This is a genomic window from Bosea vestrisii (assembly GCF_030144325.1).
Taxonomy (GTDB): Bacteria; Pseudomonadota; Alphaproteobacteria; order Rhizobiales; family Beijerinckiaceae; genus Allobosea; species Allobosea vestrisii_A.
This window is the reverse complement of sequence record NZ_CP126307.1, coordinates 4,716,638-5,161,553: the sequence shown is the minus strand read 5'-3', so window position 1 is coordinate 5,161,553 and position 444,916 is coordinate 4,716,638. Positions and strand designations below refer to the sequence as shown.

Here is a 444,916-nt window from a genome sequence, read left to right as displayed (position 1 = left end):
CCGGACCTCGGCGGTGAAATTCATGTCGCTGCGCTTCACCTCGCCGACGAAGCCCGTCTCCAGCAAGGTGCGCTGGCTGGAATCGGCCCAGTTGACCAGCCAGAGCGCGACCCGGGCATCGTCGTAGAGCCCGCGCGACAAATCCTGTTCGTTGAGCCCGCTCGCCGCCAAGGCTCCGAGCACCTCGCCGCCGCTGGTCGCGAAGCCGAGTTCGGAGCCGGCTTCGGCCGCCTCCAGGCCCGCATTCGCGCGGAACAGGGTGCTGTCGAACGAAAGATCGCGGTCATGGTCGGTGAAGCCGAGCACCGCGCCGTCGCGTCGGGTCAGGCTCCAGCACCGGCAAAGCGTGGTCGCCTCGCCGGCGACATGCGCGGCGAGCGCCGGGGAAAGTGTCCGCATGGCAAGCCTCAGTCGGCGATCTCGACGATCGGGATCTTGGGAATGTCGCCGGCTTCGAAGGCCGAGAGGTCGACCTCGATCGCATCGGTGTCGAAGCGCACAGGAACGTCGAAGGCGAACCCTGCGCTGACGATGACGCCAGCCGGCGGAGCATGGCCGACAGCGAAAGTGACCACGCCGCTGGCGTGATCACAGGATACGACTATCGGCTGAGCCCGCACGACACCGTCGACTGCGATCAGCACCGTTCCTGCCACCGGCTTGACGATGCGGCGGACATAAGGCGCGTGCAGGCCGCCATAGAGCTTGCAGAGCTGGAAAACCCGCGTCGCCCCGTCGCCGACGCCGATCTGCTGATCACTCGCCGCAGGCGTCGCCGACGGGGCACAGCTCTTCCAGTCGAGTTGGTCGCGCCAGCGGAAGCCGTAGAGTCGGCCGCGGCGCTCTTCGAAGAAGGCGACGACCTCGGCGAGCGCATCGAGAGTGCGGATGCCGAAACCGGCATCGTAACGCCGCCGTGAATGCGCCCAGCGGCTGTTGCGGACCTCACGGCCCGAGGCCAGCGTCACCACCTGCGTCAGCCGTTCCGGCCCGCCGCGGGCACCGCGTGTGATCCCGGCCGGGAAGCGTACCTCATGAAATCCGCTCATGCCGGCACTCCCTTCGATCTCATGGGGCTGCGGCCTCTCATCAAAGCGCCCGGCTACCGCGCGCCACGGCGCGGGCAATCGCGGCCGAGACCTGGGCCTCGGAGCGGCGGAAACTGTCGGCGTCGGGCGTCGAGACCTGGACGGTGACGCTGAACGGACGCCGCTCGCCACCGCCGGCCCGCACGCCGAGCTTGCCGTCCGGACCACGCGACAGCGGCATGATCGCCTCCGCACCGCGTTCGCCCATCAGCCCGAGGCCGCGGCCCATGGCAAAATAGGAGGGCGCAGCAACGACGCCGCCATCGGCGAAGGGCGATACCGGAAGGCCACCGCCCCCGCCCTTGCCACCGGAGAGGAGGCCGGCCAGGCCGCTGATGCCGGAGCCGAGCCAGCTCGAGATGGCGCTCTGCAGCGGCTTCAATGCCGATTTCAGCAGGCTCTGGCTCAGCGAGGTGCCGATGCCGCGCAGCACGTCCTCGAAGCGCTTGCCCTCGACGATACCGCTGGCGAAGGCCGTAGTGATCGACTTGCCGAAAGCCTGCGACGCCTTGGTCAGGCTCTGGGTCAGCGTGTTCAGCGTGCGAAGACCGCCGAAATCGAAGGAAGGGGAAGACTCGTCGTCAGCCATCGATGCGGCCTTTCCAATCGTCATAATCACAGGAAACGAGATCCGGATGAGCCTGCATCAGCGCACCCAAAGTCGAACGCGAGGGTGCTTCGACTGTTTGAGACGGCCGATGGGCCTCGATCGCGGCGAAGATTTCGCGCGGGCTCGCAGCCCAGAAGGCGTCCGGCGGCCAGCACAGGCGCCCGAGCCCGAAGGCCATCACCTCGCGCCAGGGAAAAGGGACCGCCGCCGGCGCACCTAGGCCGCCGGCGGCATCGGAGGGCGAGCTTCCGAGGCCTCACCGGCCGGGGCGAAGGTCGCATCGAGCAAGGCGATCGCAGCAGCGATGGCACCGTTGAGCCCGCCGTCGAAAGGCAGCGCCGCAACCTCATCCGTGGCCAGCGCGCTGCCGGCGCCGCGTAGCCCGGCCGCCAGGATGCGTGCGATATCGCGGGCCGAAAGCCGGCCGGCGGCGAAGCGCTCGCCCAAGGCCGGTAGATTCTCGACCGAGAAGGCGTCCTCAAGCTCGGCGAGCGCACCGAGGGTGAGCCGCATCGGCAATGCCCGCCCCTCGACCATCAGGGCGATCTCGCCCCTGTAGCGATTGACCATGTGGCCTCCCTCAAGCGAGCGTGAAGGTGAGCTGGCCCGCCGATTCCAGCGAGAGCTCGAAAGTGACCTCGGCGGCATGGTCGCCGCGATATTCGAGCGTCGAGAGCTGGAACGGCCCGGTGATCGTGCCGAAATCGGGCACGATCACCTGCCAGTCGCGGATCGCGCCGTCGAAGAAGATCTGGCGGACCAGCGCGTCGGACGCCTCGTCCTTGAAGATGCCGGCGCCACTGATGCTGGCGCGGCGCATGCCGGCCCCAGCCAACAGCTCGCGCCAACGCCCGGCCGACTCGGCATGGGTGATGTCGACCGCCTCGGCATTGAAGGCGATCTGGCGGGCGCGCAGGCCGGCCACGGTGACGAAGCCGCCGCCGGCATCGGCGGCCTTGAGCAACAGGTCCTTGCCTTTCTGGGCAGGCATGGGCGGTCCTTTCGTTCGGGTCAGAGCGCTTCGGTGACGGCCCGGAAGGTCAGCGTCACGGTTGGCAGATGGGTCTTTGGATCGCGGGCGAGTTTCGAGGACAGCCAGTTCAGATTGACCAGTCGGTGGCCTTCCGGTGCGAGCGCGGCGCCCTCCAGGCTGGCAACGATGCGGGCAGCCGCCTCGAGCGCCTTGCGTGACGAAGTGGTCTCACCCGCCCAGACGCCGAGCGTCAGCTTCTGCTCGCAGCCGCGGTCGCTGCCGGTCGACCAGTCCTCGGCCGTGACCTCGCCATGGACGACGTAGAGCCCGCTCAAGGCGCGCGGCGGCTCGTCATGGATGCGGCCCGTTCCGATCAGCGCTGTCAGGCCGGCATCAGCTGACAGGTGCGCGTGGATGGCGCGCCGGAGCGGCAGGATGGCGTCGCTCATCGGCTCACCTCCTCGACCAGGCAGACGAGGCGCCGGCGGCCACCATCGGGATCGCCGACCGTGCGGATATCGAAAATCTGATCGCCATCGCGCAAGCGCTGGCCTGCATCGACGCCGGCACGCCAACGTAAGGTGATCCGGTGACTAGCCGCCTGTTCAGGCCGCTCGCCGCGCCAGCGCTCATCGCCCGAGAGCCATTCGACCTGGGCCCATACCGCGGCGACCGTCTCGAAGCTGCGCAACTGGCCGCCGGCGCTGTCCGGCGTTTCAACGGGCGCCTCCAGCAGCAAGCGTCGCCGCAGCGCGCCGACGGGACGGCGGCCTTTCGCTGTCTCGCGAAGCATCAGAGCCTCACACGGCGAAACGGAGCGACGAGTGCGGCGATCTCGGCCGGCAACCGCAGCGCATCGCGGCTGACCACGTCGCCGCGATGCTCGAACCAGCGGCAGGCGAGCCTCAGCACGGCCTGCCGCAACGGCGCCGGCACCGTGTCACGCGTCGCGCCGAAGCCGGCGACGAGGTCGATCTCGATCGCGGAGCGGGCACGACCGGGCGCCGGGACCGGAGCTGAAACGCTGATCAGCGGCGGATCGGAGCCCTCGACCAGCGTCAGCGACGACGGCGCAACCGGTTCAGCCGCGCCCGCGGTGGATGGACGCGTGCAGCCGTGAGGCTGCGCACCGGCGAGAGTGGCAGGCGAATCTCGCTGCCTTGCGGCCAGGCGTCGAGCACGATTCGCCAACCCTGCTCGATCAGAAGGCGCCCGGACGCGGCCTCGATCATCAGGCGGGCCGCGGTGAGCAAGGTCCCGAGCAACTCGTCCTCGTCATCGGCGAGAATCCTCAGGAAATCCTTGGCTTCCGATAGCGAGACCGGCTCGATGGTGGGCGGCGTCAGGGCGAGCGGCGTCATGGTCTCTCATCTCCCGGGTTTGAACGTTGGCGCCGATGCGCTATCGAGCCCCGCTCGACAGCGGAGGCGGCTCGATGCACGGCAGAACAGCGATTGGACTGGCGGCCCTGGCAGCAGCTCTCGCTGCGCCCTGGTCCGCGTCAGCCATAGTTGGCGGGCGCGAGGGCGGCCCTATCGCCAGCTCGACCCTGATGGTTCTCAACGCGCGCGGCGGCGTCTGCACCGGCATCGTGCTGTCGCGCCGCGCCATCCTCACCGCCGCCCATTGCGCCGATGCTCGGGTCGACCTGCGCATTCACTGGCAGGACGGCGGCCAGCCGATGCTGGTCGAACCGGCAGCCATCGCTCTGCATCCGGAGTTCAACGCCAAGTCCGTCGCGAACCGGCAGCGCTCGATCGACCTCGCGCTGGTCAGGCTCGCAGCACCGCTGCCGGCGCGCTTCTCCCCTGCGACGCTGGTCGACGGCGCACTGCCACGCGCCGGATCGCCGGTTACGCTGGCGGGCTACGGCGTCTCGCGCGAAGGCGAGGCGAAGACCACCGGCACCTACCGCTCAGCCGCACTCGCCACCGTCGAGCCCTACGGGCCAGGCCGCGTCCTGATCTGGGCGTCCGATCCGGCGACCGGCGGCAAGCGGCCAGGCGGCGGCGCCTGCCAGGGCGATTCCGGCGGCCCTATCGTCGCAGGCTCGAATGGCGTCGTCGCCGTCGCCAGCTGGTCCACCGGTGGGGCCGGCAAGCAATGCGGCCTGCTCAGCCAGGGTGTGCTCATCGCACCTCAGCGCGGCTGGATCGACCGCACCTTGTCAGGGTGGGGCGAGAGCGCCGACTGGACCACCGCCCCCTGATGACCCCTCGGCGCGAACAGCACTGGACTGCGCCGCAGCAAACCATACATTGAAGCCATGACAGCGATGATCTCGACCGTGACCTATTCGAAGCGCGCCGCGATCGTCGCGATAGCTTTTGCAGTGGTCTGCAGATGACCGCGCCGGCACAGGCCGTGATCGGCGGCGTGACCTCGCGCACGGTCGATGGCGCACGCGCCTCGACCTTGCGGGTCGAGACCAGCCGCGGCGAACTCTGCTCCGGCGCCGCAATCTCCTCCGAACTGGTACTGACGGCGGCCCATTGCCTGATGACCGGCGGTTCGGTGCGCGTGATCAGCCTCGACAAGCGCTTCCGTAATCGGACGCATATCGTCGCAGCGGTCCTGCCGCACCCGACTTTCGTGCCCGGCACGACGCCACGTACGCAGCCTGGCGCCGATCTGGCCCTGCTGCGCCTCGCCACGCCACTGCCCGCCGATATCCAGCCTCTGACGCTCGGTAGCGGGTTGTGGCAGGGCGAGACCGTGACCATGGCGGGCTTTGGCCTCGCTTCCGAGACCAACAAGAAGACCGCGCGCACGCTGCGCGAGGTGACTTTGGTCAATGCCGGCAACTATACCACCGCCAACACGGTCAAGGTCGCGGTCGATACCGAGAATCGCGGCGAGATCCTCGGCGCCGGCGCCTGCCGCGGCGATTCCGGCGGGCCCGTGTTGCGTGGCCCGCCCGGTTCGCGTGATCTTGTCGGCATCGTCTCCTGGTCGAGCGGACCCTTGAGCTCGCGCGTCAAGCTGATCTGCGGCGGCTTCACCGCGATCACACCGGTCAGCGACCACCGCGCCTGGATCGCCGAAGCAAGCGAGCGCCTGCTCAACTATGGCGACGAGCCGCGCCAGGCGCGCGAGGATGCGCGCCCGAACGCAAGCTACAGCTGGTGGTTCGGCCGCTAACCAGGCATCAGGCCGAGAACTTCAGCCCCTTGATCGCGGCGAAGTCCTGCACGCCGCCGCCAACGCGCTTGGTCGTGTAGAACAGCACGTGCGGCTTGGCGGAGTAGGGATCGCGCAGGATGCGCACGCCCGCCCGGTCGACGACGAGATAACCGCGCCGGAAGTCGCCGAAGGCGATCGAGACCGAGTCCGTCGCGACATTCGGCATGTCCTCGGCCTCGACGACCGAGAAGCCGAGCAGCGTCGCCTGCGCGCCCGCTGCAGCCGGCGGCTGCCAGAGATACTGGCCGGTCGAGTCCTTGAACTTGCGCACCGCGGCCTGCGTCTTGCGGTTCATCACGAAGCTGGCGTTCTGGCGATAGCCGGCCTTCAGCGCATAGACGAGGTCGACCAGGATGTCCGACGGGCTGGAGGCGGCGAAAGCGCCGGCGACGCCGGTCTTCAGCGTGCCGATATTGCCCCAGCTCCAGCTCGCATCGGCCGCGGTCGGATAGGCGAGGAAGCCCTTGGGCTTGTCGACGCCATCACCACTGACGAAGGCGGCTCCCTCCTGCTCGGCGAAGGCGCTCTCGACCTCCTCGGCGATCCACTGGTCAATGTCGACGATGGCGTCGTCGAGCAGGGTCTGCGTCGCCGCGGGCATGGCGTAGAGTTCCATCGCCGGGAAGGAGAGCTCGGCCAGGGTCGGCGTGCCGCTCTGCGGACGGGCCGCCGTCTCGGCGACCCAGCCGGAAGCCGGACCGGTGGTCGAGAACGCCTTCTTGTAGGTGCCGGACGAGATGGTGCGCACCGTCGCGATCGAACGGATCGGCGAGACGCTGGCAAGGCGGCGCAGGATCTCGCCCTCGACCGTCGAAGGCGCGAGATAGCCGCCATCCGGGCCGGAGCCGGCCGAAAGCGCCTTCGCCTCGAGCCGCTTCAGGCCCGTCGCCTCGCCATGGCGGACATAGGACGCGAAGGCCGCCTTGTGCTCGGCCACGGCCGGGTCGCGCTCCTCGCTCGCACCCAGCGCCGGGCGGCTCCTGTCGAGGCTCAGCCGGTCGAGCCGGCGGCGGGTTTCGTCGAGCGCGTCGTCGAGACGGGTGAGCTTTTCGCCGGTCAGGACGTCACCGCCCATGCGGGTTTCAAGTTCGGCCAGGCGCTCGTCATTGGTGGCGCGATAGGCCTCGAGCGTGTAGCGCAGATCGTCATAGATGGCGGCGGCCTCGCCGGTCGCCTTGGTCTCGGGAGCCTGGTTCAAAGCAGTCATGGAATCTCCTGTGGTTTTGCGGTTTTGAGTGCAGTTTTCAGGCAAAGGCAGCGTGGCTGGGCGGGCGCAGCGCCTTGACGGCGCTGACCCTTGCCTGCGGCAGCATCGGGAAGGTGACGAGCGAAATCTCCCAGAGGTCGACCTTCTCCAGGCGGCGCAGGCCGGTGCGCGGCTCGCTGCGGGCGCGCTGCGAGCGGAAGCCGATCGACAGTCCGTCGACGGCGCCGTCACGCATCAGTGCATGCAGCTCGCGGGCTCGCGCCACGGCGAGCGAAAGGCGGCCGCGGACATACAGGCCACGCGAATCCTCGCGCAGTTCGAGCCAGCGGCCGATCGGCTCGGTCGGATCATGCTGCCAGAGCATCCTGATCCCGGTGGCGCCGCGGCGGGCGAGGCAGTCGCGGAAGGCCCCGGGCTCGACCACGTCCTTGCCGAGATCGGCGATGCGGAACAGGCTGGCATAGCCCTCGAAGGCGCCATCCGGCTCGACCCTGGCCAGCGGCTGCGCCAGGAACTTGGCCTCGCGCGCCATTGACGGATAACGGGGCATGGCGGCTCTCATCGTGCCCCTCCCCGCCCGCCGCGACCATTCGGGTCGAGCTGTCCGAGCGTCTCGAAGAAGCGGCCGAAGACGTCGCGCGGCGGGCGGCCGGGACGCGGCGCGGCCACACCCGATCGCACGGCGGCCGGGGCCGGCCTGGGCGGCGATTTGCCCCCGGTCTTGCTCATGAATCCCCTCCCTCGTAGCGGGCGTTGAAGCGGGCGAGTTCGCGCACGAACTCGTCGAAGCGCCGGTTGGCGGCGATCAGCTCGCGCAAGGAAAAGAGGGCGAGCCCCGAGGCGCAGAAGGCCCAGAGCAGCAGCGCGAGATGGCCGAGATCGCCGCGTGCAACGATGCCTGCGGCAGCTCCATCGAAGGGACTCATGACGACACCTCCCGGCGGCCATAGCCGACCGCCTCGCGCTTCTCGTCCTCGTTGAGGAAGGCGGCGGCAGAGACCCGCCGCCAGAGCGATTCTCGCTCGTCCGCCAACGCCTCGATCGCATCAAGGTCCGGCTCGAGGGAGAGCACATCGCCGAAGGCCGGGCCGAGCCATTGCGCCAGCGACTGGGCCGTGCGCCGGACCAGCGGGATCAGCGTCTGGCGCCAGAAGGCGCGATTGGCCTCGGCGAAATTGGCATGGGTATTATCTCCGGGCATGCCGAGCAGTAGCGGCGGCACCCCGAAGGCGAGTGCGATCTCGCGCGCGGCGACGCCCTTGGCAGCGACGAAATCGAGCTCGGCCGGCGACAATGACAGCGGCTTCCAATCGAGCCCGCCTTCGAGCAGCAGCGGCCGGCCGGCATTGCGCGCGCCCTGGAAACCCTCCTCCAGCTCCTGCTTCAGCCGCTCGAACTGCGCCTCGGTCAGCGTGCCGCCTTCCGGGCCGTTATAGACAAGCGCACCGGAAGGCCGGGCCGCATTGTCGAGCAGCGCCTTGTGCCAGGCGCCGGCGGCGTTGTGGACGTCGAGCGAGCAGGCAGCCGCCTCGATCGGCGAGAGGCCGTAATGGTCGTCAACGGGATGGAACAGCGACAGGTGCAGGATCGGCGGCAGCGCGCCTTCGTCCTGACGGAAGCGGATGGTCTGCGCACCGACCGTATAGTCATAGGCCTCGGGCCAGCCGTCGCGGCCGGGCACCACACGCATCCGATCGGGCCGGAGCGCATAAAGTTCGCGCGGCTCGCGGCCAATGCTCGCCGCCTCGACATAGGCGTTCCCAGCGACGAGCAGGTGCCCATAGAGCATCTCGCGAAAGGCGATGCCGCCCTGGCGCGGGTTGGGCCGCTCAATCAGTGCCAGGGCCGGGTGCTCCGGCATCTCGCGCTCGCCGACCTTGGCGATCAGCTGAGTCTGCGCCGCCGCCTCGGTAATCAGCCTGACGCAGCGATGCACCACCGGATTGCGCTGATAGCCCTCGCGCGCCAGGGCGCCATAGTCGCGCGGCGTCCAGACCGGGCGCCCCGCCTCGTGCAGGGCGATCAGCGGCCCGACGCGCGAGCGCTTCTGTTCCGGCGCGGCGGGGCCGCGCAGGCTGCGAAGGAAATTGAGCATGGATTTCTCGCTGTTGTTGCGATCGTCGGGCGCTAAAGCCCCCTCACCCGCGGCCTTCCCTTCGGCCCGAGCATCAGATGCGTCAGTGCCCAGACCAGCGCGTCGAGCCGGTCGGGCGAGCGACCGGAGCTCAGGCCGGTCGAGCCGAAGTCGCACATCTCGTCCTCCAGCGCCGGAAAGGCGCCTGCATGGCGCACCCGGCCCTGCGCATAGAGTGCTGCAACCGGCTCGGCCCGCAGGAATTTGCCGCGCGAGGCCCTGACCGGCGTGACCGGCACGCCAGGATCGACCTCGCGGATGACGCTCGTCGCCATCTCGCCGCCCTGGTTGACCTCGACGACCAGCGCATCAGCCTCCAGCCGGCGATAGAGTGCGACGGCTGCTTGAGCCCATTCATGCGGCTTGGCGCCGGCGAGTGTCGCATCCGCTAGTACATGGCCGACGCCGTCGCGATCGATGCCGGCCGCCACGAGCCCGCAGGAATCGGCCCGCTTCGACGAGGAAGCCGGCGGATCGATCGCCACGACGATCCGCGCCAGCGACGGCGCCTCGCGCTCGCGACATTCTTCGATCAACGCCCGGCTCCAGAGCGCATCGGCGCTCTCCTCAACGATCTCGCCTTCGAGCTCCTGCCGGCCGAGCCGCGTGCCGCCATAGGCCTGCCGCACGCTCTCAAGGAAGCTCGGCGCGAGATTGAAGCGATTGGCGCTGGTCGCCGCCCGGCTAACGGCGACTCTGGGATCGTCGAGCAGCCGCTTGATCAAAGGCAGCGGGCGCGGCGTCGTCGTCACCACCTGGCGCGGCCGTTCGCCGAGCCTCAAGCCGAGCTGCAGCATGTCCCAGGTCTCCTGAACGTTCGGCCATTTCGCCAGTTCGTCGGACCAGGCGGCGCCGAATTGTGGCCCGCGCAGGCCTTCCGGATCTTCGGCGGTGAACACCTGCGCGATCGCGCCATTGCCCCATTCGAGCCGGCGCCGCGACGGCGACCAGACCGGCTTCTCCCAGCGATGATGGATCGCGAGCAAACCGGAGACGCCCTCGATCATGACGTCACGGACTTGCGCTTGCGTCTCGCCGACCAGGGCGATGCGACCGATGGGAGAAGTGGCAATCGGCGCGAGCCCCAGCGCCATGCCCCTTACCCACTCGGCGCCGGTACGTGTTTTCCCCGCTCCGCGTCCGCCCAGGACCAGCCATGCTCCCCAAGGCGGCAGGCGGCGGGATTTCTGGTCGAGCCGCCCCCAGAACGTCCACTCCTGTTCGACGAGCCTAACCAGCTCCGGAGGCAGATCCGGAAGCAGCTTCCGGAACAGCCTCACCTGCGTTCTCAGCGATAAGACGTTCCATGCGTCGTGCCAGCTCGCTGCGAAGCTCATCGACTCGGCGTAGTCCTTCGGCGGGGCTGGGCTCATCCTCGGACCGTCCTCCCTCCCCCCACAGCAGCAGAATCCAGCGCGACCAGCTCGCGCACGGTGCGAGCCAAGGTCGCCAGTGTCTTGGCGTCTGTCTCGCTCGCGGCCGTGCCGGCCGGCAATTCGGCCAGATGCGCCTCATGCGCCTCGAGCTGAGTCTGCGCCGCCTTCCAGAGCTTGCCGATCACCGCCTTGCGACCGCGCGGCGCGGGTTTGCGCTTTGCCGCCGGCCGAGCCGGGGCGGTATCATCTGCTTTGGACATGCCGTTTACTTTCCCTACCAAGGAACCGACCGCACGCGGCGGCCGGCAATTGTCGACAGCACCCGTTATGGTGCCGCGGTCAGAGGTTCAGCGCAGGACGGTATAGGAAAGGAAGCCCTGCCCCGGCTTGAACAGCGCGTTCTGCCCACCGGTCGCAGCAGAAGACCGGGTGCGCAGACGGAACTGCATCACCGCATCGGTCAGCGCGACCGGCAACTGATAGGAAGCTGCTCGGGTCTCCGAGTAGTAATGCTCCGCCTGATCGACATTGTATCCATTGATCGGCAGCAGGATATGACTGGCTGCGATCGAGTTGACATTGTTGGGCACCCAGGAGCTCGTGAGCAGGACCTGGGTTGCAAATTCGACATTGTAGGTAGCGGTGTTTTCGGCCTCGATGTCGGCGAACACCTGGATGATATCGCCGGCCTGCAAGTTGCTCAGGTAGAGATAATAGGGATTCCCCCATACGGTTGTACTGCCGTTGGTGATCCCGACGAGAGTATCGGCCAGCACATCCGTGCGACCATGCGCGACAACGGTCATGGCTATCTCCATGCAAATCTCGGGGCGCTCATCTGTGGGCCGCACCGGCGCTGCGCGGACATGGATCCAGATCGCAATCCAATGGATCTGCGAATGGTCGTCTCGCACCGGGACACGAAAAAGCCGCCAGCTGGGCAGCGCGGCGGCTCCGTTAGTCTCAGGCGCAATTCGTGAGCGTTCCTGATCTCTACCCGATCAGTGTCACGATGTCAAGGATAAAATTCCTATCAGATAGAGGTCAAACCTCCGACTTCTCCACCCATTTGATCTGGGTCTGCGGCTTGTAGGCCTCCATCTTGTCGAGCAAGGCCGCCGGATCGGTCTCCATCATCGCCATGTCGCGATGGGCCTGCCACATGAAGCCGGCCTTGGTGGTGTTATCGAGGAAAGCGAAGAGCGGGTCGTAGAAGCCGGCGATGTTGAGGAAGCCGAGCGGCTTGCCGTGGATGCCGAGCTGACCCCAGGTCCAGATCTCGAAGATCTCCTCGAAGGTGCCGATGCCGCCGGACATGGCGATGAAGCCGTCGGAGAGCTCGGCCATGCGCGCCTTGCGGATATGCATGGTCTCGACCACTTCGAGCCGGGTCAGCTTGTTGTGGCCGACCTCCTTCTCGCGCAGCGCCCGTGGGATGACGCCGTGGACCTCGCCGCCGGCTTCGAGCGCGGCATTGGCGACGATGCCCATCAGGCCGACGGCGCCGCCGCCATAGACCAGCGACAGGCCACGCTGGGCGATAGCGGTGCCCATGGCGCGGGCACCCTCGGCGTGGATGGGGTCACGGCCCGGACTCGAGCCGCAGAAGACACAGACGGATTTCATGAGGCGAGTGCTTGCAAGATGCGGGCCCAGGAGCGCTGGCCCTTGTGGAAGGAGGACAGATCGTACTTCTCGTTCGGCGAATGGATGCGGTCATCGTCGAGGCCGAAGCCGACGAACAGCGTGTCAAGCCCGAGCGTGCGCTTGAAGTCGCCGCCCACCGGGATCGAGCCGCCGCTGCCGATGCTGACGACGCGGCCGCCCCATTCCTCGCCCAAGGCCTTGCGCGCCTTGTGCAGGACCGGGGAATCGACCGGCACGGCCAAGGCTGGCGAGCCGGAATGGCCGATGAACTCGGCCGTGACATCCTCTGGCAGTCGCTCGCGCACGAACTGGTGGAAGGCAGCGGCGATCTTCGCCGGATCCTGGTCCCCAACCAGACGGAAGGAGACCTTGGCCGAGGCCTTGGCGGGAATGACGGTCTTCGAGCCTTCGCCGGTATAGCCGCCCCAGATGCCGTTGACGTCGCAGGTCGGGCGCGACTGGATCTGCTCGATCAGCATGCGGCCGCGCTCGCCGATCGAGTGCTTCAGCCCGACCTGGCCGAGGAATTCCTTCTCGGTCAGGTTGAGGTCGGCCCATTCGGCCTTTTGCGCATTGGTCGGCTCGTGCACGCCGTCATAGAAGCCGGGAATGGTGATCCGGCCGGTCTCGTCATGGATCTCAGCGACGATCTTGGTCAGCACATGGATCGGGTTCGCAGCCGCGCCGCCGAACATGCCCGAATGCAGGTCACGGTCGGCGGCGGTCAGCCGGACCTCCTGATAGACCATGCCGCGCAGGGTCGAGGTGATCAGCGGCGTGACGCGGTCCCACATGCCGGTGTCGCAGACCAGCGCGAAATCGGCCTTCAGCTCGGCGGCGTTGGCCTTGATGAAGCCCGGCAGGTTGACTGAACCCGATTCCTCCTCGCCTTCGACCAGGATGGTGAGGCCGATGGGCAGGTCGCCGGTCTCGGCGAGCGTGGCGCGGATCGCCTCGATGAAGGTCATGACCTGACCCTTGTCGTCGCAGGCACCGCGCGCGAAGATCGCCTTTCGCCCCGGCTCGATCTCCTTGACGACCGGCTTGAACGGGTCATTCGCCCATAGATCCAGCGGATCGACCGGCTGGACGTCGTAATGGCCGTAGAACAGCGCGTGCGGCGCGCCGGCTTTAGGCCGATGCGCCAGCACGACCGGATGGCCGCCGGTCTCGCGCAACTCAGCCTTGAAGCCGAGCCCTTCGAGATCGGCACGGAGCCATTCGGCCGCCTGCCGCGTCTGCGTATCGAAGGCCGGATCGGTCCCGATCGACGGAATCTCGAGCCAGGACGAGAGACGGGCCAGCGACGTGTCGAGATCGGCGTCGAGGCGGGAGAGGATGGCGGGAAGCTGGGACATGGGCGCTCACTGGAGGCTGATTCCGGTGGCGCCATCATGCCTAGTCGCGCGGACGATACCAGCCGTCCGCGCGCATGGCGGGAAACGGATTACCGCCGCCCGCCCGTCAGCGAGCCAAGCACGCCGCGCAAGATCGCGGTGCCGACCTGCCGGCCGATCGAGGTCGCGGCCGAGCGCGCCGCCGAGGTGATGATCTTCTCCGTCATGCTCTGCGGTAGGGGACCACCGCGCGAGCCCGGGCCGGTCTTCGGGCGCTCCTTCGGGCCGCCGAGCCAGCCGCCGATGGTGTCGAGGATGCCGCCGCCACCTTCGGTCGACGCCTCGACCGGCGAGCCGTCGGGCTTCATTCCCTTGCGCTGCATCAGCGCCTCATAAGCCGACTCGCGGTCGACCATCGTGTCGTATTTGCCGGTGAAGCCGGAGGCGCGCATGCATTGCGTCCGCTCCTGCGGCGTGATCGGCCCGACCTGCGCCATGGGCGGGGCGACCAGGCAGCGCTCGACCATGGTCGGTGAGCCCTTGCCTTCAAGCGTCGAGATCAGGGCCTCGCCGACGGCGAGCTGGGTGATCGCCTGCTCGGTGTTGATCTTCGGGTTCTGCCGGAAGGTCTCGGCCGCAGCCCTGACTGCCTTCTGGTCGCGCGGCGTGAAGGCGCGCAGAGCGTGCTGGACGCGGTTGCCGAGCTGGGCCAGCACCGTATCGGGGATGTCGAGCGGGTTCTGCGTAACGAAATAGACGCCGACACCCTTGGAACGGATCAGCCGCACGACCTGCTCGACCGCCGTCAGCAGCGCTTTGGGCGCGCCGTTGAAGAGCAGATGCGCCTCGTCGAAGAAGAAGACCAGCTTGGGCTTGTCGAGATCTCCTACCTCCGGAAGCTGCTCGAACAGCTCGGAGAGCAGCCAGAGCAGGAAGGTGGCGTAGAGCCGCGGATTGGCCATCAGCTTGTCGGCGGCCATGATGTTGATGATGCCGCGGCCGTCGCGATCGGTCTTCATCAGGTCGTTGATGTCGAGCGCCGGCTCACCGAAGAACAGGTCGCCCTTCTGATTCTCCAGCACGAGCAGAGCGCGTTGGATCGTGCCGACAGAGGCGGAGGTGACGTTGCCGTATTTGGTCGTCAGCTCCTGCGCATTCTCGGCGATGAAGGCGAGGATCGCGCGCAGGTCCTTGAGGTCGAGCAGCAGCAGCTTCTGCTCGTCGGCGATGCGGAAGGCGATGTTGAGCACACCCTCCTGGGTGTCGTTGAGATCGAGCAGGCGCGCCAGCAGCAGCGGTCCCATCTCCGAGATCGTGGCGCGGACCGGGTGGCCCTGCTCGCCGAACACGTCCCAGAACACGGTGGTGAACTGGTCGGGTTCGTATTTCAGCCCAAGTTCCTCGGCGCGCTTGACGAAGGGCGGCTTGGAGTTGCCCGGCGCTGCGATACCGGATAGGTCGCCCTTGATGTCGGCGGCGAAGACCGGCACGCCATGCTTGGCGAAGCCCTCCGCCAGCACCTGCAGCGTCACCGTCTTGCCGGTGCCGGTCGCGCCGGTGACCAGGCCGTGGCGATTGGCGAGCTTGAGCAGCAGCACCTCCGGCTTCTCGCTCTTGCCGATCAGGATCGTGCCGTCATCCGCCATGGTCGCGCCTGTTCCGTTGCCATAAGGTCGTGGAACGGGTGTAGCGAAACGGGAACTGGGGCGGAAGCATGAAGATCGCTTCCATCCGAGATAGTTTATGTGTAAACTATCTGGTAGAGCGTTTGCAGGCTCGACATCAGAGGACCGGACGATGGATGAACTGATCTCCCGCATCATGGCTGCTTCCGGCCTCGACGAGTCGCTGGCGCGCAAGGCGATCGGCATCATCCTCGCCTTCCTGCAGAAGGAAGGTCCGGCGGCCGAGATCGGCCAGCTGATGGCGGCGCTGCCGGGCGCGCAGGAGCTCGCCGAAGCCGAAGGCGGCGCCAAGGGCGGGCTGCTCGGCACGATCGGCGGCATGATGGGCGGTGGCGGCGGCGTGATGGCGCTCGGCGGCCAGCTGATGGGCGCCGGCCTTTCCATGGGCCAGATCCAGAGTGTCTCGAAGGAGATGTTCGCGGTCGGCCGCGAGAAGGCGGGCGAGGACACGATGGGCGCGATTGTGGGCGCGATCCCAGGCCTCGGCCAGTTCGTCTGAGCCGAAGCACAATTCCGAAATACGGCAACGCCGCCCCCATCGGGCGGCGTTTTCGTTTGCAGGCATAGGAGTTTCCTTGGCCGGGATAGGCATTTCGGCACGGCTTTCCGACCAACGAGGCATTTGCGTTCGCGCCGAGCCATGGCAATCAGGACTTCGCGGTTGCACAATGGACCGCCAATTGGCGTGTGTTCCATCGCCTGACGGGAATGGCGGAGGAAAGCGTGCAAGGAGTTCGTTGCTGATGACCTCGACAGTCCTCGCCGACCTGTCCTTCATGGACGCCTTCCCCACGCCGGGCGAAGCGCAGTGGCGTGCCGCTGTCGACAAGGTGCTGAAGGGCGCCGATTTCGAGAAGAGGCTGGTCGGGCGGACGGCGGACGGTGTTCGCATCGAGCCGCTCTACGAAGCCGCGGCCGAGCCGAGCTCCCGCCCCTTGCGCGCCCAGGCCGGGCGTTGGCGCGTTGCGGCACGCGTCGATCACCCTGATGCCGCCGAAGCGGCAAGGCTGGCCCTCGCCGAGCTGGAAGGCGGCGCCGATTCCCTCAGCCTGAGTTTCGCCGGCGCGCCCGCAGCGCGCGGCTTCGGCCTCAACGCGACCTCTGTAGATGCTCTCGACGCGGCGCTCGACGGCGTCATGCTCGATCTCGTTCGCCTGCGCCTCGACCCTGCTCCGCGAGGCCGCAAGCATGCGCTGCTGCTGGCCGATCTCGTCGCGCAACGCGGTTATGCGCCCTCTTCCCTCCAGATCGATTTCGGCATGGAGCCGATCGGTGTGCTCGCGAGTTCGGGGGCGCTGGCAGTGCAATTGCCCGAGCTCGGCAAGCGCATTGCCAAGACGATCGCCACACTGAAGTCCCGCGGCTTTATCGGCCCATTCCTCGCCGCCGATGGCCGGGTCTGGCATGAGGCCGGCGCGACCGAAGCGCAGGAACTCGGCGCCGTGCTGGCGACGGCCGTAACCTATCTGCGCCTGCTGGAAGCTGAGGGGGTCCCGCTCGCCGAGGCGCGCGACGCGATCTCCTTCACCCTCGTCGCCGATGCCGACGAGTTCGTCACCGTCGCCAAGCTGCGGGCGGCGCGCCTGCTCTGGGACCGGGTGCAGCGCGCCTGCGGGCTCGATCCCAAGCCCGTCTTCATTCATGCGGAGACGGCCTGGCGCTCGCTGACCCGGCGCGATCCCTGGGTGAACCTGCTGCGCGGCACGATCGCCGCCTTCTCGGCCGGCGTTGGCGGGGCGGATTCGATCGGTGTGCAGCCCTTCACCGCTGCGCTCGGCCTGCCCGACGGTTTCGCCCGCCGCATCGCCCGCAATACCCAGCTGATCCTTCTGGAAGAAGCCAACCTCTGGCGCGTCGCCGATCCGGCCGCCGGGGCTGGCGGCTTCGAGGCGCTGACGCAAGCGCTATGCGAGCAGGGCTGGCGCAAGTTCCAGGACCTCGAGGCCGAGAGCGCCGATGGCCTCGCCGGCATCGTCGCCGCCCTCGCCAACGGCCATATTCAGAAGGGTCTTTCGCGCGAGCGCGACGCCCGGGCCAAGGCGATCGCGACCCGGCGCGAGCCGATCACCGGCACGAGCGAATTCCCGAACCTGTCGGAGTCCTCTGTGTCGGTGCTGGCGACACCGCCAATCGCGCCCCCCGAGCGCACTGTCGGCCACGCGATCACAATCGAAGCCCTGCCGAGCATCCGTTTGGCCGAGCCATTCGAGGCGCTGCGCGCCAGTGCTGACATTGCCGAAGCCGCCGGCGAGCGGCCCAAGGCCTTCCTCGCCACGCTAGGGCCGATTGCCGGCTTCACTGCCCGCTCCGGTTTCGCCCGCAACCTGTTCGAGGCCGGCGGCATTGCCGCTCCCTCAGGCGACGGCTTCGCCCAGGCGGGCGCGACCGATCTCGACGCACTCGTCGCAGCCTTCCGAACCTCAGGCGCGAAGCTCGCATGCCTCTGCGGCTCCGATGAAGCCTATTCGAGCGAGGCGATCCGGGCTGCAACAGCACTGACCGCAGCCGGCGCCACGATCTGGCTTGCTGGCCGCCCAGGCGAGCAGGAGGCGGCGCTGCGCGAGGCCGGCGTGACGAATTTTGTCTTCGCCGGCTGTGACGCCATCGCCGTGCTGCAGGAAGCGCTGGCGATCGCCATATCCCCGGTCAGCACCAGCAAGGGATGATCATGCCGACCGCGCTCACCATCGCCGGCTCCGACTCCAGCGGCGGCGCCGGCATCCAGGCCGACCTCAAGACCTTCGCCGCACATCAGGTCTATGGCGCCAGCGTCATCGTGGCGCTGACCGCGCAGAACACCACCGCCGTCACCGCGATCCATCCGGTGCCGGCCGATTTCGTCGCCGCGCAGCTCGATGCCGTCTTCGATGATCTCCAGGTCGATGCGGTCAAGATCGGCATGCTCGCCACCGCCGAGCTGATCGAGACCGTTGCCGATGGCCTCGAACGTCATGGCGCGAAGAATATCGTGCTCGATCCGGTGATGATCGCGGCCTCCGGCGGGCGCCTCCTGCAGGAGGACGCTATCGAAGCGCTGAAGCGCCGCCTGCTGCCGCTCTGCACGATCGTCACGCCGAACCTGCCCGAGGCAGCCGCCCTGCTTAGAACCGCGATGGCGGAGACCGAAGATGCGGCCGCCGAACAGGCGGAGGCGCTGCTCGCGCTTGGGCCCGCCAATGTGCTGGTCAAGGGCGGCCACGGCACCGGCGAAGACAGCGTCGATATCCTGATCGGCAAGGACGGTCGGCGGGAACGCCTGGTCGCGCCCCGCATCGCCACGCAGAACACCCACGGCACCGGCTGCACTTTGTCCTCGGCGATCGCCTCGGGCCTCGCCCACGGCATCGCGCTGAACGAGGCGGTGGTGCTGGCCAAGCGCTACATCTCGGCCGCGATCGTCGCCTCGGACGCGGTCAAGGTTGGCCACGGCCACGGACCGGTGCATCATTTCCACCATTGGTGGGACAGACCAGACGGGAGCAAGCCATGACCGCGATCCCGGATTTCACGAAGCTCGCCTTCGCCGACACGGCAGCCCGCGCGAGCGCCCCTCAGGCCACAGGCGACCTCTGGCAGACCCCGGAGGACATTCCGGTCAAGCCGCTCTACACGGCCGCGGATCGTGACGGCCTGCCCTTCGTCGGCACGCTTCCAGGCATCGCGCCCTATCTGCGCGGCCCCTACCCGACCATGTACGTCAACCAGCCCTGGACGATCCGGCAATATGCCGGCTTCTCCACGGCGGAGGACTCCAACGCCTTCTACCGGCGCAATCTCGCCGCCGGCCAGAAGGGGCTTTCGGTCGCCTTCGATCTTGCCACTCATCGCGGCTATGACAGCGACCATCCGCGCGTCGGCGGCGATGTCGGCATGGCCGGCGTCGCGATCGATTCGATCTACGACATGCGCACCCTGTTCTCCGGCATCCCGCTCGACCAGATGAGCGTGTCGATGACGATGAACGGCGCCGTCCTGCCGGTGCTGGCGCTCTACATTGTCGCGGCGGAAGAACAGGGCGTGCCGGCGGCCAAGCTCTCGGGGACCATCCAGAACGACATCCTCAAGGAGTTCATGGTCCGCAACACCTATATCTACCCGCCCTCGCCCTCGATGCGGATCATCGGCGACATCTTCGCCTACACCTCGGCCAACATGCCGAAGTTCAATTCGATCTCGATCTCCGGCTACCACATGCAGGAGGCCGGAGCGACGCAGGACCTCGAGCTCGGCTACACGCTCGCCGATGGCGTCGAGTACATCCGCGCCGGCCAGCAGGCGGGCCTCGGCGTCGACGTCTTCGCGCCGCGGCTTTCCTTCTTCTGGGCCATCGGCATGAACTTCTTCATGGAGGTGGCGAAGCTCAGGGCAGCGCGGCTGATCTGGGCCAAGCTGGTCAAGGATTTCGGGGCGCAGAACGAGAAGTCGCTCCCTTTACGCACCCATTGCCAGACCTCGGGCTGGTCGCTGACGGCGCAAGACGTATTCAACAACGTGCCACGCACCATGATCGAGGCGATGGCGGCGACGCAGGGGCATACCCAGTCGCTGCACACCAATGCGCTCGACGAGGCGCTGGCGCTGCCGACCGATTTCTCCGCCCGCATCGCCCGCAACACCCAGATCGTCCTGCAGCAGGAGAGCGGCACGACCCGGATCATCGACCCCTGGGGCGGCTCCTATTATGTCGAGCGCCTCACCGCCGAGCTCGCCGCCAAGGCCTGGGGCCATATCCAGGAGGTCGAGAAACTCGGCGGCATGGCCAAGGCGATCGAGGCCGGCATCCCCAAGCTCCGGATCGAGGAGGCCGCGGCCAAGACGCAAGCGCGTATCGATGGACGCCAGCAAGCGATCATCGGCGTCAATATCTTCAAGCCCGAGAACGAAGCGGCGATCGACGTGCTCAAGGTCGACAACGCCTCGGTCCGCACCCAGCAGCTCGACAAGCTCCGGCGGCTCAAGGCCGAGCGCAACGAGGCCGAGACGCAAGCGGCCCTCACCGCGCTGACCAACGGTGCACAAGGCGACGGCAATCTGCTCGATCTTGCGGTCAAGGCGGCGCGGGCGAAGGCAACCGTCGGCGAGATCTCGCTGGCGATGGAGCAGGTCTTCGGGCGCCACCGGGCCGAGATCAAGTCGATCTCGGGCGTCTACAAGCGGGAGGTCGGCGAGATGAACCCTGCGGTGACGCGCGTGCAATTGATGTGCGAGGCCTTCGAGGAGGCGGACGGGCGCCGCCCGCGCATCCTCGTCGCCAAGATGGGCCAGGACGGCCATGACCGCGGCCAGAAGGTGATCGCCTCTGCCTTCGCCGATCTCGGCTTCGACGTCGATATCGGCCCGCTCTTCGCCACGCCCGACGAAGCGGCGCGCCAGGGCGTCGAGAACGACGTCCACATCATCGGCGTTTCCTCGCTGGCGGCCGGCCATCTGACGCTGGTGCCGGAGCTCAAGGCGGCACTCGCCAAGGCCGGCCGGCCCGACATCATGATCGTCGTCGGCGGCGTGATCCCGCCACAGGATTTCGACGCCCTGATCGAGGCTGGCGCCAGCGCGATCTTCCCGCCCGGCACCGTCATCGCCGACGCCGCCGAGAAGCTGCTGGAAGAGCTCAACCAGCGCCTGGGCTACGCGCAGAAAAGCGCGGCGGAGTGATCCGCCGCGCTCCGTTGGCTTTCATCACTCACCAACCGCCACGCCAGCGCTGGTAGTACCGCGGCGGCGGAGGCGGCCCGTAGAAGCGCGGGCGATCATAGTGGCGGCGCCAGCGCGGAACGCCCCAGTAGCCATAGGCGGGCGGCGCGCGCCAGCCATAGCCGGGACCGTCATAATAGGCCTGCTGGATCAGGACGCCTGCCTCGGCCTTGCTGGGCGATGCCGCGCTGATCCCGAGCGCGGCGGCAGCGATAAGGCCGGCGGAGGCGAGGGTGCGGAACATCTTGATGTCTCCTCTTGCCGGAGCAGGAAGGCCTCCCGCTCTGGCACGCACCATCGCGCAATCAGGCTGAACCGGGTTTGAGCAGGATGTTCAGCAGGCGTTTAGGTCAGCGCCCCGCCAGCGCGTCCCGCTTCATCAGCAAGGAAGCGCCGATCACCGCCACCGCCACCGCTGCGATCATGATCGTGCAGGCGGCGTTGATCTCGGGCGTGACGCCGAGGCGGATCGCCGAGTAGAGCCGCATCGGCAACGTCGTCGCGCCCGGCCCGGTGGTGAAGCTCGCGATGACGAGATCGTCGAGCGAGAGCGTGAAGGCCAGCATCCAGGCGGCGGCGACGGCCGGCCAGATCAGCGGCAATGTCACAGTTCGGAACGTTTCCATCGGCGTCGCACCGAGATCGCGGGCGGCTTCCTCCAGTGAGCGGTCGAAGCCAGTGAGCCGCGCCTGCACGACGATGCAGGCGAAGCCGAGGCTGAAGGTCGCGTGGGCGATGACGACGGTCCAGTAGCCGCGCTCGACATCGCCGGCGACGAACAGCAGCAGCAGCGACAGGCCGGTGATCACCTCCGGCATCACCAAGGGCGCCATCACCATGCCGGAGAACAACATCCGACCGGTGAAGACGCGATAGCGCGCCAATGCCAATGCCGCGAGCGTTCCGAGCATCGTCGCAAGCGTGGCAGAGACCAGCGCGACGCGGATCGTCAGCCAGGCGGCGTCGAGCAGCGGCTGGTTGCTGAAGAGCGTTCCATACCAATGCGTCGAGAAGCCGCCCCAAACTGTGACCAGTCGCGAGGCGTTGAAGGAATAGGCGACCAGCGCGACGATCGGCAGGTAAAGGAAGGCGAAGCCGGCAACGAGCGCGGCGAGGTGGAAGGCTCCAAAGCGCTTCATCGAGTCGCTCCCCTCGCCCGCTGCAGCAGCATCAACGGCAGGACGAGGACGACGAGCAGCACGATCGCCACCGCCGAGGCCAGCGGCCAGTCGCGATTGGAGAAGAACTCGTTCCAGAGCACCTTGCCGACCATCAGTGTGTCGGAACCGCCCAGCAAATCGGGGATGACGAACTCGCCGATCGCCGGGATGAAGACCAGGGCCGAGCCGGCGAGGATGCCGGGAATCGACAGCGGCAAGGTCACTGTCAGGAAGGTGGTGAGCGGCGTCGCGCCGAGATCGGAAGCCGCTTCCAGCAAGGTGCCGTCCAGCTTCTGCAAGGTCGAGAACAGCGGCAGCACCATGAAGGGCAGGTACGAATAGACCATGCCGATCAGCACAGCGGCATCAGTGTTGAGCAGGCGCAAGGGCTCAGCTGTCAGCCCGATCCCCATCAGCGCCATATCGAGCAGGCCGTCCGGCCGCAGGATGCCGATCCAGGCGTAGACGCGGATCAGGAACGAAGTCCAGAACGGCAGGATGACGAGGACGAGCAGGATGCCCTGCCAGCGCTTCGGAGCCAGCGCCATCGCATAGGCGAGCGGGTAGCCGATCGCGAGCGCGATCAGCATGGTCAGCGCGGCGATGCGCAGCGAGGAGAGATAACTCTGCCAGTAGAGCGAATCGTCCCCGAGCAGGCGGAAGTTCTCGAGATCGAGCTGGCCCAGGAATTCGCCGAGCTGGCTGATGCCGGAGAAATGCGGCGCGTAGGGCGGCTGGTCGGTCGCGGCATCCGACAGCGCGATCCTGAGCACGATGACGAAGGGCACGAGGAAGAAGGCGAGCAGCCAGAGGTAGGGAATGGCGGCGACCAGCAGGCCGCGACCGGTCCCGCTGCTTCGGGGAACCGGCGTGCTCACGACGCCAGCACCATGCCGGCTTCGACGTCCCAGGAGAGCCAGACCTTGTCTTCCCAGGCGAAGGGCTGCTCGATCCGCCTGGTGCGGTTGGTCAGCGAGATCTTGAAGAGCTTGCCCTCGTCGCCGCCGACCATGACCTGGACCATGGTCATGTCGCCGAGATAGCCGATGTCCCAGATCTCGCCGGCGACCTTGTTGACGCCCTGCCCCGGCTCGTCATGGCTGAGCGTGATCTTCTCGGGACGCAGACCGATGGTGAGTGCGTCGCCTGGACGGCAGCTCGGCGCATCCTCGTCGAGCTCGATCACGCCGAGGGTTTGGCTCTCCAGCGTGACGAGATCGCCAGCGACGGCCGTGACCCTGCCCTCGATCAGGTTGATGTCGCCAACGAACTCGGCGACGAAGCGGCTGGATGGCGCCTCGTAGATCAGATCCGGCGGCGCGATCTGCAACAGCCTGCCATGGTCCATCACCGCCATGCGGTCGGCCATGGTCATGGCCTCGTCCTGGTCGTGCGTGACGACCATGAAGGTCAGGCCGAGATCGGCCTGGAGGTCCATCAGCTCGTATTGCGTCTCCTCACGCAGCTTCTTGTCGAGCGCCCCCAACGGCTCGTCGAGCAGCAGGAGCTTGGGCTGCTTGACCAGAGCACGCGCGAGCGCGACGCGCTGGCGCTGGCCGCCGGAGAGCTGGTCCGGCCGGCGCTTCTCCATGCCCTTGAGGCGGACGCGCCCGAGCATGGCGTCGACACGTTCGGCGATCTCAGCTTTGGGCAGGCCCTCACGCTTCAGTCCATAGGCGATGTTGTCGCTGACGCTCAGATGCGGGAACAGCGCATAGGACTGGAACATCATGTTGACCGGCCGCCGATGCGGCGGCACGGCCGTGATGTCGACGCCGTCGAGCAGGATCTCGCCCTCGTCGGGCTGCTCGAAGCCGGCGAGCATGCGCATCAGGGTGGTCTTGCCGCAGCCGGACGGTCCGAGCAGCGCGAAGAACTCGCGCTGATGGATCGCAAGCGAGAGCCGATCGACAGCGACCACCGCACCAAAGCGCTTGGTGACATTGCGAAACTCGACCAGCGGCTTGGCCGCAGGGTCGTTCCAGGGCTGGAAGTCGCGCCGGACGCTGCCCGGCGAGGCGCGCCTTCCACCCGCCTCCGGCCGGTTCACCTGCCGCTCTTGACGCGGGTCCACAGCCGGTTGACCACCCGCTGCGTCTTCTGGTCGTAGGGCGTGATCGTGTAGAGCCGGCCCATCACCGCATCCGGCGGATAGATGCCGGGATTGTCGCGGACCTCGGCCGAGAGCAGCGGCTTCGAGGCGATGTTGCCGTTGGCATACTGGATGAAGTCCGAATTCTTCGCAGCCATGTCGGGACGGTTGACGAAGTCGATGAACTTCAGCGCCGCCTCCTGATTGCCGGCATCCTTCGGGATGACGAAGGAATCGAACCACATCAGCGCGCCTTCCTTCGGGATGGAGTAGGCGATCTCGACCTTGTTCTTGGCTTCGCTCGCGCGTTTCCTGGCCTGCAGCACGTCGCCGGAATAGCCGACCGCCAGACAGATATCGCCGTTGGCGAGCGCGTTGATGTACTCGGACGAGTGGAATTTCTGGATGTGCGGGCGGATCTTGCGCAGCAGCTCACCGGCCTTGTTGAGATCGGCCTCGTTCTTTGAATCGGGATCGAGCCCGAGATAGCGCAGCGCCGCCGGGAACATCTCCTCGACCGCATCGAGCACGTGCACGCCGCAATTGGAGAGCTTCTTCAGCTTCTCCGGATCGAAGACGACGTTCCAGCTGTCGATCACGGCGTCGTTGCCGAGCCGCTCCTTCACCTTGGCGACGTTGTAGCCGATCCCGGTGGTGCCCCACATGTAGTTCACGGCGAACTTGTTGCCGGGATCGTATTTCGACAGGCGTTTCTGGATCTCGGGCCAGGCATTCTTGAGGTTCGGCACCTTGGCGGTGTCGACCGGCGTATAGAGGCCGAGCGGGATGTGCCTGGGCAGGAAGGACGCTGTGACGACAACGAGGTCGTAGCCGGTCTTGCCGGCGAGCAGCTTGGTCTCGACCGTCTCCATCTGGTCGAAGGTGTCGTAGACGACGGTGATGCCGGTCTCTTTCTTGAAGGCGTCGAGCACCTCAGGATTGACGTAATCCGACCAGTTGAAGATGCGCAGTTCCTTGTTGTCCTGCGCTCCTGCCGGGCCGGCCGCGAGAGCGAGCCCGAGAGCCGCCGCAGCGGCCAACCTATGCATAACCGACGCCAAAGTGCGCAATCTGCCCCTCCTTTAGATTTCGCGGGCGCACGCTAGCAGCTTGTGGCCAAGCCTCAACCTCGATTTCGTGATCGGCGACGCTCCGTCGCGCCTTGTGGCGCCGGGGTCGCGCCACCTATTTCCTGAGGAGACATGATCCGACGCTTTCTCCTTCTCTTCACGGTGGTCTTCCTCCTGCCGCTCGGCACGCATGCCGCCTGGTGGCAGTTGCAACCGCTCGCTTCCGACTGGGCGCGCGCCGACTGGTCGAGCGCTGCGCTCCTGCCTGCGCCGGCCATCGAGCCCGAAGCGACCATCCACATCTTCGCCGCCCGCGTCGGCCGCTGGCGCGGCGTCTTCGCCCATCACTCCTGGGTGGTGGTGAAGGAGAAGAACGCCTCCGCCTACACCCGCTTCGACGTCGTCGGCTGGGGTAATCCGGTGCGCGTGAATGTTCGTGTCGCCGACGGGCGCTGGTATGGCAACGTGCCGGAAGCGGTGGCGGAGCTGAAAGGCCCCGCAGCCGAGGCCCTGATCCCGCGCATCCGCGACGCCGTGAAGAGCTATGGCTACAGCGATTATGGCTCCTATGCCGCCTGGCCGGGGCCGAACTCGAACAGCTTCGTCCAGCACATCCTCGCCGAAGTGCCGGAGCTCGGCCGGGCACTGCCGCCAACCGCGATCGGCAAGGACTGGCGTGCCGACGGCCTCTACGCCGGCTTCACGCCGAGCCGCACCGGCCTGCAGGCCTCGCTCTACGGGCTAGCGGGCGTCACCTTCGGCTGGGTCGAGGGCGTCGAGATCAACCTGCTCGGCCTGGTCGCCGGCTTCGACCTACAGAGGCCGGCCCTGAAGCTGCCGGGCTGGGGACGGGTGGGATTGTAGCGTCATGCTCGGGCTTGCCCCGAGCATCTCAGGCCGAAAGAGGCTCCGACCAGCGCTTTCTTGTCATGAGATTCTCGGGTCTGTGCTTCGCTTCGCCCGAGAATGACGCACCCGTCAATTCCGCAGTACCAGGCACGCACCTCCCGCCTGCCGCAGGCGATTGCAGGCCAATGTCGCCTCGCGCAGGCTCTGTGCCGGCAGCCTGACGCGGTAGAATCGGCCCCTACCCCGCCCCGGCACGGCTGATCCCAGGATCATGGTCGGCTTGCCTGATAGCAGCGAAGCGAAACGCGCGGCGATACGCTGATAGGAGGCGATGGCGCGCGCCTTCGAGGCATTGCCGGCGAGCTGTACCCCGAACGGCCCATAGGCGCCCTCGACCAGCACGGCCGGCGCGGTGATGCGGATCGACGCGACCGTGGCCAGGCAATCGGTTTCCTCCCGCGTCGCCGGCGGCGGAAGCTCGCCTGCTCCCAAGCGCCATTCCTCAACACCGCGGCCGGTGATGAAGCGGACATAGGCCTGCGTCTCGTAAGGCAGCATGCCGCCGCGCTCGACCCAGCGGGCGACGCGGTTCGGCCCGCCATTATAGGCGGCCGCAGCGAGGCCGAGATTGCCGAACTGGTTCTTCAAGGCTGCAAGGAAGGCGGCCGAATGCGGGATCGCCGCCTCGGGATCGAACGGGTCGGCGAGGCCGCGCTCATTCGCCGTGCCCGGCATGAACTGGGCGATGCCCTGCGCGCCAGCGGGGCTGACGACGTGCGGGCGGAAGCTGCTCTCGCGCCAGATCAGCCGGGTGAGGAAGGCGACCGGCAGATCGTGGGTCTTCGCTGCGCCCTCGATCAATCGGCAGATGGTCTGCGCCACACTCTCGGTCTGCGGCTCGGCCAAGGCCGGGCCACCCAGGAGCGTGGCGGCGAGCGCCGCAGCGAGGATGCGGCGACGCCCTGCCCTCACGCGGCTTCGAGCGCCTGGGCGAGATCCGAGATCAGGTCCTCGATGTTCTCGATGCCGACCGAGATGCGGATCAGCGCATCGGTGAGGCCGATCTCCTCGCGCAACTCGCGGGCAACGCCGGAATGGGTCATCGCGGCGGGGTGCGAGACCAGCGTCTCGGTGCCGCCGAGGCTGACCGCGAGCTTCATGATCTGGAGATTGTCCAGTACGGCGAAGGCTTCCTTCTCGCCACCCTTGACGTCGAAGGCGAAGGTCGAGCCCGGCGCGCTGCATTGGCGGTCGAACACGGCTTTGCGCGGATCGCCATCCTGGAGATTGCCGAGATAGTGCACCTTGGCGACCTTTGGATGCGCTGCAAGATAGTCCGCGACCTTGCGGCCGTTCTCGTTCGAGCGGCTCATGCGAATGTCCAGCGTCTCAAGCGAGCGCATCAGCATCCAGCAGGAATTGGGATCGAGCTGCGTGCCGAGCGAGCCACGCCAGGCCTTGACCTGTCGCACCAGCTTTTCGGAGCCGCTGATCGAGCCGCCGACGAGATCGCTGTGGCCGCCGACATATTTGGTCAGCGACAGCAGGCTGAGATCGGCGCCGTGCTTCAGCGGCTTCTGGAACATCGGCCCGAGCATGGTGTTGTCGACGACCACCGGCGGGCGATGGCCCTGCGACTTTTCCAGTTCGTCGGCGATCGCGGCGCAGGCCGCAAGATCGACCAGCCCGTTGGTCGGGTTGGCCGGCGTCTCGACCAGGATCATCGCGACCCGGCCCTTGGCGGCGGCGGCCTCAGCGACCGCCCGCATCTGCGCGACGTCGATGCCGTCGGTGAAGCCGAAGGGCGTGACGCCGAAGGCGCCCATCTGGTTCTTCAGCAGGGTCTCGGTGCCGCCATAGAGCGGGCGGCTGTGGATGATGGTGTCACCGGGGCGCAGGAATGCGAAGCAGGTCGTCGCGATCGCCGCCATGCCGCTGGCGAAGACGGCGCATTTCTCGGCCTCGTCCCAGATCGCCAGGCGATCCTCGAGGATCTCCATGTTCGGATGGTTGAAGCGCGAATAGACCAGCCCCGACTTCTCGCCGGGCTTGAGCTGGCGGCGGCCGGCCGTCAGATCGAAGAAATCCTTGCCCTGCTGAGCGTTCTCGAAAACGAAGGTCGAGGTCAGGAAGACCGGCGGCTTGAGCGACCCTTCCGACATGGCCGGGGAATAGCCGAAGCCCATCATCAGGGTCTCGGGGTGGAGCCGGCGATTGGCAATCCGGTCCTTATGGTAGTTGTCGTCGCTCATGACTGCCTCCTAGAGCCGGATGATTTCAGATGGAATCGCAAGGCGCTTCCATCTGAAATCTGAATCCGTCTCTCATCAAAGAGTTAGAGCAGGATTCATGCGAAAAACCGGTTCCCACTTTTTCGCATCCTGCTCTTGCCGGCCAGCGCGGCCCCGCGACGCGAGCCTAGGACGATCCTAAGGCCATTGCATGAATGATCACTGGTGCTCTAGAGCAAGTTTTTGCAGCTTCCTGCTCGATAACAAGCCCAGAGGAGCAGATCATGCTCGATACGATCGACCGCCGCATGCTGACCTTGCTGCAGGAGGATGGCCGGATCACCAATCAGGACCTGTCCGAGAAGGTCGGCCTGTCGCCAACGCCATGCCTGCGCCGGTTGAAGCGGCTGGAGGAGACCGGCGTCATCAGGGGCTATTCGGCGATCGTCGACCCCAAGGCCTATGGCCTGCCCTTCAGCGTCTTCGTCTCGGTCCGGCTCAGCCAGCAGAACACGGAGCACATCGCCGAATTCGAGAAGGCGATCGAAAACTGGCCGGAAGTGGCGGAATGCTACCTGATGACCGGCAGCCAGGACTATCTGCTGCGCGTCCTGACCGACGGCATCGACGGCTATGAGCGCTTCCTGAAGCAGAAGATGACGCGGCTGAAATGCGTCCAGTCGGTCGAATCCAATTTCGCGCTGGCGACAATCAAGAAGCGGGTCGGCCTGCCGCCGCTGTAGTTCGGGCACGCGCAAGGAACGCTCCACAGCACATGCCGGCGCGGCAAGGCTGCCATGTGGCTGCTAGCAGTGCCCGGCGACCAGCCTGCTCCTAAGCTCCCCCGGCAAGGCACGTCGCCAAAGACGGGCCGCACGGAGGAACACCATGAGCAGAGCACTTCGCGCCGGCGGCGCAGCGTCGCTGTTTGCCATCGCCACCGTCATGATCGCCGCATCCCTGCCCGCACGGGCCGAGCTTTCGAGCGCGGTCAAGCGTTCGGAGCAGGCCGTCGCCGGATTGCAGGGGCCGGCGGAGCTCATCCTCGATCAATGGGGCGTGGCGCACATCTACGCAGCCTCCACCCGCGACGCCCTGTTCCTGCAGGGCTACAACGCGGCGCGCGACCGGCTCTGGCAGATCGATCTCTGGCGCAAGCGCGGGCTCGGGCTGCTGGCCAAGGATTTCGGCCCGTCCTATGTCGCGCAGGACCGGGCCGCCCGGCTCTTCCTCTATCGCGGCGAGATGGACAAGGAATGGGCCGCCTATGGCCCCGACGCCAAGGCCTATACCGACGCTTTCGTCGCCGGCATCAATGCGCGCGTCGATGAGGTGCGGGCCGGCAAGCAGCCGCTGCCGCTCGATTTCCGCGTCTCGGGCACCCTGCCTGATCGCTGGAACGCCGAGGACGTGGTGCGTATCCGCAGCCATGGCCTGACCCGCAATGTGATGTCCGAGGTGGTGCGCGCCCGCGTCGCCTGCGCCGCCGGCATCGAGGCTGACCGCTTCCGGCGCGTACTTGAGCCGAGCGTAACGACCAAGGTGCCCGATGGGCTCGATCCCTGCGCGATCAAGCCGGATATCCTCGACGACTACAATCTCGCGACGCGCGACGTCACCTTCGCCGCCCCCGGCGAGAAACGCGCCGCGCTCGACCGCGACGCCATCTTCGCCGCGGCCGGCGACAGCATCTCCACCATCGGCTCGAACAACTGGACGATCGCGGCGAGCCGCACGGCGACCGGCCGGCCGATCCTCGCCAACGACCCGCACCGCGCTCATGGCGTGCCGTCGCTGCGCTATGTCGTGCACCTCAACGCGCCGGGCCTCTCGGTGATCGGCGCCGGCGAGCCCGCTCTGCCCGGCATCTCGATCGGCCATAATGGCGAGATCGCCTTCGGCCTGACGATCTTCGCGATCGATCAGGAAGACCTCTACGTCTACGAGACCAACCCGGCCAATCCGAACCAATATCGCTATGGCAGTGGCTGGGAGGAGATGCGGAGCGTCAACGACACCATCGAGGTCAAAGGCGAGGCACCGCGCCAGATCGAGCTCAAATTCACCCGCCATGGCCCGATCATGAAGGCCGAGCCTGACGAGAAACGCGCCTTCGCCATTCGCACGGTCTGGTTCGAGCCGGGCACGTCGGCCTATTTCAACTCGGCCGAATACATGACGGCGAAGGACTGGGCCGGCTTCAAGAAGGCGATGGCGGAATGGGGCGCGCCGTCCGAAAACCAAGTCTATGCCGACAACAAGGGCAATATCGGCTGGATCGTCGGCGGGCGCGCGCCGCAGCGGCCGAACCATGACGGCCTGATGCCGGTGCCCGGCGATGGCCGCTATGAATGGACCGGCTTCCTCAAGGCCGGCGAATTGCCCGAGGTCTACAACCCGACCGACGGCTTTTTCGCCACCGCCAACGAGATGAACATCCCGAAGGACCATCCGCTGCTGGCCAAGCGCATCGGCTTCGAATGGTCCGATCCCTCGCGCATCAACCGGATCAAGGCCGTGCTCGGCACGAAGAGCAAGGTGACGCTGTCCGACGCGATGGCGCTGCAGAACGACGACAGCTCCGACAATGCCCGCAAGCTCGCCGTCCTGCTCGCGCCGCTGTCATCCGACGACCCGGTCACCGCCGAAGGTTTGAAGCTGATCAAGAGCTGGAACCACGAGACCTCCGTCGACAGCGCCGCCGCCGCACTGTCGGAGGTCTGGATGAGCAAGCATCTCGGCCGCGCGCTGACGGCGAAGGCCGTGCCTGAAAAAGGCGCGCAGCGTGATCGGACCGCTCGATGTGGCTGCGGTCGTTGCCTATCTCGAAACGCCCGACAGCGCGCTCGGCGCCAATCCGAAGGCCGCGCGCGATGCCCTGCTGCTGGAGACGCTGAAAGCGGCGATGGAGGAGCTGCGCCAGTCGCTCGGTCCGGATACGGCGAGCTGGAACTGGGGCAAGATCCACCACGCCCAGTTCGACCATGCACTCTCGCCCCTCGCCGGCGGCCCAGACCGGGCGCAGCTCAATGTCGGCCGGCTCGCCATGGGCGGCTCGGCCTTCAGCCCGCGCGCGGCGTCCTACCGGATCTCCGACTTCAAGGTGATCGCGGGGGCTTCCTTCCGCATGGTGCTGGACGTCGGCAAGTGGGACGAGAGCCGCTTCATCAACACGCCCGGGCAGTCCGGCGATGCCTACAGCCCGCATTATCGCGATCTCGCACCGCTCTGGGCGGCCGGCGACTATGCGCCGCTGCTCTATTCGCGGGAGGCGATCGAGAAGGCGGCGCGTTCGGTCATCGCGCTCAAGCCGGCGGGCTGAACCCAGATAAGCTGCCCCGGAGGCTCCGGCCTCCGGGTCAGAACTGCGACCGGTCGATCGCGCGGCGCACGACCTGCGTCACTTCGCTGTTCGACAGGAAAAGGTCGTGGCGCAGCAGGCTCCAGCCGCGGCCGGCGGTATCGGCGACGCGCACGCCGAGCTGCTCCAATCGCTCGCGGTCGGCGGTACCGGCGCGGGCGACGCCGCCGGCGATACGTGAGGAGACGGCGAGCGCCTTGTCGCCGGGATCGATGATCACGGTCATGCGCCGGGCGATCGAGCCGAGCCTCGGCACGGTCTGCTCGAAGGCGTCGATGTCGACATCGGGCGAGGCCAGGACGACCGCACCGATCCTGTCGGAAAGGCCCTCGAAATCGCGCAGCTCGCGCAGACCTTCCAGCGTCAGGAAGCTGCCCATGGAATGCGCGACGATGTTGATCCGCCCGATCGTCGGGTTGGCGACAAGCGCCTTCAAGGTCTGGACGAAGCCATCACGCGACCAGAGCGCGCTCTCCCGATCATAGGCATAGGCGAGCAGCCCACTGCCCGACGGCCAGGTGAAGAGCGCCGTGCGCCCCTCGAAGGCGAGCGCATGCGAGAGCTGTCCAGCGCTGCGCGCGGCCGTTTCGAAGGTCTCATTGAAGCCGTGGACATAGAGCAACACGTCGCGGCCGGTCGCGGCATCGGCCAAGCTCCGGGCGGCGTCGGCCGCGCTCCGCCGGGTCACGCCGAGCACGGCCCAGTCGCCACTGACGACGGAGCTCACCTGCGCAGCGACGCCGCGTCCCGGCGCCGACAGCCTGACCTCGGCAAAGGTCAGCCCGCTGCCGCGCTCGGAGCTGAAATAGGGTGCCCGATCGCCCATCGGTTTTCGCGTCGTCGCGACCAGCAGCTGCGGCTCCTTGCCGAAGCTGGATGAATCCGCCGGCCCGACGAAGGGCGAGATCGACGCCTCGCTCTGGCCGCAGCCAGCCAGCCCCAGCCCGAGCAAGGCGACGAAGGAGCGGCGTGAGACGGCATGTCGCGAAGGCGAGGTCACTGGCTAGGTCCAAGAATGGGGGTGCGGACCTTCTGCCCGCGCGCCCCTTAAGGCCAGACCAACGCGGCCAGAATGCGGCGGCTAAAGCAATTCCAGCAAAAGTGCGCAGCGATTTTGCGCCCGGAACTGCGTCAAAATAAACAAGTAAAGAATGTTCGCGACTCGCAGAGAAGCGAACATTCTCTACCGATCACGCGCGACAAAAGAGGGCGAAGCCTTCGGGTCGAGGCCGAGCATGCCGCCGCCGGTCCGGCCATCCAGGCCATCGGCGCCGAGCCGCTTTCCGATCATCTCGACGATGCGCGGCGTGGTCGCGAACTTGCCGTGGTTATAGTCGTCGCCGCTGCGATCCCCGGATAGATCGATGATCGTCGCCCCGGCCTTGCGCAGATCGGCGACGACCTCGGTATCCTTGTCGGAGATTGCACCAAGCCTGGTTTTGTCGCCGGCGAACTGGCGCGAAAAATCGAGCGCGCGATCATCCGATGAGACGAAGACGGTCACCGGCCGCTTGATCGCAGCAAGCTGGGTCTTGAACACGTCGAGGTCGATGTCGGGCGCCGCCAGCATGACGTTGCGCAGCTTGCCACCGAAGCTGCCGTCGCCCCGGATCGCGGCCTGGCGCAGCGTCTCGACGGTGAGCAGGGTCCCCATCGAGTGCGCCAGGATATCGAAGCGGTTGGCGCCGAGATCGCGGGCGATCACACGCAAGCCGGTTTCGAGCGCATCGCGCGAAAAGTCGGCGCTATCGCGGTCGTAAGGGTATGCGAGGATCTGGGCGCGAGACGGCCATGTGAACAGCACCGGCACGCCCTTGAAGCCGGAATCGGTGACGATCTGGGCGAAGCGGAAGGCTGCGTCGGCAAAATTGGTGTTGAAGCCGTGGACAAAGACGAGCACCTCGCGCTCGGCTGGCGGACGCTGCGCGACCGCAGCCTTCACCTCCTTCAGCATCTCCGGCTCGGAGAGGAGTTTAACGTCGCCGACGGTGAAATGGCTGGCGGGATCGCCCGCGCTCGTGACGCTGCCCGGGAGTTCGAGCTGGCCGACCTGGTGATTGCGCGGCACGTTGATGTCGAGCCGCGCAAAGGCGACTGCCGGACTGCGCTCGCCGCTGAAATATTCCGGCTGCTTGGTCGAGGCGCGTGAGGTCGCGACGAAGATGCTGACCGTGCCGGAGGTGTCATTTGGTTTGGCCGCCGAGACGACCAGCACACGCGGCGGGCCACCGCAGGCGGCGAGCACAAGCGACAAGAGCGAGACGAGGACGAAAGACCGCAAGCCGGACACGAGACACGCTCTCCCAACCGGCGAGACTCGTCTCACCGTCCCCGTCGCTTGGCAAGAGCCGGGATGACACTGCTGTCCCCAAAAAGCCCCGCTTCCGCTGCAAGCACTCTCTTGCTACCAGCGGAGCATGGTCGATCTTGCAGCGCTCGGCGATGCGATTCTGGCGGGCGAGCGCGCGGCGCTGGCGCGGGCGATCACGCTCGCGGAAAGCCGGCGCGCCGACCACCGCGAACAGGCGCAGGCACTTCTATCCCGCCTCCTGCCGCATACCGGCAAGGCGATCAGGGTCGGCATCACCGGCGTGCCCGGCGTCGGCAAGTCGACCACGATCGACGCGCTCGGCAGCTATCTCACCGGCCAGGGCCACAAGGTGGCCGTGCTCGCGGTCGACCCCTCCTCGACCCGCAGCGGCGGCTCGATCCTCGGCGACAAGACGCGCATGGCACAGCTCGCCGTCGACCCGAATGCCTATATCCGGCCCTCGCCCTCCTCCGGCACGCTCGGCGGCGTCGCGGCCAAGACTCGCGAGACCATGCTGCTCTGCGAGGCGGCCGGTTTCGACGTCATCCTGGTCGAGACCGTCGGCGTCGGCCAATCGGAGACGGCGGTCGCCGATCTCACCGATTTCTTCCTGGTGCTGATGCTGCCCAATGCCGGCGACGAATTGCAGGGCATCAAGAAGGGCATCATCGAGCTCGCCGACATGCTCGCCGTCAACAAGGCCGACGGTGACGGCGCGACGGCTGCGCGCACCGCGGCAGCCCAGTACAAGGCCGCGCTGCACATCCTCGCGCCCGCATCGACGCTGTGGTCGACGCCGGTGGTGACGATCTCCGGCCTGACCGGCGCCGGCCTCGACGCGCTCTGGGCCAAGATCGAAGAGCACCGCGCCCGCTTCGAGGCGAAGGGCCTGATCGCCGAGAAGCGCCGGCGGCAGGACGTCAAATGGATGTGGGCGATGGTACAGGACCGGCTTCAGGCGAAGCTCCGGCACGATCCGGCCCTGAAGGCACGTACGCCCAAGCTGGAAGCGGCCGTCGCTGCAGGCGAAATGGCGCCGACAGCGGCCGCAGACGAGATCGCGAGGGCGCTCGGCCTGTAACCGAGCCGCGGGCCCGGTCGACGGCACGCCTCTTGAAGCCGCGCCGTCATGATGGAGGCTCTAATGACGCTTTCGCGCCGCGATTGGCTGCGGACGGCCCTTTTCGGCACGGTTGCGGCCTCAGTCGGTCCCGCGCTGGCACAGGCGCCGCGCCCGAGCACGCCGGTTCCGCTCGGCATATTTGGACTCGAAGCGACGCAGTTCGGGTTGCGCCCCGGCTCCGCCGATGACCAGTCGCGCATTCTTCAGAATGCCCTGGTCGAAGCCGTAAAACGCGATACGCCGCTCATCGTCGCGCCCGGCCGCTACCGCGTCGCCAATGTCGTCCTGCCCGAGAATGCACGGCTGATCGGCGTACCCGGCGCGACGCAATTCGTCGCCGCGCAGGCCGGCCCAATGCTGGTGGCACGGCGGATCAAACGCACTGCGATCTCCGGAATTGTGCTCGATGGGCTCGACATCAAGCTCGGCCAGCGCGGCGGCCTGCTCAATATCGAGGAGGTGCTCGACCTCGCCCTATCCGATTGCGAGTTCGCCAATGCCGGCTCGGTCGGGCTGACGCTCAGCCGGACTGCCGGTCGCATCGAGCGCAACCGCTTCCGCTCGATGCGGGATTCGGCGCTGTTCTCGCTTGATTCGCGCGGGCTTTCGATCGAGGCCAACACGATTGAGGATTGCGGCAACAACGGCATCCAGCTCTGGCGCAGCCAGGCGGGCGACGAGCAGAGCCTCATCCGCGGCAACCGCCTCAATCGCATCCGCAGCGATGCTGGCGGCGACGGCCAGAACGGCAATGGCATCAGCCTGTTCCGCGCCGGCGGTGTGGTCATCGAAGGCAATACGCTGCGCGATTGCGCGCTGACCTTCATCCGCAACAACTCCGGCTCGGGCGTGCAGATCCTCGGCAATCAGGGCCGGCGCTGCGGCGAGACCGGGCTCTATTCGGAGTTCGCCTTCGAAGGCGCGGTCATCGCCAACAATCTCGTCGAGGATTGCGCGCAGGGCGCCAACATCACCAATCTCGACCATGGCGGGCGGCTCTCGGTCGTTGCCAACAACATCATCCGCAATGCGCAAAAGGGGCTGGCGCCGAAGGGCAAGGAGCTCGTCGGCGGGCTCGGCGTGCATGTCGAGGCGGAAGCGGCGGTGACCGGCAACGTCATCGAGAACGCCAGCGAGGTCGGCATCTCGCTCGGCTGGTCCTGGGCGATGCGCAATATCGTCGCGACCGGCAACATGGTGCGGCGCAGCGGGATCGGCATCTCCGTTTCACTCGTCGCAAAGGAGCGCAACGCCCTGATCGCCAATAATGTGATCAGCGAGGCGAAGCTCGGCGCGGTGGTCGGCACCGAATTCGGCAAGGCGGTGACCGGCGACCTGACCAAGGGCGAAGACAAGCGCGCCGCCGGCATTCGCGTCGAAGGTAACGCCGTCGGCTGAAGGTCGCGGCGGTCACCGGCCTAGCGCCCTCACCGCCTCCTCGACGCTATGGAAGACACGCTCAGCCCCGATCTCGGCGATCACGCCGAAATCCGCCAGCGCCCGGAGTGCCCGCGTGGATTCGGCCCGGGCGATGGCGAAGGCTCCACCCCGCTCTCGGCAAGCAGCCGCAACGGCGAGCAGGGCCTGCGCCGCCGTATAGTCGATGGCAGGGACGCCGCCGGCATCGAGCACGAGCAGGCTCGGCTTCCGCTCCGCAAGCAGCCCGAGCACGCCGAGGCGGAAAATCTCGGCATTGGCGAACAGAAGCGGCGCCGGAAAGGCGATCACAAGCACGCCCTCGACCTGCTCGCCATGGCGGCCGGGCTCGGGCGGCCACCAGATCGTCGTGCCGGGAATGCGCAACTGCTCCAGCGGCTCGCTGCGCGTCGTCATCCAGACACCATGCAGCAGCGACAGGCCGATTCCGACGCCGACGCCCGTCTCGACCGGGAGCCAGACGATGGCGATGGCCGTAAGCAGCACGAGCGCGAATTCGGTTCGCGACTGGCCGGCGATCCGTCGGATGACCTCGACCCGGACGATGCGCTGCGCCACGAAGAGCAGCACGCCGGCCAGCGCCGCCACGGGCACCTGCGCCAGCAGCGAGCCGCCGGCGACCGCAAGCGCGAGCACGATCAGCGCCGCCGTTGTCGCCGCGAGCTGAGATCGTCCGCCACTCTCGGCGACGACAGCCGTCCTTGGCGGGCTGGCGTTGACGGGAAAGGTGCTGGCGAGCCCGGCCAGGAGGTTCGCCGCGCCGAGCCCTATGAAGTCGCGATCGACCTTCGGCTCGCCGCCATCCGGGTCGCGAAAGGAGCGGCTGACCATGGCGGTCTGCATCATCACCACCAGCGCGATGACCAGCGCGAGCGGCACGAGGCTGCGGATATCGGCCCAGTCGAGCACGGGCGGCGCCAAGCTCGGCCAGCCCGAGGGCAAGGCGCCGAGCACCGCGACTCCGCGCGCCTCCAGCTGAAAGAGCACCACCGCGGCCGTCGCTGCCACGAGCGCCAGCAGCGCCCCCGGCACGCGCGGGGCGAAGCGCTCGCAGAGGGTCACTGTCGCGAGCGTCGTAAGGCCGATCGCGACCGAGATGAGATTGACGCCGTGAAGCCCGTGCCAGAGCGCCGCGAGCTGGCCGGCGATATGATGGCCGCCGCCGGGAATGCCGAGCAGGCCGGGCAGCTGCGACACGGCGATATGCACGGCGATGCCGGCGAGGAAGCCGGTCAGCACCGGCACCGACAGGAGATCAGCGATCCAGCCAAGTCGGAGCAGGCCGGCGAGGATGAGTGCAAGCCCGACCAGGAGCGCGAGCAAAGTCGCCGAGCCCGCCGGGATCGCACCACCTACAGCCAGTGCAGCAAGGCCGCTGACGAAGATCGGCGTGATCGTCGAATCGGCACCAGCCGTCAGCACGCGGCTCGCGCCGAACAGGACGAAACCGAGCGTCGCCGCGATGAAGGCGTAGAAACCGATCTGCGGTTCGAAGCCGCCGAGCCGAGCCGTCGCCATCTGCTCAGGGATCGTGATCGCCGCGAGCGTCAGCCCGGCGAGCAGGTCACGCCCGAGCGCGCCGGCGCGGCCAATCACGATGGGTTTTTCGGGCGATGCAGAAGCATGCGACATGAGGCGGGACTCGAAAGCGAGCGATGAACCTCGCGCTGCCCCTCCTTCGCCGTCAAGCGCGCTGCCGCAACGCCTCCGCCGCGCGGACGCGGCCGACCTCGATGCCGTTCCAGTTCTTCATGACAGTCTCGCGGAAGGGCGCAAAGGCCTCCTCGTCACCGCCCTGACGCGGCAGGAAGCGCTCGACCAGCGTGGCCATGGTAATCTCGGTGGCGCGGCCGGCACCGTCATCGCATTTCAGCGCGATGCCGTAGCCCAGTTCCGGCAGCGTGCCGCAATAAACGCCCTCAGCGCCGGTCTTGATGAAGGCGCGCGCGCCGAAGACCTCCATGAAGCGCGTGTCGAAGCGGCCGGTGCCGGCGACCATGAAGGGGTTGGCCGCGACCGCCTCGCGGATACGCCGCGCCGCCTCGGCGCGCTTGGGGCCAAGGCCATTGCCGGTGCCGAAGCGGGCGAAACCGAGCGCCAGCGCTTTCAACGGCACGGCATAGGTCGGGATCGAGCAGCCGTCGGTGCCAGAGAGCTCGGCCTTGTGCGATGCACCCGTCACCTCCTCCAGCGCGGCACGGACCGCCTGCTGTACCGGGTGGGTGCCCTTCACATAGCCGGCCGGGTCCTCGTCGATGCCGCAGGACAGGCAGACGAAGCCGGCATGCTTGCCCGAGCAGTTGTTGTTGAGCGCGCTCGGCTCGCGGCCGGCCCTGGCGAGCGCACGCGTCGCTGCCTCGCCCATCGGCCAATGCGCGCCGCATTCGAGGCAGGAGGCGTCGCGGCCGGCCTTCTTCAGCATGGCGAGCGAGGTTTCGGCGTGGCGCTCCTCGCCGGAATGCGAGGCGACGGCGAGCGCGATCTCCGTGGGCGTCAGACGAAAGCGGTCGGCGGCGCCGCTTTCGAGCAGCGGCAGGGCCTGCAGCGCCTTCACCGCCGAGCGCGGGAAGACCGGGCGTTCGACATCGCCGAGCGAGAGCACCACGGCTCCGTCGGCATCGACAACGATCACCGAGCCGCGATGGCGCGATTCGACCGTATTGCCACGGGTGACTTCGGCGAGAACGGGGTTGTCCATGGGCGGCTCCGGCGCGATCGAGGCTGCCGTCTTGTCGCGTTTGCGGTGGCCACTGTCAAAAGACCTCGACCGGCCGGGTGCGCATGGCGCAAACTGCTCCCGAACCGAGCCGGCGGCGACAGCCGAGGCGCAGCAAGATCAGGATCCGATGTCCGTCGACTACGAGACCGAATACAACAACCGCGCCCGCGTGCCAGAGCATCCGGGCATCATCGCCGGCTGGGCCCGCGATGCGGCCGCCTATCGCGAGGTCGCCGTCAGCGAGCTCGGCGTCCGTTATGGCGAGGGCCCGCGCCAGACCTATGATTTGTTCAAGCCGGAGGACGTGAAGAGCAAGGCGATCGTGCTCTTCATCCATGGCGGCTACTGGCAGGCGCTCGATCCGAGCTACTTCTCGCACATGGCGCGCGGGCTCAACCAGCTCGGCGTCCCCGTCGCAGTCGTTGGCTACGACCTCTGCCCACAGGTCGAGGTTGGCCACATCGTCTGGGAGCTGCAGCAGGCTGCCGCGACGATCTGGCTGCGTTACAATCTGCCGGTGGTCGCAGCCGGGCATTCGGCCGGTGGCCAGCTCTCCGCCTGCCTGCTGGCGACGGGCTGGAAGAATGTCGATCCGGAACTGCCCGACCAGATCGTGCCGGCAGCCTACGGCATCTCCGGCCTCTACAATCTGAAGCCCCTGACCGAGACCAGCCTCAACAAAGCGCTTGGCCTGACGCTGGAAGGGGCGGAGCGCGAGAGTCCGCTGTTCTGGCCGGCTCCCTCAGGTCTCGTCATGGACGCGGTCGTCGGCGGGGCCGAGAGCGCCGAATATCTCAGGCAGAGCCGCCAGCTCACCGACGTCTGGGGCCTGGAAGGCGTTCGCACGCGCTATCAGGAGATCGACGGCGCCAACCACTTCACCGTGCTCGACACGCTTCCCGATCCCGAAAGCAGCATCACACGCCGCATCGCCGAACTCGCCGGCGCTTGATCTTCCCGCGCCAGCGGCTATCGAAGGGCGTGAGGATTCCGGAGCGCGCGATGCAGACCTTCTTCGTCGAGATCAAATGCAGGCTCGGCAAGACCTATGAGGTCGCCAGCGAACTCGCCGACCGCGAGATCGCTTCGGAAATCTATTCGACCGCCGGCAATTACGACATCCTGGCCAAGTTCCACGTCGCGGCCGATGTCGACATCGGCCATTTCGTCGCCCAGAAGGTTCAGTCGATCCCCGAGATCGCCGACACCCACACGATCATCACCTTCAAGGCGTTCTGAGCCTTCGCGGTCGCGTCCCTTCTGGACAACCGTAAACTGTAGAAGAAAATTCTCCGCCGCCCGCTGGCGGAGGGCCCCCCGCTTGCCCTAAATAGCGCCAGAACTCGGGAGGTTCCTCAGATGACGACGATCACCAAATCCATCGCCGCCGCCAAAGCGGCCGCGCTGGCCGCGCCGCTTGTCCTGCTCGCCGGCGCCACCGGTGCCCAGGAGCTCAAGATCGGCCTGTCGGCGGAGCTCAGCTCGCTCGACCCGCACTATCACAACCTCACCCCCAACAACATGCTGGCGCGGCACATCTACGAGCCGCTGGTCGGGCAGGACGAGAAGCAGGCGCTGAAGCCGCTGCTCGCCGAGAGCTGGAAGGCGATCGACGACACGACCTGGGAATTCAAGCTGCGCAAGAACGTCAAGTTCCATGACGGCACGCCGTTCACGGCGGACGACGTGATCGCCACCATGCAGCGCGCGCCGAACGTGCCGAAAAGCCCGTCGAGCTTCTCGGCCTATGTCCGCGGCAAGGAATTCACCAAGGTCGATGACTTCACCGTCCGCGTGAAGACCGCGACTCCAGCGCCGCTGGTGCCGACCGATCTCTCGACCTTCGGCATCATCCCGGCCAAGTGCAAGGATACCACCACCGAGGACTTCAACCTCGGCAAGTGCACCACCGGTGGTACCGGTGCCTACAAGCAGGCCGAATACGTCGCCGGCGACCGCGTCGTGCTGACCCCGAACGAGAGCTATTGGGGCGGCAAGGAGCCCTGGTCGAAGGTCACCTTCCGGATGATCACCTCGGCCCCGACTCGCGTCGCGGCGCTGCTCGCCGGCGATCTCGACGTGATCGAGAACGTGCCGACCTCGGACGTCGCCCGCCTCAAGGGCGATGCCAAGCTCAGCGTCGCGAGCACGGTCTCGAACCGGGTGATCTATTTCCACATGGATCACTTCCGCGAGGTCTCGCCCTTCATCAAGGGCAAGGACGGCTCGGAGATCAAGAACCCGCTGCGCAACCTCAAGGTCCGCCAGGCGCTGTCGATGGCGATCAATCGTCCGGGTATCGTCGATCGCATCATGGAGAAGGAGGCGATCCCCGCCGGCCAGCTCCTGCCCGACGGCTTCTTCGGCACCTCCAAGAAACTGAAGCCGGTCGCCTTCGACCTCAACGGCGCCAAGAAGCTGCTCGCCGAGGCCGGCTACCCGAACGGCTTCAAGATGAAGCTGCACGGGCCGATCAACCGCTACCTCAACGACACCAAGATCATCGAGGCCGTCGCGCAGATGTTCTCGCGACTCGGCATCGAGACCGAGGTCGAGACGCTGCCGGCGGCGAACTTCTTCACCCGCGCCTCGCAGGGCGGCCAGGGCAATGTGCCCGAGTTCTCCTTCATCCTGGTCGGTTGGGGCGCCGGCACCGGCGAATCCTCGGATTCGCTGAAGGCGCTGCTCGCCACCTTCGATCCCGCCAAGGGCATGGGCGCGACCAATCGCGGCCGCTACTCCAACCCGACCTTCGACGCCAAGGTCGATGAGGCGCTGCGCACCGTCGACGACGCCAAGCGCGATGCCGCTCTGGCCGAGGCGATGGACATCAGCATGAACGATGTCGGCCTGATCCCGACGCACTACCAGCTGAACACCTGGGCCTCGCGCAAGGGCGTCAAGGTACAGGCCCGCACCGACGAGTACACGCTGGCGACCGGCATCCGGAAGGACTGAACCGGACCGGCTGAACACACCGCCGATGGCGGGCTGGGCCCGAGCCCGGCCCGCCTTAGCGGACATATCCTCTGAGCCGTTCCATGTGCGCCCGCCTCCCGGCATCACGCCGGTATCGGCCGCGCGGAACGGCTCTATCTTTAACTTGCTCCAGCTTTAAGCTGGAGCCGGATTGAACGATCCGGAAGGCCCCGGACCATGCTGGCATTCATCCTGCGCCGCCTGGCGCAAGCCCTCTTCGTCATCGCCGCCATGCTCGTGATCGTCTTCTTCGGCGTGAACGTCGTCGGCGACCCGATCTACATGCTGATCTCGCCCGAGATGGACCAGCAGCAGATCGCCGAGACGGCGCGCCAGCTCGGGCTCGACCGGCCGATCTGGGAGCAATTCCTGGTCTTCCTGAAGAACGCCGTGCAGGGCGATCTCGGCCGCTCCTTTGTCCATGGCGAATCCGCCATCAAGCTGATCCTCAGCCGCATGCCGGCGACGCTGGAGCTCGCCTTCGTCGCGCTCTTCATGGCGATCGTGATCGGCCTGCCGCTCGGCCTCTATGCCGGCTTGAAGCCGGAAAGCCGGCTGTCGCGCTTCATCATGGCGGTCTCGATCCTCGGCTTCTCGCTGCCGACCTTCTGGGTTGGCCTGATGCTGATCCTGACCTTCGCGGTCGGCCTCGGCTGGCTGCCGGCGACCGGACGTGGACCGACAGTCTCGATCTTCGGCTTGGAAACGTCGCTGCTGACGCTGAAGGGCTGGCAGCATGTCGCCCTGCCGGCGCTCAACCTGGCGCTGCTCAAGATCTCGCTGGTGATCCGCCTGGCGCGGGCCGGCGCCCGCGAGGCGGCGCTGATGGATTACGTCAAGTTCGCCCGGGCCAAGGGCCTGTCGCAGAGCCGGATCATCGGCGTCCACATCCTGAAGAACATCATGATCCCGATCGTCACCGTGCTCGGACTGGAATTCGGCTCGCTCGTCGCCTTCTCGGTCGTGACCGAGACGATCTTCGCCTGGCCGGGCATGGGGCGCCTGCTTCTGGAGGCGATCACCCGGCTCGATCGGCCGGTGATCGTCGCCTACGTCATGGTCGTCGTCGTGCTGTTCGTCGCCATCAACCTATTGGTCGACATGGTCTATTCGGCGCTCGACCCACGCGTACGCCTGACGGAGGCGACATCATGAGCGAAGCCGCCCTGCCCGCCGCCGCACCGCCTGTCGAGGCCAAGGAGGAGACGCCGTTCCGGCGCTTCGTCCGCTCCTTCATCGAGGACCGGCTGGCGCTGTTCGGCCTCGTCCTCTTCATCCTGATCGTATTGCTCGCCCTGGCGGCGCCGCTGATCGCGCCGCAGAACCCCTATGATCTCGCCAGCGTCGACGTGATGGATTCGCGCCAGCCGCCGGGTTCGGCCTCCGGCGAGGGCTTCACCATGTGGCTCGGCTCGGACGGCGTCGGCCGCGACCTGCTCTCGGGCATCCTCTACGGCCTGCGCATCTCGCTGATGGTCGGCGCCTTCTCGGGCATCCTCGCCGCGACGATCGGCTCGGCGGTCGGCCTGATCGCCGCCTATGCCGGCGGGCGTACCGAGAACGCGATCATGCGTCTCGTCGACCTGCAGCTCTCGCTGCCGTCCGTGCTGGTCGCGCTGATCCTGGTCGCGGGCCTCGGCAAGGGCGTCGACAAGATCATCATCGCGCTGGTGATGGTGCAATGGGCCTATTACGCTCGCACCGTGCGCGGCTCGGCGCTGGTCGAGCGGCGCAAGGAATATGTCGAGGCGGCGCAGTCGCTGGGGCTCTCCCATGCCCGCACCGTCTTCCGCCACATCCTGCCGAATTGCCTCGCGCCGGTGATCGTCATCGTCACCGTGCAGACGGCCCATGCGATCTCGCTGGAGGCGACGCTTTCCTTCCTCGGCGTCGGCCTGCCGCAGACCGAGCCTTCGCTCGGCGTGCTGATCGCCAACGGCTTCCAGTACATGCTCTCCGGCAGCTACTGGATCTCGGTCTTCCCCGGCTTTGCGCTGCTGATGACGATCGTCTCGATCAACCTGGTCGGCGACCGCCTGCGCGACGTGCTCAACCCGCGGCTGGAGAAGTGAGCATGGCGCCCGTTCTCGAAGTCAGCGGCCTCAAGACCCACTTCTTCACCCGCGCCGGCACGGTGAAGTCGGTCGACGGCGTCTCCTTCCATGTCGAGCGCGGCGAGGTACTCGGGCTCGTCGGCGAGTCGGGATCCGGCAAGTCTGTCACCGGCTTCTCGGTGATGGGTCTGATCGACCCGCCGGGCAGAATCGTCGAGGGCTCGATCAAGCTCAATGGCAAGGAGCTCGTCGGGCTCGACGAGGAGGGCTTCCGCAAGGTCCGTGGCCGCGAGGTCGCGATGATCTTCCAGGACCCGATGATGACGCTGAATCCGGTCCTGCGTGTCGACACGCAGATGATCGAGGCCGTCACCGCCCATGACAGGGTCTCGCACAAGGCGGCCCGCGAGCGCTCCCGCGATGCGCTCGCCAAGGTCGGCATCCCCTCGCCCGAGGAACGCCTCAACGCCTATCCGCATCAGTTCTCCGGCGGCATGCGCCAGCGCGTCGCCATCGCGATCGCCCTGCTGCACCGCCCGCCCTTGATCATCTGCGACGAGCCGACGACGGCGCTCGACGTTACCATCCAGAGCCAGATCCTGGCGGAGATGCAGGGGCTCTGCGCCGATACCGGCACGGCGCTGGTCTGGATCACGCATGATCTCGGCGTCGTCGCCGGCCTCGCCGACCGTATCGCGGTGATGTATGCCGGCCGCATCGTCGAGACCGGCGCGGTCGATCCGGTGCTCGACACCCCGCTCCATCCCTATACCAGCGGACTGCTCGGTTCGCTGCCGGCCGAAGGCGAGCCCGGTGCGCCCTTGCGCCAGATCAGAGGCTCGACGCCCTCGCTGGCGCGACTGCCGCAGGGCTGCGCCTTCGCGGCGCGCTGCGATTACGCGCAGGCCGATTGCCTCGCGCTCGCCCCCGACGTCACCCCCTTCCCGGGAGCACGCGGCGTGCGCTGCCACCACCCGCTGAACCTCGCCGGAGTCGCGGCATGACGACGCCGATCCTCACCTTAGAGGCCGTCTCGAAGCGCTTCACCAAACCGCTCGACGCCGCCTCCAAATTCGCCAACCTGCTCGGCGCGAAATACAGCGAGCAGGTCGTTCACGCCGTCGACAGCGTCGACCTTTCGATCCGCCAGGGCGAAGTCGTCGGGCTCGTGGGCGAGTCCGGCTGCGGCAAGTCGACCCTCGGACGCGTCGTCGCCGGCATCCACCATGCCAGCTCCGGCCGCGTCTCCTGGCGCGGGCGCTACACGAACGAGATGTCGTCGGAGGAGCGGAAAGCGGCGACGCTCGCCATCCAGATGATCTTCCAGGACCCGATGTCCTCGCTCAATCCGCGCCTGCGCGTCACCGACATCGTCGGCGAGGCGCCGGTCGTGCATGGGCTCGTGCCGAAGGTGCAGCAGGACGCCTATGTCGCCGAGATGCTCGACCGCGTCGGTCTCGATTCGACTTATCGCCGCCGCTATCCGCACCAGTTCTCCGGCGGTCAGCGCGCCCGCATTGGCATCGCTCGGGCGCTCGCGGTCAAGCCGCAATTTCTGGTGTGCGACGAGAGTGTGGCCGCACTTGATGTATCGATTCAGGCCCAAGTCCTGAATCTTTTCATGAAGCTGCGTGACGAACTTAACCTGACTTATCTCTTCATCAGCCATGATCTCTCGGTGGTCCGCCACCTCTCCGACCGGGTCGTGATCATGTATCTCGGCCGCGTCGTCGAGGCGGCGCCGGCAGCCGAATTGTTCAAGGGCCCGCAGCATCCTTACGCTCAGGCGCTGCTCGCCAACGTGCCGTCGATCGCTGCGCGCAAGAAGCGCTTCGCGCCGCTGAAGGGCGAGATCCCCTCGCCGCTGCATCCGCCGTCCGGCTGCCATTTCCACCCCCGCTGTCCGCAAGCCGGGCCGCGCTGCAGGGTCGAGCGCCCGGCGCTGAAGGAGATCGCCACGGGCCACGTCGCCGCCTGCCATCTGCACGATGGCGGCGTCGGTGCGCTGGCGGCCTGAGCTGCGGCCCAGGCCAGGGTCTCAGATCGCCGACAGCTTCCAGGCGTACTGATAACGGCCGTACTGGGTGCTGGTGACACCGTTGCGCTCGGTGCCGGGAAACTCCTCCGGCGGCGTCACCACCGTCACCCTGAAGACGGCGGTCTTGCCCGGCTTGAGCAGCCCCATATGCACGGCCGCGGCGCCGATCGACGAGTCGCCGCTGTAGATGTCCGTGCCCCAGAGCTGGCCCTCCACGGTACCCGTGACGCGAAAATAGTAGACGGCTCCGACCTTCTCGCAGAGCCCATGCATGTTCGTCGGTGCTTCCGACGCGATCGAGTTCTGCTCGAGCAGCGTCTTGAGTTGCCGGCGCGAGAGTTTTCCGCGGTTGTCGAAATAGGCGACGAGATCCTGCACGACTTTCATGATGCGCCTCCCGCTTGCATGACGACGACCCGGCCATAGGACGGCTGGAACGAAGCTGAAGCTTTCGGCAGCGCCCACAGCACCGCATAGGGGACGGCTTCGCTCGGATAGGAGATGTCGCCATCGGTGATGACGATGGCAGAGGTCACGCGCGGATCGTCCGCCAGGGCAGCGAGCGCTGGCGTCAGGTCGCTGCCGCCATAGCCGCTGATCTGGTAGTCGGCGAGCGCTGACGGAGAGAGCACCTCGTCCGAGGTGACGACGGTGTCGCACTGGACGACGCGGATCTCGTCGACCCCGGCCGCATCGCAGAAATCGGCGATGGCGCCGAGCGCTTTCGGGATGTCGTCACCCATCGAGGCGCTGGTGTCGAGGATGACGTTGAGCATCCAGGAATAGCGCTTGCGGCCGGGCATCACGACATCGCTGTGGTCATTGCCGCGGCGCGAGGCGCGGGTGTAGGTGCGCTCGCCCGGCGCGACGCCGTCGAGCCAGGGCTGGAGCGCGACATGCCAGGGCGTGTGAAAGAAACCGCGCTGGGCCCGCACGCTCTGCTGCTGCCCGCCTGGACTATCGCCCTTGCCGCGCATCACGCCCATGGCCTTCGCCAATACCATGCCGCGCCCTGCGAGATCGCGGACCGCCCGCGCTCGCTCGGCCTGGTCGGCGCTGTTCTCCGGAAAGAGCTCGCGCTCGCGCCGCGCGTCGAGCGCATCGCCCATCGAGCCCGCCGGCGCCTGCCGCGCCGCGCCGAGCACCTGCTCGACGGTCACGACCTGCCCCTCCCAGACTTGAGTCCGCGAGGGCATGTAATTGCCGGTGCGGCGCATCTCCAGCACGATGTCCTCGGCCGAGCGCTCGCGGGCACCCGGCATATCGAGCCCGCCGGCCGGGATCGTCGTGGTGCCGAGCGCATGCCGCAGCATGTCGTTGATGATGTAGTCGTGGGCGTAGTTGAACTCGAGCGTAGCGCTGCCGCGAGCCCGGTCATGGGTCCGCAGTGCCAGATGCAGCAGCTCATGGGCGAGCACGAAGACGAGATCGTCGCCGGAGAGCCTCGCCGTGAAGGCAGGATTCGCCAGCAGCCGGCCGGAGGCAAAGACGCCCATCGTCGGCACGCGCGCATCGATTTCGACACGCACCGCGGCGGCAAGCCCGGCCAGATGCGGGAACGGCGCGGTGACCAGCCGCAGGCCCTTCATGATCCGCGCATGGGTGGCGCGGTCGGCGGCTGAGAGATCGGACGCGGTGCTCATGCCGCGACCTTGCGCAGGAGGTCGTACATGGCGCGGTCCGCCCCAAGCTCCCCCATGTCTCGACCATGTCGTTGAGGGTGAGAAGCTGGTGCTCATGCGACAGGCTGCGCAGGAAACGGTTGATCACCGCCGGCTTGATGCCAGCGGCGCGGCCATCCCTGACGAATTGGCGGATGCAGTCGAGGATGAACCAGCGGGCGGAATCGCCCTTCGGCAGCAGCTCCGGCTTGCGCAGATAGTCCTCGAGCGGGCGAACCGCTCCAATCGAATCCTCAGCCAGCGCGCAGAACACCACCGCGTCCTCCGGCGAGAGCCGGCCAAAGGCGAGCGCACGCCGGAGTTCGCTGCTGAGAAAGCCCGCCTTCTCGGCCATGTCGAGCGCCCGCGACAGCATTGCCCAAGCCCGCGGCGTCGAGAACGGCACGGGCTCCGCCGGCACCGGGCGCATCAGCGCGTCCGGAATCGTCGCGATGAAATTGCGGATCTCGCTCCGTACGCCGGCGCGCTGGGCCCAGGCCAGCCAATCGTCGGTATCGACGCGCAATTGCAGTATGGTGACGCGGTTGACCAGCGCCGAGCTCATCGCCCGCACCAGAGCGCGATCCTGCAGGCGATTGCCGGCGGCGACCACCCAGGTGCCCTTCGGCAAGGCATGTTCGCCCAGCCGGCGTTCCAGCAGCAGGGAATAGAACGCCTTCTGGACATCGGGCGAGCACGCCGGCAATTCGTCGAGAAAGAGGCAGAACGGCTCGGGCTTCTCCGGCAAGAGGACGCGCGGCGGGCAGAAGACCGAGCGCTCGCCAACGATGCGCGGGATGCCGCTGACATCCTCCGGCGCGATCTGGGTGCCGAGCAGCGAGCGGCAGGGCAGCCCCGCCTCGCGCGCCGCCTCGTAGACCAGCTCGGACTTGCCGAGCCCTGGAGGCGAGAGCAGCAGAAAGCTCTGCTCATGCGCCATGCACTGAATCAGCTGCTTGGCCTGACGTAACGAGACGACTTCTTCGAAGGCGGATCGCGTCGCTTCCATCAACCCCTCCCAAGAACGGCCGCCGGAGCCAAATCGGCGGATGTGCGTGAGAGGCAGTCTGCAACGCCAGAGGCCTTTGAAATCATTATTTCTTTGTAATGTTTAGTTTTGTTTCACGGCTGTTTCACGAGCCTCCACTTGTTTGGGTTTTGACCCATCCCGGAATGCCTGCCCGCGAAATTCGGTCCCGTTCGTCCTGCGGCACAGGTCTTTCGCCGCCCGGCCCCGCTTGACGCCCACCCCCTTTCTGCGCGACCTCGTCTGCAAGCAACGGCGGCGCAGAGGAAGCGTGGGGATGGCTAAAAGCACCTTGTCGGCGGACCTTCGTTCGGGGGCGCTCGTCTATCACCGCCTTCCCAAGCCCGGTAAGCTCGAGATCCAGGCGACCAAGCCGCTCGGCAACCAGCGCGACCTGGCGCTCGCCTACTCGCCTGGCGTCGCCGCTGCCTGCGAGGCGATCGTCGACGACCCCAGCGAGGCGGCGGAACTGACCTCGCGCCAGAACCTCGTCGCCGTCATCACCAATGGCACCGCCGTGCTCGGCCTCGGCGATATCGGCCCGCTCGCCTCCAAGCCGGTGATGGAGGGCAAGGCCGTCCTGTTCAAGAAGTTCGCCGGGATCGACTGCTTCGACATCGAGGTCGAGCAGAAGAATGTCGAGAAATTCGTCGAGGTCGTGGCGGCCCTGGAGCCGACCTTCGGCGGCATCAATCTCGAGGACATCAAGGGACCCGAGTGCTTCGAGATCGAGGAGCAGCTCAAGGCCCGGATGAACATCCCAGTCTTCCATGACGACCAGCACGGCACGGCGATCATCGTCAGCGCTGCCGTCCTGAACGGGCTCGACCTCGCGGGCAAGAAGATCGGCGAGGTCAAGATCGTTGTCTCCGGCGCCGGTGCAGCGGCGCTCGCCTGCCTCAACCTCCTCGTGTCGCTCGGCGCCCGCACGCAGAACATCTGGGTCACCGATCTCGACGGCGTGGTCTACAAGGGCCGCAACACGCTGATGGACCGCTGGAAGGAGATCTACGCCCAGGAAACCGAGGCCCGCACGCTCGCCGAGGTGATCGGCGGCGCCGACATCTTCCTCGGCCTCTCGGCCGCGGGCGTGCTGAAGCCCGAAATGGCCAAGCAGATGGCGCCGAAGCCCCTGATCCTGGCGCTCGCCAACCCCAACCCCGAGATCACACCTGAGGATGCCCTCGCCGTCCGCCCGGACGCGATGATTTGCACCGGCCGCTCGGACTATCCGAATCAGGTCAACAACGTCCTGTGCTTCCCCTACATCTTCCGCGGCGCGCTCGACGTGCAGGCGACGACGATCAACGAGGCGATGAAGCTCGCCGCCGTCCGCGCCATCGCCGCCCTCGCCCGCGAGGCGACCTCCGACATCGCTGCCCGCGCCTATGGCGGCGAGTCCCAGACCTTCGGCGCGACGTCGCTGATTCCCAATCCGTTCGATCCGCGCCTGATCCTGCGCATCGCACCGGCGGTGGCGGAGGCGGCGATGACAACCGGCGTCGCCAAGAAGCCGCTGATCGACCTCGAGGCCTATCGCGAGGACCTGTCGCGCTTCGTCTTCCGTTCCGGCTTCCTGATGAAGCCGCTCTTCGCCAAGGCGAAGGCCGATCCGAAGCGGGTGATCTACGCCGAAGGCGAGGACGAGCGCGTGCTACGTGCCGCCCAGATCGCGATCGAGGAAGGCATGGCGATCCCGATCCTGATCGGCCGCCCCTCGGTGATCGAGACCCGCGTCAAGCGCTTCGGCCTGACGATCCGGCCCGGCATCGATTGCGAACTGATCAACCCGGAGGACGATCCGCGCTATCGCGATTACGTCCAGACCTATCTCGACATTGCCGGCCGGCGCGGCATCACACCCGAGGCGGCACGCTCGCTGGTGCGCACCAACAACACCGTGATCGCGGCGCTCGCCGTCGTGCGCGGCGAGGCGGATGCGATGATCACCGGACTGGAAGGCCGGTTCCTCTCGCGGCTACGCCATATCCGCGATATCATCGGGCTGGAGCCTGGCGTCTGCGACCTCGCCGCAATGACGCTGATCATCACCAGCAAGGGCGGCTTCTTCCTCGCCGACACCCATGTGAAGCATGACCCGACGGCGGAAGAGATCGCCGACATGGCGGTGCTGGCCGCAAGCCATGTCACGCGTTTCGGCATCGAGCCGAAGATCGCCCTGCTCTCGCATTCGGATTTTGGCGCCGCCGACACGCCGAGCTCGATCAAGATGCGCAAGGCGGTCAAGCTGATCCAGGAGCGCGCGCCGGAGTTGGAATGCGATGGCGAGATGGAGGCGGATACCGCGCTCGTCGCCGCCATCCGCGAGCGGGTTTTGCCGTCCTCGCGCCTGAAGGGCATCGCCAACGTCCTGATCTTCCCCAATCTCGACGCCGCGAATATCGCCTATCAGTTCGCCAAGGTGCTGGCCGACGCGCTCCCGGTCGGGCCGATCCTGATCGGCGCCGCCAAACCGGTGCACATCCTCACCGGCTCGGTGACGGCGCGCGGCGTGGTCAACATGACCGCGGTCGCGGTCGCGGAGGCGCAAGGGCGGGCAGCCGCCGGCTGACCTTGGGAAAGGCCTTGTTGAAGTCGTTTCTGAGCCAGCTTTCAGAAGCAGGACAGTGGCTTAGCATGAGTGGTTGATACCGGCTTTTCGCTCTTGGCGGGCGCGCCGCGATAGGCCCATACTTCCCGCCACGAGCGGGAAGGGGCCCGTCCGAAGAGTTCGGAGAGCGCTCATGCGTGAGATCCACCGTCAGTCCGGAATCCGGCGTGCCATCCGGCCGCTCGCGCTGGCGAGCGGCCTTTTTCTTGCGATCGCCAGCGCCGCCATGGCCCAGGTCGTGTTCCATCGTGGCAATGACGGCGATCCCGAGACGCTCGATTCGCACAAGACCTCGACGGTGAGCGAGGCGCATCTGCTCCGCGACCTGTCCGAAGGCCTGGTGATCCACCACATCAACGGCGAAGTCGTGCCCGGCGTCGCCGAGAGCTGGACGATGGCCCAGGACGGCAAGAGCTACGCCTTCAAGCTGCGCGCCAACGCCAAATGGTCGAATGGCGACCCGGTCACGGCGGGCGATTTCGTCTTTTCGTTCCGGCGCATGGTCAATCCGGAAACCGGGGCGAAATACGCCAACATCCTCTACCCGATCCGCAATGCCGAGAAGATCAACAAGGCCGGCGAAGGCGCCAAGCTGGAAGACCTCGGCGTCAAGGCGATCGACGACCGCACACTCGAGATCGCGCTTGAGCGGCCGACCCCCTATTTCCTGGAATTGCTGACCCACCAGACCGGGCTGCCGGTCCATCCGGCCTCGATCCAGAAGTTCGGCAAGGACTTCGTCAAGCCGGAGAACTGGGTATCGAACGGCGCCTACACGCTGAAGGAGTTCGTGCCGAACTCGCATATCCGGCTGGAGAAGAACAAGGCCTTCCACGACGCCGCGAACGTCAAGATCGATACGGTCATCTACTATCCGACGCCCGACTTCTCCGCCGCCGCCCGCCGTTTCCAGGCCGGCGAGCTGCAGATGACATCGGACATCCCGGCCGATCAGATCCAGCAATTGCGCGAGAAGCTCGGCAAGGAGCAGGTCAGGGTCTCGCCCTATCTCGGCACCTATTTCCTGATCATCAACACCGCGAAGAAGCCTTTCGACGACATCAGGGTGCGCCGCGCGCTATCGCTGGTGATCGACCGGGAGTTCATCGCCGAGGAGATCTGGGGCGGCACCATGCTGCCGGCCTATGGCGTGATCCCGCCGAATATCGGCAATTACGGCGAGCGCGCCGAGGCCGACTTCAAGGGCACCTCCCCGCTCGACCGCGAGGACGAAGCCAAGAAGCTGCTCGCCGCCGCGGGCTTCGGGCCCGGCGTGCCGCTCAAGGTCCAGCTGCGCTACAACACCACCGACAATAATCGCCGCACCGTGATCGCGATCGCCGAGCAATGGAAGGCGATCGGCGTTGAGACCAGCTTCATCAACACTGACGGCAAGACGCACTTCGCCCTGCTTCGCGACGGCGGCGATTTCGACATCGCCCGCTATGGCTGGATCGGCGACTATTCCGACCCGCAGAACTTCCTGTTCCTGTTCCAGAGCGACAACACCGGCTTCAACTCGGGCAAGTACAACAACCCGCAGTTCGACACGCTGATGAAGCAGGGTGCCGAAGAGATCGACATCGCCAAGCGCGCCGCGATCCTGCGCGAGGCGGACGCGATCCTCGCCGCCGACGTGCCCTGGATCCCCGTGCTCTACTATTCCTCAAAGAATCTGGTCTCGCCGAAAGTGCAGGGCTTCCAGCAGAATCTGCGCGGCGCGCTGCCGACGCGATTCATGAGCCTGAAGCCGTGAGGTGAGAGCGCGCGTCATGGTCGGGCTTGACCGGCTGGAAAAGCGCGACCTACCCCCTCTCCCCTTGCGGGAGAGGGTTGGGGTGAGGGGTCTCGCGACACTGATTATGAGCCTAAGGGTGCACCTCCCGCAGCTCCCAAGACCTGCGCGACCCCTCATCCGGCCCTTCGGGCCACCTTCTCCCGCAGGGGGAGAAGGGAAGAATGGCGCGCATCCCGGCAAAACCTGATGCTCACCTACATCCTGCGCCGCCTCGCCACCGCGATCCCGACCCTGTTCGTGATCGTGACGATCTCGTTCTTCCTGATGCGCGTCGCACCGGGCGGGCCGTTCGATCTCGAGCAGGCGCTCGAAGCCAAGGTGATGGAGAACCTGCGGCGCATCTACAAGCTCGACCAGCCGCTGTTCCAGCAATACCTGACCTATCTCGCAGCCCTGCTGCGCGGCGATTTTGGCCCGTCCTTCTATTTCCGCGACTTCTCGATCGGCGAACTGTTCGCGCAGGGCCTGCCGGTCTCGATCCGGCTGGGCGCCTCGGCGCTGCTGCTGGCGCTCGCGATCGGCGGCCCGCTCGGCATGCTCGCCGCCTTCCGCCAGAACCGCGCTGCCGACCATGCCGTGATCGGCTTCGCCACCGCCGGCATCACCATTCCGAACTTCGTCGTCGCGCCGGTGCTGCAGATCGTCTTCGGGCTGACATTGGCCTGGCTGCCGGTCGGTGGCTGGAACGGCGGCGCCTTCCGCAATACCGTGCTGCCGATCGTGACGCTCGCTTTGCCCCAGATCGCCGTGATCGCGCGAATGACGCGCGCGGCAATGATCGAGACCTTGCGCGCCAACCATATCCGCACCTTGCGGGCCCAGGGCCTCTCGACCTCGACCATCGCGCTGCATGCCGCGCGAGGCGCGGCCCTGCCGGTCGTCTCCTATCTCGGGCCGGCGGCGGCGAGCCTGCTCACCGGCTCGGTCGTGGTCGAGACGATCTTCGGCATTCCCGGGATAGGCCGCTATTTCGTCGAGGGCGCGCTCAACCGCGACTACACACTGGTGATGGGAACGGTCGTCGTCGTCGCGATCTTCGTGCTGCTCTTCAACCTCGTGGTCGACGTGCTCTATGCGCTACTCGACCCGCGCGTCAGGTTGGAGTGAGCGATGAGCGACACGACCGCCTGTCCCATCCCGCCCATCGGCCGCTCGCTCTGGCAGGACGCCCGCATCCGCCTGCTGCGCAATCGCGCCGCGGTGGCGAGCCTTGTCGTGCTGGCGCTGATGATGCTGGCCTGCGTCGTCGGCCCGCTGATGACCGGTCATGCTTACGACCGGGTCTATCAGGACTATGTCCGCGTCCCCGCCAGCTTGTCCGCCTACCCCAAGGCAGAGGGACTGCCGGCTGCCTTACAACGCATCGCATCACGGATCAGGGCGACGCCGAGCGAGATTGTGGCGCAGAACGACCGCGTCCGGCTGGTGCTGACCTCGCCGCGGCCGATCGACCAGCGCCTGCTCGTCTATTTCGACCGTTCCGACCAGTTCGGCACGCCGGTCATTACCGCCAATGAGCAGGAGGGACGCCGGCTCAGCCTCGACGTCCCGATCAAGCACCAATACTTCCTGTTCGGCACCGACTCGAACGGGCGCGACCTGCTCACCCGCACGCTGATCGCCGGCCGGGTCTCGCTCGCCATCGGCCTGCTCGCCACCGGCGTCGCGCTGGTGATCGGCGTCGTTTATGGCGCGACTGCCGGCTATCTCGGCGGGCGCATCGACATGGTGATGATGCGCATCGTCGACGTGCTCTATTCCCTGCCCTTCATCTTCTTCGTCATCCTGCTCGTCGTCTTCTTCGGCCGGAACTTCATCCTGATGTTCCTCGCCGTCGGCGCGATCGAGTGGCTCGACATGGCGCGCATCGTCCGTGGCCAGGCGCTTTCGATCAGGCGGCAGGACTATGTGCTGGCGGCCGAGGCCCTCGGCGTCTCGACCGGCGGCATCCTGAAGCGCCATGTCATCCCGAACACGCTCGGGCCGGTCGTCGTCTATGTCACCCTGCTGGTGCCGAAGGTGATCCTGCTCGAAAGCTTCCTCTCCTTCCTTGGACTCGGCATTCAGGAGCCGATGACGAGCTGGGGCGTCCTGATCTCGGACGGCGCCCGCGCCATCCAGGCGACGCCATGGATGCTCACCTTTCCTGCCACCTTCCTGGTGACGACGCTGTTCGCACTCAATTTCCTCGGCGACGGCCTGCGCGATGCGCTCGACCCCAGGGATCGCTGAGATGGCAAAGGGCACGGGAGCCGCGACAGGTCCTCTCCCCCTTGTGGGGGAGAGTTAGAGAGGGGGGTAGTCAGCCGTGAGGCTGCGGGAGTCGGGTGCTCTCGATACCGGGCGGGCGCAAGCTTCAAAGCCCCCACCCTCGATACCCCCCTCCCCAACCCTCCCCCACAAGGGGGAGGGAGTTCGCACCATGACCGCCGAACCGATCCTCGCCATCCGCGATCTCAAGGTCCGCTTCCGCACCAATGACGGCCCGTGCGAGGCAGTGCGCGGTATCGATCTCGATGTCGGCCCCGGCGAATTCGTCGCGGTCGTCGGTGAATCCGGCTCCGGCAAGAGCCAGAGCGTGATGGCGGCGATGGGGCTCCTCGCCAGCAATGGCGAGGCCACCGGCGCGATCCGCTATCGCGAGGTCGACCTGCTCAAGCTGCCGCCGGCGGTCCTCAACAGCTATCGTGGCAGGAAGCTCGCGATGATCTTCCAGGAGCCGATGACCTCGCTCGATCCGCTGTTCCGGATCGGCACGCAGATGGCGGCCCCCTTGCGCAAGCATCAGGGCCTGTCGCGCAAAGCAGCACGGGCACGGGCGCTGGAGCTGCTGAAGCTGGTGCGCATCCCGCATCCGGAGCGCCGGCTCGATTCCTATCCGCACGAGCTCTCCGGCGGGCAGCGCCAGCGCGTGATGATCGCGATGGCACTCGCCAACGATCCCGACATCCTGATCGCCGACGAGCCGACCACGGCGCTCGACGTCACCATCGAGGCCGAGATCCTCGCGCTGATCGCCGAACTCCGGCAGCGGCTCGGCATGGCGGTGATCCTGATCAGCCACGATCTTGGCCTCGTCAGGAAATATGCTGAGCGCGTCTATGTGATGAAGGCCGGCGAAGTGGTCGAGAGCGGCCCGGTGCAGGCGATCTTCGAGGCGCCGCAGCACCCCTACACCAAGGTGCTGCTCGCGGCCGAGCCGCATGGCCACAAGGAACCTCCGCCGCCGGATGCTCCCATCCTGCTTGAAGCCCGCGACCTGCGCGTCTCCTTCGACCTGTCGCGCGGCTTCCTCAAGCGCGAGAAGGTGACACTGCACGCCGTCGACGGCGTCGACCTGACGCTGAAACGTGGCCAGACCATCGGCATCGTCGGCGAATCCGGTTCGGGCAAATCGACCCTCGGGCGGGCGCTGCTCAAGCTCCTGCCCTCCTCCGGGCTCGTGCGCTTCGAGGACCGGGCGCTCACCCCACTCGACCGCGCCGCGATGCGCCCCTTGCGCAAGAGCCTGCAGGTCGTCTTCCAGGACCCATTCGGCTCGCTCTCGCCGCGCCTCACCGTCGGCGAGATCATCACCGAAGGGCTGCTGATGCACGAGCCCGTCTTGTCACGTGTGGAACGCGAGCGACGGGCAGCTGCAGCGCTTATCGAGGTCTGTCTCGATCCAGCGCTCCGCAATCGCTATCCGCACGAGTTCTCCGGCGGCCAGCGCCAGCGCATCGCCATCGCCCGCGCCATGATCCTGCATCCGGCGCTGGTCGTGCTGGACGAGCCGACCTCGGCGCTCGACCGCACCGTGCAGCAGAGCATCGTCGCCCTGCTGAAGGACCTGCAGGCGAGGCACGACCTCTCCTATCTCTTCATCAGCCACGATCTGGCCGTCGTCCGCGCCATGGCCGACGAGATCATGGTGATGAAGGACGGCAGGGTCGTCGAGCGCGGGCCGACCGAGGCGATCTTCGAGGCCCCGCAGCAGGACTATACCCAGCGCCTGATAGCGGCGGCGCTGAAGTGCTGACACGAAAACGCCGCCTCGCCTTGAGCGAAGCGGCGCCCTATCGGTGTCCGGCCAGGGGAGGCCACCGACACCGGCTAGCTGAAGCTATCAGTTCTCAACATAGCTGATCTTGCCGTCCGCACCCTTCTTCCAGGTGTAGACGGTGTAGTCGAGGTTGGTGCGGTCGCCCTTCTTGTCATAGGACATGTCGCCGAGCACGGTCGTGAAGGTCATGCCCGAATGCATCGCGGCGGCGATCTTCTTCGAATCGAGCGATTTCGCCTGCTCAGCCGCCTGCTTCATGATCTGGACCGCGGCATAGGAATAGAGCGTGTAGGCCTCGGGATTGATGCCCTTGGCCTCGAAGCGCTTCACGACCTCGGCCGCAGCGGGGCGCTTGCGCGGATCGGGCGGGAAGGTCATCAGCGTGCCTTCTGTGCCCGGGCCGCCGATCACGGCGTACTCGTCGGAGGTGATGCCGTCGGCGCCCATCGCCACCGTCGTCAGGCCCTGGTCGCGCATCTGGCGGACGATCAGGCCGAGCTCGGTGTGCAGCCCGCCCCAATAGAGCAGGTCGGCCTTGGCCGATTTGATCTTCGAGACCAGCGCCGAGAAATCCTTCTCGCCGGTGTTGACGCCTTCGTAGAGCGCTTCCTTGATGCCGGCGGCATGCAGACCCTTGCGGGTTTCCTCGGCGAGCCCTTGACCATAGGTCGTCTTGTCGTGAACGACGACGATCACCTTGCCCTTGAAGGTCTTGGCGATATGGCCGGAGGCGACGACGCCCTGCTGATCGTCGCGGCCGCAGGTGCGGAACACGTTCCACAGGCCGCGCTCGGTGATCTTCGGATTGGTCGCCGACGGGCTGATCATCAGCATGCCGTTCTCGGCATAGACCTCGGACGCCGGCATAGTTACGCCGGAGTTGAAGTGGCCGACGACGAGCTTGACGCCGTCGCCGACGAACTTGTTGGCGACCGAGACGCCCTGCTTGGGATCGCCTACATCGTCTCCGCTCGAGAGCGCGATCGTCTGGCCGAGAATGCCGCCGGCGGCATTGATGTCGGCGACCGCCTGCTCGGCACCGTTCTTCAATTGCGCCCCGAAGGCAGCGCTCGCGCCCGTCATCGGGCCGGCGACACCGAGCTTGATCTGCGCCAGCGCCGCGCCTTGCGACATTGCGAGCACGCCGGCGGCGAGCATCGCGGCCCAATTCGTTCTCATGTCCGTTCTCCTCCACGGTTCAAGCCGTGGCCGGACGCTAAGCTGCTTGATTTAACCTGTAAATCAGAGATAGCTGGTTACATGATAGCCGATCATACAGGCGGCTCGAGCCGCGCCGGTTCATTGCCGCTCGTCGCCAGCGAGCTCGCCTTCGACTTCACCAACACCGCTTCGGGGCGCGGCGGGCCGAACGAGCTCGAGCATCTGCGCGAGGGGCGCGACGTCGTGATCTGGGCGCGGCACGCCAAGGCGATCAGCGACAGCGACCGGGACGCCGCCTTGGCCGCGCTCGCAGCCGATGCAGGGCTGGCGACGCGCCTGCTCGCCGAGGCACTCGATCTGCGCGACACGATCTACCGGATCGGCCTCAGCCTTTCCCGCCGCCAGCAACCGGACGAACAGGATCGGTCGCAGCTCGCCGCCATCCACGCGCACTGCCTGGCCTGCGCCAAGCTGTCCCCCTTCGGCGATGGCTTCGTCTGGCGCTGGGACGCCGGCCAGACGCTCAGCGAAGCGATCCGCGGGCCGATCGCGCTTTCGGCCCTCACCGTGCTGACCCAGCAGAACCTCGCCCGCATCAAGCAATGCGAAGGCGATCATTGCGGCTGGCTGTTCTTCGACACCACCAAGAACCGGCTACGGCGCTGGTGCGAGATGTCGGTCTGCGGCAATCGCGCCAAGGTCCGTGCCTTCCGCCAGCGCCATTTCGAGGCGAAGGCGACAGGTTAGCGCCGTCCTGCATCTGACGCCGGCCAGCAAGCCGGCATGATATCTCGCCTCATGCGCCCGCCTCGGCTAGGAAGGTCCGTCCTTTCCGCATGAGACCATCCCCATGAGCCGCACCGTCTATGTCAATGGCGCCTACCTCCCCGAGGAAGAGGCGACGATCTCGATCTTCGATCGCGGCTTCATCTTCGGCGACGGCATCTACGAAGTCTCGGCCGTGCTCGGCGGCAAGCTGGTCGACTGCGAGGCGCATTTGGCGCGGCTTGAGCGCTCGGCCGGCGAGATCGGCCTCGAGCTCCCCTGTTCGCGCGCTGAGCTCGTCGCGATCCATCAGGAGCTGATCGCCCGCAACAACCTGGATGAAGGCAGCATCTATCTGCAGGTCTCGCGCGGCGCCGCCGATCGCGACTTTCCATTCCCCAAGGGGGTGAAGTCGTCTTTGGTGCTGTTCACACAGGCGCGCCAGTTCGCCAATACGCCACTGGCCAAGACCGGCATCAAGGTCGTCAGCACGCCGGATCTGCGCTGGGCCCGCCGCGACATCAAGAGCGTCAATTTGCTCGCCCCGGTGCTGGCCAAGCAGTTTGCCGCCGAGAACGGCGCGCAGGAGGCCTGGATGATCGAGGACGGCGTCGTCACCGAGGGCGCCTCTTCAACCGCCTGGATCGTCAAGGGCAAGACGCTGATCTCGCGCCCGCTCTCGCACAAGGTGCTGCCCGGCATCACCCGCACGGCCGTGCTCGCCTTCCTGGCCGAGAGTGGCTTCTCGTTCGAGGAGCGCGAGTTCACGCTGGAAGAGGCCCTCGACGCTGAGGAGGCCTTCATCACCTCCGCGACCAGCCTGGTGATGCCGGTGACGACGATCGACGGCCACAGCATCCACAACGGCGCACCGGGCCCGGCGACGATCCGGCTGCGCGAAATCTATCTCGACCACGCCCGCAAGGGCGGCGTGCTGGGCTGATTGCGCGTCATGCTCGGGCTTGATCCGAGCATCTCAGGACGAGAAGGCGCCCTACTCCGCGAGAGATTCTCGGGTCCCCGCTACGCGGCCCCCGAGAATGACGGCAGACCCGCTCGCTCCCCCGCGACATAGGTCGCGACGACATTGCGCTCATCGCCGAGCGTGACCAGCACGAAGAGTTCTTCCGCCAAGTCTCGCACCGTCTCCAGCCGGTGCGCCATCATCCGCGTCGCGGCCGGATCGAGCACGACGATGTCAGCCTCGCGCCCCGGCTCGAACGAGCCGATCAAGTGATCGAGTCCGAGCGCCGCCGCGTTGCCGAGCGTGATCGCGTGCAGCGCCTCGAAGGCTGACAGCGACTGCCCCTGGAGCTGCAGGATCTTGTAGGCCTCGGCCATGGTCCGCAGCATCGAATAGGAGGTGCCGCCGCCGATATCCGTGGCGACCGCGACCTTGACGCCCTCGCGGCGGGCGCGATCCCAGTCGAACAGGCCTGAGCCGAGGAAGAGGTTCGAGGTCGGGCAGAATACGGCGATGGCGCCATGCTCAGCGAAGGCGCGCCATTCGCGCTTGGTCATGTGGATGCAATGGCCGAGCAGGCTCTTCTTCCCGAGCAGCCCATAATCCTCGTAGATGCCGGCATAGTCGGCTGCGTCGGGATAGAGCTCTCGAGCGAAGGCGATCTCGGCCCGGTTCTCGTTGATATGGGTCTGGACGAAGCAGTCGGGATGCTCCTCGACCAGCCGCTGTGACGCCGCCATCTGCTCCGGCGTCGAAGTCACGGCGAAGCGCGGCGTGATCGCATAAAGCTGGCGGCCCTTGCCATGCCAGCGGCCGATCAGCTCCTTGCTGTCGGCATAGCCGCTTTCGGCGGTGTCGGTTAGCGCCGGCGGCGCGTTGCGATCCATCATGACCTTGCCGGCGATCATGCGGGTGTTGCGTCGGTGCGATTCGGCGAAGAAGGCCTCGGCCGACTGCTTGTGCACCGAGCAGTAGACCGCGGCCGTCGTCGTGCCGCTCGCCAGCAACTCGTCGAGCAGGAAGGCTGAGAGCTTTTCGGCATGGCCCTGCTGCGCCAGCTTCTGCTCCTCGACGAAGGTGTATTTGTTCAGCCACTCCATCAGTTGCGCGCCATAGGAGGCGACAACTTGAGTCTGCGGCATGTGGATATGGGCGTCGATGAAGCCCGGCATGATCAGATGCGGGCGGTGGTCGGTGATCGCGGCACCGGCCGGCAGCGTCGGCAGCAGTTCCCTCGCCTCGCCGGCGGCTCGGACCAGGCCGTCCTCGATGACGAGCAGCCCGTCCTCGACATAGCGATGCGCGGGTTCGCCCGTCTCGTGCGGATCACCGACGAACCAGAGAAGCCGGCCGCGCAGGGCCGAGATCGCACCGTCTTTGCTCAAGGCTCGCCGCTCCGGCTCAAATCGCGATCATATCTGCACCAAATCAAAGCTTCCGGCCAAGCCGCGAACGTGCCTAATCTTGGGGCATGAATCCGATCTGCGAGCGGCAAGACCGCCATGCACCAACCCGCCATGCGTGAGAGCGTGCGTTTCCTGTTCGGCGATGAGCTGATCGAGATCGCGTCCTGCGATCCGAGCCGTACCGTGCTCGACTGGCTCAGGCTCGACCGCCGCCGCACCGGCACCAAGGAAGGCTGCGCCGAGGGCGATTGCGGCGCCTGTACCATCGTGGTCGGCCGGCTCGATGGCGGGCAACTGCGCTATGAGGCGATCAACGCCTGCATCCGCTTCCTGCCGACGCTGGACGGCTGCCATGTCCTGACCGTCGAGCACCTCAGGGGCGCGGACGGCGCGCTCCACCCGGTGCAGCAGGCGATGGTCGACTGCCATGGCTCGCAATGCGGCTTCTGTACGCCCGGTTTCGTGATGTCGCTGTTCGCGCTCTGGCTGAACGAGCGGGCACCATCCGTACAGCGCATTGAGGACGCGCTTGCCGGCAACCTCTGCCGCTGCACGGGCTACGAGCCGATCATTGCGGCGGCGCAGCGCATGGACGCCGCCGAGCGCGAGGAAGACCGGTTCATCGCAGGGATACCTGCGGTCATCGCCCGGCTGAAGGCGCTCGCGGACGGCAAGACACTCTCGATCGGCAATGGAGAGCGCCATTTTTACGCCCCCGCCACCGTCGAGGCGCTGGCCGGGCTCATCGGCGTCCACCCGCAGGCGACTCTGGTCGCCGGCGCCACCGATGTCGGCCTGTGGGTCACCAAGGGCATGCGCCGGCTCGATCCGGTGATCTATCTCGGCCGGATCGACGATTTGCGAGCGATCTCGGACAAAGGCGACCATCTGCGCTTCGGTGCGATGGCAAACCAGATTGCGGTGCGCGAGGCGCTGGCCGGCATCTCCCCGCAGCTCGACGAGATGCTACGCCGCTTCGGTGGCGAGCAGGTGCGCAATGCCGGCACGATCGGCGGTAACATCGCCAATGGCTCGCCGATCGGCGATCTGCCGCCGGCCTTGATCGCGCTCGGGGCGACGCTGGTGCTGCGCAAGGGCGGGAGCCGCCGTACCATCCCGCTCGAAGCCTTCTTCCTCGACTACCGCAAGCAGGACCGGCAGCCGGGTGAGTTCGTCGAAGCCGTGCTGGTGCCGAAGCTGCCGACGGACGCGCTCTTCCACGTCTCGAAGATCTCGAAGCGCTTCGACGAGGATATTTCGGCCGTCTGCGGCGCCTTCTATCTGGAACTCGATGGCGCCGGCCGGGTCAGCGAAGCACGGCTCGCCTATGGCGGCATGGCCGGCATCCCGAAGCGGGCCAAAGCGGCAGAAGGCGCATTGCTCGGCCGCTCCTGGGACGACGCCGCGGTCGCCGCCGCAATCGCGGCGCTGGCGCAGGATTTCACACCGCTTTCTGATATGCGGGCCTCGGCCGCCTATCGCCTCAAGGTTGCCGGCAACCTGCTGCGGCGCTTCCTGATCGAGACGACCCATCCTGAAACCGCGACCCGCGTTGCCGGCCTGCTGGCGGAGGCCGCCCATGGCTGACGCGCGCAAACGACTCGACCTTGGCGAGACGCGGCCGATCGTCGGTTCGCCACTGAAGCACGATTCAGCCGAGAAGCACGTCGCCGGCGAAGCCCTCTATATCGACGATATCGCCGAGCCAGCCGGCCTCGCCCATGCTTATCTCGGGCTCGCGACCATCGCGCATGGCCGGCTGCTGTCGCTCGACCTGTCGGCTGTCGAAGCTGCACCGGGCGTGCTCGCGATCCTCACCACAGCCGACATTCCCGGCGCGAACGACATCTCCTCGACGCACAAGCATGACGAACCGGTCTTTGCGACGAAGGACATCCTGCATCACGGCCAGCCGCTCTTCGCCGTGGTTGCCGAGACGCGCGAACAGGCTCGCCACGCCGCGATACTGGCCAAGGCTGCTTACGACGAGGCACCTCCCCAGCTCGACGTCGCCGCAGCGCGCGCCGCCGGCTCCGATCTCGTGACCGAACCGCTGAAGCTTGAGCGTGGTGACGTCACCGAGGCGCTCGCCGCCAGCTCGCGCCGGCTGAAAGGCTCGATGGCGATCGGCGGGCAGGATCACTTCTACCTGGAAAGCCAGATCGCGCTCGCCATTCCGGGCGAGGACGGCGACATGCTGGTGCACTCCTCGACCCAGCATCCGAGCGAGGTCCAGCACATGGTCTCAGCCGTACTCGGCGTCGGCGCGCATGCGGTCACCATCGAGGTCCGGCGCATGGGCGGCGGCTTCGGCGGCAAGGAGACGCAGGCCAACCTCTTCGCCTGCGTCGCGGCGTTGGCCGCGCGCAAGCTGAAGCGGCCGGTGAAGCTCCGGCCCGACCGCGACGACGACATGGTCATCACCGGCAAGCGCCACGACTTCGTCGTCGATTACGAGATCGGCTTCGACGATGACGGCCGCATCCACGCGGTCGACGCGGTCTATGCCGCACGCTGCGGCTGGAATGCCGATCTCTCCGGCCCGGTCACCGACCGCGCGCTGTTCCACATGGACAATTGCTATTTCTACCCGGCGGTGCGGGCCCGCTCGGAGCCCTTGCGCACCCATACGGTCTCGAACACCGCCTTCCGCGGCTTTGGCGGGCCGCAAGGCATGGTCGGGGCCGAGCGCTTCATCGAGGAGGTCGCCTACGCCACAGGGCTCGACCCGCTGGAAGTGAGGAAGCGTAACCTCTACGGCGGAGAGGGCCGTGAGATCACGCCCTATCACCAGCCGGTCGAGGACATGATCGCCGCCGAGGTCATCGACGACCTCGAGCATTCCTGCGACTACCGCGTCCGCCAGCAGGCGATCCGCGCCTTCAACCGGGAGAGCCCGGTGATCAAGCGTGGTATCGCGCTGACGCCGGTCAAGTTCGGGATATCCTTCACCGCGACCTGGTACAATCAGGCCGGCGCGCTGGTGCATGTCTATACCGACGGCACGGTGTCGCTGAACCATGGCGGCACCGAGATGGGCCAGGGGCTCTACCAGAAGGTGGCGCAGGTGGTGGCCCAGGCCTTCGGCATCGGGCTTGGGGAGATCAAGATCACCGCGACGACGACCGGCAAGGTGCCGAACACCTCGGCGACGGCTGCCTCTTCCGGCTCCGACCTCAACGGCATGGCGGCGCTCGACGCCTGTGAGACGATCAAGCAGCGGCTCATCACCTTCGCCTGTAAGCACTGGCAGGAAAAGCCGGAGGCGATCGCCTTCCTGCCTGGCAGGGTGCAGGTCGGCGCACGCGAGATCGGCTTCGTCGAGCTGGTCAAGGCGGCCTATATGGCCCGCGTCCAGCTCTCGGCGACAGGCTTCTACGCAACGCCAAAAATCCATTGGGACCGCAAGGCCGGGCGCGGCCACCCGTTCTACTACTTCGCCTATGGCGCCGCCGCGGCGGAGGTCGCGATCGACACCCTGACCGGCGAGTACAAGACCCTGCGCGTCGACATCCTGCACGACTGCGGCAACTCGCTGAACCCGGCGATCGACAAGGGCCAGATCGAGGGCGGCTTCGTCCAGGGCATGGGCTGGCTGACCACCGAGGAGCTGGTCTGGGACGAAAAGGGGCGCCTCAAGACGCACGCGCCCTCGACCTACAAGATCCCGGTCGCCTCCGACCGGCCGCGCATCTTCAACGTCGCGTTGCTGGAGAAGGCTCCCAATCGCGAGCACACCATCCACCGCTCCAAGGCGGTCGGCGAGCCGCCCTTGATGCTGGCAATCAGCGTGCTGCATGCGCTCTCCGATGCGGTCGCCAGCGTCGGCGACCACCGCTTCTGCCCGCAGCTCGACGCACCGGCGACGCCGGAGCGGATGCTCGACGCGGTCGACCGAGTGCGGGCCTTGGCGGAGGGCAAGCTATGAGACTGCGGAACCGCGGCAGGCTCTCTCTCCCGGAACGGGGGAGAGGTGGAGAGGGGGCCGGCACCCCATTCAACCAGTGTCGGCACTGCCCCCTCCCAACCCTCCCCCGTTCCGGGAGAGGGCTCCCGCGCCTTTATCGGAAGCCGTCGCCATGACCGCCGCCGACTTTCTCGCTGCCAACCTCGCCGACGGCGCCGTCATCGTCCGCATCGCGGAAGCGCAGGGCTCCACCCCCCGCGAGGCCGGCGCGACGATGATCGTCAGCGCCCGTGGCAGCGCCGGCACGATCGGCGGCGGCCAGCTCGAACTCCATTGCATCGATCTCGCCCGCGCCCTGCTCGACAGCAACGGCCCACGGCTGATCGATATCCCGCTCGGCCCGCAAATGGGTCAGTGCTGCGGCGGGCGCGTCCGGGTGGCGATGGAGCCGGCGACCCCAGCGCATCTCGAAGCGCTGAGGCAGGACGAGGCGAAAGCCGCGGCCGAGCGCCCGCAAGTGCTGATCTTCGGCGCCGGCCATACCGGCAAGGCGCTGGCGCGCAGCCTCGCCTTGCTTCCCCTCGCTGTGACGCTCATCGACGACCGGCCCAGCCAGTTCGACGATGTGCCAGCGGCTGTCGTCTGCCTTCGTCTCGACGATCCCGAAACTGCGCTTGCCGCAGCCCGGCTCGGCTCGGCCTTTGTCGTGCTGACCCATAGCCATGCGCTCGATTATCGCCTGGCAGAGGCGGCGCTGCTGCGCGGCGATGCGGCCTATGTCGGCATGATCGGCTCGAGCACGAAGCGCGCCCGCTTCGAGGCAAGCTTCCGCCGCCGCCACCCCGGTAGCAGGGCATTGACGCAGCTCACCTGCCCGATCGGCGGATCGGATGTGCATGACAAGCGTCCGGAGGTGATCGCCGCCTTGACGAGTGCCGAGCTGGTGCGTTGCTTGCTTGGCGAGAAAGCCACGAGACGCGCGAGGGCACGGAACCGCCATGACGCAGCCGCCTGACCAGACGGCACCTTCGCGCCTGGCGCTCGCCCATGTTTCGAAAAAGCTTTCCGGGCGTGAAAGCCAACCAGGACATCAGCCTCTCCGTCCGCCCCGGCGAGATCCATGCCCTGCTCGGCGAAAACGGCGCCGGCAAGTCGACCCTGGTCAAGATCATCTACGGCGTGCAGCGCGCCGACGAAGGGCAGATCAGCTTCGACGGCCGCCCGGTCGAGATCGCCTCGCCCAAGGCGGCCCGCAGGCTCGGCATCGGCATGGTCTTCCAGCATTTCTCGCTGTTCGACGGCATGACCGTGCTCGAGAATATCGCGCTCGGCCTCGACGAGACCGTCGCAGCCGAGGAGTTGAAGGCGCGGATCAAGGCGATCCTCGACAGCTATTCGCTGCCGCTCGACCCGGACCGCGAGGTGCATACACTCTCGGTCGGCGAGCGCCAGCGCATCGAGATCGTGCGCTGCCTGCTGCAGAAGCCGAACCTGCTGATCATGGACGAGCCAACCTCGGTGCTGACGCCGCAGGAGGTCGAGCGCCTGTTCGAGACGCTGCGCCAGATCGCTCGGGCAGGCTGCTCGATCCTCTACATCAGCCACAAGCTGCACGAGATCAAAGCGCTGTGCGAGGCGGCGACCATCCTGCGCGGCGGCAAGGTCGTCGCGACCTGCGATCCGCGCATCGAGACGACCCGGCGCATGGCCGAGCTGATGATTGGCGCCGAGCTGAAGAACATTCAGCGACCAGCCGGCGACGGCAAGGCGGGCGCAGCGCGGCTCAGCGTCGACAAGCTCGACATGCCGGGCGAGCCGCCCTTCGGCACCAGCCTGAAAGGCATCTCCTTCGCGGCCCATGCTGGCGAGATCCTCGGCATCGCCGGGGTCGCCGGCAACGGCCAGGCCGAATTGCTGATGGCGCTCTCGGGCGAGCATCTTGCCGGCAGGGCCGACGCGATCAAGCTCGATGGCCGGCCGATCGGTCTTTCAGGCGCCGGCGCGCGCCGCGCCGCCGGCCTCGCCTGCGTGCCCGAAGAGCGCAATGGCCATGCCGCCGTGCCCGACTTCACCCTCGCCGAAAATGTCGTGCTCACCGCCCGCCATCGGTTGCCGCTGGCGCCGGCGGGCGTGATCCGGCAAGGCCCGGTCGAGGCCTATGCGAAGGATGTCATCGCCCGTTTCGACGTCCGCACCACCGGCGCCGCGGCTCTGGCCGGTTCGCTGTCCGGCGGCAACCTGCAGAAATTCATCATGGGCCGCGAGATCGGGCAGAAGCCCGACGTGCTGGTGGTGGCGCAGCCGACCTGGGGGTCGATGCGGGCGCTGCCGCCGCAATCCGGCAGGCGCTCGTCGACCTCGCCGCTCAGGGCTCGGCCATCGTGGTGATCTCGCAGGATCTCGACGAACTGCTCGAGCTCTCCGACCGGCTCTGCGTGATCAATCAGGGCCGGCTATCGCAGGCACGGCCGGTCCCAGGACTGCAGCTGGAAGAGATCGGCCTGCTGATGGGCGGCGTCCACGGCGAAAGCCCTGCCGCGGAGCCCGCGCATGCTTGAGTGGCGGCGCCGGCGCGAGCCCAGCAAGGCGATGCTCTATCTGAGCCCGCTGATCGCGATCGGGCTCACCATGCTGACCGGCATGCTCGTCTTCGGCGCGATCGGCTATGACGGCCTGCGCGCGGTGACCGCGATCTTCATTACGCCACTGATCGAACCGCAGCGCTGGGCCGATCTCGGCGTCAAGGCAGCGCCGCTGATCATGGTCGCGCTCGGTCTCGCCATCGGTTTCCGTGCCAATGTCTGGAATATCGGCGCCGAGGGGCAATACGTCATGGGCGCGATTGCCGGCACCGGCGTCGCGCTGCTGACCCATGACATGACCGGCTGGTGGATCCTGCCGGCGATGGCGCTCGGCGGCATTCTCGGCGGCGCGGCCTTCGCAGCGCTGCCGGCTCTGCTGAAGGTTCGCCTGCAGGTCAGCGAGATCCTGACCAGCCTGATGCTGACCTATGTCGCGGTGCAGTTCCTGTACTATCTCGTGCGCGGTCCCTGGAAGGATCCGGACGGCTTCAACTTCCCGCAGACCAAGATGTTCAGCGCCAGCCAGACGCTGCCGGCGGTCGCGGAAGGCTCGCTCGTCCACGTCGGCGTGCCGCTCGCCATCCTGCTCGCGCTGATCGCCTGGTTCGTCATGAGCAAGACCGTCGCCGGCTACGCCGTCCGCGTCGTCGGCCGCGCACCCGCCGCCGCCCGCCATGGTGGCTTCGACGCGAACCGCGTCACCTGGGCGGTGCTGCTTGCCGGTGGCGGCCTTGCCGGACTCGCCGGTCTGCTCGAGGCGGCTGGCCCTTTCGGCCAGCTCACCCCGCAATTTCCGGTCGGCTACGGCTTTACCGCGATCATCGTCGCCTTCCTCGGCCGGCTCTCGCCTGTCGGCATCGTCTTCGGCGCGCTGGTGCTGGCAGTGACCTATGTCGGCGGCGAGATCGCCCAGAGCACGGTCCGCCTGCCCTCGGCCGCAACCGGCATGTTCCAGGCGCTGCTGCTGTTCTTCCTGCTCGCGACCGATGTGCTGGTGCGTTGGCGGCTGGCATGGAAAACGCGCCCGGCGAAGGTCGCGCCATGACCGCCGCCATTCTCGTCTCGATCTTCATGACGCTTGCCGCGGCAGCGACGCCGATCCTGCTCGCCAGCCTCGGCGAGCTCGTCACCGAGAAGGCCGGCGTCCTCAATCTCGGCGTCGAGGGCATGATGCTGTGCGGGGCCGTCGCGGGCTTCGCGGTCGCCTATTCGACCGGCAGCATCGCGCTCGGGCTCATCGCCGCCACGCTGGCCGGCGTCGCGGCAGCGATGATCTTTGCGCTGCTGACACTCGGCCTCGGCTCCAACCAGGTCGCTACGGGCCTGGCCCTGACGATCTTCGGTATCGGCGCCTCCTCGCTGATCGGCGCCGGCTTCGTCGGCCGCACGATCACGCGGCTCGGCCCGCTCTTTCCGGCCGATTACGCTGCGCATCCCTGGCTGCGCCTCGTCTTCGGCCATGACGCGATCGTCTATCTCTCGCTCGCGCTCGTCCTCGCCGTCGGCCTGTTCCTGCGCCGGACGAAGGCCGGGCTGATCCTGCGCGCCGTCGGCGAGAATGCCGATTCCGCCCATGCCATCGGCTATCGCGTGCTGGCGATCCGCACGGCTGCGACCGCCTTCGGCGGCGCGCTGGCTGGGCTCGGCGGCGCCTATTTTTCGCTGGCGCTGACGCCGATGTGGGCCGACCGGCTGACCGCCGGCCGTGGCTGGATCGCGCTCGCGCTCGTCGTCTTCGCAGCGTGGAAGCCGGGGCGGCTCCTGATCGGCGCCTATCTCTTCGGCGCGGTCGCGACCTTCGAGCTGCAGGCCAAGGCGGCCGGCTGGAGCTTCATCGCGCCCGAGGTGCTGGCGATGACCCCCTACCTTGCGACGATTGTGGTTCTGACCATGATGTCGCTAGGACGGAGGATCGGCGGACGCGACGCGCCCGCCTGCCTCGGCAAGCCTTTCCCGGCGTCGTGACGACGCCGCAACCGACAACGGGGAGCACCATCATGTCGACCATCATCACCCGCCGCACTCTTCTTGCCGGCGCTGCCGCCAGCTCGGCCCTGCCGCTGGTCGGCGCGCGCGCCCAGGCGCCGTTCGGCGTCGGCTTCGTCTATGTCGGCCCGATCGGCGACCATGGCTACACCTGGACCCATGATCAGGGCCGGCTGGCGCTGGAGAAGGAGTACGGCGCCAAGATCAAGACCAGCTTCATCGAGAACGTCGCCGAAGGTCCCGATGCCGCGCGCGCCATCCGCCAGCTCGCCCAGGCCGGCAACCAGCTGATCTTCACCACGTCGTTCGGCTTCATGAACCCGACGATCCAGGTTGCCAAGCAGTTCCCGAAGATCTTCTTCGAGCACGCGACCGGCTATCAGCGCGCCGAGAATGTCGCCACCTACAATGCCCGCTTCTACGAGGGCCGGGCTGCGATCGGCACCATCGCCGGCCACATGTCGAAGACCGGCCAGGCGGGCTATGTCGCCTCCTTCCCTATTCCCGAGGTGGTGATGGGCATCAACGCCTTCCATCTCGCGGCGAAGAAGGTGAACCCCAACTTCAAGACCAAGGTGATCTGGTGCTCGACCTGGTACGACCCGGCCAAGGAGGCCGATGCGGCCAAGGCGCTGATCGATCAGGGCGCCGACATGATCACCCAGCACACCGATTCCGCCGCCCCGCTGCAGGCGGCCGAGCAGCGCGGCGTCTTCGCCTTCGGTCAGGCCTCGGACATGAAGGCCTTCGCGCCGAAGGCGCATCTCTCGGCGATCGTCGACGACTGGTCGGGCTACTACATCAAGCGCGTCAAGGAAGCGATGGGCGGCACCTGGAAGACTGGCGACGTCTGGCACGGCCTCAAGGAAGGCATGGTCAAGCTCGCGCCCTATAACGACGCGATCACGCCGGCGGCACGCGCCGCCGCGGACGACGTGCAGAAGGGCATCATCGCCGGCACGCTCCACCCCTTCACCGGCGAGCTCAAGGACCAGAAGGGCACGCTGCGCCTCAAGGCCGGCGAAACCGCGAGCGACGAGATGCTCTCGAAGATGGACTGGTACGTCGACGGCGTGCAGGCGTAAGGCCGGCTAAGCGAAGGACGCGTCATGCTCGGGCTCGTCCCGAGCATCTCTGGCAGGAAGAGGCTCCAATCTGCGCCTCCTCATCCTGAGATTCTCGGGTCTGCGCTTCGCTTTGCCCGAGAATGACGCTCTCCGCCCACGCACAAAAATTACCGATCAGAACCCCTTGCAGATATTTTAAGCTTGAAACAATATGGCCGTGGCGCTGCGTGAAACGGGGATGGGGATCCCTTCGGCGGCGGCTTTCGCAGGTCCCGGGAGGACATCCGACATGACACTGAAATTCGCTTTGTCGCTCAGTGCCGGCGCGCTCGCGCTCGGGCTTGCCAGCGCGCAGGCGCAGGAGCCCTTGAAGATTGGCGTGGTCAGCGTGCTGACCGGGCCGGCGGCGGCGCTCGGCCAGCAGGTCCGCGACGGCTTCCAGCTCGCCGTCGATCAGAACGGCGGCAAGCTCGGCGGCGTGCCGGTGCAGATCACCGTGATCGACGATGAGCTCAAGCCCGACGTCGCGGTCGGCAAGGTCCGCAGCTACGTTGAGGGCGGCAAGGTCGACTTCGTCGTCGGCCCGGTGTTCTCGAACATCCTCGGCGCGATCGCCAAGCCGGTGCTCGATTCCGGCGCCATCCTGATCAGCCCGAACGCCGGTCCGTCGACCATGGCCGGCAAGGCCTGCCACCAGAACTTCTTCGTGACCTCGTACCAGAACGACCAGGTCCACGAGGTGCTGGGCAAGTACGCGCAGGACCAGAACTACAAGAAGGCCTACATCATCGCGCCGAACTACCAGGCGGGTAAGGACTCGCTCGCCGGCTTCAAGCGCTACTTCAAGGGCGAGATCCTCGACGAGGTCTATGTCCCGCTGACCTCGCTCGACTTCGCGGCCGAGCTCGCCAAGATCGCCTCGGCCAAGCCCGACGTGGTCTTTGCCTTCCTGCCCGGCGGCCTCGGCGTCAACTTCGTCAAGCAGTGGTCGCAGGCAGGCCTCACCGGCAAGGTGCCTTTCCTCTCCGCCTTCACGGTCGACGAATCGACGCTGCCGGCGCAGCAGGACGCAGCGGTCGGGATGTTCGGCGGCATGACCTGGGCACCCAACATGGACAATCCGCAGACGAAGAAGTTCGTCTCGGCCTATGAAGCCGCCTACAAGATCGTGCCCGGCTCCTATGCCCAGCAGGCTTATGACGCGGCGCAGCTGATCGACTCGGCGGTCAAGGCCGCCGGCGGCACCGCCGACAAGGACAAGCTCCGCGCCGCGATCAAGAAGGCCGACTTCACCTCGCTGCGCGGTAAGTTCAAGTTCAACACCAATGGCTACCCGATCCAGGACTTCTACCTGGTCAAGGTCGCCAAGCGGGCCGACGGCAAGTTCCAGACCGAGATCGCCCAGAAGGTGTTCGAGGACTACGCCGATCCGCATGCGAAGGATTGCGCGCTCAAATAGGGCGGCTGAACCTCAATAACCCCTCTCCTGGAAGGAGAGGGGCAGGGGTGAGGTGTTCGTAGCGAAATCATTGGCCTGAACCTGACCACACGGTCAGCGCTCGCGGCGCTGGTCCGATGGCCTACACCTCACCCTGCCCTCTCCTTACAGGAGAGGGTTCCCCGCGCTTTTTCCGGACAGCCGATAGCGAACCAGCAATGACCACCGGCCTCCTCATCGTCCAGATCCTGAACGGGCTGCAGTTCGGCATCCTGCTGTTCCTGGTGGCGGCAGGGCTGACGCTGGTCTTCGGCGTGATGGACTTCATCAACCTGGCGCACGGCGTGCAGTACATGCTCGGCGCCTATCTGGCGGTGACCTTCGTCGCGCTGACCGGCTCCTTCGTGCTCGGGCTCGTGCTGGCATTGGCGGCGGCACTGGTCTTCGGCCTCGCGCTCGAATTCCTGGTCTTCCGCCATCTCTACGAGCGCGACCACCTCGACCAGGTGCTGGCGACCTTCGGGCTGATCCTGCTGCTCAACCAGGGCGTCAAGATGGTCTGGGGGCCGCTCCCCTCTCCGTGCCGCTGCCGGCGTTCCTGACCGGCAATGTCGCGCTGATGGACGGCATCCTGTACCCCACCTATCGCTTCGCCCTGATCGGCGCGGGGCTTGGCGTCGGCGCCCTGCTCTGGTTCATCGTCGAGAAGACGCGGACCGGCATGCTGCTGCGCGCCGGCGCCTCCAATGCGCCGATGGTCTCGGCGCTCGGCGTCGACATCCGCAAGCTGTTCATGATCGTCTTCGCCTTCGGCACGATGCTGGCGGGCTTCGCCGGGGCGATGGCGGCGCCGATCCTCTCGGTCGAGCCCGGCATGGGCGACACCGTCCTGATCCTCGCCTTCGTCGTCATCGTCATCGGCGGCATCGGCTCGATCCGCGGCGCCTTCGTCGCGGCGCTGATCGTCGGCCTGGTCGACACGCTCGGCCGTTCCTTCATGAACGACCTGCTCAGGCTGTTGATGAGCGCCCCCTCGGCGCGGGCGACCGGTGCGGCACTGTCCTCGATGCTGATCTATCTCCTGATGGCTGTGGTGCTGTTCGTGCGGCCGGAAGGGTTGCTGCCGGCGCGAGGCCGGACATGAGCGCTGCGCCCGCCATGGCCGAGGTCAGCAACGTCGCACCGCCACGCGAGCGCGCCAAAGTGCTGCTGCCAGCCATCCTGTTCCTGCTGCTGGCACTGATACCGCTCGCCGTCTCGCTCGGCATGCCGGCCGGCTGGCTTGCTTTGCTGACGCGGGCGCTGATCTTCGCCATCGCTGCGCTCTCGCTCGACCTGATCCTCGGCGTCGGCGGCCTGGTCTCCTTCGGCCACGCCGCCTTCCTCGGCATCGGTGCCTATGTCACCGGCATCATGATCACAGAGGGCAAGAGCGAGGCGCTCGTGATCCTGCCGGTGATCCTCGTCGTCTGCGCATTCTTCGGCGCGATCACCGGCGCGATCTGCCTGCGCACGCGCGGCGTCGCCTTCATCATGATCACCCTCGCCTTCGGCCAGATGGTCTATTTCCTGGCGCAGGCGCTCTCGGCCTATGGCGGCGATGACGGGCTGACGCTCTACGAGAAGAGCACGCTGCTCGGCTTCAACCCGTTCGCGAACCGGACCTCGTTCTATTACACGGTGCTCATCGCGCTCGGCGGTGCCTATCTCCTGGTGCGCGGGCTCGTCGCCTCGCGCTTCGGCCGAGTGCTCAGGGCAGCGCGCGAGAACCCGGTCCGCGTCAGCGTCACCGGCTTCGACGTCACCCGCGTGCGCCTCATCGCCTATGTGATCAGCGGCATGCTGGCCGGGCTCTCCGGCTTCTTCCTCGCCAATCACACCGAATTCGTCAGCCCGGCTTTCATGTCCTGGCAGCGCTCGGGCGAACTGATCTTCATGGCGGTGCTCGGCGGTGTCGGCTCGCTGCACGGCGCGATCATCGGCGCTGTCGCCTATCTGATCGCCGAGGATGCACTTTCGCACCTGACCGAGCACTGGCGCGTCATCTTCGGGCCCATGATCATCCTGTTCGTGCTGTTCACCCGCGGCGGCATCGTCGGGATGCTGCGCAAGCTGGGCTCGCGTCATGGCTGAGCCGGTCCTCGTCCTCGATGGTGTGCGCAAATCCTTCGGCGCGCTGAAGGTGACCGATGGCGTCAGTCTCGCCGTAGCGCCGGGCGAATTGCACGCGCTGATCGGCCCGAACGGCGCCGGCAAGACCACGCTGGTCCATCAGATCTCCGGCATGCTGACGCCCGATGCCGGCACCATCCGTTTCCGCGGCGAGGACGTGACGGCGTTCAATGCCGAGAAGCGCGCCCGCCACGGCCTGGCGCGGACCTTCCAGATCACCTCGACCATCGCCTCGCTCTCGGCGCTGGAGAATGTCGCGCTCGGCGTGCAGGCGAAGGCGACGCATCCGCTCTCCTTCTTTCGCAATGCCGCCAGCGACGAGCGCCTCAACCGCCCTGCCCGCGCCGCGCTAGATGCTGTCGGCCTTGGCGAACGCGCCCATGTTCCCGCCGGCAGCCTGTCGCATGGCGAGAAGCGGGCGCTGGAGATCGCCATGGCACTGGCGCTGGAGCCGGCGGCGATCCTGCTCGACGAGCCGCTCGCCGGCGTCGGCAAGGAGGAAGGCGAGCGGCTGATCGGCCTGCTCAGGAGCCTGAAGGGGCGCTACGCCATGCTGCTGGTCGAGCACGACATGGAAGCCGTGTTCGCGCTGGCCGACACGGTCACCGTCCTCGTCTATGGCCGCGTCATTGCGTCCGGCGATCCGACCGCCGTCCGCGCCGACGCTGCCGTGCGCGAAGCCTATCTCGGCGAGGAGGGGTAATGACCGACGAACGTCACCCCTTGTCATTCCGGGGCTTCGCGCTGCGAAGAACCCGGAACCCACGACCGGGTGAGACCATGACAACCATGAACGATCGCGCTCGCCCGATCATGGGTTCCGGGTTCGCTGCGCGCCCCGGAATGACAGAGAACGAGCACGCACCATGCTGACTGTCGAGGCTCTCCAAGCCGGTTATGGCGAGGCGCAGATCCTGTTTGGCGTCGATCTTGCGGTCGGCGCCGGCGAGGTCGTGACCCTGCTCGGCCGCAACGGCATGGGCAAAACCACGACGGTGCGCGCCATCATGGGGTTGATCCGGCCCCGCTCCGGCCGTGTCAGCTTCGGGGGCGTCGACCTCACCGGCAGCGCACCGTTCCGGCTGGCACAGGCCGGGATCGGCCTCGTCCCAGAGGGACGGCAGGTCTTCCCGACGCTCTCGGTCGAGGAGAACCTGATCGCCACCGCCGCCAGCCGCTTCGGGACACCGCGCTGGACGCTGGAGCGCGTCTACGCCTTTCTGCCGCGGCTGAAAGAACGCAAGGCCAATCGCGGCAACCAGCTTTCCGGCGGCGAGCAGCAGATGCTGGCGATCGGCCGGGCGCTGATGACCAATCCCAAGCTCGTCATCCTCGACGAGGCGACCGAGGGCCTTGCGCCGATCATCCGGCAGGAGATCTGGTCCTGCCTGTCGGCGCTGAAGGCCGAGGGCGAGTCGATCCTGGTGATCGACAAGAACGTCGACGCATTGGCAAAGATCGCCGACCGGCATGTCGTGCTGGAGAAGGGCCGCGTCGCCTGGCGCGGGACCAGCGACGATCTGCGCAGCGACAGCGCGGTCAAGGACCGCTTCCTGCATCTTTGAGAAGGAGACGACGATGAAACCGCTCACTGCTGGCGTGACCAAGGCCAATGAGGGGATCGACGCGATCTCCTGGAACATCCTCGGCCAGACCTATGTGCCGAAGATGCTGAGCGAGGACAGCTTCTCCTGGCACGCCACCTTCCCGCCCGGCACCTTCGTGCCGCCGCACATCCATCCGGCCCAGGACGAGTTCATCTACATGCTCGAGGGCCGGCTCGACCTCGTGCTCGACGGCCAGGAGTCGCATGCCCTGCCCGGCGACCTGATCAAGCTGCCGCGCAACATCCCGCACGGGCTGTTCAATAAGAGCGATTCAGCCGTGAAGTGCCTGTTCTGGGTCGCGCCGACCGGCCGGCTCTACGACCTGTTCTGGGCGATCCATTCGATGAAGGAGCAGAACCCGGCCGAGGTCGTCGCCCTCGCGGCACGCTACGAGATCGATTTCCTGCCGCCGCCGCCCGAAGGGGCCTGAGCGTGTCGCGGCGCAGTTAAGGTTAAGCAAAGCTTACTGCTGCAACCAAGAGCATTTCCGGGCATTGTTTCAACCTGAGCTAGAACAAGGCCAGGGCCATGCCCACTGCGACCATTCTCTCCGAACGCCGCCGCTCCGCACGCAACCGGACGCTAATCGGCGGCAAGGTCATCTTCAACCAGCGGCAATCGACGCTGGACTGCACGGTCAGAAACCTGTCGGAAGACGGAGCGCTGCTGGTTTTCCCGGCAAGCGTCGCCGTGCCCGATCTGTTCGAGCTCTATCTCCCGCTCAAGCGCGAGAGCCGGATGGTGCACACCCGCTGGCGTGACAGCGAGCGCATCGGCGTTGCCTTCGCCGCTGCCGCAAAACAGGACGAAGCGCCTGTTCCGCTCGACCTGGTGCGGCGCCTGCGCCGGCTCGAACAGGAAAACGCGGCGCTCAAAGCGCGCATCGTCGAGCTGACCGAAGGCGCCTGATTTCCGGCTGAATTTCGCCGGCTTGCGCCGCCGAGATCGCGCCCCGTTTCGAGGGGATAGCGATGAAACGATTCTGGCTCGCAGCCGGCGCTGTGGCCGCGGCTTTAGGCCTCACTGCCTTCGTGCAAAACACCTCGCTCCTGGCCTCGGCCTCAACGGAGCGCCCGGTCCTGCTGGCGCATCGCGGGCTGGCACAGACCTACCCCTCGAGCGGCGTCATTGACACGACCTGCACGGCGAGCCGCATCAATCCGCCCGAACACCCCTATCTCGAGAACACCCTCGCCTCGATGGAGGCGGCCTTCGCCGCGAGCGCCGACATCGTCGAGTTCGATATCCATCCGACCATCGATGGCCAGTTCGCCGTGATCCACGACTGGACGCTGGACTGCCGGACGAACGGGACGGGCGTCACCCGCGAGAAGACGCTCACTGAGCTCAAAACGCTCGACATCGGCCATGGCTATACGGCGGATGGTGGCAAGACCTATCCCTTCCGCGGCAAGGGGATCGGCCTTATGCCCTCGCTGGACGAGGTGCTGGCGCGATTTCCCGACCAGCGTCTGCTTATCAACATCAAGAGCAACGATCCGCGCGAGGGCGAACTGCTCGCCGAACGCCTCCTGAAGCTCCCTCCGGCGCAGCTCACCTTGCTGATGGCCTATGGCGGGGACCGGCCGATCGCGGCGCTGCGTCAACGCATTCCGACCCTGCGCACCATGTCCAAAGCGGCAGAAAAAAGCTGCCTGATCCACCACCTCGCGCTGGGCTGGGCGGGGCTGACCCCGCAATCCTGCGAGCGGCAGTTGCTGCTGATCCCGTCCAACTACACACGCTGGATCTGGGGCTGGCCGGCGCGGTTCACGGCCCGCTTGCGCGACGCCGGCAGCGAGGTCATCGTCGCCGGCCCGCTGCTCGGCGGTGACGGTTCAGCCGGGGTCGACCGGGCCGAGGATTTGGCTGCCCTCGACCGGCCGATTCCCGGGATCTGGACCAACCGGATCGACCGGATCGCACCGCTGATGCGGGCCGAACAGCGCTGAGTTCCGCCTCAGCGCTTCGCCAACTGCGCCGCCGAGAAACCCGCCTTGCCGGCATAGGCGTTCACGATCTGCTCGCGCTTGCCATAGGGCAGGACCCGCTCGACATCGTCGAAGCCGTTGGGCGCCAGCGCCTCGACGGCATCGATGACGCGCTCGGGTCCGCCGGCCCGGTTCATCGCGACGATCTCGGCCGTCGCCGGCAGACGCTGCGCCTCATAGGCCGCGAGTGCATGACGCGGATGCTCGGCCTTGACCATGAGATCGGCCAGGCAGCGCGCATCCAAGATCGCCTGCGAGGCGCCGTTGGAGCCGACCGGATACATCGGGTGGGCAGCGTCGCCGAGCAGCGTCACCCGGCCGTGCGTCCAGCGCGGCAGCGGATCGCGGTCGCACATCGGATATTCCCAGAAGGTGCCGCTCGCCTGGATCAAAGCGAGGATATCGACGCCTGGCACGGTGAAGCGCCGGGCGAAGGGCAGCACATCTTCCAACCGGCCGGCCTTCGACCAGGCTTCCTTCGGCGGCGGCTTCAAGGGATCGCCGGTGCGGACGTTGACGACCCAGTTGGTCAGGCGCGTCCCGGGCTTTTTGCCCTCGGCGATCGGGTAGAGCACCAGCTTGCCGGCCATGCCGCCGGCGATGATCATGCTCTCGCCGTCGAGGAAGGCCGGCCAGTCGCAAGCGCCCCGCCACATCTGGACACCGTTCCAGCGTGGCGCGCCCTGGTCCGAGAAATAATGGGCTCGCACCGTCGAATGGATGCCGTCGGCGCCGATCAGGATATCGGCGCGCGCCGTCTCGCCAACCTCGCCCAATTTGGCGTCGACGAAATGCGCGGTCACGCCGCCCTCGTCCTGCAGGAAGCCTTGCAAACGCCGGCCGGTACGGATCGCATCCGGGCCGAGGCGCTCGATCACGGCGTCGCGAATCACACCCTGCAGCCGGCCGCGATGGATCGAGAATTGCGGAACTGGTGCGCCGGCGTGCAGGCCGCGCAACTCGCGCCAGACGGTCTGGCCGAAGCGGTTCATGTAGATCAGTTCGCGTGTGCGGATCGCCACCGCATCGAGCGCGGGCAGCAGGCCCAGCTCGGCCAATTCGCGAATGGCATGCGGCAACGTATTGATACCGACGCCGACCTCGCGGATCTCGCTCGCCTGCTCGTAGACGGTCGCGGCGATGCCGCGCGCATGCAGCATCAGGGCCAGTGACAGCCCCCCATGCCGCCGCCGATGATGATGGCCTTCATGCCGTGTTCTGCCCCCCTGAATTATTTCAAGCTTCAAATAATTCGAGGGAACTTGTCAATCGCTCCACAAAGCTGGTGAAAACCGCCCCAATTTCGCGGCTTTTGACAGGAACGAAGCCAATTACTGTGCGTATGTACGGTCGCTGCCGTCGTGTTCCGGCGGCAAGCGTGTCAAATGGCGGGCTCGTGCGCGATTGCGTCGATTCGCCGCGACGTGTCGGAACCCTCCGGGGCTCGGCACGGCGTCAATTTAAACATGATTGGTCTCAGGAGGTTTTTATGACCAAGAACGAACTGATCGCCGCGATTGCGGATGAGACGGGCAAGACCAAGACCGATGTCTCGGCCATTCTCGGCTCGCTCGCCGGCGTTGTCGCCAAGACCCTGAAGTCCGGCGGCGACGTCACGCTCGGCGGCATCGGCAAGCTCGCCGCCTCTAAGCGCGAAGCCCGCGAGGCCCGCAACCCGTCGACCGGCGCGACGATCAAGGTCCCGGCCAAGACGGTTGTGAAGTTCAAGGTCACCAAGGATCTGGCCGACGCCGTCGCCTGAGCCTTGATGGACCGGAGCCGGATCCGATCAGATCGAATTTAATCTGATCGGATCCGGCTCTTACTTTTGATGGACGACTTGGCCGCTCGGCTTGCATCGCATGCCGACCGGAACGGGCTTCAGGCCGCCGCAGCTTGACCCCGAGGCGCCACTGGCCACAGTAGCGCGATGTTCCTTCGCCTCTTCACCGATCTGCGCGCTGCCAAGGTCCCGGTCACCTTGCGCGAGTATCTTGCGCTGCTCGAAGGCGTCGAAGCTGATCTCGCTGAATATCGGGTCGACGAATTCTACTATCTCGCCCGCACCTGCCTGGTGAAGGATGAGCGTCATCTCGACCGTTTCGACCGGGTCTTCGCCGAAGTCTTCAAGGGCATGGAGACACTGGGCGAGGCGTTCGAGCAGGCCGGCATTCCCGAAGAGTGGCTGCGCAAGCTCGCCGAGAAATTCCTCACCGACGAGGAGAAGTCCCAGATCGAGGCGCTCGGCTGGGACAAGCTGCTCGAGACACTCAAGCAGCGCCTCGCCGAGCAGAAGGGCCGCCATCAGGGCGGCTCGAAATGGATCGGCACCGCCGGCACCTCGCCCTATGGCGCCTATGGCTACAATCCCGAAGGCGTACGCATCGGTCAGGACAAGAACCGCAATTTTCGGGCGGTGAAGGTCTGGGACAAGCGCGAGTTCAAGGATTTCGACGACACGCGCGAGCTCGGCGTGCGCAATCTGCGCATCGCGCTGCGCCGCCTGCGCAAATTCGCCCGCACCGGCGCTGCCGAAGAACTCGACCTCGACCAGACCATCACCGAGACCGCCAAGCACGGCTATCTCGACGTCAAGCTACGGCCGGAGCGGCACAACGCGGTGAAGGTGCTGCTCTTCCTCGACGTCGGCGGCTCGATGGATTGGCATATCGAGCTGGCCGAGGAGCTGTTCTCGGCGGCACGGGCCGAGTTCAAGCATTTCGAGCATTTCTACTTCCACAACTGCCCCTATGAACGGGTCTGGAAGGAGAACCGGCGCCGCCACGACCAGGTCATTTCGACCTTCGACGTGCTGCGCACCTATCCGGCCGATTACCGGCTCGTCTTCGTTGGCGACGCCTCGATGAGCTCCTATGAGATCGCGATGCCGGGCGGCTCGGTCGAGCACTGGAACGAGGAACCTGGCGAGGTCTGGATGCGGCGCCTGACCGGGCGCTTCCCGAAATCGGTCTGGCTCAATCCCGTGCAACAGCATCTCTGGGGCTATACCCAGTCGATCCGCCAGATCGGTGGGCTGATGGAGGGGCGGATGTTCCCGCTGACGCTCGACGGCCTCGACGGTGCGATGAAGGCGCTGACGCGGTAGGCACGCGCTTCTCATAGGTGGCGCCTCCTACCACCCTCACCTCTTGGGCAGCCCGGCACGCCCCGCGATGGCAGCAACGAGTGTCTGACTGCCTTCGACCAGATGCTGCCGCAGGATATGAACCGCCCTGCCCTCGTCGCGCTGTCGGCAGGCCGCGAGCAGGTCCCGGTGCTCAGCCTGCGACCGGCTGCGATAGTCCAGGTTCGACAGCAAGATGCGGACATAGCGGTCAGCGGCATTGTGATGCGCCTCGATCAGGCCAAGTAGCCGGCCGTTTCCGCAGGCGCTGTACAGGATGAGGTGGAAGGTCCGGTTCAAGGCTCCCCATCGGCCGACATTCGGCTCGGCATCGATTTGCCTCAGCACATGGTCGGCCTCGTCGAGCTTCTCATCCGCGATGGCGAGAACCGAAAGTCGCAGTGCCTCGCATTCGAGGATTTCGCGTAACGCATATATTTCCGCAATCTCAAGGCCATCCATCGCGGCGACATGAGCGCCTTTGGTCGGATGGACAGAGACGATCCCCTCGGCCTCCAGCTGGCGAAGTGCGTCGCGCACAGGCATCCGGCTGAAGCCGAACTGCTCCGCCAGATCATCCTGACGCAGCACAGTGCCCGCCACCAGGCTTCCGTCCGCGATGGCTTCACGCAGAACGCTCGCGACCTGCTCGGCCACGGTTTGCGGCTTTTGCTTCAGGCCGGCCAATTCCAGCAAGCGACCCCCCGATTCACTCGACAGCTCTAGCAGAGGTAGGCTTTCTGGGATATAGGTATCCTCGTATACGAGGATACTTGTATACGAAAACAAACGGAGTCAGCGCCATGCCACATGTCACGCGACCGATGGACGCCGTGGTCATCGGCGGCGGGATTGCGGGTTGCACCCTCGCCTACGAACTCGCGAGGCGGAGTGTGAAGACGGTCGTGATCGAACAGAGCATGATCGCAGCCGAGTCCTCCGGGCGGAATACAGGAACCCTTCTCAGCGGACCGGAGAGACAAGTGGTCGAACTGCTCGACGCCTGCGCCGGGATCTATGCGGAACTCGCCGACGGGCCGGTGCCGTTCGAGTTCGGCCGTGTGGGGCATCTGCTCATCTCCGAGGACGAGGCCAGCTTCGAGCAGGCTGCGTCGATCGCCGAGCGCTATCGCGAGGCCGGCGTGGAGATGGAGAAGCTGTCGGGAGCGGAGCTGGCGCGAGACTATCCGCGGATCGGGTTCAAGGTGGCTGGGGCCTACTCGGTCGACCGCGCCTGGACGCTGGAGCCGATGGGCGCGACGCACGCCTTCGCGCACGCTGCTCGCGAGGCGGGGGCCACCATCCGGACCGGCCTGCGCATCGCCCAAATCCATTCCCGGGGCGGGAAAGTGCAGGGCGTCCTTAGTGACCAAGGGATCATCCCCGCCGATCTCGTTTTCATCGCCAACGGCCTATGGATGTCGGATCTGCTCCGGCGGACCGTGGGTGATGGGCCACTTCCCGGCCTACCTTTCATCGCCGGTCGCGGCTGGCTGATCCAACTCGGCAAGCTCGACTTCGAACTGCCATGGATCGTCGAGGAACTGACCTGGCCGGGCCAGGAGGAACTCGGCAGAAGGATGGATCTCTCCGGTCTCGCCGATGTCGCAGATCAACGTGACGACCGGCCGATGGTGGAAGCCATCTGCCTGAATCCGATGCGAGGCGGCGATGCACGCCTCGGAGCCTCGCTCCAACCCGCCTTCCGCGATCTTCTACGCAATACCGACATGCCGAGCAGGATCGCCAAGCGGACACTACGCATGTTGCCCGGCCTTGGAACCCCGCCGGTCAAGAACGTCTATCCCGGCAACCGGCCGATGCTCCCCGATGGCCTGCCGGTCGCGGGCCGGACGGCGGTCGAGGGGCTTTTCGTCCATGGTGGGCTCGGTTCCATCGGCATGCACGCGGCACCGGCGACCGCGCGCTGGCTGGTCGAGGCAGTGCTGTCCGGCCACGGCGATCCCGAACAGGATTGGTTGCGCCCCGACCGCTTTCCCGGCTGGAAAATATAGCACGCCGCTCGGACGCGCCGAATCGGTGCGGCAGCTAGCCGAACCGGGGCGGACCCGCTAAGCCTCGCGGCCATGCATGCCGATGACGCACCCCTCCCCTCATGGCGCCAGCGCCCGAAACCGATCGGCTTCGAAATCGCCTATCGGCTGAAAGGCGACGTGTTGGAGATCGATTCGACCCGCAAGGTCGATCAGGTCAGGCTGTCCGCGGTCGAGCAGGTGCGCTTCATCTATGCGCCCAGCAACGTCTCGTCGAAGGGCTTTCGAACCCGGCTGCGGCTGAGTGACGGCAAGACGATCACCTTCGGCAATCTGTCCTGGCGTTCACTGACCGACATCGACCGCGACGATGCGCGCTACCACGCTTTCGTCACGGCCCTGTCTGCCGCAATCGTGCGTGCCAATCCAAAAGCGCGCTTCCTCGCCGGCAAGCCCTATCTGCTCTGGCTGGCGCTGGCGCTCGCCGGCGGCGGCGCGATGATCATGCTGACCTTTTTCAGCCTGCGCGCTTTCGAGCAGGGCGCTACCGCTGCTGCGGGTCTCGGAGTTGTGCTCGCGGCCGCCTCGTTCTGGCAGGTCTGGCCGATGATCAGGCTCAACCGGCCGCGGGACCTTGCGAGCGGCGAGGTTCCTGACGACCTCGTCCCCGGCCGCCCGCCGCAAAGTTGATCGTGCGGGCGGCCAGGATGCTGGTTCAGGCGCCAGCCGCGCCGAGCCGGCCTTCCGGCGTATAACGGTCGACAGCCTCGGGAACCCGTTGCGACAGACGCGACAGCAGTTCCTCCTTCGAGAGCCCTGTCTGCCGAACCAAGGCATCGATGACGTCGGGACCGATGGCAGTTTCGAATTCCTGCGGCGCGACCTCCTGATTTGGTCCCTGCCGCACCCAGGAATCAGCCTTGTCAGCTTGGCCGGCCTGTTTGAAACGATCGAGGAGCTCACCCAGCCCACCATTCAGCAGGCCGCCGATCCCGCCGGCTCCGAGCGCGCCGCCCAGGATGCCGCCCGCTTCCGGAGGCATGTCGGACGATGGCGCAGTCGGGCGCCCCGGCTCTTTGGCGCTCCCCAACCATTCTGCGATCTTGTCCCTGTTCTGATAGCCGGCGACAGCCAGCAAACCGAGAAGGGCCGTCATGGACGGCAGGCGGCTCTCGCTCATATGTGTCTCCTGCGGTTGAAAATGGGCTGACTAGCAGGCCTGGAGCCGGATCGGCTCAAACTGAAACAACCTGATCGGAACGGCCTCTAGACGGCGTTTCCGCGCTTCGAGAGAAACGCCCACACCACCAGGACAATGACCGCCCCGACGATGGCCCCGATGATTCCTGCCCCCTCTCCGGGCGCGTACCAACCTAGCGCCTGCCCGAGATAGGACGCCACGAAGGCTCCGACGATTCCCAGGATCGTCGTCAGCACAAACCCCGCGGGCTCATTCGATCCGGGCATCAGGAACTTGGCAACGACACCCGCTACGAAGCCGACGATAATGGTCCAAAGAATGCTCACGATGTCCTCCCGAGTTGCAGCGCAAGACTTCAACGGCTGCAACGCCGGCAGGTTCCAACGTTCAGAAGCGCTTTCGGCCCAACAGGCGCGGTTTGCTGTTTCGAGCGGGCTCGATACATGAGCGCAGGGAGTTCCGGTTGCCCCGGTCGAGCGGAAAGCCCGCTACCTGACCACCAGCACCGAGCATTTCGCCCGCCGCACGATGGTCGAGGCGTTCGAACCGATCACATAGGCCAGTATGCCGGGCTCGTGCGAGCCGATGACGATCAGGTCGGCGCCGCTGGCATCGGCCTCGGCCAGCACCTCACCATGGACAGAGCCGACCAGGACCTTGGCCGAGACGCGCTCTGCCGGCAGGTTCACCTTGGCGGCGATTTCGGCGAGCTTCGCCTCGGATTCAGACTGTTGACCCGCGTCGAAGTCGGCCGGCACGAATTCCATATAGGTGATCGGCACAAGTGAACGCACGAAGACCAGCCTGATCGTGCCATCGGATGCGGTGGCAAATGACTCCGCCGCAGCAATGGCAGGGGCTGCCAATTCGGCTTCGGCAAGATCGACGGGCACCAGAATCGATTTGTACATCGCATCCTCCTCCGGCGTGGCCCGCCCGGCCAGGCATGGTCGAACGATCGGCACCGACGCCTTCACACTATGTCGGAGCACAATCCCCGAAGGGAAGAGCGTCGCGTCGTCGCGAGAGGCTCCAACAACGCGATTCTCGCGCGATGGCGGGCCGCCGTCCTTGCGATCGATCAATCAGGCCAGCGCATGCTCGCCAGAAGCCGGCGGCATTTGACGGCGGCGCCCGGGAACCCGACAGTCCGCCGCCGTGCCTGCGCCGTGCACTCTTTTTCGGGTGGACCGATGACCGAAGCCGCCTCTCCGCCGTCACGCACGGGCCTGCTCGCCTCTCCGGCCGCCTTCCTGATGGTGCTCGCCTTCCTCAACTGGCTCGGCTACGCCAGCTGGAGCGCGCTGCTCAACAACTTCGCCAAGGAAGCGGCGGGCTTCACCGGGCAGGACATCGGCATCCTGCAATCGGTTCGCGAGATTCCCGGCTTCCTGGCCTTCACCGCCATCATCCTGTTCTGGATCATGCGCGAGCAGGTGCTGGCCTATCTCAGCCTGCTGACGCTCGGCCTCGGCGTGGCACTGACCGGCTACTTCCCCAGCCTCGGCGGGCTCCTGCTGACGACAATGATCATGTCGCTCGGCTTCCATTATTACGAGACGGCGCAGCAGTCGCTGCAATTACAGCTGCTGCCGAAGTCGGAGGCACCGCGGCTGCTCGGCAAGATTGCCGGCGCCTCGGCAGTGGCACAGCTCATCGCCTTCGGCTCGATCGCGTTGATCTGGCGCCTGTGGCAGCCGAGCTATGCCCATGTCTTCCTCGGCGCCGGCCTCGTCACCATGGCGCTGACGGCCGCCGCCATGCTGCTCTTCCCGCGTTTCCAGGGCGTGGTCCCGCAGAACAAGGGCTTCGTGCTGCGCAAGCGCTACTGGCTCTATTACGCGCTGACCTTCATGTCGGGCGCGCGCCGGCAGATCTTCATGGCCTTTGGCGGCTTCCTGCTGGTCGAACGCTTCGGCTACGACGTCGCCGCGACCGCGACGCTGCTGCTGGTGACCTATGGCATCAACATGTTCGCCGGCCCGCTGCTCGGCAACCTCGTCGGCAAGGTCGGCGAGCGCGCGACGATCCAGCTCGAGAACATCTCGCTGATCGCCGTCTTCATCGGCTATGCGCTGGCCAGCCACGGCCAATTCGGCACAGCGGGCGCGCTCGTCGCCGGCGGGCTCTTCGTCATCGACGGCGTCTTCTTCACGCTCGTCCTGGCGCAGCGTACCTATTTCCAGAAGATCGCCGACCCCGCCGACATCGCGCCGACCTCGGCGGTGGCCTTCACCATCAACCACATCGCCGCAGTGTTCCTGCCGATCACCTTCGGCCTGATCTGGCTGCGAGATCCGGCGATCGTCTTCTATATCGGGGCAGCGGTGGCGACGGTCTCGCTCAGCCTGTCGCTGCTGGTGCCGCGCCATCCGGCCGCCGGCCATGAGACGACGCTGGTCGCTCGGGCTACGGCGCCAGCCGAGTAGAAGACAAGCTGTCGGGAGTTCAGCCCTGACGAGCCGGCGTGCGAACGATCAAGCCATCGAGTTCGTCACGCACCCTGATCTGGCAGGACAGGCGCGAGTTCGGGCGGACATCGAAGGCGAAGTCCAGCATGTCCTCTTCCATCGGCTCGGCATGGCCGGCCTTTTCGGCCCAGGCCTCGTCGACATAGACATGGCAGGTCGCGCAGGCGCAGGCTCCGCCGCATTCCGCCTCGATGCCCGGCACGCCGTTGCGCACCGCGACCTCCATCACGGTCGAACCCGTCTCGCCCTCGACCGTGCGGCTGGTGCCCTGGGCGTCGATGTAAGTGATCTTCGGCATCGTGGACTCCGGCGCGCCTTGCGGCGGCTGCGCGGCTGGCGCGGTCGGGAGGAACCGGCCGGGCTTCCTTGGCGGCGCACGGGCAGGTTCGGAGGAACGTCGCCCGCAAGCGAAAGCCTGCAGGCAGTTCGTCTCTAGAGGATTTCGAAGGCGGACGAAACGCCGATATCGACTGCCCGCAGCCTTCCGTGCTGCGGCGTCAGGCCGCGCAGTCGAGCCGCGAAATCACCGCGCGCGCCTCGGCCGCTGCAAGCGTCAGCGCGTCCAGCGCGTCCTCGCGCGGCGCCGTGCCGGCCTGGCCGAGCTGCTGCTCGATCCGGTCGGCGGCTTCCGCGACCTGCCAGGCGCCGATGGCGCGGGCAGCCCCTTTCAGGGTGTGGGCGGCGTCGCGGCGGACATTGGCGTCGCCGCCATGGATGGCGCGTAAGTGGCGGGCGCATTGCTGCGCGAACAGCGTCAGCAGTTCGCGCTCCAGCTCGGCATCGCCACCGGTCTGGCGGGCGAGGTGCACGAGGTCGATGGCAGTCTGGGGCATGGGGAACTCGGTTTTGGCTCTAAGCTGCGGAACTCGCGCAGCCTTCTGACCTCTGATGAAGCGCCTTTATGGTGAATGAGGCGTTAACGACGTTTGTGAATCAGACGGTCAAACGGGTTTCAATCCCTGCTTGCCTCAACTACCCTTCGAGACAGTAAACGATGGGCGTCGTGTCGCTTGACGGATTCGGCTGGAGGCTGCCGGTTCCCGATCTGCGGCGGACATCACCGCCCGTCGCAAGTAGCGTAGCGAGGCGGCATTCATGACCCGGCAGAACAAGCTCCAGGATCCGACCGAAGCAGCGATGTCGGCGATCGAGGAGGCGCTGAGGCTCGACCCGTCGAAGACCGAGGGGCCGGCTTCTACCGAACCGAGGCTGCCAGCGACGGGCGAGAACGAACTCAAGATCGATCTGCCGCGCGTCGAAAGCGCGCCCGTGACGCCAGTTGCTGCCGAAGTCGCGGCGGAAGCGCCTGCCACCCCGCCCCGCCCCACGATCGCCCCGGACACCAGCCGCGTCGCCAATGACGACCGCAGGGATTCCTCTTCGCTCGTCCACGCCTTCGCCGTCCGCCCCTCCGGTAGGCCCTATTGGCTCGCAGTCCTGGCTGCTTTCATCTGGCTCGGCGGCGTCGGTTTCACGCTCGTCAGCCGCTATGGCTCGTTCACCGAGGGCCTGCCGGCCGGCATGGCCGCCTGGGGGCCCGGACAATGGGCCCTTCTCGCCTTCGGCGCCGGCACGCCCGTGGTCTTCTTCTTTGTACTGGCGGCGCTCTATCGTCGGACCCAGGAGATGCGGCTGGTTTCGCGCGCGATGACCGAAGTCGCACTGCGCCTGGCCGAGCCCGAGGTCGTTGCGACGGATTCCGTCCTGTCGCTCAGCCAGACCATCCGCCGCGAGGTCGCCGCCATGGGCGACGGCATCGAGCGTGCGGTGGCGCGTGCCGGCGAGCTCGAGACCATCGTGCGCGGCGAGATCGCCACGCTCGAGCGCGCCTATGCCGACAACGAGATCCGTTTGCGCTCGCTCATCGACGAATTGGTGAACCAGCGTGAATCCGTTGTCGGCAATGCCGAGCGCGTGAAATTCGCGATCAGTGGCGCCCATGAGAGCATCTCCAAGGATCTCGAAACTGCCAGCCGTTCGATCGCCGACGCCGTCGCCGAGGCGGGCGAGCGCGTCACCTCGCGCCTAACCGACAAGGGCGACCAGATCACGCTCGCTCTCGGCCATGCCGGCGAGCGCATGGTCGACGAGATCAGCGGCCGCGGCAGCGATCTGGTCGAGCGCCTGCAATCGACCTCGCATGATGTCAGCGAGCGCATGACGAATGCGAGCCAGTCGGTGACCGCCTTGCTCGACAACCGCGCCCAGGAAATCGCGGGCTCGCTCGAGCGCACCGGTGCGGTGCTCACCGAGGGCCTGACCGCCGGCGCCCGCGACGTCACCCGCGCCATCAGCGAGACCGGCGCGCAGGTCGTCGAGTCGCTGGCGAGCCGCGCCGAAACCGTCAACGACACGCTGCGCGTCACCGGCGACACGCTCGCCCAGGAGATTTCGCAGCGCGGCGCCACCGTCGCCGAGCGCTTCGAGCAGAGCGGGCGCACCCTCGTCGAGCTGTTCGACGAGCAGAGCGGCAGCCTGAGCCGCCGCCTCACCGAGACTGGCGACACACTACGCAACACGATCAGCAGCGAGGGCGAGAGCGTCACCACCCGTCTCGCCGAAGTCGGCCGCGGCGTGCACATGCTGCTCGGCAAGCAGAACGAGCTCGTCGTCAGCCGCATCCAGGAAGCAGGCGACACCGTTCATGGCCTCATTGCCAGCCAGGGCGAGACACTGGTCGAGAAGCTCTCCGGCACGGTCCAGACCGTCGACGCCCTGCTGAGTGAAAAGACCGATTCGATCGTCCTGCGCTTCGACGAGGCCAGCAAGGGCCTGCACAGCCTGATCGGCGAGCGCGGCGAGGAGCTGACCGCGCGGATTTCCGCCGTCGGCGCGACCGTGCACAGCCTGTTCTCCGAGGAGGCGAGCAGCCTCGTCACCCGCCTCTCCGACGTCGGCCACGAGGTGCGCAGCACGATCGGCGAGCAGGGCGACCACCTGGTTGGCCGTCTCTCCGAGACCGGGCAGCGCCTGCAGGAGGCGATCAGCGAGCGCGGCGACGGGCTCGTGCTGCGCATGGCCGAGATCGGCCAGGGTGTCGAGCACGCGATCGGCGAGCGCGCCGACAGCATCGTTGCGCGCGTGTCGGATGCCGGTCGCAGCGTCGAGACTGTGATCAGCGAGCGCGGCGACAGCCTCGTCGCCAGGTTGTCCGACAGCACCGAGGAGATCCACCGGACGCTCGGCGATCGCGCCGAGGGCATCGTCTCCCGCGTGGCCCATGCCGGCCGCGATGTCGAGGCTGCGATCGGCGAGCGCGGCGACGGGCTCATCGCCCGGCTGTCCGAGGTGGCACGCGAGGTCCACGCCACGATCGGCGAGCGCGGCGACAGCCTCGTGGCGCGCCTGTCCGATGTCGGCACCGAGGTCCACACCGCGATCGGCGAGCGCGGCGACAGCCTGGTCGCTCGCCTGTCGGATGTCGGCACCGAGGTCCACACCGCGATCGGCAGCCAGCGCGAGACGCTGGTGACGCAGCTCACCGATGCCGGCGCCAGCGTGCGCAACCTTCTCATCACCGAGGGCGAAGCCCTCAGCGGTCGCGTCATCGCGACCGGCCAGGACATGCAGGAACTGCTTTCCGGCCAGAGCCAGGCGCTGGTCACCCGCGTCGCCGATGTCGGCCGCTCGGTCCATGGCCTGCTGGCCGAGCGCGGCAATGCGCTGATCGACCGCCTGGCTGAGGCGAGCGGGACCGCGCATCAGCGGCTCGACGAAACCGGCGAGGCGCTCGCCGCCAAGATCCTGGCCGCGAGCGAGACGGCGAAATCCGTCATCGACAACCAGCATACCGGCTTCATCGCCCGCCTCGGGCAGGCGGGAGACGAGGTCGGCGCCCTGCTCGGCACCCAGCGCGACGCGATCGTCGCCGGCCTCACCGCGACCGGTCGCGAGGTCCACGGGCTCATCGGCGAGCAGAGCCAGACGCTGGCCAGCCGCCTCGACGAGGCCACCAAGGCCCTGTCTGACGCGATCAATGTCGACGGCCGCGAGATCGCCGACCGCGTTACCGAGGCCGCGACCGCGCTGCGCGGCACCTTCACGACCGAGGCCGAGCGCGCCAGCAGCCTGCTCGCCGCCACCGGCAAGGACGTGGTGATAGCGCTGACCCAGCAGGGCGGCCGCGTCAACCAGGCGCTCGCCGCCAACGCCGAGTCGCTGCTGCGCTCGGTCGATGCGCGTTCGCAGGCGCTCAACGAGTCGCTCGCCAGCAAGCACGACTCGCTGAACCGGCTCTTCGACGTCCAGGGCCGCGAGATCGAAGCCACGATCGGCGCCCGCCTCGGCGCCTTCGAGGAGATCATCGTCACCCGCGGCGGCACGCTGGCCGCCAAGCTCGGCAACGACGCCCGCTCCTTCACCGATTCGGTGACGCTGCGCCTCGGCCAGGTCGAGAAGCTGCTCGGCGAGGAAGGCCAGGCGCTGGCCGAGCGGATCGGCGAACGCTCGCAGCACGCCGCCGAGACCATGATGGCGCGCACGCAGGAAGCGGCCGCCACCATGGAGACCCAGATCAAGATCTTCGAGGACCGCTCCAGCGCCAAGAGCTCCGAGATCGCGACCTCGCTCGACGGGCTCATCGCCCGCATCGACGGCAATCTCGGCGCACGCGCCAGCGCCCTCAACGAGGCGCTGGTCGAGCGCACGGTCGATATCGCCCGCGTCATGGCCGAGGGCGGGCGCGAAGTCACCCGCGCGCTGACCGCCAAGGCCGACGAGATCGGCGAGATCGTCACCACGAAGAGCGAGGCGTTGACGCGCACGCTCGCCGACAAAGCCGACAACATCAATGCGACGCTCGGCGGGCGCGCCCTGCAGATCGCCGACACGCTCGACCAGAGCGTGGCGCGGTTCGAGGAACGCGTCGTCAACCGGCTCGACACGGTCTCCGGCACGCTCGACTCACGTGGTACCCAGATCGCACAGACGCTGCAGGGTACCGCAGATTCGATCGCCGGCTCGCTCGGCGACCGTACCGAGGAACTGCGTGCTCTGTTCGAGGGCAAGGGCGCCAGCCTGGTCACCCTGCTCGACGAGCGCGGCAACCAGATCGTCCAGACGCTACAGGGAACTTCGGAATCGATCGCCGGTTCGCTCAGCGCCCGGACGGAAGAGCTGCGGGCCCTGTTCGAGGACAAGGGTTCCGGCCTGGTCACCCTGCTCGACCAGCAGGGCAACCAGATCGTCCGGACGCTACAGGAGAAGTCGGACGGCATCGCCGCTGCGCTTTCCGAGCGGTCCGATGAGCTGCGCGCAGTGTTCGACGAGCGCGGCGGCGGCATCCTCAACGCGCTCGGCCACCGCGGCAGCCAGATCGCCCAGATCCTGCAGGAGCGGTCGGACGGCATCGCCACCGCCCTCTCCGGGCGGACGGAGGAGTTGCGTGCCCTGTTCGACGAGCGTGGCGGCGACATCCTGAATGTCCTGGACCAGCAGAGCCGGCATCTGGCCCGGACGCTGACGGAACAGTCGGAAGGGATGAACTCCTCGCTGACCGCACGGACCGAGGAAATCCGTGCGCTGTTCGACGAACGCGGCAACGGCGTGATCGACGCGCTCGGCCAGAAGGGCGCCGCCCTCGCCGGCCAGTTCGCCAGCATCGGTGAGGCCCTGGTCAACAATATCGAAAACCGCGGCGGCTCCGTGGTCGCCAGCCTGCGCGAGCGCAGCACCGAGATGAGCCAGGCGCTCGACCTCGCCTCGGGCGCGTTGCGCGAGACGATCGAGAGCGGCACCAACCAGTCGGTCGAGGCACTGCTCAAGACCAACGAGCAGTTGCGCAGCGAGCTCGGCAGCATGCTTGGCCGCCTCGGCGAGGCCAACAAGCTGATGCAGCAGATCGTTACCGGCGCGAACAAGAACCTCGCGGCAGTCGAAGGCAGCCTGTCGGGCCGCGTCGAGGAGCTGCAGAACGTGCTCTCGACGGTGGTGCAGGAAACCAACCGCACCTCGGAGCAGGTCGCGAGCCAGATCGCGACGCTGAAGGGCTACTCGGAAGGCACGCTGCGCGACACCGTCGCGCTGATCTCCCGCATCGACGAGCAGGGCTCGACGATGACCGAGACCTCGCAGGCCAATGCCGCGGCGCTCAACGCCGTCGCGCAACGGCTGGAGCAGGTCGAGGCCCGCGTCGGCAATGTCCTGGCCGACCGCAAGGAGGCGCTGGAACACCTGCACGGGCTGATCTCGACGCGCACCGACGACATCGAGCAGATCACCCGCTCCTTCTCGTCGGCGCTCGACGACTCGCTCAGCAACGCCGAGACGCGCACCCGCCAGCTCAGCACCGTGCTCGGCGATGCGGCCGAGTCGACCAACAGCGCCATCGCCCAGCAATTCGACTCGATCCGCGCCGCCAGCGGTCGCGAGCGCGAGGCGACGGCACTGGCGCTGCGGGCGGCCTACGAAGAGGTGGTGAACGAGGTCTCCGGCGAGTTCGCCAAGGTCACGGAGCGCTTCCAGAGCGCCGCCGAGGACATGCGGTCGATGTCGGCGGAGATCCATCGCGAGCTCGAGACGACCCGCACCGAGCTCAAGAAGGGCGTGCTCGAGCTGCCGCGCGAGACGCAGGAATCGACCGCCGCCATGCGCCGCGTCGTCGCCGACCAGATCAAGGCGCTCAACGAGCTGACCGAGATCGTCTCGCGCTCCGGCCGCAGCAGCGACGTCGCACGCCCGCAAGGCGAGCGGCGGGCAGTCGCCTATCAGCAGCCTATGCCCGCAGCCAGCGCTTCGGTCGCCGTGCAGAGTGCCCCGGTGCTGATGGAGCCGCTGCGCGCCTCGATCGACCCGACGCCGGAACCGGCAAGGGCCGAGCCACAGCCGCAGGTCCAGGTGCGCCCTGCCCCCGAGCCCGCGCGGCCCGAGGTCCAGCGCGCCGATCCGGCTCGCCGGCCTGCAGCCGAGCCTGCTCCGGCAAAGGCTGGCTGGCTCTCGGACCTGCTGAGCCGCGCCTCGCGCGACGACAAGGCGTCCGGAAGCCTCCAAGCCGACGGCGCACAGCATCGAGAAGCTCGATTCGCTCTCGGTCGACATCGCCCGGATGATCGACCACGATGCCGCGGTCGAGCTCTGGGAGCGCTACAAGCGCGGCGAGCGCAACGTCTTCACCCGCCGGCTCTACACGCTGCAGGGCCAGCAGACCTTCGACGAGATCCGTCGCAAGTACCGCCGCGACGCCGAGTTCAAGGAGACGGTCGACCGCTATATCGAGGAGTTCGAGCGTCTGCTCGGCGAAGCGGCCAAGGACGACCGCGACTCGATGGTGGCGAAGACCTACCTGACCTCGGAGACCGGCAAGGTCTACACCATGCTGGCCCATGCCAGCGGGCGGTTCGAGTAGAACCGGCCAGGCCGGATACGAAAAGGCCGCCCCCGGGCGGCCTTTTCTTTGGCGACCGCTGAAGGGCATGAGCGGCAAGAGATTCGCTTATCGCGGGGCGATATAGAGCGTCCCGTCGAGGCATGAGAGAAAAAGGGATTCCCTACAAGGGGTTAGCTGGAGAACAGGCTAAGCTGCGGGATTCACTTGTGTTTTTCTTGTAGATACCCCATCTTACGGGAGGTGGGACGCCGGATCGCGAGTCGCGGACTTCTTATCCCCGCGGCGCTTGGTTGGACGCTCGACACGACTGACGTTGGGCTAATCGGCAATCAGGAAAACGCCTCCGGGTCCCACCACTGCCTCGGATAGCCGTAGAACTTGAATATGTCGCTCTGCTCCGGGCCCAATTGAGCTCCCTTGAGGCTTGGCATCAATTTCACGCCGTATCCGGAAGTCAGCCATCCCGTCTCGCTTGGCTGGCGAGCCATTCGTGGAGCCAAAAGCTTGGCAAAGGTGGAATCGCAAGCACCCGTATCGTGTTTATCGCAGGCTTTGAAAAACGCGCTTGCGGCGATATCAGCTAATTGCAGACCGGCGCGTTCATGGTGCGGATATACCTTGAATAGTTGATGATCGAGAACGTCCCACTCAATCCTCCCCCATGGTAGGAAGGGGTTGTGACGCTTGAGCTTCATCCATTCATAATAGGCCTTCATCTGAGAATACTTTAATCCACCCCTAGCGCTATATTCCAATTTTATCTTTCTACTCTCCCCGTATTCAGCATCTGATTTATATTTTACGAAATGCGTAACTCTTTCGAGCAGAAGTCGTGACATCCAGCAATAGAACCAGTTACTCGACGGTATCTTTCCAGCGAAAGGATTCCGGTAGCCCTGCATGTTTTTCTTGTTGGAAGCGATGACAAACAGCCTCACGTCCAGCCCTGCAATGACCGAGCAAGCGGCTGACTTCTGGAACGGCGCTAATTTGGCAAAGTGAATTTCGTTTGTTTGGCGCCTGCCTAGGCTTGCCCTGATCTCACCAATCCAGCTCTCTAGTTTCGATTCATTCTCTGCGCGGATTACAACGGCCGACAAGATGAGCCATTCGCTGGACCCAGGGACAGTCAATGGCTTCACTGCGCGAAGCCCATCATCCCCGGCTTCATCAATGAAAGCGACGTAGTGGTATGCTGGGGGCTGATCAGAAGACACGATGAAGACTAAACCAAATGCAGATGCCACCCGTCAACAGGATCGCTTTAAAAGCGAATGCGCGTTTAACACTCCGATATTTAAGCGCCTTAGACCGAACAGAGGAGCCCGTTTTGGTATTTGGTATCGAAGCGGTCAAACCGGACGTCGGGGATGAACTTCGTGGTGGTGAGGCTCATGTCTGTAATCTTGCCAACTTCGAACGTCCGAGGGACATCCCGCGCAAGAGGCTCATTGGCGTTCGACAATTGGTACCCGCTCAGATTCACTTTTTCGGCGGATGACCGGTAGACAGCATGGGGCGCGATACGACGCGCCCCGAATTCGCCATCGTATTTCAGTTCGACGACTACGCGCTTTGCGATTGCGTCGCAAAGCGACTGCTCAAAATGAAGTTTACGGGGCGCTGGCTGTTCCTGCAGGCCCTTTTGCTTGGGCGACCAACCACTAGACGAAGCCGGCTTTCGAACCATTCGAGCCTCCTTCGTGTCTCTGCCGCTACGTCACCGTACTTGATTCGCGCACGATGCGCGAAGTATATGGTCTCGCTGCTTATGATGTAGGCTTCGAACGATTGCTCCCGACGCCTCACCGCCCGGGCTTGTCAGCGCGCCCAGCGGGCGATCTGGATCAGCACCTGGGACAGTGCCTGATCGAGCGCTCGCGCCGCCCCTGCCCCGTCAGCGCCAGCGGGCACGCGCGCCGAGAACAGTTTGGCGCGCTGGACCTTGCCGCTGCGATCGCCGACCAGCTTTGCGGTGATCTCGACCACGGCGGCACCGCTCGCAGCGTCGATGTTGAAGCTGCGTATATCGGTGTTGAGCTGGAGATCGGGGACGATGCGTTCGCCCGGCCGGCCGACGGCGGCGATGCGGCTGCCGTTCTCGAACGTCTGGATCAGGCGCGTCTGCACCAGTTTCGGCACCCGGTCGGCCCATTGCGCGCCGCCGAGGAAAGAGAGGGCGCCGGCCGAGTCCTTGACGATCAGGCGGTCGGAATCCAGCGCCTGAACGGTGGAAGGTTCGGCGACGATCAGCACGCCTCCTGATCCGCCGATGCGGCCGAAGTCGCGCGGTGCCGAGAGATCGTAGGTGGTCGGCGCCGCGCCGCCGCCGCAACCGGCCAACGACAATGCGCCTGCGGCTGCCAAGGACAGGGCGCGCAGACGACCGTAAAGCAGCGAAGGCGAGGTCAGCATGGTCATATCGAGCTAGCGCGATCCGCCATATTGGGGAAGCGGCGGGCGACCGCCGAAGATGAACTGTTGGGGATTACGCTCGAGATTGCGTAAAGTTCGATTGAGGTCGGTCAACGTGCGCTTGCCGTCGGAGGCGAGCGATTCGATATCGCGCAATCCAGGACCGGTGAAGCGATTGATGCCGGTTGTGATCTCGGCGGTGCGCTTGTCGAGATTGTCGGCCAGAACGCGGATCGACTTCGCTGCGCTGGCGACCTCGGCGAAAGCGCCCTGCCCGTCCTGCGTGTTCAGGAAGGCCTGCGCCGCCTTGAGCACGCCCTCGACCTGATCGGCGGCGCGGTTGAGCTTGTCGGTGATCGAGGCGACGTCGCTGACCGCCTTCGACACGTCGCTGCTGGAGCCGCCCAGCGCCGCGGTGAACTTGTCGATATTGTCGACGATGCCGGTGATTTTCTTCTGGTCGATCGAACGGACCACGGAGGTCAGCTCTTCGCTCAGCGTGCCCAGCTTCTGCGACAGCGGCGCGATCGTGTCGGCGATCTGGCCGAAGCTGGACATCAGCTTGTCGATGCTGTCGGAATTGTCACCGAGAGCCTTGGAGAACTTCTCGACATTGCGCACGGTGTTGCTGATCGAGCCGGAATTCTCCTTGATCAGCCCGTCGACACTGCCGAGCACCTCATCGGCCTTCTTGGCGACATTGCGAACCGTCTCGATGATGTCCTGCAGTTCGGAACGCTCGGCGGTGATGGTCGGCAGCTGCTCGCCGGGCTTTGCCAGCAGCACTGCGGCATCGGGCTCGCCGCCGATCAGCTGCAGGGCGACGACGCCGGCGAGCCCCTGCGCCTCGATGCGGGCACGGGTATCGACACGCAGCGGCGTCGTGTTCTCGACCTCGATCACACCGAAGATGCGGCGCGGATCGTCGGGCTGCAGTCCGATCTGCTTGACCTCGCCGACGCGCAAACCGTTGAAGAGCACGCTCGATCCGCGCCCAAGACCGGTGACGGTCCCCGTGAAGATGACGCGGACATCCTGCTTGCGCCCGCCGCCGCCGCTGCCGAACCAGTAGACGAAGCCGAACATCGCCGCGATCACCGCGAGGGTGAAGAGGCCGACCAGAGCATAGTTCGCACGGGATTCCATCGCTGGCGGTCAGGTCCTCGTTTGATCCTCGGGCAGCCGGGCGCGTGCCCGCTCCCCGCCGAAATACGCTTTGAGCCAAGGATGATCGGACGCCAGCATGGTGGCGAGCGGACCGACCGCGATGACACGCTTGTCCGCCAAGGCAGCAATCCTGTCGCAGGCTACATATAGGCTATCGAGGTCATGGGTTACCATGAACACCGTCAGGCCCAAAGTTTGCTTGAGCGTCATGATCAGTTCGTCGAATTCGGCGGCACCGATCGGGTCGAGGCCCGAGGTCGGCTCGTCGAGGAAGACGATCTCGGGATCGAGCGCCAGCGCGCGGGCAAGCGCGGCGCGCTTGATCATGCCGCCCGACAATTCCGAGGGCGTCTTGTCGGCCGCATCTGGCTTCAGCCCGACCATCTCGATCTTGAGCATGGCGAGCTCTTCGAGCAAACGGGGCGAAAGCTCGAGGTATTCCCGCATCGGCACCTGGATGTTCTGCTTGACGGTGAGCGCCGAAAACAACGCGCCTTGCTGGAACATCACGCCGAAACGGCGTTCGAGCCGGCGCCGGCCACGCAAATCGAGCTTGTCGACGTTTTCGCCGAAGACTTCGATCGTACCGCGCTGCTTGCGCACGAGGCCAAGGATCGTGCGGGTCAACACGGATTTGCCCTGGCCGGAACCGCCGACGAAGCCGAGAATCTCGCCGCGCATCACGTCGAGATCGAGCCCGTCCATAATCACCTTGTCGCCGAAGGCGACCTTGAGATCACGAACGCGAATCACCGCCTCGGGTTCCTGCTCGGCCGGATCCTGCGGCCCGCGCGAGCCGGTTTGAGAGGGCGTGTCGAGCACCAGCACTCCCCTCACATCTGAATCGAGGCGAAGAACATGGCGAACAGCCCGTCCACCACAATGACCATGAAGATCGCCTTGACCACCGAAGCCGTCACCTGATGGCCGAGTGATTCGGCCGAGCCCTTGACCGCCAATCCCTCGATCGAGGCGATCAGGCCGATCACGAAGGCCATGAAAGGGGCCTTGATGAGGCCGACCGCGAAATGCTGCCAGGTGATCACGGATTTCAGGCGTTCCAGATACGTATCGAGGCCGATGCCGCCATAGAGCCAGCTCACAAGGCCGGCGCCGACAAGGCCGGCCATGGCCGCGATGAAGGTCAGGATCGGCAGCGCGATGATCAGCGCCAGGATGCGCGGCACGATCAGAACCTCGATCGGATCGAGCCCCATCACCCTGAGCGCATCGATCTCCTCGCGCATCTTCATCGAGCCGATCTCGGCGGTGAAGGCGGACCCCGAGCGGCCTGCAACCATGATCGAGGTCAGGAGCACCGAGAGCTCACGCAAGACGAGGATACCGGTCAGGTTGACGACGAAGGCGGTCGCGCCGAAGCGCTGGAGCTGGAAGATGCCCTGCTGCGCGACGATACAGCCGACCAGGAACGAGATCAGGGTGATGATCGGCGCGCCATTGAAGGCGATCAGCTCGATCTGATTGACCAGCGATGGCCCGCGGAAGCGCCGCGGCCCAAACAGGGCGCCGGCGCAGCCTGCCATCACCTCGCCGAGAAAGATCGCGCCGCCAGCGATATCGCGGCCAAAGCGGGTGACGCCCTGGCCGATGTCGATGAGCACGGTGACGAGCCCGATCGGGTGAACCGGCGGCTGGTAATCGGTGGCGTTGCGCTCGACTTCTGCAAGCAGCACCGCATGCTCCGGGCGGCGGCTGGTCAGCTCGACGGAAGTACCCTTCGCCTCGCCCGCCTGCTTGACCTGGTCGAGCAGATAAGCGCCGAGCGTGTCGAGACGCTCGACCGCCGACAGATCGACCCGTGCGCTGTTCACGCTGGCGATGCGCTCGGTCAATTCGCTGGTCAGGGCCTCGAGACGCGGCGCCCGTCCTGCGCTCCAGCGCCCGGCCAACGACACGACGAGGACGCCGCCATCGTCGCGATAGACCGCCTGCGGCTCAGCGTCGTCGACGACAGCCATGACGGTTCGCGCACTCCCGCATTCAGATTCGGCCCCCATAGCCTGTATCGCCGCGGGCCCGGAGGATGGCAAGCGCCGCCAGAGCCAGGCCGGACAGCGCGACCGGCACCATGGCGAGGAACACGCCTGGCCCGAACAGGCGGTAGAGATAGCCTGAGAGAATGGTCATCAGCCCCATCGCCAGCGCACCGGCCGCAACCAGACGCCCCTGTGCCGCCGCGCGGCGCGCCTCCGGGGCGAGCGCCGACAACGCCGCCAGCGAGCCGAGATGGGCGCAGCCGAAAGTGGCGCCGTGCAGGATCTGCAGCAGGAAAGTGATCGCCAGGCCAGGATCGGCGCTCATCACCCCGAAGCGGAGCGCCGCGGCCGCCGCCCCGATTGCGATCCAGCGCAAGCCGACGAGGCCTCGCGCCGCAATGCTGCCTGCGACGAGGAAAACCGCGATCTCGGCCAGCACCGAGACAGCCCAGAGCCAGCCGATCACCTGGTCGCTGAAGCCGACGCTGCGCCAGTGCAGCGAGCCGAAGGCATAGAGCGCCGCATGGGTGGCGTTGACGCAGGCGGCGGCTGCGACTGCGAGCCAGAACGGAAGCCTGAAGCCGGCCGGAGATGCGCCCTGCCGCGCGACGGACGAAATTCGGCCCGGCGGCGACGGCGCCTGCAAGGCGGCGAGAGCCGCGAGCGAACTGCTGCCGGCGAGGACGAACGGAATCAGCCAGGCGCCGTACAATGCGATCAGATAGCCGCCGGCGAGGTTCGAGAGCACGAAAGTCACCGAGCCCCACAGCCTGACGCGGCCATAATCCTTCAGCGCCCCGGCTTTCACCTGCTCGGTGGTCAGGACATCGGCGAGCGGCACCACGCCCGACAGCGCGATGGCGCTTAGCGCGGTGAGGACCGCGATCGGGACCAGTTGGGCCTGCTGCGCCAGGGCAAAGTAGATGACCGCGGCCAGCGCGTTGAGCAGTGCCAGCAGGATATTCGGGTGCAGCCGATCCCCGAGGCCGGTCACCGACGACGCGACGAAGACACGCACCAGGATCGGGATCGCCAGCACATAGCCGATATCGACATCGCTCAAGCCCTTCGAGCCGAGCCAGACCGGGAAGAATGGCAGATAGAAGCCGACGCCGAGGAAGTTCAGCGCGTGCATGAGCGACAGGCGCGCGGCCAGCAGACGCGAAGGTTCGGACCGGAGCGGCGGTGACATGCCAGTGGCAGCGATTTCTTAAAGAATCATCAGCAAGTTTGCCGATGGGCATCTTCGGTCGGCGACAAGCGATTCGGCCAGCCCATGGAGAGCAGTCTGGCCATGAGCGACGCGCGTTCGCCATCTCCGCTGAGCGCAGCCGACTACGACACGATCGCCGCTGCCGTGGTGGAAACGTCGCGCGGCCGCTGGTTCCTGAACGAGTACGCTCGTCGAAACCGGCAGGCCGATACCGAGATGGTGCTGTCGGCCATCGCCCGGCTCGAGCGGCTCTGCTCCGTTCCCGCGGCGGAGCTTGGCCCGGACCTTTCGGAAACGGCACGCACGATCGCAGAGCTTCGCGGCGATCTCGATCGTGCCGGCGTCAGCGGCACCTCCGCGCGCCTGTCGACCCGCATCCAGGAGACGGCGTCGGGCATCCTCGAGGCGGCGGAAGCGATCCAGGAGATCGCCTGGGTCTTGCGCGAGTCAGGATCGGCATCCGAGCTTTGCAACCGGCTCGACCAACGTGCGACCCAAATCTTTGGCGCGACCACGGTGATCGAGGCCGGGGCCAACCAGATCGAAAAGGTCGCCGACACCATCGCCATGCTGGATGCGAATCTGCGCGCAACCGCAGGCGACAACGATTTCGCTATGCTTGGCCCCCCACAGCCTTCGATCGCATCGGCCGATATGCCCCGGCCGCCCTCTCCGAAGAGAACGACGGACCCCGGCGACATCGACGTCGTCGAGGCCGGCACGCAGGAACGCGCGCCATTGCGCGAGACCGGATTGCGTTCGCAGGCGCAGCCCTACCGCCGGCGCGGCAGCATCCAGGCCGCCGAAGACGATATCGCCTTTGCCGAGGTCGGCGCAGCCGGCCAGGCCATCGCCGATCCGCCAATGACAAGTTCCGCGCAAGTCGAGCTCAGCTACTCAGAGGCCGATCTGCGAGCGATCGGCACATTGCCCGTCGAGGATCGGCTGCGCTTCTTCGGCTAAAGCCCGTACCGATCTGCCGCGATCAGTTCTCGCGCTTCAGAGCGCTCTCATGCCAGCGCCGCAGCAGCACATGCGAGATCCAGCTCGTCGCGAGGAAGATCGCGATGCCCGAGAGCGAGATCATCAGCAGCGCCGCGAAGACGCGCGGGATCTTGAGCTGGTAGCCGGCCTCGAGGATACGATAGGCCAGCCCCGATTCCGAGCCGCCGGTACCGGCGACGAATTCGGCAACGACGGCGCCGATCAGCGCCAGGCCGCCCGATATCTTGAGGCCCGCCAGGAAATAGGGCAGCGCGGCCGGCAGCTTGAGATGGCGCAGCGTCTGCCAGCGCGTCGCGCCGTGGAGTTGGAAGAAATTGATGAGGTTGTGGTCGGCTGAGTTCAGCCCGAGGATCGTGTTCGACAGGATCGGGAAGAAGGCGACGATCCAGGCGCAGATCAGCAGCGACAGGTTGATGTCGCCGGCCCAGATGATGATCAGCGGCGCGATCGCGACGATCGGCGTCACCTGCAGGATCACTGCATAGGGCAGAAGCGCCATCTCCAGCCATTTCGACTGGGTGAACAGCACGGCGAGCGCAACGCCGACGACCACCGCCGCCGCCAGCGCCATGAAGGTGATGCGCAAGGTGACCCAGAGCGAGGTCGACAGCGTGCCCCAGTCGGCGATCAGCGTCTGGCCGACCAGGATCGGCCCCGGCAGCACATAGGATGGAACCTCGTTCCAGCGCACGGCGAACTCCCAGAGCCCGAGCACCAGGATGCCGACGGCGATCGGCGCGAGGATGCGCGGCCAGAAGCTGACCGGCAGGCCGAGAAACGAAGGCTCGGCGACAGCGAGCGGGCGGGCTTCGGCATCGGTGCCGTCATGCGGCACGGAGGTCGCGGAGGAAGAGGAACTCATGCGCCGATCGCCTCCTTGAGCTTGCCGGAGGCGAGCCGGCAGAGATGGGCGTATTCAGGCGACGTCCGGAACAATTCGTCGCGCGGATAGGGCGCGGATACGTCGAGATCGGCCATGACGCGGCCGGGCCGCGCCGCCATCACCACGATGCGCTGCGAGAGATAGACCGACTCGAACACCGAATGGGTGACGAAGACGGCGGTGAAGCGCTCGCGCCACCACAGGTTCAGGAGGTCGTCGTTGAGGCGGTGGCGGGTGATCTCATCGAGCGCAGCGAAAGGCTCGTCCATCAGCAGAATCTTCGGCCGCATCACCAGAGCGCGCGCGATCGAGACCCGCATCTTCATGCCGCCTGACAGCTCACGCGGATAGGATGTCTCGAAGCCCTTCAAGCCGACCAGCGCCAGCATCTCTGCAGCGCGCTGCTGTGCCTCCCGCTTGGGCACATGCTTCAACACCAGCGGCAGCATGACATTGGACAGTGCGTTGGCCCAAGGCATCAGCGTCGGGTCCTGGAAGACGAAGCCGAGATCGCGCTCCGTCCTACCCTCTGCATTCTCGCCACTGGCAGGCCAGTCGATCGTGCCGGTGGACGGGCTGCCCAGCCCGGCGATCATGCGCAACAGGGTCGACTTGCCGCAGCCCGAAGGGCCGAGCAGACTGACGAACTCGCCGCTATCGAGGCTGAGATTGACGTCGCGAACAGCCAGCGTGCCGTTGGCGAATTGTTTGGAGACATTGCGGACGCAGACGAGCGGCTCGGCGCCAGTCTGACGTACTGCATGGGGTGTGCTCAGATAGGCTGTGTCCAAAGCCTGATGATCCGCTGTGTGAAAGGCCGTTACTCCCGGACGAAACGCCGATCCGAGAATCTCCGGCAAGAAATGCCCGGGACGAGCCCGGGCATGACGCGCATTACGGCTTGCCGACGCCCTTGTTGATGAATTCAAGGCTGTAGGCCTTCTTCACGTCGACGCCGGCTGGGATGACGCCGGCTTCGGTCATCGTCTTGGCGAAGCTCGCCCAGCGCGCATCGGTCATGGCGCCGATGCCGAGCGAGAGCGCGTCGCCCGAGGCGACGATGCCGTTCTCGTTCATCACCTTGAGGGCGTAGTCGATCTTCTCCTGATCCATGTCGGGATTGTCCTTCAGGATCCGGGCATTGGCAGCGGCGATGTTCGGGCCGCCCTTCATGTACTGCGCCCAGCCCTCGGCTGTCGCGTCGACGAAGCGCTGCACGACCTCCTTCTTCTCCTGCGCCATCTTCCGGGAGATCGTGATCGTGGTGTTGTAGTTCTCAAAGCCCGCATCGGCGAGCAGATGGACGACCGGCTCGACACCGGCCTTGCGGATCACGAAGGGCTCGGAGGACAAAAAGCCCTGCTGCGTCAGCTTCTTGTCAGCCAGGAACGGCGCCATGTTGAAGGTGTAGGGCCGGATCTGCTCGTCGCGGTACCCGAATTTCAGCTTGAGGAACGGCCAGAAGCCGACGCGGGCCTGCGCCGCGATCAGGATCGGCTTGTCCTTGAGGGCGGCGAGCGTGTCATTGCCTTGGCCCGGATGCGAGATCAGGACCTGCGGGTCCTTCTGGAAGATCGAGGCGATGCAGAGGAAGGGCAGGTTCTCCTGCGCGAAGCTCAGCGCCTCCAGGGAATTGCCCATGATCATGTCGACGCGGCCGCCGAGCAGAAGCTGGGTCGGGTTCTGCTGCGGACCGCCGGGACGGATCTCGACGTCGAGGCCGTACTTCTTGTAGATGCCGTTGGCGGCGGCGAGGTAGAAGCCGCCATGCTCGGTCTGGGCGCGCCAATTGGTCTGGTAGCTGACCTTGTCGAGCGTCTGCGCATTGACGCGCGCGCCCGGCACCGGGATCAGCACCGAAGCGGCCGAGCCACCGAGCAGGCCGAGCGCAGCGCGCCGGTCGAGGCGATATTTCATCGTCATGGCCGAACCCCCTCCATCATGTCGCGAACCTGTCGCAGGACCGCGCAACCCTTGTATCCAGCAGGCAGCTTGTATGCCACGGCCTGTGCGCCGCTGGAAATGCGTCGTGGCCGGCTTTCGCACAGACAGGCTTTGCCAGCGAGGCTCCGGCCCGCATGGCACGCGCGTGCCATCAGCCCTTCCCTCGTCATCTCCCGCCACTATGCTGGGCAGTCCTGTCGCCGTGAGGCAGCAGGCGCGAATCGCGGGACGGGCCCGCAACTTGACCGACGAGACCTCAAGACCATGACCGCACGCTTCTGGGGCGACCTGAAGACCACCGACTTCGCCGGCCTCTCGCCCGAGGCGACCATCGCCGTGCTCCCGCTGGCCGCGATCGAGCAGCACGGACCGCATCTGCCGGTCTCGGTCGACACCACCGTGATGAACGCGATGCTGGCGCTGGCGATGCCACAGGTTCCGGCCGGCCTCGACGTGCTGGTGCTGCCGACGCAGGCGATCTGCAAGTCGAACGAGCACCTGCATTCGCCGGGCACGCTGACCATGTCCTGGGAAAGCGCGATCCGCAGCTGGATCGAGATCGGCGAGAGCGTGAAGCGCGCCGGGCTGCGCAAGCTCGTGCTCGTCACCTCCCATGGCGGCAATGTCGACCCGATGAAGGTGGTGGCGCGCGAGCTGCGCGTCAGCCAGGGCATGCTCGCGGTCTCGACCTCATGGAGCAATTTCGGCTTGCCACCAGAGCTCTATGCCGCGATGGACGCCAAACACGGCATCCATGCCGGCGACATCGAGACCTCGCTGATGCTGCATTTCCGGCCCGAACTCGTCGACATGAGCAAGGCCGGCCGCTTCGTGCCGCGCACGGTCGAGATGGCGGACGAGGGCTACAAGTGGCTCCGGCCGACGGGAGCCCACCCCTTCGCCTGGATGGCGCAGGATGTTCACCCCTCCGGCGCTGCGGGCGATGCCAGCCTCGCCACCGCCGAGAAGGGCAAGGCGACGGCCGAGCTTCAGGCCGAGGGCTTCGTCGAGCTGCTTGCCGATGTCGCGCGCTTCCCGCTGGCAAGACTGCACAAGGCGAACTGACACGCGTCATGCTCGGGCTTGACCCGAGCATCTCAGGCCGGACGAGGCACCGTTTGGCGCTTTCTCGTCACGAGATTCTCGGGTCTGCGCTGCGCTCCGCCCGAGAATGACGCCCCGGGCGTCAATCCGGATCCAACAACCTCGGCCCCGCCCCCTGCTTGCCGAGCTCGTCCCAGGGATTGTGCAGCGGGCAGCTCTTCACCGAGAGGCAGCCGCAGCCGATGCAGTCATTGAGATGGTCGCGCAAGCGAGTCAGTCGGTCGATGCGGTGCTCCAGCTCCTCTTTCCAGGCGGCGGAGAGCCGGGTCCAGTCTTCCGCCGTCGGCGTGCGCTCCTGCGGCAGCGCCTTGAAGGCCTCACGGATGGTCTTCAGCGGAATACCGGTGCGCTGCGCCACCTTGATGATGGCGACGCGGCGCAGCACCTCGCGCGGGTAGCGGCGCTGGTTGCCGGCGTTGCGGCGGCTGCGGATCAACCCCTCCGCCTCGTAGAAGTGCAATGCGGAGACCGCGATCCCGCTGCGGCTCGCCACCTGGCCGACGCTGAGATCGTCGGCGAAGGGGTTGCGGGTTGGATGCTTCATGGCGCTTGACCTTAACCTTACTTGAGGTCTTATAGAGATCGCTCCGCTGCACCGCCAGCCCTCCGGAGCCCTTCCCATGCATCGCCCGCTCATCCCCCAGATCAAGGTCGCCGTGATCTATGGCAGCACGCGCCAGGGGCGTCTCTGCACGAAGGTCGCCGGCTGGACGATCGCGCAGATCGAGGGCGACGGCCCCTTCTCGGTCGAGAGTGTCGACCCCGGCGCCCATGACCTCGCCGAGCAGACAGAGCGGCTCGGCCGGGCCGACGCCTTCATCGTGGTCACGCCCGAATACAATCGCAGCTTCCCCGCCCCACTGAAGGCGCTGATCGACGGAACCGGCGCACAATGGCGCGGCAAGCCGATCGCCTTCGTCTCCTATGGCGGGGTCTCCGGCGGGTTACGCGCGGTCGAGCAATTGCGACTCGTCTTCGCCGAACTGCACGCTGCGACGATCCGTGACGGGGTCTGCTTCGCCAATGCCTGGGACCAGTTCGATGACAGCGGCCGCTTGCGAGATGCCGACCGCGCCGAACGGGCGATGGCGACCATGCTCGGCCAGTTGCACTGGTGGGCGAGCGCCCTCAGGGCAGCCCGCAACAGCGTGCCCTACGGCCAGTTCGCGGCCTGAGCGGTGGGCCTCACGCTCCTTCAGCCCTCATCCTGAGGAGGCCCAAAGGGCCGTCTCGAAGGATGCTCCAAGTATCTCCCGAACCTCCTGAAGCATCCTTCGAGACGCGGGCTTCGCCCGCTCCTCAGGATGAGGGCTGAGGGTGAAATTAGACGAAGCCTAACGCCGCGATGCAGTTTGCTTCACAAATTCGAACTGGTCGCGGCGGCCGCATGCAGGAAGGATCGGGCGAACCGATCCCTCCTTCTGCGGAGCCGCCATGCAGCTCAAACTCCTGCGCAACGCCCTGCTCAAGCTGAGCTATGCCGGCAAGACCTTGCTGATCGATCCCGATTTCGGCGAGAAGCTCAGCCGCCGCTCGATCGCCGGCAAGTCGCAGAACCCGATGGTCGACCTGCCCGAGCCGATCGAAGAGATCCTCGCCAGCGTCGATCATGTCATCGTCTCGCATCTGCATGCCGATCATTTCGACGAGGTCGCCAAGGCGCGGATCCCCAAGGACATCCCGCTGATCTGCCAGCCCGGCAATGAGGAGGCGATCCGGGCGGCGGGCTTCACCAATGTCGAACCTCTCGACCATTTCGTCCGCATCGGCCCGATCGTGGTCAAGCCGCAGCCGGCGCAGCATGGCACCGGGCCGGTCGTCGAGATCATGGGGAAGGTGATGGGCCTGACGCTGGAAGCGCCGGGCGAGCCATGCGTCTACTGGTGCGGCGACAGCGTGCTCTACCCGCCATTGCAGGAGGCCGTGGCCAAGGCCGAGCCCGACGTGATCGTCACCCATTCCTGCGGCGCGCTCTGGGACGGCACGCTGATCGTGATGGATGCGCAGCAGACGCTCGACCTCGCCGAGCAGGCGCCGCAGGCGGTGATCGTCGCCGTCCATATGGAAGCGCTCGACCATGCCAGCATCAGCCGACAGGCGCTGCGCGAGGCGGCCGAGGCCCGCGGCATCGGCTCCGACCGGCTCCTGATCCCGGCCGATGGCGAGACTGTCGCGCTGAAGGCGCCGGTGCACGCCTAAAGCGGAACGATTCTGTCATTGCGAGCGAAGCGAAGCAATCCAGGGAGACGTAAAGCTCTGCCGTCTCTGGATTGCTTCGTCGCTGCGCTCCTCGCAATGACGGAATTCGCTTCTACTCCCCCGCCTTGAGCTGCTTGGCGTAGATGTCCTTGTACTGCTCGCGCAGCAGGTTCTTCTGGACCTTACCCATGGTGTTGCGGGGCAGGTCGGCAACGATGAAGACCTGCTTGGGCAATTTGAACTTGGCAAGGCGCTGCTCCAGCGCCTTGGCGATACCGGCAGCGGAGATATCGGCGCCAGCCTTCGCTACCACCACGGCGGTGACGCCCTCGCCGAAATCGGGATGCGGGCAACCGATCACGGCGCTCTCGATCACGCCGGGCATCTCGTCGATCTCGGCCTCAACTTCCTTGGGATAGACGTTGTAGCCGCCGGTGATGATCAGGTCCTTGCCGCGCCCGACGATGTGGACGTAGCCGGCCGGGTCGATCTTGCCGAGATCGCCGGTGATAAAGAAGCCGTCGCCCCGGAACTCGGCCGCCGTCTTCTCCGGGTTGCGCCAGTAGCCCTTGAAGACGTTCGGGCCCTTGACCTCGATCATGCCGATCTCGTCGCGAGCGAGCTCCTTGCCGCTCTCAGGATCGGTGACGCGCGCCGAGACGCCCGGCAGCGGGAAACCGACCGTGCCCGCCACCCGGTCCCCGTCATAGGGGTTGGAGGTGTTCATGTTGGTCTCGGTCATGCCGTAGCGCTCGAGGATGGCGTGGCCAGTGCGCTCGCGCCATTCGCGATGCGTCTCGGCCAGCAGCGGCGCCGAGCCGGAGACGAAGAGGCGCATATGCTTCATCGCCTCCTTCGACAGGCGCTGGTCCTGAAGCAGACGGACATAGAAGGTCGGCACGCCCATCATGCTCGTCGCCTTGGGCAGGTGTCTGAAGACCTGTTCCGGATCGAACTTGGGCAGCAGGATCATCGCGGCGCCGGCAAACAGGATCACATTGGTCGCGACGAAGAGGCCGTGGGTATGGAAGATCGGCAGCGCGTGCAGCAGCACGTCGCTCTTGCCGAAGCGCCAGTAATCGACCAGCGCCAGCGCGTTCGAGGCGAGGTTGTCATGGCTGAGCATGGCGCCCTTGGAGCGCCCGGTCGTGCCGGAGGTGTAGAGGATGGCGGCGAGATCATCCGCGCCGCGCGTGACATCGGCGAACTTGGCCGAGGCGGTATTGGCCTTGTCGAGCAGGCTGCCGGCGCCGACGCCGAGGGTCTCGAGCTTAGCGCCAGCCTTCCCTGCGAAGGGCTTCAGCGCCTCGGCCTTGGCGGGATCGCAGACGAAGACGGCCGGCTCGGCATCGCCGAGGAAATATTCGATCTCGGCCGGAGTGTAGGCGGTGTTGAGCGGCAGGAAGATCGCCCCGGCGCGGACCGTGCCGAGATAGAGCATCAGCGCCTCGATGCTTTTCTCGACCTGGACGGCGACGCGGTCGCCCGGCTTGACGCCGAGCGCCACCAGTGCGTTGGCGAAGCGGGCGGAGACCGCGACCATGTCGGCATAGGAATAGGTCCGGCCGTCATCGAGGAACGCGAAGGGCGCGTCAGGCGCCGGCATGCGGGCCTTGATCAGGTCGAACAGATGATTGCCCATGATTTCGGGTCCTTTCAGGCGTTTCCGTTGTGTGTTGTTCAGTGCTTGGCCGGCCGCAGCTGCTTCTTCACCGAGGACGAAGCGACGACCGTATTGCGGCTGGCGAAGGCCTCATGATTGGCCTCGATGTCATCAAGATCGTAGCGGTAGTTGACCATCACGCCATGCGACTCGCGCAAGCCCCGCTCGGCGAGATTGCCGCCGACATTGATGCGCTCCAGCCGCGCGCCATTGCCGAGATGGAAGCGGGCGACAGGGTCGATCACGCGTCCCGACGAGCTCCGCGCCCGCAGCATGTACTGCGCCAGCATCTGGCCGAGCAGCTTGTCGCGGCGGGCGCAGGTCACTTCATCCAGCGCTGCGACTTCGGCCGGCGCCTGCATCAGCAGCGTAGCTTCCTCGTTGGTCAGGCCGAGCTCCGCCGGCTCCGCCAGTGCTGGCGCGAGCCAGCGGGCGAAGCCCGGTACCGGCGAGAGCGTGACGAAGAGGTCGAGCCCCCGCAGCTCCCGCTTCAGGTCCTCGGCGACCTGCTTGATCAGGAAATTGCCGAAGGAGATGCCACGCAGGCCCTCCTGGCAGTTGGAGATCGAATAGAACACCGCCGTTGTGGCGGAGGAGGCCGGCAGCACCTCGCGTTCCTCGCTCAGCACGTCGACGATCCGGCTCGGGCTCTCGCGGGTCAGCGCCACCTCGACGAAGATCAGCGGCTCGTCGACAAGCTGCGGATGAAAGAAGGCGAAGCAACGCCGGTCGGCCGGCTCGAGCCTGCGGCGCAGGTCGTCCCAGTCCTTGATGGCGTGAACCGCCTCGTAGCGGATGATCTTCTCCAGCACATTGGCCGGCGTGGTCCAGTCGATGCGACGCAGCACCAGAAAGCCGCGGTTGAACCAGGAGGCGAAAAGGTGCCGGAAATCGGCATCGACTACCGATAGCTCCGGCTCCTGCTTCATTGCCTCGAACATGCTCTCGCGCATGCGCACCAGCACATGCGTGCCGCCAGGCGCGAGATTGAGCCGCCGGAAGAGTTCCTGCCGGCGCGGCTCGGACGCGAGATGAAGCTGGCCGATCGCCTCGACATCGGGCGTCTCGCGATAGCGCTCCAGCGCGGCGTCGAGCCGCTCGCGATCCGGTCCGAAACGCTCCTGCAGCAGACGGAAGAAGGCGAGTCGGCCGGCCTCGTCGAGCCGCTCCCATTCGTCGAGTACGGCCTGCGCCAGCGCCATGCCGGACGCCTCGCCGCGCCCCGAGAGCAGATCCTCGCAGAGCTTGTCGAGCGGCCGGCGGCGGTTTGGTGCGAAGCGCTCGAAACCGATCAGCGCCCGGCCGCGATCGGCAACGCTGGTCAGGAGATCGCCAAGAAACGCCATCTGCTCCCCCAAAGGCCTGCTGTCAGCGCGCTTTCCGCTCAGCCGGTTTCGGCTGAGCGACGAGAATTCGCGCCCACAAGAGCCATCCTATACGAGTTTACCGCAGTGCAAACGCGCGGCGCCGCGACACGATCGCGCTACTTCAGCAGGTCCCAGGCCTTGAGGAAGAAATCGGGCGCGCCGAAATTCCCCGACTTCAACGCCACCACCATGTCCGGCCCGTCGACGACGCGGGTCCAGGGCACGCCGGGATCGATCTCCGGGCCGATCTCCAGCGTGCGGATGGCAAGGCCCTGCACGACGGCGCCGGAGGTCTCGCCGCCGGCCACCAGCAGCCGGGTGACGCCGCCGGCGTTCAGAAGGCGTGCGACTTCCGCGAAAGCATGCTCGACCGTCTCGCCGGCTTTGTCGCGGCCGAGCTCGTCCTGCACCGCTGCGACCTCGGCCGGGTCATCGCTGGAGTAGACGATGAAGGGCTTGTCGGCCGGCTGCGCCAAGGCCCAATCCGCCAGGTCCTTTGCGGTCTGGCTGCCGTCGGCCAGCGCCAGCGGATCGACCTTCAGCGCCGGGATGCCGGCCGCCAAGGCCGCCTTGATCTGCCCGCGCGTCGCGGTCGAGCAACTGCCCGAGATGATGCCGGCACGGCCGGCCGGAGCCGAGAGATGCGTCGCCGTCTCGCGCCAGGGCAGAAGCCCCGCCTTGCGGAAGTTCTCGGGCAGGCCCATCGCGATGCCGGAGCCGCCGGTCAGCAAGACATGGTCCGAGATGGCCTCGCCGAGCACCATCAGATGGCCGTTGTCGAGCGCGTCGGTGACGACGTAGCGCACGCCGTCCGCCGCCAGCTCGGCCAGGCGCTTGCGCGCCGCGGCAGCGCCCTGGTTGACGGCGGCATAGGAGGCGAGCCCGACCTTGTGACCGGTCTGCGCAGCCATCAGCCGCATCAGGTTGGAATCCCGCATCGGCGTCAGCGGGTGGTCCTTCATCGAGCTTTCGTGCAGTGGCACCTCGCCGACGAAGAGATAGCCCTGGAAGATTGAGCGGCCATTGGCCGGGAAGGCCGGACAGACGATGGCCTGATGAGCGCCGAGGCGCTGCATCAACGCATCCGCTACCGGGCCGATATTGCCCTGCGCCGTCGAGTCGAAGGTCGAGCAGTATTTGAACAGGATCTGCCGCGCGCCAGCCGCCAATAGCGCCTCGCAGGCGGCGAGCGAATCCGCCACGGCCTCGGCGACAGGATTGGTGCGCGACTTCAGTGCGGCGACAACGGCATCGGCCTCGGGCAATTTTGCGCCGGCAGCAGGCGCGCCGATGACCTGGACCGTGCGCATCCCGGCGCGGTTCAGCATCAGGGCGACATCGGTCGCGCCCGTCATGTCGTCGGCAATCACACCCAGCAGCATCATCAGACCTTTCCTGTGCCGCGCCGCCATTCATTTGCGGCAGCCAGCCAAAATCTTGCATACCAGAATTAATGCGGGCGGCGACAGCCTTTGACCACCTTGCCGCCATGCAGGCGTTGGCGACTGGCATTCGTCATACTGTATCCATTGCACCAACCGCGTTGGCGTGGAATGTTCACGGTAACGCTCGGCAGGAGCAAGCCGAGCCTATCGACGATCACCGAAAAATGCGCCAGCTTGGTACCGAATGGGACCAACTTAGAATGACCCGCGGGGCTGCCAGAATCGCCGAAGAGCGATGGCGCACCGGTCACCGGGCCGACATCAAAGCAAAGCAACAACAAGGGGAACAGCCATGAAACGCATCGTTCTGCTGGCGTCGGCAGCCTTGCTCAGCCTCGCCGCCGCTCTTCCAGCCCAAGCCCAATCGCCATCGACATTGCGCATCGGGCTCCAGGAAGATCCCGACATGCTCGACCCGCATAAGGCGCGCACCTTCGTCGGCCGCATCGTCTTCATGGGCCTGTGCGACCGGCTCGTCGACATCGACCCGGAGCTGAAGATCACCCCGCGGCTCGCGACGCAATGGTCGTTCTCAGGCGACGGGCTGACGCTGACGATGAAGCTGCGGACCGACGCCAAGTTCCATGACGGCGAGACATTCAATGCCGAAGCGGCCAAGGCCAACATCGAGCGGGCGATGACACTGCCGGATTCGCTGCGCAAATCGGAGCTCGCCTCGGTCGAGAGCGTCAGCGCCCCCGATCCGGCGACGCTGGTCTTCAAGCTGAAACGCCCCGATGCGACATTACTCGCGCAGCTCACCGACCGCGCCGGCATGATGCTGTCACCGAAGAGCCTCGGCCCCGACATCACCGCCAAGCCGATCTGCTCCGGCCCCTACCAATTCGTCGAGCGCGTCCAGAACGACCGGATCGTGCTGGATAAGTTCAAGGGGCACTGGGAGGCGGACAAGTACCAGTTCGACCGCATCGTCTACCGCGCCATTCCCGACACCACCGTCCGCCTCGCCAACCTGCGCGCCGGCGAGCTCGACATGCTGGAGCGGCTGGCGCCGACCGATGTGAAGTCGGCCAAGGCCGACAAGAGCCTCAAGATCGAGAGCACCGCCAATCTCGGCTACCAGGGCATCACCATCAACACCGGCCATGGCGAGGCCGCCAACCAGCCGATGGGCAAGGACAAGCGGGTGCGCCAGGCGCTGTCGCTCGCCATCGACCGCAAGGTGCTGAGCCAGGTCGTGTTCGAAGGGCTCTATGAGCCGATGATCCAGCCCTTCAATCCCGGCAACCAGTATCTCTCTGCCGCCTTCCCGGTGCCGGCGCGCGACGTCGCCAAGGCCAAGGCGCTGCTGAAGGAGGCCGGGGTCGCCAAGGTCAGCGTCGATCTCTTCGTCACCAACAACCCCGTCGACGCCCAGCTCGGCCAGGTCATCCAGGCGATGGCGCAGGAGGTCGGCATCGACGTCCAGATCCGCTCGACCGAGTTCGCCAGCCAATTGCGCGACCAGCAGCAGGGCAAGTTCCAGATGAGCAGGATCGGCTGGTCCGGTCGCATCGACCCGGACGGCAACATCCATCAGTTCGTCACCAGCAAGGGCAACCAGAACGACGGCAAGTATTCCAACACCGAGGTCGACAAGCTGCTCGACGAAGCCCGCACGATCTACGACGTCGCCGAGCGCAAGAAGCGCTACGACGCGGCCCAGAAGATCCTCCAGGACGAGCTGCCGATCGTCTATCTCTACAACCAGACCGTCTTCTTCGCGCTGCGCTCCAACCTCCAGGGCTTCGTGATCAATCCCGACGGGATGATCAGGTTGTCGGGGCTGAAGCGGTCGTGACATCGCTACGGCTAATGATCGAGGCGCTTCCCTTCCCCCTTGTGGGGAAGGGAGAGGGATGGGGGCGTCCCGCCTGGTGAGCGAGACCAGGACAAGCTGCCCAGCATCGGCCATGTCACGTCACACCATTGTCGCTTGCTCTGACTTTCCGCCCCCCACCCCTAACCCCCTCCCCACGAGGGAGAGGGGAACCCCGGCGAGCCGTCTCATGCTCGCGCTGATCGGCCGGCGGCTCCTGATCGCGATCCCGACGCTGTTCCTGGTGTCGCTGTTCGTCTTCGCCCTGCAGCGGGCGCTGCCGGGCGATCCGTTCCTCGTCATTGCCGGCGAGGAGCGCGACCCTGAGGTGATCGCGCGCTTGCGCCAGATCTACCGGATGGATGATCCGATCGTGGTGCAGTTCTTCGCCTGGCTCGGCCAGGTGATCCAGGGCGATTTCGGCCGCTCGCTGCGCACCGGCGAGCCGGTGCTCGGGCTGATCGTGCAGAAGCTCGGCGTCACCTTCCAGCTCGCGGTCGCCTCGATGCTCATCGCCGTCGGCATCGGCATCCCCGCTGGCATCATCGCTGCCAGGCGCAAGGATACCGTCGCCGACTATTCGGCGAGCGCGGTCGCATTGTTCGGCCTCTCGGTCCCGCATTTCTGGCTCGGGATCATGCTGATCCTCCTGGTTTCGGTCGAGTTGCGCTGGTTGCCGGCCTCGGGCTTTGAATCGATCTTCAGCGACCCTCGCGCCGCGATCGAGCGCCTGATCATGCCGGCTTTCGTGCTCGGTGGCGGGCTCGCAGCCTCGCTGATGCGCCATACCCGCTCGGCCATGCTCGAAGTGCTGCAGTCCGACTATGTCCGGACGGCGCGCGCCAAGGGGCTGGCCGAGGATGCGGTGATCAACCGGCACGCGCTGCGCAACGCACTGGTGCCGATCATCACTTTGTCGACGATCCTGTTCGGCGAATTACTCGCTGGCGCGGTCTTGACCGAGCAGGTCTTCACCATCCCCGGCTTCGGCAAGCTGATCGTCGATGCGGTCTTCAACCGCGACTACGGCGTCGTCCAGGGCGTAGTCCTCTGCACGGCGATCGGCTTCATCATCATGAACCTCCTCGCGGATGTCCTTTACATCCTCGTCAATCCGCGCCTGAGGGACAGCTGATGGGCGCCATGACCGTCCGCGCCACCGGGGCGACCTTTCAGGGCCGCGGCTCCCTCCGCAAGCTGATGCGCAGCCGCTCGGCCCGGATCGGCGGCTTGATCGTACTCGTCTTCGTCGCGATGGCGCTGCTCGCGCCGCTGCTGCCGCTCGCCGACCCGCTGAAGTCGAACTTCCTCGCCATCCGCAAGCCGCCCTCCGAGCTCTACTGGTTCGGCACCGACGAGCTCGGTCGCGACCAGGTCTCGCGGCTGATCTTCGGCGCCCAGGCCTCGCTACTTGCCGGCATCATCTCGGTCGCGATCGCGCTGGGGGTCGGCGTGCCGATCGGCCTGATCGCCGGCTGGTATGGCGGCTGGATCGACGCGGTGATCTCGCGCGTCACGGAAGCGCTGCTCGCCTGCCCCTTCCTGATCCTGGCGATCGCGCTCGCTGCCGTGCTCGGCCCGTCGCTGACCAATGCGATGATCGCGATCGGGCTCTCCTTCGCGCCGATCCTGATCCGGCTGGTACGCGGGCAGGTGCTCGCGATCAAGAACGAGGAGTTCGTCGACGGCGCCCGCTCCATTGGCGGACGCAGCCTCTATATCCTGTTTCGCCATGTGGCGCCGAACACGCTCTCGCCGATCATCGTCCAGTCGACGCTGTTCATGGCGCAGGCGATCGTGCTCGAAGCCGCCCTCTCCTTCCTCGGCCTCGGCCAGCAGCCGCCCTCCCCGTCCTGGGGCCAGATGCTGAACGTGGCCAAGAACTTCATGGAGCAGGCGCCGTGGATGTCGGTCGCTCCCGGCGTCGCCATCTTCCTGGCGGTCCTCGGCTTCAACCTGCTCGGCGACGGCCTGCGCGACGCGCTCGACCCCAAAGAATCCTGACCTGCCTATCTAGGGAACCAACCATGTTCACCACCCGTCCCGAGATCCTCGGTACCTTCGGCGTCGTCACCTCGACGCATTGGCTCGCGACCGCGTCGGGCATGGCGATGCTGGAGAAGGGCGGCAACGCCTTCGATGCCTGTGCCGCCGCGGCCTTTGTGCTGCAGGTGGTCGAGCCGCATCTGGTCGGCCCGGCTGGCGACATGCCGGCGGTGTTCTATTCGGCGCAGACGACGAAGGTCGAAGTGCTCTGCGCCCAGGGGCCGGCACCGGCGGCCGCGACGATCAAGGCCTACAAGGACCTCGGCATCGACATCATTCCCGGCGACGGCCTGCTCTCGACGGTGATCCCCGGCGCCTTCGGCGGCTGGATGACGATGCTGCGCGACCATGGCCGCCTCCCCTTGCGCGAGGTGCTGGAGCCCGCGATCGGCTATTTCGAGAACGGCCACCCGATGCTGCCGCGCGTCTCCGACACGATCGCGGGGCTGAGCGACCTCTTCACCAATGACTGGCCGACCTCCGGCGCGGTCTATCTGCCCGGCGGCAATGTCCCCAAGGGCCGCGAGCTCTTCCGCAACCCGGCCGCCGCCAACACCTACAAGCGCATCCTCGCCGAGGCAGAGGCGGCCGGCGGCGATCGCCAGAAGCAGATCCAGGCTGCCTATGACTGTTGGTACAAGGGCTTCGTCGCCGAGGCGATGGACGCGTTCTGCCGCACGGAAGCGCCGATGGATTCGACCGGGCGCCGGCACAAGGGCCTGCTCACCGCGCAGGACATGGCCGGCTGGGCGCCGCATTACGAAGCGCCGGCGAGCGTGACCTATCACGACTGGGAGGTGTTCAAGATCGGCCCCTGGGGCCAGGGCCCGGTCTTCCTGCAGACGCTGAAGATCCTTGAAGGCTTCGATCTCGCGAGCATGGGACCGGCGAGCCCCGAGTTCATCCACCATGTCGCCGAGGCCATGAAACTCGCCTTCGCCGATCGCGAGGCCTATTACGGCGACCCGGATTTCGTGAAGGTGCCGATGGCGACGCTGCTGTCGGAGGATTATGCCCGCGGCCGGCGCGCGCTGATCGGTGCCGAGGCCTCACAGGACATCCGCCCGGGCGTGGTTTCAGGCTTCGAAGCCCAAGTCGCGCAGGCGCTCGCCAATATCCGGATCGCCGGCCAGCATGGCGCTGCGACCAGCGCAACCGTCGGCGAGCCGACTTTGGCCTCGATGGTCGCCTCCTCGCAGCGCGGCGACACCGTCCACATCGACGTGATCGACCGCTGGGGCAACATGGTCGCGGCGACGCCATCGGGCGGCTGGCTGCAGTCCTCGCCGGTGATCCCGGAGCTCGGCTTCCCGCTGAACTCGCGGGCCCAGGCCTTCTTCCTCGAAGAGGGCCTGCCCTCCTCGCTCGCGCCCGGCAAGCGCCCGCGCACGACGCTGACGCCGACCATCGCCTTCGAGAACGGCGAGCCGCGCCTCGCCTTCGGCACGCCGGGCGGCGACCAGCAGGAGCAATGGCAGCTCGGCATGTTCCTGCGCCGCGTCCATCACGGGCTCAATCTGCAGGAGGCGATCGACCTGCCGCTGTTCCACACCCAGCATTTCCCCTCGACCTTCTATCCGCGCGAGGCCCGGCCGGGGCATCTCGCGGTCGAGGAGAGCGTCGGCGAGGCGGTTCTGGCCGATCTCGTGCGCCGCGGGCATGACCTGGAGCGAGCTCCCGCCTGGACGGTCGGGCGTCTGACCGCAGCAGAGAAGAGCGCCAATGGGCTCTTGCGCGCCGCAGCGACGCCACGTCTGATGCAGGCCTACGCCGCCGGCCGCTGACCTCCCCTCCCCCTTGTGGGGAGGGGCTGGGGGTGGGGGGCGCAAAGGCAGGCACTCCATGCCGTGGGCTTCTGTGTGCTCCATCCATGCAGACACTTACCCGGTCGCTCCCCCCACCCCTGCCCCTCCCCACAAGGGGGAGGGGTTTCAGCTTGCGGTTACGTCCGCCTATTCTGCGCTCGACAGAGATGAGGAATCGAACCCATGACCTGGTCCATCGTCGCGCGCGATGCAGCGACCGGCGCCTTCGGCGTCGCCGTCTCGACCTGTGCCTTCGCCGTCGGCGCGCGCGTGCCTTATGGCAGCGGCCGCGTCGGCGCGATCGCGACGCAAGCCTTCGTCAATCCACTCTACGGCGTCGATGGCCTGAAGCTGCTGCAGGAAGGGCGTTCCTCGGTCGAGATCATTGCCAGCCTGACAGCCGCCGATGAGGGCCGGGCGCACCGGCAACTGCACCTGATCGACCGCGACGGCCGCACGGCCTCCTATACCGGCAATGCCTGCATCGACTGGTGCGGCGCGGTGAACGGGCCGCAGATCTCGGTCGCCGGAAACATGCTGGCCGGGCCGGAGGTCATCCAGGAGACGCTGAAGGCCTATGTCGAGAATTCGGGGCTCGACTTTGACGAAAGGCTACTGGTGGCGCTCGAAGCCGGCGAGAAGGCCGGCGGCGACAAGCGCGGCCGGCAATCCTGCGCGATCCGGATCTGGGCGGGCGAACCGGTGCCGAGTTTCGACATCAGGGTCGATGACCATGCCGATCCGCTCGCCGAGCTGCGCCGGATCTGGCGGGTGGCGCATCAGCGCTCCGTGCCATTCCAGCAGGCCTCACCCTCACGGGCGCGGCCGGCCGGTGTCACCGACCGAGCCGAGCTCGACCGGCTCTGCAGTGAGTATGCCGCGGCGTGGAATGCGCGGCATCCGGAATAGGCGCGACCTGTCCCCTCTCCCCTTGCGGGAGAGGGTTAGGGTGAGGGGTCGCGCGACGCTGATCGTCGGCTCACCGTCGCGCTTTTCGAAATCTCGAAGACCTGAGCAACCCCTCATCCGGCCCTTTGGGCCACCTTCTCCCACAAGGGGAGAAGGGAAGCGAGACGCTCACGCCGCCTTGGCAGCCCGGCCTTCCGCTGCCCACTTGGCGTACCAGCTCTTGAAGCGGCGCCATTCGCTCTCGACGTAGTTGCGCTGGGCGTCGGAGAGCTTGTCGGCCTCGTTGAAGTGGCGGTCGTAGGCCTTGTGGCCCTCCAGCACCATCAGGTGCTTGTAGTAGAGCACGAGGTCGACGCCCTCGTCGAAGGACGAGAGCACATAGAGCGCCCGCTCCAGCTCGAGCGCGTCGCGCTCGGCCTGTGGGTCGCCGGCGGCGGCCTTCTGCGAGAGCGCGACGAGGTGCAGCACCTCCTTCGGCAAGGCGTTGCCGATGCCGGTGATCGCGCCCCTGGCGCCGCAGCGGATGAAGCCGTGCGTGACTTGCGTGTCGACGCCGACCATCAGGGTCAGCTTGGGATCGCGGTTGGTGATGTGCTCGGCCGCATAGGTCAGCGCCGCGCCGCCACCGAACTCCTTGAAGCCGACGAGGTGCGGATAGCGTTCGTTGAGCGCGAAGAAGAGATCAGCCTTGGTCTCGTAGCCGTAATAGGGGCTGTTGTAGATCACCGATGGCAGGTCGACCGCCGCCGCCAGGATGCCCTCGAAATGGGCGCGCTGGGCCTGCAGCGAGGAACCGCGCGAGAGCACGCGCGGGATGACCATCAACCCTTGCGCCCCGGCCTTCTTGGCGTGGGCGGCAAGCGCGGCAGCGCGCTTGGGGTTCTGTGCGCCGGTGCCGACGATGAGCGGGATGCCGCCCTTCACCAGCGCCTCGACGCCTGCCATGCGCTGCTCGTCGGTGAGCAGCGGCCAGTCGCCCATCGAGCCGCAATAGACGACGGCCGACATGCCGGCATCGATCAAATGGCGGCCGGTGCGCACGAGCTCGTCATAATCGACGTCGCCCGAGGCGGTGCAGGGGCTCATCAGGGCGGGAATCGTGCCGCTGAAGATGTTCTTGGTCATGGCAGGGTTCCGCTCGCGGGAGGAAGGCGGCTGCGGGACGTATCGCCCGCAGCCATGATGGTAACCTGAGATCAGGCCGAGATCGACTTGCCAGCCTTGCGCAGATCGGCGAGCACCGGCGCCTTGGGCAGCCAGATCTTGTCGAACTCGGCGACGACCGCTTCGGCGTCCTTGGGGTTGGCGAGCTTGAAGTTGGCGCCGGCCGCCTTGAACTGCTCGACCAGCTTGGGCTCGTTGACGGCAAGCGCGTCGATCTGCTCGTCGAGCGCGGCGCGGACTGTCTTCTGGATCAGTTCGCGATCAGCGGCGGGCATGCCCTGCCAGACACGGCCCGAGGCGAGCGCGATCACCGGCATGAAGATCGCGTTCATCTGCAGGATGGTCTTCGAGACCTTGTCGAAGCGCTGGTTCCAGGAGAACTCCAGATCGGCCTCGAGACCGTCGACCTGGCCATTGGTCATGGCGTCGAAGACCTGCGGCGTCGGGATCGGCGTCGGGGCGGCGCCGAGCAGCTGGTAGAAGTCGCGATAGACCGGGGTCGGGTTGATGCGCAGCTTCATGCCCTTGATGCCGCCGATGCCGTCGATCTCCTTGGCGGCGAAGACGGCGCGCATACCGGTGATGCCCCAGGCCATGCCGACGCAGCCGGTCTCACGCGGGAGGACATCGAACAGCTTCATCGCGACGGGATCACGCACCAGCTTGGCGATCTTGGCGGTCGAGTCGACGATGTAGGGCGCGGTGATCGCGCCGATCGCCGGCACGCGCGAGCCAAGCTCGGCGGCCATGATCCAGCCCATATCGAGCGCGCCGGACTGCATCTGCTGCAGCATCGCCGCCTCGTTGCCGAGCTGGCCGGAGTGGAAGACCGTCAGGTTGAGCCGGCCATTGGTTTCGGCCTTGAGGCGCTCGCCGACCTTGACGGCCGCGACGTTCCAGGGATGGCCGTTCGGGGTGAGGATGCCGAGGCGCAGATCCTTGCTCTGGGCGAGCAGCAGCGCCGGCTTGGCGATCGGCAGGGTCGCAGCAGCAGCGATCAGATGGCGGCGTGAAATGGTCATGACGGAACTCCCCTTATTGGTTGACGGACGAACTCACTTCACCAGGACCAGCGACAGCCATGGGTAGATCGAGAGCAGGACCAGGAGGACGCAGGAGATGATGAAGAAGGGCAGCGTCACCAGGAACATCTTGCCGGGCTTTGCTCCCGTCACTGCAGCGGCGACGAAGAAGCACAGCCCCACCGGCGGCGAGAGCAGGCCGAGCACGAGGTTGATCACCACGACGACGCCGAAATGGCGGGGATCGATATTGTAGACCTCGGTCGCGATCGGCAGCAGGATCGGCACCGTCATGATCAGGCCGGGGATGCCGTCGATCACCGTGCCGATGATCAGCAGGATGACGTTGACCAGCAGCATGAAGGTCACCGGATCCTTGGCGATCGCCTGGATCGAGGCGGCGACGGCCTGCGGGACCTTGCCGTAGACCAGCACCCAGGAGAACACGGCGGCGGCCGCGACGAGGAAGAGCACGATCGCCGAATAGACGCCGGCGCGCAGCATCATCTGCGGCATCTGCCCGAACTTGAGTTCCTTGGTCCAGTAGCGGCCGATCAGCGCCGCTGCGACCGAGCCGACGGCCGCAGCTTCGGTCGCGTTGGCGAAACCACCGAGGATCGAGCCGACGATGACGATCGGGATCAGCAGCGTCGGCGCCGACTTCAGCACGATCCTGGCCCGCTCGCGCAGGGTGAGCTTGTCGCCGGCCGGGTAGTTGTAGACGAAGCCCATGGCGGCGATGATGAGGAAGAACAGGATGGTCAGGAGCACGCCCGGCACGATGCCGGACAGCAGCATGTCGCTGACCGAGACCTGCGCCAGCACGGCATAGACGACAAACATCACCGAGGGCGGAATGATCGGCCCGAGCATGCCGCCATAGGCGGTGAGGCCGGCGGCGAAGTCCTTGTCGTAGCCCTTGCGCTCCATCTCCGGAACCATGACCTGCGCCATGATCGCGACCTGGGCCGTCGCCGAGCCGAGGATCGACGCGACGAACATGTTGGCGAGGATGTTGACATAGGCCAGGCCGCCCTTGAGCGAGCCGACGAAGGCCATCGCCAGGTCGACGATGCGGCGGGTGATGCCGCCACCATTCATGATCTCGCCGATCAGGATGAAGAGCGGGATGGCGATCAGCCCATAGCTGTCGACGCCGCCGAACATCTGCAGCGGGTAGTTCGGCAGCAGCTGCATGTTGCCGGCCGCCGCCATGTAGACCAGCGCGCCAAGGCACAGGCACAGCGCGATCGGCACGCCGGCCAGCATGATGCCGAAGAAGGCTCCAATCGTGATCGCCATCAGTTCACCACCCCGTCGGCATTGGCGGCAAATCCCGGCAGCTCCTGCCTGGCAACGAGACCGAGATCCTCGAACAGGTTCGCCAGCGCGTGCAGCGTCATCGACACCGCAAAGAGCGGCATGATCAGGTAGATCACCCAGGTCGGCCAATTCAGGGTCTGGGTGCGCTCGGTGTAGATGAAGTTGAAGGACTGGCCGGCATATTCCCTGGCGTCGAAACCCGCCTCCGCGATGCCGACCGGATCGAGCCAGAGCCAGCACATCACGCCGAGCGCGATGCCGAACAGGATGACGCCGAGCGTTGCGATGATACGAAAGATCGCGACACCGCGCTCCGAGAAGCGTTCGGTCAGCATGGTCACCGCGAAGTCGAGCCGCATGCGCGTCATCGCGGACGCGCCGATGAAGGTGAGCCAGACCACGCTGTAGACCGCGGATTCATCGATCCAGTAGATCGGGTGGCCGGCGTAGCGCGTGATCACGTTGAGCAAGATCAGCGCGGCGAGCAGGAACATCAGCGCCTGGATCGCACGGTGTTCGGCCCGGAGCAGGCGCCCGGAGAGCGCGACGATCGCCAGCGGCACGGCCATGGAGCGGCTTCTCGCCGCGACAGCTTCATTACTCATTCTTGCCTTCCCCTTGCCGCGTTGTAGATTGTATAAAATCTACGTGTCAATGGTTTTCCTCAACGCGATCAGCTAGGGTGCAGCCGATGTCCCCTCCCCTGAAGCACCGCACCCTGTCCTCGGCGATCGTCGATCGCCTGCGCCAGGAGATTCTCGACGGCAGCTATCCGGCCGGCTCGCAATTGCGGCAGGACGCGCTCGCGCAGGCCTTCGAGGTCAGTCGCATCCCGGTGCGCGAGGCACTGTTCCAGCTCGAGGCAGAGGGTTTCGTCAGGATCGTGCCACATAAGGGGGCGATCGTCTCGGGGCTGTCGCTGGACGAGATCAACGATGTGTTCGAGCTGCGCAAGCTGCTGGAGCCGCGGCTGTTGGCGAGTTCGGTGCCGGCGCTGACGGAGCAGGATTTCGCGGCAGTCGCCGGGATGGAAGCCGCCTTCGAGCAGGCGATGACAGCGGGCGACATCAGCCGCTGGGGCGTGCTCAACGCCGATTTCCACCTAGCGCTTTACGCGCGGGCGACGCAGCCGCGCACGCTCGCTATCGTCTCAGGGCTGCTGCAGACCAGCGACCGCTATACGCGCCTGCAATTGCAGCGCAGCTCGTCGATCGAGCGAGCGCAGGCCGAGCACAACGAACTGATCCGGCTCTGCCGCGCCGGGACGTTGAAGGAAGCGAGCCGCCTGCTCATCGACCATATCGAGCTGGTGCGACGGGACCTGGTCGAATTCCTGGAGGATCGCGGGAAGGGGTGAGCCGACGAGACATCCGCGGGGAACCCCTCTCCCGGATGGGAGAGGGGCAGGGGTGAGGGACCGCCGCTGATTATTTGAGTGCAGCGGCGCCGTTGCGCCTTCTGCGGAAAGGGCGGGCCCTCATCCCTGCCCTTCTCCCACACGGGAGAAGGGTTCCCCGCGCTCTTCAGAACCGTTCCGCTTAACAGTTCAGGTCAGCTTCCCCCTTGCCGCCACCGGCAGTTCGCCGATGAGCTTGTCGCCGCGCACCGTCACCAGCCGGTCGACCATGTTGACGACGACGCAGACATGGTTGGGCACCACCCGAACGACCTCGCCGACATTAGGGCGCTCATTGCTGCCGGAGAGATCGAGGAAGCCGTGCTCCTCGGCGAACTGCGCGATCCGGGCCAGCGGGTACTCGAGAATATAGCCGTGCCCGTCGAGATTGCCCTTGTCGCTGGTCAGCGTCTTCGAGCCTGAATCGAGAATGCCGCGCTCCGCTCCCGCCCGACTGACCACGGTGGCGTAGACAGTCAGCGCGCAGTCCTCCAGCTCCGCCACCCCCCGCCGCGATCTGCATGCGGTCGTTGAAGATCGAGGTGCCGGAGCGATGCTCGGTCGAGCCCTTGAGCTTGCCGATATTGGGGATGTTGGGCGAGCCGCCGGTCGAGATGATGCCGGCTTCGAGACCGGCTTCGCGCAGGCCGGCATTGGCGGTGTCGAGGAAATCCTGCGTCGCCGGCCAGCCGGTCTCCGGCGGGTACATCAGGAAGCCGGCGAAGGTCAGGCCCTTGGAAGCGGCGATCTGCTTCGCCAACTCAACCGCCTCGCCCGGGGTCTCGACGCCGGCGCGCTTGCGGCCGGTGTCGCACTCGACCACGACTTCGAGATTGCGCCCGCCGATCTCGGCGGCCTTGGGCAAGCCGGCGATCGTGACAGGATTGTCGGCGGCGACGATCATCCGGACGCGGCGCTGAAGCGCGCCGAGGCGCCCGAGCTTCTCCTCGCCCAGAATATTGTAGCTGATCAGGATGTCGTCGATGCCGCCATCGGCCATGACCTCGGCCTCGCCGAGCTTCTGGCAGGTGATGCCGCGCGCCCCGGCCGCGACCTGCAGCCGCGCCAGCTCGGGCGATTTGTGCGTCTTGATGTGCGGGCGGTTGGCGACGCCGGCGGCGTCGCAGGCGGCCTGGAGCCTGGCGATATTGGCCTCGACCTTGTCGAGGTCGATGACGACGGCCGGCGTGCCGTAGACGCGGGCGATCTCTTCAGCGAGCGCAGTCGTCACGGCAGCACCCGGACGATGACTTCGATCTCGACGGTCATGTTGTTGGGCAGCGAGCCCATGCCGACGGCCGAGCGGGCATGGCGGCCATTGTCGCCGAGCACGGCGACGAACAGATCCGAGCAACCATTGATGACCTTGGGGTGCTGCGAGAAGTCGGGCGCGGCATTGACCATGCCGAGGAGCTTGACGACCTCGATCTTATCGAGCGAACCGGCCGCCTTCTTCATCGCCGCGAGCAGGCCGAGGCCGGTCTGCTTGGCGTGCTCATAGGCTTCCTCGATCGAGACGCCCGCGCCGACCTTGCCGGTCGGATAGGTGCCGTCGGCGCGCTTCGGGCCCTGGCCGGAGAGATAGATGAACTCGCCGACGCGCTTGAAGCTGACATAGGTCGCGACCGGGGTCGGGACGTCGGGCAGGGTCAGCCCCAGCTCCTTGAGCTTGTCTTCGGCACTCATGCTGTTCTCCAATCGTGGTCGAGATCGCGGACCATGTAGCGGGCCGCATCGTCATAGCTCGCAAGCTTGCGAGCAAGGGCTTCGTCATGCGCCTCGTGAAACCCGTGGCGACGCCAGAAGCCGGCCGAGTTGCCGACGGCGACAAGGGCCATTCGGGCAAAGCCCGAGGCGCGGGCATGTGACGCCAGTTGGTCGACGCAAGTCGAGGCCGCGCCACCGCCGCGTGCGCCCGGCAGTAGAGCGAGATCGTGAATGTAGTAGGCGTCCGCCTGCTCGGGCAATGCGCTTAGCAGGCTGTTGAGCGCCGGCACCTGCCCAAGCCGCCAGGGATGGCTCAGCACATAGCCGCCGAGCCCCTCCCCGCCCGCCAGCACGAGACAGCCGGCTGGATGGAGGGCGAGTCGCTCGGCATAGACCGCCTCGCCTTCCGGGTAATTCGGATGCACCTCAGCCGCGACCGCCATGACGACCGGCAGGTCGGCAGCGGCCATGGCGCGCCAGGAAGGTGGGTGTGTGATCATGAGAGCGACTATGCGTCATGCTCGGGCTTGCCTCGAGCATCTCAGGCCGGAAGGGCTCCGATTGACGCCCTCTGGTCCTGAGATTCTCGGGTCTGCGCTTCGCTTCGCCCGAGAATGACGCTCGTGCCTTACGCCGCTTCGACCTTCCTGAACTTGTTGCTGCGCTTGGGGTGCCACCAGGCGCCCTTCAGCACGACGCCCTCGGAGACGATCTTCTTGTCGCCGGTCAGGTGCTCGCCGACGACGTCGACATAGTCGAACTTACCTTCCTTGACGGTCAGGATTGTCGCGTCGCCGAGCGAGCCGACCTTGAGCGAGCCGTACTCCATCCGCTTCAGCGCCGTGGCAGCGTTCACGGTCGAGGCCGCGATCACGTTGTTCAGGCTCATGCCCATGCAGAGGAACTTCGACATGGTGGTGACCTGGTCATAGGCCGGGCCGTCGATGCAGAGCTTGTGCACGTCGGAGGAGATCACGTCCGGCTCGAAGCCATTGGCGAGCATGGCGCGCGTCGTCTTGAACGAGAACGAGCCCTTGCCGTGGCCGATGTCGAAGATGACGCCGCGCTTGCGGGCGGCGAGCACCTCGGGCTTCACCGTGCCCTGCGCGGTCGCCGGCGCGTTCGGGAACGGGCGGAAGGCGTGGGTCAGCACGTCGCCCGGCCTGAGCATGCCGATGACTTCCTCATAGGACGGCGGCGGATGGTCGATATGGCACATCAGCGGCATGCCGACCTCGTTGGCGACCTGCAGCGCGATGTTCAGCGGCACCGTGCCGGAATTGCCCGAGGCATGCAGGCCGACGCGGACCTTGATGCCGACGATCAGGTCGCGGTTCTTGTCGGCGACCTCGACGCAGTCGATCGGGTTCATCAACCTGAGATCGCCGCTCTCGCCGACCATGACGCGGTGGTCGAAGCCGTAGATGCCGGCATGCGAGACATGGAGATAGGCGAGGATGCGCGCCTGGCTCTTCTCGATCACGTGTTTGCGGAAGCCCGGCCAGTTGCCGGGGCCAGCCGAGCCGGTATCGACCGAGGTGGTGACGCCCGAGGCGCGGCAGAACTCATCCGCGTCGATGCCGAGCGAGGTGCCGCCCCAATAGACATGGGTGTGCAAGTCGATCAGCCCCGGCGTGACGATGTAGCCGGAGACATCACGGATCTCCTTGGCCCCCTTCAGATCCTTGCCAAAGCCCGAAACCTTCCCGTCGGTGAAGGCGACGTCGATGATGCCGTCATGCTTCTGCGAGGGGTCGATGACCCTGCCGCCCTTCAGGATGAGATCGTGAGTCATGACAGCTCCTTGGGGAAACCGGGCGACGGACGCTTCGCGTTCAGGCGAAGCTGGCCGTAGCGCCCTTCTGGATAATAGAGAAGGCTTTGGCGAAGTGGTTATGCAGCTCAGGAATATAGAGCTGCGCGATGGTCGGGTCCTGCATAGGAATGTATTTCGCGCCGCCGTCGCGCGGGTCGGCGCCGCTCAGATAGGCGGGCAGGCCTCGTCCCTTGAAGGCGTCGAGGCGATCATCCAGCCGGGCGATGACCAGCGAGCCGCAATCGCCCCATTCATAGGGAATCGCAAAGTAGAGCTTGGCGGCATAGGCGAGCCGCGACGAGCTCGCCATGTTGGCATAGCGCTGAATCGTGCCCTGGCGCCGCGCCGCCTGCTTCACCTTGAGAAAGACCTCGTACTCTGCCCACCAGGGGCCCGCCGCAGCGCGCGTCGGATCGGCAGCGAAGCGGGCGGAGTCGCAGAAGCGGAAATAGTACTGCCCGACGCTGAGATGGATGCGCTGGACATGCGACATGCCGCCATTCTGCGGACCGCCCGCGATCCCGCGCGCGGTTGCATCGTGGTGGGCCAGCTTGGGCGGGAAGAAGCAGTCCTTGTTCAGGGGATCGGGTGACATGTCATCGCTCCTGTCGAGTCGCCGCATCCGTCGGCTTGGCGAGCGGACGCGACATCGGGGAGCCCTTGGCAGGGTCAGAGCCGGTTCTCGACCGCGCCTGGGGAATGTGGCGCATGCGCCAGCGACGCTCACACGATCACCGCGCCCTTGCGCTCGACGATCATGCCGTAGGCTTGAGGCTCACGGTGCTTGGCGAAGTTGAAGGTCGAATTCCGATAGCTCTTGCCGAGGTCTAGATCGCAGCGCGCGACGACGAGTTCGTCACCTTCCGTCACCGCCTGCGCCACCACCTCGCCGGTCGGGGCGATGATGCAGGAGCCGCCGATCTGGTCGACGCCGGCCTCCAGGCCCGCCTTGGCGACACCGACCACCCAGGTCGCGTTCTGGTAGGCGCCCGCCTGCATCACGAGCTGATTGTGGAAATTGCCGAGCCGGTCGTGGTCGGGCGCCGGCGGATTGTGCTTGGGCGTGTTGTAGCCGAGCAGGACCATCTCGACGCCCTGCAGGCCCATGACGCGATAGCTCTCCGGCCAGCGCCGGTCATTGCAGATCATCATGCCAAGCCGGCCGCCAAACGTCTCCCAGACCGGCCAGCCGAGATTGCCGGTCTCGAAATAGCGCTTCTCGAGATTCTGGAAGGGAGCGTCCGGGCGATGCTCGGGATGGCCCGGCAGATGGATCTTGCGATATTTGCCGACGATCTGGCCGGCCTTGTCGACGAGGATCGCGGTGTTGAAGCGGCGCTTGCGGCCGTTTTCATGGGCGAGCTCGGTATAGCCGAGATGGAAGCCGATCCCGAGCCGCTCGGCTTCGGCGAAGAGCGGCGCGGTCTCGTTCGAAGGCATGGCGCTCTCGAAATAGCTGTCGATCTCGGCCTCGTCCTCCATCCACCAATGCGGGAAGAAGGCGGTCAGCGCCGCCTCGGGATAGACGACGAGATCGCAGCCATTCGACTTTGCCTGGCGCATCAGCTCGATCAGGCGCGCAACCGCCTGCCCACGACTCTCCTCGCGCTGGATCGGCCCGAGCTGGGCAGCGCCGACGGTCAGGATACGAGGCATCGGAAGGCTCCTGCTGTGCTTGGTCGTTGCTCAAGGATGCTGCCGGAGGTGGATGGCGCTATCCTTGTGCGCCATTGCGCGAATACAGGCGCGACAATACCGTCGAGTGTTACCTCTGGGCTCGGTCCGGACCCGCCGGCCGCGGCTGCCGAGGCAGCATTGAGCTGCAGATCAAAGCCATGGCCACGTTCAATGTCGTCCGCTTCCGCATCAAGCCCGGGCGCGAGGCGGAGTTCCTCGATGCCCATCGCCAGGGCAAGGCCAATTGGCCCGGCCTCGCAAGGGGCCACATCATCAAGACCGGCGACAATTCCTATTGCCTGATCGGCGAATGGGCCGACCTCGCCGCGCTGAAGGGCGCCCGCGACGAGATGATCGCGACGCTGGGCAGCTTCCGCGACACGCTCGAGGATCTCGGCGGCAATCTCGGCGTCACCGACGCGGTGTCCGGAGACGTCGTCCTCGACCTGCGCGCCTAGCGCCCGGCCGTCGGCGGCATCACCGGAGGCAGCTTCGGCGCCGCGCGAGCGAATTTGCCGACCCGCAGGCCAATTCGACGAACGGATCGGGCTTCGTTCTCGCCCGATAGCCACGCATGACATGACGCAGAATCGCCTTCAGATGCTCTTGGCCAGGCGCGGATCGAGCGAGTCGCGCAGGCCGTCACCGAGCAGGTTCACGGCGAGCACGGTGATCGACAGGAACAGGGCCGGGAAGAAGACGATGTGCGGCCTGACCTGCCAGAGCGCCCTGCCCTCGGCCATGATGTTGCCCCAGGACGGGGTCGCCGGCGGCACGCCCGCGCCGATGAAGGACAGGATCGCCTCGATGATCATGGCGCTGGCGCAGATATAGGTCGCCTGCACCGTCATCGGCGCGATCGTGTTGGGCAGGATGTGCTTGATGATGATGCGCGGCACGCGGGCGCCATTCGAGATCGCTGCCTCGACATAGGGCTGCTCGCGCAACGACAGGACGACGCTGCGCACCAGCCGAGCGACACGCGGAATCTCGGCGATGGTGATGGCGAGGATGACGTTGCCGACCGAGCCACGCGTCAGCGCCATCAAAGCAATGGCGAGCAGGATCGGCGGGATCGACATCATGCCGTCGATGACGCGCATGACGATACCGTCAGCCCAGCGCACGAAGCCGGAGAAGAGCCCGATCGCCAGACCCACGACCGACGCCAGAATCGCGACCGAGAAGCCGACGATCAGCGAGACGCGCGCGCCGTAGACGACACGCGAATAGATGTCGCGGCCGAGCATGTCGGTGCCGAACCAGTACAGCTCGGACGGCACCCGGGTCCTCCGCGACGTCGCGATCGCAGTCGGATCGACCGTAAAGAGCAACGGCGCGAACACGGCGATGAAGATCATCAGCAGGAGGAGGAAGCCGCCGATCGCGACCGAAGGGTGCTTGCGCAGATAGGAGCGCTTGCGCGGCTTCTGGTCGACGGCAACTTCGTCGGCCAGAGGCAATGGGGCAGCTGGAGCGGTCAATAGCGTATCCTCGGATCGACGAGGGTGTAGATCAGGTCGACGGCCAGGTTCACCAGCACGTAGACGAATGAGAAGATCAGCACGACGCCCTGGATGACCGGGTAGTCGCGGCGCAGGATCGCATCGAGCGTCAGCCGGCCGAGCCCCGGAATGGCGAAGACGCTCTCGGTGACGACGGCGCCGCCGATCAGCAGCGCGACGCCGATGCCGATGATGGTGACGACCGGCACCGCTGCGTTCTTCAGCGAATGCAGGAAGAGCACGTCACGGTTGCTGACGCCCTTGGCCTGGGCGGTGCGGACATAGTCCTGCTGCAGCACTTCGAGCATGGTCGCGCGGGTGATGCGCGCGATCAGCGCGATATAGACCGTCCCCAGCGTGATCGACGGCAGGATCAGGTTCTTGAACCAGGGCCAGATGCCCTGCGCGATCGGCGTGTAGCCCTGCACCGGCACCCAATCGAGCTTGAGCGCGAAGACGTAGGCGAGCAGGTAACCGATCACGAAGACCGGGACCGAGAAGCCGAAGACCGCGAAGCCGACCACGGCGCGATCGACCCAGGTGCCAGCCTTCCAGGCCGCGACCACGCCGAGCGGAACGGCGATCGAAACCGCCAGGATCAGCGTCAGCACCATCAGCGACAATGTCGGTTCGATGCGCTGGGCGATCAGCTGCGTCACCGGCAGCGAGGTGAAGATCGAGGTGCCGAGATCGCCCTGCAACACCCGGAAGAACCATTCACCGAAGCGGACGAGATAGGGCCGGTCGAGCCCCAGGCTCTGGCGGATGCGCTCGACATCGGCGGGCGACGCCTGGTCGCCGGCGATCACGGCCGCCGGATCGCCCGGCGCGATATAGAGAAGCGAGAAGACGAACAGCGCCACGAAAGCCATGACGGGGATCGTCGTGATAATGCGTCTGATGATGAATGCGAGCATCGAAATCCTGAGTTGCCGCTGCTGGCGCCGGGCCTTTCGGGATCGCGATCCCGAAAGGCCCGGCGGGCGTGATCTGGGCCGCGTCCCGGCAAAAGCCGGGACGCAAGGCTTGCTCTGGTCTCAGCCCTTCGCGACGTTCCAGAAGAAGGGCAGCGGGCCGCTGGTTACCCCGGTGACGTTCTTCCGCCAGGCCTGGTAGCCGAGATAGAAGCCGGTCGGCGCATAGACGACATTCTCGACGGCGGCCTTGTTGAGGCGGTCCATCGCCGCCTTCTCCTCGGCCTGATCCTTGGCGTTGAACCAGTTGGTGACCTCGGTCTCGACCGCCGGCACGTCCGGCCAGCCGAACCAGGCCTTGTCGCCATTGGCGCGGATCGCTGTGTAGGAGGAGGGGTTGATGCAGTCCGCGCCGGCGTGCCAGGTGTGGAACATGCTCCAGCCGCCCTGGCTCGGCGGGGTCTTCTGGGCACGCCTCGCACCGACCGTACCCCAGTCGGTGGCGACGAAATCGACCTTCAGGCCAATGCTCTTGAGCAGTTCGGCGGTGACGTCGCCCATCGACTTGGTGGCCGACATGTCCTGCGCCACGACGCAGACCACCGGCTCGCCATTATAGCCGGACTCGGCGATGAGCTTCTTGGCGGCTGCGACATTCTTCATCTTCAGCATGTCGCCGCCGGCTTCGGTGTAGAGCGGCGTGCCGGGAGTGAAGAAGCCGGGCAGCGGCTTCCAGAGCTTGTCGTCGTCGCCGACGATCGAGCGCATGAAATCTTCCTGGTTCATCGCCGTCAGCACCGCCTGGCGCACCTTCAGATTGTTGAAGGGCGGGTGCAGGTGGTTCATGCGGAAAGCGCCGATATTGCCGAGCGGATCACCGATATCGACGTTGATGTCCTTGTGAGCCTTGAGAACCGGCACGAGATCGGAAAGCGGGGTTTCCCACCAGTCGACCTCGCCGCTCTGCAGCGCGGCCGCAGCAGTTGCGGCATCCGGGATGATCACCCACTCGATCCGGTCGATCAGCATCTTCTTGCCGCCAGCGAGCCAGTCGGCCGGCTCGGAGCGCGGCACGTAATCAGCGAACTTCTCGAAGGCGGCCTTGGCGCCCGGCACCCATTCACTGCGGGCGAACTTCATCGGCCCGGAGCCGACATATTCGGTGATCTGCGTGAACGGGTCGGTCTTGGCGATGCGCTCCGGCATGATGAAGGAGCACGGCGCATTGTTCTTGGCGAGCGCCAGCAGCATCTTCGGGAAGGGCTGCTTCAGCTGCCATTTCCAGCTGCGGTCGTCGACCGCGGAGAGATCGTTCTCGATCGCCTTGATCATCAGGCCCATCGGATCCCGGGCCTGCCAGCGCTTCAGGCTCTGCACCACGTCCTTGGCGAGCACCGGCGTGCCGTCATGGAATTTGAGGCCGGGGCGCAGCTTGAAGGTCCAGGTCAGGCCGTCGGAGGAGACCTCCTCGCCCTCGACCATCTGGCGCTGCGGCTGGAACTTCGAATCGATGCCGTAGAGCGTGTCCCAGACCAATGCTGCGGCATTGCGGACGACGTATTGCGTTCCCCAAATCGGGTCGAAATTGGCGAGATTGGCCTGTGGCACGAAGCGCAGCGTCTTGGCCGCGGCGCCTTGCGAGAGCGCCGGCATGGCGAGACCGCCGGTCGCTGCCAGAACGCCGGTTCCGGCGGCGGTCTTCAGAAAATTCCTGCGGTCCATCTTGTGCTCTCCCCTGAAGCGGCGGCGGCCTCTGATCGGGCGACCTTGCCTAGAGTGTGGGCAGAAAAATCCGCACCTGACAACACGCTTGACGGGTCGCTACGACAAGAAGTGACCCTGCAGGGTTCGTGCCAGACGGAACCTGTTTGCGGCTCACCTTATCGTTTGCAAGCAAATGACGCCCGAAGCCATCCGACCGCCGCAGAAAATTGCGCTCAGGGAACTAAATCGATTTGATCGGCGCGTCCACGCGAACAAAGGGCCTCGCAGCCTCGAAAGCTGCAGCCGCCTGCATGACGAGCAGATCGTTGCCGAAAGCCCCGATGATCTGCAGCGCGGCCGGCAAGCCGGCAGAGGTCAGTCCGCACGGCACCGAGGCGGCCGGCTGCTGGGTGATGTTGAATGGATAAGTGAGGGGCGTCCAGCGCGTCCAATCCTCGCCATAGGCGCCGAGCTCGGGCGTATTGCGGCCGACCGCGAAGGCCGGCAACGGCAGCGTCGGCGTGAGCAGGAGATCGAAGCGCTCATGGAATTGCGCCATCTGGTAGGCGAGCCCATTGCGCTGGTTCAGCAGGGCATCGACATAGCTCGCGCCGTCGATTCGTTCGCCCGTTTCAGCGACCGCAACGAGACCGGGATCCATTTGCGCACGCGCCGCAGCGTCGGCGCTGCGCAGCGCCAGCGCCGCACCGGCCGCCCAGAGCGTCATCAGCGTCGCGATCGGATCGTCGAAGCCGGGGTCGACCTCCTCGACGGTGGCGCCGAGCTCGCGGAAGGTCAGCGCCGCCGCATGCGTCAGGGCCGCGATCTCCGGATCGACCGGAACGTCGCCGCCGAGGCGAGGCGACCAGGCGACGCGCAAGCCGCGCACACCGCGGTCCAGCTCTGCCGTGAAATCGGGCGGGGCATCCTTGAAGGCCGTCATGTCGCGTGCATCGGGACGGCCGATCGCATTCATGGCGAGGGCGGCATCGCGCACGGTGCGGGTCAGCGGACCGAGATGGGCCAGAAAACCCATCACCGAGGCGGGCCAGGCCGGCACGCGGCCATAGGTCGGCTTCAGGCCGAAGACGCCGCAGAAGGCAGCGGGAATGCGGACCGAGCCGGCGCCATCGGTGCCGAGATGGATGCAACCGAGATTGAGCGCCGCGGCGACGGCCGCCCCCGAAGAGGAACCGCCCGGCCCGGTCGAGATATCCCAGGGATTGCGGGTGATGCCGGAGAACGGCGAATCGCCGACGCCCTTCCAGCCATATTCCGGCATGGTCGTCTTGCCGAGGAAGACACAGCCCGCCTCACGCAGCCGAGCGGTCGCCGGCGCGTCCTGCTGATACGGCGCGTCGGAAGCCACGGCCGAACCCCCGCCGCATCGGCCAGCCGGCAACACCGAGATTGTCCTTGATCGTCACCGGCACGCCGTCGAGCGGGCCAAGCGCCTCGCCTTTCAGCCAACGCGCTTCGGAGGCCTGCGCCATGGCGATCGTCACGCTCTCGTCACGCACGACGAAGGCATTCACCTCCGGCTCGTAACGGTCGATGCGAGCGAGCGCATCCCTCGCGGCCTCGACCGGGGAGATTTCACGAGCGGCGTAGAGCGCGCCGAGCTCGGCGGCGGACAGCGAAGCGATAGCGGTCATCGACAAGATCTCCGTCAGGCGTTGGCTGCGCGCCAGGCGGCGCTGAGCAGGATATTGGCGCCGGCGACCATGTAGTCATCGCTGCTGAGTTCGGCCGGATTGTGCGAGAGCCCGCCGATCGAGGGGATGAAGACCATCGCCGTCGGGCAAAGGCGCGACATCATCTGAGCATCGTGGCCGGCGCCCGAGATCATCCGGCGGATCGGCAGGCCGAATTCGGCGGCGCTCGCCTCGACGCTGGCGATCAATTCCTCGGCGAAAGGCGTCGCCGGGAAGCGGGCAAGGTCGCGGAAACTGATGGCGATGTCGTCGCGCGCCGACAGTTCGGCGCAGAATTTGCGCACCGCAGCCTCGGCCTCGGCCAAAGGCGCGTCCAGCGGATTGCGCAGGTCGAGCGTCATCACCACGGTTTCCGGCACCACGTTGACGTTGCCGGGCCGGGTGCGGATCACGCCGGAATTGGCGAGCTGGCCCGGAATCGTCTTGGTCAGCTCATTGGCGAAGATGTTGATCCGCGCCGCGGCGAGGCCGGGATCCTTGCGGTAGCGCATCGGCGTGGTGCCGGCATGGCTCGGCCGCCCTGTCAGGGTCAGCTCGAGCCAGCAGATCGCCTGGATGCCGGTGACGGCGCCGAGCCCACCGCCTTCGCTCTCGAGCACCGGCCCCTGCTCGATATGCAGTTCGAGATAGGCATGCGCCGGCAGGAAGCCCGGCTGCTCCGGCCCATGATAGCCGATGCGCGTCAACTCGGTCCCGAGCACGGCGCCGTCGGCGTCCTTCTCGGCATGGGCGGCAGCGACGCTCATCCCGCCGGCCCAGACATAGGAGCCGAGCATGTCGGGATGGAAGCGGGCGCCTTCCTCATTGGTGAAGGCGATCACCGCCATGTCGCGCTTGGGAGTCAGCCCGGCATCGCGCAAAGCCGCCAGCACCTCGACGCCGCCGATGACGCCGAGTGCGCCGTCGAAGCGGCCGCCGGTGCCGACGGTGTCGATATGCGAGCCCATGATCACCGCCGGCCCGTCTTCCAGGCCTTTCAGGATGCCGACGATGTTGCCGATCGCATCGACGCGAACGTCGAGGCCGAGCGCGTTGAGCTGGCCGACCAGCCAGTCGCGGCCCTCTTTGTCCTCGTCGGTCAGCGCCAGCCGCCGACAGCCCCCTTCCGGCGTCGCGCCGATCTTCGACAGGGCCGCCAGTCGCGATACGAGACGCTCCCCATCAATCCGCAGGTTGGTGCTCATCTCGTCGGCTCTCCGCAGGCAGGCATGGATTGGTCCCGATGCGCAGCAGGCAGGAACCGGGCCGCACGCGCAAGAGGCAGAATCAGCGTGGCCGCGCGGACCGGCAGCGCGCCCCGCGCAGGGCGCGGCTCGCCCCGGCGCGACAAGGACTGTGAAGGAGCAATCTGCCCAGATAAAAGGCAGCGATGTCGCAGATCGCGCTCCCCTATCGGTCGGCGAGCCCCTGGCTCACCGAGGTCAAGGCCATGCTGGCGCTGAGCTGGCCGATGGTGCTGACCAATGTCGCGCAGACGGCGATGACGGCGACCGACGTCGTGATGATGGGCCACCTCGGCCCGGATTCGCTGGCGGCCGGCGCGCTCGCTTCCAATCTCTACATGGCCTTCCTGATCTTCGGCATCGGCGTGATGGCAGCCGTCGCACCGATGGTTGCGATCGAGCTCGGACGGAACCGGCACTCAGTTCGCGACGTGCGCCGCACCGTGCGCCAAGGATTCTGGGTGGCGGCGACCATGGCCGGGCCGATGTGGCTCTGCCTCTGGCAGGCCGAGACGATCCTCAAGGCGATGGGCCAGAATCCGGCGCTGGCGGCAGCCGCAGCCTCCTATCTGCACACGCTGCAATGGGGGCTCCTGCCCTTCTATTGCTATCTCGTCCTGCGCGGTTTCCTTGCAGCACTGCAGCGGCCGTTCTGGGTCTTCGTCACCGTGCTCTTCGCGGTCGCCTTCAACGCCTTCGCCAACTGGGTGCTGATGTTCGGACGGCTCGGCTTTCCGGCGCTCGGCCTGCCCGGATCGGGACTGGCGACGGCGCTGGCCTCAACTCTGATGTTCGCCGGTCTCGCAATGGTAGTCTCGCTCGACCGGCGCTTCCGGCGCTATCATCTGTTCGGCCGGTTCTGGCGGCCGGATTGGAGCCGCTATCGCGCCTTCTGGCGGATGGGCCTGCCGATCGGCACCACAGTCGGCTTCGAGGTCTGGATCTTCAACGGCGCCGCCTTCCTGATGGGCCTGATCGGCCCGACCTCGCTCGCAGCGCATGCGATCGCAATCCAGATCGCCTCGCTATGCTTCATGGTGCCGATGGGCATCGGGCAGGCCGGAACCGTCAGGGTCGGGCGCGCCTTCGGCGCCGGCGACAGCGAGGGCATCGCCCGGGCCGGTGCGACGGCGCTCGCGCTCGCCACCGCCTTCATGTGCTTCACCGCCCTGTTGATGCTGCTGATCCCGCATTGGCTGGTTGTGCCGTTCCTCGACACCGGCAAGCCGCGCGCCGCCGAGGTGGCGCAGCTCGCCATATTGTTCCTGTTCTATGCGGCGATCTTTCAGATCGTCGATGGCGTGCAGGTGGTCGGCGTCTCGATCCTGCGCGGCCTGCGCGATACGCGCGTGCCAATGCTCTTTGCCGGCTTGGGCTATTGGGGAATCGGCCTGCCGCTCTCGGCTGCGCTCGGCTTCCTCACGCCGCTCGCCGGCGTCGGCGTCTGGATCGGGCTTGCGACCGGCCTTGCGATCGTCGCGGTACTGATGCTGGCGCGCTGGTTCGCCCGCGAGCGGCTCGGTCTGACCAAGGGAGCCCGCGGGCAAGCCTCGTAGAGTTGACAGCTGCCCGCTCGCAAGACTCCGCTAACTCTAGGTTGCGTTTTTACATAAGTTGGCGGAGAATCTTCGGCACGATCCCTCATGCTGCAACGCTGAAGGGAGAAAGGTCGTGACGCCGCAGGATATCGCGCTGGTCCGGTCGAGTTTCGCGCAGCTACATCGGCGCAAGATCGAGACCGCATGCCTGTTCTATGAGCGGCTGTTCACCACCACGCCGAGCACGCGGGTGCTCTTCAAGACCGATATCCAGGGCCAAGCGGCCAAGCTGATGGAAACTCTGACGGTTGCGCTCGCCATGCTCAACGACCCCGGCGGCCTCAATGTCCTGCTCGCGCGACTGGGCGAGCGCCATCGCAATTATGGCGTCCGGCCGGAGCATTACGAGGCCGTCCGCAGCGCCCTGCTCTGGACCCTGGAGACGTCGCTGGGGCGCGATTTCACAGTGCAGACAAGAGCAGCCTGGACCGAGCTTTACGATCAGATGGCGAAAACCATGCTTGCCGCCGCCCCCCCGAGCCGCCAGTCGGCATAGCGAGCCTCAGAACTCCTCCCAGCCATCATCGCCGGCGCGGCCGTTGGCGGCCTTGCGGGGTTGAATCGGGGCAGAGGGCCGCGGCTCGCGCCGTGGCGCGGTCTGCTGCTGGGCGAAAGCGGCCTCGGCGAGCTGGCGCAGCCGTTCGGGCTCGGAGCCATGGCTGCCGGTCTCGCTGGCAGTCGCGGGCGGGCGCTGCGAGGCTGCGACGCGTGCCGGCAGGCGCCGCGCCGGAGCAACGGCGGCCGAGCGCGTGGTCGGCAGGGCTGCCGCGATTGGCGCGGCCAAGCCTGTGCCGGTGTCTGTCCGGAAGCTCGCGACCAGTGTGTTGAGTTCGCCGATCCGGCCGGAGAGTGCGCCAGCGGAGGCGGCGCTCTGTTCGGCGAGTGCTGCGTTGGCCTGTGTCATCTCGTCGAGATGGGCGACCGCCTGGCTCATCTCGTCGATGCCATGCGCCTGCTCGGCCGAGGCCGCAGAGATCTCCTGGATCGTGCCGGTGACCTTCTGCGAGGCCGACAGGATCTTCTCCAGCGAGTCGCCGGCCCGGCGGACCAGCTTGACGCCGGTCTCGACCTCGCTGTTCGAAGAGGAGATCAAACCGGAAATGTCCTTGGCGGCCTCGCTGGAGCGCTGGGCGAGCGTGCGGACCTCGCTGGCGACGACGGCGAAGCCCTTGCCGGCGTCGCCGGCGCGGGCGGCCTCGACCGCCGCGTTGAGCGCCAGCAGATTGGTCTGGAAGGCGATGTCGTCGATCACCCGGATGATGTCGGAGATCTTCTTCGAGGCCTGCTCGATCCGGGCCATGGCCGCAACCGCTTCGCCGGCGATGGCGCCGCCGTCCTGCGCCGCCTTCATCGCCTCCTCGGCGATCGCCGCCGCCTGGCGGGCGCCTTGCGCCGAAGCCTTCACCGAGGCTGCCAGTTCTTCCGTCGTCGCCGCGGTTTCCTCCAGAGACGATGCCTGTTCCTCGGTCCGCTTCGACAGATCGTCGGCGCCCGTGTTGATCTCCCGCGCTGCCATGCCGACCTCCGAAGCGGTCGACTGGATCGTCCGAACCGTCGTGGCCAGACGCTCTATCGTCTCGTTGACCGCATCCTTCAGCTCGGCGAAGCGGCCATGGTAGGCCGTCGGCACCTGCCGGGTGAGGTCTCCGGTCGCCAGCGCCCGCAATACGTCGACAAACTCGGTCGTAGCCGAATCGACCACCGCATTGATCTCGTTGATGCCGGCGACCAACTTCTGCATCTGCTCGTCGGCATCTTCGATCTGAAGCCTCGCCGAGAAATCGCCTGCCGCCGCAGCCGCGACAACCTCCCCGACATCCGAGACGACAGACGCCATCGCATCGGCCGAGCGGATCCGCGCCGCCGAAGCGGCACGCTCCTGCTCCTGCAGCAGCGCAACCTGCTCGGTGCTCTGGCGCAGCACGGCGACGGCACGCGCCATGTCGCCGATTTCATCCTGCCGCTTGGTGTGCGGGACCGCGATGTCAGTCTCGCCGGCGGTGAGGCGGCTCATGCTGGCGCCGAGATCGAGCAGCGGGCGGGTGATCGAGCGCTGCGCGAACAGCACTGCGGCCGCGATCGAGGCAATCAACGCCCCGAGCAGCACCGAAGGCAAAATCCACTGGATCTGACGCGTGAAATCGGCCGCCTCGGCGGCGAGCCTGCTCCCGACGTCCTCGTTGCGCTTGCCGAAAGCGACCAGCTGATCGTTCAAAGCCTTGCGATTGACGCGGTTTTGGTCGTTGTTGCCCTGCTGGTTGGCGGCTGCGGTCGAAACCTCGCGGCCGAGCCGAATCAGCTCGGCGCGGAAGGCGATGAACTCCTCGACCGATTTTTGCAGCTTGAGAGCGGTCTCGCGTTCTGCCGCGGGCACCAGCGCGACGAGATCGGCGGCGAGCTTGCGCATCGCCGGGAAGCGCGCCTCCTTCGGCTTGGCGAAGGCCTCGGCCTCCTTGGCATCCTTCGACATGTAGATGCCGCGGGAATCCATCACCACGGCGAAGACCTGCGTATTGATCCGCTCAGTTAGCAGCGCGATCTCGCCCTGGATATCGGAGCGCGCGTTGAGGTCGCTGGAGCGCGACAACGCGTAAAGGCTCAAGGCCACGGAGAGGACCGCGCCGGTGGCGATGATCCCCAGCATCGCCAGCACTTTGAAGCGGATCGATTTCATGTTTCTACTCGCGCTTCGGTACGGTCGATGACGTGACCGTCGCTCAAACTTTCGGCATGACCAGGCACCGAAGCCAATAAGGCTTAAAAAGCTTTGCCGGCGGCGGTTAAGGGCGCTTTAAAATGCTTTCCGTACCCTTCGAAAATCGCCTCAGAACGCGCCAAATCTCTCTTTTTCGCTGCGTAATTGAGCAGACACACCTGTAGGTGGCAGCTCGCCGTGGCATGCAGCGGAGGCATGTCAGACTGTGGCATTCCGGCCACGCTACGCGTCGGCCATAATTTCGCCACATGGTCTTCACCCCGACGCCACGCAGGGCCGTGAAGTGGAAGGGGTCAGCCGACGGGAATTCATTGGAACTTGTCGGCAATTCACCTGTTGTCGCTGCCAGCCGCCGCCCAATTCAAGAGCCGAGTTTAAATGTCCTCCCCCCTGCCCGACGCCTCCACCACTTGCTCCCGCCGCCGCTTCCTGACGATGGCCTCGGCCTTCGTCCCCGTCGGCCTGGCCGGTTGTGTCACTGGCCCGCAGCAGCCCTTCGAGGCACGCACGCCGGTTCACCAGAACGCCGCCTTCCTGTCGATGTATGACGAGCGGCCGGATGAGAAGCATCCGATACCGGCGACCGATATCGACGAGGTCGACACGCGCTTCCTGCGCCAGGAGGTCAACTACCGGACTCCGGAAAGGCCCGGAACGATCGTGGTCGATACCTCGGCCCGCTTCCTCTATCTGGTCCGCGAGAACGGCCGCGCAATCCGCTACGGAATCGGCGTCGGCAAGCAGGGCATGTCCTGGCGCGGCCGCGCCACGGTCGCCCGCAAGGCGGAGTGGCCGCGCTGGACGCCGACCGCTGCCATGATCGCGCGTGAGCCGGAGCGGAACAGGCCTTGGGCCGGCGGCATGGCCGGCGGGATCGAGAACCCGCTCGGTGCGCGTGCGCTCTACCTCTACCAGGGCAATCAGGACACGCTCTACCGCATCCACGGCACGACCGAACCATGGTCGATCGGCAAAGCCGTGTCATCCGGCTGCATCCGCCTGTTCAACCAGGACATCATCGACCTTCACAGCCGCGTCCCGACCGGCACGCCCGTTGTCGTGCTGAACCGCAATCCGATCGGAGAAACGGAGCTCGACGAGACCGACGCCCCGCTGCCGCCGGACAACATCTGAGATCTAGCATCCCATCCACCCGGCCTACCCCGAAGGCGGCTGTTGCAGCCGCCTTCGGCCATGTCGTCACGTCAGCGTTACCCACCATCGCCATATCGCCAGAAGGTCGATGACTGTCCGCAGCGATTTGCCTCGGCACAGTTTTGCGATACGCCCTGCTGGCCGGCAGGCCGCCGGACGGATGGTGAGAACGCCAGATGCGCGTGACGATGATCGGCTCAGGCTATGTCGGCCTGGTCTCGGGAGCCTGCTTCGCCGATTTCGGCCATGAGGTGACCTGCGTCGATACCGATGCCGGCAAGATCGCAGCGCTGAAGCGTGGCGAGATCCCGATCTTCGAACCCGGCCTCGACGACCTCGTCGCCAGCAATGTCCGCGCCGGGCGGCTCTCCTTCACCACCGAGCTCGCCGGACCGGTCGCAGCCGCCGATGCCGTCTTCATCGCTGTGGGCACGCCGTCGCGCCGCGGCGACGGCCACGCCGACCTCTCCTATGTGCACCAGGCGGCGCGCGACGTCGTCGCGGCGATCGAGGGTTTCACCGTCGTCGTCACCAAGTCGACCGTGCCGGTCGGCACTGGCGACGAAGTCGAGCGAATCATGCGCGAGGCCCGGCCGGACGCCGACTTCGCTGTCGTCTCCAACCCGGAATTCCTGCGCGAGGGCGCGGCGATCGCGGACTTCAAACGGCCCGACCGCATCGTGATCGGGACCGAGGACGACCGCGCCCGCAAGGTGATGGAAGATATCTACCGGCCGCTTTACCTCAACGCCGCGCCGCTGCTGTTCACCGCGCGGCGGACCTCTGAGCTGATCAAATACGCTGGCAATGCCTTCCTAGCGACCAAGATCACCTTCATCAACGAGATCGCCGATCTATGCGAGCGGGTCGGCGCCAATGTCCAGGAGGTGGCGCGCGGCATCGGCCTCGACAACCGCATCGGCGGCAAGTTCCTGCATGCCGGGCCGGGCTATGGCGGCTCCTGCTTCCCGAAGGACACGCTCGCCTTGATCAAAACGGCGCAGGACATGGAAAGCCCCTTGCGCCTGGTCGAGACGGTGGTCGCGGTCAACGACCAGCGCAAGCGGGCGATGGCGCGCAAGGTGATCGCGGCCTGCGGCGGCTCGGTCAGAGGCAAGCGCATCGCCGTGCTCGGCCTCGCCTTCAAGCCCAACACCGACGACATGCGCGAGGCGCCGTCGCTGTCGATCGTGACGGCGCTGCTCGACGCCGGTGCCGAGATCACCGCCTATGATCCGGAGGCGATGGCGAGCGCCAAGGCGCTGATGCCCGAGATCACCTACGCGCCCGACGCCTATTCCTGTCTCGACGGGGCCGACGCGCTGGTGATCGTGACCGAGTGGAACGCCTTCCGCGCGCTCGATCTGGACCGCGTCAAGGCGGCGCTGCGTCACCCCGTCGTGGTCGACCTGCGCAACATCTATCGCGCCGGCGAGATGCAGGAGCGCGGCTTCACTTACGTCAATGTCGGCAACGCCTGAGGGCGGGCCTTTTTTGTCGCGACAGAAAGGCGCCGAGGCGCCGCCTTGATAGCGTCATAAGCCGTCACCACCTTTCGATGCGACGGGGCGACCGCCTTGTCCACCATGAGAGGAGATGACGATGACGCCGCAAGAACGCGACGTGATCGCCGGGATTTTCGACCGCCTGCGTCAGGCGGCCAACCAGCCCCGCGACCCCGAGGCTGAGCGTTTCATCGCGGACCGCCTCCGCGAGCAACCCTATGCCGTCTATGCGATGGCGCAGTCGGTCTATGTGCAGGAGCAGGCGCTCACCAGCATGCAGGGCCAGATCGAGCAGTTGCAGGCAGAGGTCGAGCAGCTGCGCAACCAGCCGCCCGCCCCGGCCCCCCGCCCAGCAATCCGGCGGCTTCCTGTCGGGCATATTCGGCGGCGGCGCGAGCCAGCCGGCCCGTTCCGGTTCGGTGCCGTCCTTCCCGCAGCGAGGCCAGCCACAGCCGGCCTCCCCGCCCTGGGGCGGTCAGCCGGGTAGCCAGGGCATGGCGCCTCAGCAGGGCGCGGGCGCGGCACCCGGTCCCTGGCAAAACCAGGCGGCGCAGCAACCCCCGGCCCGTGGCGGCGGCGGCTTCATGGCGAGCGCGCTGACGACGGCGGCCGGCGTTGCCGGCGGCATGGTCGCCGGCAACATGCTGATGAACGCACTCGGCGGCGGCAAGAGTGCAGCGAGCGAGGCCAAGCCGGCCGAGGCGAGCACCGCCGAAAACAAGGACGCTTCGCAGAGCAGCGACGCGGCCAAGGACACCCAGACGGCCGCCGATCAGCAGCCTGCGGCAGAGCCGCAGGCCCAGCCGGAGCCGACTTATCAGGACGCCAGCTATGACGACGGCAGCTATGATGACGGCTCGGGCGGTGGTGACGACGACTGGGCCTAAACGCCTGATGCCTCACTGAAACGACGAGACCCGCCTGGCGACAGGCGGGCCTTTTTTTGCGAGCAGACGAACGCCGGTCTCAGATCACCAGGACCTTGGCGCCCACGCGCACACGCTCATAGAGGTCGACCACATCGTCGTTGTTCATGCGGATGCAGCCGGAGGAGACGGCCTGGCCGATCGTGTTCGGCTCATTGGTGCCGTGGATGCGATAGAGGGTCGAGCCGAGATACATGGCGCGCGCGCCCATTGGATTCTCGGGGCCGCCGGCCATGAAGCGCGGCAAATCGGGCCGGCGCTTCAGCATCTCGGCCGGCGGCGTCCAGCTCGGCCATTCGGCCTTGCGCGTCACAGCCTTCATGCCGGCCCATTCGAAGCCGGGACGGCCGACGCCGATGCCGTAGCGCAAGGCACGGCCACCGGGCTGGATCAGGAAGAGGAAGCGGCGCGGCGTGTCGATGATGATGGTGCCCGGCTTGTGCGGGCCGTCATAGGCGACTTCCTGCTTCTGGAAGCGCGGATCGAGCGTGCGGGCGATCGGCCGCTCGGCCGGCATCGGCTCGCCGAGCGCGGCGGAGCGACGCTCGCGGCGCGATTCCATCGGATCGCCCTGGATCGGAACCGGTGCTTCGTAGTCGGAGAGGCGGCGCATTGCCGGCTGCTGGCCATAGGCTCCGCGCTGCGGCCGGTTGTAGACGGCGCCGCCACGGCCATAGCTGGGATCTTGGCCGGTCATCAGCATCTCGATGAAGCCGCCGCCATACTGGCCCCGGCTGGCCGAATGAGTGACCATCGGATCGGCCGGACGCCAATAGGTCTGGGCATTGGCCTGCCCCGCCAGCTGCAAGGCGCCGCCGAGGACGACGAGGGGAACGACATAGAGCGGACGCATGACGCAACTCTCTCAACACGACAGGAGGGAAGCGTGAGGCGATGCGTTGAAATGAATGGTGAATCGTTGACTCTGGCCGCCTGGAAACCGGCTTAATCGCTCGAAAACCGGCAGTTAAGCTTAGCGATCCGCCAGCAAACGCGGTAAATGCTTCGTTCACGGTGACCTTTTGCGTAACGCGAGCCACAGCCGCAGCAGCGTCCGGCAGCGCGCCACGTCGAAGACCAGCATCAGCCCGCCATAGATGACAACGCCGAGTGCGCCCTGCAGCAGTAGTTCCGGCAAGGGCGGGAGGCGCCCGGAGAGCGGCCAGACCACCGCCACCATGATTGCGACCGCCGCGATGATGACGCCGACATCGCGCAGCTTCGGCAGCACGGGCAAGGACCGCAAGGCGATCCAACCGGTGATGACGAGAACGATCAGGAAGCTGATCGTCTGGCCGAGCGCGAACCGCTCCGGCCCGGCCGCGCTGGCGCCGAAGACGAGCGCGAGATTGGCGGCCAGGCCCGTGCAGGCGGCCAGGGTCACCATGCCGGTGCGCTTGCCGAGCAGGAAGACCGGATAAAGTCCGCCGACGAAGATCGTGAGCGCGAAGAAACCGGGCAGCAGCAGCAGCATGTAGGCGGCGAAGTGCCCGTGGAACGCCGCCGGCACGAGCAGCTTCTCGAACGCTGGCAGCACGAGGAAGAGGCCGGCCGCCACCGGCAGCGCCACCATCATTACGATCACGAGATTGTCGGCGATGCGCTTCTGCGCTGCCCGGCGGCCCTTCGTCTCGTCAAGCCGGAGCACCTCGCGCAGCATGACGATCTCAAGCGTCGCGGCGAGGGTGCCGAACAGGCGCAAACCCATATCGGCGGCGAGCGAGAAATAGCCGGCCTCGGCAAAGCCATAGGCATCGGCGAGCAGCGAGCGGTTGAGCAGCGGGATCAGCGAATAGATCGCGTTGGCGCCGACGAGCGGGAGCGCGTAACGCGCAAAATCGAGCGCGAGATCGCGCCGAGCGGCCGACCAGACGAGCGGCGCATCGGCAAGCGACCGGCGCACTGCCAGCAGGGCCGCCATCACGCTGACCACGCCGCCGAACATCACGATCGTCGGGTCACGCGTCCACCAGGCGCCGCCGACCATCAGGAGCAGCGCCAGCACATTCTTGACGATGACCAGGCGGGCATAGGCGGCATCGAGGAAACGGGCCCGGGCGATGGCGCCGTGATAGTCGAACAGGCCGGCGCAGATACCGCCCAGCACCGACGCCGCGACCAGCATGGCCGGCAGGCCGAAATCGACCCCCGCGATGATTGCCGCGACGAGCAGCCCGGTGAGCGCGATGGTCATGCCTGCGCTCAGAACATCGAGGGTCGCCCTGATCTGCGGCTGTTCCTCCCGGCTCTTCTGCGAGTAGAATCGGACGGTCGACAGCCTGATCCAGTCGAGCAGCGCGGTGTTGAGCACGACGATGATCGCCGCGCCGATGGCATAGCGGCCGAACTCGGCGGGGCCGAGGAAATAGGCGATGAGCAGCCCGAGGGCGAAGTTCAGCCCGGCATTGATCACGAAGGGCAGGAGAACGGTCATGATGCCATCGCGAAGGGGCAGGCCAGCTCAGCGCCAGCGACGCATGACTGCGCTGATTCCGCCTAATCACCAAACGACACGTATCCAAGGGGAAACCGGCCCCGCTCACGACCTGACGGTCGGCTGAAGCGATGCCGGGCGATCCGTTGTTCTATCTCGTTGGCTGGGCCACGACCCTGCTGATGGGTATCGGCAAGGGCGCCTTCGGCGGCGGGCTCGCCATCCTCGGCATACCGCTGCTGGCGCTGGTGGTCGATCCCTTGCAGGCCGCGATCATGGTAGCGCTGCTGGTCGCGGCGATGGATCTTTTCGCCATCGGCAGCTTCGGCGCCTCGACCTGGTCGAAGAAGGACCTCATCTGGCTGATCCCGGGCCTGATCACCGGCATCGCGATCGGCTACGCGGTTTTCCTCATCGTCGATGCGCGCATCGTCACGCTGATCATCGGGCTCGTCACCCTCGCCTTCACGGGCCATTGGTTCCTGCGCGGGCGTGTCGCGCCTCCGGGCCAGTTGCCCGTCTCGCCGCCATTGGCACTGCTGGCCGGCACCGCTTCGGGCTTCACCACCTTCGTCGCGCATGCCGGTGGGCCGCCCGTCGCCATGTACCTGCTGGCGCGCGGGCTCTCCAAGACCGCCTTCGTCGGCACGACCATCGCCTTCTTCATGCTCGGCAACCTGCTGAAGTTGCCGCCCTACCTGGCGCTGGGACTGAAGCAGCCGCAGGCGCTCTGGGCCGCGCTCGTTCTACTGCCGGCCGCGCCGATCGGCGTCTGGATCGGCCGCTGGCTCCATGAGCGGCTCGACCAGAAGCGGCTGTTCTTCGTCTGCTACCTGCTGCTCGCCTTGGCCGCGCTGAAACTGACGGCTGACGCCGCGCTGGCATTGCTGCGATAGCAGCATGGCAGGAGCGCGGGTGAGCCATCTTTCCAGAGGACCGCATTGGCCCTAAGCGCTCTATTATGACCGCCCTGCCCGCCCTTCGCGACGCCACCGATGCCGATTCGGAGCCACTCGCCGCTTTGATCGCCGCGACCTTCGCCGAATATCCGAACTGCTTCTTCGACTGGTCGGAATTCCCCGAGCTGCGCCGCCCGGCCAGTTATTATGCCGAGAAGGGCGGCAGGCACTGGGTCGCCGACGGGCCGGATGGCCGTATCGTTGGTTCGATCGCCGTCGTGCCGGTCCCCGACCAGAACGCGGTCGAGCTGTTCAAGGTCTATGCCGATCCGAGCCAGCGCGGCAGCGGTCTGGCGCAGGCGCTGTTCGCCCAGACCCTCGCCTTCGCCGAGGCCGGCGGCTATGGCGAGATGATGCTGTGGTCGGACAGCAAGTTCACCCGCGGCCACCGCTTCTATGAGAAGCTCGGCTTCGTGCGCTGGCCGGGCGAGCGCTATCTCGCCGACATCTCCTCGACCTGGGAATACCATTTCCGCAAGCCGCTCGCTGCGACGCGACCATGAACCTCAACACGGCGCTGCGAGCGGTTTTCGGCATCGCGCTGCTCACCGCGATGGACGCGGTGATCAAGGCGCAGATGCAGCAGCATCCGTTCCTGCTGGCGCTGTTTATGCGCTTTGCCGCGGGCGGCCTGTGCGCGCTCGTGGTGCTCGCCTTCCTGCGCCCTGCCTTTCCGACGCACGCCAGCCTGATCGGCAACTCGTTGCGCGTGCCGGTGGTGATCCTGACCGCGGGCAGCTTCTTCTATTCGGTCTCCGTCCTGCCCCTGGCCGAGGCGTTGACGCTCTCCTTCCTCGCGCCGGTCTTCGTCGCCCTGCTCGGGGCCCTGATCCTGAAGGAGCGGCTCGACGGGCGCATCCTGCAGGCGCTCGGCTTCGGCCTCGCCGGCATGCTGGTGATGGTCTGGCCGCGCTTGCAGGGTGGCGTCACCGGCGCCGAGCTCGGCGTCGCCGCCGCGCTGTTCTCGGCGATCTCCTACGCCTTCAACCTGATCCTGCTGCGCCGGATCGCGGTGAAGGAGCATCCGGCGATCATCGTGCTGTTCCAGAATGCCGGGCCGGCGCTGTGCCTGGCCTGGCCGGCCTACTTCGTCTTCCAGCCGATGAACGGGAGCGACCTCCTCGCCTATCTCGGCGCCGGCGCGCTCGGCGTCGCCGGGCATCTTTCGCTGACCTCGGCCTTCGCCCGTGCTCCGGCCTCGCGGCTGGCGCCGATCGAGTATACGGCGCTGGTCTGGGCGAGCCTGCTCGGCTGGTCCGTCTTCGGCGAGGTGCCACTCTGGACCACCTTTGCAGGCGCGGTGCTGATCGTCTGCGGTGCCTTCGCCGTCAGCCGGCGCTGACCCCGCCGCAAAATCGCCTGCTTGGTCGGACTTCTGCACGGAACGCCTCAAGGGAAGCGCCTGCCGCCCATGCCCTCCTTCCACATCAACGGCGATTGATCAGGGCATGCAGCGCCCCGGCCCCGCTGTTCGCGCCCTTCGCGAACCCGGCCTCGCCGTCGCGCTCTGCCTGCATCTTGCCTTGCTTGGCGCTCTGCTTGCTGCCCGCACCTTCAACGGCTTCCTTCCGGAGAGCGAGGCAAGCGTCGAGGTCGAACTGGTCGGACCGGAGGCTTTGACGCCCCCTGCGCCGCCGGTCCCTGCCCCAACGCCCACCCCTCCGCCAGCGGCCGAGGGCGTGCCGCTCCCGCAATCGCCCCCTATCGCCCCACTTCCCGACAAGCCGGCCGTCCCGCCCGTGCCACCGCCAGTCGAGCCGCCGGCTATGATCACAGCCCGGACGCTGCATTCGGAAGGCGTGCTGGCCAATCCGCGCAGTCGCGGGGCGCGCGAGGCGTTGAAGACGCTCGATGCCGCCGAGCGTGTCGAGCAGCTCTGCAATCTCGAGGCGATGAGCCAGATCCATGCCTGGAAGGTGGAGTTCGAGCCGGACCGCGTCGTCGCCTTCGCCATGGCCGGCACGAAGCAGTCGAAGACCATGCTGGAAGCCGAGGGCGCCGCCTTCCGCAGCCGCAAGCAATGGTACGGCCTGCGCTTCCGCTGCGAGATGGCGGCGAACGGCAAGGTCGCCGGCTTCCAGTTCCGCGTCGGCGAGGCGATCCCGCGCAGCGAATGGGCGGCGCATGATCTGCCGCCCGAGCATTAGCTCAGCCGCCGCTGGCTCAGGCCGGTTTGCTGCAATAGGCCTCTAGTCGGTAGCCGTCGGGATCGACGACGAAAGCGGCGTAGTAGTCGGGCCCGTAGGACTCGCGCAGGCCGGGCTTGCCGTTGTCGGTGCCACCGGCAGCCACTGCAGCCGCATGGAAAGCATCCACGCTCTCCCGCGTCGGCGCGACGAAGCAGAAATGCAGGTTGGAGTCGCGATCCGGCGGCACCGGCGCGGAGACGGCGCCTATCCAGAGGCCGACACTCCCCTTGCCATAGCCGAGCGAGCTTTCGTCGGCGCTGAGGCAGTCATAGCCGAGCGCACCAAGCGTTCCGTCGTAGAAGCGCTTTGTGCGGGCGATCTCGCGAACGCCGATGGAAACGTGATCGAACATAGCTTTCTTCTCCCTCTCAGATCTTGATGCGTTTCGCCCGGAAATCGGCCTGAATCTGCCAGCTTGCGCCACCATCGCGCGAGCGGTCGCCGATCCAGTGGAACGAGTCCGGCATGATCTCGGTGAAGCGCCAGCGGATCGCGGTGCCGTCATCGAGCTTGCCGTGCTGGACGATGTCCTTGCCATCGGCGCGGCCGATCTGGTGCGTGTAGTATTGCTTGACCGGGTCGCTCCAGCGAATGTGCCAGGCGTCCTGGCCGGGATCGTAGATGCGCAGCGTCGTGCCGTGGAAGAAGCCGGGCAGGCTCCAGACATCCTGGACGGCACGTCCGCCGAGCACCCAGCCGAAACAGATCTCGCCCTTGGCCTCGTGACGCTGGCCATCGTCGGTGTGGATCACCGCCTCCATGGTCCAGGCGCCGACAAACTGACCGTAGAGGGCGAGCTTCTCCGCGTATTCAGGCATCGGCCCAGCGGCGATGAGGACATCGGCCAGCGTCGATGGCGCTGCTGTCATGATCGGGCTCCATCTTGATCAAGTTGGCACCCTGCTAGACCCGAAGCCCCGGGCCTTGCTTGGGAAAAACTGCTAAACTCGCCTGCATGAGCGCGACCGCACATCTTCTGGCTTCGGGCCCCGGCTGGCGCGTCAGCGATATCGTCTGCACGGCCGGCCCGAACGACCGTGCCTTCGAGGAAGAGCACCCGCATCACTGCATCGCCATCGTCCGCAGCGGCTCGTTCCGATACCGCTCATCGCAAGGCAGCGCCGTGCTGGCGCCAGGCTCGCTGCTGCTCGGCAATCGCGGCGCCTGCTTCGAATGCGGCCATGAGCATGCGGCCGGCGACCGCTGCCTCGCCTTCCAGTTCGAGCCAGCCTATCTTGAAGGCATCGTCGCGGCCGTGCCGGGCGCCAGGCGCGCCGATTTCGGGCAGGCGCACCTGCCGCCGCTCCCTGCACTCGCCGGCCTCGTCGCCGAGGCGGAAGCGGCCGCGGACGATCCGGAAAGGCTTGAGGAGATCGCGATGCGTCTTGTCGGCGCTGTCGCGAGCGTGCTTGCGGGAGCAAGGCCGGCGGCCAGCCCGCCGAGCGCGCGCGATCAGCGCCGGATCACGCGGGCACTGCGCCATGTCGAGGCGCATTGCGAAGAGGCGCTCTCGCTCGATGCGCTGGCCCGGCTGGCGGCGATGAGCCCCTACCATTTCCTGCGCACCTTCCGGGTGTTGGTCGGGATGACGCCGCATCAATATGTGCTGCGCACCCGCCTGCACCGGGCGGCATTGCTGCTGCGCCGGAGCGAGCTACCGGTCGCCGGCATCGCCTTCGATTGCGGCTTTGGCGATCTTTCGACCTTCAACCGGCGCTTCAAACGGGTCATGGGCGCGAGCCCGAGCGAGTATCGCAGCGGGTAAGCGGCGCTCAGCGCTTTGCCCAGCGGTGATAGGTCAGGGCGAGCGCGATGCAGTGGGCCAGTGGCTCGGCCGGCGGCTCGCTCCCGGCAGCGAAGATCAGCGCCCGGTTACCCTCGTAGCTGAACTGCCCGGGGTAATGGCGACTGAACGTCTCGATCAGGCTCGTCTGGCAATGGACGTAGAGCGCGTAATGCGTGACTGAGCCTTTGAGCCCGTCCGCCCGCAAGGTCGTTCCAATTCTTGGTCGCTCAGGCAGCCAGGCCGGCTCGCCCCATTTCAGCGTCTCGGTAAGTCGCCCGATATCGGGACTCGCGGCCGCAACAGCGAGGATCGTCTGACGCAGGCGCAGCATGGGCTGCCGAAGCGGCTCCGGCAGCGACCGGAACTTAGCTTCGACGGCCTCGTCGGCGAATGGCGAGAATGTCACAAGCTGCTCCTGTTCAGAGGCAGGTGCGGCCAGCCGTTCAGCGCCCCGCTCCCGCCTTCGCGCCGAAGATCATGCAGGTCTCGGTCCCATGCGCCAGCAATTTGCCCTGCGCATCGACCAGCTTGCCCTCGCTCGTCGCGACCGAGCCGCCGCGATGGATCAGCCTGCCCTCGCAGCGCACCGGGCCGTTGCCGGGCATGACCGGGCGGACATAGTTCAGCTTCATCTCCAGCGTGGTGTAGCCCTCGCCGACCCGCAGCGTCGAATGCACGGCGCAGGCCATGGCGGAATCGAGGATCGTCGCCGTCCAGCCGCCATGTATGGTGCCGAGCGGGTTGAAGAAGCGCGGCGACGGCTTGCCGACGAAGACCGCCCTGCCCTCCTCGACTTCGGCAATGTCGAAATCCATCGCATCGGCGAATGGCGGGCCGGGATGGCGTCCCTCGATCATCCCGCGCAGGAAGGACACGCCGTCCTCCGCGAGCAGGACATCGCGGCTCACGACACCGATCTCACGGGACATGTCTGACTCCATCTCTATGGTGTAGATGCACGATAGAGATGGAGTCAGATCAAGGTCAAGCGCGCCAGCTTGGCTCAGCCCACCTGCCGGGCCGCCCGCCTGATCGCTTTTAGGCTGTCGCGCGTCTCGCTCCAGCGCTCCTGGCCGAGCCCGCCCTCGATCCTGTCCTGCGCCGCGCGCCAATAGGGGATCGCCGCCTCGATCGCGGCGCGGCCCTTCTCCGTCACGGCATAGGTGAGCGCCCTGCCCTTGCAGTCGACCGGCTCGATCAGCTTCTCGGCGGCGAGCAGCTGCAGGTTGCGGGTCAGCGAGGTCCGCTCCAGCGCGAAGCGGTCGGCGAGCTCGGTGACCGAGCGCCAGGCACCGGTCGAGAGCGCCGAGAGCAGCACGAACTGGGTGATCTTCAGGCCGCTCGGCCGCATCGCCTCGTCATAGGCGCGGGTCACGGCCCGCGCGGTCATCCGCACATGCAACACGACACAGGAGCGGGCGATGTCGTCGAGGTGGAGATCGGGCGCTGGCGTCGTCATCTCGCCATGATAGCCGGTTTAAGCTGCCGCCGCAGCAAGGCAGATCGGCGGCCGGTGGTCGCGTTCACCTTTCGCGCAGCGGATTCCTTGACTCCTGCAGGCCTCAGGCCTATCTCCGCGACGTCCGTTAGCACTCACTTGGTGAGACTGCTAACAGACCCCATTCACGGGCCAATCTCGAGCCCGTCCAGAATACGACCGAGAGGAAGACAGAACCATGAAGTTCCGTCCGCTGCATGACCGCGTTGTGGTCCGTCGCCTTGATGGCGAAGAGAAGACCAAGGGTGGCATCATCATCCCCGATACCGCCAAGGAAAAGCCCCAGGAGGGCGAAGTCGTCTCCGTGGGCCCCGGCGCCCGCGACGAGGCCGGCAAGCTGGTTGCGCTCGACGTCAAGAAGGGCGATCGCGTCCTTTTCGGCAAGTGGAGCGGCACCGAGGTCAAGATCGACGGCCAGGATCTCCTGATCATGAAGGAATCCGACATCATGGGCGTCATCGGCTGAACAGCCTGACGTTCCTTCAAGCCCTAAATCAGGAGTAGTCTCATGGCTGCCAAAGAAGTCCGCTTTTCTACCGATGCCCGCGACAAGATGCTGCGCGGCGTCGAGATCCTGAACAATGCCGTCAAGGTCACGCTCGGTCCCAAGGGCCGCAACGTCGTGATCGAGAAGTCGTTCGGCGCCCCGCGCATCACCAAGGACGGCGTCACCGTCGCCAAGGAGATCGAGCTTTCCGACAAGTTCGAGAACATGGGCGCCCAGATGGTGCGCGAAGTCGCCTCGAAGCAGAACGACGCCGCCGGTGACGGCACCACGACCGCGACGGTTCTCGCTGCCGCGATCATGCGCGAAGGCCTGAAGTCGGTCGCCGCCGGCATGAACCCGATGGACCTGAAGCGCGGCATCGACCTCGCCGTCGACGCCATCGTCGCTGACCTCAAGAAGAACTCCAAGAAGGTCACCTCGAACGCGGAAGTCGCGCAGGTCGGCACCATCTCGGCGAACGGCGACGAGTCGGTCGGCAAGATGATCGCGACCGCGATGCAGAAGGTCGGCAACGAGGGTGTCATCACCGTCGAGGAAGCCAAGACCGCCGAGACCGAGCTCGACGTCGTCGAGGGCATGCAGTTCGACCGCGGCTATCTCTCGCCCTACTTCATCACCAACGCCGAGAAGATGGTCGCCGAGCTCGAGGATCCCTACATCCTCATCTTCGAGAAGAAGCTGTCGTCGCTGCAGGCGATGCTGCCGATCCTCGAGGCCGTCGTCCAGACCGGCAAGCCGCTGCTGATCATCGCCGAGGACGTCGAGGGCGAGGCTCTGGCCACGCTCGTCGTCAACAAGCTCCGTGGCGGCCTCAAGGTCGCGGCCGTCAAGGCTCCGGGCTTCGGTGATCGCCGCAAGGCCATGCTCGAGGACATCTCGATCCTGACCGCCGGCCAGATGATCTCGGAAGACCTCGGCATCAAGCTCGAGACCGTGACGCTCGCCATGCTCGGTCGTGCCAAGAAGGTGCGCATCGAGAAGGAGAACACCACGATCATCGACGGCGCCGGCAAGAAGAAGGACATCGAGGGCCGCGTTTCGCAGATCAAGGCGCAGATCGAGGAGACTTCCTCGGACTACGACCGTGAGAAGCTCCAGGAGCGTCTGGCCAAGCTCGCCGGTGGCGTCGCGGTCATCCGCGTCGGTGGCGCGACCGAGGTCGAGGTCAAGGAGAAGAAGGACCGCGTCGACGACGCCCTGAACGCCACCCGCGCGGCCGTCGAAGAGGGTATCCTCCCGGGCGGCGGCGTCGCCCTGCTGCGCGCCCTGTCGACCGTCAAGGCGATCAAGACCCAGAACGACGACCAGAAGACCGGCGTCGAGATCGTCCGCAAGGCGATCACCGCTCCGGCCAAGCAGATCGTCGACAACGCTGGCGATGACGGCGCGGTCGTGGTTGGCAAGCTGCTCGAGTCGAAGGACTACGCCTACGGCTACAACGCTCAGACCGGCGAGTACGGCGATCTGGTCAAGGCCGGCATCATCGACCCGACCAAGGTCGTGCGTACGGCGATCCAGGACGCGGCTTCGATCGCCGGCCTGCTGATCACCACCGAGGCGATGATCGCCGAGGCGCCGAAGAAGGACGCCCCGATGCCCCCGATGGGCGGCGGCGGCATGGGCGGCATGGACTTCTGAGGAAGTCCGAGCTCTCAAGCTCGACAAGAATGGAAGGGGCCCGGCGCAAGCCGGGCCTTTTTCGTTTCTGAGAGGCTTTGCACAGGCATGATCGGCCGCATGCTTGCATCGACTTTCGTTGTAGGCCCTAGATCGCCACGGGTGCGGCATCCTGCCGCGCCCGCGCTTTCGGGGGTCACTTCATGAACAACCCTGCTTTGGCCGACGCCGCCAAGCTCATCGGTCGCATCCTGCTCGCCCTGATGTTCGTCCTCGCCGGCTGGTCCAAGATCAGCGGCTATGCCGGCACGCAAGCCTATATGGGCTCCGCCGGCGTCCCCGCGATTCTCCTGCCGCTGGTGATCGTCGTCGAACTGATCGGTGGCCTGATGATCGTCGTCGGCTACAAGACACGCCTCGCGGCCCTCGTGCTGTTCGCTTTCACCATCGCCGCTTCCGTGCTGTTCCACATGAACTGGGCGGCTCCGATGCAGCAGCAGATTTTCCTGAAGAACCTCGCCGTTGCCGGCGGCTTCCTCGTGCTCTTCGCCGCCGGCGCCGGGCGCTATTCGGTCGACAAGGACTGAGCCAGATCACAAAACGCTGAAAAAGCGCGGCCCGGTCTTGAGCCGGGCCTTTTTTGTGCGCAGGGCTGATCTACAACGCTCTCTCCTAAGCAGCGCGGCTCCCGCGCTGATTCCCCGACAAGGACGACGCCATGCGCCTGTTGAGTTTCGCCGTCGCCGCGCTTGCTGTGATCGCGCTCGTGGTCGGCCAGCAAAGCGGGAGCACAGGCATTCTCGGCCTCGGCGTCGTCGGCTTGCTGCTGGCGTTCGCCACGTTCCGGTCGACCAGCATCCCGTTCTTCCTGAAAATCTTCTCCGGCATCTTCGGCACGGAGTATGTGATTTTCGGTGCCGGCGCGCTGCTTGCCCAGCTCGGACTCTGGCCCACCGCCTGGCAAGCGGCCGCCCCGCCGGCCAGCCTCGGTACGACGGTCGCCGTCTTCGGCATCCTGATCTACCTGGTCTCCTTCGTGCCGGTTGTGCAGCGTATCGCCCGCATCGCCTCGCCCTACTTCGAATCTTCCGAGCCGCAGATCGCCAATCTCGGGCCATTCGGCCGCTACCGCATGCGGCTCGGTACCTTCGCGGTCGCGCTCGTCGTCTTCCTGATCGTGCTCAACCAGGCGCAGGTCGGCATCTCGCTGCGCATCAACTTCTTCTATCGCGACTTCTACAACGCCCTGCAGGAGAAGAACGCGCCGGCTTTCTGGGAACAGCTCATCAACGTCTTCTGCGTCTGGGCAGCGGTCTCCGTGATCAGCGTGTTGATCGAGACCGTCGCCAATTCGGTCCTGCTGATCCGCTGGCGCGAATGGATGGCGGCCGAATACAACAAGCGCTGGCTGGGCAACGGCAACCACTACCGTATCTCGCTCGCCGGCACGGCGGACAACCCCGACCAACGCATCTCGGAAGACACGCGCGCCTTCCTGAATCAGACCTACAGCTTCTCGCTGACGCTGATCACCCAGGTCTCAACGCTGGTCTCGTTCTCGATCATCCTCTGGTCGATCCCCGTGGCGATCACCGTGCCCGGCACCGACATCGTCATCCCCGGCTTCATCTTCTGGGCGACACTGATTTACGCCGCGATTGCAACCTGGATCACTCATGTGATCGGCAAACCGCTGATCGCGCTGGAATTCGAGCAGGAGCGGCGCGAGGCGAACTTCCGCTTTGCTCTCGCTCGCCTGCGCGAGTACTCCGAGCAGATCGCGCTGATGCGCGGCGAAGGTGCCGAGCGGCGCCACCTCGGCGAAACGTTTGGCGGCATCGTCGACAATTTCTACAACCTGCTCTGGCGCAGGCTGAAGCTGACGACCTTCACGCTGTCCTATAATCAGGCCAACGTCGTCATCCCCTTCGTCTTGCTGGCGCCCTACTACTTCGCCGGTGCGATCGCCTTCGGCGTGCTGACGCAGGTGTCCTCGGCTTTCGGCCGAGTCGAGACGGCGATGTCCTTCTTCATCAACAGCTATCAATCGATCGCCTCCTATCTCGCCTCGATCAACCGCCTGACCACCTTCGAGGCGGCGATCGCCAAGGCGGAGGCGCAGGGCGCTGGTGGAGAAGGCGCAGCGATCGATATCGTCGAGAAGCCGGTCAAGGACGCCACGATCGAGACGCTCGCTCTCAACCTGCCGAACGGCCAGCCGATCGTACAGGCTTCCGGCCTCACTCTGCCAGGTGGGCATTCGACGCTGGTGGTCGGGCCATCCGGCTCAGGCAAGTCGACCCTGTTCCGCGCGCTCGCCGGCATCTGGCCGTTCGGCGAGGGCAAAGTCGTGACGCCGGAGGGGCAACGCATGCTCGTCCTGCCGCAGCGGCCTTATCTGCCGCAGGGCTCCCTGCGGGCTGCGCTCGCCTATCCGGCCGAGCCCGATGCGTTCGGTGACGCGGAAATCCATGCGGCGATGGAGAAGGTCAAGCTCGGCCATCTCGCCGAGCGGCTCGACGAGGTCGATCTCTGGGGCCAGCGCCTCTCGGGCGGCGAGCAGCAGCGCCTCGCTGTGGCGCGCGCTCTACTGGCGAAACCGGACTGGCTCTTCCTCGACGAGGCGACCGCCTCGCTCGACGAGAAGCTCGAAGGCGAGATCTACGAGGTGATCAGGCGCGAACTGCCGCAGACCAGCATCGTCTCGATCGGCCACCGCTCGACGCTGCGTACGATGCACGACGAGCTGATCACCATGGAGAAGAACGCCGACGGCACCTTCAGCCCGAAGGCAAAGGCCATGGAAGCGGCGAGCTAGTCCGGCAGCGCTACGAAACCCAGCACGTCATGCTCGCCCTTGCGGCGAGCATCCACGTCTTGAACACCGCGTTTGACCGAAAGGAAGACATGGTTGGTCGGGACAAGCCCGACCATGACGAGAAGCGGCGGGACCGCTTCGCGCCAGCTCAGATTCCGCGATCGAACCGGAGCTCGCCCGTGCCCGTCTTGATGACAAGGCGGCCTTCGACCAGGTCCCATTTCTGGGCAGTGCGCAGCGCCGTCAGATAGCCGCGCTCGAAATCGGAGGCGCCCTTGTCGCAGGCCATCTTGGTCACCGCGATCGGGCCGACGGCGAAAGCCTGCTGGCGCAGTGGGTAAGCCGAGGCCGAGAAGGTATTGCAGCCGGCAAAGCCCGTGCCGCGCAGATTGGAATCGACCTTCAGCGTCGCGCGGTAGCCAGTATTCGGCTTGCCGTTCATCTGGTTCAGGGTCCAGGAGGCGTCGAGCGGGAAATTCTTCTCCTGCTGCCGCGGCGGCGGAGCGTCCTGCCCAGGCTGCGGAATCTGCGACGGCCGCTGGCGCCCCTGGGCGAGCACATCACTCACCAGGACAGGCGACAGGGAAAGGACGAGGGCGGCCATGAGGCCTAGGCGCGACTGCGTATTCAACTGGTCCAGACCCCGAATTTGAAAGAGCGACAGCCCGTAGGAGAACCCGATGCTTTCCACTGCACCGATCGCGGTGGCGAGCGCAAGTCTCGATCGCACCGCTTTTGGTAAGACTTGCACCGAAATCGCCTCGCCCGGGTGAATTACCCGGACATTGCGTCGGGAATCCGGCGCGTCAGATGCGGGCCAGCAATCGTTCGATCAGCAGATTGGAACGGCGGAAGACATAGTCGAGCGTCCGCACGGTGATATCGTCGGCGCCGGCCTTGCTCAATTCCTCGACCAACGGGAACACCGCCTTGCGCGGGCAATGCAGCGTGACGACGCCGTCGCTGCCGGCCGCCCCGAACGGCAGGCGCGCCCCGAATCGATGCGCGATCTCGCTGAGGCGCTGCGGCGAGACAGCGTTGAGCACGGCGCGGACCTCACGCAGCGAGCGCGCCTCCTCCTCGGCCGCGATGCGCGACAGGATGGCCGCGGCAGCTTCGCGCGCCTGCTCGCCCCAGGGCGCCCGCACGGAGGCGACGAGATTGGCCTCCGACGCCAGGATCACGCCGTCGTCGAGCACTTTCAGCGCATTCGCGGAAAGCGTCGCGCCGGTGGTGGTGATGTCGACGACGATCTCGGCGGTGCCGGCGGCCGGCGCGCCCTCGGTCGCACCCAGGCTCTCGACGATGCGGTAATCGGCGAGGCCGTGATTGGCGAAGAAGCGGCGGGTCAAGTTCACATATTTGGTGGCGACGCGGAGCTTGCGGCCAGTGCGGGCGCGCATGCTCGCGGCGACGTCGTCGAGATCGGCCATGGTGCGGACATCGATCCAGGCCTGCGGCACGGCGACGACGACATTGGCCTGGCCGAAACCGAGCGGCGCCAGCATCACCATGCTGGCATCGGCGTCGGCGACCTGCTCGCGCACCAGATCCTCGCCGGTGATGCCGAGATGAGCGGCGCCGGACGACAATTGTGCGACGATCTCGGACGCCGAGAGATAGGCGACCTCGGCCCCGCCAAGACCGGCAATCTGCCCGCGATACTCGCGCTGCCCGCGCGCCTGCACGAAGCTGAGCCCTGCCCTGCCGAAGAAGGCGGTGGCGTTCTCCTGGAGCCGGCCCTTGGAGGGGACGGCAAGGACCAGCGGCGCGTCGTTCGTCATCTTGTCCGCCCCGCTCATGCCTTGCCTCCGGCGAGACGATCGAGCCAGAGCGAGGCGCCGACGGCCGGCACTGTTGCCGGTGCGCCGAGGCGCTGGAGCACGCCGTCATAGCGGCCGCCGCCGGCGATCGGCTTCAAGTCCGGCCGAGCCGGGTCGTGCAGCTCGAAGATGAAGCCGGTGTAGTAGTCGAGATTGCGGGCGAAGCCGGCCGAGAAGGAGATGTTGGCGACATCGACGCCGCGCGCGGCGAGGAAGCCGGTGCGCTCATCGAAGGCGTCGAGCGCGGCAGCAAGGTCAAGCCCGGCTTCGCCGGCGAGCCTGCGCCAGGCGGCGGAGGCGCTGTCAGGATCGCCGCCGATCGCCAGCGCATGCGCGATCAGGCCGCTCGCCTCGGCATTGACCGGATTGTCGCGTTCGGCCGCCCGCGCCAGGAAGCGCTCGGCGATATCGCCGGCCGAGCGGCCGCCGACAGTCGAGATGCCGGCGATCGAGAGCACGTCCTCGACAAAGGCGCGCGCCGCCTTGGGATCCTGGCCTTCGAGCGCCTTGAGCAGGCCGGCATGGGCGTGCTCGACCTCATTGACCGGCGGTTCGAGCGCGGCGACCGCATCGGCGCCCTTGCCCTGCGCGACCGCGCGCATCAGCCGGCGACGGGCCGCCTGCGGTACGCCAAGCCGGTCGAGCAGCGCGGTGAGCAGCGCGACATCGCCCATCAGCAGGCGCGGCCGGGTCAGGCCGAGTGAAGCGGCGGATTCGACGGTCAGCGCCATGATCTCGGCATCGGCGGCGGCAAAATCGGTGCGGCCGAAAGATTCGAGGCCCGCCTGCGCGAACTCGCTGGGCTCGTTCGCGCGCATGCGGAAGACCGGGCCGGCATAGGCGTAAGACGCCGGCTCGGTGGCATGAGCGGCGATGTGCGCCAGCGCGACCGGAATGGTGTATTCGGGCCGCAGGCACCATTCGCGGCCGTCATCGTCCTGCGTCAGGAAGATGCGGCGGCGGATATCCTCGCCGGAGAGATCGAGGAAGGGCTCGACCGGCTGCAGGATCGCCGGCTCGGCACGCCGGTAACCCTCGCGCTCGAACGGCGCAATCACGGTCTCGAGCTTTGAGCGCATAGCCGGCACTTGGACATCCTGTTGCGGCGCCGTCCTAGCAGGGCCCGCTACGATTTTCGATGGTTTTTAGGGAATTGGGTTAGCGGGAATCCGGAGCACCCCTCCCTTCTCCCCTTGCGGGAGAAGGTGGCTCGGCGAAGCCGAGACGGATGAGGGGTCTCGCGACGTCGTGGGAAGAGTGGGTGAGGCGCTACGAACCAAGCGCAGCGCGACCCCTCATCCGCCTGCCGGCACCTTCTCCCGCAGGGGGAGAAGGGCGCTAGCGATGTCGCGCCAGTACCCTCTTCACGCCCTCGACCAGCTCGCCCACCGGCACGGAAAACTGCGCCTGCGCCTGCCGTTCCTTGTGCTCGGCGGAATCCTTCACGTCGCGGCCCGCGGCGGCGAGCTCGGCGCCGAGGATTAGGTCCTTGATCACGACAGTGCCGGCCTCGCGCTCTGACGAGCCCTGAATCACGGCACAAACCGCACCGCGCCGGTCGGCATATTTCATCTGGGCGTTGAAGCCGGACGAGCCGAGATAGAGATCGGCGCGGCAGAGCGCCTTGCCCTCCTCGTCCTTCGCCTGCCGGAGCTGGGCGACGAAAGCCTGATAGCCCGGCATGAACTCCGGCGACTTGTTGTCCATCGCGGTGACGACGACGAGCGGCAATTCGTTCTTGGCATCGACGATCGGCGACTTCACCGCCTTCAGCGCCGAATAGAGCCTGGAGACGCCGATCGAGAAGCCGGTCGCCGGCACCGGCTCGGGCCGGAAGCGGCCGACGAGACCATCGTAGCGCCCGCCGCCCGCCACCGAGCCGAAGCGCACGACCTGGCCGTCCTCATTGGTGACCGGGAAGGTCAACTCCACCTCGTAGACCGGGCCGGTATAGTATTCGAGGCCGCGGACGACGGAAGGGTCGATGCGGATGCGATTGTGATCGTAGCCCGCACGCGCAACCATTCTCGCGACATCAAGAAGCTCTCTGACGCCCTCCTGGAATGTCGAGTTTACCATGAAAGGCGTACCCAAGAGGTTCTGAAGACCGGGAGAGTGCTCTACTATCCGCTCGACCTGCTCCTGGGTGAGCTGCTCGTACTCGTGGCCCAGTTTGGCGAGCAGACCGCTTAACAACCTGTCCGTGACGGTTGTCTGAAAGAGCTGAAGGAGTGCGTCGATCGCCTCCTCTTCCAGACCTGCGCCCCTAGCGAAATCGCCACTCTCGTCGAGCCGGCCTTTGCCAAGGAGCAAGCGAACTCCCTCATCACCAAACTTGTCGTGCTTATCGAGCGCGCGCAGCACGGTCAGTCGCTGCGCAGCCTTTTCTTCGCCGCCGAGGCCGATCGCCTCCATCACGCCGTCGAGCACCTTGCGGTTGTTGACCTTGACGACGTAGTCGCCGCGCTTGATGCCGAGCTTCTCCATCGTGTCGGCGGCGAGCATGCAGATCTCGGCATCGGCGGCGACGGAGCCAGAGCCGACGATATCGGCGTCGAACTGCATGAACTGGCGGAAGCGCCCCGGCCCCGGCTTCTCGTTGCGGAAGACATAGCCGGCGCGGTAGCTGCGATAGGGCTTTGGCAGCGCATCGAAATTCTCGGCGACATAGCGGGCGAGCGGCGCGGTCAGGTCATAGCGCAGCGACAGCCACTGCTCGTCATCGTCCTGGAAGGAGAAGACGCCCTCGTTAGGCCGGTCCTGGTCTGGCAGGAATTTGCCGAGCGCATCGGTGTACTCGACGAAGGGCGTCTCGACCGGATCGAAGCCATAGAGCGAGAAGCTCTCGCGGATCACGCCGAGCATGCGTTCGGTGGCGGCGACGTCGGCCGGGCCGCGGTCGACGAAACCGCGCGGCTGGCGGGCCTTCAGCTTGGCAGGGGCGGACTTATCGGCGGACATGGCAGAGGAACTCGGTCAGTAAACGCTTGTTGATGATCGAGCGGGTTAGCCCGCGAAGCCGCCAGGGGCAAGCTTCCCTTCTCCCGCAAAGATTTCTCTGCGCAAGGCTGCTCGGTCGGGCTCCTCCCTTCCCCCTTGTGGGGAAGGGTATGGGGATGGGGGGCGAACGACGGGATGGCCGGCGGATTGCAGCAGCGGAACGGTGCGTTTCCTGTCCGATGCGCTCTGGCTTTGCGCCCCCCACCCCTGCCCCTCCCCACAAGGGGGAGGGGTTCCCACGCCTCGCCGGCTTTCCCGGAGAAAACCGCAAGGGGAGAAGGGAGCTCGCCGGCTAGCCGCGGCCATAATCGCGCACTAAGGTCCCACCGCGGCGCAAGGAATGGATGATGCAGGTCAGACTACGTAGCCTGCTGGCCTGCCTGTTTGCGGTGCTGCTGCTCGCCGCCTGCGGGCCGAGCGAGCCAGATCAGCGCAAGGCCTTCATCGGCTTCCTGCAGACGGACATCCTGGCGCGCCCGGGCGTGCGCGTGCCGCGCCCCGATGCCGAGAAGCAGAAATCCTTCGGCGACTATGCCGGGCACTATGCCGTGATCCAGCGCTTCCACGAGCGCATGAACACGACGGTCGGCAAGCCGATGCAGGAGGCGACCGCCAAAGCGGCGCCGCGCTCGATCGAGGACATCGTCGCGCGCAAGAGCGAGATCGCCGCTGTGCGTGCCGGCTTTGGCCAGATGCGCCAGGCGCTCGACGCCACGCTCGCCGCCGCCGAGAGCGAGCGCGCCGCGTTGAAGCAGCCGGAGGATCTCGCCAAGGTCTATGCCAGCGCCTACCAGAAGCTGGTGACGGAGCCTGCAGCGACCGTCCGCGAGGTCTTCCCGGTGACCGACGAGACCTTCGCCGCGATCCTGGCGTTGGCCGAACTGATCGAGGCCAACAAGGCAGCGATCCGGGTGAGCGGCTCGCAGGTCGACGTGCGGAACCCAACGCTGCGCAACAAGGTGCAGGCCGCGCTCACTGCGATGAACACCAAGCAATCGGCGATGACCGCGGCACAGCAGCGAGTCAGGCAGATGGTCTACGGGAATTGAGCTGGCGCTATTCCGCCGCGACGACACCGGCCGGAACCGCCTCCCCGATCCCCGCCTTCGCCAACCTCGTTGGCAACGGCCCCCGGTCGCCCAGTCGAGCAATTCGGCGGTGTGCAGGATCGGCGTTGTCGCGCCGCGGTCGGCGAAACCCTTCGCGATCTGGGTAATGCAGCCGATGTTGCCGGTGGCGACGAGGTCCGGCTTCGTGCGCTGGATGTTGCCGACCTTGCGCTCGCGCAACTGCCCGGCGATCTCGGGCTGGAGGATGTTGTAGACGCCGGCCGAGCCGCAGCAGATGTGCCCCTCCGGCACCTCCTTCACGCGGAAGCCGGCGCGCGTCAGCAGGCGCTTCGGCCCGTCCTTGAGTTGCTGGCCGTGCTGCATCGAGCAGGCCGAGTGATAGGCGACGATGAGGTCGAAGCTGCGGGTTGGGGCCAGTTCCAGCGTCTCGACGAACTCGGTCACGTCCTTTGCCAGGGCTGAGACCTTCGCCGCCTTCGCGGCATGGGTCTCGTCGTCGCGGAACATGAAGCCGTAATCCTTGATCGTGGTGCCGCAACCTGACGCCGTGATCAGGATGGCATCGAGCCCCCTCGCCTTCGACCTCGGCCATCCAGGCGTCGATATTGGCGCGGGCGAAGGCGAGCGCATCATGCTCGCGGCCCATATGGTGGACGAGCGCGCCGCAGCAGCCCTCGCCCTTGGGCAGCACCACCTCGACGCCGTGGCGGGTGAGCAGGCGGATCGTCGCCTCGTTGATGCCGGGGTCGAGCACCGGCTGGGCACAGCCCGAGAGCATGGCGACGCGTTTGTGCCGTTCGCCCTCAGCCGGGAAGGACGCAGGGCCCTCCATCGCCGAACGGTCGGGCAGGCTCCAGGGCGCCAGCGCCAGCATCGCCTTCAGCCGCGCGCCGATGACGGGCAGCGCACCGAGCGCCCCGGCCAGCGGCTTGCCAACGCGCGCCGCCAGCATGGCGAGGCGGAAGCGGCCGGGATAAGGCAGGATCGCCGAGAGGACGCGGCGCAGCGTCCGGTCGGCGACGGGGCGCTCATAGGTTTCCTCGATATGGGCGCGGGCATGGTCGACCAGGTGCATGTAGTTCACCCCGGAGGGGCAGGTCGTCATGCAGGAGAGGCAGGATAGGCAACGGTCGACATGCTTGACCACGTCAGGGCTCGCCGGACGGCCGCTCTCCAGCATGTCCTTGATCTGGTAGATGCGCCCGCGCGGGGGAATCGAGCTCGTCGCCGAGCAGCAGATAGGTCGGACAGGTCGCAGTGCAGAAGCCGCAATGCACACAGGTACGCAGGATCTTCTCGGAGACCGGCAGGCGCGGATCGGAGGCGAGGAGTTCGGGCGTGAAATTGGTCTGCATCGCTCAGGCTCCGCCCTGCCAGGCTTTGATCCAGTCCATCGGCCAGAGCAGCATGATGACGTTGAGGGTGAGGTTGTCGCGGATCAGCCAGCCGACGATCAGTTCCATCGCCAGCGCGCCAGACACCGTGATCCAGACCGGCGCGAACCGCGCGAACAGGAAGCCCAGGGCCATGGCGAGGATGTCGCTGACCGAGTTCAGGACGCTGTCGCCATAATAGTCGAGCGAGATCGTGGCCGTGCGGTAGTGATTGATCACCGCATCGGTGTTCTCGGTGATCTCCCAGGCGCTCTCCAGCACGATGGCGAGCAGCAGCGCGAGGCCGACGGAGATCGGCAGGCCGGTGAGGCGCCGGATCAGCCAGAACAGACCATAGAACAGGAAGCCGTGGATGATGTGGGAGAAGGTGTACCAGTCGGCAATGTGCTGGGAGTTCTCGGAGGACATCACCGTGCCCTGCCAGAGCTTGATCGTCCCGCATTTGCAGATCGGCTCGCGGCCCATCCAGAGCAGGATCGCCGCCGCGCCGGTAGTCAGCAGCACCGCCAGCACAGCAATGGCGACGGGGCCGAGGCGACCGGGCGCCCAGTTCGCGCGCGCCGTGGGCGCGCCGGAGGAAAGCGGTTCAGCGAGCGCCATCAGATCCCCGCATACATCCGGCCGGGCTCGAACACGCCCTCCGGGTCGAAGCTTTTCTTGATGCCCGCAGTCACCCGCATCAGCGGCTCGGAGAGCGGCTCGAAAACGGGAACCACCGCCCGCACCGCATCGGGCGCCCGCACCAAAGTGGCATGGCCGCCGAGCGGCTTCAGAGCTGTGCGGATCGCGGCGGCGCCAGCGTCTCCGTCGGCCGGCACGGCGAGCCAGATCAGACCGCCGCCCCAATCGTAGAACCAGCGGGCACCCGGCACAGTGCGCGTAATCGCGGCGGTCGCTCTCGGCCCACTGGTCGGCGCGAGCGAGAGCCGCCAGACGGCCTCCTGCGTGCTGGCGAAGAAGGCGGCATCCCTGACCTCGCGCCAGAGCGTGTCGGATGCGCGCCCCTCGACCAGCGCGGGTCGCCCGTGAGGCTTCAAGAGGCGGGCGAGCTCGGCGGCACGATAGCTGATCGAGGCCGAGAAGTTCTCTAGCCTCAGCAAGGTGCGAGGCTCTTCCGCACCGATCCCGGCCGGCAGGTGCGCTGCGGCCATGGGTTCGAAGGGCGAGCCGAGCGCGCCCGAGAGCAGCGCCACCGCCGCCTCGTCGGCGAGGTCCTCCCAGATCAGGGTGACGACGCGCTCAGGACGCGGCAGGACGCGGAAGGTCACTTCGGTGAGGAAACCGAGGGTGCCGAAGCTGCCGGCGACGAGCTTCACCAGGTCGAGGCCGGTGACGTTCTTCATCACCCGCCCGCCCGACTTCACCAGCTCGCCACGGCCGTTGATCAGCTTGATGCCGATCAGGGAGTCGCGGGCGGCGCCGGCATTGATCCGGCGCGGGCCGGAAATGTTCCCGGCAGCGATGGCGCCGATCGTCGGCTCGCCCTCGGTGCCGAGCAGAGCGCGATGGTCCATCGGCTCGAAGGGCAGCATCTGGCCACGCGCGGCCAGCGTCTCCTCGATCAGCCTCAGCGGCGTGCCGGCTTTGGCGCCGATCACCATCTCAGAGGGCTCGTAGAGGGTGATGCCGGTGAGCCCGGCGCTGGAGATGGTGCTGACGGCATTGTCCGGCCGGCCGAGCCCGGTGCGCGTGCCGCCGCCGCGAATGGCAAGCGGAACGCGCGCCTCGACGATCGAAGCGACGACGGCGCAGGCCTGTGCCTCGGTGGTGGGAGTGTGGAGCATCAGAAGCCTACCCTGTCTTTCCGGGGCGGGCCGAAGGCCCGAGCCCGGAACCCAGAACCGATACCGCTGGAAAAAGAGCTCCGGGAATGTTGAGCCTTATCGATGCCTTCCGTCGGTTCTGGGTTCCGGGCTCTTCGCTACGCGAAGCCCCGGAATGACGGGAGAGGTTCACCGCGCCAGCAGCGGATAGAGATCGGCCCAAAGCGGGTTCCGCTCCTCGATCAACCTGACCTTCCAGTCGCGACGCCACCTCTTCATGTCCTTCTCGCGCTCGATAGCCTCGGTTGCCGTCGGATACTCCTCGTACCAGACCAACCGATCGACGCTGTATCTCCGCGAGAAGCCGGGCAGGACCTTGCTCTTGTGCTCGTGGACGCGGCGAGCAAGGTCGCGCGTCACGCCGAGATAGAGCGTTCCATGCTGCCCGCTCGCAAGCAAATAGACGTGGAACGGCAAGGCCATCCTCCGCCGTCTTTCCGGGGCTTCGCGCAGCGAAGAGCCCGGAACCCAGAACCGATGCCATTGAACGAAATGAGCGCTGCAGCGTCGAGCCCCTCTTATGTCCGCCATCGGTTCTGGGTTCCGGGCCCGCTGCTGCGCAGCGTCCCGGAAAGACGGAGAGCCTCATCACGCCGCGACCCGACCTTCGAGCGGAAACACCTTGGCCGGATTCATCAGCCAGCGCGGATCGAACACCGCCCTGACCCGTTGCTGCTGGTGCAGGTCGGCCTCGTTGAACTGGACGGTCATCAGGTCGCGCTTCTCGATGCCGACGCCGTGCTCGCCGGTGAGGCAGCCGCCGACCTCGACGCAGAGCTTGAGGATGTCGTTGCCGGCATCCTCGGCCTTCTGCGCCTCGACCGGATCGTTGCAGTTGTAGAGGATCAGCGGGTGGAGATTGCCGTCGCCAGCATGGAAGACATTGGCGACACGCAGGCCATAACCCTTGATGATCTCGTCCATGCGTTCGAGCACGAAGGGCAGTTGCCCGGTCGGGATCGTGCCGTCCATGCAGATGTAATCGGCGATGCGGCCGGTCGCGCCGAAGGCGGATTTGCGACCTTTCCAGATCGCCGCCGTCTCCATCGCCGACTTGCTCTCCTTGACCGTGCCGACGCCGTGCTCCCTTGCGATTGCGACGATGCGGGCGAGCTGGGCGTCCATCTCGGCTTCCGAACCCTCGACCTCGATGATCAAGAGGGCTCCGCAATCCATGGGATAACCGGCATGGGCGAAGGCCTCGCAGATCTCGATCGCCGGCTTGTCCATGAACTCCATCGCCACCGGGATGATGCCGGCGCCGATGATCGCGGCGACAGCGGCGCCGGCCTCGACACTAGTCGGGAAACCGAACAGGACGGGCCGCGCGCCTTCCGCCGAACGCAGGATGCGCACCGTCGCCTCGGTGACGATGCCGAGCTGCCCTTCAGAGCCGACGATCAAGCCGAGCAGGTCGTAGCCGGGCGCATCGAGATGGCCGCCGCCGATCTCGACGATGCTGCCGTCGAGCATCACCAGGGTGACGCCGAGCACATTGTTGGTGGTGACGCCGTATTTCAGGCAATGCGCGCCGCCGGAGTTCATCCCGATATTGCCGCCGATCGAGCAGGCGAGCTGCGAGGACGGGTCGGGCGCGTAGAAGAAGCCGTCGGCCGAGACCGCGCCGGTGACGGCGAGATTGGTGACGCCGGCCTGCACCCTGGCGGTGCGGTTGGCGTAATCGATCTCCAGGATGCGGTTCATCTTGGAGACGCCGATCACCACGGCGTCCTCCTGCGGGATCGCGCCACCGGCGAGCGAGGTGCCGGCGCCGCGCGGCACGACCGGCACGCCCTGCTCACCGCAATAGCGCAGCACGGCGGCGACCTCCTGCGTGGTCGAGGGCAGCACGACGGCGAGCGGCATGCGGCGATAGGCGGTCAGCGCATCGGTCTCATAGGGCCGGCGCTCGTCCTCCGAGGTGATCAGCGCATCGGGTGCGACCAGCCCCGCGAGGCCGGCGATGATGGCGTCACGGCGGGCGAGGATGCCGGCATCGGGCACCGGAAAGGCGATCGCACTCATAGCAAATCCTCCACTCACCTTCCCTCGCCTTCGGAGCCGCCAGGCACCATCGCTGCGCACATGCACCGAACGAGTCCGATGCGACTCTAGAATACTTCCACATGTGGCGCAGCGCGAGTAACGTGCATGATTATTTCCAAAACGGAAAAGATGGTGGGCGCATGGATCGGTTTGGCGACCTCGACGTCTTCGCCCATGTCGTCACGGCCAAGAGCATGTCTGCCGCCGCCCGCGAGCTCAACCTCTCACCGGCCGTCATCTCCAAGCGTATCCGCCGCCTCGAAGATCGGCTCGGCGTGCGCCTGCTCCAGCGCACCACGCGCCAGCTTTCGCTGACCGAGGCCGGCCAGGGCTTCTATGAGCGGGTGGTGTCGATCCTTGGCTCGATTGAGGAAGCCGAGGCCTGGGTCGCCAGCGGCGCCGGCCAGGCGCGCGGAACCTTGCGCGTCTCGGCGCCGACCTCGTTCGGGCGAATGCATGTCGCGCCGCATCTGAAACCCTTCCTCGACGCCAACCCTGCGGTGAATGTCGAGCTGATCCTGAGCGATGCTTTTGTCGACATCATCGCGGAGGGATTCGATCTGGCGATACGGATCGCCGATCTGCGCGATTCGAGCCTGGTTGCGAAGCGGCTGGCGCCGAACCATCGCGTGCTCTGCGCGACGCCCGGCTACCTCGCCGCCAACGGCACCCCTGAGACCATCGAGGACCTGTCGCGCCATACGCTCGTCGCCCACAATGCCGACCAATGGCGTCTCGATGGGCCGGAGGGTCAGGTTTCGGTCCGGATCAACGGGCCGCTGCGGACCAATTCGAGTGAGGTCGTGCGCGAGGCGCTGCTGGCCGGCGTCGGCATCGCGTTGCGCTCGACCTGGGATGTCGGGCCGGAGGTGAAATCGGGAGCGCTGGTCAGGGTGCTCCCGGACTATTCGGTCGGCAAGCGTGTCGCCGTCTACGCGGTCTATCCGAGCCGCCGGCACATGGAGCAGAAGGTGCGCGCCTTCGTCGACTATCTGGCGGAGCTGTATGGTGCGACGCCGTATTGGGACGAGGGGCTGGTGCTGTAAGTCCGCAAGGCGCGTCATGCTCGGGCGAAGACCCGAGCATCTCAGGCCAGATGGAGCTCCGTTTGGCACCTTCTCGTCCTGAGATTCTCGGGTCTTCGCTTCGCTGCGCCCGAGAATGACGCCCGGGCATGCAGCCCCTGTGTCTCATGCGATTGCCACTGGCATCTGGATCGCCGATCCTCCCTCCCCTCCAGGGAGGACAGGCATGACATTCGGCTTCATCGAGGGTTTTCGCGTCGAGGTGCTCGACCCGCGCTTTCACCGGATCGTGCCGGGCTCGGCCCGGATGGAGCGGCTGTGGACCGGGGCGCGCTGGTCGGAAGGCCCGGCCTGGTTCCCGGCGCACCAGACATTGGTCTGGTCCGACATCCCGAACGACCGGATGATGCGCTATGACGCGCTCACTGGCCAGGTCGGCGTCTTTCGCCAGCCGGCGCGCAACTCCAACGGCAACACCGTCGACCGGCAGGGCCGGCTCGTCACCTGCGAACATGGCGGCCGGCAGGTAACGCGGACCGAGCATGACGGCTCGGTCACCGTGCTGGCCAGCCATTACCAGGGCAAGCGGCTGAACTCGCCGAATGACGTCGTGGTCAAATCGGACGGTTCGATCTGGTTCACCGATCCCGATTACGGCATCCTCACCGATTACGAGGGCGACAAGGCCGAAAGCGAGATCGGCCGCTGCAATGTCTATCGGATCGATCCGCAGAGCGGTGAGGTGACCATCGCGGCCGACGATTTCGTCAAGCCGAACGGACTGGCCTTCTCGCCCGACGAGAGCGCGCTCTACATCGCCGATACCGGCGCGAGCCATGATCCGCAGAACGGGCCGCGTCATATCCGCAAGGTCGCGGTGACCGGTGACGGCAGGACGCTCGGCGCCTCCTCGGTCTTCGCCACCTGCACGAACGGGCTGTTCGACGGCTTCCGCTTCGACGTCTCCGGACGGCTCTGGAGCAGCGCCGCCGACGGCGTCCATGTCTACGACCCGGACGGCACGCTGATTGGCAAGGTGCTGGTGCCGGAGGTGGTCGCCAATCTCTGCTTCGGCGGGCCGAAGCGGAACCGGCTCTTCATCTGCGGCACGACCTCGCTCTACTCGCTGATGACGCACACCAACGGCGTGGCCTGAGCGTCAGCTCTCGCCGCTCGGCTTCTCAGGCTTCACCCAGCTGACCAGGAACGGCATCAAGAGCCCGAGCGCCATGAAGCGCACCAGATGGTGGGCGCCGACATAGAGCGGATCGAGCCCCATGGCGAAGGCGAGCAGCGCCATGGCCTCGAGCCCGCCGGGCGCGAAGGCGGCCATGGCGCTGGCATAGGGCACGCCGGCGAGCCAGGCCGCCGGCCAGGCGAAGGCGAAGGCGACGGCCATCGAGACGACGAAGCCGCCGATCGCGAGGGGGAACAGCGCCGCGATCTCGTTGCGTTTCAGGTTTGAGACACGCCCGCCCATGGCGGCGCCGAGCATGACCATCACCGCGATCGTGATCTCCGGCGGCATCGTGCCGTGGACAAGGCCGGTGCCGTGCAGCACGGCGCTCGCCAGGGTCGCGCCGAGGATGAAGGGCGCGGTGATCCCGATTTTCTCGAAGATCAGCCCCGTGACCAGCCCGCCGCCGAGCAGCAGCGCCATATGGCCAACGCTCGCGATCACAACAGGCGGCGGCAAAGCGAGCGGAACGCCGCCGCTGCTCAGCTTCATGATGCTGGGCAGGACCGCGACCAGGACGAGGATGCGGAAGAGCTGGATCGCGGCGATACGGCCGATATTGGCGCCCTTGTCCTGCGCCACCGAGATCACGGCCGATAGCGCGCCGGGCGCCGCCGCCAGTAGCGAGTCGATCCAGCTCCAGCGCGCGACGAAGCGCAGATAGGCGCCGGTGGCCAACATGATCGCGACGAGGCCGACGACCAGCACGAGCAGCGAGCCGGGATAGCGCGCCGTCGCGGCGAGCGCCTCGGGCGTCGCAGCCGAGCCGATCAGCGCGCCAGACATCACCATGGTCGAATCGAACCAGGGACGGCGCAGATCGGGCAGCGGCCGAGTGATACCGAGAACGGAAACCAGCAGCATCGAACCCGAGAGCCAGGCCGCCGGAACGTCGAGCAGGGCGAAGAATGTGCCGCCGAGCGCCGCGCAAGCGATTACCGCCGCTTCACGCGACAGGGTGCGCAGATGATAGGGAACGTAGCTCGGAACAGGCATGATGCTCGCGATGCGCCGTCGGGGCGCAACGCCGCATCAATGACGGCCACCAGCCTTCAGGTCAAACGCTCGGGGCGCAAGCGGGGCATGACACTGGCGTGTCAACCGGCCAGCGCCTTCTGCAGACGCGCCACCGTTTCAACGAGATCCGACGCCTTGCGGGCAAAGCAGAGCCTGAGGCCGGTCTCGCCGCCCGGTCCGAAGGCGGTGCCGGGCGCCAGACCGACATTGGCCTTGTCGACCAGCTCGATTGCCAGCGCGCGCGAATCGGTGCGGCCGTCGACGGCGAAGAACTGGTAGAAGGCACCGTCCGGTGCCTGCAGCGTCACGCGGTTCGTCGCCTTCAGCCCTTCGGCGATGATGCGCCGGCCTTCGGTGGCACGGGCGATCTGCTCGGCGACGAAAGGCTCGCCCTCCTCCAGGGCCGCGATGGCGGCGCGCTGGACGAAGACCGGCGAGCCGGAGGTCGAGTACTGGATCAGGTTCTCGACGATCTGGCCGAAGGCGGGCGGCACCTCGATCCAGCCGACGCGCCAGCCGGTCATCGCCCAGTTCTTCGAGAAGGTCTGGACGAAGAGGACGCGGTCCTCCTGCTCCATCACGTCGTGAAAGGAAGCGGCTCGCGGCGAACCGTCATAGACGAAGCGGGCATAGATCTCGTCGGCGATGATCCAGATGCCGTATTTGCGGGCGATGGCGAGGATGGCAGCGAGTTCGTCGCGGGTCGCGGTCCAGCCGGTCGGGTTGGCCGGCGAGTTGATGACGAAGGCGCGCGTGCGCGGCGAGATCGCTGCTTCCAACTTCTCAAGGTCGAGCGTGAAGCGCCCATCCTTGAACTGCATCGGCACGCAGACCGGATTGGCGCCGGCGATACCCATGGCGGCGGCGAAGTTGGGCCACGCCGGGGTCGGGATGATCAGCTCGTCGCCGACACCCGCGATCAATCGGACCGCGATCTGGACCGACTGCATGCCGGAGCCGGTGACGTAGAAGCGGTCCATGGCGAAGGGGCGGCCATAGAGCGCAGTGTGGTAGCGAGCCAGCGCCTCGCGCAGCTCCGGAATGCCGCGCTGCCAGGTGTAGAAGGTCTCGCCATCGGCCAGCGACTTGTTGGCAGCGCGGACGATGAACTCGGGCGTCGCCAGATCGCCTTCGCCGACCCAGAGCGGGATCAGCCCGGGCTTGAGCCGGCCGTGGTTGACGACCTCGACGATGCCGCTCTCGGGCGCATTGCGCGCCTCGGGGCGCAAATCGGCGATCAGGCTGGTCCCGGCCGGTGCGTGCATGTTCATAGGCGATCCTTCGGGCGATCCGTCGCAAGAAACATGCAAGCCAATCTAACGCAGATCGCGCTGCAGCGGCATGAATTGACGAGATCGACCCGATCGGTCGCGGTGATGGATCGCGGGGCGCTCTCGAAAGGTCAGAGCGCTCCGCGAAATGGGTCAGGCCTTCTGCTTGAGCAGATCGCGGATCTCGCCGAGCAGCACGACGTCCTGCGCGGGAGGCGCGGGCTCGGCCGGCTTGGCCGCTTCCTTGCGCTTCAACCGGTTGATCCCCTTGACGACCATGAACAGCACGAAGGCGATGATCATGAAGTTGACGGCAATGGTGAGGAAGCTGCCATAGGCGAGCACGGCGCCCTGCTTCTTGGCATCGACGAGGACCGGCGCGGTGACGGCGCTGTTGAGGCCGATGAAGTAGTTGGAGAAGTCGACGCTGCCGATCGCGCCGATCAGCGGCATGATGATGTCGCCGACCAGCGATTCGACGATCTTGCCGAAAGCCGCGCCGATGATCACGCCGATGGCGAGATCGACGACATTGCCCTTCAGGGCAAATTCCTTGAATTCCTTGATCATAGCGCGCCTTTCCGAATGCCTGGCCAGGCATCACGCTGCGCAATGCCGCCCCTGCCCGCACGCTAGACCACCGGCACTGGCGGTGGAAACAGCTTTCCGGCCGTTTTCCTCGGCCTTTCTCTCGGAAAAGACGGATTCCAGGCTGCGATCATCCACTATGCGAAGGTCGAGCGACGACGAACGCTGCGGCAGCGATCCCAGCCCTGCCGCAGCGCCCCGCCCTGCTCAGTGCCCGATCCGGCCGGGTGCCAGAGGCTTGAAGCGGAAGATGTAATAGGGCGCCTTGTTCGAACCCTTGCCGTCGTTGAACACGGCGGCCTGGGCGAGCTGCGCAGCCGAGACATACATGAAGCCGTCCGGCGAATAGCTGACGCCGTCGGGCCAATGCAGCGCCTCGTGCGCGGCGAAGCGCCGGTACTGGCGGCCCTCGGCCGGGATGACGCCGACCGCCCTCGCCTCCACTTCGGTCAAATAGAGATTGCCCTTGGCGTCGAGCGAAAAGCCGCCATTGTTCGGCTTGGCGGCATAGCGCTCGACCTTGCCGCCAAGCTCGGCATCGCTCAGCCGCTCGTCGATGAGATCGGCGATCCGCAGGCGATAGACGCTCGTGCCGCTGAGCGGGGCGTAATAGAGCCAGCGGAACTCCTTATCCACGGCGATGCCGTCGGCACCGACCTTGATCACGGCCGGCTTGCCGTCCTTGCCCGGCACGGTCAGGTCCTTGCCCTCGACCGTGATCGGCCGATCCTCCGGCTTCGTGGTGGCATGGCCCTGGAGCACACGGCGCGCTGCCCCGGTATCCATGTCGACCACGACCAGCGCCGCCTTGCTGCCGTCGCCGCCCGGTCCGATGCCCTCGTCGGCGATGTAGAATTTGCGGTTCTTGAGGTCGACGACGAAGTCGTTGTGCTGCGATTCCGGCAGCGAGGCCGGCGCCGGTATGTAATAGATCCGGTGCAGCCGGTTGCGCTTGGCGTCCCAGCCGACGAGCTTCGGCGTCAGTGGCGTGCGCTGCCCCATGTCCATCAGCCAGATGATGCCGTTCTCATCGCCACGCAGACCGAGCACGCTGTCGAGATAGCGGTCGGTGCCGGGCCGCGGCGTGTTCCAGCTCGCATCCGGGAACGGCTTGAAAGATTTGCGGTCCGGATTGAGCTCGGCCACCCGGATGTCTGGCGCGAAGAATGGATGGTGGCTGAAGATCACCCGCTTGTCCGGCGTGAAGGTGATGTTGCCGACCGCCTGAGGCAGTTCGGCGAAGATCTCGACCTTCACCGGCTGCATGGATTGCTGGGCTCGCGCGGCTTGAGGCGCCGCGAGAAGGCCGGCTGCGATCGCGACTTTCAGAACTGTACGCATGGTTTCCCTCCCCTCTTAGAAGCCTTCGAGAACGATCTTGCCCTTGGCCTTGCCGCATTCGAGCAGGGCATGGGCACGCTTGAGGTTGGCGGCATCGATCCTGCCGAAATGCTCCCCGAGCGTGGTCCTGAGCTTGCCGGCATCGACCAGGGCGCTGACCTCGTTCAGCAGCAGATGCTGGGCCTCGATATCGGCGGTGCCGAAGAGCGAACGCGTGAACATCAGCTCCCAATGCAGCGAGACGCTCTTGCGCTTCAGCTTCATCACGTCGATCGGCGCGGGATCGTCGATCAGGCCGAAGCGGCCCTGCGGCGCGATCAGCTCGACGATCTCGTCGAAATGCCGGTCGGTCTGGGTGGTCGAGAAGACGAAGGCCGGCGCGCCGATGCCGAGCGCGGCGACCTGAGCGGCCAGCGGCCTGGTGTGGTCGACGACATGGTCGGCGCCGAGTTCCTTGACCCAGGCCTGCGTTTCCGGCCGCGAGGCGGTCGCGATCACCGTGACGTCGCTGAGCTGCCTGGCGAGCTGGATCGCGATCGAGCCGACGCCGCCGGCGCCGCCGATGATCAGCAGCGCATTCGCCGCGCCCGGCACCGCCCGGCGGATGTCGAGCCGGTCGAACAGCGCCTCCCAGGCAGTAATCGCCGTCAACGGCATTGCCGCCGCTTCCGCGACCGAGAGCGAAGTCGGCCGGCGCCCGACGATGCGCTCGTCGACCAGATGATATTCGGCATTCGTGCCCGAACGGCCGATCGCGCCGGCGTAGAAGACCTTGTCGCCCGGCTTGAACAGCGTGGCATCCGGGCCGACCGCCTCGACCACGCCGGCGGCATCCCAGCCGAGCACCTTCACACCACCAGCCTCGGGCTGCGAGCGCAGGCGCATCTTGGTGTCGACCGGATTGACCGAAACGGCCTCGACCCTGACCAGCAGGTCGCGGCCGGCGGCGGTTGGCTTGTCGAGCGTGAGGTCGAGCAGCGCCTGCGGATGCTCGATCGGATGGGATGCGCGGTAGCCAACGGCCTTCATCGGAATATCTCCTGTTGCAGGCCAAGAAATACTGTTAGGCTCCATCGCTGCAATACGCACAAATCGGACCAGTAGTATCACAATGGATACTGTCGGATGCTGAAGACGAAGAAGCGCTACGACTGTGCCGCCGGTTGCCCGGTCGAGGCGACGCTCGACCTGATCGACGGCAAGTGGAAGGGCGTGATCATCTACCACCTGCTCTCCGGCACGCTGCGCTTCAACGAGATCCGCCGGAAGCTGCCGAGCGCGACGCAGCGCATGCTCACCCGGCAATTGCGCGAGCTGGAAGAGTGCGGGCTCGTCCTGCGCACGGTCTATGCCCAGGTACCGCCGCGGGTCGACTATGCTCTGACCGAGGAAGGCCGCTCGCTCGAGGAGATCGTCCGCGCCATGCACCAATGGGGGCAGCGGCGGCTGGAGCGGCTGGCGCAGGTACCGGCCGCGGCCTGAGGACAGGCTGATGGGGTGATCGCTCTTTCAGCCCTCATCCTGAGGAAGCCGCGTGAGCGGCCGTCTCGAAGGATGCTCCAGGAGGTTCCGGAATCTTCTGGATCATCCTTCGAGACGCGATCTGCGACCGCTCCTCAGGATGAGGGCTCAGGGTGCGATTGCCCGAAGACCATCGAAAGACCGATGGCGGGGACGGCACGGCGGCGATAGGTTTGCCCGCGATCGCCGTTGCAAGGAGGCGCGATGCTACCGGCCTGGTCCGTCGTCCTGAGCGCGCTCGGCTATCTCTGCGTTCTGTTCGCGATCGCCCATCTCGCGGACACCACCGGACGTCGCCTGATGACCGGGCGGGCACGCACGACGATCTATGCGCTGGCGCTCGGGGTCTATTGCACCTCCTGGACCTTCTACGGCTCGGTCGGCTTCGCCAACCGGGCGGGCTTCGACTTCCTCGGCATCTATGTCGGCCCGGCCCTGGTGATCGGGCTGGGACACCGCTTCGTCGCGCGCATCGTCAGCATCGCAAAATCACAGAACATCACCTCGATCGCCGACTTCGTTGGCGCGCGCTACGGCAAGAGCGAGCGCGTCGCGGCACTGGTCTGCATCGTCGCGGTGGTCGGCGCCCTGCCCTATATCGCCCTGCAGCTGAAGGCGGTGGCGAACTCCCTCTCGGTGTTCTTCGCCGCCGCTGGCGGGCCGCCGCCGATGACCGACATCCCGATCCTGAGCGACCTCGCCTTCCTGGTCGCCCTGGTCCTGGCCGGCTTCGCCTGCGCCTTCGGCACCCGCCATATCGACGCGACCGAGCACCAGGATGGGCTGGTGCTGGCGATCGCGGCGGAGTCGCTGGTCAAGCTCGTCGCCTTCCTGGCTCTCGGTGTCTTCGTCGTCTACGGCCTGTTCGATGGGGCCAGCGACCTCTTCGCCCAGGCGGCGCGGGCAGCCGCGGACAAACCGCCGATCTGGGACAGGACGTCGAGCTGGCCGATGTTCCTGACGCTGACGGCGCTGTCCTCGTGCGCTGCGCTGCTGCTGGCGCGGCAGTTCCACATGGCGATCGTCGAGAACCGCGATGTTCGGGACGTGCGCCGTGCTGCCTGGATGTTCCCGCTCTACCTCGTGCTGATCAACCTGTTCGTGCTGCCGCTGGCGGCGGCCGGCGAGGTTCTCCTGCCGGGGTCGGGCATCGATCGAGACATGACCGTGCTGCTGTTGCCGCTGGAGAAGCAGGCGGGCTTCATCGCCCTGTTCGTCTTCATCGGCGGGCTTTCGGCGGGCACTGCGATGGTCATCGTCGCCTCGGTCGCGCTGGCGATCATGATCTCGAACCATCTCGTCACGCCTCTGCTGCTGCGCGGGCGCGGTGTCAGCGTCGATCCCGAGCGCGCGGCTGCGATGATCGAGCGCAAAGGCCGCAGCGGTCCGACCGGCGGTGATCTCGGCTCGCAGGTCGTGCACATAAGGCGCGGCGCCATCGTCGTCGTCATCCTGCTCGGCTACGCCTATTACCGGGCTGCGGGCGAGGCAGCGCTGGTCTCGATCGGCCTGCTCTCCTTCGCCGCGACCGCGCAGATCGCACCGGCCTTCTTCGGCGGGCTGATCTGGCGGCGCGGCACCGCGCTCGGCGCTGCCGCCGGCCTGTCCGCCGGCCTGCTGACCTGGCTCTACACGCTTCTGATACCGAGCTTGGCGCTGCCCGGCGGCTACTGGGCGGAGATCGTCGCGCACGGACCGCTCGGCATCACCGCGCTGCGGCCGGAGGCGCTGTTTGGCCTGTCGTCGCTCTCGCCGCTGCCCCATGGCGTGCTCTGGAGCCTCGGCATCAACCTTATCTGCTATGTCGGCTTCTCGTTCATTCGCCCGGCGAGTGCGATGGAGCGGCTGCAGGCCAACGCCTTCGTCGAGTCGGACCGGGCGACCATGGCCCAGTCCTTCTCGCTCTGGCGCTCCAGCGTCACCGAGGCGGAGCTGCAGTCGACCATCGGCCGCTATCTCGGCCAGGAGCGGACGCAACGCGCCTTCGAGGGCTTCGCCCATTCGCGCGGCGAGGTGCTGAACGGCACCCGCGAGTCCGATATCCACACGCTGCGCTTCGGCGAGCACCTGCTCTCCTCCGCGATCGGCGCCGCTTCCTCCCGCCTCGTGCTGTCGCTGCTGCTGAAGCGGCGCAACCTCTCGACCGAAGCGGCCTTCAAGCTGCTCGACGACGCTTCGGCGGCCCTTCAATACAATCGCGACATTCTTCAGAACGGCCTCGACCATGCCGGCCAGGGCATCACCGTGCTCGACCGCGACCTACGGCTGCTCGCCTGGAACAAGGCCTTCATCCAGCTCTACGACCTGCCGCCCTCGCTGGTGCGCTTCGGCACCGGGCTCGACGAGATCGTGCGCTATAATGCCGACCGCGGCGCCTATGGCGCTGGACCTCTCGACGAACTCATGGCGGCGCGGCTGGAGAGCTTCATCAACGACCGCGAGCCGGTCCGGCTCAAGCTCTATCCTTCCAAGAACGTGATCGAGATCCGCTCGAACCCGCTCCCCGATGGCGGCATCGTCACCACCTATACCGACATCACCGACTCGGTCGTGGCCGAAGAGGAATTGGCGCGGACCAACGAGACGCTGGAAAAGCGCGTCGCCGAGCGCACCGAGGAGATCAGGCACGTCAATACCGAGTTGCAGCGCGCCAAGGCCGAGGCTGACGACGCCAACGCCTCGAAGACACGCTTCCTCGCAGCGGCGAGCCACGACATCCTCCAGCCTTTGAATGCCGCTCGGCTCTACGCCTCCGCTCTGGTTGAACGCGATCGGGCCAGCACCCAGCCCGATCTTGCCGAGAACATCGACGCCTCGCTCGACGCGGTCGAGGAGATCCTGACCGCGCTGCTCGAGATCTCCCGGCTCGACGGCGGCGCGCTCAAGCCCGAGATCAGCGCCTTCCGACTCGACGAGCTGATGCGCCAGCTCCAGCGCGAATTCGAGCCGAGCGCCCAGGAGAAGGGGCTGAAGCTCGTCTTTGCGGCGACTTCGACGGCCGTCCGTTCGGACCGGCGGCTGCTGCGCCGTCTGCTGCAGAACCTGGTCTCGAACGCGATCAAGTACACCCCGAACGGCAAGGTGCTGGTCGGCTGCCGCCAGCGTGGCGGGCAGGTCGCGATCGAGGTGCTCGATACCGGACTCGGGATCCCCGCGAGCAAGCAGAAGACCGTGTTCCGCGAATTCCAGCGCCTCGACCAGGGCGCCAAGGTCGCGCGAGGACTGGGTCTTGGACTCTCGATCGTCGAGCGGATCGCGCGCACCCTCGACCACAAGCTCGCGCTCGCCTCGACGCCGGGACGCGGCACGCGCTTCTCCATCCTGGTACCGCGCGCCGCGCCCCTGCCGGCAATGGCGACGAATGCAGCCGCACGCAGCGCCCCGCCCAGCAGCCAGCTCGCCGGGCTCAAGCTGCTCGCCATCGACAACGAGCCCGCCATCCTCGACGGCATGCGGCTCCTGCTCGGCGGCTGGGGCTGCAAGGTCGAGACCGCGCGCGGGCTGGAGGAGGCCTCCACGCTCATCGCCGCCGGCGGCGCTCCGGATGTGCTGATCGCCGACTACCATCTCGACCATGGCGAGAACGGCATCGCCGTGATCTCGGCCCTGCGGCAGCAGGTCGGCGGGCTGCCGGCGATCCTCCTGACGGCGGACCGCTCACCGGAGGTGCGCGAGGAAGCGGGAGCGCTCGATATCCACGTGCTGAACAAGCCGCTGAAGCCGGGCGCGCTGCGAGCGCTGCTGGCGCAATGGCGCGCGACGAGACTGGCGGCGGAGTAATGAAACGCGTCATGCTCGGGCTTGACCCGAGCATCTCAGGCCGAATGAGGCTCTGATCAACGCTCCTTTTGTCCTGAGATTCTCGGGTCTGCGCTTCGCTTCGCCCGAGAATGACGCGCCCCGAACGCCACCCGCACTACGCCTCTCCGACCGCACCTGCCTGCCGCAACGCCTCCTCAGCCGCGAGGAAGGCCGCAACCTCGGGGCTGGGCTCCGGACTTTCGACCATAACGCCCATTTCGGCGAACAGGCGCGCCGCCGGGACATAGGCCCGGCCCTTGCGGTCATAGAGTGCAGCGCGCACCAGCGCGACCGCAGCGACGATCTCCTGGCCGTCCCGCCCCGCCGCCAGGATGCGATGCTGCATCACGACCCAGCTCTCGCCCCAACAGAGCAGCCTCGTCTCCAGCTTCAGCGCTCGGAACAGGCGCAGCTCGCGGCGGAAGCGGATCGTGCCGCAATTGACCACCGGAACCCAGCCATGGCGCAGGATCGCCCGCCACAGGCCGCTACGCAGCATCAGATCGGCGCGGCCGAGGTCCATCAGCCCCCAATAGCGCGCATTGTTCATGTGCAGGCTGGTGTCGAGATCATGGGGCCAGACCCGAAAGGGCAGGATCGAGGCCTCGAAGGGCGGCTTCAGCTTCGGCTGGAAGGGCCGCGTCAGCAGCAGCCAAATGAGGCGGAACCAGAGATTCATGACGGCGTCCCGGAGAGAATAGTTTAGTTGTAAACGTTTTTGCGCACGCGGCCAGACCTGCTTAGCGGATGCCGTTGAGAGCAAGCCGCCCCGCCTCCATCTCGACTGGAATAATCAGAATGCTGCGCTGCACGATCCTGCTGCGCAGAGCGCCACAACAGCGTCACCATGCGGATAATGCAGGGACGCGCGCAAGATCATGCTTGCCAAACCCGCTTTTTGCGCAGAAACATCTGCGCTTTCCGGCGACCGCGCCCAGACGGTGCCGGCCCACGGGACGACGTCCAGCGATGCAGATCGAACTCGATTCCCGCGACAGGACGATCCTGCGTATCCTCCAGAAGGATGGCCGGATCACCAATTCGGACCTCGCTGAGAAGGTGCACCTCTCGCCCTCGGCCTGCCTGCGCCGCGTACGCCAGCTCGAGGAAAGCGGGCTGATCCGCGGCTATGTGATGATGCTCGACGAGCGCATCGCCGGTTTCCCCGGCACCGCCTTCGTCTTCGTCACGCTCGACCAGCAGGGGCCGCGCCTCGCTGGAGAGCTTCGAGAAGGCCGTGCAGGACCTGCCCGAGATCCTCGAATGCCATCTGCTCGCCGGCGCGCATGATTACCTGATGCGCGTGATCTACCGCGACAGCGCCGATTTCGAGCGCATCCACACCGACATCATCACGCAATTGCCGGGCGTCACCCGGGTACAGTCGACCCTGACACTGCGCACGATCAAGAAGACCTCGGCCCTGCCGATGTGAGGCGCGGGGTTGCGGCGAAAGGGACCAGAGCCGATAACGGGCCGCCAACAGGATTCGCGCCCGTGACCGACGCCAAGACCAATGCCGATGTCGCCGGCCTGCCTTTCGAGGCGGCCCTGAAGGAGCTTGAGGGCATCGTCGCCCGGCTCGAGCGCGGCGACGTGGCGCTCGAAGAATCGATCGACATCTACACCCGCGGCGAAGCCCTGAAGGCGCGCTGCGACGCGTTGCTGAAGCAGGCTGAAGCCCGCATCGAGAAGATCACGCTCGGCGCCGATGGCAAGCCGACCGGCACCCAGCCACTCGACGTCGGGAACTAGGAGCGCAGCCGGCGCGCCGCGGCATGCGCACCACGCCCTCCATAGCGAGCAGGCCGCTCGCGGCCCCGCCGCCACTCGACCTTGCGATCTCGCTCACCGGCGAAGACCGCATCGCCGGCATGCTGCACCTCTATCGCGACCTCATCGCCAGGCAGCGCCAGCGCATCCTGATCTTCACCGGCATCGCGCTGTTCCTCGTGATGCTCGGGCCGCTCTCGATGATCTGGAGCGAGGGCGGGCGCCGCAATCCGGCACTGCTCTGGCGCGGCTTCCTGGAGGCGCTTGCCGGGCCGTTCGGGATCTTCCTGGCAGCGCTCGTACTGATCGGCGGCCTTGCCTATCTGCTGCACGGCCGAACCATACGCAGTCGGATGAAGCGCTGGCTCCGCAATGAGGGCCTCACCGCGCCAACGCCGTGCCAGTTCCGCCTGCACGAGGCTGGCCTCGACGGCAGCGAGCCTGATCACGCCAGCCATGTCGCGAGCTGGCGGCTGCGTGGTCTCGCCGAGGGGCCGGAGCACTTCTTCGTCGAGATCGCAGGGATCGACGAACTGGTCGCCCTGCCCAAGCGCGAGCTCTCAACTGAGCAGCAGGCGCAGGCGCGCGACTGGGCAACATTCTGCATCGGGCAGACCGGGAAGCCGGATCATGGCGAGTCCGAACCGAAGGACGAACCGGCCCTCGCGCTACGCTTCCATCTGACGCCAGAGGACAGGACTGCGGCGATCCGGCGCCAGCAGGCGCGGCTCTGGCCGCGCAGCCGCCATTTGCGCCGCCTCGCGATCGGGCTTGTCCTCGCGCTACTGCTGGTGCCGGCGGTGATGCTGTTCCTCTGGGTGATCGACCCAGACCGTGTGCCTTCGCGTTCGCCCTGCCGCTGTTCGCGGAGATGTGGGTGGTAACCTTCTGGCCGGTCACGGCGATCGTCGGTGGCTTCGTCCTGCTCGGTGCCGTGTTCAATCCCTGGGCGCTGCGCCAGCAGGCGAAGAGCCTCGGCAAGACCCTGCACCAGCGCGCCGAGGACGACGCGATCGAGGTCACGGTCTCGGCAGATGGTGTCACCAGCCGGCAGCGCGGCATCGCCCATCGCTATGGCTGGGCTGCCTTTCGCGGCATCGAGCGGCGCGGTGACCATATCTTCCTCCTGCTGCGCCGCGGCGATCCGCTGCTGCTGCCGGCTCGCGTCCTCAATTCCCACCAGATGCAGCACTTCGATCGGTTGGCGGCCGAACATATCGGCCGCTCCGGAGAGGCCGCATGACCGGACGCCGCCCCCTCGCCTTCTGCCTCGCCGTCGTCGGCTGCGTGCTCACGGCCGGGTCGGCCAGCGCGGAGCCGCTTCCGCTGCCGGACGGCCTCGTTCTCGATCTGCCGGCAGGCTGGCGGATCGACGGGCCGCCCGAAGGCACCACCGCCAAGGATGGGCGCACACGCGTCCAGCTCGTCTGCGAGACGGAGGCCTGCAAGCGCACGCAGGAGACCTGCACTGTGATGACGCGGGTCCAGCCTGTCGCCGGTTCGGATGACGAAGCCCGGCTGACTTCGCTCTATGCCGCGCCGACGGATCGCTATTTCCGCATCCGGGCGGTGCTGCGCTACACTAGTAAGGATGCGCAGGTGCTGCAGCCGCTCGAACGCGTTCGCCTGGGCACGCGTGACTGGTACGCCATCGAGACCGACGCCCGCCACAACTACAAGTCCGGGCTGTTCGCCGAGACCGTGATCGAGGGACGCTATCTCGGCGTGATTTGCAAGACCTGCGAAACCGGCAGCGAGCGCCATCAGGCCGGCCGCGCCATCATGGCCAGCATCAGGCCGCTGGACTGATCGCGGCTGCCTCGCCGAGCACGGCTTCGATCAGGCGCGCGACATGCTGGACCGCAAGGTCGCCCTCACTGCGGCGATGCCAGGCGAGATGCAGCGGGAAACCCTCGACCGCGACCGGCGGCTCGAAAGTGGCGAAGCGATCGGCGTCCTCGGGCGGCAAGGTCCGGCTCGGCAGGAGCGCGATCAGATCCGAGCTCAGCAGCAAGGGCGGCACACTGAGGAAGCTCGGCACGACCAGGCCGATATGGCGCTTGCGCCCGAGCCGGGCGAGCGCCTCGTCGAGGGGGCCATGAGTCTCGCCGCGGCCGGAGATCAGCACATGCGGGAAGGCGAGCCAGCGGTCGAGATCGAAGCCGGCCTGCGCCGGATGATCCTTGCGCATCGCCACGACATAGCGCTCGCGCAATAGTTCGCTTCGGGTGAAATCGGCATCGATCGCCGGGAAGACCGAGATGGCGAGGTCGGCCCGCCCCTGCGCCAGCGCTTCCAGCGTCGCCTGCGCTCCCTGCCAAGGCAGGATGGCGAGCGTCAGCCCGGGCGCCGTCTGCATTAGTTGCTCATAGACCCGGCCCGTCACCAGCTCCGGCGGCAGTTCGGCCGTCATCACCCTGACGGTCTGCACCAGGCTCATAAGGTCCGGCTCCGGCGCGTCTAGCAGCGCCGTCACCTGAGCGAGGATGTCCCGGACCGGTTGCTGCAGCGCCTGCGCTTTCGCTGTAAGACGCATCCGTCCCCCGCCCCGCAGCAAGAGCGGATCGCCAAAGAGGTGCCGGCAGCGTTCGAGCGCGCTGGAGGCGGCCGGCTGCGACAGGCCGACCCGCTCCGCTGCGCGTGAGACATGCGCCTCATCAAGCAGGGCGTCGAGGACGACAAGCAGGTTGAGATCGACCGAACGTAAATTCATGAAACCAATAATACGATATATCGACCATCCATTGGAATGATTTGTTGGGTGACCGCATCCTCCTGTCGAACCGAAGGAGGTCGCCATGACGCAAACACTGATCCTGCTCTTCCACCCCGATTATCAGAGCTCGCGTGCCAACCGCGCGCTGGCGCAGGCTGCCGGCAACCGGCCCGGCACCAGCGTCGTCGATATGCAGGCGCTCTACCCGGACGGACGCATCGACGCCGATGCCGAGGTCGCGCGGCTTCTCTCGGCCGAGCGCATCGTCCTGCAATTCCCGGTGCAATGGTATTCGACGCCGCCGCTGCTCAAAGCCTGGCAGGACGCGGTGCTGACCCGGATGTTCTACATCCACTACGAAGCTGAAGGCGCCAAGCTCGCCGGTCGGCCGCTCATGGTCGCCGCAACCGCCGGCAATGTTCCCGACGCCTATACGCCGAGCGGCGCCAATCTCTTCTCGCTGCGCGACCTGCTGAAGCCATTGCAGGCGACGGCGCATCGCTGCGGCCTCGCCTGGCAGGAACCGTTCCTGGTCTACGACGTGCGCCGGGCCGATGCCGAAGCGCTCGAGGCGGCCGCCAGCTATTACGCCAAGCGGCTCGCCCAGCTCGAAACCCGGCAAGCCGCCTGACCGCTATCCTGGATGGGCCGGCGCCGAGACGCCGGCTCGCTTCGACTCAAGCCTGTTCAGCGCTCTTTGTGCGGCGCACGAGCGCCATCAGGATCGCGGCACCGAGGCCCGACTTGACCAGCGAGCCGAGCAGGAAAGGCACGACGCCGGCAAGCATGGCCTTCTCGGCCCCGATCAGCGTCGCGAGCCAAAGAGCGCCGAGCAGCAGGCAAAGCGCATGGCCGAGCAGCATCGACACGAAAGCCAAAGCCGGCCGGCTGCCATTCCAGCCGCGCTCGGCGAGCCAGCCGACCAGCACCGCGACGAACGGGAAGGAAGCCAGATAACCTCCGGTCGGGCCCATGAAGGGCGCCGGTCCGCCGGCTCCGTTGGCAAGCACCGGCAGGCCGAGCGCCGCCTCCCCGAGCCAGGCGATGATCGTGACCGCACCGAGCCGCCAGCCATAGAGCGCGCCGATCAGCATCACCGCCAATGTCTGCATGGTCATCGGCACCGGCAGCATCGGCACGCTGATCTGCGAGGCGATCGCCAGGACCAGGGTGCCGAGCACGACGGCCCCAAGCTGGACGAAGGCTGGGCGGGCCTGCAGATCGAGCGGGCTGAAGCGGGCGGGCGCGGCGTAGCTGAGGTCGCTCATGGGTCTATCTCCATCGGTTCCAGAATTATAGATAATTTTTTGACTTGATCTATCGTAGAGTCCACAAGCGCAAGCAGATTGCAAGCGAGCAGTACGTGGCTGCCTGCGAGCGCAAAAAAGCACGACCACGCTGCGACCTTGCGCATGGGCGGCTGGCTCCCGGCTTCAGCCCTGGATGGCGAAGACGTCTCGCGTCCCACCGGTGGCTGTGCGCACGGGCTTCGAGCCGATCCATTGAACATGACGGGCGAGGATCGCCGCTGCCTCGTCCACCTGTCCGGCGCGCAGCGCGGCGAGGATAGCGCGGTGGTCGTGATCGGTGCGCGCCTCCCAGTCCGAGCGCCAGGCCGAGAACAGGAAGCGGGCGCTGGCGGCATGGAGGTCGTCGATCGCCGCGAGCAGGCGTGGCATGGCACAAGGCGTCACGATCAGCCGGTGGAAGCGCCGATTCGCCTCCTCCCAGGCGCGGACATCCGGCGAATTGTCGCCGGCGCGGGTGGCTTCCTCGGCTTCGTCGAGGATGGCGCGGGTCAGATGCGGACCGGCATGACGCAAGGCGAGTACCTCGAGCGCCGCGCGCATCTCGGCGACCTCGCGGACCTCGCGCAGGTCGAAGGCGGCGACGCGGACGCCACGGCGCGGCTCGCTGACGGCCAAGCCTTGCGCCTCCAGCCGCTGGAAAGCCTCGCGCACTGGGACGTGGCTGGCGCCGAACTCGGCCGCGACATGATCCTGCCGCAGCCTGGCGCCCGGCTCGAGCTGCCCGGAAATGATCCGCTCGGCGAGGACGCGGCTGATGCGGACGGGAAGGGTCTCGGATTTCTCGCTGGCCATGAATTATCGATAATTTCTTAGGGCGGCCGCGTCGAGCCCGTTGCGGCTGGCTGTACCCTTGTCGTGCGCGGCGTCCGGGGCCAGTCTTCCCGGGCTCACAGGAGGACATCGCCATGTCGCAACTGCCCGACCACGATCCGATCGCGGGCGATACCCGCTCCTGCGAGGCGCTCGAGCAGGTGATCGTGCCGCGCGCGCATGACCTCGGCGGCTTCTCGGTCCGGCGCGCCCTGCCCTCGATCGGACGCAAGATGGTCGGCCCATTCATTTTCTTCGACCAGATGGGCCCGGCCGAGTTCCTGCTCGGCGAGGGCATCGATGTCCGCCCGCATCCGCATATCGGGCTGTCCACCGTCACCTATCTCTTCGACGGCGAGATCATGCACCGCGATTCGCTCGGCACGGCCCTGCCGATCCGCCCCGGTGCGGTCAACCTGATGACGGCCGGGCGGGGCATCGTCCATTCCGAGCGTACCGCGCCGGAAGAACGGCTGAAGGCGCCCAAGCTCTACGGCATCCAGACCTGGCTCGCTCTGCCGAAGACGCATGAGGAGGTCGCGCCGGAATTCATCCATCACGCCGCGCCCGAACTGCCGCGCATCGTCGGCGAGGGAAAGCGCGTCAGCCTGATCATGGGCTCGGCCTTCGGCCAGACCTCACCGGTGAAGTTTCCCTGGGACACGCTCTATGCCGAGGCCGTGCTGGCGCCGGGTGCGATCCTGCCGCTCGACCCCGACTATCACGAGCGCGCCGTCTACATCGTCACCGGCAAGGTCGACATCGCCGGCGATGAGTTCGGCGCCGGCCAGCTCCTGATCTTCAAGCCGGGAGACCGGATCTCGATCCTCGCCGTCGACCAGAGCCGGCTGATGCTGATTGGTGGCGAGCCAATGGATGGCCCGCGCCATATCTGGTGGAACTTCGTCTCATCCTCGAAGGAGCGTATCGACCAGGCCAAGCAGGAGTGGAAGACCGGCCGCTTCGACACCGTGCCCGGCGACGAGGAAGAGTTCATCCCGCTGCCGGAGCGCTGAGTTCACCGACATGCCTCCTGAAGACCAGCCTCCCGAGCGCCCCACAGCGCCGGATCGAGCTCGCCCATCGCGGAGCCTGCTCGCCGGCTTTCTCTGGGCGACGCTGACGGTCGCGATCTTCGCCGGCTGGTTCGTGGTCACGCGCTTCAGCGTCACCCGTATCCTCAATGTCTGGGACCTGACCGCGCTGCGCTATGGCATCGGCGCGATCCTGCTGGCGCCGGTGCTGCTACGCGATTTGCCGCCCCGGGCCTGGCGCAACGGCTTCGTCTTCAGCGTTCTGTGGGGTGCGCCGTTCGCGGCCCTGGTCGCGCTCGGGGTGCAGATGACCTCGGCCGGGCGTGCGGCCTCGGTGACGCCGACACTGATGCCGGTCTTCGCAGGATTGCTGGGCTGGCTACTACTGCGCCAGCCTCCCGGCAAGATCAGGCTTTTCGGCTACGCGGCCATCGCCGCCGGGCTCTGCGGCCTCATCCTGACCGCGACCGGAGGAAAGGGTGCACCGAGCCTGCTCGGGCTCGGGTTTCTGGCGCTCGCGGCGGCGATGTGGGCCGGCTACACGCTGCTCCTGCGCGGCAGCGGCCTCAATCCGATGCAGTCAGCCGCGCTGATCTGCTTCTGGTCGGGCGTCATCTTCGTGCCGGTCTATCTCATCTTCGGCATCGGCCACCTTGCGCAGGCCCCAAAAGCCGAGATCGCGGTCCAGGGCTTCTATCAGGGTGTCCTGATGAGCATCGTCGCCTTGGTCAGCTTCAATCGCGCAGTGGCTTTGCTTGGAGCCTCCGCCGCGGCGGCGATGATCGCGCTCGTGCCGGTTGTCGCCTCGCTGCTCGCCATCGTCTTCCTCAGCGAAATTCCCACGGGGGCAGAGGGGGTTTCGATCGCGTTCATCGTCGCCGGCGTCCTGCTGGCGACGCGGCCGGCTCGGTCGCCAGCGCGCTGAAGCTGGCAGCCTGCCTGCGGCCGCTTAGCCCGGGCTGAGCTCCCCCACCGGCATGACCTTCAGCCGCGGCATCTGCGAGGCCAAGATCGCCAGCATCGAAAGTGCGAACAGGATAACCGGCAGCCACATCGCGGTCTCGACGCCGAACCATTCGCCCGCAAGGCCGCCGGCGAGCGCTCCCAACGGGCGCATGCCGTACATGGCGGTGGTGATCGTCGCGCTGACCCGGCCGAGCAGCGGCTGCGGCGTCACCGCCTGGCGCAAGGTCGTCTGGGTGATGAACCAGAGGATCGGGCCGAAGCCGAACAGGAAGAAGGCGAGTGCCAGCGCCGGCCAGCCCAGCGCCGGAGGGGCGATCGCGACCGCGACGGCGCCGACCAGCGAGACCGCTGGGCCGAAGACCAGCAAGGCCCCGGTCGGCAGGCGCGCAATCAGCCAGGCGCCGATGAGCGCGGCCGCGATTGCGCCGGCGCCATAGACGGACGATGCCAGGCCAACGGCCGCCGGATCGAGTGTCAGAACCCGCAGCGCATAGGGCGCGAGCAGCGCCATGAAGGCGAAGAAGGCGAGGTTCCAGCCGATGGCGCAGAGCGCGATCGGCCTGAGATAGGGGTGGCGCGCGACGAAGGCTCCGCCCTCGGCGATGGCGCGATGCAGCGGCTGGCGCGGCAGCGCCGCCGGCCGTTCGGCCGGAAGGCGGGCGGCCGCAAGGATCACGACGATGCCACAGGCGGCGCAAAGCCCCAGGCTGAGCCAACCCGAGGCACGTGCCACCGCCCAGCCGGCGATCAGCGGCGCGACCAGGCTGAGAGCCGCCCGGCCGAGTTCGAGGCGGCTATTGGCCCGCGGCAGTTCGGCGAGTGTCACCGCCTTCGGCATCAGCACGAAGATCGAGAGCGCGATGGTGACCGGTCCCGCCGCCGCGATGAAGGTCGAGAGCGCCAGCGAGGGCCCGATCGCGCCGCTTGCCAGCAAAACCGCACCGAGGCTCGACCCCAGCGCCATCAGCGCGCCGCCGGCGAGGATCAATGTGCGCGGCGCCATGCGATCGGCGAGCACGCCGGCCGGCAGCGAGATCAGCAGCCAGGCGGCTGATTGTGCCGCGACGAGCAAACCGACGAAACGCGGACTCGCGCCGGCCTGCGTTGCTGCGAGCGTGATGGTGTCGAGCGCGAGCTTGTCGGCGAACTGCGCCGTAACGCCTGCCAGCAGCAGGGCGATGAAGAAGGGCGAGGTCATAGGAGGCGTCCAGCGATGAGGATGGCGCCGATTTTCCAGATCGGGCCGGCCGCTCCCACCCGTTTCCTGCCCGGCTGCGACGACAAGCCGGTTTGCCAGCACCGCCGCGAACGACTAATTCGGAGGCACGATCCAGCAAGCTTCGGCCAGCCCTTGCCTCGCCCCCACACACCCCTCCTCGACCAGACGCCCGATCCCGCCGCATTGCGCCGGCTCGACGATGCGCAGTTGCGCCAGCTTGCCGAGGAACTTCGGGCCGAGACGATCGACGCCGTCTCGGTCACCGGCGGCCATCTCGGCGCGGGACTCGGCGTGGTCGAGCTGACCGTCGCGCTGCACCATGTCTTCGACACCCCCAGCGACCGCCTGATCTGGGATGTCGGCCACCAGGCCTATCCGCACAAGATCCTGACCGGCCGCCGCGCCGAGATCCGCACCCTGCGCCAGCCTGGCGGGCTTTCGGGTTTCACCAGGCGCGCGGAGAGCGAATACGACCCGTTCGGCGCTGCTCATTCCTCGACTTCGATCTCGGCCGGTCTCGGCATGGCGGTCGGGCGCGATCTGGCGGGCAAGGCCAACAACGTCATCGCCGTGATCGGCGACGGCGCCATGTCGGCCGGCATGGCCTATGAGGCGATGAACAATGCCGGCGCGACGGGCTCGCGGCTGATCGTCATCCTCAATGACAACGACATGTCGATCGCCCCGCCGGTCGGCGCGATGTCGGCCTATCTCGCGCGCCTCGTCTCGGGCCGGACCTATCGCTCGCTGCGCGAGATCGCCAAATACCTGGCCGAGAAGCTGCCGCGGTTCTTCCATGAGAAGGCGAAGCGGACCGAGGAATATGCCCGCGGCTTCTGGACCGGCGGCACGCTGTTCGAGGAACTCGGCTTCTACTATGTCGGCCCGATCGACGGGCATAATCTCGACCATCTGCTGCCGGTGCTGCGCAATGTTCGCGATGCCGAGACGGGACCGATCCTCGTCCATGTCGTGACGCAGAAGGGCAAGGGCTATGCCCCGGCCGAAGCGAGCGCCGACAAGTATCACGGCGTGGTCAAGTTCGACCCCGTCACTGGCCTGCAGGCCAAGGCACCGGCGAATGCGCCGAGCTACACCAACGTCTTCGCCAACGCGCTGGTCAAGGCCGCACGCGAGGACGAGAAGATCGTCGCGGTGACCGCCGCGATGCCCTCCGGCACCGGGCTCGACGCCTTCGGCAAGGAATTCCCCGGCCGGACCTTCGATGTCGGCATCGCCGAGCAACATGCCGTGACCTTCGCGGCAGGGCTGGCGACCGAGGGCTTCAAGCCGTTCTGCGCGATCTATTCGACCTTCCTGCAGCGCGCATACGACCAGGTCGTGCACGACGTCGCGATCCAAAAGCTGCCCGTCCGCTTCGCGCTCGACCGAGCCGGGCTGGTCGGAGCCGACGGAGCGACCCATGCCGGTGCCTTCGACATCGCCTATCTCGCCTGCCTGCCCGACATGGTGGTGATGGCGGCCGCCGACGAGGCCGAGCTCACCCATATGGTCGCGACCGCCGCCGCCTATGACGCTGGCCCGATCGCCTTCCGCTACCCGCGCGGCGAAGGCGTCGGCGTCGAGATGCCCCAGCACGGCGTGCCGCTAGAGATCGGCAAGGGCCGCATCGTCAGGGAGGGCACGCAGGTCGCCCTGCTCTCGCTCGGCACACGCCTCGCTGAATGCCTGACGGCAGCCGAGCAGCTCGGCCAGCGCGGGCTTTCGACCACGGTCGCCGATGCCCGCTTCGCCAAGCCGCTCGACGAGGAGCTGATCCTGCGCCTCGCCCGTGAGCACGAGGTGCTGGTCACCGTCGAGGAGGGCTCGGTCGGCGGCTTCGGCAGTCATGTCCTGCAATTGCTGGCGCGCGAAGGCGCACTCGATCGGGGCCTGAAGATCCGCAGCCTGACGCTGCCCGACGTCTTCCAGGAGCACAACAAGCCCGAGGCGATGTATGCGCAGGCCGGGCTCGACGCCGCCGGAATCGTGCGCACCGTCGAGACCGCGCTCGGCCCGGCCAGCGCCATCAGGCGCGCCTGAGCCCATGACCGCCGGCCTGCCGCGCCGGGTCCGCGCCGACCTGCTGCTGCTCGAGCGCGGGCTGTTCGAGAGCCGTGCGCGGGCGCAGGCCGCCATCGCCGCGGGCCTCGTCAGCGCCGACGGGGTCGTGCTACGCAAGGCGTCGGAGACGGTGCTCGCAGCGGCGAAGATCGAGGCTCAGGCGGCGCACCCTTACGTTTCGCGCGGCGGGGTGAAGCTCGCGGCCGCGCTCGACGCCTTCGGCTTCGATGCCGCGGGGCTGACCTGCCTTGATGTCGGCGCCTCGACCGGCGGCTTCAGCGATGTGCTGCTCCGGCGCGGCGCAGCACATGTCTACGCCATCGATGTTGGCCAGGCGCAATTGCATGAGAGCCTGCACGGGCATCCCCGCCTGACCAGCCTGGAGAGCCAGGACATCCGCACGCTCGATGGCGGGCTTTTCACCGAGCCACCGGCGCTCGCCGTGATCGACGTCAGCTTCATCTCCCTCAAGCTGGTGCTGCCGGCGGTGGCGACGCTACTCGCGCCGCAGGCCAGGCTGATCGCGCTGGTGAAGCCGCAATTCGAGACCAAGCGCTCGGCGCTGAAGAAGGGCGTACTGCGCGACGAAGTGCTTCAGCAGCAGATCTGCGCGGAGATCGCGGACGCGGTCACCGCCCTCGGCTTCATCGTCAGTGGACTCATCCCCTCCCCGATCGAAGGCGGAGACGGCAACCGCGAATTCCTGCTCGGGAGTGAGCGGAACCGCTAGCTCGCCATTACGGCATCGATGTCGGCCTGTACGGCACCGGCATCGATATAGGCGGCCTGACCCTGACCATTGGCGTTGATGAAGGCGGTCGCGCGCGCGATCAGGCGACGCAACGACAGGCTCGCGACATCGACGATCAGGGTAGGGTCTTCCTCGGCCGGCATTTCGTCGAGCAGCGCCGTCGCCGTATAGACCAGCCGGTCCATGGCCGTGCAGAGCTGCTCGAAACCTTCCGTCTCGCGCCTGCCGAGCGCACGATAGGCAGCAGTGGCCTCGCCGGCACAGCGCAACGGGGACACTGCGAAATGCTCGACATAGCCGAGTGCGCGCCAGGCCTTGAGATCGGCGACGATCTCGCGGTCGAGCGGCACCATCTCGAGCAGCATCAGCGCCTCGCTGTGCCGGTTGAGATAGTCGGTCGAGAGTTGCGGTGTGGCTCTGCCCGCCGCGGTCGGTGATGTCTCGGTCGCGGAAGCAGACATGAAGAGGCCCCGGAAGCGGCGCGACTATGCTGTGTCAACCGCAAACAAAGTCTTGATCCGGTCGCGATAAGGCAGAAGTGATGCGACGATGTGTGGTCGCTATGCCATTACCTTGCCGCCGGAGGCGATGCGCGAGGCCTTCGCCTATCGCGAGCAGCCGAATTTCCCGCCGCGCTACAACATCGCGCCGACGCAGCCGGTGCCTGTCGTTAGGCTCGACGAAGGCCGGCGCCAGTTCATCCTGATGCGCTGGGGTTTCATCCCGGGCTGGGTCAAGGATCCCAAAGCCTTTCCTTTGGTCATCAATGTCCGCAGCGAGAGCGCCCGCGAGAAACCGTCCTTCCGCGCCGCTTTCATCCGCCGGCGCTGCCTGATGCCGGCTGATGGCTTCTACGAATGGCATCGCCTCGGCGAAGGCCGGCAGCAGGAGAACCGGCCCTACCTCTTCCGGAAGCCCGATCGGGGCTTCTTCGCCTTCGCGGCGCTGTGGGAGACCTGGCACAGCCCTGATGGTTCCGAGATCGACACGGTCGCGATGGTCACGGGCTCGGCGAACGGGCAGATGGCGGCGATCCACCACCGCTCGCCCGTGATCGTGCCACCCGAAGCTTTCGACACCTGGCTCGACCCGGCGGCGGAGCCGGCCGATCTGCAGGAGCTGCTGCGGCCTTCGCCGGACGACCTTCTGGAGATGCTCCGGCTCGGCCCAGCGGTGAACAAGATCGCCAATGACGGGCCGGAGGTGCAGGAGCCGTTCGATCCAGCCTCGGCGCCGGCGCCTCCCGCCAAGCCCGTCATGCGTTCTCGTCGGGGCAGCCCGGACGACTCACAGGGCAGCCTGTTCTAGCGCAGACCACCGCGGCGCGCTTACTCTCGTCCCAAACGAGACCAACAAAGGAAACGCCCGATATGGATGGCCGCCGCCCGACGATGAGCTCCCTGCACGGCATGGTCGCCGCCGCGCATCCGCTGGCGGCGCAGGCCGGTGCCCGCATCCTCGCCCAGGGCGGCAACGTCTTCGACGCGGTCGGTGCGGTCGCGGCGGCGCTCAACGTGGTCGAGCCGTTCATGTCGAGCCTTGCCGGCATGGGCTCGGCAACGATGTGGGTCGCAGCCGAAAAGCGCGTGCGTGTCCTCGATTTCGTACCGCGCGTGCCCGAGAGCTTCCCGATCGAGCGCTTCAGCCAGCGCTCCGACCTCGAGCGCGGTGCGCTCGCAGTGGCTCCGCCCGGCAATCTCGCCGGCTGGTGCGAGCTCAATCGCGCCTATGGTCGCCTTTCGCTCGGAGAGATCTTCGCCCCGGCGATCGCGCTCGCCGAAGACGGCTTCCCGATCGCGGAGTTCGGCGTGACTGAGTTCAACGAGCAGGCGCCGCTGCTGCGCGAGCGGCCCGAGCTCTACGAGAATTGGGCGCGGAACTACCTGCGCGACGGCGGGACAACCGTCGCGCTCGGCCAGATTCTGCACCAGCCGGAGCTGGCAGCGACCCTGCGCGACATCGCCGTCAAGGGGCCGGGCCATCTCTACCAGGGCCCGCTCGGCGAGACGATCACGGCCCATCTCAAGGCGCAGGGCGGCACGCTGACCATGGCCGACCTCGCCAAGGTCTCACCCAGTTGGCGCGAGCCGCTCGCCGTCGCCTATCGCGACCGGCAGGTGCATGTGCCGCCGCCGGCCTGCGAAGGCTTCCAGTTCCTGCTGACCCTGCGCATCCTCGACGGCTTCGACCTCAGCAAGCTGGAGCGCAACGGCGCCGAACATCTCGACATCGTCTACCGCGCTATCCGCCTCGCAGCGGGCGTCCGGATAACGCACAACAACCCCAAGCCCGAGAAGCTCACCGAGATACTGTCCGAGCCTTTCGTCGAAAACCTGCGAGCGCGTGTCCGAGACGGCAAGCCGATCGACGGCCCGACCGAGCAATGGATGCCGCAGGCGCCAGCGGGCGAGGACCCCGGCCACACCACCTCCTTCTCGATCGCCGACCGCGACGGCAACCTGATCTGCGTGACGCAGAGCATCGGCAGCCCCTTTGGCAGCGGCGTGGTCGTGCCCGGCACGGGGATCACCCTCAACAACTTCCTGTACTGGGCCGACGTGCAGCCCGGCAGCCCGAACCGCTCGCTGCCCGGTTCGGAACTGCCGATGTGCATGTCCCCCACCCTCTCGACCAAGGACGGTGCGCCGGTGCTCGCACTCGGCACGCCCGGCAGCTACGGCATCCTGCAGACGCAGGTGCAGGCCATGGTCCAGCATGTCGATTTCGGGCTTCAGCTGCAGGACGCGATCGAGGCGCCGCGCGCCCGGCTCTGGGATGGCCGCGCCATCGAGGTCGAGAACCGGCTCGCACCGGCGACAATCACGGCACTGGCGGAACTCGGACACGGCATCTTCGCCAACGACAGCGGCTGGACGATGCGCGTTGGCGGCATGCAAGCCGTGTCGCGCGATCCGGCGACCGGGCGGCTCACCGGCGCCTGCGATCCGCGCCGCGACGGCTATGTCGCGACGCCCTGAGCAGCCTTTGCGCTGGATCGAACCTGCCTCATGCGCAGCTCCATGGATGGAAGCATTTTGAGCATCGACCCAGATGATCTAAAGGCCTGGCTGACGAATACATTGCTGCCGAGCTGGATCGACCGCGCCTTCGACCCGGCGCGGCTGGGCTTCGTCGAGTATCTCGGGCCGAACGGGATGCCCGAGACCAGCGATCTGCGCACGACACTGGTCACGGCACGGCTGACCTATGTCTTCAGCCACGCGCATCTGCTCGGCGTGCCCGGGGCATTGGCGGCGGCGCGGCACGGTTTCGCCTTCCTGACGAGCGCCTGCCGGCATGCCGACGGGCGCTTCAGCCATTCCTGCACGGCGCGCGGAGAGGCGGTCGACGGCAGGTCCGACTTCTACGATCTCGCCTTCGTCCTGTTCGCGCTCGGCTGGTTCACGAAGGCGACCGGCGAGACGGACGCGCTGGCGATCGCCGGCGAGGTGATGGATTTTCTCGACGGTGAGCTGGCCCATCCGGCCGGCGGCTATCGCGAGGACACGCTGGGCACGCAGCCGCGGCGCCAGAACCCGCACATGCACCTGCTCGAGGCCTGCCACGCTCTCGCGGCGGTATCGCCCGACCCGCGCTGGCTGGCGACGGCCGACAGGCTCGTGCGGCTGATGCGGGAGCGGATGCTGGACGCCAATGGCACGCTCGGCGAGTTCTTCAGCGAGGATTGGACGACATTCCCGGGCCCGCGTGGGCTGATCCGGGAGCCCGGCCACCATTTCGAATGGACCTGGCTGCTCTATCATCACGAGCGATTGACCGGTTCGGGCGAGGCGCGCGATACCGCACGCAAGCTCCATGCCTTCGGCCAGCGCCAGGTCGACGCCTCGGTCAATCCATCACGGCTCGTCGTGAACGAGGTCGATCCGACAGGCCATGTTCTGAACGGGGCCGCCCTGCTCTGGCCGCAGACCGAATATCTGAAGGCGCTCGTCGCAAGGATCGAATTCGAAGGCGACGACGATGCCGCGGCACGGCTCGACCAGCATCTACGCCTGACGTTCCAGCACTTCGTCGACCGTAAGAGCGGACTATGGGTCAACCAGCTCGACGATCAGGGGCGGCCGATGAGCGAGCGCCTCCCGGTCAGGGTGCTCTACCATCTGGTACTGGCGCTCGCCGAGATCTGCCGCGTCACCAAGGGCGGCACTGCCCTCTAGGGGCTCGCGCCCATGGTCTCACCCTCCTCCGGCAGCGCAAAGACACCGCTATAGCGGAACAGCTCGCCGAACAGCGGATGCCTCAGTGTCATCCGCATGCTGAAGCTGCGCTCATCGATCGGCCGTTCCTCGATATAGCCCGTGCCGAGGAGGAGCCCGACCGGCAAAGGCAGGTCGTAGCCGAAGAGCCGCCAGACATAGCCTTCGTCGCGGAAGACCAGCGCCCCCTTCTCCGCCGTGACCTTGAGGCGCATGCCGACACCGAAGCGGACGAATTCGATGACCTGGTTCGGGCCCGTCTGCTGCATGTGGGAGCGGAAATGGAAGGGCTTGCGCCCGGCGAAATGGAACACCCGGTTCCAATGCAGTGTCCCGTCTTCGGGCCGGGCGGTGTAGTGCACCTCGATCGGCACGTCGCGGCCGCGATAGGGCACCAGCGCCCCGACGATCCGGGCGAAGGGCAGCACCAGCCTGGCGACGGCGCTGTGCTCGACCTCGTGCATCACCCCTTTGACGCAGATGTAATCGTCGCTGAACGAGCGCAGGAAATAATGGCGCCTGATGACCTCGCCGAGCTTGGCCCAGTCCTCGCCGAGCACCTCCTGGAAGACCGGCCGGCGCTCACCCATGCGCTAGAGCACCGAGCCCGGATTCAACACGCCCTTGGGGTCGAGCGCCGCCTTCACCGTCCGCATCAGCTCGAGCTCAACCGGATCCTTCACGCCCGGCAGGAGGGAGCGCTTGAGGCGGCCGATGCCGTGCTCCGCCGAGATCGAGCCGTTGAGCTCGGTGACGATGGCGTGCACCGCCTCGTTCATCTCGCCCCAGCCGGCGAGATAGGCCTGCTTGTCGGCTCCGACCGGCTGGCTGACATTGAAATGGATGTTGCCGTCGCCGAGATGGCCGAACGGCACCGGCCGGCAGCCCGGCACCATCGCCTCGACCCTGGCGGTGGCCCGCTTCAGGAACTCCGGCGTGGCATGGAGCGGCACGGAGATGTCGTGCTTGATCGAGCCGCCCTCATGGGTCTGCACCTCGGACAGCATCTCGCGCAGCTTCCAGAGATCGGCACGCTGGCCGAGCGAGCCGGCGAGCACGGCGTCGGTGACCAGCCCCTCCTCCAGGGCTTCGCCGAGGAAGGCCTCGACCGCGTCGCTGAGCCCGGTCTCGGCTTGGGCCGAGACTTCCATCAGCACATACCAGGGCGACGGCTCCGACAGCGGATCGCGGGCGCCGCTGGCATGGCGGACGACGAAGTCGAGGCCGATACGAGGCATGATCTCGAAGGTGGTGAGCGTGCCGCCGGCGCTGGCCTTGGCCTTGTTGAGTAGGGACAGCGCCGCTTCCGGATCGGGCACGGCGAGGAAGGCGGTGGCGCGCGCCGTCGGCAGCGGGAAGAGCTTCAGCACGGCGGCGGTGATGATGCCGAGCGTGCCTTCCGAGCCGATGAAGAGGTTCTTGAGGTCGTAGCCGGTGTTGTCCTTGCGGAGCTGGCGCAGGCCGTTCCAGACGCGGCCGTCGGCAAGCACGACCTCGAGACCGAGGCAGAGCTCACGGGCATTGCCATAGGCGATCACCGCCGTGCCACCGGCATTGCTGGAGAGATTGCCGCCGACCGTGCAGGAGCCTTCCGAGGCAAGCGAGAGCGGGAAGAGCCGTCCGGCTGCCTCGGCCGCCTCCTGCGCCTTCTGCAGGATGACACCGGCCTCGACGGTCATGGTGTCGCCGTCGACATCGACCGAGCGAATCGTGTCGAGCCGCTGCAGCGACAGGATGATCTCCCGGCCCTCGGCGACCGGGACCTGGCCACCGACCATGCCGGTATTGCCGCCTTGCGGCACGATCGTCGCGCCGGTCTCGCTCGCCCACTTCATCAGGGCCGAAACCTCGGCGACGGAGCCCGGCCGGACCACGGCCTGCGCCTTGCCGTGGAAGAGACCGCGCGGCTCCTTGAGATAGGGCACCATCGCATCGGCGTCGGTGATCACATTCTTCGCGCCGACGATGCCGGCCAGAGCTTCGATAGTAGGCGCGCTCATTCTGCCTCCGGAGACTTGATCACTTGCGGCCGGCAGCCTTGCGGAAGACGCCGACGAGTTCGATGTGGGCGGAATAGCGGAACTGGTCCACCGGCGTCACGCGCTCCAGCGCATAGCCGCCTGCGACCAAAAGCGCCGCGTCGCGGGCGAAGCTGCCGACATCGCAGGAGACATAGGCCACCACCGGCACTTTCGAAGCCGCGAGCCGCTTGACCTGCGCTTCCGCACCCGCGCGCGGCGGGTCGAGCACGACAGCATCGAAGGCGCCCAGCTCATGCTCCAGCAGCGGGCGGCGGAAGAGGTCGCGCGCTTCGACTGCGACCTGCTTCAGCCCTTGCGTATGATTGGCGGCCCGGCTCAGCGGCTGGACCGCGGCCTTGTCGCTCTCGAAGGCCGAAACCTGCGCCTTTTCGGCGAGCCGGACGCTGAACGGACCGCAGCCGGCGAAGAGGTCGGCGACGCGCTTGGCCTTGGGGATCGCATCGAGCACGAGGCGCGACAGCGTCGCCTCCCCCTCGGCCGTCGCCTGCAGGAAACCGCCGGGCGCCGGCGTCACCGCCGCCTTGCCCATCAACTGAAAGGGCGCGCGTCGCTCGACAATGATCTCGCCATGCATGGCGAGGCGCGCCAGATCGAGCCGCTCGGCCGCTTCGGTGAGTTGTCGGCGCAAGCTGTCACCGGCCGGGCCGTGGCCGCGAATGTCGACATCGAGGCCAGCTTCAGAAGCGGTCAATTGGATGTCGAGCGGCTTGTTCGAGGAGCGCAGGCGGTTGGCGAGAAGCTGCGCCACGGCGGGTGCCCGCGCCAGGCCCGGGGCCAGCACCGGACAGGCCTCGACCTCGATCAGGTCGTGGCTGCGCGCCGCCATGAAGCCGACACGCATGCCGTCGCCGTCGCGCCTTGCGTGGAAGGTGACGCGCCTGCGGCCGGCGCCATGGGCATCGACCACGGGAGCGACCTCGGTCTCCAGCCCGGCGCGGGACAGCGCCGTGACCACCTGCTGGCGCTTCCATTCGGCGTAGAGCCCCTCGCCCATATGCTGCGCAGCGCAGCCGCCACAACGGGTGAAGAGCGGGCAGATCGCGGCGATGCGCGAGGCGGAGGGCGCGAGAATCTCGACGACCTGCGCCCTGTCGCCATCGCGTACGGCCCGCACGCTCTCGCCCGGCAGCGCGAAGGGCACGAAGACCTGACCCTCCGCCGTTTCGGCGACGCCGTCGCCGCGCTGGCCAAGCCGCGCGATCGTGAGCGTTTCATTCATGACGAGGGCGGACATGGTTTCGATACTGATGACCTGCAGGAAGGTTTGGCCTATCAGGTGACGGCAAGCAGGGAAATGGCTGGAGTTGCCTAATATGACTATCCGCAACGGCGTCGTCGAAGCGATCGGCAACACCCCCCTGATCAAACTGAAGCGCGCCTCGCAGGAAACCGGCTGCGAAATCCTCGGCAAGGCCGAGTTCATGAACCCCGGCCAGTCGGTCAAGGACCGCGCCGCGCTCGCCATCATCCGCGACGCCGAGAAGAGCGGCGCGCTCCGGCCCGGCGGCGTCATCGTCGAGGGCACGGCCGGCAATACCGGCATCGGCCTGGCGCTGGTCGGCAACGCGCTGGGCTATCGCTCGGTGATCGTCATCCCGGAGACGCAGAGCCAGGAAAAGAAGGACATGCTGCGGCTCGCCGGCGCGACCCTGGTCGAGGTGCCCGCCGTCGGCTACGTCAACCCGAACAATTATGTGAAGGTTTCAGGCCGCCTCGCCGAAGAACTGGCAAAGACGGAGGCCAACGGCGCGATCTGGGCCAACCAGTTCGACAATGTCGCCAACCGCCAGGGTCATATCGAGACGACCGGCCCTGAGATCTGGCAGCAGACCGGCGGCAAGGTCGACGGCTTCGTCAGCGCCGTCGGCACCGGCGGGACGCTCGCCGGCGTCGCGATAGCGCTGAAAGGCTTCAACCCGAAGATAAGGATCGCCCTCGCCGACCCGATGGGCGCGGCGCTGTACGCCTACTACACCACCGGCGAGCTCAAGGCCGAGGGCTCCTCGATCACCGAGGGCATCGGCCAGGGCCGGATCACCGCGAACATCGAGGGCGCGCCGATCGACGTCGCCTTCCAGATCCCCGACGAGGAGGCGATCCCGCTCTGCTTCCAGCTGCTGGAGGAAGAGGGCCTCTGCCTCGGCGGCTCCTCCGGCATCAACGTCGCCGGCGCGATCCGGCTGGCTAAGGAGATGGGTCCCGGCCACACCATCGTGACCATCCTCTGCGACTACGGCACGCGCTACCAGTCGAAGCTGTTCAACCCCGAATTCCTGCGCTCGAAGAACCTGCCGGTGCCCGGCTGGCTCGAACGCGATGGCGGGCTGAAGGACGTGCTGGCCAAGGTGATGGCCTAAACGCCGTGCTGCTCGACCGGCGCACGCTTGAGGGCATCGCCGAGGGCAGCATCACGCAGGTGCTGCGGCGCTGGCGTCGGCCCAGCGTCAAGAGCGGCGGCACGCTGCTGACGGCAATCGGCCAGCTCGCCATCGATGCGGTCGAGCCGATCACGGAAGACCAGCTCGGCGCAGCCGATGCGAGGGCCGCCGGCTTCGACTCCCGCGAAGAAGCGCTCGCCGCGCTGACCGGCCGCGAGGGCAGCCTCTATCGAATCCGCATTCGTCTCGCCGGCCCCGATCCGCGCGAAGCCTTGCGCGAAGCAGATGACCTGACGGATGCCGACGCGGAGCAGCTGGTTCAGCGCCTTGCCCGGCTTGATGCGCACAAGGTTTGGACACGCGCCACGCTAGAGCTAATCGCGACGCATCCCGGGCGACGCGCCGCCGAACTCGCCGAGCTGCTCGGGCGCGAGATGCTTCCCTTCAAGCAGGATGTGCGCAAGCTCAAGGCCCTCGGTCTCACCGAGAGCCTTGAGGTCGGCTATCGATTGTCGCCGCGCGGAAAGACGCTGCTCTCGAAACTTCCGCCCCGCTGACAAATCTGATGCCGCCTCAGGCCGTCTGCGCGCCGGCGTCGATCGCCTCGATGTCACCGGCGCGGTCATACTGCGCCTGATCGAGCATGCCCTGGCGCTTGGCGACGATGGTCGGCACCAGGGCCTGGCCGGCGACGTTCACCGCGGTGCGGCCCATGTCGAGGATCGGGTCGATGGCGAGCAGCAGGCCGACGCCGGCCAGCGGCAGGCCGAGTGTCGACAGCGTCAGCGTCAGCATCACCGTCGCGCCGGTGAGCCCGGCGGTCGCCGCCGAGCCGATGACCGAGACGAAGACGATCAGCACATATTCCTGCAGGCCGAGCGGAACGCCGTAGAACTGCGCCACGAAGATCGCCGAGATCGCCGGATAGATCGCGGCGCAGCCGTCCATCTTGGTGGTCGCGCCGAGCGGCACGGCGAAGGCGGCGTATTCGCGGGGCACACCGAGGCTCTTCTCGGTCACGGCCTCGGTCACCGGCAAGGTGCCGACCGAGGAGCGCGAGACGAAGGCGAGCTGGATCGCCGGCCAGGCGCCCGCGAAGAAGCGCAGCGGCGAGAGCCCGTGAAGGATGAGCAGCGCCGGGTAGACGATCAGCAGCACGATGGCGAGGCCGAGATAGATCGCGAAGGCGTACCAGGAGAGCTGCTGCAGGGTCTGCCAGCCGTACTGCGCCACGGCATTGCCGAGCAGGCCGATCGTGCCGATCGGCGTCAGCCGGATCACCCACCACAGGATCTTGCGGACGATCGCCAGCAGAGATTCGTTGAAGGCGAGGAAGCTGTTGGCGCGCTCGCCAACCTTCAGCGCCGCGACACCGATGACGATCGAGATGACGAGGAGCTGCAGCACGTTGAAGCCGAGCCTTGTGGTCGCCGCCCCGCCATCGATCCGGGTCGAGGCCTGCAGGCCGAATACGTTGGCGGGGACGAGGCCCTTGAGGAAATCGAGCCAGGAACCGACCGAGCCGGGCGCCTTCGCACTGGCGGCGATCGCGCCGGAATTGATGCCGGGCTGGATGATGAGGCCGAGCGCGATGCCGATCAGCACGGCGATGAAGGCAGTGAGAGCGAACCAGAGCAGCGTCTGCCAGACCAACGCGGCCGCATTGGAGAGCTGCCGGAGATTGCTGATCGAGGCGACGATCGCGGTGAAGATCAGCGGCGGCACCAAAGCCTGCAGCAGCTGCACGAAAATCGAGCCGGTCGTCGCCAGCGTCGTCGTCAACGCGTTCGGCTGTCCGGCCGCATCCGGGCCGATATTGCGCGCGACCCAGCCGAGCACGAGCCCGATCACCATGGCGGCCAGAACCTGGAAGCCGAAATTGGCGTAAAATGGCTTGGTGCCGGCGGTCGTCGCGCCGGCTCGGGACGTCACTGTGGTCATGGCAGGAGCTCGTCAATCGCCGCCGGGCGGCTCGAAAATATCTGCCGCATATATAGGCATCGCAGCCGTTTGCGGGAAGCCGAATACTTCCGTTCTGAGTCAATCTGACAGTTGAAACATTCTCTGCCGAGGCAGCTCGGCATGAATTCTGTTCCCTCGACCTCGATCGGCCGCCAGCCGCGCATCGCGTTCACCTCAGCGGCCAAACCCAGAGGATCAGCGGCACGGCGAGCAGGATCACCAGGGCCGAGAGCGGCGCGCCGAGCCTGGCATAGTCGCCGAAGCGATAGCCGCCCGGGCCCATCACCAGCGTGTTGCACTGGTGGCCGATCGGGGTGAGGAAGTCGCAGGCCGCGCCGATCGCCACCGCCATCAGGAAAGCGTCGGGATTGTAGCCGAGCGTCTTGGCGAAGCCGGCGCCGATCGGCGCCATCACCAGCACGGTCGCGGCGTTGTTGAGGAAGGGCGTCACCGCCATCGCCGCGACGAGCATCAGCCCGACCGCGCCCCAGCCCGGGAGACCTGCGCCGAGCTGCGCCAGCAAGCCGGCGAAAACATCGGTCGCGCCGGTCACACGCAGGCTGTCGCTGACCGGGATCAGTGCCGCCAGCATGATCAGGATCGGAGCCTCAACCGAGTCGTAGGCATCGCGCAACGTCAGGGCGCGCGTCACCAGCAGGAGCACCGCGGCAGCGAAGAAGGCGATCGCCACGGGCAGCAGGCCGAGTGCGACCACGATCACCGTCGCGGCGACGATCGTTCCGGTGACGAGGCGGCGGCGGGTGCTGCCGAGCTGAAGGCTGCGCGCTGCCAGCGGCAGCAGGCCGAGCTCGCGCAGGCGCTCGGGCAGCAGGTCCTCGTCGCCCTGCAGCAGCACGACGTCGCCGGGGCGAAGGCGGATGTCGCGCAGGCGCTCGGTGAAGCGCTCGCCGGCGCGGCTGATGCCGAGCAGGTTGATGTGGAAACGGGCGTGCAGGTCGATCTCGGCGGCGCTGACGCCTTCGAGCAGCGAGCCCTGCGTGACGATCGCTTCGCCGGTGCGGGCAGGATCGAGCGAGCCCTCGCGCTGGGTCGAGCGGTGCTGGCCGGTCAGCTCGAGCTCGCCCGCCGCAATGACGCGCTCCAGCGCCTTGGGCTCACCGCGCAGCAGCAGGATATCGCCGGCGCGCAGGCTGGCATCGGGCAATGGCGCCCGGCGGCGCTCGCCATCGCGCAGGATCGCGACGACCTCGACCTCGCCATCGCCCGGCTTTCTGAGATCGGCGATGGTCTTGCCCGCGAGCGGCCCCTTCTCGGGCAGGCGCGCCTCGGTGACGTAGTCCTTGATGTCGACAGCCTGGTCGAGCGAGCGCGACCCCTGGCGATCCTTCGGCAACAACCGGTAGGCGACGCTCAGGAAAGCGCAGCCGATAAACGCGATGCCGATACCGACCGGGGTGAAGTCGAACATGGCGAAGGGCTCGCCGCCGAGTTCCTGCCGCACGCGCGCGACGATGACATTGGGCGAGGTGCCGACCAGGGTGACGATGCCGCCGAGCAGCGAGGCGAAGGCCATCGGCATCAGGAAGACCGAGGGCGATTTCCCGTCCTTGCGCGCGAGCTGATAGGCGATCGGCAGCATCATCGCGAGCGCGCCGATGTTCTTGATGATCGCCGACATGGCAGCGACGACGAAGACGAGGACAGCGACCTGCGCTTGCGTCGAGCGCAGCGCCGGCGCGATGCGGGCAAGCGCCGTCTCGACCAGGCCGGAGCGCGCCACCGCGGCGCTGACGATCAGGGCGCTGGCGACGATGATGACGATGTCGTCGGAAAAGCCCTTGAAGGCCTCCTTGGCCGGGACCACGCCGATCGCGACACCGGCGAGCAAGGCCAGAAGTGCGACGACATCATAGCGCAGCTTGCCCCAGACGAAGGCCACCATCATCGCGGCGACCAGGGAGCAAGAGAGAATCTGCGGCAGGGTCATTCGCGCGCCAATATCCTAGGCGCGAGGCGCCGGCGAGGTCAGAGCCACTTCTTCCAGCGGAAGAAGAGGTAGGGCAGGATCGCCGCGACCACCATGATCACGAGCGACATCGGATAGCCGAGTTCCCACTTCAACTCGGGCATCTTCTCGAAGTTCATGCCGTAGATCGAGGCGACGAGCGTCGGTGGCATGAAGACCACCGCGACGACCGAGAACAGCTTGATGATCTTGTTCTGCTCGATGCTGACCAGGCCGAGCGTCGCGTTCAGCATGAACTGCAGCTTGTTCGACAGGAAGGTGGCGTGCTCCTCGATCGCCTGGACGTCGCGGATCGCGGCCCGCCATTCCGGGGTGAAGCCGCTCGCCGCCTTCTTGGTGCGCTTGAAGTTGGCCGAGAGGTAGAGCAGCACGCGCTCGACCGAGACCATGCTCTCGCGCACATTCGAGATGATGTGCTCGTACTGGCCGATCTTGCGCACCACCGCCTGATAGACCCGGCCCTGCTCGACGCTGGCGCTGTTGCCGTCGAATATCTGGCGCGAGCGCAGGTCGATGCGGTCGCCGACGCCGCGCAGCACCTCGGCGGCCCGGTCGACGATCGCCTCGATCAGCCCCTCCATCACGCCGGCTGGCTCAAGCTCGCAGCCGCCAGGTTTGGTGACGCGGTTGAGGAAGATGTTGAAGGCGCCGGGCTCGTCATAACGCACCGTGACCAGCGCCTTCTCGGTCAGGATGAAGGTGACGTCGGCGAGCCGGGGAACGTTCGTGTCCGACTGGCAGATGACGCGCAGCGTCATGTAGTGCGCGCCATCCTCAGCATAGATCGTCTCGGAGGGCTCGAGATCGTGCATCTCCTCCTTGGTCGGGATCGAGATGCCGAGATGCTGCTCGACCTTGGCGTCCTCGGCCGATGTCGGATTGAGCAGGTCGATCCAGATCGAGCCTGGTGGAATCTCCTCCTCGACGGCGAGAGTCCGATGCGCGAGCTTGTCGCCGTGCGTCTGGCAGATGCCGTGGATCAGGAGCATGGCCGGTCATCCGGAATCAGGCGCGGCAAGGCGCGGATTTGCACTGCACCAACTCCAAACGTCCTGCAGTGTCAAACCGATGACGCATCCACTGGATGGTTGCCATCCGGCGCGGTATTCGCGCGCACTTTGGAACACTCCCCAGGCGAAGCGGCGTGGTTAGCATAAAATAAATCGCCGGATGAGACACTTAACGGATCAGTCGTCCATCCGGGTTTGCCATGTTCAACGCCGCGAAGAACCTCAGCATCAAGACCATGCTCCTGACCGTCCTCGGTCTTGCCAGCGCGGCGATCGTAACGCTTTCGACGCAATCGCTCTGGCAGGCCTGGACGCGCTACAACACGGCAGTCGAGGTGTCCGTTCTCGCCGATCTGAACAAGGCCTATTTCGCGGCGCTGCAGAACCTGCGCTACGAGCGCGGCAACGGCGCGAGCGCGATGACGATGCCCACCGACAAGAACGGCGGGATGATCGAGGACGTGCTGACGCGGCGCAAGCGACTGGACGATGCGATTGCCACGGCGCAGGCCATCGCCCAGAAAAACGGCTACAGCACTGCAGCGACCGTATCGAACGAGATCGACGGCCATGTCGCAGCCCTCAAGCCGCTGCGGGCGAAGATCGACGGCAACTGGAAGCTCCCGGTAGAAGCGCGGGAGAAGGAACTGGTCGGGGCCAGCATGGCCCAGACCGGCAAATTCCTGACGGCGCTCGAGACCGCGTCGGCGACGCTCGAAGAACGCATCCTCGTCCTCGACGCCAACTTCGCCAACCTCACCTCGATCCGCTCGATGGCCTGGGCAGCACGCTCGTTCAGTGGATCGTCGACGATCGTCCTCAACAACGCCGTCGCCCAGGACCGGCCGCTCGACGCCAAGGAGAGCAATGCCGTCATCGTCAGCGATGCACGCATGGAGTTCGCCTGGGGCGTGGTGAAGCAGCTCATCGGCCAGGCGAGCACGCCACAGGCACTGAAGGATGCGCTGGTAACCGCCGAGAACACCTATTTCGGCGGAACCTTCAAGGCGACGCGGGCTGACCTGGTCGCCAATGCGACGGGCGGACGCAAGCCTTCGATCAACCCCGATCTTTGGCGCGACCAGATCGTCGCCGCCTCCGAAACCGTCGGCGCCGTGGCGAGCCGCGCCATCGATGTCGTCTCGGAAACCGCCGACGCCAAGGCGACGGCAGCGATGCGCTCGCTCGTCATCTACGGCCTCGTCCTCCTGGCCGCGCTCGTGCTGGCGCTCGTCGGGCTCTGGCTGGTCCAGAGCCGCGTGACGCGTCCGATCACCGCGCTGACCGCATCGATGACGCAGCTGGCGCAGGGCGACTTCTCGGCCGAGATCATCGACAGCGGCCGGAATGACGAGATCGGCGGCATGGCAGCCGCCGTCCGGGTGTTCAAGGAGAACGGGCTGCGCGTCCAGGCCCTGGAGGCGCAGGAGCGCGCCGCCGCGGCCGAACGGGCTGCGCGGACCGAATCCATGATCGCCGTCGTCAACGATGTCGGGACTGTCGTCGCCGCGGCAGCCGCTGGCGATTTCAGCGCACGGCTGCAATTGGAAAACGCCGACGCGCAGATGCAGCAGCTAGTCAATGGGATCAACCAGATCAACGCCGTGGTCGACGGCGCGACGACGGAGTTCGCCGACATCCTGGCATCAGTCTCGCAGGGCGACCTGACCCGCAGGATTGCGACCGATTATCAAGGCCGCTTCGCCGAGCTGAAGCACTCGGTCAACGAGACGGTCGAGCGGCTGTCGGAGACGATCGGCGGCATCCAGGCGACGACCTCGCAGGTCTCGGCCTCGGCCCGTGAGATCAAGGCAGGCGCCGACGATCTCGCCAAGCGGACCGAGGAGCAGGCCGCCTCGCTCGAGGAGACCGCGGCCACGACCGAGGAGCTCGCGGCCTCCGTCAAGGCGAGCGCCGGCTCGTCGAAGGTCGCGGCATCGGCCTCCGACGAGGCCACGAACGTGGCGCAGCAGGGCGGCACGATCGTGCAGAACGCCGTCGAGGCGATGGAGCGGATCGAGGCGGCCTCGCGCAAGATCACCGACATCACCTCGGTGATCGACGGCATCGCCTTCCAGACCAATCTGCTGGCACTGAACGCCGCCGTCGAAGCAGCCCGCGCCGGTGATGCCGGTAAGGGCTTCGCCGTGGTCGCCTCCGAGGTCCGGACGCTGGCGCAGCGCTCGGCCGAGGCGTCGAAGGACATCACGACCTTGATCCAGTCGTCGACCATCGAGATCGAGGAAGGCGTCAAGCTGGTCCGCTCCGCCGGCACGGTTCTCGACAAGATCGTCTCGGCCTCCAGGCAGGTCGCCGCGACCGTGGTCGAGATTTCGGCGGCGGCGGGCGAACAGGCCAATGGCATCGACGAGATGAGCCAGACCGTCGCCCATATGGACGAGATGACCCAGCAGAACGCGGCTTTGGCCGAGCAGAGCGCCGCTTCTGCGGCCTCACTCGCCGACCAGATCCACAGCCTGGACCAACTCGTCGCGGCCTTCCGCATCTCCGTCAGCGATGTGCGCTCGGCCAGCGAGCCGGAGCGCCTGCGCAACCTCGCCGCAGCCGCGATGTCGGAAACACGCTCTGCTCCGCGCGCGCCGGCACGGAAGGTGCCTGTGCCCCATGCCGCTCCGATGCCCGCCCGCAAGGTCGCGGGCGGTGGAGCGCGCGACAACCATAGCTGGGAGGAGTTCTGAGCCCCCGGAGAATTTGCGCGCTTATCCGAAGCGCGCAAATTCTCCAGTCTTTTTGATGTGCCGCATTTTCTTGACGCGAACCGGTACCCACTTCGCTCGAAAATACTCTGGCGGGTTCAGACGCCGCCCTTCACCCCCTGCGGCGGCGCGATCTCCTCGGGCACGAAGAAGTCCGGCATCAGCGGCACAGACGGATCGACCCGGTAGGGGGTGAAGTCGGTGACGCCCTCGCCCGCCATGAAGTTGTCGTCGATCAGGAAATTGCCCGAGAAGCTGCGCGAGGGTTTGCTGAAGACCATGTAGGCGGCGTCGGCCAGCATCTCCGGCGTGCGGCTCGCCTGCACCATCTTGTCGCCACCGAGCAGGTTCTTGACGGCGGCGGTGGCGACCGTGGTGCGCGGCCAGAGCGCGTTGACGGCGATGCCCTTCGGCGCAAGCTCGCCGGCAAGGCCGAGCACGCACATGCTCATGCCGTATTTCGCCATGGTGTAAGCCAGATGCGGCGCGAACCAGCGCATCTTCATGTCGAGCGGTGGCGACAGCATCAGGATATGCGGGTTCTCAGCCTTCTCCAGATGGGGAATGGCGTATTTCGAGACCATGAAGGTGCCGCGCGTATTGATCTGATGCATCAGATCGTAGCGCTTCATCTCGGTCATCTGGGTGTTGCTCAGCGAGATCGCGCTGGCATTGTTCACGACGATGTCGATGCCACCGAAGGTTTCAGCCGTCTTCGCGATCGCCTCCGCGACGCTGGCCTCGTCGCGGACGTCGACCATCAGCGGCAGACACTTGCCGCCGGCCGCCTCGATCTCGGCGGCGGCGGTGTAGATCGTGCCCTCGAGCTTGGGATGGGGCTCGGCCGTCTTGGCGGCAATGGTGACATTGGCGCCGTCGCGCGCCGCCTTGATCGCGATGGCGAGCCCGATGCCGCGCGACCCGCCGGTGATGAAGAGCGTCTTGCCCTTGAGCGACATGTTGCTGTCCTCCCTCTTTAGCTCTGCAAGCTGAAGCGGTCCGGCTGGCTGCCGTCCGCATCGGTGAAGCCATAGACCCGCGCCAGGTCGGCGACGTGCAGCACCTGTCCGGCATGGCGTAAAACATCCGGGTCGGCGGTCAGTGCTGCGACTGCGCGGCCGGCATAGAGCGGCGTCTCGGTGGTCTCATCGGCCATGCCGGCATCGCGGACCCGCTCGGTCAGGACATGGCCGGGCGACAAGGCCAGCGCGGTGACGCCATACGGCTGGAGCTCCTGTGCCATCGCCAGCGTCAGCCGGTTCATCGCCGCCTTGGCGAGATCGTAGAAGACGTCGCCGAGATAACCGCTAGCGGTGTCGAAACTCACCGTGACGATCAGGCCCTGGCGCATCTGCACCATGGCGGGCGCAACGGCGCGCGCCAGCAGCAGTTGCGCATAGACACCGCTCTCGAAACTCTGGCCGAGCCGCGCGACGGGGCGGCGCCAGAACGGCGCGCCGAAGGCCGAGCCATCCGGATAGCGCTCGCCATCATAACCCTCATTGCCGCCCCAGACCGCGTCGACGACGCAATCGAGCCGGCCGAAGCGGCGCAGCGACCAGGCGACGAGTTGGTCGACCTCGCGCTCGTTTGTGTGGTCGCAGCGATAGGGTTCGCCGCGGCCGCCGGCGGCCTCGACTTCGCGGGCGGTGTCCTCGAAGGTTTCGGAGCGCTGGTCAGTGCGCGGCCCGGCCTCGCTGGAGCGGCCGGTGACGATCACGCTCGCGCCGCCCTGGCCGAGCGCCCGGGCGATGCCGCGTCCAAGCCCGCGCGAGGCGCCGGCGACGAGGCAGACCTTGCCGGCGAGCGGCCCTTCGCGGCTGTCACCCGTCATCGCGACAGACCTTGCGATACCGCTGGCGCGATGCGAGCGGCTCGGATAGAAGCCCCCTCCCCCGAACGGCGAGGACGATCATGGAAGCGAGCGAGGTCGCGGCCTGCTGGGAGGCCAATGCCGAAACCTGGACCCGGCATGCGCGCGCCGGATACGACCTCTACCGGGACGCCCAGAACACTCCGGCCTTCCTCGCGAACCTGCCTGACGTCGCCGGGCTCGACGGCCTCGACATCGGCTGCGGCGAGGGCTCGAACACGAGAAAGCTCGCCGAGGCCGGCGCCAGCGTCACCGCGATCGACATCGCCCCGACCTTCATCCGCCATGCGCAAGAAGCGGAAGCCGCAAACCCGCTCGGGATCGACTACCGCGTCGCCGACGGGATGGCCCTGCCCTTCGCCGATGCCAGCTTCGATTTCGCCACCGCCTTCATGTCGCTGATGGACATGCCACGGCAGGACCGGGTGCTCGCCGAGGCCAAGCGGGTGCTGAAGCCCGGCGGCTTCCTGCAATTCTCGATCCTGCATCCCTGCTTCGCGACGCCGGGCCGCAAGGTGATGCGCGACGAGGCCGGCAATGTGCTCGGCATCGAGGTGCGCGAGTATTTCCGCGTCAGCGACGGCGAGATCGAGAGCTGGCGCTTCGGCGCGGCGCCGGCCGAGGAGAAAGCCAGGGTCGAGCCGTTCCGGGTACCGCGCTTCCACCGCACGCTCAGCGACTGGATCAACCTGCTGGTCGCGACCGGCTTCCGGATCGAGCACATGCACGAGCCGGGTGTGGATGCAGAGACGGCCAAGGCCGTGCCCTATCTCGCCGACACCTATATCGCGCCGCTGTTCCTGCATATGCGGGTCCGCAAGGCGGACAGTGTCTGACGGCGTGAAGCTCCTCCCTTCCCCCTCGTGGGGAAGGGTATGGGGATGGGGGGCGAACGACTGGGTGCGAGGTACCGGTAACTGCGGACCGGCTCGGCGTCGAAGCGGAGCATTCTGACTTTTCGCCCCCCACCCCTGCCCCTCCCCACGAGGGGGAGGGGTTCGCACGCTCGATTGCCGGTGCTGCTATCCTCGTGCTCCGGCCTCACGCCGCGAAGACCGCAGCCGAATCCTCGACGGCGCCGGCGCCCTCGGTCACCGCCAGCTCCAGCGCAGTGGCTTCACCGACATGGTGCTCGGCATAGAAGCGGGCGGTGGCGAGCGCCGCGGCGCCCTGATCCTCGCCCTGCATTGCCAGCGCCTTCTTCGCCAGGCCGGTGCCGCCCTGGGCGAGCGCGAACAGCTTGAGATAGGGCGTCGCGCCGGCGAGCACGCTCGCCTGGTCGATGCCCATGGTCGCCAGCATCCATTGCGTGGCGCGCTCGAGCGAGTCCACGGCAGCGCCGAGCCGCGCCGCGCTATGGCCGAAACCGGGCGTGTTGGCCTCGCGCACCTGCGCAACGACGCCGCGCATCTCGCCGATCAGCGCCTTGACCGCGTCGCCATTGGACAGCGGCAACTTGCGCAGCACGAGGTCGATGGCCTGGATGCCGTTGGTGCCCTCATAGATCGTCGCGATGCGGGCATCGCGCAGATGCTGGGCGGCACCGGTCTCCTCGACATAGCCCATGCCGCCATGAATCTGGACGCCGGTGGACGCGACCTCGACGCCGATATCGGTGGCGTAGGCCTTGGCGATGGGTGTGATGATCGCCGCCCGCTCGGCTGCCGCCTTGCGCTTGGCCTCGCCGGGCTCGCGATGCGAGCGGTCGAGCAATGCGGCCAGCAGCAGCGAAAGCGTGCGCGCAGCCTGAGTCTTGGCGCGCATCTCCATCAGCATGCGGCGAATGTCGGGATGGACGATGATCGGGCTCATCGGAGCGCCCTTCGGTGCATCGAGCGCCGTGCCCTGCTTGCGCTCCTGCGCGAAGGAAAGCGCCTGCTGATAGGCGCGCTCGGCGATGGCGACGCCCTGCACCGCGACGTTGAGGCGGGCATTGTTCATCATCGTGAACATGCAGGCGAGGCCGCGATTCTCCTCGCCGATCAGCCAGCCGATCGCGCCGCCCTCGTCGCCATAGCTCATCGCGCAGGTCGGGGAGGCATGGATGCCGAGCTTGTGCTCGACGCCGGTGCAGCGGACATCATTGCGCGCGCCGAGCGAGCCGTCGGCATTGACCATGTACTTCGGCACGAGGAAGAGCGAGATGCCGCGCGTTCCCGGAGGAGCATCGGGCAGGCGGGCGAGGACGAGATGGACGATGTTGTCCGTCATCTCGTGATCGCCATAGGTGATGAAGATCTTCTGGCCGCTGATGCGATAGGTGCCGTCGCCGGCCCGCTCGGCCTTGGAGCGCAGGGCGTTGAGGTCCGAGCCTGCCTGCGGCTCGGTCAGGTTCATCGTGCCCATCCACTCGCCGGAGACGAGCTTGGCGAGATAGGTCTCCTTCAGATAATCGGAGCCGTGCGCGTGCAGCGCCTCGATCGCGCCGACCGTCAGCAGCGGGCCGAGCGCGAAGGCGAAGGCGGCCGAATTCCACATCTCGGTGCAGGCCGACTGCACCAGCGTCGGCAGGGCCTGCCCGCCATAGGCCTCCGGCCCCGGCAGCGCGTTCCAGCCGCCTTGCGCCCAGGCATGATAGGCTTCCTTCCAGCCCGGCGGCGTGACGACGATGCCGTCCTTGAGTCTGGAGCCGTGCCGGTCGCCAACAATATTCAACGGAGCGAGCACGTCACCGGCGAACCTCGCTGCCTCCTCCAGCACCGCCTCGGTGACGCCGTCGGCGAGTTCCGGTGCCAGCCCCTCATCGATCAGGGCGTCGAGCCCGGCGACATGGCGCATCGTCGCCAGGATATCCTCGACCGGAGCACGGTACGACATCGCTTACCTCCCTCGGCGCCCGCGCATTCCCGCCGGGCATTCTGCTCGTTGCGTTTGACGGCGATGTTAGCGACGAACTATGCCCGCCGCCACGCGCCAGCCGGCGCGGGTTCGCGCATGCCGCGTCGGCATTGTTATAGTTTACATATGAACTTTCAAGAGTGCCCGTGACCGACCCTCGCCAGACCCAGCGCCTTTCCGCCGACGAGGCCGGCATCGCCGCCGCCGCCGAGTTGCTGCGCGCCGGCAAGCTGGTCGCGCTGCCGACCGAGACGGTCTACGGGCTCGCCGCCGATGCGAGCGACGACCGGGCGGTCGCCTCGATCTATGCTGCCAAGGAACGCCCGAGCTTCAATCCGCTGATCTCGCATCTGCCGGATGTGGATGCGGCGCGGGGGCAAGGCCTCTTCGACGCGCCCGCATTGGCGCTGGCGAAAGCGTTCTGGCCGGGACCGCTGACGCTGGTCGTGCCAGCCTCCAGCGGCTGCACGATCTGCAGTCTCGCGCGCGCCGGGCTCGACAGCGTCGCGCTCAGGGTGCCGTCGCATCCGATTGCGCGCGCCGTGCTGCAGGCAGCCGGCCGGCCGATCGCGGCGCCCTCGGCCAATCGCTCCGGGCGGGTGAGTCCGACGCAAGCGGAGCATGTGCTCGCCGATCTCGCCGGCCGCATCGACGCTGTGCTCGATGCCGGGCCGACGGCTGTCGGGGTCGAGTCCAGCATCGTCGCCTGCCTCGGCGGCGCTCCGCGTCTGCTGCGACCGGGCGGCGTGCCGCGCGCGGCGCTGGAAGCAGCAATTGGGCAAGCCCTCGTCATCGTCGCGGAAGGCGGTGCAGCCCCGCTCGCGCCCGGCCTGCTCGCCTCGCACTATGCACCGCGGGCCGCCGTCAGGCTCGATGCGGAAGCACCGCGGCCGGGTGAGGGGTGGCTGGGCTTCGGTCCGGAGCCGAACGACAGCCTGCCCGCGCTTGCCTTCAACCTCAGCCCGGCAGGCGATCTGACCGAGGCCGCCGCCAATCTCTTCGCCGCCCTGCGCCGGCTAGACGATCGCGGCCCGAAGACGATCGCGGTCGCGCCGATCCCAATGCATGGGCTCGGCGAGGCAATCAACGACCGGCTACGGCGCGCCGCCGCCCCGCGCTGAAGTCGGCGGCATCGCTTTGCATCCGCTTGCATTCCCGCAAGATCTGGCAATGCTGGCGCGCGGAATGGCCGGAGAGTGCCCGTTGTCGACGTCCAAGCTCGCCTGGGATGATTTCCGCCTGATCAAGGCGATCGCCGACGCTGGCGGGCTGACCGGGGCGGCCTCCGCGCTCGGCGTCAATCATTCGACCGTGTTCCGCCGGCTCGGGCAGATCGAGGAGCAGGTCGGCCACGCCCTCTTCGAGCGACGCAAGACCGGCTATGTCGCGACCTCGGCCGGCGAGGAGATGACGACACTCGCCTCGCGCATCGACGACGACGTCACCGCCTTCGGGCGCCGGCTGGCGGGGCGTGACCTCGCTCCCTCCGGCGAATTGCGCGTCACCACCACAGACACGCTCTACCTGCATACGCTGCTGCCGATCTTCGCAGCGTTCCGGGCGGCGCATCCGCTGATCCGGCTCGATGTCGTCATGGCGAGCCAGACACTCAATCTCTCGCGCCGCGACGCTGACGTCGCCATCCGCGCCAGCGACTCGCCAGGCGAGACCCTGGTCGGCCGCCGCCTCGCCACGCTGAGCTGGGCGGTCTATGCTTGCGCCGACGCGCCGGTAACGGAAGCGGAAGCGGCCGACCCAAAGCTGCTCTTCCGACGCGACTGGGTCGCGCTCGGCGACCCGCTCGGCTACGTCAAAGCGGCCCGCTATGTCCGCGACCATGTCCCGGCCGACCGGATCGCGCTGCGCTCCTCGGCCGTGCTCGGGCTGACGGAGGCGGTCGAGCACGGCATCGGCATCGGGCCCCTGCCCTGCTTCATCGCCGACCAGCGACCAGGGCTCGTCCGGCTGCTACCGCCGGATCCGGACTTCTCGACCGGCCTGTGGATCCTGACCCATCCCGACATCAGGCATGCGCCGCGCGTGCGCGCCTTCATGGATTTCGTCGGCGGCGAACTCGCCAAGCGCAAGGCATTGCTCGAGGGAGCAGGCTGAACGCCGCTACGTCGCGTCCGGCAGCTCACATCATTTTCGACGCAATTGGTATGAGCCACGCCCCTCTTGTGTCATCTCGAAAACCTGTATACCGGTACTCCGGTTAGAGAAAACGCCATGCCCCGCCTCGCCCGCAATCACCCGCCGACTGCCCTGCCGACCACCACCATCGACCGGACGATGCGCGCGCCGGACCAGGTCTATCGCGCCTTGCGAACGGCGATCGTTACGCTGACCATTGCGCCCGGCAGAGCCCTCTCGGAGGGGGAAGTCGGCGCGGCCTATGCGGTCAGCCGCACACCGGTACGCGAGGCCTTTGCCAAGCTGGCCGAGGAGAGGCTTCTCGACGTCTTCCCCAATCTCGGCACCTTCGTCTCGCTGATCGAGCCAAAGCTGATCGGCGAGGCGATCCTGATCCGCAGGCTGCTCGAAGGCGAAGCCGTCTCACAGGCTGCAGCCAATCGCGACCCGGCGCTGATCGCGGAAATGAGCCGGGCCCTCGCCGACCATGCCGAAGCGGTCGCGGCCGGCGATGCTGCCTACGCCTATCAATGCGATGAGCGCTTCCACCACGCCCTCTTCGCCCGTCAGGGCTTTGATCAGATGTGGATGAGCGTCGATCGGGCGCGGGCGCAGCTGGAGCGCGTCCATCATCTGATGATCGCGCAGCGTGGCGCACTCGGCGACGCGCTCGCCAAGCATCGCGCCATTCTCGGCGCGATCGAGCGAGGCGATGCTTATGCGGCGCATGCCGCGATGCATGTCCATATCGAGGCCAATGGCAGCTTCCTCCAACGGCTCGCCGGTCACGCCCACCCCTTCGTACACGCGCCATGACGACGCCTGCCCCGAAGCGCTCGCTGGGTATCACGGTGATGCCCGACTACGCCCAATCCGAAGGCGTCGACGCTGTCATGGACAACATCGTCAGCCGGCTTGGCTGCGATGTAATCTGCACGATGCCGTCGGTGGCCGAGCGCTGCGCCGAGGGGCTGGGCGTACGCGAGCCACCGGCCGATGCCGGCGCAGGCCTCGTCCGCACGCTCGACCGTCCGCTTTGGGGCGATACAGCCTTGTGGATGCGAACGGCGCCGAGCTTCGTCCCTGAGCCGCGTTTCTATCGCGATTCACCCTATGCTCCGCCGGAGCCGGACGCGCTGACCCATCGCGAAGGCCACGTGGTCGCGCAGATGCTGGCCAAGGCCAAGCGCGCCGGCCTCGCGACGCAGCTCCAGGTGATGGCCGCAGCGCCGCCGGCCCTGCGCGTGCAGCAGCGCCCCGATGCCGGCGCGGACGAGCCGCTGACCGTGTTCGGAACGCCGGTTCGCAATCGCGTCGACGCCAATGTCAGCCTCGCCAGCGAGGGCCTGCGCGCTTATATGCGCGCCCTCGTCGCCGACCTCTTGGCCAACTATCCGGATTGCGACGCGCTGCGCTTCGACTGGCCGGAATATCCGCCCTACGCACTCGACAGCCTGCTCTTCGACTTCAGCCCCCCGGCGGTGAAGCGCGGGCAGGAACTCGGCCACGATGTCGACGCGATCAGGGCGCGGGCGCTGGAAGGGCTTGGCGCGGCCCGGGAGAACGCGGCTGCCGGGACCGTCACGATCGACGCTCTGCTGCAACCGGACGGCTGGGCGGCCGATCTGCTCGCCTTTCGCAGCGCCATCGTCGCGGACTATGTCGGCGCACTGAGCGCCATCGTGAAGGAAGTTTCCTACGGCCGGGTCGGCGTGGTGATGCAGGCTTTTCCGCCTCCGCTCAACCGGCTCTCCGGCTTCGACTTTGCGGCGGTTGACGGCATCGCCGACGAGATTGCCGTCAAGCACTACACCATGCACTGGCCGATGATCGAAAGCGGCTATGTCGAACGGCTGGCAGCGGTCGCCGATGTAGACGCAGATGCAATCTTCACCGAGGTCCATCGCTGGCTCGGCCTCAATGGCGGCGCCACTTGCCCGGGCGCGCTGCGCTATCCGGAACCGCACGAGCCGCACCCGGCCGACGACGCCGCGCTGTACCGGACGGTCGAGATCGCGGGCGGCCAAATCCACCGCTCGCGCCTCTCGGTGATCGCGCATGGCTACGGCCCGCCTGATGATGTCGAGCGCCGGTTCCACGCCGCGCTCGCCACCCCCTGCCGCAACCTGCATCTCAACCGCTACGGCTACCTCTCGGACGAGAAGATCGCGCGGCTCGGCGCGGTCTGGCGGGAGAGTGACTGACGATCAACCGCCCGGCTCGGGGGAGCGGTGGAACAGAGGGAGGACATCATGAAGCCGTTCAAGGCGGTCATCACCGCCATCGCCGTGCTTGCTTCCTGCGTCGCGGCCATCGCACAGGCGCCTTATCCGACCGGCCCGGTCAAGATCATCGTGCCCTTCGCGGCCGGCGGCGCCTCCGACCTCGTTGCACGAACCGTCGCCGAGCGCCTGCAGGCGCTCTGGGGGCAAGGCGTGGTGATCGAGAACATCGGCGGCGGCGGCAGCAATATCGGCGTCGCCGCGCTCGCCCGCGCCAGGCCAGACGGCTACACGCTCGGCCTGGTCAACGCCAGCAGCCACGGCATGAACAAGTGGCTCTACAAGGAGAAGCTCGCCTACGATCCGTTGCGGGATTTCGCTCCGGTCAGCCAGCTTGCGATCACGCCCAACGTGCTCGTGGTCAATCCGGAGAAGGTCCCGGCCAAGACCGTTCCGGAGTTCATCGCGCTGCTGAAGCAGAAGCCGAACGCCCTGAACTTCGGCTCCTCCGGCGTCGGCACCTCGCTGCATGTCGGCATGGAGCTGTTCCAGCAGACGACCGGGACCAAGCTGACCCATGTCCCCTATCGCGGTTCCGGGCCGATGATGGTCGATCTGCTCAGCGGCCAGCTCGATGTCGCACTCGACGGCGCCGCCGTGGCCTGGCCCTATGTCGAGGTGGGCAAGCTTCGGGTGCTCGCCACCTCGATCCCGCAGCGCGCGAGCTTCATGCCCGACCTGCCGGCGCTGAGCGAGTTCCTGCCCGGCTTCGACGTCACTGCCTGGCATGGCCTGGCCGCGCCGGCCGGCACGCCGAAGGAGATCGTCGAGAAGGTCTCGCGCGATGTCCGCGGCATCCTCGAAACGCCGGAGATCCGCGACCGGCTGGCGGCGCAGAAGATCATCGCGCTCGGCATGACACCGGAAGCCTTCCGCGCCTTCATCGAGGCCGAGATCAAGAAGTGGGAGCCGGTGGTCGAGAAGGCGAACATCAAGCTGGAGTGAAGAGAAACCTGTTCGCAGTTCCAAATAGCGCGCTTGCATGCGGAAACGAGAGCGCCTTACAGCCCAGCGTTGCATTTGGCAGTTGAGGAATAGCGAGCTCACGAGCTATCTTTCCCGGCAAATGATACCCGGGGGGATAGCGAGTGATCACGATTGAGGATTTCCGTACGAATCTTGTCTCTTACGCGGAGCGTGTGCAACGCGTTCGCGAGCACATCAAGAATGAAGAAGCCACCAAAGTTGCTTTGATACTGCCATTTATCGCACTGCTAGGCTATGATGACAGAGACCCTACGGAAGTTTCAGCAGAGCATGCCGCTGACTTCTCAGACAAATACAAAAACAGAGTCGACTATGCTATCTTGAAGGAAATGAATCCCATTATCGCCATTGAGTGCAAATCCGTCGGAAACGGAAAGAAAGACGATAGGGGGCAGCTAAAGAGCTATTTTAACGCGTCAAAAAGCGTAAAACTTGGAATACTAACCGACGGAATTATCTATGATTTTTTTTGTAGACTCTGAAGAGCCAAATATGATGGACGATGATCCGTTTCTAATTATTGATTTCGAGAAAATATCTAAAGCACAGGTCTCAGACACGGCTATCGAAGGCCTTTATGCTCTAACAAAGGCCAAATTTGATCCTGATACGATAGCAGAAAATGCGCGACGAAGCCTAACGCATCGCGCATTCTTCGACTATCTGTCGAAACAGTTCGCAGAGCCCTCTATCGACTTCACCCGTTTCCTCCTCAAAGAAAACGATATAAAGCACATAAGATCTCACGCGCTCGAAGGTTACCGGTCTATCACAAAGGCCGCCTTCAATGATGTTTTTACATCAAATGTTCTCAAAAAACTTGATATATCCCCCTCACTTCCCAAGCAACCCGCCCGGATAGAGAACACACCCGCATCGACTCCGATTGAATTACCAGTTCCGTCCCCCACCACGGGAATTGTGACGTCCGACGCAGAGCTTGCTGCGTTTGAAAGCATCAGACGACACCTTGCCTTTCTTTCTGCGGGAAACTCACTGACATTCGATGCAATATCGGATGTCAGATTCCGGGACTATCAGGGGAAGATGGTCGTTTTTACCGGCAGGAGCGAAAGGGTCGACTAATTGACATTATCGAAGCTCGGGATGGGACAATAAAATTCGCAATTGTCGACGGAGGCGACCCCACGCCTGTCTCCGACATAGCTCCATCTGGCGAACGGCTGCGCGCGCTTTTTGAGAAGCGCATCGGTGAGTTTGGCTAACCTATCTCCACCACGACCCGGCCGCGGACCTTGCCGTCAAGCAGAGCGCGGCCGGTTTCGACGACATCCTCCAGCGGGATCGTCGTCGTCATCACCGCGAGCCTGTCGCGATCGAGATCGCGCGCAAGCCGAGCCCAGGCCTCGAGCCGGCGCGGCTTCGGGCACATCACCGAGTCGATGCCGAGCAATGCGACGCCGCGCAGGATGAAGGGCGCGACCGAGGCCGGCAGGTCCATGCCCTGCGCCAGGCCGCAGGCGGCGACGGCGCCGCCATATTTCGTCATCGACAGGACATTGGCGAGCGTGTGTGAGCCGACGGCATCGACACCGGCGATCCAGCGCTCCTTGCCGAGCGGGCGGCCGGGAGCGGAGAGTTCGTTCCGATCGATGATCTCGGCCGCGCCGAGGCCCTTGAGGTAATCCGCCTCCTCCGGCCGACCGGTCGAGGCGATCACATGCCAGCCGGCCTTGGCGAGCAGCGCGGTCGCGACCGAGCCGACGCCGCCCGCCGCACCCGTGACGACGACCGGGCCGTCGGCGGGCGTCACGCCGTAACGCTCCAGGGCGAGCAGGCTGAGCATGGCTGTGTAGCCCGCCGTGCCGATCGCCATCGCCTCGGCGGGGGTCATTCCGTCCGGAAGCGGCACCAGCCAGCCGCCCTTGACCCGGCTCTTCTGGGCGTAGGCGCCGAGATGCGTCTCGCCCGTGCCCCAGCCATTGAGGATGACGAGGTCGCCGGGCTTGAACTCGGGATGATCGGAGGTCTCGACCCGGCCGGCGAAATCGATGCCGGGGATCATCGGCCAGCGCCGCACCACGGGGGCGCGGCCAGTGATGGCGAGGCCGTCCTTGTAGTTCAGCGTCGAATGGGTGACGCGGACGGTGACGTCGCCTTCCATCAGGTCCGCCTCGGCGAACTCGCCGAAAGCGACGCTGGTGCCGGCTTCGCCCTTGCTGGCGATCAGGGCCTTGAAGGTCGACATGAACTCACTCCCGGGAAGGCAGCCCCTCAGCCCTCATCCTGAGGAGCGATCGCAGATCGCGTCTCGAAGGATGCTCCAGATGATTCCGGAACCTCCTGGACCATCCTTCGAGACGCCGCTGCGCGGCTCCTCAGGATGAGGGCTGAGGATAGTGCCGGCGCGCGGGCCAGTTGACCCTGCCCGGCCGCCGCCTGCAAGCGGCAAGCCGGTGCATGTTTGGTCAGGCCGGCTGCGGCACGGCGCGCGCGACCGGCTTCTCGACGATCGGCAGGTTGATCAGTGCCGAGGCGACGCCGAGCGCGACCGAGAGCCACCAGACGATCGTATAGGAGCCGAACTGCTCATACAGGATGCCGCCGAGCAGCACCCCGAGGAAGCCGCCAACCTGATGCGAGAAGAAGGCGAAGCCGTAGAGCATCGCCATGTATTTGGTGCCGAACATCAGCATGACCAGCGCCGAGGTCGGCGGCACGGTCGAGAGCCAGAACACGCCGATGACGATGCCGAAGGCGATCGCGGTCATCGGGCTCGGCGGCAACAGGATGAAGACGGCGATGGCGACCGCCCGGCCGAGATAGATCCAGGCGAGCAGGTGGCGCTTGGGCATGCGCGCGGTCAGCCAGCCGGAGCCGAGCGAGCCGACCGCGTTGGCGAGGCCAATCGCCGCCAGGGTCCAGCCACCGACCCAGGCCGGCAAGCCGGTATCCTTGAGATAGGCCGGCATGTGCACGGTGATGAAGGCGAGCTGGAAGCCGCAGGTGAAGAAGCCGAGCACGAGCAGGACATAGGAGCGATGCTTGAAGGCCTCGGCCAAGGCCTGCGCAATGCTCTGGTTGGGCGCGGCAACCGCACCAGGGGCAGCTGCAGGCTGTTTCGAGCCCCGCATCGCCAGCATCACCGAGAGCGGCAGCACCGGCAACAGCGTGAAGGCGAAGACGATGAGCGCCTGCTGCCAGCCCAGCGTCTCGATCAGGATGCTGCCGATCGGCGGGAAGAGGAACTGGCCGAAGGAGCCGGCCGCCGTGCCGGCGCCGAAGGCGAGCGGGCGCCATTGCTCCGGCAGCAGCTTGCCGAAGGCGGCCAGGACCAGGTTGAAGGAGCAGGCCGAGAGGCCGAAGCCGATCAGCACGCCGGCGCCGAGATGAAGCTGCAGCGGTGTTCCGGCATAGGCCATCGTCACGAGACCGGCAGCATACAGCAGCGCGCCGACGCAGAGCACCCGCACCATGCCGAAGCGGTCGGCGATCGCGCCGGCGAACGGCGCCCCAAGCCCCCAGAGCAGATTCTGGATCGCGAGCGCGAGGCTGAACGTGTCGCGGCCCCAGCCGAACTGGGATGTCATCGGGATCTGGAACAGGCCGGCGCTGGCGCGCGGGCCGAAGCTGATCAGCGCGATCAAGCAGCCGGCGGCGACGATGATCTCCGGCGCGTAGCCGCGCTTGGCGGTGGCGGTCATGACGGGCTCCGGAGCAGGAAACGTGTGTCTGCACGATATGCCGTGCGATAAGGGGCTGCCAACGCGATTCCGTTAGGTCGCGCATCACAGGATTGCATGGAGTTTCCCCTCTGCATTGGAGAGCAGCAATGCTTCGACCCGGCGAATCCCGAGGGCCGGCTGGCGATCTCTACCGCCACACGGCGACCGCGTCCGTGTCATACGAGCTCGCACAGACCATGAGATCGCAAGGAACGACATCATGCCTACCTCGAGCAATGACCGCCGCATCGACTATGTCGAGTTCGTCGTCGCCGACATCCCGCGCGCCCGCAGCTTTTACGAGAAGGCCTTCGGCTGGACGATGACGGATTACGGGCCGGAGTACTGCGCCTTCGCCGATGGCCGGCTGGAGGGCGGCTTCACCACGATCGGGACGGTGAACCCCGGCGGGCCATTGGTCATTCTCTATGCCGACGATCTCGCAGCCATGCAGAAGAGCATCGAGGCGGCAGGCGGCCGGATCGTCAAGTCGGCCTTCGACTTCCCCGGCGGCCGCCGCTTCCATTTCGCCGACCCCGACGGCTACGAGCTGGCAGTCTGGTCGAAGGTCTGAACGCGTCGGAATTTGCCGGCAACGGACCGATTTTTCTGCTATGGTTGTCTCTGCAAATGTGGAGGCTACCTATGCGTGCCGTCGTGCAGTTGCTATCGGCCTATTCCTCCTGGCTGTCCCGGATGCTCCTGGTGTCGCCGGAGTTCATCACCAAAGATCGACGGGGCAACATGCCGCCGCCATCCGGCGGCATCGGAGCCTATTGATCGACGCCGCCCGTCTCTAGCAACGGGCGGCACGAGCCGCTGGGTTATTTCCCCCAGCGCAAGGCCAACGGATCGAGCTCGCGGGCGAGTTCGAGCAGGTCTTCGCGCGTTTTCGGATGCAGCGGCGTCAGCGGATGGCGGACGGCGTCTGATTTGATCACCCCGCCTGCCTTCATCACCGCCTTGGCCGAGCGCAGGCCGCATTGACGGTTCTCGTAGTTGATGATCGGCAGAACGCGGGCATAGAGCGCCGCCGCCTGCTTGCGGTCACCGGCAGCATGGGCGGCCAGGATCGGCTTGATCAGGTCCGGGATCATCGCTGACGTCATCGTGCCGGTGGCGCCGGCGTCGAGATCGGCCATCAGCGTGATCGCCTCCTCGCCGTCGAAGGGGCCGACGATGGCGTCGCCGCCCGCTTCGATCAGGGAGCGCAGCTTGCCCGCCGTGCCCGGCACCTCGATCTTGAAGTAACGGACGAGCGGCACCTCCTTGTTGAGCCTGATCATGAAGGGCACGGTCATGGTCACGCCCGAGAGCGGCGCGTCCTGCAGGATGACGGGCAAGCCGCAGGCATCGGCGACGATCTTGAAGTGCTCGATCATGCCCTGCTCGTCGGCTTTGAGCAGCGCGCCATGATAGGGCGGCATCATCATCAGCATCTTGGCGCCGGCGTCAGCCGCGGCCTTGGCACGCTGCGCGGCGATGCGGGTCGAGAAATGCGAGGTGGTGACGCAGACCGGCACCCGGCCCGCGACCTGCTCGATCGAGAGCCGCATGACCTCGTCGCGCTCGGCATCGGTCAGGAGGAACTGCTCGGAGAAATTGGCGAGGATGCAGATGCCGTCGACACCCTGGTCGACCATCAGGTCCATGACCCGGCGATTGCCGTCATGATCGACATCGCCATTCTCGTGGAAGATCGTCGGCGCGATCGGGATGATGCCCTTGTAGGGTTCGGTCATGGCATGGCCTCGGCTGTTCGTGGCTAAAAAAGAGTGGGAGCTACTGCGCCTGCGGATCGCTGGCCTCGGCGAGCTCGCGCTGGTAGATGGCGAGGTCCTCGGGCGAGAAGCAGCAGAGGGTGATCGCGTCGAAAGCGGCCCCGTTCTTCAGGGCCGAAGCAACCGTCGCCACGGCGATCTTCGCCGCGGGCGCGACCGGATAACCGTAGACGCCGGTGCTGATGCTCGGAAAGGCGATTGTGCGGATGCCCGCCCCAGCCGCGACCGCGAGCGACCGACGATAGCAGGACGCCAGCAGCTCCGCCTCGCTCTGCCCGCCGCCCTGCCAGACCGGCCCGACCGTGTGGATGACGAAGCGCGCCGGCAGGCGATACCCTTGCGTCAGCTTGGCGTCGCCGGTCTGGCAGCCGCCGAGCTTGCGGCATTCCTGCAAGAGTTCGGGCCCCGCGGCGCGATGGATCGCCCCGTCGACGGCGCCGCCGCCCAGGAGCGAGTTGTTGGCTGCATTGACGATGGCATCGACCGTCAACGTCGTGATGTCGGCCTGGATGGCGCGCAGCCTCGATTCCATCATCGACATTCCGCCCTCGGCTCGGTTCTGGACGGTTCACCATAGCGTCGGCAATCAGTCTCCGGCAGTGCGTCTGGGTCAGGCCTTGGCTGCGCGCGCGGTCACCAGCTTGCGGATGCCGCGCCTTGTCGAGCCGATCAGGGGGAAGAGCAGCAGCGCGAGGCCGATCGCCATCAGACTCGCCACCAACGCGTTCGACCAGAAGATCGAGAGCGAGCCCTGGCTGAAGATCATCGACTGGCGGAAGGCGTCCTCGGCCTTGTCGCCGATGACCATGGCCAGCACGAGCGGCGCGATCGGATAATCGAGCTTCTTGAAGAGGTAGCCGACGATGCCGAAGGCGAGCGCCAACCAGATATCGAACTCCTTGTTGCCGACTGTATAGGCGCCGATGAAGCAGACCACGACGATCACCGGACCGATGATCGAGAAGGGGATGCGCAGGATCGAGGCGAAGAGCGGTACCGTTGCAAGTACAACAATGACCGCGACGACGTTGCCGAGATACATCGAGGCGATCAGGCCCCAGACGAAATCGGGCCGCTCGACGAAGAGCATCGGGCCGGGGTTGAGGCCCCAGATCATCAGCCCGCCCATCATCACAGCGGCTGTCGCGGAACCCGGGATACCGAGCGCCAGCATCGGCAGCATGGCGGCGGAGCCGGCGGCATGATCAGCCGTCTCGGGCGAGATCACGCCCTCGGGCTCGCCCTTGCCGAACTTCTCCGGATTGCGCGAGGAGCGCTTGGCCATGGCGTAGCTCATGAAGGAGGCCGCGGTCGGGCCGCCCGGCGTGATGCCCATCCAGATGCCGATGATACTGGAGCGCAGCAGAGCGAGCCAGTAGCGCGGCAGCTTCGCCGCCGTCGCGAGCACGTCGCGCGGACGGACCTTGGCCTTCACCCCGTCGAAGCGAAGCCCCTCCTCCATCGTCTGCAGGAGCTCGCCGAGGCCGAACAGGCCGATCACCGCGATCAGGAAGCTGACACCGGCGAGCAGCGCGTCAAACTCATAGGTCAGGCGGACATTGCCCGAGACCGAATCCATGCCGATCGAGGCGAAGGCAAAGCCCATCGCCATCGAGACGAGCGTCTTTAGCGGCGAGGCGCCGCCGAGCCCGACGAAGCTGGCGAAGGTCATGAAGTAGACCGCGAAATACTCCGGCGAGGAGAATTTCAGCGCGAAGCGCGCGACCCAGCCCGATAGCAGCGTGATCAGGATGACGCCGGCCATGGCGCCGATGCCGGCCGAGAGGAAGGCGAAGGAGAGCGCTTCCGTCGCCCTGCCCTGCTTGGCCATCGGGTGGCCGTCGAAGGTGGTGGCGACCGAGGATGGCTCGCCCGGGATGTTGAATAGGATCGAGGTTGTCGAGCCGCCGAAGAGCGCGCCCCAGTAGAGCGAAGTCAGCAGGATGATCGCCGAGACCGGATCCATGCTGAAGGTCAGCGGCAGCATCAGCGAGACGCCGTTCGGCGCCCCCAGGCCGGGCAGCACGCCGACCAGAATGCCGAGCAGCACGCCGGCGAACATCAGCGCGATGTGATGGGTCGTCAGCGCGACCTCGAAGCCGTGGAGGAGCGAAGCGAAGTTTTCCATGGTGGGCTCCGGCTCGCTGTCTAGATCACGATGATTTTGGATCGAATCGATCCAAAATCATAAAACGTGATCGATTCTAAGAGTTTAGAGCAGGATCTCTGCGAAAAACCGGTTCCCACTTTTTCGCATCCTGCTCTAGAGGCCGAGCATCGCTTCGATCGGCCCTTTGAGCAGGCCGACCTGGGCGAATTTCTCGAGGCCGAGATAGAAGAAGGCGGCGGTGCCGATTGCCGTCGCGAGCGAGGGCAGCCAGCCATAGTGGCCCTGAAAGCGCATCGCGAAGACGAGGTAGAGCAGCATCGCGACATACATGCCGAGCGTCACGCTCAGCACGACGAAGGCGAGCATCGGCACGAAGAAGGAGAGGACGCGCTTGCCCTGCTCCTTGTCGAGGATGATTCCGGCGAGCGCCGCCGAGCCCCCCATCCGCCGGCCGATTGTCGTTACGATCGTGCCGAGGCTGGCGAGTGCGATCAGCAAACCGCAATAGAACGGGAAGGCGCCGGGTTGCGGGCCGGAGGAATCCCAGCCGAGGCCGAATTCGCGGGCGCCGTTGACGATCACGAGGCCGAAGGCGAGCGTCGCCAGCGCTGTCGCGATCTCGGCCTGGAAGCGGCTGATCATCGGCGCTCTCCCGAATGCTGACAGTGTTTCGAACGATCATCCCGGATCGAGCTGTGCCCGTCCGGGATGATCCAAGCGTGACGTGGCGAGGTCAGTTTATGACCCAGCCTTCGTTCTTGAAGACCTTGGCGTTGGCAGCCTCGTCCTTGGCGACGAAGTCGGTGAGCTCCTTGCCCTTCATGAAGCGGGCGGTCTGCGCGGTGCGGGCGATGAACTCGGCCCATTCCGGCGTCTTGCTGACCTTCTCCATCACGTCGGCATAGAAGGCGACGGCGTCAGCGGGAACCTCAGCCGGCAGCCAGACGGTGCGCGGCATCTGGAAGGCCTCGAGCGGCAGGCCCGCTTCCTTGCAGGTCGGGATGTCGCCCCAGCCCTTGCCGTCATGGATCGGGTCGCTCTTGGCGAGGCGCACCGGCGAGAACACGCAGAGCGGCTTCACCTGGCCGGCCTTCCACTGGCCGATGTTCTCGTTCGGGTTGTTGGTGTTGGAATCGACATGGCCGCCGGCGAGCTGGGTCGCAGCTGCGCCACCACCCTGGAAGGGCACGTAGATCCATTTGGCGCCGGTCGCCTCCTGGATCATCGCGGTCAGCGTCTGGTCGGTGTCCTTGGACTGGCTGCCAGCCATCTTGAAGCTGCCGGGCTTGGCCTTGGCCGCCTCGACATAGGCCTTGGCGTCGTTGAAGGGCGCGTCGCCCTTGACCCAGATCAGGAATTCGTCGAGCGCCAGCGCCGAGACGGGCGTCAGGTCGGAGAGCTTGTAGCCGAGCTTGGCAACATAAGGCAGCAGATAGGCATTATTGGTGCCGAAGACGACCTTGTGGGGATCGCCCTTGGCACCCTTGCCATAAATGTAGCCCTCGGCGCCGCTGCCACCGCCCTTGTTGAGCACGACGACCGGCTGTTCGATCAACTTGTGCTTGGCGATGATCGACTGGACGATGCGGGCGAAATTATCGGTGCCGCCGCCGGGACCCGAGGTCACGACGAACTCGACCGACTTGGTCGGCTGCCAGGCTGCGGCCGGAACCACTGCGGCAATGACGGAGGCAAGGGCAACGCCCGCTGCAATACAGAAACGTTTCATGCTGTTTCTCCCTGGATGATCGTTGAAATGAGGTGCGGCTCTTCGCGGCCGCTATGCCGGGACATGACTTTAGGCGGCCTTGCGCGCCGCCTTGCCCTCGCTCGCCATCTTGATCGCGAGCGAGAGTGCTGCGCGGGTCGCGCCGAGATTGGCGATGCCCTTGCCGGCGATCTCGTAGGCCGTGCCATGGGCAGGCGTGCAGATCGGAAACGGGAAGCCGCCGATCAGCGTGACGCCGCGATCGAAGCCCATCAGCTTCATCGCGATCTGGCCCTGGTCATGGTACATGGTCAGCACGGCATCGAAATCGCCGTTCCTGGCGCGCAGGAACACGGTGTCGGACGGGAACGGCCCCTCGACCGCATAGCCCTTAGCCTTCGCCGCCTTAACCGCCGGCTCGATCGTCTCGATCTCGTCGCGGCCGAAATTGCCGCCGTCACCGGCATGCGGGTTGATGCCCGCGACAGCGATGCGCGGCGGGTTGAAGCCGGCAGCGCGGAGATTCCGGTCTGCCAAGTCGAGCGCCCGCAGGATGCGCTCCTGGGTGATGTTCTGGGCGACCTCGGAGAGCGGGATATGCGAGGTGACGCGGGCGTTCCAGAGCTTGTCCAGCACGTTGAATTCGCTGGCCGGGCCCTCGAATGTGATCGCGTCGCGCACGAAGCGAATCTCGTCGTCATAGCCGGGATAGGCAAAGCGCATCGCCGCCTTGTTGAAGGGCGTGAAGAACACCGCATCGGCCCTGCCGGACGCAGCAAGACGCAGCGCGCGGCGGAAATTGTCGGTCGCGGCCTGGCCGCCGGCGAGCGTCGCCTTGCCGCGCTGGAGATCGGCCGGATCGTGGTTCCTGAGGTCGACGAAGACGGGCTTGCCGGCATCGGCCGGCAGGGCATCGCCCTCACCGACGACATGCAGATCAGGCTTCAGGCCGGCATCGTCGGCGCCGAGCTGGAACAGGCGCAGATCGCCGAAGACGACATAGCGGGCAGCATTGCTCAGATCGGGCTCGGCCAGGATGCGGGCGGTGAGCTCGGGGCTGATGCCGGAGGGGTCGCCCATGGCGACCGCGATCACCGGCAAGGAAGCGTGCGTGTCCATCTTGTCCTCCCGAGGCCGGTCGCAGCCGGTTGCTTGCCGCTGGCCTATCATGGGGCCGGTCGCGAACGCAAGTATGCTGTATGCAGCATAACCTAACTGCATTACCCTGCCGCGAGCCTGGTGGCGGCCTCACCTGTCCACAGGCGGGGCCGCATCCAGCCGGGAAGCCCGCGTCGCAGCTGGGGCCGGTCGCGTTGACAGCGCGGAAGCGCCATGCCGTACAGATACAAAAGGAGAGCCGCGATGACGAACGAGGCCGGCATGTCGAGCGAGGCGCAGGACGCCTATCCGCGCATCACGCGGCGCACTTTGCACGAAGAGGTGCTCGAGCGGCTGCGCGACATGATCATCGAGGGCAGGCTGGCGCCCGGGCAGCGCATCAACGAGGGGGCCGTCGGCGCGCAGCTCGGCGTCTCGCGCACACCGCTGCGCGAGGCGATCAAGACCCTGGCGAGCGAAGGCCTCGTCGAGATCCAGCCGGCGAAGGGCGCGGTCGTCCGCAAGTTCTCGGCGCACGATCTGCTACAGATCCTCGAAGTGCTGAAGACGCTGGAACAGCTCGGCGGCCGGATCGCCTGTGCCGAGGCGAGTGACGATGCCATCGCCGCGATCAAGGCGCTGCACGACGAGATGATGGAACTCTACCGGGTCCGTAACCGGCTCGACTATTTCAAGCTGAACCAGGCGATCCACAGCGCCATCGTCGCCGCTTCGGGCAACGACGTGCTGGTCGAGATGCACGGCACGCTACAGGCGAGGATCAAGCGCCTGCGCTTCATCGGCAATGAGGGCCCGGAGAAATGGGCCGGCGCCGTGGCCGAGCACGAGGAGATGACCGCCGCGCTGCTGAAGCGCGACGGCGAGGCGCTCGCCGCCACCATCGGCAAGCACATGGACTCGACACTGGTGCGCGTGCGCGACGTGCTGTGAACTGAAGCAGCGGCCGGCGGGCCTCGTCGGCTCAATGGCCGCTGAGGACGAGGGTCTTGATCGGCAGCACTTGCGCCTGGATGCGCAGGAGCAGGGCATGCACCAGCCCGACCGCGTCCACCGCATGCAGGACGATGCGCCGGAAGGTGCTGGTATCCTTCGCGGCGATCACGTCGTGGTTGCTGGTATAGGCATTGGCGATGCAGCTCGAGCCCGGCGTCACGCCGTCCATCGCGCCCGGGTGGAGCGGCTCAAGATAGGCCAGAAGCGTTCCGGGGCGCACCACCTGCTGCACGTCGATCAACTGCTCGCCGCTGCGAATCTGGCCGGCAGCGATGAAGTCCTGCACACCCGTCACCACCATCGGGATCACCGTCCACGGCTTCGAGACGCAAGTAGCCTCGGCGACCATGCCGACCTTGATCACCTGCGCCTCGATCTGGTTGAAGCCGGCCTGCAGCCCGACCCTGCCGGCCTCTGCCGGAATGATGGTTCCGGCCGGGCGCATGAAGGGATTGACGATATCGCCGACCCGCAGCGTGAACTGCTCGACATGCCCGGTGAAGCCGGCCCGCACCACGGTCTTGCTCAATTCCACTTCCGCCTGCCCCAATGCCGCCTCGGCGCTGGCGCGCTCGGCCGGCAGCAGCGTCACGATCTTGGTCTGGGCGGCCGCCTGCGAGGCCGTCGCGGACGCAACCGCGGCCTCGCGGCCGGCCACGATATTCTCCAGCCGCTCGATTTCGCGGGTGGCGACGACGTTTTCATTGCGCTGCCTTAGCTCGCGCTTGGTCTGCAATTCGTCGAGTGCCTGCTGCAGCGCGCTCCTCGCCTCCTGGATCTTGCCGTCAAAAGCGAGGATATCGGCCTTCGCGACCACCAATGTCGCGTCGACCTCGGCGATCTTGCGCCGCGCAGCCTCGACGGCCGCCTCCTGGCTCTTGCTGTCGAGCGTGAAGATCGGCGCGCCCTTTTCGACCTTCGCGCTGTAACCGACATGGACCTGCGCGACGCGGCCATTGATCTCCGGCACGATAGGCACGCTCCGGAAGAACACCGTGGCGCTGCTCGTCGACGGATGGTTGTAGAAGATCACCGTGATCAGGCCGACCGTCAGCATGACGCAGGTGACGATGCCCCAGCGCAATTCGAACCAGACCGAATAGAGCGTGATCTCCTTGCCCAGCCGCTTGCCCTGGCCGTAGCGGCGGTAGAGATAGTCCGGGACGAGGGTGAAGAGCGCGCAGACGAGAAGCTCGAGCATCGCCTACCTCCTCAATGCTCGCCGGTCGGCACGGCCGCGGCCGATACCTGCACCGGCTTGTCGTCCGGCGGCGCGCCCCCATGCTCAACGTCCGAAGCGGCCTCCCCGCCATGGCCGGGCGCGATTCCGGCGATCTTCTCGAGCGCGCCCGCCATCCGGCCGAACATTCCGGGAATATCGGGGATGTCGATCAAGGCGAGGAACAGGCCGATCACCCAGAAGAGATGCACATGGGTGAACAGTGCGAGCAGACCGAGCACGGCAACGATCTCGAACTGCAGCTTGTGGGTCTTGTGGGCGATGCGTTCCGGCAAGGTGTGCAGGCGCAGGAAGAGCAGGCCGATGCCGAGTACGGCGCCGACCAGGATGACCGCCGCAGCGACCATCAGGTAGTCCGTCCCATCCGGGCTGGTGATGAACGCCGGCAGGTGATCCGGCGCCGCGGGATGAAGCTGGCCTGCCATAACAATCCCCCGGACCGATCGACGACCTAAGGGAAGCTGACCGGCAAATGACGCGGGAGTCAACTCGGTCCAACCGGGCTGGCCCCCGTCTTGACAGGCAAGCGCCCCTCCCTTCCGCTGCCGGCAAGAAGCAGACAGGGGAAACGCCGGCCATGCTCACGCTGCGCCAGATCGAGGTGATCCGGGCGATCATGATCACCGGCACGATTGCCGGCGCGGCCAAATTGCTCAACGTCTCCGCGCCCGGCATCAGCCGGCTGATGAAGCACACCGAGCGGACGCTCCGGCTCAAGCTGTTTGACCGCCGGCACGGCCGCTATCTGCCGACCCCTGAAGCCAAGGACATCTTCGAGCAGATCAACGGCGTCTACCGCAAGGTCGACGACCTGCACTCGATGCTGGCCCGGATCGAGCGTGGCGGCGATGTCGAGTTCAAGTTCGGCTCGGTACCGAGCATCTGCCATGTCATGGTGCCGCGCGCGATCGAGCGTCTCAGGCGCAAGCATCCCGACCTGCGCATCGACATCAACATCCTGAAGATCGAGGAGGCGCTCGACTACCTCCTGCTCGGCAAGGGCGAGATCGTGGCGATGAGCTACAAGCTCGACCATCCCGGGCTGGATTTCATGCCCTTGGCGATGGGTGAGCTGCTCTGCATCGTTCCGCAGGACCATCCGCTCGCCGGGCGCACCAGCATCTCGGCCCGCGAGATCGTCCAGCATCCGTTGATCGGCATCGACCCGACCGATCCTTATGGGCGGATCATGAGCGAGATATTCGAGCGCCAGAAGCTGCATTACGACATGGCGATCAAGGCGCGGTTCGGAACCACGGTCTGCTCGCTGGTGCGGGCCGGGCTCGGCATCGCCATCATCGACCAGTTCACCGTGGCGCATGGCTCGATGCAGGGGATCGTCAACATCCCGATCGAGGAGCCGACCCATTTCCAGACCTATGTCGCGATGAAGAACGACAAGGCTCTCTCGCTCTACGCCGAAACCTTCGTCCGCCTGCTGCGCGAGGAGATGACCGCCGTCGTTTCACCGCGGGTCGCCGCCCGAAAGATAACATCAGGTTAGGCAGAAGCGACGAATTGGTTATCGCGTTACGGCTTCAAATCGGTTTAGCTGGAGGCTATTGCGCAAGCCCGCCTGAGACGAGCGCGCCGAAGGGAATGGAATGTCGACCATCGTCACCGCCAAGAAGAGCAAACGCGTTCTGCTCGGGCTGCTCGGCTCGCCGATCGCGCATTCGGCGACACCAGCGGCGCAGGAGGCGGCGGCGCGGGCGGCCGGCATCGAGGCGCATTACCATCTGATCGAGGTTGCCGGCGCAGGGCGCGACGATCTCGTCGCCATGCTCGACGGCATCCGCCGGCTCGGCTTTTCCGGGATCAACGTGACCTATCCCTACAAGGAAGCGGTGCTGCCGCTGCTCGACGGACTGTCCGAGCAGGCCGCCGCGATGGGTGCGGTCAACACCATCGTCGTCGACGGCGGAAAGCTGACCGGCCACAACACCGACGCCACCGGCTTCGCCACCGCCTATCGCAGGCTCGGCCGGCAGGATGGCGACAAGCCGGTCGCGGTCATCGGCGCAGGCGGAGTCGGCAAGGCCATCGCCTTCGCGCTCGCCGGCAGCGGTGTCAGCCGGCTCAGGCTCTACGACACCGACCGGAGCAAGGCTGAAGCACTCGCAACCGCCCTGGGCAAGCGCACGGAAACCGTGATCGCCGACAGCGCCGAGGCTGCTGCCGAGGGTGCTGCCGGTATCGTCAACGGCACGCCGATCGGCATGCTGCCGGACCGCGGCATCCCGATCGAGGCGGGCGCGATCCATGCGTCGCAATGGGTCGCGGATGCGGTCTACCATCCGCTCTTTACTCCGCTGCTGAAAGCGGCGCAAAAGGCCGGCGCGACCGTGATGACCGGGCGCGAGCTCGCGATTCACCAGGGCGTCGACGCCTTCCGGCTGTTCACCGGGCTGGAGGTTTCGGAGGCCGTGATCGGCGCCGCCTTCGACGCCGTGATCGCGGCACGCGAGGGAGCCGAACGCGCCGCCTGAGCGAGACGACCCGGCATCACCGGGCGGGGATCAAGAAACGACAAGACGAGTGGAGGAAACGAGAATGAAGAAGCACTGGATCATTGCCGCCGCGTTCGGCATGGCCGTCAGCCTGCCCGCGCTGGCGCAGGACAAGGTCAAGCTGGTCGACGTCGTCGAGCTCTCGGGCGCAGGCGCGACCGCCGGCACCAACTGGAAGAACGGCATCGACCTCGCCGTCGCCGACATCAACGCCAAGGGCGGCATCCTCGGCAAGCAGATCGAGATCGTCCACTACGACACCCAGACCAATCCGGGTAACACGCGCGCCGCCGTACAGCGCGCCATCGACGAGGGCACCTATGCCGTGCTCGGCCCGGTCTTCTCCGGCCCGATCGGCGCCTCCATGCAGATCGCCCAGCGGGCTGAGATCGCCCAGCTCGTCGGCGGCGAGGCGGCTGGCCTGACCAAGCAGGGCAACCAGTATCTCTTCCGCACCTCGCTCAGCCAGACCGCGGCGATGCCGAAGATCGCCAAATACCTGAAGGACACGGTCAAAGCCGGTTCGGTCGCCGTCGTCTGGGTCAACAACGACTTCGGCAAGGGTGGCCGCGACGCGATCATCCCCGAGCTCGAGAAGGCCGGCATCAAGCTCGCCGTCGACGTTGCGACCGAGCAGGGCCAGGCCGACTTCGCCGCCGACGCGATCAAGGTCAAGAATTCGAATGCCGACGCGATCTTCGTCTATCTCAACGAGGAGGAGAGCGCCCGCTTCCTACGCGCCGCCAAGCAGCAAGGCATTACCAAGCCGATGGTCGGCGAGACCACGCTGCTCGGCGCCAAGGTGATCGAGCTCGCCGGCGACGCCGCCAACGGCGTCAAGGGCCATGTCGGCCTGTCGATCGACGCGCCGATCCCGGCCTTCCAGGAGTTCGGCAAGAAATTCCAGGCCAAGTACAACTACGTCTCCGACCACAACGGCATGAAGGGCTACATGGCCGTCTACATGGTGAAGTGGGCGACCGAGAAGCAGAAGAAGTTCGACAAGAAGGGCGTCGCCGACACGCTGCGCGGCGCCACGATCAAGACCTCGGACGAGCCCGGCATCCTGATCGAGACCACGATCGAGAAGAACGGCGACCTCGACCGCGAGAGCTTCCTCGCCGAGGTCAAGGACGGCAAGCAGGTGATCACGGCGACGCTGCCGAAGATCAACCCGTAAGGCCGGCGAGCCGCGACCCTTCCCTTCTCCCCTTGCGGGAGAAGGTGGCTCGGCGAAGCCGAGACGGATGAGGGGTCGCGCAACGCTCGCAACTTTCATCGCGTCGGATATGGCGTTCGCCGGATAGACCTGAGCGACCCCTCATCCGGCCCTTCAGGCCACCTTCTCCCGCAAGGGGAGAAGGGAAGAACCTGCTTTCGACGCGCCACACCAGCGAGAAACCGCCATGGCCGAATTCCTCGCCTACCTCATCGCCGGCATCGCCACGGGCGCGATCTATGCCCTCGCCGCGATCGGCTTCACCCTGGTCTGGCAGACCTCGCAGACGATCAATTTCGCCCAGGGCGAGTTCGTCATGCTGCCGGCCGTGCTGGTCCTGCTCGCGATCAAGCTCTTCGGCGCGCCGATCTGGCTCGGAGCCCTGATCGGCATCGCCGCCTTCATCCTGATCTTCGGCGTCGGCTTCAAGCTCGCCGTGGTCGACCCGATGATCCGGCACGGCGTGCTGCCGCTCGCCATCGCCACCATGGCGCTGTCGATCATCATGAAGGAAGGCGCCAAGGACGGCTTCTCGGCCGAGGCCCAGAAATTCCCGTCCTTCGTGCCGACCGAGACGATCTCGGTGTTCGGCGCCGCGATCTCGCTGCAGCATGTCGCGATCATCGCGGTCGCCTTCGCCGTCATCGGCCTGCTGCAATGGTTCGTCGGCGGGACAAAGCTTGGTCGTCAGATGCAGGCGACGGCGCAGAATCCAACGGTGGCGCGCATCCTCGGCATCCCGGTCGAGCGCATGGTGCTGCTGACCTTCGTGATCAACGCGGCGCTCGCCGTCGTCGCCTCGGTGCTGATCTCGCCGATCTATCTGGCGAAGTTCTCCAATGGCGAGGTGATCGGCCTGTTCGCCTTCATCGCGGCGATCGTCGGTGGCTTCAACCAGGTCCGCGGCGCTCTCGTCGGCGGGCTGATCGTCGGCATCGTCGACAGCATGGCGGCAGCCTACATCTCGACCTCCTATCGGCTGGCCGTGCCGCTCGTGCTGCTGGTCATCGTCATCCTCCTCAAGCCGGAAGGCCTGATGGGCCGCAAAGAGGAGCGCCGGGTATGACCGCGCCCGCAACCCACAGTGCCGCCCCGGCGGCGCGCCGCCTGTCGCTGCCCGCCTTCATCGACGGCACGCTGCTGACGCTGGTCGCCGCCGCGATCATCCTCTGGTTCGTCCCGTCCGGCATGGGCCGCTACGGCACCTACGTGCTCTCGCTCTGGCTGGTGATGAGCGTCGCGGTGATGGGCCTCAACCTGACGCTCGGCTATGCCGGCCTGAAATCGCTGGCCCAGGCCGCCTTCATGGGCATCGGCGCTTATGCGACGGCACTTTTGACCAGCAAGCTCGGGCTCAACTGGTACGCCTCCTTCGCGATCTCCGGGCTGCTGACCTTCTCGGTCGGGCTCGTGCTCGGCTTCCCGGCGCTCCGGGTCAAGGCGCACTATCTCGCCTTCGTCACCCTGGCCTTCTCGACGCTGATCTGGCTCGTGCTGCGCAATGAGCAATGGCTGACCGGCGGCGTCTTTGGCCTCTCCAACATTCCGCGTCCAAGCTTCTTCGGCCTCAAGCTCGACGGGGCGCTCGCCTTCCATCGCTTCGTCGTGGTCGTGACCTTCCTGCTCGCGGTCGTGCTCTGGTGGATGATCCGCTCGCCCTGGGGCCGCGCCTTCACGGCGCTGCGCGAGAACCCGATCCGGGCTGCGAGCCTGGGCATCGACACCCGCATGTACACGCTGCTCGCCTTCGCGATCGGCTCGGCCTATGCCGGCTTTGCCGGTGCGCTCTATGCGCCGCTGGTCGAATTCATCGACCCCTCGCCGTTCTCGCTGTCGCAGAGCTTCTTCCTGCTGCTGATGGTGGTCGCCGGCGGCGCCGGTTACCTGCTCGGGCCGTTCATCGGGGCGCTGCTTGGCGTGGTACTGCCGGAGTGGTTGCGTTTTGCCGGCTCGCTCTACCTGATCATCTTTGCGGGAATCGTCATGCTGCTGCTGATCGCCTGCCCGCAGGGGATGAGCGGCCTGCTCGAGCGCGGCTGGAATCGATTGACCGGCAAGACGGGAGGCAGCCGATGACCCAGGTCCTCGAAGTCTCGAACCTCCACAAGGCCTTCGGCGGCATCAAGGCGGTGAACGGCGTCTCCTTCAAGGTCAACGAGGGCGAGATCCTCGGCATCATCGGCCCGAACGGCTGCGGCAAGTCGACCCTGTTCAACTGCATCCTCGGCCAGCTCGAGCCGACCGAGGGCGCGGTCAAGCTCGACGGGCTAGATGTCACCAATATGCGCCCCTCCGAGCTCAACCGGCTCGGCGTCAGTCGCACCTTCCAGCTGCTGCAGGTCTTCCCCGAGCTCTCGGTGCGCGAGAACCTGATCCTCGCCGGCCAGGAGCACGAAGGCACGATGCTGTCGCGTTTCTTCGGCGCGCGCGATGCCGGACTGACGGCCAAGGCCGAGCAGATGATCGGCTTCTTCAAGCTCGGCCATCTCACTGAGGCCAAGGCCGGCGGACTCTCCTATGGCCAGCAGAAGCTGCTCGACGCCGCCATGGCCTTCATGGCGGGCCCGCGCCTCGTCCTGCTCGACGAGCCGGCCGGCGGCGTCAACCTGACCATGCTCGGAGACCTGAAGGAACGCCTGCGCGCCATCAATGCCGAGCAGGGCGCGACCTTCGTGGTGATCGAGCACAACATGGATTTCGTGATGTCGCTATGCTCGCGCGTCATCGTGCTGGCCGAGGGCAAGGTCCTGGCCGAGGGCACCCCGGCCGAGGTCCGCGCCAATCCGGCTGTGATCGAAGCTTATCTGGGGCATTAAGATGCGCTGCTTTGCAAATCTCGCAGCGACGATCGACTTTGCGCCTCTCTCCCCCCTTGTGGGGGGAGAGCTGGAGAGGGGGGTATGCCACCCTCGACGACGAACCAGCCTGCCTCCTCAAGTTCTGCGACCTCGATACCCCCCTCCCAACCCTCCCCCCACAAGGGGGAGGGCTTGCGCGGTTCCTCGCTTTACAAGGAAGCCCGTGATGACCACTCCCATCCTCGAACTCGACAGCGTGGTCGGCGGCTACGGCGCCATGACCATCCTCAACGGCACGACCTTCAAGGTACCGCGCGCCGCCATCACCACCGTGATCGGCCCGAACGGCGCCGGCAAGTCGACCGTGTTCAAGGCGATCTTCGGCCTGCTCAAGGTGCGCCACGGCCATATCCGGCTGGAAGGTCGGGAGATCACCAACTGGAACCAGCGCAAGCTGCTGGAGGCCGGCATCTGCTATGTGCCGCAGGGCCGCAACATCTTCCCCGAGCTCTCGGTGCGCCACAATATCGAACTCGGCGCGGTCGCTGCCGGCAGCCAGATCACCGATATGCCAAAGCGCATCGAGGCGGCCCTCGACCGCTTCCCGTCGCTGCGCGCCAAGGCCGATGTCCAGGCCTCGACGCTCTCGGGCGGCCAGCAGAAACAGCTCGAGATCGTGCGCGGGCTCCTGCTCGACCCCAAGCTCGTGCTGATCGACGAGCCCTCGATCGGCCTCTCGCCGATGCTGGTGCAGGAGACCTTCGACATCCTGAAGGAGCTGCGCGCCAAGGGCGTCACCATCCTGATGATCGAGCAGAACGCACGCTCGGCGCTGGAAATCTCCGACGAAGGCCTGGTGCTGGAGCTCGGCCAGACCCGCATGCAGGGCCCAGCAGCGGACATTCTCGCCGACCCCCGCGTCGCCCAGCTCTTCCTCGGCGGCGCCATGACGGAAGCGGCTTGAACCATGAACCCGACCTCGATCGCCACCGTCTCGCTCTCCGGCGATCTCGCCGACAAGCTCCAGGCCATCGCCGCAGCGGGCTTCGACGGGGTCGAGGTCTTCGAGAACGACTTCCTGACCTTCGACGGCAATCCGCGCGATGTCGGCAAGATGATCGCCGACCTCAACCTAGCCATCGTCGCGTTCCAGCCCTTCCGCGATTTCGAGGGCATGCCGGAACCGCTGCGCAACCGCACCTTCGAGCGGGCCCGGCGCAAGTTCGAACTGATGAACGAGCTCGGCGCCAGGCTGATGCTGATCTGTTCGAACGTCTCGCCGCAATCGCTGGGGGCATCGACCGCGCCGCCCATGACCTCAACGAGCTCGGCGATCTCGCTGCGAAGCATGGCGTGCGCGTCGGCTTCGAGGCGCTGGCCTGGGGCCGCCATGTCAACGACTATCGCGACGCCTGGGAGATCGTGCGCCGGGCCAATCATGAGCGCATCGGCCTGATCCTCGATTCCTTCCATACGCTGGCGCGGCGCTCGCCGCTGGAGCCGATCTCCTCGATCCCCGGCGACCGGATCGAGCTGGTCCAGCTCGCCGATGCCCCACTGCTCGACATGGACGTGCTGAGCTGGAGCCGGCACTTCCGCAACTTCCCCGGCCAGGGTGACCTTGCCGTCGCCGATTTCCTGCAAGCAGTCGAGGCGACCGGCTATGCCGGCCCGCTCTCGCTCGAGATTTTCAACGACCAGTTCCGCGCCGGCTCGGCCAAGCGCGTCGCGGTCGACGGGCTGCGCTCGCTGATCCAGCTCGCCGACCAGACGGCCCGGCTGAACGATCCCGCCAAGGCGGAGATGCCCGACCGCGCGCCGCTGCTCGGCGTCGAGTTCCTCGAATTCGCGCTCGACGAGGAGCCGGCGCAGGCACTGTCCAGTCTGTTCAGCGCGCTCGGCTTCCACAAGAGCGGCGAGCATCGCAGCAAGGCGGTGACGCGCTGGAGCCAGGGCGGGATCAACCTGATCGTCAACACCGAGAAGGACGGCTTCGCCCAATCGCATGCGATCATGCATGGCCCCGGCGTCTGCGCGCTGGCGCTACGCGTCGCCAATGTCGCGGCGACGATGGCGCGCGCCCGGGCACTGAAGGACACGACCTTCGAGCAGTCGGTCGGGCCGGGCGAGATGGAGATCCCGGCGATCCGCGGCGTCGGCGGCAGCCTGATCTACTTTACCGAGCCGCGCCATGACGGCGCGCAGAGCTGGCATGACGACTTCATCGCCACCGATGCCGGCAGCAATGCCCCTGCCCTGCTCACCGATGTCGACCACATCTCGCAGTCGATGGACTATGACGAGATGCTGTCCTGGCTGCTGTTCTACACGTCGCTGTTCGCGCTCGACCGCATCCCGCAGCTCGCCATTGCCGACCCCGCTGGGCTCGTGCAGAGCCGGCCGCTGGTCGCTGCGAACGGCTCGGTCCGCCTCATACTCAACGGCTCGCAGGCGACGCGGACGCTGTCCTCGCGCTTCGTCTCCGAGCATTTCGGCTCGGGCGTGCAGCACATCGCCTTCACCTCGCCGGACATCTTCGCGGCCGTGACGGCGATGCGCGCCGTCGGGCTCGATTTCCTCGATATTCCCGAGAACTATTACGACGACCTGGAGGCGCGCTACGGGCTGGAGCCGGCTTTCCTCGACCGGCTGCGCGAGCACCACATCCTTTATGACCGCGACGGCGAGGCCGAGTTCCTGCAGGTCTACACCCACGTCTTCGCGCAGCGCTTCTTCTTCGAGATCGTCGAGCGGCGTGGCGGCTATGCCGGCTTCGGTGCGGTCAATGCGCCGGTGCGGCTCGCTGCGCAGGCGCGCGAGGCGCGGCCCGTGACGGTGCCGCGCCCGCTGCACGACGACTAGGTCATCCGGAACCAATGTGACGCGGGCTGTCCGAAAACCACCGCGTCGAAAACGATTGTGGCCATGGGTGCCCGGGGCCGCGCCCAGGCACCCATGGCCGCCGCACAGACTGAGCCTGGGGAGAGGACCGACTCAGCCGCGCAGCATCTGCATCGGCGCTGGGTAGTATCGGAAACCATCGCCGGCCTTGGCAAGGTTGCCGAAGCCCGGCCAGGCGAAGTGATAGGACATCACCGGCGTCTTCTGCTCGGCCAGCATGGTGAGCAGCTTCACCCGCGACTGCACCGACATCTTCGGGTCCCAGTCATAGGCGAACTCGACACGCGGGTTCTCGGTGAGCAGCACCGGGTGATGGGTCAGGTCGCCGAGGAAGGTGAACGACTTCCCACCTGAGGAGACGTTGAAGATGGTGTGGCCGGGGCTATGGCCCGGCGCCGAGATCGCGGTGATGCCCGGCAGGAACTCCTGCCCGTCCTTGAAGAAGACGATGCGGTCGCGCACCGGCCGCAGGTTGGCGCGGGCATGCTCGCCAAAGGCCTTGAACGGCGTGCCGAGCCGGGCATCGTCGAGCCAGTAATCATGGTCGACCTGGCTGATATAGATCTGCGCGTTCGGGAAGTTGGGCTTGCCCTCGGCCGAGCAGATGCCGCCGGTATGGTCGATATGGGCGTGGCTGCAGACGATCGCGTCGATGGATGCCGGGTCGATGCCGGCTTCCTGCATGCTCTTCAGCAGCCGTCCCGTGGTTGGGCCGAAGGCCTTGGAGAAGCCCATGCCGGTGTCGAACATCACCAGCCGGTCGCCGAAATTGACGATCGGGATGTTCTGCTCGAGCACGACATTGTCCTTGGGCAGGAAGTTCGTCTCCAGCAGGCCGTAGACCTGTTCCTTCGGCAGGCCGAGGAAGCTGGAGCCGGGATCGCCGAGCGGCAGCGGCCCGTCCGAGACCACCGTCACCTCGGCCTGTCCGAGCGCGAAGCGGTAGTAATAGGGCACCTGACTGTTTGCGAGCGGAGCCTTGGCGGAAGCGCTGCCCGGCAAGGCCGTACCGGCAGCGAGCGCTGCCGCGCCGGTGAGGAAGCTTCGGCGGCTGGTGGGTGGAATGAGCAGCTTCGACATGGCGTTCCTCCGGATGAAAGGGGAGCGGCGTCGGGCGCCGTCTTCTTCGCCGGGTGGCCTGGCGTCGCGTCAGGCCTTGCCGGGAGGGAAAGATGCACGCCTGCGGAGTGGACGGCCAATAAGGCTTCGCTCTAGTCTGCATAAGCGAAAGCTCGCGCTCGCGAGCCAATGAGAGGGAACGGGGCGGCGATGGATCTGCGCCAGTTGCGCTATTTCACGGCCATCGTCGAACAGGGTTCGTTCTCCAAGGCGGCACTCAAGCTCAGGGTGGCGCAGCCTGCCCTGAGCCAGCATCTGCGCCATATGGAGGACGAGCTCGGCGTCGCCCTGCTGCATCGCGGCACGCGCGGCGTGCAGCCGACGGAGGCCGGCGAGCGCCTGCTCGCCAAGGCCCGCATTATCCTCGCCGAATTCGCCGAACTGCGCGACAGCGTCCGCGGCGAACAGGCGGCGCCGGCCGGCGAGGTCCGCATCGGCCTGCCCGGCACCGTCAGCGAGCAGTTCAGCGTGCCGCTGATCGAGGCGACGCAGGAGCGCTATCCGGATGTGCGCATCCGCATCGCCGAGGCGATGAGCGGCTTTGTGCTCGACTGGTTGCGCAAGGGCGAGGTCGATCTCGCGGTGATCTACTCGACCTCGGACCCGAAGGGGCTCGGCATCCACCACATCCTGACCGAGGAGCTCTGCCTGTTCGGCGTGCCGGCGCTGACGGCGCTGAAGACCTCGCCGGGCAAGGCGGTGACGCTGAGCGAGGCGGCCGGGCTCGACCTGATCCTGCCCGGCCCTGGCCATGGCCTGCGCGACCAGATCGACGAGGCGGCGGCCGGCATCAACGCCACCGTCCATGCCGCGGTCGAGATCGAATCCTATGCGCAGATCAAGCGCCTGGCCGAACGCGGCCTCGGCTACGGCATCCTGCCGCGCATGGCGGTGCGGGCGCAGGAGAAGGCCGGTACCTTCCAGACCTGGCCGATCGAGCAGCCGTCGCTCTATCGCAAGGTCTATCTCGCCTATTCGACCGAGCGGCCGATGACGGCCGCGGCCCGCGCCATCGGCCAGCTCTCCTGGGAGATCCTGCGCGGCCTCGTCACCGAGGAGAGCTGGACCGCGACGCTCGGCGACGAAAGCGATCCGCCGGCCTTATACGGCTGATCGGGATTTCGTCTTTGACAGGCGGCGGCGGCACCGCCCACTCTTACAGCCATCCTCAGCCCTCATCCTGAGGAGCCGCGCAGCGGCGTCTCGAAGGATGCTTCAGGAGGCTCTGGAACCAGCTGGAGCATCCTTCGAGACGCGATCCTCCGGATCGCTCCTCAGGATGAGGGCTGAGATGAAAAATCGAAGCCACGAGGATACGCCTTGAAGACCCGCGCCGCCGTCCTGCACGCAAGCCCCGTCGCCGCGCCCTATGCGCAGTCGAAGCCGCTCCGGATCGAGGAGGTCGAGCTCGCCCCGCCTGGAATGGGCGAGGTGCTGGTCAGGGTCCGCGCCGCCGGCCTCTGCCATTCCGACCTCTCGGTGATCGACGGCAACCGGCCGCGCCCGGTGCCGATGGTGCTCGGCCATGAGGCGGCCGGCGAGGTCGAGGAGGTCGGGCTGGGCGTCACCGACCTGAAAAGGGGTGACCGCGTCGTCATGGTCTTCGTGCCCTCCTGCGGCCATTGCGCGCCGTGCAGCGAGGGGCGCCCTGCTTTGTGCGAGCCCGGCAATGCCGCCAATGGCGTCGGCGAGCTGATGGCCGGCGGTCGCCGCCTCTCGCAGAACGGCAAGCCGGTGCACCATCATGTCGGCGTTTCCGCCTTCGCCGAGCATGCGGTGATGTCACGTCATTCGCTGGTGAAGATCGAGGCCGACATCCCGCATGAGATCGCGGCCCTGTTCGGCTGCGCGGTGCTGACCGGCGTTGGCGCGGCGGTGAACACCGCCAAGGTCCGCGCCGGTGAGACGGTGGCGGTCGTCGGTCTCGGTGGCGTCGGCCTCTCCGCTTTGCTCGGGGCAGCCGCCTGCGGGGCAGCCCGCGTCATCGCTGTCGACCTCTCGGACGAGAAGCTCAGGATCGCCCGCGAGCTCGGCGCGACCGACACTTTCAATGCCGGCGCGCCCGATGTCGTCGAGGCGATCCGCGCCGCCACCAAGGGTGGCGTCGATCACGGGCTGGAGATGGCCGGCTCGGTCAAGGCGCTGGAGCTCGCCTACCAGATCACGCGGCGCGGCGGCACGACGACGACTGCCGGCCTCGCCAACCCGGCGCATACGATGGCGCTGGCGCCGGTCCGGCTCGTCGGCGAGGAGCGGACGCTGAAGGGCTCCTATGTCGGCTCCTGCATCCCGGTGCGCGACATCCCGCGCTTCATCGACCTCTATCAGCGCGGCCGCATGCCGGTCGACAAGCTCTGGACCAGCTCAAGCCCGCTCGAGGGGATCAATGAAGGCTTCGACGCGCTGAACGAAGGCCGGACGATCCGGCACGTCATCCAGATGTGATCAGCGCTGCGTCTTTCCGGGGCGCTGCGAAGCAGCGAGCCCGGAACCCAGAACCGATGCCGTTTCCGGAAGAGGCTGGCCAGTTCCAGTACTATCAAGAGCCCGCATCGGTTCTGGGTTCCGGGCTCAGGCCTGCGGCCCGCCCCGGAATGACGGCGCGGGGCGCCAGCGCCGCGGCGAGGGCCGCCACCAACATCAACGCGACCGCCAGCCCGGCGAGCGCCGGAAAGCCGGCACGGGCATAGAGCGGCCCGAAGCCTGTCGTCCCGGCGAAGAGCGCGAGATAGGTCACGCTGCTGTTGAGGCCCATGATCGCGCCGCGGCGGGAGGGATCGAGCGCACCCAGCCGGAGGATCAGCACGTTCAACCCGGCATGGTTGGCCATGCCCCAGAAAAACACCACGGCGAGCAATGCGGGATAGGATGTAGCGACCAGGCTCATCACCAGATAGACGCCGCCGACCACCGCAAAGAAGATCGGCAGCAGGCGGGCCGGGCCGAGGCGGTCGATCCAGCGGTCGAGGAAGGTCGTCGCCCCGAAGCCGAGGCCGTAACACAAAGCGAGCAGGCCACCGGCGCTGACCGGCAGACCCAGCACGCGATGCAGATGATCGCCGACATAGGCGTAGACGCCGTAGAACGAGGCCATGAAGGCGGAGCAGGCGAGCAGCAGCGGCGCGATGCCGGGCACCCGCAACGCGGAGAGCGGCGACGGTGCGGCGCGCCCGGTCGCAGCACCACTGGCGGTCAGCTTCGTGGTTCCAGCCATCGCCGCGAGCCCGGCGACGACGACGAGGCCATAGACCATGCGCCAGCCGAACAGGTCGGCGATCACCGCCGAGAGCGAGACGCCCGCGACCATGCTGAGCGTCCAGCCGAACAGGACGACGCCGAGCGTGTCGCTCTCGCGGCCGGCAGGCGCCGCCAGCGCGGCGAGCGTGTAGATCGACGGAAGCGCCAGGCCGGCAGCGAGGCCCGCCAGCAACTGCGCGCCGACGAAGGCGGGCAGAACCGGCGCCGCCCCGCTCGCCGCGAGCGCGGCCAGGAAGGCGAGCAGGGCATAGCGCAACATGCGGCCCGCGCCGAAGCGGTCGATCAAGCCGGCGAGCAGCAAGGCGCTCGCTGCCGTGCCGATGCCGAAGGCGGCGGAGGCCGTCATCACCGCCGGCACGTCGCTGGCGAAGCTTTCGGCGACGCGCGGCGCGATCGGCCCCAGCGCCAGCGAGTTCGCCCCGACGAGCCCGATGCACAGGCAGAGCGCATAGGCTGCTGGGGGTATGCGGGCGGCGCTTGAGGTCGTTTGATTTTTATTCGTCATTTCTGCAGAATGATCGAATGATATTCCGTTTCAATCGAGGAATAGCGAATGCTTGAAAAAACAGATGGCGTTCGGCGAAGCTGCGGGGCGGAGCGCGAACTCGATGCCATGGACCGAAAGCTGTTAGGCGTTCTCGTCGAGGATGCGACGATCAGCTACGCCGATCTCGGCGAGCGCGTCGGCCTCTCGCCGCCGGCGGCGCATGAGCGGGTGAAGCGGCTGCGGCGCTCCGGCGTGATCAGGCGGGTCGCGGCGTTGATCGAGCCGGAGGCGACAGGCAAGACGCTGCTCGCCTTCGTCCATGTCGACACCACCGGCTGGGGCAAGACGACCACACTCCTGGCGATCGAGGCCCATCCCGAGGTCGAGGAGATTCATTCGGTCGCCGGCGACACCTGCATGATGCTCAAGGTGCGCACCGAGAGCACCCATGCGCTCGAAGGCCTGCTCGCGAAGATCTATGACGTGCCCGGCGTCACCGCGACGCGCAGCTATGTCGTGCTCTCAACCTATCTGGAGCGGCCGGTCCAGCCCGGCATCACCGGCGAATGGCCGGGACGCGTGAAGGACCCGCGGCAGCTGCCCGTCAGCCAAACATTGCGGGATTGACTGACGGCTTCGTTCCGAGCGGCACCTTGAGATGGTGCAGCCTGATCGGCTGATGCAGGACGTAGCCGCCATCCTCATGCTCCGACAGCGCCTCGAAACGCGCGAGCAGCTTGCCGCGCGCCGCCTCTGCCCGTTCCTCCCGTGAGGGGTCGGCGGCGACGGCGCGTGCCATGAAGGCGGCGGCATCGGGGAACGTCTCGACGCGATCGTATTCGATCCGCCGGCTCTCGCTGACGATGCCGCGGCGCATCGCGCGGACGATCGCGTCCTGTGCCGCATGCCTGACCTCGGTCTCATCCTCGATCAGGCGCAAGGCATCGAAGAAGGAGCCTTCCGACAAGGGCTCGATGACGACGATGCCGCCGCCCCTGCCGACGACGCGTGCCGCCTCCTCCAGCGCCAGCAGCATGTCGGGCACCGGGACGTGATGCAGGCTGTTGAGGAAGATCGCGGCGTGCATGCTGGCATCGCCCCAAGGCAAGAGCTGTGCGCAGCCGTGCTTCAGCGCCGCCTTGGGCGCGAGCTTTTCCGCGACCTCCAGCATCGCCTCATCCGGGTCGAGACCAACGACGCTGGCGCCGCGCTCGACCAGCGCCTGCAGCAGGTTGCCCCTGCCGCAGCCGATGTCGAGAATGCGCCGGCCCTGCAAGGGCGCGAGTAGCTTCTCCAGAATCTCGACGGTATCGCCTGCCGGCCGCATGCCACCCATAGTAGATCAATGGTTGCGCCCGCTGCCGGGCGCAAGACCCATTCCCCTGCGATCCAAAGCTACTCCGTTCGAATAGCAACCTGGCCGCGATCTACTCGTTCCACTTCACCCGTGCTTGTGCACGATCGTCTTGGCGACGGCGAACTCCTCCAGCGCCATGAAGCCCTTCTCGCGGCCATGGCCGCTCTTGCCCGTGCCACCGAAGGGCAGTTCGATGCCGCCGCCGGCGCCATAGCCGTTGATGAAGACCTGCCCGGCCCTGACCCGCTTGGCGACACGCTGCTGGCGCCCGCCATTATTGGTCCAGACGCCGGCGACGAGGCCGTAAGGGGTGGAGTTGGCAAGCTTCACCGCATCCTCCTCATCCTCGAAGGAGAAGGCGGCGAGCACCGGCCCGAAGACCTCCTCCTGCTCCAGCCGGTTGCCGCGCGGCACCTGCCCGAACAGGGTCGGGGTCACGTAGAAGCCGCCATTGGGCACGCCCTGCGCGATCGCGCCTTCGGCGAGGACCGGAATGCCCTGCTCGCGGGCCTGGTCGACGAAGCTCTGCACCCGGCCACGCTGCTTGGCATTGATCACCGGGCCGCAGTCGAGGTCCATCTCGGGCGTGCCGGCACGCAGCTTGGCGAACTGCTTGGCGACGGCGCCAACGAACTCGTCATAGACGGTCTTCTGCACCAGCACGCGGCTGCCGGCCGAGCAGGTCTGGCCGGTGTTCTGGACGATCGCCTTGCAGACGATCGGCACAGCCGCATCGAAATCGGCGTCGTCGAAGACGATCTGGGGCGACTTGCCGCCGAGCTCGAGCGTGCAGGTGATGAAGTTGTCGGCGCAGGCCTTCTGGATGATCTGGCCGACTTGCGGCGAGCCGGTGAAGGAGATGAAGCCGACGCCGGGATTGCGGCAGAGCGCCTCGCCCGCCTCATGGCCGCGGCCGGTGACGATGTTGATCGCGCCGTCCGGGAAGCCGACCTCGCTGGCGAGCTCGGCGAGGCGCAGCGCCGTCTGGCAGGCGTCCTCGGCGGGTTTCAGCACCACGGCATTGCCCATGGCGAGCGAGGCGGTGAGCGAGCGGCCGAACATCTGCGCCGGGTAGTTCCAGGGCAAGATATGGCCGGTGACGCCATAGGGCTCGTGCACGACGTTGACGCTGTAGCCGTTGAGGAACGGGATAATGTGGCCGTGCACCTTGTCGGCGGCGCCGCCATAGAATTCGAAATAGCGCACCGTCGCCTCGATATCGGCCCTGGCCTGCGCCATCGGCTTGCCGGTGTCCTGCGCCTCGATCTTCGCCAGCTCGTCGAAATGATCCTGAACCTTGAAGGCGAGCTTCGCGATCAGGCGGCCGCGCTCGGCGGCGGTGAGCCTGCCCCAGGCGCCTTCATAGGCGGCGCGGGCGGCCTTCACGGCGTCGTCGATGTCATCGGCGTTGCCGCAGGCGATGCGGGTGAACTCCTCGCCAGTCGCCGGCGCGAGCACCGCCATGGTCTCGCCGGTGCGCCCGGCGACATGCCGGCCGTTGATGAAGTGCTGGGTCATGTAGTCGTCCTTCCAAGTCCTTCGAAGCGAACCTCGACCTGTCCTCTCCCCCTTGTGGGGGAGAGTTAGAGAGGGGGGTAGTCAGCCGCACGGTCGGACGCCTTGCATCTGCCGCACGGCAAATCATGTCAGGCAGCAGGTGGCATACCCCCCTCCCAACCCTCCCCCCACAAGGGGGAGGGCTTATCCTGGGCTTTCAATGCAGCCCGGCCGCGGCGAGCGAGCTTTGCGCCAGCACGGTCTCGCTGACCTCGCCGCGCTCGATCGCATAAGCCCGGCCTGCGAAGTTGCGCAGCAGACTGGGGTTGGATTCGGTGATCAGCAAGGCGATGTCGGGATGGCTGTCGCGCAGGGCGCGCAGGGCAGCGGCATAGCGGTTGGCCAGGACGGGGGCGAGCCCCTGGAACGGCTCGTCGAGCAGGATGACGCGGCTGCCGACCATCAGAGCGCGGGCGAGCGCCGCCATCTTGCCCTGGCCGCCGGAGAGACCGGCCGCCGGACGCTGGCGCAGGTCGGCGAGTTCCGGCAGCACCGCGTAGATGCGCTCCAGCCTTCTCGCGATCTCGGCCTCGCCGAGCTTCATCACCTCGGCCGGCAGGCGGATGTTCTCCTCGATGGTGAAGGTCGAGAACAGCCGGCGATCCTCCGGCGCATAGCCGATGCCGAGCCGCGGCCGCTCATGAGCCTTCACCGTATCGAGCGGCTTGCCGTCGAAGCTGATCGCACCGCCAGTTACCTTCATGAAGCCCATGATGGCGCGCAGCAGGCTGGTCTTGCCGGCGCCGTTGCGGCCGATCAGCGCGACGGTCGCGCCCTCCTCCAGCGACAGCGTGGCCCGGCGCAGCACCTGCACGCCTTCGATCTCGGCCGAGAGCTCCCTGATCTCCAGCATGATCAGACTCCTACCCCGATCACGGTCTCGCGAACCTCCGGATGGCTGAGGATCTCCTCCGGCGTGCCCTGATGGGCGATGCGCCCGCCGGTCCAGACCGCGACACGATTGGCGTAGCGGGCGACGACGTCCATATCGTGCTCGACGAAGACCGCGGTGGTGGCGCGGGCGTCCAGGACGCGGGTCAGCGTGTCCATCACCTGGAATTTCTCGGTCGAAGAGACGCCGCTGGTCGGCTCATCCATGAAGATCAGCCTGGGTTCGAGCGCGAGCGCAACGGCGATGTCGATCAGCTTGCGCATGCCTTCCGGCAATTCGCGGACGATGCGGTTGCCGGTTTCCTGCAGGCCGACGAGGTCGAGCAGCGCCCACATCTCCTCGGCCTTCGGATGCCGCAGCATGGGCAGGAAAGGCGACCATGAGCCTTCGCGCGCCGACAACGCCAGCAGCAGGTTCTCGATCACGGTGTTGTCGAGGAAGAGCTGCGGAATCTGGAAGGAGCGGCCGACACCGAGCCGGGTGATCGCCTGCGGCGAGAGGCGCGTCACATCCTGCCCATTGAAGACGACGCGGCCGGATTGCGGCTTGAGGTAGCCGGTGCAGAGATTGATGAAGGTGGTCTTGCCGGCCCCGTTCGGGCCGATGATGGCGATGCGCTCGTTGGCCGCGACCTTGAGCGAGGCGCCGTTCGCGGCCTGCACGCCGCCGAAGCGCAGATGCAGGTCGTCGGCTTCGAGGATGACGCCACTCATCGCCCGCCCTCCTCGCGCTGTGCCTTGCCAGCCTTGCCGGCGACGATGCCGTAGAGGCCGGCCGGCGCGAAGAAGATGATGACCAGCAGCATCACGCCGAGCACGGCATGCCAGGTCTCCGGCGCGTAGACCGCGGCATAGCCGCGAATGATCTGGAACATCAGCGCGCCGAGGAAGGGCCCGGCGACACCGCCGATGCCGCCCAAAATCGCGATGAAGACGAATTCGCCCGAGCGCACCCAATAGGCCAGCTCCGGCGTGACGTGGCCCGAGACCAGCGCGATGATCGCGCCGCCCAGCCCCGCCAGCAGGCCGGAGAGCAGATAGGCGCCGTAGAGCACTTTTCGCGGGGAGACACCGAGATATTCGAGCCGCGTCTCGTTCGACTTGATCGCCTCCAGCGCCTTGCCGCCGGGCGAGAGCAGATAGCGGGCGACGAAGAGCGCGGCGAGGATGCAAAGCACCAGCGTGACGTAGAAGGTCGCGAGCTCGAACTGCTCGCGGCCGAACTCGATGCCGGCGAAGGTCGGGCGCGGCACGCGCTTGCCGTCGGCGCCGCCGGTGATCGAGAACAGCTTCTCCAGCAACGAGAAGAACACCATGGATATGGCGAGGTTGAGCATGCCGAAGAAGATCGCGCGGTAACGCACGACGAAGAGGCCGACGATGGCCGCGAGCAGGCCGGAGGCCGCCATGCCGACCGGGATCAGGATCAGTGCCTCGTGGCCGACCTTGGCTGCCGCCATGAAGGCGACCGCATAGGCGCTGAACGCGAAGAACAGCCCATGGCCGAAGGAGACCTGGCCGGCGCGCAGCAGGACCATGATGCCGAGCGCCGCCAGCCCCTCGCACAGGGCAACGGTGAGGATCACCGTCGACCAGGGCGAGAACAGCGGGAAGACAGCGAGCGCGGCGATCAGCGCGGCGCCGAAGACGAGTTGGCGCACCATCACACCTTCCTCGTCTGCACGGTCGAGAACAGGCCCTGCGGCCTGACCAGCAGCACGAGCATCATAATGAGATAGGGGATCAGCACGTCGAATTCCGGCGCGAAATAGACCGCCACAGAGCGCCCGAGCCCAATCAGCAGCGCCGCCACCGCCGCGCCCTCGATCCGGCCGAGACCGGCCGTCGCGGCCACCGCGAAGGAGAGGACGAGCGTGCCGGCGCCGATGCCGGGGGTCAGCGACGTCGTGGCCGAGGCGAGCGCGCCGCCGAGCGCCGCCAGCGAGGCGCCGATGATGAAGGTGATCAGGTAGACCCGCGCCGCGTCGATGCCCATCGCGGTCGCGGCCTCGCGATCCTGCGTCACCGCGACGATGGCGCGGCCGAAGCTGGTCCGGCGCAGGAAGAAGCGCAGGCCGAGCAGCACCGCAGCTGCGACCAGCGGCATCAGGATGAGCTGGTAGGTGGTATAGAAGATGCCGAAGACCTCGACCGTGCCGAGCCAGTTCATCGGCGCGTTGGCGAAATAGGGCTGCACACCGAAGACCACCTTCTGCGCATCCTCCAGAATCATGAAAACGGCGAAGGTGACGATCAGCTGCAGGACCTCCTCCTTGCCGTAGACGCGACGCAGCAGCGCGATCTCGACGAGGCCGCCGACGAGGATGCCGACCAGCGCAGCCGCGATCAGCAACGTTGGAAAGGCAAGCCAGGTCGGCAGCCCGGCCGCGCTGATGGCGAGCACGCCGGCTGCCGCGACATAGGCGCCGATCGCATAGAACGAGCCATGGGCGACGTTGACGATGCCGAGCACGCCGAAGATCAGCGACAGCCCGACCGCGACCAGGAAGATCAGCGAGCCATAGGCGAGGCCGTCGAGCGCGGCGAGGAGGAGCATTTCAGGAGGCATGAGGATCCGCGACGCATGCCCCTTCCCCCTTGTGGGGAGGGGTTTGGGGTGGGGGTGGCTCCGCTTGGCGAACGGATGCAGGACGGGGGCTTAGCAGCAACGGAATAGCAAATGATCGATCCGGCATTCCGGCTTTTCGACCCCCACCCCTGCCCCTCCCCACAAGGGGGAGGGGTTCGCGCCGCGGCTCGTCGGCCTCACTTCGCGTAGTCGAAGGTCTCGATCGACTTGTCGGTGACGAGGTCGGGCTTCACCTTGGCGAACCAGTCGAGCGACTTCTCGCCGAGCGGCGTGGTCACCAGCTTGCCGGGATAGAGCGCCATCTTGTCGTAGACCGCGAAGGGATAGTCCGGCACGCGCTTGGTCGTGCCGAGCAACTGATCCTCCAACCCCTGATGATCCCCGCGGATGGTGATCGTGCCGGTGAGCGACTTGAACTCCAGCCCCTCGAAGGCGGCGATGACCTCTTCCTTGCTCGGCCATTTGCCGCCGGCGCCCGCCTTCTCATAGGCCTTCACCAAACCGGTCAGCGCCTGCTGCATATGGAAGGTCGGGTAGATTGGGTAGACACCGGTCTTGTCCTTGTACGCCTTGACGAAGGACTGCATCTCCGGCGTGCTCTTGTATTTCGGGTGCAGCCAGTAATGGTCGCCGCGGCTACCGACAATCACGCCTTCGGGCAGGACATTGCCGAGCCGCTCCAGCGAGCTTTCGGCCAGCGGCAGCACGAAGGTCGACTGCTTGAGCAGGCCGCGCGCCGCCGCCTGCTGGACGAAGGTGTCGAGATCGCCGCCCCAGGAGGTCGAGATCACGACATCGGGCCGCAGCGCCGACAGCCTTGTGATTTCGGTCGAGAAATCCGGCGCGCCGAATTTCGGGAAGAGCTCGGCGACGACCTTGACGTCGGGCTTCAGTGCCTTGAGGCCGGCCTGCAGCAGCGCCCAGGATTCACGGCCCCAGGCATAGTCCTGGTTGACCACGGCGACCGATTTGAAGTCGGGCTTCACCTTCATCAGGTAGAGCAGCGTCGCCATCATCTCGGCGCCGGCATGAGCCTGCGTCCGGACCGAATACTTCCACTTGCCATCCTCGAAGATGGTCTGCGTGCCGCAATCCCACATCACGTTGACGACCTTGAGGTCCTCGGCGACGGGTGCGAGCGCATTGCAGGAGCCGGACGAGATCGCGCCGAGCATCACCTGCGCGCCCTGCTCCTGCACGACGCGGCGATATTCGGAGAGCAGCTGGTTGGTGCCGGCGCCCTCGTCGACATAGACCGGCTTCAGGGGCACGCCGAGCACGCCACCCTTGGCGTTGATCTCCGCGATCAGGAGGTCGGCGGCATTGCGGCCGGGCACGCCGAAGACCGAGGCCGGCCCCGACAGGAAGGTGGCGATGCCGACCACCAGCTCCTTCGGCTTGTCCTGCGCCAGTGCCGAACTTGCGAGCAGCGTGCCGGCCAGCGCGGCCAGCGCGAGTTTCATCGTCTTCATGAGCGTCCTCCCTGAACCTCGTACGACATCGGGCGCTCTTGAACGGCGCCTCGTCCTGATCGAAATGGGGGCATAGCCGCCCCGGCCGGACAAGTAGGATAAAGCGATGAAGGCCATACGCTTTTTCTATGGAGCCGCATCGGCTTAGCGAGCCGGCGGCGCTATGGCGGCCATCGCAAAACGCTATTTGACTTCGAGGGCGCGACATCGGTGTCTCGCGCAAAATGAACGGCGCGTGGCGATCTGATGGTGAATGCTCTCGATGGAATCCTGGTGGTGGCGCTGGAGCAGGCGGTGGCCGCTCCGCTGGCGAGCTGCCGGCTCGCCGATGCCGGCGCCCGCGTCATCAAGCTGGAGCGCGAGGAAGGCGATTTCTCGCGGGGCTATGACGACTATGCCGGGGGTCTGTCCTCCTATTTCGTCTGGATCAACCGCGGCAAGGAATCCTGCCGGGTCGATCTCAAGAATCCGAAGGACTTCGCTCTGGTCGAGGCGATGCTCGCCGAGGCCGACGTCTTTATCCAGAACTTCGCGCCCGGCGCCACCGACCGGCTCGGCATCGGCAGCGAAGCACTGCGCCAGCGTCATCCCAGGCTGATCACCTGCGACATCTCCGGTTATGCGCCGGGCACGCCGCACTACACCAAGAAGGCCTATGACCTCCTGATCCAGGCGGAAGCCGGCCTTGCCGCCGTCACCGGCACCGCCGAGTCCGGCCCGACGCGGATCGGCATCTCGATCGCCGACATCGCCACCGGCAACGCCGCCTATGCCGCGATCCTGGAGGCCTTGATCCGGCGCGGGCGCACCGGCGAGGGCTCGCGCATCCAGCTCTCACTGTTCGACACCATCGCCGACCTGATGAACGTGCCCTATCTGACCCGGCGCTATGGCGGGATCGAGCCGCCACGGCTCGGCCTCGCCCACCCCTCGATCGCGCCCTATGGCGTCTTCCGCCTCGCCGATGCCGAGGTGCTGATCTCGATCCAGAGCGAGCGCGAATGGCAGATCCTGGCCCGCGACGTGCTGCGGGACACTAGTCTCCTCGAAGATCCGCGCTTTACCAGCAATGTGCTGCGCGTGCGCAACCGCCCTGCCCTCGACGCCGCGATCCAGGCGATCCTGATCACCCGCTCCTACGCCGAGACCGCTGCCGGACTCGACGCTGCCCGCATCGCCTATGGCACGGTCTCGACGATGGCCGATCTGATCGCCCATCCGGCTGTGACGGCCCTGCCGGTCCCGACCCCGAACGGCCCCGTCGAGGTGCTGGCGCCGCCGGTGCTGGTCGACGGCAAGCGCGTGCCAATGCGGGCGCCCCCTGGCCTCGGCGAGCATGACGAAGCGTTGCGTCGCGAGTTTGCAGCGAAGGCAGCGCGATCAGCCTGAGATGAGCATGACAACCGAACATGATCACACCGACATCCGCGAGGCGGTCGCGAAGCTATGCGCCGATTTCCCCGGCGAGTACTGGCGCAAGCTCGACCGCGAGATGGCCTATCCGACTGAATTCGTGACGGCGCTGACCGAGAGTGGCTTCCTCTCGGCGCTGATCCCGGAGGAATATGGCGGCGCAGGCCTCACCCTCTCGGCCGCCGCGGTGATAATGGAAGAGATCCAGCGCCAGGGCTGCAACGGCGGCGCCTGTCATGCCCAGATGTACGTGATGGGCACGGTGCTCAGGCATGGGAACGCCGAGCAGAAGCAGCGCTACCTGCCGAAGATCGCGTCGGGCGAGCTCAGGTTGCAGGCCTTCGGCGTCACCGAGCCGACCAGCGGCACCGACACGACCGCGCTGCGGACCACCGCGCGGCGCGAGGGCGACCACTACATCGTCAACGGCCAGAAGATCTGGACCAGCCGGGCGGCGCAATCGGACCTGATGCTGCTGCTCGCCCGCACGACCCCGCGCGACCAGGTCGCGAAACGCACCGACGGGCTCTCGGTCTTCATCCTCGACATGCGCGAGGCGCTGAAGGACGGCCTGACCATCCGGCCGATCCGGACGATGATGAATCACGCCACAACCGAGGTCTTCTTCGACAATGTGAAGGTCCCGGCGGCCAACCTCGTCGGCGAGGAAGGCAAGGGCTTCCGCTACATCCTCTCCGGCATGAATGCCGAGCGCATCCTGATCGCGGCCGAATGCGTCGGCGACGCCAAATGGTTCATCGACAAGGCCTCAAGCTACGCGAAAGAGCGTCAGGTCTTCGGCCGGCCGATCGGCCAGAACCAGGGCATCCAGTTCCCGATTGCCAGGGCCTACGCCAATATGCGCGCCGCGGAACTGATGGTGCGGGAAGCGATCCGACTCTACGAGGCCGGCGAGAATCCGGGCGCCGAGGCCAACATGGCCAAGATGCTGGCGGCAGATGCCTCCTTCGAGGCGGCCAATGCCTGCATCCAGACCCATGGCGGCTTCGGCTTCGCCGAGGAATACGACATCGAGCGCAAGTTCCGCGAGACCCGCCTCTACCAGGTCGCGCCGATCTCGACCAACCTGATCCTGTCCTATCTCGCCGAGCATGTGCTCGGCATGCCACGCAGCTATTGAGCCCGATGAACATCGACCATCTGAAATCCTGGATCGGCAAGACCGAAGCGGCCTCCGACCTGATCACGCCGCGGCTTGTCGCCAGCTATGAGGCGACATTTTCTCCTCACCTGGCGCCATATCCGCAAGGCGAGGCGCCGCTCGCTCTGCACTGGTGCCTCGCGCCGCCGATCTCGCCGATGGCCGCGCTCGGCCAGGACGGGCATGCCGCCAAGGGCGAGTTCCTGCCGCCGGTCGAACTGCCGCGGCGCATGTGGGCCGGCGGGCGGATCGAGACCATCGCGCCCTTGCGGACCGGCGACGAGGTCACCCGCCGCTCGACCATCGGCGATGTCGCCTACAAGGACGGCCGCACCGGCCCGCTCTGCTTCGTCGCGGTCGATCACGAGCTCGTCACGGCGCGCGGCGTCGCACTGCGCGAGCGCCACAACATCGTCTATCGCGAGGCAGCCAAGCCCGGCGAAGAACCAGCGCCTGCTCCGGTCCCGGCCGAGCCGCGCGCCGCCAACCTGACCTGGACGGTCGAGGCCGATCCGGTGCTGTTGTTCCGCTATTCGGCGATCACCTTCAACAGCCACCGCATCCATTACGACCAGCCCTATGTCACCGGCGTCGAGGGCTATGCCGGGCTCGTCGTGCACGGACCGATCCAGGCGACGCTGATCATGAACATCATCGCGACGCTCTCCGGTGGAGAGCCGATCCGGCTCGACTATCGCGGGCTCGCGCCGCTGATCGCCGGCGAAGCGTTCCAAGTGAAGGCGAAGCGGCTCGCGGATGGCGCCATCGCCGCCTGGACGGAAGGCACCGACGGGCGGGTGCGGATGGAGGGTGTGAGCCGGTAGCGTCATCTTCCCGCGTGTCACGGTCCTGCCATGGTGCTAGCGTCTGTCGCAGCACCTCGCCCAGGAGCCGATGATGGACTGCGCCCGTTTCAGCCGCCGCGACACGCTCAAGGCTGGGGCCGCGATCGCCGCTGCCGGCGCGCTCGCTACTCCGCTGGCCGCGCAGGCGCCGGCCAAGCTCAAGCTGCGGCTGCTTGAGACCAGCGATCTCCACGTCAATGTCGTGCCTTACGACTATTTCCGCGACGCGCCGGACGACACGGTCGGCCTCGCCAAGACGGCGAACCTGATCAAGGCGGCACAGGCCGAGGCGAAGAACAGCCTGCTCTTCGACAATGGCGACTTCCTGCAGGGCTCCTCGCTCGGCGATTTCGTCGCCTACAAGAAGGGGCTGAAGGCCGGCGAGACCCATCCGATGATCGCCGCGATGAACGCCCTGCCCTATCAGTGCGGCACGCTTGGCAACCACGAGTTCAATTACGGGCTGGAGTTCCTCGAGCACGGCCTCGCCCGCGCAGAATTCCCGATCATCTGCGCCAATGTCGACCGTGTCGGTGGCGGCACGCTGGTCGAGCCCTGGCGCATCTTCGAGCAGAGCTTCGAGGACGAGGCCGGCGTCAAGCATGTCCTCAACATCGCGGTCATCGGCTTCGTGCCGCCGCAGATCATGCAATGGGACAAGGGCAATCTCGACCGGAAGGTGACCGCGACCGACATCGTGGAGGCCGCGCAAAAGTATCTGCCTGAGATCGCGCAGGCCCATCCCGACCTCACCATCGCGCTCTGCCATTCCGGCATCGCCGGCGGCGAGCGCAAGGGCGGCGAGGAGAATGCGGCGCTGCATCTCGCCAAGCTCGACGGCATCGACGTCGTCCTGACCGGCCACCAGCATCTCGTCTTCCCCGGCGGCAAGGCCTTCGACGGCATTCCCGGCGTCGACAACAAGAAGGGTTCGCTGCACGGCAAGCCGGCCTGCCAGCCCGGCTTCTGGGGCTCGCATGTCGGCATCGTCGACCTCGAGCTGGAAAAGCGCGACGGGCGCTGGCGCATCGCCGACTTCAAGGTCGATCCCAAGCCGATCTATGAGCGCACGCCCGACCGCAAGATCGTGCCGAAGGCCGAGGTCGAGGCGGCCGTGCTCGCGACCGTGAAGGCCGACCACGAGGCGACGCTGACCTATATGCGCGAGCCGGTCGGCACGACGAGCGCTCCGATCAACAGCTATTTCGCTCTCGTCGCCGACGACCCATCGGTGCAGATCGTGGCGGAGGCCCAGATCGCCTATGCCAAGCCGCTGATGGCGCAGACGCCGCACAAGGACCTTCCCATCCTCTCGGCCGCCGCGCCGTTCAAATCGGGCGGACGTGCCGGGCCCGCCTTCTTCACCGACATCCCGGCCGGGTCGATCGCGATCAAGAACGTCGCCGACATCTATCTTTACCCGAACACGGTGCAGATCGTGAAAGTCACCGGCGCGCAATTGCGCGAATGGCTGGAGCGCTCGGCCGGCATCTTCAACAGGATCGACATCGCCAAGACCGAGGAGCAGCCGCTGATGAACCAGGGCTTCCCGGCCTTCAATTTCGACGTGATCGACGGCGTCACCTACCAGATCGATGTAACCCAAGCCTCGCGCTATGATGGCGACGGCAAGCTGGTCGCCCCCGACGCGCACCGCATCGTCGACCTCGCATATCAAGGCAAGCCGATCGACGAAAAAGCCGAGTTCATCGTCGTCACCAACAACTACCGTGCCTCCGGCGGCGGCAATTTCCCGGGCACCAAGACGACGGTGGTGCTGGAGGCCCCCGACCTCAACCGCGACGTGATCGTGCGCTTCATCATCGAGAAGAAGACGATCAATCCGGCCGCCGACAACAACTGGTCGCTGAAGCCCCTGCCGGCGAACGTCAACGTCACTTTCCCGACCTCGCCGGCGGCTGCGGGCAAGAAGCCCGACACGCTGAAAGCCGAGGCGATCGGCGATGCCGGCGAAGGTTTCGTGAAGTACCGACTGGGCGGATAGGTTTCCGTTCGAGGCGGAGGCCCGGGCAGCTCAGGACTTGTTCTTGGTCGCCCAGCACGCCGATCCGCTCTGGACGCTGCGCCAGACGCCGTTCGACTTGCAGCCGGCGAGCGGGGGCGTGCAGACACGGGCAACGCAAGCCGACGGATTACTACCGACCTTGTTGCACTTCTGCTCGCAGTCCCTGAACAGTGCCGAGCAGGAACTCGTGATCTGCTTGCAGCCTTCCTGCGCGGATGCCGAAACACAGAAAGACACAGCGAACGACACCGCCACGCCTGTGATGAGCGCCAACCTGATCATGCCCGCTCCTCCGCCAAGAAGGAGCGATCCTGATGCTCACGGCAGGCGCGTCAACGATGTAAGATTGGTACCTCCGCTGCGCCCAAGATGGAGATGACCAGCTTCGCTCAGAACCGCATCTCGACCCTGCCCTTGAGGGCGTGATCTCTTGAGCGTTCGCCGATGGCGGCGGAGTAGGTCAGGCCGAGCGCGGTGGCGGAGGAGATGCGCCAATCGAGCCCGGCCTCGGCGGTGAGGGCGTCGCGGTCGATCGGTGCGGCGAAGACCCGGGCCGGGGTGGTGCCGAGCGCGAAGGCAGTGCGGGCTTGCGGCGTGAGTTCGCCGAAGCCGTGACGCCAGCCGAGCATGGCGCGGGCGAACAGCGGCATCGCTCCGATCTGTGCCTCGGCGCGCAGGCCGAGCGTGCTGAAGCCGAGGGCCTGCTCGGAGGAGAGCACCCGCAGTGCCGCGGCGCCACCCTGCTCGGTGCCGGCGTCGGTCGAGACCCGGATCAGGGCGAGCTGCGCGAAGGGTTCGAGCGCGAAGCCCTGGAAGGCAAAGCCATAGCCGAGCTCGGCGAAGCCCTGCGCCACTGCGCCCGGGCGCTGCAGGCGCAGGCTGTCGCCAAAGCCGCGGATCTGGACCTGGCGGCGGATGTCGCTCTCGCTCCAGCTATAGGCCAGGCCGGCGTCGAGACGTAAGGCTCCGAAGCGGGCGCCGGCATAGAGCGCGGCATGGCCGCTCTCCAGCTTGCCGGATGAGCGGCGGGCGTCGAGGTCGAATCGCGACTGGCTGTAGCCGCCGGCGACGCCGACCTTCAGTGACGAGCCGGGCGCGTCGTAGAGCATCAGATCGGCGCCGAGCAGGGCGCCACCCGTGCGGCGCGACTGGCTCGCGGCATTGCCGTCGGCGTCGCTGTTGCCGGCGCCGCCGAACGCCTCGCCCCAGAGAGCGTAGCGCGGCTGCGGCGCGTTCATCAGCACCGCGCCCTTGCGGCCCGGCAGGTCGGCCGAGAAGCTTGCCGCGACCTGCCCTGCCGGAGCGGTCAGCAGCGGCCCGCGCAGGCGGTTGAGGATGGTCTCGCGCACCAGCCGGCTCTCGTCGATCATGACGCTGACGGCCTGAGCATGCGCCTCGCCCGAGAGCAGGTCGAAGCCGGCACGGGCCTCGGCCGCCGTGCCCGAGAGCAGCGTGTCGTAGACCGGATTGCCGGCACCGAGACGCTCAGCCGCATTGGCGATGAAGCCCTGGTTGCGGGTCGCGGCAACGGAATCGCCTGCCGCACCGCCTTCCGGACCGAAGCTGGTCGCGTTGCGGGTCATCGTCAGAACAACATTGTTGCTGTCATAGACGAGCGACGGCTCCAGGAAGACCAGATTCGAGGTCGCATCGGCAAAGCGGCCGGTGACGCCGCCCGCAGCGGTCAGAATGGTGTAGGTGGTCGAGGCCGCGTAGTTGCCGTTCTCAGCCAGGACCTCGACCCTCCCACCGTTGAGCGTCGCCGCGCCCGAAGTGACGATCCTGTCGCTCTGGCCGGTAGCATTGATCTCGACCTGATAGGTCGAGCCCGCCGCGAAGGCGACATTGCCGGCGACGGTTAGCGTCCCGATCGAGTTGCCCGGCGCCACCACGCCGCCGGCATTGACCACCGTCGTGCCGACCGTGCCCGTGCCGCCGAGCGTGCCGCCGGCATTGACGGTGACGAGCGAAGAGGGCGCGATCGAGCCGTTGACGCTGAGCGTGCCCGCGCTGACGGTCCAGGGCGCGGTGTCAGTCGACGTCCCCGTCAACGTCCAGATACTGGTGCCGGTCTTCTGGAAGCCGGCAAAGCCCTGATATTGCGCGGTGCTCGCCAGGGCGCCGAGCTGCGACACGTCGAATGTCGCGCTGTTGGCCCCGCCGAGCACCAGCATGTTGTTGGTTCCCGACGCCACCACATTGCCGGTGAAGCTGTAGCCTTGCCACAGCTCCAGGACATTGCCGTTACCGGTCAGCTCGACTGCATTGGCGCGCGTGCCGTTATGGTGCTGCCCTCCGCTTACATGACCGGAATTGACGACGCGGGTGCCGCCAGTGCCCGAGACCATGACGCCGACCCCGCCCCCGATCGCGCTCGAGGCAGGGATGAAGGCGGCAGCGCCGCCGGTAATGTCACCGGCATTGATGAGATTGCCGGTCGCAGAAATGATCACGGCATCGCCACCAGCCGCTCCGCCGAAGACAGTGCTGCCACCCGCGCCACCGGTGATCCTTGCCCCGGCCTCATTGATCACCGTGCCGCTCGAGCTATTGACGCCGGAGCCGCCGACCCCGCCATTGGCAAAGCCGGCCGTTCCACCCGCCCCGCCCGTAATGGTTCCACCCGAAGTATTGGTGACGCGATTCTCGTTCAAGACGACGCCCGTGCCGCCCCCTCCGCCAGCGCCAAAGCCCGTGCCGTCGCCGCCGTGGCCGCCGGTGATCGCTCCCGCATTGATCAGGCTGCTCCCGCCACCGGCCGCTAGGGCCACGCCAATGCCACCGCGACCGGCCGTCCCTTGCGCATCGCCGCCGCGCCCACCCTCCATGGAAGCGCCCGCCATATTGCTGACCGCGGACCTGTAAGCGGACACACCGATGCCACCATGGCCGGCAAAACTGGTATTGCCGGCCAGGCCGTACCCGCCGAACCCCCCGGCCATGATTCCGCCACGATTGACGATGGTGGCGAAGTTGCCGGCGACACCGACACCGCCATTCCCGCCCGAACTGATGCTACTAAGCACACCGCTGCTACCGCCACCCTTGCCACCATGGATGGCGCCCGCGACGAGATCGAGCGCTCCGCCGCCACGCAGGAACACTCCGGCGCCGCCATCGCCGCCGCTGCCGGCGCTGGCGTTGCCTCCGTAGCCGCCTACGATGGAGCTGGAGCTAACAGTCACCGAGCCGATGAAGCTGTAGAGACCGGTTCCGCCACCGCCACCGCCACCGCTGGCCATATCACCTCCGTCGCCACCGGAGATGCCCTGGCCACCGGTATCGAGGTTTCGGCCATCGAAGACATTGAAGAGAAGGCCTGTTCCACCGCCGCCGCCGCCGTCCGTTCCCACGCCGGAAACGCCCGCCCCTCCAGAGTAGCCTAGGCCGATTGCAGGAGCTGTCGTTGTTCCGCCGAGGCTGCCGCCCGTCCCCGCCCCCGCGGAGCCAGCGCCATTACCGCCGACACCGCCATTGCCGATATCGCCGTCAGCGCCGTCGAAGCTGCCACCGAGGCCGCTACCGCCGCCGCCGCCGCCGCCGCCATTACCTGCACCAAAGCCACCTTCGCCACCGCCCCTGGTGATCTCCTGAGCGTGCGCGGCGCTTGGGGCGAACCATAGCCCGGCGGCGGCCAGCAGGGCCACGGCCGATACGGTCGCGCGCCATCTGGCGGCACGGGCCGAACCGCGGAAACCCGCATCGCATGACCGGCCTTGCGGCCTGCTGGACTGGTGAACCGCACGCGCGCCTGCAAAACCGATCATAGAGCCGTCTCCGCCCCGGCCAACCCCGGCCGAATCGGAGAATCCCTGAAGATTCGCGGGTCAGACACCCTGCAAATTCAGGGAGCGCAGGCGGTTCGGAGAGCGACGTTGCAATTGCGCAACGCGTGAAACCTGCAACTAAATTGTCATGTCAGCCGCAGCAGGCGCAGTTTCGTCAGCGATCAGCAGGCATTCCGAACTCTCCGACGACATGCCGGATTCCATCCAGCGTGAATACGCGCCCATGATCTGGCCTCCTGTGAGCCAGATGAGCGTCAAGCGTCGAAATCGGTACCCTTTGTCAACGAGCGTTAGCGACGAACCATGGTGGTGCGCTGCGCGGTTTTTGTCTTGATCGCGTCGGCTAATTCTTTGATCACGCGAAGCTCGTTGCGAATGGCGTTCATGTCCGCTGCGAGTTCATTCATCTGAAAGCGGAGCGCGTTCAACGGTCCGGCGAAAGCAGCTGTGGTCGGGCCTCTACTATCGCGCATGTATCCCTTCGACGCGAGCGGCGTGAAATCATAAGCGTGCATGGAAATCTCTCTATTTCAGGAAGAATGAGGGCGTGACAAACTCTGGCGTCATTTTTTCCGGAGAAGCGACCCGACGGTTGATGGCGTCGCCTGCCTCAGCACTGATGCCGTTGCCGGTTTGACAGACGTCTTGGGCGCTAGCGCTAGCGCCGCCGGAGTAGGGACGCGACCCGCGCTCGGAGAACTGCTTGTAGCTTCAAGATCAGCGCGAATGGCTCGGAGAACGGCTTTTACAGCGGACAGTTCGCTTCGCGTGGCGTTGATATCGTCGGCCAATTCATCCATCTGAAGACCAAGTACATTGACCGAACCAGCAAGAGCTCCGAGAGACATCGTTCCGTCCGGGTTGTGCATATAACCTTGAGCTATCAGACCTTTGGGGCGTTTTTGCATCGGTCACTCCAATCCAAATTTTCATGAATTTCCGAAGCTAATCTGCAGGGAACCAGACGAACACATAGACCGTCATAACTTCTTCCAGTTGAGGCTCACGAGGTGAATGCCAGCCGAATTGGCCACCCGTCGGGAACCGCATCTCGGCCCTGTCCTTGGAGCGTGGTCGCACGAGCGTTCGCGGATCGTCGCAGCGAAAACCTTGCGCAGGTGCGAACGTGACGCCTGGAGCAAGCCATGGCCTCACCGCCGTCGGCAGAGCTCCGGCCGATACAGTCGCACGCCATCCGCAGGCAAGAGCCGAACCGCCGAACCCCGCATCGCATGACCGGCCTCGCGACCCTAGGACTGGTGAGCTGCGCGCGCCTGCAAGACAGATCATAGAGCCATCCCCGCCTCGGCCACGCCGGCCAGATTGAAGGATTCCCGAAGACCAGCAGGTTGGACACCCTGCAAACTCAGGGGGAGCGCAGGCAATTTGGAGGGCGACGTCGCAGTCGCTCGCGCACGACATTCGCAGCGAAATTACTATCCCAGACGTAGCATCCGCAATTTCACCAGGAGCGCGACGAGCTGCCCTTGCCGGTTCGTTCTGGTCTTGCGGAAGATCTCGTCGAGATACCAGCGGGCCGTGTTGATGCGGATCGCGCTGGCCTCCGCCGCCTGTTTCACTGTGAGCCCCGCCGCCAGGCTCGCAGCGATTTTCGTCTCCGCCACGGTCAGACCGAATATGGCGCGAAGCTGCCTCTCGAAGTCCTCCGAGCGGGACGGCAAGGCCTCGTGAATGAGAATGACGGCCCGCGGCGCCGGGCCGAGATCGAATGGGCGGGTGCCGAGATAGGGCAAGACCGAGAGAAACAGCGGCTCCGACTGCCGGTCGCTTCGGGGCGACAGCAGAAGCGAGCCGCCAGCGCCCGACACGGCTTGCGCCGCCGGTCGACAGCAAGCGACCACGAGCTGCCTGAGCCTTTGGGTGTCCTGCGGGCTGGCGCAGGCGATTTCATGGTTTCTCACCTGCAGTAGCGCATCGGCGCGCTCCAGGAAGGCAGCCGCCTCCGCGTTCGCGCGCTGGACATGACCGTTCGCGTCGACCAGCAGCGCGCCGCCCGAAAGATGTGATGCGCCTTTCGCTAGCCCGGCGATATCGTCGAATTCCGCGCTGATGCGGGTCGCGCGTTCGAAGTGAGGCAGGATTTCCCGGAACAACCGCAGCTCGTCATTTGACAGCGGCCCCTGCTTTGCGCTGCGATGCAGGTCGACGAACCAGCTCGTCCTGCCCGACGCGCGCAGCTTGCAGGCCAGGCCGACATCCATGTCGCGCGGACGGAAAAGCCGCTCCCACACCGCGCCACGGCGAAAGGTCGGCTCATCGACCAAGTCCGAACGCGACGCGATACCCCCCACGGGAAGCATCTGCATCGCGCCGAACAGGCGCTCGTTCTTGATGGTATCGAAGCCAAGACCGATGAAATCATCGAAATCGTCGGCCGAAGCGGCAGTCCGATAGCTCGCCATATCGTCGCCCTGGCGGACCAGGCAAGCACGCGAGCCGCTGAACAATCGCGCCAGATCAACCATGACGGGCGCCAAAGCTTCCCGCTGATAGGCGACATCGTAAATTCGTCCAATGAACCGCGCGACGGAGTCAACCGAAGTCCGCATGGCAACAACCAGTTCAGCGCCGGCGCAACGTCACGATGATACGGTGCGCCCAGGGAAACATACACGTCACGGAAAAGCCGAAGGATGGACGCCTGCCCCATCTTCGCTGCGGCGGAAGCAACGATACGTGATTGTCGATCGGCGTGCAAAGCCGGGGCAAGTCTGCCGCTGCCGCTGACGCCGCCCCTGCCCCGCCTCCTGCTCATGGCTCCGCGCGCCACCCCATGCTAAAGCCCCGCCCGCCATGCTCAAGCGCTTCTTCGCCTATTACCGTCCCCATCGCGGGCTGTTCCTCCTCGACTTCGGCTGCGCCGTGATATCGGGGCTGCTCGAGCTCGGCTTCCCGATCGCGGTGAAGCTCTTCGTCGACCAGCTCCTGCCGAGCGGGAACTGGAGCCTGATCGTCCTGGCTTCGCTCGGCCTGCTGACGATCTATCTGGTCAATGCCGGGCTGATGGTGGTGGTGACCTATTGGGGCCACATGCTCGGCATCAACATCGAGACTGAGATGCGCCGCAAGGCGTTCGACCACCTGCAGAAGCTCTCTTTCGGCTGGTTCGACAACCAGAAGACCGGCCATCTCGTCGGGCGCCTGACCAAGGATCTCGAAGAGATCGGCGAGGTCGCCCATCATGGGCCGGAGGATCTGTTCATCGCGGTGATGACCTTCATCGGCGCCTTCGCGCTGATGCTGAGCGTGCATCCGCAGCTCGCCCTGATCACCGCGACGATCGTGCCGCTGATCGCCTGGCTGACCAGCCGCTATGGCAGCCGGATGACGGCGAACTGGCAGAAGCTCTTCGGCAGCGTCGGCTCGTTCAATGCCCGCATCGAAGAGAATGTCGGGGGCATCCGCGTCGTCCAGGCCTTCGCCAACGAGGAGCACGAGCGCAGCCTGTTCGCGGTCGACAACCAGCGCTACCGCCGCACCAAGCTCGACGCCTACCGTCTGATGGCGGCCTCGACCTCGCTCTCCTATTTCGGCATGCGCCTGACCCAGATGGCGGTGATGATCGCCGGCGCCTATTACGTGCTGGTCGACGATCTCAGCGCCGGCGGATTCGTCGGCTTCCTGCTCTTGGTCACGGTGTTCTTCCGGCCGATCGAGAAGATCAACTCGGTGATCGAGACCTACCCGAAGGGGATCGCCGGCTTCCGGCGCTACACCGATTTCCTCGATACCCGCCCCGACATCGCCGACCTGCCCGACGCCGTCGCGGTCTCCGACCTAAAGGGCGACATCGCCTATCAGGCTGTCAGCTTCGGCTATACGCCGGACCGCACGATCCTGAAGGGGATCGATCTTACGATCCGCGCCGGCGAGACCATCGCTTTCGTCGGCCCGTCAGGCGCCGGCAAGACGACGATCTGCTCGCTGCTGCCGCGCTTCTACGATGTCGAAGGCGGGCGCATCACCATCGACGGCATCGACATCCGCCAGATGACGCTGGCCTCGCTGCGCGGCCAGATCGGCATCGTCCAGCAGGACGTCTTCCTCTTCGCCGGAACGCTCCGCGAGAACATCGCCTATGGCAAGCTGACGGCGAGCGAAGACGAGATCGTCGAGGCTGCCCGGCGTGCCCGGCTCGACGAGATGATCGCGCGGCTGCCCGATGGCCTCGACACGGTGATCGGCGAGCGCGGCGTCAAGCTCTCGGGCGGGCAGAAGCAGCGCCTTGCCATCGCCCGGATGTTCCTGAAGAACCCGCCGATCCTGATCCTCGACGAGGCGACCTCGGCGCTCGACACCGAGACCGAACGCGCCATCCAGGCCTCGCTCGCCGAATTGTCGAAGGGCCGGACCACGCTGGTGATCGCGCACCGCCTCGCGACGATCCAGGACGCCGACCGCATCATCGTCATCGACGAGAGCGGCGTCGCCGAACAGGGAAGGCATCAGGAGCTGGTGCAGCGGCACGGCATCTATCGGCGCCTGCACGAGGCGCAATATGGTGGCCGGGCGAGCTGACCGGCCTGGCTAAAGGATCAGGCCAGCGCCGCAGCGATCGCCGCAGTGTCATAGTAGAATGGCGTTCCCTCGATCAGGCGCCCGCCCTCGAAGCGCAGCACCTCCGCGAAGGGCTGCGTGATCGTCTTGCCGCTACCCCGGGCCGTGAGACGCAGGCTGCAGGCCATGAAGACGGTATCGCCTGTCTTCGCGGCCTGCAGGCCATCGACGGCGAAATCGCTCCAGGTCGCGCGCATCGTCTTAAACAAACGCCCGATCCCGTCGAGCCCGCGCCAGTCGCCGGAATAGGGCAGCGAGGCCGGCTCATGCACCACGACATCGGGATGGAAGGCGGTGGCGAGCAGACCGAGATCGGCCTCCTCCTGCTGCAGGAAGCGCAGTTCGACAGCGAACATGCGTTCGAGCAGCTCCATGGCGGACGGACCGCCGGCATTTGCATTCATCAGGAACCTCGGAGTCAGCGCGGTCGGAGCGACCGCTGATGGCTCCGAGGAAGCCTGTGTCACAGGGAAAGCGCCACCCGCTTCCTGTGCCGGTGGCGCTGCGGCCTCAGCCGCGCGCTTCGAGCGCCTTGACGATGGCGTCGCCCATCTCGGTGGTCGAGACGGCGTTGGTGCCCGGCGCGGCAATGGCCGAGGACAGAGGCTGGATGCACGGCGCTTGAAACGCGAGCTTCGTGCCCATCGACCATGGCAGACTCGGCAGCGCGGGCCGAGGCTGAGCTTTCGCGACCTCGATCACCTCGCTCGCAAGCGCTCGCAACCGTGCCAGCTCGGCCTCGAAGCGGCGGAGTTGCCGCAACCCCTTCTTGAACGTGCCGCGGAGCTCGGGTCTCAGGAATTCCAGAACCAGAGCACGATCCGCCTCGCTTTCCTTCAGCGCGACGAACAAGGCCGTCGCCATGATGCGGTCGTTCACAGGCAGATAGCCGCCACCGCGCCACCAGCTCCATGCCCCGTCCGTCAGGCGCTGCGCGCAAGTGTTCGACAGGAAGACCCCGAAGCCGAGGAAGGCGACACACAAGTCGATCAGGAACTCATACTCGTCCTCGGCGACAGGCAGATCGCTCCCCGGAGGCACGAGCACATGAGAAAGCTCATGTGCGAAGGTCGAGATCAGGTTCTCATGATCCTTGAGCAGTTCAGGATCATAGCTGATCTCGAACTGGCCCGGCCCCAGCGCGCGGCAGGTTCCAAGAGGTTCGGGCTTCTCATGCTGGAGCGCGATGCGCTCGCTCACGATCGATTCGCGACGCGGCGGCTGAGCGACCAGAGTGACCGTGACGTCATCGCCGAGGCGAACATAGTGCCGGGCCTGCTCGAAGATGCGCAGCCCCAGCTTATGGCCACGCTCCTGGTCGGCGATGAAGTGTCCCCTGCCCGGCACGAGGCTCGGCACATCCGAGAGCGGCACGTCACCGGAGAGATTCCGGATGAACCATTCGAATACGCCGAGCTGCCACCTCACGGTGTCATCATCGACGATCTTAGTCGGAAACGGCCACATCACACACCGCAGCAGGAAGTCCGTGAAGGATCGCCGCTGCCGTTCGTAACGTCAACCATTCCGGGTTTACACCTTAGGCGCACCCGGAATGGTAGTCAGAGCGAGGCGCGCCTCAACCCCGCGCTTCGAGCGCCTTGACGATGGCGTCGCCCATCTCGGTGGTCGAGACGGCGTTGGCGCCGGGCGCCGCGATGTCCTTGGTCCGGGTGCCGGCGCCGAGCACGTCGGCGATCGCGCCTTCGAGCCGGTCGGCCGCCTCGCCGGCGCCGAAGGAATAGCGCAGCGCCATCGCGAAGGAGCCGATCATCGCGATCGGGTTCGCCAGGCCCTTGCCGGCGATGTCGGGGGCAGAACCGTGCACGGGCTCATAGAGCGCCTTGCGCTTGCCGGTCGCCTTGTCCTCGGCGCCGAGCGAGGCGGAAGGCAGCATGCCGAGCGAGCCGGTCAGCATCGCGGCGACGTCGGAGAGGATGTCGCCGAACAGGTTGTCGCAGACGATGACGTCGTATTGCTTCGGCCAGCGCACCAGCTGCATGGCGCAGTTGTCGGCGAGGACGTGCTCGAGCTCGACGTCCTTGTAGTCCCTGGCGTGCTGGGCCGTGACCGTCTGCTTCCAGAGCACGCCGGTCTTCATGACGTTGTGCTTCTCGGCCGAGGAGACCTTGTTGCGGCGTGTGCGCGCCAGCTCGAAGGCGACGGCGCAGATGCGCTCGATCTCGCCGGTTGTATAGAGCTGGGTATCGACGCCGCGCTTGGAGCCGTCCTCCAGCGTGACGATCTCCTTCGGCTCGCCGAAATAGACGCCGCCGGTGAGCTCGCGCACGATCAGGATGTCGAGACCCTCGACCACCTCGGGCTTCAGCGACGAGGCCGAAGCCAGCGCCGGATAGCAGATCGCCGGACGCAGATTGGCGAACAGGCCGAGATCCTTGCGCAGGCGCAGCAGGCCGGCCTCGGGGCGGTGCTGATAGGGCACATCCGCCCATTTCGGGCCGCCGACCGCGCCGAAGAGCACGGCATCGGCGTCCTGGGCGAGCTTCATGTCGCCTTCCGAGATCGCCGCCTTGTGCGTGTCGTAGGCGATGCCGCCGACAAGGCCGCGCTCGAGCGAGAACGAGCCGAGGCCCTGCCTCTCGAACCAGGAGACGATCTTCTCGACCTGCCCCATCACCTCGGGGCCGATGCCGTCGCCGGGGAGCAGCAGGAGCTTGTGGTTCGCCATGAGGTCAGCCTCGCGTCACGAAATGCGTCGCCGGCTGATTAAGGGGGCGGGACGCGACGCGCAAGCGCCCGGGCGGGTAGCCTATTCTACGCTGCAGACATGACGATGCCTGGCCGAGGAGAGCCGGGCATCGCAGTCAGGACAGGGCCCCGAGGCTCAAACGGTCTTCTGCGCCATCTGCTTCTCGATGTAATCGGCCTGGCGCAGCGCCAGCGCGACGATGGTCAGCGTCGGGTTCTCGGCGCCGCCGGTGGTGAACCGGCTACCGTCGGAGACGGAAAGGTTCTCGATGTCGTGGCTCCGGCCAACCTTCGCAGCGGTTTCCATAAACGGCTGGAGGAGAAGGGATTCGTCCCGCGGCCCGGATGCCGAACTCGGAAGTGGCAGCTGGTAGCTGACACTTTGAAACAATATCGGTCATATTCGGTCTTGATTCGGGCATTAATCGGTCATACAGTACCTCGGCCCTAACTGATTGGAACCGCGATGTCCCCTTTGCGCCGCGCTTGCCCAACTGCTCGCCCAAGAGTTCTTCGCTCGCTCCTGGCCGGAACTCTTCTCGCCCTTCTTGCGAAGCCTGCTGCTGCCGAAGAGATCACGGTCTACACGACCCTGCTGCCCACGCAGCTTGCGCCCTACACGCAGAGCTTCAGACAGTCGCATCCCGACATCAGCCTCAAATGGATGCGAGATTCGTCGGGCGTGATCGCCGCGCGGCTTCTCTCCGAGGGGCCGCGCTCACAGGCTGACGTCGTCTTTTCCCTGGCGAGCGAGAACATCATCCAGGCCGGATCCGCAGACCTGCTTTTACCCTACAAGCCCGCCGGCTACGACGAGATCGATCGGAAATTCAAGGATAAGAACGACCCGCCGCTATGGTCGGGCATCTTCGCCTATATGGCCGCCATCTGCTTCAACACGAAGGAAGCACAGAAGCGCGGGATACCGACTCCGAAGAAGTGGTCCGACCTGCTCGATCCTCGCTTCAAGGGGCAGGTCACCATGCCCGATCCGGCATCGTCGGGCACAGGCTTCATCTCGGTTTCCGGCTGGCTACAGAAGTTCGGCGAGGGGCCTGGCTGGGATTTCATGGAGAAGCTCCACACCAACATCGCGATCTATACCCACTCGGGGAACAAGCCGTGCAACTCGGCCTCCAGCGGCGAGTTCGTCGCGGGCATCTCATATTCGTCCGAAGGAGTGCTCGACAAAGGCCGCGGGGCGCCGATCGACGTGATCTTCCCGGAAGAGGGCGTCGGCTGGGCGCTGTCCACTGTCGCGATCCTGAAATCCTCGAAGAAGCAGGACGCCGCGAAAAAATTTGCCGACTGGGCCGTCAGCCCGGCTGCCAACAAGGTCTATTCCGAGTTCTGGGAGGTGATCGCACGCCCCGAGCAGCGCCGGCAGAGCAGCAACCAGGCTGTCGATCCATCGACGTTGATCACCGATAACGATCACTACTGGATCGCGTCCGAACGGGACCGGATTCTCAAGGAATGGCAGAGCCGGTTCGCAGGGAAACGCGACCCGAAGCCCTGACCTCAACCCGTGCCCCCTCCCACGATCGGACCGCGATTCATGTTCGAACCAGGCATCCAGGCTTACGTCGATCAAGCCTTGCAAACAGCCCGAGGTCTTGCGAAGCCGACAAATGCGGCTGGCCATAGAGAGCTTCGAGAGCGCCTCGCGGAAGCCATGGCGCCGGCCTGCCCCGAAGGCATGCAGATCAGGAACCGCTTCATCGATGCGCCAGGTCGGCAAATCGGACTGAGGATCTATCGTCCCGAGAACCATGTGCCGGGCGCCGCCGCCGTCTTCTTCCATGGCGGCGGTTTCGTATCAGGCAGCATCTTCACGCACGACGTTTACGGCATTTCGATCGCGCAGGCTGCCGGTGTGCAGGTATTCAGCGTCAATTATCGGCTCGCGCCCGAAAACCCCTATCCAGCGGCTTTCGAGGACGCTTATTTCGCCGTGCAATGGCTGGCCGAGAACGGAGCGATCTTCGACGTCGACCCTGGTCGGATCGTCGTCGGAGGCGACAGCGCGGGCGGCAATCTCGCCGCAGCCTGCGCGATCAAGGCCCGCGACGCGTCTGGGCCGCCGATCCAGCTTCAATATCTGATCTTCCCATGCCTCGACACGGATTTCGAGACGCCCTGCTATCTCGGCAATGTCCACGATCCATTCCTCGGCCGGACCCAGATGATGGGTTTCTGGAAGGACTACCTCGCCGGAGATCTGAGCCTCGCCGATCCCTATGCCCGCCCCACCATTTCCAGGAATCTTTCGGGTTTGGCGCCGGCGCTCGTGATCACGGCCGAGCATGATCCCCTGCGGGACGAGGGCAATCGTTACGCGGAAGCGCTTGCGGCCGCCGGCACGCCGACCGAGCTGCGCTGCGTCCCAGGCTCGATCCACGGCTTCATTCGCGCGATCGAACAGAGCGCAGTTGTGCGGGAGGAGGTCACATATCTGGGCCGTGCCATCCGTTCCGCCGTATCGCAAGGGGACTAGATCGCCGTGCGTCCTATCGGACGCAAAGTGGCGGTCTATCTCTTGGATGACGCACCGGATTCGTCCGAAAAGTGGATTCCACTTTTCGGTCCGATGCTCTAGGCCGGGCAGATCAGCTCGACGTTCTTGCGCCTCAAGGCGGCCGAGATGGCCGAATCCGGCATGGTGTCCGTGACCACACGGTGAACCGCGGAGAGCTTGCAGACCTCGACCAAAGCGGTTCTGCCGAACTTGGATGAATCGGCGACAATGGTCGTGAGTTTCGCCTGCCCCATCATCGCACGAACGACTGAGGCGACTTCCGGCGAGAAATCGACGAAGATGGACTCGCCGTCGATCGCCCCCACGGTCAGGATCGCATGATCGACGCGAAACCCTCTGATCTCGGCGAGCGTCATTTCCCCGAAGGTCTGCGAGTCCTGACCCAAACTTCCGCCGAGTAGCACGATGCTGTTGCCACCGCGAGCGTGCAGTAGCCGTGAGCCGACGTCGAGAGAATTGGTCACGACGGTCAAGTCGTTCCGCGCGGAAATGGCGTTCGCAACCGCGTAGACCGTGGTGCCAGCATTCATCATGAGTGTCTCGCCAGGTGAGAGCAGGTCGTTCACCAAGCGCGCAATGACTTGCTTCTCCCGTAGCTGCCGTTCGCTCCGCTTCAGGAATGAGGTCTCGGCGGCCGAATGCGCCGATGCGGCTCCGCCATGAGTCTTCTGGATAAGGCCCTTCCGATCGAGCCATGCCAAATCCCGCCTGACGGTCTCCTTGGAGACGCCCAGCTCGGCGGACAACTGATTGACGCTGGCTCGATTGCGCTCCTCAACAATCATGACGAGACGTCGCTGACGGTCTTCGTTGGTTGATCCCATCGTTCGGCCAAACCTCTGCGCAGCGGGCATGTGGGCCGTCACGGCTTATCGAGCCGACACATCTTGGGCAACCCGGCTCCCGGGCCCTTACGGCCCCCGACGTTTGTGGGCAGCCGCTTCACCCGTGAATAGGCTCTTAGACTCGCCCGCCCTTCAGCGCGCGCAGCACCTTCTCGCCCGGGCGGCCGGTCTGCGGAATGCCGATCTTGGCTTCGATCTCCTTGATAGCCGCCCGCGTCAGCGCGCCGACAGCGCCGTCCGGCTCGCCGACATTGTAGCCGCGCTGGGTCAGCAGGCGCTGCAGTTCGCGGCGCTGCTCGCGCGACAGCGGCAGATCGTCGGTCGGCCACTCGCCCTGCACACCCGGCCGGCCGCGCAGGCGGTCGGAGAGGAGCGAGATCGCCAGCGCATAGGAATCCGCACCGTTGTAGCTGTAGGCGGCGTCGTAATTCTTGAAGACGAGGAACGCCGGGCCGTTGCGGCCGGCCGGCATCAGCAAGCCGGCATTGCCGGAGCCGGAGAGCGCCGAGCCGTCGAACTTGACGATGCCGCGCGCCGCCCAGGACGAGACCGGCTGCTTGGGATTGCGCCCGGTCGGGCCGGAATAGCCACCGGGAACGCGGACCTCATAGCCCCAGGTCGCGCCGGTGACCCAGCCGGCCTTGTCCATGAAATTCGCGGTCGAATGCAGCGCGTCGGGGATCGAATCGACGAGGTCGCGCCGGCCGTCGCCATCGCCGTCAACGGCGAGCCTGAGATAAGTCGAGGGGATGAACTGGGTGTGGCCGAAGGCGCCGGCCCAGGAGCCGAACAGCCGCTCGGGGCGGACATCGCCGCGCTGGATGATCTGCAGGGTGGCGATCAACTCGCCCTTGAAGAAGGCGTTGCGGCGCGGCGCCAGGCAGGCGCCGGTCGAGAGCGCCTGGACCAGCGGCATCTTGCCCCGCGCCTTGCCGAAGTCGCTTTCCACGCCCCAGACCGCCGCGATGGTATGGCGGTCGACGCCGAAGCGCTGTTCGGCGGCTGCGAGCGTCGAGGCGTGCTGGCGCAGCATCGAGCGCCCTTCCGCGACCTTCTCATCGTCGACCAGTGTGCCGAGATAATCCCAGATGGGCGTCTTGAACTCCGGCTGGTTGTTCATCGCTTCGATCACCTTCATGTCGGGCGTGACGCCTTCCATGGCGCGATCGAAGGTGGCGCCGGAAACGCCCTTGGCCGCCGCGGCCGAACGCAGGCCGGCGACACAGGAGTCGAAATCGGCCCGGGCCGCGGTCGCGGCGACGAGGACGAGAGGCAAGGCCAGGATCAATGCGCGCATGGGTCCACCGAATCGCAGGATTGGCGCGAATCTAGGGCATGTTCCGCAAAAGTGGGCACCACTTTTGCGATCAGAACATGCCCAACATATTGAGTTGGCGCGAATTCTTCTCGTTCGACCGGCCCGGTCGAACGGAAAGCGCGCCGGCCGCTGCGGTTAACGGAGGTTAACCATGCGACGCCTGCCGAGCGCGAAACGCCGAAACCGGCTATGTCTGCTCGACCTCTCGTTCCCCGCGCGAATCGCCGACAGGCCTCTATGTCCACCGCCGCCATCGAAGCGCTCGGCTTCTGTGCCGCCCTGCTGACCACCTTCTGCTGGCTGCCGCAGGCCTGGCAGACGATTCGCACCCGCGACACCAGCGGCATCTCGCTGTGGACGCAGGCGCTGTTCGCCACTGGCATCGTGCTCGGGCTGATCTATGGCGTGCTGATCGCCTCCTGGCCACTGATCGGCGCCAATACGGTGACGCTCGCGCTGGTACTGATCATCCTGACGATGAAACTTCGCTACGGCTGAGTCGTTCATCCCGCCAATCCTGCCCAATTCCCGGACCCTGCCATGCCAGCTCTCAGCACCGCCCATCTCTTGCCTATCGGCATGCTGATCGGCTCGAACGTCTTCATGACCTTCGCCTGGTATGGCCACCTCTCCTACAAGAGCACGGCGATCTGGCTGGCGATCCTGGCGAGCTGGATGATCGCCCTGCCGGAATACATGCTCGCCGTGCCGGCAAACCGGATCGGCCACGGCGTCTATTCGGCAGCCGAGTTGAAGACGATCCAGGAAATCGTGACGCTCTGCGTCTTCGCCGGCTTCTCGGTGTTCTGGCTCAAGGAGCAGCTCACCTGGAACCACGCCATTGGCTTCGCGCTGATCGCGGCCGGCGCCTTCTTCATCTTCAACGCCAAGGCCTGAGCGATGGCTCCGATCCCGCATTCCGGCCATCCCGCCGTCGAATCCTATCTCGCCGATGGCTATGAGCGCGTCGTCGGCATGTCCTCGCGCTTTGCGGCCGCGGTCTGCGCGCGTCTCCTGCGGCTGCAGACGGAGGAAGGCGTCGCCGGGCCGATCGCCGAGATCGGCGCCTTCGAGGGCCGCTTCTTCATCGCCCTGGCGCATGCGCTCGAACCCGGCGAGATCGCCCTCGGCATTGACATCTTCGAGTGGCCGAACCCGCAGGTGAAGGACCGGTTCGAAGCGAACTGCCTGAAGCATGGCATTGCGCCCGAGCGCCGCGTCACCATCAAGGCAGATGCCGGCGCGATGACGCCGGCCGAGCTGATCGGCCATGCCGGCGGCGAGACGCTGCGCTTCATCCATATCGACGGCGAGCATTCGCGCGCAGCCCTTGCCAAGGACCTGACGCTCGCCACCGCCTGCCTCGCCGAGGGCGGGCTGATCGTGCTCGACGACATGCTGCACCCCGGCTACCCGACGCTGATGGTCGCAGTGCAGGACTATCTCTCGGCCAATCCGGGCATCGTTCCCCTGTGCATCATCGACCGCGAGACGATTGTCGGCGCGACCAAGTTCGTGCTTTGCCAGCGCGACTGGTTCGAGCGCTACCAGGCGGCCATGCTGACGATCTTCGCAGAGCAGATCTGGCCGCTCGGAGCCGACTTCGAGCCACATTGGTGCCTCGTTCTGTCGCTCGATACGCGGCTCGCCGAGATCACCTGATTCTAGCCAGCCTGAGGACACTGCCTTGCTAAAGCCGATGACGCTCGCCCTTTGCCTTGCCACCCTCTCGAGCGCAGCCCTTGCCGGACCGACCTGCTCGCCGAGCGACGAGCGCGCCCGCATCCTCGCCTCGGCCTCGCCGGGCAATCTCCATCGCGACTGGAAGGGCGGAAACCAGGTCGGCTATGGCTGGTCGCTGCAGGTCGACCGCAGCGTGCGCGACGCCTCCGGCACCGAGTACTATGTCGGCGACCTCTACGACACGCGCGGGCAGCTTTCGACCCGTAAGGTCTTCGTCGTCGAGCGCGAATGGGATTGCGGGCCGTGAGCTTCAGCGCGCCGGCCTGACCCGCAGCACCTTGCCGTTGGAAGCGTCGGTGAGCAGGTAAAGATAGCCGTCCGGCCCCTGCCTGACATCGCGGATGCGATCGCCGAGATTGCTCAGCAGGCGCTCCTCGCCGGTGACCTTCTCGCCATCGGTCGAAAGCCGCGACAGCAGCTGGCCGGCAAGCGCGCCGACGAACAGCGAGTTCTTCCAGGCCGGCCATTTGTCGCCGGTGTAGAAGGCGGCGCCCGAAGGCGCGATCGACGGGTCCCAGTAGAACTGCGGCTGCTCCATGCCGGGCTTGGTCGTGCCCTCGCCGATCTTCACGCCGGAATAGTCGATGCCGTAGGTGATGACCGGCCAGCCATAGTTGAGGCCGGCCTTCGGCGTATTGATCTCGTCACCGCCGCGCGCGCCGTGCTCGGCCGTCCAGAGCTGGCCGGTCTGCGGATGGAGCGCCGCGCCCTGGACGTTGCGGTGGCCGATCGACCAGATCTCCGGCTGCCAGCCCGGCTTCTTCGGATTACCCTCCGCCGCGCCGCCCTCAGACCTTATGCGCAAGACCTTGCCGATATGGTTCTCCGGGTTCTGCGCCTGGTCGCGCTGGCTATAGCGGTCGCCGACGGTAACGAAGAGCGCGCCGGTCCGGTCGAAGACCAGCCGCGAGCCGAAATGCATGTTGCTGGCGATCGTCGGCATCTGCCGGAAGATCACGCTGAGGCCCTCCAGCGCATTACCATTGGCGCTCAGCTTGGCGCGGGCGACGCTGGTGCCGTTGCCGTTGGCGCGCGGCTCGGCGAAGGAGAGGTAGAGATAGCGGTTCTGCGCGAAGTTCGGGTCGAGCACGACATCAAGCAGGCCGCCCTGCCCGCGCGCCACGACATTGGGCACACCGGAGATCGGTGCCGAGAGCTTGCCATCGCTGCCGACCAGCCGCAGCCGCCCCGGCCGCTCGGTCACCAGCATGCGCCCATCCGGCAGGAAAGCGAGGCCCCAGGGATTCTCCAGTCCGCTCGCGACCGTCTCGACGAGAAGTTCGCCGGCGCTGGATGGGTAGCGCGACTGCGCCATGGCGGGCGCTGCCGCAAGGGTGAGAGCAAGGGCGGCAGCAAGAACGGGACGCATCGACATCTCCTGATGATGGGTCACTCTGGACGAGCGGCGTCAGCCGTGCCGATCCGGGGCGACCGTTCAAAGAGAATGCACGATTCAGCTGCTGGTTGCTTCGAGCTCACGCCGAAGTGAGACGATCTGCGAGGTTTCATCCAGCGCAACGTCGGCGCTGGTGACTACCGAGCCGGCGGCAACGTCGCGCTTCAATGTCACGCCATGCGCCAGCCCGATCGGCAGCGCCTTCGCCGCGCGGCTGGCGGCGGCCGACATCAGCCTGCCGTAGACGGTGTAGCCGCCCTCCCCGTCGAGCATCTCGCCGGCCTTGAGGTCGCGCTTGGCGGTCGCGACCGCATCGCCGCGCCAGCTGCGGGTCGCGCCGGTGGCCTCGCCGCGCAATGCCGCGTTCAGCACCGAGATCGAGAGTTCGAGCCCGATCAGGTGGAAGGGCTTGTACATCGCCGCATAGAGGCCGGTGGAATCGGTCGGCAAACCGTATTGCTTGAAGCAGGCGGCGGCGTAGGGGTTCGGCGCCTTGAGCACGACATAGACGCCCCAGCGCAGGTCGCGGAAGACCGGCCGGCCGTCGCGCTCCAGCGAGGAGACGACCTCGACCATGCCGTCGCGCTCGAGTTGGCCGCCGAGCGCCTTCGGCCTCAGCACATGGGCGAGATCGTCGACGCCGCAGGGCGGAAAGCTAAGGCCATCAGCGGGCACGTCGAGCCCGCAGGCATTGGCAATCGCCGCCATCTCTATCGCCGATTTGGTGCCGTCGAGGAAGGAGTTGAACATTTGCGGGTTCATGCCAGCGGCCTTCGCCGCCTCCGGCGTCAACCCGTAATGGCTCCAGACCTCATCCGGGGTGACGCGGTGATAAGCCGGCAGGTATTTGGTGCCCTTGCCGGCGGCTGCGACGGTGAAGCCCGCCGCGCGGGCCCAGTCGACCATCTCGGCGACGAGCGCCGGCTGGTCGCCATAGGCCATCGAATAGACCACGCCCGCCGCCCTCGCCTTCGCCGCCAGCACGGGGCCGACCAGCACATCGGCCTCGACATTGACCATGATGATATGGTGCCCGGCCGTGATCGCGGCGAGCGCGTGGCGAGCGCCCGCGGCCGGATGCCCGGTCGCCTCGATCACCACCTCGACCCCGTCAATTTCGGCTGCCGCGACGCCGCTATCGACGAAGCGTGTGCGGGCGATGCGGGCCTCGTCCCAGCCGACGGTGCGACAGGCCTGGCGCGCCCGCTCCGGATCGAGATCGGCGATCGCTGCGACCTCGAGCCCCTCGATATGCGGAACCTGGGCGAGGAACATCGAGCCGAACTTGCCAGCGCCGATCAGCGCGCAACGAACCGGGCGACCGGCCTCGCGGCGGGCGGCGAGCTTGGGCATGAGATTCATGGGCAGGCTCCGGCGGTATCAGGTCGTCATGGTCGGCCTTGAGCCGACCATCTCAGGACGAGAAGGCGCCCTGACGTTTCCGAGATTCTCGGATCTCCGCTTCGCTGCGTCCGAGAATGACGCGGCTTGCCAGAATCACTCCGGCTTGACGCCGGCCTCCTTGATGATCTTCTCCCAGGTCGCGATTTCCTGTTGGTGGTAGGGCTTGAAAGCCGCGGGATCGCGGACCTTGAGCGTGAAGCCGAGCTTGAGGATCTGCTCGGTCACAGCCGGCTTGGCGATCGAGGCCAGCACGGCCTTCGACAGCGCCTCCAGGATCGGTGCCGGTGTCGCCGCCGGAGCGAAGAAAGCGGCCCAGCTATCGGCGTCGGCATCCGTCACGCCCTGCTCACGCAGGGTCGGGATGTCCTTGGCGCGCGGGTTGCGCTCCGGGCTCGCCAGCGCGATCGCCCGCAGCGTGCCGGCATTGATCTGCTCCAGCACCGAAGGCAGCGTCGAATTGGCGATGTCGATGCGTCCGCCGATGATCTCCTGCACCAGCGGCGCGGCGCCCCTGAACGGCACATGCGTCATCTTGATGCCGGTGCGCTGCATGAACAGCTCCATGGCGAGATGCGAGCCGGAGCCGACGCCGGTCGAGCCGTAATTGAGCTTGCCCGGATCGGCCTTGGCGAGCGCGATCAGCTCCTTGATGTTTTTGGCCGGCAGGTCGTTGCGGACGACGAAGGCGTGCTCGAAGGCGCCGACGCCGGCGACCGGCGCGAAATCCTTGACCGCGTCGTAGCCCGGCTCCTTCAGCAGGAACATGTTGTTCCCGTGCGTCTGGTTGTTGCCGAAGATGAAGGTGTGGCCGTCGGCTGCGCCATGCGCGACGGCGCGGGTGCCGACCGCGCCAGAGGCGCCGGCGCGATTGTCGACAAGGACGTTCTGGCCGATCGAGGTGGAGAGGTCCTGCGCGACGAAGCGCGCGATCGCATCCGTCGGCCCGCCGGCCGGATATGGCACCACCAGGGTGATGGTCTTCGACGGATAGCTCTGCGCCCGGACGATGGCCGGAGCGAAGACGGCGCCGGCAACGAGGCCGAGCGTGGAACGGCGGGTCAGCGACATGAATATCCTCCCGGGAGCCCGATTGAGAGACGGGCTTTCGCCGCAGGATTAGGGGCAACGTCTCAATTCGTCCAGCCGCCCGCAGCTTACCGCACGCATAGCATGGCGATGTTGCACCGCTGCTGCTAGGCTGACGCGGATAGCCGTGCCTCGAGCGAGAATTTTTCCGCTCCAATCTGCTCCCAAAGCGCAGGTGACCAAATGGCGATCCGGCCCTTCATCCTCGAGCCAAACTATGACTCGTTTTTCGACCGCGCACGCACAGGGCAACCTGCGCAGCTTCGCATCAGGTTGAAAGTGACGCTTGTCCCTCTCGATCCCTCCACGGCGTGGGCAAGAAGCTCCAAGACCGCCAAAGTTCCGGGATCGCGTCCGGGGCCGCTCCCCCGTCTCACCTGGCCGCGAGCGAGGCCGATTTCAAACGCGGCAGCGTTGTCGACGCCAGCGGCCAACCCGTTCCCTGCCGCAGCTGGCTCGTCAGCGAATGGCAGGATTTCACCAAGCGCTTCAAAAGCATCGTCGAGACCGTCTGGAACAACCAGATGGTGTTCCTCCCGACCGAAAGCGGAGACAGCTTGAGTGACGCCGACTTCCGGCAATTGATCGGCAATCCAAGAGTGCCGGCGCATGTCGTCGGTGTGCTCGAAATCGATTTGCAGCCAACCGGTGCGGATAGCCATGCCATCATCGAAGTCGCGCATCTGGCCAATCCAGGCGTGACCTTCCGAGACCGGATGACCCGCATCACGGATGAAAGCGTCCAGTACGGAGAGCACAACTTCACTGCAGGCCGGGCACGCGGGATCGGTGGAAAAACCGGTCAATTTGCTGCCGCGCACGAGGTCGGCCACTGGCTCCGCAATCCCGGATCGAAAGTGTTTGACCACATCGATCGGTCCTATGCGCTCACCCTTCCCAGAGCCCAGCAAGACAACGCGCAATATGGCCGAACACTCGGACGATACTATTCGATCATGGGCGGCGGGACCGTCGTGACGGAACATGACGCCACGCCATGGATTTCGCGCCTGCGCCGGCAGACACCGATGAAACTCGGGTGGATGTATGTGCACAGGATCGATTTCCGCCGCAGCCTGAACGAGGTGTCTGCGCGTCAGAAGCGGCTGCTGCTGGCTGCGGGATTCCTGCCCAAGATTGTTCAACCGGGGCAAGTTCCCTAGCTGAGCTAGGCGGAGAACCCCGCCCGCTTCAGGCGCTGCACCGCGACATCCAGCGCCTGCAGGAAGGCCGAGCGATCCCTCGCGGAGAACGGCTTGGGACCACCGCTGACGCTGCCCATGGCACGCAGGTCCTCCATCATGTCGCGCGTCGCCAGCGCCATGCCGATCGAGGCTTCGGTGAAGGGTTTTCCGGTCGGGCCGATCACATCCGCCCCAGCCTTGATGCAGCGATCGGCGAGCGGGATATCGGCGGTGATGACGATTGCACCCCGGCCGGCCCGTTCGGCGATCCAGTCATCGGCAGCATCGAAGTTGCCGGGCACGACGACGCGCTCGATCCAGGGCTCGCGCGGCACCTGCATGAAGCTGTTGGCGACGACGAAGACCCTGAGCCTGTGCCGCCCGGCGACACGGTAGATCTCCGGCTTCACCGGGCAGGCGTCGGCGTCGACATAGATCATGATCGTGGCGGGAGCATTCATGGCGCCCGCATCGCAGCCGGGAAGGCGTCGCGCAAGCCTTTATGCCGGCCTTATGCGCGCCAACACCTTCCGCATGGCGGCCTTATCGGGGCCGGACCTACATCATCGGCATCGATGGAGGTCGATATGTCGATGAACAACGCCTTGTTCCGCACCACCCAGCAGCGCCGCGCCCGCGCCGTCTATGACAGCGTCGCCGGCCGCCGCCCGGTCATTGGGATCCTCTGCGCCGAGATGGTCGCGCTCGCCGTGTTCGCACTGGCAGCCGCAGCGTTCATCGGCCTGCGCGCCTGGTTCGCCTTGCCGAACTGAGAGCGCCACCATGGGACAGTCCAAGCCGCTACAGCCGCTCAATGGCGAGAGTCACCTCTTCCTGGTCGGCCAATCGAGCCACGGCTTATGGGTCGCGCGCGACCTGGAAGGCCGCAGCGAAGGCATCTTCCGCAACCAGAAGGAAGCCGTCCGCTTCGCCCTCTCCGAAGGCGGCCACCCCAATGCCGTGCTGATCTCGCCGAACGAGGTCGAACCGAGCTATGGCCTGGGCATCCATTGACGGGATGTCCGCCGCCGACAAGGCGAGCCGCGACCTCGACAGGGCGCTGCTCGCCATCTTCCTTGAGGCAGCCGGCGCGCTGATCGACCAACTCGTCGAGGCCGGCATCAGCGATCCCGCCGACATCGCCCGCCGCCTCAACCGCCGCGGCTTTCCCTGCTTCGGCCGGCCGCGCTGGGGCGCAAGCACCGTCTCCATGGTGAGGCGCCGATGGACGCTCCGGCACAGCGTGGATGAAGCGCTGTCTCGCCAAGAAAGCGCGTGCTCTCCATCCGACTCTGCCCTAGGCTCCGCACCTGCTTCGACGTGACGATCCGGTTTCCGCGGGCCGGCTGTGGCAGCCGGAAACCGGGCGCCATGACCTAGGTTCGCAGTCGTCTCGACCAGCACAGATTCGAGCTGCTCCGCTTCGAAGTGGCGGCGCCTGTTATTCCACTGAAGGAGACGAGACATGGCAAAAGGCGAGCAGCGCAGCAATCGCGAGGCCAAGAAGCCTAAGAAGGACAAGCCGAAGGCGAGCGCGACACCGCCCGCGGGCTTTGCCTCGGCTGTCGCCAAGGCAGCGGCGGCACCGAAGAAGAAGTGATCCGTTTCCGCACGGTCGATCCGACCCAGCCCGAGAAGCCGGCACCGCAGCCGGCTCTCGTGCAAGCTGTCGCCGCTGCACCGGCAGAGGCGGAGAGCACGAGCGTCGCTCCGGCAACCCGCAAGGGCCTGGTCCGCAAGGCACCGCTGCGGGCGAAGGCGGCCAAGACCGCCCCGCTCTTCGAGAAGTAGAGGTCCCGGCCAACGGGCCTCAAGCCGCCTCGCCGACCTCGTCCGTCCAGACCCTGAAACCGGTCAGCGTGTTCGGCCCGAAGGTGGTGGCGATCGCGACATCGGCGGCGTCGCGCCCACGCGCGATCAGCACCCGGCCGATACGCGGGACATTGTTACGCGGATCGAACATCTGCCAGCCGCCATCAAGGAAAGCCTCGAACGAGGCGGCGAAATCGCCCGGCGGCCAGGGCGGCGGCGTGCCGACATCGCCGAGATAGCAGGTGCAGTAGCGCGCCGGAATGTTCATCGCCCGGCAGAAGGCGATGGCGAGATGGGCATAGTCGCGGCAGACGCCGCGGCCTTCGCGATAGGCTTCGGAGGCGCTCCGGGTCACGCTGGCGTCCATGTAGTCGAAGGCGATGCGCTGGTTGACGAAATCGCAGATCGCCTGAACCCGCGGCGCACCCGGCTGGGTGTGGCCGAAGAGCTGCCAGGCGAGATCGAGCAGGCGATCGGAATCACAGAAGCGGCTGGCGAGCAGGAAGATCAGGCATTCCTCCGGCAGGCGCTCCACCGGCACTTGCCCGGCCGTGCGATCGAACGCCTCGGGCAAGCCGCTATCGCTGATCACCGCATCCGCGGAGATGCGCACGCTGCCCTGCGGCGCGACCAGGCGGCTGCACCAGTTGCCGAAGCCGTCGCGATAGGCTGTGACCGGTGTCGGCGGCTGGATGCGCATATGGTCCGGCGCCGCGAGGTCGGAAACACGGCTGAAATGCACGTGCAGCATCAGGATCATCGGGGTCGGCTGTGGAAAGACGTAGTCGAGCTCGTAGCCGATCCGGAGTTTCATGCATGAGCCTTCTGCGCGTCAGCGCGCTGTTATCCTACGGCTCCCCAGCTTCCTCTCTCCAAGCATGTTTCAGGCCACAGCGATATGGGTCCAGCCGCCAGCCGGGCGATATGCCATTCTCGCTCAACGTCAGCGGCACGCCCCGCTGCCATTCCTATCGTTTCTAGCCGATATAAGACTCTCTGGCTTGCAGTGCCCGCGCGAGGGTCCTAAACCACGCCCGCGCCCGCGCCGGGCGCCGTTGCCCTCCCGGAGATCTGGACCCATGGCTTTCCTTGCCGACGCCCTGAAGCGCGTGAAGCCGTCTGCGACCATCACCATCACGCAGAAGGCGCGCGATCTGAAAGCGCAGGGCAAGGACGTGATCTCGCTCTCGGTCGGCGAACCCGATTTCGATACGCCGGACAATATCAAGGAGGCGGCGATCGCCGCGATCCGCCGCGGCGAGACGAAGTACACGCCGGTCCCCGGCATCCCGCAGCTGCGCGAGGCGATCACCCGCAAGCTGAAGCGCGAGAACGGTCTCGACTATAAGGCCTCGCAGACCATCGTCGGCACCGGCGGCAAGCACGTCATCTACAACGCGCTGCTCGCCACGCTGAACCCGGGCGACGAGGTCATCTGCGTCGCGCCGTACTGGGTCAGCTATCCCGAGATGGTCGCGCTCTGCGGCGGTACGCCGACCTTCTGCGAAGCCACCATCCAGAACAACTTCAAGCTCCAGCCGGCCGATCTCGAGGCCGCGATCACGCCGAAGACCAAGTGGCTGATCCTGAACTCGCCCTCGAACCCGTCCGGCGCCGCCTATACCCATGCCGAGATGAAGGCACTCACCGACGTGCTGATGCGCCATCCGCATGTCTGGGTGCTGACCGACGACATGTACGAGCACCTGGTCTATGGCGACTTCAAGTTCGTCACCCCGGCGCAGGTCGAGCCGGGCCTTTACGAGCGGACGCTGACCATGAACGGCGTCTCGAAGTCCTATGCCATGACCGGCTGGCGCATCGGCTACGCCGCCGGCCCGCAGCACCTGATCAACGCCATGGACCTGGTCCAGGGCCAGCAGACCTCGGGCACCTCGGCGATCTCGCAATGGGCGGCGGTCGAGGCGCTCGACGGCACGCAGGAGCACATCCCGGTGTTCAAGAAGGCGTTCGAGCGCCGGCGCGACCTCGTCGTCTCGATGCTGAACCAGACCCGCGGCCTGAAGTGCCCGACGCCGGAAGGCGCCTTCTACGTCTATCCCGACTGCTCGGGGCTGATCGGCAAGACACTGCCGAACGGCAAGGTGATCGAGACCGACGAGGACCTGGTCATGGGCCTGCTGGAGAACGAGGCGGTCGCCGCCGTGCACGGCACTGCCTTCGGCCTCGGCCCGAACTTCCGCATCTCCTACGCCACCTCGGACGAGAAGTTGGAAGAGGCCTGCCGCCGCATCCAGCGCTTCTGCGCCGAGCTGCGCTGAGGCGAGCGCAGGGCGCGATGACTCTCGAAGATCAGCGCGCCCTGATGCTGTCGGGGCGCATGTATGACGACCTCACGCCCGAGCTGATCGCAGCCCGGGCGCGGGCCGTCGGCCTGACCGACGCCTACAACCGCAGCTTCGGCCAGCCGCAGGCCGAGCGCGAGGCGCTGCTGCGCGCTTTCCTGCGCGATGTCGGCCCAGGTGCGCTTTTCGAGCCGAATTTCCGCTGCGAATTCGGCTTCAACATCAGCATCGGCCGCAGCTTCTACGCCAATTTCGACTGCGTCATGCTCGATGGCGGCGAGATCACCATCGGCGACCATGTCCTGCTCGGCCCGCGCGTCGGCATCTACACTTCGAATCATGCCATAGACCCGGCCGAGCGGGTGGCGGGCGGCTGCTATGCCAGGCCGGTGACGATCGGCAACCGCGTCTGGGTCGGCGGCGGTGTCCAGATCACGCAAGGCGTCAGCATCGGCGACGATGCCATCATCGGTGCCGGCAGCGTCGTGACGCGTGACGTGCCAGCTGGTGTCATCGCCGCTGGCGTGCCCTGCAAGGTGCTGCGCGAGATCACCGAGGCGGACAGGACCGGATTTCGCTCGACGCGTCCCTGAGCATGGCTGTGGCTGCCGCTCGCCGCATCCGGGCTTCGTGAATTGCGCGCATGGCCGCCTTTGGATAACGCTCCGACATGAACCGTCGTGCGCTCCTGCTGTTCGCCGCCCTTTGCTCGCTCCCGCAGCGCGCCGAGGCTCAGGCGGCCCTGCCCTCGCTCTCCGTCAGCGAGGCGCATGAGGCGGCCAAGGCCGGCAAGCTCGTCCTCGTCGATATCCGCACGCCAGAGGAATGGGCCGATACCGGCGTGCCGGAGGGTGCGCTCAAGCTCGACATGACCGGCAGCGCGTTCGAGGTCAGGCTGGCGGCGCTGAAGCTCGACCATCCCGGCAAGCCGATCGCGCTGATCTGCCGGACCGGCAATCGAACCTCGACCTTGCAGAAGAAGCTCGCGGCGCGCGGCTGGAAAGACTTGATCGACGTCCGTGGCGGCCTGCTCGGCAACCCCAAGGACAAGGGCTGGCTGGCGGAACGCCTGCCGGTGACGCCTTATCCCTGATCTTCGCGACCAGCGAGCAGATCCGGCCTGCGCTCTCTTGTGATCGTCTCCGCCTGCTCGCGGCGCCAGCGGGCGATCCGGGCATGGTCGCCGGAGAGCAGCGCCTCGGGCAGGCCCCTGCCCTCCCATTCGCGCGGGCGGGTATAGTGCGGGTATTCGAGCAGGCCGTTCTCGAAGCTCTCCTCGGTGCCGGAGGCTTCCTTGCCCATCACGCCGGGGATCAGGCGCACGCACGCATCGAGCAGCACCATCGCCGCCATCTCACCGCCGGAGAGGATGTAGTCGCCGATCGAGACCTCGGTCAGCCCCCGCCCCTCGATCACGCGCTCGTCGACGCCCTCGAAGCGGCCGCAGACGATGACGACGCCCTCGCCGGCAACGTAGTCCCGCACCATGCGCTGGCTGAGCGGGCGGCCGCGCGGCGACATCAACAGGCGCGGCCGGGTGTCATCAGCCGGAACCGCGGCATCGATCGCCGCCGCCAGCACGTCGCAGCGCAACACCATGCCGGCGCCGCCGCCGGCCGGGTTGTCGTCGACATTGCGATGGCGCCCGATGCCATGGTCGCGGATCTGGTGCGTTTCCAGCGACCAGAGCCCGGTACGCAAGCCCTCACCCGCCAACGAATGGCCGAGCGGGCCGGGAAACATCTCGGGATAGAGGGTTAGGATCGAGGCGCGGAATGCCATCGCTCAAACAAAGCGCAGCGCCGGATGCCCGTCCAGTCTCGCATAGTCGCTCACGCTGGCGATGACGTTGTCGAAGCTGGTGAAGGCCTCGGCCGGCAGCATGGTCAGCACCGCGACAGCGCGCATGCCGGCGCGGCGGGCCGCCTCGACGCCGTTGGGGGCATCCTCGAAGACGATGCAGTCGGCCGGCGCGACGCCCATGCGCTCGGCTGCCGCGAGGAACATGTCGGGATGCGGCTTGCCGCGAAAACCCTGGCTCGGCGAGACGATGGTGGCGAAACGCTCGCGCAGGGAGAGCGTATCGAGGATCAGCGCGATGTTCGGTGGAGCGGCAGCAGTGCCTACCGCCATCGGCACGGCATGATTGTCCGCTCGGTCGAGCAGGTCGACGAGGCCGCCGAGCGGCGTGACGAGCGGCCCGTAGGTCTCGCGGTAGAGCCCTTCCTTCTCCTCGGCGAGCCGGTCGAGCTCGGCCGCATCGGCACCGGGGAAATGCGGGCCGATGATGTCGGAGATCGCCATGCCGGCGGTACGTGCCGAGAAGGTCGCGCGCTCGAAGGGCAGGCCGTATTTGCGGTACCAGACCTCCCAGGCATCGTCGTGGTAGCGCATGTTGTCGACGATGGTGCCGTCCATGTCGAAGATCAGGGCCTTGGCCGGCGTCTCAGGCAGCATCGTCATCCTCGAACAGACCGGCGGGAGGCAGGGCCTCGATGCGCTTGGCCGCGATGTCGATGCGCGGCGCATAGGCCTTGGTGAAGGGCATCAGCACCGAACGGCCATCCGGCGTCTCGATGTCGATGAGGTCGCCGGCGCCGTAATTGGCGACGGAAGTGACGGTGCCGAGGATGGTTCCATCCGGCCCGATGACGCTGCAGCCGACGAGATCGGCCTGCAGGAACTCGTCCTCGTCCTCGGGCGCCGGCAGGCGCGAACGCTCGATATGGAGCTTCACGCCGTTGAGGAGCTCGGCCCCCTCGCGGCTGGTCACGCCCTTGAGGCGGGCGACGACCACTTCCTTGGCGGGCCTGGCATCGGCGATCTCGAAGCGCCGACCCTTCTCGTCGACGAGCGGGCCGTATTCGGCCAGCGCCATCGGATCGGCGGTGAAGGTCTTGATCCGGACCTCGCCGCGCACGCCATGCGGCGCGCCGATGATGCCGAGCAGGACGAGTTCGTCGCTCATGTCAGCACGTCATTCCGGGGCATCGCGCAGCGATGAGCCCGGAACCCAGAAACGCCGACGCCGGTCAGCACGAGGCGACGCGACCGCCTGATTCCACAACCGCAATGGTTCTGGGTTCCGGGCTCTGGCCTATGGCCAGCCCCGGAAAGACGATCGCACCGCATCGAGCTCACTCAGCCGCAGCTTCAGCCGGGGCAGCGCTCTTGGCAGCCTTCTTCTCGGCGCGCTCCTTGGCCTTCTCGCCGGGAACGGCCTTGTCCGGGTTGTTGCGAGCCGGACGCTTCAGTACGCCGGCGGCGTCAAGGAAGCGCAGCACGCGGTCGGTCGGCTGGGCGCCCTTGGCGATCCAGGCCTTGGCCTTCTCGAGGTCGAGCACGACGCGCTCCGGCGAATCCTTGGCCTTCATCGGGTCATAGGCGCCGATCTTCTCGATGAAGCGGCCATCGCGCGGCGAGCGGGCGTCGGCGACGACGATGCGGTAGTACGGGCGCTTCTTGGCGCCGCCACGGGTCAGGCGGATCTTGAGGGACATGGTCTTCTTCCTTTGGGTTGAGCGGTAAAACTACTTCTTCTTGAACGGGTTGTTGCCGAGGCCAGGCAGGCCGCCGAGGCCCGGCAGCTTCGGCATCATGCCGGCGGGCGGGGTGACGCCCTTGGGCAGGCCGGGAAAGCCGCCCGGCGGCAGCGAGGGCATGCCACCGCCGGCGCCGAGCTGCTTCTGGAGCTCGGCGAGCTGCGCCGGATCCATCTTCGAGGGGTCGGGCATGCCGGCCGGCATGCCGCCCATGCCGCCGCCGAGACCGAACATGCTGCCGAGCTTGCCAAGCATGCCGCCCTTCTGGCGAGCCATCTGCTTCATCATGTCCGCCATCTGGCGGTGCATCTTCAGCAGCTTGTTGATCGCCTCGGGCGAGGTGCCAGAGCCGGCGGCGATGCGCTTCTTGCGGCTGTTCTTGAGCAGATCGGGATTCTTGCGTTCGCCCGCCGTCATCGAATTGATGATCGCGATCTGCCGGGCGATGACCTTGTCGTCCATCTTCGAGCTGGCGATCTGGTTCTTCATCTGGGCCATGCCGGGCAGCATGCCCATCAGCCCGCCGAGGCCGCCCATCTTCTCCATCTGCTGGAGCTGGGTGCGCAGGTCGCCGAGATCGAAGTTGCCCTTGGCGAGGCGCTGCGCCAGTTCCTGCGCCTTGTCGGCGTCGACGGTGGCGGCAGCCTTCTCGACCAGGCCGACGATGTCGCCCATGCCGAGGATGCGGTTGGCGACGCGCGAGGGATGGAAGTCCTCGAGCGCATCGGTCTTCTCGCCGGTGCCGACGAGCTTGATCGGCTTGCCGGTGACGGCGCGCATCGAGAGCGCGGCACCACCGCGGCCGTCGCCGTCCATGCGGGTCAGCACGATGCCGGTCAGCCCGACGCGGCCGTCGAAGGCGCGGGCGGTGTTGACCGCGTCCTGGCCGGTCAGCGCGTCGGCGACGAGCAGGACTTCATGCGGATTGGTCGCCGCCTTGACCTCGGCGACCTCGGCCATCAGCGCCTCGTCGAGCGTGACGCGGCCGGCGGTGTCGAGCATGACGACGTCATAGCCGCCGAGCTTGCCGGCCTCGATCGCGCGCCTGGCGATCTGCACGGCGCTCTGGCCGGCGACGATCGGCAGCGTCTCGACGCCGACCTGCTTGCCGAGGATGGCGAGCTGCTCCATCGCGGCCGGGCGGCGCGTATCGAGCGACGCCATCAGGACCTTCTTCTTGTCCCGATCGGTCAGGCGCTTGGCGATCTTCGCGGTCGACGTCGTCTTGCCCGAGCCCTGGAGGCCGACCATCAGGATCGGCACCGGCGGCACGGCGTCGAAGGTGATGCCCTCGCCCTCGCCGCCGAGCGTGTCGATCAGGACGTCGTTGACGATCTTGATGACCTGCTGGCCGGGCGTGACCGACTTCAGCACCTCGGCGCCGACGGCGCGCTCACGCACCTTGTCGGTGAAGCTGCGCACGACCTCGAGCGCGACGTCGGCCTCGAGCAGCGCGCGGCGCACCTCGCGCAACGCGGCGTTGACGTCGTCCTCGGTCAGCGAGCCCCTGCGGGTCAGGCCCGAGAGGATGCCGGAAAGTCTGTCGCTCAGCGTGCCGAACATGCGGTCCTGCTTTGCCTGGCCTCAAGAAACCGGTATCGCACGAGCCACCCGCCAAACGGTTTCGCGCCCGAGGGCGCAGACGCGCTGTCGGGCGTTGACCTCCGGGCTCATGAAAGCCGCTAGGCGGCCCGGTCGGCGGATGAGGTTTCGGCGATGTCGGCGAAACGAATGGGCGCGTTAAAGCGGACAAATGCGGCGAAAGTCAAGCTGAAGCGCGCAACAGCCGTTCCGCCGGCTCTTCCGAGCCGCCCCTTTCCACGGAGATGACATGAAGCTTCCGGTTCTCGCCGCCGCGCTGTTCGCGCTCGGCCTCACCCAGGCGCAGGCGCAGTCCTGCGAAGGCAATTTCTCCGTGGTCGGCACGCCGATGCTGACCGGCCTGACCTACAAGACCTGGGACATCGTGCCGAAGCGCGCGCCGGCGCGGGTGCTGAAGGACCTCGGCGCCGCGGTCTCGGCCGAAGGCTTCGCCGACATGCGCATCGACAATGCCACGAGCTCGGTCCTGGCCATCCAGGAAACCTCCGGCTCCGGCCGCCCACAGACCCTGCGCATCACGGCGCGCAAGAGCGGCGGGGGCACGCGGGTCGATGCGGTCTTCGTCGTCCAGCAGGGCCAGGTCGCGCCCGAGGCTTACGTCCGCGACGCGCTCTGCCGCGTCATCTCCGGCGCGCAGGGCTAGTCCTGCGTGGTCAACAGATTGGCATCGCGGACGAGCCGCCAGCGCCCGTCCGTCTCCTTGCGCAGGATCGTCAGCGTGTAGCCCGAGCGGCGGATGGTTTTGCCGTCCGCCGCAGTCGCGGTCATGTCGATATGATTGCGCACCCAGGCGTGCTCGCCGAGCACTTTGAGCTCGCGAATCTCGCTGCGGCCCTCGATCGTCATGGCACTCAGCCCCTTCAGCGCGGCGGCGAAAGCCTCCTTGCCAAAGGGCTCGGCGCCCGGAACCATGAAGACCACATCGTCGCTCATCAGGCCGAGCACGGTCGCGGCATCACCGGCCTTTGTCGCCACCATCCAAGTCTCGACGAGATCGCGGATCGCCTGTTCGTCATCACTCATGGGCTGCTCTCCCGGGTCGGCTTGCGATAATCGCGCCGCATTCCTCGCCTAGTCCGGCCTCGCTTCGTCGGCGTGGCGCAGCAGAAGCCGGGATTGACGTGATGACAAGACATGTGGGCGCAGCCCTCCTGATCGCCCTGCTTCTGGCCGGCTGCGCCGGCACGCAGCGCGAGGCCGCGCCTCCAAGCGCCCGCAAGCAGGAGCGCCTCGCCGCGGTGAAGGCCGACCAGGCCGAGGCAATGCGCATCCTCAATGCCTATCGTGCCGGCAAGGGCCTCGGCCCCGTCCGACTCGATTCGACGCTGACCGCGATGGCCCAGCGCCAGTCCGACGCGATGGCCGCCAGCGACGATCTCTCCCATAGCGCCGCCGGCAGCTTCAATTCCCGCGTCAATTCCGCAGGCCTCGACACGGTGCGCGCCGCGGAGAATCTCGGCGCCGGCTACTACTCGACGCAGGAGGCCTTCGAGGGCTGGAAGAAGTCGTCCGGCCACGAGGCCAACCTCTCGATGCCGCAGGCGACGCGCATCGGCCTTGCCCTCGCCAAGAATCCGCAGACCCGCTACGGCGCCTGGTGGACGCTGGTGCTGGCGGGCGAGCCGGAGAAGCGGCGGGAGATGTCAGCCGGGCCGCTGGTGCCGGTACGCGGCGGGGGGACGACGTTCCGCTGGGGCCCGCCGCTCTAGAGCGGAAAAAGGCGCAACGGTCCCAGCGAAAAAGCCCCTTTACAAACACCCCGGTCTGGTGATGGCTCTGGTTTTTAGCGGAGCCTCTACGTCATGACCTTCGAAAGCTGGGCTGCCTTCGCCGCCGCCACCGCCATCCTCCTCGTCATCCCCGGCCCGACAATCCTGCTGGTGATCTCCTATGCGCTCGGCCAGGGCTGGCGCACCGCCTTTCCGATGGCCGTCGGCGTCGCGCTCGGCGACTTCACGGCGATGACCTTGTCCATGCTCGGCGTCGGCGCGCTGCTGGCGACCTCGGCGACGATCTTCACCGCGCTGAAATGGGCCGGCGCGGCCTATCTGATCTATCTCGGCGTCAAGCTCTTCCGGGCCGGCGGCAGCCTGAATGCCGAACCGCGCCAGGACGCGACCTCGGCGCTGAAGATGCTCGGCCATGCTTGGCTGGTGACGGCGCTGAACCCGAAGAGCATCACCTTCTTCGTCGCCTTCCTGCCGCAGTTCCTCGATGCCAAGGCCGATTTCTGGACGCAGATGCTGATCTTCGAGGCGACCTTCATCACCCTCGCCTTCGCCAATGCCTTCGGCTACGCGCTGATCGCCTCGCGCGCCCGCGCCGTGGTCGGCAATCCGCGCGCCATCGGCCTGTTCAACAAGGCCGGCGGGACGCTGCTGGTCGGCGCCGGCATCGCCACCGTCGCGATGCGCTCGGGCAGCAACTGAAGCCGGGTCAGTTCGCGACCGGCCGGGCCTTCAGGCGCGCCTCGAACCAGTGGCGCGCCAGCTCGGCCCACTCCTTCGGCGGGTCCTCGTGGCCGCCGGCATGGAGCATGAGCGAGACCTGGCGGCCGCTCTCGCAATTCGTCCACGAGCGCTGCCAGACCGGACCGCGCACCTCGATCGCATCGGGGCGCGTGGTCTTGCAGCCATCGGTCGCGCGCCAGAGCTGCAGCCCCTCGAAAACGTCGCCCTGCGCATGATTGGGGCCGAGCTGGCGACCTTCGAGCGGGAAGACCTCGTCGCGCCAGCCATGGGTCTGCAGGATGTCGACCGGCCCGGCACATTTGACCGGGTGAGGACGCCAGAAATTGCCGGCGAGCGGCGCATAGGCCGCGCCGAGATCCGGCTGGCGACAGGCGAGATACCAGGTCAGCGAGGCGCCGATCGAGAAGCCGCCGACGAGAACGCGCTTGCGATCGATGCCGAAGCGAGCGGCTGCATCGCCCAGCACCTGCTGCGCGAAGGCGAGTTCATCACGCTGCTGCGGTGCATCCGGCAGGAACGACCAGCCGCGACCATAGCGGCTGCCCTGCATGACGAGCCCGCTTGGGCCAAGCACGACATAGCCGGCCTCGACGAAGGGCTTCAAAACGGAATCGGCGGCGAGGACCGCATCGCCCCCTCCGCCGGCGCCGTGAAAGAACAGGACAGCGGGTCGCTTCTGTCCGGGTGGCAGTGCCGTTGCCGGCACGGCGGCGTGGTAGTCGCCCAGCGGAACCTTGCAGGGCTCGGCCTGCGAACCGCAAGCCTGCGCCGCCGTGCTGGCAAGACCGAAGAGAAGCGCAGAAAGCCGGGAAAGCCTTGCCATCGGTACCTCGCGAAGCGAGGCGGGACTATGCCTCGACGTCTGGAGCGATCAAGCCTTGATGCTGACCAAATGTGGCAGCGATCTGCAGCAACGACCGACGATTCCTGCCCACGGAGATCACAATGTCCGGCGATGACCGCGCAACACTCGATTTCTACGCCAACGAGGCGGAAATCTATGCCGGGCGCGCCCGCGAGCTCGGCCAGGCGCGGTTGCAGCGCTTCGCCGAGCTGGTGCCCGCCGGCGGCAAGGTGCTGGAACTCGGCTGCGGCGGCGGGCAGGACAGCGAGGCTCTGCTAGCGCTCGGCCTCGACGTCAGCCCGACCGACGGCTCGCCCGAACTCGCCGCACAAGCGGAGAAGCGGCTCGGCCGCCCGGTTTCGGTGCTGCTCTTCGAGGACCTTACGGCAGAAGCGGCATTCGATGGCATCTGGGCCAATGCCTGCCTGCTGCACGTGCCACGTCCGGCCTTGCCCGGCATCCTCGCCGGGGTTCACCGGGCGCTGCGGCCGGGCGGCGCCTTCTACGCTAGCTTCAAGGCCGGCGAAGCGGAAGGCCGCGACCGCTTCGGTCGGTTCTACAATTATCCGGACGCCGACTGGCTGCGCACGACCTATGGCGACCTCGGCTGGAACCGCCTCGATATCGAAGAGGATTTGGGCGGCGGTTACGATCAAGAGCCGACCCGCTGGTTGCACGTGACGGCGATCAAGTTGTCTTGAAACGGATGACCCGGCCTTGACGCTGCGCGACCTGAACACGACTTCTCGATGTCATGACACGTCGCAAACTCCTGCGCCTCCTCGGCATCCCTGCCCTGCTCGGTTCCACCGGATTCGCCTGGGCTTCTTACGCGCGCTCGCGCAATCCCTACTATCAGGGTCCAGTCAGCGACCATTTCGACGGGCTGATCTTCAGCGACGGGCGGCCGGTCACAAAGGGGCTGGCCGACGTGCTGCGTTGGCAGTTCTCGAAGCGCGAGCGCGAGGTCTTTCCGGTGCAGTATGCCGCTCCGCCGCAGGACAAGCCGCCGGCGCGCGTCGAGTCCTTACGGGTCGTCCATCTCGGCCACGCCTCCTTCCTCTACCAGGTCGCCGGCCTCAACATCCTGATCGACCCGGTCTATTCCGAGCGCGCGAGCCCGTTCTCCTTCTTCGGGCCGAAGCGGGTGAATGCACCCGGCGTCGCCTTCGCCGATCTGCCGAAGATCGACGTCGTTCTGGTAACGCATAACCATTACGACCATCTCGACGTCGAGACGCTGGCGCTGATCCATGTGCGCGACAATCCGCGCATGATCATGCCGCTCGGCAACGACGCGATCGTCAAGGCGCGCGATGGTTCGATCCGGGCCGAGGCGCATGACTGGAGTGCCCGGCTGGAGCTGTCAGACAAGGTCGCGATCACATTGGTGCCGAGCTATCACTGGTCGGCGCGCGGCGCCTTCGACCGGCGCATGGCGCTGTGGTGCTCATTCGTCATCGAGACGCCGGCGGGCAAGCTCTTCCATATCGGCGACACCGGCTACCATGACGGCTCGCTCTATGAGCGCCTCGGCCAGGAGCATGGTCCGTTCCGCCTGGCCGCGCTGCCGATCGGTGCCTATGAGCCGCGCTGGTTCATGAGTGACAACCACATGAACCCGGAAGAGGCCGTCGCGGTGATGCGGTCATTGCGCGCCGAGCAGGCTCTCGGCCACCATTGGGGCACGTTCCAGCTCACCGACGAAGGCGTCGGCCGCCCGCCCGAGGCGCTCAAAGTCGCTCTGGAAAAAGCGGGCTTGCCAGAGGAACGCTTCCGGCCGATGCAGCCCGGCCTGGTGTGGGAGGCTTAGGCAGCCGCGCCGTCATGCTCGCCCTTGTGGCGAGCATACACGTCTTGAACACCGCTCTCGAAGAACGAAGACGTGGATGGTCGGAACAAGCCCGAACATGACGAAAACGCCGTGCCCTATTTCGGCTGGACGTAGACGTTGATCTCGAGGTTCGGGTCGCCGGGATCCTTGAGGTCGCTGACGTATTCCTCAAGGAAGGCGTCCTTCACGACGATGCTCTTGGCCTCGAGATAGGCCGTGATCGTCTCATAGGTCGAATCGATGTCGTCATAGGGCGCGGTGTGGACGAAGCGCAGCGAGCGCCCGAACGGCGACTGGCCGTTGCGCACACCGGTCGCCAGCGGCTTGCCAGCATCTGCCGGCCGGTCGACCGGCAGCATCGCCTCGAACTTGAAACCGTTGTCGTCAGTCTCGACGAACAGGCTCAGCGGCCGGCCGGCAACCTTGAGACCGGCCTTGTCGGCCTCAGCCCGCAGGAGCGCGATGGCCTCAGACAGCTTCTGGAAACCCTGATCCCAGCTCGCCTGGCCGGCGAGCAGCAGCACGGGCTTGGCGACGAGCGCGATCTCGTCGACATCGGACGGATCGCCCTGCTTGCCGGCAAGCGTCGCGTTCGGGTTCGGCGCCCCGGTCTGCTGTTGCTGGACGGGCGGCGCCGGCTGCGGATTGGGCAAGGTCGGCGGCGGCTGGACAGGTTGCGGCTCGATCGGCGTCTGCGGCGCCGGTGCCGGTTGGACCGGCTGCGGCACGACCGGTGTCTGGGGGGCTGGCGGCGGCTGCACCGGTTGCGGTTCAGCCGGGACAGGCGGATTGGCCTGGCTCTGAGCTGGGACCGGCTGAGCAGGTTGCACATTCTGCGCCGGCACCGCCGTTCCAGGCGGCGCAGCAAGCGGCGTGCTCTCCACAGCCGTCGGCGGCGCCACGCGCGTCTGCGCGGCAGCCGGATGGACGAGGGCGAGCGCAAGAAGGAGCGCGCTGAATCTCAACTGCCGCATACCCGAACTTCCCGCGCTGACACGACCGATTCGCGCCCTGCCGCAAACTACGATGATCCCGTTACGGCAGGAAGAACGCGAAGGGTGGCATTTTTTCGGCGTCACGCTCATATACCGCCATGATCATGGACATGTGACGATATGAACGCCCTCGCCAATCGCCGGTTCCTCAAGATGAACGGACTCGGCAACGAGATCACCGTGCTCGATTTGCGCGGGACGAAGCATCTCGTCACGCAAGCCGAGGCGCGCGCGATCGCGAGCCAGGAGCGCACCCGCTTCGACCAGTTGATGGTGCTGCACGACGCGAAGGTGTCGGGCACCGATGCCTATGTCCGCATCTACAACACCGACGGCTCGGAAGCTGGCGCCTGCGGCAACGGCACCCGCTGCGTCGCCTGGGCGATGACCGCCGACCCTGGGATGGGGCAGTCCGGCCGCGACGGGCTCTTGCTGCAGACCAAGGCCGGACTGCTGCCGGTTGCGCGCCTGTCGGAGACCGTCTTTACTGTCGACATGGGCGCACCGCGCCTTGCCTGGGACGAGATCCCGCTGGCCGAGCCGTTCGAGGACACCAGCCGCTTCGAATTGCAGATCGGCCCGATCGACGATCCGATCCTGCACACGCCCTGCGCCGTCAGCATGGGCAATCCGCACGCCGTCTTCTTCGTTGATGATCCCTATCGCTTCAATCTCGAGCAGATCGGCCCGCTGCTCGAGAATCACCCGATCTTCCCGGACCGCGCCAATATCGGCCTCGCTGCCGTCAAGGCGCCTGATCGCATCGTATTGCGGGTCTGGGAACGCGGCGCCGGCATCACACGTGCCTGCGGCTCGGGCGCCTGCGCGGCGCTGGTCGCGGCCGTGCGCCGTGAGCTCTCCAATCGCAAGGCGACCGTCAGCCTGCCCGGCGGCGATCTCGTGATCGAATGGCGCGAGAGCGACGGCCATGTACTGATGACCGGGCCGGCGGCGCTCGACTGGGAAGGCGTGCTCGAGCCCGGGCTCTTCGCCGCCGTCGCCTGATGGCGATCGACCTCGTCACCTTCGGCTGCCGGCTCAACCTGGTCGAGAGCGAGACGATCGAGCGGCAGGCGCTGGCCGCCGGCCTCTCCGATGTCGCGGTGATCAATACCTGCGCCGTGACAGCGGAGGCGGTACGCCAGGCCGGCCAGGCAATCCGCCGGCTCGCCCGTGACAAGCCGGAGCGTCCGATCGTGGTCACCGGCTGCGCCGCCCAGATCGAGCCCGCACGCTTCGCCGCCATGCCGGAGGTGGCACGGGTGCTCGGCAATACCGAAAAGCTCGACGTGGCGAATTGGCGAGCCCTCGCCAGCTCGAACAGCCTGCGCGCCGCGAGCCCGCAGGACGAGCCGGCAGGCAAGATCGTCGTCGGCGACATCATGCAGGCCCGCGACGCGACCCCTCATCGCACGCAGGCGCTGGGCCAGCATACGCGTGGCTTCCTGCAGGTGCAGAATGGCTGCGACCATCGCTGCACCTTCTGCGTCATCCCGCTCGGGCGCGGCAATGCCCGCTCGGCTGAGGTCGACGAGGTCGTCGCGCAGGCGCGCCACCTTGTCGAAGAGGGCGCCAGCGAGATCGTGCTGACCGGCGTCGACCTCACGAGCTATGGCCGGGAGAAATCCGACGGGCCGACGCTCGGCGCGCTCGTCGGCGCTGTCCTGGCTGCACTGCCCGAGCTGAAGCGGTTGCGCCTGTCCTCGCTCGACGCGGTCGAGATCGACGACGACCTGCGCGATCTCATCGCCAGGGAGGCGCGGCTGATGCCGCATCTGCACCTCTCGCTGCAGGCCGGCGACGACCTCGTCTTGAAGCGGATGAAGCGCCGTCACAGCCGCGCCGACGCAGTCCGGTTCTGCGACGAGATGCGCAGCTTGCGCCCAGAGATCGTCTTCGGCGCCGACCTGATCGCAGGATTCCCGACCGAGGATGAGACGATGTTTTCCCGCACGCTCGACCTGATCGAGGAATGCGGGCTGTCCTATGTCCATGGCTTCCCATTCTCACCCCGGCCCGGCACGCCGGCAGCGCGCATGCCGCAGGTTGCCGGTAGCGAGATCAAGGAGCGAGCAGCCCGGCTGCGCGAGGCGGCGGAGGCGGCCCATGCCCGGCATCTTGCCGCCCGCATCGGCCGGCCGCTCTCGGTCCTGACCGAACGTGGCGATACCGGCCGGGCGGAGGACTTCACTCTGGTGCGCTTCGACCGGAGCGTCACACCCGGCCAGATCCTGCCGGTGATCGCCCATGCCCAAACCGGTAAGTCTCTGCTCGCGGCTTGACCGATCGGTCCATGCCGGCCCAATAGCCCGCAGCAATTCGCCCGTCTCGCTGCCGTCGCAATCCGGAACTAGCCCGTGACCATGACCAGAACGCTTCGCTCGTCCGCCGCTCTCGCAGCCATTCTCTTCGCTGGCGCCGCCGCCGCGCAGTCTTATGGCGATGCCGCGACCAGCCTTTCCGTCGCGCCGCCCGCCGGCTTCAAGGCGGAGGCCGGCAAGCCGCACCCGCAGTTCGAGGTGACGATCGACATCAGCTCGAAGACCGGCACGCCGAAGGCGGTGAACAGCACCGGCCAACTCTGCACGCTCGGCTTCAAGAGCGCGGCGCAGAACGCCAAGCTGACGCGCGAGATCGTCAACGAGCAGATGGCCAAGCCGGAATGGCAGCAGCTCTACCGCGATATGTTCGAGACGATCGGTACCGTCTCCGATCTCAAGCTGTTCGAGCATCAGGGCTTCAACGGCATCGAGCTGATCGTCACGCCCAAGGCCGGCCCGAATGGGCAGAACGTGCGCATGTTCACCTCGACCCTGGAGACGGCGAAGGGCCGGACCGCGCTGATCTGCGTGACCGACCAGGCCGGACTCGCCGCCGCGCTGCCGCTGTTCAGGACCCTGCGCGCGACGATCCACGCGCCCGAATAGGCCCGCGCCCGCCGCTCAGGCTTTCTGCCCGGCGGCGACCTCCTCGCGCAATGCCCGGCGCAGCACCTTGCCAACATTGGTCTTCGGCAGCGCATCGCGGAAAATGATCTGCTTGGGCACCTTGTAGCCGGTCAGGTTCTCCTTGCAGAAGGCGCGCAGCTCATCGGCCGTGACGGCAGCGTCACGCTTGACCACGAAGGCGGTCACCGCTTCGCCGGAATGCTCGTCCGGCAGGCCGATCACAGCCGACTCCAGCACACCCGGATGCTTGGCGAGCACGTCCTCGACCTCGTTCGGATAGACGTTGAAGCCGGAGACCAGAACCATGTCCTTCATCCGGTCGACGACCTTGAACTGCCCGTCCGGCAGGAGGATGCCAACATCGCCGGTGCGGAAGTAGCCGTCTGCCGTCATCACCTTGGCGGTCTCGTCCGGCCGGTTCCAATAACCGACCATCACCTGCGGTCCGCGGATGCAGATCTCGCCAGCCTCGCCGGCCGGCACGTCATTGCCCTCGGCGTCGCGGATGGCGAAATCGGTCGAAGACAGCGGATAGCCGATCGTCCCGGTGAATTCGCTGATGTCGGTGCGGTTGACCGAAGCGACCGGCGAGGTCTCCGACAGGCCGTAGCCTTCGATGATCGGCCGGCCTGAGGCCTCCTTCCACCGCTTGGCGACAGCGGCCTGTGTCGCCATGCCGCCGGCGATGGCGAAGCGCAGCTCCGAGAAATCCACATCCTTGATGTCGGGATGGCTGGCGAGCGCGTTGTAGAGCGTGTTGACGCCGGAAAAGAGCGTGAACCGGCTCCCTTTCAGGATCTTGATGAAGCCGGCGATATCCCGCGGATTGGCGATCAGCAGGCTCTTGGCGCCGATGCGCAGCATAAACATGCAGCAGCAGGTCAAGGCGAAGATGTGGTAGAGCGGCAACGCCGTCACCATGACGTGCTGGTAGTCGCTGCGGCCATGCGGCGGCTCGAGCTGCCAGCCCAGCCAGAGCGCGCATTGCGCGACATTGGAGGCGACGTTGCGGTGGGTCAGCGTCGCGCCCTTGGAGATACCGGTCGTGCCGCCGGTATATTGCAGGAAGGCGACATCCTCAGGCGTGATCGTAACCGGGCTCATGGGCGCCGGCTGCGCAAGGATCGTCTTGAGCGCGACCGCACCTGGCAGGTTGTAGGGTTTCACTACCTTCTTGATCTTGCGGGCGACGAAATTGACGATCGTTCCCTTGAAGCCCATCAGATCGCCGGCCGTGGCGACGACGATCGCCTCCAGCTTGAGATTGGGCCGCGCCTCCTCGACGACATGGGCGAAGTTCTCGATCACGACCAGCGCGCGCGCACCGGAGTCGTTGAGCTGATGGGTGAGCTCGCGAGCGGTGTAGAGCGGATTGACGTTGACCACGGTGAACCCGCCGATCAGCGTGCCGAAGATCGTCGCCGGATTGGCCAGGATGTTCGGCATCATCAGTGCGATGCGATCACCCTTCTTGAAGCCCTGCGCCTGCAGCCAGCCGGCGAAGGCGCGGGCCGCACGACCGATCTCGGCGAAGGTGATCGACTTGCCGAAACTCTCGAACGCCGCGCGGTCGGGATAAGTCTCGGAGGCGCTGCGGATCAGATCGGCCAGCGTACCGACCTTGGTCTCATCGATGGTGGGCGGCACCGCCGGCGGATAATGCGCCAGCCAGGGACGTGCACCCGGCGCCGCCTGAACCGCTGAAACTGCCGTCATCGTCATCCTCCCTTAGCAACCCTGCCCTGTTTTCGGGCCTTGGCCGCAGCGGCGGCGATCGTCGGGCACGACCCGATACGAAATCCGCTCTGTTTCCTTCTTGCGCTACAGTGCGCATGGCTCACGGCGGGCGCAAGCGCCCGCCGTGAGAAGGTTTACATATAAACTTTTGCGCTGCAACAGGCCCGCCTTGTTCCGCTCAGGTTGAACCAAGCGGATCGAAGACAATCTCAGCGTGCTTGCGCCATCGTATGGGCCGCAACCACCGCGTCGGCCGGCTTGCCGGCGAGCTCGGCAAGATGGTCGAAGCGGGCGCTGAACGAGCCGACGCCGGCCGTCGCCGAGCGCAATTCGACGATCAGCCCCGCCATCTCGGCCTCCGGCATCAGCGCGTTGATCTGATCCCAGCCGCGCCATCCGGGCCGCGCGTCATAGCCGAGGATCTGGCCGCGCCTCGCCGAGACGATCGCCGAGGCGCGCGACATCGCATCCGACGGGATCACGATCTCGACCGCCAGGATAGGCTCCAGCAGCACGGGCTTGGCCTGCGGGGAGGCCTCACCCATCGCGATCCGCGCTGCCTGCCGGAAGGCCATGTCGGAGGAATCGACCGTATGATAGGAGCCGTCCGTGAGCGTCACCTCGATGTCGACGAGCGGAAAGCCGAGCGGTCCGCGCTGGCAATAGTCGCGCACCCCGGCCTCGACCGAGCTGATGTACTGCCTCGGCACGACGCCCCCGGTGATCCGGTCGACGAAGCGGATGCCCTCGCCGCGCTGCAGCGGCGCGATCTCGAGCACGACATCGCCGAACTGGCCGTGGCCGCCACTCTGCTTGCGGTGCCGGCCGCGCGCGCTCGCCTTGCCCCGCAGGGTCTCGCGATAGCCGAGCTGCGTCGCACCACTGTCGACGCTGATGCCGTAGCGCCCGGCGAGCCGTTCGAGCGCCACGCGCAGATGCATCTCGCCCTGACCAGAGAGGCGCATCTCGCCGAACTCGGCGCGATGTTCGAGGGCGAGCGCCGGATCCTCCTCGATCAGCTTGGCGAGGCCGGCGGTCAGCCTGACATCGTCCTTGCGGTCCTTGACGCCGACCGACAGTGCATGGACGGGCTCGGGCGGCGCCACGGCGCTGACGATGTCAGGCCGGACCTTGCCGACCGCGATCGCATCGCCGGTGCGGATGCCTTCGAGCCGCGAGAAGGCGACCACCTCGCCCTCCTCCGCCACCGGCCGTCGCTGCTGGTCTGTACCCTTGAGCTCAAGCACGCCGCCGATGCGGGCTTCGACACCGCCGGACGAGGTCAGCACATCGCCTTCCGCCATGCGCCCGCGCAGAACGCGCGCCAGAGAGAGCTTGCCGCCCTGCCCCGACTGCCAGGTCTTCAGCACCAGCGCGAGCGGCGCGCCGCTGTCGACGACACCGATCCGCCCGCGCGTCGCCTCCAATATGGGGGCCTCGTGCCTGAGTGCCTTGAGCAACCGGGTGACGCCGTTGCCGCGTTCGGCTGCGCCGATCAGCACCGGCACGACATGGCGCTGCTTGAGCTCGCGGGCGAGATCATCGAAAACGAGGTCGCGCGGCGGCTCGATATCGCCGAGCAGCCCCTCCATCAGCTCATCGTCATAGTCGGCGAGCTTCTCCAGCATCGAGAAGCGGGCATCGCGCTCGCGTTCGACCTCCTCAGGCGCCAGCGGCACGATCTCGCTCGGGGCGTGCTCGCGATAGATGAAGGCCCGCTCCAGCGCGAGGTCGATGAAGCCGACGGCGATGCCGTTGCGCCAGATCGGGATCTGCCGGAGCAGCAATGGCGTGCGCGAGGCGCGCTGCAGCAGGGCCAGTGTCTCGCGCACGCGCCGCGAAGCGGAATCGATCTTGTTCAGGAAGAGGAAGCGCGGAATGTCGGCCTCCTCGAGCTCGCGCAGCACGAGCTCCAGAGCCGGCGCCTTGCGATCGTCCGCCTCGCAGACCACGACCGCGGCATCGACCGCCGGCAGGACATGGCGCATCTCGTGCAGGAATTCGACGGAGCCGGGGCAGTCTATGAAGGTGTAGCGCTCGCCCATGAAGTCGACGCTGGCGACGTTGGGCTCGGTGCTCATCTGATGGGAGCGCGCCTCGGGCGAGGCATCGCCGACGCTGTTCTTCGTCTTGACGGAGCCGGCGCGCGAGACGGCGCCGCAACGCTCCAGAATGCTCTCGAACAGGCTGGTCTTGCCACTCTGGAAGGGACCAACGATGGCGATGCATCGTGGGCCCCTGCCTCTGACGCCGGACGGGTTTCCTCCACTGCTGGAAGTCACAGCCATGTCGTCCTCCTTCGGTTCTGGCCGCGCGCGGACGTTGGCATGAAAGCCTTATGTCCGGGACGGCGGTTGACCAGCGGGAACGGGGGATGGAGCGCCCACGCCGGAAAGGCGGCGGTCGCTCAGGCCCGACAGGGTCGGGCGGCCGTCGAAGAGGGGTGTCGGAAGACAGGTTCGCGCCGTTCCGGAGTCGGCGCAAGGAGAATGTTGTCGCCGCTCGGGGCCGGCTTCCACCGGCCCGCGGCTACCGGGTTTTTAGCGGTTGCGCCTTTGCCCGCGCAGTGTCGGCAGGCCGATGCCGACCGCGTCGAAGCCGCCATCGACGGCGAGCACCTGGCCCGTGATGTAGCTCGCCCGCTCGCTGCACAGGAAGAAGATCGCCTCGGCGAGCTCCTCTTCCGCGCCATAGCGCGCGAGCGGGATGGCATCGTGATAATCGGCCCGGATCTCGGGCGAGTGCACGGCCTTGGCCATGGCGGTCTCGACCGGCCCGGGCGCCACCGCATTGACGCGGATGCCGAGGCCAGCGAGCTCGGCCGCCTGCTGCTTGGTGAGATGGGCGAGCGCTGCCTTGCTGGTGCCGTAGGCGACGCGCAGCGTCGAGGCGCGCAGGCCCGAGATCGAGGTGATGTTGACGATCGCGCCGCCGCCATTGTCGGCCATCACCGGCGCCGCAGCCTGCGTCGTCAGGAATGGTCCGTCGAGATTGACCGCGAGCACGCGCCGCCATTCGGCGTAGCTCGTCTCCAGCAGCGGCTTGAACACGGCGGTGCCGGCATTGTTGACGAGAGCATCGAGCCGGCCGAAGCGCTCGACCACTGCATCGACCGCCTCCGCAACCTGCTCCGGCATGGCGACGTCGCATGTGATCGTCATCGTTGCGGTCGGCGCATCGAGCTCGGCCATCGCCCGGGCGAGTTCCGGCGCGTCGATGTCGAGCAAAGCGACACGCCAGTTGTCGGCGAGGAAGCGCTTGGTCGTCGCGAGGCCGATCCCGCGCGCTGCCCCGGTGACGAGGGCGGTCTTGATCGAACTCTCGGACATGTCGTTACCCCGCTATCCATAATCCTGCCGCCTGCATACAGCTGGGCGACGCCGGCCGGAAGCATTCAGCGAAAGGCGGCGGCGAGCAGGAACAGGCCGGAGAGCAGCATCATCGCATCGAGCAGCAGCGCGAAGGTGCGCGTGTCCATGCGCAGCACCAGTGCCTTGCCGATGAAGGCCCCGAGCATCAGCGAGGAGCCGACGACGACGCCCTTGACGAAGATCGCCAGCGGCATCGCGCCCAGGCTCCGGAAGGTCGCGACCTTGGTCAGGTAGATCAGCAGCGACGTCGCCGCTTCCGTCGAGAGCAGCGCGCCCTTGGTCAATCCGAAGGCGACGAAGGCTGGAATGCTGAGCGGCCCGGTCGAGAGCACCAGCCCGGTCAGAAAACCGATCGCGGCGCCAGCCAAAGCCAATTGCCAGAGGCCGAGCTTGATCTGCCGCGCCTCGAGCCAGCGTCGCCCCGGAATCATCAGCAGAAAGAACAGGCCGAGGCCGATATCGATCACCGCCGGGGGCAGCTGCAGCAAGGTACGCGCGCCCAGCATCGCCGCCGGGATGCCGGGCAGCGCATAGGCGAGGAAGGCGCGCCACTCGACCTCGCGCCACCAGGCCGCGAGCCGCGCCAGATTCGCCATCACCGCGGCAACGGCCATGATCGGCACGGCCTGCTTCGGCCCGAACGACCAGACCAGCACCGGCAGCAGCATGATCGAGGAACCGGTGCCGACCACGCCGCCGATGGTGCCGGCGATCAGCCCGACGAGCAGGGTGAACAGCGTCGCGTAGGTCAGGATCTCGGCCGGCATGCCGCACCTCGTCGCCTTGCCGGCGAAATTGTGCAAGATGATCGAACACCGGCCCGGCCCAGCCGCCGCAGCGTCTCGACAAACCCGCCGCGCTCCTGTAAGGCCCGGCACTCAACTTAAAACAGCGAGCCGAAAGCCCGCGCTTCCGCGCGAACACGGCCATGGAGAGACCCATGAACATCATCGAGCAAATCGACCAGGAACAGATCGCCAAGCTCGCCGGCGGCAAGGAAATCCCGCATTTCCAGCCCGGTGACACCGTGCAGGTCAACGTCAAGGTCAAGGAAGGCGAGCGCAGCCGCGTCCAGGCCTATGAAGGCGTCTGCATCGCCCGCAATGGCGGCGGGCTGAACCAGAGCTTCACCGTCCGCAAGATCTCCTATGGCGAGGGCGTCGAGCGCGTCTTCCCGCTGTATTCGCCGAACCTCGACTCGATCAAGGTCGTCCGCAAGGGCAAGGTTCGCCGCGCCAAGCTGTATTACCTGCGTGATCGCCGCGGCAAGTCGGCCCGTATCGCCGAGCGCGTCGATGCCAAGCCGGCCAAGGGCGAGAGCAAGGGCAAGTAAGCCGCTCTTCCTTTTTGAGGTTTCAGGAACGCGGCCTTCGGGCCGCGTTTTTTGTTGCCTGCGCCAACGCAAGCCGCCGCCCAATTCATTCCCACAGCGCATATCGAAGGCGCAAATCAGAATTTGCAATGCACCATTCGCATTGCTATGTCAGCATATCATTAGCAAGCTATTCATATGGACGCTATGAACTCTCCGGAGCTTCAGGCCGCCTTCACCGCCGAGCTGGCTTCGGCCAACCGCAAGCTCAGGGCGCTGGTCGACGAGCGCGCCCGCGATATGGGGCTGACGCTCGCGCGTGCTCGCCTTTTTGATGCAGCTCGCCAAGGCGGACGGACCGATCCAGTCCGATCTCGCCGGGCTGCTCGACATCGAACAGCCGACATTGGTGCGCCTGCTCGACGGCCTCGAACGCAACGGCATGATCGAGCGCCGCGCCGCGCCGGGCGACAGGCGCGCCCGCCGAGTCTTCCTGACACCAGTCGCGCGGGCCCAGGCCGAAGACATTCTCGCCTTCCTGGCCGAGCTCCGCGCCGGCGTGCTCGACGGGATCGAACCGGGCGAGCTGGAGATCGCCTTGCGTGTCCTCAGCCGGATGTCGGAGAACATAGTTGCCAGCCGAGGCGCCCCGCGATGAGCATATCCTCGCCTGCTCCCGAGATCGTGCCGCAGCCGGCGGCACCCGCCGCGGCCGGCATGAGCCGCGGGCGGGCGCTTGGCTACATGCTGGCGTCGACGATGCTGGCTATGACGCAGCAGGTCGGTGCCAATCTCGTCGCGACGAACGTCTACCAGATCCAGGGCGATCTCGGCGCCACGGTCGCCGAGACCAACTGGCTGGTCGCCGCCTATATGGCGCCGAACGTCTCGCTCTCGATCGCCCTGATCAAGATCAGGATGCAGTATGGGCTGCGCAATTTCGCCGAGATCAGCATCGCCGGCTTCGTGCTCGCCGCTCTGCTCAATTTCTTCGTGCACGACCTGCAATCGGCACTGGTCGTGCGCTTCATGAGCGGCATCGCGGCCGCACCGATGTCCTCGCTCGCCTTCCTCTACATGATCGAGCCGCTACAGCCGCGCCAAAAGCTCACGGTGGGTCTGTCGTTGGCGCTGACCAACACCACGCTGGGCATCCCCGTCACGCGGCTGATCTCGCCGACCCTGCTCGAGATCGGCGGCTTCCACGGGCTGACCTTGTTCGAGATGGGGCTGGCGCTGGTCGCCTTCGGCCTGGTCTATGCTTTGCCGTTGACGCCGCCGCCGCGGGTCAAGGTGATCGGGCCGCTCGACGGGGTGAGCTATCTTCTGATCGCAGTCGGCTTCGGCGCCATCGCCGTCGCGCTCTCGCTCGGGCGCATCTATTGGTGGCTGGAAGCGCCCTGGCTCGGCTGGCTCTTTACCGGTGCGATCCTCTGCCTGACCCTGGCGGCAATCATCGAGCTGCACCGCAAAAGCCCGCTCATCGACATACGCTGGCTGACCAGCCCGGCGACGCTGCACTATGCCACCGTCCTGCTGCTGTTCCGCGTCGTGCTGGCCGAGCAGACGGTCGGCGCCTCCAATTTCTTCCAGGCGCTCGGCTTCCAGAACGAGCAGACCCTACCGCTCTACGGCGTGATCCTGGCGGCAATCCTGGCAGGCGGCTTCACCTGCGCGGCGCTGCTGCGGCCCGGCCGGGAGAATGCCTTCTACGCGGCGGCGCTGGTCTGCATCATGACCGGCGCGATCCTCGACAGCAACGCGACCAACCTGACCCGCCCGGACGACATCCATCTCAGCCAGGCGCTGGTGGCCTATGGCTCGGCCCTGTTCCTGCCGGCGGCGATGGGACAGGGCCTCGCGCCGGCGCTGGCGCGCGGACCGGTCTACATCCTCAGCTTCTTCGTGATCTTCCTGTTCACCCAGAGCATTGGCGGGCTGCTCGGCTCGGCGCTGTTCGGCAGCTTCATCACGCTCAGGACCAGCTTCCACTACAGCCAGCTCGCCGAGCATTTCTCCCTGGCCGATCCGCTCGTCGCCCAGCGCATCCAGGAGCTCGGCGGCGCCTATGGCCATGTCCTGACCGACCTTGGACTGACCCGTGCCGAAGGCGTCACCCTGCTCGCCCAGCAGGCGGTCCGGGAAGCGACCGTGCTCGCCTATAACGACGCCTTCCTGCTGATCGCTCTGATCGCCGGCAGCGCCCTCGTCGGCCTGCTCGCCCATCTCACCGTCCTGCGCGTGCGGGAACGCTTCGCCACCCCTGCCGTCACTCCTTCACCTGCGTCCCAGCCATGACCCGCATCTTCCGTTCCGTCTCGACCTATGTCGCGCTCGCCATCGGCCTCATCGGACTGGGCGTCATCCTCTACGCATGGCGGCTGCCGCCCCTTCGCCAGCGCGATCGAGACCACCGAGAATGCCTATGTACGCGGCCAGGTGACGGTGATCGCGCCACAGCTCGCCGGCTACATCGCCGAGGTCGCGGTGCAGGATTTCGCCACGGCGAAGCAGGGCCAGCTCCTCGTCCGCATCGACGAGCGCATCTTCCAGCAGCGACTGGAGCAGGCGCGCGCCAGCCTCGCCGCACAGCGCGCCGCGCTCGCCAACTCGGAGCAGGCCCGCCACGCCGCCGAGGCGCGCCAGCGTGCCAGCGAGGCCAATGTCGCCAGCGCCGAGGCGGCCTTGCGCACGGCGGAAGCCAATTGGGGCCGGATCGAGCCGCTGCGCGAGCGCGGCGTCGTCAACCAGACCAATGCCGACCAGAGCCTGCAGGCGCTCGATCAGGCCCGGGCTGGGTTGACCGCGAGCAATGCCGCCGTCGACGTCTCACGGCAGGATGTGCAGAGCGCCATCGTCAACCGGCAGTCCCTCGAAGCGGCGGTCCAGGGCGCCGAGGCCGCCGTCCATCTCGCCGAGATCGACCTGCAGAACACCCGCGTCACCGCCCCACAGAACGGGCGGCTCGGCGAGGTCTCGGCCCGGCTCGGGCAATACGTCTCCGCCGGTACGCAGTTGATGGCGCTGGTGCCGAGCCAGGTCTGGGTGATCGCCAACTTCAAGGAGACGCAGCTCTCCGGCATGCGCATCGGCCAGAACGTCAGCTTCACCGTCGATGCGCTGCGCCATGCCCGGCTGACCGGAAAGATCGAGCGCTTCTCGCCGGCGGCCGGCTCGGAGTTCAGCGTGATCCGGCCAGAGAACGCCACCGGCAATTTCGTCAAGATCGCTCAGCGCGTGCCGGTGCGGATCGCCATCGATCCAGGCCAGGCATTGGCGGAGCGGCTTTCCCCTGGCATGTCGGTTGTGGTCAGCGTCGACACCGCCCAGCGCTGACGAGGCCACCACCGGCTCAGTCGGCGATATCGACATCCGTGAGCTGGAACCCGCTCGGCGTCTTCGTGAAGGTGAAGATGTTCCCGCCACAGGCGATGGCGTAGATTTCGTTCTTGGCGCCGTCGCGATCGTAAGTGGGTTTGGTGCGCTGGAGACAGGCGCGGTTCTTAGCGGTGAAATCGCGCGGCCAGACCTTGGCGCGGAACTGCGCGGCATCGCCGATGGAGGCGTCGGCCATATAGGGCAGCCGCGTCAGGCCGGCGACGGCTACAGCATCGTTGGCTTTCAGGGCCGCACGGAACTTTCCGATGAAGCCGTCGAACTCCTTCTGCACGGCCGGCGAGGCGGTGGCTTTCGCAGGAGCCTGGGCGAAGGCGGGCGCGAGAGAGGCAAGAGCGGCTGCGATCAGAAGTCTCGACAGGATTGCCATGGTTCAGCTCCGTCTGACCGATCAGCCGCGATGCGCGTTGATCGGGCCAGATCTTACCGCAACGTCATCAGCCGCTCCAGCAGCAGCTTCACATCGCTTTCGGTCTGGTAAAGCCCGAAGCCGACACGCAACCGGTCGCCGCGCAGGTCGACGATGATGCCGGCCTGCCTGAGCTTCTCATGCCAGAGCGCCGCGTCGGCATGGCGGAAGGTCAGGAAGTTGCCGCGCGCCGGTTCGGAGAGCGGAACGACAAGGTTCGCCGGCGCAAGCACGCCGCAGGGCCGCCGCGCCAGCCCGGCCATGACGATCTCCTGCAAGGCATGGGCGTGGGCATGGATCGCTAGCACATCGAGGCCCTTGGCATCGAGCCAATCGAACATCGCGCCCATGCGGTAGAGGCCGGATGGGTCGAAAGTCGCGCCCATGAAACGCCAGCCGTTCTTGGCATAGCCGATGCTGTCTTGCGGGCCAGCGAGCGCGCCGAACGAGGCATACCAGCCGGTATCGCGCGGGCGCATGGCGAAGCCGGGTGGGCAGTGCATGAAGCAGGCGCCCTCGCCGGACATGGCATATTTGTAGCCGCCGGCGATGTAGAAGGCCTTGTCCGCGATAGCCGAGAGATCGGTCGGCCTCGCCAGGAAGCCGTGATAGCCGTCGACGACGACGAGCCGGCCGGGCGCCGAGACGCCGCCGACCAGCTTTTCCAGATCGGTCAGCGCATAACCGGAATTGAAGTGGACCTGGCTGACGAAGACCATGTCGGGGCCTGGACCGTGCTGGGCCGCCGCGACCAGCCGCTCCGTCAGGCCAGCGAAGGGCTCGGCCGGCACGACGGTGAGCTCGATCAGGCCGTCCTCCGCCAGCCGCTCGATCTGGCGGCGGAAGGAGTGGAACTCGGCATCGCTGGTCAGGATGCGCGGCTTGCGGTCGCGCGGCAGGCAGGAGAGCAGCCGGTTGACGAATTCATGGGTGTTGTTGGCCGGCACGAGCCCGTCGATCCCGGGCAGGTTGAGGTGCCTCGCCACGCCCTGCGCGACCTTCTGCCAGACCGGGCCGAGCACCTCCTGCCATTTGCCGTCGACGAGGCGGGCGGCATCGTCCCAGGCGCGTACGTGCGCCTCGCGGGTGGCATCCGGCCAGAAATGGTGGCTGTGGGCCGCGAAATGCAGCTTGGCCGGCCAGTTCTGGCGGAAGCGCGAGAACTCGGCGGAAAGATCGAAAGGCGGACGGCCAAGCGTTGCGGGAGCATTCGTCATCTGGTCCATCGCCATCCTCGTGCTTCCGCGAGCCTTGCCGATGCGGCAAAATACTTTAAGCTTAAAATATCTCGCGCCTCTCCTCAGTCAAGGCGCGAGTCCAGCGAGGACGGCGCGATGACCACCGGGACAGGCGATCACAAGAGCCGGATCGAACCCGGCATCCAGACCGATTTCAAGGAGCGGATGGACTATGGCTCCTATCTCGGCCTCGACCTCCTGCTCGCGGCGCAAAAGCCGCTGAGCGATGCGCCCGACGAGCTTTTATTCATCACCATCCACCAGGTGCAGGAACTCTGGCTGAAGCTCGCCGCGCATGAGCTCGACGGCGCCATCGCCGCGATCAGGACCGACGAATTGCAGCCGGCCTTCAAGTCGCTGGCACGGGTCTCGCGCATCCAGGCGCAATTGATCAGCGCCTGGGACGTGCTCTCGACCATGACCCCGGCCGATTATCTCGCCTTTCGCGACGCGCTCGGCCAGTCCTCGGGCTTCCAGTCGCATCAGTACCGCGCCTTCGAGTTCCGCCTCGGCGCCAAGGATCCGCGCATGCTGGCGCTGCATCGCCATCATCCCGAGCATCACGCCCATCTCAAGGAACTGCTGGAGGCTCCGAGCCTCTATGACGAAGCCTTGCGCCTGCTAGCGCGGCGCGGCCTGCCGGTCCCGGCCGACTGCATCGAGCGCGACTGGAGCCAACCACATGTCGCGAATGAGGGCGTGAAGGCAGTGTGGCTGACGATTTACCGCGACACGCACAGCTATTTCGACCTGTACGAACTCGCCGAGGAGCTGGTCGATGTCGAGGACCAGTTCCAGCAATGGCGCTTTCGCCACATGAAGACGGTCGAGCGCATCATCGGCTTCAAGCAAGGCACCGGCGGCTCCAGCGGCGTGAAGTTCCTGAGGACTGCGTTGGAGCGTTCGTTCTTCCCGGAGCTGTGGCAGCTGCGGAGCGAGCTGTAGCTTTTACCCGCGCCGTCATTCCGGGGCTTCGCGTAGCGAAGAGCCCGGAACCCAGAAACGATGCCTTGTGCCGAAGAATCGCAACGTCGCCATTTCCCTTTTGGCCACCTGCGGTTCTGGGTTCCGGCTCAGGCCTACGGCCTGCCCCGGAATGACGGAGAGGCTACTCGTTATTCCCGAAAGTCATATCCCGCCGCGCCGTCAGAATGCTGATCGAGTAGCCGGCGATCACGTCAACCAGCGCCATCAGCGTAATGATCACGAAGGTGCCAGTGCCGAAGCCGGGCACGAACAGGAAGATCAGCCCGCAGGCGATGAACACCACCATGGACAGGCCATGGTTCAGGATCGAGCTCGACTTGGCGCTGGTCGCGTTCATGATCTCGAAGAACAGCACGACGGTCGAGATCGCGAGCAGCAGCTCGCTGACGGTGAGGGTGAAGGCCGTTCCGGACGGCAGGCCGATATTGAGGAGCTCGCGCGAGAGCGGCACGCCCATCGCCGCGACGGTGACGCCATAGGCGATGACCGCCAGCAGCATGAAGGGGAAGAAGCGCGCCATCGCATCACCGTTCCGTTTGCCGGCGCAACCACCCTTTCGCGGCGCATCCGGAGCCGCTAGATATCAGCCCTGCACTGAACGCGCTACGCGGCTGCCGCTGCGACAGGCGCACCGCGTTGCCCGTGCAGTTTGGAACTGGTAGAAGCACGTCATGACAGTGAAGCGGCAGAGCAGGGGCGAAGTCCGGCGCGTGATGCGCCGCACGCTGAATCTGCGCCGTTTTCCGACCACCCAGGGCTTCGCCGCGCTGCATGACCATGCCCGCCTGCCCTGGCGCTTCTTCGGCCGCTTCACGGCCTCGCTCGCAGCCGGCCTTACCTACGCCTGAGACCGGCCTTTCGGCCGGCGACAGGCCGTTGCGATGCGTGCTGGCCCCAAAGCGGGCCGCTACCCGATTTCCATACCGAAGGCGATTGAAGCCATGACTGCGACCAAGGCCCCCACCACCCTCTACGACAAGATCTTCGAGGACCACGTCGTCGACCGCCAGGACGACGGCACCTGCCTGCTCTATATCGACCGCCATCTCGTCCACGAGGTCACCAGCCCGCAGGCCTTCGAGGGCCTGCGCATGACCGGCCGTAAGGTCCATGCGCCCAGCAAGACGCTGGCCGTCGTCGACCACAACATCCCGACGACCGACCGCAGCAAGGGCATCGCCGAGGAAGAGAGCCGCATCCAGGTCGAGGCGCTGGCCAGGAACGCCAAGGAGTTCGGCGTCGAGTACTTCAACGAGCTCGATATCCGCCAGGGCATCGTCCACATCGTCGGCCCCGAGCAGGGCTTCACCCTGCCCGGCACCACCATCGTCTGCGGCGACAGCCACACCTCGACGCATGGCGCCTTCGGGGCGCTGGCCCATGGCATCGGCACCTCGGAGGTCGAGCACGTGCTCGCCACCCAGACGCTGATCCAGAAGAAGGCCAGGAACATGCTGGTCCAGGTCGACGGCAAGCCCGCTCCGGGCGTCGGCGCCAAGGACATCACGCTCGCCATCATCGGCGAGATCGGCACCGCCGGCGGCACCGGCTCGGTGATCGAATATGCCGGCGAAGCCATTCGCGGCCTTTCGATGGAAGGCCGGATGACGGTCTGCAACATGTCGATCGAGGGCGGCGCCCGCGCCGGCATGGTCGCTCCGGACGAGAAGGCCTACGCCTATCTGAAAGGCCGGCCGAAGGCGCCGCAGGGCGCCGCCTGGGACGAGGCGCTGCGCTATTGGGAAACGCTGCGGACCGATGAGGGCGCGCATTTCGACCGCATCGTCAGGCTCGACGCCGCCAACCTGCCGCCGATCGTCTCCTGGGGCACCAGCCCCGAGGACGTGATCTCGGTGACCGGAGCGGTGCCCGATCCGGCGCTGATCGAGGACGAGACCAAGCGCAGCTCGAAGCAGCGCGCGCTGGACTATATGGGGCTGACCGCCGGCACCAAGATGACCGAGATCCCGCTCGACGTGATCTGGATCGGTTCCTGCACCAATGGCCGCATCGAGGATCTGCGCACGGTCGCCAAGATCGTCGAGGGCAAGAAGATCCATGAGAGCCTGGACTACGCCATGATCGTCCCGGGCTCGGGCCTGGTGAAGCAGCAGGCCGAGGCCGAGGGGCTCGACAAGATCTTCCTCGCCGCCGGTTTCGAATGGCGCGAGCCGGGCTGCTCGATGTGCCTCGGCATGAACCCGGACCAGCTCAAGCCGGGCCAGCGCGCCGCCTCGACCTCGAACCGCAATTTCGAGGGCCGCCAGGGCTTCAAGGGTCGCACTCACCTGGTCTCGCCGGCGATGGCGGCGGCGGCGTCCCTGATCGGCCACTTCGTCGACGTGCGCACGCTGGGCTGAAGCGGATCGTTTCGCGGGAGGACGTCATGAGCACCGATCCCCGCGAAGCCGCCCGCGCCAAGGAGGCCAAGGAAGCGCTCGATCGCGTCAGGCGCGACGATGAGAGCTTTCTCGGCTCCTCCATGGGGCGCGCGGCCGACCACTTCTCCGGCAAGGACGCGCCGGAAGGCGACAGAATAGAGCTCTGGGGCCGTAGAATCGGCCGCGGGCTCTCACTGATCGCCTTTATCGGGCTGTCCTGGTGGCTCGGGCATCAACTGAAGATCTGGTGATGGGCTCCGTTCCCTCGATCAAGACATCCGCCTCGATTGAAGGCTCGCAGAGTCTCGACTGGGACGGCGTGCGTGCGCCTTCGAGCGCCGAGTTCGAGATCCTGGCGCAGGCGGCCTATGACCGTCTGCCCGAGGATTTCCGCAAGCTCTGCGCCGACCTCGTCATCAACGTCACCGAGTTTCCCGAAGACGACGTGCTGAAGGAGCTCGAGGCCGAGAGCCCCTTCGACCTGCTCGGCCTGTTCTCCGGGGTAGGCCTGCCGCAGCAGGGCTATGCCCCACAGAGCGGGCAGATGCCCAACACCATCCACCTCTATCGGCGGCCGATCCTCGACTACTGGGCGGAGCATGACGAGAGCCTGGGCGCCATCGTCACCCATGTGCTCGTCCATGAGATCGGCCACCATTTCGGCTTCGACGACGACGACATGGAAGCCATAGAGAAGGCGGCAGGATAAGAGACATGCTGGACGAACTGATCCGCCACCTACCCGACCTGGCCTTGGTCTTCTCGGCCTTCTTCATCGCCGTCGCCAGCCCTGGACCGAGCAATCTCCAGGTGATGGCGACCTCGATGGAGTATGGTCGGAAAGCCGGGATGACGCTGGCGCTCGGCGTCACCACGGGATCGCTGACCTGGGGCATCCTCGCCGCCGTCGGCGTCACCGCGCTGATCGTCGCCCATCCCGGCGCGCTCTATGCCATCAAGATCGTCGGCGGGCTTTATCTGCTGTTCCTGGCCTGGCGCTCGGCCCGCTCGGCCATGCAGGCGGAAATGCCGCCGCCGAAAGCCAGCGGTTCGGGACGCCGCCTCTATCTGCGCGGCTACCTGATGCACCTCACCAACCCGAAGGCGATCCTGAGCTGGACGGCGATCATCGCGCTCGGCCTCAGGCCCGAGACGCCGGCGGTGGTGCTCTACGCCATCATCCTCGGCTGCCTGACGATCTCGCTCGCGATCAACCAGACCTATGCCTACCTGTTCTCGACCGCATCGATGGTGGCGGGCTACCGCAGGATCCGCCGCCGCGCGGAAGCCTGCCTCGCCGCCTTCTTCACCTTCGCCAGCTTCAAGCTCCTGACAGCGCAGCTCTGACGCAGCGCCTTACCCCATCTGACCAGACAAGACCTGCCGGAGTACCCGCCATGCAGCCTTTCACCACCCTGACCTCGACCCCCGCCCCGCTGAAGGTGATCAATGTCGACACCGACATGATCATCCCCAAGCAGTATCTGAAGACGATCAAGCGCACCGGCCTCGGCACGGCGCTGTTCTCGGAGATGCGCTACAAGGAAGACGGTTCGGAGAACCCGGACTTCGTCCTGAACCAGCCGGCCTATCGCAAGTCGGAGATCCTCGTCGCCGGCGACAATTTCGGCTGCGGCTCGTCGCGCGAGCATGCGCCCTGGGCCCTGCTCGACTTCGGCATCCGCTGCGTGATCTCCACCAGCTTCGCCGACATCTTCTACAATAACTGCTTCAAGAACGGCATCCTGCCGATCGTGGTCTCGCAGGGCGACCTCGACAAGCTGTTCGACGACGCCGACCGCGGCTCGAACGCGACGCTGACCGTCGACCTTCAGAACCAGAGCATCAAGGGGCCGGATGGCGGCGAGGTCCGCTTCGAGATCGACCCGTTCCGCAAGCACTGCCTGCTCAACGGCCTCGACGATATCGGCCTCACCATGGAAAAGGCGACCAAGATCGGCGCCTATGAGGAGAAGCTGAAGGCGCGCGCCTGGGCTTAAATCCTTCTCCCCTCAGGGATTCCTCTGCGAAACGCTGGTCGCCTGGACTCCTCCCTTCCCCCTTGTGGGGAAGGGTATGGGGATGGGGGCGAACGACCGGGTGATCGGCGGATCGTAGAAGCGGATCGGCCCGTTTCCCGGCGAATTCGCTTCGACTTTCCGCCCCCCACCCCTGCCCCTCCCCACAAGGGGGAGGGGTTTCCCGCGCCTCATGCGCTTTCGCAGAGGAATCCCTCGGGGAGAAGGTGGCAGCGCGCAGCGCTGACGAATGAGGGAAGGGCCGCAGGCGAGCGGCCCTTTTTGTTTGACCCTGTCGAGCCGCCCTCATCCCCTGCCGGACCTTCTCCCCCGAGGGGAGAAGGAGGCTAGACGATCAGCCCCTGCATCGGCGCCAACCCACCGGTGCCCGGAAACACCTTTTCGGCCAGAACCGGGCCGGACAGCCCGAACAGGTCGGCGACCACGCCCTTGGCGACCGCGCGGATATCGGTGGTCGGTTTCAGATCGCGCTGCTCGTGCAATTGCTCCGGCTTGAGGCCGGGCCAGTCGGCGATCATCCGCTTGCCCCTGACCGCGCCGCCGACGAGGAAGGCGACCGTGCCGGTGCCGTGATCGGTGCCGACCGTGCCGTTGACGCGGGCGGTGCGGCCGAACTCGGTGACGACCATCACTACCGTATCCTTCCACACCGGTTTCAACCCGCTCTCGAAGGTCGCCAGCGCGCCGTCGAGCCCGCCGAGCAAGGTGGCGAGACGGCCTTTGGCGCCGCCTTCGTTCGCATGCGTATCCCAGCCCTCGAACGCCAGCGCAGCGATGCGCGGGCCATCCTCGGCGCCGACCAGCCGGGCGGCGCCCTCGGCGATGCGCTTCATGCCCTCGGCACTGTCAGGTCCGCCGCCGCCCCGCGGCTGCTCGGCGCCCTGCCTCGACGCGATCAGCTCCGTCTCGATCGCCCGCTTCAGCACGAGCGCCAGAGGGGGATCGCGCTCGCCATAGAGATCACCGAGGCGCTGGACGAGATCGGCGCCGGCCCGCGCCATGCGCGGCGGCGCCCAGCCGAGCACCGGAGCCTGCCCGCGCACGACGAGGGGCGGCACGACGCCGACGCCGAGCGCGCCATGGCGCGAGACCGCCTCACCCGGCGGCAGGCTGGCGATCAACCGGTTGAGCCAGCCTGAGTCGGTCTTGCCCGGACCGCCCTGCCCGCTCTCCAGCACGTCCTGCCCATCGAAATGCGAACGCTCGCGATAGCCGGTGGCACTGGCATGAACGATCGATGCCTGCCCGTTCGCATAGAGCCGCGCCAGGTTCGGCATCGCCGGGTGCAGATAGAAGAAGCCGTCGAGTGGCAGCGCCGCCTCCGGCCCGTCCTTGGCCAGCGCGATGCCTTCGCGCAGGTCCGCATAACCGGGATCGCCGAGCGGCGGCACGGCCGAGAGCCCGTCGAGCGCGCCGCGCAAGACGACCAGCAGGAAGCGCGAGTCGCGCGAGCCGGCCGCCGCATGGGCGAATTTCGGCATGTAGGACCAGGCGAAGAGCGCACTCGCCGCCCCCAGAACGGCCCGGCGCGAGGGCGTCATCCGTTCGCAGTCGTCAGCGCCCATGCTCACCTCCGCTGGAATTCGGGCGACATCAGCAGCAGCGCGAGCGCCTGCGGCTTGCTCTCGGCGCGCGCCACCGCCTGCCTGGTCTGGGCCGAGGCGAGCGGGCCAAGCACCTCCTCGACCAGCGCACGCGGATCGGCAACCGAGCCCGCGGCCTGGCGGCCGAGCTGGGCTGCGACATCGATACGGGTCTTGATCCCTTCCGGCGTCGCCCAGGCCGCGTTCGTGTCGGGATAGCCGTCCGGCCCCGAGGGCTGCCAGAGCGGCTGGCCCATCACACCGAGCGGCCCCGCGATCTGGCCGAAATCTGGCTTGCGGCCGAGCGCCCGGAATGCCGCGACCAGGAATTCCTGCGGCGTGCGCAACTTGGTCGCCGGCGCAGCCCAGGCGAGTTCGGACGTGACCAGCGCCCGCGACAACGCGGCGAGATCGCCACCCGTCTCTCGGAAGACGCGGGTGAGCTCCGCGACCAGCGCCTGCGGCGGCTCGTCGGCGACGAAATGGCGGGCGAGCTTATGGGCGATGAAGGCCGCGGTACTTGGATGACGGGCGAGATCGGCGAGCGCCGCCATGCCCTTCTCTTTGCCCTCCTGCCGGTAGACCTTGCCGAGCAGCCTCTGGCCGCCGGGATCGTGCAGGCCGGGATTGAAGGCGAAGGAACCGGGAAAGCCGAGACGGGCGTCGCGGCCGACAACGGTCCAGCCGGTGATGATCCGCGCCAGGCTGGTGACGTCACCTTGCGTATAGCCGCCGGAAACCCCGAGCGTATGCAGCTCCATGATCTCGCGGGCGAGATTCTCGTTGAGGCCGCGGCCACGACGCTTGCCGGCGCGCGAATCCGGGCCGATCGAAAGCTGGTTGTCGAGGAAATTGAGCATCGCCGGATGGCTCTCGACCGCGATCAACAGCTCCTCGAAGCGGCCGAAGATGTTGGGCCGGATCGCCTCGCGCTCGAAGGCGCCGGCCATGGCGCGCACGAAGTTGCCCTTGGCGACCGAGACGCAGAAATGGTTCGACCAGAACTGGACGAGCCGCTCGGCGAAGCCCGTCTCGGCCTCGAGCGCGCCCTGGACGCGAGCGACCGCTTCCTCGCGGTAGATCGCCTGCGGAAATTGGGGAACCGGCTGCGCCGGCGCCGTCATCTGGCCCTGGGGCTGGCCCGGGGCGGGCGGCGCGCTCGCGACCTGCACGCCCTGCCCCACGCCTTGCTGTCCGGCGACACGGCGCGCTTCACGCGCCGCCCGCTCCTCATCCTCGAAGGCGTAGAGCGCCCGTCCGATCGGAGCGGCGCCGGAAAAGCTGACGTTCGGCTGCGGCGCGCCTTCGCTGCGGATATCCACGAGCAGGCGCTCGCGCACATCCGCCACGCCGGCAGCCCGCCCCGGCTTCAGGCCCAGCCCGAAGCGCTGCAGCGCCAACACTTTCTGACTTGGCTCGGAGCGATCCGCCATGCTCTCGTCTCCGCTATCCGCGTCGCCGATGGCAAGGTCCACTGCAACTATGGCGAAAGCCCGGCCGCACCTTCAACTGCCGCCCAAATGGGAAAGGCCGCCGCTCCTCGCAGAACGGCGGCCTCCCGCAGGTCGGAAGATGCGTTCAGCTTACATCGCCGGCAACGCCGCGACATCACGTACCGGCGCGTTGAGCCCGCTGATCTTGCCGACCATTGCGGCCTTGCCCGAGGTCAGGTCGACCTTGTAGAGCCCGCCATCGGCGACCAGCCAGCCGGTGTTCGTGCCATCGGCGGCCGTCTCGATGTCGAAGGCGATCGCCTTGGCGGTGACGCCGAGCTTGCCGATCGCGCCGAGCACGCCGTCATTCGGCGGCGCCTGCTTCAACAACCCGCCGATCTTGCCGTCGATGTCGTAGAGCGCCGTCTCCTTGGTGCCCTTGACCGAGTTGGTGTAGGCGCCGGCGACGATCATCGGCGCTTCGCCCTTGTGCATGTCGGTCTCGGCGAACTTCAGCTTGCCGTCGACCGTGGTCTTGCCGTCGTCGACATTGACGCGGAGGTTGGTGCCGTCCGAGCCGATCACGCGCAGGCGGTCAGCCGCAGGGTTGAAGTCGACGGTCGCCATGGCGCTCGCGGCGAGCACCGTGTCCATCTTCGACTTCATCGTCGCCTTGCCGGCCTTGTCGACCGTGTAGATCGTGCCGTCGGCCGCGAGGGCATAAAGCATGCCGTCGGCGGGGCGGACGTCGATGCCGGCGATCTTGCCGTTGATGCCGCTGACCTTCATCGACTTGCCGGCCTTCTGGGTGGCGGTGTCGACCATGGTGAGCGTATCGTCGCCGGTCAGCACCGCGACCATGCCGGCCTGGGCTGCGGTCGCCGCGGCAAAAGCCGTGGTGAGAATAGTGGATGCGAGAAGCAGGTTGCGAGCCTTGGTCATTGGATGTCCTCCGGTTCGTGTCGCAATCTCAAAAAGGGGCTGGCCGACGCTTCGTCTGGCGCGGCACCCATGGCGGATATCGACTGGATCGCAGGGCGGATGCGGACGAAAAATAAAAGCTCAGATCGCATCCAAGGCCGCGGCTATCGCGTAACAATGGGCTCGCCGCTTCAGAGAGGTTGGCCGGATACCGGGGAGACGAATGGCGACTGACGCTACGCAGCCGCGACAGATCGGCGAGATCGAAACCGCGCTGCTCGCTTGCGCCGCCGGCGATAAATCAGCGCTCAAACGCATCTACGAGGTGGAGTCGCCGCGTATGCTCGGTGTGGCGCAACGTCTGCTGAAGCGCCGCGCCCTGGCGGAGGAAGCGGTGCAGGACGCGTTCGTGCTGGTCTGGAGACATGCGGCCCGCTTCGACCCGGAACGCGGCGCCGGCCTGACCTGGATCTACGCCATCCTGCGCAACCGCTCGCTCTCGATCCTGCGCGACGAGAAGCGGACCGAGACGAGCGACACCCCGATCGCCGAGGAGACGGCGAGCGAAGAGGATGATCCGGAGACCGTGATGTCGAAACTCTCCGACGCCACAGCGCTGCGCGCCTGCCTCGAGATGCTGCCGCCGCAACGGCGCGGCCTGGTGCTGCTCGCCTTCGTCCAGGGGCTGACCCATGGCGAAATCGCCGGGCGCCTCAAGCTGCCGCTCGGGACTGTCAAATCCTGGATCCGCCGCTCGCTGCTTTCGTTGAAGGAGTGCCTCGGATGAGCCCCGGCGCCGACGCAGCCTCCCCCGAATATAACGCGCTCGCGGGCGAATACGTCCTTGGCCTGCTCGAAGGCCAGGAGCGCGATGCCGCAGAGCACCGTCTGGAGCAGGACACCGCTTTCGCGACAGCAGTCGAACGCTGGCGCCGCCATTTCGCAGCGCTCGACGCTACAGCGACCCCGATCACGCCCCCCGCTGATCTCTGGTCCCGGATCGAGGCCGGAATAGCGGGCCTGATCCAACCGGCAACCTCCGCGTCTGCAGCCGAGCAACGACAGGCCACGGCCGGACCCGGCCGCCTTGCCGCGTGGTGGAACAGCCTCTTCGTCTGGCGCGGCGCCGCCTTTGCCGGCTTACTGGCGACCGTGCTGCTGGCAATCGGCCTCATCGGCGCGCTCGACCGTGCCGGGCGCCAGCCGCTGATGGTTGCGGTGCTACTGACCGACAGCAATGCCGCCGCCGCCGTCGTGCACACCTTTGCCGACGGACGCGTCGAGATGCTGCCTCTGCAGAGCATCGACGTGCCGGCCGGCAAGGCGCTGGAGATCTGGACGCTGTGGGATCGCGCCGTCGGACCGCGCTCGGTCGGCCTGATCGACCGCGCGCGGTCGACACCCTTGCGGCTCGACAACCTCCCGCTCGGCAACGGCCAGCTCTTCGAGATCACCCTGGAGCCGGCGACCGGCTCGCCGACCGGCCGGCCGACCGGCCCGATCATTGCCAAGGGCACGACGTCGCAGCGGCTGTGACAATACAGGCGATGGCTGGGTCGGCACCCATTCGCCGAGACGATTCACCTGCCGTATGTTCGCTTTCCGCGAAGGAGAGATGAATGTCGGATCAGGAGGTGAAGGCCATTCAGGTCTTGATGGCATCATATCTGGCGGCTTGGCACGCCACCGACATGGAACGCTGGGCCGAGCATTTCACGCAGGATTCGGATTTCATCACTTGGCGCGGCATCTGGTGGAAGACACGCGACGAGAACTTCGACGCCCACAAGGACATCCCTGCGTCGATCGCCGAGCAGATGAAGAACTACCAGCTCTCGGTCGAGCAGATCGCACTGCTCTCACCAACGGTTGCGCTGGTGCATGCCCGCTGGCATTGGCCTGATTTTGTCGAGGGCGGGCATCCTCCCGAGGACCGTCAGGGCCTGCTGACCATGGTCGTCGTCAAAGGCGACGATCATTGGAGGATACGCGCCACCCATAATGGCCGCGTCGAAGCATCGGATTAAAGTCTGCTCCGGGCCGGTCTGGCCCGGGTGCCTCCTGCTACTGCATGTCGGCGAACGCCTTCTTCAGGCGCTCTGCGGCCTCGACCACGACGGAACGCTGCGTCGCTAGGTTGAAGCGCAGGAAGCTGTCGCCGCCGGCGCCGAAGCTCGCACCGTGGTTCACCGCGATCTTCGCCTGCTTCTCGACGCGGGCGATGAACTCCTTCGCCTCCATCCCGGTACCGGCGAAATCGACCCAGGCGAGGTAGGTCGACTCCAGCGGCATCGAGCGGATGCCGGGAATGCTGCCGACAGCCTCGTCAAAGAGCATGCGGTTGCCGTCGAGATAGGCGACCAGGGAATCGACCCAGGCTGCGCCCTGCGGGCTGTAGGCAGCCGTCGACATCTCCATGCCGAAGGAGTTGGGGGATATGCCGAGCGCGTTCATCCGGGCGCGGAACGGAGCACGCAGCGCCTCATCGGGAATGATGACATTGCCGACATGGGCGCCGGCGATGTTGAAGGTCTTGGTCGTGGCGGTCATCATCACCAGGCGATCCATGATCTCCGGCGCGGCGAGGGGCATGACCGTGTGCTTATGCCCGGGCATGACCAGGTCGTGGTGGATCTCGTCCGAGACCAGGATCAGGTCGTGGCGGACGCAGAAATCGGCGATTTGCCTGAGCTCATCGCGGCTCCAGACCCGCCCGCCCGGATTGTGCGGCGAACACAGGATCAGCATCCGCTCCTTGCCGGTCATCTGCGCATCCCAGGCGAGGATGTCGAGGACGTAGCGGCCGTCCTCCTGCGCGAGCTTGCATTCGACGACATCGCGGCCCGCCGCTTTGATGACACGGGCGAAGGCATGGTAGACCGGCGTCATCAGGACGACGCCATCGCCCGGCCTGGTATAGGCGTCGACGCAGAGCGCGGTGCCGTTCACCAGCCCGTGCGTGGTGAAGATCGCCTGCGGCTCGACTACCCAGCCATGGCGCTCCTTCATCCACCAGCGAATGGCGTCGCTATTGGTCCGCTCGTCGCCGAAATAGCCATAGACGCCGTGGGCGGCCATCGCCTCGACCGCGGCCTGGACGCAAGCCGGCGGGCGAAAATCCATATCGGCGACCCACATGGCGATGCCGTCGGAAACCGGGACGCCGTAGATGGCCTCCATCTTGTCCCATTTGGCGCAGTTGCTGCCGCGGCGGTCGATCCACAGGTCGAAGTTCTGGGCGATGTTCATGATGGCTCTCGATGCGTCGCCGGGCGGCCCGACACCATCGCATACCAAGAAAATTCTTCTCCGCCAGCATCGCTCCGCGCAATTCCAATCTACCGTGGCGGTCTGCCTCGCCCTTGTCGCGGGCGCGCGCCATCGTTCGCCAGGCATGGCAAGGCCGCTCCGGAAGCTGCTATAGGCCAGCCATGAGCCTGCCGGCGCCCCTGATCGAAACCCTCGGTTCCGTCGCTGCGATCATGGAGACGGCACGCGAGCCCTGGTGGATCATCGCGAGCGCCGCGGCCGCCCTTCACGGCGCCAGCCCGATCGCCGTCGCCGATGTCGATATACTGCTCGGCGTCGAGGATATCAGCCGCATCCTGCCGGCTCTCGGCATCGAGCCCTATCAAGGGCCACCCAACTCGCTATTCAGGTCAGAGATCCTGGCAAAGTGGCCAGCGCCGCCCGTGCCGGTGGATCTCATGGCCGGCTTCGAGCATCGCGTCGGCGAAGCGTGGCATCCGGTCCGGCCGGCGACGAGGCAGGCAATCGCAATCGGCGCGGCAACAGTCTATGTCCCCGAGCGGGACGAGCTCAGGCGCATCATCGAGGGGTTCGGCCGTCCCAAGGACCTCGAGCGCGCGTGCCTGCTCGCAGCCTTGCACCGGCCTATGCCTTGTGGGCCGTGAGCGCGTAGTCGAAGGTGGACAGATCGGATTACGGCGCGCGACCCTAGAAGTTTCATGCCCAGCGCGTTCGGAACTTGCTCCTAAGCGAGGCTTGCTTGGACCTATCGCATCTGGATCTGCCCTTTTTCGAAGCGCCACACCGGGATCTCGCACAGGATTTCGCGGATTGGGCCATTCGCGATCTCCATCGATTTCAAGCCGACGAAGGCGGTGATGGGAAAACCGCTCGCGCAATTTTCGAGATGCTGGGCGCCAGTCGATGGCTCGACCCGACTGCGCCGTCTGATGTGCAGACATCGGGCTTCAGGCGCTTCGATCTGCGCAGCATCTGCCTGTTGCGCGAAATCTCGGCGTACTGCTCTGGCATCGCCGATGTTTCGATCTCCGAGCCGTGGTTGGGCATGTTGCCGATCATGCTCGCCGGGAGCCGATCACAGCTGGAGCGCTATCTGGACGGCTATCTGTCAGGGAGATTGCTTCCCGCGTTCGCCCTGTCTGAGCCGGAGGCCGGCTCGGATGCGCGCGCGATCACCACGAGCGCTCGGCGCAGCGGCGACCAGTTCATCCTGAATGGTCGAAAGACCTGGACGTCCAATGCTGGCCTTGCCGATCTCTACGTCGTGTTCGCGAGAACAGAGCCAGCGGGCGGGATCTCGGCATTCCTGGTCGATGGGAAAAATCCCGGATTGCGTCTGGAAGAGCGTGTTGACGTCATGTCGCCGCATACTGTGGGAACCTGGGTTCTCGATGAATGTCGCGTGCCGGCGGATGCAATGCTCGGGGAGGAAGGGCAAGGCTTCGACATCGCCATGCACGCCCTCGAAGTGTTCCGCCCGACGGTAGGCGCGGCGACACTGGGCTTCGCGAAACGCGCGATGCACGAGGCGACCGGCCGCAGCTTGACTCGGAGCGCCTTCAAGAAGCCCATCGCAGACCATCAGATGATCCAGGGCAAGCTCGCCGATATGGCGGTCGCGATCGATGCATCTGCATTGCTGGTCTACAAGGCGGCCTGGCAATACGATCTCGGCCAGCCGCTTGCCAGATCAGCCTCCATCGCAAAGCTTTTCTCGACCGAAGCCTGTTTTCAGATCGTCGATCAGGCGGTGCAGATCTTTGGCGGTCTCGGCGTCGCTCGCGGCACGGTGGAGCGGCTCTTCCGCCACACACGCGCTTTTCGGATCTTTGACGGGACCAGTGAGATTCAAAGGCTGATCATAGCCAAGGACGTGCTCAAGAATTACGACTCGGGGCATGAAGCATCAGGGCTGGGGCATTCGCCGTAGCGGCCACACAACGCGGTCTGCCTTCCCGACCGAACCTACATCACCACGGTGATCGTCTCGGCCGCCCGCGTCAGGCCGGTATAGAGCCAGCGGGCCCGGTGCTCGCGGAAGGCGAAGGCCTCGTCGAACATGACGATGTTGTCCCATTGCGAGCCCTGCGCCTTATGCACGGTCAGCGCATAGCCGAAGGTGAACTCGTCGGTGTGGCGGCGCAATTCCCAGGGCACCTCGTCCTCGGTGCCGTCGAAGAAGTTCGGCATGACCGAGACCTTGACCGGCTTGCCGCCGGTGTCGTCCTCCGGCGTCACCCGCATGGTGATGAGACCTTTCTTCGAGGTCTTGAGCTCCTGCACGATCCAGGCACCGCCATTGAGCAGGCCCTTGCTCTTGTCGTTGCGCAGGCAAACCAGCTTCTCGCCGACCGCCGGGACATTGGCGACATGGCCCATGAGCTGGCGCATGCGGGCATTGTAGAGCCGGCGCGTCTTGTTCATGCCGACCAGCACCTGGTCGGCCGACAGCACGATCTCGGGCGTGATCTGATCGCGCCGGATGATCCGGCTCGCGCCGTACTCGCCGATCTCGAGCCTGCCGCCCTCGCGGACGATCATCGACATGCGCACGATCGGGTTGTCGGCCGCCTGCCGGTGGACCTCGGTCAGCATCACGTCGGGCTCGGCTTCGGTGAAGAAGCCGCCGCCCTTGACCGGCGGCAGCTGCGCCGGATCGCCGAGCACCAGCACCGGCGTGCCGAAGGACAGCAGGTCGCGGCCGAGATCCTCATCAACCATCGAGCATTCGTCGATGATGATCAGCTTGGCCTTGGCGGCAGTGCTCTCGCGGTTGAGCACGAAAGTCGGGCTCTCCTCGTCGACGCCGCGCGAGCGGTAGATCAGCGAATGGATGGTCTGCGCGCCCTCGCAGCCCTTGTTGCGCAGGACGAGCGCCGCCTTGCCGGTGAAGGCGGCGAAGACGACGGTGCCGTCGACGCCTTCGGCGAGATGGCGGGCGAGCGTGGTCTTGCCCGTGCCGGCATAGCCGAACAGGCGGAAGAGCTGCGGCGAGCCGGCCTTGAGCCAATCGGCCACGGCGGCAAGCGCCGCGTCCTGCTGCGGTGACCAGCTCATGGGAAGATGCACATGCTTTCGGGCATGGCGCACATGGCCGCGAGTCGGCCGGCCATGGCAAGCCGGTTCAGGCGGCGCGCAGGCGCCTCGCGAACTCGTCGGCCTCCGCCTGCAAAGCCGAGATGCGCTCGTCGAGCTGGCGGGCCCCACGCGCGCCCTGCTCGGCATGGGACGTGGTCTGGACGCCGGCGCCGGCGATCGTCGTGACCGCGGCGGCCGCCTGCCCGGTGACCACCGAGATGCGCGCGATGGTCTCGCCCAGCCCCTGCAGCAGGCCGGTATGCGAGGCGACCATGGTCGAGATCTCGGTGCTCGCCTGTTCGACCGCGCCGGCACGGCTGGCGATGCCGATGATCGCCTGAGCGGCTTGCGACAGCGCCGCGTCCACGGTCGCGATCCGGGCCGAGATCTGCGCGGTCGCGTCCGCGGTTTGCGTCGCCAGGATCTTCACCTCGCTGGCGACGACGGCAAAGCCGCGGCCATGCGCACCCGCCCGCGCCGCCTCGATCGTGGCGTTGAGCGCGAGCAGGTTGGTCTGCCGGGCGATCGCCTCGATCAGCTGGACGACGTCGCGGATCTTGCCGGCGTTCTCGGTCAGCCGGCCGACCAGACCGACCGTGCCGGCGGCATCGCGGGTCGCCAGGCTCGCCGTTTCGGAGACCCGCCGGACCTCGCGATTGATCTGCTCGACGACCTCTTCCAGCCGCACCGCGGCATCGGCGATGCGCTCGGCCTCCTCGCCCGCCCCGGCAACCGCCTGCGCGGCGGCACTGCCACTATGCGAGATCTGGCCAGCGCGGGAGGCGGATTCTGTGAGAGCCGCGCGCAGCCCCTCGCTCAGCCGGCCGATATCGGCGAGCAGGCGGCCGATCCGCGCCTCGAACTCCTGTGCAATCCTGTGCAACTCGTCGGTGCGCCGCTGCTGATGCAGCTGCGACAGGTCGGCTTCGGCATCGCGGGTGACGAGCGTGGCGCGGACCTCGCTCAGCGTGCGCACCGTGCGGGCCAGCTCGCCGATCTCGTCGCGGCGCTTGCGATGCGGGACGTCGACGACCCGATCCGACGATGTCGCCAGCTTGATCGTATCCATTAGCTCCCGCAGCGGCCGGGTCAGATGCGCCCTGAGCAGGAAGATCGCCAGCAAGCCGCCGGCGAGCGGCAGGCCGGCGGCAATCATGATGACGCGCAACCGCACTTGCGAGGCGAGATCCTGCGCGCGCGCCGCAGCGATCCCGGCCTGCCGGTCGAGCTCGTCGCGCATGACCGAGGTCACCAGCATGATCTGGCGGACGTTCTCCTTGGCGGCCTCGGCCGAGGCCTCGATCAGCGCCGCCTTCGGCGAGACCCTGCGGCCGATATCGACGATGTCGCGCTGGAAATCGATGAAGCTCCGGATACGCGCATCCAGGGTGGCATTGGCTTGCAGCACGCTCGGCGGCAAGGAGGACATCAGATTGGCACGCGCCGCATCGACGAGTTCCACCGCAGCATCGAGCTGATCGAGTGCCTGCTCGACCGCGCGCGGCTCGGTCGCGTCGTCGAAACGGCTGAGCAGCGAAGCCTGCGCGACGCGGCTGGAGAGCAGCGCCGCCTTGTTGGCGAGCTGCTGTCCGCCAAAGGCTTCGCGGTCGATCTCATGGACGGAATCGAGGCCGCTGACGGCACTGGCAAGACCGAGCGCGGCCGCGATGCCGAAGATCGCGAACAGCACCGTGATCTTCGCCGTCAACCCGAACCGCCGCATCACATCCACCGCCAAAGCCGAGCGGCTGACTTCTCGCAGCGGCGAAGCAAACAGATGCTTAACGGAGCCAGCTAACCAACTCAAATATTTGAAACTTTTAGCTTGACAGCCATTTATCCATCAACCTTCGGCCTCCTGCCGTCAGAGCATGAATCTCATCAGCGGCCGACCGGGCTTCTGCCGGGCGATTTCGGTGAAACCGGCGCGCTGGAACACGCTTTCTGGACCGACATAGAGCCCGTCGGCGCTGCGCTTGCCCTCATTGTCCATCGGTGCGGCCTCGACGAGGCGCGCGCCGCTCGCCCGTGCGAATTCCAACCCGCCGGAGAGCAACGCAGCCGTGACGCCCTGACCACGAAAACCCTTGCGGACGAAGAAGCAGGAGGCGGCCCAGTTGCGCTCGTCTTCTGCAGACGCGTCCGGCAAAGGCGTCGAAGCACGGCGCGGGTTGTTCCACTCGGGCACATGCGCGCGCGGCCCGATCTGCAGCCAACCAACGGCAACGTCATCGGCGAAAGCGAGCACGCCGGGCGGCGGGCCTGTCCTCACCCGCTCCTCGAAGAGCCGCCGCGCGCCCTCCCCCAGCAGCGGCCTCCGCGGCTTCGGCGGCATCCGGAAATGATTGCACCAGCAGCCATAGCAGGGCCCCTGCGGGCCGAAGAGTCCCTCCAGCGCCGGCCAATGCTCCGGCGTCAGCGGGACGATCTGAAAGTCTACCTTCGTCACCCCTGCCTCCTCTCTCGACAGGCTGGCGCAAACAGGAGAGGAATGACGCGCCGCCCGCGAAGCGGCCGCCAAGCCGTCGGAGGTCATTCCATGTCATTCGAGCTGTTCGCTGCCTATCTCGTCGCTTGCTTCGTCATCGTGATCGTGCCCGGCCCTACGGTGACGCTGATCATCGCCAACAGCCTGAAGCATGGTAGCCGCGCCGGCCTTCTCAACATGGCAGGAACCCAGGCCGGGCTAGTGATCATGATCGCGATCGTCGGCATCGGCCTGAGTTCGGTGATCGCTGCGATGGGCCACTGGTTCGACTGGGTCAGGCTCGCCGGCGCCGCCTATCTGATCTGGCTCGGCTGGAAGATGTATCGCAGCGCCGGCGATATCACGGATGGCGCCGCCGAAGCGCGCCCGCCGCGTGGGGGCTTCTTTCTGCAGGGGCTGCTGGTGGCGCTGAGCAACCCGAAGACGCTGGTCTTCTTCGGCGCCTTCTTCCCGCAATTCCTCGATCCGGCGCGTGACTACGCCACCCAGATCGCGATCATGGGCGCAACCGCCATGCTCTTCGCCGCAGTCAGCGACAGCGCCTATGCGATCCTCTCCGGCCGGGCCGGCCGTTTCCTGTCGCAAAGGCGCGTCCGGCTGATGTCGAAGTTCAGCGGCGGCTTCCTGATCGGCGGCGGTCTCTGGCTGGCGTCGACCCGCGGCAACTGAGCTTCAGCGCGAGGCGATCACCACGGAATCGCCTCGCCCTTCCAGTTGCGGAAGCTGTTGGTCTGGGCCATGCCCGAGGCGTCGATCGTTGCGATCAATCCTGCGGCGCTCTCGGTCGGCGGGATGTCGGCGGCGCCGCCGCCCATATCGGTGCGCACCCAGCCGGGATGGAAGAGCAGCACCGCGACCTCGCTATCGCGGACCGCATTGCCGAAGGCCACCATCACCATGTTCACCGCCGTCTTCGAGGAGCGATAGGCGACGGCGCCAGAGGGATTGCTGCCGATCGAGCCCATGCGGCTCGAGATCGTCACGATCTTGCGACCGGAACCCGCCTCGACATTGGGCAGGAAGGCCTGCGCCACGCGCAGCGGCGCATAGACATTGACCTCGAAGACCTCGCGCCAGGCCTTGAAATCCATGTCGAGCGCCGACTGCTTGTCACGCGGCCCGTAGACGCCGGCATTGTTGACGAGCACGTCGATCGGCTTGCCGTCAAGCGCCTGCTTGGCCGCGGCGATGCTCCTGTCGGAAGTGACGTCGAGTTCGAGCGGGGTCAGCGTCCCGGCTTGTCCGCCTGCGACCTCCGCCAGAGCCCCGCCCCAGGGATCGCGCGCCGCGGCGACGACATGGTCGCCCCGTCGCAGCAATTCCATCGTCAGCGCCAGGCCGATGCCGCGATTGGCGCCGGTGATCATCCAAGTCTGGGGCATGGTCGGTCTCCGTCTTAGGGACCAGACCTAAGCCTCTAGCCCTGTCCTTTCCAGAGCAGCCGCCCACGGCGACATGCGAGCGCCGCCGCCCATATGAATATTCACTTGCCTAATGTGAATATTCATATGAAGATCAACCTATGTCCCTCTACATCCGCGACCGCACCGTCGACGAACTCGCGACCCGCCTGCAGAAGGCAACGGGCGCGCGGACAAAGACGGAAGTCGTGCGTCGAGCCCTCGAACAGGAGCTTGAACGGGTAGAGAGTTCCCGTCCGCTGCGCGAACGGATAGCGCCCAGCCTCGCCCTCGCCGACGCGATGGGGCAAGGCAAAAGCGACTTTGACGTCAAGGCCTTTCTCGACGAGATGTGGGGCGAAGCGTGACCTATCTGGACGCGTCCGTGATCGTCGCAATCCTCGGACGGGAGGACGACGCCGAGATCCTGCTCAACAGACTCGAAGCTGCCCAAGCTCCGTTTCTCATCTCGCCGCCGGGACTGTTCGAGGCCGTGCTGTCTCTGGCTGCGAAAAAGGCGCGCGATACGGGTCGTGAACTGGATTCCTCTCTGATCGACCAAGCCCAAAACAGCGTTTCTTTGTTCGCCGCAAATATCAAGGCGCGCGAAATCGAGATCTCGCCCGCAATCGGCCGGGCCGCGATCGAGGCGGCGAAGCGCTATGGGCGAGCGGTCGGCAGCCCGGCCAAGCTCAACTTCGGCGATTGCTTCGCCTATGCCTGCGCCAAGGAACACGGCGCGGTCCTGCTCTACAAAGGCAACGATTTCGCAAAGACCGATCTGGCTTAAGCGGAGCTGCCGCCGTCATTCCGAAGCGCGAACAAGCCCGGAATGACGAAGACGCAATCCTAAGCCTCAACCCTTGCGCTTTCCATAGCCCCCCGCCGTCGGCGTGATCACGGTGACCGCCTCGCCGGCCTGCAGCAGCGTCTGATCGGAGGGCTTGAGCTCCTCGACCGCGCCGGAAAGGCGCCGGACCAGCGTCCTGCCGAGCTCTCCCGGCTCGCCGCCCTTCATGCCGAAGGGCCTGACCTTGCGATGCGACGCCAGGATCGCGCAGTCCATCGTCTTGAGGAAACGGATGGTGCGGCTGGTGCCGTCGCCGGCGTTCCATTCGCCCTTGCCGCCCGAACCGGGGCGGATGTGGAAATCCTCCAGCACGACCGGGAAGCGCGTCTCCAGGATCTCCGGATCGGTCAGGCGCGAATTGGTCATGTGGACATGGACGCCCGAGGTGCCGTTGAAGCCAGGCCCCGCCGGCGAGCCCGAGCAGATCGTCTCGTAATACTGGTACTGGTCGTTGCCGAAGGTCAGGTTGTTCATCGTGCCCTGCGAGGACGACATCGCCTCGAGCGCGCCGAACAGCGTGTTGGTCACGGCCTGGCTGACCTCGACATTGCCGGCGACGACGGCGGCCGGATAGCGCGGCGCCAGCATCGAGCCTTCCGGCACGATCACCTTGATCGGCCGCAGGCAGCCAGCGTTCATCGGGATCGCATCGTCGACCATGACGCGGAAGACATAGAGCACGGCGGCGCGGGTGACGGGCGCCGGGGCGTTGAAATTGTCCGGCCGCTGCGGCGAGGTGCCGGTGAAGTCGACGGTGGCCTCGCGCTTGTCGCGATCGATGGTGATCTTCACCTTGATCGCGCAGCCCTGGTCCATCGGATAGGTGAATTCGGCGTCGTGCAGCTTCGTCAGCAGGCGCGCGACGCTTTCGGCCGCATTGTCCTGGACGTGGCCCATATAGGCCTGGACGACGTCGAGGCCGAAGGAGCGGATCATCTTCTTCAGCTCCGCCACGCCCTTTTCGTTGGCGGCGATCTGGGCCTTCAGGTCGTTGACGTTTTGGACGACGTTCCGGACCGGATAGCGCGCGCCGGTCAGGAGCTTGACCAGATCCTCCTCGCAGAAGCGGCCCTGATCGACGATCTTGAAATTGTCGATATAGACGCCTTCCTCCTCGATATTCGTCGCGAGCGGCGACATCGAGCCCGGCGCAGTGCCGCCGACATCGGCATGGTGGCCACGGCTCGCCACCCAGAACAGGATCTCCCTGTCCTCATTGTCGAAGACCGGCGTGCAGACCGTGATGTCGGGCAGGTGCGTGCCGCCATTATAGGGCGCGTTCAGGCAGTAGACGTCGCCGGGCTTGATCACCGGGTTGTTCTTGATGACGGTCTCGACCGACTTGTCCATCGAGCCGAGATGCACCGGCATATGCGGTGCGTTTGCCACCAGAGAAGCGTCCGAGGCAAAGACTGCGCAGGAGAAGTCGAGCCGCTCCTTGATGTTCACCGAATAGGCGGTGTTCTGCAGCGTCACGCCCATCTGCTCGGCGATCGACATGAACAGGTTGTTGAAGATCTCGAGCATGACCGGGTCGGCTTTGGTGCCGATCGCAGCATTCTGGACCAGCGCCTTGCTGCGGGTCAGGACGAGATGGTCCTTGGCGGTGAGCTTGGCGGTCCAGCCATCCTCGACCACGACGGTCTGGTTCGGCTCGATCACGATGGCCGGGCCGGCAATGCCCTGGCCCCGGGCCATAGCCTCGCGCCGGACGATCGCCGCCTCGTGCCATTGCCCCTTCGAGAAGAAGCGGGTGCGCTCGGCGATTCCGGGCTCGCCAGCGCTCTCGGCCGTGGCGGCCTCCTCAAAGCGGGCGCCGCCACCGACGGCCTCGACCTCGACCGCCTCGACGACCAGCGCCTTGGTCTCGTCCATGAAGCCGAAGCGGGCCTTGTGCGCGGCCTGGAAGGCGTCCTGCATCTCGGCGCGGCTGCCGAACGGCGTCGCGATCGCGGTGTCGGTGCCGGCATAGCGGATATGGGCGCGGACATGGATGGCGATGTCGCCATCCGGCACGCCCTGCCCTGCCACCTCACCCTTCGCCTCGGCGCCCAGCCTGTCGGCGACCACTCCGATCGCCGCCTTGGCCTCGGCATCCAGCGGCACATCGAGCGCTGCGGTACGGGTGGCACGGATCTCGGCGAGGCCCATGCCATAGGCGGAGAGCAGGCCGGAGAACGGATGCAGCAACACGGTCTTGATGCCGAGCGCATCGGCGACGAGGCAGGCATGCTGGCCGCCGGCGCCGCCGAAGGAGTTCAGCGCATAGCGGGTGATGTCGTAGCCCCGCTGCACCGAGATCTTCTTGATCGCCTCGGCCATGTTCGCGACCGCGATCTGGACGAAGCCGTCGGCGACCTCCTCCGGCGAGCGGCCATCACCGACCTGCGCCGCGAGCGTCGCGAATTTTCCGCGCACCGCCGCGACATCGAGCGGCTTGTCCTGGCCGGGGCCGAAGATCGCCGGGAAATAGGACGGGATCAGCTTGCCGACCATGACATTGGCGTCGGTCACGGCGAGCGGCCCGCCGCGGCGATAGGCGGCCGGGCCGGGATTGGCGCCGGCGGAATCGGGGCCAACGCGAAAGCGCGAGCCGTCATAATGCAAAATGGATCCTCCACCTGCAGCAACCGTGTGGATCAGCATCATCGGGGCGCGCATGCGCACGCCGGCCACCTCGGTCTCGAAGGCGCGCTCATATTCGCCGTCGAAATGGGCGACGTCGGTCGAGGTGCCGCCCATGTCGAAACCGATGACCCTGTCGAAGCCGGCCGAGCGACCGGTCTCGGCGAAGCCAACGACGCCGCCGGCCGGGCCGGACAGGATCGCGTCCTTGCCCTGGAACAGCTCGGCTGCGGTGAGGCCGCCCGAGGACATCATGAACATCAGCCGCGCGCCGGTGCGGGCGATGTCGAGTTCTTCCGAGACCTGCGCGACATAGCGGGCGAGGATCGGCGAGAGATAGGCGTCGACGACTGCGGTATCGCCGCGTCCGACCAGCTTGATCAGCGGCGAGACCTCATGGCTGACCGAGACCTGGGGGAAGCCGATCTCGCGGGCGACCTTGGCGGCGAGCTCTTCATGCGCCGGGTAGCGATAGCCGTGCATGAAGGCGATGGCGACGGCGCGAAAGCCGGCATCGAACTGCGCCTGCAAGGCAGCGCGGATCGCGGTTTCGTCAGCAGCCTTCTCGACCGAGCCGTCGGCGAGCACGCGCTCCTCGACCTCGACGACAGCGTCATAGAGCTGCTCGGGCTTGATGATCTCCTTGGCGAAGATATCGGGCCGGGCCTGGTAGCCGATGCGCAGTGCGTCGCGGAAGCCCTTGGTGGTGACGAGCAGGGTGCGGTCGCCCTTGCGTTCGAGCAGCGCGTTGGTCGCAACCGTCGTGCCCATGCGGACCTCGCCGACCGTGCCCGCCGGGATCGGCTCGCCCTGGTTCAAGCCGAGATGATCGCGGATGCCCTGGACGGCGGCGTCGCGATAGGCGCCGGGATTCTCGGAGAGCAGCTTGCGGGCATGCAACTTGCCTGCAGGATCGCGGCCGATCACGTCGGTGAAGGTGCCGCCACGGTCGATCCAGAAATCCCAACGGCTCGCGGTCATCTGATCCCCCGATTATTGGCCATAGCGGCTCGGCGCGCTTTCCGTTCAGCCGGTTCCGGCTGAACGGAAAGAATTCGCGCCAGATAAAAAGCCGAGCATGTTCTCATCGCAAAAGTGGTGCCCACTTTTGCGGAACATGCTCACCGACGTTTCATCGATAAATCGTCGATGAAACGTTGACAAGCTCATTTCGCCGATTAGGATCGGCTCTGCGATCGGGACATGGCTGAGGGGCCGGACCGATCTGAGGGGAGGCTTTCATGACGGGACCGGTCCTGGCAACCGCTGCTTTGCGCATGGCGCAATCGGCCGATGCGGCGGCACGCCGTCCGGAGGCGCACGCATGATCCGCCGCTTCCTCGACGCGCTCTATCTCTTCGCCGGCTATGCCGCCGGCCTCTTCCTAATCGTGATCCTGGTCCTGATGATGGGCCTGTCGATCGGCCGCGAGGTGGGCTTCAACATCCCCGCCGGCGACGATTTCGCCTCCTGGTCCATGGCGGCGATGGCCTTCCTCGGCCTCGCCCACACCTTCAAGTCCGGCGAGATGATCCGGGTCGGCCTGCTGATCGATCATTTCCAGGGCCGCAAGCGCTGGTTCTTCGAAGTCTTCTCCCTCGTCCTCGGCCTCGGCTTCGCCGGCTTCTTCGCCTGGCACGCCGTGGTGATGACCTGGCAGTCCTACGAGTTCAACGACGTCGCCGGCGGCGTCATCGCCATGCCGATGTGGATCCCCCAGCTGGGCTATTCCGGCGGCCTCGTCATCCTGTTCATCGCCATGTTCGACGAGTTCGTCCATGTCGTGCTGCGCGGCCAGCCGCCGCGCTACGAGAAGCCGCCGCCGCAATCCGACGAGGAGATCGTCGAGCGCGCCATGGCGAGCGGAGTCTGACCGATGGCGATGATCGAAATCTCCGCGCTGCTGCTCGTCCTGCTGATCGTCCTGCTCGCCGGCGGCGTCTGGATCGCCATTTCGCTGATGGCTTGCGGCTGGGTCGCGATGCAGTTCGTCGCCGGCGGCATCCCGGCCGGCTCGGTGCTCGCGACGACGATCTGGGGCAACAGCGCCTCCTGGACGCTGGCCGCCCTACCGCTCTTCATCTGGATGGGCGAAATCCTCTATCGAACGAAGCTGTCGGAAGAGATGTTCCGCGGGCTCGCGCCGTGGCTGAACTGGCTGCCTGGCCGGCTGATGCACGTCAACGTGCTGGCTTGCGGCATCTTCGGCTCGGTCTCCGGCTCCTCGGCCGCGACCTGCGCCACCGTCGCCAAGATCGCGCTGCCGGAGCTGAAGCGCCGCGGCTATGACGAGAAGCTCGCGCTCGGCTCGCTCGCCGGCGCCGGCACGCTCGGCATCCTGATCCCACCCTCGATCACCATGGTGGTCTATGCGGTGGCGGCGAATGTCTCGATCATCCAGATCTTCCTCGCCGGCTTCCTGCCCGGCCTGCTCGTGATGGCGCTTTATTCCGGCTACATCATCGTCTGGCACTTGATGAACCCGGACAAGGCGCCGCCGGCCGAACCCGAAGATGGCGCTGCGCGAGAAGCTCAGGGAATCGGCCAACCTCATCCCCTGCATGCTGCTGATCGCCCTGGTCTTCCTGTCGCTGCTGCTCGGCTGGGCGACGGCGACGGAATGCGCGGCCTGGGGCGTGCTCGGCTCCTTCGGCATCGCCTGGTGGTCGGGCTCGCTGACCAAGGACGCCTTTTGGCAGAGCGTGATGGGCACGACCCGGATCACCTGCATGATCATGCTGATCCTGGCCGGCGCCTCCTTCATGTCGACGTCGATGGCCTATACCGGCATCCCGGCCGCCCTCGCCGCCTGGGTCGACTCGCTGCACCTCTCGCCCTACGCGCTGATCGCCGCGCTCACCGTGATGTACATCGTGCTCGGCACCGCGCTCGACGGCATCTCGATGATCGTGCTGACCACCGCGATCGTCATCCCGATGATCAAGACCGCCGGCTTCGACCTCGTCTGGTTCGGCATCTTCCTGGTGCTGATCGTCGAGATGGCGGAGGTCTCGCCGCCGGTCGGCTTCAACCTGTTCGTGCTGCAGACCATGTCGGGCAAGGATTCGAACACGGTCGCGCTCGCGGCGCTGCCATTCTTCTTCCTGCTCGTCGCTGCGGTCGCGATCATCACGATCTTCCCGCAGATCGTGATGGTCTTGCCCCAGCTCGCCTTTCCGCAATGATACATAATCGCCAAGAGGGAACGGAGAACACCATGAAGCGCAGCGATTTCATCAAGGCTATGCTCGTCGCCGGCGTCGCCGCCGCGAGCCTTTCACTCGCCGCCCCGGCGGCATTCGCCCAGGCGAAGTGGAACCTGCCGGCGGCCTACCCGGCGGACAATCCGCACAGCGAGAACCTCGCCACCTTCGCCAAGGACGTCGAGGCGGCAACAGCAGGCAAGCTCTCGATCACGGTCCACGCCAACGCCTCGTTGTTCAAGGCGCCGGAAATCAAGCGCGCCGTCCAGACCGGCCAGGCCCAGATGGGCGAGGTGCTGATGTCTGTGCACGAGAACGAGGACCCGGTCTTCGGCATCGACGTCGTGCCGTTCCTCGCGACGTCCTTCGTCGAGTCGAAGAAGCTCTATGCGGCCTCGAAGGCGGCGGTCGAGAAGAAGCTCGACAGCCAGGGCATCAAGCTCCTGTTCATGGTCCCGTGGGCGCCGCAGGGCGTCTACACCAAGAAGGAGATCAACACGATCGACGACATGAAGGGCCTGAAATGGCGGGCCTATAATGTCGGCACGACCCGCCTCGGCGAAATCCTCGGCATGCAGTCGGTTACGATCCAGGCAGCCGAACTGCCCCAGGCGCTGGCGACCGGCGTGGTCAACTCCTTCATGTCGTCCGGCGGCACCGGCTATGACTCGAAGGCCTGGGAGACGCTGACGCATTTCTACGATGTTCAGGCCTGGATTCCGAAGAACGCGACCTTCGTCAACAAGGCGGCCTTCGCCGCGCTTGACAAGCCGACACAGGACGCGATCCTCAAGGCCTCGGCCGATGCCGAAGCCCGCGGCTGGAAGCTCTGGGAAGAGAAGACCAACTGGTATCTCGACCAGCTCAAGGCCAAGGGCATGAAGGTCAATGCGCCGTCGCCCGCCCTCAAGGATGGCTTCAAGAAGGCCGGCGAGACGCTGACCGCCGACTGGCTGAAGAAGGCCGGCGCCGACGGCCAAGCCATCGTCGACGCCTACAAGAAGATGTGAGGCAATTCCCGCCGCAAAGCGGGAACCACGACAGGCCCTCTCCCCCGAAACGGGGGAGAGATGGAGAGGGGGCCGGCGCTACATTCAACCAGCGTCAGCTCTGCCCCCTCCCAACCCTCCCCCGTTCCGGGAGAGGGCTCCCGCGCCCCTTTCGGCAAGAGACAGCATGCAACCATCCGACGACCTCGGCCCGATCGTCTCCTCCGGCCATCTCGCTTCGGGCGCGATGCCGGCGCTGTCGGAGTTCGAGTTCGCGCTGACGATGACCGTCAACGCCTTCCATCGCTGGATGCTGCGCGCCATGACGGCAGCCGGCGTGCCGGAGCTGACGCCGATGGACGTGCTCGTCCTGCACAACGTCAACCATCGCGGCAAGGCCAAGCGCCTCGCCGATATCTGCCTCGTCCTCAACATCGAGGACACGCATCTGGTGAACTATTCGCTGAAGAAGCTCGAGCGCCTGAAGCTCCTGAAGAGCGGGCGCAAGGGCAAGGAGAAGACCGTTGCCATCACCCCGGCCGGCGAGGACGCCTGCAAGCGTTACGCCCAGATCCGCGAGCAATTACTGGTGAAGTCAGTGCTGGCGACCGGCGTCGATCCGGCGCGCCTGTCGGAGATCGCCGCGGCGATGCGCTCGCTCTCCGGCCAGTACGACCAGGCGGCGCGGGCGGCGGCGAGCCTCTAAACCCCGCCTCTCACCCCTCGACCAGTCTCCGCGCGATCACCTGCGCCTGGATTTCTGCCGCGCCCTCGAAGATGTTGAGGATGCGGGCGTCGCAGAGCACGCGGCTGACCGGGTATTCCAGCGCAAAGCCATTGCCGCCATGGATCTGCAGCGCGTTGTCGGCCGCCGCCCAGGCGACGCGGGCGCCGAGCAGCTTGGCCATGCCGGCTTCGAGATCGCAGCGCCGGCCGGCATCCTTCTCGCGGGCGGCGAAATAGGTGAGCTGGCGGGCGATGACGAGCTCGGCCGCCATCATGGCGAGCTTGTCGGCGACGCGCGGGAAGGCGATCAGCGGCTTGCCGAACTGGATGCGTTCCTGGGCATAGCGCAGGCCGAGGTCGAAGGCGCATTGCGCGACGCCGAGCGCGCGCGCCGCAGTCTGGATGCGGGCGGCCTCGAATGTCTGCATCAACTGCTTGAAGCCCTGGCCCTCGACGCCGCCGAGCAGGTTCTCGCCCTTGACCTCGAAACCGTCGAAGGCGAGCTCGTATTCCTTCATGCCGCGATAGCCGAGCACCTCGATCTCGCCGCCGGTCAGGCCCTCCACCGGGAAGGGATCGGCGTCCGTGCCGCGCGGCTTCTCGGCGATCAGCATGGAGAGGCCGCGATAGCCCGGCGCATCGGGGTCGGTGCGGACCAGCAGCGTCATGATGTCGGCGCGGACCGGATGGGTGATCCAGGTCTTATTGCCATGGACCTTCCAGACATCACCGTCCTTGACCGCCTTGGTGCGCAGCGAGGCGAGGTCGGAGCCGGTGTTGGGCTCGGTGAAGACGGCTGTCGGCAGGATCTCACCCGAGGCGATCTTCGGCAGCCAATAGGCCTTCTGCTCGTCGGTGCCACCGTTCAGGATCAATTCGGCGGCGATCTCGGAGCGGGTGCCGAGCGAGCCGACGCCAATATAGCCGCGCGAGAGCTCCTCGGAGACGACGCACATCGAGACCTTCGACAGGCCCATGCCGCCGAACTCCTCGGGGATGGTCAGGCCGAAGACGCCGAGCTCGGCCATCTGCTCGACCACCGGCATCGGGATGTATTCGTTCTCAAGGTGCCATGCATGCGCATGCGGCGTGACCTGCTGCTCGCAGAAGCGGCGCATCTCCGAGCGGATCGCTTCCAGCGTCTCGTCGAGACCGGGATCGCCGACGCTGGCGAGCCCCTGGCTCTGGCTGAACAAGGCGACGAAGCGGGCGCGGTTCTCCGGCGTGTTGCCCTCGGCAATCAGCGCCTCGGCCGCATCCGAGCAGGCAGCGGCGACCGCCTTGGCCGTCAGGCCGAGCGACGGTAGCCGGACGATCTCGCCCTGGCTCATCGGGATGCCGCCGAAGATCTGCGCGGCGTATTCGCCGGCGCCGATCCGGATGGCGTAGTCCTCGATCGCGCCGTAGCGATCCTCGGCCTGGAGCCGCTCGCCATAGGCTTTCAGCTCGCGCAGCGCCATCACATAGGTGGCGAGCCAGGAGAGGCCGTGAGCGGCGTGCTGCTCCTGCTCCAGCTTGGCCGAGGAGATGCGGCCCTCGACCAGTACCTTCTGCCTGACGGCGGCGACCGCCTCTTCCAGCAAAGCCTCGAAACCGGGCAAGGCGGCGGCGATCAGCGCAACGGCATTGGCTTCGGAATCGGCCTTGAGGGCGGTGGCGGTCATGTCTCTCTCCCTTTGTTGCGGCGCAGCATAAGGGAAACTCCGCCGATCGCGAAAGCCGTCTTTTGGCGGAGATCCGCCGTGGCGGGCGCCGCCGCGTTAACCCCGCTTCAACCCTGACAAGGGATTATCCAACTGTCGCGAATTTGCATCATCGCGCTTCGCGACTGGCTTTTCCTGTCTTGCGGCTATGAGGGCTCTGGTCAGTTGCGTCTGCGTCGGCGATCGAAGCGAATGGGCTGGCAGCGCCTGCGCTGGGCACTGGCGACGGTGGCGCCCTGGGCGCTCTCGGCCGGCATGCTGGTCTCGTTCACCGCTTCGGCCGGGCAAAATCCCGACGCCTCCGGCCCGCCGGGCTCGCTGATCGCGCGGACAGCGCCCGGCCCGCTCTCCGATCTCGCCGAGGGCCCGTCTTTGCTCGTCGCCGCCAGCGCCTTCCATCTGCCGCAGCGCGCCTATTCCCGCCTGATCCAGCCAGCGCGCCACTCCTTCGAGCAGCCCGAGACTGTCTTCGCGGTCGATCCGCGCCGGCCGCGCGAGGACATGAAGCGCACCGCAAGCGCCTTCCCGCAGGTCGACCGCAGCAGCAAGGGCGACCCGCTTATCGGTCTTCGCCCGACCCTGACCCGCAATGGCCCGCCCGGCGAGCTCGAAAGCGTCGTGTTCGGCGACACCCAGCCCGGACTGATCTCGGCCGGCTTCTCGCTCGACGCGCTGGAAAGCCCGGAGGAGCCGCCGCTGGGCTTCGAGCCCTTCCTGCGTGACGAAGGGGTCACCGACCCGGCGCTGTCCGATTCCTCGCCGACGACGGTGCCCAAGAGCATCGGCTCGCCGCGCCATGGCGAACTGAACCCGGAAAACCTCGACGGCGCGACGCCGACCGTCTCCGCGACGCTCGGCCAATCGTCCAGTACGCCGGCGGCCAATGGCATGGCGGCCGCCCCCTCGGCCACGCCGATGCAGATGGCGCCCGTCGCCGCCGAACCGAAATCGCGCAGCCGCGTCGCCAAGTCGGAGCGCGGGACGACCACTGATCTGCGCACCGTCGATCCCGCCGAGAAGCAAATCTACACCAGCCTGATCGCGCCCGAGAACATGGCCAAGGAGCAGCGCTGCTTGGCCGAGGCGGTTTATTTCGAGGCGCGCTCGGAGGGCGAGCAGGGCCGCGCCGCCGTGGCGCAAGTGGTGCTCAACCGGGCCAAGAGCGGGCTCTACCCGAACACGGTCTGCGGCGTGGTCTACCAGAACGCCAGCCGCCACCTCGCCTGCCAGTTCACCTTCGCCTGCGAGGGCAAGTCGCTGCGCATCACCGAGCCCGGCCCCTGGCGCGACGCCACCCGCATCGCCCGCGAGGTCTATGACGGCACGACCTATCTGGCCGAAGTCGGCGCCTCGACGCATTATCACGCCGACTATGTCCGGCCGTACTGGGCGCGGAAGCTGAAGAAAATGGACACGATCGGCCGGCATGTTTTTTACAAGCTGCGGCCTGGGCAGACGTAGGCGCCCAACCACAGGGTTGTGGTGCAGGACAGTGGCGCCGTCTATTTGATTATACTGGTGGTTGGGCCTGATCCGGAGCCTGCGGCTTAGGACGCAACTTCTCGATACGGGCGGGCAGCTCAAACAGATACTCGAACAAGAACTCTATGAAACGGACCGCTTCCGTCACCTCCTTCTTACTCGCTGGCTTTTGGTCAACCTTGGGATGGGCCGAGTCGTTGCCGAACAACCGAACAGCGTGCGCCCAATCCACCATGGTTGGTGGCAGCAGCCCTCTCGAACCTAGGCTTTCGATTTCCTGGAAGAGAGAGGTACCCTCCGCCTTGACGTGTCTTAAGGCCGCCTGAAGCGAGCTTCGGGCCATCACAGCTGCCGCGTCCCAACTCTCGCTTTGGAGCGAGCGCCGAGCCTGCAGCCATAAGTTGCCTACTCCGGCTGGCCAGCTTTCTGGCGCTCGTTCAACCTTCAAAGGCCAGGGCACCAACTTTCGGCCGTGAATGCCGTTGCCGCCGGACCAGAACACCATCACGAGGTTGCCGCAGTTCTCGCATTTGAGAATGTCGTAGTTTAGCGTCTTGCCGCGAGCGTTCTTGCGTTCCGAGTGATGATGCTCTGCGAAGTTACCGCGAGCGTCGCAAAACGCGCATGGGATATCGTATGTTGCCAGCTCGTTGCCTCTCATGCCGGACCATTCACCTAGGTCCCACCAGCTATCCATGCGACGTCTCCGCAGTTTGTGCCTTAGTCGTGCCCCGGTCGTGCAAAGCTGGCAAGCTGAGGTTAGTCGAGCCCTGACGATCGATCTCGCCAGTGGCGCGGGCCAGATCCGGAGCCGAGCAGGATGGCGTAATTCCTTATCTCGATATACTTGCTGCGACCCAGCCTGCTGATCTGGAGGATGCGGGCACAATTGGAGGTTCCGGCGAGTGTCAAAGTTGTCGCCGCTGGAAGAGTTTTTCCTGGCTTTGCGAGTCATCGGGGAGAGATTCACGCGGTTTCTCGACGAGCACGGCGAAGCGATCCTCGAAATGGCCGGCCCATTTTTCGCGGTGGAAGCTCTCGACCAAGCTGGATGGCTGCCGCATCCAGCGGTGAGCTTGCCCGGCATTGAAAGCGTAGCCAACGGCGACGTCGCGGCTCTCGCCGATATTCGGTACCGGGAGGCGACGGCGACGATCGAGGACGATTTGCTGTCCCTTCTTAGCGCGGCACAAGTCCCTGCGCTCGCCAGAAATCCTTTGGAGGATGCGATCAGCGCGCATCGTGCACAACACTACCGAGCTTGCACGCGGCTCGTTTTTCCCGCGCTCGAATCGCTAGTTCGGGTGGCACTGCTGGGCAATCGATGGGGCAACCAGACACACCTTAGACACTTGCGCGGGTTGCTCAGCTCCAAACTGAGTCTGGAAAACCTCCCGGCGCCCAAAGTTCACAGCTTCAAGCTATACTCAAAACTGGAAGCCCACTTTTTCGATCCGGTGAGTTCGCCGGAAGCCTATGATCGCTTCCTCGCAAGTGGGGTACCGAACCGGCACGCATGTGTGCACGGGATTATTGATTACAGCTCGTTTCAGCACAGCATTAATAGCCTAATTCTGGCTAGTTATGTCATCCGCATGGTTGCATTTGTGAAGGCCAATCCGGCCTGACGCCCCGCGCGGGGCGTGTCCCGGCTTGCGCGCGGGCGACGTTGCCCGCGCTATGGCCGCCGACTTCATCGACGTTTCGCTGATCTTCGATCCCGAGACCTGCACGGCTGACGCCGAGCTAGGCGAGGACGGCGATCTGTTGCTCGACGAAGCGTTTCCTGCCCTAACCGCCCCAAGCAGCACAACGATCTGCTTGTGCTGGAGCGCCGCTATGGACCACGACAGAATTCGACAGGCTCAGGCCCTGCGTGTGAAAGCGTTGAAGTGCCGCCGTTGGGCCATTACCGCCTGTGACGATGAGACCGCGGCCCGCCTGACGGCGATGGCAAGCGCGTATGAGGGGCAAGCGGACGCCCTCGAACAGGACGTTGCTGCGCCCTGCCAGTGGCAGCAGGGACGATAGGCGCCGGCCTACGCCAGCGTCGGCCGATCTTGAGGTGTCGTCGCTGATTGCGTTGGCAGGGCCTGGCTAGGGCAAAGCTGCCCTGAGGCCCATGCAAACGCCGACTCCAGGCGGCTATTCGCCGTAGAGCGCCGAGTGCCGCGCTGCTGCGAGGCGGTCGACCTTGCCCTTCCCGACAGTCTCGGGATCATAGAGCCAGCAGATCTCCTCGCCCTCATTCGTCATCCGGCCCTGGGCGAGCTCGGCGCCGGCATAGCCGGCCTCGCGCAGGTCGCGCCTGAGCCTGCGCACGTCCCATCTGATCGCGGCATAGCCGAAGGCGTCGTTGTCGAGGACGAACCCGTCTTCCTTGATGCGGAGAAGGGCGTTTGTGATGTCTTGCGATGAGTACGTCATGGCCTGTTCTGGGCGTTGATGGCGCCCTTTAGGTCACAGGCGATGTGCCGATCGCTACGACGTTGACTCGCATTTTAGCGGACCGTCGATTTTGCCTTTTGGCAGGCCTTTATCCTGAAGGCGGCCTGTTGCCGCCGCCTCCCGCTCTCCGCGCGCCACTGACGCCGCTGGTCGCGGCCAATCCCCCAGCTTTAAAGGCCGAATTGGTAAGTCAGCCCGAGGCCTGCCTTGAACTGGTCCTTCGAGCCGCCGGGCCCGGTCACCAGCGGTGACTTGGCGGCGTCGCCGACAAGCCTGGTGTAGCTGCCGAACGCCATCGCGGAGAGATTGTCGGTGATGCGGTAGCGGGCGCTGCCGCCGACACCGACTTCGGCGACGCCGGCTTTCGCCTTGTAGGGTCGGTAGCCGGATGCCAGCGCCTGGTTGGCCGTGATCCCATAAGCGGTTTCAGCGTATTCCTTGTCGAAGAAGCTGACACGCGGCCCGACCGACAGGTGCAGCCGATTGTCGAAGAGCGGCAGCCGGGCATCGGCGCTCCAGTCGATGCGCGTGCCGAGATTGCCTTCGGTTTTCTCCAGAAATCCTAGGGCATTGATCTTGTTCTTGCTGTCGCCGAACGAAACGATGCCTTTGCTGAGCGTGATCTGCGTGGAGAAGAACCGCCCATAGTCGTATTTGACGAAAGCACCGGCGGCGAGAGCGGGATCGATGTCACCAAGACCGGTCAGATAGCGCCTGCTTTCCTTGACCTCGCGCCCTGGCCGAAGATTCACGAACGCTCCCGCCGTGAAGCCGTTTGCCGAGAAGAGGTTTACGCCGATGCCCTTGTCGATGGAGGCAAAGGCGATGTCCCTGTATTTGATCGAGACATAGGGAAGCGCGGAGAATTTGGAGTCCTTGGCGCCGAAGAACTTTGGCGAGAACAAGCCGAATGCGCCGAGCTCGACCGTCCAGTCTGGCCGCTTTTTCACCGCGGTCTCCGGGATGGCCGAAGCGGCAGGCCTGGCCAGCTCCGCAGCGGACGCCGCCGACATCGGGAAGACGATGGCGAAACCTGCCATCCGGACCCGGCCGCCAAATCGCTGCCGCCTCGGCCGGGCGCTGACGGAGAATCCGGCCGGCATCTGATCAGACGCATCGATCGGGGAAGCATGAGCCGGGAGGAATCCCGGCCAGCTTTGACGGAGGGCTATCGCTATTCTTTCCGGCCGGCCGCAGTAAAGCATTCCAAAGCTCCGATCGCATGTCAGCTCGAGGCGAAGCCATGCAGCCGCGTCTGCGTGCAGATGCAGGCATCTCCGCCCAGTTCATCTGCGCACTGTAAAGATCGTTGATTGCGCCAGGATTGCCACGGCGGACGACCGCCGCCGATCATCCGGAGTGCTGGCGCCGAGGCTGTCCGAGGCCCCTCTGAGGGCGCAGGTGGGGCAAACTGTGACCGCATGCCACCGAACAATTCCGGCGCCCGCGCGTTCCTTAAGCACACCCATTCACGAACAGGAGGATGTCCGATGGACTGGAACCGCGTCGAAGGAAACTGGAAGCAGCTCAAGGGCAAGGTCAAGGAGCAGTGGGGCAAGCTGACCGATGACGATCTCGACGTCATCGCCGGCAAGCGCGACCAGCTCGAGGGCAAGATCCAGGAGCGCTACGGCATCGAGAAGGACAAGGTCCGCACCGATGTCGACGCCTGGTACGGCCGCCAGACCTGGCACTGACCAGTCACGGTCACCGCAGGCTGAAAGGCAGGCGTGATCGTTGAAAAAAGGCCCCGTCGGCTCGCGCCGGCGGGGCCTTCGTTTGCCCGGACCGTCCCGTCATCGCAGCGTCACCGCGCCGCCCTAGCGTAACCCTGTTTGATCTTGCCCCTTTGCGGGCCCGACAGGGTGGATAGACGCATGAAGCTCCTGGCCAGGCTGGCTGTCGCCGGCGCCCTTCTCGCCTCGTCCGCGGCGCCTGCCTACGCCGAGCCGATCACCGGCGCCGGGTCGAGCTTCGCCTTCCCGATCATCGGCAAATGGGCGCAGAGCTATCGCGTCGCCAAGTCGGACGGCGCCGAGATGACCCCGCTCGATATCGGCGTCGACTATGAGCCGATCGGCTCGCTCGGCGGCGAGGTCCGCGTCACCCAGCGCGCCGCCGATTTCGGCACCTCCGACCGGCCGCTCTCCTCCGAGGAATTGCAGCGCTCGGCCCTGATCCAGTTCCCGATCGTCATGGGCGGCATCGTCCCCGTGGTGAACCTCGACGGCGTCGGCCCCGGCCAGATCAGGTTCACCGGCGCCCTGCTCGCCGACATCTATCTCGGCAAGATCAAGCTCTGGTCCGATCCGGCGATCAAGGCGGCCAATCCCGAGCTGAAGCTGCCCGACGCCCCGATCAGCGTGATCTATCGTGCCGATGGCTCGGGCACGAGCTTCAACTGGACCGACTATCTCGCCAAGGCGAGCCCGGAATGGCGCGGGAAGATCGGCGTCAATACGCAAGTCGCCTGGCCGGTCGGAAAAGGTGCCGAGCGCAGCCAGGGTGTGACGGACGCGGTGAAGCGGACGAAGAACGCGATCGGCTATGTCGAGTTCGGGCAGGTCGTGCGCGCCGGCCTCGCCTACGCTCAGGTGCAGAACAAGGCCGGCGTTTTCGTCAAGCCGGACCCGGCGAGCTTCACCGCTGCCGCGGCCAGCGCCGAATGGGCCCAGGCCAAGGATTTCGGGCTGATGCTGACCGACGCGCCCGGTGCCGACGCCTATCCGATCGTCGCCACCACCTTCGCCCTGGTGCCGAAGCCCCGCACGCGCCGCACCCAGGACGTGCTCGACTTCTTCCGCCTCTCCTTCGAGAGCGGCGCGGCCGACGCCACAGCGCTCGGCTATGTCCCGTTGCCCGGGACACTGGTCAAGCAGGTCAAGGACTACTGGGCCGCCGGCATGAAGACCGACAGCTGATCTGACGCGGCCCGCCGGCCGATCCTGCCCTTCGCACTGCCTTGCCGCCCCTCGCTTCGCAACCGATCAAGGCGCCACGATCCACGCTCAGACCCTGTTCATCGAGCGGCCCTTATCCTGCTCTCCAACGATCCGTACCCGGCCACGGCCGTGGGGAGACCAGGAGAAAAGGCATGATCCGGACCCTTGCCATTGCGGCCCTCATCGGCACGGCCATCTCGTCCGTGTCGAGCGCGAACGCCCAGTATTACGACCCCTATTATCGGCCGGCGCCGCGCTATGATTACGACAGGCCGCCGCCACCCTATGGCTATGATCGCCCGCGCTATCGCGATGACGGTCCGCGCTATGGCTATGACCGGCCCCATAGCCGCCGCTTCGGCGATGTCTGCCTGACCTCGCGCGGCTCATGCGCGGCCGAGCCCGCGCCGAGGAACTCGTCCTGCGGCTGCTATATCGAAGGCTTCGGCATGAAGCGGGGCGCGATCGAGTGAGGTCAGCTTCGGCGGAGCCGCTCGGCTGCGCTTCCAGCCAGTCTCGACGTCACCAAATACTGGTTTCACCAAGCGTTCCAGCTGCGGGACAGGCCGCCCGCAGCTGAGCCAGATTGGTTAATTTTACCTTGTTTCGCAGTTAACCTTGTCTTCATAGATCACATCAGGCTTTCTCTCCCCAACGACGCAGCGGCACCGCTGCGCAATGCAGGGTTGAGTCCGCTATGACGTTCAGGCTTCTTTCGCTTTCGGCGCTCGCCACCACGGCCCTCGTCGGCCTTGCCGCCCCGGCTGTGGCCGGTGGCTGCGGCGGCTCTTCCTGCTACAGCGCGCCCGTCAGCAGCTGCGGTGGCGGCTCCTGCTACAAGCTGATCTCGAAGCCGCCGGTCTACGGCGCGGTCGACGAAAGCTATGTCGTGCGTCCCGAGCGCACCTATTCCAGGGTCATCCCCGCCGAATACGATACCGTCACCGAGAAGGTGGTGGTCCAGCCGGAGCGCCGCATCGCCCGCCACATCCCGGCCCAGTACAAGACCGTCTCCGAGAAGGTCCTGATCTCGCCGGCGACCAAGCGCTGGGAAGTCAGCCGCGACGCTTACGGCCAGACCACCGGCTGCTGGGTGTATGCCCCTGCGCAGTACGGCTATCAGCAGCGTACCGTCGAAGTGGCGCCGGCCTCGGTCGATTACGATGTCGTTCCTGCCGTCTATGGCGAGCGCAGCCGGCGCGTGATGGTCAGCGCGACGCGGGTGGTGCACGAGACGGTGCCCGCCGAGTACGCGACGCGCCAGCGCCAGGTCCTGGTCAGTCCGGGCTCACAATACTGGGCCCGGTCCGGCTACTGAAGTTTCTAGTTTTCTACGTAGTACCTGTCACCACGTAACAAACACCTCACGCCCCGGCTTCGGCCGGGGCTTTTTTGTCTGCATGTATGGATGAAATGCACGTCATGCTCGGGCTTGACCCGAGCATCTCAGGCCGGATGAGGCTCAAGCCAGTGCCTTCTCGTCCTGAGATTCTCGGGCCTGCGCTTCGCTTCGCTCGAGAATGACGGCTTTGGTTCAGGCCAGACCGCCGGTCAGCAGGATCAGCACACCGATACCGAGCGCGAAGGCGAGGATGCGGGCGGGCATGGAGAAGAGCGTGCCCGGCGCCTGCTTGGTTACGAAGCCGGCGACGACCTCGACCAGCGCCAGCGCCAGCAGCACATAGACGAAGGGCGGGAAGGTGCCGCCCTTGGCGATCCAGCCATTGTTGACGGCCAGCGAGGCGAACGCGCCGAGCCCGATGCCGGCAGCAACGAAGATTTGCTCGGGCCGGCTGAAGCGCACGGCGTCAGCGCCGGCGGAAGTTCTGCGGACGAGGCGGCATCGGGCCAGGGCTCGCGGTCTTCTGGCGGAAATTGATGCGGCCGCGATCGAGATCATAGGGCGACATCTCGACGACGACGCGGTCGCCGGCGATGGTGCGGATCCGGTTCTTCTTCATCTTGCCAGCCGCATAGGCCAGGATGACGTGATCATTGTCGAGCTTCACCCGATAATTGCCGTCGGGAAGCACCTCGACCACGGTGCCGTCGAATTCGAGCAGTTCTTCTTTCGCCATTCGCTGATCCTTCGTCTTGTCTGCGGCGGGAGGGCCAAGCCATATCGGCTCGGCCCTTGGCTCTAGCGCGTATCAGTTCGGGCGCCGCCGTCCGCCGCCGGTGCGTCGTTGTTCCGTTCTTTGCTGCAAGAACGCCACGCCGCCAAGCCCTTCCTTGCCGGAAACCGCTTCTTTTCGTGCGCTCCCCGCCTCATGGCGCGGAGCGGGGCGCTCATGGCGCGGCTGCTCCTGTCGCGCCTGATGCGGCCGCGGCTGCTCGCGACGCTGCTCCTGCCGCTCGCCCTGCTCGGGGCGCTGGGCGTTGCGGCCCTGCCCGCCCCTGCCGTCGCGGCGCTGGCCGTTCTGCGCTTGCGGCCGGCCCTGCCCCTGGCTGCGGCCACGATTCTGCGGCGGCTTCTTCGGGGTGCGGCCATCCCAATGCGGCACGTCGCCGATCGGGGTGAGCGCGATCTTGGTCAGCTTCTCGATCGCGGCGAGATCGCCGCGCTCTTCCGGCGTGCAGAAGGCGATGGCCACGCCCGACGCCCCGGCACGCGCGGTGCGGCCGATGCGGTGGACATAGGTCTCAGGCACGTTCGGCAGGTCGAAATTGACGACATGGCTGATGCCGTCGACATCGATGCCGCGGGCGGCGATATCGGTCGCGACCAGGATGCGCAGTTCGCCGTCACGGAAGGCGCCGAGGGCACGCTCGCGCTGGCCCTGGCTCTTGTTGCCATGGATCGCGGCGGACTTGATGCCAGCCAGCTCGAGCTGGCGCACGACCTTGTCGGCACCGTGCTTGGTGCGGGTGAAGACGATGGCGCGCTCCATCTCGGGAACGCTCAAGGTCTTCGCCAGCAAGGCCGGCTTCTGGCCCGCTTCCGTGAAGATGACGCGCTGGTCGACCTTCTCGGCTGTGGTCGCAACCGGCGCAACCGCAACCTCGACCGGATCGGTCAGGTAAGCGGAGGCGATCTCGCGGATCGCCTTCGGCATGGTCGCCGAGAACAACAGCGTCTGGCGCTGCTTCGGGATCAGGGTCGCGATCTTGCGCAGCGCATGGATGAAGCCGAGGTCGAGCATCTGGTCGGCCTCGTCCAGCACCAGGAACTCGATCTCCCGAAGCGAGACAGCGCGCTGGTCGACGAGGTCGAGCAGACGGCCGGGTGTCGCGACGAGGATGTCGATGTGCTGGCCGAGCGCGCGAATCTGCTTACCGACCGGAACACCGCCGAAGATCACCGTCGACTTCAGCGGGGTGAACTGGGCGTAGGTGCGGATGCTCGCCTCGATCTGGGCCGCAAGCTCGCGCGTCGGCGACAGGATGAGGGCACGAACGGAACGCGGCTGCATGCGCCGCGGCTGGTTCATCAGCCGGTGCAGCATGGGCAGCGAGAAGGCAGCCGTCTTGCCGGTGCCGGTCTGAGCGGCGCCGAGCAGGTCACGACCGTCGCGAATGGAAGGGATCGCCTGCGCCTGGATCGGCGTCGGCGTCTCGTAACCTTCGGCGGCGAGCGCTTTGAGAAGCGGCTCGGCCAGGCCGAGGTCGGTGAACTTTGTCAAATCAGGTCTTTCTGAGCCGGATGACAGGGGCGCACGTGGTGAACGGAAGCGCCTCGGCATGCCATCTCGGTCTACGCATGGTCTCTTTCCGCCCGGCGAACCGCTAGCCACTGCGCCGGGGGATATGGTGTAACAGGCATGGCACGCCCATCGTCCGACCATGACGGCCGAAGACAGGCGTGCCAGCCCGATCTTGGAGCGGACGGACCGCCACGGTCCGCCCGGATCGTATCGTCAGGCGACGGCGAGATTGCCGGCGGAGGACTTGCCGGTCTTGCGATCGGCGATCAGCTCGTACGAGACGACCTGGCCCTCGCGCAGCTCGCGCAGGCCGGCCCGCTCGACGGCGGAGATGTGGACGAAAATGTCCTGACCGCCGTTCTCAGGGGTGATGAAGCCATAGCCCTTGGTGGCGTTGAACCACTTGACGGTGCCCTTGTTCATAACGGGACTAATCCTTGCACTTCAGATCCGCGTATTCGTGAAACCCAGGACCGGACGCGCGGACGCCTTGCCATGGTCTTGTAGCGACGTGTGGTGGATCTGAAGTGGCCCGCCGGCTGGAATACCCGCGCGGAGGATTGGCCAGAACCGGCCGCATCTCGTCTTACATCGGGCGATCTACCACAAATTGCAAGACTGGTCCAGTTTGCGCCGGCGTGCCTTCAGTCGAGCGCGATATCGAACGTCACCGGGTAATGGTCCGAGCCGTAACTGCCGGCGCCATAGCGCACATTGACCGTCCTGACCTCAGGGCTGGCCAGCAGATTATCGAGCAAGACGACAGGCACGAAACGGTGTGCGGGCCATGATGCGCCCAATGTCGCGTGGCGGTGCAAATTCGCGTGGAATGCCAGAGTGTTGAGCTTGAGAGAGAAGGGGCTGAGGTTGAAATCGCCGACCAGGATCTGAGTGTCGCTTGCCTGCCGCAAGCGCTCGGCGAGCCAATTCATCTGATCGACCTGCATTGCCGGTTGAAACGGATAAGCGAGATGCAGGCCGGTGATCACATAGGGCTTGCCCGCTCCGGCAAAGCGCGCCCAGACGATTGGCGGAGCCAGGTGGGTCCGATCCGAGAAGCCAGCGTCGAGCCAGCCGAGCTTCGACAGCAGGACGAGGCCGCAGTTCCGCCGGGCACAGGAAACCACGTGCGGATATTTGTCCCTGAGCTGTGGGATGATCTCCTGTTCCAGCCGGCTGCCAATTTCCTGAAGCACGACGACATCCGCATCGGTCTCGCGCAGGAAGCCGACCACCGCCTGCGGTTCGCGATTGCCGATCCACAGATTGAAGGTCGTCACGCGCAAGGTCGGCCGAGCGGCCGACGAGGCTTGGGCCATGAGTGGCAGCGACGCCAGCAAGAGGTTTGCGATCAGGACTGAAGCGCTGATGCGAAGCAGCGCACGACCGCCCGCCGTCCAGGCTGCGGCGGTCACCAGGCTCGAAACCGCGAGCAGCAGCCAACGGAAATGATTGATCAGCTCAAGATAGGGGAACACCCCTGCCAGGAGGCCAAGTAAGGTGGCTATCGCGGTGGCCGCGGCGATAATCCCGATCAGGTATCGCGCGACGCGGCGGAGGGGAGTGGCCTCAGGATTCGATGTCACGCAGCACCGATGTCAATCCGCCAAGGTCGGCCAGCTTGCGGTAACGCTGGTGGCCGGCCGGCTCCTCGGCATGCTCCAGTGCCCAGGTCAGATCATGCGGCACATATGCAGCCCAGGCGCCGGCGGCGAGCGCCGGCAGGATGTCGGATTTCAGCGAGTTACCGACCATCAGCGCCCGCTCCGGCCCATCGCCATGGCGCGCGAACAGCTTCTCATAGGTCGTAGCGCTCTTGTCGCTGACGATCTCGACTGCGTCGAAGAAATCGCCGAGGCCGGACTGCGCCAGCTTGCGCTCCTGGTCGAAGAGATCGCCCTTGGTGATCAGCACCAGCCTGTAGCGGCCGGCGAGCGCGGCGAGCGCGTCCTGCGCATGCGGCAGTGTCTCGACCAGGTGGGTTAGCATCTCGCGGCCGGCGGCGAGGATCTCGCCGATCACCGCCGATGAAACCTGGCCGCGGGTGACCTCGAGCGCGGTCTCGATCATCGAGAGGGTGAAGCCCTTGATGCCGAAACCGTAGAAGGCGAGGTTGCGCTTCTCCGCCTCGAGCAGCTTGCCGGAGATTTCGGCCGCCTCGCCGTGCTCGCCGAGCAGCGCGACGAAGCGGTCTTCCGTCAGCCGGAAGAACTGCTCGTTCTGCCAGAGCGTGTCGTCGGCGTCGAAGCCGATGGTGGTGAGGGCGCGTGCCGCCATGATGGATCGCGCCCTCCCCGTTTCTCAGGCGTCCTTCGCCTTGATCGCACCCAGCGCCGCCTGCGCAGCGGCCAACCGCGCGATCGGCACGCGGAAAGGCGAGCAGGAGACGTAGTCGAGACCGACGCTCTCGCAGAAGCCGATCGAGGCCGGATCGCCGCCATGCTCGCCGCAGATGCCGAGCTTGATGTTCGGGCGAGCCTTGCGGCCACGCTCGACGGCGATCCTGACAAGCTCGCCGACGCCATCCTGATCGATCGTCACGAAGGGATCGGATTCGAGCAAGCCCCGGGCCGTGTAGGAGCCGAGGAAGGAGCCGGCATCGTCGCGGCTGATGCCGAGCGCGGTCTGCGTCAGGTCGTTGGTACCGAAGGAGAAGAACTCGGCGCTCCTGGCGATCTCCTCCGCCCGCAGCGCGGCGCGCGGCAGTTCGATCATGGTGCCGACCTGATAGGTCAGCTCGCTGCCGCTCTCCTTGCGGACCGCCTCAGCCATCGCATCGATCCGGCCCTTGACCAGGTCGAGCTCAGGCGCGCCCATGACGAGCGGCACCATCACCTCCGGGATGACCGGATGGCCGGTCTCCTTGGCAGCGATCACTGCCGCCTCGAAGATGGCTCTGGCCTGCATCTCGGCGATCTCGGGATAGGCAACCGCGAGGCGCACGCCGCGAAAGCCGAGCATCGGGTTGATCTCGTGCAGTTCTGCGGCACGGCGTTTCAGCTTGTCGACGGTCGTGCCCATCGCCGAGGCGACCTCGGCGATCTCGTCGTCGGTGTGCGGCAGGAACTCGTGCAGCGGCGGATCGAGCAGGCGGATCGTAACCGGCAGGCCCTGCATGATGGCGAAGAGCTCGACGAAGTCCTGGCGCTGCATCGGCAGGAGCTTGGCGAGTGCGGCCCGCCTGCCCTTCTCGTCCTCGGCCAGGATCATCTCGCGCACGGCGAGGATGCGGCCGGCATCGAAGAACATGTGCTCGGTGCGGCAAAGACCGATGCCCTCGGCGCCGAACTCACGCGCCGCCTTGGCATCGCGCGGGGTCTCGGCATTGGCGCGGATCTTGAGGCGCCGGACCTTGTCGGCCCAGCCCATCAGGGTCCTGAAGTCGCCGGAGAGTTCCGGCTGCTGCATCTTGACCTCGCCGAGCAGGACCTGGCCGCTGCTGCCATCGATGGTGATGACATCACCAGCCTTCAGCGTCGTCGGCCCGACGGTCATCGTGCCCTTGGCGTAGTCGACGCGAATCTGGCCGGCGCCGGAGACGCAGGGCTTGCCCATGCCGCGCGCCACGACCGCCGCATGCGAGGTCATGCCGCCGCGCGTGGTCAAGATGCCCTCGGCGGCGTGCATGCCGTGAATGTCCTCCGGGCTCGTCTCGACGCGCACGAGGATGACCTTCTTGCCGCCCTTCTTGGCAGCCTCGGCCGCCTCGGAGGTGAAGACGATCTCGCCGGCGGCGGCGCCGGGCGAGGCCGGCAGGCCACCGGTCAGCACGCGGCGCTCGGCCTTGGTGTCGATGGTCGGATGCAGCAACTGGTCGAGCGCACCAGGCTCGACGCGGCCAACCGCCTCCTGCTCGCTGATGAGGCCCTCGCGGGCGAGTTCGACCGCGATCCTGAGCCCCGCCTTGGCGGTGCGCTTGCCGGAACGGGTCTGCAGCATCCAGAGCTTGCCCTCCTGGATGGTGAACTCCATGTCCTGCATGTCGCGGTAGTGCTTCTCGAGGATGCCGTAGATGCGGCAGAGCTCGGCATAGGCCTCCGGCATCGCCCTCTCCATCGAAGGCTTGTCGGATTTGGCGGCGGCCTTGGCCACCTCGGTGATGTCCTGCGGGGTGCGGATGCCGGCGACGACGTCCTCGCCCTGGGCGTTTATCAGGAACTCGCCATAGAGCGCGTTCTCGCCGGTCGAGGGATTGCGGGTGAAGGCGACGCCGGTCGCCGAGGTCTCGCCCATATTGCCGAAGACCATCGACTGGACGTTGACGGCCGTGCCCCAGGACGCCGGGATGCTGTTGAGCTCGCGGTACTTGATGGCGCGGGCGTTCATCCAGGAGGAGAAGACGGCGCCGACCGCCCCCAGAGCTGCTCGTTCGGATCCTGCGGGAAGTTGGAGCCGAGCTCCTTCTTGACGATATCCTTGTACTTGCCGACCAGCACCTTCCAGTCATCGGCCGAGAGGTCGGTGTCGAGATTGAGGCCCTTGCGCTCCTTGTAGTCCTCGAGCGCCTCCTCGAAATGGCCGTGGTCGATGTCGAGCACGACGTTCGAGTACATCGTGATGAAGCGGCGATAGCTGTCATAGGCGAAGCGGGCATCGCCCGAGGCCTTGGCGACGGCCTCGACGGTGACGTCGTTGAGGCCGAGATTGAGGACGGTGTCCATCATGCCCGGCATCGAGGCGCGCGCGCCGGAGCGGACCGAGACGAGCAGCGGATTGGCCGGATCGCCGAAGGTCTTGCCCGTGAGCTTGGCCATGCCGGCCAGCGCCGCCTTGACCTCAGCGTCGAGCGCCGCCGGGAATTTCTTGCCGTTGTCATAGTACCAGGTGCAGACCTCGGTGGTGATGGTAAAGCCCGGAGGCACCGGAAGTCCCAGATTGCTCATCTCGGCCAGGTTCGCGCCCTTGCCACCGAGCAGGTTCTTCATGCCCGCCTCACCTTCGGCCTTGCCGTCGCCGAAGGTGTAGACCCACTTCTCGCCTGCCATAGCCTGCCTTTCCCAACGTTGGTGACCGGCATTGAACGCCGGCGCGCCCGCATGGTTCGCATCTGCGCGTCCGCTTGCTGCAGCGCACCTGTGCGGCGCGGTCATGCCGAAAAGCGCATGAACAATCAATGAGCATGCGCAGTGCCATCTCGCCGCCCGGCAATATCGGGCGGGCGGCGACAGGCGGCGCAATATGGCCAAGACTGGCACCGCGCGATAGGGTGCCGTCCCGCCTCGAGAGCGGCAGCCGGCGCCGATCCAACGGCCGTCAGCGCCGCCTCGCCTACCCAGAATGACGCCGAAGCGAACGATGCGCCTGAACGACTGCCATAACTTCCACGACTTCCGCACCCTTGCCAGGAAGCGGCTGCCGGGCCCGATCTTCAACTACATCGACGGCGGCGCCGACGACGAGGTCACCCTCCGGCGGAACTCCGAGAGCTTCGAGCGCTGCGACCTCGTTCCGAATGTCCTGCGCGGCGTGAGCAGCCTCGACACCTCTGTCACCGTGATGGGCCAGAAGCTCGCCGTGCCGTTCTACTGCTCGCCGACGGCCTTGCAGCGCCTCTTCCATCATCAGGGTGAGCGCGCGGTCGCTGCTGCGGCGGCGCGCTACGGCACCATGTTCGGCGTGTCGTCTCTCGGCACCATCAGCTTGGAGGAGCTGCGCAAGGCCCATAGCGGGCCGCAGGTCTACCAGTTCTACTTCCACAAGGACCGCGGCCTGAACCGGGCGATGATGGAGCGGGCCAAGGAAGCCGGCGTGAACCTGATGATGCTGACCGTCGACAGCATCACCGGCGGCAATCGCGAGCGCGACCTGCGCACCGGCTTCTCGATTCCGTTCAGGCTCAACCTTGCTGGCGTGACGCAGTTCGCGATCAAGCCGCAATGGGCGCTGAATTACCTCACCCATGAGAAATTCAGCCTGCCGCAGCTCGACAGCCACGTCGACATGGGCGGCGGCGCGATGTCGATCAGCCGCTATTTCACCGAGATGCTCGACCCGGCGATGACCTGGGACGACGTTGCCGAGATGGTCAGGCTCTGGTCGGGGCAGTTCTGCCTGAAGGGGATCATGTCGGTCGCCGATGCGAAACGCGCCGTCGAAATCGGCTGCACCGGCATCATCCTCTCCAATCATGGCGGCCGGCAGCTCGACGGCTCGCGTGCCGCCTTCGACCAGCTTGCTGAGATCGTCGACGCCGTCGGCGACCGCATCGACGTGATCATGGATGGTGGCATCCAGCGTGGCTCGCATGTGCTGAAAGCCCTGTCGCTCGGCGCCAAGGCCGTCGGCATCGGGCGCTACTACCTCTATCCGCTCGCGGCCGCCGGGCAGCCGGGCGTCGAGCGCGCCCTCGGCCAGCTCAAGACCGAGGTCGAGCGCGGCATGAAGCTGATGGGCGTGACCCGGCTAGATCAGCTGTCGCGCGAGAATTTGCGGTTCCGGTAGACGAGCGACGCGACGACGGGCTATTGCTCGTCCTCTGCTTCAAGAGGGCTATAGCGCCAGTCAAACGCCTGAAGCAGCTCGCGCGCCTGCTCGTCCAGCTCGGCGCGATAGTGATGCTGGTGCGGCACCGGAACCGAGGGTTCCCCCGGCGTGAAGCCAAGCCGACGCAGAGCGCCCTCATAGGCGTCGATGGGCCCGTAAGCGAAGACCATATCATGTCTATCCCAGACGATGGTCGCATGATCTGCCGGAGAATGAAGCCACAACTCGAAACGGCTATCCCCCCGCAAAAGAGCGTCAAAGCGCCCGAGGAACGCCGTAACCTGGGAGGATGAGATAGCGGGGGCTTTGATAGCGCCCAGAATCGCCCTCGCCGCGCGATGTATGCAAGATATATAGCAAGTGGAAGGGTGGCTTTAGACAGGCCGCGAGATGCTCGAATACGAGCGGATCGCTCGCTGGCGCAACCGATACGATCCGCTCTTTCTGCACCTCATATAGAGGTGGATGAGAATACATCCGCCAGACATCATCGACGAGGTGGCCTAGCCGGTACAGCATGGTTTTAAGTTCTTCTAGCCAACCTTCTTGTCGCGCGCCGCCTTCGGCCAGCGCAGCGGCCAATTGACGATGCGCTCGACGATCTCTTCCTCGGCGACCTCGTCCTCATTGGCGTAGACGCGGTTTCTGACAGACACCCCTGCTGCGACGACCGTCTGTGGGTCGCCCGAGACGAGCGGATGCCACCAGGGCAGGTCCCTGCCCTGGCCGACGAGCTTGTAGGCGCAGGTCGGCGGCAGCCAGGACAATGTGCGCACCGCGTCGGGCGTTAGCGTCACGCAATCGGGGACCGTCTTCGAGCGGTTGGTGTAGTCGTGGCAGCGGCAGGTTGACGCGTCGAACAGACGGCAGCCGATATCGGTGGCGTGGAGCCTTCCGGTGTCATCATCCTCGAGCTTGACCAGACAGCAGCGACCGCAGCCGTCGCAGAGCGATTCCCACTCCGCCTCGGTCATCTCCTCGAGCGTCTTGGTGCGCCAGAAGGGTGCGCTATCGGTCATCGGTCCGGCCATGGCTGCTTATGCCCCGCCGCGGCGGCAGAGGGAAGCGCGCGAACGCCGCATCATGCATAGCGCGCACCCTCACCTTAAATCCATTCTAATCTTTGTTTAGAGAGATTATAATCTATGAAAATTGACCGAATACTCGGATCGGCCTAACGGGAGGAAGAATTCCCCTGCTCGCGAGCCTTCCCGATGCTGACCCGCCGACATCTGCTGCGCGCCTTTACCGTTACCGCGGGCCTGGCGATCACGGCCCTGCCCGCTTTGGCCGACAAGGTGACGGTCACCGACATCGTGGGGCGCAAGGTCGAGGTCGAGGCCCCGGTCAAGCGGATCATCCTCGGCGAAGGCCGGCAGATGTATTTCGTCGGGGCGCTCGACAAGGGCGAGCCGTTCAAGCGCGTCGTCGGCTGGCGTGACGATCTCGGCAAGGCCGATCCCGAGACCTACCGCGCCTATGAGAAGCGCTATCCTGAGATCGCCAAGCTGCCGACCTTCGGCGGCATGAAGGAAGGCGCCTTCGACATCGAGCAGGCGATCGCGCTGAAGCCAGACGTGCTCTTCCTCAACATCGAAGCCAAGATCGCCAGCGACGAGGCCAAGCTGGTCGAAAAGCTCGCCTCGGTCGGCATTCCCGTCGTCTATGTCGATTTCCGCGAGAAGCCGTTCGAGCATACCGAGCCGTCGATGCGGCTGATCGGCAAGCTGTTCGGCAAGGAGCAGGTCGCCGAGGAGTTCATCGCGTTCCGCGCCGAGCAGATCAAGGTCGTGACCGACCGCCTTGCCAAGGCGACCGATCTCAAGCGCCCGCTGGTCATGGTCGAGCGCGCCGGCGGCTATTCCGACGATTGCTGCATGTCCTTCGGCAACGAGAACTTCGGCAAGATGGTCGACTTCGCCGGCGGCCGGAACCTGGCGGCCCCGCTGATCCCCGGCACCTTCGGCACGGTCAATGCCGAGCAGATCGTCGCGTCCAACCCCAATGTCATGATCGTCACCGGCAGCAACTGGGACGGCTATGTCCCGGGAGGCGCCTGGGTCGGGCTCGGTTATGGCGCCAACATGACCGAGGCGCGTCGCAAGCTGACCAACCTGATGAAGCGTCCGGCCTTCACGCAGACGGCGGCGGTCAAGAACGGCCGCGTCCACGGCATCTGGCACCAGTTTTACAACAGTCCCTACCAGTTCGTGGCGATCCAGGAGATCGCGAAGTGGCTGCACCCCGATCTGTTCAAGGACGTCGATGCTGGCGCAACGATGAAGGCGTTGCACGAGCGCTTCCTGCCGCTGCCCTATGAGCCCGGCCTGTGGGTCTCGCTCGAGGCCGGCAAATGAGTCTTGCTCCGGCCAGCGCCAACGAGATCGTGACCAAACCGGCAGAGGTAGCAAGGAGCGCAGCCCAGGGGCGCGACGCCTACCGGGCGCTATCGCTGCGCCGCAAGCTGATCCTGGTCGGCTTCGCCGCCGTATTGCTGGCCTGCCTCATCGTCGATCTGATGCTCGGACCAGCCCGCTACAGCGTGGCCGAGGTCGTCAACGCACTGATCTCGCCATCGACCGCGCCAGCCGCAGTCAGGGTCGTGATCTGGGACATCCGCCTGCCGGTCGCGCTGATGGCCGTCGTCACGGGCGCATCGCTGGCGATTGCCGGCGCGCAGATGCAGACCGTGCTGAACAACCCGCTCGCCAGCCCGTTCACGCTCGGCATCTCGGCCGCCGCGAGCTTCGAGGCGGCACTGGCGCTGGTCTTCGGCGTCGCCATCGTGCCGCTAGCGATCGACTACATCGTGCCGCTCAACGCCTTCATCATGGCGATGGGCGCGTCCATTCTCATCCACGTGCTGAGCCAGCGCCGCGGCGTCACCACCGAGACGGTGGTGCTGCTCGGCATCGCGCTGGTCTTCACCTTCAACGCCCTGCTCTCGCTGCTGCAATTCTTCGCCTCGGAGCAGGCGCTGGGTGCCGTCGTCTTCTGGATGATGGGCTCGCTGACCAAGGCGAACTGGCACAAGCTCGCCATCACCACGGCCGTGCTTGTCGCCTGCGTCCCGCTGTTCGCGCGCCGCGCCTGGGCACTGACGACGCTGCGGCTCGGCGACGAGAAGGCGGCGAGCTTCGGCATCGATGTCAGGTATTTGCGGCTCGAGACCATGCTGCTCGTCGCCCTGCTCGCAGCGGTGCCGGTCGCCTTCGTCGGCACGATCGGCTTCATCGGCCTGGTCGGCCCGCATATCGCCCGGATGGTGATCGGCGAGGACCAGCGCTTCTTCCTGCCGGCCTCGGCGCTGGCCGGCGCGGCGATCCTCTCGGCCTCCTCCGTCGTCAGCAAGTCGCTGATCCCCGGCCTGATCTTCCCGATCAGCATCGTCACCGCGCTGGTCGGCGTGCCGTTCTTCTTCAGCCTGATCCTGACCAGCCGGAGGCGCTCATGGTAAAGCGCCTTGCGCTCAACGATGTCGGCGTCGCCTATGGCAAGCGCCAGATCCTCAGCGGGATAAGCACACCGGAAATGAAGGGTGGCGAGATCGTCGCCGTGATCGGCCCCAATGCCGCCGGAAAGTCGAGCCTGTTTCGCCGCATCGCCGGGCTGATCCCGGGAGCAGGCTCGGTCGAGGTCGTCAGCGCCCACGGCAAGACGCCCTGCTACCTGCCGCAGGATACAGCGGTGAACGCAGTGCTGACCGTCTACGAATCGATCCTGCTCGCCCGCAAGCAGGGCGGCTCCTGGAGTGTCGGCGACGACGAGTTGTCGACCATCGACGAGGCGCTGCACGCGCTCGACATCGCCGACCTCGCCTTCCGCGGTCTCGGCGAGCTCTCGGGCGGCCAACGCCAGCTCGTGTCGATCGCCCAGACGTTGGTGCGCCGCCCCGAGATCATGCTGCTCGACGAGCCGACGAGCGCACTCGACCTGCATCGCCAGTTCGAGGTGCTGAGCCTCGTCTCGCGGCTGGCGCGCGAACGGCAGGTCTGCGTGCTGATCGCGATCCACGACCTCAACCAGGCTCTGCGCATCGCCGACAAGGTGATGGTGCTGGCCAAGGGTCGGCTCGCTGCCTTCGGCGATCCGCGGGAGATCATCACGCCGGCCCTGCTCGAAGAGGTCTATGGCGTCGTCGCCCGCGTCGAGGCGGCCGATGGCGAGACGCCCTTCGTGGTCGTGCATGGCTCGGCCCGCGGGCGAGGCCGCAGCGAGGCTCCGCTTGCGCATGCCCAGGCGGCGGAATAACACCCTTTCAATTCAGCTTGGCGAATGCCGATGTCAGACAGCAGTCTCTCCACTCCCGGCGCCAACTACTCCCTCAAGGAGGAGATCCGGACCTACTGGTCCGGCCGGGCCGCCAGCTTCGACCAGCAGGTCGGCCACGCCATCAAGTCTGATGCCGAGCTCGCCGCCTTCCAGTCGCTGCTGCGCCAGTCCTTCGGTGCTGAACCGCGCGAGGTGCTCGACCTCGCCTGCGGTACCGGCGAGATCACCCGCGCACTTCTCTCGCTCGGGCACGAGGTCACGGCGATCGACTTCTCCGAGGAGATGCTGGCCCGCGCCCGCGCCAAGCATGGCGACAGGGCGCGCATCCTGGCCGGCGATGCCGAGCGCCTGCTCGACGACAACGAGAGCTACGACGCGCTGGTGACGCGCCATCTGGTCTGGACGCTGACCGATCCTGAGGCAGCTTTCGCCGAATGGTTCCGGGTGCTCAAGCCCGGCGGGAAGCTGCTCGTGATCGACGGCGACTGGATCAACCGCTCCTGGCTGCAGGGCCTGCTCAACCGGGCGGCGACCTTCCTGCGCGAGCGCGCTGGCGCTGCCCCGCATGCCGCCGACCGCCAGGCTTTCGACTCGATCACCAGCCGTTTCTTCTTCCGCGATGGCCTGAGCGCCGAGCGGCTCTCCGGCATGCTGCGGCAAGCTGGCTTCGCCCGGGTCGAGCCCGCCGACTATGCGCAGGTGGTCAAGGCGCAGCAGCGCCACGCCGCTTTGCACGACGCGCTCCGGCTGGCGTCATCGACCCGCTTCGCACTGCTCGCGACGAAGACCTGAGCGTACCGCGCAGAACACCCGTTTTTGCCGTGCAGCTAAACCGCTGCCCTCTTCCGTTGCAGGCGCCGAGCACTTACCTTCCTGTGTCGGATCGGGCGCTCGCTGCTCGGACCGGGACGCCGCGAGCGCGAGCCGCCGGCATGCTCAGGGTGGCCGAAAGCCGTGATGGAGTTCAGGAAGGCCCGCTGGACGACCCGCCTGAAGCGCCTCGCGCTGAGCGTCGATGCATGGATCGGCGCCTCGCTCTATGCATCCGGCCAACGCGCCGGAGAGGTCTATGAACGCATCCGCAGCGCGACCGACCGGCTGACCGTCAGCGGGCCGAAACGGCTCGCCGCCGAACTCGCCAGCGAGGGGCTGAACGTCGGCATCGCCGGCGCGATCGTGATGCTGATGCTGGCGATCCCCGCCTTTCAGGAGGGGCGCGAAGAGGCGCTCAAGAATCAGGTCTTCGCCGTCACCTTCCTCGACCGCTACGGCTCGGAGATCGGCCATCGCGGCGCCCGCCATGACGATTCGCTGAAGCTCGAGGAGTTCCCGGACCACCTGCTCAAGGCGGTGCTGGCGACCGAGGACCGGCGCTTCTACGACCATTTCGGCATCGATATCTTCGGCACCTTCCGGGCGCTCACCGTCAACGCCCGCGCCTCGGGCGTGGTCCAGGGCGGCTCGTCACTTACGCAGCAGCTGGCAAAAAACCTCTTCCTCAACAACGAACGTTCGCTCGATCGCAAGATCAAGGAAGCCTTCCTGTCACTTTGGCTGGAGTACCGGCTGACCAAGAACGAGATCCTCAAGCTCTATCTCGATCGCGCCTATATGGGCGGCGGCACCTTCGGCGTCGCGGCGGCGGCCGACTACTATTTCGGCAAGTCGGTGAAGGATGTCAGCCTGGCGGAGGCGGCGATGCTCGCCGGCCTGTTCAAGGCCCCGACCAAGTTCGCTCCGCACGTCAACCTGCCGGCAGCGCGCGCCCGCGCCAACGACGTGCTCAACGCCATGGTCGATGCCGGCTTCATGACGGCTGGCCAGGTCGATTCGGCCAAGCGCAATCCCGCGACGCCGATCGACAGGCGGCGTGATTCCAGTCCAGATTACTATCTCGACTGGGCTTTCGACGAGACCCGCAAGCTCGCCGAGGATGGCAAGCTCGGCCCGGAACGGGTGCTGACGGTGAAGACACCGTACGACCCTGCGATCCAGAAGCGCGCCGACGAGGCGGTCGAGTCGATCCTGCGCCAGCACGGCCCGGCCTATCGTGCCAAGCAGGCGGCGGCCGTGATCATGGATCCGGACGGGGCGGTGCGCGCCATTGTCGGCGGGCGCGACTACGGCGCGAGCCAGTTCAATCGCGCCACATCGAGCCTGCGCCAGCCCGGCTCCTCCTTCAAACCCTATGTTTATGCCGCGGCGATGAGCGCCGGCCTCTACAAGCCGACGACGATCGTCACCGACCGGCCCGTCTGCATCGGCAACTGGTGCCCGAACAATTACGGGCGCTCCTATGCCGGCTCGATGCCGCTGACGGTGGCGCTGGCGAAGTCGATCAATACGATCCCGGTGCAGATGTCGATCGCGATTGGCAAGGCCACCGGCGAAACCCACGAGGCCCGCGCGGCGCGCATCGGCCGGACGAAGATCGTCGAGACCTGCCGGGCCATGGGCCTGACCACACCACTGACCGACACCGTCTCGCTGCCGATCGGCGCCGGCGAGGTCACCGTGATCGAGCAGGCCGCCGGCTATGCCGTCTTCGCCAATGGCGGCAAGCGGGCGAAGCCCTATGGCGCCTTCGAGATCAGGAATTCGGCGGGCGAGGAGATCTACCGCCACGACCGCGATGAGCCGGCGCCGGCACAGGTGCTGAGCACGCAGGTCGCCTATGAGATGAACCAGATGCTGTCGACCGTGCCGACGGCGGGCACCGGCCGGCGCGCCGCGCTCGACGGCGTGATCAGCGCCGGCAAGACCGGTACGACCAACGGCTACAAGGACGCCTGGTATGTCGGCTACACCGGCAATCTCGTCGGCGCGATCTGGTTCGGCAACGACGATTCCTCCGAAACCAACAACATGACCGGCGGTTCGCTGCCGGCGATGACCTGGAAGGAGATCATGGGTTTCGCGCATCAGGGCATCGAGCTGAAACCGATCCCCGGCGTGACACCGCAGCCCGGAGACGCCAAGACAGTGGTGGCGAAAGCCAGCGATCCCGCGGCCGGCGCCAGCGCCGGCCATATGTCGCGCAAATCCTTCGAGGTACTCTCCGCCGTCGGCACGATGTTCAAGTCGGTCGAGGCTCCGCGGGCCGCTCGCGCCTCCGTCCAGGCCGGGATCCGCGGCGTTCCCACCGGCCTCTCCGTCATTCGCTAGGCTCAGAGCATTGCGCGAAAAAGTGGGAACCGGTTTTTCGCGGGAGCAGTGCTCTAAACTCATAGAATCGATCACGATTTTCGCATTCGGGCGGTTCCGCCCGAATGTGACGTGATCTAGAGGCCAATGCGGACCAAGATCGTCCCATGCGCGTACTCCCCCTCGCTTATGTAATCGCACTCGGCGCTGGCCTCGGCCTGGTCTCCGCCCGTTACGCAGTGGCGGAGCGGCCCTGGGTCGGCCGGGTCCAGATCGGTGCCTGGACGACCTGGCCGAACGGCGGCGCACGCGACATCGATCCTTATATGCGGGCCTATCTGGCGCGCGGCGTGCACCTGCCGCTCGGAGCCGGTGAAGGCCTGGAGCTCGTCGCCAAGGCGGACGATGCCGGACAGGCGCTCGACGCCCGTTGCCGCTATCTCGTCAGCGGAACAACGCCGCCGGCGCGCGGCTGGTCGCTCGACATCGCCGACCCCGCCGGCCGTTCCCTGCAGCCTACTGCCGAGCGCGCGAGCTTCACCGATGCCGAGATCGTCCGCGGCGAACGCGTCGGCATGCGTATCGTGCTGGCGACGACGCCGGAGGCCGGCAACTGGCTGCCCTTGCCGGCCACAGGCCGTTTCCAGCTCCGCTTGCGGCTCTACGATACGCCGATATCGAGCCATGCCGGCGAACTCCGGCCCGGCGCCCTGCCCCGCATCGCGCGGATCGACTGCCGATGAGCGCGGTGGACGATACCGCGGCGCTGCCTGCGGCGAGCCGGCCCACGGTCACAGGCCGTTCACAGCCCCGCCGCTGGCTGTCGCGGCTCGGGAGTGGCCTGCTGCGGCTGGTACTGCTGACGCTGGCCGGGCTGGTGCTCGCCGGCATCGTTCACATCGTCACCGTGCTAAGGATCCCAGCTCTGGCCTCGGGCGACGCCGCCACCGTCTACGCGGCGCTGGGCATGAACGGCCGGGCCGAGCTGGTCACGCCGCCTCCGGCCGGGCTGCCTGTCATGCTCGACACCGATCCGAACAGCGTCGCGGCCGTGTGCAGCTACGACCTCGCGGCGGGTCCGCTTCGCATCGTGGCACGCACCAGCTCGTTGCCGCTCGGCCTCACCGTTCACCGCCGCGGCGGCGGCGTCGCCTATGCGATCACCGATAGGGCAGCGATCCGTGGCATCCTCGAATTCGTGGTGATGACGCAGGAGCAGCTCGACGAGCGCCTGGCCAATGACGAGGAGGGCGAGACCTCCCGGGAATTGCGTGTGATCTCGCCCTCGTTGCAAGGGCTCGTCGTCGCGCGGGTCATAGTCCGCCGCGCCTTCGACCGTAGCGAGGCGGTAGCGCTAGCGACCGGCGTGGCCTGCGGACTGGCGGATTAGTCCATCTCGCTCGAAAATGCCCTAGAGCCAGCCATTGCGCTTGAAGCGCCAGAACAGCGTCAGGCAGGTGGTGACGATCACCGCCAGGACGCCGTAATAGCCGTAATGCATCTCCAGTTCCGGCATGTTCTTGAAGTTCATGCCGTAGATGCCGGCGAGCGCGGTCGGCACCGCCAGGATAGCTGCCCAGGAGGCGAGCCGCTTGGTGATCGCATTCTCCTGGCTCTGACCGACGAGCAGGCTCGCCTCGAAGGCGAAGGCCAGCACCTCCCGCAGGCTGTCTATCTTCTCCTGGACGGTGCGGACATGGTCGGTCACATCGCGGAACATCGGCGCGAGCGTCGGGCGCACCTGCGGGACGCTGCCATTGCTCAGGCGCTGGCAGACATCGACCAGCGGCCCGACCGCGTTGCGCAGGCGCAGCAGGTCGCGCCTGAGCATGTAGAGCCGCTCGATGTCGGTGCGCGTCATCGGCCGGGCGAGGACCTTGTCCTCGATCTCCTCGACCTCGTCATGGATCGACTCGAGCACCGGCATGTAATTATCGACGATGAAATCGAGGATCGCGTAGAGGATGAAATCCTCGCCCTTGGCCAGAGAAGTCGGGCAGGTCTCCCAATGTTGCCGGACCGATGTGTACGAGGTCGAGGCGCCGTGGCGGACACTGACGATGTAGCCACGGCCGATGAAGATATGCGTCTCGCCGAAGGCGATGCGCTTGTCGATCATCTGGGCGGTGCGGGCGACGACGAACAGCGCATCGCCGTACTGCTCGAGCTTCGGGCGCTGATGCGCGTTGGTCGCGTCCTCGACCGCAAGCGGGTGCAGGCCGAACTGTTCCTGCACGCATTTCAGCAGCGCCGCCTCAGGCTCGAGCAGCCCGATCCAGACGACATGACCGTCCTTGCGGGCCCATTCGCCGGCCTCATCGATCGGGACGTCGGCGATACGCACGCCATGGGCATACACGCTCGAGGCGACGACCCCGGCCTCGTGGCGATGCCCCTGCTCGACAGGCGGATCGCTGGGGGTTTCCGCCGCGACCGAGGGCGTGAACCTGACGTGTGCGACTGACATGGGGTCACTCCACCGTTCGCCAGCTCATGACCGGCAGGCTAGACCTAATCCCACAGGAATGGGAATCCTGTTTTGCGCCTGAAATCGGAGATCGGGCACAAGCTGGCTAGCCCTTGTAGACGACTGGTCCCCGCCCCGCCGGCGCGCCTTCGCCCTTTCCGCCGAACATGCCGATCAGCGGCAGATTGCAGGCGCCGCCCAGCTCGCTCTCCAGCCCCATGATGGCGCGCTCAGCCCGAACGGCCTCACGCGAAGGCATCTCGACGACGAGGTTGTCGAGCGAGAAGCGATAGCTCTTCAGCCTGAAACGGGCCCGTTCGCAGACCCAGAGCATCAGCCCTTCGTTCTCGGCGACGCGCTGAGTGGCCGGATCGCGCTGCTCGAGCGGCACCCGCTGGGAGGCATCGAGGGCACGCAGCCGAGCGCGATCGGCATTGATGACCCGCAAGGCGTTGGCGCGGAACTGGCCAAGCAGCAGCCGGTCGCCATTGGCGTCTTCGGCCAGCCGGTTGTAGCGCGACGCCTGCGAGGCGAAGGAACCGGAGGTCAGGGCGCCGTGATAGGCGGCGACATCGTTCGACTGGGCCTCGACCGGCAGGATACGGGCATGGGCGAGCTTGGAGACCTCCCGTTCGAAATGACTGCGCTCATGGGCAGGCAGGACGATCCGCCAGGCGCGGGCCCGCAACTGCTCCTCGTCGTCGGTCATATGAAACCAGGACGAGGCCTCGCCGCGGAAGCGCGCGCTCCACTCGCCGACGGCCGGTGCGATCTGATCGGCGAAGATGTTTGGGCGGGGGCGGCCGAGATCGCCGGTGGTCGAGCAGCCAGCGAGCAGAACGCAGGACAGTGTCGCCGTTGCGGCCGAGTGGGATGCGAAAAAGTGGGAACCGGTTTTTCGCATGAATCCCACTCGAACTCTCAAGAACGGATCGTGATGATCTTGGACCAATCCAAAATCACGATCCGCAGCTCTCACCCGGGCCGCCTGCGCCGCGTCTCGCGCTCGCCGCGGCCAGCGGGGCGCGGCCGTCGCGGCGGCTTGCTCGCAGCTGGCTCAGGCTGGCGCTCGTAGCGGACGCCGGTGAAGAACAGAATCTGCCCGGAAGGGCCCACCGCTGCGGGGCTCTGGCTGGCGGAGCGCCTGCGCGGCGCAAAAGGAATGACGTCTGCCATGATGCGCCTCCCTTGCTGGCGCCTGTGCCCAATTCGCGGACGACACGTAAGATCGGACTCACGCGCGAGCTACGCCGCCATCCTCCCGACCATCAGCGCTCATCATGGTTAACGCTGTGCTAACGCATCGGGGATAAGTTGCCGAAACGTGAAATTCCTCGACGAGAAACCTCCCATGTCGTCCCGCATCGCCACAGATCTCGCCGAGCTCGCCAGGTTGGCCAGCGATGGCGGGCTCGATCTGCGCCAGGTCGCGCTGCGGGTGAAAACCGATCTGCTGCTGGCGACGCCGAGCCCGTCGGCCGAGGACATGGAGGCCTTCCGCGCCATGGCGGAGGCCTCGATCCCAGTGATCGATGATGCCACGGCGACGATCCTCGCCCGCAAGCTCGCGAGTTGGCCGCATGCGCCGCGTGAGGTCCTCGCGGACCTGCGCGCCCGCGGGGGCGAGGTGCTAGCCGCGCTGATCGGCCATGGCATGCCGCTCAGCGCGACGGAGATCGAGGAGATCGCAGCCGAAGGGGACAGCGAGGCGAAGGTCGCCCTCGCCGGCCGGCGTGATCTGACGGGCAACGCCAGCATTACGCTTTCCGGCTGCGACGATGATGAGATCGACGCGGCGCTGGTCGCCAATACGGCAGCGCCGCTACCGCATGCGGCGCTCGACCTGTTGCTGCCGCGTGCAATCCGTGCACCCGCGCTCGGTGCGAGCCTGCTGGCCCGCGCTGATCTGCCGGTGTCGGAACTAACGCCGCTCTTCCTGCAGGCGAGCCTCGAAAAGCGCCTCGCCATGATCGACGCCGTCGCGGCCCATGAGGCGCTGGCCCCATCGCCGCGACCAGCAACGCTTGCCGCCGAACAGATCGCCGGCCTGGTCGCGACGGCGCTCTCTGATCGGCCCAGCGCCTTCGCGGCGCTGGCAGATGCCTTCGGCAGCGATGCGCGCTTCGCAGCAACCATGGCGAACGATCAATCGCGTCGGCTCGCAGCGCTGGTGCTGATCGGTTGCGGCGCGAGCCCGGAGGATGCGACACGCTTCCTGATCGGGCTCGGCGACGATGCGGCGCGTTCGGTCGAACGCATTTTCGCCCTGGTCGAGCTGATGCGCTCACTGCAGCCGGCCGTAGCGCGCCGGCTGGCGCAGCAGATCGGCGGAGTTGCGCCACGTCATGCCCGTCCTGGGGCCCTGCAGCCCGCCATGGATCCGAGCGGCACGCCGGCCCGGTCCGGCGCCGAGCGTGCGCCGGTGCGTGGCATCGTTCAGGAAGTGCGGCGCAGACTCGGGGGCAAAGGCGACTGAAGCCTACCCTTCGACGACGTCCAAGCGGGCATCGCCGGCGCGGTTCTCGATCTCGACCAGCCAGAGATCGCTGTCGAAGCGTACTTCGCGCGCGACCCGATCTTCGATCGCGAGTGGATCGGCGTCGAGCACGAGCTGGAAACGCCGCTCGCCAGTCTCGTCCGCGAGAGCCTGCGGCGCCGGGCCATAGAGCGCGGCCGTGCCGTCGAGGCGGTCGAGCTTAACGAAAACAGCGCCGGCCTCGCGTGCGCCGCGCCGACGCAACACCGCGACGAGCCCGTCACGAGCCGCCTGGCGCAGATAGGCCGAGACCCAGAAATCGCTGGTCAGGCGAGGCACGAAGAGCGCCCCCGCAATCCGCGGACCACGGAGGTCAGCGCCGCTGTCCCCGGATATCCGCCGGTGGCCGGATATCGGCGCCGTTGATCAGGTCAGCGATCGGGTCGCGTGCCGCCGCTGGCTGAGCGGCCGGAGCCGGGCGAGCCGGGACCTGCGCCGCCTGTGCCTGCCGCGGCTGGGCAGGCGCGACCGGCGCCGGCGGGCGTGGCGCCGCCTCACGGGCGGCCGGCGCCAGCGCGCCGGGCCGCGATGGCGGCATAATGGCCTGCTGGGCTGGTACGGCCGAATTCGCGGGTTCGGCGACTGCCGGCGTCTCGACCCGGCGCTGCTCGGCCGGGCGAGCCGCCGATTGCGACGGCGGCGACAGCATCGGCGCCGGATGACGGCCCTTCTGGAACAGGACGGCATTCAGCACGATCAGCACCGATACGGCTGCGAAGAGGAGCACGACCAACCCGCGACCCGGGCGCCGGGCGAACCAGCGCAGGAGCCGGGCCGGCGCCGAGGGGGCCCGCCGGCCGGCGGAACGGCGGGCGGGCATCGACAGCGTCGCATCGGAGCGGGCGCGGGCGGCGAGCGTGGCTGACATGGTCTTGAACTCTCGGTCAGGCGGTCAGGCGAACAGGTTGCTTGGTTTCGAGGCCGCGGCGCGGCGCACGGGCAAAGGTCGCGATGCACGCCGGCTCGCGTGCGGCCGAAACGCCAGCGATTGGCAGGCGGACGCCGACCCTGGTGCCAATGCCCGGCGCGCTTTCGACAGTGAGCGTACCGCCATGCAAGCCGACCAGGCCGCGCACCACCGAGAGGCCGAGGCCGGTGCCGCCATGAGCCCGGTCATAAGACGACTTGGCCTGGAAGAAGGGATCGCCCAGCCGTGGCAGATCGACCGCCGCAATGCCGATGCCAGTATCGGATACCGACAGGTCGATCATCCCGCCATCGCGCACCAGAGCGAGCGTGACGCGTCCGCCCGCGGGCGTGAACTTGATCGCGTTCGACAGAAGGTTGAGCATCACCTGCTTCAGGGCGCGCCGGTCGCCGAGCAGCTGCGGCAAATCAGGGCCGATGACGCGTTCAAGCGCGACCGACCCGGTCTTGGCCTTGAGCGCGACGACATTGCAGCAGTCTTCGGCGAGCTCGGTCAGGTCGAGCGTGTCCTGCTCGATCGTCATCGCCCCGCTCTCGATCTTCGAGACGTCGAGCAGCGTGTTGACCACGTCGAGCAGATGCTGGCCCGAATCGTGGACGATCCTGGCATACTCCTGACGCTGCACCGGGCTGAAGGAAGGGCCGAGTTCGCCGCTCAGCATCTCCGAGAAGCCGATGATGGCGTTGAGCGGGGTGCGCAGCTCGTGGCTGACGGTCGCCAGGAACTGGCCCTTGACGTCGCTCGCCTTGACCGCCTCGGCACGGTTGCGCTCACGCTCCTCGTCGATCGCACGCCGGTCGGTGACGTCACGGCTGACGCCGACGACCGTCGCGACGCCATGCGGGCCGACCTGCTCGATACGCCGGGCATTGAGCTCGAGCCAGCGCACGACGGGGCCCGCCGATACGTGTCTATCGCTGCCTGCCGGGACAAACAGGACACGGAAGCAGGCGCTGGCCCGGCCGCTGCCATGTGCGGCATCGCTCAGCGCCTTCAAGAAGAGCGGCCTGTCGGCAATGTGGACGCGCTCGAACAGGCCGCGACCGAAGAGCTGGGCCGGCTCGGCCCCGGTCAGGCCACGGGCGGCCTCGTTGGCGAAGACGACGGAGCCGGCCGCATCGTGCCAGGTGACGAGGTCACCCACATGCTCGAGCATCAGTTGCGCCCGCGCATCGGACGCGCGGTGCTCGCGCAGCTCATCGTCGCGGCGGTAGAGGAAGCCTACCGTGATCAATGCTGTGAGCAGGATCGCGGCCGCGGCGAAAGCAGGCATCGCCTGCCAGGTCCAGGACGCCGGCTCGACGAGCGCTCCCATTCCCTGCAGAGCGACGACAGTACCGAGGCCGATAACCGCGAGCGCACCGGCGCGCGCCACATAGGAGCGGGAGCCGAAGAACATCGCTTCGGCCGGAACTGCCGCAAGCCAGAGCAGCAAGGGCGAGGCAGCGCCGCCGGTCAGGCAGGCGAGCGTGGTGATCAGCAATGTCAGGGCAGCGCCGGAAATGCAGTGCGCGAGATCCAGCCGCCCCGTGCGCGAGAGCAGAAAGACCGCCAGCAGCGGCAGCGCCATCGCGACGAGCACGAGCAGCTCGAACGCGCCGATCCGGGCGCGCCAGGCGACATAAGCCGGCATCAGGCTGAGCGCCGCGGTCGAGGCGATGAGTCTCGTCAGTATGAAGCGCTCATGACGCATGCGCTCGAGCGAATCGGCCAGCGCCGATGGATGGACCATCGCCGCGACCTGCGCCCTCACCGCCGTCATCAAACTGGAAAATCGCAAACGCGCACCTCTGCCGGCCGGCGGCGCTTTCGCTCCGCCTTGTTGCAGTGATCCTCACGGCTGCCGTTTAAGCGGGGCTTAAAGAGACCGGCTTCCAAACTGGGCAATTCCGAGGCGGACGGGGAAGTAGCTTATATTTTTCAATAATTTGTACGGGTCGTAACGCGATATTCAAAGCCAGCGGTTGTTGGCGGCAAGGTGAACGGATGCTGAAGACGATAGGCTGCCTTTGATTCAAATCGATGCTTTCGGGGACACCTGATCTTTCGGTCCACGCGCTAAGGTTCCTCCATTCGCGGGCTGGGGAGCCTGGAACCGGACGGGGACCGACATGGCCTATCTTCTGCGCAGCCTGGCGATCGTCGGCGTGATCGCGCTGAACTCGCCCGTGCACGGCACGAAGAGCGAGCCGGAGACGATCGTCGTCGATGCCAAGGCCGCTATTGCGATCCTCGCCAAGATCGACCCCAAGGCAGCGCTGCAGGGCGCGGTCAGCCTGCGCGAAGCGGCCGAGGTCCTCGCCGGACTGGAACCGGAGACCCGCGCCCGGGTCCTCGCCATGGCGGCGAGTGCCGCGACACGTGCCGGCGAGCCCCAGCCGCGACAGCGCTGACGCTTGACCTCGCCGCGCGAGAGGCCGAAGACGCTCGCCATCGTCGCCCTCATCGGCGGCTGATGGGCTGGAGGCCAACGGCGAAATCCATGAGCGAAAGCCTCGACGAGATCGTCGCCAATTTCGAGCTGCTCGACGACTGGGACGATCGCTATCGCTATCTTATCGAGCTCGGGCGCACGCTGGCTCCCTTGTCCGAGGACGCGCATAACGACGCCAACAAGGTGCGCGGCTGCGCCAGCCAGGTCTGGCTCGAGACCCGTGCCGAAGGCGGGCCTGGCGAAACGATGCGTCTTGTTTTCCGCGGCGACAGCGACGCGCATATCGTGCGCGGGCTGGTCGCACTCGCCATCGCCATCCATTCCGGCCGCACGGCGCAGGAAATCCTGACGACCGACGCGTTCGCGATCTACGAGCGGCTTGGCTTGGCAGCTCATCTGACGCCGCAGCGCTCAAATGGCGTGCGCGCCATGATGGAACGGATCAAGAGCGACGCCCGCGCGGCGCTGGCCTAATTCCCGCGAGGCGGAATTGAGGGGCGTGCATCGGGCGCGCGCCAGACAGCGCTACCGGCAGGCAGACCCTGCTCTGCGCCCAGCCCGTAGTGCTCGACGAGCGCCGACAGCGCCAGCCGGAGCACGACCTTGGCCGAGCGCGCCGGCCATTTGCGCTCGCGCTCGACCTGATCCAGCCCCTTGAGGAAGCCGCAGACGTCGATCGCCAGGCCCGACAACTCGGGGCCGAGGCGCTTGCAGGCGAGGCGCACACGCTGACGCGCCGCAAGGCTGGCATCGGAGGCCTCGGCTGGACCGCGTGCCGATGCATGAGTGCCGCCAGCCAGACCTGCGTCCCAGTTCACCGTGACCCGTGGCAGCATCTGCGCCAGCGTCAGATCGGCACGAAAGCGCTCGCCGGCGGCAAATTCGGCAGCAGAGATCTGCGGCGCCCCGTCCTTGCCCGGACGGCGATGGAGCCAGAGCAATGGGCTCTCGCGTTCATCCAGCACGACCTGCTGCGCCTGCCCATCGAGCATCACCGTCACCGTCGCGGTCGCACGCGGTTTCTGCGCCTCGGAGCCGGGGAGCCGCAGCCGCCGCCTGCCCTCTTCGGTGAACCAGGCGGCAAAACCGGCCGCGACGAGCGCATCGGCTTCGGCGGCGGGGACATAGCCAGCCCCGAGCGTGGTACCATCGGCCGCGCGGCGGTAGAGCGCGACCCGCCCACAGCCCAGCGGCGAGTCGACGGCATAGGCGCCAGGCTCGCTCAGATGCCGCAGGAGACGCGACGGCGCGGGGGTTCGATCACCAACGGCACTCATCGGGAAGCCTCCAAGCCGACTTCCAGCTGCAATCCGAAAGCAAGATGCGCCAGCCCGGCCTCGAGCGCCGAGACGGCGAAATCGAATGTCGGCTCGTCCCGCCGATCTTCAATCAGGGCGCAAGCATGACGCACGGTCGTGCGGTCGCGCTCGAAGCAGGAGCCGACCTCCGTCAGGGTCAGCCCGAAGCCGACATGGGTCAGATACATTGCGAGCTGGCGGGCGAAGGCGATCCTGCGGGCTCCACGGCCGACACGTAGCGCCTCGACCGGCAGACTCATGGCGCCGCTCACGGCCGCTTCCGCTAGCCGGGCCGGAGCGCTCAGCCGAGCCGGATTTGGCCGCTTGGCAATCGCTATGTTCATGATATGTTCCATTGCGGGTACCGTCTCCCCAAATTCAACTGCGACGCTTTCAGGTATATATTCCTAGTGCCACCTGGAGCAAGCGCGTAACCGGCGGTCCCGACAGGCTCCTGACAGTTTTCGGCTTGCATAGTCCTGGGCCCATGGCGCGGACTCGCGGCTCGCTCAGCCGGCGGGCCGCTCCGTGCTGGGCGATCTGCCACAGCGACAAGCACAAAAAAGCCGCCGGTCAGGCCGGCGGCTTCACTACATGGGTGACCAGGCCGGCTTGCCGGCGATCAATCAGCGGCGCTTGCGACGCTGCTGGCCGAGACCCATCTTCTTGGCGAGCTGCGAGCGCGCCTCGGCATAGTTCGGAGCGACCATCGGATAATCGGGCGGCAGGCCCCACTTCTCGCGGTATTGCTCAGGCGACATGTTGTACTGCGTGCGCAGATGACGCTTCAGCGACTTGAACTTCTTTCCGTCCTCCAAGCAGATCAGATAGTCGGCCGTGATCGACTTCTTCACAGCAATCGCAGGCTTCGGCGCCTCGACCGGAACAATCGGGGCAGCGCCACCGACGACACGATTGAGCGCGGCGTGAACGTCGCTGATCAGTGAAGGCAAGTCCGACGCCGGGACAGAATTGTTCGACACATAGGCGGAAACGATATCTGCCGTGAGCTCGATGAATTCGGAACCGTCTTGGTCAGCCATGATGGCGTTGCTCCATTGTTTTCTTGACCAGTCGTAGCGGTGACTGCGCCCAGCTCTGTTTCCAGGCGCAAGCGCCCTCCCTGACCTCCGCCGGCAGACGGTCGAATTCCTACCGGAATAGAATCATGCAAAACGGACCAGCGGGCAACCGTCTAAGCCATGCAGTTCAATATCGCAAGTGGCTTGACAAGGATTCGAATACATTCGCCGAGACATATTATTGCTGAAATTGTGAGCGCGCACCGTAACATGACGCCTTGCGTTGCAGCATTTGCGCGAAAAGGTTGTCCTTGTCAGTGCCGCCACCGACCTCTACCTGTCGTCTCGGCAAAGATGAAGCGATCCCACCATCAATCGAGACTTTAGAGATGGTTGAACCGGGTTTGGAGACCAAGCATGACTAGTCAACGCAGGGTCTCCGCCCAGCCGGTTCCCGCCATCCGTCCTCAAACCAGCACGGTCCATGGCGTTGTCCTGACCGACGACTACGCTTGGCTCCGAGCCGAGAACTGGCGCGACGTGCTGCGCGATCCAGACGTCCTGCCGGCCGAGATCCGCGCGCATATCGAGGCCGAGAACGCCTGGTGCGACAAGCTTATGGGCCCGACACGCACGCTCCAGCGCGACCTCGTCAAGGAAATGCGCGGGCGGATCAAGGAAGACGACAGCGAGCCGCCGCAGCCGGACGGACCGTTCCTCTACTATAGCCGCTACCGGCGCGGCGGCGAGCACCCGCTGATCTGCCGCAAGCCGCGTTCAGGCAAGGCCGGCAAGCCCGGGCGCGAACAAGTGATGCTCGATACCGACGCCCTGTCCGAGGGTAAGGAGTTCTTCGACCTCGGCGATGCCGAGCACAGCCCGGACCATCAGCTGCTCGCCTGGAGCGCCGACGAGGCCGGCTCGGAGCTCTACCTCATCCGAATCCGCGACCTTTCCACCGGCAAGGACCTGCCCGACGCAATCGCCGACACCTCCGGTGAGATGATCTGGGCCGCCGATTCCAGCGCCTTCGTCTATGTCGCGCTCGACGATGACCATCGTCCGACGCGCGTGCTGCGCCATCGGCTTGGCACTCCGCAGAGCGAGGACGAACTGCTCTACGAGGAAACCGACCCCGGCCTGTTCGCCGATATCGACCAGACGCAATCGCGCCGGTTTCTGCTGATCTCCAGCAGCGATCACGAGACCTCGGAGGTCAGGCTGGTCGATCTCGCCGACAAGGCCGGCACGCCGAAGTTGATCGCGGCCCGGCAGGCTGGACGGCAATACAGCGTCGAGCATCATGGCGACGAGTTGCTGATCCTGACCAATGCGGACAGCGCCGAAGACTTCAAGATCGTGCGCGCGCCGCTGGCCGATCCGTCACCATCCAGTTGGGTCGATCTCGTGCCGCATAAGCGCGGCCGGCTCGTGCTTAGCCATCTTTGTCTCGCCGACCGGCTGATCCGCCTGGAACGTGAAGAGGGCCTGCCGCGCATCGTCATCCACGATCTCGAGAGCGGAGTCGAGAGCAGCATCGCCTTCGATGAGGAGGCCTATGGGCTCGGCATCGATGCCGGCTACGAATTCGACACGGATCGGCTGCGCTTCATCTACGCCTCGATGGCGCGGCCGGCCGAAACCTACGATTACAATCTGGAGACTGGCGAGCGCACCTTTGTGAAACGCCAGGAAGTCCCGTCCGGTCACGACCCCGACACCTATGTCGTGCGCCGCATTTTCGCGACAGCGAAGGACGGCGCGAAAGTTCCGGTCTCGCTGCTGCACCGGCGAGACCTCGTGCTCGACGGCTCGGCACCCTGCCTGCTTTATGGCTACGGCTCCTACGGCGCGGCGATGTCCGCCTCGTTCCGGACACGGCCGCTCAGCCTGGTCGATCGCGGCTTCGTCTACGCCATCGCCCATATCCGCGGCGGCACCGACAAGGGCTGGGGCTGGTATCTCGACGGCAAGCGCCAGACCAAGCCCAACAGCTTCACCGACTTCATCGCCGCCGGCGAGATGCTGGCAGCGGAGGGTTTCACCAGCCGCGGCCGGATCATCGCCGAGGGCGGCAGCGCGGGTGGCATGCTGATGGGCGCAGTTGCCAATCTTGCACCCGAGCTCTTCGCCGGCCTCATCGCCGAAGTGCCCTTCGTCGATGTGCTCAACACCATCCTCGACGAGAGCCTGCCGCTGACTCCGATGGAATGGCCGGAATGGGGCGACCCGATCCGGGACGAGGCCGCCTTCCGGACGATCCTGAGCTATTCGCCCTATGAAAACGTCAAGGCGCAGCCTTATCCGCCGATCCTGGCGACCGGCGGGCTGGCCGATCCGCGCGTCACATACTGGGAACCGGCGAAGTGGGTGGCGCGCCTGCGCGCGACCATGACCGGCGGCGGGCCGGTCATGCTGCACACCAACATGGACGCCGGGCACGCCGGCGCCGCCGGACGGTTCGATTCGCTGAAGGAGACCGCCCTCGCCTACGCCTTTGCCATCAAGGCGGCGGCCGGCGGCTGGGGCGAGGCCGGGGAAGAGGTCAGCTCGAGCTAGGCTCGAGCTTGTCCTTCTCGTTGGCGAGATAGGTTTTCAGCTCGTCCATCGAGGCGAAGGTGTAGTCGCCGTCCGGCGTGCGGGCGTGGATAGAACCGTCGGCGAACATGGTGAACTGCGTCTCGCCGACCTGATAGGCTCCGATCACGCCCTCTTCCGAAGCCGCTGGTTCCTCGTCAGACTTGGTCTCGGCGGCCGGTTCCGCCTTTTCCGTGGGCGGGATCTCGGCCTCTGCCGAGATCCGCTCGTCCTGTGGTTCCACCTGAGGCGCAGCAGGCTCGCTGCTGACAACGGTCTCGGCTTCCGCCTTGGCATCTTCCGGTGAAGCTTGGTCGGCGGCCTCGGCCTCGACATCACCAAGGACACCGGGATCGCGTGGCTGCGTCACCGGAGGCCAAGCTCGCGGCGCCATCCAGGTCTCCGATGCGCCCAAGCCCTCCTTTACGCCTAGATCATCGCGATCGCGTCGCGGCAACTCGACCTCCGGCGCGTTGACGACGCCTGAGAGTTGGTCGCGCAGCGCGGTGAACTCGTCATTGATCGAGGCGGTCGCTTCGGTCGACGGGCGGTCGATACGCGGCCACCAGAGGCGGCCCTCATCCTCCACCTCGGAGGCGGTCTCCTGCTTGGGCTCGCCCTCGTCCTTCACCTCCTCCGCTTCAGGCTCTTCCAACGAAACCGTAGCGGGCTTTTCTTCGTCACGTTCCTCGTCGTCCGGTTGCGATGGCTCGTCGATGCCAGCCGAGATCGGTCGATCCAGTTCGTCCTCCGAGGCCTCGGACTTCCCTTGGGCGTCGGCGCTCTCGCTCTGCTCGTCCGGCCTGACCTCCGAGGGCGCGACATCGAGCGCCGCCGGCAGCGGAGGCAGCAACCAGTCGTCGATCTCGCCGATCACGGTGGAAGGCGATTGCTGCGGCTCGGCGGCCACCACCCCGACATGGTCGGATTGCTTGCCCTCGGCTGCGTCATCACCTTCCGGCTTATCGGCTTCTTCCGGCTTGTCCGATGCTTTTTCGTCCGCCGGCTCGTCGGCCTTCGCCAGGCTGGTCAGTGCGCCTGCAACCGCAGCAGCCCCTGCTCCCGCCGCCAGCGTGGTCGCGGTACCGATATGCCCTGCCTCAGGCCCCCGTTCCCTTTCGAGCATGGGCTCCGAGCGCGCCAGCGCCTCGTTCGGTACCGGCCGTTCGCCGGAGCGCGACTCCGACAGCGCCACCACCGCCATGGCACCGCTGACCAATCCCTTGAGCCGGTGGACTTCCGCGAGTACCGCCGCGAGCGCGAGCAGGATCAAACCGGCCGTCACCGCCAGTGCCCCGAGGATGACCTCAGTGAAGCCCCGCTCCAGGACGACATAAGCCCAGCCATCGACGATGGCATAGGCGCCGCCCGCCAGCAGAGCGAGCCCGAGAACCACGAAAAGCTTGACCAACGCTTGCTCCTTTGAGGCTGGGCGAGCTGCAACAGCTTGCCGCCCCAGCGGTTAACCTATCGATACCATGCCTTATTGCCAACCGAACGGCCTCGGGGTCACCTCCCCGTGCGACGCAGGCCGGCCGTGCCGGAATTCTCGGGCCTCGGCGGTTGCCGCTGCGGACCGGGCGGCTTAACTAACAGGCGAATGGCGGGGTGTTCCGCCGGGCATAGATTGCCCATGCGTTGCGTCATTGCAGCCATTCTCACGTCGCGATTTCGACAGCCCAAGGAGAGGCCCCATGTCCTTTACCCTGCCCGATCTTCCGTATGCGCATGACGCCCTCCAGCCCTTTATGTCGAAGGAGACGCTGGAGTACCACCACGACAAGCACCACCTCGCCTATGTCAACAACGGCAACAACGCGATCAAGGGCACCGAATTCGAGGGCAAGTCGCTCGAGGAGATCGTCAAGAGCTCCTACGGTAAGAACCCGGCCGTGTTCAACAATGCCGGCCAGCACTACAACCACCTCCACTTCTGGAAGTGGATGAAGCCGAATGGCGGCGGCAAGCTGCCGGGTGCGCTGGAAAAGGCGATCGTCGATTCCTTCGGCTCGGTCGACAAGTTCAAGGAAGACTTCGTCGCCGCCGGCGTCGGCCAGTTCGGCTCCGGCTGGGCCTGGCTCGAGGTCAAGGGCGGCAAGCTCGCCATCAGCAAGACCCCGAACGGCGAGAGCCCGCTGGTCCATGGCGGCACGCCGATCCTCGGCGTCGACGTCTGGGAGCACTCCTATTACATCGACTACCGCAATCGCCGCCCGGACTACCTCAAGGCTTTCCTCGAGAGCCTGGTGAACTGGGACTACGTCGCCGAGCTCTATGACGGCGCCAAGGCCTGATCCCGACGGATCAGTCGATGAGATGAATACAGACGGGGCCCGCAAGGGCCCCGTTTCGTTTGGCTCGGCCTTCAGGCGGCAACGCGCTTGAGGAACTGGTCGACGGTCGAATCGAGCCGCATCGCCTGGGCCGAGACCTCGCCTGCGGCGTCACGAACCTGCTCGGCCGAACGCCCGGTCTCCTCGACACTGTCGGCCAGCACGCTGAGGTCGCTGGAGACCGAGAGAGCCGACGTGCTCGCCATGGCGACGCCGCTGGCGATCTCGCCGGTGGCGATCGCCTGCTGCTCGATCGAGGTCGCGACAGAATTGGCGAAGCTCTCGATCGCACCCATACGGCTGGCGATATTCTGGATCGCGTCGACGACCTCGGTCGTCGCTCCCTGGATGGCACCGACCTGGCTGACGATGCGGTCAGTGGCAGCGGCCGTCTGGGATGCGAGGCTCTTCACCTCGGCAGCAACGACGGCGAAACCGCGCCCGGCTTCGCCGGCGCGCGCCGCCTCGATGGTAGCGTTGAGCGCGAGGAGGTTGGTCTGAGCGGCGATGTCGCGAATGAGATTGACGACCTCGCCGATGGCGCGCGCCGTCTCGTCCAGCGCCTGGACGGAGCCCGCAGTATCGCGGGAAGCCGAGGCGGCCTCGACGATCTCGGTACGGACGCGACGGATTTGGAATTCGACCTCGCGAATCGCCGCACCCATCTCCTCGGCGGCCTGGGCGGCGTTCTCGACATTGGCCGAGGCGCCTTGCGAGTTATGGGCGGCGCGGGCAGCGCGCTCCGAGGATTCGGCCGCGACGCGTGCCAGGCCGTGGGACGCTTCGCCCATCCGATCGGCATTGCTCTTGAAGGCTTCGAGCGCGACGCCGACCTCACCGCGGAACAGCGCGATCGCCTCTTCGGTATGCTTCTGGTGGCGATCGCGATTCACTTCCGTTGCAAGCTGCTGTTCCTGCAAGCTCGCCCGCTCGGCGAGGCGCAATTTCAACACGCCAAGCGCGCGTGCGATCGCGCCGATCTCGTCCTGCCGGCCGACGGCGTCGATCGGCGTGTCGAGCTTGCCGTCGGAAATGTTGACGATGGCGCGGGTCATGCTCTTCAGCGGACGCATGGTTCGCGAGAGCGAGATCCAGAGCAGTGGCCCGAGGACGACGAGCAGGGCGATGCCGATCCCGATCGTCAGAAACTGCTCCCAGGCCGAGCGTGCGATCAGCCGGGTCTTGTCGAAGCGCAGCGCGACATAGCCGATCTGCTTCTGGAAGCCTCCGACCTTCACCGTTAGCAGTTGCGTCACATAGGTCTTGTCCTCGAGCCGCAACGTATTCTGCTCGCCGAGGACGTCCCAGGCTTCGCGCCCCATCGACTTGGCGAGCCTGTTCGGTGTGAACGAGAGCCGTGCGTCATCGTTGCGGCCAGCCGAGGCGAGCGCGACGAGGTCATCGGCGACGAAGCCGGCGTCGAAGTCGGGATCTCGCTTCAGCGACTCGAGGATGTAGCTCAAGGTGATGGTGTCGCGCGCCAGGATCATAGGCGGCGAGGCATGCGCGATCATCGCCGTCAGCGACATCATCTTCTGCTCGAGGTCGCCGCGTGTCTTGGTTTCATTGTAGCGGGCGGCGGCGATGACGACGAAGACGATGGCGACAGCAACGATGGCGACGGCCGCTCCGGCGATCTGGCTGCTGAGCGAGCGCATCACCGTCTCGACCTGGCCGATCTGCGGCACAGCCACCTGCGATCGCCGCGACCGCGGCTGTAACCAGGTCATCACGCTCATATCCTGCGAACTCCAGACGCTGGCGCCTCCCCGACAGATCGGATCGCCACGCGACAAGATGCGCGATCAGGGTAAATTTTCGATTGCGTACAAGCATAACCTGCACGCCTCTCGACAGGGCGCCCGGATCTACGCGGTCGCCTCGAAACGGCCGATCCGCAGCCCTTGGGGCGGTTCAAAGGTCATCAGCGCCGCGTGCTCCAGAGGCCGCGTCGCAACGACCGGATCGAGCGCGACGAGCTCATCATCGACATGGCCGGGATGGCACATCACCAGATGCGCCGGACCGGGGTTCATGAGAAAGGCTGTGAGGTCGGCGGCGAAGTCGCGCCCCGCATCGAAGGGCGAGAAGCCCGAGAAGCCGCGATTGGTCGGGATGCCACGCTGCGCCGCAGCCCCGCGCAAGCCGGTCGCGAGCCCGGCGACGGTCAGCGCCTTGCCGATGGCGACGCCGCGCGAACGGATCGCCGCGATGGAATCGGAGGGGTCGCGCAGATAGACCGAGCCGGCGGGATAGCGCCGAGCAAGCGCATCGAGCACTGCCCCGCGGATGCCGGGCAGGACATGGACATGCTGGTGGCCATCGACGAAATCCGGCGCCTTGCCGAGATGCTGCTCGAAGGCGTCGAGCTGGCGGCCGATCTCACGGGCGATCTCGTCGCGTGCAGCGCCTGAGCGCAGCGCCAACGGCGCGAGCTCCCGGAGCTTCGGCAGATGGCCCGATGGCGCCACGGTCGGCATCGCCGCAAGCGGCGCCGCGCAGGTCAGGTTGAGGTGAAGCCCGAGATCGGCCCGCCCGGAGAAAGCTGCAAGCTCAGTTGCGAAGCCCGGCCAATGCGGCCGGTTGGTCATCGCCCCCGTGGCCGAGAGCTTGCCCGCCGCGAGGAGCTCGAGGATCGAACAGCTGACGCCCTCGGTCATGGCGAAATCGTCGGCGCAGAGCACGAAGCTGCGGGTCATGCCGGCTGTTACCCCCTATTCATCAGCGCTGGTGTATGGAGCCTGTGACCAGCCACATAATGTCAGCCCTAGCCGAGCAATGAAGGCCCCGAAAGTGTCGTCCGCGATTGCGCCTACTTCTGCCTCCGCCGGAACAGCGTCGCCCGCCCCGCGGCCGGAGCTCTCGATTATCGTGCCGGTCTACAACGAGGCCACCAATCTCGAGCCGCTGATCGCTCGGCTGAAGCCGATTCTCGATGCCCATGTTGCCTCCTGGGAAATCGTCTGCGTCGACGACGGCAGCCGCGACGGGACTCTCGCCGCGCTGCGCGCCCTGCACACGCAGGACAGCCGGATCAACGCCATCTCCTTCAGCCGCAATTTCGGCAAGGAGGTCGCGATCGCCGCCGGGCTCGATCATGCCAATGGCGACGCCGTGGTGATCATGGACGCCGATCTGCAGCACCCGCCGGAGGTGATCCCGACCTTCCTGGCGAAATGGCGCGAGGGCTTCCTCAACGTCTATGGCCAGCGCACCGACCGCGCCGGCGAGGGCCGGCTGAAGCGCAATTTCGCCAAGGCGTTCTACAAGCTGTTCGCCAGCTTCGGCGAGACCGAATTGCCGGAAGGAGCCGGCGACTTCCGCCTGCTCGACCGGCGTGTGGTCGAGGCGCTGCGCGCGCTGCCGGAGCGGGCCCGCTTCTCGAAGGGCCTCTATGCCTGGGTCGGCTTCCCGGCGACGGGAGTGCCCTTCGAGGTCGCCGACCGCGCCCATGGCGAGAGCAAGTTCCGCTTCCGCAAGCTGTTCAGCTTCGCCTTCGATGGAATCTCGTCCTTCTCGACCGTACCGCTGAAGATCGCGACCTGGCTCGGCGTCCTGATCGCGATCGTGGCTACCCTGACCGGCCTGTATTTCATGGTCCGGACGCTGCTCTTCGGTACCGACCTGCCCGGCTTCCCCTCGCTGATCGTCTCGATCATGTTCTTCTCCGGCATCCAGCTGATCTCGCTCGGAATGATTGGCGAATATGTCGGGCGCATCTTTGCAGAGGTGAAGCGCCGGCCGCTCTATCTGGTCGGCGAGCGCATCGGCTTTGCCAAACACGACAGCGCGCCTCCGCACGGCGACGCCCTGCCGCCGTCGATGTAGGGACAACAGCGAGCCCCGTGCTGGACCATCTCGCGCGACGCAGCTATGCGGCTAGGTTCAGTCCGGCCTGCCGATCCCGGCGGCCCCGAGTGGCGCGATGCTGAGAAAGATCCTCTCCGTCAGCGGCTTCACGCTGCTCTCGCGGCTGTCCGGCTTCCTCCGCGACATCGTGCTTGCGGCTACGCTCGGCGCCAGCGGGCTGATGGACGCCTTCTCGGTCGCCTTGCGCCTGCCCAATCATTTCCGCGCCGTCTTCGGCGAGGGCGCTTTCAACCAGGCCTATATCCCGGCCTATAGCCGCATCCGCGAGCAGTCGGGCGAAGCTGCCGCGGCTCAGTTCTCGAACCGTGTCTTTTCGCTCAACCTGAGCGTCCAGCTCGTCTTGCTGGCGCTCGCCATCCCCTTCATGCCGGAGCTGGTGCGGCTGCTGGCGCCTGGCTTCGTCAACGATCCCGCCCGCTTCGATCTCGCGGTCACGCTGACGCGGATCACCTTCCCCTATCTGCTTTTCGTCACCTTGGTGACGCTGCTCTCGGCCAATCTCAATGCTGCCGACCGCTTTGCCGCGGCAGCCGGCGCGCCGATCCTTTTGAACATCTGCCTGATCGGGGCGCTCTTCACCGCCTTCCTGTTTCCGAGCGCAGCCCATGCCGCCGCCTGGGGCGTCGCCGTCGCCGGCGTGCTCGAATGGCTGCTGCTCTGGATCTCGGCGCGTCGGGTGGGCGTCTCGGCTGCATTGACCCGACCTCGCCTCGACGGCGAGGTCAAAGGCTTCCTCAAGGCGTTCGGCCCGGCCGTGATCGGCTCGGCCGGCGTGCAGATCGCGCTCTTCGCCGACACGATCATCGCTTCGCTCCTGCCGGCGGGCGCTTATTCTGCGCTGTATTATGCCGAGCGCCTCTATCAGCTGCCTCTTGGCGTGATCGCGATCGGCGTCGGGACCGTGCTGCTGCCGACGATGAGCCGCGCGATCGCCTCCGGTAACGAGGCCAGGGCAGAGGCCGCGCAGAACCGGGCGATTGCGCTGACCCTGGTTGCGGCAGCGCCCTTCGCCGCCGCCTTCCTCGCCTTTCCGGAGCTGATCGTCGGAGCGCTGTTCGAACGCGGACGCTTCGACGAAGCGGCGACGCAGGCTGCAGGCGCCGTGCTCTTCGCCTATGCGATCGGCCTGCCCGCGACCCTGCTGATCCGTGCCCAGGTCTCGAGCTTTCAGGCGCGCGGCGACACGACCACGCCGATGCTGGTCTCGCTCGCCGCCATCGCCGCCAATGTCGGGTTGAAGCTGCTGCTCTGGAAGAGCCATGGCGCGCCCGGCCTCGCCTTGGCCACCGCGGTCGGCGCCTGGATCAATCTCGGTGCGCTCTATGTGCTGGCGTTGAAGCGCGGCTGGACCAATCCCGATCGCGGCCTGTCCTTGCTGATCGTGATCGTCGGCGTCGCCGCCGGTTTCGCCGCGCTGGTCGCCCGGCTGCTAGCCGAGCCGCTCTACGGCGTACTGATCTCGTTCCCTTACGAGCCGCGGCTGATCGCGCTCGCCATACTGAGCTTTGTCGCTGCCTGCATCTACGGCGCGGTCGCGCTCGGAGGGCTCAGATCGGCCGGGCTCTGGCGGTTGCTGCGCTAGTTCAGCCCGCGATCAGTCTGGCGCCGGCCTTCAATTGGCCGGCTGCCTCCTCGACCACGCGCGCGACGATCTCGCCGGCTGAGGGGATGTCCGAGATCAAGCCTGCCGCCTCGCCGAAGACCACCGCCGCCTTGTCAGGGTCGCCGGCCATGAAGGCCTCGCGATAGGCCGGCGCCTCCTCCTCGATCGCAGCGCGCAAATCGGCATCACGGCCGCGCCATTTGGCGATGAAGGCATTGTCGCTGACGCGGATGTCGAAGGGCCGCGGCCAGTCGAGCCGGCGGGCGATATCGGGAAGCGGCGAGCGCACCGTCTGGTCACCAGTGGCAGCTACAGCAACGGCATGATGGTTCGGATGGACCAGCGCCTCGAGGCTCGCCCACAAACGCGTGCCGACCAGGACGCCATCCGCACCGAGCATCAGCGCCGCAGCAAGGCCGCGGCCATCGGCAATGCCACCGGCAGCGAGCAGCAGGGTCTCCGGGCTCTCGCGCGCCAGCAGGTCGGCCACCTCCGGCACGAGGGGAAGCGTGCCGCGATTGTGACCATGCCCGCCTGCCTCGGCGCCCTGCGCGACGATGATCGCCGCTCCGGCCTCGAGCGCCGTCCGGACATGACCGAGATTCTGGCACTGGCAGATCAGCGGCACGCCGGCCGCAGCGATCTCGGCCGCGAAGGGCGTGGGATCGCCGAAGGAGAGCATCAGCGCCGCCGGCCGATGAGCCAGCACCTCGCCCAGCAGATGCGGCTGCTTCGCCAGCGACCAGGTGATGAAGCCGCAGCCGGTGCGGGTATTCCCGGCGGCGGCATATTGCGTGCGCAGCCAGTCGGCATCGCCATAGCCGCCGCCGATCAGGCCGAGCCCGCCGGCCCGGGTCACAGCGGCGGCGAGCGCGCCGCCACCCGCCAAAGCCATCGGCGCCGACAGGATCGGATGCTCGATCCCGAGGCGCTCGGTCAGGCGGGTGGCGAGCCGGGCCATCTGGCCTCAGGCGCCCTTGCTGTGCGCGAAGTCCATGTAGAGCTCGCGCGCCTTGCGGAACATCGGACCGGGCTGGAGCTGCCGGTCGTCGATGCGCGAGATCGGCATGACCTTCGAGTAGTTGCCGGAGGAGAAGATTTCGTCGGCCCGCTCGAAATCGGCGTAGCCCAGCGTCGTCTCCTCGACCGCGACGCCGGCCTGGCGAAGCAGGCCGATGGTGCGCTGGCGGGTAATGCCATTGAGGAAGGTGCCGTTGACGGCCGGCGTCTTCACCACGCCGTCCTTGGCAAGGAAGACATTGGAGGTGCCGGTCTCGGCGACATTGCCGAGCATGTCGAGCACGAGCGCGTTGTCGAAGCCCCTGCCCTTCGCCTCGCGCAGTATGCGGGCGTTGTTGGGATAGAGGCAGCCGGCCTTGGCGTCGGTCGGCATCGTCTCGAAGGTCGGGCGACGAAAGGCGCCCTTGGTCACCGAGAAGCCGGTGCCGGGATCGCCCATCGGCGCCTCGAACAGGCAGAGCGCGAACTGGGTCGACTCGGGATCGCCGATGATCGTAGAGGGGCCGTCGGCCTCGGCCCAGTACATCGGCTTGATGTAGAGCGCGGTGCCATTGCCGAACTTCTTCACGCCTTCGGCAGCCTTGGCGACGATCTCCTCGGCCGACACCGTCGCCTTCAGGCCCATCGCCGCGGCGGACCGGTTCACGCGGGCGGCATGCCGATCGAGATCGGGCGAGACGCCGTCGAAATAACGGGCGCCGTCGAAGACCTGGGAGGCCTGCCAGGCGGCGTGGGTACGCGGCCCCATGATGCCGGGGTTACCCTCGCGCCACTCGCCATCGAACCAGGTCCATGTCTGCGAATACCAGGCCATCATGCGCTCCGATCGGTCAGCTAAAAGCGAGAGCCGGCACCGTCCGCCGCAGGCAGGGCCGCGTCAACATGCCGGCGAGTGTTTGATGTGATGGATGCGATCGTAGCCGGTGATGGATCAAGGCATCAGGCGCCGTCGCGCCCGGGTGTCAGAAACCGGCAGCACGCATCAGCGAAACCACGCCCATGCCGACGAGCAGCGCCAGCAATTCGCTGCGCCGGATCGCCATGCTCGCGATTGCGGCCAGCAGAGCCAGGCCGGCGGCGAGGCCGAGGCGCTCGATCAGCGGCAGCACGGTCGCGACCACAATCGAACCCGGCAAGGCCGCAAGCCCGCGCCGCACCCGCGGCGTCAGCGGAATGAAGCCCATCAGCACGACGCCGGAGATGCGGCAAAGATAGGTCGCCAGCGCCATGGCGACGATGGCGAGATAGGGTCCCCAGCTTCCGGGTTCAGGCAGGGTCATCGAGGAAAGCCCCTGCCACGGCGCCGGACAGCGCCCCTATGATGATGAAGGCATAGCCGTCGACGAGGCGCACAGTGATTAGTGCGACGACGCCGGCAATGATCCAGGGCAGCGCCGCACGCTTGCCGCGCCAGAGCGGTACGATCATCGCCGCGAAGAAGATCGGCATGACGAGATCGATGCCGTACTGGCGCGGATCGGAAACCAGCGCTCCGAGCAGATAGCCCGGCACGGTCGCCGCCACCCAGACCAGCCAGAGCATGAGGCCTGCGCCGATCAGCACGCCGAGATCGCGCCCGCCTTCGCCATGATAGCGCGTGCCGATCAGCCAGTTGGCGTCGGTGAAGAAGAAGAGGTGCGCCGCATTGACCAGCCTGGGATGGCGCACGAACCAGGGCTGGAGCGAGGCGCCCTGCAGCACCATGCGCGCATTCACTGTCGCGGTGACGACGGCAAGGCCCGCGATCGCTCCCCAGCTCCACTCCGGCCGCCAGAGCTCCATGGCGACGAGTTGGGAGACGCCGGCATAGACCAGTGCACTCATCAGCACGGCCTCGAACAGGCTGAGGCCCTTGGCCGAGGCGGCAGCGCCGAAGGCCACCGAGAAGACGACGATGCCCGGCATCAGCACGGCAACGCGGCGGATCCCGAGCCGCATGCCGGCAAGGGTGAGCTGAGTCGCGGCCGATGGCTCGGGTTTCAGATCGGAAGACATAGTCCCTCGAACCGGTTTCGCTAGCTTACGTCAACGCCCTGCAAGCTCCGGGCCTCCATGAACGCGGCGCAGGGCGGGCCAGGGCCGTCTCCTTCCGCCGCAGGGCGCGGTGCACTAGAACGCCGCATGCACTGGCTCTCCTCCGCCGACGATACTGCCCCTGCCCTGCCAGCCGTCTGGCTGATCGCGACGCAAGAGCAGCCCGCAAACCTGCCGGAGCGCGCGGAGTTGCGCCGCTCGCTCGCACGCAAAGTACTGGCCCGCCAGTTCAGTCTAGCAGAGGATGCTGTCGAGATCGGGCATGAGCCTACGGGGCGGCCGCTGATCGTCGCCCCGCACGGTGCTGGGCTGCACCTGTCGCTCGCGACACGCTCAGGCCTTGTCGCGGTTGCCCTGGCGCATCAGCCGGTCGGCGTCGACGTCGAGCAGGTTGCACTCGCAGGCGAACCGCCGCTCGCCGTGCTGCACCCCGACGAACGAAGCTGGTTCGAGAGCCTGCCCGCCCCTGCCCGGCCGCTGGCCTTCGCCCAGCTCTGGAGTGCCAAGGAGGCCTATGTGAAAGCGCTCGGTACCGGTTTCGCACGGGCGCCAGAGAGCGTCGCCGTACAGCTCGACGGGACCGAACGCTTCACCGTCGTGGATAAGCGGGATGGGCGCCACGCCAGCGGCTTCATCCGGCTCACGAAAAACGGCGGCCATGAAACCATGGCCGCCGCGTTCATCACGCTCGATTGAGGTAGGCTCTAGCCCGGCTGATCGACCGGCTTCTTCTTCAGAGCATAGGCGACGACGACGACGACGATCGCGCCGAGTGCGGCCGCCGCGTAATGCGGCAGGTTCGCAGGCGCAAGCCCGACCGGATTGACGTCGAGCGGCACGGTGACGACCCAGCTCGGGACCACCGTCATCAGCCAGCGCAGCACGGCCGCATCGCCGAGGATCATTTCCGCCGCGATCCAGCCGAGCAGGGCCGCGCCGAGCCAGACGATAATCGGGTAGCGTTCGATGATCTTGGTCAGGAGCTGGGCGCCCATGATGATCAGCGGGATCGTCAGCAGCAGGCCGAAGATGAAGAGCTCGGCGTGGCCGCGCGAGGCGGCCGCGATGGCGACGACGTTGTCGAGACTCATCACCGCATCGGCGATGGCGATGGTGCGGACGGCGCGCCAAAGATTGTCGCTGGCCTCGATCTCGCTATGAGCCTCCTCCTCGCCCATGGCGAGCTTGATCGCGATCCAGAACAGCAGGACGCCACCAACGACCTTGAGAAAAGGCACCGCCAGCAGATAGCTGACGACCAGCGCGAAGATGATTCGCAGGCCCACGGCAGCGCCGGCGCCGAGCCAGATGCCGAGCTTGCGCCGGTTTTCGGGCAATGAGCGGCAGGCGAGCGCGATGACGACCGCATTGTCACCGGAGAGAAGGAGGTCGATCCAGATGATCTGGAGCAACGACACCCAGAATGTCGAAGATGAAAAGTCCATAGGTCGGTCAGTCCCTGTGTCAGAGGGCCGGATCTGGCCGGCGATGCTTGAGGAAGTAGCCAAGGCCGAGCACGAGCAGGGCCCCAAGGATGGCAGCGGGGTATTCGAGCTGGTGGGCCAACGTCTCGCCGAGCTTGCCGATCAGCCAGGGATCGGTTTCGAACATCTCGCCCGCGACCCAGCCGAGCAGGCCGGCGCCGGCCCAGACCAGGATCGGGAAACGGGTCAGGAGCGAGGTGATCAGCGAGGCGCCGAGCACGATCAGCGGGATCGAGATGATCAGGCCGCCGACCAGCAGCGGGATCGAGTCCTTGGCGACAGCGGCGATGGCGAGCACATTGTCGAGGCTCATGACGATGTCGGCGATCGCCACCGTCTGCACCGCCTTCCAGAGCTTGCTGCTGGCAGCGACCGCATTCTCGTCGCCCTCGCCGTCCTCGATGATCAGCTTGACCGCGATCCAGACGAGCAGCAGCGCGCCGACGATGTGCAGGAACGGCATGTTGAGGAGCGAGGCGATCAGCACGGTGAAGACGACGCGCAGCAACACCGCCACGCCGGCGCCCAGCGCAATGCCCTTGGCGCGCTGCTCGGGCGCGAGCGCCCGGCAGGCGAGCGCGATCACCACCGCATTGTCTCCCGACAAGACGATGTTGAGCGCGATGATCTCGAAGAGTTTGCCCCAGAGCGCCGGGTCGAGCAGTGAGAATGTCAGATCGGGCACCTTATCCCCCCTCCTTAAGTCTTACGTCTTTTTCGGCGCCGACCACTGCTTGTGGTCAGCGCCGGCCTTGTCGTCAACCCAGCGCCTGCTCGATCGCCTTGCCGGCAGCCTCAGTATTTAGGCTACCGCCGAGATCGCGCGTGCGGGTGCGGGCGTCGCCGAGCGCGCGCTCGATCGCCGCCTCGATCGCCTTGGCCGCTTCATGCTCGCCGAGATGATCGAGCATCATCGCGCCCGACCAGATCTGGCCGACGGGATTGGCGATGCCCTGCCCGGCGATATCCGGCGCCGAGCCATGCACCGGCTCGAACAGCGAGGGATGATCACCGGTCGGGTTTATGTTGCCGGACGGCGCGATGCCGATCGTGCCGGTACAGGCCGGGCCGAGATCGGAGAGGATGTCACCGAAGAGGTTGGAAGCGACGACGACGTCGAAACGATCCGGATTAAGTACGAAATGCGCGGTCAGGATGTCGATATGGTACTGGTCGACGGCGACGTCGGGATAGCTCTTGGCCATCTCCTTCACGCGCTCATCCCAGTACGGCATGGTGATCGAGATGCCGTTCGACTTGGTCGCCGAGGTCAGCTTCTTGCGCGGCCGGCGCTGCGCCAGTTCGAACGCGTATTTCAGCACGCGGTCGACGCCGACGCGGCTCATGATCGTCTCCTGGATGACGATCTCGCGCTCGGTGCCGCCATACATGCGCCCGCCAACCGAGGAGTACTCGCCCTCGGTGTTCTCGCGCACGACGAAGAAGTCGATGTCGCCCGGCTTGCGGCCGACGAGCGGGCCGGGCACGCCCGGCATCAGCCGCACGGGGCGCAGGTTGACGTACTGGTCGAACTCGCGTCGGAACAGCAGCAACGAGCCCCAGAGCGAGATATGGTCCGGCACCTGCGCCGGCATGCCGACGGCGCCGAAATAGATCGCGTCATGGCCGCCGATCTTCTCCTTCCAGTCGTCTGGCAGCATCTTGCCGTGCTTGGCGTAGTAGTCGCAGGAGGAGAAATCGAACTCGTCGAGCTGGAGCTCGAAGCCGTATTTCTTCGAGGCCGCCTCGAGCACGCGCAGCCCCTCGGGCATGACCTCCTTGCCAATGCCGTCACCGGCAATGGCGGCGATGCGGTAGACGCGGTTGGTGCGGCTCATATGTCTTCTCCGAAAAAGGCCGAGAATTCGGCGGCGACGAGATCGGGGATCTCCTCCGCCAGATAATGCCCGCCCGGCAGGGCCCGGCCTTGGACGTTTTCCGCGCGCTCGCGCCAGAGCGCCAGCACATCGAAGCATTTTCCGACGGCGCCGCGATCGCCCCACAGCGCCAGCATCGGGCATTCGACCTTCTTGCCACCGTCGGCATCGTCATGGGCGATGTCGATCGTCGCCGCGGCGCGATAGTCTTCGCAGCTGGCATGGATCATCGCCGGGTCGCGAAAGCAGCGAAGATATTCGCCCAGCGCCGCAGGCTCGAACAGCCGCATGTCCGAGGCGCGCCGGCTCGTCCAGTAGAACTCCGGATCGGCGCCGATCATGCGCTCCGGCATCGGTGCCGGCTGGATCAGGAAGAACCAGTGCCAATAAGCGCGGGCGAAGGCATCGGTGGTGTGGCGATACATCTCGCGCGTCGGCGCGATGTCGAGCGTCGCCAGCTTGAGAACCCGCTCGCTGTGGTCCAGCGCCAGCCGGTGCGCGACGCGGGCGCCGCGATCATGCGAGCCGACGAAGAAGCGATCGTGTCCGAGCGCTCTCATGACCTCGGCCATGTCCTGCGCCATGGTGCGCTTGGCGTAGGGCGCATGATCGGCCGCGCTCGGCGGCTTTTCGGAATCGCCGTAGCCGCGAAGGTCCGGGCAGACCAGGGTGAAGTGCTGCGCCAGCTGCGGAGCGATCCGCCGCCACATGATGTGGGTCTGCGGATAACCGTGCAGCAGGAGCAGCGGCGGCCCCTTGCCGCCCGTCCGCACGCGGATGCGCGCGCCCGTCGTCGCGACATCGAGCAACCGGAAGCCGGGAAAGAGATCGTCCGCGACAGGGAGCTCGGTCAGCGACATCAGGCCTCTCGGATTGCAACAATCAAAGCCGATACCCGGATTTTCAAACGATTTCTTGCGCCGATTATTTCATAATCCTGATCAATAACGGTGGCGCGGCAAAAGCCGCGCAGCCATCATTCCCGGGCGGAGCTACAGCGAGCGACCATGTCTCCCACTGGATTGAACGAAAACGACCCGGTCAAGCGTCTCTTCGCGCCCCTTATCGGACTACCCGCATGGAGCGTTCAGAAAGGGCAAGGCTCCATGCTGACCTTTGAGTTTGGGAACCCCTCACTCCAGATCAGAGAACCAGTCAAAGCCAGCGCAGACGCAAGTCCTGAAGCAAGGGCGTCATTGGCTCGGCGAAGGGTCATGCCACGCGGGGAGTGGCATCTCTGGATCTACTGCTGCAACTGGCGGTGCCTTGCGAATGGCGTGGAGATTGCCCATTCCGATTCTGCCGATGCTGACATCGCAGCGGCGGCCGCCGAACTGGACGGCCAGCGCCTTCTGGCGGTGAATGTCGAGCCGCTTCAGGGCAGGTCGACTTTCACATTCGATCTCGGGGGATTGCTGGAGACTTCGCCCTATGACGACAGCGAAGACGAGCAGTGGCTCGTCTATCGCGTTTCCGGCGATGTTTTCACCTACCGCGCCGACGGTCACTACCGTTGGGGACCGTCGGATGAACAACCGGGAAACGACATCTGGCTGCCGCTGATGCTGAACCAGATCTGAGCCTCACCGCTGCGACCTGATACTACCCGCGCAGCACGGCACTGTAGCGCTTGGCCATCTCCGCGACGATCTTGGCCGCAACGGCCTCGATCTCGGTGTCGGTCAGCGTCTTCTGCGTCGGTTGCAGCGTCACCGCCAGCGCGACCGACTTCTTGCCGGCTTCGACGCCCGTGCCCTCGTAGAGATCGAACACCCCGACATCGGAGACCAGCGCGCGATCGGCATTCTGGGCGCTCTTGGCCATCTCGCCGGCCGCCACCGCCTTGTCGACGATGAAGGCGAAGTCGCGCGTCACCGGCTGGAAGTCGGAGAGCGCGAGCTTCGGCTTGACCTTGGTCGGCTTGTACTTGGGCAGCGGCAATGCATCGAGATGGATCTCGAAGGCGACCAGCGGGCCCTTGACGTCGAGGGCCTTGAGCACGCGTGGATGGATCTCGCCGAAAGCGCCGATCACACCCTTGGGGCCGAATTGCAGCGTGGCCGAGCGGCCGGGATGGGCCCAGGCCGGACCACCCGCGACGATCTGCAGGCCACCGACCGGAACACCGAGCCCGGAGAGCAGGCCGAACACGTCAGCCTTGGCATCGAAGGCGTCGACCGGCTTGGCCGCGCCGTCCCAATGGCGTCCGGCACCCTCGAGCCGGGCCGTGCCGCGGCGCAGGCCGGCAGCGGCGATGAGCTGGCCTTCCGGCTCGTCGCTCTGGAAGATCTGGCCGACCTCGAACAGCGCGACATCGCCGAAGCCGCGATCGGCATTGGCCTGCGCCGAGCGGATCAGCCCCGGCAGCAGCGAGGGGCGCATATCGGAGAGATCGGCCGCGATCGGGTTGGCGAGCACGAGCTTGCGCGAACCGCCGCCGAAGAGCTTGGCAGCATCATGCGAGATGAAGGACCAGGTCACGGCCTCGACCAGGCCGCGGCTGGCAAGCAGGCGCTTGGCCTGGCGCGTGCGCTTCTGCAGCACGGTCAGCACCGGCTTGATGACCTCGCCCTTGATGCGCGGCAGCGGCGCCGGAGCGACGCGGTCGAGCCCGGCGATGCGCAGGATCTCCTCGACGAGATCGGCCTTGCCCTCGACATCGGCACGCCAGGACGGCGGCGCGACCTTGACGCGCTCGCCAGCCCCGGAAACGTGGAAGCCGAGCGAGGTCAGCGCCAGCTTCATCTCGACTTGCGGCAGGTCGAGCCCGGTCAGGCGCTTGACCTCGGACCAGGGGAAATCGATGGCGCGCAGGCTGTCGGGCAAATCGCCGGCGAAGACGACCTCGGACGGCTCGCCGCCGCAGAGCGTCATGATCATTTGCGTCGCCATGTCGAGACCGGGCCGGGTGAAGTCCGGATCGATGCCGCGCTCGTTGCGGTAGCGCGCGTCGGAGTTGATGCCGAGGGCGCGGCCGGTGCGGGCGATGTTGAGCGTGTTCCAGAGCGCGCTCTCGACCAGCACGTCGGTGGTGGTCTCGTCGCAGCCGGAATGCTCACCGCCCATCACGCCGGCGATCGACTCGACGCCATTGTCGTCGGTGATCACGACCATCTCGTCGGTCAGCGCATAGGTCCTGCCGTCGAGCGCCAGCACCTCCTCGCCTTCCTTGGCGCGCCGGACGACGAGATCGCCCTTGACCTTGGCCGCGTCGAAAACGTGCAGCGGCCGGTTGCGGTCGAAGGTCATGAAGTTGGTGATGTCGACCAGCGCGTTGATCGGGCGAAGGCCGATGGCGCGCAGGCGCGCCTGCAACCACTCCGGCGACGGACCGTTCTTGACGCCGCGGACCAGCCTGAGCGCGAAGACCTGGCAGAGGTTGCGGTCCTCCTCGGCGAAATCGAGCTTGAGATCGACCGGGCACGGGAAGGCGCCGCGCACTGGCTGGACCGGCGGTGTCTTGACCGTGCCGAGACCGGCGGCAGCGAGATCGCGGGCGATGCCGGAAACACCAAGCGCATCGGCCCGGTTCGGGGTCACCGCGATCTCGATCACCGCATCGTCGAGGCCGACATAGGTCGCATAGGGCTGGCCGACCGGCGCATCCTCAGGCAGATCGATGATGCCGTCATGGTCCTCGGAGAGTTGCAGCTCGGCCTCGGAAACCAGCATGCCGTTCGACTCGACGCCGCGGATCACGCCCTTGCCGAGCGTGATGTCCTTGCCGGGGATATAGGTGCCGGGCGGCGAGAAGACGCCCTTCATGCCGGTGCGGGCATTGGGCGCGCCGCAAACGACCTGGACCGGCTCGCCCGAGCCAGTGTCGACCATGCAGACGCGCAGGCGGTCGGCATTCGGGTGCTGCTTCGCCTCGATGACATAGGCGATGGTGAAGGCTGACAGCGCCTTGGCCTTGTCCTCGATCGCCTCGACCTCAAGGCCGATGCGGGTCAGCGCCTCGGTGATGGCGTCGAGCGAATCCGTGGTGTCGAGATGCTCTTTGAGCCAGGAGAGTGTGAACTTCATGGTGTTCCGTCGCTACGCATATTGGCTGCCGACAATGCCGGGGCGGCTTTATTCAGCTCGTCCTCGCCGTCCGTCTTGATCTTCATATCGTTGCCGCGCCAGCTGACTTCGCGGGCGACGAAGGCATAGGCCCAGATGCCGGGAAAGACGAGATCGCGCACCAGATAGGCCGCCGGCGTGCGCCAGTTGACGAACCAGCCGACGCCCTTCGCCAGCACGAGCTCACCGGCATACCAGACAGCGAACACCGCAAGCACGGCCTGCCAGGCTGCGAACCCGAAAGCGGGGGCGGCGTAAGCGGCAAGCAATGCCGGCACCAGCGGCCCGACCAGGATCTCCGGCGCGAAGAAGGGCAGGAAGGTGACGCGGCGCAGCCGCGCCCAACGAAACTGGCGCTGGACGACGTCGCGCAGGCTGCGCGCCCCGAGCGGCTGCTCGAAGGGCTGGCCGACGAGATGGACGTGCTTTCTGGCCTTGCGAACCAGCTTGGTCGCCGCGGCATCCTCGGCGATCTCGGCAGCGAGCGCGGCGATGCCGCCATTGGCATCGAGGAAGGGCTTGTTCCAGAGCATCGACTTGCCCTGGGCGAAGCCGAAACCGAGTGCCTCGCCGGCATATTGCCAGCGCGCCTGGAAGGTATTGAGGAAGGCGCACTCGACCTCGGCACCGAAGCAGCCCGGCCGCGAGCCGGCGGGCGTCGAGCAGACCAGGCCGGTGTCGTCGCGCCAGGATTGCATCAGCCGCTGGATATAGTCCTTCGGCATCAGCACGTTGGAATCGGCGAGGACCACCCAGTCGTGGCGCGCCGCCTCCCAGCCCTTGACGCAGTTGTTGAGCTTGGGATTGGCGCTGACGGCGACGTCTCCGACGATCAAGCGCACGCGGTCCGCGCCATAGGTCGCGATCAGCTCCTCGATCAGTGGCACGATCGGATCATGGCCGTCGGCGACGCAGAAGATCGTTTCATAGACCGGATAGTCGAGCTCGAGCCCGGAGGTCAGCGTCTCCCGGCTGAAGGTCTCGATGCCGCGCACCGGGCGAACGACCGTCACCGGCGGAGCGAGCTTCTGGAGACGCGACGGCGTCTGCTTCCGGCGCAGGCGCACGAAGGCGATCGCCAGGCACAGCAGATTGGCGGCGACCATCAGCGCCGCGATCAGGCCAGCCCACTGCGCGCCGTTCATGCGTCTCCCCTCCCGGTCAGGTTACGAGGTCAGCCCGCCGGTCAGCGTCGGCAGGTCGAGCGGGCGGAAGCCGTAATGCGACAGCCAGCGGATATCGGCCTCGAAGAAGGGCCGCAGGTCCGGCATGCCGTATTTCAGCATGGCGATACGATCGATGCCCATGCCCCAGGCGAAGCCCTGGTAGACGTCGGGATCGAGCCCGCAATTCCTCAGCACATTCGGGTGGACCATGCCGCAGCCGAGGATCTCGAGCCAGTCGTCGCCCTCGCCGAAGCGGATCTCTCCGTCCTTGCGCGAGCACTGGATGTCGACCTCGGCCGAGGGCTCGGTGAACGGGAAGAAGGACGGCCGGAAGCGCATCTTGACGCCTTCGACCTCGAAGAACGCCTTGCAGAACTCCTCCAGCACCCATTTCATGTGGCCGAAATGGGTCTTCTTGTCGATGACGAGGCCCTCGACCTGATGGAACATCGGCGTGTGGGTCTGGTCGGAATCCATCCGGTAGGTCCGGCCGGGGCAGATCACCCGGATCGGCGGCTCCTGCGACAGCATGGTGCGGACCTGGACCGGCGAGGTGTGGGTGCGCAGGAGCTTGCGCTCGCCATTGGAATCCGGCGCGAAGAAGAAGGTGTCGTGCATCTCCCGGGCCGGATGGCCGACCGGGAAGTTGAGCTTGGTGAAGTTGAGATCGTCGGTCTCGACGTCCGGGCCTTCGGCGATCGAGAAGCCCATGTCGCCGAAGATCGCGGTGATCTCGTCAATCACCTGGCTGATCGGGTGGATGCGCCCGCGCGCCTCCGGGCCCTCGCGCACCGGCAGCGAGATGTCGAGCCGCTCGGCGGCGAGCCTGGCTTCCAGCGCGACTTCGCCGAGCGCATCCTTGCGAGCGGCGAGCGCCTGCTGGACGGTGTCGCGCAGGCCGTTGATGCGGGGGCCCTGCTCCTTGCGCTCGTCCGGCGTCATCGTGCCGAGCGTCTTCAGCAGCCCCGAGACCGAGCCGGACTTGCCGAGCGCCGCGATGCGCAGCTGCTCGAGCGCCGCCTCGTCTCCGGCCGCCTCGATCTCACCGACAAGTGAATCGCGAAGGGTGTCGATGTCGTTCATGCCTGCTCTGGTCCGTTTGCGAGGCATCTTCTATGGTGTCGGCGGCGGTGAGGCTAGGGGCAATCGTGCTGGCAAAGCATCGCGCAAGCGAGGAAATGCCGGCCGGATTCCGGGATCGCGTGCAAAGATGACAATCTTGTCTCAAGCCCTGCGCTCGGCGTTCTTATCCGCAGCTTTTGTAGCGCTATTCGCCTTCGCGGTGCCCGCACGCGCCCAGCAGGGCGGCCAGCGCGTCACCGTCACCGGCGAGATCAGCGACAGCTGGTGCACGATCAGCGGGCTGATGTTCGCCAAAGGCACGGCGCATCATCAATGCGCCATCTGGTGCGCACTCGGCGGCATTCCGGTCGCGATCCGCGACGCCGGCGGCAATCTCTACCTGATCCTGAAGATCGGCGACGACGAGGACAGCGCCGCAAATCCGCGCGTGGCGAAGCTGGCGACGCATGAGGTCACGGTCGATGGTGAGCTGCTCGAGCGCGACGGCGTCAAGTACCTGCTGGTCGACCGCATCGCCGACGACAAGGGCGTCATCACGATGACGCATGAAGAACACGGCATCCAGCCGTTCGGGAATTGAGGCGATGGATACTATCGTCAAGGCACTCGGCGTCGCTGTGTTGCTCGCTGGCACGCCGTCCCTCGCTGCCGAGCCCTGGAACATCCCGCACGAAAAGCAGGTGGTGTTGAAGGGTCGCGTCGTCGATGCGCTGTGTCAGCTCAAAGGCCGCTGCGCACCAGATTGCGGCGCCGGCAAGCGGCAGCTCGGGCTCGCGCTCTCCGACGGAACCTTCAGGCTGGTCGCCAAGTCGAACATCGACTTCGCTGGCGCGACCGGCGACCTCGCCGGCTATTGCGGACGCGAGATCGAGGCCGACGGCCTGCTGATCGAGAACCCGGCGGTGACCCTGTTCTTCGTGCAGCGCCTGCGCGAGCGACCGGATCAGGACTGGATCGCCGCCGAACGCTTCAAGGCCGATTGGGAGGCCAGGAACAGCAAGGCCGAGGAATGGTGGCGCGGCGATCCACAGGCCAACCGGATCATCGCCGAAGATGGGCCGTTCGGCGTCAAGGGTCTAGCCCCCAAGCCGAAGCCATGACCAGACGGATCAGCCGCCGCCTCCTGCTCGCCGGTCTTGCTGCCGGCTCGGCGGTTGCCGCTCGCGCGCAGGACCATGGCGGCCACAGCCCCTCCCCGGCCGCCAGGCCACCGCAAGACCCGCTGGCGACGCAATTCGGTGGCCCATTCAGCCTGACCGACCACACCGGGAAGCGGGTGACGGAGGCTGAGTTTCTCGGCCGCTTTATGCTGATCTATTTCGGCTTTACCCGTTGCACCGATACTTGCCCGGTCGACTTGCCGATCATCGCGCAGGCGCTCGATGCGCTCGGGCCTCTGGCCGCGAAGGTCGCGCCGTTGTTCGTCAGCGTCGATCCGGTCAACGACACCCCGGTTGTTATGGCAGCCTATGTCGCGAACTTCCATCCCCGGCTCATCGGGCTATCCGGCAACGAGGCCGAGCTGGCAGCGGTCGCCAGGGCCTACAAGGTGCATCGCCGCAAGCTGACGCAAGCGCATCACGGCAACGGCGAATATACCATCGACCACGGCTCGCTGACCTATCTGATGGGACAGGACGGCCGCTTCCTGACCCTGCTGCCTCATAATTCCGGCGCCGAACGCATGGCGGGCGTATTGCGGAAATACATCTCGTGACGTGATAGGCGTGGCGCATCGTCTCAGCGCAACCCGCCCCCGCAAAGAAGCCCGCCTATGCCAGACAACAGCGCCCAGAAGAACTCGCCCTCCTACCGGATCGCCGCCCTCGACCAGGACTTTCTCCTCGGCGACTCCATGCGCGGGGCGCGCTTCATGCTCGAATACCAGAAGGCCGAGGACAGCCTGCGGGCCCGCGGCATCCTCTCGACCATCGTCGTCTTCGGCTCGGCGCGGGTGAGCGAGGGCAATCCCTGGTACGAGGCGGCGCGTGCCTTCGCCCGGATCGCCTCTGAACGCGGCGGCGCGCTCGACGGCAAGGACCAAGGCCGGAACCACGTCATCGCCACCGGCGGCGGGCCGGGCATCATGGAAGCCGCCAATCGCGGCGCCACCGAGGCCGGCGCGGTCTCGATCGGCTTCAACATTACCCTGCCGCATGAGCAGGATCCTAATGCGTGGTCGACGCCGGACCTGACCTTCCGCTTCCATTATTTCGCGATGCGCAAGATGCACCTCGCCATGCGGGCGGCGGCGCTGGTGGTCTTCCCCGGCGGTTTCGGCACGCTCGACGAATTGTTCGAGATCATGACGCTGGTGCAGACCGGCAAAATGCCGCCGGTGCCGATCGTGCTCTACGACAGCGCCTATTGGCAGGGCCTGATCAACCTCGACCGGATGGCCGAGGCCGGCTTCATCCGGCCCGAGGACCTCAAGCTGTTCTGCTATGCGAACAGTCCGGAGGAAGCCTATCAGCGCATCCTCGACGGTGCCGGCGAGAACTGGACGCCGAAGGCGGTGGAGAAGGTGCAGACGTAACCGTTGGCCGGTCTTCCGTCATGGTCAGGCTTGCCCCGACCATCCGCGTCTTCAGACGGTGTTCAAGACATGGATGCTCGCCACAAGGACGAGCATGACGGCGTGCTCAAACGAAAAAGGCCGGCGTTTCCGCCGGCCTTTTGCAATCCAATCAGGTCAGTCCGCTCAGGCGGCCTTGGCTTCGGCGGCGAGTACGCCCTTGACCGTCTCGACCACTGCAGCGAAGGCAGCCGCGTCGTCGATGGCAAGCGCCGACAGGGTCTTGCGGTCGAGCTCGAGGTTCGCCTTGATGAGGCCGCCCATGAACACCGAATAGGTCAGGCCGTGCTCGCGCACCGCAGCGTTCAGGCGCTGGATCCAGAGCGCGCGGAAGGTGCGCTTCCGGTTCTTGCGGTCACGATAGGCATATTGCATCGACCGATCGACGGCCGCCTTGGCGGCGCGGATCGTGTTCTTGCGGCGGCCATAGAAACCCTTGGCAGCCTCGAAAGTCTTCTTGTGCTTGGCATGGGACGTAACGCCCCGTTTAACACGAGCCATGTTTGATCTCCGGAAAGGTTGTCAGGCGTTAGCCGTTGGGGAGGAAATACTTCTTCACGTTGGCAGCATCGCCCTCGAAAAGAACGTTCGTCCCACGGTGATTGCGGAGCTGCTTGTTGGTCCGCTTGATCATGCCGTGACGCTTGCCAGCCTGGGCATAGAGCACCTTGCCGGTTCCGGTGAGCTTGAACCGCTTCTTAGCGGCCGATTTGGTCTTCATCTTGGGCATTTCAGCTCCTCATAGGTCGCGAGCGCGCGAATTGCGCCGCTTGAGTTTTGCTTTGGGAAGCAAAGAACGACCGCCACGGCAGCCCTTATCAGCCGGGCGATCGAAGGCGCGCGTATCGCAGAAAAGCCGCGCCCTTGCAAGCGCGACTTCTCATTCCTCAGGCGAGTGCCGGCTCGCGGGCCCGCCGCGGCTCGGCGATCAGGCAGAACCCGACCGTGACGATCGCCAGCGCCGAGAACCCGCCGGCGACCGAAACATAGAAGCCGCTGCTCGCGCCATAGACGTCGATCAGCCAGCCCGAGGCGGCCGAACCCGCCGCCATGCCGATGCCCATGCCGGTCATCACCCAGGTGATGCCCTCGGTCAGCTTCGAAGCCGGAACATGCCGCTCGACCAGCGCCATGGCGACGATGACGGTCGGCGAGATCGAGGCGCCGGCGATGAAGAGCACGATGCCCAGCATCCAGAGCGAGGACACGATCAGCAGCGGCAGCGTCGTCGCCGCGGCAAGCCCAATCGCAAGCAGTAATTGCGTGGCGAGTGGCATGCGCAGGCGGAGCGCGCCGAAGATGAGGCCGGTGATGAAGGAGCCGGCGGCATAGGCCGCGAGCGCCAGGCTCGCCGCCGCCTTGTTGCCCTGCGCTTCGGCGAAAGCGACCGCGGTGACCTCGGCCGTGCCGAAGACTACACCGAGCGCGACCATCAGCAGCGCGATGATCTGCACCGGCACCAGGCGGATGGCGGAGCTGCTGGCGCCGACGCCCTGCGAGTGCACGGGCGGCTCGGTCGCGCGCTGTACGACGAACAGAGCCATGCCGACGGCGAGCAGGATCGTCGCCGCGAGCGGCCCGGCCTCCGGGAACCAGATGACGCTGAGGCCGATCGAGATCACCGGGCCGAGCATGAAGATGACCTCGTCGATGACCGATTCGAAGGCGAAGGCGGTGCGCAAATGCGGCGTGTCGCGATAGATCTCGGTCCAGCGGGCGCGAACCATCGCCATCATGCTCGGCTCGAGTCCGGCGAGAGCGGCAAAGAGGAAAAGTACCCAGATCGGCGCCTCGAGGCGCGTCGCCAGCATCAGCCCGATCAGCGCGACAATGGTCGCGAGTGTGGCGGGGATCAGCACTTTGCTCTGGCCGTGGCGGTCGACCAGCCGTGAGATCTGCGGCGCGATCAGCGCATTGGAGAACGCGAAGGTCGCGGCGACGCCACCGGCAAGCCAGTACTGGCCGCGCGCCTGGGAGAGCATGGTGACGATGCCGATCGTCAGCATCGAGAATGGCATGCGGGCGAGGAAGCCGGCGGCTGAAAAGCCGATCGAACCGGGGGCCCGGAAAATCTCGCGATAGGGGTTAGGCATGGACGTCTCCGTCACATCAAAGCTTAATTGACATACGTTGCGTATGTGACATGAATAGCTACATACGCAACGTATGTCAATTAACATACGCCTCGTATGCGAAAGGAACATGGATGACGCGCAAGCCGCGCACACAGATGATTGCCGAGACCCGGGCCAAGCTGATCGCCGCGGCGCGCGCCGCCTTCGGCACGGTCGGCTATGCCCAGACCTCGATGGACGAGCTCACCGCCTCGGCCGGGCTGACACGAGGCGCACTCTACCATCATTTCGGCGACAAGAAGGGCCTGCTGGCGGCAGTGATCGTCGAGATCGACGGCGAGATGAACGCGCATATGCGGGCCGCCACGGCCAAGGCTGATGATCCCTGGACCGGTTTCCGCAACGAATGCACCGCCTATATCGAGCTGGCGCTCGATCCCGAAATCCAGCGCATCATGCTGCGTGAGGGCCCCGCCGTTCTCGGCGATCCCTGGGACTGGCCGACGCTGAGCGAGTGCATCCGTTCGATGACGGAGAGCCTGACGAAGCTGGCGGAGACCGGCGTTATCGCGCCGATCGATGCCGAAGCTGCGGCGCGGCTGATTGCTGGGGCGACGCAATACGCGGCGCAATGGATCGCACATGCGCCCGATCCGGAGGCGACCTCGCGCAAGGCGATCGAGGCCTTCAATTTGATGCTCGACGGACTCCTCGTCCGCAACTGAGCCGGTGGCAGAATGCCGCTGCGTCTGTCACCGATGAAACAAATGTTTCTTAGTTTCCATATCGACATTTTTGTTTCATGCGCGCCGACTCCTTGCTAGCATCCCCGCATGGACAAGCCCGGCCTGACGGCGAGCCTCACCGAGAGCTTCGAACAGTTGCCGCAGCAATTACAGGCGGCGGCGCGCTGGGTGCTCGACCATCCGGCTGATGTCGCGCTGCTGACGACGCGCGAGCAGGCCAAGCGGGCCGGCCTGTCGCCGGCCACCCTCACCCGGCTGGCGCAGCGCTTCGGCCTCAAGGGCTATGACGAACTCCGCGCCGTCCACGCCGCGGCGCTGCGGCGGCGGCCGGAAGGCTTTGCCGGTCGTGCCGGCGAGCTGATGCAGCGCCATGGCGAGGAAGGCCCGGGCGCGATCGCACAGGACATGTTCGCGGCACTGGCCGAACATCTCAAGGCTCTGCGTGAGCCACAGGCACTCGCCCGCTTCGAGCAGGCCGCCGACCTGCTCAGCGAAGCGCCGACCGTGTTCTGCTTTGGCCTGCGCTCGGCCTTCCCGGCCGCCTTCATGCTCGACTACATCCGCGACCTGATCGGAGCGGGCTCGGTCCTCGCCGACGGCGCCGGTGGACGCGGCATTGATGCGCTGCGCCGGATCGGCCCGGGCGATGCGCTCTTTGCCGTCTCGGTCGCGCCCTATACGCGGCTGACGGTACAAGCTGCTGAGATCGCGAAAGAGCACGGCGCAATGGTCGTGGCGCTGACCGACAGCGCGCTCTCGCCGCTCGCCGCCCTCGCCGATGTTGTATTGCTGGTGCGCACCGAGACGCCGTCCTTCTTTCACACGATGACGCCGGCTTTCGCCGCGGTCGAATGCCTGGCGGCGCTGATGACGGCGCGCAAGGGCGAGGCTGCGCTCGCCGCGATCGCGCGCCACGAGGCTGCACTCGACGCCGCCGGCACCTTCCTGAATTCAAGAGCCGCCAAGCGAGGCCACCGATGAGCCACATCCTGCATCGCATGCTGAGCAAGACCTATCCGACCGCGACCGGCGGCGAAGGCATGCTGCTGCGCGACCAGAACGGGCGCGAGCATATCGACGCTTCGGGCGGTGCCGCGGTCTCCTGCCTCGGCCATGCCCATCCCGACGTGCTCGCAGCGATGCATGCGCAGATCGACAAGCTCGCCTATGCCCATACCAGCTTCTTCACCACCGACGCGGCCGAGGAACTCGCCGACCATCTGATCGCGCGGGCGCCGGCCGGGATGGCATCAGTCTATTTCTGCAGCTCGGGCTCGGAGGCGATCGAGGCCTGCCTGAAGCTGGCGCGGCATTACTTCGTCGAGAAAGGCGAGCAAACCCGAGTCAACTTCATCTCGCGCCGGCAGAGCTATCACGGCATCACGCTGGGGGCGCTCTCGGTCGGCGGGCGGATGAAGGATCGCGCGCCCTTCGAGCAGATGCTGATGCAGGGCCATCACATCTCGCCTTGCTACGAATATCGCGACCGCCGCGCCGACGAGACCAGCGAGGAATACGGGCTTCGTGTCGCCGACGAGCTCGAGGGGAAGATCCTGGAGCTCGGGCCGGAGACGGTCTGCGCCTTCGTCGCGGAGACCGTAGTTGGGGCGACGCTCGGCGCTGTCCCAGCCGCCCCCGGTTATTTCAAGCGCATCCGCGAGATCTGCGACCGCCATGGCGTGCTGCTGATCCTCGACGAGGTGATGAGCGGCATGGGCCGCACCGGCACGCTGCATGCCTGCGAGCAGGAAGGCATCGCCCCCGATCTGATGGCGATCGCCAAGGGGCTCGGCGGCGGCTATGCGCCGATCGGCGCGATGCTGGCTTCGAAGCGGGTCATCGAGGCGGTCCGGCTGGGCTCGGGCATCTTCCCACACAGCCAGACCTATGTCGGCCATCCCCTCGCCTGCGCCACCGCGCTCGCCGTGCAGCAGGTGATCGAGCGCGACGACCTGCTCGCCAATGTCCGCAAGCAGGGCGCCAGGCTGGAGCAGCGCCTGCGCGAGCGCTTCGGCAATCACCATCATGTCGGCGATATCCGCGGGCGCGGCCATTTCTGGGGCATCGAGATCGTCGCCGACCGCTCGACCAAGACGCCCTTCGATCCAGCACTGAAGCTCAACGCCAGGATCAAGCAGGCAGCGCAGGACCGCGGCCTGCTGATCTACCCGATGGGCGGCACGGCCGACGGCACCGCCGGCGACCATATCCTGCTCGCACCGCCCTTCATCATCGATGCCGCGACCGTCGACACCATCGTCGAGCGACTCGGCGACGCCATCGACGCGAGCCTGGCCTCGGCCCGACCGGCCTGAGGCTCACCACAATCCGGGCCGCCAAGAGCCCGTAGCGACCACGACAGGGGAACTGCCATGAAAACCAAACAGCTGAAACATCTGCTCTTCGCTGGCCTCGCCGCGCTCGGCTTCTCCGGCGCAGCCACCGCCCAGACCGGCACGCTCGACCGCGTCAAGGCGCGCGGCGAGCTGATCTGCGGCAACCACATCGCCCTTCCTGGCTTCGGCATCCAGGGGTCGGACGGGCGCTGGGACGGGCTCGACATCGATCTTTGCCGCGCCGTCGCCTCTGCGATCTTCAACGACCCGAACAAGGTCCGGTTCATCCCGACGACGCCGCAGATGCGCTTCGTCGTGGTGCAGTCGGGCGAGGTCGACATGCTCGCCCGCAACGCGACCTATACGATGTCGCGCGACACCACGGCCGGCATGTCCTGGCCGATCATCAACTATTTCGACGGCCAGGGCTTCATGGTGCGCAAGTCTCTGGGGGTCACCGAGGCGAAGGGCCTGAACGGCGCCTCGATCTGCGTGACGCAAGGGACGACGACCGAGCTCAACCTTGCCGACTTCTTCCGCGCCAACAAACTCAAATACGAGATCATCGGCTTCGCCACCAATGAAGAGGGCGTCAAGGCGCTGGAGGCCGGGCGCTGCGACGCCTTCACCACCGACACCTCCGGCCTTGCCGCCGAGCGCCTGAAATTCTCCAAGCCGGACGATTTCGTCATCCTGCCGACGCTGATCTCGCGCGAGCCGCTCGGCCCGGCGGTGAAGCGCGGCGACGAGAGCTGGGTCGCGCTGGTGAAATGGGTGCATTACGCCATGCTCAATGCCGAGGAACTCGGGGTGAGCAAGGCCAATGTCGAGGAGCAGCTCAAGTCGGGGAACCCCGAGATCAAGCGCCTGCTCGGCGTCGAGGGCAAGTTCGGCGAGGGCCTCGGCCTCTCCAATGACTGGGCCCATCGCGTCATCAAGCATGTCGGCAATTACGGCGAGAGCTTCGAGCGCAATGTCGGCGCGGGCTCCAAGCTGCAATTGAAGCGCGGACTCAACGACCTCGCCTCGAAGGGCGGGCTGCAATACCCGCATCCGATCCGCTAAAGCCTGCCGATGCGAATCGCACTGATCCATGCGCTGCGCCATTCGCCGCCTCCGATCGAGGCGGCGTTCGCGCGGCTGTGGCCTGAAGCCACGCTGATGAACCTGCTCGATGACAGCCTATCGGCCGATCTTTCCCGCGACGGGCGGATCACCGAGGCGATGACCGGGCGCTTCCTGAATCTGGCGAGCTATGCCCGGGCGACCGGCGCCGACGGCATCCTCTTCACCTGCTCGGCATTCGGACCCTGCATCGAGGCGGTCCAGCGCGCGCTCGCGCCGCTGCCGGTGCTGAAGCCGAACGAGGCGATGATCGAGGAAGCGGAGACGGTCGGCAGCCGGATCGGCCTCCTCGCCAGCTTCGGGCCGACGCTCCAGTCGATGCCCCCGGAGTTTCCGGGATCGCTGACGGTAGTGCCGAAGCTCGCCGACGACGCGTTCGCCGCACTCGATGACGGGCCCGAGCATGACCGGTTGGCGGCTCTCGCAGCCAGCGAGCTGACGGATTGTGACGCGATCGCGCTGGCGCAGTTCAGCCTGGCGCGCGCGGCATCGGCGGTCACAGCCGCGACAGGCAAGCCGGTGCTGACGACGCCGGACAGCGCGGTGCGGAAGCTGAAGCGGCTGCTCAGCCGATAGGCCCTGCCGGATACCGGCCCGTGATGCTAGACTGGCAAGGCAGGCCCGGCGGATGGTTCAACAACCCATCCGGAACCAGTGCGGCGACAAGCCGGCGCCGTATACTGCTTCCGACGGAAAGGCCGGGCCTTTTCGGGGAGAGGCGCGATGACCACCTACATCATGCTGCTCAACTGGACCGACCAAGGCGCGCGCAAGCTGAAGGATTCGCCCGCCCGTCTCGACACCGCCAAACAGGCGCTGAAGGATATGGGCGGCGATTTCAAAGCCTTCTTCATGACGATGGGCAAACACGACATGGTCGTCGTCTGCGAGGCGCCGGACGATGCCGTGCAGGCGCGCTTCTGCCTGCAACTGGCCATGCTCGGCAATGTCCGCACGGAAACGCTCAAGGCTTTCCCCGAGGCGGCCTATCGCGAGATCATCCGCTCCGTCAGCTAGAGCCGGATCCGTTTCTCACTTTGAGTTTGGAGACCGCTTTTTTTTGATCAGCTTGCCGTGCAAGCTGATCGGAGCGGGCTCTAGGGGATGCCTTGACCTGGTCGACTGATGGCCGGATCGGGCCGAATGCAACGAAGCCCGGCCGAAACGGCCGGGCTTCGTAAAAACGGTGCGAATGCGGGCCTCATTCGGGCGCGCGGCTCGACATCACTTCGGCGCGAGCACCATCACCATCTGGCGGCCTTCGAGCTGCCAGTCGCTCTCGACCTTGGCGATCTCGACGAGATCGGCCTTGACGCGCTCCAGCACCTTCACGCCGAGGTCCTGGTGCGCCATCTCGCGGCCGCGGAAGCGCAGGGTGACCTTCACCTTGTCGCCTTCGTCGAAGAAGCCGTGCATCGCCTTCATCTTCACGTCGTAGTCGTGCTTGTCGATGCCGGGGCGGAGCTTGATTTCCTTGATCTCGATGGTGCGCTGCTTCTTGCGCGCCTCGGCCGCCTTCTTCTGCTCGAGAAAGCGGAAGCGGCCATAATCGAGAATCTTGCAGACGGGCGGCTCTGAATTGGGGGCGATCTCGACCAGATCGAGACCGGCGTCCTCGGCAATCTTGAGCGCCTCGAAGAACGAGACCACGCCACGGTTGGCGCCGGTATCGTCGATGAGCTGGACGTCGCGGACGCCACGAATGTCGCGGTTGGCGCGGGGGCCGTCCTTGACGGGGGTTGGTGCGGCACGGAAGGGACGACGAATGGCTGTATTCTCCTGTGATTGGCGCATCGCGCCGTTGGTGAGACACATTGCACAATGCGAAGCGTTGTCAATGGATCAGGTGGGTTCAGCGCCCCAGCAGGGCGCAATAGACGTCGAGTGTGTCGTTGACCATCGACGCCAACGAGAAATGGCGCTCGACATGCAGCCTGGCGCGGCGCGCCAGCGCGTCGCGGGCGGAAGGCCGAAGCGCCAGCGCTTCGCGCAACGCTTCGGCGAGCGCTGGCGCATCGCCGGGCGGGATATGCCAGCCGCTGCGCTCCTGAGGCGAGACCTGCGGCGGCGCCAGCACCGTCTCCGGCACGGCGCCGAGATTGGAGACGATGACCGGCGTGCCCATGGCCTGCGCCTCGACGGCGACACGGCCGAAGGCTTCGGGCTCGGTCGAGGGTACGGCGACGACGGCCGCCGCCAGGAAGGCCGCCGGCATGTCGCTGCAATGGCCGACGCGGCGGACGCGGCCTTCGAGCTTGGCTTTGGCGATGGCGTCGTCGAGCTCGCGCACATAGCCGTCGCGGCCCTGCGCATCGCCGGCGAGGATGAAGGCGGTGTCCTCGTCGCCGGCGTCGCGCAATTGGCGCGCCGCCTCGATCAGCACCTTCTGGCCTTTCCAGCCGGTGAGCCGGCCGGGCAGCAGCACGATGCGCTGATGCGGCTCGACACCCCAGGCGCTGCGCAGCGCGCTGATCCGCTCCGGGTTCACCGCCGCCGGCGCGAAGGCGGAAAAGTCCGTGCCGCGATGGACGACGCGAATGCGGTCACGGGCGAAGCCGTGCCGGGCCCGGATCAGATCGGCGGTATAGGCGGAGTTGGCGATCACGCAGTCGCTGCGCGCCATCACCGAATTATACAGGTTCTTCACCGCCGAGCGGGCGTTGTAGGAGCCATGATAGGTGGTGACGAAGGGCAGCTTCAGTGCCCGCGTCGCTGCAAGCGCGACCCAGGCCGGTGCCCGCGAGCGGGCGTGGACGAGATCGACCCGTTCGCGCTTGCACAGCAGGGCGAAGGTCCGCACGTTCAGCAGCATCGAGACCGGGTTCTTGGCCGCGGCCGGGAACGGCAGCCAGATGCCTCCCTTGGCCTGCAGCTCGGCGACGAGCCGCCCGCCTTCGGTCGCGACCAGCGCACGCGCACCGACTTCGGTCAGCCCCGCGGCGATATCGACGGCGGTGCGCTCGGCACCACCCGCTTCCAGATCCGGGATGATCTGCAGCACGGTGCGCCCGGCGAGCGGATGCGTCTCGGTCGAAGGCAGGGACAATTGTGCGCCGGAACGCAGGGAGGTGCTCACTACTCGAAAAGGCCTTCTGCTTGGCGACTCGCGGGTGCTATCGGGTTCAGATGATGACCAAATCGGGCGGTATTGCAGCTGGCATCTGCCTGCTTTCACCCGGTTCACCACAGGAGAGCATAGGGTGACGAAGCCTGAGCCGCAATTTTTGAGCATCGGCACCGGTACGGAGCGCCGCGAGATCGCGGTGCTCGCGCAGGCCGGCAAGGGCCCGCCGGTGGTCTGGCTCGGCGGTTTGCGCTCGGACATGCGTGCGACCAAGGCCGAGGCGCTCGCCGCCTGGGCGCAGCGCACGGGACGCGCCTTCATCCGCTTCGACTATGCCGGCCATGGCGAGTCGAGCGGCGACTTCGCGCAATGGACGATGTCGCACTGGATCGAGGATGCGCAGGCGGTGCTCGCTGCCCACGCCCGAGGCCCGGCCGTCCTGGTCGGCTCGTCCATGGGCGGCTGGGTTGCGCTGCTGACGACGTTGCAATTGCGCAAGACCGCTCCGCAACTGCAACCGGCCGGCCTCGTGCTGATCGCGCCGGCCGTCGACTTCACCGAAGAGCTGATGTGGGCGCAGATGCCGGAAGCGATCCGCGAAACCATTACGAAGGACGGCGTCTGGCAGCGGCCGTCGGAATATTCGCCGGAGCCGATGCCGATCACGCGAGCGCTGATCGAGGACGGACGACGCCATCTCCTCTTCGGGCAGCCGCTCGAAACCGGCTGCCCCATTCATATCCTGCAGGGAATGAAGGATCCCGACGTGCCCTATGGCCAGGCGCTGAAGCTGGTCGAGCACCTGCCGCACGATCCGGTCGTGCTGACCCTGATCAAGGACGGTGACCACCGGCTGTCGACACCGGACGACATCGAGCGTCTGGTGACAGCCGTCGCGGGGATCGTACCCGCGACGGCCTGAAACCGGTTAGTGCAGGCTGACCATCCTGAGGTCGTGCTCCCAGGCGTTGGCCGTCGCGGCCTCGCGGGAATCTGTCACCAGGATCGGTGCACCATCGGCCGAAAGCAGCGCAAAGAGCTGCAGCCCGGGCTCGATTTCCGGCGCCTGCGGGAAGATGCGCGCCAGCTCGTCCGACATAATCGGCTTGAGATAGGCGACCTGGCCGTTGCCGAGAGCGGCAAATTCAGCCGTGGTCAGGGGGTCTCTCTGGTCTCAGTCATCGCGCCCTCCTTCAGAGCAGTGCGAGGCGGCTTGATTGTGCATCCGTGATCATGAACGGAAGGCAAACCGCATGCCTTCCCGGACTGACGTCTATGAAGCGCCTTCTTGAAGGCCCCTAGTCGCGGCTCATGATATCGATACGCCGGACGAGCCGTTCCGGTTCCGGACGAGCCAGGTCGATGGCGAGCAGCCCGTTCGAGAGATCGGCGCCAAGGACCTGCATGCCGTCGGCGAGCAGGAAGGAGCGCTGGAACTGCCGCGCGGCGATGCCGCGATGCAGGAAATGCCGCGTCTTGTCGTCGACCTGCCGGCCGCGGATGGTCAGCTGGTTTTCCTCCAGCGTGATCTCGAGCTGTTCGCGCGAGAATCCGGCCACCGCGAGCGTGATCCTGAGCTTGTCGGGCTCGTCCTCGGTGCGCGGCATGCGTTCGATGTTATAGGGCGGATAGCCATCGCCGGCGCCTTTGGCGACCCGGTCGAGAGCCCGCTCGATATCGTCGAAGCCGAGCAGGAAGGGATGCGACAGGCTAGGCGGACGCGTCATCACGAAGCCCTTGAAAGGCGCCTCTGGAACTACCGGAGCCCGCTTGCGCAGCGCTCCGTACGCGAAAGGCGAACCCAACCGCGTGAACCGGATATGGCGAGCGCCGCCCTTTGTCGCAAGTCCTGCCGGTTGGCACTCAATCCAGCGCGGCGATCGCCTCGATTTCGATCAGGAGGCGCGGGTCGACCAGGGCGGTGACGCCGACCATGGTGCTCGCCGGATAGGGGCCGTCGCCGAGGTATTTCAGGCGCACCTTCCGCACTGCGATCGCCTTCTCCGTACTGAGATCGACGACATAGGTCACCAGCTTGAACACCCTGGTGAAGTCTGTGCCGGCAGCAGCCAGCGCCGCGGCGAGGTTGGCGTAGACCTGCTCGGCCTGGGCGGCGATATCGCCCTCCCCCACCACCTTCCCCATCGGGTCGTAAGCGACCTGGCCGGAGACATGAACCTGCCGCTCCGCCTTGACGATGGCGAGGTGCGAATAGCCGGTCGGCGGAGAGAGCGAGGCGGGATTGAGGAGATCGATCTTGCTGGGCATGGCGTGCTCCCGAAGCCGGCGGCCCGTGCCGCGCGTCAGGGCGGCAAGCTAGGCCGGCGCAGGCCGCGCGCGCAATCTCAAGGACCAACGGAATCGGATAAGGAGAGATGGTACAGCCACCCCGGCTTGAACGGGGGACCTCTAGATCCACAATCTAGCGCTCTAACCAACTGAGCTATGGCTGCACGGCTTGCGCCTGATGTCGCGGCGCCCGGAAGCTGTCCGGCGACGGCGCGGAACCTAGTGCCGCGTTTCGCCGAATGCAACGGCGAAATGCAGGCCGGCGCGGGGAAAACCGCGCCGGCTTTGAAAATCAGGAGCGCGGCAGGTCCTTGCGGGCGGTCGCGGCGAGATCGCCGAGATGGGCAGCGAGCGATTCATAGCTGCGGCGGAACGCCTTGGCCTGGAGCGCGACCGCGTCGGCGGCGCTCGGCGTGCGCGCCAGCGTCTCGATCTCGCCCAGCGTCGCCTTGAGCTCGGCGCAGGCATGATCGAGCACCTTAGCCTGGACGGCCCCGAAGGTGCGCGTCAGTACCAGCGTCTGCTCGAACCAGTTGACTGCCGAGAAGGGCGCGACGGCAACCGGCGTCGGTGCCTCGACCGCTTTGGCAACGGCGGGCGTGGCCGCAGGAGCCGGCTTGGCCCGCTGAGCGACCTCGACGAGCTTGAGCGGGGCGGGAGCGGGCTTTGCTGCAACCGGAGCGACCGGCTTTACCGCAACGGGCTCGACCTTGGTGGGAGCGGGCGACGCCTTGACCGGCTCAGCCACAGACTTGGCCGGCTCGGAAGTGGGCTTGGCCGGCGCGGCCTTCACAGCCGAGGCCTTGGCAGCCGGCTTTGCAACCTTCTTCTGCAGGACGATGCGCTTGGCGGGCTCGGCGACAACCTTGGCGGCGGGCTGCGGCGCAGATTTGGCGACGGCGGCGGGAGCAGCCTTCGCGACCGGCTGAGCTACTGGCTGCGGGGCGGCAGGCTTGGAAGCGACAGGCTTGGCCTCGACCTTCGGGGCGGAGATCGCTGCCGCCGGAGCGGTGGCCGGCTTCACGTCCATGACGGGCTTGGCCTCGGGAGCTTTGGCGACCGGCGGCACAGCGGCAGCCTTCACCACCGGCTGGGGTGCAGCCGGCTGAGGTGCGACTTTGAGCACGGGCGCGGCCACAACCGGGGCGGCCACAGGCTTCGCGTCCACCGCAGGCTTGGTCTCGGGAGCCTTGGCCGGAACGGCCGGCGTCACCGGCTTCGACTCGCTCAACGCCTTGACCGGCGCGAGGCTGATCGGAGCCTTGCCGGGGATAGTCTGCTTCGCCATCGGATTCTCCTTCACGGTTCCGGCAGGGCCAGCCTGCGCAATCGACGAAACCGGACCTAAGTCATGTCCCCGCGAGGAGTTCACTCCTTCACGGGGCCGTGCGCTGGTCCGGCCGCCTCATCGTGAAGCCCGCACCGCCCCGCGGCGCGACGGCTTCACTTCAGCTTGGTCGCCTTGGCGGCGGTCTCGGCCGTCTTCTTGGCGACGTCCTGCACCGTCGTGCCAAGCTCCTTCAGCTGCGCCTGGAGAGAGGCCATCTGCGATTTCAGGAACTCAGACTGATGCTGGAGCACCTCGTTCATGTCGCGGGACTTGACCAGCTTGTTGGCAAGATCGAAAGCCGCCGAGACGTTGCCTTCGGCATAGGTCATGGCCTTCTTGGTCATGTCCTGGACGTTGACGCGGGCCGACTCGGCCGAACCATGGGCGCTGTCGACAGCCTTCTGCGCCGCGCCAATGAAGCCGTCGAAAGCCTTGCGGGCCTGGTCGACGCTCTTTTCAGCGAAGTCGCGCATTTCGGTGGGGACTTCGTAGGGGTTCTTGCCGTCCATGGTGGTCCTCCTGTGACCGAGCCAGGCTTCTGCGCCGCCTCCGACGTCGAGCCTTAATTGTGCACTGCAATATCATTATTGCAGTGCAATGACAACGCCGCCCCGGCCAAGACGGCGGGCGCCATATTAACGCTGTTTGGAAACGTCAGGGGAGAGGCAGTGTTCCCGCATGGATTCACCGTCCTCGCGCGGTTATTAAAGATTTGTTAGGCATATTCGCGCGGGCTTACGTCGCCAGCAGGTTGAGCGGAACGGGATGAGCGAATCCGTGCAGGATTGGAACGGCCTTGCCGGCGCGCTGGCGCAGGATCCCGCACTTGCTGAGTTCGCCAGCAAGGGCGCGCTGCTGCTCTGGCCAGCCGATGGTGATGCGCCGGCTTTCGCCAATGCGGGCGGCCAGGCGCTCCTCGACGCCTTCGGCGGAGCTGCGAAGCTGCCGGTGGCGACACGCGAGCGCCTGCGCCTGCTTGCGGGCGGGCTCGCCTCGCGCAACGGGCTCAGGCTCGAAAGACTGCGGCTCGGCGCTGCGCTGGCCGGACTCGTGACCTGCGCCTGCAAGCTCGTCGAGACCGAAGCCGGCTCTGCGCTGGCCGTCGGTGTCACGGCCTCCGACTTGCGCCGCCTGGGCATCACCGTGCCACAGGACGAGCCGCGCGTTCCGGCGGCAGCGACGACCTCGCCCTCCCCGGCCACCCCTGCGGCGCTCGCCACGGCAGCCGATACCCAGGCCGAATCACCCGAGCAGCAGCGTCGCGCCAATCTGCGCTTCCTGTGGGAAAGCGACCTCGATGGGACGCTGATCAGCCTATCCCAGGACTTCGCCGAGCTTGTCGGCCAACGGACGGCGAGCGCGACGCAGGGCCGCGACTGGCCCGCCTTGCTCGCGACCGACATCCTCGACCTCGACGGTGACCTGGCGACGCGCCTTGCGACCTCGTCGACCTGGAGCGGCCGGGCCGTGCTGTGGCGCGTTCACTCCGGCGAAGGCGCCCGCGTCGAGCTCTCGGGTTTTCCGCTGTTCGACAGCGAGCGCAATCCCGCCGGCTTCCGCGGCTTCGGTCTGATCCGCTCGCCGGCCAACGAGGCTTTTCCTGATCGGGAAGCGCCGATAGAGGCGCTCGTCCCGGCCGTGCTAGAAGCCGACGCCCCGGAGGCGGCTCCCCTTGAGGCGGCGGCCACGGAAGATCGCGTGTCTGAACAGGTTTCGGACGAGGTCATCGAGGCAGTCCCGGCTCCGACGGCCCAAACCGATTCCAGCGAGGGCAAAACTGAAGAGGCCGCACCAGCCGAACTGCCTACAGAGGCAGAGATCGAGGATGCGGCAGCCGAAGCCACGGAGACTGATGCCGATGCTCTGACGGCGCCCGCCGACGACGGCGACGCAGCGCCAGAAGCCGAGGAGCCGTTGCAGTCGCCCCCCGAGGCACCGCGAGCCAATGTCGTGCCGCTACGCAACGGCCATCTGGCGGCCGTCCGCCCGATGCTCGAACCGTCCAAGACCCTGCTGTCCTCGGCCGAGAGGAACGCCTTCCGCGAGATCGCCAAGGCGCTCGGCGCCCGCATCGCGGGCGAAGAAGACATGCCCGGCGAGCCGCGCCTGCCGGTTGCCGCTCCGTTGCGCATTCGTGCCAAAGACACCGAGGACTCGCAGGCGGACACTCCTGCGACGACCACTCCGCCGCCGGCCGCCATACCCGGACAGCGGCCGCGCGTCGCGAATGCCCATGCCGAGATCCTCGACCGCCTGCCGATCGCGGTGCTGGTCAACCGGGACGAGGCTGCGCTCTATGCCAACCGCACTTTGCTCGATCTGCTCGACTATGCCGACCTCGACGACCTCACTTCGGCCGGTGGCGTCAGCCAGCTGATCAAGGGGGCCAGCCGCGGCAGCGACGGTGCGATGATCCTGGTCGACCGCAAGGGCGGGCTGATCAGCGTCGACGGCCGGCTCTCCAGCGTGAGCTGGCAGGGCGAACCCGCAACGTTGATGGCCTTCCGCAACAGCGTGCCCGCCGGCGACCTCAAGATGCTGTCGCCCGAAGAGGCGGAGGAGCAGGAGCTTGCGGCCGAATTCGAGGCAGAGGAGGAAGAGAGTGCATCCCGGGTAGCCCAGCTCAGGCTCGAGGGCCAGGCGAACGACGCCCGCGTCGCCGAGCTTTCGGCGATGCTCGACACGGCGACGGACGGGGTCGTCACCGTCGACGGGCGTGGCCGCATCCTTTCGCTCAACAAAAGCGCCGAAGCGCTGTTCGGCTACGATCAGCGCGAGGTCGCCGGCGAGCTCTTCACTCTGCTCTTCGCGCCGGAAAGCCACTCGCCGGCGCTCGACTATCTCGACGGACTGATCGGCGGCGGCGTCGCCTCGCTGATGAACGATGGCCGCGAGGTCGTCGGCCGCGTGCGCCAGGGCGGGCGCATCCCGCTGTTCATGACGATGGGACGGATTGCCGAGAAGCCGGACAGCAAGTTCTGCGCGGTCCTGCGCGATATCACCGCCTGGAAGAAGACCGAGGGCGAGCTGGTTGAGGCACGCAAGACGGCCGAGAAGGCGAGCGCGCAGAAATCCGACGTGCTCGCCAAGATCAGCCACGAGATCCGGACACCGCTCAACGCCATCATCGGCTTCGCCGAGGTGATGGCGGAAGAGCGCTTCGGGCCGATCGCGAACGAGCGCTACAAGGAATACCTGCGCGATATCCACCTGTCGGGCGGCTACGTCATCAGCCTGGTCAACGACCTGCTCGACCTCGCCAAGATCGAGGCCGGCAAGCTCGACCTCGACTTCGGCAGCGTCAACCTGAACGAGATCGCACTCTCGACCGTCAACCTGCTGCAACCGGAAGCCCAGCGCGGCCGGGTCGTGCTGCGCTCAGGGCTGGCGCCGAAGCTGCCGCCGGTCGTCGCCGACGAGCGCTCGCTGCGCCAGATCGTGATCAACCTGCTTTCCAATGCGGTGAAGTTCACCGATGCCGGCGGGCAGGTGATCGTCTCGACCGCGCTCGGCGACCAGGGCGAGGCGATCCTGCGGGTGCGCGACACCGGCATCGGCATGGACGATGACGAGATCAAGCTGGCGCTAGAGCCGTTCCGGCAGGTGCCGACGACGCGCAGATCCGGCGGCACCGGCCTCGGCCTGCCATTGACCAAGGCACTGGTCGAAGCCAACCGGGCGGCGCTGACCATCACCAGTGTCAAGAAGGAAGGCACGCTGGTCGAAGTCACCTTCCCGCCGCAGCGGGTGCTGGCGAGCTGAAAGGATGGCGGACGAGACGCCCGGCCTCCTCGCAAGTCTCGACCATTTCGTGCTGACGGTCATCTCGATCGAGCAAACCTGCGGCTTCTAGCCTCGGCCGCAGCAACGAACGCACCGCTTGCCGGCGCCAATACTGCCGTAGCGGAATGTTAAGGAAAGCGCTGCACACCTGCGATGTGCCCTGCGCAGCCCCGCAGCTCCGATGACCAAGCGCTCTGGCTTTACGGCACGCAACGCCGGGGCGTTTCCCCGACGGCCGGCCAGCGCCGACTCCTCTTCCGGTAATGCCTATGTCGAAGCATCGCAGTCTCAGTTACCGGTTCTGGGCGGCCCTCGCGGTGATCCTCGGCTGCTCGGTGGTTCTCGGCGCGATCCTGATCTCGACCTATTAGAGGGAACTCCAGGCGACCCGGCTCAGCGAGACACGGCTCGAGCGCTTCCAGCTGGTGATGCGTGCCGTGAACCGCCTCTCGGCCGAGCGCGGCCCGGTCAACAGCGTGCTTGGCGAGGAGCCCAGCACCGACAGCGCCTCGCGCAGGCGCCTGATCACGTTCCGAGCGAACACCGATGCCGCACTGGATCGGCTATCCCCGATCGCCGGCTTTTCGCAACAGCTGGCCGAGACGAGGCGGTCGCTGACCGAGGCCCGCCAACTGATCAACGCCCTCGACAGGCAGCCCTTGCGGGCGCGCAGGCCGCAGGACTTCCACAAAGTCGTCCTGACCATGTTCGGCGTCGTCGACACGGCGCAAGCGCTGGTCGATGCCGCGATCAGCGATTTCAACACCGCCGAATCCGACCATCTGATCGGCACCGCGCTGGTCGCCCGAATGCTGAGCGATATCCGCGAGCAGGTCGGGCGCATGGGCTCCAACTTCGTCGCCTCGATCGCGGCGCGCACGCCGATCGGCCCCGAGCACCGCTCGGCACATGATATCGCCTATGGCCGCGTGCTCGGCTTCTGGCAGCTGGTCGAACAGCAGACCGGCACGAACACCAACCCGCAGATCGCGGCGACGCGCCGCGCCGTGGTCGAGGATTTCTTCGGCAAGGGCATGGCGATCTACCGCGAGCTCCTGGGCACAGGCGAGGACGGCAATTACGGCTTCGACACGATCACCTTCACGAACCAGATCGTGCCGACCTTCGCCTCACTTGAACGGCTGCGCGACCTATACCTCGATACCGCCATGGTGAAGGTTAAAGCCGACGGCGAGCATGCGCACCGGGTCCTGATCATCATCAGCGCCATCACCCTGATCGCCCTGCTTCTCGAACTCATCCTCGTCATCGCCAGCCAGACATTGCTGTTCCGTCCGCTGCTTTCGGCGCGTGACGCCGTCATGGACATGGCCGCTGGCAAGACCGGCGCCTCCTATGCGACGCGCAAAACGCCCAGCGAAATCAGCAGCCTTTTCGACGCGCTCGATGCCTTGCGCAGCAAGCTGACGGAGCGTGACGCCCTCGATCGGGAAAAGCTCAAGCTGACGGCCCAGTTGCGGCAGCTGGCGGAAACGGACGGTTTGACCGGGATACTGAACCGCGGCGCCCTGGAACAACGCGCCGCGAGCATGCTGGCTGCGCGATCCGAGCAGCAACCGCTGCCATTGATCCTGCTCGACATCGACCATTTCAAGCGGATCAACGACAATTACGGCCATATCGCCGGCGACGAGGTACTGAAGGAAACCGCCCGTCGGTTGCAGGCGGCCTTACGACCGACAGACGTCATCGCCCGTTTCGGCGGCGAGGAATTCGCCATCCTGCTGACCGATCCCACAGCGCAGCCTGACCAGATCGCCGAGCGTCTACGCAGCGCCTTCCTTGCCGCGCCCTTTTCGCTCGATACCGGCGCGACCCTCAACGTCACCGCGAGCTTCGGCGTAGCAGCAATGGCGCCTGCCGATGGCAGTTGGCCCGATCTCGTCGAGGCGGCGGATCAGGCGCTCTACGAAGCCAAGGCGGCCGGCCGCAACCGGGTGGTCGCGCGCGCGGCCGCCTAAGCGAGAGGATGCCGGGCAATACTCTCCAACTGTGGAGCATCGACAGGCGGTTGATGTGAGCCGCAGGTCGACAGTCTCATCGGAGTCTCGCGGGGTTATCTAAAAGGCGTTCCGCACCGAACCATGTCGGGCCCGATTGCGCCGGGCGGTTGCTCAGGTCGCGATATCATTGACCGGTCGCAGCGCGCTTGGCAGGTTGCCTTCTCCAAGGCCCCTCCGCAACTCGATCTCGATATCCCTGCAGATTTGGGAGATGGGCACGTCATTGGCGTTGCCCTCAAACGGATTGGCACTGCTCTCGCCGACCAGGTCGAGGGACATGTACACCCATCCAAGAAGCGCACTGAATGGGATCGTTAGCCAGATCGCGATAGAGCTGAGAAAGCCACCCAATTTGCCCATTTCCGCAAAGACCGGGACGATTCCAAACGGCAGCAAGGTGCAGAAGATAGTCATGAATATCGAGCTGATGATCGCGTATTGCCGGGGGTAAGGATTGTTCTTGATGCGATCGCAACGCGCCTGTTGGTCATGGAAGTCACGCAAGAGCTTCGTAAGTTCAGAATATATCTGCGGTGGGATGCTAGTACTTTTGAGCAGCCCGTTGACCTGAGCCAATTGCATATCAAGGAGAGCTATCGCCGGCTGCGGCGACTTCAAGACACTCTCGGCTTCTTCGCCCAACAGCTCGCGCAGTTCGTCTGGAAGCGATTTTTTGTCCTCCTGGATGTGATATCGCCGCCGCCGGAACTCGACGTTGGCTGCTCGCACCAGGGACTCCCAAGGCATCGGCCGGCGTAACGCGAACCGCAATGCCGTCATCCAGGCGATATGACGGTAGATGAGCTGCGTTGCCGTCGATGTATCCGTGAAATCTCGACAGAAGCTGGACCACATCCGGCTGCTCGCGGTAATTTGCGAAAAAGCCTGAAGAGCCTCGTTAGCGCGCGTAAATACCTGCGAATTCTTGAACCCGGCTACAAGTGAAACCGTCGTGCCAAGCACCAGCACGATAGACCAAGGCACCGAGAACCCTGAGGTGCCCGGAAAGCGATAGGCCGCTACGGCCAAGGCGCTCACCACGACCATGTAGATGACGCTACGTCGCGACCAGAGGGCGAAGTCCAACAATCTGTAAGAACGGCCTACATACATTGAACGTTTCGAAGCCCCTCACCGCACACGGCGCACGCCATTGGACGATCGCGCCCACCATAGGCGGGCAAGATCGTTTTGACAGCTACACCGTATGCAGCCTTCCATTTATTCGGGGCAAGCAATCCTTGTCGCCAAACAACTCGATCCGGTGGCTAGCCGTGAGCTCTCGACCGGCCGATCCGGTTCCTCGCAAGGATACTGAAGCTTCGCAACGCAGCTTCCTGGCTCAGAATCGGATGGACCACCTGCTGCCGCTCGGCATCTAGAGCAACGTGCCGCTCAGGATCATCAGGGCAATGCTGAAATAGATCGCCAAGCCGGAGACATCGACCAGCGTCGCGACGAAGGGTGCCGAGGCGCTGGCTGGATCGAAGCCGAGCCGCGTCATGATGAAGGGCAGCATCGAGCCGGTCAGCGAGCCGAAGGTGACGATGCCGAGCAGGGCCGCGCCGACCGTCGCCGCTACCAGCGGCCAATGCTCGCCATAGTCGTAGAAGCCGAGCTTCTGCCAGGCCACGACGCGGACGAAGCCGATCGCTCCGAGGATGGCGCCGAGCGTCAGTCCGGTCGGGACTTCGCGCAATGCCACGCGCCACCAGTCACGCAGGTTGAGCTCGCGCAGCGCAAGAGCGCGGATGATCAGCGAGGTCGCCTGCGAGCCGGAGTTGCCGCCCGAGCTCATGATCAGCGGAATGAACAAAGTGAGCACGATCGCCTTCTCGAGTGCGCCCTCGTAATGTTGCAGGACGGACGCGGTCAGCATCTCGCCGACGAGCAGGATGCTGAGCCAACCGGCCCGCTTCCTGATCATCTTGAAGAAGCCGATCTGGTTGTAGGGCTCGCCCAGCGCCTCCATGCCGCCGAGCTTCTGGACGTCCTCGGTGGTCTCGTCGACCATCGCGTCGATGACGTCGTCGACGGTGACGATGCCGAGGATAAGCCGGCTTTCGTCGACCACCGGCACCGCCAGCAGATTGTACTTGGCGATCAGCCGCGCCACATCCTCGCGGTCGGTCAGGGGCGAGACGCTGATCGGATCGCGCCGGGCTGCCGCCGAGCCGACGAGAGCGTCGGACTCGCCGGAGATCAGGCGACGCAGCGCGACAGCCTGCTGCAACGTGCCCGTCGCGGGATCGAGGACATAGATCGCGTAGACGGTTTCACGGGTGCGCTCGACGGTGCGCACGTGCTCGAGCGTTTGCGCGACCGTCCAGTCGGCGGGTACGCTGACGAACTCCGTGGTCATGATCGCGCCGGCGCTGTGCTCGGGATAGGCGAGCAGCGAGGCGAGCGCGGCCTTGGTTTCACGGTCGAGCCGCGCCACGAAGCGATGCCGCTCCGGCTCGGAGAGGTCGTTGCGGAAGATGTCGGCGATCCGGTCGGACGACATGCCCTGGATGAGGCTGACGGCACGGTCGAGCGGCAGCGCCTTCAGGATAGCGCCGGGCTCGTTGAGTTCGGGCTGGTCGAGCACATCGACCGCCCGTCCGCCCGGGAGATTGAGCAGGACTTCCGCGGCATAGGCCGGCGCGTGCTCGTTGAGCGTCTCGACGATGTCGGCGACGTGGGTGCGCGCCAGCGTTGCGGCCAGGATTCCGGCCGGGAGATCGATGGTGGGCAGGACTTCGGTGATAGCGGCGTTCATGGCTCGCTTCCTTCGGTTTGGCCGTCGAACGGCCAAACCGGGGCGAGCCTGCCGGTTAGGGATCAGGCGCCCGGGCGGACCGAGGACGGCAAGGACTGTCGACTGGGACTGTCGCTTGGCATGGGGTTCATGGGTTCCTGTGGAGTCGCCGGCCGGCCGTAGCGCGGATTGGCGAACGACCGGGCAGATGCGCCTCGCGGCTGGCCCCGTCAAGTCAAAATTCCATAAGGAGAACGAGCGCTTGCGAGCGCACGACCGGGCTGGCGAAGCCGCGCATTGGCTCGCCTCTCGCCAGCTTCTAAGCTGACGCCCAAGAGCCTCAACCAAGCGAGCCTGTCCCATGCAGTTTTCCCTGACCGAGGAGGAAGAGCTCATCCGCGAGGCGCGCGCAAGCTCGCTACCGAACGGCTGGCTCCTCTGGCCGAGCGGCTCGACCGCGGCGAGGGACGGCCGGAGTTCCTCACCAATCTGAAGCTGCTCGCCGAAAACGGCTTCATGGCGCTCAACATCCAGGCCGGCTTCGGCGGCACGGAGGCCGGCACCGTCGCCTTCGCGCTGACGCTCGAGGAGCTGGCGGCCGCCTGCGCCTCGACCGCCGTGACCACCTCGGTCACCAACATGGTCGGCGAGGTCATCCAGGCGGTCGGCTCGTCGCGGCAGCAGGCGGATCATCTGCCCAGGCTTGCCGACGGCACCTATCCGGCCGGCGCCTTCTGCCTGACCGAGGCTGGGGCGGGCTCCGATCCCGCCGGCATGAAGCTGCGCGCCCGACGTGACGGCGATGCCTACGTTCTCGACGGCGAGAAGATCTTCATCACCTCGGGCGAGTACGCCGGGCTTTTCGTGGTCTGGGGCGTGACCAATCCCGATGTACCCAAGGGCAAGGGCATCTCGGTCTTCCTCGTGCCGGCGGACACGCCGGGCGTCAGCGTCGGCAAGGCCGAGAAGAAGATGGGCCAGACCGGCTCGGCCACCAACACCATCCATTTCGATGGCGCGCGCGTCCCTGCCGCCAATCTGATGGGCAAGGAGAATGACGGCTTCCGGGTCGCGGTCGGCGAGCTCGCCGGCGGTCGCATCGGCGTCGCTGCGGTCTCGCTCGGCATTGCCCGCGCCGCGATGGACGCCGCCAAGTCCTATGCCCGCGAGCGTAAGCAGTTCGGCCAGGCGCTCACCGAATTCCAGGGCCTGCAGTGGCTGATCGCCGATCGCGAGGTCGACCTGCATGCATCGCGCCTGCTGATCCTCGATGCCGCGGCGAAGAAAGACCGCGGCGAGCCCTTCGCGAGGGAAGCCTCGATGGCAAAGCTCTTTGCCTCGGAAGCGGCCCATCGCTGCACCGACGCGGCGATCCAGATTCATGGCGGCGCCGGCTATTGCCGCGACTTCCCGGTCGAGCGCTATGCGCGCGACGCGCGCATCACCCGGATCTATGAGGGCACCTCCGAGATCCAGCGCCTGATCATCGCCCGCGAGACCTTGCGCCAGCTCGGCTGAGCTTCGTAGAATATTTTTCTCCGCATCTGCTGGATTCGGAGCCCCTCCCGTCTGCCGGAATCCTGCCCATGTCCCTGACCATCTATGGCTGCTACCGCTCGCGCGCGACGCGCAATGTCTGGCTCGCCAACGAGCTCGGCATCACCTTCAAGCATGTTCCGGTGATCCAGGTCTATCGCGTCGCAGACCCCCATGCGCCGGACGCGCCGATCCACACGCGCAGCGCCGAGTTCATGGCGGTCAATCCGAACGGCCACGTTCCGTCGATCGACGATGACGGCTTCGTCCTGCACGAGTCGCTGGCGATCAACCTCTACCTCGCCCGCAAGCATGGCGGCCCGGTCGCGCCGAAGGATGTGCAGGAAGAAGGGCTCGCGGCGATGTGGTCGCTCTGGGCCGCGACCGAATGCGAGACGCAGGCGCTGAACCTGACCTATCACCTGGCTGCCTATCCGCCAGAGAAGCGCGATCCCGCCATCGTCGCCACGGCTCTCGCCGCCCTTCCCGCCCCCTTTGCGGTGCTCGATAAGGCCCTGGCCGAGGGCGGCGGCTTTGTGATGGGCGGGCGCTTCACCGTCGCCGATATCAACGTCGCCGAGGTCATCCGTTACGCCAAGCCGGCAACGCAGCTCTTCGACGCGGCGCCGAACGTCAAGGCCTGGCTCGACGCCTGCCATGCCCGGCCGGGTTTCAAGGCGATGTGGGCAGCGCGCGAGGCCGAGCCTGCGTAAGACGAGAGCAGGATGCGAAAAAGTGGAAACCGGTTTTTCGCGCGAATCCTGCTCTGACTTTTTGATAAGAGACGGATTCAGACGTCAGACGGAACCGCTTGGCGGTTTCGTCTGACGTCATCCGGCTCTAGCCGGAAATCGGGTGGCCTGGCCCTGCCCGGCTACCTACTGACGCAGGATGACCCGCCCTGCGAGGACAGCTTCCGTCATGACACAGTCGACCTCCGCTCCCTCGCTGCGCATGGGCCCGATAGAATGGCTCCTGCTCGTCGCCCTCTCGATCCTGTGGGGCGGCTCGTTCTTCTTCAACAAGCTCACCGTGGCGGAGTGGCCACCCTTCGCCGTCGTGCAGGTGCGCGTCGGTCTGGCGGCGCTGTCGCTTCTCCTCGTGGTCCGGATCACGGGTCAATCCATGGCGGTCGGGCGCAGCATCTGGCTCGCCTTCTTCGGCATGGGCATCCTCAACAATCTGATCCCGTTCAGCCTGTTCCTGTGGGGCCAGCAGCAGATCGCGAGCGGCCTTGCCTCGATCCTGAACGCGACCACGCCGATCTTCGCCGTGCTGGTGATGCACTGCTTCGGCAATGAGAGGGCGACCGGGCTGAAGCTCGGCGGCGTACTGGCAGGCCTTGTCGGTGTCGGCATCCTGATGGGCCCCGACGTGCTCGGAGGGCTCGGCTCCAATCTCGCCGCCCAGCTCGCCTGCGTCCTCGCCGCAGTCTCCTATGCCTTCTCCGGCCTGTTCGGACGCCGCTTCCGCGGCCTACCGCCACTCGTCGCTGCCACCGGCCAGCTCAGTGCCTCGACGGTGATGATCGTTCCGATCGTATTCTTCCTGCATCCGCCATGGACGCTGCCAGTCCCGTCGCAGCAAGCCGTCCTCGCTGCGATCGGCCTGGCGCTGATCTCGACGGCGCTGGCCTACATCATCTTCTTCCGGATCATGCGCACTGCGGGACCGAGCAATGTCATGCTGGTGACCTTCCTGATCCCAGTCAGCGCCATTCTGCTCGGCTCGGGCCTGCTGGGCGAGGAGCTGCTGCCGCGTCACTTTGCCGGTATGGCCGCGATCTTCGCCGGATTGGCGCTGATCGACGGGCGCGTAGCCGGGCTGTGGAGCGCCAAGCGGGCCGACGCTCCGACTGCTTGACCGGGCTCAAGGCCGGCACTCACCAACGCAGATAGCAAGTCACTGCAGCATGACGGAACGCGGCGGCGGTGTTCACCCTGTGGACGCCGCTTTCGTGTTTGCGAGCTTTGTTGCCAAAAAATTATGAATTGCTCTAGGGTCGCAAAACTGGCGATACGCGCTAAAGGGCATAACCGAAACGACTGGACGATATCACAAAAAGCGATACGCCAGAGGGGAGCGCGACAACCATGGACCTGCGGCAGCTGCGATGCTTCATCGCGGTGGCGGAAGAGCTGCACTTCGGCCGGGCTGCCGAGCGGCTCGGCCTCGCACCGCCAGCACTTTCACGCCAGATCAGCGCGCTCGAGGACGAGCTCGGCGTCAGCCTCCTGACCCGCACCACGCGGCAGGTCGCGCTCACCCGCGCCGGGCTCATCATGCTGGAAGAGGCCAAGGCCATCCTGGTCCGGATGGAGCGCGCCTCCCGCTCGGTCCGCGAGGCTTCGCTGGCCTCCAGCAAGGTGCTGCGGGTCGGCGCGATCGACGCGGCATCGTCGAGTTTCGTGCCGGAGGCGCTGGTGACCTTCCGCTCGCGCCATCCCGGCATCGAGATCAAGTTCGTCGAGGCGATGACCGCACCCCTGGTGCAGATGCTGGAGGCCGGCAAGCTCGACCTCGCTCTGCTCCGCCCGCCCCGCAAGCCGACCGATTGCGCTTTCGAGATCCTGCGCGTCGAGCGACCCATCGTCGTGCTGAGCGAGAGCCATCCGCTCGCTGCGCGCGAATACCTGACCATGCAGGATCTGGTCGGCGAGCCCTTCGTCGTGCCGTCGAAGCGTATCCGCCCCTTCGCCTATGACCTTGTCATGGCCTATTTCGAGAGCGTCGGCGCGGTCCCGAACGTCACCATCGAGGCAACCGAGAAGCCGGCGATGATGTCCGCGGTCGCAGCCGGGCTCGGCATGGCGCTGGCGCCGGACTGGGTCTCGCGGCTGAGCTTTCCCGGAGTCACCATGCGGCGCCTGCGCGGCGCACTGCTCGACCCGCCACCCCCGGGGCCCTGGTCGGCGTCGCCTGGCGGCCGCATCAGAAGCTCGCGGCGCGCGACGATTTCCTCGCCATCCTGCGCGAGAGCGTGACCTTGATCGACGACGGCAATGTTCTGCCGTTCAGCGTAACCGGGCGCGGCAGAAAGTCTGCTCCGCGCACAGCAACCACCCGAGCCGGAGGACATTGATGAGTCTGAACAAGATCGAGGCTGCGCAGGGTTGGCGCATCCGCTCGACGCAGGATTTCGCGGGCGGCCTGTTCATGATCGCGCTGGCGGGACTGGCGCTGTTCCTGGCGCGCGACCTGCCGCTCGGCACCTTGCGCCAGATCGGCCCGGGCATGCTGCCCAAGTCGATCGCGGTGATCTGCGCCGCGCTCGGCGCGCTGCTGGCCTTCAACTCGCTGCGCTACAAGGGTGAGAAGCTCAGTGGCTGGTCCTGGCGCGGTGTCCTCTTCGTTCTCGGCGCGGCAGTGATCTTCGGCCTGACGATCCGCGGCTTCGAGATCGGCCCGCTCAAGGTGCCGCAGCTCGGCATGCTGGTGTCAGGGCCCCTGGTCGTGTTCATCGCCGGCCTCGCCGCCGATGACGTCAGGATCAAGGAACTCGCCATCTTCGCCGTGGCGATGACGGCTGCCTGCGCCCTCCTGTTCAAATACGCGCTGAGCCTGCCTATCCCGCTGGCGCCCTGGCTGCTGGGAATCTGATCGATGTCTGAAATGTTCGCTCATCTCGGGCTCGGCTTCGGTGTCGCGCTCACGCTCCAGAACATCGCGCTCTGCTTCGTCGGCTGCCTCGTCGGCACGCTGGTCGGCGTCCTGCCGGGCGTCGGACCGATCGCCACCATCGCCATGCTGCTGCCGATCACCTTCGGGCTCGATCCGGTCGGCGCGCTGATCATGCTGGCCGGCATCTATTACGGCGCTCAGTACGGCGGCTCGACCACGGCCATCCTCGTCAACATTCCCGGCGAGGCCACCTCCGTGGTGACGACGCTCGACGGGCACCAGATGGCCAGGCAGGGCCGCGCCGGCGTCGCGCTCGGCACCGCCGCGCTCGCCTCGTTCTTCGCCGGCTGCGTCGCCACCGTCGTCATCGCGGCGCTGGGAGCGCCGCTGACCAAGCTGGCGCTGCTCTTCGGTCCGGCCGAGTATTTCTCGCTGATGGTGATGGGCCTGTGCTTTGCCGTCGTGCTGGCGCGCGGCTCGATCCTCAAGGCCTTCTGCATGATCATGCTCGGCCTATTGCTCTCGACCGTCGGCACCGATCTCGAGACCGGCCAGGAGCGCATGACCTTCGGCTTCCCACCGCTCTCCGACGGCATCGACTTCGCCGTGCTGGCGATGGGCGTGTTCGGCTTCGCCGAGGTGCTGCGCAACCTGGAGAACCCGGAGGCGCGCGACGTCGTCCGCGCCAAGATCGGCCGACTCCTGCCGGGCTGGAGCGACATCAAGCAGGCGGCCCTGCCTGTCGTTCGCGGCACCGGCATCGGCGCGATCCTCGGAATCCTGCCCGGCAACGGCGCGGTGCTTGGCCCCTTCGCCAGCTATACGGTGGAGAAAAAGATCGCCAAGGACCCGTCGCGCTTCGGCAAGGGCGCGATCGAGGGTGTCGCCGGACCGGAAGCGGCCAACAACGCCGGGGCCCAGACCGCCTTCATCCCGCTGCTCACGCTCGGCATCCCGCCGAATGCGGTGATGGCGCTGATGGTCGGCGCAATGACCATCCACGGCATCATTCCCGGGCCGCAGGTGATGACCAAGAACCCCGACCTGTTCTGGGGCATGATCGCCTCGATGTGGATCGGCAACCTGATGCTGCTGGTGATCAACCTGCCACTGGTCGGGCTGTGGGTGAAACTGCTGCAGGTGCCGTACCGCCTGATGTTCCCGGCGATCCTGATCTTCTGCTCGATCGGCATCTACTCGGTGAACAATCAGCCGGTCGACGTCGCCTTCACCGCGCTATTCGGCCTGTTCGGCTACATCCTGATCAAGCTCGGCTTCGAGCCCGCCCCGATGCTGCTCGGCTTCGTGCTCGGCAAGCTGATGGAAGAGAAGCTGCGCCAGGCCCTGATCATCTCGCGCGGCTCGTTCATGACCTTCATCGAGCGGCCGATCTCGGCCGGCCTGCTGCTGGTCGCCGTCGCGATCCTCGTCATCGCGCTGCTGCCGTCGATGTCGAAGAAACGCGAAGAGGTCTTCACCGAATGAAGGGGTTGTCGCCCATCCCCGTTCCACCATCTTCAGGATATCGCATCAGGGAGGATTACCCATGAAGAAGCTCGCCCTCAGTCTCACCGCAGCGCTCGCGTTGGCGCTGCCGGCTCAGGCCCAGTCCAAGTATCCGGAGCGGCCGATCACCATGATCGTGCCGTTCGCGGCCGGCGGACCGACCGACATCATCGCCCGCATCGTCGGCGAGAACATGTCGAAGACCCTCGGCCAGCAGGTCGTCGTCGAAAACGTCGCCGGCGCCGGCGGCACCACCGGCATCACCCGCGCGCTGACGGCGACGCCCGACGGCTACACCATCGCGATGGGCCATCTCGGCACCTTCTCGGCGGCGCCCGCCACCTATCCCGGCCTGAAATACGACCCGATCAACGGCATGCAGACGATCGGACTCGCCGGCGGCACGCCGATCCTGATCGTCGCCAAGAAGAACTTCGAGCCTAAGGACCTGAAGGAGTTCGTCGCCTATGTGAAGACGAACACCGACAAGGTGAACGAAGCCCATGCCGGCGTCGGCTCGGTGTCGTGGACGACCTGCACCCTGCTCAAGGGCCAGCTCGGCGTGCCGAAGCTGAACTCCGTCGCCTATCGCGGCACCGGCCCGGCGCTGAACGACCTGGTCTCCGGACAGATCGACTTCATGTGCGACCAGATCGTCAGCGTCGCCGAGCAGGTCAAGGCCGGCACGATCAAGGCCTATGCCATCGCCTCGGCCCAGCGCTCGCCGGCGCTGCCCGACGTGCCGACCACCAAGGAAGCCGGTCTGCCGGAGTACCAGATCGAGGCCTGGAACGGCATCGCCGCGCCGAAGGGCATGCCGAAGGAAGCGATCGACAAGCTGGTCGCCGCGCTCGGCAAGGCGCTCGACGACGAGGGCGTCAAGAAGCGCCTGCTCGATCTCGGCACTGTGCTGCCTACCGCCGAAGAGCGCACGCCGGCCGGCTTCGCCGCGATCGTCAAGCGCGACGCCGACAAGCTCTCGCCGGTGCTCGCCGCCGCGCCGAAGCAGTAAACGGCTCGGATCATTTACCTACCGAACGGCGGGCTTCATGCTCGCCGTTTTCTTTGGCGGCGGCGCATTACGATGCCGGCATGCGCCGCATCGTCCTGCCCGTCTCGCCACTCACCGCCGAAGCCTTCGCTCCCTACGGCCGCGTCCTCTCCCCTGCGAGACCACGCGATGCCGGGCGCGAGGGCTACGACATCTGGATCCAGCCCTTCGCCGCGGAGAGCCGGCCACGACTGCAGATCGTGCGCTATCACGCGCGGCCCTTCCTCGTCGCCCTGATCGAGCGGCACCTGCACGTCACCGAGGCGCGCCAGCCGCTCGGCGGTCCTCCGGCGATCATCGTGGTCGCCGAGCCGTCCGAGATACCCCCCGGCACCGGAGGCGCTCCGGGCGTTCCGGCTCGATGGCGAGGGCGTGCTGTTCCACCGCGGTATCTGGCACGCGATCGACGCCTATCCCGAGAGCGGAAGCCATGCCGATTTCCTGTTCCTGTCGGAGGAGGCGACGGTCAGCGAATTATTCGACAATCCCGGGCGCGCACCTGAACGGACCAAGGTTTTCGATTTCCTGGCTGCGGGAATCGAGCTCGTGATCGACACTAACTCGCCGGAAAATCAAAAGAATCGATAAGTCCGGTTACGATCGTACACAGCTCGTGACTCTCGAAGCGGAACCCTTCTGGGCGCTTATCCGTTTCCCCTCTGAGGTTTCCCCTCTGAAGGAGAACGACATGTTCAAGAAACTTGCTCTGGTTACGGCCCTCGCCATCGTTCCGGCTGCAGCCTTCGCTCAGAATCCTGAAGGCGCTCAGGGCGGCGCGGCCAGCGGCATCGTCGGTGGCGCAACTGCGGGTGCTGTCGGCGGCGCCGTCGTCGGCGGCCCGGTCGGCGCAGTCGTCGGCGGCGTCGGTGGCGCGGTGGTCGGCGGCGTGACCGGTGGGATCATCGGTGACAACACCCCGCGCTTCCGTACCTATGTCGTCGAGCAGCGCGTCCCGTCCTACACCTATGCCGAGCCTGTAGTCGTCGGCACCGTGCTGCCGCAGCAGGGTGTGGTCTATCGCGAGGTGCCGGCCGAATATGGCGAGCGCGCCAGCGGCTATCGCTACACGGTGGTGAACAACCGCGCCGTGCTGGTCGAGCCGCAGAGCCGCCGCGTCGTCCAGATCATCGAGTGATCTCAGGTTGATCCGCTTGCCGCTCGCGCCATCAAGGCCTGAGTGACCACCCGGATCGCAAGGCCCGCCCCGGCAACGGGGCGGGTTTTTTGTGGTGTCAGTTGGTCAGCGGCAACCACAGCCGCCTGTCGAAATCGAAGGACTGCGTCGCGATGACCTTGATCCCGGCCGCATCCGGATGGCGCGGGTTGACCAGGACGTTGAAGCTCCGCGGCGCGATGAAGGACGGCACCTTCAGGAGCGCGGTCTCTCCCGCAGTCAGCCAGGCATCTCCCAGCGCCTGCGGCTCCAGGGCCGCCGGATCGCCTTCACCGATCGAGGCAGGCCCCGTCTCGATCTCGATCAGGACATAGTCGTCCGGGATCAGCTCCGGCGTGAGATCGAGATGAACCCGCACCTCCAGAATGGCGAGGGCGGGGTTTTCGGCCGTGTAGACGACAGGCCATCCGGGAGAGTTCCAGCGCCCGCCATAGAGCCGTGCTCCCTCGCCGCTGAGATCGGCGAAGGCAGCACGCGCAACGCGCCAAAGTCTCATCAGGCGGCGATACCGTGCGCGATCCTGCCGAGCAACGCCTCGACCTGCGCCGCGCCTTCGCCCGTGTCGAGCAGCGCCAGCGGCTTCTCGCCATCGAGCGCGACAGTCGCCCGGCGCAGCCAGGCTGCCGCCTTGTCCTGCGAGCCGAAGGTGACCTCCGCCTCGGCGATGACGCGCGCGGCGCGCATCAGCCGGTCGGACTGCTCCGTCGTCAGCGTCCCGATCTTGCGGCGGTGGCTCAGCGTCTTGCGCGGCAACACGAGCTCGTCGATCTCGGTCAGCGTCATCCGGCCGCTCTCGATGACATGCTCGATCGTCCGCACCGGAAATCCGCGACGGACAGCGGCGATGAGATCGCGGCTGCTGGCGGCGGGGCCACCCAGCGCCGCCTGGCCACCGACGACATCCAATGCAGTCAGGGCAACCATGGCAAAACTCCTTGGCGATATGCACATAAGATAAGGGCATATCGCCGGAGCTTCAAGTGGATGGTTAGCGCGTCCCGAACATGCGGTCGCCGGCGTCGCCGAGGCCGGGGACGATGTAACCGTGATCGTTGAGGCGCTCGTCGATCGCCGCGGTCCAGATCCTCACATCGGGATGGGAATCGCGCATGCGGGCGATGCCCTCGGGCGCCGCGAGAAGGCAGACGAAGCGCAGATCCTTGGCGCCGCGCTCCTTCAGCCGGTCGACCGCCGCAACCGCCGAGTTCGCCGTCGCCAGCATCGGATCCATCACCACGATCATGCGGTCGGCGATGTCGGAGGGCGCCTTGAAATAGTATTCGACCGCCTGCAGGGTCTGCGGATCGCGATAAAGGCCGATATGGGCGACGCGAGCGGCCGGGACGAGCTCCAGCATGCCGTCGAGGAAGCCGACGCCGGCACGCAGGATCGGCGCGAACACCAGCTTCTTGCCGGAGATCACCGGCTGCATCGACTTCTGCAGCGGCGTCTCGATCTCGATCAGCTCTGTCGGCAGGTCGCGCGTGACCTCGTAGCAGAGCAGCATGCCGATCTCGTTGAGGAGCTGGCGGAAGCTCTTGGTCGAGCGGTCCTTCTCGCGCATCAGCGTCAGCTTGTGCTGCACCAGCGGGTGGTCGACGACGGTGACGCCGTTAGCGCTCGTGGCCATGCAGTCCTGATCCCCTTCGTCTTCTTTTGGTTGCTTAGAATACCGTGCCATCGCTGACGATGGTCAAGGGCGGACCACCATCCTCGCGCTTCTCGCGGGCGATGCGGCGGCCGGCAGCCCAGGTGCCGCCCTCGAGCACCTTGGCGAGCGGCAACTGCTCTGCGCTCATGCCGAGCTGTGCCCGAACCAGTTCGCCGATCTTGTCGAGCAGCGCAACCGTCAGCGCTCGCCACTCCACGACGAGCTGCGAGCCGACCTCGTGGCCGCGCACGGCATCGGCCGGGTCCTTCAGCGCGAGCACGCCGAGATCGAGCAGGAGCCCGCCATTGCGATATTCCGGCAAGCCGGTGAGATCGTCGATGCCCACGACCTGGATGCCGGCCCATTGCAGCGGCTCGATCAGCGAATAGCTCAGCCATTGCGAGAGCTTGTGGAAGGGCACGATGCCGGCCGTCACCTCTCCCGGCGCGATCAGCGGATGCTTCCAGCTGTCGCCGAGCGCGATGCCGGCATAGCTCAGGCGCGACGGCCAGATGCCGCCGAGCACCTCCAGCACCTGCGAGAGGATATAGGCGGCGCGGATCGAGCGACCCTCGGCCGCCTCGACCAGCCGGTCGAACAGATCGCCAGGCCGGGTGAGGCCGTGCTTCTCCAGTTCCTCGCCGAGGCGGTTGAGCAGCGCGGCGCGGCCCCCCATCCCTACGAGGGGATTGCCTTCCGAGACCTGGAAGCCAGCAGCCAGCGCCGTGGCGTCGAGATGCCTGAGCGCCTCGCTATCGACCCGCAATGGCTGCGCTGGATCGCTGGAAAAGGCGCCTGCGGCGAACATGTCGAGCGAGGCCAGCGCCAGCCCTTCCGAACGGCCGATGCTCTGGCCGGTCACCGCATCGCGATAGCGCCAGTCGGCGCCGGCGCCGGCATCGAGCAGGACGCTGACGACAGCGAGGTCGTAAGCGGCGCGTCCCCTGGCTCGGGCGTCGGCGAACTGGGCGCCAGCATCCAGCACCTTCCAGCGGTCCATGCCGGCGATGATGAAATGGCGCCAGCGAGCGTGGAAGGGGATGTCGAGCGCTGGGTAGTTCTGGCGGATCGTTTCAGGACATAAGCGGCGCAGGCCGGCAACCGCTCAGGATGGACGCTGAAATGCGTCAGCTTGCCGGCCAGGCCCAGCTGCAGCATCTCACGCGCACGCTCGCGGACAGCAGCCGGCTTGAGCAACAGGCGGACGGCGTCGGGATTGGAGTCAGGCATAGGCGGGTTCAGAACTTTTCGAGGTCGCGGCCGACAGTGGCCTTGAGTGCATTATCGCCGGGCGTGCCGTCGGGCGAGTAATAGCCCGCCGCCTTCTTGGCCTCGATCTCGACCGAGGCATCCGGCGGGACCAGCTCGGGCGGGATGGCGACACGTTCGCCGATCTCGATGCCGCTCTCGACCATTGCGTCGTATTTCATGTTCGACATCGACATCAGCCGGTCGATCTTCTTCACGCCGAGCCAATGCAGCACATCCGGCATCAATTGCTGGAAGCGGGCATCCTGCACGCCGGCGACGCATTCGGTGCGCTCGAAATAGGTCGCGGCGGAATCGCCGCCCTCCTGGCGCTTGCGGGCGTTGTAGACGAGGAACTTGGTGACCTCGCCGAGCGCCCTGCCCTCCTTGCGATTGTAGACGATCAGGCCGACGCCGCCGGCCTGCGCTTCCTTCACCGCTTCCTCGATGCCGTGCACCAGATAGGGCCGGCACGTGCAGATGTCGGAGCCGAACACGTCCGAGCCATTGCACTCGTCATGGACGCGGCAGGCGAGCGTCTTCCTCGGATCGCAGATCGCCGAGACCTCGCCGATGACATAGGCGGTGATCGAGCCGATCGGCGGCAGGAAGACCTTGAGGTCGGGCCGCGTCACCAGCTCGGGATACATGCCGCCGGTCTGCTCGAACAGCGTGCGGCGCAATTCGTTCTCGCTGGTGGCGAAGCGCTCGGCGATCCCCGGCAGGTGCCAGACCGGATCGACCGCGATCTTGGTGACGCTGATGTCGCCCGAGCCGTGCAGGATGGCGCCATCCGCGGCCAGCCGGTGTCCAGCCATGGCGGCGAGGATCTCGGGCAGGTTCAGCCGCGCCTTGGTGACCGCGATGGTCGGGCGGATGTCGATGCCCTCGCCGATCCACTTGCCGAAATCCTGGGCGACGCGATGGCCGAACGGATCGAGCGAGACGATCCTGCCCGGCTCGAACCATTGCGGCTGCGGCAGGATGTCGGAGGTCGGGTAGGTGTTGGTCAGGTCCGGACGCTGGGCCGGGTTCATGGCGCGGGCGGAGATGGCGAGCGCGCGATAGACCGAATAGGAGCCGCCATGGGCGCCGATGCAGTTGCGGTCTCCCGGCGCCGTGGTCGAGGCGATGACCGGGCCGCGCCCCTCCGGGGTCCCGGCGCCCCACTGGATCGGGAAGCGGGTCGAGGCGTTGCCGGGCTCGGGATGCGAGGTCAGGCGGATATGGGTGGTGCGGTTCTGCGAATTCATCGCGGTGATCGCTCGATCTGTCGGGCATGGTCTGGTCGCAAAAGCGCTCGCCGCTCCTGCGTGAACATGCCCAAACGGGAAAGGGCCCCGGGACGGGTCGCGTCCGGGGCCCTCTGGACCAACGGGATTCTGGATCAGTGCGGGATTTTCGTCAATCCAGCTGCCGAAACGTCACCTCCGTCACGGCCGGGCCTTGTCCCGGCCATCCAGCGCTCGCCACGAAGGCGATGTTCACATGGACGCTCGCCACAGGACGAGCATGACGGCGGCCCCTTTGGCTAGAAGACTGCGAGATAACGCAGCAGCGAAATGATGCCGATGATGATGACGATGATCTGGACGATGTTCTTGATGTTGCCGTCGATCGGCAGCATCCGCACGAGATAAAGCACCAGAGCGATCACCAGAATGGTGATCAGAAGCGAAATCAGAATGCTCATGGCTCAAATCCTCTTATCGCGGCCGAAAGCCGGCCCCCGAGGCGCTAGCTGCGACGCATTCGCAGGCAGCGACCTCGGGCAAGAGAACGTCGAGCCCTGGGAAAAAGTTCCGGAAGGATAGCTGGCTGAGGTCTTGGCGAAGAGCCACCAATGTCGTCATGGTCGGGCTTGTCCCGACCATCCACGCCTTCGCTCGGCTGATCGAATGCCGTGTTCAAGACATGGATGCTCGCCACAAGGGCGAGCATGACAGGAGGGCGTCATTCTCGGGCGAAGCGAAGCGCAGACCCGAGAATCTCAGGACCAGAAGGCGCCAGCCACAATCTCATCCGGCCTAAGATGCTCGGGTCAAGCCCGAGCATGACGAGTGCTTATCCGGCAATCCGCGAGAAATCCGCCACGGCGCGCGTCGCCTCGCGCAGCTGGTTCAGCAGCTTGAGGCGGTTGGCGCGCAAGGCCGGATCGGGATCGTTGACCGTGACCTTGTCGAAGAAGGCATCGACCGCCGGCCTGAGCTCGGCGAGCGCCGTCATGGCGCCCTCATAGTCCTCGGCGGCGACCGCCGCTTCCGCCTTCGGCGTCGCCTGCGCGAGCGCGACCGCGAGCGCCTTCTCCTCGATCAGCCCGGCGTCGGCGATGAGCTGGAGATCGGCCGCACCGGCAAAGGCACCCTCGCCGTCCTTCTTCTCCTCGGCCTTGAGGATGTTGGCGGCGCGCTTGTAACCGGCGAGCAGGCTCTTGCCGTCTTCCGTTTCGAGGAAGCGGCCGAGCGCGGCGACGCGGCGGGTGATGAGCAGGAGGTCGTCATTGGCGGACGCCCCCTCGCCCAGCACCGCATCGACCAGATCATGCCGCGCGCCCTGGTCGCGCAGCATGACCTTCAGACGGTCGTGGAAGAAGGACACAAGCGACGTTAGGATTCCTCCGCGCACTGCTACGCTTTCTGGATCCGTATACCCGGGTAAATTATCTGCAACTCTGGCCGTTAGATCGCTTGCGTCCAACTCAAGCTCAGAATTATGCAGAGCTTGAATGGCCGGGTCGTATTTTTCGAACGTTTTCTCAGTTGCGAGATGGCCCCAGATTTCTGAGATCGGCTGCTCAAGTACTTGGTTTAGCGGCAACCGCACCCCGTTCTCCGCCACCAACCGAATAACCCCCAGCGCCGCGCGGCGCAGCGCATAGGGATCCTTGCTCCCGGTCGGCTTCTCATCGATCGCCCAGAAGCCGACCAGCGTGTCGAGCTTGTCGGCCAGCGCGACGGCGATCGAGACCGGATCGGTGGGGACGCGATCGGAGGGGCCGAGCGGCTTGTAGTGCTCCTCGATCGCGGCGGCGACCGAGGCGTTCTCGCCCTGCAGCTCCGCATACTTGCGGCCCATCAGCCCCTGCAATTCAGGGAACTCGCCGACCATCTCGGTCGGCAAATCGGCCTTGGCCAGCTTGGCAGCGCGCTCGGCCAGCGCCGGATCGGCGCCGACGATCGGCGCCAGATCCTTCGCCAGCGCGGCGATGCGCTCGACGCGCTCGCCCTGCGTGCCGAGCTTGGCGTGGAAGACGACGCCGAGCCTGTCGAGCTTGGCCATGCGCTGATCGAGCGGCTTGGTAAGGTCGAGGCCGAGCTTGTCGGCGCTGTCCTTGAGCGTCTCCAGATCGGGCAACGGCCCGCGATCGGTCTGCCAGAAATAGGCGGCGTCGGAGAGACGCGCGCGCACGACCCGGCCATTGCCGGCGGTGATCGCCAGCCCGCCATCGCTCGCCATCAGGTTCGAGACCGGGATGAAGCGGTTGGCGAGCTCACCGGAATTGGGATCGCGCAGCACGAAGCATTTCTGGTTGGCGCGGATGGTGGCGCGGATCGCCTCGCCGGGGATTTCGAGGAAGCGCTCCTCGAAATCGCCGAGCAGCACGACCGGCCATTCGACCAGGCCAGCGACCTCCTCAAGCAGGCCCTCGTCCTCGACCAGTTCGAGCCCCGCCGCGAAGGCGAGGTTCTTGGCGTCGGTCAAGATGATCTGCTTGCGGCGGTCGGCATCGAGCACGACCTTGGCCCGCTCCAGGCTCGGGACATAATCGTCGAAGCGCTTGACCGTGATCGGGCCCGGCGCATGAAAGCGGTGGCCATAAGTGATGTTGCCGGAGCGGATGCCTTCGACCTCGAACGGCACCACCTCCGGGTCCTCGGTCTCGGCGCCGAAGGTGCAGAGGATCGAGTGCAGCGGGCGCACCCAGCGCAGCGAGCCGCTCTCAGCCGAAGCCTTGCCCCAGCGCATCGACTTCGGCCAGGGGAAGGCGCGGATCACCGCAGGCACGATCTCGGCGATGGCCTGAACCGTCTCCTGCCCAGGCTTCTCGATCACGGCGACGTAGCTATCGCCCTTCTTCGGATCGCTGACGATCGTCGCCTGGTCGAGCGAGGCCAGCCCCGCCGCCTTGAGAAAACCCTGCACGGCTGCATCGGGCGCGCCGACACGCGGGCCCTTGCGCTCCTCGCGGACATCGCGGCCGCGCACCTGCAGGCCGGCAATGGTGAGTGCGAGCCGGCGCGGTGTCGCGAAGGCCTTGGCGCCCTCATAGGTCAGCCCACGCTCGACCAGCGCATCGGTGACGAGCTTCTTCAGGTCCTCCGCGGCCTTGCGCTGCATGCGCGCCGGGATTTCCTCGGAGAAGAGTTCGAGCAGAAGATCAGGCATCAGTTTGCTCCCCCGCCGGCGGTCTTCAGCCAGGCCGCACCGCAGGCCTTGGCGAGCTCGCGCACGCGCAGGATGTAGCTCTGGCGCTCGGTGACCGAGATCACGCCGCGCGCATCGAGCAGGTTGAAGACATGGCTCGCCTTGATGCACTGGTCATAGGCCGGCAGAGCGAGCTTGTGGCTGGGATCATTGCTGTCGGTACCCGCCTCGCCGGCTGCGAGCAGCGCCTTGCACTCGGCCTCCGCATCGCTGAAATGGCGGAAGAGCACCTCGGTGTTGGCGTGCTCGAAATTATGCCGCGAGAACTCCTGCTCGGCCTGCAGGAAGACGTCGCCATAGCTGATGCGGTCCTCGCCCTCGAGGCCGTTGAAGTTGAGATCATAGACGTTCTCGACGCCCTGGACATACATGGCGAGGCGCTCGAGCCCATAGGTCAATTCGCCCGCAACGGGCGCGCATTCGACGCCCGCGACCTGCTGAAAGTAAGTGAACTGGCTGACTTCCATGCCGTCGCACCAGCATTCCCAGCCGAGGCCCCAGGCGCCGAGCGTCGGGCTCTCCCAGTCGTCCTCGACGAAGCGGACATCGTGCAGGGCAAGATCGACCCCGATCGCCTTGAGCGAGTCGAGATAGAGCTGCTGCAGATCCGGCGGCGACGGCTTCAGGATGACCTGGAACTGGTAATAATGCTGCAGCCGGTTCGGGTTCTCACCATAGCGGCCGTCCTTGGGACGGCGCGAGGGCTGGACATAGGCCGCCTTCCAGGGCTTGGGCCCGAGCGCCCGCAGCGTCGTCGCCGGGTGGAAGGTGCCGGCGCCGACCTCCATGTCGTAGGGCTGGAGAATGACGCAGCCGCGCTCGGCCCAGAAGCGCTGCAAGGTCAGCAGCAAGCCCTGGAAGGAGCGGGTCGGGTTCAGCGGATCGGAGGACGCGGCCAAGGGCATCAGCCTTTTAAACAATCGAGAAACTTGCGGCGTGATTAGGGGCTGGCGGCGCTCATGGTCAAGCGCAGCGGGATGAACGCTGCCTGAACCCCAGCGCAAGGATCGCGTTCAGGAAGGGAAGCGCAGGGTGCGCAGTATCGAACGGTCCGCGGCTCTCGGGGCGAGTGCTTGAGTCGGGTCGATCCGATAAGTAGGAGATTTGCAATGCCGTCCAATCGTCTCGCCGCCGCCCTGTTCGGAGCCGGCGCTCTGCTTTTCACCGGTCTTTCCGTCGCCCCGGCCAGTGCCGCGCCTTTCGCAGCCGGCGCTCCCGCCGCTTCGACGAGCGCCGGGCTGGTTGAACAGGTCCAGTACTACGGCCGCCCCCACTATGGTCCGCGCCGCTATTACGGCCGTCCGGTCTACCGCCCACGCTGCCATGTCGTCGACCGGCGCGTCTGGAATGGCTGGCGCTGGGTGATCCGCCCAGTGCGCGTCTGCCGCTGACGAGGCGTCAGGGCAGATGAAGAACGGCTGAACGGCCCGGCCACGCGCCGTTCAGCCTCGATGCCGCAAGCTTGCCGCAACGATGACACCCGATGACCCGGCATAGCCGGGAGGGCACTCGCGCAGGAGGTAACCATGCTTCGCAAACTCGTTCTTGGACTTTCGGCCGCCGCCTCGCTCGGCGTAGCGGCGCTCGGCATCGGAGCGGTCACGGCAACTCCGGCTGAGGCACAGTGGGGCGGTGGCGGCTATTATGGCCGGCCCGGTTGGGGCGGTGGCGGTTACTATGGCCGCCCTCATTACGGCTATGGCCGCCCCGCTTACGGCTACGGCGGCGGGTACTACGGCCCGCGCTGCTTTAGCCGACCGGTCCGCTACTGGGACGGCTGGGGCTGGGTTGTGCGCGAGCGGCGCATCTGCCGCTGAGCTAATCTAGGCGAGCACGGCCTCGCCGCGATGGAGCGCCTCGCTGAAGGCGGTGAAGCGCCCATCGCCCCCGTTGAGAACGAGAGCCGGCAGCAACGCTGCCGGCTTTCTGCTGCCGAGACGCGCGGAGACGATCACCCGGATTGCCGGCCGCTCGGCCTGGCCGTGGATCGCGCGGATTTCGATCGCGCCGAAGCCCGTCTCCAGACCAGCGAGAATCAGCCCCAGCGCCTCGGCACGGTGGATAATGCTGACACCGCCGTCCGGCTTCAGCACATGCCGGGCCGCCTTCAGCCAATCGGCGAGCGATTGCCCGGCGACATGCGCCGCGCGCCGGTTGGCGACCGGCGATTCGCGCACCTCGCCCGATTCAAAGAAGGGCGGGTTCATTGCGACCCAGGCCATCGAGGCCGCCGTCAGCCCGTCCCGGGCGAGGTCCGCGTTCCGCTCGCCAATCACCCCGACCACGGTGCGCGCCCGCCCGGCGAGATCGTTGAGCTCGGCATTGCGGGCTGCCAGCGCGGCCAGCTCCGGATCGCGCTCGACCAGGACGACATTGAGCCCGGGCTGCCGCGAGGCGACGGCAAGCCCGATTGTACCGACACCGGCGCCGAAATCGGCAAGCGGCCCCTCGCCCAGTTCCGGGATCGCCGCGGCAAGCAGCACCGCATCCGAGCCGGCGCGATGACCCTTCACCGGCTGCAGCAAGCGAAGGCGGCCTCCTAGCAGCCGATCCTCGGCGATCTCGCCGAGACCGGGCGCCTCAGCGTTCATGGCGCAGTTCGTCGCCATAGCCCGCCTCGATCAACAAAGCGCGAGCGCGCTTGCTGTCCTGCTCGCGGACCAGGAGGCGTCGTGGAAAGGCGCCGATCATGCCTTCGAGCGCGCTGATGTGCTGATCGGCGATCAGGCAACCCAGATCAGCCGAGGCCAGGAGCGCCTCGATGGCCCCAAGCAGGACGATGTCGTTCGAGCGGACGAGTTCATGCATGCCGCCATGGAGCCTTTCGTGTCGGCCCGGCGCAACAGGAAAGATCGCATGACCCGGAACGGTGCCGCGGTGCAGCGTCAATCTGCTGCGTCGCGAAAGGATTGCCGGGGCTGGTCACGCATGCGACGTTTATGGCAAGGGCATGGCGCGCGAGCGCGTGAGAAACGGCCGGAGTTTGCGAGTGGGCGTCGTCGTAGCTTTCGAAGACAAGGACACCGGCCAAAGCGGGATCGCGCCGCTGGTCGGGCTGACGCGCGCCGACATGGAGCGCGTCAATGCGATGATCCTGTCGCGCACCGGCTCAGAGGTCACGATGATCCCGGAGGTCGCGAACCACCTGATCTCCTCGGGCGGCAAGCGCTTGCGGCCGATGCTGACGCTCGCAACGGCGGCGCTCTGCGGCTATCAGGGCGATGGCCATGTCAAGCTCGCGGCCTCGGTGGAGTTCATGCACACGGCGACGCTGCTGCATGACGACGTCGTCGACCAGAGCGACATGCGCCGCGGCAAGCTCGCTGCCCGCATGCTGTGGGGCAATGAGGCGAGCGTGCTGGTCGGCGACTTCCTGCTCGGCCAGGCCTTCAGGATGATGGTCGAGGTCGGCTCGCTGCGCGCGCTCGACATCCTCTCGACCGCCGCTGCGGTGATCGCCGAGGGCGAGGTGATGCAGCTCGCCGCCGCCAAGAACACCGAGACCACCGAGGACGAATATCTCGCCGTGATCCGCGGCAAGACC

428 protein-coding genes, 1 tRNA gene and 17 pseudogenes (2 of these 446 cut by a window edge) are annotated in these 444,916 nt (G+C 66.4%); 220 read left to right on the top strand and 226 right to left on the bottom strand.

Going from position 1 to position 444,916, the window contains the following annotated elements:
* The 9 genes and pseudogenes from QO058_RS25360 to QO058_RS25320 all read right to left on the bottom strand — a co-directional run.
* On the bottom strand, positions 1-399 hold the start of the coding sequence (locus QO058_RS25360) for a DUF2163 domain-containing protein (RefSeq protein WP_284168979.1). It extends 492 nt beyond the left edge of the window; the window shows 399 of its 891 coding nt (coding positions 1-399); the start codon lies at positions 397-399; its stop codon lies off the left edge, out of view.
* A gap of 8 nt (positions 400-407) precedes the next feature.
* On the bottom strand, positions 408-1,049 hold the full coding sequence (locus QO058_RS25355) for a DUF2460 domain-containing protein (RefSeq protein ID WP_284168978.1): 642 nt from the start codon (positions 1,047-1,049) through the stop codon (positions 408-410).
* A 40-nt stretch (positions 1,050-1,089) separates the two neighbouring features.
* Entirely contained in the window at positions 1,090-1,677 is a 588-nt protein-coding gene (locus tag QO058_RS25350) for a phage tail tape measure protein (RefSeq protein WP_284168977.1), read from the bottom strand.
* Positions 1,670-1,882 (bottom strand): annotated as a pseudogene (locus tag QO058_RS25345) (phage tail assembly chaperone); the annotation flags it as partial. The pseudogene QO058_RS25345 and the gene QO058_RS25350, both read right to left, overlap by 8 nt.
* Positions 1,883-1,914: 32 nt before the next feature.
* Positions 1,915-2,268, bottom strand: coding sequence for a gene transfer agent family protein (locus tag QO058_RS25340; RefSeq protein ID WP_284168976.1), 354 nt, complete (start codon positions 2,266-2,268; stop codon positions 1,915-1,917).
* A 10-nt stretch (positions 2,269-2,278) separates the two neighbouring features.
* Entirely contained in the window at positions 2,279-2,689 is a 411-nt protein-coding gene (locus QO058_RS25335; protein WP_284168975.1) for a phage major tail protein, TP901-1 family, read from the bottom strand.
* A 20-nt stretch (positions 2,690-2,709) separates the two neighbouring features.
* Positions 2,710-3,120: a DUF3168 domain-containing protein gene (locus QO058_RS25330; RefSeq protein ID WP_284168974.1), complete on the bottom strand. Its 411-nt coding sequence runs from the start codon at positions 3,118-3,120 to the stop codon at positions 2,710-2,712.
* Positions 3,117-3,464 (bottom strand): phage head closure protein, encoded by a 348-nt coding sequence (locus tag QO058_RS25325; protein WP_284168973.1) that lies wholly within the window; start codon positions 3,462-3,464, stop codon positions 3,117-3,119. Before QO058_RS25325 ends, QO058_RS25330 begins: the two co-directional genes overlap by 4 nt.
* Positions 3,464-4,032 (bottom strand): annotated as a pseudogene (locus tag QO058_RS25320) (head-tail connector protein). Before QO058_RS25320 ends, QO058_RS25325 begins: the two are co-directional and overlap by 1 nt.
* Positions 4,033-4,106: 74 nt before the next feature.
* Between QO058_RS25320 and QO058_RS25315 the strand changes: the two are divergent.
* Positions 4,107-4,880 (top strand): S1 family peptidase, encoded by a 774-nt coding sequence (locus QO058_RS25315; protein ID WP_284168972.1) that lies wholly within the window; start codon positions 4,107-4,109, stop codon positions 4,878-4,880.
* 134 nt (positions 4,881-5,014) lie between these two features.
* Positions 5,015-5,812 carry a S1 family peptidase gene (locus tag QO058_RS25310; protein WP_284168971.1) on the top strand — a complete coding sequence of 266 codons (798 nt, stop codon included), beginning with the start codon at positions 5,015-5,017 and terminating at the stop codon, positions 5,810-5,812.
* A 7-nt stretch (positions 5,813-5,819) separates the two neighbouring features.
* Here QO058_RS25310 and QO058_RS25305 read toward each other — a convergent pair whose 3' ends face one another.
* From QO058_RS25305 to QO058_RS25255, 11 genes are all read right to left on the bottom strand, one after another.
* A complete protein-coding gene (locus QO058_RS25305) occupies positions 5,820-7,061 on the bottom strand; it encodes a phage major capsid protein (protein WP_284168970.1) in 1,242 nt (413 codons plus the stop codon).
* A 37-nt stretch (positions 7,062-7,098) separates the two neighbouring features.
* Complete coding sequence (locus QO058_RS25300) at positions 7,099-7,593, bottom strand: HK97 family phage prohead protease (RefSeq protein WP_284173020.1); 495 nt, start codon at positions 7,591-7,593, stop codon at positions 7,099-7,101.
* A 26-nt stretch (positions 7,594-7,619) separates the two neighbouring features.
* The gene (locus tag QO058_RS25295) at positions 7,620-7,790 is read right to left on the bottom strand and encodes a hypothetical protein (RefSeq protein ID WP_284168969.1); all 171 of its coding nucleotides are present in this window, start codon (positions 7,788-7,790) and stop codon (positions 7,620-7,622) included.
* Positions 7,787-7,987 carry a hypothetical protein gene (locus QO058_RS25290; RefSeq protein ID WP_284168968.1) on the bottom strand — a complete coding sequence of 67 codons (201 nt, stop codon included), beginning with the start codon at positions 7,985-7,987 and terminating at the stop codon, positions 7,787-7,789. The genes QO058_RS25295 and QO058_RS25290 overlap by 4 nt, the downstream gene beginning before the upstream one ends.
* On the bottom strand, positions 7,984-9,156 hold the full coding sequence (locus QO058_RS25285; RefSeq protein ID WP_284168967.1) for a phage portal protein: 1,173 nt from the start codon (positions 9,154-9,156) through the stop codon (positions 7,984-7,986). Before QO058_RS25285 ends, QO058_RS25290 begins: the two co-directional genes overlap by 4 nt.
* Positions 9,157-9,188: 32 nt before the next feature.
* A complete protein-coding gene (locus QO058_RS25280) occupies positions 9,189-10,568 on the bottom strand; it encodes a DNA-packaging protein (protein WP_284168966.1) in 1,380 nt (459 codons plus the stop codon).
* Positions 10,565-10,831: a hypothetical protein gene (locus QO058_RS25275; RefSeq protein ID WP_284168965.1), complete on the bottom strand. Its 267-nt coding sequence runs from the start codon at positions 10,829-10,831 to the stop codon at positions 10,565-10,567. The genes QO058_RS25280 and QO058_RS25275 overlap by 4 nt, the downstream gene beginning before the upstream one ends.
* A gap of 87 nt (positions 10,832-10,918) precedes the next feature.
* Positions 10,919-11,377: a hypothetical protein gene (locus QO058_RS25270; RefSeq protein ID WP_284168964.1), complete on the bottom strand. Its 459-nt coding sequence runs from the start codon at positions 11,375-11,377 to the stop codon at positions 10,919-10,921.
* Between the two features lie 238 nt (positions 11,378-11,615).
* Positions 11,616-12,197 carry an LOG family protein gene (locus QO058_RS25265; protein ID WP_284168963.1) on the bottom strand — a complete coding sequence of 194 codons (582 nt, stop codon included), beginning with the start codon at positions 12,195-12,197 and terminating at the stop codon, positions 11,616-11,618.
* Positions 12,194-13,576, bottom strand: coding sequence for a M20/M25/M40 family metallo-hydrolase (locus QO058_RS25260; protein WP_284168962.1), 1,383 nt, complete (start codon positions 13,574-13,576; stop codon positions 12,194-12,196). The genes QO058_RS25265 and QO058_RS25260 overlap by 4 nt, the downstream gene beginning before the upstream one ends.
* An 89-nt stretch (positions 13,577-13,665) precedes the next feature.
* Complete coding sequence (locus tag QO058_RS25255) at positions 13,666-15,201, bottom strand: helicase HerA-like domain-containing protein (protein ID WP_284168961.1); 1,536 nt, start codon at positions 15,199-15,201, stop codon at positions 13,666-13,668.
* A 151-nt stretch (positions 15,202-15,352) separates the two neighbouring features.
* On the opposite strand from QO058_RS25255, the gene QO058_RS25250 reads away from it, so the two are divergent.
* The 4 genes from QO058_RS25250 (at position 15,353) to scpA (ending at position 20,892) form a co-directional block, all read left to right on the top strand.
* Positions 15,353-15,739, top strand: coding sequence for a DUF2267 domain-containing protein (locus tag QO058_RS25250; RefSeq protein WP_284168960.1), 387 nt, complete (start codon positions 15,353-15,355; stop codon positions 15,737-15,739).
* A gap of 244 nt (positions 15,740-15,983) precedes the next feature.
* On the top strand, positions 15,984-17,906 hold the full coding sequence (locus QO058_RS25245; protein ID WP_284168959.1) for a methylmalonyl-CoA mutase subunit beta: 1,923 nt from the start codon (positions 15,984-15,986) through the stop codon (positions 17,904-17,906).
* On the top strand, positions 17,903-18,730 hold the full coding sequence (thiD, locus tag QO058_RS25240; RefSeq protein ID WP_284168958.1) for a bifunctional hydroxymethylpyrimidine kinase/phosphomethylpyrimidine kinase: 828 nt from the start codon (positions 17,903-17,905) through the stop codon (positions 18,728-18,730). The genes QO058_RS25245 and thiD overlap by 4 nt, the downstream gene beginning before the upstream one ends.
* Positions 18,727-20,892 carry a methylmalonyl-CoA mutase gene (gene scpA, locus QO058_RS25235; protein WP_284168956.1) on the top strand — a complete coding sequence of 722 codons (2,166 nt, stop codon included), beginning with the start codon at positions 18,727-18,729 and terminating at the stop codon, positions 20,890-20,892. The genes thiD and scpA overlap by 4 nt, the downstream gene beginning before the upstream one ends.
* Positions 20,893-20,920: 28 nt before the next feature.
* On the opposite strand, the gene QO058_RS25230 is transcribed toward scpA, so the two are convergent.
* The 5 genes from QO058_RS25230 to QO058_RS25210 form a co-directional block, all read right to left on the bottom strand.
* A complete protein-coding gene (locus QO058_RS25230) occupies positions 20,921-21,175 on the bottom strand; it encodes a hypothetical protein (protein WP_284168955.1) in 255 nt (84 codons plus the stop codon).
* Positions 21,176-21,281: 106 nt separating this feature from the next.
* The gene (locus QO058_RS25225; RefSeq protein ID WP_284168954.1) at positions 21,282-22,070 is read right to left on the bottom strand and encodes an ABC transporter permease; all 789 of its coding nucleotides are present in this window, start codon (positions 22,068-22,070) and stop codon (positions 21,282-21,284) included.
* The gene (locus QO058_RS25220; protein ID WP_284168953.1) at positions 22,067-22,969 is read right to left on the bottom strand and encodes an ABC transporter permease; all 903 of its coding nucleotides are present in this window, start codon (positions 22,967-22,969) and stop codon (positions 22,067-22,069) included. Before QO058_RS25220 ends, QO058_RS25225 begins: the two co-directional genes overlap by 4 nt.
* Positions 22,966-24,141 carry an ABC transporter ATP-binding protein gene (locus QO058_RS25215; protein ID WP_284168952.1) on the bottom strand — a complete coding sequence of 392 codons (1,176 nt, stop codon included), beginning with the start codon at positions 24,139-24,141 and terminating at the stop codon, positions 22,966-22,968. Before QO058_RS25215 ends, QO058_RS25220 begins: the two co-directional genes overlap by 4 nt.
* Positions 24,138-25,232: a polyamine ABC transporter substrate-binding protein gene (locus QO058_RS25210; protein WP_284168951.1), complete on the bottom strand. Its 1,095-nt coding sequence runs from the start codon at positions 25,230-25,232 to the stop codon at positions 24,138-24,140. The genes QO058_RS25215 and QO058_RS25210 overlap by 4 nt, the downstream gene beginning before the upstream one ends.
* A 153-nt stretch (positions 25,233-25,385) precedes the next feature.
* On the opposite strand from QO058_RS25210, the gene QO058_RS25205 reads away from it, so the two are divergent.
* Positions 25,386-26,117: a DUF3750 domain-containing protein gene (locus QO058_RS25205; RefSeq protein ID WP_284168950.1), complete on the top strand. Its 732-nt coding sequence runs from the start codon at positions 25,386-25,388 to the stop codon at positions 26,115-26,117.
* Between the two features lie 114 nt (positions 26,118-26,231).
* Here the strand turns inward: QO058_RS25205 and QO058_RS25200 are convergent, their stop codons facing one another.
* A complete protein-coding gene (locus tag QO058_RS25200) occupies positions 26,232-27,074 on the bottom strand; it encodes a lytic transglycosylase domain-containing protein (protein ID WP_284168949.1) in 843 nt (280 codons plus the stop codon).
* Positions 27,071-28,354: a cystathionine gamma-synthase family protein gene (locus QO058_RS25195; RefSeq protein WP_284168948.1), complete on the bottom strand. Its 1,284-nt coding sequence runs from the start codon at positions 28,352-28,354 to the stop codon at positions 27,071-27,073. The genes QO058_RS25200 and QO058_RS25195 overlap by 4 nt, the downstream gene beginning before the upstream one ends.
* Positions 28,355-28,617: 263 nt before the next feature.
* Here QO058_RS25195 and QO058_RS25190 point away from each other — a divergent pair, with 263 nt between their 5' ends.
* From QO058_RS25190 to QO058_RS31235, 3 genes and pseudogenes are all read left to right on the top strand, one after another.
* A complete protein-coding gene (locus QO058_RS25190) occupies positions 28,618-29,076 on the top strand; it encodes an Lrp/AsnC family transcriptional regulator (protein ID WP_284168947.1) in 459 nt (152 codons plus the stop codon).
* 145 nt (positions 29,077-29,221) lie between these two features.
* Positions 29,222-31,042, top strand: a pseudogene (locus QO058_RS25185) (penicillin acylase family protein); the annotation flags it as partial.
* A 76-nt stretch (positions 31,043-31,118) separates the two neighbouring features.
* Complete coding sequence (locus tag QO058_RS31235; protein ID WP_347975516.1) at positions 31,119-31,655, top strand: penicillin acylase family protein; 537 nt, start codon at positions 31,119-31,121, stop codon at positions 31,653-31,655.
* A 37-nt stretch (positions 31,656-31,692) separates the two neighbouring features.
* On the opposite strand, the gene QO058_RS25180 is transcribed toward QO058_RS31235, so the two are convergent.
* Positions 31,693-32,694 (bottom strand): alpha/beta hydrolase, encoded by a 1,002-nt coding sequence (locus QO058_RS25180; RefSeq protein WP_284168946.1) that lies wholly within the window; start codon positions 32,692-32,694, stop codon positions 31,693-31,695.
* Positions 32,695-32,877: 183 nt separating this feature from the next.
* Positions 32,878-33,984, bottom strand: a complete 1,107-nt coding sequence (locus tag QO058_RS25175; RefSeq protein ID WP_284168945.1) for an alpha/beta hydrolase — start codon at positions 33,982-33,984, stop codon at positions 32,878-32,880.
* Positions 33,985-34,111: 127 nt separating this feature from the next.
* Between QO058_RS25175 and meaB the strand changes: the two genes are divergently transcribed.
* Positions 34,112-35,086, top strand: coding sequence for a methylmalonyl Co-A mutase-associated GTPase MeaB (gene meaB, locus QO058_RS25170; protein ID WP_284168943.1), 975 nt, complete (start codon positions 34,112-34,114; stop codon positions 35,084-35,086).
* 63 nt (positions 35,087-35,149) lie between these two features.
* Positions 35,150-36,526, top strand: coding sequence for a TIGR03808 family TAT-translocated repetitive protein (locus tag QO058_RS25165; protein WP_284168942.1), 1,377 nt, complete (start codon positions 35,150-35,152; stop codon positions 36,524-36,526).
* A 12-nt stretch (positions 36,527-36,538) separates the two neighbouring features.
* Here QO058_RS25165 and QO058_RS25160 read toward each other — a convergent pair whose 3' ends face one another.
* Both QO058_RS25160 and QO058_RS25155 read right to left on the bottom strand, forming a co-directional pair.
* Positions 36,539-38,197, bottom strand: coding sequence for a SulP family inorganic anion transporter (locus tag QO058_RS25160; RefSeq protein WP_284168941.1), 1,659 nt, complete (start codon positions 38,195-38,197; stop codon positions 36,539-36,541).
* A 52-nt stretch (positions 38,198-38,249) separates the two neighbouring features.
* Positions 38,250-39,263 carry an asparaginase gene (locus QO058_RS25155; protein ID WP_284168940.1) on the bottom strand — a complete coding sequence of 338 codons (1,014 nt, stop codon included), beginning with the start codon at positions 39,261-39,263 and terminating at the stop codon, positions 38,250-38,252.
* A gap of 148 nt (positions 39,264-39,411) precedes the next feature.
* Here QO058_RS25155 and QO058_RS25150 point away from each other — a divergent pair, with 148 nt between their 5' ends.
* From QO058_RS25150 to QO058_RS25120, 7 genes are all read left to right on the top strand, one after another.
* Positions 39,412-40,236 (top strand): alpha/beta hydrolase, encoded by an 825-nt coding sequence (locus QO058_RS25150; protein ID WP_284168939.1) that lies wholly within the window; start codon positions 39,412-39,414, stop codon positions 40,234-40,236.
* 50 nt (positions 40,237-40,286) lie between these two features.
* Positions 40,287-40,523 carry an Lrp/AsnC ligand binding domain-containing protein gene (locus QO058_RS25145; protein ID WP_061964496.1) on the top strand — a complete coding sequence of 79 codons (237 nt, stop codon included), beginning with the start codon at positions 40,287-40,289 and terminating at the stop codon, positions 40,521-40,523.
* 120 nt (positions 40,524-40,643) lie between these two features.
* Complete coding sequence (locus QO058_RS25140; RefSeq protein ID WP_284168938.1) at positions 40,644-42,242, top strand: ABC transporter substrate-binding protein; 1,599 nt, start codon at positions 40,644-40,646, stop codon at positions 42,240-42,242.
* A 198-nt stretch (positions 42,243-42,440) separates the two neighbouring features.
* Positions 42,441-43,418 (top strand): ABC transporter permease, encoded by a 978-nt coding sequence (locus QO058_RS25135; protein WP_284168937.1) that lies wholly within the window; start codon positions 42,441-42,443, stop codon positions 43,416-43,418.
* A complete protein-coding gene (locus QO058_RS25130) occupies positions 43,415-44,335 on the top strand; it encodes an ABC transporter permease (RefSeq protein ID WP_284168936.1) in 921 nt (306 codons plus the stop codon). Before QO058_RS25135 ends, QO058_RS25130 begins: the two co-directional genes overlap by 4 nt.
* Positions 44,336-44,337: 2 nt before the next feature.
* Entirely contained in the window at positions 44,338-45,321 is a 984-nt protein-coding gene (locus tag QO058_RS25125; RefSeq protein ID WP_284168935.1) for an ABC transporter ATP-binding protein, read from the top strand.
* Positions 45,318-46,334, top strand: a complete 1,017-nt coding sequence (locus QO058_RS25120; RefSeq protein ID WP_284168934.1) for an ABC transporter ATP-binding protein — start codon at positions 45,318-45,320, stop codon at positions 46,332-46,334. Before QO058_RS25125 ends, QO058_RS25120 begins: the two co-directional genes overlap by 4 nt.
* 21 nt (positions 46,335-46,355) lie before the next feature.
* Here QO058_RS25120 and QO058_RS25115 read toward each other — a convergent pair whose 3' ends face one another.
* Genes QO058_RS25115 through QO058_RS25105 form a run of 3 tightly spaced genes read right to left on the bottom strand, consistent with a single transcriptional unit; the run spans position 46,356 to position 49,025 of the window.
* Positions 46,356-46,742, bottom strand: coding sequence for an LCCL domain-containing protein (locus tag QO058_RS25115; protein ID WP_284168933.1), 387 nt, complete (start codon positions 46,740-46,742; stop codon positions 46,356-46,358).
* A complete protein-coding gene (locus QO058_RS25110; protein WP_284168932.1) occupies positions 46,739-47,860 on the bottom strand; it encodes a vWA domain-containing protein in 1,122 nt (373 codons plus the stop codon). The genes QO058_RS25115 and QO058_RS25110 overlap by 4 nt, the downstream gene beginning before the upstream one ends.
* The gene (locus tag QO058_RS25105; RefSeq protein WP_284168931.1) at positions 47,760-49,025 is read right to left on the bottom strand and encodes an AAA family ATPase; all 1,266 of its coding nucleotides are present in this window, start codon (positions 49,023-49,025) and stop codon (positions 47,760-47,762) included. Before QO058_RS25105 ends, QO058_RS25110 begins: the two co-directional genes overlap by 101 nt.
* A 295-nt stretch (positions 49,026-49,320) precedes the next feature.
* On the opposite strand from QO058_RS25105, the gene QO058_RS25100 reads away from it, so the two are divergent.
* From QO058_RS25100 to QO058_RS25080, 5 genes are all read left to right on the top strand, one after another.
* Complete coding sequence (locus QO058_RS25100) at positions 49,321-51,615, top strand: NADP-dependent malic enzyme (RefSeq protein ID WP_284168930.1); 2,295 nt, start codon at positions 49,321-49,323, stop codon at positions 51,613-51,615.
* A gap of 172 nt (positions 51,616-51,787) precedes the next feature.
* Entirely contained in the window at positions 51,788-53,410 is a 1,623-nt protein-coding gene (locus QO058_RS25095; RefSeq protein ID WP_284168929.1) for a peptide ABC transporter substrate-binding protein, read from the top strand.
* A gap of 228 nt (positions 53,411-53,638) precedes the next feature.
* Positions 53,639-54,559 (top strand): ABC transporter permease subunit, encoded by a 921-nt coding sequence (locus QO058_RS25090; RefSeq protein WP_284168928.1) that lies wholly within the window; start codon positions 53,639-53,641, stop codon positions 54,557-54,559.
* A 3-nt stretch (positions 54,560-54,562) separates the two neighbouring features.
* Entirely contained in the window at positions 54,563-55,684 is a 1,122-nt protein-coding gene (locus QO058_RS25085; RefSeq protein WP_284168927.1) for an ABC transporter permease subunit, read from the top strand.
* A gap of 190 nt (positions 55,685-55,874) precedes the next feature.
* The gene (locus tag QO058_RS25080; protein WP_284168926.1) at positions 55,875-57,470 is read left to right on the top strand and encodes an ABC transporter ATP-binding protein; all 1,596 of its coding nucleotides are present in this window, start codon (positions 55,875-55,877) and stop codon (positions 57,468-57,470) included.
* Positions 57,471-57,557: 87 nt separating this feature from the next.
* On the opposite strand, the gene QO058_RS25075 is transcribed toward QO058_RS25080, so the two are convergent.
* A complete protein-coding gene (locus QO058_RS25075) occupies positions 57,558-58,673 on the bottom strand; it encodes a branched-chain amino acid ABC transporter substrate-binding protein (protein ID WP_284168925.1) in 1,116 nt (371 codons plus the stop codon).
* 81 nt (positions 58,674-58,754) lie between these two features.
* Here QO058_RS25075 and QO058_RS25070 point away from each other — a divergent pair, with 81 nt between their 5' ends.
* Both QO058_RS25070 and QO058_RS25065 read left to right on the top strand, forming a co-directional pair.
* Positions 58,755-59,402: a CGNR zinc finger domain-containing protein gene (locus QO058_RS25070; protein ID WP_284168924.1), complete on the top strand. Its 648-nt coding sequence runs from the start codon at positions 58,755-58,757 to the stop codon at positions 59,400-59,402.
* A 103-nt stretch (positions 59,403-59,505) separates the two neighbouring features.
* Positions 59,506-60,363 carry a D-amino-acid transaminase gene (locus tag QO058_RS25065; protein WP_284168923.1) on the top strand — a complete coding sequence of 286 codons (858 nt, stop codon included), beginning with the start codon at positions 59,506-59,508 and terminating at the stop codon, positions 60,361-60,363.
* A gap of 80 nt (positions 60,364-60,443) precedes the next feature.
* Here the strand turns inward: QO058_RS25065 and guaD are convergent, their stop codons facing one another.
* Complete coding sequence (gene guaD, locus QO058_RS25060) at positions 60,444-61,769, bottom strand: guanine deaminase (RefSeq protein WP_284168922.1); 1,326 nt, start codon at positions 61,767-61,769, stop codon at positions 60,444-60,446.
* Between the two features lie 117 nt (positions 61,770-61,886).
* Here guaD and xdhA point away from each other — a divergent pair, with 117 nt between their 5' ends.
* The 15 genes and pseudogenes from xdhA (at position 61,887) to QO058_RS24985 (ending at position 78,501) form a co-directional block, all read left to right on the top strand.
* The gene (gene xdhA, locus QO058_RS25055) at positions 61,887-63,377 is read left to right on the top strand and encodes a xanthine dehydrogenase small subunit (protein ID WP_284168921.1); all 1,491 of its coding nucleotides are present in this window, start codon (positions 61,887-61,889) and stop codon (positions 63,375-63,377) included.
* The gene (gene xdhB, locus QO058_RS25050; protein WP_284168920.1) at positions 63,370-65,718 is read left to right on the top strand and encodes a xanthine dehydrogenase molybdopterin binding subunit; all 2,349 of its coding nucleotides are present in this window, start codon (positions 63,370-63,372) and stop codon (positions 65,716-65,718) included. Before xdhA ends, xdhB begins: the two co-directional genes overlap by 8 nt.
* A 151-nt stretch (positions 65,719-65,869) precedes the next feature.
* The gene (gene xdhC, locus QO058_RS25045) at positions 65,870-66,712 is read left to right on the top strand and encodes a xanthine dehydrogenase accessory protein XdhC (RefSeq protein WP_284168919.1); all 843 of its coding nucleotides are present in this window, start codon (positions 65,870-65,872) and stop codon (positions 66,710-66,712) included.
* A 32-nt stretch (positions 66,713-66,744) separates the two neighbouring features.
* Positions 66,745-68,255: pseudogene (locus QO058_RS25040) on the top strand (ABC transporter ATP-binding protein).
* On the top strand, positions 68,248-69,324 hold the full coding sequence (locus QO058_RS25035) for an ABC transporter permease (protein WP_284168917.1): 1,077 nt from the start codon (positions 68,248-68,250) through the stop codon (positions 69,322-69,324). Before QO058_RS25040 ends, QO058_RS25035 begins: the two are co-directional and overlap by 8 nt.
* Positions 69,291-70,244 (top strand): ABC transporter permease, encoded by a 954-nt coding sequence (locus QO058_RS25030; RefSeq protein WP_284168916.1) that lies wholly within the window; start codon positions 69,291-69,293, stop codon positions 70,242-70,244. Before QO058_RS25035 ends, QO058_RS25030 begins: the two co-directional genes overlap by 34 nt.
* 32 nt (positions 70,245-70,276) lie before the next feature.
* The gene (locus QO058_RS25025) at positions 70,277-71,350 is read left to right on the top strand and encodes a BMP family ABC transporter substrate-binding protein (RefSeq protein ID WP_284168915.1); all 1,074 of its coding nucleotides are present in this window, start codon (positions 70,277-70,279) and stop codon (positions 71,348-71,350) included.
* A gap of 271 nt (positions 71,351-71,621) precedes the next feature.
* Positions 71,622-72,791 carry an ABC transporter substrate-binding protein gene (locus QO058_RS25020; protein ID WP_284168914.1) on the top strand — a complete coding sequence of 390 codons (1,170 nt, stop codon included), beginning with the start codon at positions 71,622-71,624 and terminating at the stop codon, positions 72,789-72,791.
* A gap of 197 nt (positions 72,792-72,988) precedes the next feature.
* Positions 72,989-73,914 (top strand): annotated as a pseudogene (locus tag QO058_RS25015) (branched-chain amino acid ABC transporter permease).
* Positions 73,911-74,903, top strand: a complete 993-nt coding sequence (locus tag QO058_RS25010; RefSeq protein WP_284168913.1) for a branched-chain amino acid ABC transporter permease — start codon at positions 73,911-73,913, stop codon at positions 74,901-74,903. The pseudogene QO058_RS25015 and the gene QO058_RS25010 overlap by 4 nt, the downstream one beginning before the upstream one ends.
* On the top strand, positions 74,896-75,645 hold the full coding sequence (locus QO058_RS25005) for an ABC transporter ATP-binding protein (protein ID WP_284168912.1): 750 nt from the start codon (positions 74,896-74,898) through the stop codon (positions 75,643-75,645). The genes QO058_RS25010 and QO058_RS25005 overlap by 8 nt, the downstream gene beginning before the upstream one ends.
* A 163-nt stretch (positions 75,646-75,808) precedes the next feature.
* Positions 75,809-76,507, top strand: a complete 699-nt coding sequence (locus QO058_RS25000) for an ABC transporter ATP-binding protein (protein WP_284168911.1) — start codon at positions 75,809-75,811, stop codon at positions 76,505-76,507.
* A gap of 13 nt (positions 76,508-76,520) precedes the next feature.
* Complete coding sequence (locus tag QO058_RS24995) at positions 76,521-76,979, top strand: cupin domain-containing protein (protein ID WP_284168910.1); 459 nt, start codon at positions 76,521-76,523, stop codon at positions 76,977-76,979.
* Positions 76,980-77,077: 98 nt separating this feature from the next.
* A complete protein-coding gene (locus QO058_RS24990; protein ID WP_284168909.1) occupies positions 77,078-77,458 on the top strand; it encodes a PilZ domain-containing protein in 381 nt (126 codons plus the stop codon).
* Positions 77,459-77,520: 62 nt separating this feature from the next.
* On the top strand, positions 77,521-78,501 hold the full coding sequence (locus QO058_RS24985; protein ID WP_284168908.1) for a glycerophosphodiester phosphodiesterase family protein: 981 nt from the start codon (positions 77,521-77,523) through the stop codon (positions 78,499-78,501).
* Positions 78,502-78,509: 8 nt separating this feature from the next.
* On the opposite strand, the pseudogene QO058_RS24980 reads toward QO058_RS24985, so the two are convergent.
* A pseudogene (locus QO058_RS24980) lies at positions 78,510-79,750 on the bottom strand (flavin-dependent oxidoreductase).
* A 279-nt stretch (positions 79,751-80,029) separates the two neighbouring features.
* On the opposite strand from QO058_RS24980, the gene QO058_RS24975 reads away from it, so the two are divergent.
* Both QO058_RS24975 and QO058_RS24970 read left to right on the top strand, forming a co-directional pair.
* Positions 80,030-80,302, top strand: a complete 273-nt coding sequence (locus QO058_RS24975) for an HU family DNA-binding protein (protein ID WP_057190077.1) — start codon at positions 80,030-80,032, stop codon at positions 80,300-80,302.
* Between the two features lie 168 nt (positions 80,303-80,470).
* Complete coding sequence (locus QO058_RS24970) at positions 80,471-81,646, top strand: vWA domain-containing protein (protein WP_284168907.1); 1,176 nt, start codon at positions 80,471-80,473, stop codon at positions 81,644-81,646.
* 36 nt (positions 81,647-81,682) lie between these two features.
* On the opposite strand, the gene QO058_RS24965 is transcribed toward QO058_RS24970, so the two are convergent.
* Positions 81,683-82,360: a GntR family transcriptional regulator gene (locus QO058_RS24965; RefSeq protein WP_284168906.1), complete on the bottom strand. Its 678-nt coding sequence runs from the start codon at positions 82,358-82,360 to the stop codon at positions 81,683-81,685.
* 128 nt (positions 82,361-82,488) lie between these two features.
* Here QO058_RS24965 and QO058_RS24960 point away from each other — a divergent pair, with 128 nt between their 5' ends.
* Entirely contained in the window at positions 82,489-83,679 is a 1,191-nt protein-coding gene (locus QO058_RS24960) for an NAD(P)/FAD-dependent oxidoreductase (protein ID WP_284168905.1), read from the top strand.
* A 159-nt stretch (positions 83,680-83,838) separates the two neighbouring features.
* Complete coding sequence (locus QO058_RS24955) at positions 83,839-84,348, top strand: hypothetical protein (RefSeq protein WP_284168904.1); 510 nt, start codon at positions 83,839-83,841, stop codon at positions 84,346-84,348.
* Between the two features lie 25 nt (positions 84,349-84,373).
* On the opposite strand, the gene QO058_RS24950 is transcribed toward QO058_RS24955, so the two are convergent.
* From QO058_RS24950 to QO058_RS24940, 3 genes are all read right to left on the bottom strand, one after another.
* Entirely contained in the window at positions 84,374-84,838 is a 465-nt protein-coding gene (locus QO058_RS24950) for a YidB family protein (protein ID WP_284168903.1), read from the bottom strand.
* Positions 84,839-84,924: 86 nt separating this feature from the next.
* Positions 84,925-85,185: a GlsB/YeaQ/YmgE family stress response membrane protein gene (locus tag QO058_RS24945; RefSeq protein ID WP_284168902.1), complete on the bottom strand. Its 261-nt coding sequence runs from the start codon at positions 85,183-85,185 to the stop codon at positions 84,925-84,927.
* Positions 85,186-85,347: 162 nt separating this feature from the next.
* Complete coding sequence (locus QO058_RS24940; protein WP_347975513.1) at positions 85,348-85,944, bottom strand: universal stress protein; 597 nt, start codon at positions 85,942-85,944, stop codon at positions 85,348-85,350.
* Between the two features lie 108 nt (positions 85,945-86,052).
* Here QO058_RS24940 and QO058_RS24935 point away from each other — a divergent pair, with 108 nt between their 5' ends.
* Entirely contained in the window at positions 86,053-87,288 is a 1,236-nt protein-coding gene (locus QO058_RS24935) for an MFS transporter (RefSeq protein ID WP_284168901.1), read from the top strand.
* A 19-nt stretch (positions 87,289-87,307) separates the two neighbouring features.
* Here the strand turns inward: QO058_RS24935 and QO058_RS24930 are convergent, their stop codons facing one another.
* Both QO058_RS24930 and QO058_RS24925 read right to left on the bottom strand, forming a co-directional pair.
* Positions 87,308-87,628: a 2Fe-2S iron-sulfur cluster-binding protein gene (locus QO058_RS24930; protein ID WP_110490771.1), complete on the bottom strand. Its 321-nt coding sequence runs from the start codon at positions 87,626-87,628 to the stop codon at positions 87,308-87,310.
* A 199-nt stretch (positions 87,629-87,827) separates the two neighbouring features.
* The gene (locus QO058_RS24925; RefSeq protein ID WP_284168900.1) at positions 87,828-88,163 is read right to left on the bottom strand and encodes an Hpt domain-containing protein; all 336 of its coding nucleotides are present in this window, start codon (positions 88,161-88,163) and stop codon (positions 87,828-87,830) included.
* 262 nt (positions 88,164-88,425) lie between these two features.
* Here QO058_RS24925 and QO058_RS24920 point away from each other — a divergent pair.
* Positions 88,426-93,117: pseudogene (locus QO058_RS24920) on the top strand (apolipoprotein A-IV repeat region-like domain-containing protein); the annotation flags it as partial.
* A 1,002-nt stretch (positions 93,118-94,119) separates the two neighbouring features.
* Positions 94,120-94,672: pseudogene (locus QO058_RS31525) on the top strand (apolipoprotein A-IV repeat region-like domain-containing protein); the annotation flags it as partial.
* Between the two features lie 311 nt (positions 94,673-94,983).
* On the opposite strand, the gene QO058_RS24915 reads toward QO058_RS31525, so the two are convergent.
* The 7 genes from QO058_RS24915 to QO058_RS24885 form a co-directional block, all read right to left on the bottom strand.
* Positions 94,984-95,901, bottom strand: coding sequence for a DUF3800 domain-containing protein (locus tag QO058_RS24915; protein ID WP_284168898.1), 918 nt, complete (start codon positions 95,899-95,901; stop codon positions 94,984-94,986).
* A 59-nt stretch (positions 95,902-95,960) separates the two neighbouring features.
* Positions 95,961-96,344, bottom strand: coding sequence for a hypothetical protein (locus QO058_RS24910; protein ID WP_284168897.1), 384 nt, complete (start codon positions 96,342-96,344; stop codon positions 95,961-95,963).
* A gap of 131 nt (positions 96,345-96,475) precedes the next feature.
* Positions 96,476-97,069 (bottom strand): ABC-type transport auxiliary lipoprotein family protein, encoded by a 594-nt coding sequence (locus tag QO058_RS24905; RefSeq protein WP_284168896.1) that lies wholly within the window; start codon positions 97,067-97,069, stop codon positions 96,476-96,478.
* Between the two features lie 12 nt (positions 97,070-97,081).
* Complete coding sequence (locus tag QO058_RS24900) at positions 97,082-98,215, bottom strand: MlaD family protein (protein ID WP_284168895.1); 1,134 nt, start codon at positions 98,213-98,215, stop codon at positions 97,082-97,084.
* 9 nt (positions 98,216-98,224) lie between these two features.
* Positions 98,225-98,989 carry an ABC transporter ATP-binding protein gene (locus QO058_RS24895; protein ID WP_284173018.1) on the bottom strand — a complete coding sequence of 255 codons (765 nt, stop codon included), beginning with the start codon at positions 98,987-98,989 and terminating at the stop codon, positions 98,225-98,227.
* A gap of 80 nt (positions 98,990-99,069) precedes the next feature.
* Positions 99,070-100,215, bottom strand: coding sequence for an MlaE family lipid ABC transporter permease subunit (locus QO058_RS24890; RefSeq protein WP_284168894.1), 1,146 nt, complete (start codon positions 100,213-100,215; stop codon positions 99,070-99,072).
* Between the two features lie 22 nt (positions 100,216-100,237).
* The gene (locus QO058_RS24885) at positions 100,238-101,425 is read right to left on the bottom strand and encodes an MFS transporter (RefSeq protein ID WP_284168893.1); all 1,188 of its coding nucleotides are present in this window, start codon (positions 101,423-101,425) and stop codon (positions 100,238-100,240) included.
* Between the two features lie 102 nt (positions 101,426-101,527).
* Here QO058_RS24885 and QO058_RS24880 point away from each other — a divergent pair, with 102 nt between their 5' ends.
* A complete protein-coding gene (locus QO058_RS24880) occupies positions 101,528-102,409 on the top strand; it encodes a hypothetical protein (RefSeq protein WP_284168892.1) in 882 nt (293 codons plus the stop codon).
* Between the two features lie 22 nt (positions 102,410-102,431).
* Here the strand turns inward: QO058_RS24880 and QO058_RS24875 are convergent, their stop codons facing one another.
* The 3 genes from QO058_RS24875 to QO058_RS24865 all read right to left on the bottom strand — a co-directional run bounded on the left by QO058_RS24875 (position 102,432) and on the right by QO058_RS24865 (position 105,257).
* Positions 102,432-103,313 (bottom strand): ABC transporter permease, encoded by an 882-nt coding sequence (locus tag QO058_RS24875; RefSeq protein WP_284168891.1) that lies wholly within the window; start codon positions 103,311-103,313, stop codon positions 102,432-102,434.
* Positions 103,310-104,125, bottom strand: a complete 816-nt coding sequence (locus tag QO058_RS24870; RefSeq protein WP_284168890.1) for an ABC transporter ATP-binding protein — start codon at positions 104,123-104,125, stop codon at positions 103,310-103,312. The genes QO058_RS24875 and QO058_RS24870 overlap by 4 nt, the downstream gene beginning before the upstream one ends.
* Before the next feature lie 103 nt (positions 104,126-104,228).
* Positions 104,229-105,257: an ABC transporter substrate-binding protein gene (locus tag QO058_RS24865; protein ID WP_284168889.1), complete on the bottom strand. Its 1,029-nt coding sequence runs from the start codon at positions 105,255-105,257 to the stop codon at positions 104,229-104,231.
* Between the two features lie 285 nt (positions 105,258-105,542).
* Between QO058_RS24865 and QO058_RS24860 the strand changes: the two genes are divergently transcribed.
* A complete protein-coding gene (locus tag QO058_RS24860) occupies positions 105,543-106,343 on the top strand; it encodes a creatininase family protein (RefSeq protein ID WP_284168887.1) in 801 nt (266 codons plus the stop codon).
* 121 nt (positions 106,344-106,464) lie between these two features.
* Here QO058_RS24860 and soxR read toward each other — a convergent pair whose 3' ends face one another.
* Positions 106,465-106,926 (bottom strand): redox-sensitive transcriptional activator SoxR, encoded by a 462-nt coding sequence (gene soxR / locus QO058_RS24855; protein WP_284168886.1) that lies wholly within the window; start codon positions 106,924-106,926, stop codon positions 106,465-106,467.
* 76 nt (positions 106,927-107,002) lie between these two features.
* Between soxR and QO058_RS24850 the strand changes: the two genes are divergently transcribed.
* The gene (locus QO058_RS24850) at positions 107,003-107,557 is read left to right on the top strand and encodes an NADPH-dependent FMN reductase (protein ID WP_284168885.1); all 555 of its coding nucleotides are present in this window, start codon (positions 107,003-107,005) and stop codon (positions 107,555-107,557) included.
* A 259-nt stretch (positions 107,558-107,816) separates the two neighbouring features.
* Positions 107,817-108,581, top strand: a complete 765-nt coding sequence (locus tag QO058_RS24845; protein WP_284168884.1) for an MBL fold metallo-hydrolase — start codon at positions 107,817-107,819, stop codon at positions 108,579-108,581.
* 112 nt (positions 108,582-108,693) lie between these two features.
* Here the strand turns inward: QO058_RS24845 and QO058_RS24840 are convergent, their stop codons facing one another.
* The 3 genes from QO058_RS24840 to otnK form a co-directional block, all read right to left on the bottom strand.
* Positions 108,694-110,223: a malonate--CoA ligase gene (locus QO058_RS24840; RefSeq protein ID WP_284168883.1), complete on the bottom strand. Its 1,530-nt coding sequence runs from the start codon at positions 110,221-110,223 to the stop codon at positions 108,694-108,696.
* Positions 110,224-110,261: 38 nt separating this feature from the next.
* Positions 110,262-111,590, bottom strand: coding sequence for a malonyl-CoA decarboxylase (locus QO058_RS24835; RefSeq protein WP_284168882.1), 1,329 nt, complete (start codon positions 111,588-111,590; stop codon positions 110,262-110,264).
* Between the two features lie 137 nt (positions 111,591-111,727).
* Positions 111,728-112,996, bottom strand: coding sequence for a 3-oxo-tetronate kinase (gene otnK, locus QO058_RS24830; RefSeq protein WP_347975512.1), 1,269 nt, complete (start codon positions 112,994-112,996; stop codon positions 111,728-111,730).
* A gap of 352 nt (positions 112,997-113,348) precedes the next feature.
* On the opposite strand from otnK, the gene QO058_RS24825 reads away from it, so the two are divergent.
* From QO058_RS24825 to QO058_RS24805, 5 genes are all read left to right on the top strand, one after another.
* Complete coding sequence (locus tag QO058_RS24825; RefSeq protein WP_284168881.1) at positions 113,349-114,857, top strand: ABC transporter substrate-binding protein; 1,509 nt, start codon at positions 113,349-113,351, stop codon at positions 114,855-114,857.
* A 208-nt stretch (positions 114,858-115,065) separates the two neighbouring features.
* A complete protein-coding gene (locus QO058_RS24820) occupies positions 115,066-116,010 on the top strand; it encodes an ABC transporter permease (protein WP_284168880.1) in 945 nt (314 codons plus the stop codon).
* Entirely contained in the window at positions 116,010-116,879 is an 870-nt protein-coding gene (locus QO058_RS24815; protein ID WP_284168879.1) for an ABC transporter permease, read from the top strand. The genes QO058_RS24820 and QO058_RS24815 overlap by 1 nt, the downstream gene beginning before the upstream one ends.
* Positions 116,880-116,902: 23 nt before the next feature.
* Positions 116,903-118,705: a gamma-glutamyltransferase family protein gene (locus tag QO058_RS24810; protein WP_284168878.1), complete on the top strand. Its 1,803-nt coding sequence runs from the start codon at positions 116,903-116,905 to the stop codon at positions 118,703-118,705.
* Positions 118,706-118,909: 204 nt separating this feature from the next.
* Positions 118,910-119,635: a DUF1028 domain-containing protein gene (locus QO058_RS24805; protein ID WP_284168877.1), complete on the top strand. Its 726-nt coding sequence runs from the start codon at positions 118,910-118,912 to the stop codon at positions 119,633-119,635.
* A gap of 168 nt (positions 119,636-119,803) precedes the next feature.
* On the opposite strand, the gene QO058_RS24800 is transcribed toward QO058_RS24805, so the two are convergent.
* The 4 genes from QO058_RS24800 to QO058_RS24785 all read right to left on the bottom strand — a co-directional run bounded on the left by QO058_RS24800 (position 119,804) and on the right by QO058_RS24785 (position 123,749).
* The gene (locus QO058_RS24800) at positions 119,804-120,760 is read right to left on the bottom strand and encodes a dihydrodipicolinate synthase family protein (RefSeq protein WP_284168876.1); all 957 of its coding nucleotides are present in this window, start codon (positions 120,758-120,760) and stop codon (positions 119,804-119,806) included.
* 71 nt (positions 120,761-120,831) lie between these two features.
* Positions 120,832-121,821 (bottom strand): TRAP transporter substrate-binding protein, encoded by a 990-nt coding sequence (locus tag QO058_RS24795; protein ID WP_284168875.1) that lies wholly within the window; start codon positions 121,819-121,821, stop codon positions 120,832-120,834.
* Positions 121,822-121,854: 33 nt separating this feature from the next.
* Positions 121,855-123,123, bottom strand: a complete 1,269-nt coding sequence (locus QO058_RS24790; RefSeq protein WP_284168874.1) for a TRAP transporter large permease — start codon at positions 123,121-123,123, stop codon at positions 121,855-121,857.
* Positions 123,123-123,749 (bottom strand): TRAP transporter small permease, encoded by a 627-nt coding sequence (locus tag QO058_RS24785; protein WP_284168873.1) that lies wholly within the window; start codon positions 123,747-123,749, stop codon positions 123,123-123,125. Before QO058_RS24785 ends, QO058_RS24790 begins: the two co-directional genes overlap by 1 nt.
* 86 nt (positions 123,750-123,835) lie before the next feature.
* Between QO058_RS24785 and QO058_RS24780 the strand changes: the two genes are divergently transcribed.
* Entirely contained in the window at positions 123,836-124,501 is a 666-nt protein-coding gene (locus QO058_RS24780) for a GntR family transcriptional regulator (protein WP_284168872.1), read from the top strand.
* A 189-nt stretch (positions 124,502-124,690) separates the two neighbouring features.
* Here the strand turns inward: QO058_RS24780 and QO058_RS24775 are convergent.
* From QO058_RS24775 to QO058_RS24750, 6 genes and pseudogenes are all read right to left on the bottom strand, one after another.
* A pseudogene (locus QO058_RS24775) lies at positions 124,691-125,771 on the bottom strand (alanine racemase).
* Positions 125,768-126,226, bottom strand: a complete 459-nt coding sequence (locus tag QO058_RS24770) for a RidA family protein (protein WP_284168871.1) — start codon at positions 126,224-126,226, stop codon at positions 125,768-125,770. Before QO058_RS24770 ends, QO058_RS24775 begins: the two are co-directional and overlap by 4 nt.
* Complete coding sequence (locus QO058_RS24765) at positions 126,223-126,717, bottom strand: GNAT family N-acetyltransferase (RefSeq protein ID WP_284168870.1); 495 nt, start codon at positions 126,715-126,717, stop codon at positions 126,223-126,225. The genes QO058_RS24770 and QO058_RS24765 overlap by 4 nt, the downstream gene beginning before the upstream one ends.
* 158 nt (positions 126,718-126,875) lie before the next feature.
* Entirely contained in the window at positions 126,876-128,042 is a 1,167-nt protein-coding gene (locus QO058_RS24760; protein WP_284168869.1) for an amidohydrolase/deacetylase family metallohydrolase, read from the bottom strand.
* Between the two features lie 40 nt (positions 128,043-128,082).
* On the bottom strand, positions 128,083-128,658 hold the full coding sequence (locus QO058_RS24755) for a hypothetical protein (protein ID WP_284168868.1): 576 nt from the start codon (positions 128,656-128,658) through the stop codon (positions 128,083-128,085).
* A 128-nt stretch (positions 128,659-128,786) separates the two neighbouring features.
* On the bottom strand, positions 128,787-129,719 hold the full coding sequence (locus QO058_RS24750; protein WP_284168867.1) for an N-carbamoyl-D-amino-acid hydrolase: 933 nt from the start codon (positions 129,717-129,719) through the stop codon (positions 128,787-128,789).
* A 179-nt stretch (positions 129,720-129,898) separates the two neighbouring features.
* Between QO058_RS24750 and QO058_RS24745 the strand changes: the two genes are divergently transcribed.
* A complete protein-coding gene (locus QO058_RS24745; RefSeq protein WP_284168866.1) occupies positions 129,899-130,198 on the top strand; it encodes an antibiotic biosynthesis monooxygenase in 300 nt (99 codons plus the stop codon).
* 138 nt (positions 130,199-130,336) lie between these two features.
* Here QO058_RS24745 and QO058_RS24740 read toward each other — a convergent pair whose 3' ends face one another.
* The 6 genes from QO058_RS24740 to QO058_RS24720 form a co-directional block, all read right to left on the bottom strand.
* Entirely contained in the window at positions 130,337-131,203 is an 867-nt protein-coding gene (locus QO058_RS24740) for an ABC transporter permease (protein WP_284173016.1), read from the bottom strand.
* Between the two features lie 17 nt (positions 131,204-131,220).
* Positions 131,221-132,162 (bottom strand): ABC transporter permease, encoded by a 942-nt coding sequence (locus tag QO058_RS24735; RefSeq protein ID WP_284168865.1) that lies wholly within the window; start codon positions 132,160-132,162, stop codon positions 131,221-131,223.
* A gap of 120 nt (positions 132,163-132,282) precedes the next feature.
* Entirely contained in the window at positions 132,283-133,881 is a 1,599-nt protein-coding gene (locus tag QO058_RS24730) for an ABC transporter substrate-binding protein (RefSeq protein ID WP_284168864.1), read from the bottom strand.
* Between the two features lie 223 nt (positions 133,882-134,104).
* Complete coding sequence (locus QO058_RS24725) at positions 134,105-135,232, bottom strand: amidase family protein (RefSeq protein ID WP_347975511.1); 1,128 nt, start codon at positions 135,230-135,232, stop codon at positions 134,105-134,107.
* Positions 135,177-135,518, bottom strand: coding sequence for an amidase family protein (locus tag QO058_RS31225; protein ID WP_347975510.1), 342 nt, complete (start codon positions 135,516-135,518; stop codon positions 135,177-135,179). Before QO058_RS31225 ends, QO058_RS24725 begins: the two co-directional genes overlap by 56 nt.
* Positions 135,519-135,532: 14 nt before the next feature.
* The gene (locus QO058_RS24720) at positions 135,533-136,762 is read right to left on the bottom strand and encodes a M20 family metallo-hydrolase (RefSeq protein WP_284168863.1); all 1,230 of its coding nucleotides are present in this window, start codon (positions 136,760-136,762) and stop codon (positions 135,533-135,535) included.
* Positions 136,763-136,947: 185 nt separating this feature from the next.
* Between QO058_RS24720 and QO058_RS24715 the strand changes: the two genes are divergently transcribed.
* The gene (locus tag QO058_RS24715) at positions 136,948-138,357 is read left to right on the top strand and encodes an MATE family efflux transporter (RefSeq protein ID WP_284168862.1); all 1,410 of its coding nucleotides are present in this window, start codon (positions 136,948-136,950) and stop codon (positions 138,355-138,357) included.
* A gap of 115 nt (positions 138,358-138,472) precedes the next feature.
* Entirely contained in the window at positions 138,473-138,895 is a 423-nt protein-coding gene (locus tag QO058_RS24710; protein WP_284168861.1) for a globin domain-containing protein, read from the top strand.
* Between the two features lie 6 nt (positions 138,896-138,901).
* Here the strand turns inward: QO058_RS24710 and QO058_RS24705 are convergent, their stop codons facing one another.
* Positions 138,902-141,073 (bottom strand): methyl-accepting chemotaxis protein, encoded by a 2,172-nt coding sequence (locus QO058_RS24705; RefSeq protein ID WP_284168860.1) that lies wholly within the window; start codon positions 141,071-141,073, stop codon positions 138,902-138,904.
* 420 nt (positions 141,074-141,493) lie between these two features.
* Between QO058_RS24705 and QO058_RS24700 the strand changes: the two genes are divergently transcribed.
* The 4 genes from QO058_RS24700 to QO058_RS24685 all read left to right on the top strand — a co-directional run bounded on the left by QO058_RS24700 (position 141,494) and on the right by QO058_RS24685 (position 144,662).
* Complete coding sequence (locus tag QO058_RS24700; protein WP_432211977.1) at positions 141,494-142,249, top strand: L,D-transpeptidase; 756 nt, start codon at positions 141,494-141,496, stop codon at positions 142,247-142,249.
* A 197-nt stretch (positions 142,250-142,446) separates the two neighbouring features.
* A complete protein-coding gene (locus QO058_RS24695) occupies positions 142,447-143,751 on the top strand; it encodes a UDP-glucose dehydrogenase family protein (RefSeq protein ID WP_284168859.1) in 1,305 nt (434 codons plus the stop codon).
* A gap of 121 nt (positions 143,752-143,872) precedes the next feature.
* Positions 143,873-144,262 (top strand): DUF2076 domain-containing protein, encoded by a 390-nt coding sequence (locus QO058_RS24690; RefSeq protein ID WP_284173014.1) that lies wholly within the window; start codon positions 143,873-143,875, stop codon positions 144,260-144,262.
* A complete protein-coding gene (locus QO058_RS24685; protein WP_284173013.1) occupies positions 144,144-144,662 on the top strand; it encodes a DUF2076 family protein in 519 nt (172 codons plus the stop codon). The genes QO058_RS24690 and QO058_RS24685 overlap by 119 nt, the downstream gene beginning before the upstream one ends.
* Before the next feature lie 79 nt (positions 144,663-144,741).
* Here the strand turns inward: QO058_RS24685 and QO058_RS24680 are convergent, their stop codons facing one another.
* Both QO058_RS24680 and QO058_RS24675 read right to left on the bottom strand, forming a co-directional pair.
* Positions 144,742-145,554 (bottom strand): L,D-transpeptidase, encoded by an 813-nt coding sequence (locus QO058_RS24680; RefSeq protein WP_432211976.1) that lies wholly within the window; start codon positions 145,552-145,554, stop codon positions 144,742-144,744.
* Between the two features lie 156 nt (positions 145,555-145,710).
* Positions 145,711-147,135 (bottom strand): lipopolysaccharide biosynthesis protein, encoded by a 1,425-nt coding sequence (locus QO058_RS24675; protein WP_284168858.1) that lies wholly within the window; start codon positions 147,133-147,135, stop codon positions 145,711-145,713.
* Positions 147,136-147,266: 131 nt separating this feature from the next.
* Here QO058_RS24675 and QO058_RS24670 point away from each other — a divergent pair, with 131 nt between their 5' ends.
* The 4 genes from QO058_RS24670 (at position 147,267) to QO058_RS24655 (ending at position 150,241) form a co-directional block, all read left to right on the top strand.
* Positions 147,267-148,031 (top strand): sulfite exporter TauE/SafE family protein, encoded by a 765-nt coding sequence (locus QO058_RS24670; RefSeq protein WP_284168857.1) that lies wholly within the window; start codon positions 147,267-147,269, stop codon positions 148,029-148,031.
* 65 nt (positions 148,032-148,096) lie between these two features.
* Positions 148,097-148,597: a GNAT family N-acetyltransferase gene (locus QO058_RS24665; protein WP_284168856.1), complete on the top strand. Its 501-nt coding sequence runs from the start codon at positions 148,097-148,099 to the stop codon at positions 148,595-148,597.
* Positions 148,594-149,436: a DMT family transporter gene (locus tag QO058_RS24660; RefSeq protein WP_284168855.1), complete on the top strand. Its 843-nt coding sequence runs from the start codon at positions 148,594-148,596 to the stop codon at positions 149,434-149,436. Before QO058_RS24665 ends, QO058_RS24660 begins: the two co-directional genes overlap by 4 nt.
* A 106-nt stretch (positions 149,437-149,542) precedes the next feature.
* Positions 149,543-150,241, top strand: coding sequence for a DUF930 domain-containing protein (locus tag QO058_RS24655; RefSeq protein ID WP_284168854.1), 699 nt, complete (start codon positions 149,543-149,545; stop codon positions 150,239-150,241).
* 16 nt (positions 150,242-150,257) lie between these two features.
* On the opposite strand, the gene QO058_RS24650 is transcribed toward QO058_RS24655, so the two are convergent.
* Together QO058_RS24650 and QO058_RS24645 are read right to left on the bottom strand one after the other, a co-directional pair.
* On the bottom strand, positions 150,258-150,635 hold the full coding sequence (locus QO058_RS24650) for a VOC family protein (protein WP_284168853.1): 378 nt from the start codon (positions 150,633-150,635) through the stop codon (positions 150,258-150,260).
* Between the two features lie 16 nt (positions 150,636-150,651).
* Complete coding sequence (locus QO058_RS24645) at positions 150,652-151,152, bottom strand: hypothetical protein (protein ID WP_284168852.1); 501 nt, start codon at positions 151,150-151,152, stop codon at positions 150,652-150,654.
* A gap of 86 nt (positions 151,153-151,238) precedes the next feature.
* Between QO058_RS24645 and QO058_RS24640 the strand changes: the two genes are divergently transcribed.
* The gene (locus QO058_RS24640; RefSeq protein ID WP_284168851.1) at positions 151,239-152,048 is read left to right on the top strand and encodes an AraC family transcriptional regulator; all 810 of its coding nucleotides are present in this window, start codon (positions 151,239-151,241) and stop codon (positions 152,046-152,048) included.
* Positions 152,049-152,055: 7 nt separating this feature from the next.
* Here the strand turns inward: QO058_RS24640 and QO058_RS24635 are convergent, their stop codons facing one another.
* From QO058_RS24635 to QO058_RS24625, 3 genes are all read right to left on the bottom strand, one after another.
* Positions 152,056-152,475 (bottom strand): DUF1801 domain-containing protein, encoded by a 420-nt coding sequence (locus tag QO058_RS24635; protein ID WP_284168850.1) that lies wholly within the window; start codon positions 152,473-152,475, stop codon positions 152,056-152,058.
* A 37-nt stretch (positions 152,476-152,512) separates the two neighbouring features.
* Positions 152,513-152,998 (bottom strand): PaaI family thioesterase, encoded by a 486-nt coding sequence (locus QO058_RS24630; RefSeq protein ID WP_284168848.1) that lies wholly within the window; start codon positions 152,996-152,998, stop codon positions 152,513-152,515.
* A gap of 74 nt (positions 152,999-153,072) precedes the next feature.
* Entirely contained in the window at positions 153,073-153,528 is a 456-nt protein-coding gene (locus QO058_RS24625; RefSeq protein WP_284168847.1) for a MarR family winged helix-turn-helix transcriptional regulator, read from the bottom strand.
* 217 nt (positions 153,529-153,745) lie between these two features.
* Between QO058_RS24625 and groES the strand changes: the two genes are divergently transcribed.
* The 4 genes from groES to QO058_RS24605 all read left to right on the top strand — a co-directional run bounded on the left by groES (position 153,746) and on the right by QO058_RS24605 (position 158,510).
* Positions 153,746-154,033: a co-chaperone GroES gene (groES, locus tag QO058_RS24620; protein WP_126113207.1), complete on the top strand. Its 288-nt coding sequence runs from the start codon at positions 153,746-153,748 to the stop codon at positions 154,031-154,033.
* Between the two features lie 42 nt (positions 154,034-154,075).
* The gene (gene groL, locus QO058_RS24615; protein ID WP_284168846.1) at positions 154,076-155,713 is read left to right on the top strand and encodes a chaperonin GroEL; all 1,638 of its coding nucleotides are present in this window, start codon (positions 154,076-154,078) and stop codon (positions 155,711-155,713) included.
* Between the two features lie 182 nt (positions 155,714-155,895).
* Positions 155,896-156,279 (top strand): DoxX family protein, encoded by a 384-nt coding sequence (locus QO058_RS24610; protein ID WP_284168845.1) that lies wholly within the window; start codon positions 155,896-155,898, stop codon positions 156,277-156,279.
* 131 nt (positions 156,280-156,410) lie between these two features.
* Positions 156,411-158,510, top strand: coding sequence for an ABC transporter ATP-binding protein/permease (locus QO058_RS24605; RefSeq protein ID WP_284168844.1), 2,100 nt, complete (start codon positions 156,411-156,413; stop codon positions 158,508-158,510).
* A 148-nt stretch (positions 158,511-158,658) separates the two neighbouring features.
* On the opposite strand, the gene QO058_RS24600 is transcribed toward QO058_RS24605, so the two are convergent.
* The 4 genes from QO058_RS24600 to hisS all read right to left on the bottom strand — a co-directional run bounded on the left by QO058_RS24600 (position 158,659) and on the right by hisS (position 163,294).
* Positions 158,659-159,114, bottom strand: a complete 456-nt coding sequence (locus QO058_RS24600) for an META domain-containing protein (protein WP_284168843.1) — start codon at positions 159,112-159,114, stop codon at positions 158,659-158,661.
* 202 nt (positions 159,115-159,316) lie between these two features.
* Complete coding sequence (gene hisG / locus QO058_RS24595) at positions 159,317-160,312, bottom strand: ATP phosphoribosyltransferase (RefSeq protein ID WP_284168842.1); 996 nt, start codon at positions 160,310-160,312, stop codon at positions 159,317-159,319.
* The gene (locus QO058_RS24590; RefSeq protein ID WP_284173011.1) at positions 160,309-161,412 is read right to left on the bottom strand and encodes an ATP phosphoribosyltransferase regulatory subunit; all 1,104 of its coding nucleotides are present in this window, start codon (positions 161,410-161,412) and stop codon (positions 160,309-160,311) included. Before QO058_RS24590 ends, hisG begins: the two co-directional genes overlap by 4 nt.
* A 259-nt stretch (positions 161,413-161,671) precedes the next feature.
* Entirely contained in the window at positions 161,672-163,294 is a 1,623-nt protein-coding gene (gene hisS, locus QO058_RS24585) for a histidine--tRNA ligase (protein WP_284168841.1), read from the bottom strand.
* Positions 163,295-163,680: 386 nt separating this feature from the next.
* Here hisS and QO058_RS24580 point away from each other — a divergent pair, with 386 nt between their 5' ends.
* The gene (locus QO058_RS24580) at positions 163,681-164,382 is read left to right on the top strand and encodes a DUF3053 family protein (RefSeq protein ID WP_284173010.1); all 702 of its coding nucleotides are present in this window, start codon (positions 163,681-163,683) and stop codon (positions 164,380-164,382) included.
* Positions 164,383-164,460: 78 nt separating this feature from the next.
* Here the strand turns inward: QO058_RS24580 and glcF are convergent.
* The 5 genes and pseudogenes from glcF to QO058_RS24555 form a co-directional block, all read right to left on the bottom strand.
* Positions 164,461-165,758, bottom strand: a pseudogene (glcF, locus tag QO058_RS24575) (glycolate oxidase subunit GlcF); the annotation flags it as partial.
* Positions 165,759-165,761: 3 nt separating this feature from the next.
* Positions 165,762-166,397, bottom strand: a complete 636-nt coding sequence (locus tag QO058_RS24570) for a DUF2585 domain-containing protein (protein ID WP_284168840.1) — start codon at positions 166,395-166,397, stop codon at positions 165,762-165,764.
* Entirely contained in the window at positions 166,397-167,584 is a 1,188-nt protein-coding gene (locus QO058_RS24565; RefSeq protein WP_284173009.1) for an FAD-binding protein, read from the bottom strand. Before QO058_RS24565 ends, QO058_RS24570 begins: the two co-directional genes overlap by 1 nt.
* Positions 167,585-167,749: 165 nt before the next feature.
* Complete coding sequence (locus QO058_RS24560; protein WP_284168839.1) at positions 167,750-168,037, bottom strand: GIY-YIG nuclease family protein; 288 nt, start codon at positions 168,035-168,037, stop codon at positions 167,750-167,752.
* A 171-nt stretch (positions 168,038-168,208) separates the two neighbouring features.
* Positions 168,209-169,645 carry an FAD-binding oxidoreductase gene (locus QO058_RS24555; RefSeq protein ID WP_284168838.1) on the bottom strand — a complete coding sequence of 479 codons (1,437 nt, stop codon included), beginning with the start codon at positions 169,643-169,645 and terminating at the stop codon, positions 168,209-168,211.
* Positions 169,646-169,806: 161 nt separating this feature from the next.
* Between QO058_RS24555 and QO058_RS24550 the strand changes: the two genes are divergently transcribed.
* A complete protein-coding gene (locus tag QO058_RS24550) occupies positions 169,807-170,712 on the top strand; it encodes a LysR family transcriptional regulator (protein ID WP_284168837.1) in 906 nt (301 codons plus the stop codon).
* Between the two features lie 205 nt (positions 170,713-170,917).
* Positions 170,918-171,847 (top strand): SMP-30/gluconolactonase/LRE family protein, encoded by a 930-nt coding sequence (locus QO058_RS24545; protein ID WP_284168836.1) that lies wholly within the window; start codon positions 170,918-170,920, stop codon positions 171,845-171,847.
* Between the two features lie 3 nt (positions 171,848-171,850).
* Here QO058_RS24545 and QO058_RS24540 read toward each other — a convergent pair whose 3' ends face one another.
* The 5 genes from QO058_RS24540 to QO058_RS24520 form a co-directional block, all read right to left on the bottom strand.
* Positions 171,851-172,924, bottom strand: coding sequence for an AbrB family transcriptional regulator (locus QO058_RS24540; RefSeq protein WP_284168835.1), 1,074 nt, complete (start codon positions 172,922-172,924; stop codon positions 171,851-171,853).
* 101 nt (positions 172,925-173,025) lie between these two features.
* Positions 173,026-174,216, bottom strand: a complete 1,191-nt coding sequence (locus QO058_RS24535) for a pyridoxal phosphate-dependent aminotransferase (protein ID WP_284168834.1) — start codon at positions 174,214-174,216, stop codon at positions 173,026-173,028.
* A 153-nt stretch (positions 174,217-174,369) separates the two neighbouring features.
* Complete coding sequence (gene mscL, locus QO058_RS24530) at positions 174,370-174,786, bottom strand: large conductance mechanosensitive channel protein MscL (protein WP_126113226.1); 417 nt, start codon at positions 174,784-174,786, stop codon at positions 174,370-174,372.
* A 225-nt stretch (positions 174,787-175,011) separates the two neighbouring features.
* Positions 175,012-176,145: an L-dopachrome tautomerase-related protein gene (locus QO058_RS24525; RefSeq protein WP_284168833.1), complete on the bottom strand. Its 1,134-nt coding sequence runs from the start codon at positions 176,143-176,145 to the stop codon at positions 175,012-175,014.
* A 15-nt stretch (positions 176,146-176,160) separates the two neighbouring features.
* Positions 176,161-177,174 carry a zinc-binding alcohol dehydrogenase family protein gene (locus QO058_RS24520; RefSeq protein ID WP_284168832.1) on the bottom strand — a complete coding sequence of 338 codons (1,014 nt, stop codon included), beginning with the start codon at positions 177,172-177,174 and terminating at the stop codon, positions 176,161-176,163.
* Positions 177,175-177,270: 96 nt separating this feature from the next.
* On the opposite strand from QO058_RS24520, the gene QO058_RS24515 reads away from it, so the two are divergent.
* Positions 177,271-177,627 (top strand): winged helix-turn-helix transcriptional regulator, encoded by a 357-nt coding sequence (locus tag QO058_RS24515; protein WP_284168831.1) that lies wholly within the window; start codon positions 177,271-177,273, stop codon positions 177,625-177,627.
* Between the two features lie 243 nt (positions 177,628-177,870).
* Complete coding sequence (locus QO058_RS24510) at positions 177,871-181,446, top strand: PAS domain-containing hybrid sensor histidine kinase/response regulator (protein WP_284168830.1); 3,576 nt, start codon at positions 177,871-177,873, stop codon at positions 181,444-181,446.
* Between the two features lie 136 nt (positions 181,447-181,582).
* On the opposite strand, the gene QO058_RS24505 is transcribed toward QO058_RS24510, so the two are convergent.
* Positions 181,583-182,146 (bottom strand): thioesterase family protein, encoded by a 564-nt coding sequence (locus tag QO058_RS24505; protein WP_284168829.1) that lies wholly within the window; start codon positions 182,144-182,146, stop codon positions 181,583-181,585.
* Between the two features lie 290 nt (positions 182,147-182,436).
* On the opposite strand from QO058_RS24505, the gene QO058_RS24500 reads away from it, so the two are divergent.
* From QO058_RS24500 to QO058_RS24475, 6 genes are all read left to right on the top strand, one after another.
* Complete coding sequence (locus QO058_RS24500) at positions 182,437-182,757, top strand: Lrp/AsnC family transcriptional regulator (RefSeq protein WP_284168828.1); 321 nt, start codon at positions 182,437-182,439, stop codon at positions 182,755-182,757.
* Positions 182,705-182,902 (top strand): Lrp/AsnC ligand binding domain-containing protein, encoded by a 198-nt coding sequence (locus QO058_RS24495; RefSeq protein ID WP_284168827.1) that lies wholly within the window; start codon positions 182,705-182,707, stop codon positions 182,900-182,902. The genes QO058_RS24500 and QO058_RS24495 overlap by 53 nt, the downstream gene beginning before the upstream one ends.
* A gap of 62 nt (positions 182,903-182,964) precedes the next feature.
* Entirely contained in the window at positions 182,965-183,222 is a 258-nt protein-coding gene (locus tag QO058_RS24490) for an exodeoxyribonuclease VII small subunit (RefSeq protein ID WP_057187566.1), read from the top strand.
* 23 nt (positions 183,223-183,245) lie between these two features.
* Positions 183,246-184,124 (top strand): hypothetical protein, encoded by an 879-nt coding sequence (locus tag QO058_RS24485; protein WP_284168825.1) that lies wholly within the window; start codon positions 183,246-183,248, stop codon positions 184,122-184,124.
* The gene (locus tag QO058_RS24480; RefSeq protein WP_284168824.1) at positions 184,118-184,483 is read left to right on the top strand and encodes a YcxB family protein; all 366 of its coding nucleotides are present in this window, start codon (positions 184,118-184,120) and stop codon (positions 184,481-184,483) included. Before QO058_RS24485 ends, QO058_RS24480 begins: the two co-directional genes overlap by 7 nt.
* Positions 184,480-185,049 carry a hypothetical protein gene (locus QO058_RS24475; RefSeq protein ID WP_284168823.1) on the top strand — a complete coding sequence of 190 codons (570 nt, stop codon included), beginning with the start codon at positions 184,480-184,482 and terminating at the stop codon, positions 185,047-185,049. The genes QO058_RS24480 and QO058_RS24475 overlap by 4 nt, the downstream gene beginning before the upstream one ends.
* Here the strand turns inward: QO058_RS24475 and QO058_RS24470 are convergent.
* Positions 185,033-185,953 (bottom strand): LysR family transcriptional regulator, encoded by a 921-nt coding sequence (locus QO058_RS24470; RefSeq protein ID WP_284168822.1) that lies wholly within the window; start codon positions 185,951-185,953, stop codon positions 185,033-185,035. The genes QO058_RS24475 and QO058_RS24470 overlap by 17 nt on opposite strands.
* Before the next feature lie 85 nt (positions 185,954-186,038).
* Here QO058_RS24470 and QO058_RS24465 point away from each other — a divergent pair, with 85 nt between their 5' ends.
* A complete protein-coding gene (locus QO058_RS24465; protein ID WP_284168821.1) occupies positions 186,039-186,587 on the top strand; it encodes an NAD(P)H-dependent oxidoreductase in 549 nt (182 codons plus the stop codon).
* A 46-nt stretch (positions 186,588-186,633) separates the two neighbouring features.
* Here the strand turns inward: QO058_RS24465 and QO058_RS24460 are convergent, their stop codons facing one another.
* Both QO058_RS24460 and QO058_RS24455 read right to left on the bottom strand, forming a co-directional pair.
* Positions 186,634-187,224: a biotin transporter BioY gene (locus QO058_RS24460; protein ID WP_284168820.1), complete on the bottom strand. Its 591-nt coding sequence runs from the start codon at positions 187,222-187,224 to the stop codon at positions 186,634-186,636.
* Between the two features lie 165 nt (positions 187,225-187,389).
* Positions 187,390-188,058: a GntR family transcriptional regulator gene (locus QO058_RS24455; RefSeq protein WP_284168819.1), complete on the bottom strand. Its 669-nt coding sequence runs from the start codon at positions 188,056-188,058 to the stop codon at positions 187,390-187,392.
* Positions 188,059-188,171: 113 nt separating this feature from the next.
* On the opposite strand from QO058_RS24455, the gene QO058_RS24450 reads away from it, so the two are divergent.
* Entirely contained in the window at positions 188,172-189,092 is a 921-nt protein-coding gene (locus tag QO058_RS24450; protein ID WP_284168818.1) for a pirin family protein, read from the top strand.
* Between the two features lie 10 nt (positions 189,093-189,102).
* Positions 189,103-190,035 (top strand): DMT family transporter, encoded by a 933-nt coding sequence (locus tag QO058_RS24445; RefSeq protein WP_284168817.1) that lies wholly within the window; start codon positions 189,103-189,105, stop codon positions 190,033-190,035.
* 24 nt (positions 190,036-190,059) lie between these two features.
* Here the strand turns inward: QO058_RS24445 and QO058_RS24440 are convergent, their stop codons facing one another.
* The gene (locus tag QO058_RS24440; RefSeq protein ID WP_284168816.1) at positions 190,060-191,274 is read right to left on the bottom strand and encodes an MFS transporter; all 1,215 of its coding nucleotides are present in this window, start codon (positions 191,272-191,274) and stop codon (positions 190,060-190,062) included.
* 153 nt (positions 191,275-191,427) lie between these two features.
* Here QO058_RS24440 and dxs point away from each other — a divergent pair, with 153 nt between their 5' ends.
* Both dxs and QO058_RS24430 read left to right on the top strand, forming a co-directional pair.
* Positions 191,428-193,338 carry a 1-deoxy-D-xylulose-5-phosphate synthase gene (gene dxs / locus QO058_RS24435; RefSeq protein ID WP_284173008.1) on the top strand — a complete coding sequence of 637 codons (1,911 nt, stop codon included), beginning with the start codon at positions 191,428-191,430 and terminating at the stop codon, positions 193,336-193,338.
* A gap of 4 nt (positions 193,339-193,342) precedes the next feature.
* On the top strand, positions 193,343-194,089 hold the full coding sequence (locus tag QO058_RS24430) for a TlyA family RNA methyltransferase (protein WP_284168815.1): 747 nt from the start codon (positions 193,343-193,345) through the stop codon (positions 194,087-194,089).
* Here the strand turns inward: QO058_RS24430 and QO058_RS24425 are convergent.
* Positions 194,086-194,571, bottom strand: coding sequence for a hypothetical protein (locus QO058_RS24425; protein WP_284168814.1), 486 nt, complete (start codon positions 194,569-194,571; stop codon positions 194,086-194,088). The genes QO058_RS24430 and QO058_RS24425 overlap by 4 nt on opposite strands.
* An 88-nt stretch (positions 194,572-194,659) precedes the next feature.
* On the opposite strand from QO058_RS24425, the gene QO058_RS24420 reads away from it, so the two are divergent.
* The 3 genes from QO058_RS24420 to QO058_RS24410 all read left to right on the top strand — a co-directional run bounded on the left by QO058_RS24420 (position 194,660) and on the right by QO058_RS24410 (position 198,288).
* Positions 194,660-195,418: an SOS response-associated peptidase gene (locus QO058_RS24420; protein WP_284168813.1), complete on the top strand. Its 759-nt coding sequence runs from the start codon at positions 194,660-194,662 to the stop codon at positions 195,416-195,418.
* 62 nt (positions 195,419-195,480) lie between these two features.
* Positions 195,481-197,088, top strand: coding sequence for a gamma-glutamyltransferase family protein (locus tag QO058_RS24415; protein WP_284168812.1), 1,608 nt, complete (start codon positions 195,481-195,483; stop codon positions 197,086-197,088).
* Positions 197,089-197,145: 57 nt separating this feature from the next.
* Complete coding sequence (locus QO058_RS24410; RefSeq protein WP_284168810.1) at positions 197,146-198,288, top strand: AGE family epimerase/isomerase; 1,143 nt, start codon at positions 197,146-197,148, stop codon at positions 198,286-198,288.
* Here QO058_RS24410 and QO058_RS24405 read toward each other — a convergent pair.
* The 3 genes from QO058_RS24405 to QO058_RS24395 are packed head-to-tail and all read right to left on the bottom strand — an operon-like array spanning position 198,285 to position 201,603.
* Positions 198,285-198,917: a DUF4166 domain-containing protein gene (locus tag QO058_RS24405; RefSeq protein ID WP_284168808.1), complete on the bottom strand. Its 633-nt coding sequence runs from the start codon at positions 198,915-198,917 to the stop codon at positions 198,285-198,287. The genes QO058_RS24410 and QO058_RS24405 overlap by 4 nt on opposite strands.
* Before the next feature lie 3 nt (positions 198,918-198,920).
* Positions 198,921-200,327, bottom strand: coding sequence for an FAD-binding oxidoreductase (locus QO058_RS24400; protein WP_284168807.1), 1,407 nt, complete (start codon positions 200,325-200,327; stop codon positions 198,921-198,923).
* Between the two features lie 19 nt (positions 200,328-200,346).
* On the bottom strand, positions 200,347-201,603 hold the full coding sequence (locus QO058_RS24395; RefSeq protein WP_284168806.1) for a class I SAM-dependent RNA methyltransferase: 1,257 nt from the start codon (positions 201,601-201,603) through the stop codon (positions 200,347-200,349).
* Positions 201,604-201,682: 79 nt separating this feature from the next.
* Here QO058_RS24395 and QO058_RS24390 point away from each other — a divergent pair, with 79 nt between their 5' ends.
* Complete coding sequence (locus QO058_RS24390; RefSeq protein ID WP_284168805.1) at positions 201,683-202,726, top strand: cysteine synthase A; 1,044 nt, start codon at positions 201,683-201,685, stop codon at positions 202,724-202,726.
* A gap of 5 nt (positions 202,727-202,731) precedes the next feature.
* On the top strand, positions 202,732-203,304 hold the full coding sequence (locus QO058_RS24385; protein ID WP_284168804.1) for an ASCH domain-containing protein: 573 nt from the start codon (positions 202,732-202,734) through the stop codon (positions 203,302-203,304).
* 16 nt (positions 203,305-203,320) lie between these two features.
* Here QO058_RS24385 and QO058_RS24380 read toward each other — a convergent pair whose 3' ends face one another.
* From QO058_RS24380 to QO058_RS24370, 3 genes are all read right to left on the bottom strand, one after another.
* Complete coding sequence (locus QO058_RS24380) at positions 203,321-204,688, bottom strand: dicarboxylate/amino acid:cation symporter (protein ID WP_284168803.1); 1,368 nt, start codon at positions 204,686-204,688, stop codon at positions 203,321-203,323.
* Between the two features lie 190 nt (positions 204,689-204,878).
* Positions 204,879-206,657: an SLC13 family permease gene (locus QO058_RS24375; protein WP_284168802.1), complete on the bottom strand. Its 1,779-nt coding sequence runs from the start codon at positions 206,655-206,657 to the stop codon at positions 204,879-204,881.
* Positions 206,658-206,695: 38 nt separating this feature from the next.
* Entirely contained in the window at positions 206,696-207,685 is a 990-nt protein-coding gene (locus tag QO058_RS24370; protein ID WP_284168801.1) for a magnesium transporter CorA family protein, read from the bottom strand.
* A gap of 221 nt (positions 207,686-207,906) precedes the next feature.
* Here QO058_RS24370 and QO058_RS24365 point away from each other — a divergent pair, with 221 nt between their 5' ends.
* A complete protein-coding gene (locus QO058_RS24365; protein ID WP_284168800.1) occupies positions 207,907-210,405 on the top strand; it encodes a methyl-accepting chemotaxis protein in 2,499 nt (832 codons plus the stop codon).
* Positions 210,406-210,521: 116 nt separating this feature from the next.
* Here the strand turns inward: QO058_RS24365 and QO058_RS24360 are convergent, their stop codons facing one another.
* A complete protein-coding gene (locus tag QO058_RS24360; RefSeq protein WP_284168799.1) occupies positions 210,522-211,382 on the bottom strand; it encodes an SDR family oxidoreductase in 861 nt (286 codons plus the stop codon).
* A 17-nt stretch (positions 211,383-211,399) separates the two neighbouring features.
* Positions 211,400-212,257: an SDR family NAD(P)-dependent oxidoreductase gene (locus QO058_RS24355; RefSeq protein ID WP_284168798.1), complete on the bottom strand. Its 858-nt coding sequence runs from the start codon at positions 212,255-212,257 to the stop codon at positions 211,400-211,402.
* Between the two features lie 80 nt (positions 212,258-212,337).
* Between QO058_RS24355 and QO058_RS24350 the strand changes: the two genes are divergently transcribed.
* Positions 212,338-213,132 carry a class I SAM-dependent methyltransferase gene (locus tag QO058_RS24350; RefSeq protein ID WP_284168797.1) on the top strand — a complete coding sequence of 265 codons (795 nt, stop codon included), beginning with the start codon at positions 212,338-212,340 and terminating at the stop codon, positions 213,130-213,132.
* Between the two features lie 205 nt (positions 213,133-213,337).
* Here QO058_RS24350 and QO058_RS24345 read toward each other — a convergent pair whose 3' ends face one another.
* Positions 213,338-215,113 carry an acyl-CoA dehydrogenase gene (locus tag QO058_RS24345; RefSeq protein WP_284168796.1) on the bottom strand — a complete coding sequence of 592 codons (1,776 nt, stop codon included), beginning with the start codon at positions 215,111-215,113 and terminating at the stop codon, positions 213,338-213,340.
* A gap of 167 nt (positions 215,114-215,280) precedes the next feature.
* Here QO058_RS24345 and QO058_RS24340 point away from each other — a divergent pair, with 167 nt between their 5' ends.
* From QO058_RS24340 to QO058_RS24310, 7 genes are all read left to right on the top strand, one after another.
* Positions 215,281-216,255 carry an L-threonylcarbamoyladenylate synthase gene (locus tag QO058_RS24340; RefSeq protein ID WP_284168795.1) on the top strand — a complete coding sequence of 325 codons (975 nt, stop codon included), beginning with the start codon at positions 215,281-215,283 and terminating at the stop codon, positions 216,253-216,255.
* An 82-nt stretch (positions 216,256-216,337) separates the two neighbouring features.
* The gene (locus QO058_RS24335) at positions 216,338-217,246 is read left to right on the top strand and encodes a LysR family transcriptional regulator (RefSeq protein WP_284168794.1); all 909 of its coding nucleotides are present in this window, start codon (positions 216,338-216,340) and stop codon (positions 217,244-217,246) included.
* A gap of 117 nt (positions 217,247-217,363) precedes the next feature.
* Entirely contained in the window at positions 217,364-218,083 is a 720-nt protein-coding gene (locus tag QO058_RS24330; RefSeq protein ID WP_284168793.1) for a GntR family transcriptional regulator, read from the top strand.
* Complete coding sequence (locus QO058_RS24325) at positions 218,080-219,471, top strand: hypothetical protein (RefSeq protein ID WP_284168792.1); 1,392 nt, start codon at positions 218,080-218,082, stop codon at positions 219,469-219,471. The genes QO058_RS24330 and QO058_RS24325 overlap by 4 nt, the downstream gene beginning before the upstream one ends.
* 48 nt (positions 219,472-219,519) lie before the next feature.
* Positions 219,520-220,494 (top strand): Bug family tripartite tricarboxylate transporter substrate binding protein, encoded by a 975-nt coding sequence (locus QO058_RS24320; protein WP_284168791.1) that lies wholly within the window; start codon positions 219,520-219,522, stop codon positions 220,492-220,494.
* A 143-nt stretch (positions 220,495-220,637) separates the two neighbouring features.
* Positions 220,638-221,018, top strand: coding sequence for a type I restriction endonuclease (locus QO058_RS24315; protein WP_284168790.1), 381 nt, complete (start codon positions 220,638-220,640; stop codon positions 221,016-221,018).
* Positions 221,019-221,031: 13 nt separating this feature from the next.
* Entirely contained in the window at positions 221,032-221,622 is a 591-nt protein-coding gene (locus QO058_RS24310; RefSeq protein WP_284168789.1) for a hypothetical protein, read from the top strand.
* A gap of 136 nt (positions 221,623-221,758) precedes the next feature.
* On the opposite strand, the gene acuI is transcribed toward QO058_RS24310, so the two are convergent.
* Complete coding sequence (gene acuI / locus QO058_RS24305; protein ID WP_284168788.1) at positions 221,759-222,745, bottom strand: acrylyl-CoA reductase (NADPH); 987 nt, start codon at positions 222,743-222,745, stop codon at positions 221,759-221,761.
* Between the two features lie 220 nt (positions 222,746-222,965).
* Positions 222,966-224,201 carry an MFS transporter gene (locus tag QO058_RS24300; protein ID WP_284168787.1) on the bottom strand — a complete coding sequence of 412 codons (1,236 nt, stop codon included), beginning with the start codon at positions 224,199-224,201 and terminating at the stop codon, positions 222,966-222,968.
* 241 nt (positions 224,202-224,442) lie between these two features.
* On the opposite strand from QO058_RS24300, the gene QO058_RS24295 reads away from it, so the two are divergent.
* Together QO058_RS24295 and QO058_RS24290 are read left to right on the top strand one after the other, a co-directional pair.
* A complete protein-coding gene (locus QO058_RS24295; RefSeq protein WP_284168786.1) occupies positions 224,443-224,796 on the top strand; it encodes a VOC family protein in 354 nt (117 codons plus the stop codon).
* Between the two features lie 71 nt (positions 224,797-224,867).
* Positions 224,868-225,002, top strand: a complete 135-nt coding sequence (locus tag QO058_RS24290; RefSeq protein ID WP_284168785.1) for a hypothetical protein — start codon at positions 224,868-224,870, stop codon at positions 225,000-225,002.
* Between the two features lie 44 nt (positions 225,003-225,046).
* On the opposite strand, the gene QO058_RS24285 is transcribed toward QO058_RS24290, so the two are convergent.
* The 6 genes from QO058_RS24285 to QO058_RS24260 all read right to left on the bottom strand — a co-directional run bounded on the left by QO058_RS24285 (position 225,047) and on the right by QO058_RS24260 (position 230,940).
* The gene (locus tag QO058_RS24285) at positions 225,047-225,964 is read right to left on the bottom strand and encodes a dihydrodipicolinate synthase family protein (protein WP_284168784.1); all 918 of its coding nucleotides are present in this window, start codon (positions 225,962-225,964) and stop codon (positions 225,047-225,049) included.
* A gap of 40 nt (positions 225,965-226,004) precedes the next feature.
* Positions 226,005-226,544 (bottom strand): O-acetyl-ADP-ribose deacetylase, encoded by a 540-nt coding sequence (locus QO058_RS24280; RefSeq protein WP_284168783.1) that lies wholly within the window; start codon positions 226,542-226,544, stop codon positions 226,005-226,007.
* A gap of 69 nt (positions 226,545-226,613) precedes the next feature.
* The gene (locus tag QO058_RS24275) at positions 226,614-228,131 is read right to left on the bottom strand and encodes a tripartite tricarboxylate transporter permease (RefSeq protein WP_284168782.1); all 1,518 of its coding nucleotides are present in this window, start codon (positions 228,129-228,131) and stop codon (positions 226,614-226,616) included.
* 135 nt (positions 228,132-228,266) lie between these two features.
* Positions 228,267-228,755, bottom strand: coding sequence for a tripartite tricarboxylate transporter TctB family protein (locus tag QO058_RS24270; RefSeq protein ID WP_284168781.1), 489 nt, complete (start codon positions 228,753-228,755; stop codon positions 228,267-228,269).
* Between the two features lie 91 nt (positions 228,756-228,846).
* The gene (locus QO058_RS24265; RefSeq protein WP_284168780.1) at positions 228,847-229,842 is read right to left on the bottom strand and encodes a Bug family tripartite tricarboxylate transporter substrate binding protein; all 996 of its coding nucleotides are present in this window, start codon (positions 229,840-229,842) and stop codon (positions 228,847-228,849) included.
* 69 nt (positions 229,843-229,911) lie between these two features.
* Positions 229,912-230,940 (bottom strand): 4-hydroxythreonine-4-phosphate dehydrogenase PdxA, encoded by a 1,029-nt coding sequence (locus QO058_RS24260; RefSeq protein ID WP_284168779.1) that lies wholly within the window; start codon positions 230,938-230,940, stop codon positions 229,912-229,914.
* 243 nt (positions 230,941-231,183) lie between these two features.
* Here QO058_RS24260 and QO058_RS24255 point away from each other — a divergent pair, with 243 nt between their 5' ends.
* Positions 231,184-231,870 carry a GntR family transcriptional regulator gene (locus tag QO058_RS24255; RefSeq protein ID WP_284168778.1) on the top strand — a complete coding sequence of 229 codons (687 nt, stop codon included), beginning with the start codon at positions 231,184-231,186 and terminating at the stop codon, positions 231,868-231,870.
* Positions 231,871-231,901: 31 nt separating this feature from the next.
* On the opposite strand, the gene QO058_RS24250 is transcribed toward QO058_RS24255, so the two are convergent.
* Both QO058_RS24250 and QO058_RS24245 read right to left on the bottom strand, forming a co-directional pair.
* Entirely contained in the window at positions 231,902-233,134 is a 1,233-nt protein-coding gene (locus tag QO058_RS24250; RefSeq protein WP_284168777.1) for an HlyD family secretion protein, read from the bottom strand.
* An 11-nt stretch (positions 233,135-233,145) separates the two neighbouring features.
* Positions 233,146-233,598, bottom strand: a complete 453-nt coding sequence (locus QO058_RS24245) for a hypothetical protein (RefSeq protein ID WP_284168776.1) — start codon at positions 233,596-233,598, stop codon at positions 233,146-233,148.
* Between the two features lie 152 nt (positions 233,599-233,750).
* On the opposite strand from QO058_RS24245, the gene QO058_RS24240 reads away from it, so the two are divergent.
* The 8 genes and pseudogenes from QO058_RS24240 to QO058_RS24205 all read left to right on the top strand — a co-directional run bounded on the left by QO058_RS24240 (position 233,751) and on the right by QO058_RS24205 (position 242,562).
* A complete protein-coding gene (locus QO058_RS24240) occupies positions 233,751-234,677 on the top strand; it encodes a LysR family transcriptional regulator (RefSeq protein ID WP_284168775.1) in 927 nt (308 codons plus the stop codon).
* Between the two features lie 100 nt (positions 234,678-234,777).
* Positions 234,778-235,662 carry a shikimate dehydrogenase gene (locus QO058_RS24235; RefSeq protein ID WP_284168774.1) on the top strand — a complete coding sequence of 295 codons (885 nt, stop codon included), beginning with the start codon at positions 234,778-234,780 and terminating at the stop codon, positions 235,660-235,662.
* A gap of 64 nt (positions 235,663-235,726) precedes the next feature.
* A complete protein-coding gene (locus QO058_RS24230; RefSeq protein WP_432211975.1) occupies positions 235,727-236,863 on the top strand; it encodes an ABC transporter substrate-binding protein in 1,137 nt (378 codons plus the stop codon).
* Positions 236,864-237,089: 226 nt separating this feature from the next.
* Complete coding sequence (locus QO058_RS24225; protein WP_284168773.1) at positions 237,090-237,968, top strand: branched-chain amino acid ABC transporter permease; 879 nt, start codon at positions 237,090-237,092, stop codon at positions 237,966-237,968.
* Entirely contained in the window at positions 237,965-238,978 is a 1,014-nt protein-coding gene (locus tag QO058_RS24220) for a branched-chain amino acid ABC transporter permease (protein ID WP_284168772.1), read from the top strand. Before QO058_RS24225 ends, QO058_RS24220 begins: the two co-directional genes overlap by 4 nt.
* Positions 238,975-239,718, top strand: a complete 744-nt coding sequence (locus QO058_RS24215; protein ID WP_284168771.1) for an ABC transporter ATP-binding protein — start codon at positions 238,975-238,977, stop codon at positions 239,716-239,718. The genes QO058_RS24220 and QO058_RS24215 overlap by 4 nt, the downstream gene beginning before the upstream one ends.
* A 208-nt stretch (positions 239,719-239,926) precedes the next feature.
* The gene (locus QO058_RS24210; protein ID WP_284168770.1) at positions 239,927-240,664 is read left to right on the top strand and encodes an ABC transporter ATP-binding protein; all 738 of its coding nucleotides are present in this window, start codon (positions 239,927-239,929) and stop codon (positions 240,662-240,664) included.
* 3 nt (positions 240,665-240,667) lie between these two features.
* Positions 240,668-242,562, top strand: a pseudogene (locus tag QO058_RS24205) (bifunctional sugar phosphate isomerase/epimerase/4-hydroxyphenylpyruvate dioxygenase family protein).
* Positions 242,563-242,694: 132 nt separating this feature from the next.
* Here the strand turns inward: QO058_RS24205 and QO058_RS24200 are convergent.
* A complete protein-coding gene (locus QO058_RS24200; protein WP_284168769.1) occupies positions 242,695-243,681 on the bottom strand; it encodes an MBL fold metallo-hydrolase in 987 nt (328 codons plus the stop codon).
* Positions 243,682-243,870: 189 nt separating this feature from the next.
* Here QO058_RS24200 and QO058_RS24195 point away from each other — a divergent pair, with 189 nt between their 5' ends.
* A complete protein-coding gene (locus QO058_RS24195; protein ID WP_284168768.1) occupies positions 243,871-244,833 on the top strand; it encodes a LysR family transcriptional regulator in 963 nt (320 codons plus the stop codon).
* Positions 244,834-245,040: 207 nt separating this feature from the next.
* A complete protein-coding gene (locus QO058_RS24190; RefSeq protein ID WP_284168767.1) occupies positions 245,041-246,165 on the top strand; it encodes a zinc-dependent alcohol dehydrogenase family protein in 1,125 nt (374 codons plus the stop codon).
* Between the two features lie 94 nt (positions 246,166-246,259).
* Here the strand turns inward: QO058_RS24190 and QO058_RS24185 are convergent, their stop codons facing one another.
* Positions 246,260-247,483: an MFS transporter gene (locus tag QO058_RS24185; RefSeq protein WP_284168766.1), complete on the bottom strand. Its 1,224-nt coding sequence runs from the start codon at positions 247,481-247,483 to the stop codon at positions 246,260-246,262.
* A 48-nt stretch (positions 247,484-247,531) separates the two neighbouring features.
* On the opposite strand from QO058_RS24185, the gene QO058_RS24180 reads away from it, so the two are divergent.
* Entirely contained in the window at positions 247,532-248,092 is a 561-nt protein-coding gene (locus QO058_RS24180) for an Lrp/AsnC family transcriptional regulator (protein ID WP_284168765.1), read from the top strand.
* On the opposite strand, the gene QO058_RS24175 is transcribed toward QO058_RS24180, so the two are convergent.
* From QO058_RS24175 to QO058_RS24145, 7 genes are all read right to left on the bottom strand, one after another.
* Positions 248,070-248,801 (bottom strand): class I SAM-dependent methyltransferase, encoded by a 732-nt coding sequence (locus tag QO058_RS24175; protein ID WP_284168764.1) that lies wholly within the window; start codon positions 248,799-248,801, stop codon positions 248,070-248,072. The genes QO058_RS24180 and QO058_RS24175 overlap by 23 nt on opposite strands.
* 105 nt (positions 248,802-248,906) lie before the next feature.
* Positions 248,907-250,340 (bottom strand): aldehyde dehydrogenase family protein, encoded by a 1,434-nt coding sequence (locus tag QO058_RS24170; protein WP_284168763.1) that lies wholly within the window; start codon positions 250,338-250,340, stop codon positions 248,907-248,909.
* A gap of 196 nt (positions 250,341-250,536) precedes the next feature.
* The gene (locus QO058_RS24165) at positions 250,537-251,232 is read right to left on the bottom strand and encodes an ABC transporter ATP-binding protein (protein ID WP_284168762.1); all 696 of its coding nucleotides are present in this window, start codon (positions 251,230-251,232) and stop codon (positions 250,537-250,539) included.
* A gap of 2 nt (positions 251,233-251,234) precedes the next feature.
* Positions 251,235-251,984 (bottom strand): ABC transporter ATP-binding protein, encoded by a 750-nt coding sequence (locus tag QO058_RS24160; RefSeq protein ID WP_284168761.1) that lies wholly within the window; start codon positions 251,982-251,984, stop codon positions 251,235-251,237.
* A complete protein-coding gene (locus tag QO058_RS24155; protein WP_284168759.1) occupies positions 251,981-252,934 on the bottom strand; it encodes a branched-chain amino acid ABC transporter permease in 954 nt (317 codons plus the stop codon). Before QO058_RS24155 ends, QO058_RS24160 begins: the two co-directional genes overlap by 4 nt.
* Positions 252,934-253,827: a branched-chain amino acid ABC transporter permease gene (locus tag QO058_RS24150; RefSeq protein ID WP_284168758.1), complete on the bottom strand. Its 894-nt coding sequence runs from the start codon at positions 253,825-253,827 to the stop codon at positions 252,934-252,936. Before QO058_RS24150 ends, QO058_RS24155 begins: the two co-directional genes overlap by 1 nt.
* Positions 253,828-254,036: 209 nt before the next feature.
* Complete coding sequence (locus tag QO058_RS24145; RefSeq protein ID WP_284168757.1) at positions 254,037-255,332, bottom strand: ABC transporter substrate-binding protein; 1,296 nt, start codon at positions 255,330-255,332, stop codon at positions 254,037-254,039.
* A 246-nt stretch (positions 255,333-255,578) separates the two neighbouring features.
* Here QO058_RS24145 and QO058_RS24140 point away from each other — a divergent pair, with 246 nt between their 5' ends.
* The 5 genes from QO058_RS24140 (at position 255,579) to QO058_RS24120 (ending at position 261,157) form a co-directional block, all read left to right on the top strand.
* On the top strand, positions 255,579-256,721 hold the full coding sequence (locus tag QO058_RS24140; RefSeq protein ID WP_284168756.1) for a CaiB/BaiF CoA transferase family protein: 1,143 nt from the start codon (positions 255,579-255,581) through the stop codon (positions 256,719-256,721).
* Between the two features lie 7 nt (positions 256,722-256,728).
* On the top strand, positions 256,729-257,886 hold the full coding sequence (locus QO058_RS24135; protein ID WP_284168754.1) for an acyl-CoA dehydrogenase family protein: 1,158 nt from the start codon (positions 256,729-256,731) through the stop codon (positions 257,884-257,886).
* A 5-nt stretch (positions 257,887-257,891) separates the two neighbouring features.
* Complete coding sequence (locus QO058_RS24130; RefSeq protein WP_284168753.1) at positions 257,892-258,731, top strand: HTD2 family dehydratase; 840 nt, start codon at positions 257,892-257,894, stop codon at positions 258,729-258,731.
* Between the two features lie 73 nt (positions 258,732-258,804).
* Positions 258,805-260,757 carry a bifunctional 2',3'-cyclic-nucleotide 2'-phosphodiesterase/3'-nucleotidase gene (locus QO058_RS24125; protein WP_284168752.1) on the top strand — a complete coding sequence of 651 codons (1,953 nt, stop codon included), beginning with the start codon at positions 258,805-258,807 and terminating at the stop codon, positions 260,755-260,757.
* A 43-nt stretch (positions 260,758-260,800) separates the two neighbouring features.
* Positions 260,801-261,157, top strand: a complete 357-nt coding sequence (locus tag QO058_RS24120) for a hypothetical protein (RefSeq protein WP_284168750.1) — start codon at positions 260,801-260,803, stop codon at positions 261,155-261,157.
* A gap of 10 nt (positions 261,158-261,167) precedes the next feature.
* On the opposite strand, the gene QO058_RS24115 is transcribed toward QO058_RS24120, so the two are convergent.
* The 3 genes from QO058_RS24115 to QO058_RS24105 form a co-directional block, all read right to left on the bottom strand.
* A complete protein-coding gene (locus tag QO058_RS24115; RefSeq protein ID WP_284168749.1) occupies positions 261,168-264,425 on the bottom strand; it encodes an autotransporter outer membrane beta-barrel domain-containing protein in 3,258 nt (1,085 codons plus the stop codon).
* Between the two features lie 431 nt (positions 264,426-264,856).
* A complete protein-coding gene (locus tag QO058_RS24110) occupies positions 264,857-265,081 on the bottom strand; it encodes a hypothetical protein (protein WP_284168748.1) in 225 nt (74 codons plus the stop codon).
* Positions 265,082-266,002: 921 nt separating this feature from the next.
* Positions 266,003-267,064 carry a helix-turn-helix transcriptional regulator gene (locus tag QO058_RS24105; protein ID WP_284168747.1) on the bottom strand — a complete coding sequence of 354 codons (1,062 nt, stop codon included), beginning with the start codon at positions 267,062-267,064 and terminating at the stop codon, positions 266,003-266,005.
* A gap of 316 nt (positions 267,065-267,380) precedes the next feature.
* On the opposite strand from QO058_RS24105, the gene QO058_RS24100 reads away from it, so the two are divergent.
* A complete protein-coding gene (locus QO058_RS24100; RefSeq protein WP_284168746.1) occupies positions 267,381-269,105 on the top strand; it encodes an ABC transporter ATP-binding protein in 1,725 nt (574 codons plus the stop codon).
* 17 nt (positions 269,106-269,122) lie between these two features.
* Here QO058_RS24100 and QO058_RS24095 read toward each other — a convergent pair whose 3' ends face one another.
* The 4 genes and pseudogenes from QO058_RS24095 to QO058_RS24080 form a co-directional block, all read right to left on the bottom strand.
* A complete protein-coding gene (locus QO058_RS24095) occupies positions 269,123-269,548 on the bottom strand; it encodes a nuclear transport factor 2 family protein (protein WP_284168744.1) in 426 nt (141 codons plus the stop codon).
* 106 nt (positions 269,549-269,654) lie between these two features.
* Entirely contained in the window at positions 269,655-270,572 is a 918-nt protein-coding gene (locus QO058_RS24090) for a hypothetical protein (protein ID WP_284168743.1), read from the bottom strand.
* Positions 270,573-270,723: 151 nt separating this feature from the next.
* Positions 270,724-271,833 (bottom strand): 3-isopropylmalate dehydrogenase, encoded by a 1,110-nt coding sequence (leuB, locus tag QO058_RS24085; protein WP_284168742.1) that lies wholly within the window; start codon positions 271,831-271,833, stop codon positions 270,724-270,726.
* A 156-nt stretch (positions 271,834-271,989) separates the two neighbouring features.
* Positions 271,990-272,145 (bottom strand): annotated as a pseudogene (locus QO058_RS24080) (GMC oxidoreductase); the annotation flags it as partial.
* Between the two features lie 174 nt (positions 272,146-272,319).
* Here QO058_RS24080 and QO058_RS24075 point away from each other — a divergent pair.
* Entirely contained in the window at positions 272,320-273,372 is a 1,053-nt protein-coding gene (locus tag QO058_RS24075) for an extracellular solute-binding protein (protein ID WP_284168741.1), read from the top strand.
* 156 nt (positions 273,373-273,528) lie between these two features.
* Positions 273,529-274,350: an alpha/beta hydrolase gene (locus QO058_RS24070; protein ID WP_284168740.1), complete on the top strand. Its 822-nt coding sequence runs from the start codon at positions 273,529-273,531 to the stop codon at positions 274,348-274,350.
* A gap of 98 nt (positions 274,351-274,448) precedes the next feature.
* Here the strand turns inward: QO058_RS24070 and QO058_RS24065 are convergent, their stop codons facing one another.
* Together QO058_RS24065 and QO058_RS24060 are read right to left on the bottom strand one after the other, a co-directional pair.
* A complete protein-coding gene (locus QO058_RS24065; protein ID WP_284168739.1) occupies positions 274,449-275,246 on the bottom strand; it encodes a DeoR/GlpR family DNA-binding transcription regulator in 798 nt (265 codons plus the stop codon).
* Positions 275,247-275,352: 106 nt separating this feature from the next.
* Entirely contained in the window at positions 275,353-276,534 is a 1,182-nt protein-coding gene (locus QO058_RS24060) for a lytic murein transglycosylase (RefSeq protein WP_284168738.1), read from the bottom strand.
* A gap of 258 nt (positions 276,535-276,792) precedes the next feature.
* Between QO058_RS24060 and QO058_RS24055 the strand changes: the two genes are divergently transcribed.
* The 4 genes from QO058_RS24055 to QO058_RS24040 are packed head-to-tail and all read left to right on the top strand — an operon-like array spanning position 276,793 to position 278,545.
* Positions 276,793-277,053: a SemiSWEET family sugar transporter gene (locus QO058_RS24055; protein WP_284168737.1), complete on the top strand. Its 261-nt coding sequence runs from the start codon at positions 276,793-276,795 to the stop codon at positions 277,051-277,053.
* A 42-nt stretch (positions 277,054-277,095) separates the two neighbouring features.
* Positions 277,096-277,452 carry a DMT family protein gene (locus QO058_RS24050; RefSeq protein WP_284168736.1) on the top strand — a complete coding sequence of 119 codons (357 nt, stop codon included), beginning with the start codon at positions 277,096-277,098 and terminating at the stop codon, positions 277,450-277,452.
* Positions 277,453-277,455: 3 nt separating this feature from the next.
* Positions 277,456-278,217, top strand: coding sequence for a class I SAM-dependent methyltransferase (locus tag QO058_RS24045; protein WP_284168735.1), 762 nt, complete (start codon positions 277,456-277,458; stop codon positions 278,215-278,217).
* A 37-nt stretch (positions 278,218-278,254) separates the two neighbouring features.
* Positions 278,255-278,545: a hypothetical protein gene (locus QO058_RS24040; RefSeq protein WP_284168734.1), complete on the top strand. Its 291-nt coding sequence runs from the start codon at positions 278,255-278,257 to the stop codon at positions 278,543-278,545.
* Between the two features lie 3 nt (positions 278,546-278,548).
* Here the strand turns inward: QO058_RS24040 and QO058_RS24035 are convergent, their stop codons facing one another.
* The 3 genes from QO058_RS24035 to QO058_RS24025 form a co-directional block, all read right to left on the bottom strand.
* Entirely contained in the window at positions 278,549-279,667 is a 1,119-nt protein-coding gene (locus QO058_RS24035; protein WP_284168733.1) for a PQQ-dependent sugar dehydrogenase, read from the bottom strand.
* Between the two features lie 84 nt (positions 279,668-279,751).
* Positions 279,752-281,056 carry an NAD(P)H-dependent oxidoreductase gene (locus QO058_RS24030; RefSeq protein WP_284168732.1) on the bottom strand — a complete coding sequence of 435 codons (1,305 nt, stop codon included), beginning with the start codon at positions 281,054-281,056 and terminating at the stop codon, positions 279,752-279,754.
* A gap of 135 nt (positions 281,057-281,191) precedes the next feature.
* On the bottom strand, positions 281,192-282,166 hold the full coding sequence (locus QO058_RS24025; protein WP_284168731.1) for a Bug family tripartite tricarboxylate transporter substrate binding protein: 975 nt from the start codon (positions 282,164-282,166) through the stop codon (positions 281,192-281,194).
* Between the two features lie 329 nt (positions 282,167-282,495).
* Here QO058_RS24025 and QO058_RS24020 point away from each other — a divergent pair, with 329 nt between their 5' ends.
* Complete coding sequence (locus QO058_RS24020; protein WP_284168730.1) at positions 282,496-283,347, top strand: hypothetical protein; 852 nt, start codon at positions 282,496-282,498, stop codon at positions 283,345-283,347.
* A 5-nt stretch (positions 283,348-283,352) separates the two neighbouring features.
* Here QO058_RS24020 and QO058_RS24015 read toward each other — a convergent pair whose 3' ends face one another.
* Complete coding sequence (locus tag QO058_RS24015; RefSeq protein ID WP_284168729.1) at positions 283,353-283,829, bottom strand: YaiI/YqxD family protein; 477 nt, start codon at positions 283,827-283,829, stop codon at positions 283,353-283,355.
* A 126-nt stretch (positions 283,830-283,955) separates the two neighbouring features.
* Between QO058_RS24015 and QO058_RS24010 the strand changes: the two genes are divergently transcribed.
* From QO058_RS24010 to QO058_RS23990, 5 genes are all read left to right on the top strand, one after another.
* Complete coding sequence (locus tag QO058_RS24010; RefSeq protein WP_284168728.1) at positions 283,956-284,141, top strand: hypothetical protein; 186 nt, start codon at positions 283,956-283,958, stop codon at positions 284,139-284,141.
* A 10-nt stretch (positions 284,142-284,151) separates the two neighbouring features.
* The gene (locus tag QO058_RS24005; protein WP_284168727.1) at positions 284,152-284,382 is read left to right on the top strand and encodes a hypothetical protein; all 231 of its coding nucleotides are present in this window, start codon (positions 284,152-284,154) and stop codon (positions 284,380-284,382) included.
* Entirely contained in the window at positions 284,363-284,692 is a 330-nt protein-coding gene (locus QO058_RS24000; RefSeq protein ID WP_284168726.1) for a hypothetical protein, read from the top strand. Before QO058_RS24005 ends, QO058_RS24000 begins: the two co-directional genes overlap by 20 nt.
* Before the next feature lie 141 nt (positions 284,693-284,833).
* Complete coding sequence (locus tag QO058_RS23995) at positions 284,834-284,968, top strand: hypothetical protein (protein WP_284168725.1); 135 nt, start codon at positions 284,834-284,836, stop codon at positions 284,966-284,968.
* Complete coding sequence (locus tag QO058_RS23990) at positions 284,965-285,159, top strand: hypothetical protein (protein WP_284168724.1); 195 nt, start codon at positions 284,965-284,967, stop codon at positions 285,157-285,159. Before QO058_RS23995 ends, QO058_RS23990 begins: the two co-directional genes overlap by 4 nt.
* Before the next feature lie 19 nt (positions 285,160-285,178).
* On the opposite strand, the gene QO058_RS23985 is transcribed toward QO058_RS23990, so the two are convergent.
* A complete protein-coding gene (locus tag QO058_RS23985; RefSeq protein ID WP_284168723.1) occupies positions 285,179-285,994 on the bottom strand; it encodes a transglutaminase-like domain-containing protein in 816 nt (271 codons plus the stop codon).
* 265 nt (positions 285,995-286,259) lie between these two features.
* Between QO058_RS23985 and QO058_RS23980 the strand changes: the two genes are divergently transcribed.
* The 3 genes from QO058_RS23980 to QO058_RS23970 all read left to right on the top strand — a co-directional run bounded on the left by QO058_RS23980 (position 286,260) and on the right by QO058_RS23970 (position 288,579).
* The gene (locus QO058_RS23980) at positions 286,260-287,462 is read left to right on the top strand and encodes a pyridoxal phosphate-dependent aminotransferase (protein WP_284168722.1); all 1,203 of its coding nucleotides are present in this window, start codon (positions 286,260-286,262) and stop codon (positions 287,460-287,462) included.
* Between the two features lie 17 nt (positions 287,463-287,479).
* Positions 287,480-288,079 (top strand): sugar O-acetyltransferase, encoded by a 600-nt coding sequence (locus QO058_RS23975; protein WP_284168721.1) that lies wholly within the window; start codon positions 287,480-287,482, stop codon positions 288,077-288,079.
* 77 nt (positions 288,080-288,156) lie between these two features.
* Positions 288,157-288,579 carry a rhodanese-like domain-containing protein gene (locus tag QO058_RS23970; protein WP_284168720.1) on the top strand — a complete coding sequence of 141 codons (423 nt, stop codon included), beginning with the start codon at positions 288,157-288,159 and terminating at the stop codon, positions 288,577-288,579.
* Here QO058_RS23970 and trmD read toward each other — a convergent pair.
* From trmD to ffh, 5 genes are all read right to left on the bottom strand, one after another.
* The gene (gene trmD, locus QO058_RS23965; RefSeq protein ID WP_284168719.1) at positions 288,570-289,268 is read right to left on the bottom strand and encodes a tRNA (guanosine(37)-N1)-methyltransferase TrmD; all 699 of its coding nucleotides are present in this window, start codon (positions 289,266-289,268) and stop codon (positions 288,570-288,572) included. The genes QO058_RS23970 and trmD overlap by 10 nt on opposite strands.
* Positions 289,269-289,271: 3 nt before the next feature.
* Positions 289,272-289,943, bottom strand: a complete 672-nt coding sequence (locus tag QO058_RS23960; protein ID WP_284168718.1) for an HAD family hydrolase — start codon at positions 289,941-289,943, stop codon at positions 289,272-289,274.
* The gene (gene rimM, locus QO058_RS23955) at positions 289,933-290,454 is read right to left on the bottom strand and encodes a ribosome maturation factor RimM (RefSeq protein WP_284168717.1); all 522 of its coding nucleotides are present in this window, start codon (positions 290,452-290,454) and stop codon (positions 289,933-289,935) included. The genes QO058_RS23960 and rimM overlap by 11 nt, the downstream gene beginning before the upstream one ends.
* 169 nt (positions 290,455-290,623) lie before the next feature.
* Positions 290,624-290,986, bottom strand: a complete 363-nt coding sequence (rpsP, locus tag QO058_RS23950; protein WP_284168716.1) for a 30S ribosomal protein S16 — start codon at positions 290,984-290,986, stop codon at positions 290,624-290,626.
* Positions 290,987-291,016: 30 nt separating this feature from the next.
* A complete protein-coding gene (gene ffh / locus QO058_RS23945) occupies positions 291,017-292,591 on the bottom strand; it encodes a signal recognition particle protein (protein WP_284168715.1) in 1,575 nt (524 codons plus the stop codon).
* Positions 292,592-292,859: 268 nt separating this feature from the next.
* On the opposite strand from ffh, the gene QO058_RS23940 reads away from it, so the two are divergent.
* A complete protein-coding gene (locus QO058_RS23940; protein WP_284168714.1) occupies positions 292,860-293,273 on the top strand; it encodes a hypothetical protein in 414 nt (137 codons plus the stop codon).
* Here QO058_RS23940 and QO058_RS23935 read toward each other — a convergent pair.
* Entirely contained in the window at positions 293,270-293,653 is a 384-nt protein-coding gene (locus tag QO058_RS23935; RefSeq protein WP_284168713.1) for a YybH family protein, read from the bottom strand. The genes QO058_RS23940 and QO058_RS23935 overlap by 4 nt on opposite strands.
* A gap of 101 nt (positions 293,654-293,754) precedes the next feature.
* Here QO058_RS23935 and QO058_RS23930 point away from each other — a divergent pair, with 101 nt between their 5' ends.
* Both QO058_RS23930 and QO058_RS23925 read left to right on the top strand, forming a co-directional pair.
* Complete coding sequence (locus QO058_RS23930; RefSeq protein ID WP_284168712.1) at positions 293,755-294,339, top strand: CAP domain-containing protein; 585 nt, start codon at positions 293,755-293,757, stop codon at positions 294,337-294,339.
* Positions 294,340-294,432: 93 nt separating this feature from the next.
* Positions 294,433-295,059, top strand: coding sequence for a LysE family translocator (locus tag QO058_RS23925; RefSeq protein ID WP_284168711.1), 627 nt, complete (start codon positions 294,433-294,435; stop codon positions 295,057-295,059).
* Positions 295,060-295,066: 7 nt separating this feature from the next.
* On the opposite strand, the gene QO058_RS23920 is transcribed toward QO058_RS23925, so the two are convergent.
* Entirely contained in the window at positions 295,067-295,924 is an 858-nt protein-coding gene (locus QO058_RS23920; RefSeq protein WP_284168710.1) for a CE1 family esterase, read from the bottom strand.
* Positions 295,925-296,046: 122 nt separating this feature from the next.
* Between QO058_RS23920 and QO058_RS23915 the strand changes: the two genes are divergently transcribed.
* Positions 296,047-296,646 carry a class I SAM-dependent methyltransferase gene (locus QO058_RS23915; protein ID WP_284168709.1) on the top strand — a complete coding sequence of 200 codons (600 nt, stop codon included), beginning with the start codon at positions 296,047-296,049 and terminating at the stop codon, positions 296,644-296,646.
* A gap of 53 nt (positions 296,647-296,699) precedes the next feature.
* Positions 296,700-297,758: an MBL fold metallo-hydrolase gene (locus QO058_RS23910; RefSeq protein WP_284168708.1), complete on the top strand. Its 1,059-nt coding sequence runs from the start codon at positions 296,700-296,702 to the stop codon at positions 297,756-297,758.
* A gap of 116 nt (positions 297,759-297,874) precedes the next feature.
* Here the strand turns inward: QO058_RS23910 and QO058_RS23905 are convergent, their stop codons facing one another.
* On the bottom strand, positions 297,875-298,753 hold the full coding sequence (locus QO058_RS23905) for a GyrI-like domain-containing protein (protein WP_284168707.1): 879 nt from the start codon (positions 298,751-298,753) through the stop codon (positions 297,875-297,877).
* Positions 298,754-298,894: 141 nt separating this feature from the next.
* Between QO058_RS23905 and dapF the strand changes: the two genes are divergently transcribed.
* The 3 genes from dapF (at position 298,895) to QO058_RS23890 (ending at position 301,701) form a co-directional block, all read left to right on the top strand.
* On the top strand, positions 298,895-299,779 hold the full coding sequence (dapF, locus tag QO058_RS23900) for a diaminopimelate epimerase (RefSeq protein WP_284168705.1): 885 nt from the start codon (positions 298,895-298,897) through the stop codon (positions 299,777-299,779).
* On the top strand, positions 299,779-301,056 hold the full coding sequence (gene mtaB, locus QO058_RS23895; RefSeq protein WP_284168704.1) for a tRNA (N(6)-L-threonylcarbamoyladenosine(37)-C(2))-methylthiotransferase MtaB: 1,278 nt from the start codon (positions 299,779-299,781) through the stop codon (positions 301,054-301,056). Before dapF ends, mtaB begins: the two co-directional genes overlap by 1 nt.
* A 75-nt stretch (positions 301,057-301,131) precedes the next feature.
* Positions 301,132-301,701, top strand: a complete 570-nt coding sequence (locus tag QO058_RS23890) for a hypothetical protein (RefSeq protein WP_284168703.1) — start codon at positions 301,132-301,134, stop codon at positions 301,699-301,701.
* Between the two features lie 15 nt (positions 301,702-301,716).
* On the opposite strand, the gene QO058_RS23885 is transcribed toward QO058_RS23890, so the two are convergent.
* The 4 genes from QO058_RS23885 to QO058_RS23870 form a co-directional block, all read right to left on the bottom strand.
* Positions 301,717-303,438 carry an AMP-binding protein gene (locus QO058_RS23885; protein WP_284168702.1) on the bottom strand — a complete coding sequence of 574 codons (1,722 nt, stop codon included), beginning with the start codon at positions 303,436-303,438 and terminating at the stop codon, positions 301,717-301,719.
* 230 nt (positions 303,439-303,668) lie between these two features.
* On the bottom strand, positions 303,669-305,747 hold the full coding sequence (locus QO058_RS23880) for an elongation factor G (protein WP_284168701.1): 2,079 nt from the start codon (positions 305,745-305,747) through the stop codon (positions 303,669-303,671).
* Positions 305,748-305,999: 252 nt separating this feature from the next.
* Positions 306,000-306,788, bottom strand: a complete 789-nt coding sequence (locus QO058_RS23875; protein WP_284168699.1) for an SDR family NAD(P)-dependent oxidoreductase — start codon at positions 306,786-306,788, stop codon at positions 306,000-306,002.
* 65 nt (positions 306,789-306,853) lie between these two features.
* Positions 306,854-307,597, bottom strand: a complete 744-nt coding sequence (locus QO058_RS23870) for a sulfite exporter TauE/SafE family protein (RefSeq protein ID WP_284168698.1) — start codon at positions 307,595-307,597, stop codon at positions 306,854-306,856.
* A gap of 173 nt (positions 307,598-307,770) precedes the next feature.
* On the opposite strand from QO058_RS23870, the gene rplS reads away from it, so the two are divergent.
* From rplS to QO058_RS23850, 4 genes and pseudogenes are all read left to right on the top strand, one after another.
* On the top strand, positions 307,771-308,163 hold the full coding sequence (gene rplS, locus QO058_RS23865; protein WP_284168697.1) for a 50S ribosomal protein L19: 393 nt from the start codon (positions 307,771-307,773) through the stop codon (positions 308,161-308,163).
* 298 nt (positions 308,164-308,461) lie between these two features.
* The gene (locus tag QO058_RS23860; protein ID WP_284168696.1) at positions 308,462-308,800 is read left to right on the top strand and encodes a MarR family winged helix-turn-helix transcriptional regulator; all 339 of its coding nucleotides are present in this window, start codon (positions 308,462-308,464) and stop codon (positions 308,798-308,800) included.
* Complete coding sequence (locus QO058_RS23855) at positions 308,797-310,440, top strand: MFS transporter (RefSeq protein ID WP_284168695.1); 1,644 nt, start codon at positions 308,797-308,799, stop codon at positions 310,438-310,440. Before QO058_RS23860 ends, QO058_RS23855 begins: the two co-directional genes overlap by 4 nt.
* Positions 310,437-311,478, top strand: a pseudogene (locus QO058_RS23850) (HlyD family secretion protein). The gene QO058_RS23855 and the pseudogene QO058_RS23850 overlap by 4 nt, the downstream one beginning before the upstream one ends.
* Before the next feature lie 16 nt (positions 311,479-311,494).
* Here QO058_RS23850 and QO058_RS23845 read toward each other — a convergent pair.
* Both QO058_RS23845 and QO058_RS23840 read right to left on the bottom strand, forming a co-directional pair.
* Positions 311,495-311,908: a hypothetical protein gene (locus QO058_RS23845; protein ID WP_284168694.1), complete on the bottom strand. Its 414-nt coding sequence runs from the start codon at positions 311,906-311,908 to the stop codon at positions 311,495-311,497.
* 53 nt (positions 311,909-311,961) lie between these two features.
* Entirely contained in the window at positions 311,962-313,173 is a 1,212-nt protein-coding gene (locus QO058_RS23840) for an aminotransferase class V-fold PLP-dependent enzyme (RefSeq protein WP_284168693.1), read from the bottom strand.
* Positions 313,174-313,281: 108 nt separating this feature from the next.
* On the opposite strand from QO058_RS23840, the gene kynA reads away from it, so the two are divergent.
* The gene (kynA, locus tag QO058_RS23835) at positions 313,282-314,130 is read left to right on the top strand and encodes a tryptophan 2,3-dioxygenase (protein WP_284168692.1); all 849 of its coding nucleotides are present in this window, start codon (positions 313,282-313,284) and stop codon (positions 314,128-314,130) included.
* A gap of 163 nt (positions 314,131-314,293) precedes the next feature.
* Here kynA and QO058_RS23830 read toward each other — a convergent pair whose 3' ends face one another.
* Positions 314,294-314,692, bottom strand: a complete 399-nt coding sequence (locus tag QO058_RS23830; protein WP_284168691.1) for a hypothetical protein — start codon at positions 314,690-314,692, stop codon at positions 314,294-314,296.
* A 151-nt stretch (positions 314,693-314,843) separates the two neighbouring features.
* Between QO058_RS23830 and QO058_RS23825 the strand changes: the two genes are divergently transcribed.
* The 6 genes from QO058_RS23825 (at position 314,844) to leuD (ending at position 318,553) form a co-directional block, all read left to right on the top strand.
* Positions 314,844-315,020, top strand: coding sequence for a hypothetical protein (locus QO058_RS23825; protein ID WP_284168690.1), 177 nt, complete (start codon positions 314,844-314,846; stop codon positions 315,018-315,020).
* A 93-nt stretch (positions 315,021-315,113) separates the two neighbouring features.
* Positions 315,114-316,532, top strand: a complete 1,419-nt coding sequence (gene leuC / locus QO058_RS23820; RefSeq protein ID WP_284168688.1) for a 3-isopropylmalate dehydratase large subunit — start codon at positions 315,114-315,116, stop codon at positions 316,530-316,532.
* Between the two features lie 26 nt (positions 316,533-316,558).
* Complete coding sequence (locus tag QO058_RS23815; RefSeq protein WP_152017017.1) at positions 316,559-316,804, top strand: hypothetical protein; 246 nt, start codon at positions 316,559-316,561, stop codon at positions 316,802-316,804.
* On the top strand, positions 316,804-317,262 hold the full coding sequence (locus QO058_RS23810; protein WP_284168687.1) for a metallopeptidase family protein: 459 nt from the start codon (positions 316,804-316,806) through the stop codon (positions 317,260-317,262). Before QO058_RS23815 ends, QO058_RS23810 begins: the two co-directional genes overlap by 1 nt.
* A gap of 5 nt (positions 317,263-317,267) precedes the next feature.
* Positions 317,268-317,900, top strand: coding sequence for a LysE family translocator (locus tag QO058_RS23805; protein ID WP_284168686.1), 633 nt, complete (start codon positions 317,268-317,270; stop codon positions 317,898-317,900).
* Positions 317,901-317,950: 50 nt separating this feature from the next.
* The gene (gene leuD, locus QO058_RS23800) at positions 317,951-318,553 is read left to right on the top strand and encodes a 3-isopropylmalate dehydratase small subunit (protein WP_284168685.1); all 603 of its coding nucleotides are present in this window, start codon (positions 317,951-317,953) and stop codon (positions 318,551-318,553) included.
* A 365-nt stretch (positions 318,554-318,918) separates the two neighbouring features.
* On the opposite strand, the gene QO058_RS23795 is transcribed toward leuD, so the two are convergent.
* The 3 genes from QO058_RS23795 to QO058_RS23785 form a co-directional block, all read right to left on the bottom strand.
* Entirely contained in the window at positions 318,919-320,157 is a 1,239-nt protein-coding gene (locus QO058_RS23795; protein WP_284168684.1) for a DUF1501 domain-containing protein, read from the bottom strand.
* A 2-nt stretch (positions 320,158-320,159) separates the two neighbouring features.
* Positions 320,160-321,608: a DUF1800 domain-containing protein gene (locus tag QO058_RS23790; RefSeq protein ID WP_284168683.1), complete on the bottom strand. Its 1,449-nt coding sequence runs from the start codon at positions 321,606-321,608 to the stop codon at positions 320,160-320,162.
* A 150-nt stretch (positions 321,609-321,758) separates the two neighbouring features.
* Positions 321,759-322,550 carry a DUF4394 domain-containing protein gene (locus QO058_RS23785; RefSeq protein ID WP_284168682.1) on the bottom strand — a complete coding sequence of 264 codons (792 nt, stop codon included), beginning with the start codon at positions 322,548-322,550 and terminating at the stop codon, positions 321,759-321,761.
* Positions 322,551-322,752: 202 nt separating this feature from the next.
* Between QO058_RS23785 and QO058_RS23780 the strand changes: the two genes are divergently transcribed.
* From QO058_RS23780 to QO058_RS23770, 3 genes are all read left to right on the top strand, one after another.
* On the top strand, positions 322,753-323,316 hold the full coding sequence (locus QO058_RS23780; RefSeq protein ID WP_284168681.1) for a sigma-70 family RNA polymerase sigma factor: 564 nt from the start codon (positions 322,753-322,755) through the stop codon (positions 323,314-323,316).
* Positions 323,313-324,065, top strand: a complete 753-nt coding sequence (locus QO058_RS23775; protein ID WP_284168680.1) for an anti-sigma factor — start codon at positions 323,313-323,315, stop codon at positions 324,063-324,065. Before QO058_RS23780 ends, QO058_RS23775 begins: the two co-directional genes overlap by 4 nt.
* An 83-nt stretch (positions 324,066-324,148) precedes the next feature.
* On the top strand, positions 324,149-324,556 hold the full coding sequence (locus tag QO058_RS23770) for an SgcJ/EcaC family oxidoreductase (RefSeq protein WP_284168679.1): 408 nt from the start codon (positions 324,149-324,151) through the stop codon (positions 324,554-324,556).
* Between the two features lie 37 nt (positions 324,557-324,593).
* Here the strand turns inward: QO058_RS23770 and QO058_RS23765 are convergent, their stop codons facing one another.
* Positions 324,594-325,778: a MalY/PatB family protein gene (locus tag QO058_RS23765; RefSeq protein ID WP_284168678.1), complete on the bottom strand. Its 1,185-nt coding sequence runs from the start codon at positions 325,776-325,778 to the stop codon at positions 324,594-324,596.
* A 182-nt stretch (positions 325,779-325,960) separates the two neighbouring features.
* On the opposite strand from QO058_RS23765, the gene QO058_RS23760 reads away from it, so the two are divergent.
* Both QO058_RS23760 and QO058_RS23755 read left to right on the top strand, forming a co-directional pair.
* Positions 325,961-326,443 carry a hypothetical protein gene (locus QO058_RS23760; protein ID WP_284168677.1) on the top strand — a complete coding sequence of 161 codons (483 nt, stop codon included), beginning with the start codon at positions 325,961-325,963 and terminating at the stop codon, positions 326,441-326,443.
* A gap of 95 nt (positions 326,444-326,538) precedes the next feature.
* Complete coding sequence (locus tag QO058_RS23755; protein ID WP_284168676.1) at positions 326,539-327,729, top strand: acyl-CoA dehydrogenase family protein; 1,191 nt, start codon at positions 326,539-326,541, stop codon at positions 327,727-327,729.
* Between the two features lie 35 nt (positions 327,730-327,764).
* On the opposite strand, the gene QO058_RS23750 is transcribed toward QO058_RS23755, so the two are convergent.
* The 3 genes from QO058_RS23750 to QO058_RS23740 all read right to left on the bottom strand — a co-directional run bounded on the left by QO058_RS23750 (position 327,765) and on the right by QO058_RS23740 (position 331,326).
* On the bottom strand, positions 327,765-328,856 hold the full coding sequence (locus QO058_RS23750; RefSeq protein WP_284168674.1) for an ATP-dependent DNA helicase: 1,092 nt from the start codon (positions 328,854-328,856) through the stop codon (positions 327,765-327,767).
* A 67-nt stretch (positions 328,857-328,923) separates the two neighbouring features.
* The gene (locus QO058_RS23745; protein WP_284168673.1) at positions 328,924-330,585 is read right to left on the bottom strand and encodes a methyl-accepting chemotaxis protein; all 1,662 of its coding nucleotides are present in this window, start codon (positions 330,583-330,585) and stop codon (positions 328,924-328,926) included.
* Positions 330,586-330,741: 156 nt separating this feature from the next.
* The gene (locus QO058_RS23740) at positions 330,742-331,326 is read right to left on the bottom strand and encodes a GNAT family N-acetyltransferase (protein WP_284168672.1); all 585 of its coding nucleotides are present in this window, start codon (positions 331,324-331,326) and stop codon (positions 330,742-330,744) included.
* A gap of 90 nt (positions 331,327-331,416) precedes the next feature.
* On the opposite strand from QO058_RS23740, the gene QO058_RS23735 reads away from it, so the two are divergent.
* Positions 331,417-332,034 carry a LysE family translocator gene (locus tag QO058_RS23735; RefSeq protein ID WP_284168671.1) on the top strand — a complete coding sequence of 206 codons (618 nt, stop codon included), beginning with the start codon at positions 331,417-331,419 and terminating at the stop codon, positions 332,032-332,034.
* A 17-nt stretch (positions 332,035-332,051) separates the two neighbouring features.
* On the opposite strand, the gene QO058_RS23730 is transcribed toward QO058_RS23735, so the two are convergent.
* Positions 332,052-332,747 (bottom strand): SDR family oxidoreductase, encoded by a 696-nt coding sequence (locus QO058_RS23730; RefSeq protein ID WP_284168670.1) that lies wholly within the window; start codon positions 332,745-332,747, stop codon positions 332,052-332,054.
* A gap of 140 nt (positions 332,748-332,887) precedes the next feature.
* Between QO058_RS23730 and QO058_RS23725 the strand changes: the two genes are divergently transcribed.
* Both QO058_RS23725 and QO058_RS23720 read left to right on the top strand, forming a co-directional pair.
* On the top strand, positions 332,888-333,133 hold the full coding sequence (locus QO058_RS23725) for a type II toxin-antitoxin system VapB family antitoxin (protein WP_284168669.1): 246 nt from the start codon (positions 332,888-332,890) through the stop codon (positions 333,131-333,133).
* Positions 333,130-333,555, top strand: coding sequence for a type II toxin-antitoxin system VapC family toxin (locus QO058_RS23720; protein ID WP_284168668.1), 426 nt, complete (start codon positions 333,130-333,132; stop codon positions 333,553-333,555). The genes QO058_RS23725 and QO058_RS23720 overlap by 4 nt, the downstream gene beginning before the upstream one ends.
* Before the next feature lie 66 nt (positions 333,556-333,621).
* Here the strand turns inward: QO058_RS23720 and QO058_RS23715 are convergent, their stop codons facing one another.
* Positions 333,622-337,221, bottom strand: a complete 3,600-nt coding sequence (locus QO058_RS23715; RefSeq protein ID WP_284168667.1) for a hydantoinase B/oxoprolinase family protein — start codon at positions 337,219-337,221, stop codon at positions 333,622-333,624.
* A 343-nt stretch (positions 337,222-337,564) separates the two neighbouring features.
* Here QO058_RS23715 and QO058_RS23710 point away from each other — a divergent pair, with 343 nt between their 5' ends.
* Positions 337,565-338,113, top strand: coding sequence for a TRAP transporter small permease (locus QO058_RS23710; protein ID WP_284168666.1), 549 nt, complete (start codon positions 337,565-337,567; stop codon positions 338,111-338,113).
* Here QO058_RS23710 and QO058_RS23705 read toward each other — a convergent pair.
* Positions 338,047-338,283, bottom strand: coding sequence for a hypothetical protein (locus QO058_RS23705; RefSeq protein WP_284173091.1), 237 nt, complete (start codon positions 338,281-338,283; stop codon positions 338,047-338,049). The genes QO058_RS23710 and QO058_RS23705 overlap by 67 nt on opposite strands.
* On the opposite strand from QO058_RS23705, the pseudogene QO058_RS31520 reads away from it, so the two are divergent.
* The 3 genes and pseudogenes from QO058_RS31520 to QO058_RS23690 all read left to right on the top strand — a co-directional run bounded on the left by QO058_RS31520 (position 338,186) and on the right by QO058_RS23690 (position 341,138).
* Positions 338,186-339,425, top strand: a pseudogene (locus tag QO058_RS31520) (TRAP transporter large permease). The gene QO058_RS23705 and the pseudogene QO058_RS31520 overlap by 98 nt on opposite strands.
* 32 nt (positions 339,426-339,457) lie before the next feature.
* Positions 339,458-340,453, top strand: coding sequence for a TRAP transporter substrate-binding protein (locus tag QO058_RS23695; RefSeq protein ID WP_432211974.1), 996 nt, complete (start codon positions 339,458-339,460; stop codon positions 340,451-340,453).
* 166 nt (positions 340,454-340,619) lie between these two features.
* Entirely contained in the window at positions 340,620-341,138 is a 519-nt protein-coding gene (locus QO058_RS23690; RefSeq protein ID WP_284168665.1) for a winged helix DNA-binding protein, read from the top strand.
* Positions 341,139-341,148: 10 nt separating this feature from the next.
* On the opposite strand, the gene QO058_RS23685 is transcribed toward QO058_RS23690, so the two are convergent.
* A complete protein-coding gene (locus tag QO058_RS23685) occupies positions 341,149-342,822 on the bottom strand; it encodes an acyl-CoA dehydrogenase family protein (protein ID WP_284168664.1) in 1,674 nt (557 codons plus the stop codon).
* 231 nt (positions 342,823-343,053) lie between these two features.
* Between QO058_RS23685 and QO058_RS23680 the strand changes: the two genes are divergently transcribed.
* Positions 343,054-344,322 (top strand): cell wall hydrolase, encoded by a 1,269-nt coding sequence (locus QO058_RS23680; protein WP_284168663.1) that lies wholly within the window; start codon positions 343,054-343,056, stop codon positions 344,320-344,322.
* Positions 344,323-344,371: 49 nt separating this feature from the next.
* Here QO058_RS23680 and QO058_RS23675 read toward each other — a convergent pair whose 3' ends face one another.
* Positions 344,372-345,040 (bottom strand): DUF4145 domain-containing protein, encoded by a 669-nt coding sequence (locus tag QO058_RS23675; RefSeq protein WP_284168662.1) that lies wholly within the window; start codon positions 345,038-345,040, stop codon positions 344,372-344,374.
* A 217-nt stretch (positions 345,041-345,257) separates the two neighbouring features.
* Between QO058_RS23675 and QO058_RS23670 the strand changes: the two genes are divergently transcribed.
* Both QO058_RS23670 and QO058_RS23665 read left to right on the top strand, forming a co-directional pair.
* Positions 345,258-345,971 (top strand): hypothetical protein, encoded by a 714-nt coding sequence (locus tag QO058_RS23670; RefSeq protein WP_284168661.1) that lies wholly within the window; start codon positions 345,258-345,260, stop codon positions 345,969-345,971.
* Between the two features lie 52 nt (positions 345,972-346,023).
* Positions 346,024-346,374 carry a hypothetical protein gene (locus QO058_RS23665; protein ID WP_284168660.1) on the top strand — a complete coding sequence of 117 codons (351 nt, stop codon included), beginning with the start codon at positions 346,024-346,026 and terminating at the stop codon, positions 346,372-346,374.
* A gap of 114 nt (positions 346,375-346,488) precedes the next feature.
* On the opposite strand, the gene QO058_RS23660 is transcribed toward QO058_RS23665, so the two are convergent.
* Complete coding sequence (locus tag QO058_RS23660) at positions 346,489-346,770, bottom strand: hypothetical protein (RefSeq protein ID WP_284168659.1); 282 nt, start codon at positions 346,768-346,770, stop codon at positions 346,489-346,491.
* A gap of 191 nt (positions 346,771-346,961) precedes the next feature.
* Complete coding sequence (locus QO058_RS23655; RefSeq protein ID WP_284168657.1) at positions 346,962-347,996, bottom strand: MipA/OmpV family protein; 1,035 nt, start codon at positions 347,994-347,996, stop codon at positions 346,962-346,964.
* A gap of 285 nt (positions 347,997-348,281) precedes the next feature.
* Here QO058_RS23655 and QO058_RS23650 point away from each other — a divergent pair, with 285 nt between their 5' ends.
* The 4 genes from QO058_RS23650 (at position 348,282) to QO058_RS23635 (ending at position 351,051) form a co-directional block, all read left to right on the top strand.
* On the top strand, positions 348,282-348,488 hold the full coding sequence (locus QO058_RS23650; RefSeq protein ID WP_284168656.1) for a CsbD family protein: 207 nt from the start codon (positions 348,282-348,284) through the stop codon (positions 348,486-348,488).
* A gap of 180 nt (positions 348,489-348,668) precedes the next feature.
* Positions 348,669-349,712, top strand: a complete 1,044-nt coding sequence (gene pstS, locus QO058_RS23645; RefSeq protein ID WP_284168655.1) for a phosphate ABC transporter substrate-binding protein PstS — start codon at positions 348,669-348,671, stop codon at positions 349,710-349,712.
* A 173-nt stretch (positions 349,713-349,885) separates the two neighbouring features.
* On the top strand, positions 349,886-350,206 hold the full coding sequence (locus QO058_RS23640) for a hypothetical protein (RefSeq protein ID WP_284168654.1): 321 nt from the start codon (positions 349,886-349,888) through the stop codon (positions 350,204-350,206).
* A 224-nt stretch (positions 350,207-350,430) separates the two neighbouring features.
* Positions 350,431-351,051, top strand: a complete 621-nt coding sequence (locus tag QO058_RS23635) for a hypothetical protein (RefSeq protein WP_284168653.1) — start codon at positions 350,431-350,433, stop codon at positions 351,049-351,051.
* Positions 351,052-351,267: 216 nt separating this feature from the next.
* On the opposite strand, the gene QO058_RS23630 is transcribed toward QO058_RS23635, so the two are convergent.
* The 7 genes and pseudogenes from QO058_RS23630 to ppdK form a co-directional block, all read right to left on the bottom strand.
* Entirely contained in the window at positions 351,268-351,537 is a 270-nt protein-coding gene (locus QO058_RS23630) for a hypothetical protein (protein WP_284168652.1), read from the bottom strand.
* A gap of 4 nt (positions 351,538-351,541) precedes the next feature.
* Entirely contained in the window at positions 351,542-351,811 is a 270-nt protein-coding gene (gene infA / locus QO058_RS23625) for a translation initiation factor IF-1 (protein ID WP_057187732.1), read from the bottom strand.
* A 72-nt stretch (positions 351,812-351,883) separates the two neighbouring features.
* On the bottom strand, positions 351,884-353,356 hold the full coding sequence (locus QO058_RS23620; protein ID WP_284168651.1) for a DEAD/DEAH box helicase: 1,473 nt from the start codon (positions 353,354-353,356) through the stop codon (positions 351,884-351,886).
* 234 nt (positions 353,357-353,590) lie between these two features.
* On the bottom strand, positions 353,591-353,800 hold the full coding sequence (locus QO058_RS23615) for a cold-shock protein (RefSeq protein ID WP_110488019.1): 210 nt from the start codon (positions 353,798-353,800) through the stop codon (positions 353,591-353,593).
* Between the two features lie 221 nt (positions 353,801-354,021).
* Positions 354,022-354,963, bottom strand: a complete 942-nt coding sequence (locus QO058_RS23610) for an endonuclease/exonuclease/phosphatase family protein (RefSeq protein WP_284168650.1) — start codon at positions 354,961-354,963, stop codon at positions 354,022-354,024.
* Positions 354,947-355,654, bottom strand: coding sequence for an HAD family hydrolase (locus tag QO058_RS23605; RefSeq protein WP_284168649.1), 708 nt, complete (start codon positions 355,652-355,654; stop codon positions 354,947-354,949). The genes QO058_RS23610 and QO058_RS23605 overlap by 17 nt, the downstream gene beginning before the upstream one ends.
* A gap of 24 nt (positions 355,655-355,678) precedes the next feature.
* Positions 355,679-358,362 (bottom strand): annotated as a pseudogene (gene ppdK, locus QO058_RS23600) (pyruvate, phosphate dikinase).
* 310 nt (positions 358,363-358,672) lie between these two features.
* Here ppdK and QO058_RS23595 point away from each other — a divergent pair.
* Positions 358,673-359,818 (top strand): alpha-hydroxy acid oxidase, encoded by a 1,146-nt coding sequence (locus tag QO058_RS23595; protein ID WP_284168648.1) that lies wholly within the window; start codon positions 358,673-358,675, stop codon positions 359,816-359,818.
* A gap of 20 nt (positions 359,819-359,838) precedes the next feature.
* Here QO058_RS23595 and QO058_RS23590 read toward each other — a convergent pair whose 3' ends face one another.
* Both QO058_RS23590 and QO058_RS23585 read right to left on the bottom strand, forming a co-directional pair.
* The gene (locus tag QO058_RS23590) at positions 359,839-360,030 is read right to left on the bottom strand and encodes a hypothetical protein (RefSeq protein ID WP_284168647.1); all 192 of its coding nucleotides are present in this window, start codon (positions 360,028-360,030) and stop codon (positions 359,839-359,841) included.
* 363 nt (positions 360,031-360,393) lie between these two features.
* Positions 360,394-360,879: a YcgN family cysteine cluster protein gene (locus tag QO058_RS23585; protein ID WP_284168646.1), complete on the bottom strand. Its 486-nt coding sequence runs from the start codon at positions 360,877-360,879 to the stop codon at positions 360,394-360,396.
* Between the two features lie 195 nt (positions 360,880-361,074).
* Between QO058_RS23585 and QO058_RS23580 the strand changes: the two genes are divergently transcribed.
* From QO058_RS23580 to QO058_RS23550, 7 genes are all read left to right on the top strand, one after another.
* Positions 361,075-362,217, top strand: a complete 1,143-nt coding sequence (locus tag QO058_RS23580) for an ABC transporter substrate-binding protein (RefSeq protein ID WP_284168645.1) — start codon at positions 361,075-361,077, stop codon at positions 362,215-362,217.
* The gene (locus tag QO058_RS23575; protein ID WP_284168644.1) at positions 362,214-363,317 is read left to right on the top strand and encodes a FecCD family ABC transporter permease; all 1,104 of its coding nucleotides are present in this window, start codon (positions 362,214-362,216) and stop codon (positions 363,315-363,317) included. Before QO058_RS23580 ends, QO058_RS23575 begins: the two co-directional genes overlap by 4 nt.
* Entirely contained in the window at positions 363,311-364,111 is an 801-nt protein-coding gene (locus QO058_RS23570) for an ABC transporter ATP-binding protein (protein WP_284168643.1), read from the top strand. The genes QO058_RS23575 and QO058_RS23570 overlap by 7 nt, the downstream gene beginning before the upstream one ends.
* A 30-nt stretch (positions 364,112-364,141) precedes the next feature.
* Positions 364,142-364,924 (top strand): class I SAM-dependent methyltransferase, encoded by a 783-nt coding sequence (locus QO058_RS23565; RefSeq protein WP_284168642.1) that lies wholly within the window; start codon positions 364,142-364,144, stop codon positions 364,922-364,924.
* A 165-nt stretch (positions 364,925-365,089) separates the two neighbouring features.
* Complete coding sequence (locus QO058_RS23560) at positions 365,090-367,297, top strand: transglycosylase domain-containing protein (RefSeq protein WP_284168641.1); 2,208 nt, start codon at positions 365,090-365,092, stop codon at positions 367,295-367,297.
* Positions 367,298-367,443: 146 nt separating this feature from the next.
* Complete coding sequence (locus QO058_RS23555) at positions 367,444-368,019, top strand: DUF1214 domain-containing protein (RefSeq protein WP_284168640.1); 576 nt, start codon at positions 367,444-367,446, stop codon at positions 368,017-368,019.
* On the top strand, positions 368,016-368,666 hold the full coding sequence (locus QO058_RS23550; protein WP_284168639.1) for a DUF1254 domain-containing protein: 651 nt from the start codon (positions 368,016-368,018) through the stop codon (positions 368,664-368,666). The genes QO058_RS23555 and QO058_RS23550 overlap by 4 nt, the downstream gene beginning before the upstream one ends.
* 21 nt (positions 368,667-368,687) lie before the next feature.
* Here QO058_RS23550 and corA read toward each other — a convergent pair whose 3' ends face one another.
* Both corA and QO058_RS23540 read right to left on the bottom strand, forming a co-directional pair.
* Positions 368,688-369,743: a magnesium/cobalt transporter CorA gene (gene corA, locus QO058_RS23545; RefSeq protein ID WP_284168638.1), complete on the bottom strand. Its 1,056-nt coding sequence runs from the start codon at positions 369,741-369,743 to the stop codon at positions 368,688-368,690.
* A 106-nt stretch (positions 369,744-369,849) separates the two neighbouring features.
* Positions 369,850-370,647 carry a hypothetical protein gene (locus tag QO058_RS23540; protein WP_284168637.1) on the bottom strand — a complete coding sequence of 266 codons (798 nt, stop codon included), beginning with the start codon at positions 370,645-370,647 and terminating at the stop codon, positions 369,850-369,852.
* 447 nt (positions 370,648-371,094) lie between these two features.
* Between QO058_RS23540 and QO058_RS23535 the strand changes: the two genes are divergently transcribed.
* On the top strand, positions 371,095-372,219 hold the full coding sequence (locus tag QO058_RS23535) for a hypothetical protein (RefSeq protein ID WP_284168636.1): 1,125 nt from the start codon (positions 371,095-371,097) through the stop codon (positions 372,217-372,219).
* A 3-nt stretch (positions 372,220-372,222) separates the two neighbouring features.
* On the opposite strand, the gene QO058_RS23530 is transcribed toward QO058_RS23535, so the two are convergent.
* The 3 genes from QO058_RS23530 to QO058_RS23520 are packed head-to-tail and all read right to left on the bottom strand — an operon-like array spanning position 372,223 to position 374,969.
* Positions 372,223-372,558, bottom strand: coding sequence for a DUF1491 family protein (locus QO058_RS23530; RefSeq protein ID WP_284168634.1), 336 nt, complete (start codon positions 372,556-372,558; stop codon positions 372,223-372,225).
* Between the two features lie 34 nt (positions 372,559-372,592).
* A complete protein-coding gene (locus tag QO058_RS23525; protein WP_284168633.1) occupies positions 372,593-373,147 on the bottom strand; it encodes a hypothetical protein in 555 nt (184 codons plus the stop codon).
* A gap of 16 nt (positions 373,148-373,163) precedes the next feature.
* Entirely contained in the window at positions 373,164-374,969 is a 1,806-nt protein-coding gene (locus QO058_RS23520) for a PAS domain-containing sensor histidine kinase (protein ID WP_284168632.1), read from the bottom strand.
* Between the two features lie 349 nt (positions 374,970-375,318).
* Here QO058_RS23520 and QO058_RS23515 point away from each other — a divergent pair, with 349 nt between their 5' ends.
* Both QO058_RS23515 and QO058_RS23510 read left to right on the top strand, forming a co-directional pair.
* Positions 375,319-375,600, top strand: coding sequence for a hypothetical protein (locus QO058_RS23515; protein ID WP_284168631.1), 282 nt, complete (start codon positions 375,319-375,321; stop codon positions 375,598-375,600).
* Between the two features lie 89 nt (positions 375,601-375,689).
* Entirely contained in the window at positions 375,690-376,115 is a 426-nt protein-coding gene (locus QO058_RS23510) for a SufE family protein (RefSeq protein WP_284168630.1), read from the top strand.
* On the opposite strand, the gene QO058_RS23505 is transcribed toward QO058_RS23510, so the two are convergent.
* The 3 genes from QO058_RS23505 to QO058_RS23495 all read right to left on the bottom strand — a co-directional run bounded on the left by QO058_RS23505 (position 376,112) and on the right by QO058_RS23495 (position 377,982).
* Entirely contained in the window at positions 376,112-376,918 is an 807-nt protein-coding gene (locus tag QO058_RS23505; protein ID WP_284168629.1) for a DUF6456 domain-containing protein, read from the bottom strand. The genes QO058_RS23510 and QO058_RS23505 overlap by 4 nt on opposite strands.
* Positions 376,915-377,283, bottom strand: a complete 369-nt coding sequence (locus QO058_RS23500; protein WP_284168628.1) for a helix-turn-helix domain-containing protein — start codon at positions 377,281-377,283, stop codon at positions 376,915-376,917. Before QO058_RS23500 ends, QO058_RS23505 begins: the two co-directional genes overlap by 4 nt.
* 282 nt (positions 377,284-377,565) lie before the next feature.
* Positions 377,566-377,982, bottom strand: coding sequence for a Ros/MucR family transcriptional regulator (locus QO058_RS23495; protein WP_129158578.1), 417 nt, complete (start codon positions 377,980-377,982; stop codon positions 377,566-377,568).
* A gap of 396 nt (positions 377,983-378,378) precedes the next feature.
* Between QO058_RS23495 and QO058_RS23490 the strand changes: the two genes are divergently transcribed.
* The gene (locus QO058_RS23490; protein WP_284168627.1) at positions 378,379-380,520 is read left to right on the top strand and encodes a S9 family peptidase; all 2,142 of its coding nucleotides are present in this window, start codon (positions 378,379-378,381) and stop codon (positions 380,518-380,520) included.
* Here the strand turns inward: QO058_RS23490 and QO058_RS23485 are convergent.
* Entirely contained in the window at positions 380,507-381,949 is a 1,443-nt protein-coding gene (locus QO058_RS23485) for a hypothetical protein (protein WP_284168626.1), read from the bottom strand. The genes QO058_RS23490 and QO058_RS23485 overlap by 14 nt on opposite strands.
* Positions 381,950-382,232: 283 nt before the next feature.
* On the opposite strand from QO058_RS23485, the gene QO058_RS23480 reads away from it, so the two are divergent.
* The gene (locus tag QO058_RS23480; protein ID WP_284168625.1) at positions 382,233-382,832 is read left to right on the top strand and encodes a superoxide dismutase; all 600 of its coding nucleotides are present in this window, start codon (positions 382,233-382,235) and stop codon (positions 382,830-382,832) included.
* A gap of 71 nt (positions 382,833-382,903) precedes the next feature.
* Here QO058_RS23480 and QO058_RS23475 read toward each other — a convergent pair whose 3' ends face one another.
* Together QO058_RS23475 and QO058_RS23470 are read right to left on the bottom strand one after the other, a co-directional pair.
* Positions 382,904-384,565 carry a methyl-accepting chemotaxis protein gene (locus QO058_RS23475; protein WP_284168624.1) on the bottom strand — a complete coding sequence of 554 codons (1,662 nt, stop codon included), beginning with the start codon at positions 384,563-384,565 and terminating at the stop codon, positions 382,904-382,906.
* Positions 384,566-384,739: 174 nt separating this feature from the next.
* Positions 384,740-385,570: a ChbG/HpnK family deacetylase gene (locus QO058_RS23470; protein ID WP_284168623.1), complete on the bottom strand. Its 831-nt coding sequence runs from the start codon at positions 385,568-385,570 to the stop codon at positions 384,740-384,742.
* A gap of 172 nt (positions 385,571-385,742) precedes the next feature.
* Between QO058_RS23470 and QO058_RS23465 the strand changes: the two genes are divergently transcribed.
* Both QO058_RS23465 and murJ read left to right on the top strand, forming a co-directional pair.
* Positions 385,743-386,699, top strand: coding sequence for a glycosyltransferase family 2 protein (locus QO058_RS23465; protein ID WP_465248688.1), 957 nt, complete (start codon positions 385,743-385,745; stop codon positions 386,697-386,699).
* Between the two features lie 97 nt (positions 386,700-386,796).
* The gene (gene murJ, locus QO058_RS23460; protein ID WP_284168620.1) at positions 386,797-388,323 is read left to right on the top strand and encodes a murein biosynthesis integral membrane protein MurJ; all 1,527 of its coding nucleotides are present in this window, start codon (positions 386,797-386,799) and stop codon (positions 388,321-388,323) included.
* A gap of 1 nt (position 388,324) precedes the next feature.
* Here the strand turns inward: murJ and QO058_RS23455 are convergent, their stop codons facing one another.
* From QO058_RS23455 to QO058_RS23440, 4 genes are all read right to left on the bottom strand, one after another.
* On the bottom strand, positions 388,325-389,305 hold the full coding sequence (locus QO058_RS23455; protein ID WP_284168619.1) for an NAD(P)H-dependent flavin oxidoreductase: 981 nt from the start codon (positions 389,303-389,305) through the stop codon (positions 388,325-388,327).
* 6 nt (positions 389,306-389,311) lie between these two features.
* On the bottom strand, positions 389,312-390,178 hold the full coding sequence (locus tag QO058_RS23450) for a branched-chain amino acid aminotransferase (RefSeq protein WP_284168618.1): 867 nt from the start codon (positions 390,176-390,178) through the stop codon (positions 389,312-389,314).
* Between the two features lie 148 nt (positions 390,179-390,326).
* Positions 390,327-390,644, bottom strand: coding sequence for an AzlD family protein (locus QO058_RS23445; RefSeq protein ID WP_284168617.1), 318 nt, complete (start codon positions 390,642-390,644; stop codon positions 390,327-390,329).
* Positions 390,631-391,359: an AzlC family ABC transporter permease gene (locus QO058_RS23440; RefSeq protein ID WP_284168616.1), complete on the bottom strand. Its 729-nt coding sequence runs from the start codon at positions 391,357-391,359 to the stop codon at positions 390,631-390,633. Before QO058_RS23440 ends, QO058_RS23445 begins: the two co-directional genes overlap by 14 nt.
* A 126-nt stretch (positions 391,360-391,485) precedes the next feature.
* Here QO058_RS23440 and QO058_RS23435 point away from each other — a divergent pair, with 126 nt between their 5' ends.
* Entirely contained in the window at positions 391,486-392,094 is a 609-nt protein-coding gene (locus QO058_RS23435) for a 4'-phosphopantetheinyl transferase family protein (protein WP_284168615.1), read from the top strand.
* Between the two features lie 8 nt (positions 392,095-392,102).
* Here the strand turns inward: QO058_RS23435 and QO058_RS23430 are convergent, their stop codons facing one another.
* From QO058_RS23430 to QO058_RS23415, 4 genes are all read right to left on the bottom strand, one after another.
* Positions 392,103-392,843 carry a TerC family protein gene (locus QO058_RS23430; RefSeq protein WP_284168614.1) on the bottom strand — a complete coding sequence of 247 codons (741 nt, stop codon included), beginning with the start codon at positions 392,841-392,843 and terminating at the stop codon, positions 392,103-392,105.
* A gap of 19 nt (positions 392,844-392,862) precedes the next feature.
* A complete protein-coding gene (locus QO058_RS23425) occupies positions 392,863-393,567 on the bottom strand; it encodes a TerC family protein (protein ID WP_284168613.1) in 705 nt (234 codons plus the stop codon).
* Between the two features lie 73 nt (positions 393,568-393,640).
* A complete protein-coding gene (locus QO058_RS23420) occupies positions 393,641-394,720 on the bottom strand; it encodes a tartrate dehydrogenase (protein ID WP_284168612.1) in 1,080 nt (359 codons plus the stop codon).
* Positions 394,717-395,619: an alpha/beta fold hydrolase gene (locus QO058_RS23415; RefSeq protein WP_284168611.1), complete on the bottom strand. Its 903-nt coding sequence runs from the start codon at positions 395,617-395,619 to the stop codon at positions 394,717-394,719. The genes QO058_RS23420 and QO058_RS23415 overlap by 4 nt, the downstream gene beginning before the upstream one ends.
* Before the next feature lie 417 nt (positions 395,620-396,036).
* Between QO058_RS23415 and QO058_RS23410 the strand changes: the two genes are divergently transcribed.
* Entirely contained in the window at positions 396,037-396,339 is a 303-nt protein-coding gene (locus QO058_RS23410; RefSeq protein ID WP_284168610.1) for a hypothetical protein, read from the top strand.
* A 22-nt stretch (positions 396,340-396,361) separates the two neighbouring features.
* Here QO058_RS23410 and pheT read toward each other — a convergent pair whose 3' ends face one another.
* From pheT to pheS, 3 genes are read right to left on the bottom strand one after another with little or no spacing between them, the layout of a single operon-like run.
* Entirely contained in the window at positions 396,362-398,785 is a 2,424-nt protein-coding gene (gene pheT, locus QO058_RS23405) for a phenylalanine--tRNA ligase subunit beta (RefSeq protein WP_284168609.1), read from the bottom strand.
* On the bottom strand, positions 398,782-399,969 hold the full coding sequence (locus QO058_RS23400; protein WP_284168608.1) for a glycosyltransferase: 1,188 nt from the start codon (positions 399,967-399,969) through the stop codon (positions 398,782-398,784). Before QO058_RS23400 ends, pheT begins: the two co-directional genes overlap by 4 nt.
* Positions 399,970-399,990: 21 nt before the next feature.
* A complete protein-coding gene (pheS, locus tag QO058_RS23395; RefSeq protein ID WP_284168607.1) occupies positions 399,991-401,073 on the bottom strand; it encodes a phenylalanine--tRNA ligase subunit alpha in 1,083 nt (360 codons plus the stop codon).
* Between pheS and QO058_RS23390 the strand changes: the two genes are divergently transcribed.
* The 4 genes from QO058_RS23390 to QO058_RS23375 are packed head-to-tail and all read left to right on the top strand — an operon-like array spanning position 401,057 to position 403,609.
* Positions 401,057-401,653, top strand: a complete 597-nt coding sequence (locus QO058_RS23390) for a hypothetical protein (protein ID WP_284168606.1) — start codon at positions 401,057-401,059, stop codon at positions 401,651-401,653. The genes pheS and QO058_RS23390 overlap by 17 nt on opposite strands.
* A gap of 4 nt (positions 401,654-401,657) precedes the next feature.
* The gene (locus QO058_RS23385; protein WP_284168605.1) at positions 401,658-402,173 is read left to right on the top strand and encodes a hypothetical protein; all 516 of its coding nucleotides are present in this window, start codon (positions 401,658-401,660) and stop codon (positions 402,171-402,173) included.
* The gene (locus QO058_RS23380) at positions 402,170-402,790 is read left to right on the top strand and encodes an SCO family protein (protein WP_284168604.1); all 621 of its coding nucleotides are present in this window, start codon (positions 402,170-402,172) and stop codon (positions 402,788-402,790) included. The genes QO058_RS23385 and QO058_RS23380 overlap by 4 nt, the downstream gene beginning before the upstream one ends.
* A gap of 57 nt (positions 402,791-402,847) precedes the next feature.
* A complete protein-coding gene (locus tag QO058_RS23375; protein WP_284168603.1) occupies positions 402,848-403,609 on the top strand; it encodes an LOG family protein in 762 nt (253 codons plus the stop codon).
* A gap of 165 nt (positions 403,610-403,774) precedes the next feature.
* Here QO058_RS23375 and rplT read toward each other — a convergent pair whose 3' ends face one another.
* From rplT to QO058_RS23360, 3 genes are all read right to left on the bottom strand, one after another.
* A complete protein-coding gene (gene rplT, locus QO058_RS23370; RefSeq protein WP_284168602.1) occupies positions 403,775-404,149 on the bottom strand; it encodes a 50S ribosomal protein L20 in 375 nt (124 codons plus the stop codon).
* Positions 404,150-404,177: 28 nt separating this feature from the next.
* Positions 404,178-404,378 (bottom strand): 50S ribosomal protein L35, encoded by a 201-nt coding sequence (gene rpmI / locus QO058_RS23365; RefSeq protein ID WP_110488066.1) that lies wholly within the window; start codon positions 404,376-404,378, stop codon positions 404,178-404,180.
* A gap of 157 nt (positions 404,379-404,535) precedes the next feature.
* Positions 404,536-405,741: an MFS transporter gene (locus QO058_RS23360; RefSeq protein WP_284168601.1), complete on the bottom strand. Its 1,206-nt coding sequence runs from the start codon at positions 405,739-405,741 to the stop codon at positions 404,536-404,538.
* 113 nt (positions 405,742-405,854) lie between these two features.
* On the opposite strand from QO058_RS23360, the gene QO058_RS23355 reads away from it, so the two are divergent.
* From QO058_RS23355 to QO058_RS23330, 6 genes are all read left to right on the top strand, one after another.
* The gene (locus QO058_RS23355; protein WP_284168600.1) at positions 405,855-406,448 is read left to right on the top strand and encodes a TetR/AcrR family transcriptional regulator; all 594 of its coding nucleotides are present in this window, start codon (positions 405,855-405,857) and stop codon (positions 406,446-406,448) included.
* Positions 406,449-406,556: 108 nt separating this feature from the next.
* Entirely contained in the window at positions 406,557-407,450 is an 894-nt protein-coding gene (locus QO058_RS23350; protein ID WP_284168599.1) for a MurR/RpiR family transcriptional regulator, read from the top strand.
* A complete protein-coding gene (locus tag QO058_RS23345) occupies positions 407,447-408,784 on the top strand; it encodes an aspartate aminotransferase family protein (protein ID WP_284168598.1) in 1,338 nt (445 codons plus the stop codon). Before QO058_RS23350 ends, QO058_RS23345 begins: the two co-directional genes overlap by 4 nt.
* A 57-nt stretch (positions 408,785-408,841) precedes the next feature.
* Positions 408,842-409,870, top strand: coding sequence for an amino acid ABC transporter substrate-binding protein (locus QO058_RS23340; RefSeq protein ID WP_284168597.1), 1,029 nt, complete (start codon positions 408,842-408,844; stop codon positions 409,868-409,870).
* A gap of 9 nt (positions 409,871-409,879) precedes the next feature.
* Positions 409,880-410,506, top strand: coding sequence for an aspartate/glutamate racemase family protein (locus QO058_RS23335; protein WP_284168596.1), 627 nt, complete (start codon positions 409,880-409,882; stop codon positions 410,504-410,506).
* A 147-nt stretch (positions 410,507-410,653) separates the two neighbouring features.
* Positions 410,654-410,947, top strand: a complete 294-nt coding sequence (locus QO058_RS23330; RefSeq protein WP_284168595.1) for a GYD domain-containing protein — start codon at positions 410,654-410,656, stop codon at positions 410,945-410,947.
* Between the two features lie 207 nt (positions 410,948-411,154).
* Here QO058_RS23330 and infC read toward each other — a convergent pair whose 3' ends face one another.
* Together infC and QO058_RS23320 are read right to left on the bottom strand one after the other, a co-directional pair.
* On the bottom strand, positions 411,155-411,724 hold the full coding sequence (infC, locus tag QO058_RS23325) for a translation initiation factor IF-3 (protein ID WP_432212080.1): 570 nt from the start codon (positions 411,722-411,724) through the stop codon (positions 411,155-411,157).
* Between the two features lie 58 nt (positions 411,725-411,782).
* Positions 411,783-413,006, bottom strand: coding sequence for a glycosyltransferase family 4 protein (locus tag QO058_RS23320; protein ID WP_284168594.1), 1,224 nt, complete (start codon positions 413,004-413,006; stop codon positions 411,783-411,785).
* Between the two features lie 124 nt (positions 413,007-413,130).
* On the opposite strand from QO058_RS23320, the gene QO058_RS23315 reads away from it, so the two are divergent.
* On the top strand, positions 413,131-413,916 hold the full coding sequence (locus tag QO058_RS23315) for an alpha/beta hydrolase (RefSeq protein WP_284168593.1): 786 nt from the start codon (positions 413,131-413,133) through the stop codon (positions 413,914-413,916).
* Between the two features lie 6 nt (positions 413,917-413,922).
* Here the strand turns inward: QO058_RS23315 and QO058_RS23310 are convergent, their stop codons facing one another.
* From QO058_RS23310 to QO058_RS23285, 6 genes are all read right to left on the bottom strand, one after another.
* The gene (locus QO058_RS23310; protein ID WP_284173005.1) at positions 413,923-414,153 is read right to left on the bottom strand and encodes a BQ00720 family protein; all 231 of its coding nucleotides are present in this window, start codon (positions 414,151-414,153) and stop codon (positions 413,923-413,925) included.
* 139 nt (positions 414,154-414,292) lie between these two features.
* Positions 414,293-414,721, bottom strand: a complete 429-nt coding sequence (locus tag QO058_RS23305) for an Hsp20 family protein (RefSeq protein ID WP_126113446.1) — start codon at positions 414,719-414,721, stop codon at positions 414,293-414,295.
* Positions 414,722-414,857: 136 nt separating this feature from the next.
* The gene (locus QO058_RS23300; RefSeq protein WP_284168592.1) at positions 414,858-415,262 is read right to left on the bottom strand and encodes a RidA family protein; all 405 of its coding nucleotides are present in this window, start codon (positions 415,260-415,262) and stop codon (positions 414,858-414,860) included.
* Positions 415,263-415,370: 108 nt separating this feature from the next.
* Positions 415,371-415,447 (bottom strand) — tRNA-His (locus QO058_RS23295).
* A gap of 128 nt (positions 415,448-415,575) precedes the next feature.
* Positions 415,576-416,571: a hypothetical protein gene (locus QO058_RS23290; protein WP_284168591.1), complete on the bottom strand. Its 996-nt coding sequence runs from the start codon at positions 416,569-416,571 to the stop codon at positions 415,576-415,578.
* A 155-nt stretch (positions 416,572-416,726) separates the two neighbouring features.
* Positions 416,727-417,122 carry a phasin gene (locus QO058_RS23285; protein ID WP_284168590.1) on the bottom strand — a complete coding sequence of 132 codons (396 nt, stop codon included), beginning with the start codon at positions 417,120-417,122 and terminating at the stop codon, positions 416,727-416,729.
* Positions 417,123-417,378: 256 nt separating this feature from the next.
* On the opposite strand from QO058_RS23285, the gene QO058_RS23280 reads away from it, so the two are divergent.
* Both QO058_RS23280 and QO058_RS23275 read left to right on the top strand, forming a co-directional pair.
* Positions 417,379-420,375 (top strand): ATP-binding protein, encoded by a 2,997-nt coding sequence (locus QO058_RS23280; protein ID WP_284168589.1) that lies wholly within the window; start codon positions 417,379-417,381, stop codon positions 420,373-420,375.
* 458 nt (positions 420,376-420,833) lie between these two features.
* Complete coding sequence (locus tag QO058_RS23275; protein WP_284168588.1) at positions 420,834-422,378, top strand: GGDEF domain-containing protein; 1,545 nt, start codon at positions 420,834-420,836, stop codon at positions 422,376-422,378.
* A gap of 153 nt (positions 422,379-422,531) precedes the next feature.
* Here QO058_RS23275 and QO058_RS23270 read toward each other — a convergent pair whose 3' ends face one another.
* Positions 422,532-423,467, bottom strand: a complete 936-nt coding sequence (locus QO058_RS23270) for a bestrophin family protein (RefSeq protein ID WP_347975502.1) — start codon at positions 423,465-423,467, stop codon at positions 422,532-422,534.
* Positions 423,468-423,798: 331 nt separating this feature from the next.
* A complete protein-coding gene (gene mgtE, locus QO058_RS23265; protein WP_284168586.1) occupies positions 423,799-425,181 on the bottom strand; it encodes a magnesium transporter in 1,383 nt (460 codons plus the stop codon).
* Positions 425,182-425,457: 276 nt separating this feature from the next.
* Here mgtE and QO058_RS23260 point away from each other — a divergent pair, with 276 nt between their 5' ends.
* The 10 genes and pseudogenes from QO058_RS23260 to QO058_RS23220 all read left to right on the top strand — a co-directional run bounded on the left by QO058_RS23260 (position 425,458) and on the right by QO058_RS23220 (position 434,009).
* Positions 425,458-426,678 (top strand): acyl-CoA dehydrogenase family protein, encoded by a 1,221-nt coding sequence (locus QO058_RS23260; protein ID WP_284168585.1) that lies wholly within the window; start codon positions 425,458-425,460, stop codon positions 426,676-426,678.
* A 68-nt stretch (positions 426,679-426,746) separates the two neighbouring features.
* Positions 426,747-427,409, top strand: a complete 663-nt coding sequence (locus tag QO058_RS23255) for a glutathione S-transferase family protein (protein ID WP_284168584.1) — start codon at positions 426,747-426,749, stop codon at positions 427,407-427,409.
* A 208-nt stretch (positions 427,410-427,617) separates the two neighbouring features.
* Positions 427,618-428,559, top strand: coding sequence for a DMT family transporter (locus tag QO058_RS23250; protein WP_284168582.1), 942 nt, complete (start codon positions 427,618-427,620; stop codon positions 428,557-428,559).
* Between the two features lie 230 nt (positions 428,560-428,789).
* Complete coding sequence (locus QO058_RS23245) at positions 428,790-429,680, top strand: LysR family transcriptional regulator (protein WP_284168581.1); 891 nt, start codon at positions 428,790-428,792, stop codon at positions 429,678-429,680.
* A 97-nt stretch (positions 429,681-429,777) separates the two neighbouring features.
* Positions 429,778-430,296 (top strand): tripartite tricarboxylate transporter TctB family protein, encoded by a 519-nt coding sequence (locus QO058_RS23240; protein ID WP_284168580.1) that lies wholly within the window; start codon positions 429,778-429,780, stop codon positions 430,294-430,296.
* 3 nt (positions 430,297-430,299) lie between these two features.
* Entirely contained in the window at positions 430,300-431,802 is a 1,503-nt protein-coding gene (locus tag QO058_RS23235) for a tripartite tricarboxylate transporter permease (RefSeq protein ID WP_284168579.1), read from the top strand.
* 61 nt (positions 431,803-431,863) lie between these two features.
* Positions 431,864-432,835: a tripartite tricarboxylate transporter substrate-binding protein gene (locus QO058_RS23230; protein WP_284168578.1), complete on the top strand. Its 972-nt coding sequence runs from the start codon at positions 431,864-431,866 to the stop codon at positions 432,833-432,835.
* An 80-nt stretch (positions 432,836-432,915) separates the two neighbouring features.
* Positions 432,916-433,191: pseudogene (locus QO058_RS31515) on the top strand (ureidoglycolate lyase); the annotation flags it as partial.
* Positions 433,192-433,246: 55 nt separating this feature from the next.
* A complete protein-coding gene (locus QO058_RS23225; protein WP_284168577.1) occupies positions 433,247-433,462 on the top strand; it encodes a hypothetical protein in 216 nt (71 codons plus the stop codon).
* Between the two features lie 100 nt (positions 433,463-433,562).
* Positions 433,563-434,009 carry a DUF1236 domain-containing protein gene (locus QO058_RS23220; protein ID WP_126113461.1) on the top strand — a complete coding sequence of 149 codons (447 nt, stop codon included), beginning with the start codon at positions 433,563-433,565 and terminating at the stop codon, positions 434,007-434,009.
* Positions 434,010-434,106: 97 nt separating this feature from the next.
* Here the strand turns inward: QO058_RS23220 and QO058_RS23215 are convergent, their stop codons facing one another.
* The 8 genes and pseudogenes from QO058_RS23215 to QO058_RS23180 form a co-directional block, all read right to left on the bottom strand.
* Positions 434,107-434,544 carry an RES family NAD+ phosphorylase gene (locus tag QO058_RS23215; protein WP_284168576.1) on the bottom strand — a complete coding sequence of 146 codons (438 nt, stop codon included), beginning with the start codon at positions 434,542-434,544 and terminating at the stop codon, positions 434,107-434,109.
* Entirely contained in the window at positions 434,544-434,972 is a 429-nt protein-coding gene (gene parS / locus QO058_RS23210) for a type II RES/Xre toxin-antitoxin system antitoxin (RefSeq protein ID WP_284168575.1), read from the bottom strand. The genes QO058_RS23215 and parS overlap by 1 nt, the downstream gene beginning before the upstream one ends.
* Before the next feature lie 64 nt (positions 434,973-435,036).
* Positions 435,037-435,678: a uracil phosphoribosyltransferase gene (gene upp / locus QO058_RS23205; protein ID WP_284168574.1), complete on the bottom strand. Its 642-nt coding sequence runs from the start codon at positions 435,676-435,678 to the stop codon at positions 435,037-435,039.
* A 34-nt stretch (positions 435,679-435,712) separates the two neighbouring features.
* Positions 435,713-436,929: pseudogene (locus QO058_RS23200) on the bottom strand (URC4/urg3 family protein).
* Between the two features lie 8 nt (positions 436,930-436,937).
* On the bottom strand, positions 436,938-438,200 hold the full coding sequence (locus QO058_RS23195) for a GTP cyclohydrolase II (RefSeq protein WP_284168573.1): 1,263 nt from the start codon (positions 438,198-438,200) through the stop codon (positions 436,938-436,940).
* A 278-nt stretch (positions 438,201-438,478) separates the two neighbouring features.
* Positions 438,479-438,640 (bottom strand): Thivi_2564 family membrane protein, encoded by a 162-nt coding sequence (locus QO058_RS23190; RefSeq protein WP_129158631.1) that lies wholly within the window; start codon positions 438,638-438,640, stop codon positions 438,479-438,481.
* 371 nt (positions 438,641-439,011) lie between these two features.
* Positions 439,012-441,333, bottom strand: coding sequence for a glycine--tRNA ligase subunit beta (glyS, locus tag QO058_RS23185; RefSeq protein ID WP_284168571.1), 2,322 nt, complete (start codon positions 441,331-441,333; stop codon positions 439,012-439,014).
* On the bottom strand, positions 441,333-442,271 hold the full coding sequence (locus QO058_RS23180; RefSeq protein ID WP_284168570.1) for a glycine--tRNA ligase subunit alpha: 939 nt from the start codon (positions 442,269-442,271) through the stop codon (positions 441,333-441,335). The genes glyS and QO058_RS23180 overlap by 1 nt, the downstream gene beginning before the upstream one ends.
* A gap of 210 nt (positions 442,272-442,481) precedes the next feature.
* Between QO058_RS23180 and QO058_RS23175 the strand changes: the two genes are divergently transcribed.
* Both QO058_RS23175 and QO058_RS23170 read left to right on the top strand, forming a co-directional pair.
* A complete protein-coding gene (locus QO058_RS23175) occupies positions 442,482-442,763 on the top strand; it encodes a hypothetical protein (protein ID WP_284168568.1) in 282 nt (93 codons plus the stop codon).
* Positions 442,764-442,898: 135 nt separating this feature from the next.
* The gene (locus tag QO058_RS23170; protein ID WP_284168567.1) at positions 442,899-443,189 is read left to right on the top strand and encodes a hypothetical protein; all 291 of its coding nucleotides are present in this window, start codon (positions 442,899-442,901) and stop codon (positions 443,187-443,189) included.
* A 6-nt stretch (positions 443,190-443,195) separates the two neighbouring features.
* On the opposite strand, the gene QO058_RS23165 is transcribed toward QO058_RS23170, so the two are convergent.
* Together QO058_RS23165 and QO058_RS23160 are read right to left on the bottom strand one after the other, a co-directional pair.
* The gene (locus QO058_RS23165) at positions 443,196-443,963 is read right to left on the bottom strand and encodes a tRNA1(Val) (adenine(37)-N6)-methyltransferase (RefSeq protein ID WP_284168565.1); all 768 of its coding nucleotides are present in this window, start codon (positions 443,961-443,963) and stop codon (positions 443,196-443,198) included.
* Entirely contained in the window at positions 443,953-444,180 is a 228-nt protein-coding gene (locus QO058_RS23160; RefSeq protein ID WP_110488439.1) for a putative signal transducing protein, read from the bottom strand. The genes QO058_RS23165 and QO058_RS23160 overlap by 11 nt, the downstream gene beginning before the upstream one ends.
* A 181-nt stretch (positions 444,181-444,361) precedes the next feature.
* Here QO058_RS23160 and QO058_RS23155 point away from each other — a divergent pair, with 181 nt between their 5' ends.
* On the top strand, positions 444,362-444,916 hold the 5' portion of the coding sequence (locus QO058_RS23155; protein WP_284168563.1) for a polyprenyl synthetase family protein. It continues 462 nt past the right edge of the window; the window shows 555 of its 1,017 coding nt (coding positions 1-555); it begins with the start codon at positions 444,362-444,364; its stop codon lies off the right edge, out of view.

What these genes read in the sequence shown, in the direction of transcription:
- QO058_RS23290 (WP_284168591.1), bottom strand. Translation starts at nt 416,571, where the DNA reads ATGGCGAAGCAGACTATCCCCGGCAAGGCTCCGATCAGCCTCGCGCCG.
- QO058_RS23750 (WP_284168674.1), bottom strand. Translation starts at nt 328,856, where the DNA reads ATGAGCTGGTCACCGCAGCAGGACGCGGCGCTTGCCGCCGTGGCCGAT.
- QO058_RS24985 (WP_284168908.1), top strand. Translation starts at nt 77,521, where the DNA reads ATGAAACGATTCTGGCTCGCAGCCGGCGCTGTGGCCGCGGCTTTAGGC.
- QO058_RS24765 (WP_284168870.1), bottom strand. Translation starts at nt 126,717, where the DNA reads ATGGCCGCTGCCGACCTGCCGGTCGTCATGGCGGTCGCGGCTGAGGTG.
- mgtE (WP_284168586.1), bottom strand. Translation starts at nt 425,181, where the DNA reads ATGAACGCCGCTATCACCGAAGTCCTGCCCACCATCGATCTCCCGGCC.
- rpsP (WP_284168716.1), bottom strand. Translation starts at nt 290,986, where the DNA reads ATGTCCCTCAAGATCCGCCTGACCCGTGGCGGCGCCAAGAAGCGCCCG.
- QO058_RS24650 (WP_284168853.1), bottom strand. Translation starts at nt 150,635, where the DNA reads ATGTTCGATCACGTTTCCATCGGCGTTCGCGAGATCGCCCGCACAAAG.
- QO058_RS24095 (WP_284168744.1), bottom strand. Translation starts at nt 269,548, where the DNA reads ATGAATGCAAATGCCGGCGGTCCGTCCGCCATGGAGCTGCTCGAACGC.
- QO058_RS23730 (WP_284168670.1), bottom strand. Translation starts at nt 332,747, where the DNA reads ATGCCCCAGACTTGGATGATCACCGGCGCCAATCGCGGCATCGGCCTG.
- QO058_RS23805 (WP_284168686.1), top strand. Translation starts at nt 317,268, where the DNA reads ATGCTGGACGAACTGATCCGCCACCTACCCGACCTGGCCTTGGTCTTC.
- QO058_RS24820 (WP_284168880.1), top strand. Translation starts at nt 115,066, where the DNA reads ATGCTCGCGCTGATCGGCCGGCGGCTCCTGATCGCGATCCCGACGCTG.
- rplS (WP_284168697.1), top strand. Translation starts at nt 307,771, where the DNA reads ATGAACATCATCGAGCAAATCGACCAGGAACAGATCGCCAAGCTCGCC.
- infC (WP_432212080.1), bottom strand. Translation starts at nt 411,724, where the DNA reads ATGCGCCAATCACAGGAGAATACAGCCATTCGTCGTCCCTTCCGTGCC.
- QO058_RS23525 (WP_284168633.1), bottom strand. Translation starts at nt 373,147, where the DNA reads ATGTCAGCCACGCTCGCCGCCCGCGCCCGCTCCGATGCGACGCTGTCG.
- QO058_RS24600 (WP_284168843.1), bottom strand. Translation starts at nt 159,114, where the DNA reads ATGGCCGCCCTCGTCCTTTCCCTGTCGCCTGTCCTGGTGAGTGATGTG.
- scpA (WP_284168956.1), top strand. Translation starts at nt 18,727, where the DNA reads ATGACCGCGATCCCGGATTTCACGAAGCTCGCCTTCGCCGACACGGCA.
- corA (WP_284168638.1), bottom strand. Translation starts at nt 369,743, where the DNA reads ATGTCAGTCGCACACGTCAGGTTCACGCCCTCGGTCGCGGCGGAAACC.
- QO058_RS25075 (WP_284168925.1), bottom strand. Translation starts at nt 58,673, where the DNA reads ATGAGAACGAATTGGGCCGCGATGCTCGCCGCCGGCGTGCTCGCAATG.
- QO058_RS25160 (WP_284168941.1), bottom strand. Translation starts at nt 38,197, where the DNA reads ATGTCGCATGCTTCTGCATCGCCCGAAAAACCCATCGTGATTGGCCGC.
- QO058_RS23270 (WP_347975502.1), bottom strand. Translation starts at nt 423,467, where the DNA reads ATGGTCGTGGTGAGCGCCTTGGCCGTAGCGGCCTATCGCTTTCCGGGC.
- QO058_RS23335 (WP_284168596.1), top strand. Translation starts at nt 409,880, where the DNA reads ATGCGAATCGCACTGATCCATGCGCTGCGCCATTCGCCGCCTCCGATC.
- QO058_RS24420 (WP_284168813.1), top strand. Translation starts at nt 194,660, where the DNA reads ATGTGTGGTCGCTATGCCATTACCTTGCCGCCGGAGGCGATGCGCGAG.
- QO058_RS24405 (WP_284168808.1), bottom strand. Translation starts at nt 198,917, where the DNA reads ATGGGTGAGCGCCGGCCGGTCTTCCAGGAGGTGCTCGGCGAGGACTGG.
- thiD (WP_284168958.1), top strand. Translation starts at nt 17,903, where the DNA reads ATGATCATGCCGACCGCGCTCACCATCGCCGGCTCCGACTCCAGCGGC.
- QO058_RS25095 (WP_284168929.1), top strand. Translation starts at nt 51,788, where the DNA reads ATGCGTGAGATCCACCGTCAGTCCGGAATCCGGCGTGCCATCCGGCCG.
- QO058_RS24245 (WP_284168776.1), bottom strand. Translation starts at nt 233,598, where the DNA reads ATGGCAGGCCAGCTTCATCCCGCGGCGCCGGATCACCTGCCGGCGTTC.
- QO058_RS24355 (WP_284168798.1), bottom strand. Translation starts at nt 212,257, where the DNA reads ATGACGGGTGACAGCCGCGAAGGGCCGCTCGCCGGCAAGGTCTGCCTC.
- QO058_RS24215 (WP_284168771.1), top strand. Translation starts at nt 238,975, where the DNA reads ATGACCCAGGTCCTCGAAGTCTCGAACCTCCACAAGGCCTTCGGCGGC.
- QO058_RS24890 (WP_284168894.1), bottom strand. Translation starts at nt 100,215, where the DNA reads ATGGCTGTCGTCGACGACGCTGAGCCGCAGGCGGTCTATCGCGACGAT.
- QO058_RS23535 (WP_284168636.1), top strand. Translation starts at nt 371,095, where the DNA reads ATGTCGTCCCGCATCGCCACAGATCTCGCCGAGCTCGCCAGGTTGGCC.
- QO058_RS24630 (WP_284168848.1), bottom strand. Translation starts at nt 152,998, where the DNA reads ATGTCCCGTGAGATCGGTGTCGTGAGCCGCGATGTCCTGCTCGCGGAG.
- QO058_RS23570 (WP_284168643.1), top strand. Translation starts at nt 363,311, where the DNA reads ATGGTAAAGCGCCTTGCGCTCAACGATGTCGGCGTCGCCTATGGCAAG.
- QO058_RS23880 (WP_284168701.1), bottom strand. Translation starts at nt 305,747, where the DNA reads ATGGCTGTGACTTCCAGCAGTGGAGGAAACCCGTCCGGCGTCAGAGGC.
- QO058_RS24030 (WP_284168732.1), bottom strand. Translation starts at nt 281,056, where the DNA reads ATGAATCTCATGCCCAAGCTCGCCGCCCGCCGCGAGGCCGGTCGCCCG.
- xdhA (WP_284168921.1), top strand. Translation starts at nt 61,887, where the DNA reads ATGCACCAACCCGCCATGCGTGAGAGCGTGCGTTTCCTGTTCGGCGAT.
- QO058_RS25265 (WP_284168963.1), bottom strand. Translation starts at nt 12,197, where the DNA reads ATGAAATCCGTCTGTGTCTTCTGCGGCTCGAGTCCGGGCCGTGACCCC.
- QO058_RS24230 (WP_432211975.1), top strand. Translation starts at nt 235,727, where the DNA reads ATGAAGAAGCACTGGATCATTGCCGCCGCGTTCGGCATGGCCGTCAGC.
- QO058_RS24505 (WP_284168829.1), bottom strand. Translation starts at nt 182,146, where the DNA reads ATGAATCTCTGGTTCCGCCTCATTTGGCTGCTGCTGACGCGGCCCTTC.
- QO058_RS23985 (WP_284168723.1), bottom strand. Translation starts at nt 285,994, where the DNA reads ATGAAACTCCGGATCGGCTACGAGCTCGACTACGTCTTTCCACAGCCG.
- QO058_RS24150 (WP_284168758.1), bottom strand. Translation starts at nt 253,827, where the DNA reads ATGCTCCTCCTCGCCGCGCTCGACGGCCTCGCCTATGGCTCGCTGATC.
- QO058_RS25010 (WP_284168913.1), top strand. Translation starts at nt 73,911, where the DNA reads ATGAGCGCTGCGCCCGCCATGGCCGAGGTCAGCAACGTCGCACCGCCA.
- xdhB (WP_284168920.1), top strand. Translation starts at nt 63,370, where the DNA reads ATGGCTGACGCGCGCAAACGACTCGACCTTGGCGAGACGCGGCCGATC.
- QO058_RS25310 (WP_284168971.1), top strand. Translation starts at nt 5,015, where the DNA reads ATGACCGCGCCGGCACAGGCCGTGATCGGCGGCGTGACCTCGCGCACG.
- QO058_RS25100 (WP_284168930.1), top strand. Translation starts at nt 49,321, where the DNA reads ATGGCTAAAAGCACCTTGTCGGCGGACCTTCGTTCGGGGGCGCTCGTC.
- otnK (WP_347975512.1), bottom strand. Translation starts at nt 112,996, where the DNA reads ATGATGCTGCTGGGTGTGATTGCCGACGACATGACGGGCGCGACCGAT.
- QO058_RS25130 (WP_284168936.1), top strand. Translation starts at nt 43,415, where the DNA reads ATGAGCGAAGCCGCCCTGCCCGCCGCCGCACCGCCTGTCGAGGCCAAG.
- QO058_RS25250 (WP_284168960.1), top strand. Translation starts at nt 15,353, where the DNA reads ATGGATGAACTGATCTCCCGCATCATGGCTGCTTCCGGCCTCGACGAG.
- QO058_RS24135 (WP_284168754.1), top strand. Translation starts at nt 256,729, where the DNA reads ATGACAACCGAACATGATCACACCGACATCCGCGAGGCGGTCGCGAAG.
- QO058_RS24520 (WP_284168832.1), bottom strand. Translation starts at nt 177,174, where the DNA reads ATGAAGGCCGTTGGCTACCGCGCATCCCATCCGATCGAGCATCCGCAG.
- QO058_RS25020 (WP_284168914.1), top strand. Translation starts at nt 71,622, where the DNA reads ATGACACTGAAATTCGCTTTGTCGCTCAGTGCCGGCGCGCTCGCGCTC.
- QO058_RS23170 (WP_284168567.1), top strand. Translation starts at nt 442,899, where the DNA reads ATGCTTCGCAAACTCGTTCTTGGACTTTCGGCCGCCGCCTCGCTCGGC.
- QO058_RS24425 (WP_284168814.1), bottom strand. Translation starts at nt 194,571, where the DNA reads ATGTCTGCTTCCGCGACCGAGACATCACCGACCGCGGCGGGCAGAGCC.
- QO058_RS24155 (WP_284168759.1), bottom strand. Translation starts at nt 252,934, where the DNA reads ATGGTGCGCCAACTCGTCTTCGGCGCCGCGCTGATCGCCGCGCTCGCT.
- dapF (WP_284168705.1), top strand. Translation starts at nt 298,895, where the DNA reads ATGAACGCCCTCGCCAATCGCCGGTTCCTCAAGATGAACGGACTCGGC.
- QO058_RS23735 (WP_284168671.1), top strand. Translation starts at nt 331,417, where the DNA reads ATGTCATTCGAGCTGTTCGCTGCCTATCTCGTCGCTTGCTTCGTCATC.
- QO058_RS25090 (WP_284168928.1), top strand. Translation starts at nt 53,639, where the DNA reads ATGCTCACCTACATCCTGCGCCGCCTCGCCACCGCGATCCCGACCCTG.
- QO058_RS25065 (WP_284168923.1), top strand. Translation starts at nt 59,506, where the DNA reads ATGAGCCGCACCGTCTATGTCAATGGCGCCTACCTCCCCGAGGAAGAG.
- QO058_RS23715 (WP_284168667.1), bottom strand. Translation starts at nt 337,221, where the DNA reads ATGACCGCGAGCCGTTGGGATTTCTGGATCGACCGTGGCGGCACCTTC.
- QO058_RS24325 (WP_284168792.1), top strand. Translation starts at nt 218,080, where the DNA reads ATGACGACGCCTGCCCCGAAGCGCTCGCTGGGTATCACGGTGATGCCC.
- QO058_RS24040 (WP_284168734.1), top strand. Translation starts at nt 278,255, where the DNA reads ATGACGCTCGCCCTTTGCCTTGCCACCCTCTCGAGCGCAGCCCTTGCC.
- QO058_RS23245 (WP_284168581.1), top strand. Translation starts at nt 428,790, where the DNA reads ATGGACCTGCGGCAGCTGCGATGCTTCATCGCGGTGGCGGAAGAGCTG.
- QO058_RS25305 (WP_284168970.1), bottom strand. Translation starts at nt 7,061, where the DNA reads ATGACTGCTTTGAACCAGGCTCCCGAGACCAAGGCGACCGGCGAGGCC.
- QO058_RS24365 (WP_284168800.1), top strand. Translation starts at nt 207,907, where the DNA reads ATGTTCAACGCCGCGAAGAACCTCAGCATCAAGACCATGCTCCTGACC.
- QO058_RS24225 (WP_284168773.1), top strand. Translation starts at nt 237,090, where the DNA reads ATGGCCGAATTCCTCGCCTACCTCATCGCCGGCATCGCCACGGGCGCG.
- QO058_RS25325 (WP_284168973.1), bottom strand. Translation starts at nt 3,464, where the DNA reads ATGCTTCGCGAGACAGCGAAAGGCCGCCGTCCCGTCGGCGCGCTGCGG.
- QO058_RS23340 (WP_284168597.1), top strand. Translation starts at nt 408,842, where the DNA reads ATGAAAACCAAACAGCTGAAACATCTGCTCTTCGCTGGCCTCGCCGCG.
- QO058_RS23815 (WP_152017017.1), top strand. Translation starts at nt 316,559, where the DNA reads ATGAGCACCGATCCCCGCGAAGCCGCCCGCGCCAAGGAGGCCAAGGAA.
- QO058_RS24625 (WP_284168847.1), bottom strand. Translation starts at nt 153,528, where the DNA reads ATGACGACGCCAGCGCCCGATCTCCACCTCGACGACATCGCCCGCTCC.
- QO058_RS25145 (WP_061964496.1), top strand. Translation starts at nt 40,287, where the DNA reads ATGCAGACCTTCTTCGTCGAGATCAAATGCAGGCTCGGCAAGACCTAT.
- QO058_RS24665 (WP_284168856.1), top strand. Translation starts at nt 148,097, where the DNA reads ATGACCGCCCTGCCCGCCCTTCGCGACGCCACCGATGCCGATTCGGAG.
- QO058_RS23490 (WP_284168627.1), top strand. Translation starts at nt 378,379, where the DNA reads ATGACTAGTCAACGCAGGGTCTCCGCCCAGCCGGTTCCCGCCATCCGT.
- QO058_RS24375 (WP_284168802.1), bottom strand. Translation starts at nt 206,657, where the DNA reads ATGACCCTGCCGCAGATTCTCTCTTGCTCCCTGGTCGCCGCGATGATG.
- leuD (WP_284168685.1), top strand. Translation starts at nt 317,951, where the DNA reads ATGCAGCCTTTCACCACCCTGACCTCGACCCCCGCCCCGCTGAAGGTG.
- QO058_RS24195 (WP_284168768.1), top strand. Translation starts at nt 243,871, where the DNA reads ATGGATCTGCGCCAGTTGCGCTATTTCACGGCCATCGTCGAACAGGGT.
- QO058_RS24720 (WP_284168863.1), bottom strand. Translation starts at nt 136,762, where the DNA reads ATGAGCACCAACCTGCGGATTGATGGGGAGCGTCTCGTATCGCGACTG.
- mscL (WP_126113226.1), bottom strand. Translation starts at nt 174,786, where the DNA reads ATGATCAAGGAATTCAAGGAATTTGCCCTGAAGGGCAATGTCGTCGAT.
- QO058_RS25205 (WP_284168950.1), top strand. Translation starts at nt 25,386, where the DNA reads ATGATCCGACGCTTTCTCCTTCTCTTCACGGTGGTCTTCCTCCTGCCG.
- hisS (WP_284168841.1), bottom strand. Translation starts at nt 163,294, where the DNA reads ATGTCCGCCGATAAGTCCGCCCCTGCCAAGCTGAAGGCCCGCCAGCCG.
- QO058_RS25085 (WP_284168927.1), top strand. Translation starts at nt 54,563, where the DNA reads ATGAGCGACACGACCGCCTGTCCCATCCCGCCCATCGGCCGCTCGCTC.
- QO058_RS23840 (WP_284168693.1), bottom strand. Translation starts at nt 313,173, where the DNA reads ATGGACCAGATGACGAATGCTCCCGCAACGCTTGGCCGTCCGCCTTTC.
- QO058_RS23960 (WP_284168718.1), bottom strand. Translation starts at nt 289,943, where the DNA reads ATGCTGCCTGAGACGCCGGCCAAGGCCCTGATCTTCGACATGGACGGC.
- QO058_RS23770 (WP_284168679.1), top strand. Translation starts at nt 324,149, where the DNA reads ATGTCGGATCAGGAGGTGAAGGCCATTCAGGTCTTGATGGCATCATAT.
- infA (WP_057187732.1), bottom strand. Translation starts at nt 351,811, where the DNA reads ATGGCGAAAGAAGAACTGCTCGAATTCGACGGCACCGTGGTCGAGGTG.
- QO058_RS23795 (WP_284168684.1), bottom strand. Translation starts at nt 320,157, where the DNA reads ATGGGCGCTGACGACTGCGAACGGATGACGCCCTCGCGCCGGGCCGTT.
- QO058_RS24025 (WP_284168731.1), bottom strand. Translation starts at nt 282,166, where the DNA reads ATGTCGCTGACCCGCCGTTCCACGCTCGGCCTCGTTGCCGGCGCCGTC.
- QO058_RS24360 (WP_284168799.1), bottom strand. Translation starts at nt 211,382, where the DNA reads ATGTCGCTCAAGGGCAAGACGCTCTTCATCACCGGCGGGTCGCGCGGC.
- QO058_RS24470 (WP_284168822.1), bottom strand. Translation starts at nt 185,953, where the DNA reads ATGAATTTACGTTCGGTCGATCTCAACCTGCTTGTCGTCCTCGACGCC.
- meaB (WP_284168943.1), top strand. Translation starts at nt 34,112, where the DNA reads ATGGTCGATCTTGCAGCGCTCGGCGATGCGATTCTGGCGGGCGAGCGC.
- QO058_RS24555 (WP_284168838.1), bottom strand. Translation starts at nt 169,645, where the DNA reads ATGAGTGCGATCGCCTTTCCGGTGCCCGATGCCGGCATCCTCGCCCGC.
- QO058_RS23975 (WP_284168721.1), top strand. Translation starts at nt 287,480, where the DNA reads ATGACTCTCGAAGATCAGCGCGCCCTGATGCTGTCGGGGCGCATGTAT.
- QO058_RS24005 (WP_284168727.1), top strand. Translation starts at nt 284,152, where the DNA reads ATGGGACAGTCCAAGCCGCTACAGCCGCTCAATGGCGAGAGTCACCTC.
- QO058_RS24535 (WP_284168834.1), bottom strand. Translation starts at nt 174,216, where the DNA reads ATGAACATGCACGCACCGGCCGGGACCAGCCTGATCGCCGATTTGCGC.
- QO058_RS24350 (WP_284168797.1), top strand. Translation starts at nt 212,338, where the DNA reads ATGGAAGCGAGCGAGGTCGCGGCCTGCTGGGAGGCCAATGCCGAAACC.
- QO058_RS24885 (WP_284168893.1), bottom strand. Translation starts at nt 101,425, where the DNA reads ATGTCACCGCCGCTCCGGTCCGAACCTTCGCGTCTGCTGGCCGCGCGC.
- groL (WP_284168846.1), top strand. Translation starts at nt 154,076, where the DNA reads ATGGCTGCCAAAGAAGTCCGCTTTTCTACCGATGCCCGCGACAAGATG.
- QO058_RS24145 (WP_284168757.1), bottom strand. Translation starts at nt 255,332, where the DNA reads ATGAAGACGATGAAACTCGCGCTGGCCGCGCTGGCCGGCACGCTGCTC.
- QO058_RS24970 (WP_284168907.1), top strand. Translation starts at nt 80,471, where the DNA reads ATGTTCCTTCGCCTCTTCACCGATCTGCGCGCTGCCAAGGTCCCGGTC.
- QO058_RS24275 (WP_284168782.1), bottom strand. Translation starts at nt 228,131, where the DNA reads ATGGAAAACTTCGCTTCGCTCCTCCACGGCTTCGAGGTCGCGCTGACG.
- trmD (WP_284168719.1), bottom strand. Translation starts at nt 289,268, where the DNA reads ATGGCATTCCGCGCCTCGATCCTAACCCTCTATCCCGAGATGTTTCCC.
- QO058_RS25330 (WP_284168974.1), bottom strand. Translation starts at nt 3,120, where the DNA reads ATGAGCGACGCCATCCTGCCGCTCCGGCGCGCCATCCACGCGCACCTG.
- QO058_RS24880 (WP_284168892.1), top strand. Translation starts at nt 101,528, where the DNA reads ATGAGCGACGCGCGTTCGCCATCTCCGCTGAGCGCAGCCGACTACGAC.
- QO058_RS24000 (WP_284168726.1), top strand. Translation starts at nt 284,363, where the DNA reads ATGGCCTGGGCATCCATTGACGGGATGTCCGCCGCCGACAAGGCGAGC.
- QO058_RS24290 (WP_284168785.1), top strand. Translation starts at nt 224,868, where the DNA reads ATGCGTGCCGTCGTGCAGTTGCTATCGGCCTATTCCTCCTGGCTGTCC.
- QO058_RS23980 (WP_284168722.1), top strand. Translation starts at nt 286,260, where the DNA reads ATGGCTTTCCTTGCCGACGCCCTGAAGCGCGTGAAGCCGTCTGCGACC.
- QO058_RS24015 (WP_284168729.1), bottom strand. Translation starts at nt 283,829, where the DNA reads ATGAATGCTCCCGCCACGATCATGATCTATGTCGACGCCGACGCCTGC.
- QO058_RS24180 (WP_284168765.1), top strand. Translation starts at nt 247,532, where the DNA reads ATGCTTGAAAAAACAGATGGCGTTCGGCGAAGCTGCGGGGCGGAGCGC.
- QO058_RS23925 (WP_284168711.1), top strand. Translation starts at nt 294,433, where the DNA reads ATGACCTTCGAAAGCTGGGCTGCCTTCGCCGCCGCCACCGCCATCCTC.
- QO058_RS23420 (WP_284168612.1), bottom strand. Translation starts at nt 394,720, where the DNA reads ATGAGCCGCACCAACCGCGTCTACCGCATCGCCGCCATTGCCGGTGAC.
- QO058_RS24455 (WP_284168819.1), bottom strand. Translation starts at nt 188,058, where the DNA reads ATGGCCAGCGAGAAATCCGAGACCCTTCCCGTCCGCATCAGCCGCGTC.
- QO058_RS24990 (WP_284168909.1), top strand. Translation starts at nt 77,078, where the DNA reads ATGCCCACTGCGACCATTCTCTCCGAACGCCGCCGCTCCGCACGCAAC.
- QO058_RS23930 (WP_284168712.1), top strand. Translation starts at nt 293,755, where the DNA reads ATGACAAGACATGTGGGCGCAGCCCTCCTGATCGCCCTGCTTCTGGCC.
- QO058_RS24160 (WP_284168761.1), bottom strand. Translation starts at nt 251,984, where the DNA reads ATGAGTGGCGTCATCCTCGAAGCCGACGACCTGCATCTGCGCTTCGGC.
- QO058_RS23355 (WP_284168600.1), top strand. Translation starts at nt 405,855, where the DNA reads ATGACGCGCAAGCCGCGCACACAGATGATTGCCGAGACCCGGGCCAAG.
- QO058_RS23905 (WP_284168707.1), bottom strand. Translation starts at nt 298,753, where the DNA reads ATGCGGCAGTTGAGATTCAGCGCGCTCCTTCTTGCGCTCGCCCTCGTC.
- QO058_RS23595 (WP_284168648.1), top strand. Translation starts at nt 358,673, where the DNA reads ATGCGCCTGAACGACTGCCATAACTTCCACGACTTCCGCACCCTTGCC.
- QO058_RS24235 (WP_284168774.1), top strand. Translation starts at nt 234,778, where the DNA reads ATGTCGACCATCGTCACCGCCAAGAAGAGCAAACGCGTTCTGCTCGGG.
- QO058_RS24550 (WP_284168837.1), top strand. Translation starts at nt 169,807, where the DNA reads ATGGATCGGTTTGGCGACCTCGACGTCTTCGCCCATGTCGTCACGGCC.
- kynA (WP_284168692.1), top strand. Translation starts at nt 313,282, where the DNA reads ATGACCACCGGGACAGGCGATCACAAGAGCCGGATCGAACCCGGCATC.
- QO058_RS23665 (WP_284168660.1), top strand. Translation starts at nt 346,024, where the DNA reads ATGGCCGCCGACTTCATCGACGTTTCGCTGATCTTCGATCCCGAGACC.
- QO058_RS24875 (WP_284168891.1), bottom strand. Translation starts at nt 103,313, where the DNA reads ATGAGTTCCTCTTCCTCCGCGACCTCCGTGCCGCATGACGGCACCGAT.
- QO058_RS25120 (WP_284168934.1), top strand. Translation starts at nt 45,318, where the DNA reads ATGACGACGCCGATCCTCACCTTAGAGGCCGTCTCGAAGCGCTTCACC.
- QO058_RS24810 (WP_284168878.1), top strand. Translation starts at nt 116,903, where the DNA reads ATGTTCACCACCCGTCCCGAGATCCTCGGTACCTTCGGCGTCGTCACC.
- QO058_RS24925 (WP_284168900.1), bottom strand. Translation starts at nt 88,163, where the DNA reads ATGCCCCAGACTGCCATCGACCTCGTGCACCTCGCCCGCCAGACCGGT.
- QO058_RS24960 (WP_284168905.1), top strand. Translation starts at nt 82,489, where the DNA reads ATGGACGCCGTGGTCATCGGCGGCGGGATTGCGGGTTGCACCCTCGCC.
- QO058_RS24755 (WP_284168868.1), bottom strand. Translation starts at nt 128,658, where the DNA reads ATGTCACCCGATCCCCTGAACAAGGACTGCTTCTTCCCGCCCAAGCTG.
- QO058_RS23785 (WP_284168682.1), bottom strand. Translation starts at nt 322,550, where the DNA reads ATGACCAAGGCTCGCAACCTGCTTCTCGCATCCACTATTCTCACCACG.
- QO058_RS25195 (WP_284168948.1), bottom strand. Translation starts at nt 28,354, where the DNA reads ATGAGCGACGACAACTACCATAAGGACCGGATTGCCAATCGCCGGCTC.
- QO058_RS23590 (WP_284168647.1), bottom strand. Translation starts at nt 360,030, where the DNA reads ATGGTCTTCGCTTACGGGCCCATCGACGCCTATGAGGGCGCTCTGCGT.
- QO058_RS24780 (WP_284168872.1), top strand. Translation starts at nt 123,836, where the DNA reads ATGTCCCCTCCCCTGAAGCACCGCACCCTGTCCTCGGCGATCGTCGAT.
- rplT (WP_284168602.1), bottom strand. Translation starts at nt 404,149, where the DNA reads ATGGCTCGTGTTAAACGGGGCGTTACGTCCCATGCCAAGCACAAGAAG.
- QO058_RS23375 (WP_284168603.1), top strand. Translation starts at nt 402,848, where the DNA reads ATGCCAGACAACAGCGCCCAGAAGAACTCGCCCTCCTACCGGATCGCC.
- QO058_RS23615 (WP_110488019.1), bottom strand. Translation starts at nt 353,800, where the DNA reads ATGAACAAGGGCACCGTCAAGTGGTTCAACGCCACCAAGGGCTATGGC.
- QO058_RS24815 (WP_284168879.1), top strand. Translation starts at nt 116,010, where the DNA reads ATGGGCGCCATGACCGTCCGCGCCACCGGGGCGACCTTTCAGGGCCGC.
- QO058_RS24745 (WP_284168866.1), top strand. Translation starts at nt 129,899, where the DNA reads ATGGCCACGTTCAATGTCGTCCGCTTCCGCATCAAGCCCGGGCGCGAG.
- QO058_RS25070 (WP_284168924.1), top strand. Translation starts at nt 58,755, where the DNA reads ATGATAGCCGATCATACAGGCGGCTCGAGCCGCGCCGGTTCATTGCCG.
- QO058_RS24440 (WP_284168816.1), bottom strand. Translation starts at nt 191,274, where the DNA reads ATGACCTCGCCCTTCTTCATCGCCCTGCTGCTGGCAGGCGTTACGGCG.
- QO058_RS24770 (WP_284168871.1), bottom strand. Translation starts at nt 126,226, where the DNA reads ATGAGTGCCGAAGACAAGCTCAAGGAGCTGGGGCTGACCCTGCCCGAC.
- QO058_RS23605 (WP_284168649.1), bottom strand. Translation starts at nt 355,654, where the DNA reads ATGGCGGCACGCGCCCTCACCACCATCGGCTTCGACGCCGACGACACG.
- QO058_RS23970 (WP_284168720.1), top strand. Translation starts at nt 288,157, where the DNA reads ATGAACCGTCGTGCGCTCCTGCTGTTCGCCGCCCTTTGCTCGCTCCCG.
- QO058_RS25295 (WP_284168969.1), bottom strand. Translation starts at nt 7,790, where the DNA reads ATGAGCAAGACCGGGGGCAAATCGCCGCCCAGGCCGGCCCCGGCCGCC.
- QO058_RS23240 (WP_284168580.1), top strand. Translation starts at nt 429,778, where the DNA reads ATGAGTCTGAACAAGATCGAGGCTGCGCAGGGTTGGCGCATCCGCTCG.
- QO058_RS24655 (WP_284168854.1), top strand. Translation starts at nt 149,543, where the DNA reads ATGCAGCGCCCCGGCCCCGCTGTTCGCGCCCTTCGCGAACCCGGCCTC.
- QO058_RS25270 (WP_284168964.1), bottom strand. Translation starts at nt 11,377, where the DNA reads ATGACCGTTGTCGCGCATGGTCGCACGGATGTGCTGGCCGATACTCTC.
- QO058_RS23190 (WP_129158631.1), bottom strand. Translation starts at nt 438,640, where the DNA reads ATGAGCATTCTGATTTCGCTTCTGATCACCATTCTGGTGATCGCTCTG.
- QO058_RS23450 (WP_284168618.1), bottom strand. Translation starts at nt 390,178, where the DNA reads ATGGCCTGGTATTCGCAGACATGGACCTGGTTCGATGGCGAGTGGCGC.
- QO058_RS23655 (WP_284168657.1), bottom strand. Translation starts at nt 347,996, where the DNA reads ATGCTTTACTGCGGCCGGCCGGAAAGAATAGCGATAGCCCTCCGTCAA.
- QO058_RS23910 (WP_284168708.1), top strand. Translation starts at nt 296,700, where the DNA reads ATGACACGTCGCAAACTCCTGCGCCTCCTCGGCATCCCTGCCCTGCTC.
- ffh (WP_284168715.1), bottom strand. Translation starts at nt 292,591, where the DNA reads ATGTTCGGCACGCTGAGCGACAGACTTTCCGGCATCCTCTCGGGCCTG.
- QO058_RS24840 (WP_284168883.1), bottom strand. Translation starts at nt 110,223, where the DNA reads ATGGGCAATCATCTGTTCGACCTGATCAAGGCCCGCATGCCGGCGCCT.
- QO058_RS25210 (WP_284168951.1), bottom strand. Translation starts at nt 25,232, where the DNA reads ATGCATAGGTTGGCCGCTGCGGCGGCTCTCGGGCTCGCTCTCGCGGCC.
- QO058_RS23235 (WP_284168579.1), top strand. Translation starts at nt 430,300, where the DNA reads ATGTCTGAAATGTTCGCTCATCTCGGGCTCGGCTTCGGTGTCGCGCTC.
- QO058_RS24185 (WP_284168766.1), bottom strand. Translation starts at nt 247,483, where the DNA reads ATGACGAATAAAAATCAAACGACCTCAAGCGCCGCCCGCATACCCCCA.
- QO058_RS24110 (WP_284168748.1), bottom strand. Translation starts at nt 265,081, where the DNA reads ATGCACGCTTATGATTTCACGCCGCTCGCGTCGAAGGGATACATGCGC.
- QO058_RS23445 (WP_284168617.1), bottom strand. Translation starts at nt 390,644, where the DNA reads ATGACCCTGCCTGAACCCGGAAGCTGGGGACCCTATCTCGCCATCGTC.
- QO058_RS24075 (WP_284168741.1), top strand. Translation starts at nt 272,320, where the DNA reads ATGTCCCCTTTGCGCCGCGCTTGCCCAACTGCTCGCCCAAGAGTTCTT.
- QO058_RS23580 (WP_284168645.1), top strand. Translation starts at nt 361,075, where the DNA reads ATGCTGACCCGCCGACATCTGCTGCGCGCCTTTACCGTTACCGCGGGC.
- QO058_RS24265 (WP_284168780.1), bottom strand. Translation starts at nt 229,842, where the DNA reads ATGAAACGTTTCTGTATTGCAGCGGGCGTTGCCCTTGCCTCCGTCATT.
- groES (WP_126113207.1), top strand. Translation starts at nt 153,746, where the DNA reads ATGAAGTTCCGTCCGCTGCATGACCGCGTTGTGGTCCGTCGCCTTGAT.
- QO058_RS23435 (WP_284168615.1), top strand. Translation starts at nt 391,486, where the DNA reads ATGCACTGGCTCTCCTCCGCCGACGATACTGCCCCTGCCCTGCCAGCC.
- QO058_RS24450 (WP_284168818.1), top strand. Translation starts at nt 188,172, where the DNA reads ATGTCGCAACTGCCCGACCACGATCCGATCGCGGGCGATACCCGCTCC.
- QO058_RS23195 (WP_284168573.1), bottom strand. Translation starts at nt 438,200, where the DNA reads ATGAATTCGCAGAACCGCACCACCCATATCCGCCTGACCTCGCATCCC.
- QO058_RS24570 (WP_284168840.1), bottom strand. Translation starts at nt 166,397, where the DNA reads ATGGCGCTCGCTGAACCGCTTTCCTCCGGCGCGCCCACGGCGCGCGCG.
- QO058_RS24865 (WP_284168889.1), bottom strand. Translation starts at nt 105,257, where the DNA reads ATGACGATGAAATATCGCCTCGACCGGCGCGCTGCGCTCGGCCTGCTC.
- QO058_RS24510 (WP_284168830.1), top strand. Translation starts at nt 177,871, where the DNA reads ATGCTACCGGCCTGGTCCGTCGTCCTGAGCGCGCTCGGCTATCTCTGC.
- QO058_RS25140 (WP_284168938.1), top strand. Translation starts at nt 40,644, where the DNA reads ATGACGACGATCACCAAATCCATCGCCGCCGCCAAAGCGGCCGCGCTG.
- QO058_RS24670 (WP_284168857.1), top strand. Translation starts at nt 147,267, where the DNA reads ATGCCGGGCGATCCGTTGTTCTATCTCGTTGGCTGGGCCACGACCCTG.
- QO058_RS25080 (WP_284168926.1), top strand. Translation starts at nt 55,875, where the DNA reads ATGACCGCCGAACCGATCCTCGCCATCCGCGATCTCAAGGTCCGCTTC.
- QO058_RS24285 (WP_284168784.1), bottom strand. Translation starts at nt 225,964, where the DNA reads ATGACCGAACCCTACAAGGGCATCATCCCGATCGCGCCGACGATCTTC.
- QO058_RS24660 (WP_284168855.1), top strand. Translation starts at nt 148,594, where the DNA reads ATGAACCTCAACACGGCGCTGCGAGCGGTTTTCGGCATCGCGCTGCTC.
- QO058_RS23230 (WP_284168578.1), top strand. Translation starts at nt 431,864, where the DNA reads ATGAAGAAGCTCGCCCTCAGTCTCACCGCAGCGCTCGCGTTGGCGCTG.
- QO058_RS23725 (WP_284168669.1), top strand. Translation starts at nt 332,888, where the DNA reads ATGTCCCTCTACATCCGCGACCGCACCGTCGACGAACTCGCGACCCGC.
- QO058_RS24640 (WP_284168851.1), top strand. Translation starts at nt 151,239, where the DNA reads ATGAGCGCGACCGCACATCTTCTGGCTTCGGGCCCCGGCTGGCGCGTC.
- QO058_RS23385 (WP_284168605.1), top strand. Translation starts at nt 401,658, where the DNA reads ATGGATACTATCGTCAAGGCACTCGGCGTCGCTGTGTTGCTCGCTGGC.
- QO058_RS23380 (WP_284168604.1), top strand. Translation starts at nt 402,170, where the DNA reads ATGACCAGACGGATCAGCCGCCGCCTCCTGCTCGCCGGTCTTGCTGCC.
- QO058_RS25005 (WP_284168912.1), top strand. Translation starts at nt 74,896, where the DNA reads ATGGCTGAGCCGGTCCTCGTCCTCGATGGTGTGCGCAAATCCTTCGGC.
- QO058_RS24260 (WP_284168779.1), bottom strand. Translation starts at nt 230,940, where the DNA reads ATGGACACGCACGCTTCCTTGCCGGTGATCGCGGTCGCCATGGGCGAC.
- QO058_RS25355 (WP_284168978.1), bottom strand. Translation starts at nt 1,049, where the DNA reads ATGAGCGGATTTCATGAGGTACGCTTCCCGGCCGGGATCACACGCGGT.
- QO058_RS23345 (WP_284168598.1), top strand. Translation starts at nt 407,447, where the DNA reads ATGAGCCACATCCTGCATCGCATGCTGAGCAAGACCTATCCGACCGCG.
- QO058_RS24310 (WP_284168789.1), top strand. Translation starts at nt 221,032, where the DNA reads ATGGACGATGATCCGTTTCTAATTATTGATTTCGAGAAAATATCTAAA.
- QO058_RS25230 (WP_284168955.1), bottom strand. Translation starts at nt 21,175, where the DNA reads ATGTTCCGCACCCTCGCCTCCGCCGGCCTTATCGCTGCCGCCGCGCTC.
- xdhC (WP_284168919.1), top strand. Translation starts at nt 65,870, where the DNA reads ATGACCGCCGCCGACTTTCTCGCTGCCAACCTCGCCGACGGCGCCGTC.
- QO058_RS23505 (WP_284168629.1), bottom strand. Translation starts at nt 376,918, where the DNA reads ATGAGTGCCGTTGGTGATCGAACCCCCGCGCCGTCGCGTCTCCTGCGG.
- QO058_RS23710 (WP_284168666.1), top strand. Translation starts at nt 337,565, where the DNA reads ATGATCCGCCGCTTCCTCGACGCGCTCTATCTCTTCGCCGGCTATGCC.
- QO058_RS24170 (WP_284168763.1), bottom strand. Translation starts at nt 250,340, where the DNA reads ATGACCCAGCACTTCATCAACGGCCGGCATGTCGCCGGGCGCACCGGC.
- QO058_RS23250 (WP_284168582.1), top strand. Translation starts at nt 427,618, where the DNA reads ATGACACAGTCGACCTCCGCTCCCTCGCTGCGCATGGGCCCGATAGAA.
- pheT (WP_284168609.1), bottom strand. Translation starts at nt 398,785, where the DNA reads ATGAAGTTCACACTCTCCTGGCTCAAAGAGCATCTCGACACCACGGAT.
- QO058_RS24200 (WP_284168769.1), bottom strand. Translation starts at nt 243,681, where the DNA reads ATGTCGAAGCTGCTCATTCCACCCACCAGCCGCCGAAGCTTCCTCACC.
- QO058_RS23660 (WP_284168659.1), bottom strand. Translation starts at nt 346,770, where the DNA reads ATGACGTACTCATCGCAAGACATCACAAACGCCCTTCTCCGCATCAAG.
- QO058_RS23685 (WP_284168664.1), bottom strand. Translation starts at nt 342,822, where the DNA reads ATGACCGCCACCGCCCTCAAGGCCGATTCCGAAGCCAATGCCGTTGCG.
- QO058_RS23430 (WP_284168614.1), bottom strand. Translation starts at nt 392,843, where the DNA reads ATGGACTTTTCATCTTCGACATTCTGGGTGTCGTTGCTCCAGATCATC.
- QO058_RS24465 (WP_284168821.1), top strand. Translation starts at nt 186,039, where the DNA reads ATGACGCAAACACTGATCCTGCTCTTCCACCCCGATTATCAGAGCTCG.
- QO058_RS24485 (WP_284168825.1), top strand. Translation starts at nt 183,246, where the DNA reads ATGCGCACCACGCCCTCCATAGCGAGCAGGCCGCTCGCGGCCCCGCCG.
- QO058_RS24280 (WP_284168783.1), bottom strand. Translation starts at nt 226,544, where the DNA reads ATGTCGATGATGGAATCGAGGCTGCGCGCCATCCAGGCCGACATCACG.
- QO058_RS24010 (WP_284168728.1), top strand. Translation starts at nt 283,956, where the DNA reads ATGTCGATGAACAACGCCTTGTTCCGCACCACCCAGCAGCGCCGCGCC.
- QO058_RS24785 (WP_284168873.1), bottom strand. Translation starts at nt 123,749, where the DNA reads ATGAGTAATGAAGCTGTCGCGGCGAGAAGCCGCTCCATGGCCGTGCCG.
- QO058_RS24300 (WP_284168787.1), bottom strand. Translation starts at nt 224,201, where the DNA reads ATGACCGCCACCGCCAAGCGCGGCTACGCGCCGGAGATCATCGTCGCC.
- QO058_RS23480 (WP_284168625.1), top strand. Translation starts at nt 382,233, where the DNA reads ATGTCCTTTACCCTGCCCGATCTTCCGTATGCGCATGACGCCCTCCAG.
- QO058_RS24675 (WP_284168858.1), bottom strand. Translation starts at nt 147,135, where the DNA reads ATGACCGTTCTCCTGCCCTTCGTGATCAATGCCGGGCTGAACTTCGCC.
- QO058_RS25260 (WP_284168962.1), bottom strand. Translation starts at nt 13,576, where the DNA reads ATGTCCCAGCTTCCCGCCATCCTCTCCCGCCTCGACGCCGATCTCGAC.
- QO058_RS24500 (WP_284168828.1), top strand. Translation starts at nt 182,437, where the DNA reads ATGCAGATCGAACTCGATTCCCGCGACAGGACGATCCTGCGTATCCTC.
- QO058_RS25115 (WP_284168933.1), bottom strand. Translation starts at nt 46,742, where the DNA reads ATGAAAGTCGTGCAGGATCTCGTCGCCTATTTCGACAACCGCGGAAAA.
- QO058_RS25340 (WP_284168976.1), bottom strand. Translation starts at nt 2,268, where the DNA reads ATGGTCAATCGCTACAGGGGCGAGATCGCCCTGATGGTCGAGGGGCGG.
- QO058_RS24935 (WP_284168901.1), top strand. Translation starts at nt 86,053, where the DNA reads ATGACCGAAGCCGCCTCTCCGCCGTCACGCACGGGCCTGCTCGCCTCT.
- QO058_RS24545 (WP_284168836.1), top strand. Translation starts at nt 170,918, where the DNA reads ATGACATTCGGCTTCATCGAGGGTTTTCGCGTCGAGGTGCTCGACCCG.
- QO058_RS23555 (WP_284168640.1), top strand. Translation starts at nt 367,444, where the DNA reads ATGCGCGTACTCCCCCTCGCTTATGTAATCGCACTCGGCGCTGGCCTC.
- glyS (WP_284168571.1), bottom strand. Translation starts at nt 441,333, where the DNA reads ATGCCTGATCTTCTGCTCGAACTCTTCTCCGAGGAAATCCCGGCGCGC.
- QO058_RS23830 (WP_284168691.1), bottom strand. Translation starts at nt 314,692, where the DNA reads ATGGCGCGCTTCTTCCCCTTCATGCTGCTGGCGGTCATCGCCTATGGC.
- QO058_RS24130 (WP_284168753.1), top strand. Translation starts at nt 257,892, where the DNA reads ATGAACATCGACCATCTGAAATCCTGGATCGGCAAGACCGAAGCGGCC.
- QO058_RS24835 (WP_284168882.1), bottom strand. Translation starts at nt 111,590, where the DNA reads ATGGCGTTTCTTGGCGATCTCCTGACCAGCGTTGCCGATCGCGGCCGG.
- QO058_RS23695 (WP_432211974.1), top strand. Translation starts at nt 339,458, where the DNA reads ATGAAGCGCAGCGATTTCATCAAGGCTATGCTCGTCGCCGGCGTCGCC.
- rimM (WP_284168717.1), bottom strand. Translation starts at nt 290,454, where the DNA reads ATGAGCGACGAACTCGTCCTGCTCGGCATCATCGGCGCGCCGCATGGC.
- QO058_RS25245 (WP_284168959.1), top strand. Translation starts at nt 15,984, where the DNA reads ATGACCTCGACAGTCCTCGCCGACCTGTCCTTCATGGACGCCTTCCCC.
- QO058_RS23220 (WP_126113461.1), top strand. Translation starts at nt 433,563, where the DNA reads ATGTTCAAGAAACTTGCTCTGGTTACGGCCCTCGCCATCGTTCCGGCT.
- QO058_RS24240 (WP_284168775.1), top strand. Translation starts at nt 233,751, where the DNA reads ATGCTCACGCTGCGCCAGATCGAGGTGATCCGGGCGATCATGATCACC.
- QO058_RS24140 (WP_284168756.1), top strand. Translation starts at nt 255,579, where the DNA reads ATGGTGAATGCTCTCGATGGAATCCTGGTGGTGGCGCTGGAGCAGGCG.
- QO058_RS24330 (WP_284168793.1), top strand. Translation starts at nt 217,364, where the DNA reads ATGCCCCGCCTCGCCCGCAATCACCCGCCGACTGCCCTGCCGACCACC.
- QO058_RS25315 (WP_284168972.1), top strand. Translation starts at nt 4,107, where the DNA reads ATGCACGGCAGAACAGCGATTGGACTGGCGGCCCTGGCAGCAGCTCTC.
- QO058_RS25190 (WP_284168947.1), top strand. Translation starts at nt 28,618, where the DNA reads ATGCTCGATACGATCGACCGCCGCATGCTGACCTTGCTGCAGGAGGAT.
- QO058_RS24045 (WP_284168735.1), top strand. Translation starts at nt 277,456, where the DNA reads ATGGCTCCGATCCCGCATTCCGGCCATCCCGCCGTCGAATCCTATCTC.
- QO058_RS24540 (WP_284168835.1), bottom strand. Translation starts at nt 172,924, where the DNA reads ATGCCTGTTCCGAGCTACGTTCCCTATCATCTGCGCACCCTGTCGCGT.
- QO058_RS23440 (WP_284168616.1), bottom strand. Translation starts at nt 391,359, where the DNA reads ATGTCTTCCGATCTGAAACCCGAGCCATCGGCCGCGACTCAGCTCACC.
- QO058_RS24735 (WP_284168865.1), bottom strand. Translation starts at nt 132,162, where the DNA reads ATGCTCGCATTCATCATCAGACGCATTATCACGACGATCCCCGTCATG.
- parS (WP_284168575.1), bottom strand. Translation starts at nt 434,972, where the DNA reads ATGGTTGCCCTGACTGCATTGGATGTCGTCGGTGGCCAGGCGGCGCTG.
- QO058_RS25030 (WP_284168916.1), top strand. Translation starts at nt 69,291, where the DNA reads ATGGAAAACGCGCCCGGCGAAGGTCGCGCCATGACCGCCGCCATTCTC.
- QO058_RS23870 (WP_284168698.1), bottom strand. Translation starts at nt 307,597, where the DNA reads ATGCCGGCCGAGATCCTGACCTACGCGACGCTGTTCACCCTGCTCGTC.
- QO058_RS24580 (WP_284173010.1), top strand. Translation starts at nt 163,681, where the DNA reads ATGCAGGTCAGACTACGTAGCCTGCTGGCCTGCCTGTTTGCGGTGCTG.
- QO058_RS24730 (WP_284168864.1), bottom strand. Translation starts at nt 133,881, where the DNA reads ATGGACCGCAGGAATTTTCTGAAGACCGCCGCCGGAACCGGCGTTCTG.
- QO058_RS23650 (WP_284168656.1), top strand. Translation starts at nt 348,282, where the DNA reads ATGGACTGGAACCGCGTCGAAGGAAACTGGAAGCAGCTCAAGGGCAAG.
- QO058_RS24800 (WP_284168876.1), bottom strand. Translation starts at nt 120,760, where the DNA reads ATGACCAAGAACATCTTCAGCGGCACGATTCCCGCCCTGATGAGCCCC.
- pstS (WP_284168655.1), top strand. Translation starts at nt 348,669, where the DNA reads ATGAAGCTCCTGGCCAGGCTGGCTGTCGCCGGCGCCCTTCTCGCCTCG.
- QO058_RS23935 (WP_284168713.1), bottom strand. Translation starts at nt 293,653, where the DNA reads ATGAGTGATGACGAACAGGCGATCCGCGATCTCGTCGAGACTTGGATG.
- QO058_RS24175 (WP_284168764.1), bottom strand. Translation starts at nt 248,801, where the DNA reads ATGGGTGGCATGCGGCCGGCAGGCGATACCGTCGAGATTCTGGAGAAG.
- QO058_RS25165 (WP_284168942.1), top strand. Translation starts at nt 35,150, where the DNA reads ATGACGCTTTCGCGCCGCGATTGGCTGCGGACGGCCCTTTTCGGCACG.
- QO058_RS24060 (WP_284168738.1), bottom strand. Translation starts at nt 276,534, where the DNA reads ATGCGCGCATTGATCCTGGCCTTGCCTCTCGTCCTCGTCGCCGCGACC.
- QO058_RS23400 (WP_284168608.1), bottom strand. Translation starts at nt 399,969, where the DNA reads ATGAACGGCGCGCAGTGGGCTGGCCTGATCGCGGCGCTGATGGTCGCC.
- QO058_RS23495 (WP_129158578.1), bottom strand. Translation starts at nt 377,982, where the DNA reads ATGGCTGACCAAGACGGTTCCGAATTCATCGAGCTCACGGCAGATATC.
- QO058_RS24860 (WP_284168887.1), top strand. Translation starts at nt 105,543, where the DNA reads ATGACCGCACGCTTCTGGGGCGACCTGAAGACCACCGACTTCGCCGGC.
- QO058_RS25280 (WP_284168966.1), bottom strand. Translation starts at nt 10,568, where the DNA reads ATGAGCCCAGCCCCGCCGAAGGACTACGCCGAGTCGATGAGCTTCGCA.
- QO058_RS24845 (WP_284168884.1), top strand. Translation starts at nt 107,817, where the DNA reads ATGCAGCTCAAACTCCTGCGCAACGCCCTGCTCAAGCTGAGCTATGCC.
- QO058_RS25150 (WP_284168939.1), top strand. Translation starts at nt 39,412, where the DNA reads ATGTCCGTCGACTACGAGACCGAATACAACAACCGCGCCCGCGTGCCA.
- QO058_RS24100 (WP_284168746.1), top strand. Translation starts at nt 267,381, where the DNA reads ATGCTCAAGCGCTTCTTCGCCTATTACCGTCCCCATCGCGGGCTGTTC.
- QO058_RS24165 (WP_284168762.1), bottom strand. Translation starts at nt 251,232, where the DNA reads ATGCTGGAGATCAGGGAGCTCTCGGCCGAGATCGAAGGCGTGCAGGTG.
- QO058_RS24295 (WP_284168786.1), top strand. Translation starts at nt 224,443, where the DNA reads ATGCCTACCTCGAGCAATGACCGCCGCATCGACTATGTCGAGTTCGTC.
- QO058_RS24680 (WP_432211976.1), bottom strand. Translation starts at nt 145,554, where the DNA reads ATGCGTCCGCTCTATGTCGTTCCCCTCGTCGTCCTCGGCGGCGCCTTG.
- soxR (WP_284168886.1), bottom strand. Translation starts at nt 106,926, where the DNA reads ATGAAGCATCCAACCCGCAACCCCTTCGCCGACGATCTCAGCGTCGGC.
- QO058_RS24610 (WP_284168845.1), top strand. Translation starts at nt 155,896, where the DNA reads ATGAACAACCCTGCTTTGGCCGACGCCGCCAAGCTCATCGGTCGCATC.
- QO058_RS24395 (WP_284168806.1), bottom strand. Translation starts at nt 201,603, where the DNA reads ATGTCCGCCCTCGTCATGAATGAAACGCTCACGATCGCGCGGCTTGGC.
- QO058_RS24250 (WP_284168777.1), bottom strand. Translation starts at nt 233,134, where the DNA reads ATGCTCGAGCTTCTCGTCTGCGCGCTCTTCACCCTCGTCCCGGACTAT.
- QO058_RS24645 (WP_284168852.1), bottom strand. Translation starts at nt 151,152, where the DNA reads ATGACAGCAGCGCCATCGACGCTGGCCGATGTCCTCATCGCCGCTGGG.
- QO058_RS24380 (WP_284168803.1), bottom strand. Translation starts at nt 204,688, where the DNA reads ATGACCACAGTGACGTCCCGAGCCGGCGCGACGACCGCCGGCACCAAG.
- QO058_RS24255 (WP_284168778.1), top strand. Translation starts at nt 231,184, where the DNA reads ATGACGAACGAGGCCGGCATGTCGAGCGAGGCGCAGGACGCCTATCCG.
- QO058_RS25035 (WP_284168917.1), top strand. Translation starts at nt 68,248, where the DNA reads ATGCTTGAGTGGCGGCGCCGGCGCGAGCCCAGCAAGGCGATGCTCTAT.
- QO058_RS23280 (WP_284168589.1), top strand. Translation starts at nt 417,379, where the DNA reads ATGAGCGAATCCGTGCAGGATTGGAACGGCCTTGCCGGCGCGCTGGCG.
- QO058_RS23415 (WP_284168611.1), bottom strand. Translation starts at nt 395,619, where the DNA reads ATGTCGCTGACCGAGCTCCCTGTCGCGGACGATCTCTTTCCCGGCTTC.
- QO058_RS24590 (WP_284173011.1), bottom strand. Translation starts at nt 161,412, where the DNA reads ATGCGCTCAAAGCTCGAGACCGTGATTGCGCCGTTCGAGCGCGAGGGT.
- QO058_RS24930 (WP_110490771.1), bottom strand. Translation starts at nt 87,628, where the DNA reads ATGCCGAAGATCACTTACATCGACGCCCAGGGCACCAGCCGCACGGTC.
- QO058_RS25225 (WP_284168954.1), bottom strand. Translation starts at nt 22,070, where the DNA reads ATGAAGCGCTTTGGAGCCTTCCACCTCGCCGCGCTCGTTGCCGGCTTC.
- QO058_RS23635 (WP_284168653.1), top strand. Translation starts at nt 350,431, where the DNA reads ATGACGTTCAGGCTTCTTTCGCTTTCGGCGCTCGCCACCACGGCCCTC.
- QO058_RS31225 (WP_347975510.1), bottom strand. Translation starts at nt 135,518, where the DNA reads ATGACCGCTATCGCTTCGCTGTCCGCCGCCGAGCTCGGCGCGCTCTAC.
- QO058_RS25300 (WP_284173020.1), bottom strand. Translation starts at nt 7,593, where the DNA reads ATGGCGCGCGAGGCCAAGTTCCTGGCGCAGCCGCTGGCCAGGGTCGAG.
- QO058_RS24430 (WP_284168815.1), top strand. Translation starts at nt 193,343, where the DNA reads ATGACCGCCGGCCTGCCGCGCCGGGTCCGCGCCGACCTGCTGCTGCTC.
- QO058_RS23165 (WP_284168565.1), bottom strand. Translation starts at nt 443,963, where the DNA reads ATGAACGCTGAGGCGCCCGGTCTCGGCGAGATCGCCGAGGATCGGCTG.
- QO058_RS24910 (WP_284168897.1), bottom strand. Translation starts at nt 96,344, where the DNA reads ATGGTTCGAAAGCCGGCTTCGTCTAGTGGTTGGTCGCCCAAGCAAAAG.
- QO058_RS23560 (WP_284168641.1), top strand. Translation starts at nt 365,090, where the DNA reads ATGGAGTTCAGGAAGGCCCGCTGGACGACCCGCCTGAAGCGCCTCGCG.
- QO058_RS23215 (WP_284168576.1), bottom strand. Translation starts at nt 434,544, where the DNA reads ATGAGACTTTGGCGCGTTGCGCGTGCTGCCTTCGCCGATCTCAGCGGC.
- QO058_RS24445 (WP_284168817.1), top strand. Translation starts at nt 189,103, where the DNA reads ATGCCTCCTGAAGACCAGCCTCCCGAGCGCCCCACAGCGCCGGATCGA.
- QO058_RS25350 (WP_284168977.1), bottom strand. Translation starts at nt 1,677, where the DNA reads ATGGCTGACGACGAGTCTTCCCCTTCCTTCGATTTCGGCGGTCTTCGC.
- QO058_RS25125 (WP_284168935.1), top strand. Translation starts at nt 44,338, where the DNA reads ATGGCGCCCGTTCTCGAAGTCAGCGGCCTCAAGACCCACTTCTTCACC.
- QO058_RS24320 (WP_284168791.1), top strand. Translation starts at nt 219,520, where the DNA reads ATGAAGCCGTTCAAGGCGGTCATCACCGCCATCGCCGTGCTTGCTTCC.
- QO058_RS23780 (WP_284168681.1), top strand. Translation starts at nt 322,753, where the DNA reads ATGGCGACTGACGCTACGCAGCCGCGACAGATCGGCGAGATCGAAACC.
- QO058_RS25335 (WP_284168975.1), bottom strand. Translation starts at nt 2,689, where the DNA reads ATGCCTGCCCAGAAAGGCAAGGACCTGTTGCTCAAGGCCGCCGATGCC.
- QO058_RS24805 (WP_284168877.1), top strand. Translation starts at nt 118,910, where the DNA reads ATGACCTGGTCCATCGTCGCGCGCGATGCAGCGACCGGCGCCTTCGGC.
- QO058_RS24525 (WP_284168833.1), bottom strand. Translation starts at nt 176,145, where the DNA reads ATGCGTACAGTTCTGAAAGTCGCGATCGCAGCCGGCCTTCTCGCGGCG.
- QO058_RS24975 (WP_057190077.1), top strand. Translation starts at nt 80,030, where the DNA reads ATGACCAAGAACGAACTGATCGCCGCGATTGCGGATGAGACGGGCAAG.
- QO058_RS25105 (WP_284168931.1), bottom strand. Translation starts at nt 49,025, where the DNA reads ATGGAAGCGACGCGATCCGCCTTCGAAGAAGTCGTCTCGTTACGTCAG.
- QO058_RS24515 (WP_284168831.1), top strand. Translation starts at nt 177,271, where the DNA reads ATGCTGAAGACGAAGAAGCGCTACGACTGTGCCGCCGGTTGCCCGGTC.
- QO058_RS24460 (WP_284168820.1), bottom strand. Translation starts at nt 187,224, where the DNA reads ATGAGCGACCTCAGCTACGCCGCGCCCGCCCGCTTCAGCCCGCTCGAT.
- QO058_RS23760 (WP_284168677.1), top strand. Translation starts at nt 325,961, where the DNA reads ATGAGCCTGCCGGCGCCCCTGATCGAAACCCTCGGTTCCGTCGCTGCG.
- QO058_RS23790 (WP_284168683.1), bottom strand. Translation starts at nt 321,608, where the DNA reads ATGGCGGATCGCTCCGAGCCAAGTCAGAAAGTGTTGGCGCTGCAGCGC.
- QO058_RS24750 (WP_284168867.1), bottom strand. Translation starts at nt 129,719, where the DNA reads ATGCCTCGTATCCTGACCGTCGGCGCTGCCCAGCTCGGGCCGATCCAG.
- QO058_RS24905 (WP_284168896.1), bottom strand. Translation starts at nt 97,069, where the DNA reads ATGCTGACCTCGCCTTCGCTGCTTTACGGTCGTCTGCGCGCCCTGTCC.
- QO058_RS25000 (WP_284168911.1), top strand. Translation starts at nt 75,809, where the DNA reads ATGCTGACTGTCGAGGCTCTCCAAGCCGGTTATGGCGAGGCGCAGATC.
- QO058_RS24055 (WP_284168737.1), top strand. Translation starts at nt 276,793, where the DNA reads ATGTCCACCGCCGCCATCGAAGCGCTCGGCTTCTGTGCCGCCCTGCTG.
- QO058_RS23825 (WP_284168690.1), top strand. Translation starts at nt 314,844, where the DNA reads ATGACAGTGAAGCGGCAGAGCAGGGGCGAAGTCCGGCGCGTGATGCGC.
- QO058_RS25155 (WP_284168940.1), bottom strand. Translation starts at nt 39,263, where the DNA reads ATGGACAACCCCGTTCTCGCCGAAGTCACCCGTGGCAATACGGTCGAA.
- leuC (WP_284168688.1), top strand. Translation starts at nt 315,114, where the DNA reads ATGACTGCGACCAAGGCCCCCACCACCCTCTACGACAAGATCTTCGAG.
- QO058_RS23285 (WP_284168590.1), bottom strand. Translation starts at nt 417,122, where the DNA reads ATGGACGGCAAGAACCCCTACGAAGTCCCCACCGAAATGCGCGACTTC.
- QO058_RS24605 (WP_284168844.1), top strand. Translation starts at nt 156,411, where the DNA reads ATGCGCCTGTTGAGTTTCGCCGTCGCCGCGCTTGCTGTGATCGCGCTC.
- QO058_RS23540 (WP_284168637.1), bottom strand. Translation starts at nt 370,647, where the DNA reads ATGCGAAAAACCGGTTCCCACTTTTTCGCATCCCACTCGGCCGCAACG.
- QO058_RS23550 (WP_284168639.1), top strand. Translation starts at nt 368,016, where the DNA reads ATGAGCGCGGTGGACGATACCGCGGCGCTGCCTGCGGCGAGCCGGCCC.
- QO058_RS23810 (WP_284168687.1), top strand. Translation starts at nt 316,804, where the DNA reads ATGGGCTCCGTTCCCTCGATCAAGACATCCGCCTCGATTGAAGGCTCG.
- QO058_RS23300 (WP_284168592.1), bottom strand. Translation starts at nt 415,262, where the DNA reads ATGCCCAGCAAGATCGATCTCCTCAATCCCGCCTCGCTCTCTCCGCCG.
- QO058_RS25275 (WP_284168965.1), bottom strand. Translation starts at nt 10,831, where the DNA reads ATGTCCAAAGCAGATGATACCGCCCCGGCTCGGCCGGCGGCAAAGCGC.
- QO058_RS23510 (WP_284168630.1), top strand. Translation starts at nt 375,690, where the DNA reads ATGAGCGAAAGCCTCGACGAGATCGTCGCCAATTTCGAGCTGCTCGAC.
- QO058_RS23995 (WP_284168725.1), top strand. Translation starts at nt 284,834, where the DNA reads ATGGCAAAAGGCGAGCAGCGCAGCAATCGCGAGGCCAAGAAGCCTAAG.
- leuB (WP_284168742.1), bottom strand. Translation starts at nt 271,833, where the DNA reads ATGGCGAACCACAAGCTCCTGCTGCTCCCCGGCGACGGCATCGGCCCC.
- QO058_RS24795 (WP_284168875.1), bottom strand. Translation starts at nt 121,821, where the DNA reads ATGACCATTTCACGCCGCCATCTGATCGCTGCTGCTGCGACCCTGCCG.
- QO058_RS24400 (WP_284168807.1), bottom strand. Translation starts at nt 200,327, where the DNA reads ATGAGCGCGCCTACTATCGAAGCTCTGGCCGGCATCGTCGGCGCGAAG.
- QO058_RS24790 (WP_284168874.1), bottom strand. Translation starts at nt 123,123, where the DNA reads ATGGCGATCACGATTGGAGCCTTCTTCGGCATCATGCTGGCCGGCGTG.
- QO058_RS24065 (WP_284168739.1), bottom strand. Translation starts at nt 275,246, where the DNA reads ATGCCCGCTGCGCAGAGGTTTGGCCGAACGATGGGATCAACCAACGAA.
- QO058_RS25290 (WP_284168968.1), bottom strand. Translation starts at nt 7,987, where the DNA reads ATGAGTCCCTTCGATGGAGCTGCCGCAGGCATCGTTGCACGCGGCGAT.
- QO058_RS24370 (WP_284168801.1), bottom strand. Translation starts at nt 207,685, where the DNA reads ATGCTCCTGATCCACGGCATCTGCCAGACGCACGGCGACAAGCTCGCG.
- murJ (WP_284168620.1), top strand. Translation starts at nt 386,797, where the DNA reads ATGCTGAGAAAGATCCTCTCCGTCAGCGGCTTCACGCTGCTCTCGCGG.
- QO058_RS23305 (WP_126113446.1), bottom strand. Translation starts at nt 414,721, where the DNA reads ATGACGCGTCCGCCTAGCCTGTCGCATCCCTTCCTGCTCGGCTTCGAC.
- QO058_RS24850 (WP_284168885.1), top strand. Translation starts at nt 107,003, where the DNA reads ATGCATCGCCCGCTCATCCCCCAGATCAAGGTCGCCGTGATCTATGGC.
- QO058_RS23470 (WP_284168623.1), bottom strand. Translation starts at nt 385,570, where the DNA reads ATGACCCGCAGCTTCGTGCTCTGCGCCGACGATTTCGCCATGACCGAG.
- QO058_RS23500 (WP_284168628.1), bottom strand. Translation starts at nt 377,283, where the DNA reads ATGAACATAGCGATTGCCAAGCGGCCAAATCCGGCTCGGCTGAGCGCT.
- QO058_RS23515 (WP_284168631.1), top strand. Translation starts at nt 375,319, where the DNA reads ATGGCCTATCTTCTGCGCAGCCTGGCGATCGTCGGCGTGATCGCGCTG.
- QO058_RS23350 (WP_284168599.1), top strand. Translation starts at nt 406,557, where the DNA reads ATGGACAAGCCCGGCCTGACGGCGAGCCTCACCGAGAGCTTCGAACAG.
- QO058_RS25135 (WP_284168937.1), top strand. Translation starts at nt 42,441, where the DNA reads ATGCTGGCATTCATCCTGCGCCGCCTGGCGCAAGCCCTCTTCGTCATC.
- QO058_RS23575 (WP_284168644.1), top strand. Translation starts at nt 362,214, where the DNA reads ATGAGTCTTGCTCCGGCCAGCGCCAACGAGATCGTGACCAAACCGGCA.
- QO058_RS24220 (WP_284168772.1), top strand. Translation starts at nt 237,965, where the DNA reads ATGACCGCGCCCGCAACCCACAGTGCCGCCCCGGCGGCGCGCCGCCTG.
- upp (WP_284168574.1), bottom strand. Translation starts at nt 435,678, where the DNA reads ATGGCCACGAGCGCTAACGGCGTCACCGTCGTCGACCACCCGCTGGTG.
- QO058_RS24695 (WP_284168859.1), top strand. Translation starts at nt 142,447, where the DNA reads ATGCGCGTGACGATGATCGGCTCAGGCTATGTCGGCCTGGTCTCGGGA.
- QO058_RS24900 (WP_284168895.1), bottom strand. Translation starts at nt 98,215, where the DNA reads ATGGAATCCCGTGCGAACTATGCTCTGGTCGGCCTCTTCACCCTCGCG.
- QO058_RS24705 (WP_284168860.1), bottom strand. Translation starts at nt 141,073, where the DNA reads ATGAAATCGATCCGCTTCAAAGTGCTGGCGATGCTGGGGATCATCGCC.
- QO058_RS24690 (WP_284173014.1), top strand. Translation starts at nt 143,873, where the DNA reads ATGACGCCGCAAGAACGCGACGTGATCGCCGGGATTTTCGACCGCCTG.
- QO058_RS23585 (WP_284168646.1), bottom strand. Translation starts at nt 360,879, where the DNA reads ATGACCGATAGCGCACCCTTCTGGCGCACCAAGACGCTCGAGGAGATG.
- QO058_RS24825 (WP_284168881.1), top strand. Translation starts at nt 113,349, where the DNA reads ATGAAACGCATCGTTCTGCTGGCGTCGGCAGCCTTGCTCAGCCTCGCC.
- QO058_RS23920 (WP_284168710.1), bottom strand. Translation starts at nt 295,924, where the DNA reads ATGGCAAGGCTTTCCCGGCTTTCTGCGCTTCTCTTCGGTCTTGCCAGC.
- QO058_RS23675 (WP_284168662.1), bottom strand. Translation starts at nt 345,040, where the DNA reads ATGGATAGCTGGTGGGACCTAGGTGAATGGTCCGGCATGAGAGGCAAC.
- QO058_RS23640 (WP_284168654.1), top strand. Translation starts at nt 349,886, where the DNA reads ATGATCCGGACCCTTGCCATTGCGGCCCTCATCGGCACGGCCATCTCG.
- QO058_RS25025 (WP_284168915.1), top strand. Translation starts at nt 70,277, where the DNA reads ATGTCGACCATCATCACCCGCCGCACTCTTCTTGCCGGCGCTGCCGCC.
- acuI (WP_284168788.1), bottom strand. Translation starts at nt 222,745, where the DNA reads ATGTCGACCTTCAAGGCCCTGATCGCCAGCAAGGGCGAAGCCGGCACC.
- QO058_RS24475 (WP_284168823.1), top strand. Translation starts at nt 184,480, where the DNA reads ATGACCGGACGCCGCCCCCTCGCCTTCTGCCTCGCCGTCGTCGGCTGC.
- QO058_RS23520 (WP_284168632.1), bottom strand. Translation starts at nt 374,969, where the DNA reads ATGACGGCGGTGAGGGCGCAGGTCGCGGCGATGGTCCATCCATCGGCG.
- hisG (WP_284168842.1), bottom strand. Translation starts at nt 160,312, where the DNA reads ATGAGCGGGGCGGACAAGATGACGAACGACGCGCCGCTGGTCCTTGCC.
- QO058_RS23330 (WP_284168595.1), top strand. Translation starts at nt 410,654, where the DNA reads ATGACCACCTACATCATGCTGCTCAACTGGACCGACCAAGGCGCGCGC.
- QO058_RS23845 (WP_284168694.1), bottom strand. Translation starts at nt 311,908, where the DNA reads ATGGCAATCCTGTCGAGACTTCTGATCGCAGCCGCTCTTGCCTCTCTC.
- QO058_RS24760 (WP_284168869.1), bottom strand. Translation starts at nt 128,042, where the DNA reads ATGACTCACGATCTCATCCTGAAGGGCGGCAGGGTCATCGACCCCTCG.
- QO058_RS24050 (WP_284168736.1), top strand. Translation starts at nt 277,096, where the DNA reads ATGCCAGCTCTCAGCACCGCCCATCTCTTGCCTATCGGCATGCTGATC.
- QO058_RS23915 (WP_284168709.1), top strand. Translation starts at nt 296,047, where the DNA reads ATGTCCGGCGATGACCGCGCAACACTCGATTTCTACGCCAACGAGGCG.
- QO058_RS23175 (WP_284168568.1), top strand. Translation starts at nt 442,482, where the DNA reads ATGCCGTCCAATCGTCTCGCCGCCGCCCTGTTCGGAGCCGGCGCTCTG.
- QO058_RS23940 (WP_284168714.1), top strand. Translation starts at nt 292,860, where the DNA reads ATGAAGCTTCCGGTTCTCGCCGCCGCGCTGTTCGCGCTCGGCCTCACC.
- rpmI (WP_110488066.1), bottom strand. Translation starts at nt 404,378, where the DNA reads ATGCCCAAGATGAAGACCAAATCGGCCGCTAAGAAGCGGTTCAAGCTC.
- QO058_RS24700 (WP_432211977.1), top strand. Translation starts at nt 141,494, where the DNA reads ATGTCCTCCCCCCTGCCCGACGCCTCCACCACTTGCTCCCGCCGCCGC.
- QO058_RS24270 (WP_284168781.1), bottom strand. Translation starts at nt 228,755, where the DNA reads ATGATCAGCCGCTTCCAGGCCGAGATCGCGACAGCGCTGGCGACGCTC.
- QO058_RS23680 (WP_284168663.1), top strand. Translation starts at nt 343,054, where the DNA reads ATGGGCTGGCAGCGCCTGCGCTGGGCACTGGCGACGGTGGCGCCCTGG.
- QO058_RS24715 (WP_284168862.1), top strand. Translation starts at nt 136,948, where the DNA reads ATGTCGCAGATCGCGCTCCCCTATCGGTCGGCGAGCCCCTGGCTCACC.
- QO058_RS24390 (WP_284168805.1), top strand. Translation starts at nt 201,683, where the DNA reads ATGACTATCCGCAACGGCGTCGTCGAAGCGATCGGCAACACCCCCCTG.
- QO058_RS24950 (WP_284168903.1), bottom strand. Translation starts at nt 84,838, where the DNA reads ATGAGCGAGAGCCGCCTGCCGTCCATGACGGCCCTTCTCGGTTTGCTG.
- mtaB (WP_284168704.1), top strand. Translation starts at nt 299,779, where the DNA reads ATGGCGATCGACCTCGTCACCTTCGGCTGCCGGCTCAACCTGGTCGAG.
- QO058_RS23885 (WP_284168702.1), bottom strand. Translation starts at nt 303,438, where the DNA reads ATGACGGCAGTTTCAGCGGTTCAGGCGGCGCCGGGTGCACGTCCCTGG.
- QO058_RS23690 (WP_284168665.1), top strand. Translation starts at nt 340,620, where the DNA reads ATGCAACCATCCGACGACCTCGGCCCGATCGTCTCCTCCGGCCATCTC.
- QO058_RS23455 (WP_284168619.1), bottom strand. Translation starts at nt 389,305, where the DNA reads ATGGCCCGGCTCGCCACCCGCCTGACCGAGCGCCTCGGGATCGAGCAT.
- QO058_RS24995 (WP_284168910.1), top strand. Translation starts at nt 76,521, where the DNA reads ATGAAACCGCTCACTGCTGGCGTGACCAAGGCCAATGAGGGGATCGAC.
- QO058_RS24070 (WP_284168740.1), top strand. Translation starts at nt 273,529, where the DNA reads ATGGCGCCGGCCTGCCCCGAAGGCATGCAGATCAGGAACCGCTTCATC.
- QO058_RS24210 (WP_284168770.1), top strand. Translation starts at nt 239,927, where the DNA reads ATGACCACTCCCATCCTCGAACTCGACAGCGTGGTCGGCGGCTACGGC.
- pheS (WP_284168607.1), bottom strand. Translation starts at nt 401,073, where the DNA reads ATGAACGACATCGACACCCTTCGCGATTCACTTGTCGGTGAGATCGAG.
- QO058_RS23875 (WP_284168699.1), bottom strand. Translation starts at nt 306,788, where the DNA reads ATGTCCGAGAGTTCGATCAAGACCGCCCTCGTCACCGGGGCAGCGCGC.
- QO058_RS23255 (WP_284168584.1), top strand. Translation starts at nt 426,747, where the DNA reads ATGTCCCTGACCATCTATGGCTGCTACCGCTCGCGCGCGACGCGCAAT.
- QO058_RS24345 (WP_284168796.1), bottom strand. Translation starts at nt 215,113, where the DNA reads ATGTCGTACCGTGCTCCGGTCGAGGATATCCTGGCGACGATGCGCCAT.
- QO058_RS25255 (WP_284168961.1), bottom strand. Translation starts at nt 15,201, where the DNA reads ATGGCGGATGACGGCACGATCCTGATCGGCAAGAGCGAGAAGCCGGAG.
- QO058_RS23855 (WP_284168695.1), top strand. Translation starts at nt 308,797, where the DNA reads ATGAGCATATCCTCGCCTGCTCCCGAGATCGTGCCGCAGCCGGCGGCA.
- QO058_RS23765 (WP_284168678.1), bottom strand. Translation starts at nt 325,778, where the DNA reads ATGAACATCGCCCAGAACTTCGACCTGTGGATCGACCGCCGCGGCAGC.
- QO058_RS24035 (WP_284168733.1), bottom strand. Translation starts at nt 279,667, where the DNA reads ATGCGTCCCGTTCTTGCTGCCGCCCTTGCTCTCACCCTTGCGGCAGCG.
- QO058_RS25285 (WP_284168967.1), bottom strand. Translation starts at nt 9,156, where the DNA reads ATGCTCAATTTCCTTCGCAGCCTGCGCGGCCCCGCCGCGCCGGAACAG.
- QO058_RS23565 (WP_284168642.1), top strand. Translation starts at nt 364,142, where the DNA reads ATGTCAGACAGCAGTCTCTCCACTCCCGGCGCCAACTACTCCCTCAAG.
- QO058_RS24125 (WP_284168752.1), top strand. Translation starts at nt 258,805, where the DNA reads ATGGACTGCGCCCGTTTCAGCCGCCGCGACACGCTCAAGGCTGGGGCC.
- QO058_RS23360 (WP_284168601.1), bottom strand. Translation starts at nt 405,741, where the DNA reads ATGCCTAACCCCTATCGCGAGATTTTCCGGGCCCCCGGTTCGATCGGC.
- QO058_RS23775 (WP_284168680.1), top strand. Translation starts at nt 323,313, where the DNA reads ATGAGCCCCGGCGCCGACGCAGCCTCCCCCGAATATAACGCGCTCGCG.
- QO058_RS23160 (WP_110488439.1), bottom strand. Translation starts at nt 444,180, where the DNA reads ATGCATGAACTCGTCCGCTCGAACGACATCGTCCTGCTTGGGGCCATC.
- QO058_RS24415 (WP_284168812.1), top strand. Translation starts at nt 195,481, where the DNA reads ATGGATGGCCGCCGCCCGACGATGAGCTCCCTGCACGGCATGGTCGCC.